The 417385-nt window shown below is 74.5% G+C and carries 370 protein-coding genes, 8 tRNA genes, 1 other RNA gene, 6 pseudogenes and 2 riboswitches; of the genes and pseudogenes, 173 read left to right on the top strand and 212 right to left on the bottom strand.

From position 1 onward, the window contains the following. Window positions 1–138: 138 nt before the first annotated feature. The 4 genes and pseudogenes from HK417_RS24875 to HK417_RS01920 all read right to left on the bottom strand — a co-directional run bounded on the left by HK417_RS24875 (window position 139) and on the right by HK417_RS01920 (window position 7056). On the bottom strand, window positions 139–792 hold the full coding sequence (locus HK417_RS24875) for a hypothetical protein (RefSeq protein ID WP_261325582.1): 654 nt from the start codon (window positions 790–792) through the stop codon (window positions 139–141). Window positions 793–824: 32 nt separating this feature from the next. Beyond that, window positions 825–1436: pseudogene (locus HK417_RS26855) on the bottom strand (transposase); the annotation flags it as partial. An 841-nt stretch (window positions 1437–2277) separates the two neighbouring features. Beyond that, complete coding sequence (locus HK417_RS01925) at window positions 2278–3852, bottom strand: GmrSD restriction endonuclease domain-containing protein (RefSeq protein ID WP_222262692.1); 1575 nt, start codon at window positions 3850–3852, stop codon at window positions 2278–2280. A gap of 456 nt (window positions 3853–4308) precedes the next feature. After that, window positions 4309–7056, bottom strand: a complete 2748-nt coding sequence (locus HK417_RS01920; RefSeq protein WP_222262690.1) for an NACHT domain-containing protein — start codon at window positions 7054–7056, stop codon at window positions 4309–4311. 1124 nt (window positions 7057–8180) lie between these two features. Between HK417_RS01920 and mobF the strand changes: the two are divergent. From mobF to HK417_RS01905, 3 genes and pseudogenes are all read left to right on the top strand, one after another. Continuing rightward, window positions 8181–11812: pseudogene (gene mobF, locus HK417_RS01915) on the top strand (MobF family relaxase). Between the two features lie 165 nt (window positions 11813–11977). Further along, window positions 11978–12193 (top strand): annotated as a pseudogene (locus HK417_RS24870) (helix-turn-helix transcriptional regulator); the annotation flags it as partial. A gap of 153 nt (window positions 12194–12346) precedes the next feature. Further along, window positions 12347–13453, top strand: coding sequence for a tyrosine-type recombinase/integrase (locus tag HK417_RS01905; protein WP_222262685.1), 1107 nt, complete (start codon window positions 12347–12349; stop codon window positions 13451–13453). A 19-nt stretch (window positions 13454–13472) separates the two neighbouring features. On the opposite strand, the gene HK417_RS01900 is transcribed toward HK417_RS01905, so the two are convergent. Then, window positions 13473–13548, bottom strand: a tRNA-Arg gene (locus tag HK417_RS01900). Between the two features lie 198 nt (window positions 13549–13746). Here HK417_RS01900 and HK417_RS01895 point away from each other — a divergent pair. The 5 genes from HK417_RS01895 (at window position 13747) to HK417_RS01875 (ending at window position 18974) form a co-directional block, all read left to right on the top strand. Continuing rightward, on the top strand, window positions 13747–14067 hold the full coding sequence (locus tag HK417_RS01895; protein WP_222262683.1) for a GNAT family N-acetyltransferase: 321 nt from the start codon (window positions 13747–13749) through the stop codon (window positions 14065–14067). Between the two features lie 38 nt (window positions 14068–14105). Continuing rightward, entirely contained in the window at window positions 14106–15464 is a 1359-nt protein-coding gene (locus HK417_RS01890; RefSeq protein ID WP_222262681.1) for a cryptochrome/photolyase family protein, read from the top strand. A 46-nt stretch (window positions 15465–15510) separates the two neighbouring features. Continuing rightward, complete coding sequence (locus HK417_RS01885) at window positions 15511–16320, top strand: Fpg/Nei family DNA glycosylase (protein ID WP_222262678.1); 810 nt, start codon at window positions 15511–15513, stop codon at window positions 16318–16320. Window positions 16321–16433: 113 nt separating this feature from the next. Beyond that, on the top strand, window positions 16434–17765 hold the full coding sequence (locus HK417_RS01880; protein WP_308123318.1) for an NADP oxidoreductase: 1332 nt from the start codon (window positions 16434–16436) through the stop codon (window positions 17763–17765). A 51-nt stretch (window positions 17766–17816) separates the two neighbouring features. Beyond that, on the top strand, window positions 17817–18974 hold the full coding sequence (locus HK417_RS01875) for an aminotransferase-like domain-containing protein (RefSeq protein ID WP_308123317.1): 1158 nt from the start codon (window positions 17817–17819) through the stop codon (window positions 18972–18974). 2 nt (window positions 18975–18976) lie between these two features. Here the strand turns inward: HK417_RS01875 and ppc are convergent, their stop codons facing one another. Next, the gene (gene ppc / locus HK417_RS01870) at window positions 18977–21772 is read right to left on the bottom strand and encodes a phosphoenolpyruvate carboxylase (protein WP_222262674.1); all 2796 of its coding nucleotides are present in this window, start codon (window positions 21770–21772) and stop codon (window positions 18977–18979) included. A 55-nt stretch (window positions 21773–21827) separates the two neighbouring features. On the opposite strand from ppc, the gene HK417_RS01865 reads away from it, so the two are divergent. Then, a complete protein-coding gene (locus HK417_RS01865) occupies window positions 21828–22775 on the top strand; it encodes an SMP-30/gluconolactonase/LRE family protein (RefSeq protein WP_222262672.1) in 948 nt (315 codons plus the stop codon). A 76-nt stretch (window positions 22776–22851) separates the two neighbouring features. Here the strand turns inward: HK417_RS01865 and HK417_RS01860 are convergent, their stop codons facing one another. Both HK417_RS01860 and HK417_RS01855 read right to left on the bottom strand, forming a co-directional pair. Next, complete coding sequence (locus HK417_RS01860; RefSeq protein ID WP_222262670.1) at window positions 22852–24093, bottom strand: ABC transporter permease; 1242 nt, start codon at window positions 24091–24093, stop codon at window positions 22852–22854. Further along, window positions 24090–24998: an ABC transporter ATP-binding protein gene (locus tag HK417_RS01855; RefSeq protein ID WP_222262668.1), complete on the bottom strand. Its 909-nt coding sequence runs from the start codon at window positions 24996–24998 to the stop codon at window positions 24090–24092. The genes HK417_RS01860 and HK417_RS01855 overlap by 4 nt, the downstream gene beginning before the upstream one ends. A 166-nt stretch (window positions 24999–25164) precedes the next feature. Here HK417_RS01855 and HK417_RS01850 point away from each other — a divergent pair, with 166 nt between their 5' ends. Continuing rightward, window positions 25165–25848, top strand: a complete 684-nt coding sequence (locus HK417_RS01850; protein WP_222262666.1) for a UdgX family uracil-DNA binding protein — start codon at window positions 25165–25167, stop codon at window positions 25846–25848. A 45-nt stretch (window positions 25849–25893) separates the two neighbouring features. On the opposite strand, the gene HK417_RS01845 is transcribed toward HK417_RS01850, so the two are convergent. From HK417_RS01845 to pdxH, 3 genes are read right to left on the bottom strand one after another with little or no spacing between them, the layout of a single operon-like run. After that, window positions 25894–27075 carry a glucose-1-phosphate adenylyltransferase family protein gene (locus HK417_RS01845; protein ID WP_222262664.1) on the bottom strand — a complete coding sequence of 394 codons (1182 nt, stop codon included), beginning with the start codon at window positions 27073–27075 and terminating at the stop codon, window positions 25894–25896. Window positions 27076–27121: 46 nt separating this feature from the next. Continuing rightward, window positions 27122–28540 carry an MFS transporter gene (locus HK417_RS01840; RefSeq protein WP_308123316.1) on the bottom strand — a complete coding sequence of 473 codons (1419 nt, stop codon included), beginning with the start codon at window positions 28538–28540 and terminating at the stop codon, window positions 27122–27124. Next, window positions 28537–29184: a pyridoxamine 5'-phosphate oxidase gene (pdxH, locus tag HK417_RS01835; protein WP_222262662.1), complete on the bottom strand. Its 648-nt coding sequence runs from the start codon at window positions 29182–29184 to the stop codon at window positions 28537–28539. Before pdxH ends, HK417_RS01840 begins: the two co-directional genes overlap by 4 nt. Before the next feature lie 167 nt (window positions 29185–29351). Here pdxH and HK417_RS24865 point away from each other — a divergent pair, with 167 nt between their 5' ends. Continuing rightward, on the top strand, window positions 29352–29612 hold the full coding sequence (locus HK417_RS24865; protein ID WP_261325580.1) for a hypothetical protein: 261 nt from the start codon (window positions 29352–29354) through the stop codon (window positions 29610–29612). 47 nt (window positions 29613–29659) lie between these two features. Further along, the gene (gene serC / locus HK417_RS01825) at window positions 29660–30775 is read left to right on the top strand and encodes a phosphoserine transaminase (protein WP_222262660.1); all 1116 of its coding nucleotides are present in this window, start codon (window positions 29660–29662) and stop codon (window positions 30773–30775) included. A gap of 58 nt (window positions 30776–30833) precedes the next feature. Here serC and HK417_RS01820 read toward each other — a convergent pair whose 3' ends face one another. The 3 genes from HK417_RS01820 to HK417_RS01810 form a co-directional block, all read right to left on the bottom strand. Continuing rightward, window positions 30834–32327, bottom strand: a complete 1494-nt coding sequence (locus tag HK417_RS01820; protein WP_222262658.1) for a circularly permuted type 2 ATP-grasp protein — start codon at window positions 32325–32327, stop codon at window positions 30834–30836. A gap of 22 nt (window positions 32328–32349) precedes the next feature. Continuing rightward, window positions 32350–34236, bottom strand: a complete 1887-nt coding sequence (locus HK417_RS01815) for a prolyl oligopeptidase family serine peptidase (protein WP_222262656.1) — start codon at window positions 34234–34236, stop codon at window positions 32350–32352. A 112-nt stretch (window positions 34237–34348) separates the two neighbouring features. Continuing rightward, complete coding sequence (locus HK417_RS01810; protein WP_222262654.1) at window positions 34349–36133, bottom strand: N-acetylglutaminylglutamine amidotransferase; 1785 nt, start codon at window positions 36131–36133, stop codon at window positions 34349–34351. Window positions 36134–36438: 305 nt separating this feature from the next. On the opposite strand from HK417_RS01810, the gene sepH reads away from it, so the two are divergent. The 4 genes from sepH to HK417_RS01790 all read left to right on the top strand — a co-directional run bounded on the left by sepH (window position 36439) and on the right by HK417_RS01790 (window position 41767). Continuing rightward, entirely contained in the window at window positions 36439–37371 is a 933-nt protein-coding gene (sepH, locus tag HK417_RS01805; RefSeq protein ID WP_222262652.1) for a septation protein SepH, read from the top strand. A gap of 156 nt (window positions 37372–37527) precedes the next feature. After that, window positions 37528–39321, top strand: coding sequence for an ABC transporter ATP-binding protein (locus tag HK417_RS01800; RefSeq protein ID WP_222262650.1), 1794 nt, complete (start codon window positions 37528–37530; stop codon window positions 39319–39321). Next, window positions 39318–41198, top strand: a complete 1881-nt coding sequence (locus HK417_RS01795) for an ABC transporter ATP-binding protein (protein WP_222262648.1) — start codon at window positions 39318–39320, stop codon at window positions 41196–41198. Before HK417_RS01800 ends, HK417_RS01795 begins: the two co-directional genes overlap by 4 nt. Before the next feature lie 95 nt (window positions 41199–41293). Further along, window positions 41294–41767 carry a general stress protein gene (locus tag HK417_RS01790; RefSeq protein ID WP_308123315.1) on the top strand — a complete coding sequence of 158 codons (474 nt, stop codon included), beginning with the start codon at window positions 41294–41296 and terminating at the stop codon, window positions 41765–41767. A gap of 3 nt (window positions 41768–41770) precedes the next feature. Here the strand turns inward: HK417_RS01790 and HK417_RS01785 are convergent, their stop codons facing one another. After that, window positions 41771–42580: a TrmH family RNA methyltransferase gene (locus HK417_RS01785; protein WP_308123314.1), complete on the bottom strand. Its 810-nt coding sequence runs from the start codon at window positions 42578–42580 to the stop codon at window positions 41771–41773. A 62-nt stretch (window positions 42581–42642) separates the two neighbouring features. On the opposite strand from HK417_RS01785, the gene HK417_RS01780 reads away from it, so the two are divergent. The 5 genes from HK417_RS01780 to HK417_RS01760 all read left to right on the top strand — a co-directional run bounded on the left by HK417_RS01780 (window position 42643) and on the right by HK417_RS01760 (window position 48753). Continuing rightward, window positions 42643–43599, top strand: a complete 957-nt coding sequence (locus HK417_RS01780; protein WP_222262644.1) for an NAD(P)/FAD-dependent oxidoreductase — start codon at window positions 42643–42645, stop codon at window positions 43597–43599. Between the two features lie 90 nt (window positions 43600–43689). Next, entirely contained in the window at window positions 43690–44436 is a 747-nt protein-coding gene (locus HK417_RS01775; RefSeq protein ID WP_222262642.1) for an ABC transporter ATP-binding protein, read from the top strand. Continuing rightward, complete coding sequence (locus tag HK417_RS01770) at window positions 44433–45101, top strand: ABC transporter ATP-binding protein (protein WP_222262639.1); 669 nt, start codon at window positions 44433–44435, stop codon at window positions 45099–45101. Before HK417_RS01775 ends, HK417_RS01770 begins: the two co-directional genes overlap by 4 nt. Continuing rightward, window positions 45098–47800 (top strand): FtsX-like permease family protein, encoded by a 2703-nt coding sequence (locus HK417_RS01765; RefSeq protein WP_222262637.1) that lies wholly within the window; start codon window positions 45098–45100, stop codon window positions 47798–47800. The genes HK417_RS01770 and HK417_RS01765 overlap by 4 nt, the downstream gene beginning before the upstream one ends. Before the next feature lie 152 nt (window positions 47801–47952). Beyond that, the gene (locus HK417_RS01760) at window positions 47953–48753 is read left to right on the top strand and encodes a hypothetical protein (protein WP_222262635.1); all 801 of its coding nucleotides are present in this window, start codon (window positions 47953–47955) and stop codon (window positions 48751–48753) included. 28 nt (window positions 48754–48781) lie between these two features. Here the strand turns inward: HK417_RS01760 and HK417_RS01755 are convergent, their stop codons facing one another. Next, window positions 48782–49606 carry a thioesterase family protein gene (locus HK417_RS01755; protein WP_222262633.1) on the bottom strand — a complete coding sequence of 275 codons (825 nt, stop codon included), beginning with the start codon at window positions 49604–49606 and terminating at the stop codon, window positions 48782–48784. 27 nt (window positions 49607–49633) lie between these two features. Here HK417_RS01755 and HK417_RS01750 point away from each other — a divergent pair, with 27 nt between their 5' ends. Beyond that, complete coding sequence (locus HK417_RS01750; protein WP_222262631.1) at window positions 49634–50602, top strand: aldo/keto reductase; 969 nt, start codon at window positions 49634–49636, stop codon at window positions 50600–50602. A 48-nt stretch (window positions 50603–50650) separates the two neighbouring features. On the opposite strand, the gene thpR is transcribed toward HK417_RS01750, so the two are convergent. From thpR to HK417_RS01725, 5 genes are all read right to left on the bottom strand, one after another. Beyond that, entirely contained in the window at window positions 50651–51196 is a 546-nt protein-coding gene (thpR, locus tag HK417_RS01745) for an RNA 2',3'-cyclic phosphodiesterase (RefSeq protein WP_261325578.1), read from the bottom strand. Between the two features lie 32 nt (window positions 51197–51228). Further along, window positions 51229–51777 carry a hypothetical protein gene (locus tag HK417_RS01740; RefSeq protein ID WP_222262629.1) on the bottom strand — a complete coding sequence of 183 codons (549 nt, stop codon included), beginning with the start codon at window positions 51775–51777 and terminating at the stop codon, window positions 51229–51231. A 71-nt stretch (window positions 51778–51848) separates the two neighbouring features. Continuing rightward, window positions 51849–53231 (bottom strand): MFS transporter, encoded by a 1383-nt coding sequence (locus tag HK417_RS01735; RefSeq protein ID WP_308123312.1) that lies wholly within the window; start codon window positions 53229–53231, stop codon window positions 51849–51851. Beyond that, on the bottom strand, window positions 53228–53662 hold the full coding sequence (locus tag HK417_RS01730) for a MarR family winged helix-turn-helix transcriptional regulator (protein ID WP_222262628.1): 435 nt from the start codon (window positions 53660–53662) through the stop codon (window positions 53228–53230). Before HK417_RS01730 ends, HK417_RS01735 begins: the two co-directional genes overlap by 4 nt. Window positions 53663–53733: 71 nt before the next feature. Next, the gene (locus HK417_RS01725) at window positions 53734–55266 is read right to left on the bottom strand and encodes an NCS2 family permease (protein WP_222262627.1); all 1533 of its coding nucleotides are present in this window, start codon (window positions 55264–55266) and stop codon (window positions 53734–53736) included. 161 nt (window positions 55267–55427) lie between these two features. Between HK417_RS01725 and HK417_RS01720 the strand changes: the two genes are divergently transcribed. Continuing rightward, window positions 55428–55637, top strand: coding sequence for a DUF2530 domain-containing protein (locus tag HK417_RS01720; RefSeq protein ID WP_222262626.1), 210 nt, complete (start codon window positions 55428–55430; stop codon window positions 55635–55637). A 3-nt stretch (window positions 55638–55640) separates the two neighbouring features. On the opposite strand, the gene HK417_RS01715 is transcribed toward HK417_RS01720, so the two are convergent. Continuing rightward, entirely contained in the window at window positions 55641–56465 is an 825-nt protein-coding gene (locus HK417_RS01715; protein ID WP_222262764.1) for a DUF3027 domain-containing protein, read from the bottom strand. A gap of 89 nt (window positions 56466–56554) precedes the next feature. On the opposite strand from HK417_RS01715, the gene HK417_RS01710 reads away from it, so the two are divergent. Together HK417_RS01710 and HK417_RS01705 are read left to right on the top strand one after the other, a co-directional pair. After that, complete coding sequence (locus tag HK417_RS01710) at window positions 56555–58057, top strand: MFS transporter (protein ID WP_439957899.1); 1503 nt, start codon at window positions 56555–56557, stop codon at window positions 58055–58057. Then, window positions 58054–58539: a DUF2771 family protein gene (locus HK417_RS01705; protein ID WP_308123311.1), complete on the top strand. Its 486-nt coding sequence runs from the start codon at window positions 58054–58056 to the stop codon at window positions 58537–58539. The genes HK417_RS01710 and HK417_RS01705 overlap by 4 nt, the downstream gene beginning before the upstream one ends. A gap of 64 nt (window positions 58540–58603) precedes the next feature. On the opposite strand, the gene HK417_RS27245 is transcribed toward HK417_RS01705, so the two are convergent. Continuing rightward, complete coding sequence (locus HK417_RS27245; RefSeq protein ID WP_222262625.1) at window positions 58604–58987, bottom strand: cold-shock protein; 384 nt, start codon at window positions 58985–58987, stop codon at window positions 58604–58606. 122 nt (window positions 58988–59109) lie between these two features. Between HK417_RS27245 and HK417_RS01695 the strand changes: the two genes are divergently transcribed. Both HK417_RS01695 and HK417_RS01690 read left to right on the top strand, forming a co-directional pair. Continuing rightward, a complete protein-coding gene (locus HK417_RS01695; protein ID WP_222262624.1) occupies window positions 59110–59469 on the top strand; it encodes a YidH family protein in 360 nt (119 codons plus the stop codon). Continuing rightward, window positions 59466–59792, top strand: coding sequence for a hypothetical protein (locus tag HK417_RS01690; protein WP_222262623.1), 327 nt, complete (start codon window positions 59466–59468; stop codon window positions 59790–59792). The genes HK417_RS01695 and HK417_RS01690 overlap by 4 nt, the downstream gene beginning before the upstream one ends. 2 nt (window positions 59793–59794) lie before the next feature. On the opposite strand, the gene HK417_RS01685 is transcribed toward HK417_RS01690, so the two are convergent. The 3 genes from HK417_RS01685 to HK417_RS01675 form a co-directional block, all read right to left on the bottom strand. Further along, on the bottom strand, window positions 59795–61453 hold the full coding sequence (locus HK417_RS01685) for an AMP-binding protein (RefSeq protein WP_222262621.1): 1659 nt from the start codon (window positions 61451–61453) through the stop codon (window positions 59795–59797). A 76-nt stretch (window positions 61454–61529) separates the two neighbouring features. Further along, window positions 61530–61751, bottom strand: a complete 222-nt coding sequence (locus HK417_RS01680; protein WP_222262620.1) for a hypothetical protein — start codon at window positions 61749–61751, stop codon at window positions 61530–61532. A gap of 119 nt (window positions 61752–61870) precedes the next feature. Then, a complete protein-coding gene (locus HK417_RS01675; protein WP_222262618.1) occupies window positions 61871–62389 on the bottom strand; it encodes a hypothetical protein in 519 nt (172 codons plus the stop codon). Window positions 62390–62479: 90 nt separating this feature from the next. On the opposite strand from HK417_RS01675, the gene HK417_RS01670 reads away from it, so the two are divergent. The 3 genes from HK417_RS01670 (at window position 62480) to HK417_RS01660 (ending at window position 66662) form a co-directional block, all read left to right on the top strand. Next, the gene (locus HK417_RS01670) at window positions 62480–64747 is read left to right on the top strand and encodes a helicase C-terminal domain-containing protein (RefSeq protein WP_222262616.1); all 2268 of its coding nucleotides are present in this window, start codon (window positions 62480–62482) and stop codon (window positions 64745–64747) included. 140 nt (window positions 64748–64887) lie between these two features. Then, window positions 64888–66171, top strand: coding sequence for an SAM-dependent methyltransferase (locus HK417_RS01665; protein WP_222262614.1), 1284 nt, complete (start codon window positions 64888–64890; stop codon window positions 66169–66171). Between the two features lie 5 nt (window positions 66172–66176). After that, entirely contained in the window at window positions 66177–66662 is a 486-nt protein-coding gene (locus HK417_RS01660; RefSeq protein WP_261325706.1) for a PaaI family thioesterase, read from the top strand. Between the two features lie 3 nt (window positions 66663–66665). Here HK417_RS01660 and HK417_RS01655 read toward each other — a convergent pair whose 3' ends face one another. Further along, window positions 66666–67052 carry a VOC family protein gene (locus HK417_RS01655; protein WP_222262611.1) on the bottom strand — a complete coding sequence of 129 codons (387 nt, stop codon included), beginning with the start codon at window positions 67050–67052 and terminating at the stop codon, window positions 66666–66668. Between the two features lie 84 nt (window positions 67053–67136). Here HK417_RS01655 and HK417_RS01650 point away from each other — a divergent pair, with 84 nt between their 5' ends. Together HK417_RS01650 and HK417_RS01645 are read left to right on the top strand one after the other, a co-directional pair. After that, a complete protein-coding gene (locus tag HK417_RS01650) occupies window positions 67137–68900 on the top strand; it encodes an HNH endonuclease signature motif containing protein (protein WP_308123310.1) in 1764 nt (587 codons plus the stop codon). After that, window positions 68897–70582 (top strand): DNA repair helicase XPB, encoded by a 1686-nt coding sequence (locus HK417_RS01645; protein ID WP_222262609.1) that lies wholly within the window; start codon window positions 68897–68899, stop codon window positions 70580–70582. Before HK417_RS01650 ends, HK417_RS01645 begins: the two co-directional genes overlap by 4 nt. A gap of 42 nt (window positions 70583–70624) precedes the next feature. On the opposite strand, the gene HK417_RS01640 is transcribed toward HK417_RS01645, so the two are convergent. Beyond that, window positions 70625–71827: an aminotransferase-like domain-containing protein gene (locus HK417_RS01640; RefSeq protein WP_222262606.1), complete on the bottom strand. Its 1203-nt coding sequence runs from the start codon at window positions 71825–71827 to the stop codon at window positions 70625–70627. A gap of 252 nt (window positions 71828–72079) precedes the next feature. On the opposite strand from HK417_RS01640, the gene HK417_RS01635 reads away from it, so the two are divergent. The 4 genes from HK417_RS01635 to HK417_RS01620 all read left to right on the top strand — a co-directional run bounded on the left by HK417_RS01635 (window position 72080) and on the right by HK417_RS01620 (window position 76762). After that, on the top strand, window positions 72080–73021 hold the full coding sequence (locus HK417_RS01635) for an ABC transporter substrate-binding protein (RefSeq protein ID WP_222262604.1): 942 nt from the start codon (window positions 72080–72082) through the stop codon (window positions 73019–73021). A 2-nt stretch (window positions 73022–73023) separates the two neighbouring features. After that, complete coding sequence (locus tag HK417_RS01630) at window positions 73024–73980, top strand: amino acid ABC transporter permease (protein WP_222262602.1); 957 nt, start codon at window positions 73024–73026, stop codon at window positions 73978–73980. Continuing rightward, window positions 73977–74771: an amino acid ABC transporter ATP-binding protein gene (locus tag HK417_RS01625; RefSeq protein WP_439957898.1), complete on the top strand. Its 795-nt coding sequence runs from the start codon at window positions 73977–73979 to the stop codon at window positions 74769–74771. The genes HK417_RS01630 and HK417_RS01625 overlap by 4 nt, the downstream gene beginning before the upstream one ends. A 209-nt stretch (window positions 74772–74980) precedes the next feature. Then, on the top strand, window positions 74981–76762 hold the full coding sequence (locus tag HK417_RS01620; protein WP_222262600.1) for a DEAD/DEAH box helicase: 1782 nt from the start codon (window positions 74981–74983) through the stop codon (window positions 76760–76762). A 114-nt stretch (window positions 76763–76876) separates the two neighbouring features. Here HK417_RS01620 and HK417_RS26035 read toward each other — a convergent pair whose 3' ends face one another. Together HK417_RS26035 and HK417_RS24840 are read right to left on the bottom strand one after the other, a co-directional pair. Beyond that, window positions 76877–79858, bottom strand: coding sequence for a helix-turn-helix transcriptional regulator (locus tag HK417_RS26035; protein WP_308123309.1), 2982 nt, complete (start codon window positions 79856–79858; stop codon window positions 76877–76879). 62 nt (window positions 79859–79920) lie between these two features. Next, window positions 79921–80055: a hypothetical protein gene (locus tag HK417_RS24840; protein WP_261325575.1), complete on the bottom strand. Its 135-nt coding sequence runs from the start codon at window positions 80053–80055 to the stop codon at window positions 79921–79923. A 284-nt stretch (window positions 80056–80339) separates the two neighbouring features. Here HK417_RS24840 and HK417_RS01610 point away from each other — a divergent pair, with 284 nt between their 5' ends. Beyond that, window positions 80340–80588: a DUF6458 family protein gene (locus HK417_RS01610; RefSeq protein WP_222262596.1), complete on the top strand. Its 249-nt coding sequence runs from the start codon at window positions 80340–80342 to the stop codon at window positions 80586–80588. A gap of 52 nt (window positions 80589–80640) precedes the next feature. Here HK417_RS01610 and HK417_RS01605 read toward each other — a convergent pair whose 3' ends face one another. Next, window positions 80641–81936 (bottom strand): MFS transporter, encoded by a 1296-nt coding sequence (locus HK417_RS01605; protein WP_222262594.1) that lies wholly within the window; start codon window positions 81934–81936, stop codon window positions 80641–80643. Window positions 81937–82165: 229 nt separating this feature from the next. Here HK417_RS01605 and HK417_RS01600 point away from each other — a divergent pair, with 229 nt between their 5' ends. Then, window positions 82166–83590, top strand: a complete 1425-nt coding sequence (locus HK417_RS01600) for a glucose-6-phosphate dehydrogenase (protein WP_308123308.1) — start codon at window positions 82166–82168, stop codon at window positions 83588–83590. 242 nt (window positions 83591–83832) lie between these two features. Here the strand turns inward: HK417_RS01600 and HK417_RS01595 are convergent, their stop codons facing one another. After that, window positions 83833–84591, bottom strand: coding sequence for a phospholipid scramblase-related protein (locus HK417_RS01595; protein ID WP_222262593.1), 759 nt, complete (start codon window positions 84589–84591; stop codon window positions 83833–83835). Between the two features lie 88 nt (window positions 84592–84679). Between HK417_RS01595 and HK417_RS01590 the strand changes: the two genes are divergently transcribed. Then, complete coding sequence (locus tag HK417_RS01590; protein ID WP_222262591.1) at window positions 84680–85309, top strand: HD domain-containing protein; 630 nt, start codon at window positions 84680–84682, stop codon at window positions 85307–85309. Here HK417_RS01590 and HK417_RS01585 read toward each other — a convergent pair. Further along, window positions 85278–85556 (bottom strand): DUF4031 domain-containing protein, encoded by a 279-nt coding sequence (locus HK417_RS01585; RefSeq protein ID WP_222262589.1) that lies wholly within the window; start codon window positions 85554–85556, stop codon window positions 85278–85280. The two genes, HK417_RS01590 and HK417_RS01585, sit on opposite strands and share 32 nt — an antisense overlap. A 36-nt stretch (window positions 85557–85592) precedes the next feature. On the opposite strand from HK417_RS01585, the gene HK417_RS26290 reads away from it, so the two are divergent. After that, a complete protein-coding gene (locus tag HK417_RS26290; RefSeq protein WP_222262587.1) occupies window positions 85593–86594 on the top strand; it encodes a Gfo/Idh/MocA family protein in 1002 nt (333 codons plus the stop codon). Here the strand turns inward: HK417_RS26290 and HK417_RS01575 are convergent. From HK417_RS01575 to thrC, 5 genes are all read right to left on the bottom strand, one after another. Further along, window positions 86552–87391 carry a DUF72 domain-containing protein gene (locus tag HK417_RS01575; protein WP_222262585.1) on the bottom strand — a complete coding sequence of 280 codons (840 nt, stop codon included), beginning with the start codon at window positions 87389–87391 and terminating at the stop codon, window positions 86552–86554. The two genes, HK417_RS26290 and HK417_RS01575, sit on opposite strands and share 43 nt — an antisense overlap. 185 nt (window positions 87392–87576) lie before the next feature. Further along, window positions 87577–88242 carry a formylglycine-generating enzyme family protein gene (locus tag HK417_RS01570; RefSeq protein WP_222262583.1) on the bottom strand — a complete coding sequence of 222 codons (666 nt, stop codon included), beginning with the start codon at window positions 88240–88242 and terminating at the stop codon, window positions 87577–87579. A 113-nt stretch (window positions 88243–88355) separates the two neighbouring features. Further along, complete coding sequence (groL, locus tag HK417_RS01565; RefSeq protein ID WP_222262582.1) at window positions 88356–89984, bottom strand: chaperonin GroEL; 1629 nt, start codon at window positions 89982–89984, stop codon at window positions 88356–88358. Window positions 89985–90254: 270 nt separating this feature from the next. Beyond that, entirely contained in the window at window positions 90255–90455 is a 201-nt protein-coding gene (locus HK417_RS01560; RefSeq protein WP_222262580.1) for a cold-shock protein, read from the bottom strand. Between the two features lie 220 nt (window positions 90456–90675). Next, complete coding sequence (gene thrC, locus HK417_RS01555) at window positions 90676–91977, bottom strand: threonine synthase (protein ID WP_222262577.1); 1302 nt, start codon at window positions 91975–91977, stop codon at window positions 90676–90678. A 12-nt stretch (window positions 91978–91989) separates the two neighbouring features. Beyond that, window positions 91990–92117: riboswitch (SAM riboswitch) on the bottom strand. A 59-nt stretch (window positions 92118–92176) separates the two neighbouring features. On the opposite strand from thrC, the gene HK417_RS01550 reads away from it, so the two are divergent. The 3 genes from HK417_RS01550 (at window position 92177) to HK417_RS01540 (ending at window position 95070) form a co-directional block, all read left to right on the top strand. Continuing rightward, window positions 92177–92998: an HAD family hydrolase gene (locus tag HK417_RS01550; protein WP_222262575.1), complete on the top strand. Its 822-nt coding sequence runs from the start codon at window positions 92177–92179 to the stop codon at window positions 92996–92998. A gap of 148 nt (window positions 92999–93146) precedes the next feature. Beyond that, window positions 93147–93974, top strand: coding sequence for a hypothetical protein (locus tag HK417_RS01545; protein WP_222262574.1), 828 nt, complete (start codon window positions 93147–93149; stop codon window positions 93972–93974). A 103-nt stretch (window positions 93975–94077) separates the two neighbouring features. Beyond that, on the top strand, window positions 94078–95070 hold the full coding sequence (locus HK417_RS01540; protein WP_222262572.1) for a hypothetical protein: 993 nt from the start codon (window positions 94078–94080) through the stop codon (window positions 95068–95070). A 46-nt stretch (window positions 95071–95116) separates the two neighbouring features. On the opposite strand, the gene HK417_RS01535 is transcribed toward HK417_RS01540, so the two are convergent. The 5 genes from HK417_RS01535 to rarD all read right to left on the bottom strand — a co-directional run bounded on the left by HK417_RS01535 (window position 95117) and on the right by rarD (window position 101843). Next, the gene (locus HK417_RS01535; protein ID WP_222262570.1) at window positions 95117–95983 is read right to left on the bottom strand and encodes an ABC transporter permease; all 867 of its coding nucleotides are present in this window, start codon (window positions 95981–95983) and stop codon (window positions 95117–95119) included. Beyond that, entirely contained in the window at window positions 95983–98898 is a 2916-nt protein-coding gene (locus tag HK417_RS01530) for an alpha/beta fold hydrolase (protein WP_308123307.1), read from the bottom strand. The genes HK417_RS01535 and HK417_RS01530 overlap by 1 nt, the downstream gene beginning before the upstream one ends. 14 nt (window positions 98899–98912) lie before the next feature. Beyond that, window positions 98913–100394, bottom strand: coding sequence for a LytR C-terminal domain-containing protein (locus tag HK417_RS01525; RefSeq protein WP_222262568.1), 1482 nt, complete (start codon window positions 100392–100394; stop codon window positions 98913–98915). A 59-nt stretch (window positions 100395–100453) separates the two neighbouring features. Continuing rightward, window positions 100454–100819: a DUF3263 domain-containing protein gene (locus tag HK417_RS01520; RefSeq protein WP_222262566.1), complete on the bottom strand. Its 366-nt coding sequence runs from the start codon at window positions 100817–100819 to the stop codon at window positions 100454–100456. Between the two features lie 109 nt (window positions 100820–100928). Next, complete coding sequence (rarD, locus tag HK417_RS01515; RefSeq protein ID WP_222262564.1) at window positions 100929–101843, bottom strand: EamA family transporter RarD; 915 nt, start codon at window positions 101841–101843, stop codon at window positions 100929–100931. 151 nt (window positions 101844–101994) lie between these two features. On the opposite strand from rarD, the gene HK417_RS01510 reads away from it, so the two are divergent. Beyond that, on the top strand, window positions 101995–103647 hold the full coding sequence (locus tag HK417_RS01510) for a Na+/H+ antiporter (RefSeq protein ID WP_222262562.1): 1653 nt from the start codon (window positions 101995–101997) through the stop codon (window positions 103645–103647). Window positions 103648–103666: 19 nt separating this feature from the next. Continuing rightward, on the top strand, window positions 103667–104065 hold the full coding sequence (locus tag HK417_RS01505; RefSeq protein ID WP_222262559.1) for a DUF5313 family protein: 399 nt from the start codon (window positions 103667–103669) through the stop codon (window positions 104063–104065). 70 nt (window positions 104066–104135) lie between these two features. Here the strand turns inward: HK417_RS01505 and HK417_RS01500 are convergent, their stop codons facing one another. The 3 genes from HK417_RS01500 to HK417_RS26285 form a co-directional block, all read right to left on the bottom strand. Beyond that, window positions 104136–104342: a dodecin gene (locus HK417_RS01500; protein ID WP_222262557.1), complete on the bottom strand. Its 207-nt coding sequence runs from the start codon at window positions 104340–104342 to the stop codon at window positions 104136–104138. An 88-nt stretch (window positions 104343–104430) separates the two neighbouring features. Further along, window positions 104431–104502 (bottom strand) — tRNA-Thr (locus HK417_RS01495). A 52-nt stretch (window positions 104503–104554) separates the two neighbouring features. Beyond that, on the bottom strand, window positions 104555–105211 hold the full coding sequence (locus HK417_RS26285; RefSeq protein WP_222262555.1) for a hypothetical protein: 657 nt from the start codon (window positions 105209–105211) through the stop codon (window positions 104555–104557). A 174-nt stretch (window positions 105212–105385) separates the two neighbouring features. Between HK417_RS26285 and HK417_RS24825 the strand changes: the two genes are divergently transcribed. Further along, window positions 105386–107680, top strand: coding sequence for an ABC transporter permease (locus tag HK417_RS24825; protein ID WP_308123306.1), 2295 nt, complete (start codon window positions 105386–105388; stop codon window positions 107678–107680). A gap of 86 nt (window positions 107681–107766) precedes the next feature. After that, a complete protein-coding gene (locus tag HK417_RS01475; protein ID WP_308123304.1) occupies window positions 107767–109047 on the top strand; it encodes a DUF445 domain-containing protein in 1281 nt (426 codons plus the stop codon). A 24-nt stretch (window positions 109048–109071) separates the two neighbouring features. Here the strand turns inward: HK417_RS01475 and rlmB are convergent, their stop codons facing one another. Genes rlmB through HK417_RS01450 form a run of 5 tightly spaced genes read right to left on the bottom strand, consistent with a single transcriptional unit; the run spans window position 109072 to window position 113135 of the window. Continuing rightward, the gene (gene rlmB, locus HK417_RS01470) at window positions 109072–110052 is read right to left on the bottom strand and encodes a 23S rRNA (guanosine(2251)-2'-O)-methyltransferase RlmB (protein WP_261325571.1); all 981 of its coding nucleotides are present in this window, start codon (window positions 110050–110052) and stop codon (window positions 109072–109074) included. Beyond that, complete coding sequence (gene cysS / locus HK417_RS01465) at window positions 110034–111461, bottom strand: cysteine--tRNA ligase (protein WP_222262554.1); 1428 nt, start codon at window positions 111459–111461, stop codon at window positions 110034–110036. Before cysS ends, rlmB begins: the two co-directional genes overlap by 19 nt. Continuing rightward, window positions 111458–111952, bottom strand: coding sequence for a 2-C-methyl-D-erythritol 2,4-cyclodiphosphate synthase (gene ispF, locus HK417_RS01460; protein WP_222262552.1), 495 nt, complete (start codon window positions 111950–111952; stop codon window positions 111458–111460). Before ispF ends, cysS begins: the two co-directional genes overlap by 4 nt. After that, window positions 111949–112614, bottom strand: a complete 666-nt coding sequence (gene ispD, locus HK417_RS01455; protein ID WP_222262550.1) for a 2-C-methyl-D-erythritol 4-phosphate cytidylyltransferase — start codon at window positions 112612–112614, stop codon at window positions 111949–111951. Before ispD ends, ispF begins: the two co-directional genes overlap by 4 nt. 38 nt (window positions 112615–112652) lie before the next feature. Further along, complete coding sequence (locus HK417_RS01450) at window positions 112653–113135, bottom strand: CarD family transcriptional regulator (protein ID WP_091929357.1); 483 nt, start codon at window positions 113133–113135, stop codon at window positions 112653–112655. Window positions 113136–113265: 130 nt separating this feature from the next. Here HK417_RS01450 and HK417_RS01445 point away from each other — a divergent pair, with 130 nt between their 5' ends. Next, window positions 113266–114126 (top strand): UbiA family prenyltransferase, encoded by an 861-nt coding sequence (locus tag HK417_RS01445; RefSeq protein ID WP_308123303.1) that lies wholly within the window; start codon window positions 113266–113268, stop codon window positions 114124–114126. Here the strand turns inward: HK417_RS01445 and HK417_RS01440 are convergent. Continuing rightward, window positions 114123–115700, bottom strand: coding sequence for a cryptochrome/photolyase family protein (locus tag HK417_RS01440; protein WP_222262546.1), 1578 nt, complete (start codon window positions 115698–115700; stop codon window positions 114123–114125). The two genes, HK417_RS01445 and HK417_RS01440, sit on opposite strands and share 4 nt — an antisense overlap. 101 nt (window positions 115701–115801) lie before the next feature. On the opposite strand from HK417_RS01440, the gene HK417_RS01435 reads away from it, so the two are divergent. The 3 genes from HK417_RS01435 to disA all read left to right on the top strand — a co-directional run bounded on the left by HK417_RS01435 (window position 115802) and on the right by disA (window position 119014). Further along, a complete protein-coding gene (locus HK417_RS01435; protein ID WP_222262544.1) occupies window positions 115802–116392 on the top strand; it encodes a copper chaperone PCu(A)C in 591 nt (196 codons plus the stop codon). Window positions 116393–116450: 58 nt separating this feature from the next. Further along, the gene (gene radA / locus HK417_RS01430) at window positions 116451–117818 is read left to right on the top strand and encodes a DNA repair protein RadA (RefSeq protein ID WP_308123302.1); all 1368 of its coding nucleotides are present in this window, start codon (window positions 116451–116453) and stop codon (window positions 117816–117818) included. A gap of 113 nt (window positions 117819–117931) precedes the next feature. Next, a complete protein-coding gene (gene disA, locus HK417_RS01425) occupies window positions 117932–119014 on the top strand; it encodes a DNA integrity scanning diadenylate cyclase DisA (protein ID WP_222262542.1) in 1083 nt (360 codons plus the stop codon). Window positions 119015–119054: 40 nt separating this feature from the next. On the opposite strand, the gene HK417_RS01420 is transcribed toward disA, so the two are convergent. Next, on the bottom strand, window positions 119055–119726 hold the full coding sequence (locus HK417_RS01420) for a MucR family transcriptional regulator (protein WP_222262541.1): 672 nt from the start codon (window positions 119724–119726) through the stop codon (window positions 119055–119057). A 171-nt stretch (window positions 119727–119897) separates the two neighbouring features. Here HK417_RS01420 and HK417_RS01415 point away from each other — a divergent pair, with 171 nt between their 5' ends. Beyond that, window positions 119898–120800: an A/G-specific adenine glycosylase gene (locus tag HK417_RS01415; protein WP_308123301.1), complete on the top strand. Its 903-nt coding sequence runs from the start codon at window positions 119898–119900 to the stop codon at window positions 120798–120800. Window positions 120801–120927: 127 nt separating this feature from the next. Here HK417_RS01415 and HK417_RS01410 read toward each other — a convergent pair whose 3' ends face one another. From HK417_RS01410 to HK417_RS01380, 7 genes are all read right to left on the bottom strand, one after another. Beyond that, window positions 120928–123459, bottom strand: a complete 2532-nt coding sequence (locus HK417_RS01410) for an ATP-dependent Clp protease ATP-binding subunit (RefSeq protein ID WP_222262537.1) — start codon at window positions 123457–123459, stop codon at window positions 120928–120930. Between the two features lie 353 nt (window positions 123460–123812). Then, a complete protein-coding gene (locus tag HK417_RS01405) occupies window positions 123813–124169 on the bottom strand; it encodes a histone-like nucleoid-structuring protein Lsr2 (protein WP_222262534.1) in 357 nt (118 codons plus the stop codon). Window positions 124170–124314: 145 nt separating this feature from the next. Beyond that, window positions 124315–125832, bottom strand: a complete 1518-nt coding sequence (lysS, locus tag HK417_RS01400) for a lysine--tRNA ligase (RefSeq protein ID WP_308123300.1) — start codon at window positions 125830–125832, stop codon at window positions 124315–124317. Window positions 125833–125869: 37 nt separating this feature from the next. Next, complete coding sequence (locus HK417_RS01395) at window positions 125870–126670, bottom strand: type III pantothenate kinase (RefSeq protein WP_222262532.1); 801 nt, start codon at window positions 126668–126670, stop codon at window positions 125870–125872. Between the two features lie 5 nt (window positions 126671–126675). Continuing rightward, window positions 126676–127179, bottom strand: a complete 504-nt coding sequence (panD, locus tag HK417_RS01390) for an aspartate 1-decarboxylase (protein WP_306433713.1) — start codon at window positions 127177–127179, stop codon at window positions 126676–126678. Then, a complete protein-coding gene (gene panC / locus HK417_RS01385; RefSeq protein WP_222262530.1) occupies window positions 127176–128030 on the bottom strand; it encodes a pantoate--beta-alanine ligase in 855 nt (284 codons plus the stop codon). Before panC ends, panD begins: the two co-directional genes overlap by 4 nt. After that, on the bottom strand, window positions 128027–128995 hold the full coding sequence (locus tag HK417_RS01380) for a Rossmann-like and DUF2520 domain-containing protein (protein WP_222262528.1): 969 nt from the start codon (window positions 128993–128995) through the stop codon (window positions 128027–128029). The genes panC and HK417_RS01380 overlap by 4 nt, the downstream gene beginning before the upstream one ends. A gap of 295 nt (window positions 128996–129290) precedes the next feature. Between HK417_RS01380 and HK417_RS01375 the strand changes: the two genes are divergently transcribed. Further along, the gene (locus HK417_RS01375) at window positions 129291–130046 is read left to right on the top strand and encodes an SDR family oxidoreductase (protein WP_222262527.1); all 756 of its coding nucleotides are present in this window, start codon (window positions 129291–129293) and stop codon (window positions 130044–130046) included. Window positions 130047–130132: 86 nt separating this feature from the next. On the opposite strand, the gene HK417_RS01370 is transcribed toward HK417_RS01375, so the two are convergent. Beyond that, a complete protein-coding gene (locus tag HK417_RS01370) occupies window positions 130133–131608 on the bottom strand; it encodes a hypothetical protein (RefSeq protein WP_222262525.1) in 1476 nt (491 codons plus the stop codon). A gap of 90 nt (window positions 131609–131698) precedes the next feature. Between HK417_RS01370 and HK417_RS01365 the strand changes: the two genes are divergently transcribed. Next, entirely contained in the window at window positions 131699–132307 is a 609-nt protein-coding gene (locus HK417_RS01365) for a DUF1684 domain-containing protein (RefSeq protein ID WP_222262523.1), read from the top strand. Window positions 132308–132389: 82 nt separating this feature from the next. On the opposite strand, the gene HK417_RS01360 is transcribed toward HK417_RS01365, so the two are convergent. The 3 genes from HK417_RS01360 to HK417_RS01350 form a co-directional block, all read right to left on the bottom strand. Next, window positions 132390–133388, bottom strand: a complete 999-nt coding sequence (locus tag HK417_RS01360; RefSeq protein WP_222262521.1) for a glycine betaine ABC transporter substrate-binding protein — start codon at window positions 133386–133388, stop codon at window positions 132390–132392. Window positions 133389–133520: 132 nt separating this feature from the next. Further along, window positions 133521–134234 carry an ABC transporter permease gene (locus HK417_RS01355; protein WP_222262519.1) on the bottom strand — a complete coding sequence of 238 codons (714 nt, stop codon included), beginning with the start codon at window positions 134232–134234 and terminating at the stop codon, window positions 133521–133523. Continuing rightward, window positions 134231–134929, bottom strand: coding sequence for an ABC transporter permease (locus HK417_RS01350; RefSeq protein WP_222262517.1), 699 nt, complete (start codon window positions 134927–134929; stop codon window positions 134231–134233). The genes HK417_RS01355 and HK417_RS01350 overlap by 4 nt, the downstream gene beginning before the upstream one ends. Window positions 134930–134955: 26 nt before the next feature. Here HK417_RS01350 and HK417_RS01345 point away from each other — a divergent pair, with 26 nt between their 5' ends. Continuing rightward, window positions 134956–136143 (top strand): ABC transporter ATP-binding protein, encoded by a 1188-nt coding sequence (locus HK417_RS01345; RefSeq protein ID WP_222262516.1) that lies wholly within the window; start codon window positions 134956–134958, stop codon window positions 136141–136143. A 6-nt stretch (window positions 136144–136149) separates the two neighbouring features. Here HK417_RS01345 and HK417_RS01340 read toward each other — a convergent pair whose 3' ends face one another. From HK417_RS01340 to dacB, 9 genes are all read right to left on the bottom strand, one after another. Next, window positions 136150–136656 (bottom strand): DUF3180 domain-containing protein, encoded by a 507-nt coding sequence (locus HK417_RS01340; protein WP_222262514.1) that lies wholly within the window; start codon window positions 136654–136656, stop codon window positions 136150–136152. Beyond that, the gene (gene folK, locus HK417_RS01335) at window positions 136653–137156 is read right to left on the bottom strand and encodes a 2-amino-4-hydroxy-6-hydroxymethyldihydropteridine diphosphokinase (protein WP_222262512.1); all 504 of its coding nucleotides are present in this window, start codon (window positions 137154–137156) and stop codon (window positions 136653–136655) included. The genes HK417_RS01340 and folK overlap by 4 nt, the downstream gene beginning before the upstream one ends. Beyond that, window positions 137149–137631 (bottom strand): dihydroneopterin aldolase, encoded by a 483-nt coding sequence (folB, locus tag HK417_RS01330; protein ID WP_222262510.1) that lies wholly within the window; start codon window positions 137629–137631, stop codon window positions 137149–137151. The genes folK and folB overlap by 8 nt, the downstream gene beginning before the upstream one ends. Continuing rightward, a complete protein-coding gene (folP, locus tag HK417_RS01325) occupies window positions 137624–138484 on the bottom strand; it encodes a dihydropteroate synthase (protein ID WP_308123298.1) in 861 nt (286 codons plus the stop codon). The genes folB and folP overlap by 8 nt, the downstream gene beginning before the upstream one ends. Window positions 138485–138559: 75 nt before the next feature. Continuing rightward, window positions 138560–139210, bottom strand: a complete 651-nt coding sequence (gene folE, locus HK417_RS01320) for a GTP cyclohydrolase I FolE (RefSeq protein ID WP_439957897.1) — start codon at window positions 139208–139210, stop codon at window positions 138560–138562. Then, window positions 139207–141192: an ATP-dependent zinc metalloprotease FtsH gene (gene ftsH, locus HK417_RS01315; RefSeq protein ID WP_222262508.1), complete on the bottom strand. Its 1986-nt coding sequence runs from the start codon at window positions 141190–141192 to the stop codon at window positions 139207–139209. The genes folE and ftsH overlap by 4 nt, the downstream gene beginning before the upstream one ends. A 183-nt stretch (window positions 141193–141375) precedes the next feature. After that, a complete protein-coding gene (gene hpt, locus HK417_RS27240; RefSeq protein ID WP_439957896.1) occupies window positions 141376–142986 on the bottom strand; it encodes a hypoxanthine phosphoribosyltransferase in 1611 nt (536 codons plus the stop codon). Between the two features lie 26 nt (window positions 142987–143012). Further along, window positions 143013–144107 (bottom strand): zinc-dependent metalloprotease, encoded by a 1095-nt coding sequence (locus tag HK417_RS01300; protein WP_222262507.1) that lies wholly within the window; start codon window positions 144105–144107, stop codon window positions 143013–143015. A 38-nt stretch (window positions 144108–144145) separates the two neighbouring features. Then, entirely contained in the window at window positions 144146–146716 is a 2571-nt protein-coding gene (gene dacB / locus HK417_RS24820) for a D-alanyl-D-alanine carboxypeptidase/D-alanyl-D-alanine endopeptidase (protein WP_308123297.1), read from the bottom strand. A 93-nt stretch (window positions 146717–146809) separates the two neighbouring features. On the opposite strand from dacB, the gene HK417_RS01290 reads away from it, so the two are divergent. Next, entirely contained in the window at window positions 146810–147304 is a 495-nt protein-coding gene (locus HK417_RS01290) for an inorganic diphosphatase (RefSeq protein ID WP_222262505.1), read from the top strand. Between the two features lie 562 nt (window positions 147305–147866). Here the strand turns inward: HK417_RS01290 and HK417_RS01285 are convergent. Beyond that, entirely contained in the window at window positions 147867–151754 is a 3888-nt protein-coding gene (locus tag HK417_RS01285; RefSeq protein WP_222262503.1) for an nSTAND1 domain-containing NTPase, read from the bottom strand. 582 nt (window positions 151755–152336) lie between these two features. On the opposite strand from HK417_RS01285, the gene HK417_RS26850 reads away from it, so the two are divergent. Next, the gene (locus HK417_RS26850; RefSeq protein WP_222262501.1) at window positions 152337–153167 is read left to right on the top strand and encodes a tyrosine-type recombinase/integrase; all 831 of its coding nucleotides are present in this window, start codon (window positions 152337–152339) and stop codon (window positions 153165–153167) included. A 149-nt stretch (window positions 153168–153316) separates the two neighbouring features. Here HK417_RS26850 and HK417_RS01275 read toward each other — a convergent pair whose 3' ends face one another. From HK417_RS01275 to HK417_RS01225, 11 genes are all read right to left on the bottom strand, one after another. Beyond that, window positions 153317–153652 carry a DUF2283 domain-containing protein gene (locus HK417_RS01275; RefSeq protein ID WP_222262499.1) on the bottom strand — a complete coding sequence of 112 codons (336 nt, stop codon included), beginning with the start codon at window positions 153650–153652 and terminating at the stop codon, window positions 153317–153319. Then, window positions 153645–153881: a DUF4258 domain-containing protein gene (locus tag HK417_RS01270; RefSeq protein ID WP_222262497.1), complete on the bottom strand. Its 237-nt coding sequence runs from the start codon at window positions 153879–153881 to the stop codon at window positions 153645–153647. The genes HK417_RS01275 and HK417_RS01270 overlap by 8 nt, the downstream gene beginning before the upstream one ends. Then, a complete protein-coding gene (locus HK417_RS01265; RefSeq protein WP_222262494.1) occupies window positions 153878–154300 on the bottom strand; it encodes a DUF6941 family protein in 423 nt (140 codons plus the stop codon). The genes HK417_RS01270 and HK417_RS01265 overlap by 4 nt, the downstream gene beginning before the upstream one ends. Window positions 154301–154723: 423 nt before the next feature. Then, window positions 154724–154796 (bottom strand) — tRNA-Thr (locus HK417_RS01260). Between the two features lie 68 nt (window positions 154797–154864). Next, window positions 154865–156040 carry a DNA polymerase III subunit delta' gene (locus HK417_RS01255; protein WP_222262492.1) on the bottom strand — a complete coding sequence of 392 codons (1176 nt, stop codon included), beginning with the start codon at window positions 156038–156040 and terminating at the stop codon, window positions 154865–154867. A 10-nt stretch (window positions 156041–156050) separates the two neighbouring features. Beyond that, a complete protein-coding gene (gene tmk, locus HK417_RS01250; protein WP_308123296.1) occupies window positions 156051–158348 on the bottom strand; it encodes a dTMP kinase in 2298 nt (765 codons plus the stop codon). Window positions 158349–158523: 175 nt separating this feature from the next. Then, a complete protein-coding gene (locus HK417_RS01245) occupies window positions 158524–159267 on the bottom strand; it encodes a class I SAM-dependent methyltransferase (RefSeq protein ID WP_222262488.1) in 744 nt (247 codons plus the stop codon). A 14-nt stretch (window positions 159268–159281) separates the two neighbouring features. After that, on the bottom strand, window positions 159282–162128 hold the full coding sequence (gene topA, locus HK417_RS01240) for a type I DNA topoisomerase (protein WP_222262486.1): 2847 nt from the start codon (window positions 162126–162128) through the stop codon (window positions 159282–159284). 202 nt (window positions 162129–162330) lie between these two features. Continuing rightward, complete coding sequence (locus tag HK417_RS01235; protein WP_222262484.1) at window positions 162331–163863, bottom strand: alpha/beta hydrolase; 1533 nt, start codon at window positions 163861–163863, stop codon at window positions 162331–162333. Continuing rightward, entirely contained in the window at window positions 163860–164183 is a 324-nt protein-coding gene (locus HK417_RS01230) for a hypothetical protein (protein ID WP_222262483.1), read from the bottom strand. Before HK417_RS01230 ends, HK417_RS01235 begins: the two co-directional genes overlap by 4 nt. A gap of 54 nt (window positions 164184–164237) precedes the next feature. Further along, window positions 164238–166592, bottom strand: coding sequence for a sodium-translocating pyrophosphatase (locus HK417_RS01225; protein WP_261325569.1), 2355 nt, complete (start codon window positions 166590–166592; stop codon window positions 164238–164240). A 193-nt stretch (window positions 166593–166785) separates the two neighbouring features. Here HK417_RS01225 and HK417_RS01220 point away from each other — a divergent pair, with 193 nt between their 5' ends. Continuing rightward, window positions 166786–169359 carry a DEAD/DEAH box helicase gene (locus tag HK417_RS01220; RefSeq protein ID WP_308123295.1) on the top strand — a complete coding sequence of 858 codons (2574 nt, stop codon included), beginning with the start codon at window positions 166786–166788 and terminating at the stop codon, window positions 169357–169359. Window positions 169360–169401: 42 nt separating this feature from the next. On the opposite strand, the pseudogene HK417_RS26845 reads toward HK417_RS01220, so the two are convergent. The 7 genes and pseudogenes from HK417_RS26845 to ssd all read right to left on the bottom strand — a co-directional run. Next, window positions 169402–169755, bottom strand: a pseudogene (locus HK417_RS26845) (Rv3654c family TadE-like protein); the annotation flags it as partial. Then, window positions 169752–170135, bottom strand: coding sequence for a TadE family type IV pilus minor pilin (locus HK417_RS01210; protein WP_308123294.1), 384 nt, complete (start codon window positions 170133–170135; stop codon window positions 169752–169754). The gene HK417_RS01210 and the pseudogene HK417_RS26845, both read right to left, overlap by 4 nt. Window positions 170136–170140: 5 nt before the next feature. Then, entirely contained in the window at window positions 170141–170383 is a 243-nt protein-coding gene (locus HK417_RS01205) for a DUF4244 domain-containing protein (RefSeq protein WP_222262481.1), read from the bottom strand. A 147-nt stretch (window positions 170384–170530) separates the two neighbouring features. After that, complete coding sequence (locus tag HK417_RS01200) at window positions 170531–171259, bottom strand: type II secretion system F family protein (RefSeq protein ID WP_222262479.1); 729 nt, start codon at window positions 171257–171259, stop codon at window positions 170531–170533. Continuing rightward, a complete protein-coding gene (locus HK417_RS01195; protein WP_222262477.1) occupies window positions 171256–172038 on the bottom strand; it encodes a type II secretion system F family protein in 783 nt (260 codons plus the stop codon). The genes HK417_RS01200 and HK417_RS01195 overlap by 4 nt, the downstream gene beginning before the upstream one ends. Then, window positions 172035–173192: a TadA family conjugal transfer-associated ATPase gene (locus HK417_RS01190; protein WP_222262475.1), complete on the bottom strand. Its 1158-nt coding sequence runs from the start codon at window positions 173190–173192 to the stop codon at window positions 172035–172037. Before HK417_RS01190 ends, HK417_RS01195 begins: the two co-directional genes overlap by 4 nt. Further along, window positions 173189–174295 carry a septum site-determining protein Ssd gene (ssd, locus tag HK417_RS01185; RefSeq protein WP_308123293.1) on the bottom strand — a complete coding sequence of 369 codons (1107 nt, stop codon included), beginning with the start codon at window positions 174293–174295 and terminating at the stop codon, window positions 173189–173191. Before ssd ends, HK417_RS01190 begins: the two co-directional genes overlap by 4 nt. 125 nt (window positions 174296–174420) lie before the next feature. On the opposite strand from ssd, the gene HK417_RS01180 reads away from it, so the two are divergent. Further along, on the top strand, window positions 174421–175266 hold the full coding sequence (locus tag HK417_RS01180) for an HAD family hydrolase (protein WP_222262473.1): 846 nt from the start codon (window positions 174421–174423) through the stop codon (window positions 175264–175266). Between the two features lie 41 nt (window positions 175267–175307). Here the strand turns inward: HK417_RS01180 and HK417_RS01175 are convergent, their stop codons facing one another. Both HK417_RS01175 and HK417_RS01170 read right to left on the bottom strand, forming a co-directional pair. Then, window positions 175308–176297, bottom strand: a complete 990-nt coding sequence (locus HK417_RS01175; protein WP_222262471.1) for an aldo/keto reductase — start codon at window positions 176295–176297, stop codon at window positions 175308–175310. A 60-nt stretch (window positions 176298–176357) separates the two neighbouring features. Further along, window positions 176358–177155 carry an oxidoreductase gene (locus HK417_RS01170; protein ID WP_222262469.1) on the bottom strand — a complete coding sequence of 266 codons (798 nt, stop codon included), beginning with the start codon at window positions 177153–177155 and terminating at the stop codon, window positions 176358–176360. 76 nt (window positions 177156–177231) lie between these two features. Between HK417_RS01170 and HK417_RS01165 the strand changes: the two genes are divergently transcribed. From HK417_RS01165 to HK417_RS01155, 3 genes are all read left to right on the top strand, one after another. Further along, window positions 177232–177807 (top strand): histidine phosphatase family protein, encoded by a 576-nt coding sequence (locus tag HK417_RS01165; RefSeq protein ID WP_222262467.1) that lies wholly within the window; start codon window positions 177232–177234, stop codon window positions 177805–177807. Next, window positions 177804–178328 (top strand): bifunctional adenosylcobinamide kinase/adenosylcobinamide-phosphate guanylyltransferase, encoded by a 525-nt coding sequence (gene cobU / locus HK417_RS01160; protein ID WP_222262465.1) that lies wholly within the window; start codon window positions 177804–177806, stop codon window positions 178326–178328. The genes HK417_RS01165 and cobU overlap by 4 nt, the downstream gene beginning before the upstream one ends. 79 nt (window positions 178329–178407) lie before the next feature. Continuing rightward, window positions 178408–179238: an adenosylcobinamide-GDP ribazoletransferase gene (locus tag HK417_RS01155; RefSeq protein WP_222262463.1), complete on the top strand. Its 831-nt coding sequence runs from the start codon at window positions 178408–178410 to the stop codon at window positions 179236–179238. Window positions 179239–179242: 4 nt separating this feature from the next. Here HK417_RS01155 and HK417_RS01150 read toward each other — a convergent pair whose 3' ends face one another. The 6 genes from HK417_RS01150 to HK417_RS01125 all read right to left on the bottom strand — a co-directional run bounded on the left by HK417_RS01150 (window position 179243) and on the right by HK417_RS01125 (window position 185721). Next, window positions 179243–179527 carry a ubiquitin-like small modifier protein 1 gene (locus HK417_RS01150; protein ID WP_222262461.1) on the bottom strand — a complete coding sequence of 95 codons (285 nt, stop codon included), beginning with the start codon at window positions 179525–179527 and terminating at the stop codon, window positions 179243–179245. Further along, complete coding sequence (locus HK417_RS01145; RefSeq protein WP_222262460.1) at window positions 179524–180603, bottom strand: WD40/YVTN/BNR-like repeat-containing protein; 1080 nt, start codon at window positions 180601–180603, stop codon at window positions 179524–179526. Before HK417_RS01145 ends, HK417_RS01150 begins: the two co-directional genes overlap by 4 nt. A 74-nt stretch (window positions 180604–180677) precedes the next feature. Continuing rightward, window positions 180678–180917: a hypothetical protein gene (locus HK417_RS01140; protein ID WP_222262459.1), complete on the bottom strand. Its 240-nt coding sequence runs from the start codon at window positions 180915–180917 to the stop codon at window positions 180678–180680. 117 nt (window positions 180918–181034) lie between these two features. After that, window positions 181035–184652, bottom strand: coding sequence for a cobaltochelatase subunit CobN (gene cobN, locus HK417_RS01135; RefSeq protein WP_308123291.1), 3618 nt, complete (start codon window positions 184650–184652; stop codon window positions 181035–181037). 132 nt (window positions 184653–184784) lie between these two features. Further along, on the bottom strand, window positions 184785–185345 hold the full coding sequence (locus HK417_RS01130) for an FKBP-type peptidyl-prolyl cis-trans isomerase (RefSeq protein WP_222262455.1): 561 nt from the start codon (window positions 185343–185345) through the stop codon (window positions 184785–184787). Window positions 185346–185391: 46 nt separating this feature from the next. Next, window positions 185392–185721 (bottom strand): tetratricopeptide repeat protein, encoded by a 330-nt coding sequence (locus tag HK417_RS01125; protein ID WP_222262454.1) that lies wholly within the window; start codon window positions 185719–185721, stop codon window positions 185392–185394. A 155-nt stretch (window positions 185722–185876) separates the two neighbouring features. On the opposite strand from HK417_RS01125, the gene HK417_RS01120 reads away from it, so the two are divergent. From HK417_RS01120 to HK417_RS01100, 5 genes are all read left to right on the top strand, one after another. Beyond that, entirely contained in the window at window positions 185877–186599 is a 723-nt protein-coding gene (locus HK417_RS01120) for a DUF4383 domain-containing protein (protein WP_222262452.1), read from the top strand. Between the two features lie 78 nt (window positions 186600–186677). Next, entirely contained in the window at window positions 186678–187511 is an 834-nt protein-coding gene (locus HK417_RS01115) for a DUF4383 domain-containing protein (protein ID WP_222262450.1), read from the top strand. A 13-nt stretch (window positions 187512–187524) separates the two neighbouring features. Beyond that, window positions 187525–188697 (top strand): nitrite/sulfite reductase, encoded by a 1173-nt coding sequence (locus HK417_RS01110; protein ID WP_222262448.1) that lies wholly within the window; start codon window positions 187525–187527, stop codon window positions 188695–188697. Beyond that, a complete protein-coding gene (locus tag HK417_RS01105; RefSeq protein WP_222262446.1) occupies window positions 188697–189317 on the top strand; it encodes a precorrin-8X methylmutase in 621 nt (206 codons plus the stop codon). Before HK417_RS01110 ends, HK417_RS01105 begins: the two co-directional genes overlap by 1 nt. Before the next feature lie 40 nt (window positions 189318–189357). Then, window positions 189358–190851, top strand: coding sequence for a precorrin-2 C(20)-methyltransferase (locus HK417_RS01100; RefSeq protein WP_222262444.1), 1494 nt, complete (start codon window positions 189358–189360; stop codon window positions 190849–190851). Between the two features lie 16 nt (window positions 190852–190867). Here HK417_RS01100 and HK417_RS01095 read toward each other — a convergent pair whose 3' ends face one another. After that, window positions 190868–194005 (bottom strand): Ig-like domain-containing protein, encoded by a 3138-nt coding sequence (locus HK417_RS01095; RefSeq protein WP_222262441.1) that lies wholly within the window; start codon window positions 194003–194005, stop codon window positions 190868–190870. A 146-nt stretch (window positions 194006–194151) separates the two neighbouring features. On the opposite strand from HK417_RS01095, the gene HK417_RS01090 reads away from it, so the two are divergent. Further along, on the top strand, window positions 194152–195348 hold the full coding sequence (locus HK417_RS01090; RefSeq protein WP_222262439.1) for an MFS transporter: 1197 nt from the start codon (window positions 194152–194154) through the stop codon (window positions 195346–195348). A 25-nt stretch (window positions 195349–195373) separates the two neighbouring features. Here the strand turns inward: HK417_RS01090 and argG are convergent, their stop codons facing one another. The 5 genes from argG to HK417_RS01065 are packed head-to-tail and all read right to left on the bottom strand — an operon-like array spanning window position 195374 to window position 201816. Then, a complete protein-coding gene (gene argG / locus HK417_RS01085) occupies window positions 195374–196822 on the bottom strand; it encodes an argininosuccinate synthase (protein ID WP_222262437.1) in 1449 nt (482 codons plus the stop codon). A gap of 51 nt (window positions 196823–196873) precedes the next feature. Next, window positions 196874–198463, bottom strand: coding sequence for a GTPase (locus HK417_RS01080; protein ID WP_222262435.1), 1590 nt, complete (start codon window positions 198461–198463; stop codon window positions 196874–196876). Beyond that, on the bottom strand, window positions 198460–200160 hold the full coding sequence (locus HK417_RS01075; protein ID WP_222262433.1) for an ABC transporter: 1701 nt from the start codon (window positions 200158–200160) through the stop codon (window positions 198460–198462). The genes HK417_RS01080 and HK417_RS01075 overlap by 4 nt, the downstream gene beginning before the upstream one ends. Window positions 200161–200215: 55 nt before the next feature. Continuing rightward, window positions 200216–201175, bottom strand: a complete 960-nt coding sequence (locus tag HK417_RS01070) for an FAD-dependent oxidoreductase (protein ID WP_308123290.1) — start codon at window positions 201173–201175, stop codon at window positions 200216–200218. Then, window positions 201172–201816, bottom strand: a complete 645-nt coding sequence (locus tag HK417_RS01065) for an HAD hydrolase-like protein (protein ID WP_308123289.1) — start codon at window positions 201814–201816, stop codon at window positions 201172–201174. Before HK417_RS01065 ends, HK417_RS01070 begins: the two co-directional genes overlap by 4 nt. Before the next feature lie 87 nt (window positions 201817–201903). On the opposite strand from HK417_RS01065, the gene HK417_RS01060 reads away from it, so the two are divergent. Further along, window positions 201904–202293: a hypothetical protein gene (locus HK417_RS01060; RefSeq protein WP_222262431.1), complete on the top strand. Its 390-nt coding sequence runs from the start codon at window positions 201904–201906 to the stop codon at window positions 202291–202293. Here HK417_RS01060 and HK417_RS01055 read toward each other — a convergent pair. Next, window positions 202256–203026 carry a cobalt-precorrin-6A reductase gene (locus HK417_RS01055; RefSeq protein ID WP_222262429.1) on the bottom strand — a complete coding sequence of 257 codons (771 nt, stop codon included), beginning with the start codon at window positions 203024–203026 and terminating at the stop codon, window positions 202256–202258. The two genes, HK417_RS01060 and HK417_RS01055, sit on opposite strands and share 38 nt — an antisense overlap. Before the next feature lie 26 nt (window positions 203027–203052). Here HK417_RS01055 and HK417_RS01050 point away from each other — a divergent pair, with 26 nt between their 5' ends. Next, window positions 203053–204135, top strand: coding sequence for a cobalt-precorrin-5B (C(1))-methyltransferase (locus HK417_RS01050; protein WP_222262427.1), 1083 nt, complete (start codon window positions 203053–203055; stop codon window positions 204133–204135). Between the two features lie 25 nt (window positions 204136–204160). Here the strand turns inward: HK417_RS01050 and cobM are convergent, their stop codons facing one another. Genes cobM through def form a run of 3 tightly spaced genes read right to left on the bottom strand, consistent with a single transcriptional unit; the run spans window position 204161 to window position 206660 of the window. Next, window positions 204161–204901, bottom strand: coding sequence for a precorrin-4 C(11)-methyltransferase (gene cobM, locus HK417_RS01045; RefSeq protein WP_222262425.1), 741 nt, complete (start codon window positions 204899–204901; stop codon window positions 204161–204163). Then, window positions 204898–206106: a precorrin-6y C5,15-methyltransferase (decarboxylating) subunit CbiE gene (cbiE, locus tag HK417_RS26280; RefSeq protein ID WP_222262423.1), complete on the bottom strand. Its 1209-nt coding sequence runs from the start codon at window positions 206104–206106 to the stop codon at window positions 204898–204900. Before cbiE ends, cobM begins: the two co-directional genes overlap by 4 nt. Beyond that, the gene (def, locus tag HK417_RS01035) at window positions 206103–206660 is read right to left on the bottom strand and encodes a peptide deformylase (RefSeq protein WP_222262421.1); all 558 of its coding nucleotides are present in this window, start codon (window positions 206658–206660) and stop codon (window positions 206103–206105) included. Before def ends, cbiE begins: the two co-directional genes overlap by 4 nt. A 44-nt stretch (window positions 206661–206704) precedes the next feature. Here def and HK417_RS01030 point away from each other — a divergent pair, with 44 nt between their 5' ends. From HK417_RS01030 to HK417_RS01010, 5 genes are all read left to right on the top strand, one after another. Next, window positions 206705–207721, top strand: coding sequence for a cobalamin biosynthesis protein (locus HK417_RS01030; RefSeq protein WP_222262419.1), 1017 nt, complete (start codon window positions 206705–206707; stop codon window positions 207719–207721). A 248-nt stretch (window positions 207722–207969) separates the two neighbouring features. Beyond that, complete coding sequence (yczR, locus tag HK417_RS01025) at window positions 207970–209412, top strand: MocR-like transcription factor YczR (RefSeq protein ID WP_222262417.1); 1443 nt, start codon at window positions 207970–207972, stop codon at window positions 209410–209412. A 209-nt stretch (window positions 209413–209621) separates the two neighbouring features. Further along, the gene (locus tag HK417_RS01020) at window positions 209622–210347 is read left to right on the top strand and encodes a PAS and ANTAR domain-containing protein (protein WP_222262414.1); all 726 of its coding nucleotides are present in this window, start codon (window positions 209622–209624) and stop codon (window positions 210345–210347) included. A 96-nt stretch (window positions 210348–210443) separates the two neighbouring features. Then, the gene (locus tag HK417_RS01015) at window positions 210444–211109 is read left to right on the top strand and encodes a lysophospholipid acyltransferase family protein (RefSeq protein WP_222262412.1); all 666 of its coding nucleotides are present in this window, start codon (window positions 210444–210446) and stop codon (window positions 211107–211109) included. Then, window positions 211082–212632, top strand: coding sequence for a cobyric acid synthase (locus HK417_RS01010; protein ID WP_261325567.1), 1551 nt, complete (start codon window positions 211082–211084; stop codon window positions 212630–212632). The genes HK417_RS01015 and HK417_RS01010 overlap by 28 nt, the downstream gene beginning before the upstream one ends. Here HK417_RS01010 and HK417_RS01005 read toward each other — a convergent pair. Beyond that, on the bottom strand, window positions 212619–213008 hold the full coding sequence (locus tag HK417_RS01005; RefSeq protein ID WP_222262410.1) for an acyl-CoA thioesterase: 390 nt from the start codon (window positions 213006–213008) through the stop codon (window positions 212619–212621). The genes HK417_RS01010 and HK417_RS01005 overlap by 14 nt on opposite strands. A gap of 50 nt (window positions 213009–213058) precedes the next feature. Between HK417_RS01005 and HK417_RS01000 the strand changes: the two genes are divergently transcribed. Both HK417_RS01000 and HK417_RS00995 read left to right on the top strand, forming a co-directional pair. Next, window positions 213059–213685, top strand: coding sequence for an MSMEG_1061 family FMN-dependent PPOX-type flavoprotein (locus HK417_RS01000; protein WP_222262408.1), 627 nt, complete (start codon window positions 213059–213061; stop codon window positions 213683–213685). Window positions 213686–213775: 90 nt separating this feature from the next. Continuing rightward, window positions 213776–214201, top strand: a complete 426-nt coding sequence (locus HK417_RS00995; protein ID WP_222262406.1) for a VOC family protein — start codon at window positions 213776–213778, stop codon at window positions 214199–214201. An 11-nt stretch (window positions 214202–214212) separates the two neighbouring features. On the opposite strand, the gene HK417_RS00990 is transcribed toward HK417_RS00995, so the two are convergent. Beyond that, on the bottom strand, window positions 214213–214413 hold the full coding sequence (locus HK417_RS00990) for a hypothetical protein (RefSeq protein ID WP_222262404.1): 201 nt from the start codon (window positions 214411–214413) through the stop codon (window positions 214213–214215). 226 nt (window positions 214414–214639) lie between these two features. Here HK417_RS00990 and HK417_RS00985 point away from each other — a divergent pair, with 226 nt between their 5' ends. Continuing rightward, complete coding sequence (locus HK417_RS00985) at window positions 214640–215176, top strand: type II toxin-antitoxin system PemK/MazF family toxin (RefSeq protein WP_222262402.1); 537 nt, start codon at window positions 214640–214642, stop codon at window positions 215174–215176. A 10-nt stretch (window positions 215177–215186) separates the two neighbouring features. On the opposite strand, the gene HK417_RS00980 is transcribed toward HK417_RS00985, so the two are convergent. From HK417_RS00980 to HK417_RS00965, 5 genes are all read right to left on the bottom strand, one after another. Then, on the bottom strand, window positions 215187–215471 hold the full coding sequence (locus HK417_RS00980) for a hypothetical protein (protein WP_308123288.1): 285 nt from the start codon (window positions 215469–215471) through the stop codon (window positions 215187–215189). A gap of 31 nt (window positions 215472–215502) precedes the next feature. Then, window positions 215503–215634 carry a hypothetical protein gene (locus HK417_RS24805; protein WP_261325566.1) on the bottom strand — a complete coding sequence of 44 codons (132 nt, stop codon included), beginning with the start codon at window positions 215632–215634 and terminating at the stop codon, window positions 215503–215505. A gap of 258 nt (window positions 215635–215892) precedes the next feature. Beyond that, window positions 215893–216948 carry an AbrB family transcriptional regulator gene (locus HK417_RS00975; protein WP_222262400.1) on the bottom strand — a complete coding sequence of 352 codons (1056 nt, stop codon included), beginning with the start codon at window positions 216946–216948 and terminating at the stop codon, window positions 215893–215895. Window positions 216949–216987: 39 nt separating this feature from the next. Further along, the gene (locus HK417_RS00970; protein ID WP_222262398.1) at window positions 216988–217281 is read right to left on the bottom strand and encodes a transcriptional regulator; all 294 of its coding nucleotides are present in this window, start codon (window positions 217279–217281) and stop codon (window positions 216988–216990) included. Further along, a complete protein-coding gene (locus tag HK417_RS00965) occupies window positions 217278–217727 on the bottom strand; it encodes a hypothetical protein (RefSeq protein ID WP_222262396.1) in 450 nt (149 codons plus the stop codon). Before HK417_RS00965 ends, HK417_RS00970 begins: the two co-directional genes overlap by 4 nt. A 53-nt stretch (window positions 217728–217780) precedes the next feature. Then, a riboswitch (cobalamin riboswitch) is annotated at window positions 217781–217923 on the top strand. Between the two features lie 37 nt (window positions 217924–217960). Here HK417_RS00965 and HK417_RS00960 point away from each other — a divergent pair. The 13 genes from HK417_RS00960 (at window position 217961) to hflX (ending at window position 230740) form a co-directional block, all read left to right on the top strand. Next, window positions 217961–219994 (top strand): putative cobaltochelatase, encoded by a 2034-nt coding sequence (locus HK417_RS00960; protein ID WP_222262394.1) that lies wholly within the window; start codon window positions 217961–217963, stop codon window positions 219992–219994. Between the two features lie 74 nt (window positions 219995–220068). Continuing rightward, entirely contained in the window at window positions 220069–220683 is a 615-nt protein-coding gene (cobO, locus tag HK417_RS00955; RefSeq protein WP_222262392.1) for a cob(I)yrinic acid a,c-diamide adenosyltransferase, read from the top strand. Then, window positions 220680–222080 (top strand): cobyrinate a,c-diamide synthase, encoded by a 1401-nt coding sequence (locus tag HK417_RS00950; protein ID WP_308123287.1) that lies wholly within the window; start codon window positions 220680–220682, stop codon window positions 222078–222080. Before cobO ends, HK417_RS00950 begins: the two co-directional genes overlap by 4 nt. Then, window positions 222067–222762 carry an energy-coupling factor ABC transporter permease gene (locus HK417_RS00945; protein WP_222262390.1) on the top strand — a complete coding sequence of 232 codons (696 nt, stop codon included), beginning with the start codon at window positions 222067–222069 and terminating at the stop codon, window positions 222760–222762. Before HK417_RS00950 ends, HK417_RS00945 begins: the two co-directional genes overlap by 14 nt. Further along, window positions 222759–223070, top strand: a complete 312-nt coding sequence (locus HK417_RS00940; RefSeq protein WP_222262388.1) for an energy-coupling factor ABC transporter substrate-binding protein — start codon at window positions 222759–222761, stop codon at window positions 223068–223070. Before HK417_RS00945 ends, HK417_RS00940 begins: the two co-directional genes overlap by 4 nt. Continuing rightward, a complete protein-coding gene (gene cbiQ, locus HK417_RS00935) occupies window positions 223067–223801 on the top strand; it encodes a cobalt ECF transporter T component CbiQ (RefSeq protein WP_222262386.1) in 735 nt (244 codons plus the stop codon). Before HK417_RS00940 ends, cbiQ begins: the two co-directional genes overlap by 4 nt. Continuing rightward, the gene (locus tag HK417_RS00930) at window positions 223798–224643 is read left to right on the top strand and encodes an energy-coupling factor ABC transporter ATP-binding protein (protein ID WP_222262384.1); all 846 of its coding nucleotides are present in this window, start codon (window positions 223798–223800) and stop codon (window positions 224641–224643) included. Before cbiQ ends, HK417_RS00930 begins: the two co-directional genes overlap by 4 nt. 73 nt (window positions 224644–224716) lie before the next feature. Further along, a complete protein-coding gene (gene cobC / locus HK417_RS00920; protein ID WP_308123286.1) occupies window positions 224717–226105 on the top strand; it encodes an Rv2231c family pyridoxal phosphate-dependent protein CobC in 1389 nt (462 codons plus the stop codon). Next, the gene (gene cobA / locus HK417_RS00915) at window positions 226105–227343 is read left to right on the top strand and encodes a uroporphyrinogen-III C-methyltransferase (protein ID WP_222262382.1); all 1239 of its coding nucleotides are present in this window, start codon (window positions 226105–226107) and stop codon (window positions 227341–227343) included. The genes cobC and cobA overlap by 1 nt, the downstream gene beginning before the upstream one ends. A gap of 127 nt (window positions 227344–227470) precedes the next feature. Further along, a complete protein-coding gene (locus HK417_RS00910) occupies window positions 227471–228400 on the top strand; it encodes an ABC transporter ATP-binding protein (protein WP_261325565.1) in 930 nt (309 codons plus the stop codon). Beyond that, window positions 228397–229251: an ABC transporter permease gene (locus HK417_RS00905; RefSeq protein ID WP_222262380.1), complete on the top strand. Its 855-nt coding sequence runs from the start codon at window positions 228397–228399 to the stop codon at window positions 229249–229251. The genes HK417_RS00910 and HK417_RS00905 overlap by 4 nt, the downstream gene beginning before the upstream one ends. Continuing rightward, the gene (locus HK417_RS00900) at window positions 229248–229505 is read left to right on the top strand and encodes a helix-turn-helix transcriptional regulator (RefSeq protein ID WP_222262378.1); all 258 of its coding nucleotides are present in this window, start codon (window positions 229248–229250) and stop codon (window positions 229503–229505) included. The genes HK417_RS00905 and HK417_RS00900 overlap by 4 nt, the downstream gene beginning before the upstream one ends. Window positions 229506–229618: 113 nt before the next feature. After that, entirely contained in the window at window positions 229619–230740 is a 1122-nt protein-coding gene (gene hflX, locus HK417_RS00895; RefSeq protein WP_222262376.1) for a GTPase HflX, read from the top strand. 6 nt (window positions 230741–230746) lie between these two features. Here hflX and soxR read toward each other — a convergent pair whose 3' ends face one another. Beyond that, entirely contained in the window at window positions 230747–231214 is a 468-nt protein-coding gene (gene soxR / locus HK417_RS00890) for a redox-sensitive transcriptional activator SoxR (RefSeq protein WP_222262374.1), read from the bottom strand. A gap of 48 nt (window positions 231215–231262) precedes the next feature. On the opposite strand from soxR, the gene HK417_RS00885 reads away from it, so the two are divergent. Genes HK417_RS00885 through HK417_RS00875 form a run of 3 tightly spaced genes read left to right on the top strand, consistent with a single transcriptional unit; the run spans window position 231263 to window position 233586 of the window. After that, the gene (locus HK417_RS00885; protein ID WP_222262372.1) at window positions 231263–231964 is read left to right on the top strand and encodes an SDR family NAD(P)-dependent oxidoreductase; all 702 of its coding nucleotides are present in this window, start codon (window positions 231263–231265) and stop codon (window positions 231962–231964) included. After that, window positions 231961–232989, top strand: coding sequence for an S-adenosylmethionine:tRNA ribosyltransferase-isomerase (locus tag HK417_RS00880; protein WP_222262370.1), 1029 nt, complete (start codon window positions 231961–231963; stop codon window positions 232987–232989). The genes HK417_RS00885 and HK417_RS00880 overlap by 4 nt, the downstream gene beginning before the upstream one ends. A gap of 21 nt (window positions 232990–233010) precedes the next feature. Beyond that, window positions 233011–233586: a hypothetical protein gene (locus HK417_RS00875; protein WP_222262368.1), complete on the top strand. Its 576-nt coding sequence runs from the start codon at window positions 233011–233013 to the stop codon at window positions 233584–233586. A gap of 2 nt (window positions 233587–233588) precedes the next feature. On the opposite strand, the gene HK417_RS00870 is transcribed toward HK417_RS00875, so the two are convergent. Next, on the bottom strand, window positions 233589–234311 hold the full coding sequence (locus tag HK417_RS00870) for a (2Fe-2S)-binding protein (protein ID WP_222262366.1): 723 nt from the start codon (window positions 234309–234311) through the stop codon (window positions 233589–233591). Window positions 234312–234445: 134 nt separating this feature from the next. Between HK417_RS00870 and acs the strand changes: the two genes are divergently transcribed. The 3 genes from acs to HK417_RS00855 all read left to right on the top strand — a co-directional run bounded on the left by acs (window position 234446) and on the right by HK417_RS00855 (window position 238086). Beyond that, window positions 234446–236425: an acetate--CoA ligase gene (acs, locus tag HK417_RS00865; protein ID WP_222262363.1), complete on the top strand. Its 1980-nt coding sequence runs from the start codon at window positions 234446–234448 to the stop codon at window positions 236423–236425. 217 nt (window positions 236426–236642) lie between these two features. Continuing rightward, the gene (locus HK417_RS00860; protein WP_222262361.1) at window positions 236643–237146 is read left to right on the top strand and encodes a phage holin family protein; all 504 of its coding nucleotides are present in this window, start codon (window positions 236643–236645) and stop codon (window positions 237144–237146) included. Window positions 237147–237159: 13 nt separating this feature from the next. Beyond that, window positions 237160–238086 carry an alpha/beta fold hydrolase gene (locus tag HK417_RS00855; protein WP_222262359.1) on the top strand — a complete coding sequence of 309 codons (927 nt, stop codon included), beginning with the start codon at window positions 237160–237162 and terminating at the stop codon, window positions 238084–238086. A 59-nt stretch (window positions 238087–238145) separates the two neighbouring features. Here the strand turns inward: HK417_RS00855 and HK417_RS00850 are convergent, their stop codons facing one another. From HK417_RS00850 to nth, 5 genes are read right to left on the bottom strand one after another with little or no spacing between them, the layout of a single operon-like run. Beyond that, entirely contained in the window at window positions 238146–239327 is a 1182-nt protein-coding gene (locus tag HK417_RS00850; protein WP_222262357.1) for a MarP family serine protease, read from the bottom strand. Between the two features lie 7 nt (window positions 239328–239334). Next, a complete protein-coding gene (locus tag HK417_RS00845) occupies window positions 239335–239814 on the bottom strand; it encodes a plastocyanin/azurin family copper-binding protein (protein WP_222262355.1) in 480 nt (159 codons plus the stop codon). Then, window positions 239811–240581, bottom strand: a complete 771-nt coding sequence (locus HK417_RS00840) for an NUDIX hydrolase (RefSeq protein WP_222262353.1) — start codon at window positions 240579–240581, stop codon at window positions 239811–239813. The genes HK417_RS00845 and HK417_RS00840 overlap by 4 nt, the downstream gene beginning before the upstream one ends. Next, the gene (locus HK417_RS00835) at window positions 240578–241171 is read right to left on the bottom strand and encodes a TlpA family protein disulfide reductase (RefSeq protein WP_222262351.1); all 594 of its coding nucleotides are present in this window, start codon (window positions 241169–241171) and stop codon (window positions 240578–240580) included. The genes HK417_RS00840 and HK417_RS00835 overlap by 4 nt, the downstream gene beginning before the upstream one ends. Further along, a complete protein-coding gene (nth, locus tag HK417_RS00830; RefSeq protein ID WP_222262349.1) occupies window positions 241168–241977 on the bottom strand; it encodes an endonuclease III in 810 nt (269 codons plus the stop codon). Before nth ends, HK417_RS00835 begins: the two co-directional genes overlap by 4 nt. Window positions 241978–242135: 158 nt before the next feature. Here nth and HK417_RS00825 point away from each other — a divergent pair, with 158 nt between their 5' ends. Next, window positions 242136–242420, top strand: coding sequence for a hypothetical protein (locus tag HK417_RS00825; protein WP_222262347.1), 285 nt, complete (start codon window positions 242136–242138; stop codon window positions 242418–242420). 162 nt (window positions 242421–242582) lie between these two features. Beyond that, window positions 242583–243257: a Crp/Fnr family transcriptional regulator gene (locus tag HK417_RS00820; RefSeq protein WP_222262345.1), complete on the top strand. Its 675-nt coding sequence runs from the start codon at window positions 242583–242585 to the stop codon at window positions 243255–243257. A 51-nt stretch (window positions 243258–243308) separates the two neighbouring features. Here HK417_RS00820 and HK417_RS00815 read toward each other — a convergent pair whose 3' ends face one another. Genes HK417_RS00815 through HK417_RS00805 form a run of 3 tightly spaced genes read right to left on the bottom strand, consistent with a single transcriptional unit; the run spans window position 243309 to window position 244778 of the window. Further along, a complete protein-coding gene (locus HK417_RS00815) occupies window positions 243309–244127 on the bottom strand; it encodes an NUDIX hydrolase (protein WP_222262343.1) in 819 nt (272 codons plus the stop codon). Then, window positions 244124–244594: a RidA family protein gene (locus tag HK417_RS00810; RefSeq protein WP_222262341.1), complete on the bottom strand. Its 471-nt coding sequence runs from the start codon at window positions 244592–244594 to the stop codon at window positions 244124–244126. Before HK417_RS00810 ends, HK417_RS00815 begins: the two co-directional genes overlap by 4 nt. Window positions 244595–244604: 10 nt before the next feature. Then, the gene (locus tag HK417_RS00805) at window positions 244605–244778 is read right to left on the bottom strand and encodes a DUF4177 domain-containing protein (protein ID WP_222262339.1); all 174 of its coding nucleotides are present in this window, start codon (window positions 244776–244778) and stop codon (window positions 244605–244607) included. A gap of 61 nt (window positions 244779–244839) precedes the next feature. Between HK417_RS00805 and HK417_RS00800 the strand changes: the two genes are divergently transcribed. The 3 genes from HK417_RS00800 (at window position 244840) to HK417_RS00790 (ending at window position 249401) form a co-directional block, all read left to right on the top strand. After that, on the top strand, window positions 244840–245847 hold the full coding sequence (locus HK417_RS00800; protein ID WP_222262337.1) for an ArsA-related P-loop ATPase: 1008 nt from the start codon (window positions 244840–244842) through the stop codon (window positions 245845–245847). Further along, window positions 245844–247052 (top strand): ArsA family ATPase, encoded by a 1209-nt coding sequence (locus tag HK417_RS00795; protein ID WP_222262335.1) that lies wholly within the window; start codon window positions 245844–245846, stop codon window positions 247050–247052. The genes HK417_RS00800 and HK417_RS00795 overlap by 4 nt, the downstream gene beginning before the upstream one ends. Window positions 247053–247163: 111 nt before the next feature. Then, a complete protein-coding gene (locus tag HK417_RS00790; RefSeq protein ID WP_222262333.1) occupies window positions 247164–249401 on the top strand; it encodes a transglycosylase domain-containing protein in 2238 nt (745 codons plus the stop codon). A gap of 73 nt (window positions 249402–249474) precedes the next feature. Here the strand turns inward: HK417_RS00790 and HK417_RS00785 are convergent, their stop codons facing one another. Next, window positions 249475–249927 (bottom strand): GatB/YqeY domain-containing protein, encoded by a 453-nt coding sequence (locus tag HK417_RS00785; protein ID WP_222262331.1) that lies wholly within the window; start codon window positions 249925–249927, stop codon window positions 249475–249477. A gap of 69 nt (window positions 249928–249996) precedes the next feature. On the opposite strand from HK417_RS00785, the gene HK417_RS00780 reads away from it, so the two are divergent. From HK417_RS00780 to HK417_RS26030, 5 genes are all read left to right on the top strand, one after another. Then, on the top strand, window positions 249997–250932 hold the full coding sequence (locus HK417_RS00780) for a metallophosphoesterase (RefSeq protein ID WP_222262329.1): 936 nt from the start codon (window positions 249997–249999) through the stop codon (window positions 250930–250932). A gap of 16 nt (window positions 250933–250948) precedes the next feature. After that, window positions 250949–251025: transfer RNA gene (locus HK417_RS00775), tRNA-Pro, on the top strand. 85 nt (window positions 251026–251110) lie between these two features. After that, on the top strand, window positions 251111–252466 hold the full coding sequence (locus HK417_RS00770) for a hemolysin family protein (RefSeq protein ID WP_222262327.1): 1356 nt from the start codon (window positions 251111–251113) through the stop codon (window positions 252464–252466). Further along, window positions 252463–253545 (top strand): hemolysin family protein, encoded by a 1083-nt coding sequence (locus HK417_RS00765; protein WP_222262325.1) that lies wholly within the window; start codon window positions 252463–252465, stop codon window positions 253543–253545. Before HK417_RS00770 ends, HK417_RS00765 begins: the two co-directional genes overlap by 4 nt. Window positions 253546–253549: 4 nt before the next feature. Next, entirely contained in the window at window positions 253550–255352 is a 1803-nt protein-coding gene (locus HK417_RS26030; protein ID WP_222262323.1) for a S9 family peptidase, read from the top strand. A gap of 78 nt (window positions 255353–255430) precedes the next feature. On the opposite strand, the gene HK417_RS00755 is transcribed toward HK417_RS26030, so the two are convergent. Together HK417_RS00755 and HK417_RS00750 are read right to left on the bottom strand one after the other, a co-directional pair. Then, window positions 255431–256498 carry an aspartate-semialdehyde dehydrogenase gene (locus tag HK417_RS00755; protein ID WP_222262321.1) on the bottom strand — a complete coding sequence of 356 codons (1068 nt, stop codon included), beginning with the start codon at window positions 256496–256498 and terminating at the stop codon, window positions 255431–255433. Beyond that, on the bottom strand, window positions 256495–257763 hold the full coding sequence (locus tag HK417_RS00750; RefSeq protein ID WP_222262318.1) for an aspartate kinase: 1269 nt from the start codon (window positions 257761–257763) through the stop codon (window positions 256495–256497). Before HK417_RS00750 ends, HK417_RS00755 begins: the two co-directional genes overlap by 4 nt. A gap of 112 nt (window positions 257764–257875) precedes the next feature. Here HK417_RS00750 and HK417_RS00745 point away from each other — a divergent pair, with 112 nt between their 5' ends. From HK417_RS00745 to leuA, 3 genes are all read left to right on the top strand, one after another. Continuing rightward, window positions 257876–259480, top strand: a complete 1605-nt coding sequence (locus HK417_RS00745) for a phospholipase D family protein (protein ID WP_308123285.1) — start codon at window positions 257876–257878, stop codon at window positions 259478–259480. A 173-nt stretch (window positions 259481–259653) separates the two neighbouring features. After that, window positions 259654–260298, top strand: coding sequence for a helix-turn-helix domain-containing protein (locus tag HK417_RS00740; protein ID WP_222262314.1), 645 nt, complete (start codon window positions 259654–259656; stop codon window positions 260296–260298). A 171-nt stretch (window positions 260299–260469) separates the two neighbouring features. Then, window positions 260470–262203: a 2-isopropylmalate synthase gene (gene leuA, locus HK417_RS00735; protein ID WP_222262312.1), complete on the top strand. Its 1734-nt coding sequence runs from the start codon at window positions 260470–260472 to the stop codon at window positions 262201–262203. A gap of 18 nt (window positions 262204–262221) precedes the next feature. On the opposite strand, the gene HK417_RS00730 is transcribed toward leuA, so the two are convergent. Genes HK417_RS00730 through HK417_RS00700 form a run of 7 tightly spaced genes read right to left on the bottom strand, consistent with a single transcriptional unit; the run spans window position 262222 to window position 269568 of the window. Further along, entirely contained in the window at window positions 262222–263190 is a 969-nt protein-coding gene (locus HK417_RS00730; protein ID WP_222262310.1) for a class A beta-lactamase-related serine hydrolase, read from the bottom strand. Between the two features lie 59 nt (window positions 263191–263249). Further along, window positions 263250–263621 (bottom strand): monovalent cation/H(+) antiporter subunit G, encoded by a 372-nt coding sequence (mnhG, locus tag HK417_RS00725; protein WP_222262308.1) that lies wholly within the window; start codon window positions 263619–263621, stop codon window positions 263250–263252. Next, window positions 263618–263938, bottom strand: a complete 321-nt coding sequence (locus tag HK417_RS00720) for a monovalent cation/H+ antiporter complex subunit F (RefSeq protein ID WP_222262306.1) — start codon at window positions 263936–263938, stop codon at window positions 263618–263620. Before HK417_RS00720 ends, mnhG begins: the two co-directional genes overlap by 4 nt. Further along, window positions 263935–264486, bottom strand: coding sequence for a Na+/H+ antiporter subunit E (locus HK417_RS00715; protein ID WP_308123284.1), 552 nt, complete (start codon window positions 264484–264486; stop codon window positions 263935–263937). Before HK417_RS00715 ends, HK417_RS00720 begins: the two co-directional genes overlap by 4 nt. Beyond that, window positions 264483–266195, bottom strand: coding sequence for a Na+/H+ antiporter subunit D (locus tag HK417_RS00710; protein WP_222262304.1), 1713 nt, complete (start codon window positions 266193–266195; stop codon window positions 264483–264485). Before HK417_RS00710 ends, HK417_RS00715 begins: the two co-directional genes overlap by 4 nt. After that, window positions 266192–266692 (bottom strand): Na(+)/H(+) antiporter subunit C, encoded by a 501-nt coding sequence (locus tag HK417_RS00705; protein ID WP_222262302.1) that lies wholly within the window; start codon window positions 266690–266692, stop codon window positions 266192–266194. The genes HK417_RS00710 and HK417_RS00705 overlap by 4 nt, the downstream gene beginning before the upstream one ends. Further along, window positions 266689–269568 carry a Na+/H+ antiporter subunit A gene (locus HK417_RS00700; RefSeq protein ID WP_222262300.1) on the bottom strand — a complete coding sequence of 960 codons (2880 nt, stop codon included), beginning with the start codon at window positions 269566–269568 and terminating at the stop codon, window positions 266689–266691. Before HK417_RS00700 ends, HK417_RS00705 begins: the two co-directional genes overlap by 4 nt. Before the next feature lie 94 nt (window positions 269569–269662). Between HK417_RS00700 and HK417_RS26025 the strand changes: the two genes are divergently transcribed. Then, the gene (locus HK417_RS26025) at window positions 269663–270082 is read left to right on the top strand and encodes a helix-turn-helix domain-containing protein (protein WP_222262298.1); all 420 of its coding nucleotides are present in this window, start codon (window positions 269663–269665) and stop codon (window positions 270080–270082) included. A gap of 129 nt (window positions 270083–270211) precedes the next feature. Here the strand turns inward: HK417_RS26025 and HK417_RS00690 are convergent, their stop codons facing one another. From HK417_RS00690 to HK417_RS00640, 11 genes are all read right to left on the bottom strand, one after another. After that, entirely contained in the window at window positions 270212–272083 is a 1872-nt protein-coding gene (locus HK417_RS00690) for an ABC-F family ATP-binding cassette domain-containing protein (RefSeq protein WP_222262296.1), read from the bottom strand. An 83-nt stretch (window positions 272084–272166) separates the two neighbouring features. After that, on the bottom strand, window positions 272167–273060 hold the full coding sequence (locus tag HK417_RS00685) for a transglutaminase family protein (RefSeq protein WP_308123283.1): 894 nt from the start codon (window positions 273058–273060) through the stop codon (window positions 272167–272169). A gap of 5 nt (window positions 273061–273065) precedes the next feature. Continuing rightward, window positions 273066–274016: an alpha-E domain-containing protein gene (locus HK417_RS00680; RefSeq protein WP_222262292.1), complete on the bottom strand. Its 951-nt coding sequence runs from the start codon at window positions 274014–274016 to the stop codon at window positions 273066–273068. Further along, entirely contained in the window at window positions 274010–275626 is a 1617-nt protein-coding gene (locus HK417_RS00675; RefSeq protein ID WP_222262290.1) for a circularly permuted type 2 ATP-grasp protein, read from the bottom strand. Before HK417_RS00675 ends, HK417_RS00680 begins: the two co-directional genes overlap by 7 nt. A gap of 101 nt (window positions 275627–275727) precedes the next feature. Then, window positions 275728–277416, bottom strand: coding sequence for a dipeptide ABC transporter ATP-binding protein (locus HK417_RS00670; RefSeq protein ID WP_222262288.1), 1689 nt, complete (start codon window positions 277414–277416; stop codon window positions 275728–275730). A 111-nt stretch (window positions 277417–277527) separates the two neighbouring features. Next, window positions 277528–278583: an ABC transporter permease gene (locus HK417_RS00665; RefSeq protein WP_222262287.1), complete on the bottom strand. Its 1056-nt coding sequence runs from the start codon at window positions 278581–278583 to the stop codon at window positions 277528–277530. Window position 278584: 1 nt separating this feature from the next. Then, entirely contained in the window at window positions 278585–279685 is a 1101-nt protein-coding gene (locus HK417_RS00660) for an ABC transporter permease (RefSeq protein ID WP_222262286.1), read from the bottom strand. A gap of 105 nt (window positions 279686–279790) precedes the next feature. Next, entirely contained in the window at window positions 279791–281443 is a 1653-nt protein-coding gene (locus HK417_RS00655) for an ABC transporter substrate-binding protein (protein WP_222262285.1), read from the bottom strand. 171 nt (window positions 281444–281614) lie between these two features. After that, window positions 281615–283666, bottom strand: coding sequence for a TPM domain-containing protein (locus HK417_RS00650; protein WP_222262283.1), 2052 nt, complete (start codon window positions 283664–283666; stop codon window positions 281615–281617). Between the two features lie 18 nt (window positions 283667–283684). Beyond that, entirely contained in the window at window positions 283685–284134 is a 450-nt protein-coding gene (locus tag HK417_RS00645; RefSeq protein ID WP_308123282.1) for a hypothetical protein, read from the bottom strand. Window positions 284135–284296: 162 nt separating this feature from the next. Then, entirely contained in the window at window positions 284297–285055 is a 759-nt protein-coding gene (locus tag HK417_RS00640; protein ID WP_222262279.1) for a VOC family protein, read from the bottom strand. A 161-nt stretch (window positions 285056–285216) separates the two neighbouring features. Here HK417_RS00640 and HK417_RS00635 point away from each other — a divergent pair, with 161 nt between their 5' ends. Next, complete coding sequence (locus tag HK417_RS00635) at window positions 285217–285576, top strand: Rieske (2Fe-2S) protein (protein ID WP_222262277.1); 360 nt, start codon at window positions 285217–285219, stop codon at window positions 285574–285576. A 90-nt stretch (window positions 285577–285666) separates the two neighbouring features. On the opposite strand, the gene recR is transcribed toward HK417_RS00635, so the two are convergent. The 4 genes from recR to ffs form a co-directional block, all read right to left on the bottom strand. Next, complete coding sequence (gene recR / locus HK417_RS00630) at window positions 285667–286266, bottom strand: recombination mediator RecR (protein WP_222262275.1); 600 nt, start codon at window positions 286264–286266, stop codon at window positions 285667–285669. Between the two features lie 43 nt (window positions 286267–286309). After that, window positions 286310–286648, bottom strand: coding sequence for a YbaB/EbfC family nucleoid-associated protein (locus HK417_RS00625; RefSeq protein WP_261325564.1), 339 nt, complete (start codon window positions 286646–286648; stop codon window positions 286310–286312). A gap of 59 nt (window positions 286649–286707) precedes the next feature. Beyond that, entirely contained in the window at window positions 286708–288987 is a 2280-nt protein-coding gene (locus tag HK417_RS00620; protein ID WP_222262273.1) for a DNA polymerase III subunit gamma and tau, read from the bottom strand. A gap of 93 nt (window positions 288988–289080) precedes the next feature. Then, window positions 289081–289176, bottom strand: an RNA gene (gene ffs / locus HK417_RS00615) — signal recognition particle sRNA small type. A gap of 214 nt (window positions 289177–289390) precedes the next feature. Between ffs and HK417_RS00610 the strand changes: the two are divergent. Beyond that, window positions 289391–290221: pseudogene (locus tag HK417_RS00610) on the top strand (DMT family transporter); the annotation flags it as partial. Between the two features lie 63 nt (window positions 290222–290284). Here HK417_RS00610 and HK417_RS00605 read toward each other — a convergent pair. Continuing rightward, window positions 290285–290369 (bottom strand) — tRNA-Ser (locus HK417_RS00605). A gap of 137 nt (window positions 290370–290506) precedes the next feature. On the opposite strand from HK417_RS00605, the gene HK417_RS00600 reads away from it, so the two are divergent. Together HK417_RS00600 and HK417_RS00595 are read left to right on the top strand one after the other, a co-directional pair. Next, window positions 290507–290854 (top strand): hypothetical protein, encoded by a 348-nt coding sequence (locus HK417_RS00600; RefSeq protein ID WP_222262271.1) that lies wholly within the window; start codon window positions 290507–290509, stop codon window positions 290852–290854. 35 nt (window positions 290855–290889) lie between these two features. Then, window positions 290890–292530 carry a serine/threonine-protein kinase gene (locus HK417_RS00595; protein WP_222262269.1) on the top strand — a complete coding sequence of 547 codons (1641 nt, stop codon included), beginning with the start codon at window positions 290890–290892 and terminating at the stop codon, window positions 292528–292530. 45 nt (window positions 292531–292575) lie between these two features. Here HK417_RS00595 and HK417_RS00590 read toward each other — a convergent pair. The 4 genes from HK417_RS00590 to HK417_RS00575 all read right to left on the bottom strand — a co-directional run bounded on the left by HK417_RS00590 (window position 292576) and on the right by HK417_RS00575 (window position 294407). Beyond that, window positions 292576–292660: transfer RNA gene (locus HK417_RS00590), tRNA-Ser, on the bottom strand. Window positions 292661–292670: 10 nt separating this feature from the next. Continuing rightward, the gene (locus HK417_RS00585) at window positions 292671–293129 is read right to left on the bottom strand and encodes a nucleoside deaminase (protein WP_222262267.1); all 459 of its coding nucleotides are present in this window, start codon (window positions 293127–293129) and stop codon (window positions 292671–292673) included. A gap of 70 nt (window positions 293130–293199) precedes the next feature. Beyond that, window positions 293200–293841 (bottom strand): HAD-IA family hydrolase, encoded by a 642-nt coding sequence (locus HK417_RS00580; protein ID WP_222262265.1) that lies wholly within the window; start codon window positions 293839–293841, stop codon window positions 293200–293202. Between the two features lie 35 nt (window positions 293842–293876). Further along, on the bottom strand, window positions 293877–294407 hold the full coding sequence (locus HK417_RS00575) for a tRNA adenosine deaminase-associated protein (protein ID WP_261325563.1): 531 nt from the start codon (window positions 294405–294407) through the stop codon (window positions 293877–293879). Between HK417_RS00575 and HK417_RS00570 the strand changes: the two genes are divergently transcribed. The 4 genes from HK417_RS00570 (at window position 294406) to HK417_RS00555 (ending at window position 296344) form a co-directional block, all read left to right on the top strand. Further along, window positions 294406–294849: a PaaI family thioesterase gene (locus HK417_RS00570; RefSeq protein WP_222262263.1), complete on the top strand. Its 444-nt coding sequence runs from the start codon at window positions 294406–294408 to the stop codon at window positions 294847–294849. The genes HK417_RS00575 and HK417_RS00570 overlap by 2 nt on opposite strands. Then, window positions 294846–295784 (top strand): prephenate dehydrogenase/arogenate dehydrogenase family protein, encoded by a 939-nt coding sequence (locus HK417_RS00565; RefSeq protein ID WP_222262262.1) that lies wholly within the window; start codon window positions 294846–294848, stop codon window positions 295782–295784. Before HK417_RS00570 ends, HK417_RS00565 begins: the two co-directional genes overlap by 4 nt. A gap of 85 nt (window positions 295785–295869) precedes the next feature. Continuing rightward, a complete protein-coding gene (locus tag HK417_RS00560; RefSeq protein WP_222262260.1) occupies window positions 295870–296103 on the top strand; it encodes a DUF2630 family protein in 234 nt (77 codons plus the stop codon). 34 nt (window positions 296104–296137) lie between these two features. Further along, the gene (locus HK417_RS00555) at window positions 296138–296344 is read left to right on the top strand and encodes a hypothetical protein (RefSeq protein ID WP_261325562.1); all 207 of its coding nucleotides are present in this window, start codon (window positions 296138–296140) and stop codon (window positions 296342–296344) included. On the opposite strand, the gene HK417_RS00550 is transcribed toward HK417_RS00555, so the two are convergent. From HK417_RS00550 to HK417_RS00495, 12 genes are all read right to left on the bottom strand, one after another. Next, a complete protein-coding gene (locus HK417_RS00550; RefSeq protein ID WP_308123281.1) occupies window positions 296341–297339 on the bottom strand; it encodes a glycosyltransferase family 9 protein in 999 nt (332 codons plus the stop codon). The two genes, HK417_RS00555 and HK417_RS00550, sit on opposite strands and share 4 nt — an antisense overlap. Then, entirely contained in the window at window positions 297336–298694 is a 1359-nt protein-coding gene (rfaE2, locus tag HK417_RS26275; RefSeq protein WP_222262258.1) for a D-glycero-beta-D-manno-heptose 1-phosphate adenylyltransferase, read from the bottom strand. Before rfaE2 ends, HK417_RS00550 begins: the two co-directional genes overlap by 4 nt. Next, window positions 298691–299359: a D-sedoheptulose-7-phosphate isomerase gene (locus tag HK417_RS00540; protein ID WP_261325561.1), complete on the bottom strand. Its 669-nt coding sequence runs from the start codon at window positions 299357–299359 to the stop codon at window positions 298691–298693. The genes rfaE2 and HK417_RS00540 overlap by 4 nt, the downstream gene beginning before the upstream one ends. A gap of 20 nt (window positions 299360–299379) precedes the next feature. Continuing rightward, window positions 299380–300654, bottom strand: a complete 1275-nt coding sequence (locus HK417_RS00535; protein ID WP_222262254.1) for a glycosyltransferase — start codon at window positions 300652–300654, stop codon at window positions 299380–299382. Further along, complete coding sequence (locus HK417_RS00530) at window positions 300651–301616, bottom strand: glycosyltransferase (protein ID WP_222262252.1); 966 nt, start codon at window positions 301614–301616, stop codon at window positions 300651–300653. The genes HK417_RS00535 and HK417_RS00530 overlap by 4 nt, the downstream gene beginning before the upstream one ends. Continuing rightward, complete coding sequence (locus tag HK417_RS00525; protein WP_308123280.1) at window positions 301613–302614, bottom strand: glycosyltransferase family 9 protein; 1002 nt, start codon at window positions 302612–302614, stop codon at window positions 301613–301615. Before HK417_RS00525 ends, HK417_RS00530 begins: the two co-directional genes overlap by 4 nt. Continuing rightward, window positions 302611–304110: an HAD-IIIA family hydrolase gene (locus tag HK417_RS00520; RefSeq protein ID WP_222262251.1), complete on the bottom strand. Its 1500-nt coding sequence runs from the start codon at window positions 304108–304110 to the stop codon at window positions 302611–302613. Before HK417_RS00520 ends, HK417_RS00525 begins: the two co-directional genes overlap by 4 nt. A 102-nt stretch (window positions 304111–304212) precedes the next feature. Then, window positions 304213–304716 (bottom strand): MarR family winged helix-turn-helix transcriptional regulator, encoded by a 504-nt coding sequence (locus tag HK417_RS00515; RefSeq protein ID WP_222262250.1) that lies wholly within the window; start codon window positions 304714–304716, stop codon window positions 304213–304215. Window positions 304717–304785: 69 nt separating this feature from the next. Continuing rightward, complete coding sequence (locus HK417_RS00510; protein WP_222262249.1) at window positions 304786–305823, bottom strand: hypothetical protein; 1038 nt, start codon at window positions 305821–305823, stop codon at window positions 304786–304788. 466 nt (window positions 305824–306289) lie between these two features. Further along, window positions 306290–306362, bottom strand: a tRNA-Arg gene (locus tag HK417_RS00505). Window positions 306363–306385: 23 nt separating this feature from the next. Beyond that, window positions 306386–306475, bottom strand: a tRNA-Ser gene (locus HK417_RS00500). 94 nt (window positions 306476–306569) lie between these two features. Then, on the bottom strand, window positions 306570–307778 hold the full coding sequence (locus tag HK417_RS00495; protein WP_222262248.1) for an MFS transporter: 1209 nt from the start codon (window positions 307776–307778) through the stop codon (window positions 306570–306572). Between the two features lie 104 nt (window positions 307779–307882). On the opposite strand from HK417_RS00495, the gene HK417_RS00490 reads away from it, so the two are divergent. The 7 genes from HK417_RS00490 to HK417_RS00460 all read left to right on the top strand — a co-directional run bounded on the left by HK417_RS00490 (window position 307883) and on the right by HK417_RS00460 (window position 313560). Continuing rightward, window positions 307883–308413: a CGNR zinc finger domain-containing protein gene (locus HK417_RS00490; protein ID WP_222262247.1), complete on the top strand. Its 531-nt coding sequence runs from the start codon at window positions 307883–307885 to the stop codon at window positions 308411–308413. 29 nt (window positions 308414–308442) lie between these two features. Then, window positions 308443–309873 (top strand): bifunctional phosphatase PAP2/diacylglycerol kinase family protein, encoded by a 1431-nt coding sequence (locus HK417_RS00485; protein ID WP_222262245.1) that lies wholly within the window; start codon window positions 308443–308445, stop codon window positions 309871–309873. 98 nt (window positions 309874–309971) lie between these two features. Further along, window positions 309972–310541, top strand: coding sequence for a DUF6318 family protein (locus HK417_RS00480; protein WP_222262243.1), 570 nt, complete (start codon window positions 309972–309974; stop codon window positions 310539–310541). Between the two features lie 473 nt (window positions 310542–311014). Next, window positions 311015–311440: a hypothetical protein gene (locus HK417_RS24780; RefSeq protein WP_261325560.1), complete on the top strand. Its 426-nt coding sequence runs from the start codon at window positions 311015–311017 to the stop codon at window positions 311438–311440. Between the two features lie 163 nt (window positions 311441–311603). Then, window positions 311604–311780, top strand: a complete 177-nt coding sequence (locus HK417_RS00470) for a hypothetical protein (RefSeq protein ID WP_222262239.1) — start codon at window positions 311604–311606, stop codon at window positions 311778–311780. Between the two features lie 185 nt (window positions 311781–311965). Next, window positions 311966–312514 (top strand): DoxX family protein, encoded by a 549-nt coding sequence (locus HK417_RS00465; RefSeq protein ID WP_222262238.1) that lies wholly within the window; start codon window positions 311966–311968, stop codon window positions 312512–312514. Next, window positions 312511–313560 (top strand): PHP domain-containing protein, encoded by a 1050-nt coding sequence (locus HK417_RS00460; protein ID WP_222262706.1) that lies wholly within the window; start codon window positions 312511–312513, stop codon window positions 313558–313560. The genes HK417_RS00465 and HK417_RS00460 overlap by 4 nt, the downstream gene beginning before the upstream one ends. On the opposite strand, the gene HK417_RS00455 is transcribed toward HK417_RS00460, so the two are convergent. Beyond that, window positions 313514–314395 (bottom strand): ATP-grasp fold amidoligase family protein, encoded by an 882-nt coding sequence (locus HK417_RS00455; RefSeq protein WP_222262236.1) that lies wholly within the window; start codon window positions 314393–314395, stop codon window positions 313514–313516. The two genes, HK417_RS00460 and HK417_RS00455, sit on opposite strands and share 47 nt — an antisense overlap. 197 nt (window positions 314396–314592) lie before the next feature. On the opposite strand from HK417_RS00455, the gene HK417_RS00450 reads away from it, so the two are divergent. The 8 genes from HK417_RS00450 (at window position 314593) to HK417_RS00415 (ending at window position 325562) form a co-directional block, all read left to right on the top strand. Further along, window positions 314593–315642 (top strand): hypothetical protein, encoded by a 1050-nt coding sequence (locus HK417_RS00450; protein ID WP_222262232.1) that lies wholly within the window; start codon window positions 314593–314595, stop codon window positions 315640–315642. Window positions 315643–315857: 215 nt separating this feature from the next. Then, window positions 315858–317303, top strand: a complete 1446-nt coding sequence (locus HK417_RS00445; protein ID WP_222262230.1) for an alkaline phosphatase family protein — start codon at window positions 315858–315860, stop codon at window positions 317301–317303. A gap of 593 nt (window positions 317304–317896) precedes the next feature. Then, window positions 317897–319507, top strand: a complete 1611-nt coding sequence (locus HK417_RS00440) for a hypothetical protein (protein WP_222262228.1) — start codon at window positions 317897–317899, stop codon at window positions 319505–319507. Between the two features lie 53 nt (window positions 319508–319560). Beyond that, entirely contained in the window at window positions 319561–321027 is a 1467-nt protein-coding gene (locus tag HK417_RS00435) for an alkaline phosphatase family protein (RefSeq protein ID WP_222262226.1), read from the top strand. After that, window positions 321024–322592: a GMC oxidoreductase gene (locus HK417_RS00430; RefSeq protein WP_222262224.1), complete on the top strand. Its 1569-nt coding sequence runs from the start codon at window positions 321024–321026 to the stop codon at window positions 322590–322592. Before HK417_RS00435 ends, HK417_RS00430 begins: the two co-directional genes overlap by 4 nt. Then, complete coding sequence (locus HK417_RS00425; RefSeq protein ID WP_222262223.1) at window positions 322583–323440, top strand: glycosyltransferase family 2 protein; 858 nt, start codon at window positions 322583–322585, stop codon at window positions 323438–323440. The genes HK417_RS00430 and HK417_RS00425 overlap by 10 nt, the downstream gene beginning before the upstream one ends. Before the next feature lie 26 nt (window positions 323441–323466). Next, the gene (locus HK417_RS00420) at window positions 323467–324786 is read left to right on the top strand and encodes a hypothetical protein (RefSeq protein ID WP_222262221.1); all 1320 of its coding nucleotides are present in this window, start codon (window positions 323467–323469) and stop codon (window positions 324784–324786) included. A gap of 206 nt (window positions 324787–324992) precedes the next feature. Beyond that, the gene (locus HK417_RS00415; RefSeq protein ID WP_222262219.1) at window positions 324993–325562 is read left to right on the top strand and encodes a dihydrofolate reductase family protein; all 570 of its coding nucleotides are present in this window, start codon (window positions 324993–324995) and stop codon (window positions 325560–325562) included. 104 nt (window positions 325563–325666) lie between these two features. On the opposite strand, the gene HK417_RS00410 is transcribed toward HK417_RS00415, so the two are convergent. The 4 genes from HK417_RS00410 to HK417_RS00395 all read right to left on the bottom strand — a co-directional run bounded on the left by HK417_RS00410 (window position 325667) and on the right by HK417_RS00395 (window position 330470). Next, on the bottom strand, window positions 325667–326809 hold the full coding sequence (locus tag HK417_RS00410; RefSeq protein ID WP_222262217.1) for a DegT/DnrJ/EryC1/StrS family aminotransferase: 1143 nt from the start codon (window positions 326807–326809) through the stop codon (window positions 325667–325669). Further along, entirely contained in the window at window positions 326806–327771 is a 966-nt protein-coding gene (locus HK417_RS00405; RefSeq protein WP_222262215.1) for a hypothetical protein, read from the bottom strand. The genes HK417_RS00410 and HK417_RS00405 overlap by 4 nt, the downstream gene beginning before the upstream one ends. Before the next feature lie 195 nt (window positions 327772–327966). Then, complete coding sequence (locus HK417_RS00400; protein WP_222262213.1) at window positions 327967–329292, bottom strand: hypothetical protein; 1326 nt, start codon at window positions 329290–329292, stop codon at window positions 327967–327969. Window positions 329293–329363: 71 nt separating this feature from the next. After that, a complete protein-coding gene (locus HK417_RS00395; protein ID WP_222262211.1) occupies window positions 329364–330470 on the bottom strand; it encodes a glycosyl hydrolase in 1107 nt (368 codons plus the stop codon). A gap of 130 nt (window positions 330471–330600) precedes the next feature. On the opposite strand from HK417_RS00395, the gene HK417_RS00390 reads away from it, so the two are divergent. After that, the gene (locus HK417_RS00390) at window positions 330601–331569 is read left to right on the top strand and encodes a glycosyltransferase family 2 protein (RefSeq protein ID WP_308123279.1); all 969 of its coding nucleotides are present in this window, start codon (window positions 330601–330603) and stop codon (window positions 331567–331569) included. A gap of 61 nt (window positions 331570–331630) precedes the next feature. On the opposite strand, the gene HK417_RS00385 is transcribed toward HK417_RS00390, so the two are convergent. Continuing rightward, a complete protein-coding gene (locus tag HK417_RS00385; protein WP_222262209.1) occupies window positions 331631–332944 on the bottom strand; it encodes a glycoside hydrolase family 26 protein in 1314 nt (437 codons plus the stop codon). A 402-nt stretch (window positions 332945–333346) separates the two neighbouring features. Here HK417_RS00385 and HK417_RS24775 point away from each other — a divergent pair, with 402 nt between their 5' ends. After that, window positions 333347–334504 (top strand): glycosyltransferase, encoded by a 1158-nt coding sequence (locus HK417_RS24775; RefSeq protein ID WP_222262207.1) that lies wholly within the window; start codon window positions 333347–333349, stop codon window positions 334502–334504. A gap of 86 nt (window positions 334505–334590) precedes the next feature. Here HK417_RS24775 and HK417_RS00375 read toward each other — a convergent pair whose 3' ends face one another. Genes HK417_RS00375 through HK417_RS00365 form a run of 3 tightly spaced genes read right to left on the bottom strand, consistent with a single transcriptional unit; the run spans window position 334591 to window position 337498 of the window. After that, window positions 334591–335916, bottom strand: coding sequence for an NAD(P)H-dependent oxidoreductase (locus HK417_RS00375; RefSeq protein ID WP_222262205.1), 1326 nt, complete (start codon window positions 335914–335916; stop codon window positions 334591–334593). Further along, window positions 335913–336482, bottom strand: a complete 570-nt coding sequence (gene rfbC, locus HK417_RS00370) for a dTDP-4-dehydrorhamnose 3,5-epimerase (protein WP_222262203.1) — start codon at window positions 336480–336482, stop codon at window positions 335913–335915. Before rfbC ends, HK417_RS00375 begins: the two co-directional genes overlap by 4 nt. Next, a complete protein-coding gene (locus HK417_RS00365; protein WP_261325606.1) occupies window positions 336479–337498 on the bottom strand; it encodes an NAD-dependent epimerase/dehydratase family protein in 1020 nt (339 codons plus the stop codon). Before HK417_RS00365 ends, rfbC begins: the two co-directional genes overlap by 4 nt. Before the next feature lie 224 nt (window positions 337499–337722). Between HK417_RS00365 and HK417_RS00360 the strand changes: the two genes are divergently transcribed. Together HK417_RS00360 and HK417_RS00355 are read left to right on the top strand one after the other, a co-directional pair. After that, window positions 337723–338577, top strand: coding sequence for a glucose-1-phosphate cytidylyltransferase (locus tag HK417_RS00360; protein ID WP_222262199.1), 855 nt, complete (start codon window positions 337723–337725; stop codon window positions 338575–338577). Window positions 338578–338582: 5 nt separating this feature from the next. After that, window positions 338583–339272, top strand: a complete 690-nt coding sequence (locus HK417_RS00355) for a PIG-L deacetylase family protein (protein WP_222262197.1) — start codon at window positions 338583–338585, stop codon at window positions 339270–339272. 42 nt (window positions 339273–339314) lie between these two features. On the opposite strand, the gene HK417_RS00350 is transcribed toward HK417_RS00355, so the two are convergent. From HK417_RS00350 to HK417_RS00340, 3 genes are all read right to left on the bottom strand, one after another. After that, a complete protein-coding gene (locus HK417_RS00350) occupies window positions 339315–340133 on the bottom strand; it encodes a sugar phosphate nucleotidyltransferase (protein WP_222262195.1) in 819 nt (272 codons plus the stop codon). 124 nt (window positions 340134–340257) lie between these two features. Continuing rightward, entirely contained in the window at window positions 340258–341316 is a 1059-nt protein-coding gene (locus HK417_RS00345; RefSeq protein ID WP_308123278.1) for an alpha-hydroxy acid oxidase, read from the bottom strand. Between the two features lie 10 nt (window positions 341317–341326). Continuing rightward, the gene (locus tag HK417_RS00340; protein ID WP_308123277.1) at window positions 341327–342697 is read right to left on the bottom strand and encodes a sugar transferase; all 1371 of its coding nucleotides are present in this window, start codon (window positions 342695–342697) and stop codon (window positions 341327–341329) included. 445 nt (window positions 342698–343142) lie between these two features. Between HK417_RS00340 and HK417_RS00335 the strand changes: the two genes are divergently transcribed. From HK417_RS00335 to HK417_RS00315, 5 genes are all read left to right on the top strand, one after another. Continuing rightward, window positions 343143–344252 carry a glycosyltransferase gene (locus HK417_RS00335; protein WP_222262191.1) on the top strand — a complete coding sequence of 370 codons (1110 nt, stop codon included), beginning with the start codon at window positions 343143–343145 and terminating at the stop codon, window positions 344250–344252. Window positions 344253–344553: 301 nt separating this feature from the next. After that, window positions 344554–344700: a hypothetical protein gene (locus tag HK417_RS00330; RefSeq protein WP_222262188.1), complete on the top strand. Its 147-nt coding sequence runs from the start codon at window positions 344554–344556 to the stop codon at window positions 344698–344700. Next, on the top strand, window positions 344697–345977 hold the full coding sequence (locus tag HK417_RS00325) for a glycosyltransferase family 4 protein (protein ID WP_222262187.1): 1281 nt from the start codon (window positions 344697–344699) through the stop codon (window positions 345975–345977). The genes HK417_RS00330 and HK417_RS00325 overlap by 4 nt, the downstream gene beginning before the upstream one ends. Next, window positions 345974–346777: a Wzz/FepE/Etk N-terminal domain-containing protein gene (locus HK417_RS00320; RefSeq protein WP_222262185.1), complete on the top strand. Its 804-nt coding sequence runs from the start codon at window positions 345974–345976 to the stop codon at window positions 346775–346777. The genes HK417_RS00325 and HK417_RS00320 overlap by 4 nt, the downstream gene beginning before the upstream one ends. Next, complete coding sequence (locus HK417_RS00315; protein WP_222262183.1) at window positions 346774–348042, top strand: hypothetical protein; 1269 nt, start codon at window positions 346774–346776, stop codon at window positions 348040–348042. Before HK417_RS00320 ends, HK417_RS00315 begins: the two co-directional genes overlap by 4 nt. A 10-nt stretch (window positions 348043–348052) precedes the next feature. On the opposite strand, the gene HK417_RS00310 is transcribed toward HK417_RS00315, so the two are convergent. The 3 genes from HK417_RS00310 to HK417_RS00300 form a co-directional block, all read right to left on the bottom strand. Continuing rightward, entirely contained in the window at window positions 348053–349063 is a 1011-nt protein-coding gene (locus tag HK417_RS00310) for a class I SAM-dependent methyltransferase (RefSeq protein WP_222262181.1), read from the bottom strand. A 72-nt stretch (window positions 349064–349135) separates the two neighbouring features. Next, the gene (locus HK417_RS00305; protein ID WP_222262179.1) at window positions 349136–350332 is read right to left on the bottom strand and encodes a glycosyltransferase family 4 protein; all 1197 of its coding nucleotides are present in this window, start codon (window positions 350330–350332) and stop codon (window positions 349136–349138) included. 88 nt (window positions 350333–350420) lie between these two features. Further along, on the bottom strand, window positions 350421–351743 hold the full coding sequence (locus HK417_RS00300) for a Gmad2 immunoglobulin-like domain-containing protein (protein WP_222262177.1): 1323 nt from the start codon (window positions 351741–351743) through the stop codon (window positions 350421–350423). A gap of 163 nt (window positions 351744–351906) precedes the next feature. On the opposite strand from HK417_RS00300, the gene cysC reads away from it, so the two are divergent. From cysC to HK417_RS00285, 3 genes are all read left to right on the top strand, one after another. Beyond that, window positions 351907–352923 (top strand): adenylyl-sulfate kinase, encoded by a 1017-nt coding sequence (cysC, locus tag HK417_RS24770; protein WP_261325559.1) that lies wholly within the window; start codon window positions 351907–351909, stop codon window positions 352921–352923. Between the two features lie 78 nt (window positions 352924–353001). Continuing rightward, window positions 353002–353151 carry a hypothetical protein gene (locus HK417_RS00290; RefSeq protein ID WP_222262175.1) on the top strand — a complete coding sequence of 50 codons (150 nt, stop codon included), beginning with the start codon at window positions 353002–353004 and terminating at the stop codon, window positions 353149–353151. 26 nt (window positions 353152–353177) lie between these two features. After that, a complete protein-coding gene (locus HK417_RS00285) occupies window positions 353178–353405 on the top strand; it encodes a hypothetical protein (RefSeq protein ID WP_222262173.1) in 228 nt (75 codons plus the stop codon). A gap of 4 nt (window positions 353406–353409) precedes the next feature. Here the strand turns inward: HK417_RS00285 and HK417_RS00280 are convergent, their stop codons facing one another. Beyond that, window positions 353410–354276, bottom strand: coding sequence for a hypothetical protein (locus HK417_RS00280; protein WP_222262171.1), 867 nt, complete (start codon window positions 354274–354276; stop codon window positions 353410–353412). A gap of 135 nt (window positions 354277–354411) precedes the next feature. After that, a complete protein-coding gene (locus HK417_RS00275) occupies window positions 354412–355155 on the bottom strand; it encodes a 3'(2'),5'-bisphosphate nucleotidase CysQ (protein WP_222262169.1) in 744 nt (247 codons plus the stop codon). Between the two features lie 213 nt (window positions 355156–355368). Between HK417_RS00275 and HK417_RS00270 the strand changes: the two genes are divergently transcribed. Further along, entirely contained in the window at window positions 355369–356439 is a 1071-nt protein-coding gene (locus HK417_RS00270) for an LCP family protein (RefSeq protein ID WP_222262167.1), read from the top strand. Window positions 356440–356485: 46 nt separating this feature from the next. Here the strand turns inward: HK417_RS00270 and HK417_RS00265 are convergent, their stop codons facing one another. Beyond that, window positions 356486–357562: a hypothetical protein gene (locus tag HK417_RS00265; RefSeq protein ID WP_222262165.1), complete on the bottom strand. Its 1077-nt coding sequence runs from the start codon at window positions 357560–357562 to the stop codon at window positions 356486–356488. 233 nt (window positions 357563–357795) lie between these two features. On the opposite strand from HK417_RS00265, the gene HK417_RS00260 reads away from it, so the two are divergent. The 4 genes from HK417_RS00260 to HK417_RS00245 all read left to right on the top strand — a co-directional run bounded on the left by HK417_RS00260 (window position 357796) and on the right by HK417_RS00245 (window position 362339). Next, on the top strand, window positions 357796–359367 hold the full coding sequence (locus HK417_RS00260; protein ID WP_222262163.1) for a hypothetical protein: 1572 nt from the start codon (window positions 357796–357798) through the stop codon (window positions 359365–359367). 83 nt (window positions 359368–359450) lie between these two features. After that, on the top strand, window positions 359451–360122 hold the full coding sequence (locus tag HK417_RS00255) for a hypothetical protein (protein ID WP_222262161.1): 672 nt from the start codon (window positions 359451–359453) through the stop codon (window positions 360120–360122). Between the two features lie 177 nt (window positions 360123–360299). Beyond that, entirely contained in the window at window positions 360300–361505 is a 1206-nt protein-coding gene (locus HK417_RS00250; RefSeq protein WP_261325601.1) for a glycosyltransferase family 4 protein, read from the top strand. A 69-nt stretch (window positions 361506–361574) separates the two neighbouring features. Beyond that, window positions 361575–362339, top strand: coding sequence for an IS110 family transposase (locus tag HK417_RS00245; RefSeq protein WP_222262157.1), 765 nt, complete (start codon window positions 361575–361577; stop codon window positions 362337–362339). Here HK417_RS00245 and HK417_RS00240 read toward each other — a convergent pair whose 3' ends face one another. Further along, the gene (locus HK417_RS00240; protein WP_222262155.1) at window positions 362340–363227 is read right to left on the bottom strand and encodes an IS5 family transposase; all 888 of its coding nucleotides are present in this window, start codon (window positions 363225–363227) and stop codon (window positions 362340–362342) included. 121 nt (window positions 363228–363348) lie between these two features. Between HK417_RS00240 and HK417_RS00235 the strand changes: the two genes are divergently transcribed. Further along, window positions 363349–363834, top strand: a complete 486-nt coding sequence (locus HK417_RS00235) for a transposase (RefSeq protein WP_222262152.1) — start codon at window positions 363349–363351, stop codon at window positions 363832–363834. 227 nt (window positions 363835–364061) lie between these two features. Here the strand turns inward: HK417_RS00235 and HK417_RS00230 are convergent, their stop codons facing one another. The 10 genes from HK417_RS00230 to HK417_RS00185 all read right to left on the bottom strand — a co-directional run bounded on the left by HK417_RS00230 (window position 364062) and on the right by HK417_RS00185 (window position 375656). Next, complete coding sequence (locus tag HK417_RS00230) at window positions 364062–364976, bottom strand: sulfotransferase domain-containing protein (RefSeq protein WP_222262150.1); 915 nt, start codon at window positions 364974–364976, stop codon at window positions 364062–364064. Continuing rightward, the gene (locus HK417_RS00225) at window positions 364973–366457 is read right to left on the bottom strand and encodes a flippase (RefSeq protein WP_222262149.1); all 1485 of its coding nucleotides are present in this window, start codon (window positions 366455–366457) and stop codon (window positions 364973–364975) included. The genes HK417_RS00230 and HK417_RS00225 overlap by 4 nt, the downstream gene beginning before the upstream one ends. Further along, window positions 366447–367733 (bottom strand): O-antigen ligase family protein, encoded by a 1287-nt coding sequence (locus HK417_RS26270; protein ID WP_222262147.1) that lies wholly within the window; start codon window positions 367731–367733, stop codon window positions 366447–366449. The genes HK417_RS00225 and HK417_RS26270 overlap by 11 nt, the downstream gene beginning before the upstream one ends. A gap of 107 nt (window positions 367734–367840) precedes the next feature. Then, window positions 367841–369106, bottom strand: coding sequence for a hypothetical protein (locus tag HK417_RS00215; protein ID WP_222262145.1), 1266 nt, complete (start codon window positions 369104–369106; stop codon window positions 367841–367843). A gap of 103 nt (window positions 369107–369209) precedes the next feature. Further along, on the bottom strand, window positions 369210–370619 hold the full coding sequence (locus HK417_RS00210) for a sugar transferase (RefSeq protein ID WP_222262143.1): 1410 nt from the start codon (window positions 370617–370619) through the stop codon (window positions 369210–369212). 52 nt (window positions 370620–370671) lie between these two features. Continuing rightward, complete coding sequence (locus HK417_RS00205) at window positions 370672–371613, bottom strand: NAD-dependent epimerase/dehydratase family protein (RefSeq protein WP_222262141.1); 942 nt, start codon at window positions 371611–371613, stop codon at window positions 370672–370674. A 173-nt stretch (window positions 371614–371786) separates the two neighbouring features. Further along, window positions 371787–372437, bottom strand: coding sequence for a response regulator transcription factor (locus HK417_RS00200; RefSeq protein WP_222262139.1), 651 nt, complete (start codon window positions 372435–372437; stop codon window positions 371787–371789). Window positions 372438–372519: 82 nt separating this feature from the next. Next, on the bottom strand, window positions 372520–373149 hold the full coding sequence (locus HK417_RS00195; protein WP_222262137.1) for a response regulator transcription factor: 630 nt from the start codon (window positions 373147–373149) through the stop codon (window positions 372520–372522). Further along, entirely contained in the window at window positions 373130–373864 is a 735-nt protein-coding gene (locus tag HK417_RS00190) for a sensor histidine kinase (protein ID WP_222262135.1), read from the bottom strand. Before HK417_RS00190 ends, HK417_RS00195 begins: the two co-directional genes overlap by 20 nt. Window positions 373865–374336: 472 nt before the next feature. Then, window positions 374337–375656 (bottom strand): UDP-glucose dehydrogenase family protein, encoded by a 1320-nt coding sequence (locus HK417_RS00185; RefSeq protein WP_222262133.1) that lies wholly within the window; start codon window positions 375654–375656, stop codon window positions 374337–374339. A 357-nt stretch (window positions 375657–376013) separates the two neighbouring features. Here HK417_RS00185 and HK417_RS00180 point away from each other — a divergent pair, with 357 nt between their 5' ends. Further along, window positions 376014–376637, top strand: a complete 624-nt coding sequence (locus HK417_RS00180; RefSeq protein ID WP_222262131.1) for a polysaccharide deacetylase family protein — start codon at window positions 376014–376016, stop codon at window positions 376635–376637. Next, window positions 376634–378250, top strand: coding sequence for a glycosyltransferase (locus HK417_RS00175; RefSeq protein ID WP_222262129.1), 1617 nt, complete (start codon window positions 376634–376636; stop codon window positions 378248–378250). The genes HK417_RS00180 and HK417_RS00175 overlap by 4 nt, the downstream gene beginning before the upstream one ends. On the opposite strand, the gene HK417_RS00170 is transcribed toward HK417_RS00175, so the two are convergent. The 3 genes from HK417_RS00170 to HK417_RS00160 form a co-directional block, all read right to left on the bottom strand. Beyond that, window positions 378234–379427, bottom strand: a complete 1194-nt coding sequence (locus HK417_RS00170; RefSeq protein WP_222262127.1) for an ABC transporter ATP-binding protein — start codon at window positions 379425–379427, stop codon at window positions 378234–378236. The two genes, HK417_RS00175 and HK417_RS00170, sit on opposite strands and share 17 nt — an antisense overlap. Beyond that, on the bottom strand, window positions 379428–380348 hold the full coding sequence (locus HK417_RS00165; RefSeq protein WP_222262125.1) for an ABC transporter permease: 921 nt from the start codon (window positions 380346–380348) through the stop codon (window positions 379428–379430). A 393-nt stretch (window positions 380349–380741) separates the two neighbouring features. Continuing rightward, on the bottom strand, window positions 380742–381689 hold the full coding sequence (locus HK417_RS00160) for a glycosyltransferase family 2 protein (protein WP_261325557.1): 948 nt from the start codon (window positions 381687–381689) through the stop codon (window positions 380742–380744). A gap of 454 nt (window positions 381690–382143) precedes the next feature. Between HK417_RS00160 and HK417_RS00155 the strand changes: the two genes are divergently transcribed. Both HK417_RS00155 and HK417_RS00150 read left to right on the top strand, forming a co-directional pair. Continuing rightward, window positions 382144–383142, top strand: coding sequence for a hypothetical protein (locus HK417_RS00155; RefSeq protein ID WP_222262121.1), 999 nt, complete (start codon window positions 382144–382146; stop codon window positions 383140–383142). A gap of 365 nt (window positions 383143–383507) precedes the next feature. Beyond that, window positions 383508–383993: a hypothetical protein gene (locus tag HK417_RS00150; RefSeq protein WP_222262119.1), complete on the top strand. Its 486-nt coding sequence runs from the start codon at window positions 383508–383510 to the stop codon at window positions 383991–383993. Between the two features lie 135 nt (window positions 383994–384128). On the opposite strand, the gene HK417_RS00145 is transcribed toward HK417_RS00150, so the two are convergent. Continuing rightward, on the bottom strand, window positions 384129–384479 hold the full coding sequence (locus HK417_RS00145; protein WP_222262117.1) for a DUF7402 domain-containing protein: 351 nt from the start codon (window positions 384477–384479) through the stop codon (window positions 384129–384131). A gap of 62 nt (window positions 384480–384541) precedes the next feature. Here HK417_RS00145 and HK417_RS00140 point away from each other — a divergent pair, with 62 nt between their 5' ends. Together HK417_RS00140 and HK417_RS00135 are read left to right on the top strand one after the other, a co-directional pair. Next, window positions 384542–384730, top strand: a complete 189-nt coding sequence (locus HK417_RS00140; protein WP_222262115.1) for a hypothetical protein — start codon at window positions 384542–384544, stop codon at window positions 384728–384730. A 2-nt stretch (window positions 384731–384732) separates the two neighbouring features. Next, a complete protein-coding gene (locus HK417_RS00135; protein WP_222262113.1) occupies window positions 384733–385326 on the top strand; it encodes a metal-dependent hydrolase in 594 nt (197 codons plus the stop codon). A 356-nt stretch (window positions 385327–385682) separates the two neighbouring features. Here HK417_RS00135 and nrfD read toward each other — a convergent pair whose 3' ends face one another. The 3 genes and pseudogenes from nrfD to fdh form a co-directional block, all read right to left on the bottom strand. Then, entirely contained in the window at window positions 385683–386840 is a 1158-nt protein-coding gene (nrfD, locus tag HK417_RS00130; RefSeq protein WP_308123276.1) for an NrfD/PsrC family molybdoenzyme membrane anchor subunit, read from the bottom strand. 40 nt (window positions 386841–386880) lie between these two features. Then, a complete protein-coding gene (locus HK417_RS00125; protein WP_222262110.1) occupies window positions 386881–387951 on the bottom strand; it encodes a 4Fe-4S dicluster domain-containing protein in 1071 nt (356 codons plus the stop codon). 25 nt (window positions 387952–387976) lie between these two features. Continuing rightward, window positions 387977–391315, bottom strand: a pseudogene (gene fdh, locus HK417_RS00120) (formate dehydrogenase). A gap of 120 nt (window positions 391316–391435) precedes the next feature. Here fdh and HK417_RS00110 point away from each other — a divergent pair. The 6 genes from HK417_RS00110 to HK417_RS00085 all read left to right on the top strand — a co-directional run bounded on the left by HK417_RS00110 (window position 391436) and on the right by HK417_RS00085 (window position 401523). Further along, window positions 391436–394102: a putative bifunctional diguanylate cyclase/phosphodiesterase gene (locus HK417_RS00110; RefSeq protein ID WP_222262105.1), complete on the top strand. Its 2667-nt coding sequence runs from the start codon at window positions 391436–391438 to the stop codon at window positions 394100–394102. Further along, window positions 394099–396684, top strand: a complete 2586-nt coding sequence (locus tag HK417_RS00105; protein WP_222262103.1) for a diguanylate cyclase domain-containing protein — start codon at window positions 394099–394101, stop codon at window positions 396682–396684. The genes HK417_RS00110 and HK417_RS00105 overlap by 4 nt, the downstream gene beginning before the upstream one ends. 35 nt (window positions 396685–396719) lie before the next feature. Continuing rightward, a complete protein-coding gene (locus HK417_RS00100; RefSeq protein ID WP_222262101.1) occupies window positions 396720–397562 on the top strand; it encodes an MBL fold metallo-hydrolase in 843 nt (280 codons plus the stop codon). Further along, on the top strand, window positions 397559–398215 hold the full coding sequence (locus tag HK417_RS00095; protein ID WP_222262099.1) for a DedA family protein: 657 nt from the start codon (window positions 397559–397561) through the stop codon (window positions 398213–398215). The genes HK417_RS00100 and HK417_RS00095 overlap by 4 nt, the downstream gene beginning before the upstream one ends. Further along, a complete protein-coding gene (locus HK417_RS00090; protein WP_222262097.1) occupies window positions 398212–400365 on the top strand; it encodes a phage holin family protein in 2154 nt (717 codons plus the stop codon). Before HK417_RS00095 ends, HK417_RS00090 begins: the two co-directional genes overlap by 4 nt. 165 nt (window positions 400366–400530) lie before the next feature. After that, a complete protein-coding gene (locus HK417_RS00085) occupies window positions 400531–401523 on the top strand; it encodes a glucosyl-3-phosphoglycerate synthase (RefSeq protein WP_222262095.1) in 993 nt (330 codons plus the stop codon). Between the two features lie 387 nt (window positions 401524–401910). Here the strand turns inward: HK417_RS00085 and HK417_RS00080 are convergent, their stop codons facing one another. The 3 genes from HK417_RS00080 to HK417_RS00070 form a co-directional block, all read right to left on the bottom strand. Continuing rightward, window positions 401911–402603, bottom strand: a complete 693-nt coding sequence (locus tag HK417_RS00080; RefSeq protein ID WP_308123275.1) for a 4'-phosphopantetheinyl transferase family protein — start codon at window positions 402601–402603, stop codon at window positions 401911–401913. A 14-nt stretch (window positions 402604–402617) separates the two neighbouring features. Beyond that, on the bottom strand, window positions 402618–405560 hold the full coding sequence (locus HK417_RS00075; protein WP_222262093.1) for an acetoacetate--CoA ligase: 2943 nt from the start codon (window positions 405558–405560) through the stop codon (window positions 402618–402620). A 124-nt stretch (window positions 405561–405684) separates the two neighbouring features. Continuing rightward, window positions 405685–406350, bottom strand: a complete 666-nt coding sequence (locus HK417_RS00070) for an HAD family hydrolase (RefSeq protein ID WP_222262091.1) — start codon at window positions 406348–406350, stop codon at window positions 405685–405687. A 122-nt stretch (window positions 406351–406472) separates the two neighbouring features. Here HK417_RS00070 and HK417_RS00065 point away from each other — a divergent pair, with 122 nt between their 5' ends. Then, the gene (locus tag HK417_RS00065) at window positions 406473–407768 is read left to right on the top strand and encodes a DUF5946 family protein (protein ID WP_222262090.1); all 1296 of its coding nucleotides are present in this window, start codon (window positions 406473–406475) and stop codon (window positions 407766–407768) included. Between the two features lie 15 nt (window positions 407769–407783). Here the strand turns inward: HK417_RS00065 and HK417_RS00060 are convergent, their stop codons facing one another. The 3 genes from HK417_RS00060 to HK417_RS00050 all read right to left on the bottom strand — a co-directional run bounded on the left by HK417_RS00060 (window position 407784) and on the right by HK417_RS00050 (window position 409813). After that, entirely contained in the window at window positions 407784–408410 is a 627-nt protein-coding gene (locus HK417_RS00060; RefSeq protein WP_308123274.1) for a TetR-like C-terminal domain-containing protein, read from the bottom strand. 81 nt (window positions 408411–408491) lie between these two features. Next, entirely contained in the window at window positions 408492–408821 is a 330-nt protein-coding gene (locus tag HK417_RS00055; RefSeq protein WP_222262086.1) for a hypothetical protein, read from the bottom strand. 101 nt (window positions 408822–408922) lie between these two features. Continuing rightward, window positions 408923–409813 carry a 1,4-dihydroxy-2-naphthoyl-CoA synthase gene (locus tag HK417_RS00050; protein ID WP_222262084.1) on the bottom strand — a complete coding sequence of 297 codons (891 nt, stop codon included), beginning with the start codon at window positions 409811–409813 and terminating at the stop codon, window positions 408923–408925. 73 nt (window positions 409814–409886) lie between these two features. On the opposite strand from HK417_RS00050, the gene HK417_RS00045 reads away from it, so the two are divergent. After that, window positions 409887–410702, top strand: a complete 816-nt coding sequence (locus HK417_RS00045) for an endonuclease/exonuclease/phosphatase family protein (protein ID WP_308123273.1) — start codon at window positions 409887–409889, stop codon at window positions 410700–410702. Here HK417_RS00045 and HK417_RS00040 read toward each other — a convergent pair. Then, on the bottom strand, window positions 410677–411159 hold the full coding sequence (locus HK417_RS00040; protein ID WP_222262083.1) for an NUDIX domain-containing protein: 483 nt from the start codon (window positions 411157–411159) through the stop codon (window positions 410677–410679). The two genes, HK417_RS00045 and HK417_RS00040, sit on opposite strands and share 26 nt — an antisense overlap. Before the next feature lie 87 nt (window positions 411160–411246). Between HK417_RS00040 and HK417_RS00035 the strand changes: the two genes are divergently transcribed. The 7 genes from HK417_RS00035 to HK417_RS00005 all read left to right on the top strand — a co-directional run bounded on the left by HK417_RS00035 (window position 411247) and on the right by HK417_RS00005 (window position 417303). Beyond that, a complete protein-coding gene (locus HK417_RS00035) occupies window positions 411247–411543 on the top strand; it encodes a hypothetical protein (protein WP_222262081.1) in 297 nt (98 codons plus the stop codon). Between the two features lie 50 nt (window positions 411544–411593). Continuing rightward, entirely contained in the window at window positions 411594–412082 is a 489-nt protein-coding gene (locus tag HK417_RS00030; protein WP_222262079.1) for a MaoC family dehydratase, read from the top strand. 49 nt (window positions 412083–412131) lie between these two features. Then, window positions 412132–412308, top strand: coding sequence for a hypothetical protein (locus HK417_RS00025; RefSeq protein ID WP_222262077.1), 177 nt, complete (start codon window positions 412132–412134; stop codon window positions 412306–412308). Window positions 412309–412327: 19 nt separating this feature from the next. Next, window positions 412328–413443 (top strand): NAD(P)/FAD-dependent oxidoreductase, encoded by a 1116-nt coding sequence (locus HK417_RS00020; RefSeq protein ID WP_222262075.1) that lies wholly within the window; start codon window positions 412328–412330, stop codon window positions 413441–413443. 234 nt (window positions 413444–413677) lie between these two features. After that, entirely contained in the window at window positions 413678–414763 is a 1086-nt protein-coding gene (locus HK417_RS00015) for an NAD-dependent epimerase/dehydratase family protein (protein WP_308123272.1), read from the top strand. A 54-nt stretch (window positions 414764–414817) separates the two neighbouring features. Next, window positions 414818–416167 carry a lipopolysaccharide biosynthesis protein gene (locus HK417_RS00010; RefSeq protein ID WP_222262071.1) on the top strand — a complete coding sequence of 450 codons (1350 nt, stop codon included), beginning with the start codon at window positions 414818–414820 and terminating at the stop codon, window positions 416165–416167. Beyond that, entirely contained in the window at window positions 416164–417303 is a 1140-nt protein-coding gene (locus HK417_RS00005) for a glycosyltransferase family 4 protein (RefSeq protein ID WP_222262069.1), read from the top strand. Before HK417_RS00010 ends, HK417_RS00005 begins: the two co-directional genes overlap by 4 nt. The last annotated feature ends 82 nt before the right edge of the window (window positions 417304–417385 follow it).

Raw genomic sequence — 417385 nt, 5'->3', positions numbered from 1 at the left:
TCGTTCCTGGTCGGAGGGCATCTGATCTTCGGGGCGCGCCGTCGCTCACCGCGTCAGGCGGTGCATCCGGGCTAAGGTGTAAGACAGTGATTTCCCGCACGGCGTGCCGTGAGGCCGGCAGCTTCGAGGCTGTGTCCCTTAGCCCGGATGCACCGAGTCGATTTGCGATAGCGCCGACGTGATCTTGCTTCGAGGCGTGGGGGCCGGCCGCGGGTTGCAGGCATGGCGGTGTTGCCGGTCTGCCGGCTTCTCCGAGGTCCGGTCGTCGGGGCGAGGGATCAGGCTGGTCGCGAAAGGGCGGTGATGGCTTTGATCGCGGTCTCGAACTCGGTGCGCCAGGGCCAGCGTTCGGGAGCTCGCAGGTGTCGTCGACGGGCGGACTGGACGAGTCGGGCGGGCATCGTGAACAGCGTCCGGCGCAGCGTGGCGGCGGTGGTCGGCCTCGACCTCGACCAGCGGCAGGTCCCGGTCGGTGACGAAGGCGTGGTAGTCCCAGGCGGTGAACAGCGCCAGCTGGGAGCCCGGCGTGGGCCGGACCCGGCGCACGACCAGCCGGACGGTCAGCGCCTGCTTGGTGCCCGCGAAGCAGGTGTAGGCGGTCTCGGCGACGTCGGCGCCGGAGACCTCGGGGCTGCTGAGCCAGTACGGGATGGGCGTCCAGGCGTCCTCGCCGATCGCGGCGATCGCAGCCCGGATCCGGCGGTTGTGCTTGACCGTGACGGAGAACCGCACGTCGAACTTCCTGGCGGTGAGCAGCACGGCCTGGCAGTAGAACCCCGAGTCCGCGCGCACCGTGAGCGGACGGTGGCCCCGGCGGCCCGGACCCGGCTGACCGTCTCGGTCAGGAACGACGTCACGCCGCGGGCGGCACCGGCGCTGCCGCCGCGCAGCCGGCCGAACAGGAGCTGCCCGGTCTGCGCGCGGGTGGCCAGCTGCGGGTGGTAGCCGCGGACCTTGGTGTAGCCGAACCCGGCGCCCTGCTTGCTGCGGCCGTAGACCGGGCAGATGGTGGAGTCGATGTCGATGGTCAGCGGCGCGCCCAGGTCGGCTGGGCCGCCGCCGGCGGCCCAGGTGCGGGCCAGCAGCTCCCGGCCGATCGCGTCGAGCTGGCGGACGTTGGACCACTTGAACGCCCGCAGCCAGGACCCGATCGTTGAGGGCGCCCGCACGCCGTCGAACACGCTCTCGGTCGCGCCGGTGCGCAGCACGTCCACGTCTCGGATCGAGTCACCGCCGGCCAGCATCGACCCCAGCACGGTCAGCGCCTTGACCCCGCTGGAATGGCCGTGCGCGGTCAGGGTCAGCCGGTCATCGATCAGCTGCTCGAGACCGAGGCGCTGCGCGAGCGCGGCCGCCGGCAGAAGCCCGGCCGAGGGCACGAGATTCGGCTCGTCGAACCTCACGCCCACCCGGGACAGATCGTGCGATGCTCGCATCCGTCAGATGCCCTCTCGACTCATGGAATTTGCGACCTCAGCAATCGCATCGTTGCTGGTCGGAGGGCATTTGATCTTTATGGCGCGCCGCTGATCACCACGTCAGGCGGTGCATCCGGGCTAAGTGGGCCGCTCACGGATAGGGACGGCCTCGGAGGCATCCCGAGACTCGCGAGAGTTGGGCCGGCGAGAGCTCGACGTGCAAGCACGAGGTCGCGCAGCCGCGGTGCGCGGCGCACGCGCCTGGCACGATGCCCGCATGGGCGAGTTGGACATCAGCGTCGAGACCCGCTACGAGAGCCTCTGCTCATACCTCGGTACGGGCGAAGCCATAGACGTCGACGGTTGGCGGCAGCTGCGAGACCTCCTAGGGAACCGCCGAGGGTCGCGCTTCGCCATCTGCGACAGAGGCGACCGACTCACGCCGAGGTGGGAGTTTCCCGGCCACGATGGGTGGGGCGACGGGACGGGCCAGAGCGTCGGGCAGGGTGCTCATCTTGAGAGTCACTCGCGGCGGCAAGTCGCGCCCGATCAGTTGGGCGCCGAGTCGAGTCGGCGCCTCGACGTGGCACCTCCACCGCAGGCCCCCGCGTCGCGGAGCAGATCCGGGCATCTGTGGCGCATGCGGCGCTCGGCTCATCCAACGACGGGCCGCCTTGTCCGCAGGCCGTCGCTGTCGGTTGGGCGTCGCAACGACCGCGCTTCCTCTGGGGGCGCGGTCGAGCAGACGTTGGTCGGCGCCCCGGCCGGGTTGTGGGCGCTGCTTCCTGGGGGCCGCTTGCCCGCTTCGTGTCCTGCTGCGAGCCGCGGCGAACGCCAGGTACCTCGGAGGAGTGCTGCTCTACGTCATCAGGCCATTAGCTTGGGCCGTCAACAGCGCGGCGCGCGCCTGCAAGAACGCTTGGAAGTCGTCGTCGAAAAGCTCCTTCTCCGGGCAGACTGCATGCTCAAGGATTTCGGTGATCTTGCCCGCCGGCATCTTCGCCCTATAGATACTTGGCGCGACTCCGCCGAGGATCTTGTTATCGGCGGCCGAGATCATCGCGAAGTTGGCGAGGACACTCGCCGATGCCGTATCCACACCGATTTTCCCGAGGAATGCCTGCGGCATTAGGTGGTGAAACTCGGACCGGTTATAGGCGGAGAGGACCGTAGCCAACGAGACCAACGACCCCGACACAAAGCTGAGCGGTTGCGCATTCACTAGGAGCAGTACAAACGTCTTGCTGTCGACCGCGGCGACAGAGAACTTCTTCTCGAGAAAGAAGTCCGCTTCTAGATTGACTGTCACGTCCGCGAGCGCCGATGGCTTACCGTCCTTGAGCTTGACGATCTCCTCGATGTCGCGCTTCAGGTTTCGGAGGACGCCCGCACTGAACCTGCGGGAGAAGAAGGATCGCCACAGCCATCGGAGGAGGACCCTCCGCTGCTCGTCGGAAAGCCTGATGGATTGACCGTCTTTGTGGGCAAAGAACACGGTCAGCGGGACGAGCACTGCCGGATACGGAAGGTTGCCGAGCTTCTCGACCTTCAGGTGCGTCCGCACGAAGTCGATCGCACCTTGGATCCCATTCTCAATCTCGTCAAAGCGGTCGCGCACCTCGGTGCCGCTCATGTTCATCAGGGTGTTGGGAGCCGCATCCTTCGCGACGACCGCCGCGCAGCAGCGCAGGAGGAGATTCGAGTCGTCCCCTACCTCGCCGAAGCCAAAGGGGGCGAGGATCGCGGCCAGCTCCGCGAAGCGAGTTTGCAGGTCGAACTCGTCGCTCCAAGTCCACGCTGACAGTAGTTGAAGGACGTCGAGCTCCACGCCCAGACGGTTCACGCGCTCGAAGACGATCGCTACCTTGCCGCGGTTGTCCGTGACGATGTCCTGGGTCGGGATCTTGGCTTCCTTGAAGACGGCCTGCACGGAATCGATGGCTTCGGCTTGCTCGTCCGTGAACCCCTTTGTCGCCTTTCGATACGCCGTTGTATCGAAGAACGTGTTGACCGGGAAGTGACGCGCTGGGTCAACGTCCTCGTTCTCGAGCGCTAGGAACTGGCTCTCCTGTAGATCCTGCTCGGCCTTAAGGTCGAAGTAGATTCGCGGCCACATCTCATCGTCCTCGGGCTCCAACTCCGTCTGAAACGTACCGAAGATCGAAGTGAGCCGCTGCTGACCATCTAGCACATAGCTGATAGGGAAATCGGCCGTAGGCTCGGGAAGAGAGAACGGACCAAGCCGGCGCTCGGAGGTTAGCTGTTCCTTTGTCTGCCAAAGAATCGCAGACCCGAACGGGTACCCCTTGTAGATGGAATCCATCAGGAACGCGATCCGGTCGTGGTCCCAGACGAATCCTCGCTGGAACGCCGGAACCCTGATTTGGCCCTGCTGGACCTGCTCAATGAGGGATCGAATGGAGATCTCGCCCACCTGTACTCCCAGCTTTTGAGAACGCGAACTCGGACGCTACACGAGGGAGGGCCGAAGATCGCCGAGGGCTCGTGTCGGTGCTGGCCGACCGCGCCGCCCACCCCGCATGGAGGGCCGACCCCGGCGGCGTCGCGGCGGCCGCTCGGCGCGACACGCGCCGCGGGCGGTCGTGTGCCCGGACCGAACGCGGTGGCCAGCGCCCCGCCCGGCATCCCTGGATCCTGCCGTCGCCTCATTCCGGCCGGAAGGCAGTGGGGTCTCCGATCGCCCACGTACGAGTTCCGTACAAGGAACCGGCTATGGCGACGTGCACCCGGTTTCGGCGGCCGCAGCCGGTGTTCTGCGAGGGATCCCTGTTCGGTGATGTCGGCTGAGGCCTCTCCACCGGTCCCTGCGCGGGCTCTACGGACAGTCGCATCACCCTAAGGCTTCGTTCGAAGCCTCGGCGACAATCACTCACGGCTGGCGACGCATTCCATCATGCTCCACGGCGACTCCCTCGGGGGTCCGTTGAAGAGACTCGGGACTGTGCTGCGGCAACAACCAATCTTGGAGTTCCAGATGCCGGAACTGGTAAGCCGAGCCGCTTAGTCGCAACAATCCTGCCAATTTGGCCCAGCGCAAGAACGCTCCGAGCTGAAGTGGCAATTGACGTCGCGCGGACGCAAAGACGACTCCGATTACGTATCGAAACCAAGCGCGCCTCCCGAACAGCCCAAACGCCAATCCTGTGGCAAGGGCGAACGCCGCAGCGCCTCGCGTCCCGACGAAGGGGATTCCGAATATGTCGCCGAGGCCGGAAATCAAGAATAGGAACAGCAGTGCCGATAGGGTGGCCGCCGTCCAGCTTGCGTTGACCAGATCATCCCGCAACGCGGCGTGCGGCGATCGCTCGATACGCCCATCCGGAACCGGATCTCGCAGGACGAGCGCGAGCAGCACGGCCGCTAGAAGCGCACCTAAGGAGGCCCGGGGGAACGCCAACAGTAGTCCGAACAGGTCTTCGAACGGGCCGTAAGTCCAGATCCTGAGCATGCCGCCGAGGCCTACTCCAAGACCCGTTATAACGCCAATCAGGGCACCATCTCCAGCCGAACGTCGGTAAGCGGCTGAGACACCTGCGGCGAGTCCCGCAGCGACACCCCAGGAGATAAGAGCTCTCGTACTCAGGCCCACGCCAAAGGTATCTCCCGTGACTAGGGAGATCGTCTCGACATCAAGGTCGTTCAGCACAAAGCTTAGCCATGTAGCCGAAGCGACAAAGGCCCCCACGCCAAGTGCGGTCAGTGCCGCTCTGTGCGCCTGCAAGTCCAGTCGCGCGTTGATGGCCAGAGCGAGCGGGGTGATGCAATGAATGGCAGCCAACACGACTATTACCGTCAGAGCCATCATCGCGAGACCATATAGAAAGGCATCGGCCGCACCACCCAGGGCTACGCTGAGAGTGAAAGGACTCCACAGCAGCACGGATGAGATTACGACCACGGAAACAATCAGTCCGCTCCTTGCGGGCCACCGCTGCCGAAGATAAACTCCCACCGTCACAACGGAAAGGACAAAAATTGCTTCGACGAGCCAATACCCGCTGTATGTCCGAGGTGACAGTCGTAGCGAATAACCCAGTAGGGCTACGGCCGCCCCGGTGACCGCATAGGGCAAGGCTTGCGTCACGCGAGCGGATAGGCGACCGCCCACCCTCATCTTTGATACGGGGGGCGAAGGCGAGGCGGCGGCCAACGTGCCGGCCAAAAAGGGGGCCCCTAGTAGGCCTAGCGCCGGAACTACCTCCTGAAAGATTCGAGAGGCCAGCCCGATCTCTGCCGTGAAAAAGTGACGAGCGGATTCAAGCCATACAGTCGGCGGACCAATGCCATCGAGCGCCAGGGCTAAACAGCCCAACGCCATTATGCTACCCGCGAAGACTCCGTGGGCGAAGCGGGCTTGCGGCACCGATGCGAAGAGTTGATAAGGTACGATCGAGACTGCCGCGGGCGCATGTCCTTGTGTGCGCGCCTGTAGTTGCAGGCGACGCGCTAATTCTCGCAGGTACGCCGTGGTTTGCGCGACACTGTATCGGGGAGGTTTTGCGTTTGGCAGTTTCTCCGCCAGTATTGTTGTCGCTTCGATAAAGGACGCGATCAGTTCGTCCTCGGCGCGCTGGGCAGTGAGCGCTACGGTCTCCGTAGGCTTAACGTCGAACAACTGTGCAGGGGACCGCCCCGAGCGCACCAAGGTGATCGCGAGGGTCAGACGCCATGGCGTCGCGAGGACGGCCCAGACTGGTCCTCCTCGAACCCCTTCGACGGTATCGAGAACGGGTTTCCAGGAGGCGACCTTTGTAGCGTCGCCTGCGAATACCCTCTCGATATAGTCACGGATCTGCGCCGGCGCCAAGGGGAGTATCCGAAATTGTCTAGCCGGTTGCAGGGTCTCGCCTAGTTGAGCTAGTGAGCGATATCTCGCCTCGCGGCATGTAAGGATCACTCCTGCCGGGCGTCCTGCGTCGGTATATTCGTGGTTGAGCCACTCTATTAGCGAGAGAGCCCGAGTTGGGCGAGCAAGAGATTCATCAGGGTCCATCTCGTCCAGCCCGTCAAGGATCGGCTGTATCCGCCTGTCCTCCACGAGGTCCTTGGCTCGTTGCAATGGCAATCCGTAGTCCTGGGCGATCTGGCTAGCGAACCACTCATCGGGGCTCATGTCCGAATTCCAGTTAGCCAAGCTCAACCTGACGGGAACCCGTTGCTCAGGACTACGATCGGATAGTCGCCTAAGTATCAACTTGGACACGGTGACCGTCTTGCCTGAGCCAGCCTGTCCAAGTATAACGACCCGGTCGTCGGCGTCGAGTTCATCGGCGAGCCAATCAAAGTTCTTGGGCTCCGCATCTGGCTCCGACATGTCCAAGAGCATGCCAGCTAACTCACCTGTCTGAGTTGGGTCGGCGTCGTCGAAGTGCAATGCGGCCGCATGGCTTGTTCCTATGAGGGCTCGCAAATATTGGTCCTCGGAGAGTTTTGCCCGCTTCGCGAGTTCGGACTCCCAATCCTGGACGGATCGGAGCTGTTGTTGCATGGCCCGTGCACTGGCAATGACAGCGCTTCCAACGGCCAAAAGGAATCCGAGGACCTGCGATTGGTTGGCAATCTGTTGCAAGGCTGCTGTGTCGGCACTAAAGGCACGGAGCGTCGCGCCGGCCAGCAAACAAAGGACTCCTACAACGAAGGCCCAGATCAGTCTATGCATACGGATGTTGCGCCGCCATCGCGTGGACGCCTGCAATCTCTTGACCGTGTTCAGCGCATGCCGCGGGTTGCGTCGCTCAACGAGGTGTGGCGTCGTCGATCGACAGCGACTGGTGGTCGGACTAGGTCATCGGAAGGGTCAGAGCAGCAGTAGTGTTCCCCGACGGCCGGATGCACGAGGCCAGTGTGGCACAGGGCCCCAGGGCTGTGGGGCATTGCAGTTGCGGGACCCCGAGTTGCGGATCCTTGTTTGTGCGCATCCGATCGACTCGCAAAGGCCAGTGTGGAGCCGATCACGTAGCAGGCTGGGCTTGCGGATGATTGGTGTGGGGGCGAGTGTTATCTGCGGACACGCGATCTCGGCACGCTCGCGGTATACGAGGATGCGGTTCCGCAAAGCTTGTGGTCGGAGCGAGGCCATTTGCATCAATCGCCCGGCACCCCAGAGGGTTACTGTCTCCTGGCGGCAGTGCCATCTCCTGTCGTGCTAATAGTGGCTGGCGGGATGTTGGGCTGGACAGGTTTGTGTGTGAGAGTTGCGCGTTCCGAGGTCGTCGAGGTGGCCCTGAGATAGGGGGCACTGGCTCCAGCGACGACGCGCAGCCCTGTCCCGCATGGCGAACCCCAACCGGGAACACCGCAGGACTGAGCACGTGCCCTCGACTACCGTCCCGTAGGGCCCGCCCGATGAAGCTTTCCGCAAGGGTGGGGCAACAGGGACACCTCTACGGCAGGATTGCGTTGTCCGGCCGCCCGATCGGCGCCCACGCCTCCGTGTCGCAGGAGGCTGCTGTCTAACGAGAAGCGGGGCATCACGGAGCTGGTCGTCAGCAGCACGAGCACCAGGCAGAGAAGTCACTCTGCATTGAACTCGACAATTGCCATAGACGATCAACGGCATGACATCCGCGACGCCTCCCTCACCGGGAGATACACCACTTCCGTGCCGTTCTCTAGCCTTCATTAAGAACGGCACGCATGCTACCAATGATGGTAGTCCGGGCCTCGCTTCGCGGGGCCCATCGCCGTTTCTGGGGGTGGCGCGTTGGTCATTGTTGGGTGGCGTTGAAATTGCACGGTGGGATGAAGGTCTACGCTGGTCCGCCGGCCGCTGCCCGGCAGTACCTGGAGGCCGACCGCGGCCGGGCCGACGACTACTACTTGGCCGAGGGAACCGGCGTCGCCCGCCGCTTCGTGGCCCGCGACGGTCGCGTGGCGGAGCTCGCGTGGTTGACCGGCGAGGTCTACGAGACTTGGGTCGTCGGCCGAGACCCCGACACTGGCGAGCCGAGGGGTCGGCTGCGCACCGACGAACGCGCAGTGCGGTTCGTCGAGGTAGTGGTGAACGGCCCGAAGTCCTGGTCGTTGGCTGCCGCATTGCACCCCGACGTCGCCGCCGCCTACGACGCGGCCCAGGACCGCGCCGCCACCCAGATCATCGGCTGGCTGGCCCAGCACGCGACCACCCGCGTCGGGCCGCGCGGCGGGCAGGTGCAGGTGCCCATCGAGGTGCTGGATGCGGTGACCGTGCGGCACCACACCTCCCGCGCCGGCGACCCACACCGGCACCTGCACCTGCAGCTCAACGCACGCGTGCTCGCCGCCGAAAAATGGCGCGGACTGCACACTGTCGGCGTCCGCGATTCTCTTGCGGGGATCAACGGCATTGGGCACGCCGCGGTGGCCTGCGACCCGCAGTTCCGGGCCGCGCTCGCCGCCCACGGCTATACGTTGGATGCGAGTGGAGAGATACTGGAGCTCGCCGACTATGTCGGTCCATTCAGCGCGCGGGCAGCGCAGATCGGGCGCAATTTGGACCGTTACGAACGCGAATGGACGATGGCACACTCCAGCGAACAGCCCGGCCCCGCGCTGAGGCGGGCCTGGGACGCCCGGGCGTGGGCCGACGGCCACCCGGACAAGGTCACCCCGCAGCCTGGCGCCGACCTCACCGGGCGGTGGAGGCGCGAGCTGGCCGGGCGGTGGAGGCGCGAGCTGGCCGCCCTCGGCTACCGCGACCCGGATCAACCGGTCGAGCTGATGCCCGCCCCGGTCGGCGCGATGGATCGTGACCGCGCGGTGGAACAGTTGCTCGTCCGGCTGGCCGCGGGCCGTTCGGCGTGGAACGCCGCCGACCTCCGTGGCGAAGCCGAACGACTCATCGCCGGGTCGGGGATCGTGGCCGAGGCCGCTGTCCGCGGGGAGCTGGCCGAGGACCTCACCGACCGCGCCCTGGCCCGCTGCGTCCCCTTGCTGGAGCGCGAGGGGATCCCCGAGCACATCCGGACGTGGACCTCTCCGGCGGTGCTCGACGCCGAGGCCGATCTGGCCGCCCGGCTCGCCGCCCGCGGCACCCACCAAGGCCCCGCCGCGGACCTGCCGGCCGGGCTGCAAGGGCTGGATGTCGGGCAGGCCACCATTGCAGCGGCGCTGGCGGGGGAGCGGCCGCTGGTCGTGGTGGAGGGCGCGGCCGGCGCCGGCAAGACCACCACCCTCGCCGCGACCCGTCACCTCCTTGCTCTACAGGGGCGTGGGTTGCTGGTTGTGACTCCGACGCTGAAGGCTGCCCGGGTCGCCTCCACGGAGGTCGGCGCGGCCGCCGCGTCGGCCGCATGGCTGGCCTTCCAGCACGGCTGGCGCTGGGCCGACGGCGCCTGGACCCGGCTCACCGTCGGGCAAGCCGATCCGGCCACCGGCGCGCCTTACGCCGGGCCAGAGGTTGCCGCGGCGCTGCGGCCGGCGGATCTGCTGGTCGTCGACGAGGCCGGCATGCTCGACCAGGACACCGCCCGGGCACTGCTCACCATCGCCGACGAGGCCCAGGCCCGAGTCGCACTGGTCGGTGACCGCCACCAGCTCGCGGCGGTCGGCCGCGGCGGCGTGCTCGACCTCGCCGTCCGCGCCGCCGAGCCGGCCGCCTGCCTGACCTTGGACGCGGTGCACCGCTTCACCCGCACCAACGCAGCCGGCCGCACGTGCCCGACACCGAGTACGCCGAGCTGACCCTGGCCATGCGCCGCGGTGACGACCCGAGGGCGGTGTTCGACGCGCTACACGCCTGCGGCCAGATCCGGATCCACTCCGATCCCGCCGCCCGGCTCGAGGCGCTGACCGCGCTCGCCACCGCCTCCTCTCCCGGCGGGGGAGCGGTGGCCGTGGTGGTCGACACCCGTGAGCAGGCTGCCGAGCTGGGCGCTGCCATCCGGGAACGGCTGATCGCCAGCGGTCGGGTCGATGACGGCCGGGTGGTCACTACCCGGGCCGGACAGCGGATCGGCGCCGGCGATCGGATCGCCACCCGCCGCAACGACCGGACCCTGGGTGTGGCGAATCGCGATACCTGGGCCGTCACCGCGGTCGACCCGCGCGGAAGTCTTGCCGTCATCCCCACGGGCCTCGCCCCTGGTGACGTCACCCCGGGCGGTGTCACCCCGTTCGGGTCGGCGAAACGGGTGCTGCCCGCGGACTACGTCGCCGAGCACGTCGAGCTGGCGTACGCGTCCACTGTGCACGGCGTGCAGGGCGACACCGTCGCCGCGTCCCATCTAGTGGTCGGCGAGCACACCGGCGCGGCGGCCGCCTACGTGGGCATGACCCGCGGCCGCACCGCCAACACCGCCCACCTCGTCGCTGCGGACCTCGCCGATGCCCGGCAGCAGTGGATCGCGGTGTTCGCCCGCGACCGGGCCGACCTCGGCGCCGTTCACGCCGCCGGGCTCGCCGCCCTCGAGGCCGCCTGCTACGCCCAGCCCCGACCGCTGGACCAGGTGCTCACCGAGCTGCACGCGGCCTGGACGGCCGAGCAGCGCTGCCAGGACCAGCTGGAGGTCCTGCAGCGGCGCCGCGAGGTGCTGCGCTCGATCGCCGCGGTCGACGCCGACCACGCCCACCAGATGGCCGCGCTGCAGGACCGGCAGCGGCAGACGGCGATCGCCGCGCAGCAGGCCACGCAGCGAGCCCAGGCCATCGGCGCGCTGGTCACCGCCGAGGCCGACCGCCTCCGCGACACGCTGCTCGACCGGTGGGCCGCGCAGCGGGACCCCGCCCGCCAGGCCGCCCAGGTCGTCCTCGCCGGCCCGGGCCGGCTCGGGCTGCGCCACGGCGCGGTCCACCGGGCGGAGGACCAGCTGGTCGACTGGGCGGACCGCTGGCGGCCGTACCTGCCGACACTGCCCACCGAGGCCCGACAGCTCGCCGCCGTCGCCTCCTCGGCCGATGACGCGCCGCGGCTGCAGGCCGCGGTAGGCGAGCTCGCCTACCGCCGGACTGAAGCGGCCCATCCCGAGCGCGCCCGGCTGTGCGCGGCGGCCGATGCCGCCCAGGCAGCGCACGACCGCGTGTCCCGTGCCCTGGACCAGGCTCGCCGCCGGCAGGAGGACCGGCTCACCCGCCTCACTGCGCACGGCCAACCTTTGGACCCGGCTGTGGAGCTGGCAGGCGTCCACGGTGACGTCACCGACGCCGAGGGCGAGTTGACCGCCGCCCGCACGCGCATCGCCGAGCTGACGGCCGACCCGGCAATGGTCGCCCAACCACCCGACCGGCTCGCCCAGGAGCGCAACGCCTGGCGCCTCCACCGCGACGCCGATCGGGCTACCCGTCGAGCGCTGGCTCCCGCGGCGTCCTCGTCGCGACCAACCCGCAGCGTCCGACCGCCGGAGCCGGCCCTCCACCGGACGCCGTCACCCGGCGCCCGTCGCGGCATCGGGCGTTGACCTCGGGCGCTGTCAGCCTCGGGGCCTCGAGCACCTGGGCTCGCGTGCTGGAGGAAAACCGGAGAACGACCGGAGACGTTGGCTGTGGGCTGTCACCGATGGCCGCGAAATGACGCCTTCTGCAGGTGGACTCCCGCCCACACCCGTCGAGCCCCGGAGACAGCCATGCCCAACCAGATCCCCGACCGTGATCACACCGCCGAGCCCGCGTCCGAGCTGCTCACCATCGCCGAAGCAGCCCAGCTGCTGCGCGCCCCCGTCGCCACCCTGCGGTACTGGCGCCATCTGGGCACCGGCCCGCACAGCTTCCGCCTCGGCCGCCGCGTCCTCTACCGCCGTGACGACCTGCACGCCTGGATCGATGCGCGGCGCGATCAGGGCACGGCTGAGCGGAGTCCGGCTCCAGAGGCGCAGGCCAACGTCGGTGGCGAGCCGCGGACTCTCGTGCCACGTCCTCGACCGCGCAAGGCTGGGCGAGTTTCTGCGGGGACCGAGGCGTCCTACCGGCGTGCGACCAGACCAGAGGGGTGAGCGATGGCATACAAGCGTGGGGACAAGTGGGTTGGCTTCTATCGCGACGCCGCCGGCAAGCAGCACACGAACGGGAACTTCCACCGCAAGCGGGATGCTGACCTGTGGGAGCAGGAGCAGAAGTCGGCGATCAGGAACGACACCTGGGTCGACCCGGGTCGGTCGAAGATGACGGTGGGGCAGTGGTCCGAGACCTGGATGGCCGGCCGAGTTCACCTCAAGCCCAAGACGTTGTCGTCCTACCGGTCACTGCTGGCCACCCGTGTGCTCCCGACCTGGAACACGGTCCCGCTGACCAAGATCGGGCATTCCGACGTCGTCGCCTGGGTGGCCGCGATGCGCGCGGAACTGTCGGCGTCCAGGACCCGGCAGGCCTACCACCTGCTGTCCTCGATGCTGGACGACGCGGTGAAGGACAACCGGCTGGCGCGGAACCCGGCCACCGGTGTCGGCCTGCCCCGCCTGCCGAGGTCCGATCGCCGCTACCTCACCCACCAGCAGCTCGCCGACCTCGCCGACGGCTGCGGCCCGCATCGCCTGATGGTCCTGGTGGCCGGTTACACCGGTCTGCGTTGGGGAGAGCTGACCGGCCTGCGCGCGCGCCGCGTGCAGCCGCTCAGAGGGCGCATCGACGTGGTCGAGGCGGTCACCGAGGTCGACGGAGAGATGGTCTTCGGTACGCCGAAGACACATCAGCACCGGTCGGTGGTGGTGCCCCGCTTCCTTCGGGAGGACCTCGGCCGCCAGCTCACCGGGAAGGCGCCGACCGACCTGGTCTTCGCCTCCCGGGCCGGCACCCCGCTGCGGGTCCAGAACTTCCGCCGCGACTGGTTCGACCGGGCGGCCGATGACGCCGGCCTCTCGGGCCTCACTCCGCACGAGCTCCGGCACACCGCCGCATCCCTCGCGATCGCCTCCGGCGCGTCGGTGAAGGGGGTGCAGTCGATGCTGGGCCACGCCTCGGCGCAGATGACGCTGGACCGGTACGGCCACCTGTTTCCCGACGAGCTGGACGCGGTCGCCGACCGCTTGGATGCCGCTCGTGCTGACCAGGTGCTGACCGAACCCCGGACTGACGCCCCTGTGGCCCGCATCCGGCGCGCGGACTAGCCGCTGACCAGCACCTTTGTGGTGCCCCCGGCAGGATTCGAACCTGCGGCACACGGTTTAGGAAACCGATGCTCTATCCCCTGAGCTACGGGGGCTCGTGGCGGGCGAGTGGCGCCCGCCGACCGGGGTGTGCAGGCACGAGGCTAGCGGTCCTCGGCTGCACCTCGGGAACATCCCCGCCGGGTGACGCGTCGGTAGGGGTGGGGGCAGTTTCGATCCAAGACCGTTACGTTGTCCGAGCACGCAACGAGCCCCCGGCAACGGTGCCGGAGGCACGGGAGGGTGGAGAGCAGATGGACATCACGGTGGTGGACGTCCCGGAACGCGGTCGGTTCGAGATCCGCGACGGTGACCGCGTGCTCGGGCTGGCCAGCTACCACGTGGACGGCGGCGCCATGACGCTCCCGCACACCGAGATCGACCCGGCGATGGGGGGCCAGGGCCTCGGCACCCGGCTCGTCCGTGACGTCCTCTCCGCCGCGCGCGAGCGCCATCTGCACGTGCTGCCCTACTGCTCCTTCATCCGCAAGTACCTGCACGACCACCCGGAGGAGCTCGACCTGGTGGCCGAGGACGACCGCGCCACCTTCGGGCTGGCGACCGCGCAGAGCTGATCCTGCGAGGTCCGTCCGCGCTGCCTAGGGTCGGCCGGGTGCCGACCGCGCTGCTCTGGTTCCGCCGCGACCTGCGCCTGGCCGACCATCCCGCGCTCCTCGCGGCCGTCGACGCCGCGGGCCCGGACGGCACCGTGCTGCCCGTCTTCGTGTTCGACGACCGGCTCTGGGGGCCGTCGGGCGCGCCGCGCCGCCGGTTCCTGCTCGACTGCCTGGCCGTCCTGGGCGCCGAGACCGGCGGCGTGCTGGTGCTCCGGCACGGCGACCCGGCGCGCGTCGTCCCGGAGCTCGCCGCCGAGGTCGGCGCCCGGAGCGTGCACGTCACCGCCGACGCCGGCCCCTACGGACGGCGCCGCGACGCCGCGGTGGAGCGGGCGCTGGACGACGTCCCGCTGGTGCGGACCAGCTCCCCGTACGCCGTCGCCCCGGGCCGGGTGACCAAGCGCGACGGCACCCCGTTCCAGGTGTTCTCGCCGTTCGCCCGCGCCTGGCGGGAGCACGGCTGGCACTCCCCCGCCGAGCGCCCGGACGACGTCCGCTGGCTGACCGGCGTCCGCTCCGACGACCCCCCGCCCGCGCCCGACCTGGACGGCGTCCGACTGCCGCCCGCCGGTGAGGAGGCTGCGCACGAGGCGTGGGCCCGTTTCCGCGACGTGCGGCTGTCCGGCTACGCCGAGGGCCGCAACACCCCCGGCACCGACGGCACGAGCCGGATGTCGGCCTACCTGAAGTACGGCTGCCTGCACCCGCGCACCCTCCTGGCCGACCTGGCCCGGGACGAATCCGAGGCCGCCCGCCGGTACACCGACGAGCTGGCCTGGCGCGACTTCTACGCCGACGTGCTGTGGCACCGGCCCGACTCCGCCCGCGAGTACCTCAAGCCCGAGCTGCAGGCCATGGGCTACGACTCCGGCCCGGACGTCGAGGAGCTGGTGCGCGCCTGGGAGACCGGCCGCACCGGCTTCCCGATCGTCGACGCCGGGATGCGGCAGCTGATGGGCGAGGCCTACGTGCACAACCGGGTGCGCATGATCGTGGCCTCGTTCCTGGTCAAGGACCTGCACCAGGAGTGGACCCGCGGCGCCCGGTACTTCATGCGGCACCTGGTCGACGGGGACCTGGCCAGCAACAACCACGGCTGGCAGTGGGTCGCCGGCACCGGCACCGATGCGTCGCCCTACTACCGGGTCTTCAACCCGGTCACCCAGGGCAAGAAGTTCGACCCGGACGGCACCTACGTGAAGCGCTGGGTGCCGGAGCTGCGCGACCTCGACCCGCGGTACGTGCACGAGCCGTGGACGGCGCCCACCGGCGTCCCGGCCGGCTACCCGCAGCCGATCGTCGACCACGCCCACGAACGGCAGGTCGCCCTCGACCGGTACAACCGCGTGCGCTGACCGCCGCCGCGGGTGAAGCTGGGCAGCATGACGCAGCGAGCCGCCCGTGCCTGAGGGGCACACCCTGTTCCGGCTGGCCAGGGAGCAGGAGGAGCTGTTCGCCGGCCGGCCGGTGCACGTCACGAGCCCGCAGGGGCGCTTCGCGGCGGGCGCCGCGCTGCTCGACGGACGGGTGCTCGACGAGGTCAGCTCCTACGGCAAGCACCTGTTCGCCCGGTTCGGCGGCGACAGCCTGCACGTGCACCTCGGCCTGTACGGGAAGTACACGACCGGCACCGGCACGCCGCCCGAGCCGCGGGGCGCGCTGCGGATGCGCTGGGAGGGCCCGGGCCCGGACGGCGACGGCGTGTGGACCGACCTGCGCGGCGCGACAGTCTGCGAGGTCCTCACCGAGCACGAGGTCGGCAGCGTCCTGGCCCGGCTCGGCCCCGACCCGCTGCGCCGCCGCGCCGATCCGGGCAGGGCGTTCACCCGGATCAGCCACAGCCGCACCCCGATCGGCGCGCTGCTGATGGACCAGGAGGTGCTGGCCGGCGTCGGCAACGTCTACCGCGCGGAGATCCTCTTCCGGCACCAGGTGAACCCGTTCCGGCTGGGCAAGGACGTCGACGCCGACTGCTGGGCCGCGATGTGGGCCGACCTGGTCAAGCTGATGCGGGCCGGCGTGCGCGAGGGGCGGATCGTCACCACCGAGCGCCCCCACCGGCGGCGCAAACGGGGTCCGGCCGAGCTCGCCGACGCCCACTACGTGTACCGGCGCACCGGCCTGCCCTGCCGGCTCTGCGGCACCGAGGTGCGCACCCAGGAGATGGTCGGCCGCAACCTCTACTGGTGCCCGGTCTGCCAGGCGGTGTGAGCGCCGGGCCGACCGGACGCGGTCGAACCTGGCGCGCGGCCCCCGGGTGGACCACGATGCCAGTCGTGGCGGAACCCGGTCCGACGGAATCCAGACCGCTCCGGGTCGCCGTGGTGGGCGCCGGACCGGCGGGCATCTACGCCGCGGAGGCGCTGGCCGGGCAGGACGCGGTCCCGATCGCGGTCGACCTGGTCGACCGGCTGCCCGCTCCGTTCGGCCTGGTCCGGTACGGCATCGCCCCGGACCACCTGAAGATGCGGGCGCTGCGCGAGACGCTGCGCCACACGCTCGCCCACGACCGCGTGCGCTTCGTGGGCAACGTCGAGATCGGCCGAGACATCGAGCTCGACGAGCTGCGCCGCTCGGTGGACGCCGTCGTCTACACCTACGGCGCCGCCGGCGACCGGCGGCTGGGCATCCCCGGCGAGGAGCTGCCCGGCAGCATGGCCGCCACCGAGCTCGTCGCCTGGTACTGCGGGCACCCCGACGCCGACCGGGCCGGGGTGGAGGAGGCGGTCACCCGGGCACGGGACGTCGTCGTGGTCGGCGTCGGCAACGTCGCGCTGGACGTCGCCCGGGTGCTGGCCCGCTCCCCCGCCGAGCTCGAGGCCACCGACATGCCCCAGCACGTGCTGGACGCCCTCGCCGCCGCGCCCGTCGAGCGGGTGACGATCCTGGGCCGCCGCGGGCCGGCCCAGGCCACGTTCACCACGCAGGAGCTGAAGGAGCTGGGGCACCTGGCCGCGGCGACCGTGCTCGTCGACCCCGCCGACCTGGCCACCGACCCGGCGACCGAGGCGCTCGCGGCCGAGGACCGGCACGTCGCCCGCAACATCGCGGTGCTGCACGAGTTCGCCGGGCACACCGCCGAGCCCGGCCGCGCCACCGTCCGGCTGCGCTTCCACGCCCGCCCGGTGCGGCTGCTGGGCACCGACCGGGTCACCGGCGTCGAGGTGGAGCGGACGACGGTCGACGAGAACGGCCGGGCGGTGGGCACCGGCGCGCTCGACGTGCTGCCCGCCGACCTCGTGGTGCGCTCGGTGGGGTACCGCGGGCACCCGCTGCCCGGGCTGCCGATGGACGGGGGCACCGTGCCGCACGACGCCGGCCGGGTGCTGCGCGACGGCGCGGTGAGCAGGGGCGAGTACGTCGCCGGGTGGATCAAGCGCGGGCCGACCGGCGTCGTCGGCACCAACAAGCACGACGCGCGGGAGACCGTCGCGTCGCTGCTGGCCGACGTCGCCTCCGGCGCTCTCCGCCCCGGCGCCCGCGACGGCGACTGGGTCGACCGCCTCGAGCACCCGGTGCTGCTGCCCGACTGGCAGGCGATCGACGCCGCGGAGATCGCGCTCGGCGCGACCCACGGCCGGGCCCGCACCACCATCCACGAGCGCGAGGCACTGCTCGCCGCCGTCCGCAGCGCGGCTGCGGCGCACGGCGGCTGACGCCCGTGGCTGCCGGTCCCCGGTGACACCCGGTACGGCAGACTCGTCCGGGTGAGCGGTCCCACCACCGAGCAGACCCCCGAGACCGACCCGGCTCCGAAGCCGGCGGTCACGACCATCTCCTTCGCCCGCGGCGCCCCCTCCACGGACATCGTCGACGTGCAGGGCCTCAAGGAGGCCGCCGTCGCCGCGTTCGACGCCGACCCCGCCGGGATGACCGGCTACGGGACGGCGATCGGCTACGTGCCGCTGCGCCGGTGGATCGCCGCGCAGCACGGCGTGCCCGAGGACCACGTGCTGGTCACCAACGGCTCGATGCAGGCCGACGCCTTCCTCTTCGACGAGCTGGTCACCCCCGGCAGCGCGGTCGTCACCGAGCGGCCCACCTACGACCGCACGCTGCTCGGGCTGCGGAACCGCGGCGCCGACGTCCACCTGGTCACGCTGCAGGAGGACGGGATCGACGTCGACGAGGTGGAGGCCCTGCTGCGCAGCGGCGTCCGGCCGGTGCTGGCGCACGTGATCCCGAACTTCCAGAACCCGGCGGGCTACACGCTGTCGCTGGACAAGCGGCACCGGCTGCTCGAGCTCGCCCGCGAGTTCGGCTTCGTCCTGTTCGAGGACGACCCGTACGTCGACATCCGGTTCAGCGGCGAGCCGCTGCCGCGGATGCTGGAGCTCGACGGCGGCGCCGACAGCACGACGGTCGTCTACGCCTGCTCCTTCTCCAAGACCATCTGCCCGGGCATCCGGGTCGGCTACCTGGTCGGGCCACCGGCGCTGATCGACCGGATCCGGGTGCGGGCCACCAACACCTACATCGCGCCGAACATGGTCGCCCAGGGCACCGTGCACCAGTTCGTCACCGGCCCCCGGTTCGCCGGCGCGCTGGAGACGGTGAAGTCGGCACTGGCCGAGCGGGTGGGCCTGCTCGACCGGGCGCTGCGCGAGCACCTGCCGCAGGCGACGTTCCGGCGTCCCGACGGCGGCTACTTCCTGTGGGTGACGCTGCCCGCCGACGAGGGCCACGACGTCCGGCGGATCACGAAGGAGGCCGCCGCCCGCGGGGTGGCGATCGTGCCGGGCACCGACTTCCTGCTGGAGGGCGGGGAGAACGCCTTCCGGCTCGCCTACTCCGCCGTCCAGCCCGGCGACGTCGACGAGGGCGTGCGCCGGCTGGCTGCCGCCATCGACGCCGCCCGTGCTTGAGGTCAGCCGCTGTTGCGGAGGGCGGTGGCGATCCCGTTGATGGACAGCTGGATGCAGAGGCGCACCAGCTCGTCGTCGTCCCCGGCCCGGCGGCGGCGCAGCATCTCGACCTGGATGTGGTGCAGCGGCTCCAGGTAGGGGAACCGGTTGTGGATCGACCGGTCCAGCGACGGGTTGTCGGCGAGCAGGTGGTCGTCGCCGGTGACCGCCAGCAGCATCCGCACCGTGCGCTCGTGCTCGGCCGTGATCTGCCCGAAGACCTGCTCGCGCAGTTCGACGTCGGGCACCAGGGCGGCGTACTCCGCGGCGAGGCCGAGGTCGGTCTTGGCCAGCACCATGCCCATGTTCGACAGCACCGTGCGGAAGAACGGCCACCGCTCGTGCAGGTCCTGCAGCCGGGCCAGCCGGGCAGGGTCGCCGTCCACCCACGACTCCATCGCCGAGCCGGTGCCGTACCAGCCGGGCAGCATGATCCGGGTCTGGGACCAGCTGAACACCCATGGGATGGCCCGCAGGTCGCTGATCCGGTCCCCGGCCTTGCGGGACGGCGGGCGGCTGCCGATGTTGAGCTCCGCCAGCTCGCGGATCGGGGTCGCCGCGCGGAACCAGTCCACGAAGCCCGGGGTCTCGTGCACCAGCGCGCTGTACGCCTGCCGCGCCCGGGCGGCGAGGTCGTCGACGAGGGCGTAGACGTCCTCCGCCTCGGTGCCCAGCCCCTCGGTGTCCAGCAGCGTCGCCTCCAGCGTCGCGGCGACCAGCGCCTCCAGGTTGCGGCGGGCGAGGTCCGGCGTGGAGTACTTGGCCGCGATCACCTCACCCTGCTCGGTGATCCGCAGCTGGCCGGCCACCGAGCCCGGCGGCTGGGCCTTGACCGCCTCGTAACTGGGGCCGCCACCGCGGCCGACCGTGCCGCCGCGGCCGTGGAACAACCGCAGCCGGACACCGGCGGCCCGCGCCACGTCCACGAGGGCCAGCTCCGCCCGGTAGATGGCCCAGTTCGCGGCCAGGTAGCCGCCGTCCTTGTTGCTGTCGGAGTAGCCGAGCATGACCTCCTGCTGATCGCCGCGGTTGGCGACCAGCGCCCGGTACAGCGGATGGGTGAGCATCGACTGCAGCGTTCGGCCGGCGGCCTGCAGGTCGTCGATCGTCTCGAACAGCGGTGAGATCCCCACCGAGCCGCGCGGGCCCGCCTCACCCCCGGGCTGGAGCAGGCCGACCTCCTTGAGCAGGACGGCGACCTCCAGCACGTCGCTGACCGACTCGCACATGCTGATCACGTAGTTCGGGATCACCCGCGGCCCCAGCAGCGCGACCTGCTCGGCCGCGGTGACCAGCAGGTCGAGCTCGCCGCGGGCCAGCTCGGACAACTCGGCGTCCGGCCGCACCAGCGGCCGGCGCAGCCGCAGCTCGCCGGCGAGCAGCTCGACCCGCTGCTCCTCGTCCAGCGCGGCGTAGTCCGGGCACACGCCCGCCCAGGCCAGCAGCTCACCGAGCACCTCCTCGTGGACGGCGGAGTTCTGCCGCATGTCCAGGCCGCAGAGGTGGAAGCCGAAGACCTCGACCGCGTCGCGCAGCCGGGCCAGCCGGTCATCGGCGAGCGCCCCGGCACCGTGGCTGCGCAGCGACGCGTCGACCATCGCGAGGTCGGCGAGCAGCTCCTCCGGCGTCCCGTACGGCAGGAGGACCGCGTCCGGCGCGGGCCCCGGCACCGAGCCGACCACCCGCTGCGCGGTGGCGGCCAGCCGCCGGTAGACGCCGCGCAGCGCCCGCCGGTAGGGCTCGTCCGCGCGGAACGGGGAGTCGTCCTGCGCGGCCTCGGCCAGCACGTACAGCTCGGGCGTCGGGGTGATCAGCCGGTCGGACATGGACAGCTCGTCGGCCAGGCACACCAGCTCGGCGAGGTGGTGGGCCACCGCCGTCTCGGCCTGCCGGGTCGTGGCGCGGCGGACGGCGTCGGCGGTGACGGACGGGTTGCCGTCGCGGTCCCCGCCGATCCACGAGCCGGGCTGGAGCATCGGGGTGGGCAGCAGGTCGGCGTCCGGCCACCGATCCCGCAAGGCCCGCCGCAGCTCGGTGTTGATCGCCGGGACGACGTCGAACAGGGACAGCTCGTAGTAGCGCAGCGCCTCGTCGATCTCGTCGGCCAGCCGCAGTCGGCTCAGCCGAAGCAGTGCCGTCTGCGAGAGGGTGAGCACCTCGCGCCGCAGGTGCGCCGCCCAGGCCGGGTCGTCCCCCTGCGGGTCGCGGGCCCGCATCAGCTCGCTGACCTGCCGCTGCACGGTGGAGATGGTGCGCCGCCGGGTCTCGGTCGGGTGGGCGGTGACGACCGGGACGACGAGCGCCCCGGCCAGCTCGCGGGCGACGACGCCACCGTCCAGCCCCGCGGCGTCCAGCAGGGAGAGCGACGCGGCCAGGCTGCCCGGCTGCGGTGGGGACCCCTCCCGGCGGTGGTGCCGCCGACGACGCTCGTGGTGCACGTCCTCGGCGATGTTGGCCAGCAGCGAGAAGTGGCTGAACGCCCGCAGGATGTGGTTGGCGCTGCGCGTGTCCAGCCCGGCCAACCGGTCCGCCAGGAGGGCACGGTCGCCCGCGGAACGGTGGACCTGGAAGGCCTCGACGCGGGTCGCCTCCACCAGGTCGAGCACCTGCGGGCCGGCCTGCGCCGCGATCACCTCGCCCAGCACCCGGCCGAGCAGCCGGATGTCCTCGCGCAGCGGGGCGTCGTCGAGGCGGTGGTCGGGCTCCTCCCGCCTGCCGGGCACGCGGAGGTCAGCGACGTCGACAGTGGACTCGGACACGAAGGGAGTATCCGGCGGGGGTGTGACGGCCGGGTGTCGAGGGGAATATGACCCCGTGCTGAGACTCCAGGCGACCGCCGCCGACCCCGCCCCGGCCGAGCACGGCGAGGGGCCGGTCTGGGACGGCGCCGAGCTCCTCTGGGTGGACATCACCGCGGGCCTGGTTCGGCGCGGCAGCGTGTCGGCGGACGGCGCCGTGACCGAGCGGGCCGCGCACCGGGGCGGGGACACGGTGGGCGTCGTGGTCACGGCCGCCGCGGGCGGCTGGCTGCTCGGTGCCGGCGCCGGCTTCACGCACCTCACCGCCGACGGCGAGGCGCGCGTGCTGGTGGAACTGGCCGGGGAGGGTGGCTCGGCCGAGACCGGGGGCACCCGGATGAACGACGGCGCCTGCGACCGGGCCGGCCGGTTCTACGCCGGGACGATGGCCTTCGACGAGCGGCCCGGCGCCGGCGCCCTCTACCGGTTGGACACCGACGGGACGGTCGGCACCGTGCTCGACGGGCTCACCGTCTCCAACGGCCTGGACTGGTCACCCGACGACCGCACGGTCTACCTGTCCGACTCCGGCGACGCGGTGGTGTGGGCGTTCGACTACGACCTGGCGACCGGGGAGTTCGGGCCGCGCCAGGAGTTCCTGCGGGTCGACGGCTCGGACGGCGTGCCGGACGGGCTCACCGTCGACGACGAGGGCTGCGTCTGGACCGCGATGTGGGGCGGAGGCGCGGTGCGCCGCTGGTCGCCGGACGGCGAGCTGCTCGCGGTGGTCGACGTCCCGGCGGAGAACACGAGCAGCTGCTGCTTCGCCGGCCCGGGCCGGGACGTGCTCGTCGTCTCCACCTCCCGGCAGGGGCTGGACGACGCGGCGCGGGGGGCGCAGCCCGACGCCGGCCGGCTGTTCACCGCGCGGCCGGGGGTGGCGGGGCCGGTGGCGTTCCCCTACCGCGGCCCGGTCACCGACGTCCACCAGGTCCGGACGCTCGGGACCCCCGGGGCCGGCTGACGCCGGTCCCGGGGGTCCCTGGCCCCGTCCCGAGGCTCGCCCCGAGCCTGCGAGGGGTGAGGAGGACGGGGCCCTCCTAGCGCTCGGCGCGCAGTGCCTCGCGGTAGGAGACCTTGCCACCGGTGCGCAGCAGCGCCCCGGAGTAGACCCGGCCGCCGATCCGGATGACCACGGCGATCGCCAGCAGCATCAGCACCAGCGCCACGCCGACCTCCCACCAGGCGGCCTCCCCGGCGGCCTGCCGCACGGGCATCACCATCGGCGAGACGCCGGGGATGAGCGAGGTGACCCGGGCCAGCGTCCCGCCCGGGCTCAGCGCGGCCTGGATGCCGATGAGGAACCCGACCACCAGCAGCATGGACGCCGGGGTGATCACGCTGCCCAGGTCCTCCTGCCGGCTGACCAGCGACGCCGCCGCGGCGAACACCGACGCGTAGAAGGCGTAGCCGAGGACGAACCAGGCGATGACGGTGACCACCGGGCCGATGACGTCACCGGGCAGCTCGACCACGTCGAACGCCAGCGCGCCGACCACGCCGATCACCGCGATCGCGAGGATCTGCGCCAGCCCGAGCAGGCCCAGCCCGATCACCTTGCCGGCGAGCAGGTGCCAGGGCCGCATGGTGGACAGCAGCAGCTCGACGACCCGGCTGGACTTCTCCTCGACCACGCCCTGCGCCACGAACTGACCGAACAGGATGATCAGGCTGTAGAGGACGATGACGCCGACCACCGCGACGACGGTGGCCTGCACCCGGTCCTCGGGGTCCGGGTCGAGCGTCACCAGCTGCACCTGCGGTCCGGGCTGCAGCTGCACCCCGGCGTCACTGAGCTGCTGCGCGGTCGACAGCGAGGTCAGCGCCCCCTGCACGAGCGACTGCGCGCCCGCCGCCTCGGTCTCCAGCAGCAGCTGGGGCTGCGCACCGGAGGGGTCGATGAGGGCGCCGTCGACGTCCTCGTCCTCCACGGCGGCCCGCGCGGCGGCCTCGTCGTCGAAGGGCACCACGGTGACGTCGGTGCCGAACGCCTCGCCCTGCGCGATCAGCGCCTGCTCGACGGCGGCGTCGCCGCCGACGACGGCGATGTCGGTCTCGTCGCCGCCGCTGTTCATGGTGACCTGGAACACGAGCATGCCCAGGATCAGCACGACGAGGACGGCAGAGCCGATCAGGAAGCCCTTGTCCCGGACCCGCGTGGAGATCTCCCGCCCGGCCACCAGGCGCACCAGGGCGCCCGACGAAGGGGGCCTGGTCGTCTCCGCCGTCCGCACCGCGTCCTCCGTCGTGGCCGTGCTCTGCGGGGTCTGGATCGTGGTCATGCCGCCACCGCCGACGGGGTCGAGACGGCGTCGCGGAACAGCTCGACGAGGGTCGGTTCCCGCCAGGCGAAGTGGGTGACCCGGCCGGTGGCCAGCGCGGCGGCGAGCACCTGCTGGTCGTCGGCGCCGAAGCCGAGCTCCAACACGGTGTCGCCCCGCTGGTAGGAGACCACCCGGACGCCGGGCAGCAGGTCCGCCCAACCGTCGGAGGCGTCGGGGACGACGACCCGCAGCTGCCGGCCGGCGGCCGAGGACCGCAGCTCGGTCACCGTGCCGCTGGCCACGATTGAGCCGCGGGCGAGGATCCCGACCGCGTCGCACAGCCGCTCCACCAGGTCCAGCTGGTGGCTGGAGAAGACGACCGGGACGCCGCGGCGGCACTGCTCGAGCAGCGCCGCGGCCAGCGAGTCGACCCCGACCGGGTCGAGGCCGGAGAACGGCTCGTCGAGGATCAGGACGTCGGGCTCGCTGACCAGTGCGGCGGCCAGCTGGACGCGCTGCTGGTTGCCCAAGGACAGCCTCTCCACCGCGTCGTTGCGACGCTCGCCGAGACCGAGGCGCTCGGCCCAGGTGGCGGCGGCCCGGGTGGCGGCCGCGCCGCCCATCCCGTGCAGGCGGGCGAAGTAGGCCAGCTGCTCGCCGACCTTCATCTTCGGGTAGAGGCCGCGCTCCTCCGGCATGTAGCCGATCCGGCGGCGGACGTCGTCGTCGACCGGCCGGCCCTGCCAGCGCACCTCGCCGGCATCGGGACGGGCCAGGCCCATCGCGATGCGCATGGTGGTGGTCTTGCCCGCACCGTTGGACCCGCAGAAGCCGAACATCTGCCCGGGCGCGACGGTGAAGCTGACCCCCTTGAGCACCTGGTTGTCTCCGTAGGCCTTGTGCAGACCGTCGAACTCGAGCACTGCCCCTCCGCCGGGTCGTGGTTCACTTTCCGTTGCGGAAAGAGTGGCTTATGACTTTCCATCTCGTCAAGAGACTTGGGTGCGCGTGTCGTCACCCGCTGCCCATCGAACCCGACGGAATGACGTCCCGGCTGCGGACCGGCCGCCGATCCGATGGGATCACGGCATGACCAGCGAGAACCAGCCGGCCCAGCCGCCGGTCGGGGTGGGCCTGGCCGGGCTGCGCGAGGCCGCCGCCGGGTGCCGGGCGTGCGAGCTGTGGGAACCGGCCACCCAGACCGTCTTCGGCGAGGGGCCCGAGACCGCCCGCGTCGTCTTCGTCGGCGAGCAGCCCGGCGACCAGGAGGACCGCAAGGGCGAGCCGTTCGTCGGCCCGGCCGGGCGCCTGCTGGACCGGGCGCTGGCCGACGCCCACATCGACCGGCGGGACGCCTACGTCACCAACGCGGTGAAGCACTTCCGGTTCACGCCCACGCCCAAACGGCGGATCCACCAGTCCCCGGGACCGGAGCACCTGCGAGCCTGCCGGCCGTGGCTGGAGGCGGAGTTCGCCGTCCTGCAGCCGGAGGTGGTCGTCTGCCTGGGCGCGGTGGCGGCCAAGGCGCTCATCTCACCGTCGTTCCGGATCACCCGCGAGCACGGGCAGTTGCTGCCCTGGACCCCGCCGGGGGTCCGCGCCGCCGAGGCCGGGCTGCCCGAGGCCGACCAGGACGAGGACGCGCCGCACCAGACCTGGGTCCTCGCGACGACGCACCCCTCCGCCGTCCTCCGCACGCCCGACGAGGGACGCCAGGCCGCCTACGACGCCCTCGTCGCCGACCTCGAGGTGGTCGCCCGCGCCCTCGCCTGACGTCCCCTGGGGCAGAAGTGGCCACTTCTGCCCCAGGGGGCGGGGTCAGTCGCGCTCGGGCTCCGGCAGCCGGCCGCCGGGGGCGAGCTCGGTGCCCTCCGCCACCTGCGCCCGCCGGCCGACCAGGGCGATGTCGCCGTCCCCGCCCACGGTGGCGCCCTTCCCGACTTCCACGCCGTCGTCCAGCACGGCGCGGGTGACGGTGGCTCCCGCGCGCACCCGGACACCGGGCAGCAGCACCGAGTCGACGACGGTCGCCCCCTGCTCCACCACCACCCCGGGCGAGAGCACCGAGCCGCTGACCTGCCCGGCGACCCGGGTGCCGCCGGAGATGAGGCTGCCGTCGACGATCGCCCCGTCGAGCACCCGGGCCGCGCTGTGCCGGCCGCCGCGGGTGTGGACCGGCCAGGACCGCTCGTCGAGGTCGATCGGCGGGTCCGCGGACAGGAAGTCGCGGTGCGCCTGCCAGTACGCCGGCACCGTGCCGACATCGCGCCAGTAGCCCTCCAGCGGGTACGCCCGGGCCAGTCCCTCCGCCGTCTGCGCCGGCAGCAGGTGGTGCCCGAGGTCCTGCAGCCCGTCCTCCCCCACCTCGCGACTGAGCGCCTCGAGCCGGTCCAGGGTGGGCGTCGGTGAGAAGACGAGGACCTCGTTGGTCGCCGTGGTGGTGGCCGGCTCGTCGGGCTTGTAGGCGTAGTCGGTCACCCGGTCGCCGTCCACCTGCACGATCCCGTAGCGGGCGGCGTCGTCGGCGGCGACCTCGGTGGTGACCATGGTGACCTCGGCTCCGGAGCCGAGGTGCGCGTCGACGACCGCCCGGTAGTCCAGCTTGTAGACCGCGTCGGCGCTGACCACCACCAGCGCGGCAGGGGCGTGGCCGCGGATCAGCTCGGCCTGCCGCCACAGCCCGTCCGCGGTGCCCTCGGTGAAGCCGGCCCGCTCGCTGGTGGCCTGGAAGGGCGGCAGCATCATCAGCCCGCCGGTGGTGCGGTCGAGGTCCCAGGGCCGGCCGTTGGCGAGGTGCTCGGACAGCGACGTCGGCTGGTACTGCACCGACACCCAGACGTCGGCGATGCCGGAGTGCTGGCAGTTGGACAGCGGGAAGTCGATCAGCCGGTAGACCCCGGCGAACGGGACGGCGGGTTTCGCCCGGGTCTCGGTCAGCAGCTCGAGGCGACCGCCCTGACCACCGGCGAGGACGAGGACGAGGATCCGGGGCAGCGCCATGCACCCCGGCTACCCGCGCATCGGCGGTGCAAGCGGCAACCGTCGTTCAGTCGGTGGCGGACTCCTGCGCCAGCCGGGCCCGGCCGGCCTCGGCCAGCTCCGCCGACCGGGAGGCGCGGAAGGCGAAGAAGGAGGGGACGGCGAGCGCCACGACCGCCATCGCCACCACGATCACCACACCGCCGGACACCATCGCCGTCGTCACGCCCAGGCTGCTGGCCATGACGCCGGCGCGCAGGTCGCCCAGCCGCGGGCCGCCGGCCACCACGACGAGGAAGACGCCCTGCATCCGCCCGCGCATCTCCTCGGGCGCCGCGGTCTGCAGCATCGAGGACCGCAGCACCGCGCTCACCATGTCCCCGGCGCCGGCCAGCGCGAGGCAGGCCACCGCGAGCCAGAGCGTCGGGGCGAGACCGAAGCCGACGATCGCCAGCCCCCAGACGACGATCGCGCCGAGGACCACGGCGCCCTGCCGGTCGACCCGGCTCACCCACCCCGAGGTCAGCCCCATGAGCAGCGAGCCGATCGAGACGCCGGCGAACAGCCAGCCCAGCGCGTTGGCGTCCCCGGCGAACGTCGTCCCGGCCAGCTCCGGGAACACCGCCTGCGGCCAGGCGAACAGCATGGCGATCACGTCGACGACGAAGGTCATCAGCAGCACCGGCTGGGTGCGCAGGAACGAGAAGCCCTCCCCCACCCCGCGCACCGCGCCGGTCAGGCTCAGCCGGCCGGCCGTCCCACCGGGCGGCAGCGGCGGCAGGCCGCGCAGCAGCAGCACCGCGGCGGCGAAGCCCAGCGCGTCGACGAGGTAGGTCACCGCCACGTCGCCGAGCGCGATGAGCAGGCCGGCCAGCAGCGGGCCGACGATCACCCCCGCCTGCCGGACGGTCATCGCCAGGGCGTTCGCGGCCGGGACGCCGTCCTGGCCGACGATCGCCGGGATCACCGCGCTGCGGGTCGGCTGGTTGACCGCGGCGAAGCCCGACACCGCCGCGGTGAGCAGCCACAGCACCCAGAGGTGGCCCTTCCCCGGCAGCAGCGCCTGCACGGCGAGCAGCCCGCTGGTCACCGCGGCGCCCATCGAGGTGATCAGCAGCAGCCGGCGGCGGTCCATCGCGTCGGCGATCGCCCCACCGAGCAGGCCGAAGACGATCAGCGGCACCAGCGCGAGCACCGAGGTCACGCCGACCATCAGCGAGGAGCCGGTGATCTCGTACACCTGGTACGGGACGGCGACCAGCGTCATCTGCTGGCCGAGCATGGTGACCGCGACCCCACCGAAGATGCGGCGGTAGGCGCGGTTCCGCAGCGGCGTGGTGTCCAGCGCCCAGCCCCGCCCGCGCGAGCGGCCCCGCTGCAGGGGCCCGCGCCGAGCTCCAACGGCCCCGTCCGGAGGCTCGCCCCGAGCTTGCGAGGGGTGAGGGGGACGGGGTCCTTCCCGGGGGGCAGCGGGGTCCTTCTTCACGGGGCGAGCCGCTGCACGATCCAGCCGCCGCCCTCCTCGTCGTCGCGGACGAACACCAGCCGGTCGTGCAGGCGGTCGTGGCCGCCCTGCCAGAACTCCACCCGCACCGGCACCACCCGGTAGCCGCCCCAGGTGTCCGGGCGGGGCACCGGACCGGGCGGGGTCTCCGCGTCCAGCAGCCGCACCCGCTCGACCAGCTCCTCCCGGTCGTCGACCACCGTCGACTGCAGCGAGGCCGCCGCGGCGAGCTGCGAGCCGCGCGGCCGCGGGTCCCAGAGGGCGTCCGACGCGGTCGGGCCGATCCGCTCCACCGTGCCGGTGATCCGGACCTGCCGCTGCTGCGCGTGCCACGGGAACACCAGGGCCGCGCGCGGGTTCACCGCGAGCTGCGCGCCCTTCGCCGAGGCGTAGCTGGTGCCGAACACGAGGCCGTCGGCGTCGTACCCCTTCATCAGCACGATGCGCGCGTCCGGCGCCCCGTCGGCGTCGGCCGTGGCGAGCACCATGGCGTTCGGCTCCGGCAGCTCGGCGGCGACGGCGTCGGCGAACCAGCGGTCGAACTGCTCCACCCAGGTCGGCGCCAGCGTCGACTCGGAGAAGCCCTCGGCGTCGTAGTCCCTGCGCATGCGGATCAGGTCGGGCACAGCCTGATCCTGACACCGCGCCCTTGGTCGCCGCGCCGCGACCAGCGGGACGTGGCGCCCGTCACGGCCGCCCGCCCGGCTGGGAGCGGGCGCGGGCGTGCGCCTAAGTTGTGCTCCGTCATGCGCTGACGAGCGTCCGCCCCACCGCGCGCAGAGGAGCCTGCGAGATGGCCGACGACTTCATCTCCGGTCTGGAGGGCGTCGTCGCCTGCGAGACGGCCATCGCCGAGCCGGACCGGGACGGCGGTCAGCAGCGTCACCGCGCGGTCGACATCGAGGACCTGCGCGAGCGCCGCCTGGAGCAGGACACCGGGCGGCTGGTGCGGCCCTCGGCCCGCCACGTCGGACCGCCGCCCCGCACACCGCAGGACGTACCGGGCTGGGACACGATCCCGACCCGGCGGATCGGCGCGCCCACCCCCGCTTGAACGAAGGACCCCTGCAGAGGGGCCGACGACCCGAGAGGCACACCCGCATGACGATCACCATCCCCACCGACCTGCTGCCCGAGGACGGGCGCTTCGGGTGCGGCCCGTCCAAGGTCCGGCCCGAGGCGCTGCAGGCCCTCGCGGCCGACGGCGCCGCGCTGATGGGCACCTCGCACCGGCAGGCGCCGGTGAAGGGCCTGGTCCGGCGCGTGCGCGAGGGCCTGACCCAGCTTTTCGACCTGCCCGAGGGGTACCAGGTGGTGCTCGGCAACGGCGGGTCGACCGCGTTCTGGGACGCCGCGACCATCGGGCTGGTGCGGCGGCGCAGCGCGCACGGGAGCTACGGCGAGTTCTCCGCCAAGTTCGCCTCGGCGGTCGCCGAGGCCCCATTCCTCGAGTCGCCGGTGATCGCCAAGGCCGAGCCGGGGTCCCTCGCGCTGCCGGAGGCAGAGGCCGGCGTCGACGTCTACGCCTGGGCGCACAACGAGACCTCCACCGGGGTCATGGCGCCCGTCGTCCGCCCGGTCGGGGCCGACGACGACGCCCTGGTGCTCATCGACGCCACCTCCGGCGCCGGCGGGCTCCCGGTCGACGTCGCGCAGACCGACGCCTACTACTTCGCCCCGCAGAAGTCCTTCGCCTCCGACGGCGGCCTCTGGATCGCGCTGATGTCCCCTGCGGCGCTCGAGCGGGTCGCCGAGATCAAGGCGTCGGACCGGTGGATCCCCGGGTTCCTGGACCTGTCGATCGCCGTCGACAACTCCAGCAAGGACCAGACGTACAACACCCCCGCGGTCGCGACGCTGTTCCTGCTGGCCGACCAGATCGAGTGGATGCTCGGTCTCGGCGGGCTCTCCGGTGCGGTGGCCCGCAGCCAGGACAGCTCCGGCCGGCTGTACGAGTGGGCGGAGAAGACCGCCTACACGACGCCGTTCGTCGCCGACCCGGCGCAGCGGTCCCTGGTCGTGGGGACGATCGACTTCGACGACAGCGTCGACGCGGCGCTGGTCGCCACGACGCTGCGGGCCGCCGGGGTCGTCGACGTGGAGCCGTACCGCAAGCTCGGCCGCAACCAGCTGCGCGTGGGCATGTTCCCGGCGGTCGACCCGGACGACGTCAGCGCCCTGACCGCCTGCATCGAGCACGTGGTGGGCAGGCTGTAGGCCCTCGTCCCGAGACTCGCCCCGAGCTCGCGAGGCAGAGGAGGACGGGGTCCTCCGGCTAGGCGGGGGGCAGCACCCAGGTGTCCTTGCTGCCGCCGCCGCGGCTGGAGTTGACCAGGAGCGAGCCCTCCTCCAGCGCGACACGGGTCAGCGGCGCGGGCAGTGCCCGCGTCACCGTCCGCCCGGCGACGGCGAAGACCCGCAGGTCCGCCCGCCGCGGCACCACCATCCCGTCGACCACGGTCGGCACGGTGGAGAAGTCGACCGGCTCCTGCGCCACGAAGCGGTGCGGGGCCGCCGCGACCAGGGCGTGCAGCTCGGCGAGCTCGGCGGCGGAGCAGTGCGGTCCGAAGACCACCCCGGCGCCGCCGTAGCCGTCGACGGGCTTCACCACGAGCTCGTGCAGCCGGTCCAGCGCCTCGGCCCGGTCGCCGTCGTCGGCCATCACCCAGGTCGGCACGTCGGCGAGCACCGGCTCCTCGCCGAGGTAGAAGCCGATCATCTCCCGCACGTACCGGTAGACCGCCTTGTCGTCGGCCACGCCGTTGCCGGGGACGTTGGCCACCGCGAGCCGGCCGGCCCGGACCGCCTCCCCGAGCAGGACGTCGACGGGCGTGCCGAGCGGGGTCAGGTGGGCGGCCAGGTCGGTCTCGTCGAAGCGCCGGTAGAGGACGTCGACGGGCAGCCGCTCCCCCGCCACCTGCACGGCCACCCCGCCGCTGGGCGTGGGCCACAGGGTGGACGGGGTGGCGATCGGCACGCCCATCGCCTCGGCGAGCAGCCGGTGCTCGAACCAGGCGGTGTTGCCCGCGCCGTCGCTGAGCACCGCCACCTGCGGGGTGCCCGTGCACGCCGGCGGCGCCGCGTCGGCGAGGGCGGCCCGCAGCAGCGCCACCGCCTCACCCGGGTCGACCAGGCCCGCGGCCTCGGCCGGTCCGTAGAGCTGCGGCAGCGCCGCCCGCCCGCTGTCCCGGTTGGCGAGCGCGTAGCCGATGCCCGAGGGGACCCGCAGGTTGTCCTCCAGCACCACCCACCCCCGCGGACCGTGCAGCAGGTCGAGACCGGCGACGGTGATCCGCTGCTGCCCCGGTGAGGCGAACCCGACCGCGGCCGGCCGGTTGCCGGGGCTGGCGGTGACCACCCGCTCGGGCACCAGCCCGGCCCGGACGATGTCCGCGTGCGGGTCCGGGTCGGTGCGCCGCCGTCCGCCCTTGCGGTAGACGTCGGCCACGAAGGCGTTCAGCGCCCGGGTGCGCTGCTCGACCCCGGCCGACAGGTGCGCCCAGTCCTCCGCCGGCACCACCCGGGGCACCGGGCAGAGCGGGAAGGCCCGCTCGACCATCCGGCCGTCGACGAAGGAGCCGAAGACCACCCCGCGGACCCGGCGCTCCTGGGCCATCGCGCCGGCCGTCGCCGTGAGGCCTACCCCGCCCAGCTCCTGGAGCACCCGGGCCACCGGCTCGTAGGCCGCGCGGACCCGGCCGTCGGCGTCGACGGCCTCGTCGCGGGCGGCACCGGGATACCGGGCGAAGACACCGGCCTTGTCGGTCATCGCGGTCGTCGGGCCTGTCGGGTCACAACCAGCGATCGAACCACTCGGCGACCCGCTCGGACAGGGCCAACAGGTTCTCCCGTCCCACGACCGTGTGGCCCTCCCCCCGCAGCAGGAGCAGCTCGGCGGTGGCGCCGCGGGCGGCGAGCGCCTGGTGGGCCTGGACCGACTCGAGGACGGGCACGTTGGTATCCCGGTCGCCGTGGGTGAGCAGCACCGGCGCGGTGATCCGGTCCAGGGTGGTCATCGGCGAGAGCGCGGCGAGCATGTCCCGGTCGGTCACCGGGTCGCCGTACTCGGTCACCGACGCGGCGGCCATCCACGGCTCGGTCCCGGCGAAGAAGGTCCGCAGGTCGCTCATCCCGGCCAGCGTCGCGCCGGCGGCGAACAGGTCCGGCCAGCGGGAGAGCGCCACCAGGGTGAGGTAACCGCCATAGGACCAGCCGTGCGCGCCGATCCGGCCGGGCAACGCGATGCCCGCGGCGACGAGGTGCTCGACGGTGGCGACGACGTCGGCGAACGACCCCTGCCGGGCGGCCAGGTCGTCGGCGGCCATGAACGCGCGACCCCGCCCGCCCGAGCCGCGCACGTTGGGCCCGAAGACGGTGAACCCGGCGGCGACGAGCGACTGGGCCACCGCGTGGAAGTCCGGCCGCTCCTGGCCCTCCGGCCCGCCGTGGAAGGTGACCACCGTGCGGTTGGGCCCGCGCACCCCGGGCGGGGTGTACAGCCAGCCCTCCAGCTCGGTGCCGTCGTGCGCGGCGTACCGCTGCAAGCGCGGGGTGACCAGCAGCCGGGGGTCGGGCCAGGGCGGGGTCGAGGGCAGCGGCGCGCGCCGGGTCGCGGCGTCGTCCAGCGGGACCAGCCACAGCGCCCGCGGCGCGCCCGGTCCGGTGAGCTCGGCGAGCAGCGTGCGCCCGTCGGAGGACAGCGACCAGCCGGGCATCACCGGCTGCGGCAGCGGGACGGCGTGCCGCAGCGACCCGTCGGCCAGGTCCCGCACCTCCACCTCGGTGACGCCGCGGGCGTTCCAGACGCACAGCACCGTGCCGTCCGCGCGGACCGCGTAGGCGTCGAGGTCGGCGTCCGGGCGGGAGACGAGCGTCTCGGCCGGTCCCGGCACCCGGTGCTCGTCCAGCGGGACCCGCACCAGCCCGGCCCGGTCGCTGCCGGGCAGGCCGGGCCGGGCCGGCAGCGCGGCGCGCAGGAACAGGGAGCGCAGGTCCGGCGCGAACCGGCCGTCCTCGGACGCCGCGCCGCCGGGGGCGTCCGACGGGATCGCCGGCCGCTGTTCCCCGGTGACGACGTCGATGAGCACCACGTGCCGGTGCCCCCGCGTCCCGCGGCGGGCGAGGACGGTGCGCTCGTCGGCGGACACGGCGGTGACCGAGAGGAACCCGCCGGATGCCAGGGTGCGCTGCCGCCCGCTCACCACGTCGACCAGCACGACGTCGGCGCCGGGCCCGTCCCCCGGGGCGATCGAGCAGACGTAGTGCCCCGGGGCCGCGGTCCAGCCGCCGGCGAGGACGGTGGCCCGCGGGTCCGCCCCGGCCACCAGGTGCCGGTCGTTGCCGTCGGGGCGCACCGCCCACAGCTGCGCGCAGATCGAGCCGCCGGGGCTCACCAGGTAGGCCAGCCACTCGCCGTCCGGCGACCAGGCGACGGAGACGACCTCCTCGTCCGGTCCGGACAGCACCGCGGGCGGGGTCTGCTGCTCCAGCGTGGCCAGCTCCAGCCGCGGCAGCCCGGACCGGTCGCTGACGTAGGCGACCCGGTCGCCGGTGGGCGCGAGGGTGGGGCACCAGGCACCGGAGGCGCCGGCGATCTCGGCGATCGCGAGGCGGACCTCCGTCGGCAGCCCGGTGGCACGCGCGGTGGGGGTCGGGTGGTCGGTCACCAGGTCGGTCATGGCACCTCCTCGTCTCGGGATGGGGGGCACGAGTCCGTGTGCGGACGTCGTCGTGCGTCGGGATCGGCAGTGTGGCGCGGCAGCCTGACAGGTCCGCCCCGCACTGTCGACGTCAGCGGATGCCCTGCCGCTGCAGCCAGAGCTCGAGCAGCCCGATCTGCCAGAGCTGGTTGGCGCCCAAGGTGGTGCGGTGGGCGTTGGGCTGGGCCAGCAGCCGCTCGACGTAGTCGGCGCGGAACAGGCCCCGCTCCCGAGCCTCCGGGGCGTGCAGGGCCGCGCGCACCGTCTCCAGGTAGTCGCCCTGCAGGTCGATGATCGCCGGCACCGGGAAGTAGCCCTTGGGCCGGTCGATCACGTCCGCCGGGATCACCGCGCGGGCGGCGTCCTTGAGCACGCCCTTGCCGCCGTGCGCCAGCTTCAGCTCCGGGGGGACGGCGGCTACCAGCTCGGCGAACTCGTGGTCGAGGAACGGCACCCGCGCCTCCAGGCCCCACGCCATCGTCATGTTGTCGACCCGCTTCACCGGGTCGTCGACCAGCATGATCGTGGAGTCCAGCCGCAGTGCCTTGTCCAGCGTCGTCTCGGCGCCCGGCCGGGCGAAGTGCTCGGCGACGAACTGCCGGCTCACGTCCTCGCCGGTGAGCCACTGGTCGGACAGGATCCCGGCCAGCACGTCGTGCGGGCGGTCCACGAAGACCTTGGTGTACGCGTCGACGGCCTGCTCGACCGGGACGCCGTCCAGCGGGGGGTACCAGTCGTAGCCGGCCATCACCTCGTCGGCGCCCTGTCCGCTCTGCACCACCTTGACGTGCTTGCTGACCTGCTGGGACAGCAGGTAGAAGGCGACCGCGTCGTGGCTGACCTGCGGCTCGCTCATCGCGCCGATCGCGCCGTCCAGCCCGGCGTGCACGTCGACGCTGGGGATCAGCAGCCGGTGGTGGTCGGTCGCGAAGGTCTCGGCGATGACGTCGGAGTACACGAACTCGTCGCCCGACCGCTCCCCCACCGCCTCGAACCCGATGGAGAAGGTGGCCAGGCCCCGCTGCCCCTCCTCGGCGAGCAGCCCGACGATGAGGCTGGAGTCCAGGCCGCCGGACAGCAGCACCCCGACCGGGACGTCGGCGACCATCCGCCGGCGCACCGCGATCCGCAGCTGCTCGAGCACCCGCTCCTGCCACTCGACCGGGTCCAGGCCGGCGAGCTCGGGGCGCCGCTGGTGCACCGGGCGCCAGTACTCCCAGTCGGACTCGCGGCCGTCGGGCTCGTACGTGCGCACCGTCGCGGGGGGCAGCTTCCCGACGCCCCGCAGGATCGTGCGTGGCGCCGGGACGACGGCGTGGAAGGACATGTAGTGGTGCAGCGCCACCGGGTCGATGCTCGTGTCGACGCCGCCCGCGCGGACCAGCGCCGGCAGCGAGGAGGCGAAGCGCAGCCGGCCGGGGCTCCGGCTGAGGTAGAGCGGCTTGATGCCGAACCGGTCGCGGGCCATGACCACCCGGCCGGTCTCCCGCTCCACCACGACGAAGGCGAACATCCCGAGGAAGCGCTCGACGCAGGCGGCACCCCAGCGGTCGTAGGCCTTGAGCACCACCTCGGTGTCCGAGGTGGAGAAGAAGCGATAGCCGAGGCCCTGCAGCTCCGCCCGCAGCTCCTTGTAGTTGTAGATGATCCCGTTGAAGACCATCGTCAGCCCGAGCTCGGCGTCGACCATCGGCTGGGCGCCGGCGTCGGTCAGGTCGATGATCTTCAGCCGCCGGTGGCCGAGCGCGACCGGGCCGGCCTGCCATCCGCCGGAGCCGTCGGGTCCGCGCCGCTGCAGCTGGTCGCACATCGCCGCGACGGCGGCCATGTCGGCGACGTGGCCGTCGAACCGGATCTCACCGGAGATGCCGCACACGAGCACTCCTCCTCGTCCTGGTGCGGCGCCGCGCTGCGCCGGCCATCGGTCCCACCATCCACCGTGCGTGTTTCCAACACGTGACCCACGGCCTGTCCCGGGACACCGGAAGTGGTCATTGTCTCGGGAGCCGGTGCGCCGGGCGACCGCGCGCCCCCTTGCGCCCGGCATGCCGGAGTGCCCGTTGTCGAGCCGACGCGCCGCACCGGGCGTGTCGGCCGCGCGCGTCGATGGCGCGCCGATAGCGTGGGCGCTGGTCCGCTCCCCCGGATCCGCACCGAGCCACCGTTGGAGGTCGCCCGCTCATGCGCGCTCTGCGCCTCGTGGCGCTCTCCGACGACGGCCAGCGCCTGGTGCTGACCCTCGACGAGCCCGGGTCCGACGAGGACGGCGAGCGGTTCGAGCTGCGCGCCGACGACCGGCTGCGGACCGCCCTGCGGGTCGACCCGAAGCCCGGCCGGCCCTCCCCCGACGCGCACGAGTCGCTGCCCCCGCGGGTGATCCAGGCCCGGATCCGCGCCGGCGAGACCCCCGAGCAGGTCGCCGCCGCCTCCGGCACCAGCGTCGAGCGCATCATGCGCTTCGCCCACCCGGTGCTGCAGGAGCGCGAGCGGGTCGCCGAGCAGGCCCGCGACGCGCGGGTGCGGCTCACCGAGGGGACTCCCGGCGTCCCGCTGGAGCAGTTCATGGCCGAGCGGCTGCGGCTGCTCGGGGCCGACCTCGACGCCGTCAGCTGGGACGCGCACCGCAGCGACGACGGCACCTGGCACGTGCAGGCCGCCTGGCGGGGCGGCCACAAGTCGGGCACCACCCGCTGGAGCTACGACATCCCCGCCAAGACCGTCACGCCGATCGACGCGACGACCTCGGACTTCGCCGAGGGCACCCGGCTGGTCCGGGTGGTCCCCGACGTCCCCGCCGGGCTGCCGGCCGCCCCGGTCCACCGGCGCGGCATCTCCGTCGTCGGCTCGCCGGCCGAGCCCACCGACGCCGGGGACCTCGTCGAGGAGGAGCTCGGCTCCGAGGACGACGTGACCGACGTCGTCCCCACCGACGGCACCCCCGTCGAGCCGGATGACGGTGGTTCCCTCGAGCACCCCGACCCGTACGACGACGTCGACCCGGACACCCAGGACACCGTGGTGCTGGGCCGGCTCGGGGACGTCGAGGAGGAGGACCCCCGCGCCCGCATCCCGGCGTGGGAGGACATCGTCTTCGGAGTGCGCCGCCACCGCTGAAGGTCGAAGGACCCCGTCCTCCCACCCTTCGCAGGCTCTGTGCGGGACCCGGGACGGGGCCTCACCGCCCACCCGCTCGCAGGCTCGCGGCGGGCCCCTCCAGGAGGCCGTAAACCGTTCGCAGCCGCTCCCACCCCGGCATAGCCTCGGCTGACCATGACCGAGACCGCCGCCCCGCCGGGAACGACCCGGGGCCGGCTCTCGGCGCTGGCGCGGCTCTGGCCGTTCGCCCGCCCCTACCGCGGCCTGCTGCTGGTCACCTTCCTGGGCGCGCTGCTGGCCACGCTGACCCAGCTGGTCGTCCCGTTGGTCACCGAGGCGGTCGTCGACGGGCCCATCGCCGACGGCGACCGCGCCGGCCTGGTCCCGTTGCTGGCCCTGGCGCTGGTCTTCGGGCTCGCCGAGGCGGCGCTGTTCTTCCTGCGCCGCTGGGCGATGAACGTGAGCTGCCTGCAGATCGAGCGGGACCTGCGCGACACCCTCTACCAGCGGCTGCAGCGCCTGCCGGTCGCCTTCCACGACGGCTGGTCCTCGGGGCAGCTGCTGTCCCGGGCGACCTCTGACGTGACCACCGTCCGACGGTTCGTCGGGTTCGGCGCGGTCTTCCTGGTGGTCAACCTGGTCACCTGCGTCGTCGTCAGCGGGATGCTGGTGCTCGCCTACTGGCCGCTGGGCGTGGCGGTGCTGGCCACGAGCCTCCCGCTGGTCCTCGTCGGGCTGCGCTGGGAGGCGCGGTACAACGAGCAGTCCCGGCAGGTGCAGGACGAGCAGGGCGACCTCGCCACCGACGTGGAGGAGGCCGTCCAGGGCATCCGGGTGGTCAAGTCGCTGGGCCGCAGCGGGCTGGTGTTCGGCCGGTACGACCGGAAGGCGGTGCGGTTGCGCGAGCTGGAGCTGGGCAAGGTGCGCACCCTCGCGCTGATCTGGTGCCTGTTCGAGTTCCACCCGCAGGTCACGCTGGCGGTCATCCTGGTCGGTGGCTCGCTGGCCGTGGGCAGCGGAGCGCTGACCGTCGGTGGGCTGGTCGGCTTCGTCGCGCTCTTCACGGTGCTGCTGTGGCCGATCCTGTCGTTGGGCTTCCTGATCGCCCAGGCGCAGGAGACCGCCAGCGCCTGCGACCGGATCTGTGAGCTGCTCGACGCCCCGCTGACCGTCACCGACCGCCCGGGCGCCCGGCCCCGGCCGGTCGGCACCCCGGCGCGCCTGCGCTTCGAGCACGTCGGCTTCCGCTTCCCCGGCGCGGGCTCCCCGGTGCTCACCGACGTCGACCTCGAGGTCGCCCCCGGCGAGACGGTCGCCCTGGTCGGCGCCACCGGCTCGGGCAAGACGACGGTGACCTCCCTGGTCGCCCGGCTGCACGACGTCACCAGCGGGCGGGTCACGCTCGACGGGCACGACGTCCGCGACCTGCCGCTCGCCCAGCTGCGGAGCGTGGTCGCGACGGCGTTCGAGGACGCGACCCTGTTCTCGATGAGCGTCCGGGAGAACGTGACCCTGGGCCGGCCGGACGCCACCGACGAGGAGGTCGCCGAGGCGCTGCGGGTGGCCCAGGCGGAGTTCGTGCACGAGCTGCCCTGGGGCCTGCTCACCCGGATCGGCGAGCAGGGCCTGTCGCTGTCCGGCGGTCAGCGGCAGCGTCTCGCGCTGGCCCGGGCGGTCCTCGGCCGGCCGTCGGTGCTGGTCCTCGACGACCCGCTGTCGGCGCTGGACGTGCACACCGAGGCCCTGGTGGAGCGGGCGCTGCGCGAGGTGCTCGCCGCGACCACGGCGCTGGTCGTCGCCCACCGCGCCTCCACCGTGCTGCTCGCCGACCGGGTGGCCCTGCTGGAGCACGGCCGGATCACCGCGGTCGGACGGCACACCGACCTGCTCGCCGAGGTGCCGGTCTACCGGGAGCTGCTGGCGTCGCAGTCGGAGCTGGCCGGCGCGGGTGAGGGAGGACGGCGATGACCACGCCCGGCACCGGTGCGGCCGTGACCACGGGGCACGGCGCGCCGGCCGACGCGCACGCCGACTGGCGGGGCGTCGCCACCGAGGACACCGACGAGCTCAGCGCCTCGGCGAGCTCCTTCCTGCGCGGCCGGTCCCGGCGCCTGCTCGGCGAGCTGCTGCGTCCGCACCGCCGCGCGCTGTGGGCGCTGCTGGCCGTGCTCACCGCGCAGAACATGGCCTGGCTGGCCGGGCCGTTCCTCGTCGGGGTCGGCATCGACTCCGCCGTCCCGGCGCTGCTGGACGGCTCGGGCGGGTGGGGAGGCGCACAGCCGCTGGTGTGGGTGACCCTGGCGATGGTCGGCGCCGCGCTGACCGACACCGGGCTGCGCTACGTGTTCCTGATGGGCTCCGGCCGGGTCGGGCAGGAGGTGCTGCTGACCCTGCGGCGGCGGGTGTTCCGGCACGTCCAGCAGCTGCCGCTGTCCTTCCACGAGCGGTACACCTCGGGGAAGACGATCAGCCGGCTGACCAGCGATGTCGAGGCGCTCGCCGAGCTGCTCGACGAGGGGCTCGACGGGCTGCTGACCGCGCTGTTCAGCGTGCTCACCATCGGCGTCGTGCTGCTCGTGCTCGACCTGCCGCTGGGGCTGGTCGCGCTGCTGGGCTTCCCGCTGCTGTTCCTGCTCGGCCGCTGGTTCCAGCGCAGCTCGACGATCGCCTACCGGCGCACCCGGCAGACCGTCGCCGCGCTGATCGTGCAGTTCACCGAGACCTTCGGCGGCATCCGCGCGGTGCAGGCGTTCCGCCGGGAGGACCGCAACGACCGTCTGCACGCCGCGCTGAACGAGGACAACCGGCAGGCCCACCACCGGGCCTTCTGGCTGGTGGCGGTGTTCATGCCGGCGGTGACGCTGATCGGCAACCTGGTCACCGTCGCGGTGCTCGGCTACGGCGCGCTGCGGGTGATGGACGGCGACCTGGCGGTCGGCGTCCTGGTGTCGTTCCTGCTGTACCTGCGCCGGTTCTTCGACCCGCTGCAGGACATCGCGATCTTCTACAACAGCTACCAGTCGGCGAACGCGGCGCTGGAGAAGCTCTCCGGGGTGCTGGAGGAGCGCTCGACGGTGCCCGAGCCGGCCGACCCGGTGCCGCTGCGGGGCGCGGCCGGCGAGCTGGTCTTCCACGGCGTGCGCTTCGGCTACGGCGGGGCGACGGTGCTGCCGGGGCTGGACGTGACGATCCCGGCCGGGCAGACCGTGGCGCTCGTCGGCGTCACCGGGGCCGGCAAGTCGACCCTGGCCCGGCTGGCGGCCCGCTTCCACGACCCGCTGGAGGGCGAGGTCCGGCTCGACGGCGTGCCGCTGCACCGGGTCGCCGACGCCGACCTGCGGCGGGCCGTGGTGATGGTGACCCAGGAGAGCTTCCTGTTCTCCGGCTCGATCGCGGACAACATCTCCTTCGGCCGGCCCGCCGCCGCCCGCGCGGACATCGAGGCCGCGGCCCGGGCGATCGGCGCGGACACCTTCATCCGGGCGCTGCCCGACGGCTACGACACCGACGTGCGCAAGCGCGGCGGGCGGCTGTCGGCCGGGCAGCGGCAGCTGGTCAGCTTCGCCCGCGCGTTCCTCGCCGACCCGGCGGTGCTGGTGCTCGACGAGGCCACCAGCTCCCTCGACGTGCCCAGCGAGCGGCTGGTGCAGCGGGCGCTGCAGACGCTGCTGGCCGACCGGACCGCGCTGATCATCGCCCACCGGCTGTCCACCGTGGAGATCGCCGACCGGGTGCTGGTGATGGACGCCGGGCGGATCGTCGAGGACGGCCCGCCGGCCGAGCTGGTGGGCGGGGACGGCCGGTTCGCCGACCTGCACCGCGCCTGGGTCGACAGCCTGGTCTGACGGTGGAACAGCGCCTTCCCGGAGATCGTTCGAGGTGACAGGGCGACGGCCGGGTCCTCCGGTCGTTCCGCCACACCCGTGGAACGGAGACAGACGTGTCAGCTTCGGTGTCCATGCCGCTCGGTGGCGTGCAGGTGGGTTCCTACGAGAACTACCAGCAGGCCCAGCGAGCGGTCGACTTCCTGTCCGACGAGAAGTTCCCGGTCGAGAACGTGACGATCATCGGCAGCGACCTGCGGATGGTCGAGCGGGTCACCGGCCGGCTCAGCTGGGGCCGGGCGATCGGCGCGGGTGCCGCCAGCGGCGCCTGGTTCGGTCTGTTCGTCGGCCTGCTGCTCGGCATCTTCGCCCCCGACGGCAGCAGCTGGGTCGGGTCGGTCGTCACCGGCCTGCTCATCGGCCTGGTGTTCGGTGCGGTGTTCGGCGCGGTCGGCTACTCGGCCACCCGCGGCCAGCGCGACTTCACCAGCACCAGCCAGGTGGTGGCCGGGCGGTACGACCTGATGTGCCACCCCCAGTCCGCCGAGCAGGCGCGCGCCGCGCTGGCCCGGCTCTCCCTCCGCGGCTGACGGTCACCGCAGGGACGCGAAGGCGATCGCGGCCGCGGCGGCCACGCCGAGGGAGTCCACACCGCTGCTCATCGGGATCCGCGCCCGCACCCGCGCGGCGGCCTGCGCCTCGGGGGTCAGCCCCGGCCCCTCCGCACCCAGCAGGACGGCGGTGCGCGGGTGCGCCCCCGGGTCGACCGCGGCGAGGTCGACGGCGTCCGCGGCCGGGGTGAGCGCCACGGTGAGGTAGCCGGCCTCGTGCAGGCGGGCCAGGCCGCCGGGCCAGTCCGGCAGGACGGCGAACGGCAGTGCCAGCACGTGGCCCATCGAGACCCGCACCGCCCGCCGGTACAGCGGATCGGCGCACTGCGGGTCCAGCAGCAGCCCGTCGACCCCCAGCGCGACCGCGGAGCGGGCGATGGAGCCGAGGTTCTCGTGGTCGTTGAGCGCCTCGAGCACGGCCAGCCGCCGCGGTGCGGCGGGGTCCGGCCCGGCCAGCAGCTCGGCCAGGTCGGCGGGCGGGCGGCGGTCGGCCGAGGCCACCACGCCCCGGGTGAGCCGGAAGCCGAGGACGTCGGAGACCACCCACTTGTCCGCCTCGTAGGCCCGGACGCCGTCGGGCAGGTCCAGCGCGGCCACCCGGCCCGGGACGCCGAACACGGCGCGCACCCGGTACGGCGAGGCCAGCAGCCGCTGCACGGCCGGCACGCCCTCCACGATGACCGGTCCGGTGCCCCGCTCCGTGCCGGGCCGGCGGTCCCCGGCGACCAGGTCGCGGAAGTCGGCGACCCGCTCGTCGCCCGGGTCGGTGATCAGCTCGGGCTCGACGGGCACGCCGACGATCATCCCCGTCGCCCGGCAGGCGGTACCGGACGGGGACCCGGAGGATCGGAGGCGTGGGCAACGGGACGACGACGGTGGTGGGCGCCGGCATCTCGGGCGTCGCCTGTGCCCGGGTCCTCGCGGCGGCCGGGGTGCCCGTGACGGTGGTCGACCGGGGCCGCCGTCCCGGGGGGCGGATGGGCGGCCGGACACTGGCCGGGCGACCGGTCGACCTCGGCGCCTCGTACCTGACCGTCTCCCCGGGCTCCCCGTTCGAGCCGGTGGTGGCGGACTGGGTCCGGCGGGGGCTGGCCGGCCCCTGGACCGACACGTTCGCCGTCGCCAGCCCCGACGGGCTGGAGCGGACCACCACCGGCCCGCTGCGGTACGGCACGCCCGGCGGGCTGCGCAGCCTGGTCGTCGACCTCGCGCGCGGACTGGACGTCGAGCAGGAGCGCACGGTGACCGCCGTGACCGCAGGTCCCACCGTCGACACGGTGCCGGTCGGCGCGGTGGTCCTCGCGATGCCCGACCCGCAGGCCGCGCGGCTGCTCGCACCCGACGCCCTCGTGGCTCGGGCGCTCGACCCCGGCTCCTGGCAGCCAGCCCTGGCCGTCGCGCTGGGCTGGTCGGCCCGGCAGTGGCCGGCGGACCTGCACGGCGCCTTCGTGCACGACCACCCGGTGCTGGAGTGGCTCGCGGACGACGGCGATCGGCGTGGCGACGGCGCGCCCGTGCTCGTGGCCCACACCATCGCCGCGTTCGCCGTCCGTCACCTCGACGATCCCGGTGCCGCCGGGCCCGAGGTGGCCGCGGCGGTGCGCGGACTGCTCGGGATCGCCGAGGAGCCGGCCTGGACCCACGTGCACCGGTGGAGCCACGCCCGTCCCACGGCGCCCCGGGAGGCGCCGTTCGCGCTCGAGGAGGGCATCGGCCTCTGCGGCGACGGCTGGTCCGCGCCGTCGAAGGTGGAGGCTGCCTGGCGGTCCGGCGACGCCCTCGGCTCGGCGCTCGCGGCCGCCCTGAGCTGACGGACCCGGCTCGTCCCGACGGGCCGGCGGTCCTGACCGGCGACGTCGCGTTGCCGGGAGCTGACCGGCGCAGGTCCTAAGCTCCGCTCGATGACCGGTCCCGAGGGGTTCCGCCTGGCCGACGACCCGCTGGCCGCCCCCGTCTTCGCCGCTCCGGCCGACCTGACCCCGGCCGCGGCGTGCCGGGGCGTCGGCAAGACCTACCGGACGGCGACCGAGTCGGTGACCGCGCTCGACGACGTCACGCTGGCCGTCCCCCGGGCCCGGGTCACCGTCGTGGTCGGCCCGTCCGGCTCGGGCAAGTCCTCACTGCTGCGGCTGCTGGCCTGCATCGACTCCCCCGACCGCGGCGAGGTGCTCGTCGCCGGGCAGCGGGTGGACCGGCTGGGTGCGCGGGCGCGCCGCCGACTGCGCCGGCGCGAGGTCGCCTACCTGTTCCAGCGGCCCGGGGAGAACCTGCTCCCCTACCTCGACGCGGTGGCCCAGGTCCGCCTGGCGGCCCAGCTGCGCGGCGCCCCGGTGACGACCGACGCGGCGCTGGCGCTGCTCGACCGGCTGGGCCTGCACGCCCGGGCCGACCACCACCCCGCCCAGCTCTCCGGCGGCGAGCAGCAGCGCCTCGCCGTGGCCTGCGGCGTCGTCGGCGACCCAGCGCTGGTGGTGGCCGACGAGCCGACGGCCGAGCTCGACACCGCAGCCGCCGAGCGGGTGCTGGTGGCGATGGAGGACCTCGCCGCGAGCGGCGTCGGCTTCGTGCTCTCCTCGCACGACCCCCGGGTGATGGCGATCGCCGACGGCTTCGTCCGCCTCGACCACGGCCGGCTGGTGGAGGGGTGACCGGCGGGTTCACCGGCACCGGTCTCGTGAAGCGGTACCGGCGCGACGCCGAGACCGTCCTCGCCCTGGCCGGGGCCGACCTGGCCGTGGCCGCCGGGGAGTTCGTGGCGCTGGTCGGGCCGTCGGGCTCGGGCAAGAGCACGCTGCTGGCCCTGCTGTGCGGCTGGGAGACCGCCGACGCCGGCCGGCTGGCGTACCGCGGGTGGCCGGCCGACCGCCGTCCGGACACGCTCGGCTGGCCCGAGCTGGCACTCGTCCCCCAGGCGCTGGGCCTGGTCGCCGACCTGAGCCTGCTGGACAACGTGCTGCTCCCCGCCCGACTGCGCGGCACCGCTGCCGCCGAGCGGGAACGCGCCTCCGCCCTGCTGGCCGACTTCGGCCTCGACCACCTCGCCGACCGCTACCCCCACCAGGCCTCCCTCGGCGAGCAGCAGCGGGCCGAGGTCGCCCGCGCGCTGCTGCTCCGCCCGGGCGTGCTGCTGGCCGACGAGCCCACCGCCCACCAGGACCGCGGCTCCGCCGACCGGCTGCTGGACGCCGTCACCGGCGCCGCCCGGGACGGCGCCGCGGTGCTGGTGGCCACGCACGACGAGATCGCCTGGGCGCGCGCCGACCGGGTGCTGTCGATGCGCGACGGGCGGATCACCGAGGGCCCGCCGCGGTGAGCGAGCTGACCCGCCTGCGGCGGAGCGGGACGACGGCGGGGTCCGGAGGACGGCGGGCCGCCCTGTGGCGGCTGGCGCCCTGGACCCGCGCGCCGCTGCTCGGGCTGCGGCAGCCGGCCGCGGTGGTCGCGGTCGTGGTCACCACCGCGGTCCTCGCCTGCGCGCTGGCCTCCGCGCCGCTGTTCCTCTCCTCGGCCCGCTCCGCCGCGCTGCAGCAGCAGCTCGCGCCGCAGTGCGCCGAGGCCGGCTGGCAGACGACCGGCGGGAGCCTCAGCGGCCTGACCGGCCGGACTCCGCAGCAGGTCGCCGCCGACGCCGACGCGCTCCGGCGGGGCTGGGCCGCGCAGGGCCGGGAGAGCCGGCGCGTGCTGCTGGTCGACCGGGCGCTGGGCGCGAGCGGCAACCAGCAGTCGGGGATGCTCGTCCGGTCGCCGTCCGGGGAGGCGGTGAGCCAGCCGGCCACCATGCTGTGGCGGCCCGACGTCACCCGCCGGGTCGAGGTGCTGGACTCCACCCCCGGCCCGGGCGTGTGGCTGCCGGCCTCCTACGCCGCGGCCGCGGACGCCGCCGTCGGCGAGGAGATCATGCTGTCCGGGGTGCCGGTCCCCGTCACCGGCATCTACACCGACCTGTTCGAGACCGATCCCGGCGCCTACTGGTGCGACTGGGACGACCTCTTCCTGAACCGGGCCTCCAGCGACGTCCCCCCGCCGGCGCTGGCGCTGGCCACCGACGAGGCGACGTTCCACCGCGTCGCCGTCGGCGCCGGGTTCCTCACCGTGGTCGAGCAGGTGCCCACCGACGCCGCGTCCCTGACCGCCGCCCGCACGCGGGAACTGCTCGCCGAGGAGCACCGGGCGCTGACCGCCGCGACCGCCGCTCCCCCGCCGACGTGGACCGGCGGCGGGGTCGACGACCGGCTCGCTGCCGCGCTGGCCGGCGGGCAGCGGATCGCGTCCGGTCTGCGCGGGCCGGTGGTCCCGGTGGCGGTGGCGGGCGCGCTGCTCGCCGTGGTGCTCGTGGCCGCGGCCGGAAGCTTCTGGGCCGACCGCCGGGCCGCCGAGGTGCGGCTGCTGGCCGCCCGCGGCGTCGGGCCGGTGCCGCTGGCCGGCAAGGCGGCGCTGGAGCTCGGGGTGCCCGCGCTGGCCGGCGCCGCGCTGGGCTGGGCGGCGTCCCGGCTGCTGATCGCGGCCCTCGGTCCGGCCGACGACCTCGATCCGTCGGCGACGACGGCCGCCGGCTGGGCCGGGGTCGCCGCGTTCGTCGTCGGGCTGGGGGCAGCCGCCGTCGTCGCCGGGCTCCGGGCCCGCAGCACGGCCGAGCGGCCGCTGGGGCACGGCCCGCACTGGCCGGCCCGGGTGCCCTGGGAGCTGGCGCTGCTGGGCGCGGCCGTCTGGTGCTGGGTGCTCCTGCAGGACCGGGACGCCGTCGTCAGCGAGGGCGGCGTCGCCCAGGTCAACGGACTGCTGGTCGCCTTCCCCCTCCTGGCCACGGCGGGGGCGGCCGTGCTGCTGGGCCGGCTGCTGACCGCGCTGCTGCCGCGGCTGCGCCGGTGGGCCGGGCGCCGCTCGCCCGCGGTCTTCCTCGCCGTCAACCGGCTGGCCGCCGCCCGCCCGGCCACGGCGACGCTGCTGGTCGCGGTGACCCTGCCGGTCGCCGTCCTCGGGTACACCGCGACCCTGACGGCGAGCTCCCAGGCGACCCTGGACGCCAAGGTCGGCGTGCAGATCGGTGCCACCCGGGCGGTCACCTCGGTCTCCCGGTTCGCGCCCACCCCGGCCATCGCCGCGGTGGGCACCTACGTGGTGCGCTACGTGGGCAGCGCGGCCACCGAGGGACGCCGGACCGACGTCCAGGTGCTCGCCGTCGACCCCGACACGTTCGCGGGGACGGCGTTCTGGGACGACTCCTTCGCCGACGAGCCGCTGGCCGACCTCGTCGCCGCCCTCGACGGCCCGGCGGTGGACGGCCGGGTCCCCGTGGTCGCCGCCGGCCTGCCGGCCGGCGACCCGGACCTGCGGCTGGGCCGGCTGCCGGTGCCCGCGGAGGTGGTCGCCCAGGCCCGCGTGCTGCCGGGCGACCGCAGCGCCGGACCGGTGGTGCTGGTGGCCGCCGACCGCCTGCCGGACGTGCAGCGCACCGCCGGGGCCGCACCGGTCGCCGAGATCTGGACCAACGGCCCGGCCGGGCCGGCGATCGACGCCCTGGTCGACGCCGGCGGCCGGGTGAGCCGGCAGATCGAGCCGGGGCTCGTCCAGACCAACGCGAACTTCCTCGGCATCACCTGGACCTTCGGCTACCTCTCGGCGCTGGCCGTGTTCGTCGGGGTGATCGCCGTCGGCGGCCTGCTGCTGTACCTGGAGGCGCGCACCCGCAGCCGCGTCTCGGGCTACGTGATGGCCCGCCGGCTGGGGCTGGCCCGCACCGCGCACCTGCGGTCGCTGGTGGCCGAGCTCGCCGGGGTGGCGGTTCCCGGGCTGGTGCTCGGGAGCGTGCTCGCCGCCGCCGCGGTGGCGCTGGTGTACCGGCGGCTGGACGTCGACCTGCTGCGGCCGCCGACCCCGCTGCTCGACCTGCCGTGGGCGGCCGTGGCGAGCAGCGCCGTCGTCGTCCTCGCCGTCGCGACGCTCGCGGCGCTCTACGCGCAGCGCGCCGCCGACCGGGCCGACCCGGCCACCGTCCTCCGCCAGGACGCCTGAGCGGCGCTCCGCTCACCGGGTTCCCGTCGATCACCCGGCCGGGTGGCCCGGGCCCGGCAGCACTTCTCCCCCCGGATCGCCGGTGGACATCCTTGTGCGCTGCTCGATGCACACGACGCGTCCCGGGTGGCACGGACCTGAGGAGACCACCGGTGACGAGCATCGCCACGCTGACCCACACGACCCTGCGGGAGGTCGCCCGCGACGCCCGGGTCGAGGAGGTGGACCAGCGGGTCTCCCGGTCGGTCTTCTGGCTGCCGGTGGTCGGCGCCGTCGTCGTGGCGGCGACCCTGCTGCACCGACCGCTGTTCACCGCGCTCGTGCGGGAGGACGGGCCCCTGGAGTGGGTCCAGGTCACCTTGTTCGCCCTCGCCTCGGTGCTCTTCGCCGTCGCCGCCTGGCGGTCGGCCCGGCGCGGGGACCGGCTCGGCTGCCTGCTGCTCGCCATCGGCGCGCTCGGGATCTTCGGCATCGCCGGTGAGGAGATCTCCTGGGGACAGCGGATCTTCGACTGGAGCACGCCCAGCGAGCTGGCCGCGGTGAACCACCAGAACGAGACCAACATCCACAACATCACCGCGTTCCCGGTGCAGCGGATCGGCAACTGGCTGCAGCTGGTGCTCGGCGCCGCGGGGCTCGTGCTGCCGTGGCTGACCCGCACGGACCGGCCGCTCGTGCGCGCCCGGGTGCTGCGGCTGCTCTCCCCGCCGCTGTTCGTCACCAGCTGCTTCGGGCTGCTCTTCGCCTACCGGGCGATCCGCTTCATCTGGGTGTCCTCGGTCGAGATCGGGCCGGTCGTCACCTTCGGCGAATGGCCGGAGCTGACCTTCGCCCTCGGGCTCTTCGTGTTCGCCCTGGTCCTCGCGCGGCGGCTGGCCGGCCCGGACCCGGCGGCGGGCACCCGGGAGAGCCCGCGGTCGCGGGACCACCAGCCGGAGCCCGCGCGCCCCTGACCGCGCCCGCGGACCGGCCGGACGTCGGTCAGGCCCGCGGCGCCCGGGCGAGCTGGCGGCTCTGCGCGACCAGCCGGCCCGTGGCGTCCCAGATCCGGTAGTCCTCGTCGAGCCAGCCACCGGCGATCTCCCCCGCCCGGGCCTCGACCAGGCACCAGCCCGGCGCCGGCAGCGCGCGCACCAGCACCTGCAGCTGCACCGTCGGCGCCCAGCCGAACCGGCCGAGCGCCCAGCTCGTGGGCGGCAGCGCGTCGGTGAAGGTCACCAGCGCGAGCGGGTCCGGCTCCCGGTCGTCGGCGAAGCGCAGCCAGGCACGCATCAGCGGCTCCTCCCCCGGCCGGCCGACGGCCCAGCCCGACGTCAGCGGGTCCAGCCTGGTCTCCACCCGGCGGGACAACCCGGGGACGCTGACCGCGGACGGCGCCAGGTGCGCGTTCCCGGCGATGGAGACGCACTGCTCGACCGGGGTGGCCGCCGGCATCGGGGCGGCGTACGACGGGACCTCGTCCCCGAGCGTCGCCGTCGTCGCCTGCACGGTCACCGCCGGGCCGGTCGCGTCGGAGAGGACGACGTGGGAGTGCGCGAGCGTCCGGCCGCCGGGGCCGGGGACGACGGTGAGCGACACCGGCCCGGCCGCCGGTGCGCGCAGGTAGCTGGCCGACAGCGCGACCGGGTGCGCGTGCGGCGACTCGAGCACCGCTGCCCGGGCGGCGACGGCGAGCAGGTAGCCGCCGTTGAGCACGCCGCCGCCGACGTCCCAGCCCGGGTCCAGCGACGCGACCAGCCCCCCGCCCTCGGAGCGGATGACGGCGGTGGCGGTGTCGAACGCGGTGGACGGGTCGGTCTGCGGCACGACGGACAGGGTGCCAGGCTCGGCCCCATGGACCAGACGCACCTCGGCCGCAGTGGGCTGTCCGTCTCGCGGCTGTGCCTGGGCACCATGAACTTCGGCTGGAAGACCGGCCGCGAGGACTCGCACGCCATCATGGACCGCGCCTCCGCCAAGGGCGTGAACTTCTTCGACACCGCCAACGTCTACGGGTTCGACCAGGGCAAGGGCAGCACCGAGGAGGTCATCGGGAGCTGGTTCGCCTCCGGGGGCGGACGGCGGGAGCGCACGGTGCTCGGCACCAAGGTGTACGGCTCGATGTCCGACTGGCCGAACGACACGTTCCTGTCCGCCCGCAACATCGTGCGTGCCTGCGAGGCGTCGCTGCGCCGGCTGCGCACCGACTGGATCGACCTCTACCAGTTCCACCACGTGGACCTGGGGACGCCCTGGGAGGAGATCTGGCAGGCCTGCGCGACCCTGGTGGCGCAGGGCAAGGTGCTCTACGTCGGCTCCTCCAACCACGCCGGCTGGCAGCTCGCCGCCGCGAACGAGGCCGCCCGCGCCCGGCACTTCACCGGCCTGGTCAGCGAGCAGTCGATCTACAACCTGCTGGTCCGCGACATCGAGCTGGAGGTGCTGCCGGCCGCGCAGCACTACGGCATCGGCGTCGTCCCGTGGAGCCCGCTGCACGGCGGCCTGCTCGCCGGGGTGCTCGCCGAGGCCGAGGGCGACCGGCGCAGCGCCGAGCAGGCGCAGACCCGGCTGGCCGAGCACCGGCCGGCCATCGAGGCGTACGAGGATGCCTGCCGGGCGTGGGGCCTGGCGCCCGCCGACGTCGGCATCGCCTGGTTGCTCAGCCGGCCCGGCGTCACCGCGCCGATCATCGGGCCGCGGACGATGGAGCAGTTCGAGGGCTCCCTCGGCGCCACGTCGCTCGTGCTGGAGCAGGAGCAGCTCGACCGGCTGGACGAGATCTTCCCGGGCAGGAAGCCGGCGCCGATGGAGTACGCCTGGTAGGTGGAGGACCCCGTCCGGCGCTCGGGGCGGTGCCGTGGAGGGCGACGTTCAGCAGCCGACCGGCCAGGCGGCCACCCGGTCGTAGCTGGGCGCCGGGCCGAGGTGGCTGCGCCAGAGCACCACCTCGGTCACCGGCCACACCGGCCCGCGGGTGCCGGCCAGCCGCTCGGGCAGGTCGCCGTCCGCGGGCTGCCCCGGGCGCCAGCGGCCCAGCGTGAGGTGCGCCCGGAACGGCCGCTCCTCCACCGGCAGGCCGACGCCGCGCACGGCCGTGGCGAGACGGTCGGCGAGGTCGGCGAGCAGCCGGACGTCGCCGTCCAGCCCGGCCCAGAAGACCGCCGGACGGCGGCGCGAGCCGAAGCGCCCACCGCCGGCCAGCCGCAGCGACAGCGGCGGCGTCGCCGCGACCACCGGGGCGACCGCGCGGACCAGCGGCTCCAGCGCCGCCGCGGGGACGTCGCCGAGGAAGACCAGGGTGAGGTGCCAGCGCTCCGGCGGGGTCCAGCGCGGCCCACCGGGCACGGCGCGCAGCGGCTCCAGCGCGTGGTCGAGGGCCGCCACCGCCTCCGGCGAGGGGTCGACGGCCAGGAACAACCGGCCCGCCGACGCTGGGACGGCGGAGCTGCTCAGTCGCCCACCACCAGCCCGCGGGCCGCCAGCAGTGCGAGCAGCCGGCGCCGCTCGAACTCGCGCGCGGCCGCCGGCTGGGTGGTGAGCTGCTCGGGGACCTCCAGGAGCTCGGCGGCCTCGACGAGCACGTCGTCGTAGGCGGCCAGCAGCCCGCTGCGCCGGGTCATCGGTCCGCCGCCGGTCACGACCGTCAGCTCCCGGGTGAGCCGGCGCAGGTCGGCGGCGACGACCTCGATGGGGCGGCGCGGCCGGGACACCGGCCGCGGCCCGGTCTGCGGGGGGCTCACCGGCAGCGGACCGGTCGAGTGGTGCGCGGAGGGGTGCCGGGCGCGGCGCTGGGCGAGCGCGGGCGACGGGTGGCGCTCGGGGTGGCGCGGCAGGGCGCGACGCCGGCGCCGGCGCGCCCGCTGGCGCAGCAGCTCACCGAGCAGCCACCGCATCCCGAACACGAGCACCGCGCAGCCGCCGATCAGGAGCGCGCCGGAACCGCCGAGACGCAGCAGCGACGTCCCGACGTCCGCGGAGACCCACCCTCCCGAGGGCACGGGTGGACCGTACGACTCCCGGGACCTTGATCACAACGTGACCGGCTCAACGCAACCGGTCACCTCGCTGGTCAGCGCACCCGGTCGCGGGGCGTCTGCTCGCCCGGGACCTCGCCGACGGCCTCCTCGGCCAGGTCGGCCGTCGCACCCTCCGGACCGGCCGGTGCGACGTGCAGCTGCAGGCTCGGCGGGATCACGTGCAGCTCCAGCCGCACGTGCCGGCCGCGGGCCAGGACCGCGCCGGCGCCGGCCGCCACGACGACGCACACCAGCCCGCCCCCGATGAGGCCCCACGGCGCGCCGAACTGCTCGGAGATCCAGCCGATCAGCGGCGCACCGACCGGCGTGCCGCCCATGAAGCACATGAAGTACAGCGCGAGCACCCGGCCGCGCATCTGCGGCTCGACCCCCAGCTGCACGAAGCTGTTGCAGGCCACGCTGAACACCAGCGCGGCCGCGCCGGTGGGGATGAGCAGCGCGGCGAACGCGTAGTAGTTCCCCATCAGCCCGCTGACCATCAGCAGCACACCGAAGACGACGGCGGAGACGACCAGGAAGCGTTGCAGGGGCCGGCGGCTGCGCCGGGTCGACAGCAGCGCGCCGCTGAGCGACCCGACGGCGTACGCGGTGGACAGCAGGCCGAACGCCCCGGCGCCGAGGTCGAACACCTCGCGCGCCATGAGCGCGATGGTGATCTGGGTGTTGAAGCCGAAGGTGCCCACGGTGAAGGCCAGCAGCATGGCCAGCAGCAGGTCGGGGTGCTGCCGGGTGTAGGTGAGCGTCTGGCGCAGCTGCCCCCGGGAGCGTGGCACGGGTGCGCTGGGCTGCAGGTCGGCCGTGCGCATGCACAGCAGCGCGACGATCGTGGTGGCGAAGCTCCCCGCGTTCACCAGGAAGGCCGGGGCGGTGTCGCCGCCGGAGGCCGCGATCAGCGCGCCGGCCACCGCCGGGCCGATCAGCCGGGCGGCGTTGAAGGCGGTGGAGTTGAGGCTGACGGCGTTGGCCAGGTGCTCGGGACCGACCATCTCCGAGACGAACGACTGCCGGGCCGGGGTGTCCAGCGAGGAGGCGACGCCGAGCGCCGCGGCCAGCACGTACACGTGCCACAGCGCGGCCGAGTCCCCGGCGACCAGCAGGCCGAGCCCCAGGGCGAGCAGGCCCATCACGGTCTGGGTGAGCAGCAGCATCCGGCGCTTGTCGTACCGGTCGGCGAGCACACCGCCGTAGAAGCTGAACAGCAGGGTGGGCCCGAACTGCAGCGCCGTGGTCACCCCGAGCGCGATGCCGCTGTCCCCGGACAGCTGCAGCACCAGCCAGTCCTGGCCGATGCGCTGCATCCACGTGCCGATCTGGCTGACCAGGTTGGCCGAGACGTAGAGCCGGAAGTTGGGAACGCTCAGCGACCGGAACATGCCGGTGCGCTGGGGTGGTGGCTCAGCAGGCGTGGAGGTCACCCACTGGCGAGCTTGTCCATGATCGTCGAGGCCTCGCGCAGGACGGTGCGCTCCTCGGCGGTCAGCTGCTGCAGCTGGCCGGTCAGCCACGCCTCCCGGGCACGGACCTCCTCGCCCAGCAGCTGCTCGGCCGCCGGGGTGAGGTCGATGACGACCTGCCGGCCGTCGGTCGGGTGCGGCGTCCTGGTGACCAGGCCCTTGGACTCCAGCGCGACCACCACGCGGGTCATCGACGGCGGCTGCACCCGCTCGTGGCCGGCGAGCTCACCGGGGCTCATCGGCCCGTGGCGCTTGAGCGTGGAGAGCGCGGCCAGGTGGGTGAGGGTCACCGACGTGTCGACGCGCTGGTTGCGCAGCCGCCGGGAGAACCGCATGACGGCCAGGCGGAGGTCATGGGCCAACGCCGCGGTGTCCAGCGTCGTCTTGCCCACGCTCCATAGCCTACCTAACGACTGGCCCCCTGCCCGCCCCGCTCTCGCGCGGGGCAGGCAGGGGGCCTCCCTCAGAACATCTGCTGGATCGGGTCGAGCGCGAAGTAGACGACGAACACGGCCGCCACCACCCACATCAGCGGGTGCACGTCCCGGCCGCGGCCGGTGGCCACCCGCAGCAGCACGTAGCTGACCACGCCGGCGCCGATGCCGTTGGTGATGGAGTAGGTGAACGGCATCAGCGCGATCGTCAGGAAGGCGGGGATGACCAGGGACATGTCGTCCCAGGCCAGCTCGCGCACCTGACTGATCATCATCGCGCCGACGATCACCAGCACCGGTGCCGCCGCCTCGGAGGGCACGACCTGCACCAACGGGGTGAAGAAGGCGGCGACCAGGAAGACGATCCCGGTCACCACGCTGGCCAGGCCGGTGCGCGCACCGTCACCGACACCGGCGGCGCTCTCGATGTACGTGGTGTTCGACGAGACGCTCGAGGCACCACCGGCCGCTGCGGCCAGGGAGTCGACCAGCAGCACCGGCTGGGAGCGGGGCAGGTTGCGCTTCTCGTCCAGCAGACCGGCCTCGGCACCGACCGCGGTGACGGTGCCGACGGTGTCGAAGAAGTCGGCGATCATGATCGAGAAGACGATGAGCAGCGCCGCGATGACGCCGATCCGCTCGAAGCCGCCGAACAGCGAGAACTGCCCGATCAGGGAGAGGTCCGGCAGGCCGAACCAGGTGTCCGGCCAGGTCGGCACCTGCAGCGCCCAGCCCCGCGGGTTGGTGGCCCCGTCGGCGCCGAAGCGCGGGCCGACACCGGCGATCGCCTCGACGACGATCGCGAACACCGTGGTGGCGATGATCCCGATGAGCAGGGCGCCCTTGACCCGGCGCACCACGAGCACGCTGGTCAGCAGCAGGCCGACGACGAAGGTCAGCATCGGCCAGCCGGCCAGCACGCCGTTGTCACCGAAGCTGATCAGCGGGTTGCCGGGGCGGATGATGCCGGCGTCGGCCAGGCCGATGATGGTGAGGAAGAAGCCGATGCCCACTGCGATGGAGGTCTTCAACTGGGGCGGGATGGCCTCGAAGACGGCCCGCCGGAAGCCGGTGAGCACCAGGAGCATGATCAGCAGGCCCTCGAGGACGACCAGTCCCATGATCTCCGGCCAGGACAGCTGGGTCGCCGCGTAGACGGCGACGACCGCGTTGATGCCCAGCCCGGTGGCCAGGGCGAGCGGGTAGCGGCCGATCACGCCCATCGCCACGGTCAGCACACCGGCGACGACGGCGGTCACCGCGGCGACGGAGGCGAAGGACAGCGCCGTCCCGTCGATGTCCGCGCCGGACAGGATGATCGGGTTCAGCACCACGATGTAGGCCATCGTGAAGAACGTGGTCAGCCCACCGCGGACCTCGCGGGTGACCGTCGACCGCCGCGCACTGATCTCGAAGTAGCGGTCGAGGCCGTTCTTCGGCCGGATCGTGGGGCCGGGGCTGCGCCGGGGGGCCGAGGAGCCGAGCACCGCCTCGTCGCTGGTGTCGCCGGCCGATTGCGTACCCGACGCGGACGGTCGGTGAGGACGGGACCTGTCGGGCATGGGTGACCCCTCGGGACGCGGCCGGGGTGGGACGCGGAGCCTCGGGCACCGGCCGACCGCCCGGCGTGGGTGGCTGCGAGCGGCGACAGCGTGCCACACAGCAGGAGGAAGATCAGCTTCCGCAGCGCCGTGACCTGGGCCGCAGGGCCTAGGGTCGGGTCGTGCCCGTGCCGTCCCGCCCCTCCCCGCCGCCGCTGAAGGTCGACACCGCCCGGGTCGTGCAGCTCGGCGCCGCGCTGTGGGCGGTGGCCCTGGTGGTGCTGCTCGTGCTCGGCGACCGGGTGGACCGGGTGTGGACGTGGACCTGCGTCTGCGCCATCGTGCTGGCCGGGCTGGGGCTGGGGCTCATGCGCTGGCAGGGCCAGCGCTGATCGTCACAGCACGTCGAAGTCGGCGGTGTCGTAGCGGGCGGATGTGACGACCTCGGCGGGCCCGCCGAGGCTGCGCTCCAGCGTCGCCTCGCTGTGGGCACCGCAGCCGAAGTCCGCGGTGACGACGTGCCCGTCCGCCGGGGTGTAGGCGTTGCTGCAGACGCCGAACGACAGCCGCAGCGACCCGGTGAGCGGGATCCAGAAACCGCAGCTGGCGCACGGGCCGGGGGCGTGCCGCGCCATCGCCGAGCGCGCACCGAAGTCGCCCTCCCGCCAGCGCTCGCTCGCCTCGGCCCGGCCCTCCGGCGAGAGCACCCGCTCGCGCCCGACACCGAGCTCCTCGGCGACGACCCGGCCGGCCGGGTCGTCGGCGGAGTCGTCGTCAGCCAGGTAGGCGGGCACCAGGCGGGGGTCGTCCTCGGTGGAGGGCAGCACGTCGCCGACCGACAGGTCCCCCGGGCGCAGCCGCTCGTGCCACGGCACCCAGGCCGGCGCCAGCAGCGCCGAGTCGCCGGGCAGCAGCACGACCTCGTCGACGGTGACCTCGTCGGCGTCCGGCGCGCGGGCCAGCGTGACCGCCCAGTGCCAGCCGTCGTAGCCGGGCAGCGCGGCGGCGAAGGAGTGGGTGGCGACGAGGCCGAGCTCGGGGCCGGCCGGGCCCTCGTCGGTGAGCGGCTCCGCGGTCACCCCGAGGTGGGGGCCGACGGCAGCGGGGTCCGCGGCCACGTCCACGGCGGCGGCCCGGGCCTGCTCGACCGCGGCGGCCAGCACGTCGTCCGGGGTGGAGCCAGGGGCAGCGGCGAAGGCGGAGTCGGGCACGGGGCCCATCATCCTCGATGCCCTCGCCGGCGGACCGGCGACCGTCCGGGAGACCGCACCGGCCCAGCCGCACAGCTGGCTGCGGCACCATGGTCGCCGTGCCCGCCTCCCCCGGTCCCCGCGTGTTCCTGCGCCGGCGGTCCCCGCGGGGCGTGGCCGACCCCGGGGTGGAGACCTCCCCGATGGGCATCCGCCGCACGCAGACCCGCCCGCTGCCCGTGCCCGGGACCACCGCTGCCGGGCCTGTTGACGAGGGAACCCCCGGGCTGGGTGCCCGCCCGCCGAAGGTGACCGTCACCCGGGTCGCCGCCGCGCGCAGCCGCGAGCTCACCGGGGCCGCGGTGCGCCGGGTCCGCGCGGCGAGCCGGGCCGACGGTGCCGGGGACAGCGGCCTGTCCGGGCTGCTGTGGGTCAACGCGCTGCACATGGCCGGCGACGCGATGATCGCCGTGTCCCTGGCCGGCACCCTGTTCTTCGCCGCGGCCGCGGACGCCCAGCGGTGGAACGTCAGCCTCTACCTGCTGGTGACGATGGCCCCGTTCGCCGTGGTGGCCCCGGTGATCGGCCCGGCGCTGGACCGGCTGCAGCGCGGCCGGCGCTGGGCGCTGGCCGGGAGCCTCGCCGGCCGTGCGGTGCTGGCGGTGGTGATGGCGGTCCACCACGACGGCCTGGGGCTCTACGCGGCCGCGCTCGGCGTGCTGGTGCTCAGCAAGGGGTTCAACGTGCTGCGGGGCTCGGTGGTCCCGCGCGTGCTGCCCTCCGCCATGTCGCTGACCTCCGCCAACGCCCGGCTGTCGGTGTTCGGCCTGGCCGTGGGCGGGGTGTGCGGCGGGCTCGCGGCCGGGGTCGCCGCGCTGCTCGGCTTCGGCTGGGAGCTGGGGGCGACCGCAGCGCTGTTCACCGCGGCCGCCGTCCTCGCCGTCCGGCTGCCCGCGCACGTGGACGTCGCCGTCGGCGAGGAGCCGGTCGACGTGCTGCGCACGGCACCGATCGGCGCCCCCGGGCGGCGCCGCTCCACGACGCGGCACGTCGTCACGGCGCTGCGGGCCACCGCGGCGCTGCGCGGTCTCGGCGGGTTCCTGACCATCTTCTCGGCGTTCCTGGTCCAGGCGACGGTGTCCGGCGGCTGGCCGGCGACGCTCGCGCTCGGCTCGATCGCCGCGGCCGCGGGCGCCGGGAGCCTCCTCGGCACCGCGATCGGCTCGCGGCTGCACACCGCGAGCCCCGACGCCGTGGTCCTCATCGCGGCCGGCGCCGCCGCGGTGGTCACCGTCGTCGCGGCCTTCTTCTTCAGCCTGCCGATGGCTGCGCTCGTGGCCGGGGTGGCGGCGGTCGCCAACGCACTGGGCAAGGCGGGTCTGGACGCGATCGTCCAGCGAGAGGTGCCCGACGCCCAGCGCGCGTCGGCCTTCGCCCGCTCCGAGACCTGGCTGCAGCTGGCCTGGGTCGCCGGCGGAGCGCTCGGGGTCGCCCTGCCCGCCACCGGCTGGCTCGGCTTCACCGTGGCCGCGGCGCTGCTCGCGCTCGTCGTCGGCCTGGTCCTGGTGAGCCTGCGCAGCCGCCGGTCGCGGACCACGAACGACAGGGAGGACCGGACGTGAGGACGGCGACGGCGTTGGCGCTGCTCGGCGGGCTGGCGGTGCTCACCGGGTGCGGGGGCGCCGGGTCGGCGGAGTCGACGGCGCCGCCGGTCACCGTGCGCGCCGGCGGCGACGAGATCGAGGTCGACCCGACCCAGTACTGCCTGTCCGGGGAGGGGCAGCGCTACCAGGTGACGCCCCCGATCATCGAGGTCGCCCCGGACACCCGGATCGAGCTGCGGGTGCCGGAGTCGGTCGCCGAGGCCGGCTGGGGCGTGCAGGTGTTCGACGAGCAGTTGCAGGAGAAGATCGGCGACGTCGACGTCGCCCGGGGCGCGGCGGAGTTCGACGGGATCACCAGCTCCGACGTCGTCCCCCCGACCTTCTACCTGGTGGTGGTCGAGGACGCCGACACCGACGAGTGCAGCGGCCTGTCCGGCGCCTGGCCGGTCGGCTTCATCCGGGCTGCCACCGGCACGCCGACGACCGCGCCGGCACCGTGACGTGCGGCCCCCTTGCAGGGCCACGCCGCGAGCGGGCGAGTGGCGGGGGGCAAGGGGGCCTTCGTCAGGCGTCGAGGTCGTCGGCGACCGCGCGGAGCACCGCGGCGACCTTGCCCGCCACCTGCCGGTCCGGGTACCTGCCCCGTCGCAGGCTCGCCGAGGTGGAGTCGAGCAGCTTGATCAGGTCCTCGATGATCGGGACCATCACGTCCGGCTCCTTACGGCTGGCGGCGACGGCGGAGGGCAGCGGGTCGAGCACCTGCACCTGCAGCGCCTGGTCACCGCGGCGGCCCTGGACGATGCCGAACTCGACGCGCTGACCGGGCTTGAGCTCGGTGGTGCCGGCCGGCAGCGCCTCCTTGTGCACGAACACGTCCGGGCCGCCCTCGCGGGCCAGGAAGCCGAAGCCCTTCTCCGCGTTGAACCACTTCACCTTGCCGCTGGGCACGTCGATCCCTCAGTCACTCGTCACCGGTTCCGGCGGCCGGTCACCGGCCGTCCCACCTCCAGGTTAGTAGCCATCCGTGCCCGTCCGCCGCCCCATTTGATCTTCGCCCTACGCTGACCGCCGTGCCGTCCCCCGCGGGCCCCCCGCCGCACCCGGACTACCGCTTCAGCCTGGCCAACGAGCGCACCCTGCTCGCCTGGCTGCGCACCGGGCTGGCGCTCGTCGCCGGCGGGGTGGCGATGACGCAGTTCGTGCCGGAGCTCGGCTTCCCCGCCGGCGGGCCCGCGGTGTCGGTCGGCCTCCTGCTGGCCGGCCTGTGGACGGCGCTGGCCGGGTACCGCCGCTACGTCCGCAACGAGCGGGCGATCGCCGCGGACCAGCCGCTGCAGCCCAGCGTGGCCGCGCGGTGGGTGACCGGCCTGGTCGCCGTCCTGGTCGTGGCGCTGCTGGTGCTGGTGGTCGCCGAGGTCGTCCGGAGGTGACGCCGCCGATCGAGACCCAGCCGGCCCGCACGGCGTTGGCCTGGCAGCGGACCGGACTGGGCATGCTCCTGGTCGCCGGGCTGCTGGCGCGCAGCACCGTGCTCGCGGAGGACCTGCTGCTGGTCGTCCCCACCGCGGTGGTCGCGCTCGCCGGGCTCGTCGTCCTGGGGGTGCTGGTGCCCCGCCGTCACCGGGCCGGCCAGGCCGCGGCGGCGGCCGCCGGCGACGCCCGCGCCCACCGCTCGGCCGCGCTGGTCACCGCGCTCGTCGTGCTCACCGCGGGATGCGGGCTGGCCGTCGACCTGCTGGCCCGGCTGGGCTGAGGTCAGGCGTTGCGCACCGCGGCGGCCGCCTGCAGGCCCAGCTCGTCGATCGACACCTCGCGCATCTCCACCTTGCGCACCTTGCCGGTCACCGTCATCGGGAAGGAGTCGACGATCTTCACATACCGCGGGATCTTGAAATGGGCGAGCTTGCCCGCGCAGAAGGCCCGCATCGCCTCGGCGGTCAACGGCTCGGCGCCCTCCCGCAGCCGCACCCAGGCCATCAGCTCCTCACCGAAGCGCTCGTCGGGCACGCCGATCACCTGCGCCTCGACGACGTCCGGGTGGGTGAAGAGGAACTCCTCGACCTCCCGCGGGTACACGTTCTCCCCGCCGCGGATCACCATGTCCTTGATCCGGCCGACGATGTTCACGTAGCCCTCGTCGTCCATCACCGCGAGGTCGCCGGTGTGCATCCAGCGGGCGGCGTCGAGCACCTCGGCGGTCTTCTCCGGCTCGTCCCAGTAGCCCAGCATCACCGAGTAGCCCCGGGTGCAGAACTCCCCCGGTGTGCCCCGCGGCACGGTCAGCCCGGTGTTCGGGTCGACCACCTTGACCTCGAGGTGCGGGTGCACCCGGCCGACGGTCGCGGTGCGCCGGTCGAGGTCGTCGTCCGCGCCGGTCTGGGTGGAGACCGGGGAGGTCTCGGTCATGCCGTAGCAGATGGTCACCTCGGTCATGCCCATCTCGCCGACCACCCGCTTCATCACCTCGACCGGGCACGGCGAGCCGGCCATGATCCCGGTGCGCAGGCTGGAGAGGTCGTAGTCGGCGAAGTCCGGGAGCGCCAGCTCGGCGATGAACATCGTGGGGACGCCGTAGAGCGACGTGCACCGCTCCTCCTGCACCGCGCGCAGGGTCGCCGCCGGGTCGAACGCCGGGGCCGGGATGACCATGGTCGCCCCGTGCGAGGTGCAGCCGAGGTTGCCCATCCCCATGCCGAAGCAGTGGTAGCACGGCACCGGGATGCACACCCGGTCGGCCTCGGTGTAGCCGCAGCCCTCCCCGACGAAGAACCCGTTGTTGAGCAGGTTGTGGTGGGTGAGGGTGGCGCCCTTCGGGAAGCCCGTCGTCCCCGAGGTGTACTGGATGTTGATCGGGTCGTCCGGCGAGAGCAGGGCCGCCCGCTCGGCCAGCCGCCCCCGGTCCGCGGCGCGGCCGGCGGCCATCAGCTGCTCCCACTCCGGGTCGCCGAGGAAGACCACCTCGCGCAGCGCCGGGGCCTCCGGCCGCACCTCCTCGACCATCGCGCGGTAGTCGCTGGTCCGGAACTCCGGCGCGGCGACCAGCAGGGAGATGCCCGCCTGGCGCAGCACGTAGGACAGCTCGTGCGTGCGGTAGGCGGGATTGATGTTCACCAGGACGGCGCCGAGCTTCGCCGTCCCGTACTGCACGAGGACCCACTCGGCGCAGTTCGGCGCCCAGATACCGACCCGGTCGCCCTTCTCCACGCCGAGCGCGTCGAGGCCGAGCGCGCAGGCGTCGACGTCGGCGACGAGCTGCGGATAGGTCCAGCGGCGGCCCGTGGCGCACTCGACGAGCGCCTCGTGGTCGCCGACCCGCGCTGCCGTCCGGTCGAGGTCCGCCCCGATCGTGTCGCCGAGCAGGGGCACCGTGGAGGTGCCGCTGCTGTAGGACGGCAGCGCGGGGACCGGGCTCACTGCTCGACTCCGCCCTCGTTCCGCTCCTCGGTCGCCGGCGCTCCCTCCGGTCCTCGCTCGGGCGTCGTCCTCACGATCACCGGCCCTCGCCCGCCATCAGGCCGGCGCGGTTCGGCTTGTCGGTCGGGTGGGCGTAGCGCAGCCGGTGCGGCGGGATCGGGAAGTCGTGGTCCTCACCGAACGGCGAGAGCCCGCCGGCGACGTCGGTCGCGAACTCGGTGACCGGCGGCACGCCGCCCGTCGTCCGGCCCCAGGTCGGCTCCACCAGGTGGGCGTGCTTCTCGTTGCTCTTGGCCACTGTCGCCTCCGTGTGCGGTGCGCCCGGCGCGGTCAGCCGGGGCGTTCCCCGCTCATCTTCCCGTGCACCCTGGCAGTGACACGCGTCGCACACCAGTGGTGTCCCACGCAGTGGCCCCGTCAGCGGCGCTTGACCTCACGCGCCCCGTAGACGGTGCCGGCGCCGTCCGCGGTGAGCAGCCACTCCCGGCCGCCGGCCGGCGCGTAGGACACCTCGGCGTCGGCCAGCCGCTCGACGGCACGGGTGCGCCACACGGCCGTCGAGAGCAGGCAGAGCCGCAGCGGCTCGTCGGTGAGCTCGTCGTAGCCCGCCGGCTCGACGTGCAGGTCCGCCGGGCTGGCGACGCGCAGCACGCCGCGCCGCCAGGACGTGCCGGCCAGCGCCCGGGTCCACCGCTGGGTGCGGACCAGTGCGCCCACGCCGACGAGCACCGCGCACAGCCCGACGACGACGAGGACGACGACGAGCAGGCCCCCGAACGGCGGCCGGGTCCCGGTGTCGCGGACGATCCGCACGACCGCGGCCGCGAGGAGGAAGCCGAGGACGATCGCCGATGCCCCGCCGCCCAGCCAGCGCAGCGCGCCGGCCCGGTGGGCGGCCAGGGCCGTGCGGGTCTGCGGGTCGTCGAGGGCGGACACCTCCCGATCGTGGCAGAGCCGGTCATCCGGTCGGGCGGTCCTCCCCGGTCCGGGGACGCCGGCGCCCCGTGCCGACGTAACGTGGACCGGATGCCTCCGGACCAGCCCGCCACGCTCGCCGCCTGGCTGCGCACCCGCTCCGATGAACAGCTGGGCGCGCTGCTGGCGGCCCGGCCGGACGTCGCCCGTCCCGCCCCCTCCGACGTCGTCGGGCTGGCGACCCGGCTGGCCGTCCCGGTCTCCGTCGACCGCGCCCTCGACGAGCTCGACGCCGCCACCCTCCAGGTGCTCGACGCCGTCCTCCTCTCCCCCTCCGACGGCGTGGCCCGGGGCGACCTGCCCGGGCTGCTGCCCCAGGTGCCGGACGACGTGCTCGAGGCGGGCATCGACACGCTCACCACCCGCGCGCTGCTGTGGGGCGACGACGTCCTGCACGCCCCTGAGCCGGTGCGCCGCGCCGTCCGCTACCCGGCGGGACTGGGCCGGCGAGCCGCCGACCTGCGGGTTCCACTGCCGGCCGACCTGCCGGCGGCGCTGGCTGAGCTGGAGGCCGACGAGCGCGCCGTGCTGGAGCGGCTGTCCGGCGACCGGCCGGTCGGCCACCTCCCCGACACCATCGCGGCGGGGCCGGCCAGCCCCGCGCGCCGGCTGCTGCAGCGCGGCCTGCTCGCCCGCATCGACGCGGTGAACGTCGAGCTGCCCCGCGAGATCGGCCTGGCGCTGCGGGGGGACCAGCCGTTCGGCCCGCCCCGGCTGCGGCCCGAGCCCCCGGTCAGCGAGCGCGAGCCCGCCGTCGTCGACCGGCAGGCCGCCGGTGCCGCCCTGGAGGTGCTCGGCCGGGTCGCCGACCTGCTCACCGCCCTGGAGGAGGAGCCGGCCGGGCTGCTGCGCAGCGGCGGCCTGGGGGTGCGCGACCAGAAGCGACTGGCCAAGGAGCTGCGGGTCGGCGAGGCCGACGTCGCGTTCCTCATCGAGGTGGCGCACGTCGCCGGCCTGCTCGACGTCGGCGGCGCGCAGCGCGACGAGTGGCTGCCCACCCGCGCCTACGACGCGTGGCGGGAGCAGGACCTCCCCGACCGCTGGGCGGTGCTCGCCGACGGCTGGCTGACCAGCACCCGGCTCCTCTCGCTGGTCGGCCAGCGGGACGTGGCCGGCAAGGCGGTGAACGTCCTCTCCCCCGACGTCGTCCGGCAGACCGCGCCGGCGCTGCGCCGCTCGGCGCTGGCGGTGCTGGCCGAGTACCCGCCCGGGCAGGGGCTGTCCGCCGACGAGCTGGTGGCGCTGCTGCGCTGGCGCACCCCGCGGCGGGCCGACCGGCTGTCGCCGGTGCCCGCCCTGCTGGCAGAGGCCGAGCGGCTCGGGATCGCCGTCCGCGGGGTGCTGGGCACCGGCGGACGCGGACTGCTCACCGGCGGGGAGGACGCCGCCGCCGACGGGATGCGCGGGCTCCTGCCGGAGCCGCTGGACCACGTGCTGGCCCAGCCGGACCTCTCGCTGATCGCGCCGGGCCCGCTCGTCGCCGACCTGGCCGGCACGCTCGCCCTGGTCGCCGACGTCGAGTCCTCCGGCGGGGCGACGGTGTACCGGGTGTCCGACGGCAGCATCCGCCGGGCCCTGGACGCCGGGTGGTCGGCCACCGACCTGCACGACTTCTTCTCCCGCGCCTCCCGCACCCCGGTGCCGCAGGCGCTGGACTTCCTCGTCGACGACGTGGCCCGCCAGCACGGCCGGCTGCGGGTCGGCGCGATCGAGTGCTACGTGCGCTCGGACGACCACGGCCTGGTCTCCCAGGTCCTCAGCGACCGGCGCACCGCCAACGCCGAGCTGCGCCGGCTGGCTCCCGGGGTGCTGGTCAGCGGCCTGCCGCCGGAGGAGGTGCTCAGCGTGCTGCGCGCGGCCGGGTACGCGCCGGCCGGCGAGAACGCCGGTGGCGCGGTGCTCACCCGGCCGGCGGCGCCGCCCCGCGCGGCTGGCCGGGTGCTCCGGGTCGGCGGTTCCGCGGCCGGACCCCGCCCGCTGGGCCCGGACGACGTCGCGGCCACGGTGCGGGAGATCCGGGCCGGCGACGCCGCGCTGGCCGCCCGCCGCACCGAGCCGGTGCGGCAGGTCCCGGGCGTGACCACCGCGGGCACGCTGGAACTGCTGTCCAGGGCGGTCCGCGAAGGACTGTCGGTCTGGCTGGGCTACGTGGACGCCCAGGGCTCGGGCAGCCAGCGGATCGTGCAGCCGGTGTCGCTGGTGGGCGGGTTCCTGCAGGGCTACGACGAGGGGCGCGGGGAGAACCGCACCTTCGCCGTCCACCGGATCACCTCCGTCGCGCTGACCGCGGACGACGAGGACGCCGCGGCCTCTTCCTGACGCCGCACCTCGCCCCCTCCCCAAGCCCCTCCCGCCGCGGGATGATCATCTACTCGCCCGGCGTTGCGCTCATCAGTTGGTTCGCGCAACTGTGTTCCCGGCACCGGGCGGACGGCTGCGCCCGAGAAGAGGAGCGTGGGATGAGCCAGCAGCGGACGGTCGCCGACCAGTTGACAGAGGCCCTGGGGGCCGTGCTCGGGACACCTGACGTCCCCCTTCGCATGCGCGGATGGGACGGCTCGCTGGCCGGACCCGCGGGTGCCCCGGTGCTCGCCGTCCGCTCCCCGCAGGCGCTCCGCCGGCTGCTGTGGTCACCCGGCCAGCTGGGGCTCGGACGCGGGTACGTCGCCGGGGAGATCGACCTGGAGGACGACGTCTTCGCGACCTTCGCGGCCCTGAGCTCGGTCGGCCGGCTGGCCGACACCGGCCCGATGGCCGCCCCCACGCCGCGTGAGCGGCTGCGCCTGCTGGGCGTCGCGCTGCGGCTGGGTGCCGTCGGCCCGGAACCGGCCCCACCGGCCGAGGAGGCCCACCTGGGCCGCACCGGGTTGCGCCACTCGCGACGGCGGGACGCCGCGGCGATCGCGCACCACTACGACGTCGGCAACGACTTCTACGAGCTGGTCCTGGGCCCGTCGATGGTCTACTCCTGCGCGGTGTGGGCGTCCCCGGAGACCGGCCTGGACGCCGCCCAGGAGGCCAAGCTGGACCTGGTGTGCCGCAAGCTCGGCCTCAGCGAGGGCTCCCGCCTGCTGGACGTGGGCTGCGGGTGGGGCAGCCTGGCGATCCACGCCGCCCAGCGGTACGGCGCCACCGTCGTCGGCATCACGCTGTCCGACGAGCAGGCCCGGCGGGCCGCCAAGCGGGTCGCGGAGGCCGGGCTGACCGACCGCGTGGACATCCGCGTCCAGGACTACCGCGCCGTCGAAGACGGTCCCTTCGACGCGATCAGCTCCATCGGCATGGCCGAGCACGTCGGCCGGGCCCGCCTGCCCGAGTACGCCACCCGGCTGCGCGAGCTGCTGCGTCCGGGCGGCCGGGTGCTCAACCACGCGATCGCCTGGAACGCCGGGACGAAGACGTGGGACCCCGACACGTTCATCGCCCGCTACGTCTTCCCGGACGGCGAGCTGATCCCCCTCGGCGAGATGGTCGGCGTCCTGGAGTCCCCGGACCTCGAGGTGCTCGACGTGGAGTCGCTGCGCCGGCACTACGCACTCACCCTGCGGGCGTGGGTCCAGCGGCTCGAGGAGAACTGGGACGCCGCGGTCGCGGTGGCCGGCGAGGGGCGGGCGCGGGTGTGGCGGCTCTACATGGCGGCCAGCGCGCTGGCCTTCGAGGCCGGGCACATGGGCGTCGCCCAGGTGCTGCTCCAGCGCACCGGCGGGGAGCTGCCGCCGCTGCGGCGCACCGACTGGACGTGACCGGCATGCTGCCCGGCATGACGTCCTCCCCGGCCGGACCCAGCATCCAGGAGCGCCTGGTCCCCGACCTGACCTGCTTCGGCTGCGGCCCGGCCAACCCGCGGGGGCTGCAGTTGCGCAGCTTCCCCGGCGTGGACGGCGCGACCGCGCAGTTCACGCCGTGGCCGGAGCACGACAACGGGCTGGGCTACCTCAACGGCGGGATCATCTCCACGGTGCTGGACTGCCACTCCGCGGCCGCCGTGCTCGACGAGGCCGACCGCCGCGGCTGGGGCCCACTGACCGGCGCCGCACTCCCCTACGTGACGGCCGGCCTCGACGTCCGCTTCCTGCGGCCGGCCCCGCTGGGTGAGCCGCTGTCCCTGGTCGCGGTGGTGACCCGGGCCGACGAGTCGGCGATGACCGTCGAGGTCGAGCTGCGCTGGGACGGCAAGCCGCGGGCGGGTGCAGTCGCGCACTGGAAGCGCTGGCGCCCCCGCCCGCCGTCCTGACGGTCAGCCGCCATCCCCGTGGTGGACGGCCTCGACGTTGTGCCCGTCGAGGTCGCGGAGGAAGACGCCGTAGTAGCCGGGGTGGTACTCGGGCCACTCCCGCGGCGCGTGCAGCACCTCGGCCCCCGCGGTTCGGGCGGCCTCGTGGACGGCGTCCACCGCGGCCCGGTCCGGCGCCCGGAACGCGAGGTGCAGCTCCCGGGTCTCCCCGCCCTCCGCCGGGCTGAGCCAGAAGTCGGGCACGCCGTCGGGACCGGCGAGGCCGACGACGAACGACTCCCCGGCCGGGTAGCGCATGGCCTCCCGCATCCCGATGGACTCGAAGGCGCGGAGGTAGAAGGCCAGGGACGCCTCGACGTCGGCGACCTGCAGTCCGATGTGGTCCAGCATGGCGGGCAACGTAGCGGCGCTGGCCTCGTAGAGGACGGTTCCGGCTCCGGCGGAATTGTCGGTGGTCGCACGTATGTTCGATCCGTGTCGGAGACCTCGGAGCACGCCGCGGGTGGCCTGCGGATCGACTGGGTGTGGGAGCGCCCGGTGGGTCTGCCGCGGCTGCCGGTCGGCTGGCTGTCCGCCGAGGACGTCGCCGGGGAGCTCCAGCGGCTACAGCAGCGGCGGGCGATGGACACCGCCTACGAGGCGGAGCTGATCCTCGCCCTGGCCGCCGACCGCCCCGCCACCCTGGACCCGCCGGCGGACACCCCGGGTGCCCGCCGGTCGGGCTGGACCGCCGAGGACGCCGCCGGGGTCAGTGAGTTCTTCCCCGCCGAGCTGGCGGTGGTGCTCAACCTCGACCGGGGCACCGCGGCGATCAAGCTGGCCCGCGCGCAGACGTGGCGGGACAAGCTGCCGGCCACCTTCGCCGCGCTGAGCGCCGGCGAGCTCGACGAGCGCCGCGCCCAGGCGCTGGCCGACGTGCTCATGCACACCTCACCGGAGATCGCCGGGCGGGTCGAGGCGGCGCTGCTCGGGCAGGCCGGTGACCTGTCGGTGTACCGGCTGCGCGACCGCGCCACCGCGCTGCTCCTGCGGCTGGACGCCGCCGCCGCGGACGAGCGGCGGGAACAGGCCGCGCGGGCCGCCGACGTGAAGCTGCACCCCTCGGCCACCGACGGCCGCGCCACGCTGACCGCCGACCTGCCCGCCGACGAGGCCGCCGAGTGCCACGACCTGGTCGACCAGCTGGCCCGGATGCTCAAGGCCGACGGCGATGCCCGGCCGATCGGGCAGCTACGGACGCACGTGCTGTCGCTGCTGATCCGCCGCCCCGCGGACACCGGCCTGCCACACGTCCGGGCGGAGCTGACGGTCACCGCCGCCCTCGACACCTTCACCGGCACCGCCCCGGGTGAGGTGAACGGGCTGCCGATCACCGCAGCACACGTCCGTGAGCTGCTGGCCCGGATCGGCGCGCTCGGCCTGACCACCCCGGCCGGCGGGACGCTGAGCTTCGCGATCACCGGCCCGGACGGGGAGCTGCTGGCCACCGTCTCACCGGCCGAGCTGGCCCGCCTCGCCCGACGCGGCTGCCGCACCCACCCCGAGCAGGCGGACTGTGGTTGTGCGGTGCTCGGCCCACCACCGCCCACCGACGCGTATCAGCCCACCGCGCGGCAGCGGAGCTTCGTCGAGGCCCGGGGCCGGCGGTGCCGCTTCCCGAACTGCGGGCAGCGGGTCGGCTGGGCGGACCTCGACCACGTCGTGCCCCACGCGGACGGCGGCACCACCGACTGCACCAACTTGTGCTGCCTGTGCCGCTCCCACCACCGGCTGAAGACCTTCTCCCGACTGGCGCTTCGCCACGGACGACGACGGCGTGCTCACCGTGACCACCCCGTCCGGCGTCACCCGCACCACCCGACCACCGGGCCTACGACCCCGACCACCCGACCCACCGGCCGGACCCGAGCCACTGGCCGGACCCGAACCGCCGCCGGCCACGCCCGGGGACGATCCGCCACCCTTGTGACCGGGGACCCGTCGCCATGTCGCCATGTCGTCGTGCCGACATGGGGCCCGGACGCCCGGTGCCGGCGGACCGCGCCTCGTCCCGATGCACCGGCGTCAGCCGGAAGGACCTGCCGCCCGGCGGCGTTACCTTGGACAGTCCCGGTGCCTCGTCTGCGCCGGAGTTCCCGAGCCGAAGGAATCAACACGTTGAGCGAGCTTGCGAGCTCACCCGTCAGCACAACAGCGCCGCGAACGCGGCCGACGAGCGCCAGCGAGGAGTGCGAGTGAGCGACGGCCCCCTCATCGTCCAGTCGGACAAGACCCTGCTGCTCGAGGTCGACCACCCGCTGGCGAAGGAGTGCCGGGCGGCGATCGCCCCGTTCGCCGAGCTGGAGCGCTCTCCCGAGCACGTGCACACCTACCGGGTGACGCCGCTGGCGCTGTGGAACGCCCGCGCCGCCGGGCACGACGCCGAGCAGGTGGTCGACGCACTGGTCCGCTACTCGCGCTACCCGGTGCCACACGCGCTCCTGGTCGACGTCGCCGACACGATGGACCGCTACGGCCGGCTGACCCTGGCCAACGACCCGGTGCACGGGCTGACGCTCACCAGCAGCGACCGCGCGGTGCTGGAGGAGGTCGTCCGCAGCAAGCGGGTGGCGCCGATGCTGGGTGCGCGGATCGACGGGGACTCCGTCGTCGTGCACCCCTCCGAGCGCGGCCGGCTCAAGCAGGCGCTGCTGAAGGTGGGCTGGCCGGCCGAGGACCTCGCCGGGTACGTCGACGGCCAGGCGCACCAGATCGCGCTGGAGCAGGACGGCTGGCACCTGCGCGACTACCAGCAGCAGGCGGTCGAGGGCTTCTGGGCCGGCGGCTCGGGCGTCGTCGTCCTCCCCTGCGGCGCGGGCAAGACGCTGGTCGGCGCGGCCGCGATGGCCGAGGCCAAGGCGACCACGCTGATCCTGGTCACCAACACCGTGTCCGGGCGGCAGTGGAAGCGCGAGCTCGTCGCCCGCACCACGCTGACCGAGGACGAGATCGGCGAGTACTCCGGCGAGCGCAAGGAGATCCGCCCGGTCACCATCGCCACCTACCAGGTGATCACCACCCGCCGGAAGGGCGAGTACCGCCACCTGGACCTGTTCGACGCGCAGGACTGGGGCCTGATCGTCTACGACGAGGTCCACCTGCTCCCCGCGCCGATCTTCCGGCTCACCGCCGACCTGCAGTCCCGCCGCCGGCTGGGCCTCACGGCCACGCTGGTCCGCGAGGACGGCCGGGAGGACGACGTCTTCTCCCTCATCGGGCCCAAGCGCTACGACGCCCCGTGGCGCGACATCGAGGCGCAGGGCCACATCGCCCCGGCCGAGTGCGTCGAGGTGCGGGTCGCGCTCGACGACGAGGAGCGGATGACCTACGCGGTCGCCGAGCCCGAGGAGCGGTACCGGATCGCGGCCACCGCGGCGTCCAAGCTGCCGGTGATCCGCCGGGTGCTCGACCGGCACCCCGACGAGCAGAAGCTGGTGATCGGCGCCTACCTCGACCAGCTCGACGAGCTCGGCCGGGCGCTGGACGCACCGGTGATCCAGGGGTCGACCACCAACAAGGAGCGCGAGAAGCTCTTCGACGCGTTCCGCGCCGGCGAGGTCAAGACCCTCGTCGTCTCCAAGGTCGCCAACTTCTCCATCGACCTGCCCGAGGCCGCCGTCGCCGTCCAGGTGTCGGGCACCTTCGGGTCACGGCAGGAGGAGGCGCAGCGGCTCGGCCGGGTGCTGCGGCCCAAGGCCGACGGCCGGCAGGCGCACTTCTACACGGTGGTCAGCCGCGACACCCTGGACGCCGAGTACGCCGCCCACCGGCAGCGCTTCCTCGCCGAGCAGGGCTACGCGTACACGATCGTCGACGCCGCGGACCTGGCCGGCCCCGGCGAGGTCAACGGCCCCGACTGGGTGGACGAGCCCGCCGAGTGACGCCGCGGGGGGCCATGCCGGCTGGCATGGCCCCCCGACGACTCAGCCTCGGAACACGCCGGCGAGCCTCGCCAGGCCGTCGCCGATCCGCTCGGGCGTGTGCGTGGTGAACGACAGCCGCAGCGTCGCCCGGTCCGGCGTGCCCGCGTAGAACGCGGCGCCGGGCACGAAGGCGACGTCCGCGCTCAGCGCCCGGCGCAGCAGCTCGGCCGTGTCGGGGTTCCCGGGCAGCCGCGCCCAGACGAACATCCCGCCGTCCGGATCGGTCCAGCTGCTCCCCGGCGGCAGGACCTCTGGCAGCGCCTGCACCATCGCGTCCCGCCGCTGCCGGTACGCCGAGCGCAGCCGCAGCACGTGCGCCTCGACGTCGGTCTCGGCGAGCCAGACCGCGGCGGCGGCCTGGTCGATCGTGGAGGTGTGCAGGTCCGCGGCCTGCTTGGCGACGGTCAGCGCCGGGAGCACCGAGGACGGCGCCCGCAGCCAGCCCAGCCGCAGCCCCGGCGCAGCGATCTTGGAGAAGCTGCCCAGGTGCAGGACGTGCCCGTCGGCGCCCGGGTGCGCGGCCAGCGGGGCGACCGGGCCACCGCGGTAACGCAGCTCGCCGTACGGGTCGTCCTCCACGACCCACACCCCGTGCCGCGCGGTGATCTCCACCAGTTCGGCCCGCCGCTGCTCGGGCATCGTGCGCCCGGTCGGGTTGGCGAAGGTGGGCACCAGGTAGACCAGCGCCGGCTGCTCCCGGCGCAGCGCATCGGCGAGCGCCGCGGGGTCCATCCCCTTCTCGTCGGTGGGCACGGGGACGACCCGGGCACCGGCGAGCTGGAAGCACTGCAGCGCGGCCAGGTAGGTCGGGTCCTCGACGAGCACGACCGCGCCCGGGTCGAGCAGCGCGGTGGCGACGAGGGTGAGCGCCTGCTGCGAGCCGGAGGTGATCAGCAGGTCGTCGACGGTGGTGAGCACGCCGCGGGCGGTCAGCCGCGCGGCGACCCGCGCCCGCAGGTCGCGGTCGCCCTCGGTCGCGGCGTACTGCAGCGCGCGGCGCGCGTTCGGCCCCCACAGCACGCGGTCGTAGGCGGCACGCACCCCGTCGAGGTCGAAGAGCTCAGGGGCGGGCAGCCCGCCGGCGAAGGAGATGACCCCGGGGCGGTCGAGCAGCGCGAGCAGCTCACGGACCGGGGAGCTCGCCACGCCACTCAGCCGCTGGGCGAGGGCAGGGACGGGCTGGGACAGGACGGCGGAGGACACGAGAGCTCCAGGAGGCTGGACGAGCTGAGGAAGGGACGGCGCGGAGCGCGGGGGGTGTGCCGCTGGCCGCCGGGCCGGACTGGCCTCCTGGTCGAGGGGCCGCACCCAGCCTACGACGCGATCCGGCCGCCGTCAGTTCGGCGCCCGGCAGGCGTGGCGAGCCCGCGGGGAGCCCGCGAGGCGACCGGGTGGACCGCGGGTCGAGCGGGCAGGAGAAGATCAGTGTGATCGATCCCCCAGTGAGGAGTTCTCGTGCGTACCAGCAGTCCGATCCGCCGCGTGGCCGTGGCCGCGGTCGCCCTGACCAGCACCGCGCTCGCGGTCACCGGTTGCGGCGGCACCTCCGACTCCGGCGGCAGCGCGGCCGACAGCACCGGCGGGAGCGCGGCCTCCTCGTCGCTGCCCAGCGTCGAGGCCGACCCGGCGCTGGCCGACCGGGTGCCCGCGGACATCGCGTCCGACGGCGTCATCACCGTGGGCACCGACTCGACCTACGCGCCGAGCGAGTTCCTCGCCGAGGACGGGTCCACGATCGTCGGCTTCGACGTCGACCTGTTCAGCCTCGTCGCCGCGAAGCTCGGGCTGGAGGCGGAGTTCCAGACGGCGCCGTTCGACTCGATCATCGCCGGCGTCGGCTCGGGGCGGTACGAGGTCGGGGTCTCCTCCTTCACCGTCAACCCCGACCGGCTGGCCGAGGCCACCATGATCAGCTACTTCGACGCCGGCACGCAGTGGGCGACGAAGGCGGGCAACCCCCAGGGGATCGACCCGGAGGCCCCCTGCGGCGCGCGGGTCGCGGTGCAGAAGGGAACGGTCCAGGCCGAGGACATCACCGCCCGCTCCGCGGAGTGCACGGCCGCGGGCGAGCCGGAGATCACCATCGACCAGTACGAGGGCCAGGACGAGGCCACCGCCGCGGTCGTGTCCGGCAAGGACGACGCGGTGCTCGCCGACTCCCCGGTGATGGCCTACGCCGTCAAGCAGACCAACGGCCAGCTCGAGCTGCTCGGTGACGTGTACGACGCGGCGCCCTACGGCTACGTCGTCCCCAAGGACCAGACCGACTTCGCCCAGGCGCTCGCCGACGCGGTGGCCGCGCTGATCGCGGACGGCACCTACGAGCAGGTCCTGCAGAACTGGGGTGTGGAGGGCGGCGCCATCGACACCCCGACGGTGAACCCGACCGTCGGCTGACGATGGCCACCGACGCGCCGACACGACCGGCACCGCCCGAGCAGATCCGGGCGGTGCCGGTCCGGCACCCCGGCCGGTGGGTCGCCGCCGCGGTGATCGCGGTGCTGATCGCCATGTTCGTCCACATGCTGGCGACCAACCCGGTCTTCCAGTGGCAGTTCATGGTCGACAACATGTTCAGCGAGCCGGTGCTGCGCGGCGCCCGGACGACGCTGCTCATGACGGTGCTGGCCATGGTGCTCGGCGTCCTGCTCGGCGTCCTGCTGGCCGTGATGCGGCTGTCGCCGAACCCGGTGGTCTCCGGCGCGGCCTGGGTCTACGTCTGGTTCTTCCGCGCCATCCCGCGCATCGTGCTGCTGTTCTTCATGGCCAACCTCGGCGCGCTCTACGCGACCTACGAGCTCGGCTTCCCCTTCGACCGGCAGCTGATGGACCTGTTCGGGTTCAGCGGCGACCTGCGGTTCCTCGGGCTGAACGGCAACCAGATCTTCACCGGCTTCACCGCCGGGCTGCTCGGGCTGGCACTGTCCGAGGGCGCCTACATGGCCGAGATCGTGCGGGCCGGCATCCAGTCGGTCGACCCGGGGCAGGCCGAGGCGGCCAGCGCGCTCGGGATGAACCGCAGCACCACGCTGCGCCGCATCGTGCTGCCCCAGGCGATGCGCGTGATCATCCCGCCGACCGGCAACGAGACGATCGCGATGCTCAAGGACACCTCGCTGCTCATCGCGGTGCCGGTGACCACCGAGCTCAACTTCCAGCTGCGGGCCATCGGCAGCCGCACCTTCCAGATCATCCCGATGGCCGTGGCCTCGATCCTCTGGTACGCGGCGCTGGCCAGCCTGCTGATGCTGGGCCAGTACTTCCTGGAGAAGCGGTTCAGCCGCGGCTTCGGCGCGCGGGAGACCCGCGCGCAGCGGGCCGCGCGCCGGGCCCGCGAGGTCGGGGGGAGCCAGTGAGCACCGACGGGGACACCGCCGGCGGCGCCGGGCGGGCGATGGTCCGGGCCGAGGGGGTGCACAAGCGCTTCGGTCACGTCGAGGTGCTCAAGGGCATCGACCTGGAGGTCGCCCCCCGCGAGGTCATGTGCGTCATCGGGCCCTCCGGGTCGGGGAAGTCGACCTTCCTGCGGTGCATCAACCACCTGGAGAAGATCGACGCCGGCCGGCTCTGGGTCGACGGCCACCTGGTCGGGTACCGCGAGCATGGCGGCAAGCTGCACGAGCTGCCCGAGCGGGCGGTCGCCGCGCAGCGCCGGGACATCGGCATGGTGTTCCAGCGCTTCCACCTCTTCCCGCACATGACGGCGCTGGAGAACGTCATCGAGGCCCCGCTGCGGGTGAAGGGCCTGGCCAAGGACGCCGCCCGCGCCCGGGGTCGCGAGCTGCTCGAGCGGGTCGGGCTCGGCGACCGGGTGCACAACTACCCGAACCAGCTCTCCGGCGGCCAGCAGCAGCGGGTGGCGATCGCCCGCGCGCTGGCGATGGAGCCCAAGCTGATGCTCTTCGACGAGCCCACCTCCGCGCTGGACCCGGAGCTGGTCGGCGAGGTCCTCGACGTCATGCGCGGCCTGGCGGCCGACGGCATGACGATGGTCGTGGTCACGCACGAGATGGGGTTCGCCCGGGAGGTGGGCGACACGCTCGTCTTCATGGACGACGGCGTCGTGGTGGAGGCGGGCGATCCGCGGCAGGTGCTCAGCAACCCGCAGCACGAACGGACCCGGGGGTTCCTGTCCAAGGTGCTCTGACCGCGGCGGGACGTCTGGGGACGGCGGGGCCCGGGTGACGTGACGAGGCGGTCCTCGCCGAGCATGACGAGGACCACACTCGGCCGGCGCGCTCGGGAACGCGCAGGTCAGCGGCCCGGCCGCAGGCCCCATACGCCGCCGGGAGCGAGGCGCGCGGCAGGTGCCCGGTTGGGCGTGTTGTCCTCGCGCCGTCCAGAATGAGCCCCGACATGGCGACTGCAGCACGCGCGGAGGCACCGGCCCCGCAGACATCCAGCCGTCCACTCAGAGCCTGGCAGCAGGCCGCGTTGGAGCAGTACGAGGAGACCTCCCCCAAGGACTTCCTCGTCACCGCGACCCCCGGCGCCGGCAAGACCACGTTCGCGCTGACCCTGGCCGCGCGGCTGCTGTCCCGGCGCGAGGTGGCCCGGGTCATCGTCGTCTGCCCGACCGACCACCTGCGGCTGCAGTGGGCCGACGCGGCCGACCGGATGGGGATCGTGCTCGACCCCGGGCTGACCAACGCCGTCGGCCCGGTGCGCGCCGGCACCCAGGGCTACGTGACCACCTACGCGCAGGTGGCCGGCAAGCCGATGCTGCACGCCGCCCGCGCCACGGCCGTCAAGACGCTGGTCATCCTGGACGAGGTGCACCACGCCGGCGACGGCCTGTCCTGGGGTGAGGCGGTCGAGGAGGCCTACGGGCGCGCGGCCCGCCGGCTCTGCCTGACCGGGACGCCGTTCCGCACCAAGGCCGACGAGCGCATCCCGTTCGTCACCTACGTCGAGGACGGGTTCGAGGGCCAGGGCGGGCTGATGAGCTACGCAGACTTCACCTACGGCTACAAGGAGGCGCTGGCCGACAACGTCGTCCGCCCGGTGGTCTTCGCCGCCTACACCGGCACCTCCCGCTGGCGGAACTCGGCCGGTGAGGTGGTCGCCGCCTCGCTGTCGGAGGCCGGTACCCGCTCGGTCGAGATGCAGGCCTGGCGCACCGCGCTGGACCCCAAGGGCCAGTGGGTGCCGCACGTCATCGCGGCGATGGACGACCGCATCACGCACCTGCGCGAGGAAGGCGGCATGCCCGACGCCGCCGGCCTGGTGCTGGCCAGCGACCAGGACGACGCCCGCGAGTACGCCAAGATCGTCCGCCGGGTCACCGGGAAGGCGCCGGAGCTGATCCTCTCCGACGACCCGAAGGCCTCCAAGAAGATCGAGAAGTTCAACGTCGGCGGCGCCCGGATCGCGGTCTGTGTGCGCATGGTCTCCGAGGGCGTCGACGTCCCCCGGGCCGCCGTCCTGGCCTGGATGACCTCCTACCGGACGCCGCTGTTCTTCGCGCAGGCCGTCGGCCGCGTGGTGCGCGCCCGGGCGGGCCACGAGACCGCGACCGTGTTCCTCCCCGCGGTGCGGCCGCTGCTCACGCTGGCCGCCTCGATGGAGGAGCAGCGCAACCACGTCATGCCGCCGCCGAAGAGCCAGCCCGACGAGGAGCTGGAGGCGCTGGACCTGCCGCCGCGGGAGCCCCGCGAGGGCGCGGCGAAGGAGTGGGAGGCGCTGGAGGCCGACGCGCGGTTCGCCCACGTGCTGCACGGCGGGACGGCGCACACCGGCGAGGGCCGCCCGGCCGCCGTGTCGCTGGGCGCCGAGGAGGAGGAGTTCCTCGGCATCCCGGGCCTGCTCACCCCCGAGCAGACCGCCTCGCTGCTGGCCAAGCGGGACGACGAGCTGCGCCTGCGGGTCGAGGCCGTCCGGCGGATGCCCGACGAGGACGACGGCCTGATGCTCGTGCAGGACCACCCGGACGAGGACGACGCCGGCCGCTCGTGGCGCGACGCCGCGGAGCTCCGCCGGGAGGTCAACCGGCTGGTCAACCGCGTCTCGGCGAGGACGTCGACGCCGCAGGCCGTGGTGCACACCCAGCTGCGGAAGTCGGTGCCCGGCCCGCCGTCGGCGTCCGCGTCGGTGGACGTCCTGCGCGCCCGCCGCGAACGCCTCCGCACCATGCTGTGACACAGCGGTCCTACCGGACCGCACCGCGGCCACGTGCCGTCCCCAACCCTCGTCGAGCCGCTTCGTCGCTCGGTCGCGGAACCCTACGGGCCCCACTCCTCACGACACGACGGCTCAGCTCAGCAGGCCGCGGGCGGCGGCGATGGCGACCGCCTCGGTGCGGGAGCCGACCGCGAGCTTGGCCAGGATGTTGCTGACGTGCACGCTGGCCGTCTTCTCGCTGATGAACAGCTCCGCGCCGATCTGCCGGTTGGTGCGGCCCTGCGCCACCAGCCGCAGCACCTCCCGCTCCCGCGGGGTGAACACGGCCGACGGGTCGGCCGGCCGCACGCCGGGCAGTCCCGCGTCGAGCCGCCCCCGCCGGGCCAGCGCTTCCAGCCGGGCGCGCAGCGGCGCCGCACCCAACCGCACCGCCACCTCGTGCGCCGCCTTCAGCTCGGCCCCCGCCGCCTCGCGGTCGTCGGTGGCCAGCAGCGCCTCCGCCAGCCGCGCCCGCGAGCGGGCCTCCTCGTACACGTGGCCGTAGCCGAACGCGTCGACGGCGGCGCGCCACAGCTCCGGGGCGGCGCAGCCGCGCAGCCGCGCCTCCTCGGCGTCCAGGCGGGCGACCCAGGCCCGGCCCTCCACGCCCATCTCCCCCACCGCGCGCTGGTACAGCTCGACCGCCTCGCGGGCGGACCCGGTCAGCGGCCCAGTCCGGCGCACCCACTCCTCGGCCGTGGCGGTGTCCCCCACCAGCCGGGCGGCCGCGGCGGCGTCGGCGACCGCGGACAGCGCCGACGCGACCAGCCGGACGGTGGCCAGCCGGTCGTCGTCCCAGATCGCCGCGATCCGCCGGACGGCCTCGTCGGTGACCGCCAGCGCGGTCTCCGGATCGCCGTCGTCGGCGGCCAGGTCGACCGCCGCGGCGGCGGTGGCCAGCAGCAGGAGGCCGTGCGACTCCAGCCGGGCAGTGAGCCCCTGCGCCCAGGCGAGGCGGTCCCGGGCGCTGGGGTCCCCGCGCCCGACCAGCACCATCAACCCGTCGGCGCGCACGTGGGCGGCCATCTCCGGAACCCGGGCCAGCTGGTCGGCGACCTCCAGGCTGCCGTCCCAGTCGCCGGCCACGTAGCGGGCGACGACGTCGAGGTGGCGCAGCTCGGCGGCGAAGAACGACCACTCGATGCCCAGCCCGCGGGCCCGCTCCAGCCCCTGCGACGTCCAGGCCAGCGTGCCGGTGACGTCGCCGTCCTCGTAGACGACGTTGCCGAGGTTGAACAGCACCCGCATCTCCACGTCGGGGTCCCCCGAGCGCTGCGCGCGCACCAGCGCCTCGTCGAGCCGGGCCCGCACCTTCCCGAGGTCGCCGCCGTCGCGCATCCAGGCGAGCGAGACGGCGGTGTCCGACCACGCGCTGTCCAGCCCGAGGGCGTCGGCCGCGGCCAGCGCCTCCTCCGCCGCCGCATCCGCCTCGGCCCGCCGGCCGGTGTCGTAGCTCTTGCGCGCGTGCACGGCCGCCGCCCAGGTGCGCACCGGCGACGGTGGATCGGCCGGCACCAGCGCCATCGCGGCGCTGCTCTCGCGGTAGGCGGCCGCCTGGTCCTCGATCCGGGTGAGCGCCTGGGCGAGCGTGTAGTGCACCCGGGCCTGGGCCACCGGGTCGCCGTCAGGGCCGAGCAGGTCCTGCGCCGCACGCAGCAGCGCGACCGCGCGGTGGTGCTCCCCCACCGCCCGGGCCGCCGCCGCGGTGTCGAGCAGCAGGGCCCACTGCGCCCGGCCGGCCCGCTCGGCCGCGTCGGGCACGACCGGCCAGAGGGCGAGGGCCGCCTCCAGGTGCTGCAGCCGCTCCGACGGCGCGCCGACCCGGTGCGCCTCCGCGGCCGCCTCCAGCGACGCGCTCAGCGCCCCGGGGAGGTCGTTGCTCTCCCGGGCGTGGTGCGCCCGCTCGGCGGCGGTGCCGGCTGCCGGGTGCGCGGTGAGGTAGGCGAGCACCGCGCCGTGCAGCCGCACCCGCTCCCCGGGCAGCAGATCGGCGAGGACCGCCTCGCGCAGCAGCGCGTGCCGGAAGCGGTAGCGGCCGTCGTCGGAGACGACGAGCAGGTGGTGGTGCACCGCCTCGGCGAGCGCCTGCTCCAGCTCCGCCGGGGACTGGCCGCCCACCGCGGCCACCAGGTCGTGCCGCACCGAGCGCCCGGCCACGGCCGCCACCCGCAGCACCTGCTGGGTGGCCGGGGCGAGCTGCTCGACGCGGGACAGCAGCACGTCGGTGAGGACCAGCGGCAGGGCGTCGCCCTCCAGCCGGGCGGTCAGCAGCTCCTCGGCGTAGAACGCGTTGCCCTCGGCGCGGGCGACGACGTCCTCCACGGTGCGGTCGGGCACACCTCCGAGCGCGGCGGCACGGTGGCGGACGAGCTCGTCGACCGAGGTGTCGGACAGCGGGCCCAGCGCGAGCCGCTCGACGCCGGGCAGCCGCACCAGCTCGGCCAGCAGCGGCCGCAGCGGGTGCCGCCGGTGCAGGTCGTCCGCGCGGTAGGAGCCGACCACCGCGACGCGCTCGTCGACCAGCCGGGCCAGCAGGTAGCGCAGCAGGTCGCGGCTGGACCGGTCGGCCCAGTGCAGGTCCTCCAGCACGACGAGCACCGGCCGGGACAGGGCCAGCTCGCCGAGCACGGCCGCGACGGACTCGAACAGCTGGAGGCGGCCGTCGTCGACCGGGCGGCCGGCGGCGGCCCGGTTCAGCAGCGGCCGCCCGAGGTCGGCGGGCTCACCGGCCTGCACGACCGAGACGTCGGGACGCCCGGCGAGCAGTCCGGCCAGCAGCGGGTGCCGCGCGAGGACCTCCTCGGCGTCCGCGGTGAGCGGGCGCAGCAGGTCGACGAACGGCAGGTAGGGCAGCCCGACCTCACCGAGGTCGACGCAGTGCCCGACGAGGACCCGGACGCCGTCGTCGGTGGCCCGGCGGGCCAGCTCGTCGAGCAGCCGGGTCTTGCCGACGCCGGCGTCGCCGGCGAGCAGCGCGGCGGAGGGACGGCCCTCCGCCACGCGTCGGACGTGCGCCAGCAGCCGGGCGAGCTCGTCGGCCCGGCCCACCAGCGGACAGTCGTCCCAGCGCGGCACGGGCCGATCGTGGCACGGGCAGCCGACAGGACCGGCTCCCACGGTGCGCGCAGCCGGCGCCGTCAGTCCTGCTGCCCGTTCCGGTGCCGGGTCCGCCACGAGCCGCGGCGGCTGCCCCGGCGGAAGGACTCGGCGATCCGCTCGTGCCGGTAGGCGAGCTCCGCCTCGAGGGCGGGGTTCGGGTAACGCATGGTCATGACCGTCTCCTGTCGTCTGTCTCGAACAGGGACGACGGTCGTGCTGAGGTGGTGCCCCCGGCATCGGTCGACCGGGCAGTCCTGCGGCCCTGCCCGGCCTGAGGTGGGTCTGAGGTCCTGCCCGTGGGCCTCAGGCGGATCGGGACCCCTCAGACGTCACCCGTTGGGAGGACATCGCGCCTCGCGGTGCGTCGCCGGCGCGCAGCACGGGCACCGTCCGGCCCACGGCGACCGCCGTCGGCTCCTCCGGCCCTCGGGCAGGGGCCGTGGAGAAGGGAGTCCTCGTGAGGCTCGGAACAGCGATCGTCCTGCTCGCCCTCGGCGCCATCCTCACCTTCGCGCTGCGCGTCGACATCAGTGGCGTCGACCTGCAGGTGGTCGGGTGGATCCTGATGGTCGTCGGCGCCCTGGGCATAGTGCTCGAGCTGCTCGTCTGGGGTCCGCGTCAGCGGCGGGTCATCCGCACCGCCGCATACGGCGACTCCGCCGGTGGCGGGCCAGCGCGCCGCAGCACCACAGAGGAGACGTACTGAGCGGACCTCGGCCGGGCCCGGTCCTCGCGGACCGGGCCCGGCGTCTCACGGCTCAGCGCAGCTCGGTGCCCTTGGTCTCGCGCAGGGTGAGGGTGGCGACGAAGGCGACGACCGCCCCGACCGCGACGTACCAGAAGAACCACAGCGGGTGCCCGGCCTCGGACAGCGCGGCGATGACCAGCGGCGCCGTCCCACCGAAGCAGGCGACCGTGACGTTGTACCAGGCGCCGATGCCGGTGGCTCGCAGCTCGGTGGGGAAGAGCTCGCTCATCACCGCGGGGACGATGGAGGCCAGCAGCGCGTAGAGGGCCAGGCCGGTGCAGAAGACGACGGTGAGCGAGAACAGGTTGTCCCGCACCAGGAACGACAGCGGGACGACGAGCACGGCGAGCCCTGCCGACCAGACGTACATCTGTGGCTTGCGGCCGAACCGGTCCGACAGCGCCCCGAACGGATAGCAGAGCGCGACGAACAGCGCCGTGCCGATCGACAGCGCCAGGAAGACGTCGTTGGCGTCGGCGCCCCGGTACGTGATCGCGAACGGCGTCAGCGCGCTGAAGAAGGTGTAGTAGGACAGCGTGTTCAGCAGCGTGAACCCGATCAGCTGGAGCACCGCCCGCGGGTGGTCGCGGATGGTCAGCCACAGCGGGTTCTTCGTCGCCCGCGCCTTGGCCGCGTTCTCCTCGAACTGCTCGGTCTCGCTCAGCGACCGGCGCAGCCACAACCCGACCAGCCCGAGCAGCCCACCGGCGGCGAAGGCGATCCGCCAGCCCCAGGAGTTCAGCTGGTCCTCGCCGAGCACGTTGGTGAGCAGCACCCCGAGCAGGGACGCGAGCAGCAGCGCCGTGCCGGTCGAGATGTAGAAGAACGAGGCGTACCGGCCGCGCCGGGACGGCGGCGCGATCTCGGCGAGGTACGCCGAGGCGTTGGAGACCTCGCCGCCCAGCGACATGCCCTGGGCTATCCGGGCGAGCAGCAGCAGCACCGGCGCCAGCCAGCCGACCTGCTCATAGGTGGGCAGTATCGCGATGACCAGCGAGCCACCCGCCATCAGCAGGATGGTCAGCAGCATCCCGGCCTTGCGCCCCCGCAGGTCGGCGAACCGGCCGAGCAGCCAGCCGCCCAGCGGGCGGAAGAAGAAGGCCAGCGCATACGTCGACGTCGTCCCGATCAGCGCCAGCGCCTCGTTCTCCTTCGGGAAGAACTGCGTGGAGAAGTAGACGAGGAACGTCGCGTAGACCGTCCAGTCGAACCACTCGACCGCGTTGCCGATGCTGGCCGACACCAGCGTGCGCACCGGCAGGCGGTGTTCCTCCTGCGTGCGGTCTGCCCGCGCGGTATCGGTCATGGGTCCCTCCGTCGTCGTCGTGGTCGGCCCACGCTAATGAGCCTGGTCGGCAGCGGCACCTCGGGCGGAGCGGCCACCCAGGCGCTCGCGCCCCCGCATGCGGGACACTGCTGGCGGGAACACGGCCGCGCCGCTGCGGGGTTCCTGTTGACTGAAGCCGGTGCACCCCCGACGTCGTGGGCCACAGCGAGCTGCAGCGCACCAGGCCACATCTCGAGAGGACTGCCCCGTGCCCGAGACCGGGACGACGAACGACCTGGCCCCGACCGTCTTCGTGCTCTTCGGCGCGACCGGCGACCTCGCGCAGCGCATGGTGCTGCCCGCGTTCTTCCAGCTGGCCCAGCACGGCCTGCTGCCGCACGAGTGGCGGCTGATCGGCAGCGGCCGCGGCGAGCGGACCGACGAGTGGTTCGTGGAGCACGTGCGCGAGTCCCTCGAGACGTTCGGCCCCGCGCCGGACGAGGGGCCGTGGGAGGAGTTCCGCGACCGCCTGCGCTTCGCCGGCGGCGGGTTCACCGCCGAGGACCCGGGCGAGCTGCTCGACGCCGTCACCACCGCCCGCAAGGAGCTCGGCGAGGACGCCCAGCTGGTGCACTACCTCTCCCTGCCGCCGAAGGCCTTCACCGGCTACACCAGCGCGCTGGGCGCCCACGGGCTGGCCGAGGGCGCGCGGGTCGTCTACGAGAAGCCGTTCGGCGCCTCCCCGGAGGGCTTCCGCGAGCTCGACGACCTGGTGCACTCGGTGATGGACGAGGGGCAGGTCTTCCGCATCGACCACTTCCTGGGCAAGGAGGGCACCCAGGACCTGCACGTGGCGCGGTTCGCCAACGGCCTGTTCGAGCACATCTGGAGCCGCGAGCACGTGGCCCAGGTGCAGATCGACGTCCCCGAGGACCTCGACGTCGCCGACCGCGCCGACTTCTACGACGCCACCGGCGCGACCCTGGACATGCTGGTCACGCACCTGTTCCAGGTGGCCGCCGAGGTCGCCATGGAGCCGCCGGTCAGCTTCTCGGCCAACGACATCCTCGCCGCGCGCGAGTCGGTGCTCTCCCACTTCCGCCCGCTGGCGCCGGAGGACGTCGTCCTCGGTCAGTACGAGGGCTACCGCGACCTGGACGACGTGCCGGACGACAGCCGGACCGACACCTTCGTGGCCGCCCGGCTGTTCATCGACTCCGGCCGGTGGCGCGGCGTGCCGTTCCTGCTGCGCACCGGCAAGCGGATGGCGGACAAGCAGCAGCGGGTGAGCCTGGTGCTGCACCGCCCGAAGGGCCCGGTGCACGACGTGCCGGCCAACGGGAACGTGATCTCCCTGTCGCTGGCCGGGGCCGGCGCCCTGGACGTCGACATCATGGCGAAGCGGCCGGGCCCCGACCTTGCGATGGCCCCGGCCCGGGTGTCCCTGGACCTGTCCCAGGTGCCCGGCGGCGAGCCGCTGGCCCCCTACGTGTCGCTCATCCACGACGTGCTGGTCGGCGACCGGTCGCTGTTCACCACGAGCAAGGGCCTGGCCGAGACCTGGCGGGCGCTGCAGCCGGTGCTGGACCACCGCCCGGAGGTGCACCCGTACGCCCCGGGGTCGTGGGGTCCGGCGGCGGCCAACGCCCTCACCGGCGAGCACGGCTGGCTCCTCGGGCAGACCGAGGACTGAAGGAGGACCCGTCAGGCCCCCACCGCTCGCGGCGGGGGCCCGGAGGTCCGTCGCGTTGGGGTCCGAGCCGGACGCTGGTCGCCTCGCGGCGGGTTGCGCATCCGCAGCTCCAGCCCCCGACCGAGGTCGGGGCGGTTTTCCGCGGCGGCAATTATCAAGTGGAGCCCGGGGACACAGGTCGCCCGGCCCGGACGTCGTCCACCGTACCCGGCGCCCGGGCACCCATGCGCGTGGCGCCGGACTCAGTTGAAGCCGCGCTCGTCCTGCTTGAGGGCGGTGTCGACGGTGAGGGCGCTGGCCAGCACGAGGCTGGCCAGCGGCTCCTCCAGCCGCTGGTGCACCTGCACCACGTAGTTGTCGGCCGTGGTGAGCATCGTGCGGGCCAGGCCCTCCCAGGTCTTGGTGATCCGGGCGACCTCCCGGCCCGAGCCGTCGCCGATCGAGAAGTCCCAGGCCCGCCAGTTCTCCGCCTGGATGGCGCCGACCAGCTGCCCGCCGACCACCAGATCGAACCGGATCTTGCCGAGGACGTTGGCCTGGACGATCTCGCCGAGCGGCTGCCCGTCGGGCCGGGACACCTGCACGCGCGACCTCATGACCTTGGCCGGGCGGGTGAGCATGAGGACCGGGCCGGTGGCGTCGCGCACCTCCAGCCGGTGGGTGAGGAACTGGTCGAACTCGGAGACGAACCGGAAGGCCTTGCGCAGGGTGCTCTGCCCGACCTGGACGACGGCGCCCAGCTGCTGCCCGTTGCCGTCGAAGACGCCGTACTCGTTGGTGAGCTCGATGAGCTTGGTCTTCTGCTGGACGACGAGCACCGGCTGCTCGAGCAAGACCGACCGGGCCCACTGCTGCGGCGCCGGGTACTGCGGCTGCGGGTACTGCGGCGGCGCGGGCGGCTGCTGCACGTGCTCGGTCCAGCCCTGGCCGTCCCACCAGCGCGTGCCGGGCCCACCGGCGGGGTCGGGGTACCAGCCCGGCGGGGGCGTCGGAGAAGCCATGATCCAAACGGTAGCGGCGCAGGCCGCGGGTCCCGTGGCGCCTCCCCCGTGGGGAGGAGAGGACCGGCGCGCGTGCCAGACTCCGCGGGTGACCGGCGTGGCGTTCGAGGACTGGGCACTGCTGGCCGGCGACTCCCCCACCTCGCGCACCGAGTGGGCCGCCGTCGTCGGGTCCTGGACCGAGCCGCACCGCCGCTACCACGACCTCGCCCACCTGGCCGCCGTCCTGAGCATCGTCGACCGGCTGGCCGGGCACGCGACCGACCCCGCCGCCGTCCGCCTCGCCGCCTGGTACCACGACGTCGCCTACGACTCGGAGCGCGACGACAACGAGGCGGTCAGCGCCGCCCGCGCGCGGATCGGCCTGCTCGGGCTGGTCGACCCGGCGACGGTGGCCGAGGTGGAGCGGCTGGTGCTGCTCACCGCCGGGCACGACCCCGCGGACGGCGACGCGAACGGCGCCGTCCTCTGCGACGCCGACCTCGCCGTGCTGGCCGCACCGCCGGAGGCCTACGCCGGCTACGCCTCCGCTGTCCGGGCTGAGTACGGCCACCTGTCCGACGCCGACTTCACCACCGGCCGCATCGCCGTCCTCGAGCACCTGCTGGCGCTGCCCACGCTGTACCGGACCCCTGAGGTCACCGCGGCCTGGACCCCGCGGGCCCGGGCCAACATGACCGCCGAGCTCAGCCTGCTGCGGAGTCGCGCCGCTTCTTGACCCGCAGACCGGCGGCCATCAGCCGGCGCAGCAGCTCCCGGGCGCCCACCGGCTCGGCGCCCGCGCCGACCGCGACGTCGTAGAGCTCCTCCGGCACGTCGTAGTGGTCGCCCTGGAACGCCCGCCGCGGGATCCCCAGGTGCGCGGCGACGAACGCGTGCAGTTCCGCGTAGTCGGTGTCGCTCACCAGGTGTGACCACCGCCGCCCGCGCCACGGCCAGACGGGGGTGTCGATCAGGACGGCCACGGGGCGCAGTCTGCCCCGCCCGCTACCGTTCGACGCGTGACTGAGGAGATCCGCTGGGGCGTCGTCGGGCCGGGCCGCATCGCCGAGAAGGTCGTGCAGGACTTCCGGCACGTCGAGGGCGCGCGGGCGGTCGCCGTCGCCTCCCGCTCGCTGGACCGCGCGCGCGACTTCGCCGGCCGGCACGGGCTGGAGCGGTCCCACGGGTCCTACGCCGACATCCTGGCCGACCCGGAGGTCGACGTCCTCTACGTCGCCACGCCCCACCCGCAGCACTGCGAGATCGCGCTCGGCGCGCTCAAGGCGGGCAAGGCGCTGCTGATCGAGAAGGCCTTCACCGCGACCGTGGCCGGCGCGCAGGAGGTCGTCGACGTGGCCCGGGAAACGGGCGTCTTCGTCATGGAGGCGATGTGGACACGGTTCCAGCCGGCCGTCGTCCGGCTGCGGGAGCTGATCGCCGAGGGGGCGATCGGTGAGGTCCGCTCGGTGCAGGCCGACCTCGGCGTGCAGCGGGAGTTCGACCCGACCGACCGGCTGTTCTCCCGCGAGCTCGGCGGAGGCGCCCTGCTCGACCTCGGGGTCTACGTCGTCTCCTTCGCGCAGATGGTGCTCGGCGACCCGGACACCGTCGTCGCGGCCGGGTCGACGTTCGACACCGGCGTCGACGCCGAGGCGTCCCTGCTGCTCGGCTACGCCGACGGCCGGACGGCGACGCTGACCACATCGCTGCGGAACGCCCTGCCCGGGCAGGCCCGGGTCTTCGGGACGGCGGGCTGGATCGACGTGCTGCCGCGCTTCCACCACCCGCAGACGATCGTGCTGCACCGGGCCGCCGCCGACGCCGAGCCGGAGGCGATCACCCTCGCGCAGCGCGGCGGCGGGTACTCCCACGAGCTCGCCGAGGTGACCGAGTGCGTGCGGGCCGGCCGCACCGAGAGCGCGGTCATGCCGCTGGCCGACACGCTGGCCGTCCAGCGGGTCCTCGAGGACGCCGCCGGTCAGCTGGGCGTCACCTTCGCCGAGGACCGCGCCGTCCTCTGACGCGGGGCCCTCGGCTCGGGCGGCGGCCAGGCGGCGCCGCTGGCCTGGTCGTGCGTGGGCACGCGGGTGTGCCGGCCGCCGGTGGCCCGGACGGCGTCGGCGAAGGTCACCGCGTCCACGGTGGCCGCGCCGCCGGGGTCGTTGTTGAAGTACACGAGGACGTCGTCGTCCCCGTAGGTGCCCGCGAGCCGCTCCGCCCAGGTCCGCAGCGTCTCGGGCCGGTACCCCCAGCCCTCGGCGCCGGTGTGCAGCCGCAGGTAGCCCCACTCGGCGGTGCGCCACAGCGGCGCGATCGGCTGCTCGCCGCGGTCGGCCCAGCACAGCGCCGCCTGGTACCGCTCCAGCAGGGCCCGGACCTCGTCGGTCCACCAGCTCTCGTGCCGCGGCTCCACCGCGATCCGGGTGCCGGCCGGGAACTGCCCGAGGCAGGTGCTGAGCAGGTCGAGGTCGGCCTTGAGCGTGGGCGGGAGCTGCAGCAGGACGGCGTCCAGCCGGTCGCCCAGCCCGACCACCCGTTCCATCAGCCGGGCGACCGGCTCCTCCGGGTCGCGCAGCCGCTTGATGTGCGTGAGGTAGCGGGAGGCCTTCACCGCCCACCGGAAGTCGTCCGGGGTGCGCGCCCGCCAGGCCTCGAAGGTCGTCTTCTCCGGCAGCCGGTAGAAGGCGTTGTTGCTCTCGACGGTGGCGAAGTGCTCGGCGTGGTGCTCCAGCCAGAGACGCTGCGGCAGCCTCGGCGGGTAGAAGCGGCCGCGCCAGTCGCGGTACTGCCACCCCGAGGTCCCGATGATCACCGTCACCCGCGCGCCCTACCCTGGCCGACCATGAGCGACTCCCCGCCCGCTTCAAGGACCTCTGCCTCGACGCCGTCGACCACCAGGCGCTGGCCGACTGAGGACGCCCGGACGCCGGCTGATCATCGAGATCGGGGTTGCCGGGGTCCGAGCAGGCCCGCAAGGCCCGGCATCCCCGCTCTCGACGCGGATCAGCGCGACCGGGCGAGGCGGAACCCCAGGTCGTCGATGCGCAGGGTGGGGTGGCTCTTCCGCCGGCAGGACGACCGGCAGGCGCGCGGGTGGTCCTGCCAGCCCCCGCCGCGGAACACCCGGTACGGCCCGTAGACGTCGGGGTCGAAGACGTCCCAGCACCATTCCCAGACGTTGCCGATCATGTCGAACAGGCCCCACGGGTTCGGTTCCTTCGCGCCGACCTCGTGCACCTCACCCCCGGAGTTGCCGCGGTACCAGGCGATGTCGTCCAGCTCGCCGGGGCGGACGCCGGTCGTGCCGGCCCGGCACGCGTACTCCCACTCCGCCTCCGACGGGAGACGGAAGCCGTCCGCCGCCCAGTCGCAGACCACGTCCTGCGCGTCGGGATCGACGCCGATGGCGTAGCAGAGACCGAGTCCCGTCGCCGCCGACAGGAGGTTGCAGAACCGGACGGCGTCGGTCCAGGACACGTCGGTCACCGGCGTCCACAGCCCCGCGGAGCCCGCCGGCGCCTCGCCGGTGACCGCGCGCCAGAGCGCCCGGGTGACCGGGTACGGCGCCAGGCGGAACGCGGGGACGTCGACCCGCCAGCTGGTCCTCGTGCCCTCGTCCCGCAGGACGATCTCCCCCGCCGGGACGTCGACCAGGTGATTCGTGTCCATCGTGGTCCAGACCTACCGGTGACGCCGACAGGGGCGGCCCCGCGCGATGCGGGGCCGCCCCTGCCGGGCAGTGCTGGTGGTGCAGTGTCAGCTGGCGCTGAGCGGTGAGGACGTCAGAAGTCCATGCCGCCCATGCCGCCGTCGCCACCGGGCATGGCCGGGGCGTTCTTCTCCGGCTTCTCGGCGATGACGGCCTCCGTGGTGAGGAAGAGCGCCGCGATGGAGGCGGCGTTCTGCAGCGCCGAGCGGGTGACCTTGGCCGGGTCGATGATGCCGGCCGCGACCAGGTCCACGTACTCGCCGGTGGCGGCGTTGAGGCCCCAGCCGGTCTCCGAGTTGCGCACCTTCTCCGCGACGACGCCACCCTCGAGGCCGGCGTTGATCGCGATCTGCTTCAGCGGCGCCTCGAGCGCGACGCGCACGATGTTGGCACCGGTCGCCTCGTCACCCTCGAGCTCGAGCTTGTCGAACGCGACGGTGGTGGCCTGCGCCAGGGCGACGCCACCACCGGCGACGATGCCCTCCTCGACGGCGGCCTTGGCGTTGCGCACCGCGTCCTCGATGCGGTGCTTGCGCTCCTTGAGCTCGACCTCGGTCGCGGCGCCGGCCTTGATGACGGCGACGCCTCCGGCCAGCTTGGCCAGGCGCTCCTGCAGCTTCTCGCGGTCGTAGTCGGAGTCCGACTTGTCGATCTCGGCGCGGATCTGGTTGACGCGACCCTGGATCTGGTCGGCGTCACCGGCGCCCTCGATGATGGTCGTCTCGTCCTTGGTGGTGACGAACTTGCGCGCCCGGCCCAGCAGGGACAGGTCGGCGTTCTCCAGCTTGAGGCCGACCTCCTCGCTGATGACCTGACCACCGGTGAGGATCGCGATGTCCTGCAGCATGGCCTTGCGGCGGTCACCGAAGCCGGGGGCCTTGACGGCGACCGACTTGAAGGTGCCGCGGATCTTGTTGACCACCAGGGTCGCCAGGGCCTCGCCCTCGACGTCCTCGGCGATGATCGCCAGCGGCTTGCCGGACTGCATGACCTTCTCCAGCAGCGGGAGCAGGTCCTTCACCGAGGAGATCTTGCTGTTGACGACCAGGATGTACGGGTCGTCGAGCACGGTCTCCATGCGGTCGGTGTCGGTCACGAAGTAGGCCGACAGGTGACCCTTGTCGAAGCGCATGCCCTCGGTGAGCTCGAGCTCGAGACCGAAGGTGTTGCTCTCCTCGACGGTGATGACACCTTCCTTGCCGACCTTGTCCATCGCCTCGGCGATGAGCTCACCGATGGCGGGGTCCGCGGCGGAGATCGAGGCGGTGGCCGCGATCTGCTCCTTGGTCTCGACGTCCTTGGCGGTGGCCAGCAGGTAGTCCGAGACCGAGGCGACGGCCTTCTCGATGCCCTTCTTCAGGGCCATCGGGTTCGCGCCGGCGGCGACGTTGCGCAGACCCTCGCGGACGAGTGCCTGGGCGAGCACGGTGGCGGTGGTGGTGCCGTCACCCGCGACGTCGTCGGTCTTCTTCGCAACCTCCTTGACCAGCTCGGCCCCGATCTTCTCCCACGGGTCCTCGAGCTCGATCTCCTTGGCGATGCTCACACCGTCGTTGGTGATCGTGGGAGCGCCCCACTTCTTCTCCAGCACGACGTTGCGGCCCTTGGGGCCGAGGGTCACCTTGACGGCGTCGGCGAGGGTGTTCATGCCCCGCTCGAGGCCGCGGCGCGCCTCTTCCTCGAAGGCGATCATCTTGGCCATGTGGTGGTGTCCTCCATGCTTGATCGCTGCACGGTCAGGCCCGGCGCCCGCGACGGACGACACCAGCGGCGCGGACGCTCCTGCGGTCCGCGGACCGGTGCCTCACCGTTCCGACCTGGTTGGCACTCAGCAGCTCCGAGTGCCAACCCGAAGTCTGGCACTCGACCTCGGCGAGTGCAAGGAGGGGGTCCTCCGACCGGGCCGGACCGGGCCCTGACATGCGACGAGGCCCGGTCCCCCGCGGGGGACCGGGCCTCGTTACTGGGTGGATCAGGCGCCGCGGACGGCGTCCGCCTGCGGACCCTTCTCGCCCTGGACGACCTCGAAGGTGACCCGCTGGCCCTCGTCGAGGCTCTTGTAGCCGTCCATCTGGATGGCCGAGTAGTGGACGAAGACGTCCTGGCCGCCGTCGACGGCGATGAAGCCGAACCCCTTCTCGGCGTTGAACCACTTCACGGTGCCCTGTGCCACGTGTGCTCCCACGTTCGTGCGTCCGGTCAACCCCTCTGCTCCCGAGGGGTCGGGTCTCGCTCTTCCGCCCGTGGACACGAACGTGGAACTCGAACCGCGCGGAACGGTACAGCACGGATTGCCGCTGGTCATGGGTCCGAACCGCTCTCCATCACCCGGTGTGGTAACGATTGCGGCTCGGTCGATCGGCCGGCTGGGCCGCGCCGCGGCGCGGCCGCCGTCAGCCGATCAGCCCGGCTTCCCGCACCGACCGCAGCGTCGGCTGGACCCGGTGGGTGGGGCCGACGACCGGCGTGATCGGGTCGAGGGTCTTCAGCCCCTCCCCGGTGTTGAGGACGACGGTCTCCTTGGCCGGGTCGAGCCGGCCGTCCTCGACCAGCTGCCGCAGCACCGCGATGGTGACGCCGCCCGCGGTCTCGGCGAACACGCCGGTGGTGCGGGCGAGGTCCCGGATGCCCTGCACGATCTCGGCGTCGCCGACCCGGCCGACCGCACCCCCGGTGCGCCGGATCGCGTCCAGGGCGTAGGGGCCGTCGGCGGGGTTGCCGATGTTCAGCGACTTGGCGATCCCGGTCGGCTTCACCGGCTTGACGACGTCCCAGCCGTTGTCGAAGGCGGTGGCGATCGGGTCGCACCCGGCCGACTGCGCACCGAAGACGGTCCACCCGGTGTCCTCGACGATCCCGGCGGCGACGAGCTCCCGCCAGGCCTTGTCGACCTTGGTGAGCAGCGAGCCGGACGCCATCGGGATGACGACCTGCGCGGGGATCCGCCAGCCCAGCTGCTCGGCGAGCTCGTAGCCCATCGTCTTGGAGCCCTCGGCGTAGTACGGCCGGACGTTCTGGTTGACGAAGGCGGCGTCCTCGAACTCGTCGGTCTCGGCGAGCTCGCTGGTGAGCCGGTTGACGTCGTCGTAGGAACCGTCGACGGCGATCAGCGCCTGCCCGTAGACCGCCGACTGGACGATCTTGCCCGGCTCCAGGTCGCTGGGCACGAAGACGAAGCTGGGCAGGCCGTTGCGCGCGGCGTGCGCGGCCACCGAGTTGGCCAGGTTGCCGGTGGAGGCGCAGGCGATCTTGGTGTAGCCGAAGCCCTTGGCGGCGGTCGCGGCGAGGCTGACCACGCGGTCCTTGAACGAGTGGGTCGGGTTGGCCGAGTCGTCCTTCACCCACAGCCCACCGGTGATGCCGAGCTCGGCGGCGAGCCGGTCGGCGCGGATGAGCGGGGTCAGGCCCGGGTCGAGGGTGACCCGGGACGCCGGGTCCTGCCCGACCGGCAGCAGCCCGACGTACCGCCAGATGTTCTGCGGTCCGGCCTCGATCTGCTCGCGGGTCACCGCCTGGAGCAGGTCCTTGTCGTAGTCGACCTCGAGCGGTCCGAAGCACTCGGCGCAGGCGTGCTCGGCGATGAGGCCGAACGTCGCGCCACAGTTGCGACAGACCAGGCCCTTGGCCGGGTTGGGGACGATCGGGCCTCCGGCCGTGGAGTCGGCCTGGAGGGAACCGGGAGCAGTCAGGGTCATTCGACGACAACCTCCTCATCTTCCCCGCGTCGGGCCGTCGAGCCGCGCGGGACGGAATTGGCACCTCCCGTCCGCGGACGTGCGGACGGCGGTTGCCGGGGCTTCATCGGGCCGTGTCCCTCTGCCCCTCTGGATGAGTGGAACGTGCGCGACTGTACCCGGCACGTCGGGCGGGTCCGGGGACGGCCAGGATGGGCAGGTGCCCGCCCGCATCGTCTACACCGACCTCGACGGCACGATGGTGGGCCCGCGCGGCTCCTTCTGGCACCGGGCGGACCGGGCGCTGACCGCCACCCCGGCCACCGCGCTGCTGGAGCTGCACCGCGCCGGCGTGCCCCTGGTGCTGGTCTCCGGCCGCACCCCGGACCAGCTCCTGGAGGCGCAGCGGATCTTCGCCGCGGACGGCGCGATCGCCGAGCTGGGGTCGGTCGTCAGCTGGGACGGCGGACGGCGGAGCCACCTGCTCCCCGGCGACCTGCCCGCGGAGTACGCCGGCCGGACGCCGATGTCGGTGATGGCCGAGCTGGGCGTGGTCGAGCAGCTGATCGCCGCGCACCCCGGCCGGCTCGAGTGGCACGCACCCTGGCACGCCACCCACGCGGCCGACGCCCTGCTGCGCGGCCGGGTCGACCCCGCGGCGGTGGACGGCTGGCTCGCCGAGCGCGGCTGGGCCTGGCTGACGATCAACGACAACGGCGCCGTGCCGGCGACGTCCCGGATGACGCTGGCGCCCGAGGCGCTGCCGCCGCACGTCTACCACCTGATGCCGCGCGGGATCTCCAAGGGCGCGGCGATCCGCTGGGACCTGGCCCGGCGCGGGCTGACGGCCGCCGACGCGGTGGCGGTCGGCGACAGCGTGAGCGACCTGGACATGGCGCCCGCGGTCGGCCGGCTCTGGATCACCGCCAACGGGGCCGCGGTCGACGGCATGGCGGCCCGGTTGTCCGCCGTCCCGAACGTCGTGGTGACCGAGGCGCCCATGGGCGAGGGCTGGGCCGAGGCGGTGCTCGCCTCCCTGTAGGGCCACCGGGTCGGGTGACGTCCTGACCGTCGGTGACGGGCCGGGCCCCCGAGTGCACCCCATCGGACGACCCGTTCCGCACAGCGCCCGCCCCGGTCAGCCGCTTCACTGGACGTGAGCACCCGGCGACGCACGGTGGGGAGGCGCGATGAGCGGATCCATCCCGGCCGCGCCCCGTGCCGCCCGGCTGCCGCGGTACCTCCGCCGTGTCCTCGTGCTCGCCGGCCTGGGCACCCTGCTGTGGCTGCTCGGCTCGGCCACCGCCTCGGCGGACACGACACGGCTGCCCGGGGACCTGCTGGCGGGGGTCGCCGAGCAGGTCGGCGAGCCGGCCGCGGAGCTCGTCGCGCCGGTCGTGACCCCGACCGTGGCGGAGGTCGCGGCACCCGTGGTCGAGCCGGCGCTGCAGGCCACCACGCCGCTCCTCGCTCCCCCGGTGCACGCCGCGGTCGAGCCGGTGCTGCAGGTCGCCGCGCCGGTCCTCCCCCCGGCGGCGCAGGCCGTCGCCCCCGTGGTCGAGCCGGTGCTGCGGGCGGTTCCGCAGGTGCAGGCCGCCGCGGCGCAGCCCGCGGACCCCGCGGGCGGGCCGGTGCCTGCGCCCCTCTCTCCCGCCCCGGCCGACGCAGCGGACACCCCGGTGGGGTCCGTCGAGCCGTCCGGCGCGCTGTCCGGGACCCCGGCCCCCGCGCCGGTCGCAGGTCCGGCGGTCGACGTCCCGCCCTCCCGGACCACCGGTTCTCCGAACCTGTCACCGGACGCCCCGCCGGCGCCCATCCCCGCGCCGCCGACCCCGGGCGGCGTCCCGGCCGCGCTGCCCACGTCCGCCGCCGGGGCCGGCTCGTCCGCCGACCAGCCGCCGGCCGACCTCGCTTCCGGGGCCGCCGTCGTGGCGGCCCTCGCCCTCCCCACCACCACGGACGGCGCACGGGGCGCCACCGGCGACGCCGCGTACGACCCCGCCTTCTCCCCGGACTGAGACCGCCGCCGTCAGCCGTCCGAGTTGACCCGGCGCCACCCGGTCGCGCCCGCCGCGACCGGCTCATCCCAGTCCGAGCACCACCTCGAGGAGGACACCTCCCATGAACGTGTGGATCACGCGCGCCCTGCAGACAGGGCTGCTGGCCGGCGGCCTGCTGGCCGTCGGGACCGGCGTCGCCGCCGCCGACGACCACGTCCTGGACGTGACCGTCCCGGTCACCGTCACGGACAACGCACTCGCCGTCCTCGGCACGGCTCCCGGCGACACCCCGGCCGAGGTCCCGCTGCCCGACGTCAGCGGCGCGGTGGCGGTCGACCTCGGCCTCGTCACCGCCGCCGTGCCGGTCACCGTGGCCGTCAACGCCGCGGACGTCGCCGGGCTGGACGTCGCCCAGCCGGCCGCACCCGCCGGCACCGGAACCGGCACCGCCGCCGGCTCCGGGACCACGGCCGGGTCCGACGGACCCCCGTCGACCGTGGCCGCCGACGTCCCGGTCACCGTGGCCGGCAACGCCGTCGGCGTCCTCGGCGACGCCACGGCGTCGGGAACGGCCGGCCCGCCCGCCAGCACCGGGTCCGGCACCGGCTCGCTCGTCGACCTGGACGCCCCGCTGGCGGTGTGCGGGAACGGCCTGGCGGTCCTCGGCGGGTCCACGGCCGGCTGCTCGGCGCCCGACGGGGCGACCGACGGCAGTGGGTCGACCGTGGCCGCCGACGTCCCGGTCACCGCGTGCGGCAACGGCCTCGCCGTCGTCGGCACCGCCGGGGCCACCTGCTCGTCGACCTCCCGGCCGGACGCCGGCACCGAGGCGGCTGGCGGGCCGAACGGTCAGGCCCGCGGCGGCACGACGGTCGGGCAGCACGGCGGGGTCGCCGTCGGTGCGCCGGTCACCCGGGCCCTGTCGTCAGGCGACCTGCCCGCTTCCCCCGGATCGCCGCTCGCCGGGTCCGCCGGCACGGTGGCCGGCCCGACGGACGGCGCCGCGCTGGCCTACACCGGCAGCCCGGTGCTCGGACCGGTGCTGTTGGCGCTGCTCCTGCTCACCACCGGCCTCGGCCTGACCGCGGCCGCGCGCCGTCGTCGGCTGACCTGAACGCGGCGGGCCCGGCCGCTTCGGGGCGGCCGGGCCCGCCGCCCGGTCAGGAGGTGACGTCCTTGCGGGCGAAGTGCCGGAAGGCCAGCGCGGTGAACACCGCCGAGTAGGCCAGGCCCTGCACCACGCCGCGGAAGAGGTCGCCGGAGTCGACGGGGGTCTGCAGCAGGTCGGTCCACGCGTAGTTGTGCGCGGTCGGGAACCAGTCGCGGACGGCGCCGAGCTGCTCGACCTGCTCCAGCACCGCGAACACGATGGTGGTGAAGACCGCCCCGCCGACGGCGGCCAGCGGCGCGTCGGTGACGGTCGACAGCCAGAACGCGAGCGACCCGACGATCAGCAGGTGGACGACGAGGTAGCCCACCATCCCGGCCAGCCGGACCATCCCGGTGCCCTGGGCCAGCGCGATCCCCACCGGCGTCCGCAGGTCACCGAAGCCGAAGGCGATCCCGCCCGCGACCAGGGCGACCCCGACCAGCAGCACCATGGCGCCGACCGAGAGCACGAGTGCGGCCAGCCACTTCTGCCGCAGCAGCCGGGCCCGCGGCACCGGGGTGGCCAGCGCGTAGCGCAGCGACCCCCAGGACGCCTCGCTGGCCACCGTGTCGCCGAAGAACAGCGCGAAGACGACGACCAGGAAGAACCCGGTGGTCGCGAAGAGCACGAACAGGGTCAGGTTCAGCCCGCTCGCGGTGGCGACGTCGACCAGGTTGACCCGGCTGTTCTCCTCCGCCTCCTCGGTGCCGCCCAGCTGCAGCGCGCCGATGAGGATCAGCGGCAGCGCCGCCATGAGGGCGAAGACGCCGAGGGTGCGGCGGCGCTTGAACTGCCGGCGCAGCTCCACGCCCAGCCGCAGGGTGCGCTCGGGCCGGTAGCCCGGTGCCGCGCCCGTCGCCGTTGCGGTCGTCGTCATCAGCTATCTCCCACCAGGGACAGGAACGCGTCCTCCAGCCGGCGGCGCGGGAGGATCCGGTCGACGCCGATGCCGGCCGCCACCAGGGCGGCCACCGCCGCCGCCCGGCTGGTGGGCCCGAGGTCGACGACCAGGCCCTCGTCGGTGCGGTCGACGGGACCGGCTCCGGGCAGGGCGGCGAGGACGGCGGCGGCCCGGTCGGTGTCGGTGTCGTCGGCCAGGCCGACCAGCACCGCCCCGCCGGTGCCGACGATCTCGTCGACCGTGCCCTGGGCGATCTTCCGCCCCTTGGCCATCACCACGACGTGGGTGCAGGTCTGCTCGATCTCGGCCAGCAGGTGGCTGGAGACGATGACCGTGCGCCCGGTCTCGGCGTAGGAGCGCAGCACCTGCCGCATGGCGTGGATCTGCGGCGGGTCGAGCCCGTTGGTCGGCTCGTCGAGGACCAGCAGGTCGGGGAGGCCGAGCATCGCCTGGGCGATCGCCACCCGCTGCCGCATGCCCTGGCTATAGCTGCGCACCCGCTTGTCGATCGCGGTCCCGAGGCCGGCGACCTCGATCGCCTCCTCCATGTGCGCGTCGGCGAGCGGCCGGCCGGTGGCGGCCCAGTACAGCGTGAGGTTGTCCCGGCCGGACAGGTGCGGCTGCAGGCCGGTGCCCTCGACGAAGGAGCCCAGCCGGGAGAGCACCGGGGCGCCGGCGCCGGCCGCGTGGCCGAACACCTCGATCCGCCCCTCGGTCGGCCGGATGAGGCCCATCAGCATCCGCAGCGACGTCGTCTTGCCCGCGCCGTTCGGGCCGAGCAGCCCGAGCACCTGGCCGCGGCGCACCTCGAAGGACAGGTCGCGGACGGCGACGAAACCGTCCGCGTAGGCCTTGGTGACCCCGGTGAACCGCAGCGGCACGTCCTCGCCGTCCGGCGCGGCCACCGAGAGCTGCCGGCGGTGCCGCCGTCCCCACAGCCGGGCGGCCAGCCAGGCGAGCAGGGCGAGGCCGGCCAGGACGGCGAGCAGCACCCACCAGCGCGTGCTGCCGGCGGCGGACTCGACCGCCCCGCCCACCTGCGGCGCCGCCAGGGCCGCTCCCCCGGCGAGCCCCACCGTGTAGACCGTGGACTCGGCCGGCAGGGCGTAGGCCTGGTCGGTGGTCGAGACGACGACCCGCATCGTGTGCCCGACCTCGAAGCGGTGCACGATGCCGGGCAGGGTCACTGTCACCTGCGTCGGCGCCGTCGGGTCCGCCGACAGGCCGGTCAGCGCGAGCGGCGCGACCAGGCTGCCCGGCAGGCTCATGGTGCCGTCGGGCGCGACGTCGTAGAGCTTGGCGAACAGCGTGGCGCTGCCCGTGGGCGAGGAGACGGTGAGGTCGACGGTCGAGGCGCCCACGACGTCGACAGCGTCGGTCAGCGCGGCCGAGTCGAAGGCGGCCGCCTGGCCGGGGATCTCCAGCGTGCTGCCGCCCAGTGCGCCGGTCAGCGCGCCGAGGCCGGGGACGGTGGTCAGGGTGGCGGGACTGCCGCCGGCCGGGGCGACGACGGGCTGGACGGTCCCCGACAGCTCGATGGCCGCGCGCCCCACCGGGTCGGTGCCGGCCAGGCCCGGATAGGCGCGCGCCTCGACAGTCTGCGTGCCGCCCTGGACGCTGCCCACGCTGCTCAGCCCGGTCGGCGCCGGATAGCTGAAGCCGCCGTCCGGCTCGTTCCCCGCGTTCCGGAGGTGGGCCTCGAACCAGCCGGCGACCTCCTCGCGCAGCTCGGCGGCGACCCGGTCGGAGCTGCCGGTGTCGTGGCCGCCGGCGTACCAGACGACGCGCACCGGGGTGCCGTTCGCGGCGATGCCGCGCGCATTGGCGTCGGCCTCGCCGAGCCCGAACAGCGAGTCCTGCGTGCCCTGCACGAGCAGGGTGGGCGCGGTGATCCGGTCGAGCACGCCCGCCGGGCTGCTGCGCTCCAGCACGGCCGCGATCTGGGGGGTGAGCGCGCCGGTGGGCGCCGCGGACTGGTAGGCGGCGCAGATCTCGGCGCTGAACCGCCCGCAGGTCAGCGCCCGGGCCACGGCGGCCGGGTCCGCCCCGTCGACGGGCATGCCGTCCCCGGTCGGGACGCCGTCCCCCGGAGGGCCACCGGTGGCGTCCCCGTTCACGGGGAGGCCGGCCGCCCCCGTGCCGAAGAAGATGCCGGCCCACGTCCGCTTGAAGACGCCGAGGTCGGTGCTGACCGGGGTGGCGGCCGGGGTGTCCTCGCCGGAGACCGCCCCGGCCTGCTCCGGGAAGAGCGCGGTGGTCAGGGAGTTCCAGGTGATCTGCGGCGCGATGGCGTCGACCCGCGGCTCGTAGGCGGCGGCCAGCAGCGCCAGCGCCCCGCCGTAGGACCCGCCGGCGACGCCGACCCGCGGGTCGCCCGGGCCGTCGAGGAGGACGTCGTCCCGGTCGGCGAGCAGGTCGAGCAGCGTGCTGACGTCGGCGACCTCGTACCGCGGGTCGTTCAGGCCGATCTGCCCGGTGCTGGCGCCGAACCCGCGCGCCGACCAGGCGAGGACGACGTACCCGCGGCCGGCCAGGTCCTCGGCGTCCGCGGCGACGGAGTCCTTGCTCCCGCCGAAACCGTGGGCGAGCAGCACCGCGGGCGCCGGATCGGCGGCGGTGGCCGTGGGTGGGACGTGCAGCGTGGTGTCGAGCTCGACCGCGGCGGCGCCGGTGCCCGAGGGCACCCGGGCCTCGGTGGTGGCGACGTCCTCGGCGGCGCGGGCCGACGGCGCGCGCCCGACGGCCGTGACGGCGAGGGTCAGGACCAGCAGGCTTGTGAGCAGGGCGGCGACGGCGGACCGCGCGGCAGGGCGCGGCGAGCGGGGCGCCGCCCCGGGAGCGGAGCGCACGTGGGCGGGAACGGACGGGACGGCGGGCTGGTTCCGCGACACGCCCGCGGGACCGGTCAGGGCCGCCAGTTCCCCGTCGCGACGACGACCAGGCCGGGGCTGGCCACCCCGGGGACCTCGAAGAACCGGACCGCGGGACCGACCAGGTCGGGGAACTGCTCGACCAGCTGGGCCGCCGCCTGCTCCTGCTGGACGTCGCCGTCGGTGTGGTAGACGGTGGTGGCCGCGACGTCCGAGCCGGGGTAGGCGGCGGTGCCGACGACCTCCCAGCCGGCCGCGCTGAACTGGTCCCCGACGTCACCGGCCAGCCCGTTGATGGCCGTGCTGTTGAGCACGGTGATCGGGGCGCGGACCGGTCCCACCGGGGCGGGGACCTCCTCGACCGCGGGCACCGCGGCCTCCGGGGCCGCCGCCTCGGGGGCCGCCGAGGTCGCCGGCGCGCTGCTCGTGGCCGGGGACTGCGCCGGGGTCCGTGCCGAGGTCACCTCGGCCGCCGGCGAGGTGAACGACCACACGCCCAGCACGACCAGTGCGACGACGACGACGCCGAGCAGCCCCTGGACCGCCCGGCGGGGCGCGCCCGGGCGCTGGTCCTCGGCCGGCTGGGTCACGCGACTGGCGCCCGTGGACGCCTGCGCACCCGACGGCGCCCGCTTGCCCGCCTTCTTGCGCGCGGCCTCCGCCGCCTGGCGCTCGGCCCGGACGGCGGCGCGCCCGCCCACGGGACCGCCGACCGGTCCGCTGGCCGGTCCGCGGACCGCCTCGGGCGCCCGGTCGACCGGCGGATCGGCCGGCCGTTCCGGCGCCACGGTGGTGAGGGCCGCGGGCGGCTCGGGCCGGGCGGGGGTCTGCGGACCGCGCGTGGGCTGGGAACCGGACGCCGGCGGGCGCGTGGCAGCCCTAGTGGGGCCGGAGTCGGCGGGCGCGGGCGCCACCCGCTGGGTGGCGTCCTGCGGCGGCTGCGCAGCAGCCGGCCGGGCGGGGGTGACCACCCGGGGCGACGCGGCGGTGGGAGGGGGTGCGGGGGTGCTCGGTCGCGCCGGGGCCTGCTGCTCGGCGCGGACGTGCGGGCTCACGCTGCGCCGCGGCGGGGCCGGCGGCACGATCGGCCGGCCGGCCGGCCGGTCGACGGAGGTCCCGGGGCCTCCCGACGGACCCATCGGCCCGGTGCTGTCCGGGAACTCCGTCCGGCGCAGCGGCGGGGCAGCCGGCCGGTCGGTGCGGCGACGGCCACCCTCCGGGGGCACGCCGGTGCGCCGCCCCACGGGCGAGGGGCGGGACGACGGGTCCGCCCCGGCCGGGAGCAGCCCGTCGCGGCGGCGGTCGGCCCGGCCGCCGAGCGGCCCGGGCGTCCCGGTCAGGCTCGCGGAGGCCGGCAGGCCGGCCCCCCGGGGGGCGGGGCGGTCCTCGGCGCGGAACGCCGGGGGGTCGGTGACCACGGTGGCCGGCCGACGGACGTCGGTGGCGGGCTCGCCCACCGACGGGGCGGCGATCCGGGGTGCGCGCTCGTCGGCCCGACGGCGTCCCGTCCCCGGCACGGCCTCCGGCGAAACGCCCTCACTGCCTGATGCCGCATGCCTCCCCACAGTCACAGAGGTTAGCCGGGTCTGCGCTCGCTGCCCAGGACCTGGCCAGAACGCTGTCGCTGCCGCGTCGCGCGCATGCGCCGCAGGCGGCGGATCAGCAGGGGGTCGGCGGCGAGCGCCTCGGGCCGGTCGACCAGGGCGTTGAGCACCTGGTAGTAGCGGGTGGCGGACAGTCCGAAGCGCTCGCGGATCGCCGCCTCCTTAGCCCCCGCGTACCGCCACCACTGGCGCTCGAAGGCCAGCATCTCGCGCTCGCGTGCGGGCAGGCTCACAGTCGCGGGGGCCTCAGCCGCCTCATCCGCACCACCGGCACCGTCCGCGGGCACCGGTCCGGCCGGCTCGAGCTCGGGGCCGGCGAACGCGGTGTCGGTGCTCATGACGGGTGCCTCTCGCTGCGGTGGGGCGCCGCGGCGGCGCTCCCGGGTGGGTCGTCGTCGACGGTAGCCGGGCCCTCTGACAGTCCGCGGCCGCCGCGCGAGGCCCCCCTCAGACGACGGCCGGCACCTGGTCCGTCGGCGCCCGCCGGGCGGTGCGGGCGGCGCGGAGGCTGTCGACGGTGAACACCGCCAGCGCCAGCCAGACGATCGCGAAGCCGGCCAGCCGGGCCGGGGGCATCGGCTCGGAGTAGACGAAGACGCCGATGGCCAGCTGCATCAGCGGGGTCAGGTACTGCATCAGCCCGATCGTCGACAGCGGCACCCGGCTCGCGGCGGCCGCGAACAGCAGCAGCGGGATGGCGGTGGCGATCCCGGAGCCCACCAGCAGCAGCGCGTGCCCGACTCCGGCGTGCCCGAACGCGGCGTCCCCCTTCCCCGCCAGGACGCCCATGACGACCAGCGCCGGGACGACGACGACCACGGTCTCCAGGAACAGCCCGGGCGCCGCCGACACGCGCACCAGCTTCTTCAGCAGGCCGTAGAGGCCGAAGGTGACGGCCAGGGCCAGCGCGATCCACGGCGGCTGGCCGTAGTCGACGGTCAGCACGACGACCGCCACCACGGCGATCCCCACGGCGACCCACTGGAGCCACCGCAGCCGCTCGCGGAAGACGAACACCCCGAGGACGACGCTGACCAGCGGGTTGATGAAGTAGCCCAGGGACGCCTCGACGACGTGCCCCGAGTTGACCGCGTAGACGTAGACCAGCCAGTTCACCGAGATGAGCGCGGCCGCGGCGGCCAGCACCAGCATCGAGCGAGGACGCCGCACGGCGGCGCGGACCTGGTCCCAGTTGCGGCGGACGGTGAGCAGCAGCCCGACGAACACCAGCGACCACGCCACCCGGTGCGCCACGATCTCCAGCCCGCCGGCCGGCTCCAGCAGCGGGAAGTAGAGCGGGAAGAGTCCCCACAGGGCGTAGGCGCCGAGTCCGACCCCCACCCCTGCACGCCGTTCGTCCACCGCCGCACCGTACCCGCCCGATCGTGAGCGGAGCTCACGACCTGGTCGGCGGGGGGACGGCAGCCGAGGTGCCCTCGTCCTGCCCGGCGGACGGGGACCGCCGACGATGGACCGGGACCGCCGGCGATCCGGCGGTCCGGGAGGGGGAACGGTGGACGGCGCGGAACTCCTGCTGTTGGCGTTGGGCGCGGTGGGGGTGGCGGCGGTCGCCCGCCGCCTGGGCTGGCAGGCGCCGCTGCTGCTGGTCGTCGTGGGGTTCGCGGTGAGCTTCCTGCCGGGCGTGCCGGAGGCCGACATCGACGGCGAGCTGCTGCTGGCCGTGGTGCTGCCGCCGCTCCTCTACTCCTCGGCGCTGGGCGTCTCCTACGTCGGCTTCCGCGCGCTGCTGCACCCGATCGTGCAGCTGGGCGTCGTCCTGGTGCTGGTCACCGCCGTCGCCGTCGCGCTCGTCGCCCGGGTGGTCGTGCCCGGCCTCCCGATGCCGGTGGCCCTGGTGCTCGGCGCGATCGTGGCCCCGCCGGACGCCGTCTCCGCCGCCTCGATCGGCCGCCAGCTCGGGCTGCCCCGGCCGCTGATGACCGTGCTGTCCGGCGAGAGCCTGATCAACGACGCCGCGGCGCTCACCTTCTACAAGGTGGCGCTGGCCGCGGTCCTCGGCGCCGGCGGCGGCGTGCTCGGCCTGGACTGGAGCTCGGCCGCGGGCGCGTTCGGCCTGGCCGTGGTGGCCGGCGTCGGCGTGGGCCTGGCGCTGGGCATCGCGGTGCACGCCGTCCGGATGCGGCTGGACGACCCGGTGGTCGAGTCGGTGCTGAGCCTGATCGTGCCGTTCGCCGCGTACCTGCTCGCCGAGGAGCTGCACGGCTCGGGCGTGCTCGGGGTCGTCGCGGCGGGCATCTACCTGGGGCACCGCTCGCCGGAGGCCGGGTACGCCACCCGGCTGCAGGAGCAGCCGCTGTGGTCGTCGCTGGACCTGCTGCTCGAGGCCGTCGTGTTCGCCCTGATCGGCCTGCAGCTGCGGTACGTCGTGGGCGCGGTCGAGGAGTCCGAGCGGTCCAACGTCTCCCTGCTGTGGGCCGCGGTGGCGGTGCTGGTCACGGTGATCGTCGTCCGGGCGCTGTTCGTCTTCGGGCTGGAGGCACTGCGCCGGGCACCCCACCCCGGCCGGGAGGGCTGGCAGCCGCCGGAACGGCCGCCCTGGACGCACCAGGTGGTCATCTCCTGGACGGGGATGCGCGGGGTGGTGACCCTCGCGGTCGCCGCCGCCCTGCCGACGACGGTCGACGGCGACCCGTTCCCCGACCGGGAGGCGCTGCAGTTCCTCGCCTTCGCCGTCACGATCGGCACCCTGCTGCTGCAGGGGCTGACCCTGCCCGGGTTGATCCGCCGGCTCGGCGTGCGGGACCCCGACCAGACGCAGCGGGACGCCGAGGAGGAGCTGCACCTGCAGGAGCGGGCCACCGCCGCGGCGCTGCAGCGGGTCGACCAGCTCGTCGCCGAGCTCTCCCCGAAGGTCGACGAGGAGCGGCTGAGGGCCTGGGCCGACCGGATCCGCGGCCCGCTGCTGGCCCGCACCCGGACGATGACCCAGGCGGTCCGGGCCGAGGAGGAGGACGAGGCCGAGCAGGGCCGCCGCCGCGCCCGCCGGTTCCACCGGATGCGCCAGGAGGTGCTCACCATCCAGCGCCGGGTGCTCATGGAGGAGCGCGACAAGGGCCACGTCGACGAGGAGGTCGTGCGCGCGGTCCTGCGCGAGCTGGACTACGAGGAGGCGGCGACCCGCAACACGTGGGTGTCCCGGCTCTGAGCGGGCCTACGGTTGCGGTGTGCCCACTGGCCGACCGAACCCGGTGCAGTGGGTCTGGTACGCCTTCGGCGGCGGGCTCCCCCGGTCGCTGTCGGACTGGGTGCTCGAGGACACGACCCGGCGCACCTGGGTGTGGCGGCACCTGGCCCGCGCCCTCGTGCAGATGGCTCCGGTCGTCGCGCTGTGCCTGCTGGTCCCCCCGCTGGACCTGGCCGTCCGGCTGGCCGCCGCGGGCGGCGGGATGCTCATCGGCCTGCTGTTCTCCGTCGCCTACATGACCGAGACGACCGAGCACCGGGCGGTCAAGGCGGGGTGGCCGCCCGGCACCACCGCCGAGGTGCGCGCCGAGCGCGCGGAACGCGAGCGGGCCGAGCGGCGGTCCCGGTACCGGCAGGGCGGCGCCGGCAGCTTCGACTGAGAAGACGCCCTGCCCCCATCGCTCGCAAGCTCGCGGCGGACCCCTGCAGGAGGCCGAACGGGGTCCTCCTTCAGTCGACGCGGAATCCGATCTTCATCGTGACCTGGATGTACGCGACGTCGCCGTCGACGACCTGACCGCGGATCTCGCTGGTCTCGAACCACTCGATGTTGCGCACCGTCTGCGAGGCCTTGCGGACGGCGGTGCGGATGGCGTCGTCGACGCTGGTGGTGGAGCTGCCGACGATCTCGCTCAGCCGGTACACGTGGTCGCTCATGCGGTGGCTCCTCGCCGCGGGGCTGCCCGGACGGCAGCGGACGGCACCGACCCTGGCACGCCACCGGCCGGCACGCGACGGCAACGGGAGCCCCATGTCCGGATTGAACGGACGACCGCTCGCTTACAAGGCGAGTGCTCTACCACTGAGCTAATGGGGCAGGACGCTCGCGTCGAGGCTACCGGTCGTCCCCGGCCGGCCGGATCCGGAGGTCAGGCCGCCTGGGAGCCCGCGGGTCCCTCGTCGCGGGGCCGCTCGGCGACGTAGACCGTCGGGTCGTCGTCGACGGTGGCACCGGAGGCCAGCCACCGCGCGAACCCGACCGGGTCCCGCCGCTCCAGCTCGTCGAGCGCCTCCTGCCGGCGCCGAACCAGCCCCTGCCGGACGGCGGTGTCCTGGACCTCGCGGAGCACGGCCGAGGTGCGCACCCACTCCCGGCCGAGCTCCGGGACCGACAGGCTGCGGACGTCGCCCGGGACGTCCAGCGGGACGACGGCCGCCACGGTCCGCGACCGGCGCTCCGCCCGCGTCGCCCGGACGGCCCAGCGCGCCACGACGGCGAGCACGGCGGCCCCCACCAGTCCCGAGGTGATCGCGCTGCCGGCGACCACCGCCAGGCCGTTGAGCACCAGCAGCACGGCGACCGTGGTGACCGCCGCCCGCCAGGCGACCTCGATCGGTCGGCGCCGCCAGGACGGCGTGTCCCGGGCGATCCCCGCGGCCAGGCAGCCGCTCACGACGGCGGCGAGGACGACGGCGAGGAGCCCGGACCCGGCGAGCGAGATCCCCCCGACCGCGGCCACCGCCCCGGCGCAGGTGAGCAGCAGGACGATCCCGCTGCGGGCGAGCAGACCAGGGCGGCGCGACACCGACGACCTCCGGGGGCGACGAGCGGGAGTGGACGGGGGGTGGTTGACCCGGTACCGAGGGTCCCCGATCCGTGCCCATCGCGCCCGTCGATCGTCGGCTCCCCCGGCGCGCCGGACGCCCGTCCCCGGGAACTGCCGGGTCGGGACGGGCGGCGACCGGCACGATGTCGCCCCGTGGGCAGCTCGGTGGTGGACCTGGGGCCGGGTCTGGTCGTCGCACTCCTGGCGCTCACGGCGATCGCCGCGGCGGCCGGCCGGCTGTCCGGGCTCGGCCAGGACCGACCGGCCGTCATCGCCGTCGTCCGGGCCACGGTGCAGCTGGCCGCCGTCTCCGCCGTCCTCGCGGCCGTCCTGCGCTCGCTGTGGCTGTCGGTCGCCTTCGCGCTGCTCATGCTCGGTGTCGCGGCGGTAACCGCGGCCGGCCGGATCACCCGCCGTCCGCTGCGCAGCGCCGGAGCCGCCCGCCGGGTGGGTGCCAGTGGGCTGGCCATCGCCGCCGGGGCGGCACCGGTCGTCGGCGTCGTGCTGTTCAGCGGGTCGGTGCCGCTGGCGGGCATCGCGGTGATCCCGGTCGCCGGCATCGTCATCGGCGGCGCCATGACGGCCACCTCGCTGGCCGGGCGGCGGCTGCGCGACGAGCTCGAGCAGCGCCGGGGCGAGGTCGAGGGCGCGCTGAGCCTGGGCTTCCATGCCCGCGACGCCGTCCTGCTGGTCGCCCGCCCGGTCGCGGCCACCGCCCTGGTGCCGGCCCTGGACCAGACCCGGACGGTCGGCCTGGTGACGCTGCCCGGCGCGTTCGTCGGCGTGCTGCTCGGCGGAGGCAGCGCCGTCCAGGCCGGGGCCGCCCAGCTCCTCGTGCTCGCCGGCCTCCTGGCCGCCGAGGCGATCTCCGTCTGGGTGACCGTGGAAGCGGTCGCCCGGGCGCGCTGCGGGGGTGACCGGCCGCACCGACGCGTCCAGGGACTTCACAGGACACCACCAGGGGCGCCCCAGTGCCGGGGCGCACAGTGGTGTCAGCGCGGCGGGGAGGTCCTGCCGTCGCCGTGGGAAGGACCAGCAGTGACTGAGCAGAACCGCCCGGCCGACGCGACCGGACACGGCACCGACCGGACGCCGGACGCCGGGACCGCCTGGGCGCCCCAGCAGTCGAGCGGTCAGGTGCCCCCGCAGCAGCCGATCCCGGCTCCCGGGGACACGCAGCAGTTCCCCGCGGACACCGGTCACCGGCCGTGGCCGCCCGTCGGCTGGGGCGTGCACGCGCCGTACGCCGGCCCGCCGTCGGGCAGCCAGCCGTTCGGCCAGACCGGCGCCGTCCCGCCGGTCTTCCCGGCGCCGCCGGCCGACCCGACCCAGCCGCCGGCCCGCCGGGGCGGGCGCTGGCGGCTGGGCATCGCCGCCGGCCTGGTCGGCGCGGCGCTGATCGGTGGCGGCGCCGGTGCGGGTGTGATGGCGCTGACCGACGACGACGCGGTCGCCACGGTGAACGGGACGTCCGCCCAGAGCGTCGTCATCAAGGACCCCGAGACCGCGACCAGCGCGACCGCCGCCGCGGCGAAGGCCTCCCCCAGCGTCGTGACGGTCTACGTCACCGCGAGCTCGGGCTCGGGGTCCGGCTCCGGTGTGGTGCTGACCGACGACGGCTACGTGCTCACCAACAACCACGTCGTCTCGCTCGACAGCAGCACCTCGGACGTGACCGTCCAGGTGCGCACCGCCGACGGCACCCTCTACGACGCCACGGTGGTCGGCACCGACCCGTCGTCGGACCTGGCCGTGCTGCGCCTGAGCGACGCCTCTGGTCTGACCCCGGCGACGTTCGCCGACTCCGACGACGTGCAGGTCGGTGACGTGGCCGTCGCCATCGGCGCCCCGCTGGGCCTGTCCAACACGGTGACGACCGGCATCATCAGCGCCACCGACCGCGCGGTGGCCACCGGGTCGGACCAGGAGCAGACCGTCATCGACGCGCTGCAGACCGACGCGGCGATCAACCCGGGCAACTCCGGTGGCCCGCTGGTCGACGCCGCGGGTGAGGTCGTCGGCATCAACACCGCCATCGCCGCCGTCGCCACCGACCTGCCCGGCCAGGAGAGCCAGAGCGGGAACATCGGCGTCGGCTTCGCGATCCCCTCGAACACGGCCCAGCGCATCGCGCAGCAGATCATCGACACCGGCTCGGCGACCCACGCACTGCTCGGGGTCAGCGCCAGCACGGCGGCGGACAGCAGCGCCTCCGCCGTCGGCACCGGCGCCCAGCTGGTGTCGGTGCAGGAGGGCAGCCCCGCCGCGGACGCCGGCCTCCGAGCGGGTGACGTGATCACCGCCGTCGGCGACCGTCCGATCACCACGTCCACGGAGCTGACCGCGGCGGTCCGCAGCGCGAAGCCCGGCGACACGGTCACCCTCACGGTGCGGCGGGGGGACCAGACCCTGACCGTGGACGCCACACTGGACGAGGCGTCCGACTGACCAGGGCAGAATGGACCGACGACCTCGGAGCGGCCCCCCCGCGGCCCCGGGGTCGTCCTCCGTCCCGACCACCTAGGCTCGGTCGGGTGCCCGGCTCTCCGCTGACCGTCCCCCTGGCCGGCTCGCTCGACGACCCGGCGCGGGCGCGCGACCTGCAGAAGATGAAGCGGTTGGCCACCGGCCTGTTCGGGGTGGCCGCCGTCGTCTTCCTGATCTGCGTGCTGCTCGGCGAGGAGACCGGCGCCTGGGTCGGGTACGTGCGGGCCACCGCGGAGGCGTCCATGGTGGGCGCGCTCGCCGACTGGTTCGCCGTCACCGCGCTCTTCCGGCACCCGATGCGGCTGCCGATCCCGCACACCGCGATCATCCCGCGCAAGAAGGACCAGATCGGCGCGAGCCTGGGCACCTTCGTGCAGGAGAACTTCCTGACCCCCGCGGTGGTCGAGCAGCGGATCGCGCACGTCGACGTCCCCGGTCGGCTCGGGGCCTTGCTGGCCGCGCCCGGCCGCGCCGAGCGGCTCGCCGGCGACGCCGGTGCGGCGCTGGGAGCGGTCGCCGACCTGATCGCCGACGACGACGTCCAGCCCGCCGTGGCCGCGTTCGTGGATCGGAAGCTGCGGGAAACCCCGTCCGCCCCGGCGCTGGCCCGGGTGATCGAGCTGGCGATCGACGGCGACCGCCACCAGGAGGTCCTCTCCGCGGGCCTGATGGGCCTGTCCCGCTTCCTGTCCGAGAACCGCGTCGTCTTCCGCGCCCGGCTCGGGGACGCCTCACCGGCCTGGGTGCCCGACTGGGTCGACGACCGGGTGTTCGACCGGGTCTTCGACCTGCTGCAGCGGTTCCTGGCCGAGGTCGGCGAGGACCCGCGCCACGAGCTGCGCCGCAGCTACGACCAGCGGCTGCGGGCGTACGTGCACGCGCTGCGCACCGACCCGGCGACCGCCGCCCGCGTGGAGCACTTCAAGGAAGAGGTGCTCGACCACCCGGCGGTCCGGCACTGGTCGGGGTCTCTGTGGGGCACGGTGAAGGCCTCCGTCGTCACCGCCGCCGCCGATCCGGACTCCGAGCTGCGGGCCCGGCTGGTCGCGCTGATCCGGCGCGCCGCCAAGTTCCTGGAGGAGGACCCGACGGTGCGGGAACTGGTGCAGCGGCAGAGCCAGCGGATCGCCGGCTACGTCGTCGACCGCTTCGCCGGCGACGTCGCGGAGCTGGTGGGCAGCACGGTCGCCCGCTGGGACACCGAGGAGACCAGCCGCCGGATCGAGCTGCAGGTGGGCCGCGACCTGCAGTGGATCCGGGTCAACGGCACCGTGGTCGGCGGCCTGGCCGGCCTGGTGATCTACACGGTGGCCCAGCTCCTGTCCTGACCGGCGAGGAGCAGGGAGAGCCGCCTAGCGTCGGGCGGTCGCCGCCGCGAACAGCGCGATCCCGGCCGCGACGCTGACGTTCAGCGACTCGGTGTCCCGGGCGATCGGGATGGAGACGACGACGTCGCAGTGCTCGCGGACCAGCCGGGACAGCCCCGCGCCCTCCGCGCCGACCACGAGCGCGACCGGGTCGGCGAAGCCGCTGTAGTCGTGGATGCTCATGTCGCCGTCCGCGGCCAGGCCCACGGTGAGCAGGCCCTGGTCCTGGTAGGACGCCAGCGTGCGTGACAGGTTGGTGGCCCGGGCCACCTTGAGGCGGGCCGCGGCCCCGGCGCTGGTGCGCCAGGCCGAGCCGGTCATGCCGACCGCGCGGCGCTGCGGCACCACGACGCCGTGCGCGTCGAACGCCGCGGCCGACCGGATGATCGCGCCGAGGTTGCGCGGGTCGGTCACGCCGTCGAGCGCCACCAGCAGCGGCGCGCGACCGGAGTTGCGGGCGATGTCGAGCAGGTCGTCCGGGTGCGCGTAGTCGTACGGCGGCACCATCAGCCCGATGCCCTGGTGCAGCGCACCGTCGGACATCCGGTCGAACTCGGCCTTGCCCACCTCGAGCAGCGGCAGCCCACGGTCGGCGGCCAGCTGCACCGACTCGGCGATCCGCTCGTCGGTGCCGCCGCGGGAGGTGTCGCCGGTGACCACGTACAGGGCGGTCGCCGGGATCTGCGCGCGGAGCGCCTCCAGCACCGGGTTGCGGCCCAGCAGCAGCTCTGGGGACTCCTCGCTGCGGCGCTGGGCCCGGGCCCGGTTGTCCTGGCGGGCGGCCGATGCCTGGGCCTTCCGGTAGGCCGGGTGGTGCGGTCGCGCCGAAGCCGGTGGGGTCGCCCCCCGGCCGGCCAGCGACCTGCGGTTCTTGCCGCCGGTGCCGGTGGTGGCGGTCTTCTTGCCGGCGCCGGCCGAGCGGCCGCGTCGTTGGCTGTTGCCGGCCATCAGGTGGTCAGCTCCCATCGTGTGCCCTGGGGGGTGTCCTCGACCTGCACGCCCAGGGCGCCGAGCTGGTCACGGATGGCGTCGGCCGCCGCATAGTCCTTGCGCGCGCGAGCGGCTGCGCGCTGCTCGAGGGCCAGCGACACCAGGCCGTCGGTGACGTCGGCCAGCCGGCCGCCGTCTCCGGCCCGGGTCCACTGCGGGTCGAGCGGATCGAGCCCGAGCACGCCGAGCATGGCGCGCACCGCGCCCAGGGCACCGGCCACCGCCTCGTCGTCGCCCGCGGCCAGTGCGGTGTTGCCCTCGCGGACCATCTCGTGGACCGCCGCCACCGCGGCCGGCGTGCCCAGGTCGTCGTCCAGGGCGGCGGTGAAGTCGGCGGGCAGCACCGGCTTGCCGGTGCAAGCACCGTCCCACCCCACCGCCCCGGACCCGACCCGCTCCCCCGCCCGGCGCACGAACGACTCGAGTCGCCGGTAGGCGGCGCCGGCCTCCTCGAGGGCGGCCTCGGTGAACTCGATCGTCGACCGGTAGTGCGGGGCCACCAGGTAGTAGCGGAGCTCGACCGGGCGCACCCGCTGCACGACCTCGTCGACCAGCGCGGTGTTGCCCAGCGACTTGCTCATCTTCTCGCCGCCGAGGGTGACCCAGCCGTTGTGCACCCAGTACCGGGCGAACCCGTCGCCGGCCGCACGCGACTGCGCCTGCTCGTTCTCGTGGTGCGGGAAGCGCAGGTCCAGGCCGCCCCCGTGCACGTCGAACTCCGCACCGAGGTACTTCTCGGCCATCGCCGAGCACTCCAGGTGCCAGCCAGGCCGGCCACGTCCCCATGGCGTGGGCCAGGAGGCGGTCTCCGGCTCGCCGGGCTTGTGCGCCTTCCACAGCGCGAAGTCGCGGGGGTCCCGCTTGCGCACGTCGGTCTCGGTGTCGGCGGCGGGCTGCAGGTCGGCCAGCTTCTGGCCGGTGAGCTCGCCGTACGGCGGGAAGGACCCGACGTCGAAGTAGACGTCGCCGTCGGCGGCGTAGGCGTGCCCGCGGGCGATCAGCCGCTCGATCAGCTCCACCATCTCCGGCACGTGGCCGGTGGCGCGCGGCTCGTAGCTGGGCGGCAGCACGCCGAGCACGTCGTAGGCCCGGGTGCAGGCCCGCTCGTTGTCGTACGCCCACGCCCACCACGGCTCCCCCGCGGCGGCGGCCTTGGCGAGGATCTTGTCGTCGATGTCGGTGATGTTGCGGACGTAGGTGACCTCGAAGCGCCTGGCGGTGAGCCAGCGTCGCAGCACGTCGAACACGAGCGCGGCCCGGACGTGCCCGATGTGCGGCGGGCCCTGGACGGTGAGGCCGCAGACGTACATGGAGACCCGTCCCGCACGCAGGGGCGTGAAGTCGCGCACGGCACGCGCGGCCGTGTCGTACAGGCGGAGGCTCACCGTGCGGAGTCTACGGACCCCGCCCGGACCACCAGCGCGGTCGCCACCGCAGCACGGCCCTCACCCCGGCCGGTGAGCCCCAGCCCGTCGGTGGTGGTGGCGGTGACGCTGACCGGGGCGCCGAGCGCCGCGGACAGCACCGCCTCGGCCTCCGCCCTGCGCGGCGATGCCTTCGGGGTGTTCCCGATCAGCTGCACCGAGGCGTTGCCGATCGTCCAGCCGGCGTCCGCGAGGACGGTCCGGACGTGCGCGAGGACGTCGACCCCGCGGGCACCGGCCCAGCGCGGGTCGTCGGTGCCCAGCAGGCCGCCGACGTCCCCCAGGCCGGCGGCGGAGAGGACGGCGTCGGTGAGGGCGTGCGCGACGACGTCGCCGTCGGAGTGCCCGGCGCACCCGTCGGCGTCCGGCCACTCCAGGCCGGCCAGCCAGCACGCCCGGCCGGGCTCGATCGGGTGCACGTCGGTACCGACCCCGACCCGCGGCAGCGTCACCGGACCACCTGCAGTTCTGCCATCCGCAGGTCATGAGCGACGGTGATCTTGGCGGCGCGCTCGTCACCGTCGACCGTGTGCACCGGGATGCCGGCGGCCCGCACCACGGAGGCGTCGTCGGTGAACTCGGTGGCAGCGCCGTGCAGCCGGGCGTAGGCGTCCACGAGGGTCGCGCGGTCGAAGCCCTGCGGGGTCTGCACGCGGCGCAGCGGCGGGCGCGGCACGTCACCGGTGACGACGCCGTCCCCGTCGACCACGACCGTGGTGTCGACGACCGGCAGCACCGGCACCACCGCCCGCGCCCCACCGGCCAGCGCGCGCAGCACCCGGGCGACGACCTCGGGTGGGGTCAGCGGCCGGGCGGCGTCGTGCACGAGGACCGCGTCCGCCTGCTCGCGGGCGGCTGCGAGCGCGGCCCGGACCGAGGCGGTGCGGGTGTCGCCGCCGACCACGACCGCGACGTCGGCGGGGAGGACGGCGGTGAAGGCGACCTGCTGTGGCTCCGGCACGGCCACGACGACCTCGTCGACCCCGCCGGCCCGCAGCGACTCGACCGCCCAGCAGACCAGCGGCCGGCCACCCAGCCGGACCAGCGCCTTCGGCAGCTCTGCCCCCAGACGCAGACCACTCCCGGCCGCTGCGACGATGCCGACAGCGTGCACGGGAGTGGTCTGGGTGGAACTACGTGGAGCGGGGTCGCTCAGGAGGCCAGGACCTCGTCGAGGAGCACCTCGGCCTTGTCCTCGTTGGTCCCCTCGGCGAGCGCGAGCTCGCTGACCAGGATCTGACGGGCCTTAGACAGCATCCGCTTCTCGCCCGCGGACAGGCCGCGGTCCTTGTCGCGCCGCCAGAGGTCACGCACGACCTCGGCGACCTTGTTCACGTCACCGGACGCGAGCTTCTCGAGGTTGGCCTTGTACCGGCGCGACCAGTTGGTCGGCTCCTCGGTGTGGGGGGCACGCAGGACCTCGAAGACCCGGTTCAGGCCCTCTTGACCGACGACGTCGCGGACGCCCACGATCTCCGCGTTGTCAGCCGGGACACGTACGGTCAGGTCGCCCTGGGCGACCTTGAGCACGAGGTAGGCCTTCTCTTCGCCCTTGATGGTCCGCTTCTCGATCGCCTCGATGAGCGCAGCGCCGTGGTGCGGGTAGACGACGGTCTCGCCGACAGTGAAGCCCATGTGTGTGTGACCCCTTTCGCTCAGACCAGGATACCACGGCAGAATGCCGCCCGGCTCGTCGATGTCCGACAAACGCGCAGGTCAGCGGCTCGACCGAGGTCAACGCGGGGTTGACAGGGAGGGGGTCGGTGTGCCTGGACGGGACCTCGCCGGTCGCCGGAGCGCCCTGCGGACGGCGGCGGCGCTCGCCCGGGCGACCCACCTGCAGCCCGCGCTGGCGGTCACGACGGTCGCCGTGCTGCTCGCCGTCGCGGCCGGCGCCGGCCCGGCGCGCACCGCGCTGCTGGGCGCGGCCGTGCTCACCGGCCAGGCCTCGATCGGCTGGTGCAACGACTGGCTCGACGCCGACCGGGACCGGGCCGTGGCACGCTCCGACAAGCCCGTCGTCCAGGGCGTGGTCACCCCGGCCGGGTTGCGCACCGGGGCGTTCGTCGCACTGGCGGTGTCCGTCGTCCTCTCACTGCTGCTCGGCATCGTCCCGGGCCTCCTGCTGCTGGTGCTCGTAGCCAGCGGCTGGGCCTACGACCTGGGCCTCAAGCGGACGGCCCTCTCCCCCGTGCCGTACCTGACCGGCTTCGGCGCCCTCCCCGCGGGCGTGGTCGCCGCCGCTCCCGGCGGCGCGGCGGCGCCCTGGTGGCTGGTCGCGGCCGGCGCCGCGCTCGGCGGGGCGGCGCACGTCGCCAACGTGGCCCCGGACGTCGACGACGACCTGGGCACCGGCGTCCGCGGGCTCCCCCACCGGGTCGGGCCGGTCGTCTCCGCGGTGGCCGGCGCGGTGCTGCTCGGCACCGCGTCCCTGCTCCTGGTCCTCGGCCCCGCCGGGCCGCCCACCGTCCTGGGCTGGCTGGCCTGCGCGCTGGCCGCGCCGGCCGTCGTCCTCGCCGCGCTCGCCGGCAGCCCCCGGGCGCGGCGGCTGGCGTTCCCCGCCGTGATGCTGCTGACCGTGCTGGACGTCGTGCTGCTGCTGACCGGCGGCGCGTCGCTCAACTAGGGCGGGTCGGTCCCGCGCAGCCCCTCCTGCTCGACGACCGCGTCCAGGTCGCGCAGCCGGCCCAGCCCGGCCAGCGGCTGGCGCATCCGCCGGTTGCCGGCCAGCCGTTCCCGGTTGCGGTCGAGGAAGGCCCAGTAGCCCGCGGTGTACGGGCAGGCGTCGTCCCCGAGGCGCTTCCTCGGGTCGTACCGGCAGCCGCCGCAGTAGTCGCTCATCCGGTCGATGTAGGCGCCGCCGGCCGCGTAGGGCTTGGTCGCCAGCACCCCGCCGTCGGCGTGCTGGCTCATCCCGACCACGTTGGCCACCATCACCCAGTCGTAGCCGTCGACGAAGACCCGGTGGAACCAGTCCGTCATCGCCAGCGGCTCGATGCCGCGCTGCAGGGCGTAGTTGCCCAGCACTATCAGCCGCGGGATGTGGTGCACCCAGCCGCGCTCCCGGACGTCGGCTAGCACGTGCGACAGGCAGTTGGCGTGCACGGCCTCCGCGTCGAGCTCGGCGAGCCAGGCCGGCACCTCCTCGGTCGCCTGCAGGGCGTTGCCGTGGCGGTAGTCGCGGCCCAGGTGCCAGTAGAGGTGCCACATCCAGTCGCGCCACCCCATCACCTGGCGGACGAACCCCTCCACGGAGTTCAGCGGCAGCGGGTCACCGGCGGCGACCGAGTCCCGGTACGCCTGCTCGGCGCGGTGGACGACGTCGAGCGGGTCGACCAGCCCGAGGTTCAGCGCGGCCGACAGCATCGAGTGCGCCAGCCAGGGGTCGCCGGCGAGCATGGCGTCCTCGTGCGGGCCGAACGCCGGCAGCCGGTGGGTGAGGAAGTCCGCCAGCCGACGCTCCGCCTCCGCGGCGGTGACCGGGAACAGCCGGGGCCCGTCGTCGCCGACGAAGGCCACGTCGCCCTCGGCCGCCCACCGGTACAGGTCCGCCCGCACCTGCTCATCGATCTCGTCCTCGACCGGCAGCCAGGGCGGCGGGGCGGGCGACCGCCCGTCGGCCGGCGGGGGCTCGCGGTTCTCGGCATCGAGGTTCCAGGTGCCGCCGACCGGCTCGGTGCCATCCATCAGGACGTCGTGGAACCGCCGCGCCGCGCGGTAGAAGTCGTCCATCAGCAGGCGCTGCCGCGGCCGCAGCGCGGCCCAGCGCCGGAAGTCGGCCTGCCGGGTGACGAAGCCCCGCGCCTCGAGCACCTGCACACCCGGCCGCGCCAGGACCAGGTCCCGCGCCGGCCAGGTGGTGGGGGCGCACACCGACAGCGGGTCCCCCACCCGGTCGAGGGCCTCCCCGTAGGTGCCGGTCCGCAGGAACAGCGCCTGGTCACCCAGCTCGGCCGCGCGGTGCCGCAGCGCCGACAGCAGCAGGTGCGCCTTCTGCCGGTGGAAGCGGCGCCGGCGGAAGACGGCGCGGGACTCGACGAGCAGCACCGGCTGGTCCGGCGCGTCGAGGAAGTGCGGGCCGAGCTGGTCGGCGAAGCACCAGCGGCGGGTCCCGGGCGCCTGAACTGGGAAGTCGGCCAGCGCCGGGTCGTCGGGTGCCGCGGGCACGCCGGCCGGGCCCGACGAACGTCGTGTCTCCATCGACGTCACCTCCGAGCGGACATCCTGAGGTGACCGTTAGGCTCACCGCGACTCGTACCACCCGTCCGCGGTGGACGTCATGTCTCTCGGAGGTCGACGCTGTGAACCGCGCACTGCGCGCTGCCGCGATGAGTGCCCTGCTGCTCTCTCCGGCCGTGCTGACTGCCTGCAGTGCTGGTCAGGTCTCGCAGACCGCCACGCAGGAGCAGAACCTGGGGAACGCCGCCGACGTGGGTCCGCTGGCCCTCCGCGGCCTCCAGCTGGCCTACCCGACCGGCGGGGTGTACGCCCCCGGCACCGACGCCCGGCTGATCGGGACGGTGGCCAGCTCGGCCACGGTCGACGACACCCTCGTGGGCATCGAGGGCGACGGCTTCACCGACGTGGCCGTCGTCGACCCCTCCGCCCCCGCGGCGGGTGCCGGTGCGGCCGGCCAGCTCTCGATCGACGTGCCGGCCGGCGGCGCGGTGACCATGGGCACCGGCCAGGGCCCCTCGGTGACGCTCGTGGGCCTCAGCGAGGAGCTCACCGTCGGCCAGTACCTCGACGTCACGTTCACCTTCGAGGAGGCCGGCGCGGTGACCGTCGCCGTCCCCGTCGGGGTGGCGAGCCGGGACCTGCCGCGCGGCGAGGCGTTCGACTTCCACGAGGAGGGCGGCGCCGCGGAGCAGGGCGAGGGCGAGGGCGAGTGACCCGCCGCCGTACTGCTCGCTCCCCGCTCCTGTCGTACCCCGCCGTCACCATGGCGGAGTGCCTTCCTCCGGCGTGAAGTCCGCCCGCCCCGCCCACCGCTGCACCGACTGCGGCTACGCCTCCGCCAAGTGGGTCGGCCGGTGCCCCGAGTGCCAGGCCTGGGGCACCGTGCAGGAGCTGGGCGCGGTCGCCGCACCGCTGCGCGCGGTCAGCGCCGGGCCGGTCACCGCCAGGGCCCGCCCGATCGCCCAGGTCGAGCTGGCCGGGGCCCGGGCCGTCCCCACCGGCATCCCGGAGTTCGACCGGGTGCTCGGCGGCGGGCTGGTGCCCGGCGCCGTCCTGCTGGTCGCAGGGGAGCCGGGCGTCGGCAAGTCCACGCTGCTGCTGGAGGTCGCGCACAAGGTCGCCGCGGCCAACGGCCCCACGCTGGTCGTCTCCGGCGAGGAGTCCGCCGCCCAGGTCCGGCTGCGGGCCGAGCGCATCGGCGCCCTGCACGACGAGCTGTACCTCGCGGCGGAGACCGAGCTGTCCGCCGTCCTCTCCCACGTCGAGGAGCTGGACCCCTCCCTGCTGGTCCTCGACAGCGTCCAGACGGTGCGCTCTCCCGCGGTCGACGGCACCGACGGCGGCGCCACCCAGGTGCGTGCGGTGGCCAGCGCGCTCATCGCGGTGGCCAAGTCCCGCGGGATGACCACGATCCTCGTGGGGCACGTGACCAAGGACGGCGCGATCGCCGGCCCCCGCGCCCTGGAGCACCTCGTCGACGTCGTCATCTCCTTCGACGGCGAGCGGCACTCGACCCTGCGGCTGATCCGGGCGACGAAGAACCGGTTCGGCCCGGCCGACGAGATCGGCTGCTTCGAGATCGCCGACAACGGGGTCGTCGGCGTGCCCGACCCCTCGCACCTGTTCGTCTCCCGCCGGTCCGCCCCGGTCCCGGGCAGCTGCGTGACCGTGACCATGGAGGGCAGCCGGCCGCTGCTGGCCGAGGTCCAGGCGCTCGTGGCCACCTCCGGTGGTGGCGGGTCGCCGCGCCGGGCGGTCAGCGGCCTGGACTCCCAGCGGGTCGCGATGGTCAACGCCGTCGTCGAGCGCCGCGGCGGCGTCCGGCTCGGTGACGCCGACGTCTTCGCCGCCTCGGTGGGCGGGGTGCGGATCGTCGAGCCCGCGGCCGACCTGGCCCTGGCCCTGGCCATCGCCTCGGCGTCCAAGGACCGCCCGCTCCCCGGCGGGCTGGTGGCGATCGGCGAGGTCGGGCTGTCCGGGGAGATCCGCCGGGTCGGCGGCACCGGACGGCGGCTGGCCGAGGCCGCGCGCCAGGGCTACACGGCGGCCCTCGTCCCCGAGGACAGCGGTCCGGCGCCCAAGGGCATGCGGCTGATCGAGGTCCCCGACCTCGGGACGGCGTTCGCCCGGCTGTGGTGAACGCCACGTCCACGGCACGCCTGCGCGAGCCCGCGGGAGGAGCCACCGTGTCCGGGGCCGCAGGGGGTCCACGTAGACTCGGCGCCGGTACAACCCGACCGTCAGGAGCGCTCGTGCCCCCCGCTGTGGACCCCGAGGTTGCACTGCGGGAACTGCTCGGCCGGATCGCCCCCGGCACCGCGCTGCGGGACGGCCTCGAGCGGATCCTGGCCGGCCGGACCGGTGCGCTGATCGTCCTGGGCTACGACCGGGTCGTCGAGTCGCTGTGCACCGGCGGGTTCGCGCTGGACGTCGCCATTTCGGCCACCCGGCTGCGTGAGCTGGCCAAGATGGACGGCGCGGTCATCCTCTCCACGGACGGCACCCGGATCGTGCGGGCCGGCGTCCACCTGATGCCCGACCCGACCATCCCGACCGAGGAGTCCGGCACCCGGCACCGCACCTCCGAGCGGGTCGCGCTGCAGACCGACTTCCCGGTCATCTCGGTCAGCCAGTCGATGCACATCATCTCCGTGTACGTCGCCGGCCGGCGGTACACGCTGGAGCACCCCACCACCATCCTGGCCCGCGCCAACCAGGCGCTGGCGGCGCTGGAGCGGTACAAGCTCCGGCTCGACGAGGTGGCCAGCACGCTCTCCGCCCTGGAGATCGAGGACCTGGTGACGGTGCGCGACGCGATGAGCGTCAGCCAGCGCCTGGAGATGGTCCGCCGCATCGCCGACGAGATCGAGGGGTTCGTCGTCGAGCTGGGCACCGACGGCCGGCTGCTCGCGTTGCAGCTGGACGAGATGCTGGCCGGGGTCGAGGAGGACCGCGGGCTGCTGGTCCGCGACTACCTGCCCAGCGGGCGGCGCAACCTCACCGGCGAGGAGGTCCTCGGCGCGCTGCGGGGGCTGTCGGCCACCGAGCTCCTCGACCTGTCCGCGGTCGCCCGCTGCTACGGCCTGCCCACCGCCCCCGACGCCCTGGACTCCCCCGTCAGCCCCCGGGGTTACCGGCTGCTGGCCCGGGTGCCCCGGCTGCCCGCCGGGATCATCGACCGGCTGGTCACCCACTTCGGAGGGCTGCAGAAGCTGCTCGCCGCCACCATCGAGGACCTCCTGGCCGTCGACGGTGTCGGCGAGGCCCGCGCCCGCGGCATCCGAGAGGGCCTGTCCCGGCTCGCCGAGACCTCCATCCTCGACCGCTACTCCTGAAGAACCCCGCCGCTCCTGGCCCCTGCAGAGGGGTCCTTCTTCAGGTGAGGGTGAGGGCTGCGTCCGGGCTGGTCTTGGTGTCCAGCCGCGCCCGCAGCACGTACTGACCCGGCGGCAGGGCCGCCCGGTCCCCGGCACAGCCAGGCTCGCTGCCCAGCCCGCTCCAGAGCACCGAGAAGTCCGCGGCCTCACCCGGGGCCAGTGTCCGGACGTCCGAGCCGGCCTCCGGGAAGCAGTCGTTGCTCCCCCACAGCCGGGTGCCGGCGCCGTCGAGCAGGACGACCTCCTGCAGCCCCTTGTCCAGGGTCCGCACGCAGGAGACCGGCGCGACGTTGGTCACCACCAGGTGGAAGGTCGGCTTGCTCCCCACCGGTGCCGAGGCGGGGTCGGATCGCACCTCGACGCTGATCATGTCGTCGGTGCACGGACCGCCCTCGACCGGCCCCGGGGCGACGGGCTCCGGCACGCCGGTGGGCGCCGGTGTGGTCGTCGGCAGCTCGACGGCGGCGAGCGAGGGCACCACCTGGTCCAGGACCGGCGGCGCGGGAGCGGGGCCTGTCGCGGCGGTCGCCGTGCTCTCCTCCGGGTCGCTCCCCATCGCGGCGGCGGTCACCCAGCCGCCCCCGCCCAGGAGGCCCACCGCGCACCCCAGCACGAGCAGGCGGCGCCGCCAGTAGACGACGGCGGGCAACGGGCCGACGGGGTGAAGCACACGCTGACGCTAACCAACCCGATCCGCGGCGCCGCACGCGCCACGCCAGCACGAGCGCACCACGTCCGCGCAGGTCACGCCGTCCTCACCCGCTGCGCTACGCTCGGTACCGCCCGTGACGAACGGGTCCCTCCACCGCTCGCCCGGATGCCCGAGGCAGACTGGGCCCTCGTGAGCGCGCTCCCCGACGAGACCCCGCCGGCCTCCCCCGACCCGGTGGGCGAGGTCATCGTCGACTGGTACGCGGGGGCCGCGCGGGACCTGCCGTGGCGGGCACCCGGCACCGACCCGTGGGCCGTCCTGGTCAGCGAGGTCATGCTCCAGCAGACCCCGGTGGCCCGGGTGGAGCCGGTCTGGCGTACCTGGCTGGAACGCTGGCCCACCCCCGCCGCGCTGGCCGCCGCGAGCCCCGCGGAGGTCATCCGGGCCTGGGGCAAGCTCGGGTACCCCCGCCGGGCACTGCGGCTGCGGGAGGCGGCCGTCGCCCTGGTGGAGCGGCACGGCGGGGTCGTGCCGGCGGACGTGGCCCAGCTCGAGGCCCTCCCGGGGGTGGGCACCTACACGGCCCGCGCGGTCAGCTGCTTCGGCCACGGCCGGCGGCAGCCCGTCGTCGACACCAACGTGCGCCGGGTGGTGGCCCGGCTCCTGCACGGCCGGGCGGAGGCCGCTCCCGCCCGCGCCACGGACCTCACCGACGTGGCCACGCTCGCCCCCGACGACGACGCCCGTGCGGTCCGCTTCTCCGTCGCGGTCATGGAGCTCGGCGCCCTGGTCTGCGTGGCCGGCACGCCGCGCTGCGGGGTGTGCCCGGTCCGGGACCGCTGCACCTGGCGGCTCTCCGGGAGCCCCGCCCACGAGGGGCCGCCGCGGCGGGTGCAGAGGTTCGCCGGCACCGACCGGCAGGTGCGCGGGCGGCTGCTGGACGTGCTGCGGGCCGCGCACGAACCGGTGGTCGCCGATGCCCTCGTGCCGGCCTGGGACGACGCCGTCCAGCGGTCCCGCTGCCTGGACTCGCTGCTCGTGGACGGCCTGGTGGTGCAGACCGAGGACGGCCGCTTCTCCCTGCCGGACTAGCGGCGCCGGCCCGCCACACGCGGCAGGGGCCGCCCACCGCTCCGATGAGCGGTGGACGGCCCCTGCTGGATCCCGTCCAGAGGCCCACCCCGAGCCTGCGAGGGGTGAGGAGGACGGCGGTCCTCTGTCACTCGGACTGCGCGGCCGGGCCTTCCTCGTCGTCGGCGCCCGAGAGCGCCACCGGCGGGGTGTCCGGCAGGTCGACCGGCTTGGCCTCACCCCGGAAGGTGAACTTGCCCTCGGCGCCCTCGCCGTCGACGTCCACCACGATGATCTGACCGGAGGTCAGCTCGCCGTAGAGGATCTTCTCCGAGAGCGCGTCCTCGATCTCCCGCTGGATCGTCCGCCGCAGCGGGCGGGCACCCAGGACCGGGTCGAAACCGCGTGCCGCCAGCAGCTTCTTGGCCGCCGGGGTCACCTCGATCGCCATGTCCTTGTTCTTCAGCTGGCCTTCCACCCGGTTGAGCATGAGGTCGACGATGTTGACGATCTCGTCCTCGGTCAGCTGGTGGAACACGACGATGTCGTCGATGCGGTTGAGGAACTCCGGCCGGAAGTGCTGCTTGAGCTCCTCGTTGACCTTGAGCTTCATCCGCTCGTAGTTGCTGGCCGTGTCGTTCCCGGCCTGGAAGCCGAGGCCGACCGCCTTGGAGATGTCCCGCGTCCCGAGGTTCGTGGTCAGGATCAGGATCGTGTTCTTGAAGTCCACGATCCGGCCCTGGCCGTCGGTCAGCCGGCCGTCCTCCAGCACCTGCAGCAGCGTGTTGAAGACATCGGCGTGCGCCTTCTCGATCTCGTCGAAGAGGACCACCGAGAACGGCTTGCGCCGCACCTTCTCGGTCAGCTGGCCACCCTCGTCGTAGCCGACGTAGCCGGGAGGGGCACCGACGAGCCGCGACACGGTGAACCGGTCGTGGAACTCGCCCATGTCGATCTGGATGAGCGCGTCGTCCTCGCCGAACAGGAACTGCGCCAGCGCCTTCGCCAGCTCGGTCTTACCGACACCCGAGGGGCCGGCGAAGATGAACGAGCCACCGGGACGGCGGGGGTCCTTCAGGCCCGCCCGCGTACGCCGGATCGCCTGGCTGACGCTCTTGATGGCCTCTTCCTGGCCGATGATCCGCTTGTGGAGCTCGTCCTCCATGCGGAGCAGCCGAGTGGTCTCCTCCTCGGTCAGCTTGAAGACCGGGATGCCGGTCCAGTTCGCCAGGACCTCGGCGATCTGCTCGTCGTCGACCTCGGCCACGACGTCCATGTCGCCGGCCTTCCACTGCTTCTCGCGCTCGGACTTCTCCCCGAGCAGCTGCTTCTCCTTGTCGCGGAGAGACGCGGCCTTCTCGAAGTCCTGGGCGTCGATCGCCGACTCCTTCTCGCGGCGGATGCCGGCGATCCGGTCGTCGAACTCGCGCAGGTCCGGCGGGGCGGTCATCCGCTTGATCCGCATCCGGGCACCGGCCTCGTCGATCAGGTCGATCGCCTTGTCCGGGAGGAAGCGGTCGGAGATGTACCGGTCGGCCAGCGTCGCGGCGGCGACGAGCGCGCCGTCGGTGATGCTGATCCGGTGGTGCGCCTCGTAGCGGTCGCGCAGCCCCTTGAGGATCTCGATGGTGTGCTGCAGCGTCGGCTCGCCGACCTGGATCGGCTGGAAGCGCCGCTCGAGCGCGGCGTCCTTCTCCAGGTGCTTGCGGTACTCGTCGAGCGTGGTGGCGCCGATGGTCTGCAGCTCACCGCGGGCCAGCATCGGCTTGAGGATGCTGGCGGCGTCGATCGCGCCCTCGGCGGCACCCGCCCCGACGAGGGTGTGGATCTCGTCGATGAACAGGATGATGTCGCCGCGGGTGCGGATCTCCTTGAGGACCTTCTTCAGCCGCTCCTCGAAGTCACCGCGGTAGCGGGAACCGGCGACGAGGGCACCGAGGTCGAGCGTGTAGAGCTGCTTGTCCTTCAGCGTCTCGGGCACCTCGCCCTTGACGATGGCCTGCGCGAGGCCCTCGACGACGGCGGTCTTGCCGACGCCGGGCTCGCCGATGAGGACAGGGTTGTTCTTGGTGCGGCGCGAGAGGACCTGCATGACCCGCTCGATCTCCTTGGCCCGCCCGATGACCGGGTCGAGCTTGGAGTCGCGCGCGGCCTGGGTCAGGTTGCGGCCGAACTGGTCGAGGACCAGCGAGGTCGACGGCGTGCCCTCGGCGGGGCCACCGGCGGCGGCCGGCTCCTTGCCCTGGTAGCCGCTCAGCAGCTGGATGACCTGCTGGCGGACGCGGTTGAGGTCGGCGCCGAGCTTCACGAGCACCTGGGCGGCGACGCCCTCGCCCTCGCGGATCAGGCCGAGCAGGATGTGCTCGGTGCCGATGTAGTTGTGTCCGAGCTGCAGCGCCTCGCGCAGCGACAGCTCGAGGACCTTCTTGGCGCGGGGGGTGAAGGGGATGTGACCGGACGGGGCCTGCTGACCCTGACCGATGATCTCCTCGACCTGCTGCCGGACGCCCTCCAGCGAGATGCCGAGGGACTCGAGCGCCTTGGCAGCGACACCCTCACCCTCGTGGATCAAGCCCAGGAGGATGTGCTCGGTGCCGATGTAGTTGTGGTTGAGCATCCGGGCCTCTTCTTGGGCCAGGACGACCACCCGACGGGCTCGGTCGGTGAACCGTTCGAACATCTGCTGCTTCTCCTCTGACCGGCTGGCTGTGTTCGGTCCCGGGAGGGACGGTGGACACCCGACGTTCGTCGGCGCGCAGGGCACCGGTCGCTCCACTGTAGTTCGCACCACCGGATCGGCGTCGAGACGAGGCCGTCCCACCCGGTCCGGGTGGCTCGACGGGTTCAACTGTGGCCCCACGCGCGGTGTTCCGCCGCAATTACGCCGTCAGCGGACGACCTCCCGGCGGGTGCCCGCACGGCGAGTGCACGACGGCCCGGCACCCCGAGGGGGGTACCGGGCCGACGTGAGCAGAAGGACCTCCCTGCCCCCCACCGCTCGCGAGCTCGCGGCGGGGCCCTGCAGGGAGTCCGTTAGTGGGCGGCCTCGTAGGCCTCGACGATGCTGGCGGGGATGCGACCGCGGTCACTGACCTCGTGCCCGTTCTTGCGCGCCCAGTCCCGGATCGCGCCGGCCTGCTCGCGGTCCATCCGGCCGCCGCCGGTGGCGCGGGAACGCCCGCCGCCGGACGCCCGGCCACTGCCGCGACCGCCGGTGACCTTGCGGGCCGCCTGCACGTAGCGACCGAGGGCCTCGCGCATCTCGCGCGCATTGTCCTCGGACAGGTCGATCTCGTACGTGGTGCCGTCGAGGGCGAAGGTCACCGTCTCGTCGGCGGGAATGTTGTCGTCGAGGTCGTCGCTCAGGATGACCTGGACCTTGCGAGCCATTCGTTTCCCCACTCCTGTTTCAGCGGCACGGTGCCGTCTCTCATCCGCCCGCGTCTCGGGCACTGCACCCATTTCACCACAATGCGGACGGAATGACGCGGAGCCGCCGAATCCTCTCCCCCGAATGACTCGGGAGAGTGACAGCTCATTGACTGAGCGGACGCACCAGCGGGAAGAGGATGGTCTCGCGAATACCGAGACCGGTCAGTGTCATGAGTAGCCGGTCGAGCCCCATCCCGACGCCGCCCGTGGGCGGCATCCCGTACTCGAGGGCCTCCAGGAAGTCCTCGTCCAGGGCCATCGCCTCGGGATCGCCGGCGGCGGCGAGCAGCGCCTGCTGGGTGAAGCGCTCCCGCTGGACCACCGGGTCGGTCAGCTCCGAGTAACCGGTGCCCCGCTCGACACCGGCGATGTAGAGGTCCCACTTCTCGGCCACACCCGGGTCGGTGCGGTGCGCGCGGGTCAGCGGGGAGGTGTCCACTGGGAAGTCGATGACGAAGGTCGGGGCCCGCAGCGTGTGCTGGACCAGGGCCTCGAACAGCTCCTCGACGACCTTGCCCGGCAGCCACGCCGGGTCCACCCCGACGTCGTGGTGCGCGGCCAGCTCCCCCAGCCGCTCCACCGGCGTCTTCGGGCTGACCTCCTCGCCCACGGCGGTGGAGACCGCGTCGTACAGCCTCACCTGCGGCCATTCCCCGGACAGGTCGAGCTCCGTGCCGTCGTGGTGCCGGGCGATGTGGTCGCCGAACAACGCGGCGCAGGTCTCCTGGACGAGTTCCCGGGTGATGGTCGCCACGTCCTGGTAATCCGTGTAGGCCGCGTAGAACTCCAGCATCGCGAACTCCGGGGAGTGCGAGGAGTCCGCACCCTCGTTCCGGAAGTTGCGGTTGACCTCGAACACCCGGTCCAGGCCACCGACGATGCAGCGCTTGAGGAACAACTCCGGCGCGATGCGCAGGTAGAGGTCGAGGTCGAACGCGTTCATGTGCGTGCGGAAGGGCCGTGCCGCGGCGCCGCCGTGCACCGTCTGGAGCATCGGGGTCTCGACCTCGAGGAAACCGCGGGAGGACAGCCCCGTGCGCAGGCTGTTCATGACCGCGGCCCGCTGCTGCACGGTGCGGCGGGCCTCGTCCCGGACGATCAGGTCGACGTACCGCCGGCGGACGCGCAGCTCCTCGCTCATCGGCTTGTGGGCCACCGGCAGCGGGCGCAGCGCCTTGGCGGTGAGCTGCCAGGAGTCGGCGAACACCGAGAGCTCGCCGCGCCGCGACGTCCCCACCTCGCCGATGACCAGGACGTGGTCACCGAGGTCGACGTCGGCCTTCCAGGCGGCGAGGGCCGCCTCGCCCACCCGGTCGATCGCGAGCATGACCTGCAGCTCGGTGTCGCCCTCGCGGAGGGTGGCGAAGCACAGCTTGCCCGTGTTGCGGGAGAAGATCACCCGGCCGGTGACGCCGACCCGGTCGCCGGTCGTGGTGTCCGGCTCCAGGTCCGGGTGGGCCGCCCGCACCTCGGCAAGAGACGTCGTGCGGGGCACCCAGACCGGATAGGGGTCCACCCCGGCCTCCCGCAGCCGGTCCAGCTTCCCGCGGCGGACCCGCATCTGCTCGGGGAGCTCGTCGTCGACGGGGGTGCCGGCACTGGGGCCCGGTTCCACACTCACGCCCGCAGAGCCTACGGGCGTGAGTGCGGCCACCCTCTCACCGATGGGCGGCGCCACCTGCCTGGTGCCGCTCGAAGGCCAGCCGCAGCCCGTGCACGGTGAGGTCGGGCTCGCGCTCGTCGATCGAGCGGCAGCTGTCGGCCATCAGCCGGTGCAGGCCGCCGGTGGCGACCACCACGGGCGGCTGGCCGAACTGGGCCTCCAGCTCCGCCGCGATCCGGGCGACCAGCCCGTCAACCAGGCCGGCGAAGCCGAGCACGAGCCCGGACTGCAGCGCCGCGACGGTGTTCTTGCCGATGGCCTGCTGCGGCACGGTGAGCTCGACCGACCGGAGCTGGGCGGCCCGGGTGGCGAGCGCGTCGAGGCTCACCTCGACCCCCGGGGCCAGCGCGCCGCCGAGGAACTGGCCCTCCGGGCCGACCGCGTCGACGTTCGTGGAGGTGCCGAAGTCCACCACCACGACCGGCCGGGCGCCGCCGTCGGGCCGCCGCCCGAACAGCTCGTGGGCGGCCAGCGCGGTCACCACCCGGTCGGCGCCGACCTCCCGCGGGTTGTCGACGTGCAGCGGCACCCCGGTGCGCACCCCCGGACCGATGAGGGTCACCGGGACGGCGAGCCGGTCGAGCAGCTGGCGCAGCGTGGGCAGCAGCGCTGGAACCGTGGAGCAGGCGGCCACGCCGGTCACCTCGGTGTCCCGCAGCAGGCCCCGCCAGAGCATGTGCAGCTCGTCGGCGGTGGCCCGCGACTGCGTCGTGACCCGCCAGCCGCCGACCCGCCGCGCACCGTCGAAGGTGGCCAGCACGGTGTGGCTGTTGCCGACGTCGACGGTGAGCAGCACGGACGTCAGCGGACCGGGACGCCAAGCGGAAGGACCTCGTCCTGCCCTCCGCTCGCAAGCTCGCGAGGGAACCCGGGACGAGGCCGGAAGTCGGAAGCGGTCGAAGGGCTGCGCTGCTGGTCGACCGCGCCGGGCACCGGCGCCGAGGGGTCGCCGCCGAGCCCGACGATCCGGTTGGCGCCGTCGACGTGCACGACCTTGGGGATGTAGGACTTGGCCTCGGTCTCATCCATCAGGCCGTAGCTGATCACGATCACCAGGTCGCCGGGGTGGACCAGGTGCGCGGCGGCACCGTTGATGCCGATCACGCCGGTGCCGCGCTCACCGGGGATGACGTAGGTCTCCAGCCGGGCGCCGTTGGTGACGTCGACGATCGCGACCTGCTCGCCGGGCAGCAGGTCGGCGGCGTCCAGGAGGTCCTCGTCGATGGTCACCGAGCCCACGTAGTGCAGGTCGGCCTGGGTGACGGTGGCCCGGTGGATCTTGCTCTTGAGCATGGTGCGCATCATCGGGGCTCTCCCAGGCGGATCTCGGTGTTGTCGATGAGTCGGGTGCTGCCGGCGCGGGCGGCGACCAGCAGGCGGGCCGGCCCGGCGGCGGGGGCCGGGCGGAGGGCGGGGTCGGTGAGCTCGAGGTAGTCGGGCACGAGCTCCGGGGTCGCGGCGAGCACCGCGCGGGCGGCGGCCAGGACGGCGGCGGCCCCTTGCGGGCCCGCGGCGGCCCCGGCGCGCAGCGCGGTGGACAACGCCGCGGCGGCGGTCCGCTGTTCCGCCGACAGGTAGCGGTTGCGGCTGGACAGCGCCATGCCGTCGTCCTCCCGGACGGTCGGCGCACCGACCACCTCGATGCCCAGCGCCAGCTCGCGGGCCATCGCCCGGATGAGCGTCAGCTGCTGGTAGTCCTTCTCGCCGAAGACGGCGACGTCCGGACGCACCAGGCCGAACAGCTTCGCGACGACGGTGAGCACGCCGGTGAAGTGCCCGGGCCGGACGGCGCCCTCCAGCACGTCGCCCAGCGGACCGGGCTGCACGGTCACCCCGCGAGAGCCGGGTGGGTAGACCTCCTCCACCGGCGGGTGGAACACGACGTCGGCGCCCTCCTCGGCGAGCGCGGCGAGGTCGGCGTCCCAGGTGCGCGGGTAGCGGTCGAAGTCCTCGCCGGGCCCGAACTGGGTGGGGTTGACGAACACCGAGACGACGACGCTCCCCCCGTGCCGCCGGGCGGCGCGCACCAGGGAACGGTGCCCCTCGTGCAGCGCGCCCATCGTGGGCACCAGCACCACCGGGCCGGGGAGAGCGGACCGCAGCCGGGCCAGGTCGGTCGTGGTCTCCGCGATGGCGGGCTGGACGACGGCGGTCATCGGGCGGCCTGCTCGGGCGAGCCGCTGAGCAGGTCGAGCAGCGGGTCGCCCTCGTGCCGCCGGAGCCGGCCGGCGGCCAGCGCCCGCTCGGTGGTCCGCCGGGCCATCGCGACGTACGCGTCGACCGAGGAGGGTGCCCGCTCGGTCAGGGTCTGCACGTGCGCACGGACCGTGCCGACGTCGCCGCGGCTGACCGGCCCGGTGAGGCCGCGGTCGCCGCGGCGCAGCCCGTTGTCCAGGGCCGCGGTGAGCAGCGGGCCCAGCACGCGGGCCGGCGCGCCGACGCCGGCGGCGCGCAGCAGGTCGGCTGCCTCGGCGACCAGCGTGACCAGGTGGTTGGCGCCGGTGACCAGCGCGGCGTGGTACAGCCTTCGGTCGGCCTCGGCGACCCAGAACGGATCGCCGCCCATCTCCAGCACGAGGGTCTCGGCGACGGCCCGGTGCTCGGGCCGGCTGGTGACCCCGAACGGGGCGGCGACCACGCGCTGCAGGTCCTCCGGACTCCCGGAGAACGTCATCGCCGGGTGCAGCGCCAGGGCGAGCACCCCAGCCCCCTCGGCCGGCTCGAGCACGGCCAGGCCGTGTGCGCCGGAGGTGTGGAAGGCCAGCTGGCCGCGGCGCCAGGCGCCGGTCTCGGCCAGGCCGGCGACCAGGCCGGGCAGGGTGTCGTCCGGGACGGCGAGGACCACCAGGTCACTGGCGGCGACCACCTCGTCGGCGGGCCGCAGCGGGACCCCGGGAAGCAGCCGGGCCGCGCGCTCGGCGGAGGCGGCGGACAGGCCGGCCGCGGCGACCACGTCGTGGCCCGCAGCGGCGAGCGCGGCGCCCAGGATGGCGCCCACGCGGCCGGCGCCGATGACACCGACGCGGAGCCGGGCGGGGGCCTCGGCGGCGGGGGGCAGCCCCGCGGCGGGCAGGACGGTAGGGGGCGCGGCGGCGGCCGCGCGCGAGGGACGGACGGGCATCCCGGTGCACCTCTCGTTCCAGTCCCTGGCGGGTACCGGACTCGGGTCGCTCGGCCCACCTCGTCGTGGACCGTGGAGAGCAGGGGTCGTGCGGTCGACGTCCCACCCGCTGCAACCACCGGGGTCGCCGGTGTGTCACGCAGGCGTCGTGTCAGTGCCGAGTGTGTGACCGTCCGGGGCGGCCTGCAACGGGCGGGGACTGTGTCGTGACTCACTCGTGCCCTGGGGAGGCCCCGGGACCCGGTTAGGTTGGACCGCCGCCGGCACCGGAGCCGGCCCGGTCGGGAGGAGCACGGTGGGCACGTTCGAGGGACGCACCGCACTGGTCACCGGCGCGAGCCGGGGCATCGGGCTGGCGATCGCCACCAGCCTGGTCGACCGGGGGGCGCGGGTCGTGCTCACCGCCCGCAGGCCCGAGGCCCTCGCCGAGGCGGTGGAGGCGCTCGGCGGGCCGGACCGCGCCGTCGCCGTCGCCGGCAACGCCGGCGACCCCGAGCACCGCGCCGCGGCCGTGCGCACCGCGATCGAGACCTTCGGCAGCCTCGACGCGCTGGTCGGCAACGTCGGCATCAACCCGGTGTTCGGCCCGCTGATGGACGTCCCGCTCGACGCCTTCCGCAAGATCCTCGACACCAACGTCGTCGCCAGCCTGGGCCTGGTCCAGGAGGCCTGGCGCGCGTGGATGTCCGAGCACGGCGGATCGGTGCTGATCGTCGCCTCGGTCGCCGGGCTGAAGTCGAGTGAGGGCATCGCCGCCTATGGGGTCAGCAAAGCCGCGCTGGTCAACCTGACCACGCAGCTCGCCGTCGAGCTCGGCCCCCGGGTGCGGGTCAACGCGGTGGCGCCGGCGGTGGTGCGGACGCGGTTCGCCGAGGCGCTGTTCAGCGGCCGCGAGGAGGAGGTCATCGCGCAGTACCCGGCCGGCCGGCTGGGGGTGCCCGAGGACGTCGGCGAGGCCGCGGCCTACCTGCTCGGGGACGGCGCCGGCTGGGTCACCGGGCAGACCCTCGTGCTCGACGGCGGGGCGCTCTCCCGCGGCCCCATCGCATAAGGACCTCGTCCCTCCCCACGATGCGCTCCGCGCGCCGCGGGCCCCGGGGACGAGGCCATCAGGTGCGGCCGAGGACCCGGAAGACTTCAGTGGCGGCCGAGCACCCGGGACAGGACGTCGTCCCCGCCGTCGTCGTCGTCGCGGTACCGCCGCCGGCGGCGACCGCTCGGTGTCTCCACCCCGCTCTCCGCGAGGATCTGCTCCAGCCGGGCGTGACCCTGCGGCTCGGGCGCCTGCCGGGCGGGCGCGTCCAGGACCACGTGGCTGCCCGTGAGCGGCGGGACGGCGTCCGCCACGACCTCGGGCACCCGCGGCTGCTCGTCCGTCTCGGCGGCCCGCCGGTGGTGGCGGGGAGCCGTTCCGGCCGACGCGTCCGGGGCCCAGTCGCGGCGGGAGAACGGCACCGGCCGGGCGCCGGTGGCCGGTGCGGACGCGAGGACCGGCGAGGACGCCGGGACCGGCACCACGGGGCGCTCGGCGGTCCCGAGCAGCGACCGGTCACCCAGCCACTCGATCGGCGACTCGGGCCGGACCTCGACGCGGGGTTCGAGCACCGGCTCGGCCGTCAGTCCGTCCTCGGGCGCGAGCGGACGCGCCGGCTCAACCGCCGGCGTCGGGACCGGCGGGCGAGGCACCTCGACGACCGGCCGGGACGCCGGGGTCACCGTCTCCCAGCTCGCGGCGCCCTCGATCGTCGGCGCGTCGATGCCGCCACCGGCCAGCGGACCGCGGACGGTCTGGGCGCGCATGACCATCCGCTCGTAGAACAGCTCGCCGGACAGCTGCTCGGTGAGCTCGGCGCGCAACCGGCCGAGGTCGGCGCGCAGCTCGCCGACGCCCTCGAGGTCCGCCCGCAGCTGGGTCAGCGCGGCCACCTCGGCGCGCAGCTGCCCGAGGGCGGCCAGCTCGTCGCGCAGCTGCCCCACGCCGGCCAGCTCCGTGCGCAGCCCGCCGACCGCGGCGAGCTCGGTGCGCAACTGCGCGATCTCCTCACGCATGCCCTGCTCGGCCGCCCGGCGCAGCCGGCTGTCCTGCAGCGTCTCCTCCCGGTCGCGGGGGTCCCGCAGCTCGTCGGCCGGGGCCGTTCCGCGGTCGCCGTGTCGGTCACCGGTCAGGAACGCTGCCCCGACGACCGCCCAGCAGACGGCCAGCAGCGCGATCCGCAGCACGAGGGCGTTGTCGGTGACGAAGACGGCGACCGTGGCGGCCGCGGCGAGCACCAGGCCGACCGCGGGCCAGGGAAAGCGGCGGCGCGGGGCGGCGTCGTCCGCCGCCTCGGTGGCCAGGGCCGATGCCGGGCCGGCCGGGATCGCTGCCGGGCCGGCCGGGACCGCTGCCGGGCCGGCCGGGACAGCTGCCGGGTGGACCGGCGCCGCGGCCGGGCTCACCTGTGTGACCGGGGCCGCTGGCTGGACGGCGGGGACCGCCGGCGCCGCCGGTCGGGCGGCGGGGCGGGGCGACGCGGTGGGCCGGACGCTCGCGGAGCGGGCCGGCGGCGGCACCGGCGGCCGCGAGGGTCCGGCGGAGGGGGCAGCGGCCTCGTCGTCCCGGCTGCTACCCATGCGATGACCCTACGGGCGGATCCGGCAGCGGAGCGTGACCGACCCGATTTGAGGACAGTCGTGTGACGGATGGGTGGCAGGGTGGCGGGAGTGACGACCTCCCTCCTGGACTGGCGGCGGCGGATGGCCGCCCTCTACGCCGAGGTCCGCGATGACCGCGATCCCGAGTCGGGCTGGCTGCGGTGGCGCGCCGGGCGGGACGCCCTGCTGGCCGGGCACGACGAGTCGCCCCTCACCGCGGAGGCGCGGGCCGGGTTCCCGGGGCTGCCGTTCGCGCCGTACGACCCGTCGCTGCGCTTCGTCGTCCCGGTCGACACCGACGTGGAGCCGGTGCGCCTGGGTGTGGCGACCACGGACGAGGGCGGCGTCGTGCTGCACCTGATCGGCCGGGTCACCCTCGGGGAGGTCGGCCGGCTCGACGTGTGGTGGATCGCCGGTTACGCCGGCGGGCTGTTCCTCCCGCTGCGGGACGGCAGCGCCGGGGCCACGACCTACGGCGGCGGGCGCTACCTGCTCGACACCCTCAAGGGCGCCGACCTCGGGGGGGACGGCGACCGGCTGGTGGTCGACCTGAACCTCGCCTACCACCCGTCGTGCACCTACGACCCGCGCTGGACGTGCCCGCTCGCGCCGGAGGGCAACCGGGTGGACGTCGTCGTCCCCGCCGGTGAGCAGCTCCCGCCGGGCGGCTGGTACTGAGAAAGGACCACCCTGCCCCCCACCGCTCGCGAGCTCGCGGCGGGACCCGGCAGGGTGGCCTGACCCGTCCCGTTGCGACGGCTCAGCCCTGGGCCAGGGCGCCGTCGGAGCTGAAGACCAGGCCGATCGAGACCTCGCCCTGCTGGATGGCGGCCTTGGTCAGCGGGCCGCCGGCGTCCAGCTCGCTGAAGCTCGCGAACTGCAGGCCGTAGGTCTCCTCCAGCCCCGGCTGGCACTGCGGCCGCTCCGGGCACTCGCCGGGGCCGCCGAGCACCAGCGAGCCGTCGCCGCAGGCATCGGCCAGCTCGGAGAGCGTGGTGACGCCGAGCTGGTCGGCGAAGTCCTGGGTGACGGCGAAGGCGTTCTGGTCGGCGGCCTCGGCGGGCTCCCCGAACACCAGCCCGGCCTGCTCGGCGAGCGGGGTCAGCGCGGCGACCGTCTCGGCGACGTCCCCGCTGGCGACCTGACGCGCGTCGTCGGCGTCCAGCGCCTCGGTGACCGTGGCCAGGTACTCCGGGAACGCCTGGATCTCCCCCCGCTGCAGCGCGGGCAGGTACAGCTCACGGTTCCCGACGGTCTGCACGCTGGCCTGGAAGCCGGCCGCGGTGAGCACGTCGGCATAGATGGTGGCCAGCACCTGGGACTCGGTGAAGTCCGCGGCGCCGACGACGATCGGGCCGCTGCCACCGGAGAGACCGGTGTCCAGGCCGTTCTCGGTGGTCCAGGCGGCGGCGACCTCCTCGGCGCTCTGCCGCTGCACGTCGACGGCGGCGTTCATCTCGATGAGCTCGTCGGTGGTCAGCTCCGCCGAGACACGGTTCAGCGTCTCCAGCAGCGCCGGGTTGGCCTGCGCGGCGGCCGCGTTGACCGCAGGGACGATGTTGTCGGCGTTCTGCAGCTGCTGGTCGTCCTCCAGGACCACCAGCTGGTCGCCGGCGACCGGGGCGCAGGCGTCGCCGGACGCCGTGCCGCTGGCCTCCGCGCCGCCGCCGGTGCCGGACGAGCCGGACTCCCCGCAGGCGGCCGTGGCCAGCACCGCGGCGAGGGCGAGCAGGGGGAGGGACCGGGATCGCGCGCGCATGAGCTCCGCCTTCTGTGTCCCGTGGCGTCGGGCGCCACGCGTGTCTGGCGGGAGGGATCCCGCGGGGAGCACTCAACCCCCTCCCCCATCTCCCGGGCAAGTCCGTCGCACCACCGGTCGGGTTCGGGCAGCTCAGTCCGGGACCGGCACCGGGACGGCGGCCGCCATCGACGACCGGCGCGGCAGCCGCTTGGCACCCGGCGTCAGCGCCCAGGACGCCGCGGCCAGCACTCCCTCGGTGAGCAGGGCGAGCGCCGCGACCAGGAGGGCGCCGGCCAGCACCGCGCCGTAGTCCTGCTGCCGAAAGCCGAGGGTGATGATCCGGCCCAGTCCGCCGCCGGCCACCAGGGCGGCCAGCGTGGCGGTGGCGACGACCTGGACGGCGGCGGTCCGGATCCCGGTCATGACCAGCGGCGTGGCCAGCGGAAGCTCCGCCCGGAGCAGCAGCTGCCGTCCGGTCATGCCCATGGCGCGGGCGGCCTCGACGACGTCCCGGTCCACCCCCCGGAACCCGACGTAGGCGTTGGTGAGCACCGGCGGCACCGCGAAGACGGCCAGCGCGATCGTCGTCGCCGTCGGCCCGAAACCGATAGGGGTGACCGCGAAGATCGTGAGCAGCGCGAGCGTCGGCACCGCCCGGGAGACGTTGGACAGCGCCACGGTGAACCCGCCGCCCCGCCCCAGGTGCCCGAGCAGCGCGCCGATCGGCAGGCCGACGACCAGCGCGGCCAGCACGGCGAGCGCCGAGATGCGCAGGTGCTGCCGGAGGAGGTCCAGCACCCCGTCGGGGCGGGTCCAGTTGAAGGGGTCGTTGAGCCAGAGCAGCGCGTCCTGGAGCAGGTTCACGACCGCACCCGCCGGGACCACGGCGTCAGCGCCCGCTCGGCGCCGGCGAGCAGCAGGTCGGCCAGCAGCGCGAGCAGCACGCAGCCGACCGCCCCGGTGACGATCTCGGCCCGGTAGAAGTTCGCGTTGAAGCCCCCGGTGATCAGCTGCCCCAGCCCGCCGTGGCCGACGATCACACCCACGGTCACCAGCGCCACCGTGGACACCGTGGCGATCCGCAGTCCGGCCATGAACGACGGCAGGGCGAGCGGCACCTCCACCTGCCAGAACAGCCGGACGCCGCCGTAGCCCATGCCGCGCGCGGCCTCCTTCACGTCCGCGGGCACCGCCTGCAGCCCGGCCAGGAAGTTCCGCACCAGGATGACCAGCGAGTACAGGACCAGGCCGACCAGCACCGTGGTCTCGCTCAGCCCGGTGTAGGGCGCGACGAAGGCGAACATCGCCAGCGACGGGATCGTGTAGACGACGGTCGACAGCCCCAGCACGGGTCCGGCGAGCCACCGGCCGCGCCGGGCCAGCACGGCCAGCGGCAGCGCGATCACCACACCCAGGACGACCGCGGCGACCGTGAGGCGCACGTGCTCGGCCAGGTGGTCCAGGATGGTGCCGCTGTTGTCCGTCACGTACGACCAGTCGAACCAGGGGTTCGGCGCGGCCTCGGCCGCGACCACCGCACCGCTCGACGCGCTCAGCATCGGGCGCCTGCTAGGAAGGCCACGTCGTGGACGCTACTGCCCCCCGGGACCGAACCGCTGCCCGCACGGGCGCGGAGGAGATCCGGCTGGACGGCGTGGCGAAGGTCTACCCGGACGGCACGGTCGCCGTGCGCGAGCTGGACCTGACCTTCGCCGCCGGGGAGATCACCGTGCTCGTCGGGCCGTCCGGGTGCGGCAAGACGACCACGATGAAGATGGTCAACCGCATCATCGAGCCCAGCAGCGGCCGGATCCTGCTCGGCGGGGAGGACGTCACCCGCGTCGACCCGGTGCAGCTGCGCCGGCGGATCGGCTACGTGATCCAGAACGTCGGGCTGTTCCCGCACCAGTCGGTGCGCCGGAACGTGGCGACCGTCCCCCGGCTCCTCGACTGGGACAAGGACCGCACCCGCGACCGGGTGGAGGAGCTGCTGCAGCTGGTCGGCCTGGACCCCGCGACCTACGGCGACCGCTATCCGCACCAGCTCTCCGGCGGCCAGCGGCAGCGGGCCGGCGTGGCCCGGGCGCTGGCCGCCGACCCCGGCGTGCTGCTGATGGACGAGCCGTTCTCCGCCGTCGACCCGATCGTGCGGGAGCGCCTGCAGTCGGAGTTCCTGCGGCTCCAGGAGACCGTGCGCAAGACCATCGTCTTCGTCACCCACGACATCGAGGAGGCGGTCCGCCTCGGCGACCGCATCGCGGTGATGAGCGCCGGCGGGACGATCGAGCAGTTCGCGTCACCCGCCGAGCTGCTGGGCTCCCCCGCCACCCCGTTCGTGGCCGACTTCGTGGGCGCCGACCGCGGGCTCAAGCGGCTCGCGGTCACCGGCATCGACGTCGGCGACCTGGAGCAGCCCCCGGTGGTCGACGTCGGCGACGGCCTGGCCGACGCCCGCGCCGCCCTGCAGCAGGCCGACGCGCGGTGGGCCGTCGTCCTCGACGACCAGAAGCGGCTGCACGGGTGGATCTCCGCCGAACGCGCCGGGGGCACGGGCACCGTGCGCTCGGCCTGCCGGCGGATGGAGGCCTGGGTGCCGGTCTCCGCGACGCTCAAGACCGCGTTCGCCACGATGCTGCAGTACGACGCCGGCTGGGTGGCGGTGCTCGACGGCGACCGGTTCCTCGGCGTCCTCACCCCCGAGTCGCTGCACGCTGCGCTGCGCCGCTCGGTCGACGGCAACGTCCCGGAGACCGCCGGCGCCGCCCGGGCGTGAGGTCGGCTACGCGTGCGGGGCCGGCGCCGGGCCGTCGTCGTCCCCGCCCGGCGGGACCTTGCACACCTGCTCCAGCCACAGCGCGGCGACGGTGAGGCCGGCCGCGAGCACCACCCCGAGCACAGCGGTCACCGTGTCCCCGCGGGCCGCGGTGAGCCGGGACAGCGCGGGGGCGGTGTGCAGCAGCAGCCCGGCCCAGCACCCGGCGACGACGGCCCCGACGTAGGCACTGGCCTGGGCGAGCACTGCCAGCCGCGCCACCAGCATCGGCTCCACCGGCCGGGCGGCCGTCGCGGCCCGGCCGGGCCCGGGGCTGCGGTCCCGCTGGGCCCGCAGCCGGGCGCTGAGGGTGCGCGCGCCCAGCGCCTCGGCGACGGCGAGCACGCCGATCGGCACCGGCAGCCACCAGGCGAACGGCGGCAGCGAGCCGTAGGCCGCGCGCACGACCAGCCAGGCGGCAACCGCCAGCCCGGCGGCGAGCGCCACCAGGTCGCGGCGGCGGACCGGCCTCACGCCAGGTGCTCCCAGCGCACCACCGCGGCGACGTCGTCGGCCGGGAGCGCCGCCACCAGGTCGGCGACCGGCCCGTGCCCGGGCAGGGTGGCGGTGGGCTCGAGGGACAGCCAGGGCACGAGCACGAAGGCGCGCTCCGCGGCGCGCGGGTGCGGAAGGGTCAGCTCCGGGTCGTCGGACAGCACGGGCGTCCCGTCGTCCTCGGTGACCGTGACGACGTCGACGTCCAGCGTGCGGGCCCCCCAGCGCACCTCCCTGGTGCGCCCGGCGGCCAGCTCGAGCTCGTGCGCCAGCGCCAGCCATCCGGCGGCGTCCCGGTCGCCGCGCACGACCGCGATCGCGTTCAGGTACGGCGGCTGCTCGACCGGGCCCCACGGCGGGGTCTCGTACAGCATGGAGCGGGCGACCAGCCCCTCCGCGGTGAGCGCCTCGATGGCGCGGCGGAGCGTGCCGGCGCGGTCGCCGAGGTTGCCGCCGAGGGAGAAGACGGCCCTAGTCATCGGCACCGTTGTCCCGATCTGCCTCTCGGCCCGCCTTAGGGCCCCGCGGCGAGCGTGCGAGGCGTGGGGAGAGGTGGGTCCTCTCCCATGCCCGTGCACGCCGGATGGCGACCGTGACGTCGTCGGCCGGCACCCCCAGGTCGACCTCCGGCTTGTGCACCGTGATCTCGACCGCGTGGACCACCGGGTAGCCCAGGCACAGGTCGGCCAGCCGCTGGGCGAGGGTCTCCAGCAGGTCGACCGGCTCCCCCACCAGCACGGCGTGCAGCCGCTGCGCGAGCTCGGCGTAGTTGACCGTCTTCGCCAGGTCGTCGCCGTCCGCCGCGGGGGCGGTGTCCAGCTCCAGGACGGCGTCGACGCGGAAGGTCTGCCCGCGCTCGCGCTCCTGCGGGTAGACGCCGTGGAAGCCGTACCCGGTCAGCCCGTGCACGGTGATGCGGTCGGGGACCGGTGGGGTGGGGGATGTCCTAGCCACGCCGTCCTCCTCGTCCGCGGGCGCCGGAGACCGCACCCACCACCTTGATCGCGTCCAGGGACTGCACCGGGTCGTGCACCCGCACGCCCCAGGCGCCGGCCTCGGCGGCTAGCACCGACACCGCGGTGGTCGCCGCCTCCCGGCCCTCGGCGGGGCGGACCTCGCCGTCGGGGCCGGCCAGCAGCCGGCCGAGGAACGTCTTGCGGGAGGCACCGACGAGCACCGGCAGCCCGACCGCGACCAGCCGGTCCAGCCGCGCGAGCAGCGCCCAGTTGTGCTCGGCGCGCTTGGCGAAACCCAGCCCGGGGTCGATGACCAGCTGCTCCGGGGCGACGCCGGCCGCGACGACGTCCTCCACGCGGGCGGTGAGCTCCGCGATGACCTCGGTGACGACGTCGCCGTACCGGGCCGCGGCGTACATCTCCCGGCTGTGCCCGCGCCAGTGCATGAGCACCCACGGCACGCCGGCCTCGGCCACCAGCCGGGCCATCCCGGCGTCGGCCAGACCGCCGCTGACGTCGTTGACCAGCACCGCCCCCGCGTGCAGCGCGGCCTCGGCGACCTCGGCGCGGGTGGTGTCCACGCTGACCCGCGCGCCGGCCGCGGCCAGCTCGCGGACCACCGGCACCACCCGGCGGCATTCTTCGTCGGTCTCCACCCGGTCGGCTCCGGGGCGGGTCGACTCGCCGCCGACGTCCACGTAGTCCGCGCCCGCGGCGTGCATCTCCAGGCCGTGCGCGATCGCCGCGGCGGGGTCGGCGTAGCAGCCGCCGTCGGAGAACGAGTCGGGGGTCACGTTGAGGACCCCCATCACCAGGCAGCGCCCCGGCCGCGGCAGCTCGGTCCCGGTCACCGACCCTCGCCGATGGCTCGGTTCCGGGCTCGCTCCGATCCTCGCTCGTTCACCCAGGCGATGCTCACTCGCCCGTCACCCTCGGAGGATGAGGCTCATCGCCTCGCTCCGGGTCGCGGCGCTGTCCCGGAAGATCCCGCGCACTGCCGAGGTGACCGTGGTCGACCCGGGCTTGCGGATGCCGCGCATCGCCATGCACAGGTGCTCGGCCTCGATGACGACGATGACGCCCTGCGGCTTGAGCGCGTCGAAGAGCGCGTCGGCGACCTGCCGCGTCATCCGCTCCTGCACCTGGGGGCGCCGGGCGTAGACCTCGACGAGCCGGGCGAGCTTGGACAGTCCGGTCACCCGGCCGTCGGCGCCGGGGATGTACCCGATGTGCGCGAGGCCGTGGAAGGGCACCAGGTGATGCTCGCAGGTCGAGAACATGGGGATGTCCTTGACCAGCACGAGCTCGTCGTGGTCCTCGTCGAACGTCGTCGCCAGGACCTCGTGGGGGTCCTGGCCGAGCCCGGCGAAGGTCTCGGCGTAGGCACGGGCGACCCGGGCGGGGGTGTCGACCAGCCCCGGGCGGTCGGGGTCCTCCCCCACGGCGATCAGGATCTCCCGGACTGCCGCGGCCACGCGCTCCTGGTCGATGCCGGCGTCGGGCAGGTCGGCGACCGGGTCACCGGTGGCCGGGTCCTGCCCGACCCCGTCGACCCGGCGCTCGAACTGCGTGCTCACCGGCCCTGGGCCGGGGCGCCGACGTCGCCGACCGGCTGTTGCGGGTGGCCGTGGCCGTTGGCCGCGGCCCGCTCGGCGGGCGTGAGCACCGGGGGTCGCTGCGACGGCGTGCGCTTGCCGAAGCCGTTGTACGGTGCCATGGACGGCCGCTTGGTGACGCCGGCACAGATCCGGGCCATGTCCTCGCGGGAGAGGGTCTCCTTCTCGATGAGCTCGAGCACCAGCTCGTCGAGGGTGTCCCGGTACTCGACCAGGATCTCCCAGGCTTCGTCGTGCGCGGCCTCGATCAGGGCGCGCACCTCCGCGTCGATGTCGGCGGCGACGGCGTCGGAGTAGTCCGGCCGCGAGCCCATGTCCCGGCCGAGGAACGGCTCGGACTCGGTGTTGCCGTACTTCACCGCGCCGAGCTTGGCACTCATGCCGTACTGGGTGACCATCGCGCGCGCCATCGAGGTGGCCTTCTCGATGTCGTTGCCGGCACCGGTGGTGGGCTCGTGGAAGACGAGCTCCTCCGCGGCGCGGCCACCCAGCGCGTAGGCCAGGGTGTCGATCATCTCCGACCGCGTCTGGGTGTACTTGTCCTCGGTGGGCAGCACGAGGGTGTGCCCCAGCGAGCGGCCGCGCGGCAGGATCGTCACCTTGTGCACCGGGTCCAGGTTGGGCAGCGCGTGCGCCACCAGGGCGTGCCCGCCCTCGTGGTAGGCGGTGACCTTCTTCTCCTTCTCGCTCATCGCCCGCGTCTTGCGCTCGGGGCCGGCGAGGACCCGGTCGATCGCCTCCTCGAGGGTCTCGTCGGTGATCACCGTCCCGTTGTGCCGGGCGGTGAGCAGCGCGGCCTCGTTGAGCACGTTGGCCAGGTCGGCGCCGGTGAAGCCCGGCGTCCGGCGGGCGACGGTCTCCAGGTCGACGTCGTCGGCCAGCGGCTTGCCGGTGGCGTGCACCTTGAGGACGGCGACGCGGCCGAGCAGGTCCGGCCGGTCGACGGCGATCTGCCGGTCGAAGCGGCCCGGGCGCAGCAGCGCGGGGTCCAGGATGTCGGGCCGGTTCGTGGCGGCGATCATGATGACGCCGCCCTTGACGTCGAACCCGTCCATCTCGACGAGCATCTGGTTCAGGGTCTGCTCGCGCTCGTCGTGCCCGCCGCCCATGCCGGCGCCGCGGTGCCGGCCGACGGCGTCGATCTCGTCGACGAAGATGATCGCCGGCGCGTTGGTCTTGGCCTGCTCGAACAGGTCGCGGACCCGGCTGGCCCCGACGCCGACGAACATCTCGACGAAGTCCGAGCCGGAGATCGAGTAGAACGGCACGCCCGCCTCACCGGCGACCGCGCGGGCGAGCAGCGTCTTGCCGGTGCCGGGCGGGCCGAACAGCAGCACGCCCTTCGGGATCTTCGCGCCGATGGCCTGGAACTTGACCGGGTTCTGCAGGAAGTCCTTGATCTCCTGCAGTTCCTCGATCGCCTCGTCGGCGCCGGCGACGTCGGAGAACGTCGTCTTCGGGGTGTCCTTGCTGACCACCTTGGCCTTGGACTTCCCGAAGGCCATCACCCCGCGGCCGCCGCCCTGCATGGAGTTGAACAGCCAGAACAGCAGCGCCAGCAGCAGCAGGAAGGGCAGGAAGCTCACCAGCAGGCTGGTCAGCAGGCTGGTCTGGGTCACCTGGGTGTCGAAGTCGACCGCCGCGGAGCCGTCCTGCGCCCCCCGGACGAGATCGAAGACGTCCTCCGAGGCCCCCGCCGGGAAGGACGCGGTGACCTTCGTGCTGCCCTCGACCGCGCTCTTCAGGTCGAGGTCAAGCGTCTGTTCCTTGTCGTTGATCGTGACGCTGCGGACGTTCCCGTCGGAGAGCTGTTCCAGCGCGGTGGATGTGGAGACCTCGTCGTAGCCCCCGTTGCCGCGGAACAGGCTCGAGCCCAGGAAGGCGAGCATGACAACGATGGCGATCCAGAACCAGACCGACCGGACGATCTTCTTACGCTCCATACACCGATGCCGGGGGCCGGGGGAGCCCGGCCGGCCCGTCGACCCTCCTGATCGTCACGGGACGCCGCCCGTGACCTCCGGGGGGCACCCCGTCACGGTGCGACGTTCTTGGGACGAAGGTACACCGCAGCACCTGTGCGCCCGGCCCAGAAGGACCCCGCCCCTCCCTGCTAGCGAGCTCGGCTAGGACGAGTAAACCTCGGGCTTCAGCGTCCCGATGTAGGGCAGGTCGCGGTAGCGCTCGGCGTAGTCCAGGCCGTAACCGACGACGAACTCGTTGGGGATGTCGAACCCGATGTACTTCACCGGGACGTCGACCTTCACCGCATCGGGCTTGCGCAGCAGCGCGCAGACCTCCAGCGACGCCGGCCGCCGGCTCCCCAGGTTCTTCAGCAGCCAGGACAGCGTCAGGCCGGAGTCGATGATGTCCTCGAGCACCAGCACGTGCTTGTCGGCGATGTCGCGGTCGAGGTCCTTGAGGATGCGCACCACGCCGGAGGAGCTGGTGGAGCTGCCGTAGGAGGAGACCGCCATGAACTCCATCTGGGTGGGCAGCTGCAGGGCTCGGGCGAAGTCGGACATGAACAGCACCGCGCCCTTGAGGACGCCGACGAGCAGCACCTCCCGGCCGGAGTAGTCCGTGGCGACCGCGGTGGCCAGCTCGCGGATCTTGGCCTGGATCTGCTCGTCGGTGAGCAGCACGTGGTCGATGTCGGGGCCGTAGCCGTGGTCGGGGCCCAGCTGCCCGGTCGCCGGCGCCTCGGAGGTGGCTGGCTCGCTCACGGTCGGGGCTCCTCGGGGGGGTTCGTCGGTGCGGATCGCCGCGTCACCCGCGTCCGGGCCCGGCAGCACCCTCAGCCTGCCAGACGCCCGGATGACCCCGTGACCGCCGGGTAGGTCCACCCGGCCCTGCCCGCGCCAGCGGGTGAGGAGGTCGTCGACGGCGCGCAGGTGGACGGCCTGCAGGTCGGGAACGCCGGCGTCGCGCAACCAGCTGCGCACGATCCGCCGGCGCAGCGCGGCGGTCAGGTCCGCGACCGCGGCGGCCGGGAGCTCGACGGTGCCGTCCAGCCGGGCGGACTCGACGGCGGCGAGCGCGTCCAGGGCGTCGAGGTCCTCGCGCAGCAGCGCCGCGGTGCGAGCCAGCGCCGGCGCCACCCCACCCCCGAGGACCTCCTCCAGCAGGGGCAGCACCTCCTGCCGCAGCCGGACCCGGGTGTAGGCGGGATCGGTGTTCCACGGGTCGTCCCAGACCGGCAGGCCGTGGGCGGCGCAGGCCGCCCGGGTGGTCTCCCGGCGGACGCCGAGCAGCGGGCGCCAGAACGGTGGGCGGTGCTCGACCATGCCGGCGACCGAACGGGGGCCCGATCCGCGGGCCAGCCCGAGCAGCACCGTCTCCGCCTGGTCGTCGAGCGTGTGGCCCAGCGCCACGGTGGCCCCGAGCTCGGCCGCGGCGGTCCGCAGGGCGGCGTACCGGGCGTCCCGGGCCGCGCCCTCCGGACCGCCGTCCGGCCCGACCCGCACGGCGCGGACCAGCACCGGCGCGAGTTCGAGCTCCCGCAGCAGCGCAGCGGTGCGCTCGGCCCGCTCCACGGACCCCGGCTGGAGGCCGTGGTCGACGACCACCGCGCCGACCGGCCGCCCGGCCCGGGGGCCCTCGAAGGCCAGCGCCGCGGCCAGGGCCAGGGAGTCCGCTCCCCCGCTGCAGGCCACGAGCACCGCGGTGTCCAGGGCCGCCAGCCGGGGGCGGACCGCGGAGCGCAGCGCGGCGACGGCTGGCAGGGGTCCGGCCATGCAGGTCGTCGGGGACGGCGCCGGCGTCAGGCGGGGATCGCCGGGCGGGTGCCCAGCACGCGCTCGACCCAGCGGGCCGGCTCGGTCAGCTCCTCGACGAAGGGCAGGTTCTGGGGCCCGGCCCACACCTGGTTGAAGCCCTCCATGCCGACCAGCTCCACCACCCCGCCGACGAAGATCCGCCCGTCGGCGTACTGCTTCATCTTCTGCTCCAGGCCGAGCATCCGGCGCAGCACCCGGTCGATCGGGCCGCGGCCCTTCCGCCGCTGGGCGAAGCGCTTGCGCAGGGTGCGCACGGAGGGGACGACGTCCGGGCCGACGCCGTCCATGACGTACTCCGCGTGCCCCTCGACCAGGCTCATCACCGCGGTCACCTTGTCCAGGACCGCGCGCTGCTCCGGGTCGCGGACCAGCGCCATGATCCCCTGCGGCTCGTCGTCGTCGGGCTCCCCGCCGCGCACCGCGTCGCCCAGGCTGCGCAGCACGTCGCTGAGCCGCTCCCGGAGCACGTCGGGCGTCAGGTCGGTGGCCTGCGCGAACGCCGACACCTGCTCCTCGAGGTAGGTGCGCAGCCAGGGGAAGGCGGTGAACTGCAGCTGGTGGGTGACCTCGTGGAGGCACACCCACAGCCGGAAGTCGGTCGGGTCGACGCCCAGGCGGCGCTCGGTTTCCACGATGTTGGGCGCCACGAGCAGCAGCCGGCCGCCGGTGCCGAACACCTCGTACTGGCCGAGCACCCGGGTGCACAGGAAGGCCAGCACGCCGCCGGCCTGCACGCCGGTCGCCCGGGAGCCGATCGCGGTGGCGAGCGGACCGGGGGCCCGGCCGGCGGCCTGCTGCAGGCCCTCGGCGAGCGGGTCGAGCAACGCGGCCATGCCGGCGGTGTTCGCGTCCAACCAGCCGGGCCGGTCGACGACGGCGACGACGGGCTCGGGCCCATCGGCCACCGGGTGGAGGCCGGTGAGTTCCTCGACGTGGGCCACGGCGGTGGCGGCGGCGCGGTGCAACTCGTCGACGACGGCCGCAGCCTCCTCGCGGGAGGTCTCCGGGCCGGGCTTGACCAAGCGGCGCGCGGTACGGCCGGCGAGGTCCCAGTCGACCAGGGACGAGGCTCGGGTCATCGGTTCACCGTACGCGGCGGCGGAGGCCGCGTCCGGGGTCAGCGGCACCCGCACCCGGCGAGGGCGTCGGCGACCTGGTCGAGGGCGCCCTCCCCGACCGTGAGCGCGCCGACCGTCCCGTCGGCCATGACGGCGAACGCCAGCAGCCGCCCGTCCGCGGTCAGGACCGTGCCGGCCAGGTCGTTCACGCCCTGTAGGGTGCCGGTCTTGGCGCGCACCGAGCCGGGGGTGCCGGAGCCGTCGATGACCGCCCGGTCGGCCAGCGTGCCGTCGTACCCCGCGACCGGCAGCCCGGTGAGCAGATCGGCGGCCCCGGGGATGCTGCCATCAGCGGCGGCGCGCAGCGCGGCGACCAGCAGGCTCGCGGGCACCCGGTCCGCGGACGAGAGGCCGCTGCCGTCGGCCAGGGTGAGCCCGGTGGTGTCCAGACCCGCCCCGGTCAGCGCGTCGGTCACGGCCCGGGCGGCTCCGTCGAAGCTGGCCGGCAGATCACCGGCGAGGGCCACCTGGCGGGCCAGCGACTCGGCGAGCAGGTTGTCCGAGGCGCTGATCGCCTGCTCGACCAGGCGGACGACCGGAGCGGACTCGACCGTGCCCAGCGTGCGTGCCCCGGCCGGGGCCTCGCCGAGGGTCACGGTCGCCCCGGACGCCCCGAGGGCGTCGGCCAGCGCCTGGCCGGCGTCGGTCCCGGGCGCGCCGCTGCGCTGGACGCTGTCGGGGCTCACCCGCGCGCCGTCGACCGCCGTTGCGGTGACCGGCGCCGCGTACGTCGACGGGGCGTCGTCCGGGCCCCATCCCGGCCCGGTCAGCGAGCCGCTGAACAGCGAGTTGTCGACCACTACGCTGGTCACCGGGGTGGTCCCGAGCGCGCTGCGCACCTGCCCGGCCAGGTCGGCGACGGTCGCCGCCCCCGGGTAGTTCACCGACGGGTCGGTGGTCGAGAGGGTGGGATCGCCACCGCCGACGAGCACCACCTCACCGGGGGCGCTGCCGGCGACCACGGTGGTGGGGAGCGTCTGCGCCGGGTCCAGGGTGGTGAGCGCGGCCAGGCCGGTGAGCAGCTTGGCGGTGGACGCCGGCGTGCTCGGGTCCGCGGCGTCCCGGTCGAACAGCACCTCCCCGGTGGCGACGTCGACCACCTGTGCGGAGAGCCCGGAGCCCAGCGCCGGGTCGGCCAGCAGCGGGGTGAGCACCCCGCTGAGCACGGTGGGGTCGGGCACCGGCGCCTCGGCGGAGAGCGAGGCGAGCACCGGGTCGGGGTCGGTCAGTTCGGGGAGGACGGCGTCGGGCACCTGCTCGGCGTCCGCGGGCACCCCGCTGTCGGTGCGCCAGCCGAGCGGGTCGACCGCGAGGAGCACCCCGACGGCCACCACCACGAGGGCGACGATCGCGGCGAGGACGGCGGTCAGCCGCCGGCGGCCCCGCGGGGGGCGGGCACTGGCCCGGGTCGGTCGGGCACCCGCCGCGGGCGGTGTGGCCGCCGTCGGGGGTCGGGCGGGAGCCGCCGGGGCGGGAGTCGGCGCTGGTGCGGGTGCGGGCGACGGACGTGCCGCGGATCGTTCCGGGGCGGACGCGGGTGACGGTCGGGGGCGGGGGCTGGGCCGGAGCGACGCCGGGCGGGCGGGCTGCCCCGGCAGCGGGGCGAACGGCCGCACGGGCTCGGCCGCCGTCTGCTGGGTCGCCGTTTGCTGGGTCGCCGTCTGCTCGGCTGCCGCCTGCTCGGCCGCCTGTCGTTCCGCGGCGGCCTGCTCCGACGCGGCCTGCTCGGCCGCCCGCTGCTCCGCGGCGACCCGTTCCGCGGCGGCCTGGTCAGCGGCAGCCCGCTCGCCCGCCTCACGCTCGGCCGTCTCACGCTGCGCCGCCTCACGCTCGGCACTTTCACGCTGCGCCGCCCCACGCTCGGCCGCCCCACGCTCGGCCGCCCCACGCTCGGCCGCCCCGCGCTCGGCCGCCTCACCCTCGGCCGTCTCGCGCTCGGCCTCGCGGGCTGCCGCCCACGCCTTGACCGCTGCCAGGTCGGCGATCGCCTGCTCGCGAGCGGCCCGCTCCGCCTCCGCCTGCTCCGCCTCGGCGCCTTCTGTCTCAGCCCGCTCGGCCGGACCCGGCTCCGCCTCCCCGGCCGGCTCGGGCCCGGCCGCAGCGGGGCCGGTCTCCCGGTCGACCGCGTCCACGGTGCCCGGTGCCTCTGTCTCCCCCGAGACGCCGAAGCCCGCGGCCTCGGCTCGCGGAGCGATGGTGTCGGCCGGCTGCTCGGCGGGTTGGGGAGCGGCGGCTGCGGTCGGTCGGTCCTCGGTTCCGGAGGTCGGGTCGTCCCCTGGCGCTGCCGGCGCCGCACCGGCTGGCTGCTCGGCGGCCCATGCGCGGACGGCTGCGAGGTCCTCGGCGGCCTGCCGGGCGGCGGCCTCATGGGCGGCAGCCTCGACGGCGGCCTGCTCGGCGGCGGCGCGTGCCTCAGCGGCGGCCGCGGCCGCCGGGGAGGTGGTCTCGCCCCGCTCGGGGGACTCGGGAGCCGGCCCGATCAAGGCGTCGTCGGCCGGCTGCGGGGTCGGGTCGGCGGGCACGCGCTGGTCATCGGCAGGAGCCGGCGTGGACCGGTCGCCGTCCGTCACGGCCGACCCGTCCTGCGGACTCGACGAGATCTCCCCCACCCCCCGGAGTGACCTCCGCCCGCGAGGCGGCCGGTCGTACGCCACACTATCGGGGTGCAGTTCGACGTGACGGTAGAGATCCCCAAGGGCCAGCGGAACAAGTACGAGCTGGACCACGCCACCGGACGCATCCGCCTGGACCGGATGCTGTTCACCTCGACGCGGTACCCGGCCGACTACGGGTACATCGAGGAGACCCTCGGGATGGACGGTGACCCGCTGGACGCGCTGGTGCTCCTCGAGGAGCCCACCTTCCCGGGGTGCCTCATCACCTGCCGGGCGATCGGCATGTTCCGGATGACCGACGAGAAGGGCGGGGACGACAAGGTCCTCACCGTTCCGGCCACCGACCCGCGGGTGGCCCACCTGCAGGACATCAACGACGTCTCGGAATTCGACCGGCTGGAGATCCAGCACTTCTTCGAGACCTACAAGGACCTCGAGCCGGGCAAGTCCGTCGAGGGTGCCGAGTGGGTGGGCCGCGCCGAGGCCGAGCGCGAGATCGAGGCCTCCCGGGCGCGCGCCGTCGAGGCGCCCGCCCACCACTGAGCCCACGCCTCGGCCTGGTCAACCTCACGGACGGTCACGTAGGGGTGGGGTGGGGGGATGGCTCCCCAGGGGGTCGGCGGGTGCCGTACTGAAACTCGCTCAGCGGGATGGCAACTCCGATCACCCCGTTTCGGTCGCAGGCGACCGACAGGCGGGAGCTGCACTTCGCGCACTGCTACGGAAGTCGTGGCGGACGCCAGCGCGGGAGTCCCTGACTGGTGAACGCTCGTTGCCGAGGGGCCGGCCGAGGTCGAGACGGTACACCACCGGACCTGGTTAGCGTGGATCGCGACCGCAAGATCGTCACTGTCCTGACAGGTCGACGAACCGGCCAGGCACTCCCCGGTAAAGGACCGCTGCCGTCGGCAGCGCGGGTGACTTTCCGGCGGAGGGCCGCAGCGCCACGGCTCAGCGGACGCCGGCGAGGTTCTCGCGTGATGTGACGGATGGCCCCGTCGTGAAGCGGGCGGTGGGATAGACGCGCGGTGCTCGCAGAACCGCCTGGTCGGCGGTTCGGTGGACCTCGCCTCCCTCGCACGGCATGGTGGTGAATGTGGGACGGCTACGAGGGGTACTGGGCTGGAGGGGCATCTTCCGGTGCACCGTTCCCTGCCGGCAGGGTGGGACAGGTCCGCTGGTACGCCAGGTCCCCGGCGAACTGGTCCCATTCGTCTTGGGACAGGTTGCGGTTGACGACCTGGCAGCCGGCCTCGGCCCAGGCCGAGGGTGGCCGATCCCACCAGCTCAGGTCCCACAGCTGCACTGTCTGGTCGGTGCCGGCGGAGACGAATGAGGCGCCGGTGGGGCTGAACGCCACAGCGTTCACCGCGCTGCTGTGGCCTTCCAGCGGCTCGCCTCGTGCCCGCCCGGTGGCGGGATCCCACAGCTGCACTGTCCTGTCGGCGCCGGTGCTGGCCAGCAGAGCCATATCGGGACTGAACGCCACGGCGTTCACCGCGCCGCCCTGGCCGGTCAGCGGCCCGCCGAGCAGCTGGCCGGTGGCCTGATCCCACAGCTGCACCGTTCCGTCGTCGCCGGCGCTGGCCAGCAGCGCCCCATCAGCACTGAACGCCACGGCATTTACCGCGCCAATGTGACCAGCCAGCTCGCCGATCTGCTGGCCGGTGGCGGGATCCCGCAGCCGCACCGTTCCGTCGACCCCGGCGCTGGCCAGCAGCGCCCCATCGGGACTGAACGCCACGGCGGTCACCGCGCCCGCGTGGCCGGCCAGCGGACCGCCGCGCGGTAGGCCGGTCGCGGGATCCCACAGCCGCACCGTTCCGTCGAGGCCAGCGCTGGCCAGCAGGCTGCCGTCGGGACTGAACGCCACGGCGGTCACCGCGCCGTCGTGGCCGGCCAGCGGCTCGCCGCGCGGTAGGCCGGTGGCGGGATCCCGCAGCTGCACCGTTCCGTCGCCGCCGGCGGTGACCAGCCGGGCCCCGTCGATGCTGAAAGCCACGTCGGTCACGGAGCCCGTGCGGCCAGCCTGCCCAGCCAGCTCACCACTCGGCTGGCCGGTGGCGACGTGCCACAACTTCACCGTGCCGTCGCGGCCAGCGGTGGCCAGCAGCGCCCCGTCCGGGCTGAACGCTACCCCGAGGACCACGCCGGGGTCACCGGCCAGTGGCCGGCGGACGGAATAAGTGTCGGCGACCTCCCAGATCCGCGCCGTCTGATCGGTCCCGACGCTGGCGAGCGAGGCCCCGTCGGGGCTGAACGCCACGGCGGTCACCCTGCCGTCGTGGCCGGCCAGCGGACCGCCGCGCGGTAGGCCGGTGGCGGGATCCCACAGCCGCACCGTCGCGTCGTCACTCGCGCTGGCCAGCAGGCTGCCGTCGGGGCTGAACACCACGGCGGTCACCGCGCCGTCGTGGCCGGTCAGCGGCTCGCCGCGCGGTAGGCCGGTGGCGGGATCCCACAGCCGCACCGTCGCGTCGTCACTCGCGCTGGCCAGCAGGCTGCCGTCGGGGCTGAACACCACGGCGGTCACCGCGCCGTCGTGGCCGGTCAGCGGCTCGCCGCGCGGTAGGCCGGTGGTGGAATCCCACAGCCGCACCGTCGCGTCGTCACTCGCGCTGGCCAGCAGGCCGCCGTCGGGGCTGAACACCACGGCGGTCACCGCGCCGATGTGACCCGCCAGCGGCTCGCCGTACGGTCGGCTGGTGGCAGCATCCCACAGCCGCACCGTTCCGTCGGTCCCCGCGGTGCCCAGCAGCGTGCCGTCGGGGCTGAACACCACGGCGGTCACCGGGCCGAAGTGGCCGGTCAGCGGCGCGCCGCGAGCCCGTCCGGTGGCGAGATCCCACAGCCGCACCGTCCCGTCGGCGCCGGCCGTGGCCAGCAGAGTCCCGTCAGGGCGGAACGCCACGTCGAGCAGTGTCCCGTCGTCGCCGCCGAGCAGCGCCGTGGTGCGGTGGGTGAGCTGGGCCAGCCCGGTGACCAGTCCGGGCGGAGGGTCCGGCTCCTGTCCGCGCGCCAGGCTCAGGCTCTCCAGACCGAGCAGGATTGCGAGATCCGGGCGCGTGCCCACCAGCTGGTTGGCCTGGGCTGCCAGCTCCGCCGCTCCGGCGGGCTTTCCGAAGTTTCTCCAGGCGACGACTCCGAACACGCTCGCAGCAACCAGGAGCAGCGTCACCAGGGCGACGGCGACCCGCAGTCGCCGGGCGGAGCGCCGCAGCGCCATCGCCGTGCGCCGCGATGCTTCGACAAACGCTCGTTCAAGTGGGCCGAGCTGCTCTGGGTGCTGGGTTGCCCACTCATCGATCGTGGCCAGCCGCCGGCCACGCAGCAGGTAGGAGTCGTCGCGCCCACCTTGCTGCCAGTCGCCAGCCAGTCGCTCCAGTTCCGAGCGCAGCCGCAGCAGGTCCCGGTCGGCCTCGATCGCCTCGCGCAGCGGGGGCCACTGCCTCAGCAGTGCCTCGTGGGCGACCTCCACGAGTGGCTCTCCGGCCGGATTGACGGGGTTGTCGTCGCTGACGAGCAGGGCGGCGTCGACGAAGGCGTCCACCACCGTCTGCTCCTCGGCACTGAACGCGTTGCGGTGCACCCGTCGGCGGGTCGGCTGCTCCTCGCCGGTGACGGTGGCCAGCCGCGTCAGCGTGGGCAGCACCCGCTGCCCCAGGCCCCGGCGACACAGCTCGTCGGTGAGCCGGTCGGCGTGGTGTCGCAGCGCGCCGACCACGCCGCCGACGGCCTCGTAGTCATCCGCGGTGATGTGCCCTTCGCTTCCGGCTCGCTGGTAGAGCTGGTGCAGGGTGTAGCCCAGCAGCGGCAACGCGTCGCCGCCGGCGGTGTCCTCCACCATTCGCTCGACCAGCCCGGGCTCCAGGTCCAGGCCGGCCCGCTGCGCCGGGCGGGCGATCACCTCGGCCAGCCGGTTCCGGCTCAGTGGCTCGATGACCAGTGGATCGTCGATCGCCTCGGCCAGCCCGGCCCGGTCAGGGGCGGTGCTGAGGAACTCCGAGCGCAGGGTGGCCACCGCCCACACCGGGCTGTCCTCGTTCAAGGCCCCTGCCAGTAGGCCCAGGAACGCCTGCTGCTCGCGGGTGCCGGTGCGGGTCAGCAGCTCCTCTGCCTGGTCGAGAACGATCAGCACGCCGGGCCGACCGGCGCCGTTCCCGGCCAGGTCGGCCAGCTGCGCGGCCATCTCGACCAGGCCCGCCGAGCCGCGATCCAGCGCCGCGGCCACCTCCTCGGGCGGGCGGGGGTGGCCGCGGGCGGCGAAGGCCCGGCTCAGGCAGCCCACCAGGTTGGCGGTGGGCTGCCGGCCGGGCCGCAGCGGCGGCACCACCAGCCACCGCTCCGGCATCCGGGCCAGCCGGGGCAGCAGGCCAGCGTACAGCAGCGAGGACTTGCCGCTGCCCGACGGGCCGACCACGGCCACCATCCGGCCCGGCCCGCGCTGCAGGGTCGGGGTCAGCAGCTCCACCAGCCGATGCGTCTCCGGCCGGCGACCGAAAAACACCGCCGCGTCCTCCGACGCGAATGGCACCAGGCCCGGATAGGGCGACCGGTCCGGATCCCAGGCGAAGGAGTCGGCCGGATCCAGTCCGGCCGACCGCAGCCCGGCCAGCAGCCGCCCTAACCCCTCCTCGCCGTATTCCGCCTCGCCGTCGGCCAGGTCCGTCCACTGCACGTCGGCCAGCAGCGGCAACGCCACTCCCGGCCGCAGCCGCAACGGAAACACCGGACGGCCCAGCGACCGGGCCAGGCTGAGCTCGGCGAAACACCACCGGGAGGCCACCGACGCCTCGCTGGCCAGGAAGATCACCGCATCGGTGCGGCGCAGCTGGGCGTACAACTCCCGCTCCCAGCTGCGCCCGGCGGGAATGCCCTGCTCGGGATCGAAGTCGACGAACAACGCGGCGAATCCCGCGGTCCTGAGCCGCGCCACTACCCGCTCGGTGACGACCCCGTCCCGGCTGCTGTGGCTGACGAACACCGCCGCCATTGGCCTCGCCCCTTTGTTGGCGCATCGTCGCCCTCACCCGGCGTTCTGCGGCAGTCCGCCGGGGACTGAACAGCTAACCCCTGCCTCAGAGGGCCAACAAGACCCGACGGATACGCTGCGCAGCCTTCGCGACGTCGGCCGGGGGGCGGCCACCGAACGAAAGGTCCACGCCGTCCTGCGATCGGCGCTCACCTCCGCCCGCCGCGGCCGACGTCCCCCGCGCCGGTCACATCCGGCCAAGGTCCGTCCCCTGGAGCCGGAGGAGCTGGGTGCCTTCCTCGACCACGCGGTCGGCCACTGGTTGGGGGCTCTCTTCGAGGTCATGGCCTTCACCGGCCTCCGTCGGGGCGAATCGCTGGCGCTGCGGTGGTCCGACGTCGACCTGGATCGGGCTGTCATCGTCGTCCGGTCCCAGCTGGTCGAGGTCGGTGGCCGGACCGTTGAGGCAAGCCCAAGACCCGGTCGGGCGAGGACCGCGGCATCGACATCGGCCAGCGCACCATCGGGGCGCTGCTGGCGCACCGGCTCACCCAGGACGCCGGGCGGTCCACCTGGGGTGCCGGCTACCGCGACAGCGACCGGGTGTTCGCCCGCGAGGACGGGTCAGACTTGGTGCCCAGCGACGTCACCAAGGTGTTCACCCGACTGCTGGCCGCGGCCGGCGTCCGTCGGGTACGGCTGCACGACCTCCGTCACGGGGCGGCGTCGCTGATGCTCGCCGGCGGCGCGGACATCGCCATGGTGTCCAAGCGGATGGGGCACTCCTCGATCCGGGTCACCGCCGACATCTACAGCCACCTGCTGCACGGCGTCGGTCGCCAGACCGCCGACGCCGCTGAGACCCTGGTGCCGGCCCGCGGCGCCCACCCGGAACCGGATGCGCCCACGTTGCGCCCACATGGACCCGCAGACACAGAAGCGGCCTCGCCGTGGGAGGGCGAGCCGCTGGTGAGGGTGGAGCCGCCTGTCGGAATCGCACCGACGACCTTCTCATTACGAGCGCCTCAAGTGGTCCACCAGGCACCGCCGGGAACCACCGTGCCAGACCGTTCTCCCAGCTCAGAGGCGTTACCGGACACCAGTTGGCACCGCCTGGGACCAGGTACCACTGGATACGCCGTGACCATCTGGTGTCCCGTTCCGATCCGGGATCCGGCCTGTCAGAGACCCGCCTCAGCCTGTTGTCCGGCGCACCGCCTCGGCGGGCGACTGGGCCGACGGCCGCGCCGACCGGGAGGAGTGGGCAGTGACCGGGACGGTGTTCAAGCGGTGCTCGTGCCCGCCGGTGCTAGACGCCTCGGGGCGCCGGAAGGGACTATGAACGGATCGCTCACGAGACTGCGACCACGATGCAGATCAGCGACGGGCACCTTGGGGTGTACCGCGGAGCGCCCCATCCACAGGCGCTGGTAGCCGTCTACGCCCCTGAGCAGTGGAAGGACGCGGTCATCAGCGAGTAGAGCACGGGGTTTCTTGCGGCGGAAGCGCGGAAGAGCCCTCGAAGGAACAGTCGAGGCGCCGATCCATGCGGATGGGCGCCTCGACTGTTCAGGTGAAGAAGCTCAGCAGGGAATCGCGATTCGGGCTCCGCTGCCGGCGGCCTCAGGCCCACGGTTCAGCTTCATGCTGGTGGTCATGTTCGGTCGGAGCATGCGAAGGAACTCGATGTGCTCACGACGAACGTGGAACTCGGTCACCAGACGCTGGAACGGGATGTCTGCATCCAGATCCAGGAACTCGATGCCGATCACGACCCCGAACCGGTCGAGATCGAGGTTGATGGCCTCGTCGATCTCGACGGTCCTGACCACCGGCTCGTCCGTGAAGCGAACGTAGGCCAGCTCAGCGTCATGGTCGATCTTGACCCTCATCTTCTGCTGGGTAGCCACGTCACGCATCCCTCCATGCTACGGACTTGACGACCTTGTCGTCACTGGGGTTGGTATCGGGAAGTTTCACCCACACCTTGAGCCGACGCCCGTCGAGGCCTGGCCCGGTGTAGCGGTAGCTGTTCTTGGGGGTAAGGAGCCGCTCGGTGTAGTTCAGTAGTGCGTTCAAGACGTCACCCTCTGTGATGCCCCGCTCGGTCATGCGCTCGTACGCATGACCGTGGTACCCGAGCCTCACGACTCATCGCCTGAGCCGGTTGACCAGGGTCTCATGACCTCGAACGACAGGGAACGGGTCAGTGTTCCATTGAGGTGGATGTTCACCCGATAGATACCCGGAGTAGTCAACGGAAGGGTGATCGGCGCCACGAACGCCGCGGCCTGGCGTCCCTCGAGGTCAGGCTCGCCCTCCGGGACGAACAGTCTCTGCTCCAGGGACACCTCGTACGAGTCTTCTGCGCCAAGGATCGTGACTTCGAGCTCAGCGCTGCCCTCGTCCTCCTCCGTCATCCAGACGAGGCCAGCCACGGTGACCGGAGTTGCCATGGGAAGTTCCGAAGGGCTGATGTGGGTGAACCCGATGCCCAGCGCCGACAGCTGGTTGCCGAGATCCACCCGAGCACTCTCGCTCAGGAACGCGAAATCCAGGCTGGCCACAGCCGGAGAGTAGCTGGCCCGACGCCCGAACCCGCTCCCAGCAGGCGACAGTCCTGTAACGAGCCAGGGACCGGGAGCCTGACTATGGCCGGCCGGGAGATCGGTTGCCCGCGCCGCCCTGACGGCACCGTGACCACGCGGAGCCGGTGTCAGGCAGACATGGCCCAGAGCTGCCCCGGATTGAGCCGCTCAAGGCGACGGGACCGTCCACTGGCTGGAGGTCCGGCGGCCTTTCGCTCATCCGGCCGGGACTGTGACTCGCTCGCGACCCGCCTGATGGGCGTCCGTCCGCTTGCCCCAGCAGCCTGTGACATCGAAGACCGGGAGCGACGGGAGTTGCCTCCCGTGCCCAATTCGTGCCCAGCTGGCCTCACAACAGGCTTCAACGGGCTGGGCAGCTGACGAATAGGCTGGTCCGATGCGAGCCGCCTGTCGGAATCGAACCGACGACCTTCTCATTACGAGTGAGATGCTCTACCGACTGAGCTAAGGCGGCGACTGCGCGGACGAGCTTACGGCACCGCCGGGGCCTGCCTGCGACGCCCCCGCCGGTGCGGCGCGCCGTCAGGACGGCAGGCGCAGCGCCACGGTGAGCGCCTCGATGGCGATCTGAGGTTTGACGGCGCGCTCCAGCGCGATGCGGGCGGCGAGGACCGCGTCGATGCGGCGCAGCGCGCCCTCGGCCCCGATCCGGCGGGCGAGCTCGACGGCGTCGGCCCGCCGGTCCGGATGGGCCAGCGGCAGCCCAGTCGCGCCACCGGACGAGCTGATCACCAGCGCGTCCCGGTACAGCGCGGCCAGGTCGACCAGCGCCCGGTCCAGCGAGTCGCGGCCCAGCCGGGTGGCCCGGGACTTCTGCCGCTTCTCCAGCTCCTTGAGCGCGCCGGCACCCCGGCTGGCCGCGGCCACGCCCGGTCCGCGGGCCCCCACGCCCAGGCTCGTCTTGACCGCCTCGGTCTCCACCGCGTCGACCGCCGCGACGGTCCGGTCCGACTCCTCCTTGGCCGCGGCGACCAGGTCGTCGGCGGCGTTCAGGCACGCGGCCAGGGAGACCAGCGACAGCGGTATGTCCAGCACGGCCTTGCGCGAGAGCCGGGCGGACTCGTCGCGGGCGAGGTGCCGCGCCCGGCCGACGTGACCCCCGGCGGCCGCCGCCGACCAGGCGGCCAGCGCGGGGTCGATGCCGTCCCGGCGGGCCAGGACCTCGGCGACGGCGTCGATCGACGGCGTGCGCAGCGCCACGACCCGGCAGCGGGACCGGATGGTCACCGGGACGTCGTCGGGGTGCAGCGACGGCGCGCAGAGCAGGAAGACCGTGCGCGGCGGCGGCTCCTCGAGCATCTTCAGCACGGTGTTGGACGCCTGCTCGGTCATCCGGTCGGCGTCCTCGATCACGATGACCTGCCAGCGCCCCTGGGACGGCGCCCGGCCGGCCGTGCGCACGATCTGGCGCACCTCGTCGACGCCGATCGACAACCCCTCGGGCACGACCAGGTGCACGTCGGCGTGGCTCCCGGCGAGCACCGTGCGGCAGGCGTGGCAGGTGCCGTCCCCGCCGGCCGGGCACTGCAGGGCGGCGGCGAACGCGCGGGCGGCGACCGAGCGGCCGGAGCCGGGTGGGCCGGTGAACAGCCAGGCGTGGGTCATCGCGGTCGGGTGCGCGACGGCGGCCTGCAGCTCGGCGACGACGGCCGGCTGGCCGACCACGTCGGCCCACACCCCAGCGGCGGCGGCGGTCACGGCTCCGCTCTCACTCACGGGTCGCCCCGGTCTGCGCGGCGCCGTGCCGCCCCGCGGGGGCACCTCCGCGACGGTGCCGGGTGTCCGGCTCCCCCACCGTCAGCTGCTGCAGCGGCAGACCCTGTAGCAGGTCGCTGACCCGCGTCCGGACCGCCGCGGCGAGCTCCTCGGGGGACAGCCGGGCGTCGAGGACCAGGTACCGGTCGGGATCGCTCTCGGCGAGGGCGAGGAAGGTGCGCCGGACCCGCTGATGGAAGTCCAGCGACTCCGACTCCAGGCGGTCGGCGGCCGCGCGCCCCCGCGCCCGGGCCAGGCCCACCTCGGGCGGCAGGTCCAGCAGCACGGTCAGGTCCGGCTGGAGACCCTGCGTCGCCCAGCGGGAGATCGACCGGACGTCGTCCATCGGGATGGTGCGGCCGGCGCCCTGGTAGGCCAGCGAGCTGTCGACGAACCGGTCGGTGATCACGACCTCCCCCGCGTCCAGCGCCGGACGCAGCACGTCGTGGACGTGCTGCGCGCGGTCGGCGGCGTAGAGCAGGGCCTCCGACCGCGGCGACAGGCCGGCGCTGGCCGGGTCGAGCAGGATCGCCCGGATCCGGCCACCGGACGGCGTGCCCCCCGGCTCCAGCGTGGCGCGCGCGACCAGCCCCTCCTCGGTCAGCCACTCCTGCAGGCGGCGCACCTGGGTGGACTTCCCGGCGCCCTCGCCGCCCTCGAACGCGATGAGCACCCCGCCCCCGGCCAGCCGCCGCCGCGCGGTCGTGTCCCGGCGCAGGGCGGTGACGACGTCCGCGACCAGCGGCACCGGCCGGCCGTCGTCCATCTGCCGGTAGGCCACGATCCCCACCCCGACGGCCAGCAGGCCGGCGACGAAGAGCATGACCCGGTCGCCGGTGACGGGGAACGCCAGGGCGCCGAGGTCGACGGTGTGCCGGCCGAGCAGGCCGACCGCGAACGGCACGACAGCCAGGGAGACGATCAGCGCGGCCCGGACCAGGGACTGCACCAGGGCCATGGTGCGGCCGCGGATGGAGTCCTCGATCTCGGTGCCGAGCAGGGTGAACCCGGCCAGGTACGCGATGCCCGCGAAGAAGCCCATCAGGACGACGAGCAGCAGGGCGATCCAGAGCGCGAACGTCCACGCCAGCAGCAGCAGAGCCGCGCCGGCCCCGACGATCGAGACGCCGAACAGCCGCTCCCGCGACAGGTCCCGGGCGACGCTCGGGCCCAGCGAGATGCCCAGGCCCAGCCCGATGAACACCGCCCCGAAGAGCAGGCCGTAGGCGGCCTCCCCGCCGCCGAGCGCGTGCGAGAACGCCTGCGCCGTCGCGATGACGACCCCGGCGGCCACGAACGCGCCGGTGATGCCGACGACCAGACCGCGCACCAGCGGCGTGTGCCCGGCGAAGGAGAAGCCCTGGCGCAGCGAGCCCAGGAAGCTCTCCCCGGTCACCTTCGCGCCCGCGGCTCGGCGGCCGCTGATCGACGGCAGGTTCCAGATGACGACCGCGGCCACCAGGAAGGTGAGCGCGTTGAGGTACAGCGCGAGGGACGTCTCGTCGACCCCCGCCACCACGCCCTGCAGCCCGCCGCCGACCGTGCTCAGCACCGCAAAGGTCAGCGCCGCCAGCACCGGGGTGAGGCCGTAGGTGGTGACCAGGGACAGCTGGTTGGCCGGCTCCAGCTGGTCCTTGCGCAGCATGTTCGGGACCGAGGCCTCCTTGGCCGGGATCCAGAACAGGCTGATCGCCTCGATGAGGAACTGGGCGACGAACAGCCAGACCAGGTTCCCGACGAGGGGGATGGAGGCGAACAACCCGAAGCGCAGGACATCGGAAACGACCATCGTCTTGCGCCGGTCGAACCGGTCGGCGAACGCCCCGGCCAGCGGACCGAGCACGATCGCCGGCAGCAACCGGAAGAGCAGCACCGCACCGAGGGCGTAGTTCTGCCCGGCGAAGCTGTCCACCAGGGAGGTGGCCGTGGCGGTGATCGCCAGCAGGCCCAGCCAGTCGCCGAAGCTCGACAGCGCCATGGACAGCCACAGCTTGCGGAAGTCACGGACCCGCAGCACGGCGCGGATCTTCGCGGCGAGGCCGACGCTCCCGTCGGCGTGCAGCTGCTCCTCGCGCTCGTCGACCGCCGGCTCGCCGGGCGCGGCGTCCTCGGCAGGATCGGTCAGCGGCACACCGGCGCCGTCGGGGGTGGGCGTCCCGGCGGAGGGCAGCCCGTCGGCCGGCACTGCGTGCGACGGCGTCGTCCCCGGCCCGTCAGGCGTGAGACCACCGGAGCCTGCCCCGGGCAGCACGGCGCCCCCGTCGGCGGAGGACCGGTCCGCTGACGGGCCGTGGGGGGACGGCGCGTCCGTCGGGTCGGAGCTGATCGGAACTCCCGGGTGGTGTTGCGAGGTGCGGTGGGACCGGAAGGTCACCGTACCGGGCGCCGCCGACGGGACGGCGCCATCCGGACCACCTCGGAGCGGCTCAGCGCGGCCTGAGCCGGTAGGCCCGCGTCCGGTAGGGCAGCTCGAGGACGTCCCGGCCGCGGGTGTCCGGGTGCTCGGCGAGCAGTGCCCGGACCCGGCCCAGGAAGTCGGCGCGGCGGGCGTCGTCCATCGTGGCGACGTAGCTGCGGGTGCCGATCCCGCCGACCACCTGCTCCGAGGTCACCCGCTGGACCACGGCGGAGCCGAGGACGGTCACCTCCGCGGGCAACTCCGCGGCGAACCGCGCGACGACGCCCTGGTCGGCCGCGTGGTCCCGGGCCTCGGCGGCGAGCAACCGCCCCAGCGCCGCGACCCAGGGCACCCGCTCGTCGCGGGTGTTCCAGACGAACCCCACCACCCCACGGGGCCGCAGCACCCGGCGCAGCTCGGCGGCGGCGGGCGCCGGGTCGAACCAGTGGGCGGCCTGGCCGGCGACGACGGCGTCGACGCTCGCGTCCGGCAGCGGGATCCGCTCGGCGCCCCCGACCGCCGCCACGACCTGCGGCAGCCGGGCACGCAGCTGGTCGAGCATTCCCGAGGAGAGGTCGACGGCGACCACCTGGTGTCCCGCCGCGAGCAGCACGTCGGTGAGCAGGCCGGTGCCCGCACCGAGGTCGAGCACCCGCCGCGGCCGGTTCCCCAGGAGGAAGGCGACCGCCTCGGCGGGGTAGCCGGGGCGCAGCGCGGCGTAGTCGGCTGCCATCGAGCCGAACGACGTCCGGCGTTCCTGCCAGCCCTCCACCGCGCCGCCCGGTCTCAGCTGCCCGCGGGTACCGGCTCGGCGACGTCGGTCGCCGCGGGCGTCGCCTTCTTCGTCGTCTTCTTCGCGGTCGCCTTGGTGGCCTTCTTCGCCGGCGCCTTCTTCGCGGCCGTCTTCTTGACCGCCTTCCTCTTCACCGGCGCCCGCTCGCGACGGTCCGCCAGCAGCTCCGCCGCCCGCTCCAGGGTGATCGTCTCGACGTCGTCGCCCTTGCGCAGGCTGGCGTTGACCTCGCCGTCGGTGACGTAGGGGCCGAATCGGCCCTCCCGCACCGTGACCTGGCCCTGGCTGACCGGGTCGGCGCCCAGCTCCTTCAGCGGCGCCTTGGCCGCGGCGCGGCCGCGCTGCTTGGGCTGGGCGAATATCGCCAGCGCCTCGTCGAGGGTGACGGAGAACAGCGCGTCCTCGGTCTCCAGCGAGCGGGAGTCGGTGCCCTTCTTGACGTAGGGCCCGTAGCGGCCGTTGAGCGCCTGCACCTCCTCGCCATCGGGCGCGGTGCCGAGCGTGCGCGGCAGGGTGAGCAGCCGCAGCGCCAGCTCCAGCGTGACGGTCTCCGGGGACATCGACTTGAACAGGCTCGCGGTGCGCGGCTGCTCCTTGCTGTCCTCGGGCACCACCGTGGTGACGTAGGGGCCGTAGCGGCCGGCCTTCACCGCCACCGGGTGCCCGGTCTCCGGGTCGGTGCCCAGGGTCCGGTCGCTCGACGGCGCGTCGAGCAGCTCGGCGACCCGCTCGCTGGTCAGCTCGTCCGGGGCGATCTCCTCGGGGATGCTGATTCGCGCGCCGTCCTCACCGCCGGCCTGCAGGTAGGGCCCGTACCGGCCGACCCGCACGACCACCGGCTCACCGTCCGGGCCGGTGGCGCGCAGCGGGATGGAGTTGATGCCGCGGGCGTCGATCTCCTCCAGCCGTTCCCCGATCACCTGCTTGAGGCCACCGGAGCGGGCGATGGCGCCGGCGTGCCGGCCCTCCCCGCCGAAGTAGAACTCCGTCAGCCAGTCGACCCGGCCCAGCCCGCCGTTGGCGATCTCGTCGAGCTCGTTCTCCAGGGACGCGGTGAAGTCGTAGTCGACCAGCTGGGCGAAGTGCTGCTCCAGGAGGTTGACCACCGCGAAGGCGATGAAGGAGGGCACCAGCGCGGAGCCCTTCTTCCAGACGTACCCGCGGTCCTGGATGGTCTGCATGATCGACGCGTAGGTCGAGGGCCGGCCGATGCCGAGCTCCTCCAGCCGCGCGACCAGGCTCGGCTCCGTGTAGCGGGCCGGCGGGCTGGTGCTGTGGCCGCGGGGGTCCAGGGCCACGGTGTCCAGCTGCTGCCCGCGCTCCACCCGGGGCAGCCGGCGCTCGGCATCGTCGCTGCCGTGGTCGTCGTCCGCGCTGGTGGCGCCCTCGTCGCGGGACTCGACGTAGGCCCGCATGAACCCGGGGAAGGTGATGGTGCGCCCGCTGGCGGTGAACTCGACGGCCTCGTCGGTGGTCGAACGGCCGGCGAGCCGGATGCTCACCGTCTGGCCGACCGCGTCGGCCATCTGCGAGGCCACCGTGCGCTGCCAGACCAGCTCGTAGAGCCGGAACTCGTCGCGGCCGAGCTGGCCGGCGAGCTGGCCGGGGGTCCGGAAGGAGTCACCGGCCGGGCGGATCGCCTCGTGCGCCTCCTGCGCCCCCTTGGCCTTGCTCTTGTAGCGCCGCGCCTCGGCGGGCACGTAGGCGTCGCCGTACAGCTCGCGGGCCTGCCGCCGGGCGGCGTTGATCGCCTCGTCGGAGAGGTTCGTCGAGTCGGTTCGCATGTAGGTGATGTGGCCGTTCTCGTACAGCCGCTGCGCGACGCGCATCACCTGCGCGGAGGACCAGCCGAGCTTGCGGCCGGCCTCCATCTGCAGCGTGGAGGTGGTGAACGGCGCGTAGGGACGCCGCCGGTAGGGCTTCTCGTCGACCCGGGTGACCGCGACCTGACGCCCCTCGAGACGGGCGGCGAGCCCGCGGGCACCGGCCTCGTCGAGGTGCACGACGTCCCCGGTGACCCGGCCGGTGGTCGGCTCGAAGTCCCGGCCGGTCGCGACCCGGCTGTCGTCGACGCTGACCAGGCGCGCCCGCAGCGTGGTGGGCTCGCCCTCGTCCGCACCGGCCGGCCGCGGCACCGCGAAGGTGCCCTCCAGGGACCAGTAGTCGGCGGAGGTGAACGCCATCCGCTCCCGCTCCCGCTCGACGACGATGCGGGTGGCCACCGACTGGACCCGGCCGGCCGAGAGCTTCGGCAGGACCTTCTTCCACAGCACCGGGGAGACCTCGTAGCCGTAGAGCCGGTCGAGGATCCGGCGGGTCTCCTGGGCGTCCACCAGGGCGGTGTCCAGCTCGCGGGGGTTGGCCACCGCGCGGGCGATCGCCTCGGGGGTGATCTCGTGGAACACCATGCGGCGCACCGGGACCGTGGGCTTGAGGGTGTCGACCAGGTGCCAGGCGATGGCCTCGCCCTCGCGGTCCTCGTCGGTCGCGAGGTAGACCTCGCTGGCCTCCTTGACCAGTTGCTTGAGCCGGCTCACCTGCTGCCTGCGGTCGGGGCTGACCACGTACAGCGGCTCGAAGCCGTTGTCGACGTCCACCCCCAGCCGCGCCCAGGACTCGCCCTTGTGCGCGGCCGGCACGTCGGCGGCGTTGCGCGGCAGGTCCCGGATGTGACCCACGCTGGCCTCGACGACGTAGCCGCTGCCGAGGTAGCCGGCGATCTTGCCGGCCTTGGTCGGCGACTCCACGATCACCAGCGGCCGGGAGCCGGCCGCGGCAGCCCGCTTGCGGGGCGCGGTGGTACCGGTACGGGTGGCTGACTTCGTGGTCTTCGGCGGCACGGTGCTCCTGTCGGGGTACTGGTGCAGGCGGCCGGGACGGGACCCGGTCGCACGCGGGGCAGGGTCATGTGCTCCCGCTCGGCGACGCCACGGTAGGCCACCGCACGGCCGAGGGGCCGGGCGGCGAGTCAGAACGGGCGCGCCGTCGTCGGCACAACGGCTCGCGGCCGCTGCTGTTCCCGGCCTCCCCCGGACCTCACCCCTACCCACGTGTCCCCGCCACGACCGCACCGATCGCGGCCAGGGTCGGCCGGTCCGGGTCCAGGTAGTCGACGTGGCCCTGGGTGAGCTCGGTCGGCAGCGGCGCGTCGCCGAACGACGGGTCCATCGGGGTGTCGCCGAACCACTGGAGCCAGGACACCGGATCGGCGACCGACCAGGCGCCGTGCACCTCGCCGGCCTCCAGGTCCTCCGCCGCTCCCCCGGTCAGCCCCGGGCTGCCCAGCAGGACCAGCGCGTCGGCGGCGATCCGCCCGGGAGCCCGCACCGCCTCACCGGTGACCACGGTGCCGTAGCTGTGCGCGACCACGGTGGTGCGCGGCCGGGGCGGCACCCCCGGCACGGCCCGGGCGGCCGCCAGCCCGTCCAGCGCCCGGTCCAGGTCCGCGCCCCCGCGCCGGGCGAGCCGGGGCGAGGCCATGCTCGGGCCCAGGCGCGGGGTCCGGTAGCCGAGCCACGCCACCGCGGCGATGGCCGGCCCGGGGCCGGCCGCGGCGGCCACGGCCAGCGCGTCGACGAGGACGGCGTCCAGGTCGTCCGCGGGGGTGGTCAGGATGCCGGGCACCAGGACGGCGACCGCGTCGGCGGTGTCCAGGTCGCCGACCGCCACGGCCACCCGGTCCCCGGCCGGGTCGAACTGCAGCAGCTGGCCCGGACGGCCGGCGTCCTCCAGGGCCGCCAGCCGTCCGGCGACCGCGACGGCCGTGGCGTGGCCCGCGGAGCCCTCCGGCAGCCGCCGCAGCGCGTCGGCGAGGACCAGCCGGTTGGCCTGGTCCCGGGCCCAGGCCGGCAGCCCGTCCAGCGCTCCGACCTCCGCCGGGGAGCTGCGCACCGCGGCGAGCTGCTCGGCGGCGGGGAGGGCCGCCCACCAGGAGGCGGCGGCCGGCGCGTCGACGGCAGGGACCGCGGGGGCCGGCACCGGGCCCGACGGCGCCCACCGGGCGGCGAGCGCGCCGAACGTCAGTGCCGTCCCCGCCGGGACCCGGACCTCGGCCAGCGGCTCCCCCGCGGTCTCCGCTGCCCGCAGCGCCCGCGCGGCGGCCACCGCGGCGTCCTCGGCGAGGGCGTCCGCGGCGGCGGCTGCGCGCTCCGCGGCCACCCGTCGCGCCAGCACCTCCCCCAGCTGGTCGGGCGCCATGCTGCTGACCGGTGCCGGCGGGAGGCCGGCGGCGCGCCCGTGCTCGCCCCAGGAGAGGCCCGCGGCGGCGGCCACGGCGAGCGCGCGAGCGGCCTCCTCCTGCCCGAGAGCAGCCTCGTGGGTGAGCAGCTGCAGGCTCTCGAAGGACGCGCTCAGCGCCGCGGACGCGCGGGCGGCAACCGTGGCCAGCTCGACGACCGCCTCGGCCGCCACCGCCCCGGCCGGCCCCGACCAGCACTCGGCGCCGCCCAGCCGCCGGCCAACCGCCTCCACCCGCATCCGCCAGCCGGTCAGCCGGTCCGGGGTCCCGGCCCGCGCGCCGACCGTGGCGCGCAGCAGGTCGACGTCCCAGCCGGCCAGCTGCGCGGGCGCGGTCACCGCGGCACCGCCACGCCCGGCACCCAGGCCCGGGAGAGCTGGTCGCCCAGGCCCTCGTCGGCGGCCCGGTAGGCCGACAGCGCGGCGTCCAGCGTGGCCGCCACGGCCAGGCAGCGCGCCGCGAGCGCCGTCAGGATGTCGGCCCACCCGGCGACCACGATCCCCGCCGCCTCGCCGACCGGGCCCGGCAGCGCCGCACCCGGCGAGGCCCGGCCGGCCGCGGTGGAGTCGGCCTCCTCCTGCAGCTCCGCACCGAGCGTGACCAGGTCGTCCAGCAGCACCCGCAGGGCGTCGAGCTGGACCGAGATCAGGTAGGACACGCGGGGCCTCCGTCGCGCCGGCAGCGGCCCCGGGGCGGGACCGACGCGGCGACGCTAGGGGGACGGGCGGACCTGCGGCCGCTCGCCGTCCACACCGGCCGACCCCGTCCACAGCGTGGCGGCGTCGGGCGCCTCCTCGACCGCGCGCGGGGGCGGAGCGGCGGTCACGGCACCCGCCGTCGTGTCGTCGTCCCCGCCGACGACGGTCGACCGGCGCTTGCTGACCACGACCGCGGCGACGATGACCAGCGTCGCGCCCAGCGCGATGAGCACGCGCACCGTGGTGTTCTCGCCGTCCCCGACGGACAAGCCGACCACCGCCGGCGCGATGAGCAGGGCGACGAGGTTCATGACTTTGAGCAGGGGGTTGATCGCCGGGCCGGCGGTGTCCTTGAACGGGTCACCGACCGTGTCACCGATGACGGTGGCCGCGTGCGCCTCGCTGCCCTTCCCGCCGTAGGCGCCGTCCTCGACCATCTTCTTGGCGTTGTCCCAGGCGCCACCGGAGTTGGCGAGGAACACCGCCATGAGCGTGCCGGTCGCGATCGCGCCGACCAGGTAGGCCGCCAGCGGACCGAACCCGAGCCCGAAGCCGACGGCGACCGGTGCCAGCACGGCCAGCAGTCCGGGGGTGGCCAGCTCGCGCAGCGAGTCGCGGGTGCAGATGTCCACGACGCGGCTGTAGTCGGGGCGCTCCGTGAAGTCCATGATCCCCGGGTGGGACCGGAACTGTTCGCGGACCTCGAAGACCACCCGGCCGGCGGCCCGCGAGACGGCGTTGATCGCCAGCCCGCTGAACAGGAAGACGACGGCCGCACCGATGACGGCGCCGACGACGTTGTTCGGCGAGACGAGCGTGAAGGCGTCGCCGAGCGAGGCCCCCGCGTCGTCCAGGGCGTCACCGATGCTGGCGTTGTAGGAGCCGAACAGCGCCGTGGCGGCGAGGACCGCGGTGGCGATCGCGATGCCCTTGGTGATCGCCTTGGTGGTGTTGCCGACCGCGTCGAGGTCGGTGAGCACCTGGGCGCCCTCGGCGTCGATGTCCCCGGACATCTCGGCGATGCCCTGCGCGTTGTCGCTGACCGGGCCGAAGGTGTCCATGGCCACGATCACGCCGGCGGTGGTGAGCAGCCCGCACCCGGCGAGGGCGACCGCGTACAGCGCGGCGGCGCCGCCGATCAGGAAGGCGCCGTACACCGCGGCGCCGATCAGCAGGGCGGCGTAGACCGCCGACTCCAGGCCGAGGGAGATGCCGGACAGGATGACGGTGGCCGGGCCGGTCAGCGAGCTGCGGCCGACGTCGCGGACCGGCCGCCGCGCCGTCTCGGTGAAGTAGCCGGTGAGCTGCTGGATCGCCGCGGCCAGCAGGATGCCGACGAGCACCGAGACGAAGCCGAGCACCTGGGGGTTGACCGACACGTCCAGCCCGTCGGAGACCGCCGGGAGGATGGTGAACGACGCCGCGGCCACCAGCACCAGCGACACCACGGCCGAGGTGAAGAAGCCCCGGTTGATCGGGGTCATCCACGAGCGGTCGTTGCCGCCGGGGTTGCTGGCCAGGATGCCGACGACCGAGGAGATGACCCCGATCGCCGCGACGACCAGGGGGAAGACCATGCCGACCGCGCCGAAGAAGACCTGGCCGAGGATGAGAGCAGCGACCAGCGTGACCGCGTAGGACTCGAACAGGTCGGCGGCCATCCCGGCGCAGTCGCCCACGTTGTCGCCGACGTTGTCGGCGATCGTGGCGGCGTTGCGGGGGTCGTCCTCGGGGATGCCGGCCTCGACCTTGCCCACGAGGTCCGCGCCGACGTCGGCGGCCTTGGTGAAGATGCCACCGCCCACGCGCATGAACATGGCCAGCAGGGCGCCGCCGAAGCCGAAGCCCTCCAGGACGACGGGTGCGGTGTCCCGGAACAGCAGCAACGCCAGCGCGGCGCCGAAGAGCCCCAGCCCCACGGTGATCATCCCGACCACGCCGCCGGTGCGGAACGCGATCTTGAAGGCGGGCCGGTGCCCGCCGGCGGCCGCCGCGGCGGCGACCCGGACGTTCCCGCGGGTCGCCAGCGTCATCCCGATGAACCCGACCGAGGCGGAGAAGCTGGCGCCGACCAGGAAGAACACCGCGCGCCCGAGGCGGGTGCCGAACCCGCCGTCGGTCACCGGCAGGAGCAGGAGGAGCAGGAACACGATGACGGCGAAGACCGCCAACGTGCGGAACTGCCGTCTGAGATAGGCGCCTGCTCCCTCCTGGACCGCCCGCGCGATCTCCTGCATCGACGCCGTCCCCTGGTCGGCCGCGAGGACGGCTCGGACCAGCCAGGCGGCGAAGGCGAGGGCGGCGAGCGAGATGAGGAGGACGACGGCCACGAGGGCCAGGTCCCCTCCGGAGAGATCGGTGTCCGGCATGGGTCCTCCGCTGCGAGGTGGGCGCGCACCCGCCGAGCCCCCGCCCCGACTGCTGCGGGTGGACCCGGCGTGGGTGGCACTGTGCCGTAGGACCGGCCCGCGCACCAGTGCCTGCTGTGATCCCGTTCACACTTCCTGTCATCGGCGCAGGAGCGGTGGTGACCGGCTTGCGACGCGGTGTGACAGTGGGGTGGTGACGTCCCTGCCCACCGCCCGAGCGGCGGCCGGTGGACCGGCGGGTGCCCCGCTCCCGGGCTCCGACCTGCTCGAGGCCCTCCTGGCGCACGCGGACCCGGACGAGGACCCGGTCACCCACGTCCACCACCTGGCGGCACGACCGAGCCGGCTGGCCGACTGGCCCGACTGGGTCCCGGCCGAGCTGCGTTCCCGCCTGGCCGAGCGCGGCGTGCTGGCTCCGTTCGGTCACCAGGTGACTGCGGCCGAGCTGGCCCGCAGCGGCACGCACGTCGTCGTCGCGACCGGCACCGCATCGGGGAAGTCGCTGGCCTACCAGCTGCCCGCGCTGACCGCGCTCACCGAGGACCCCCGCGCCTGCGTGCTGTACCTGGCGCCGACCAAGGCCCTGGCCCGCGACCAGCTCGCCGCGGTGGCCGCGCTGGCCGACCCCTCGGTGCGGCCGGCCGCCTACGACGGCGACACCCCCAGCGAGGAGCGGGAGTGGGTGCGGCGGCACTCCCGCTGGATCGTGACCAACCCGGACATGCTCCACCGCGGGATCCTGCCCTCCCACCAGAGGTGGGCGAGCACGCTGCGCCGGGTGGCCTACGTGGTCATCGACGAGTGCCACGCCTACCGGGGCGTCTTCGGGTCCCACGTGGGTCACGTGCTGCGCCGGCTGCGGCGGGTGTGCCGTCGCTACGGCGCCGAGCCGGTGTTCGTGCTGGCCTCGGCCACCGTCGCCGATCCCGCCGGTGCCGCGAGCCGGCTGGTGGGCGCGCCCGTGCAGGCCGTCACGGAGGACGGCTCCCCGCGCCCGGGGGCCACCTTCGCGCTCTGGGAACCCCCGCTGACCGAGCGGACCGGCGAGCACGGCGCCCCGCTGCGGCGGTCCGCCGCCTCCGACGCCGCCGGGCTGCTCGCCGACCTCGTCGAGCAGCACGCCCGGACGCTGGCGTTCGTGCGGTCCCGGCGCGGCGCCGAGTCGGTGGCCGAGCAGGCCCGGGCCGTCCTGCGGTCGCGCGGACGCGCCGACCTGGCCGCCCGGGTGGACTCCTACCGCGGCGGCTACCTGCCCGAGGAGCGGCGCGAGCTGGAGCGTGCGCTGTCCGCCGGCGACCTGCTGGGCGTCGCGACCACGAACGCCCTCGAGCTCGGCATCGACATCGCCGGCCTGGACGCCGTCGTCCTCGCCGGCTACCCCGGCACGCTCGCGTCGATGTGGCAGCAGGCCGGCCGCGCCGGGCGGGCGCAACGGGAGTCCCTCGTCGTGTTCGTCGCCCGCGACGACCCGCTGGACCACTACCTGGCGCACCACCCGCGCGCGGTGTTCGGCCGCCCGGTCGAGGCCACGGTGACCGACCCGACCAACCCCTACGTGCTCGGTCCCCAGCTGTGCTGCGCGGCGGCGGAGCTGCCCCTGCGCGCCGAGGAGCTGGCCGACTTCGGCGGCCCGGTCGCCGAGGCCCAGATCGCCGAGCTGGTGGCCTCCGGCGAGCTCCGTGCCCGCCCGACCGGCTGGTACTGGGCTGGTCGGGGCCGGCCGGACGTGGACATCCGCGGGACCGGCGAGGCACCGGTCGCGATCATCGAGGGGTCGACCGGCCGGCTGCTGGGCACCGTCGACGGCGACGCCGCGCACGCGACGGTGCACGACGGCGCGCTGTACGTGCACCGCGGCGAGACTTACGTCGTCGACGAGTTCGACGTCGAGGAGGCCTGCGCGGTGGTGCACCCGGAGAGCCCGGAGTGGACGACGGTCGCCCGGGACACGGTGGACATCTCGATCGTGTCCATCGAGCGCATCCGCCCGCTGGGGACCGTCACCGCGCACACCGGCGTCGTGGACGTGACCAACCAGGTGGTGGCGTACCAGCGACGGCGGCTGGGGACCGGCGAGGTGCTGGCCGAGTTCCCGCTGGACCTGCCACCCCGGCAGCTGCGCACGCGCGCGGTGTGGCTGACCCTGGACGACCGGGCGGTGGCCCGCGCCGAGGTGGACGACGCCGCGCTCCCCGGGTCGCTGCACGCCGCCGAGCACGCGTCGATCGGGATCCTGCCGCTGCTGGCCACCTGCGACCGGTGGGACCTCGGCGGTGTCTCCACCGCGCTGCACCCGGACACCGGCGCCGCGACGATCGTGGTCTATGACGGCCACCCCGGTGGCGCGGGCTTCGCCGAGCGCGGGTTCGCGGTGCTGCAGGACTGGCTGCAGGCGACCCGGGCGACGGTGGCCACCTGCGAGTGCGAGTCCGGCTGCCCGTCGTGCGTGCAGTCGCCCAAGTGCGGCAACGGCAACGAGCCGCTGGACAAGGCCGGTGCGGTGCGGGTGCTGGACGTGGTGCTCGACGAGCTCGCCGCGGCCCCGGAGCCGGACCCGGTCGCGGACCCTGCCGACGGCGTCCGCGCGGAGACCGGCGACCCGGCTGCCGCCGCGGCCGGGAGCCGGCGTCCCGGGGAGCCGCCCCGGCACGGCCGCTCGGCCCGTCGTTCCGCCCCGACCTGGGGCGTCACCCCGCCGACCCGCCCCGCCGCGACCGAGCCCGAGCCCGGCCCCGGGGACGACCGCTCGGACGACATCGTCTTCTGAGGCCGGCACCCCGGGGGCCGCGGGCGGCGCCGGCCCGGCCCGGGCGCGCGCCCGGGCCTGGAGGACGCCCAGCGGGCCGAGCCGCACCGGCACCGCCACGTGCACCTCCACGACGGCCCCCTCGCCGACCGCGCATGACTCGACCGCCGCTCCGTTCGCGTCCGCCACCTCCTCGGCGACCGTGCACGCGCCGGGATCACCCAGCACGGCCCGCCCGGCGGCGGCGAGGGCGGCCAGGTCGGCCGCGGTGGTCGCCCGGTGCCGCGCGACCACCGCCGCGCCGACGAGCACCGCCGCGACCCCGACGGCCGCCAGGAGCCCCGCGAGGGCGAGCAGCCACACCGTCGCCGAGCCCCGCTCACCGTTCCGGCCCGGCGGCTCCGGCGGGCGGCTCACGGAGTCGTCCCGTCCCCGGCACCGGGCTCGCGGAGCGCCGTTGCACCGGCCGACACCTCGACGCGCCAGGGCAGCGGGCCCAACGGCGAGACCGCGGCGGTCACGGTGACGGTGACCCGGTCGCCGTCGGTGGTCAGCCGCGCCTCCGCGCCGGCCGGGGCGGCCCGACCGGCCAGCTCGTGCACCACGGCCACCGGTTCCCCGCGAGCGGCGGCGCGGGTGCCCTCCCGCGCCGCGTCGACGCACCGCAGCTGGGCGCCCACGACGACCACCGCCGCGACGGCTGCGGCCAGCACCACCAGGAGCACGGGCAGCACCACCGCCGTCTCGGCGGTGACCATGCCGGCCTCCCGGTCGCCGGCGGCGGGGCGGGTGCGCACGGCGGTCAGGACAGCGTGGTCAGCGCGGACTGGACGAGGTCGCCGAGCGCGGCGACCACCGAGCCGCCGGTGACCACCTGGTAGAGGACCGCGGCGAAGGCGCAGGCGGCGACCGTCCCGACGGCGTACTCCGCGGTGCTCATGCCCTCTTCGCCGTCGCCCGATGACCAGCGACGTGCCACGGCCCGTCGCCACCCGCCCGGCCCTGCTGCGCGGCCCCGGCCGCCGTTCCGTCGCGTCCCGGTCATGGGAGGCCCTCCTCGTCCGTCGGGCCGCCGACCGGCCCGCCACCTCGACCTTGGCGCCGCCTCCGGCCTCTGGCGCCGCTCCGGAGCAGGTTGTGGAGAGGGCTCCCCGCTGTGGACGACCCGTGGCGGCGGGGGCTCCCCGCGTGCTCAGAAGACGTCGGCGGCGATGCCCAGCACGAGGGGCACGACGCCGAGGCAGAGGAACGCCGGGAGGAAGCACAGCCCGAGCGGTGCCAGCACCCACACGCCGGCGCTGCGCACGGCCGCCTCGGTGCGGCTGCGGTCGGCGGCGCGCTGGTCCGCGGCGAGCCGCTGCAGCGCGGGCACGACCGCGGAGCCGGACTCCCCGGCGCGCACCAGCGCGCGGGCGAGGGCGTCGACCGGCGGCGGCGTCCCCGCCCAGGCGCGCTGCGGCGATGCCCCCAGTCCGTACAACCCGCCGACGCGGACCAGGTGGTCGCCGAGGGGACCGGCCACCGCATCGGCCACCACGGTCAGCCCGGCACCCACCGGGGTGCCCGCGGTCAGGCACACGGCCAGCAGGTCGCAGGCGACGGGAAGGTCCCGGTGCAGCTCCGCGGCCGTGCCGGCAGCCGCCCCGGCGCGGCGCAGGAGCCGTTCGACGCCGACGACGGCGCCCCCGGCCAGCACCGCGGCGGCGGGTCCGCCCCCGAGCAGGCCGAACAGCGCGAGCCCGGCCACCCCGGCCAGGAGCCACCGCCGACGCGGCCCCGGTGGCGCAGCTCGAACCGCCGGCACCAGGACTGCCCGCGGCGGGCGCGGCACCAGCGAGGCCAGTCGCTGGCGCCGTGCGGCCCCGGGCGGGACCCACAGCAGCAGCGCGCCGGCCAGCGCCAGCAGCGCCGGCGCGGTCACCGGTCGACCGCGCGCCGGACGAGCCGGGCGGTCCACGCCAGGCCGGCGATCTCGAGCAGGACGCCCGCGATCAGCAGCAGCGTGCCGGGCAGGGTGGTGGTGAGCACGCGCCACGGATCGGCGCCCACCCCGCCGCCCATCAGCAGCCCGAGCACCGGCAACCCGGCGAGGACGGCCGCGCTGGCCCGCGGGCCGGCGACCGCCGCGCGCAGCTCGTCCTCGGCGTGCAGCCGGGCCCGCAGGTCGTCCTCGACCGCGGTCACCACCCCCGCGAGCGAGCAGCCGGTGGCGCCGCTGAGCCGGACGGCCGCGGCCACCCGGCCCAGTGCCCGGCCCGCTTCGTCGCGGGGCACGCCGGGCGGGGGCTCGCCGAGCCGGAGCACCGGGGCGAGCTCCCGGGCCGTCGCCGGATCGGGGCAGCCGTCGACCGCCGCGCCGGTCGCCTCGGCCAGCGGGCGCCCCGCCCGCACCTCGGCGGCCAGGACACCCAACGCCTCGACCAGCGCCCGGCTCCGGCTCCGCTCCGCCGACGCCGCCGCGCGACGCCGGAGCATCCGGCCGGCCGCCGCGCCGCAGACGGCGGCCAGCGCTCCGACCACGGGCGTTCCCAGCACGGCCGCCACGCCGCCGGTTCCCGCGGCGAGCAGCAGCGGCCCGGTCACGGTACGGCGCACGGCCGGCCGGAGCGGCCACCGGCGCGCTCCGGGCGGGGACGACCGCCTCGACCCGGCCGGCCACGCCACCAGCGCCGCCGCCAGGCAGGCCAGGGCCTCGCTCATCCGGGCACCGGGCAGTCCAGCAGCGCGGCCAGCTCGGCCCGGGCCGGGCAGGAGCCACCGTCGGCCCGCCAGCCCGCGGCGACCTCGACCAGGTCACCGGTCCGGCGGACCACGCCCAGCTCGGCGACGTGCCGGCCGGCGGTGCCCCGGCGCAGGTGCACGACAACGGCGAGCGCCGCGGCGGCCTGGCTGTGCACCGCGGCCCGGCCGAGCCCGGCGGCACCGCCGAGCGCCTCCAGCCGGGCGGGCAGGTCCGCGGCCCGGTTGACGTGGACGGTGCCGCAGCCGCCGTCGTGCCCGGTGTTGAGCGCGGCCAGCAGGTCGACCACCTCCGCGCCCCGGACCTCCCCCACGACCAGCCGGTCCGGGCGCATCCGCAGCGCCTGGCGGACGAGGTCCCGCAGCACCACCGCCCCGGCCCCTTCGACGTTGGGCGGCCGGGTGAGCAGCCGGACGACGTGCGGGTGCTGCGGCGCCAGCTCGGGGGCGTCCTCGCACAGCAGCAGCCGCTCCCCCGGGCCGACCAGGCCGAGCAGCGCGGAGAGCACGGTGGTCTTGCCGGTGCCGGTGCCCCCGGTGACCAGGAACGCCAGCCGGCGCCGCACCAGGGTGCCGAGCAGCTCGGCCGCGGCGCCGGGCAGCGCGCCGCGGGCGGCGAGGTCGGGGAAGGAGAGCGCGGCCCGCCGCAGGACGCGGAGGGACAGCGAGGTACCCGACGCCGACACCGGCGGCAGGACGGCGTGCAGGCGGGTGCCGTCGGGCAGGCCGGCGTCGACCCACGGGGCGGCGTCGTCCAGCCGCCGGCCGGCCGCGGCGGCGAGCCGGACGGCGAGCCGGCGGACGGCGGCCTCGTCGGGGAACCGGACGTCGACCCGCTCCAGCCCCGCCCCACGGTCGATCCACACCGAGTCGGGGGCGTTGACCAGCACGTCGGTCACTCCCGGCCGGCGCAGGAGGGGTTCGAGGACGCCCGCGCCGGCCAGCTCGTCCGTGGCCGCGCGGACCGCGGCCAGCACGGCCCGGTCGCCCAGCAGGCCACCGGATTCCTCCCGGACCAGCGCCGCGACCGCGGCCGGCGTGGGCGCCCCCTGACCGCTCGCGAGCCGGGCACGGACGCGTTCGACCAGCGGCTCGGGAGCCGGCGGCCGGCTCACGTGCCGGTCCCGTCGAGCTGGTCGAGGAGCCGGCGGCTGACCGAACCGAGCGGGGACCGGGCGGACACCGCGGGCGGCTCCCCCCGCTCACTGCGGGCCACCGCCGCCCGGTCGGGGCCGAGCTCCGCCAGGACCGGGCGGCCCACCACGTCGGCGACCTCCGCCCGGGACAGCCCGCCGGGCACCGGACGGGTCACCACCTGCGCCGCCGACCACGGCGCCACGTGCGCCGGGTCACCGTGCAGCAGGACCCGGGCGGCGGCCGCGGCCCGCAGCCGGGCGGGGACCAGCAGCACGGCCAGGTCCGCCTCCGCGAGCAGCGTCTCCGCCGCGCCACTGCTGCGGGGCAGGTCGACGACGACGCCGCACCCGCTCTCCCGGGCTCCGGCGGCCACGGCGAGCAGCGCCTCCGGCGGGACCTCGTGCGCCACGTCGCGCGACGCCGCGAGAACCGGGACGCCGTGAGCCTCGGGCAGCGCGGCGAGCAGCGCCGCTCCGGAGACCCGGCCGCTGAGCCCGAACAGGTCCGGCCAGCGCAGACCCTGTGCACGCTCGGCGCCCAGCAGCAGGTCGAGCCCGGCGGCGCACCCGTCGCCGTCGACCAGCAGCACGCCGTCGGGCATGGCCGGGCGGGCGGTGAGGGCCAGCGCCGTGGCCAGCGTGCTCGCCCCGGCGCCACCGCAGGCGCCGGTGACCACGGCGACCCAGCCCGGGCGCGCCGGCGCCCGGACCGCCGCGGCGACCCGCTCGACGAGCCACGTCTCGTCCCGCGGCAGGACGACCACCCGCTCGGCGCCGACCTCGACGGCCGCCGCCCACACCTCGGTGCCCGGCTCCCCGAGGGCGGTCACCAGCACCCCGGGGCGCCGTGGCAGGCTGCGTACCGGGGCCCGGGCCAGCACGTCAGCGCCGAGCAGCACCAGCGGGGCGTCCCGGTGCGCCCGCCGCAGGGCGCCGCTGCCGGAGGTCAGCTCGGCGGTGGCGCCGGCGGCGGCGAGCAGCCGCAGGAGGTCGTCGAGGAGGGCGTCATCGGAGCTGACGACCAGGGGGCGCGGTGGGGTGGCCGACACGGCGGCCGGTGCCCGGGAGGTGGGGACGAACACCACACCAGCGCACCGCTCGGCACCGGTTCCGGCCAGACCGCCGGAGGATCTGTGGATGACCCGTCGGGGTGTGGACAGCGGTGCGCACGGCCGCCCGCACTGCCGATCCTCTTACCGTGTGGGACGTGACCCGCGCTGCGGCGTTCTTCGACCTCGACAAGACGGTCATCGCGAAGTCCAGCACCCTGGCCTTCGGTCGGCCGTTCTTCCAGGGTGGCCTGATCAACCGACGGGCGGTGCTCAAGGGCGCCTACGCCCAGTTCGTCTTCTCCCTGGCCGGCGTCGACGCCGCGCAGATGGAACGGATGCGCAGTCAGATCACCGCGATGACGACCGGCTGGGACGTCGCCGTGGTGCACGACATCGTCCAGGAGACCCTGCACGACATCGTGGACCCGCTGGTCTACGCCGAGGCCGCCGACCTGATCGAGACGCACCGGGCGGCCGGCCGCGAGGTCGTCATCGTGTCCAGCAGTGGCGCGGAGATGGTCGGGCCGATCGGCGAGATGCTCGGCGCGGACCGGGTGGTCGCCACCCGGATGGTGACCCGGGATGGCCGGTACACCGGCGAGGTCGAGTTCTACGCCTACGGGGAGAACAAGGCGGCCGCGATGCGCGAGGTCGCCGCCGAGCGCGGCTGGGACCTCGCCGACTGCTTCGCCTACAGCGACTCGGTCACCGACCTGCCGATGCTCGAGGCCGTGGGGCACCCGACCGCGGTCAACCCCGACCGGGCGCTGCGCAAAGTGGCGACCGAGCGCGGCTGGCCGGTGCTCGAGTTCAACCGGCCGGTGTCCCTGCGCGCCCGCTTCAACGGTGCGCGGACGCCGGTGGTCACCAGCGCCGCCGTGGGTGCGGCGGTGGCCGGGCTGGCCTGGTACGCCCGCCGCAGGACGCTGCGGCCGCTGCCCGCGATCGTCGACGCGCCGGTCGTCCCGCTGCCCGGCCGCCGGCGGCGTCGGGGCGCCTGAGCCCTCCGCCGCCGACGACCCCGGTTTCGCAGGAGCTCGGCTCAGCCGGGGAACCGCTTCCGCAACCGGTCCACCTGCTCGCGGACCGTGTCGCCGACCGTGCGCACCACGGACACCGGCGTGAACGCCCGCGCCGCCGCCGTCAGCGCGGCCTGCTCGTCGGCGCTGAGCTCGAGGTCGGCGGCGGCCACGTTGGACTCCAGCTGCTCGACGCTGGAGGCCCCCGGGATGACGACCACCCGCGGGTGGCCGATCAGCCAGGCCAGCGCGACCTGCGCGGGACGGGCCTGGTGCGCCTCGGCGACCTCTCGCAGGGTGGCCAGCAGGGGCTCGGCTCGGCGCAGGTTCTCAGTCCCGAACAGGGGGTTCGCCGCCCGCACCCCGCCCGGCCGGTTGTCCGCGGAGTACCGGCCGCCCAGCAGGCCCTGGGCCAGCGGGCTGTAGGCGATCACCAGGCGGCCCTCCCGGCCGGCGAACGGCACGAGGTCCTCCAGCGGCCCGGCGTGGGCGAGGGAGAAGTTGACCTGGTTGCTGATGGCCGGACGGCCCAGCGCTGCGTCGGCGTCCTGCCAGCGGCTCAGCGAGTAGTTGGAGACGCCGACGGCGCCGATGCGGTCCTCGTCCAGCAGCGCCCGCATGCCGGACATGGTCACCGAGTCCGGTACCACGGGGTTCGGCTGGTGCACCTGGTAGAGCGGGATGCGCGGCAGCTGCAGCCGCCGGGCGCTGCCCTCGAAGCTGCGGCGCACGACGGCGGGCCACGGCGCGACCGGGAAGACCTTGCTGGCGACGACGACGTCCGCGCGGTCCTCCCCCAGCGCCTCGCCGAGGATCCGTTCGCTGCGGCCGAACCCGTAGACCTCCGCGGTGTCGAAGAGCGTGACGCCGAGCTCGCGCGCCCGGCGCACGATGTCGCGGGCCGCCCCTTCGGCGTAGCCCTCTCCGTAGCCCCACTCGCGGGAACCGAACTGCCACGTGCCCAGCCCGACCCGGCTGACCTGTCCCAGACCGTCGACCTCGAGGAATCGCATGCCGTGAGTCTGGTCCCGGGCGGGAGTCCCCCGACACCCGGGCACACCGGCCGGCGGAGCTCAGCCGCGCAGCAGGCTCTCGCAGATGGCCAGGCCCTCCGCCGCACCGTGCTCGGCGGCCCGGCAGCAGTGCACCAGCCAGCCGGCCAGCCCCGCCGGCCCGCCCGAGCGGTAGCCCTCCAGCGCGGCGTCGTACGCGGGCCGGCCGAGCTCGGCGAAGCCGACCTCGGGCACCGACACCGCCTTGGGGTCCAGCCCGCGGGTGATGCCGACCAGCCGGCCCGCGGCGCGGGCGACCACGCCGTCCTGGGTGCCGAACGGCGCGAGCGCCGCGAGCTCCCCGTGCACCACGCCGGCCAGCACGACCGCGGGCACGGTGGTCGCCCCGGTGATGATCGAGAACAGTGCCCCGAGCCGCGGTCCGGCGGCGCCGGAGGGACGCCCCAGGTCGTCCCGCGCAGCGAGGTCGGCGGCCGCCAGCACGTGCAGCCGGGCGAGCACCTGCCCCGGCGCCCGCTCCCAGGTCTCGACCATGGACCCGAGGCCCACCGAGACGCGCAGCGCGCCCTGAACCACCGGATCGCCGACCTGCCCGGCACGCAGGTCGGCGAGCGGCACGTCGACGCCCTCCAGCGCGGCCGAGGCCCGGGCGCCCCGCAGTGCGGACTCGGCGCTCACAGCGGCCGACTCCCGGCGGAGCACCCGGTGCCCGAGGAGCCGGTCGACCGCGGTCCGCGCGCCCTCGGCCGCGTCGGCCACCCCGGGCAGGTCGAGCAGCGGGGCCAGCGGGTCCGGTCCGGTCGGGGCCGGGGCCGGCCGAGCGGCACGGCCGGCGCCGGGGCGCAGCGGGATGGTCACGGCAGCGACGGTACGAGGACGGCGATGGCGCACCGGCACGGGCCGGCCTCTCGGCAGCGCCTAGGCTGCCGGGACCATGGCCTCCCCCTTGACCCTGCTGCTCGTCCGGCACGGCCAGAGCGAGTGGAACGCCGCGGGCCGCATGCAGGGGCAGACGGCCCACGTGCCGCTCACCGAGCTCGGGCACCGGCAGGCCGCCCAGGCGGCCGCGGAGCTGGCCGCGCTGGTCGGGCAGGGCCGTGGCCCCGGTGCCCTGTTCTCCAGCGACCTGCGGCGCGCGCTGCAGACCGCCGCGCACTGCGCGGCCGCGACCGGACTCCCCGTTCGGACGACGCCCGCGCTGCGCGAGCAGGGCTACGGCGTGCTGGAGGGGCGACCCTCCCGGGAGCTCTGGGACCTCGTCGACTGGACCGACCCGCACTGGGCCGCCGAGGGCGGGGAGAGCCTGGCGGAGCTGCACACCCGGGTCGGCTCGTTCCTCGCCGAGCTGCGCGCGGACCCCCCGGCCGAGGTGGTCGCGGTGGTGACCCACGGGGACACCATCCGCGCCGCGCAGGCGGTGGCCGCGGGGCTGGGTCCGGCGGAGATGCCGGCGGTGACCCCGCACAACGGGACGGTCACCGTCCTGGAGCTGGCCGGGGTGCTGCGGTGAGCCGCGTGCTGGTGCTCGGCGGGTCGCGGTCGGGCAAGTCGGCGTACGCGGAGCAACTGCTCGACGGGCACGAGGAGGTCGTGTACCTCGCCACCTCGCGGGCCGACGCCGGGGACGCGGAGTGGACGACGAGGATCGCGGCCCACCGGGCCCGCCGCCCGGCCGGGTGGACGACGCTGGAGAGCACCGCGCCCTCCGAGCTCGTACGCGGCGGCAGCGTGCTGGTCGACAGCATCACCACCTGGATCGCCGCCCTGATGGACGAGACCGGGGTGTGGGACGGGACCGATCCGGGAGCCCTCGACCGGCTGGCGCGACGGTGCGACGCGCTGGTCGACAACTGGGTGATGACCCCGGCGCACGTGGTGGCGGTCAGCGACGAGGTGGGTCTGGGCGTCGTCCCGGAGACCCGGGCGGGGCGGCTGTTCCGCGACACGCTCGGCCTGGTGAACCAGCGGCTGGCCGCGACCTCCGACGAGGTGTGGTTCGTGGTCGCCGGGCTCCCCCAGCGACTCCGGTGAGCCGACGCGGGAGTGAGCATCGCACCGCGCGCCAGCGAGCGAGGAGCGGAGCGAGCGCGGAGGCGAACCCGTGGGCAGGGTGAGCAGGACGACCGACGAGGGACGGCGGTGGTGGTCGGGACCGGCCGAGTCCTTCGGCTGGCTGACCACGGCCCGGGTGCCGGCGGCACGCACGGCGCGCGGGGTGCTGCCGTGGGCGCCGCTGGTCGGGCTGGTGCTGGGCGCGGTGGCGACGGCCGCCGCCTGGGCGACCGCCCGCGCGGCGAGCCCGCTGGTCGGCGCCGTGCTGGGCATCGCGGTGCTCGCCGCGCTCACCCGCGGCCTGCACCTCGACGGCCTGGCCGACACCGCCGACGGGCTGGGTCCGCTGCGCGGCCGGGACCGGGCCCTGGAGGTCATGCGGGCCGGGGACGTCGGGCCCTTCGGCGTCGTCACCCTGGTGCTCACCCTGCTGCTGCAGGTCGCCTGCCTGGCGCAGCTGCTGGCCACCGACGGCGGCTGGCTGGTGCTGACCGTCGCCACCGTCGCCGCTCGGGTGGCGATGGCCCGCACCGGGCTGCCCGGGGTGCCGGTGGCCGCGGGGTCGTCGCTGGGTCGCGCCGTCGCGGGCAGCGTCTCCCGGCGCTGGCTGGCCGGCACCGGCGTCGTGCTGCTCGCCGGGACCGTCGCGGCCGGGCTGGCCATCGGCGGCGGGGCCATCAGCGGCGGGGATAGCAGCGGTAGCGACATGGGCGGCGGCACGCCGGCCCTGGCGCTGCCGGCCGCGGTGGCGCTGGGCCTGCTGGCGGCCGAGGTCCTCCGCCGCCGCGCCACCCGGCGGCTGGGCGGGGTGAACGGCGACGTCATGGGCGCGATGGGCGAGGTCAGCACCGCCGTCACGCTGCTCGTCGCCGCCCTGCTCCTGGCCTGACGGATCAGCCGCCCGCCACCGACTGCATCACCATCACCTCCGCGCCCGGCGGCACCGGTGTCGCCAGGCCGTCGAGCCGGCGGACCTCCTCCCCGTCCACGTAGACGTTCACGTGGCGGCGCAGCTCCCCGGTCTCGTCCCGCACCCGCCGGTCGAACACCGGGTGCTCGGCGGCGAGGGCGTCTAACAGAGCGCGCACGGTCCCGGGGGCGGCCAGGTCGACGTCCATCGTCGTCCGGCCGCCGGTGCACTCGCTCAGCAGCCGCGGCAGCAGCACCCGCACGCTCATGGCAGCACCGCCGCGCGCACGCACAGCACGTCGGGCAGGTGGGAGGCGACCGTGCTGAACGTCCGGCCCTCGTCGGCGCTGGCGTAGACCTCTCCTCCGCGGGTGCCCAGGTACACGCCCACCGGGTCCGCGGTGTCCACGGCCGCCGCGTCGCGGAGCACCGCGTTGTACTCGTGGTCCGGCAGCCCGCGGTCCAGCCGCTGCCAGGTCTCCCCCGCGTCGTCGCTGCGGTGCACGGCCAGCTGCCCGTCCGGCGGGACCCGCTCCCCGTCGGCGACCAGCGGCACCACCCAGATCGTCCCGGCGCGGGAGGGATGGGCGAGCATCACGAACCCGAAGTCCGAGGGCAGCCCGTCGGCGATCGACGTCCAGGTGTCGCCGTCGTCGTCGGAGCGATACACCCCGTGGTGGTTCTGCGCGTACAGCCGGGTCGGGACGACGGCGTCGCGGGCGATCTTGTGCACGCACTGCCCGAACTCCGGCGCCGGGCCGGGCAGGAAGTAGGCCGAGATCCCGGAGTTGCGGGGCTCCCAGGACGCCCCGCCGTCCCGCGTCCGGTAGACCCCGCCGGTGCTCATCGCCACGTGCACGGTGTCCCCCGGCCCAGGCACGACGCTGTGCGCGGCGGCGCCGCCGTAGCCGGCACCCCACTCGCTGCGGTGCGGGTGGTCCCAGAGCCCACGGCACAGCTCGAAGTGCTCGCCGCCGTCCTCCGACCGCCACACCGAGATCGGCTCACAGCCGGCCCACACCACGCTCGGCCGGTCGGCGGAGTCCGGGCGCAGCTGCCAGATCCGCTCCACCGCGGCACCGGTGTCGGCCGGGAACCGGATGGCGCCGGCCTCCGGCTCGGTCCAGGTCGCGCCCAGGTCGTCGGAGTGGACGACGGTCGGCCCGAAGTGCTCCGAGCGCACGCCGACCAGCAGCCGGGCCCGGCCGCCCCGGGTGTCGATGCCGATCCCCGCGACCTCGGTCATCAGGAAGTGCGGCTGCGACAGCGACCAGGTCTGCCGGTCCTCACTGGTCGCCAGCCACAGCCCCTTGCGGGTGCCGATCGCCAGCAGTGTGGTGTCCATGGAGCATGGGACCACCGGGGGGCGACGAACTCATCGGTCCGCTGCCGGCGCCCGCTCGCCGTTCCGCGCCGGGGTCAGCGGCGACCGGTGAGTGACCCCAGCAGCTTGCCCAGCCCGCCGCCGCCGGCCGGCGTCGCCGCGCCGCGCCCCGTCGAGCGACGACCGCTGGAGCGGGCCGCGCTCCGGCCGGTGCTCCGGCTCAGCCCACGACCCGTGCCACCCGCGCCCCGGGTGCGTCCCGTGCCGCGGCCGGTCCTCGCCTGGCGGGACGCCGCGTTCTCCGCCGTGCCCATCAACTTGCTCAGGATGCCCATGGGCCGAGCGTCCACCGACCACCCCGGGACCGCGCAGACCGACCCTCGCGACGCCCGGCATTCCCGCGCGCCGTCACTCAGGGCACACGACCGCGGGCCAACCGGTTCGGGAACAGGTCAGACCGACGACGACGCCGGCGTCTCCCCGCCCTCCAGGTCACCCTCCGTGTCCAGATAGGCCTGCTGCAGCTCGGCGAGCAGCGCCGGGTCCGGCGCCGCCCACATCCCCCGGTCCACGGCCTCGAGCAGCCGCTCGGCGATGCCGTGCAGCGCCCACGGGTTCGACCGCTCCATGAACTCCCGGTTCTCCGGGTCGAGCACGTAGGTCTCGGTGAGCTTCTCGTACATCCAGTCCGCGACCACGCCGGTGGTGGCGTCGTAGCCGAACAGGTAGTCGACGGTCGCGGCCAGCTCGAACGCGCCCTTGTAGCCGTGCCGGCGCATCGCGGCCAGCCACTTGGGGTTGACCACCCGGGCGCGGAACACCCGGGAGGTCTCCTCGGTCAGCGACCGGGTGCGCACCGACTCCGGCCGCGTCGAGTCGCCGATGTACGCCTCCGGCGCCCGGCCGGTGAGCGCGCGGACGGTCGCGACCATGCCGCCGTGGTACTGGAAGTAGTCGTCGGAGTCGGCGATGTCGTGCTCGCGGGTGTCGACGTTCTTCGCTGCCACCGCGATCCGCCGGTACGCCGCCTCCATGTCCGGCCGCGCCGCCACCCCGTCCAGGTCCCGGCCGTAGGCGTAGCCGCCCCACACCGCGTACACCTCGGCGAGGTCCGCGTCGCCGCGCCAGTTCCGGGAGTCGATCAGCGGCAGCAGCCCGGCCCCGTAGGCGCCCGGCTTGGACCCGAACACCCGGGTGGTGGCCCGCCGGCGGTCGCCGTGGGTCGCCTCGTCGGCGTCGACGTGCGCCTTCACGTAGTTCTCGTCGTCGGACTCGGACAGCCCGGCCACCAGCGTGACGGCGTCGTCGAGCATCGTCACCACGTGCGGGAACGCGTCCCGGAAGAAGCCGCTGATCCGCACCGTGACGTCGATCCGCGGCCGGCCCAGCTCGTCGGCCGGGACCGGCTCCAGCGAGGTCACCCGCCGGGACGCGTCGTCCCACACCGGCCGGACGCCGAGCAGCGCGAGCACCTCGGCGACGTCGTCCCCCGCCGTCCGCATCGCCGACGTGCCCCACACCGACAGCCCGACCGACCGCGGGTACTCCCCGTCGTGGTCGGCGCGGTACCGGTCGACCAGCGACTCGGCCATCGCCGACCCGGTCTCCCACGCGAGCCGGGAGGGGATCGCGCGCGGGTCGACGGAGTAGAAGTTCCGGCCGGTCGGCAGCACGTTCACCAGCCCGCGCAGCGGGGAGCCCGACGGCCCGGCCGGCACGTAGCCGCCGTCGAGGGCGTGCAGGGTCATGTCCAGCTCGTCGGTGGTCCGCGCCAGCCGGGGCACCACCTCGTCGACGGCGAACCGCAGGACGGCGGTCACCTCGTCGTCCACCGTGCCCAGGACCCTCCCGACGACGTCGGCGATCGCCGATGCCGCCCAGCCGCGCTCCTCCATGCCGGTGACCAGCGCCGCGGCCCGCGCCTCCACGGCGTCGGTCTCGCGCAGCCCGGCCGTGCCGTCCTCGGTCAGCCCCAGCGCCTGGCGCAGGCCCGGCAGCGCGACCGCGCCGCCCCAGATCTGCCGGGCGCGCAGCATCGCCAGCACCAGGTCGACCCGGTCCGTGCCGGTGGGCGGGGCGCCGAGCACGTGCAAGCCGTCGCGGATCTGCGAGTCCTTGATCTCACAGAGCCAGCCGTCGACGTGCAGGATCAGCTCGTCGAACTCCGCGTCGTGCGGCCGGTCGGCCAGCCCCAGGTCGTGGTCGAGCTTCGCCGCCTGGATCAGCGTCCAGATCTGCTGGCGGACGGCGGGCAGCTTGGCCGGGTCCATCGCCGCGATGTTGGCGTGCTCGTCGAGCAGCTGCTCGAGCCGGGCGATGTCGCCGTAGGAGTCGGCCCGGGCCATCGGCGGCACCATGTGGTCGACCAGCGTGGCGTGCGCGCGGCGCTTGGCCTGGGTGCCCTCGCCCGGGTCGTTGACCAGGAACGGGTAGACCAGCGGCAGGTCGCCGATCGCGGCGTCCGGCCCGCACGCCGCGGACATGCCCACGGTCTTGCCCGGCAGCCACTCCATGTTCCCGTGCTTGCCGACGTGCACCATCGCGTGCGCGCCGAAGACGGAACGCAGCCACCAGTAGGCGGCCAGGTAGTGGTGGGACGGCGGCAGGTCGGGGTCGTGGTAGATCGCGATCGGGTTCTCCCCGAAGCCGCGCGGCGGCTGGACCATGACCACGACGTTCCCGGCCCGCAGCGCGGCGAAGACGATGGAGTCGTCGTCGACGAACAGCGACCCGGGCGCCTCGCCCCAGTGCTCGACCACCGCCTCGCGGAGCTCGGCGGGGAGCGCGTCGAAGAAGCGCCGGTACTCGGCCGCCGGGATCCGCACCGGGTTGCCGGCCAGCTGCTCGGCGGTCAGCCAGTTCTCGTCCTGCCCGCCGGCGGCGATCAGCGCGTGCACCAGCGCGTCGCCGTCCAGGTCGGCGACGCCGGGCAGCGCGCCGGGCCCGTCGAACGGCCCGATGTCGTAGCCGGCGCCGGACATCGCGGCGAGCAGCCGGACGACGGAGGCCGGGGTGTCCAGGCCGACCGCGTTGCCGATCCGGGCGTGCTTGGTCGGGTAGGCGCTGAGCATGACGACGATCCGACGGTCCTCCGGCGCCACCAGCCGGAGCCGGGCGTGGGCGACCGCCGTCCCGGCGACCCGGGCGGCGCGCTCGGGGTCGGCGACGTAGGAGGTCAGCCCCTCGTCGTCGGTCTCCTTGAAGGAGAACGGCACGCTGATCAGCCGGCCGTCGAACTCCGGGATCGCGACCTGGTTGCCCACGTCCAGCGGGGAGAGCCCGCCGTCGTCGGCGGCCCACTCGGCACGCGAGCGGGTGAGGCAGAGGCCCTGCACGACCGGGACGTCGAGCGCGGCGAGCTGTCCGACGTCCCAGGCGCCGTCGTCCCCACCGGCCTGGGCGGTCGCGGGCCGCGACCCGCCGGCCGCCAGCACGGTGACCACCAGGGCGTCGGCGCCCCGCAGCGTCTCGAGCAGGTCGTCCGGGACGCTGCGCACCGAGGAGGTGAAGACCGGCAGGGCGCGACCGCCGGCGTCCTCGATCGCGGTGCACAGGGCCTCGACGAAGCCGGCGTTGCCGCTCAGCTGGTGCGCCCGGTAGTAGAGGACGGCGATGACCGGGCCCCCGGTCGCGGTCGATGCGCGCTCGAGCACGCCCCACTCCGGCGCCACCGCGGGCGGCTCGAACCCCTCGCCGTCCAGCAGCACGGTGTCGGCGAGGAAGCGGTGCAGTTGCGCGAGGTTCGCGGGGCCGCCCTGGGCCAGGTAGCCGTGCGCCGCGGTGGCCACGCCCATCGGGACGGTGGAGAGCTCCATCAGCTCGGCGTCGGGGAGCTGCTCACCGCCGAGGACGACGACCGGCACGCCCAGCGCCAGGACCGGGGCGAGCTGCTCCTCGTAGTGCCGGCGGACGCCGAGGATCCGCACCACCACCAGGTCGGTGCCGGCCGCGAGGCCGGCCATCGCGTCGGGATCGAGCCGGGCCGGGTTGCCCAGCCGCCAGCCGGCCGCCGACGAGCGGGCGCTCAGCAGGTCGGTGTCGGAGGTGGACAGGAGGGTGAACGTGCGCACAGGTGCCTCCTCGGGACCGCGGCGGGCTGGCACCATCGGCCGCCGCTCCGCTGACCATGGGCGGCCCATGAGTGAGTCCTGCTGCACTGCCGTGGTGTGCCGCGACGGTACCGGGCGCGCCGCAGCGGCCCGTCAGCCCACCTGCACCAGGTCCAGCACGAACACCAGCGTGGCCCCGCCGGGGATCGGGCCGCGCCCCTGGTCGCCGTAGGCCAGGTCGCTGGGGATGGTGATCATCCGGCGGCCCCCCTCGCGCATGCCGGTGATCCCCTGCTCGAAGCCCGGGATGACCTGCCCGGCGCCGAGGGTGACCGGCAGGGTCTCCTCGGTCCCGCGGCTCCACGAGGAGTCGAACTCCTCGCCGGTCTCGTAGAACGCCCCGACGTACTTGACGGCCACCGTCGACCCGTCGGCCGCCTCGGCCCCGACCCCGACCAGGACGTCGCTGACCACCAGCTCGCACGGCGGCGGAGCGTCCGACGCGGGCACCTCGGGGGCGAGGGTCTGGTCGGTGGTCACCGACGGCGGGGGCTCCGCCGTCGCCGGCCGGGTCTCGCAGGCCTGGGTCGTGGACTGCCCGGCCGCCGGCTCCTCCGCGGAGGGAGCCGCCTCCTCCGCGTCGCCGCCGCAGGCGGTGAGGGACAGCGAGACGGCCAGGGCCAGCAGCAGGCGCGGAGCGGTGCGGCGGTTCATGGGACCAGCACAGCACAGCCCGCGCCGGCACCCGCGCCCAACCTGATCAGTCGGCGCCGAGCGCGTCGGCCACCCGGTGGTGGACGGCGGCCTCGTCGGCGCGGCTCTGCCGCTCCAGCGTGCGGGCCAGCGCGCGGCGAGCCCACCCGTTCGCCGGGGACAGCTCGACCAGGCGGTTGAGCGCCGCCTCGGCGCGGGCCAGCTGGGCGGAGCCGAAGTAGCTGCGGGCCAGCAGCTCCAGCGCGGCCTGGTTGTCGGGCTCGACGGCGACGACGCCCTCGAGCACCCGGGCGGCCTCGATCGGCTGGCCCATGTTGAAGAACAGGTCGGCCCGCAGGTACTCGGAGTGGACGTCGTTCTCGTACGGCTGGCTCATGTGGCTCCTCCCGAGGCAGCCCCCAGCATCCCACCGGGCAACGGAACGAGATCGATCGCCTGCAACCGGATGGGACCCCGCCGAGCCGGGTAGTGACGATCCGCACGCGCACGACTCCAACCCGCTGTCACCATTTCGGTCACCCGGAGTACGCCATGGCCCTGACCCTGCGCCGCGCACCATCCACCACCGCCCGCCCCACCCCGTCCGGCGACCGGCCGGACCGACCGCAGGAGCCACCCCCGGGCGGCACGGTCGTCGCCGTCCAGCGCGGCGGCGCCCTTGTGGTCGCCGCCGTCCTGCTCGTCTTCGGCGTCCTCGGCTTCGTCGACGGCCTGGACTACTTCTCCACCGAGGGCGAGCCGATCCTCGGGATGTCCTCCAACGGCCTGCTGTCCACCCTCTCGGTGGTCACCGCCGCGGTCCTCGTGGTCGCCGCCGCGCGCAGCGCCCGCACCGTCTCCACGGTGATGCTCGTCGTGGGGACGGCGTTCCTGCTCTCGGCCCTGGTGAACCTCGCCGTCCTGGAGACCGAGCTCAACCTGCTGGCCTTCTCGATGGCCAACGTGGTGTTCTCCCTCGTGGCCGGGCTGGTGCTGCTGACCCTCGGCGCCTACGGGCGGATCACCGGCAACGTGCCGGCCGACAGCCCCTACCACCGCCCGCACCCGTCGGAGGTGGACGCGGACGTCGACCAGCAGCTGCCGCGCACCGACGCGGAGTTCGCCGCCGAATCGGCCATGCGCGAGGCGGAGCTGGCCGTCGTCGAGCACCGTGCGACCCCGGACCAGCAGCGGCGGGTCGCCGCGATGGCGCGGGTCCGCACCCGGGCCGACCGCCGCGAGGTGTGGATGTCCTTCGACCGGTCGCGGGGCTGAGCCGGGGACGGACGACGCCGAGGAGAGACCCAGCTCACCGTCGGGCCTAGACTGGAGGTCTCCTCCAGGGGGCGTGCCATGAGCATCAAGATCCATCTCCCGCACCGGCCCGGCGCGACCGAGCACCCGCGCCCCGACGGACCGGTGGACGAGCACTCGGCCGAGGTCGACCTGGTGTACAACGTCCAGCGCACCGGCGCCGTCTGCGTCGGCGCGTTCCTGCTGGTCTTCGGGCTGGTCGGGCTCGCCGGCGGGCTGGGTTTCTTCTCCACCGAGGGCGAGCGGATCCTCGGGTTGTCCTCCAACGGCCTGCTGTCGGCGATCTCCATCGTGGTCGGGTTCGTGCTGGTCGGTGCCGCGTTCCTCGGCCCGCGGGTCGCCTCGACGGTGATGATCGTCCTCGGCTGCCTGTTCCTGCTGTCCGCGCTGGTCAACCTCGCGGTGCTGAACACCGACCTGAACATCCTGGCCTTCGAGATGCGCAACGTGCTGTTCTCGATCGGCGTCGGACTGCTGCTGCTGGTGCTGGGCGCGTACGGCCGGGTGAGCGGCAACCTGCCCGCCGACAGCCCCTACGCGCACGAGCGGGCGGAGGACCCGCGGCCACCGGAGTCCTATCCGCACACGCCGGAGGAGTTCGCTGCCGAGGCGGCCATGCGCGAGGCGGAGATCGCCGTGAGCCAGCACGCCGGCACCGAGGACCAGCGGCGCCGGGTGGAGGCCATGGCCGCGGTCCACACCCGCGGGGACCGGCGCCGGATCTGGATGGAGTTCGACGCCGCGCAGGCCCGCTCCGCCCCGCCGGCGCCGATCGCCCGGGAGACGCTCCCGGAGCACCGCCCGGTCCTCGCCCGGGCCTTGAGCCTGGTCCGCGGACGGCAGGACGGAGAGGCGCGGCGGACCGGGAAGTAGCCTCGCGGATGCCATGACATCCGCCGTCCCGACCCGCGACCGGCCCGACGCCTGCCCGGGCGCGCTGCAGACCCACGCGGCCGCCGACGGCGCGCTGGCCCGGGTCCGCGTGCCCGGCGGCACGCTCACCGCCGTCCAGCTGCGAACGCTGGCCGCGGCGGCCCGGGAGCTCGGCGACGGGCACCTGGAGCTGACCAGCCGCGGCAACCTGCAGCTGCGCGGCCTGGCCGCCGGCGCGGAGGCATCGCTGGGCGACCGCCTGGCCGGCGCGGGACTGCTGCCCAGCGCCACCCACGAGCGGGTCCGGAACGTGCTGGCCAGCACCCTCTCCGGCCGGGCGCCCGGTGGGCACCTCGACGTCCGGCCGGAGGTCCGCGCCCTGGACGCCGGGCTGCGGGCCGACCCCGCACTCGCGGAGCTGCCCGGCCGCTTCCTCGCCACCCTGGACGACGGCCGCGGCGACGTCGCCGGTCTCGGGGGCGACGTCGGGCTGCTCGCCCTCACCCCCGGCACCGTGGCGCTGCTGCTCGGCGGTGCCGACTCCGGCCTGCGCGCACGCCCCGAGGCTGCCGTCGCGCTGGCGCTCGACGCGGCGCGGGCGTTCCTCGCCGAGCGGGCCGCGCAGGGCGGCACCGCCTGGCGGCTGGCCGAGCTGACCGAGGGCCCGGCCCGCGTGGCCGCCCGCCTGTCGCAGGGCAGAAGTGGCCACTTCTGCCCTGTCGACGTGCCCCCCGCGCCAGGGACCGGGCCGGTCGGGGCGGTGACCCAGCTCGACGGGCGCACGGCGCTGGTCGGCGTCCTGCGGCTGGGCCGGCTGAGCGCCGGGCAGGCCGAGCTGCTGGCCCGCCTGACGGACGAGGTCCAGCTGACGCCCTGGCGGAGCGTCGTCGTCCCGGACCTCACCGAGGACACCGTCGACGACGCCGCGGTCGACCTGCACCGCACCGGCGTGGTCTTCGACGAGGCGAGCCCCTGGGCGCTGGTCACCACGTGCGCGGGGCGGCCCGGGTGCGCGCGGTCGCTGGCCGACGTCCGCGCCGACGTCACCACCGCCATCGCCACCGGGACGCTGCCCGCCGGCGTCCGCCAGCACTGGGCAGGCTGCGAGCGGCGGTGCGGCCGCCCCCGGGGCGAGGTCGTCGACGTCGTCGCGACCCCGGCCGGTTACCGGATCGAGAAGGGCTGATGTACGACTACGAGCACGACGGCGCCGAGATCTACCGGCGGTCCTTCGCCACGATCCGCGCGGAGGCCGACCTGTCCCGACTGCCGGCGGACGTCGCCCAGGTCGCGGTGCGGATGATCCACGCCTGCGGCCAGGTCGACCTGGTCGAGGACATCGCCTTCTCCCCCGACGTCGTCCTCCGTGCCCGGGAGGCGCTGCACGCCGGCGCCCCGGTGCTGTGCGACGCGCAGATGGTCGCCTCCGGGGTGACCCGGCGCCGCCTGCCGAAGGACAACGACGTCGTCTGCACGCTCAACGACCCGCGCACGCCCGGGCTCGCCCGGGAGCTGGGCACCACGCGCACCGCGGCGGCGCTGGAGCTGTGGGGCGACCGCCTGGACGGCGCCGTCGTCGCGATCGGCAACGCCCCCACCGCGCTGTTCCACCTGCTGGAGATGGTCGCCGCCGGGGCGCCCCGCCCAGCCACCGTGCTCGGCATCCCGGTCGGCTTCATCGGCGCCGTCGAGTCCAAGCAGGCACTGGCCGCCGCGGACCTGGACTTCCTGGTCGTGCACGGCCGCCGCGGGGGCAGCGCGATCACCGCCGCCGCCGTCAACGCGATCGCGAGCACCGTCGAATGAGGGCAGAAGTGGCCACTTCTGCCCTCGGTGGGGGTGCGGGGTGAGCGGGCGGCTGTACGGGGTCGGCCTCGGCCCCGGCGACCCGGAACTGGTCACGGTCAAGGCCGCGCAGCTGATCGGGGCGGCCGACGTCGTCGCCTTCCACGCCGCCCAGCACGGCCGCTCGGTGGCCCGGGCACTGGCCGCCCCCTACCTGCGGGAGGGCCAGGTCGAGGAGCTGCTGATCTACCCGGTCACCACGGAGGCCACCGACCACCCCGGCGGCTACCAGGGCGCGATCGACGAGTTCTACGAGTGCGCCGCCGCCCGCCTGGCCACCCACCTCGACGCCGGCCGGGACGTCGTCGTCCTCGCCGAGGGCGACCCGTTCTTCTACGGCTCCTACATGCACATGCACAAGCGACTGGCCTCCCGGTACCCGACCGAGGTGGTGCCCGGTGTCACCAGCGTGAGCGGCGCCGCGGCGGTGCTCGGCCGGCCCCTGGTCGAGCGCGACGAGGTGCTCACCGTGCTGCCCGGCACGCTGCCCGCCGACGAGCTGGCCGAGTGGCTGGCCACCACCGACTCGGCCGCGGTGATGAAGCTCGGCCGCACGTTCGGGGGCGTCCGGGAGGCGTTCGACGCCGCCGGGGTGCTGGACCGGGCCTGGTACGTCGAGCGGGCCACCACCGACCGGCAGCGGGTCGCGCCGCTGGCCGACGTCGACCCGGAGAGCGTTCCCTACTTCTCCCTCGCACTGCTGCCCAGCCCGCTGACCGGACCCGGGAACGTGGCCGAGCGGGCGGACGACGGGCCCCGCGCCGGCGAGGTCGTCGTCGTCGGGCTCGGGCCGGGCAAGCGCTCCTGGACCACGCCGGAGGCCGCGGAGGCGCTCGCCGGCGCCGACGACCTGGTCGGCTACGGCCCCTACCTGGCCCGGGTGCCGGCCAACCCGCGGCAGACCCGGCACGCGAGCGACAACCGGGTGGAGGCCGAGCGCGCGGCGCACGCGCTGCGGCTGGCGCAGTCCGGACGGCGGGTGGCGGTGGTCTCCAGCGGCGACCCGGGCGTCTTCGCGATGGCCGCCGCGGTGCTCGAGGTGGCCGACCAGCCGGAGTTCGCCGGCGTCGAGGTCCGGGTGCTGCCCGGGCTCACCGCGGCCCAGGCGGTCGCCTCCCGGGTGGGGGCGCCGCTGGGGCACGACTTCGCGGTGATCAGCCTGTCCGACGTCCTCAAGCCCTGGGACGTCGTCGTCGACCGGCTGCGGCACGCGGCCGCCGCGGACCTGGTCATCGCGCTTTACAACCCGCGGTCCAAGGCCCGGCCGCACCAGCTGGGCGAGGCGCTCGAGGCGCTGCTCGAGGTGCGGAAGCCGGAGACCGTGGTGGTCGTCGGCCGGGACGTCGGCGGACCCGAGGAGTCCCTGACCGTGACCACCCTCGGCGACCTCGACCCGGACACCGTGGACATGCGCTGCCTGGTGCTGATCGGGTCCACGCAGACCCGGGTGACGCCCTCGGGCCGCGTGTTCACCTCCCGCCGCTACCCCGGCTGAGCCCGGTGGCCTCGCCTCAGGAGGCCCTTCGGCGGCGGGCCCAGGAGACGCCCAGGACGGCGAGGCCGACGGAGGTCCCGAGCGACAGCAGGCCCACCGCGACCGAGCTGCCGGACAACCGGAACATCCCGAACCCCAGACCGTCGTCGGCGGGCGCCGCCTCCGGCGCCGCGGCCGCCGGCTCGCCGGCGACATCGTCGGTGACATCGTCGGCCCCGTCGGCCCGGTCGGCCGGGGACGCCGGATCGGCCGGGGACGCCAGGTCCACGGCCGGCAGAGCCGGCATCTCCGTCGGGGACGCCGAGGCCGCGGGCGCGGGCTGCGGCGCCGGAGCGGTCGACGCCGTCGGAGCCTGGGCCACCGGGGCAGCGGGAGCCACCGCCTCGGGGGCCGGGCGCAGCACGGACACCGGGGCCTCGACCGAGGGGGTGGCGGCGGCCGACGGCGTCGGGTCGGCCGGCGGCGCCGGCTCCTCGGCCGGCGGGGCGAGGACCACCGGCGCGGCGGGGACTACCGGCGGCACGGGAACCACCGGCGGCACGGGAACCACCGGCGGCGCCGGGACAGCCGCCCGGGCGTAGACGACGGACACGGTGGCGGTGGCCGTCGCCCCGGTGGAGTCCTCGACCAGGTACGCCGCCGACGCCGTCCCGACGAAATCGCCGACCGGCGTGAACGAGACCTCGTCGTCGGCGGTGATCCGCCACGTGCCCTCGCCAGGGACGGCGAGCTCCCGCACCGGTGACCCGGAGTCGACCAGGCCGAGCGAGGTGGGGTCCCAGCTCCGGCCGGACCGGACGACGTCGTTGGCCAGGACGTCGACGGTCACCGGCTCCCCGACCACACCGGTCACCTCGTCGTCGCGTCCGCCGCTGACCACGCCACCGCCGGTCACGGTCAGGCGCAGGCGGGCGGTGCCGGTGAGCCCGGAGGCGTCGGTGACCGTGTAGCCGACCTCCTCGCCGCCGACGAACCCGGGGTCGGGCGTGTAGCTGAAGCCGCCGTCGGGGGCGACCGTGAGGGTGCCGTGCGCGGCGTCGTCCGTGGCGGTGACGGTGAGGCCGGTGCCGGTGTCGTTGTCCAGCAGACCGTCGGCGGCGGGGACGGTGAGCGGGGTGTCCGCCGGGGTCAGGCGGCTGTCGTCCGCGGCGTCCGGGCGCACGGCGACGGTGACCGTGGCGGTGGCCGAGCGGCCGGCGTCGTCGGTGACCGTGTACGTGAAGGTGTCGGTGCCGGACGCTGCGGGGTCCGCAGGCACGTAGGTGAGGGTGCCGTCCGCGGCCACCGTCGCGGTGCCGTGCGTGGCGGGGGTCGACGAGGTCACCCGCAGGCCGGAGCCGGTGTCGTTGCCCAGCAGCCCGCTGCCGGGGAGGGTCAGCGTCTGCCCCGCGCCGGTCGCCACGTGGTCGTCCCCGGCCGCCGCGGCGGCGGGCAGCGCGACGACGTCGACCGTCGCCGTCCGCACCGGGCTGTGCACGTAGGTCCACATGTCCAGGCCGTTGGTGTCGCCGAAGGTGCCATCGACGTTCAGCTCCGTCCCGAAGGCGCGCTGGCCGCTGAGGCTGTCGAACCCGGTGACCGGGTCGCTGACGAGGGTGCTGGGCGGTGCCCCGACGGGTGTGTCGACGAGCCGGCCGTCCGCCGTGCCGACCCGCACGCCGGTGCTGGTGACGTAGCCCCGGTCGTCGTAGAAGGCGCGGGAGCAGTTGGACCCGGTGCTCACCGCGCCACTGAACGGGCAGACCCCGCCCGGCGGGTTGGTCAGCACGATCGAGGGGCCGCCCCGCAACGAGGTCTCGACGTCGAGCATGGACACGTGGTGGTCGCCGGTCCGCTGGAACGCACGCACCGCGTAGTCCTGGCCGACCGGGAAGGGGGCACCGGTGTTGTCGGCGCCGTCCCAGGTCACGGTGTGGCTGCCCGCCGCGACGGTGCCGCGCAGCACCCGGTTCGCCGGCCGCGCCGGGTCGAAGTCCACGCCGTCGCGGGAGATGACGACCTGGTACCGGCCGGGCGCAGCGGTGGTGAAGCGGAACGTCCCGCCGCGGGTCTGGTAGCTCTCGTTCGCCGCGGTCTGACCGGTGAAGGTGAGGCCGTCGAGAGTGGGGGCGGCCGGGACCACGGGGATGCCCAGCGCCGTCATCGTCTCGTCGGCGAGCGGCTCCACGGACAGCGGGAACTCAGCCCGCCCCAGTCGCGCTCCGCCGGCCAAGGCGGACATCTTGGCGACCGTGGCCCCGGTGGCCACCACGTCGTGGTGCAGCGGCGATCCGTTCGGGTCGAGGAACCCGGTGCTGCTGCCGTAGAGGAGGAACCCGCTGGGGTCGAAGCCATTGGTGTCGACGGCATAGCGGTAGCCGTCGGGGGCCGTCATATGCAGCGTGATGTCGATCGGCCGGGCGTTCTGCCCCAGGTAGCCGGCGAGCGCGTAGGTGAAGAGCCGGCCCGGCAGGTTGGTGGTACTGGAGGGGCTCCCCGCACGCACGGTGACGTCCCAGGCGACGACGGCTGCGGACGAACTCCTCGAGCCGAAGATGCCACCGGCCGGCGTGATGAACCGGTCCATGCCGGCGTCCTGGACGTCAGAGTTGCCGCCGGCGGACCCGTGGAAGGCCACCTGGTAGATGCCGGTGACCGGGGCCGTGTAGACGCAGGGGATGTAGCCGCCGGCGTTGCCGGTCCCGTCCACGGAGCGGGGACCGGCCAGTTCCTGGGCGCGCGTGTCGATGGCCCCCGGCCTCGGATCCGGGGTGGCCACCCGCTGCGCGGCGCACGAGGAGCCGTTCGTACCCGGGACGACCGCGGGCAGCGTGGGTCCTTCCGGATCCGTGATCACACCCGGGTTCCAGATGACGATGTCCCCGGCTCCCTCGTCGACCGAGGACGAGCCGGTCAGGATCTGCTCCCCTTGCTTTGCGAACAGCGAGAAGAGCGTCCGGCGCCGTAGCGGGGTGTCGCCTGCTCCGGAGGGTCCGTAGGCGCTGGTCCGCCACTCGATCGTCAGCCGACACGCCCCGTCGACCCTGCACGTGCCGGGGGCGCGCATGAGGTCGCCGCTGCCCGACGCCTGCGCAGGAGCGCCACCGGTGACGAGAGTGAGGGTGCCGACGACGACGAGGGTCGCCAGGACGGCGAACAGACGACGCAGCAGCACGGACGGACACCCCCTCACCGATGGGTATCGGCAGGTGCCGGCGGGGAGTGCACCCGAAAGCAATGGCGCCCTCACCCATCCCGGGCGTAACAGCCCTGGTCAGCGCGCCGGGAACAGTTCCGGGGGCCAACTGCTTGGCTCTTCCCGTGCCCCGCACCACGCTCCCCCGGCCGGCCGCGTTCTGGACGGTCGCCGTCCTGCTGGTGCTGATGCTCGCCGCCTCCGGGGTGCCCTCCCCGCTCTACCGCGTCTACGCGGAGCAGTTCGGTTTCGGGCCGGGGATGCTGACCGTGGTCTTCGCGGTCTACGCCTTCGCGTTGCTGCTGTCGCTGCTGGTGGTCGGCGGGCTGTCCGACCACGTGGGCCGGCGTCCCGTGCTCGCGGTGGCGCTGGTGGTCGAGGCGGCCGCGATGGCGATGTTCCTGCTCGCCGACGGCGTCGGGTGGCTGCTCGCCGCCCGGGTCGTGCAGGGACTGGCGACCGGGGCGATGACCGGCACGTTCGGCGCGGCACTGCTGGACACCCAGCGCCCCGAGCGCCCGCTGGGCCCGCTGGTCAACGCCGCCGCCCCGGGACTGGGGCTCTCGCTGGGGGCGGTCGGCGCCGGCCTCGCCGTGGAGTTCCTGCCCGCGGCCACCGACTGGGTGTTCGGGTCGCTCACCGTCCTCTGCCTGCTGGCGGCGCTCGGGGTGCTCGCCCTGCCGGAGACCTCGCCCCGGCTGGCGGGCGCCGCGGCGTCGCTGCGGCCGAGCGTGCAGGTGCCGGCCCCGCAGCGCCGGGCGTTCGTCCTCGTCCTCCCCTGCCTGGTCGCCACCTGGGCGCTCGGTGGGCTGTACGCCTCGCTGGGCCCGTCCCTGGTCGTCGACGTCTTCGGCGTGGCCGACCACGTCGTGGGCAGCCTCGTGGTGCTCGCGCTCAACGGCACGGGCCTGGTCGGGTCGCTGGCCGTGCGCGGCCTCGCGCCGGACCGCACCATGGTCCGGGGCGCGCTGGTCTTCGCGGTGGGGGTGGGCGGCACCGTCGCCGCCCTCGCCGCCGGGTCGCTGGCCGGCTTCTTCGTCGCCGCCGTCGTCTCCGGGGCCGGTTTCGGGACGGCGTTCCTCGGGGCGATGGCCACCGTCACCGACGGCGTCGCCCCGGGCCGGCGGGCGGGGCTGCTGTCGGCGGTGTTCACGGTCAGCTACCTCGCCTTCAGCGTGCCGGCGATCGGTGCCGGCGTCGCCGCCGGGCACGTCGGCCTGGCGGCGACGGCGCAGGTCTACGGCGCGGTCGTCATCGTGCTGACCGTGCTGGCCGTCGCCGGGCCGGCGGCGCACCGCCGCCGGGCGACCGCGCCGGCCTGACCAGGACCCCTCTGCAGGGGCCGCCTCAGTCGGTGCCGGACTCCATCGCGGCGCGGTCGAGCAGCTCGTCGTGCGCGGAGACCCGCCCCCGCGACGCGATCGCCTGGGCCCCGCCCTCCACGGACGCGTCGATCAGCCCGGTGGAGGCGGCCTGCGCGGCGCCGATGGCCGCCGGCGTCGAGCCGCCCACCATGCCGATCCGGGCGTACTGCTCCAGCCGGGCCCGCGAGTCGGCGATGTCGAGGTTGCGCATGGTCAGCTGGCCGATCCGGTCGACCGGGCCGAAGGCGGAGTCCTCGGTCCGCTCCATGGACAGCTTGTCCGGGTGGTAGCTGAACGCCGGCCCGGAGGTGTCGAGGATCGAGTAGTCCTCGCCGCGCCGCAGCCGCAGGGTGACCTCGCCGGAGACCGCCATGCCGACCCACCGCTGCAGCGACTCGCGCAGCATCAGCGACTGCGGGTCCAGCCACCGGCCCTCGTACATCAGCCGGCCGAGCCGCCGGCCCTCGGAGTGGTAGGTGGCCAGGGTGTCCTCGTTGTGGATCGCGTTGACCAGCCGCTCGTAGGCCCCGTGCAGCAGGGCCATCCCGGGGGCCTCGTAGATGCCTCGGCTCTTGGCCTCGATGATCCGGTTCTCGATCTGGTCGGACATGCCCAGCCCGTGCCGGCCGCCGATCGCGTTGGCCTCCAGGACCAGGTCGACGGCGGAGGCGAACTCCTTGCCGTTGATCGTGACCGGCCGGCCGAGCTCGAAGCCGATGGTGACGTCCTCGGGCGCGATCTCGACCTCGGGGTCCCAGAACCGGACGCCCATGATCGGCTCGACGGTCTCGATCCCGGTGTCGAGGTGCTCGAGGGTCTTGGCCTCGTGCGTGGCGCCCCAGATGTTGGCGTCGGTCGAGTACGCCTTCTCCGCGCTGTCCCGGTAGGGCAGGTCGTGCGCGACCAGCCACTCGGACATCTCCTTGCGGCCGCCGAGCTCGGTGACGAAGTCGGCGTCCAGCCACGGCTTGTAGATCCGGAGCGCGGGGTTGGCCAGCAGGCCGTAGCGGTAGAAGCGCTCGATGTCGTTGCCCTTGTAGGTGGAGCCGTCCCCCCAGATCTGCACGCCGTCCTGGAGCATGGCGCGGACCAGCAGCGTCCCGGTGACCGCCCGGCCCAGCGGGGTGGTGTTGAAGTAGCTGCGCCCACCGGACCGGACGTGGAACGCCCCGCAGGTCAGGGCGGCCAGCCCCTCCTCCACGAGGGCCGCGCGGCAGTCGACCAGCCGGGCGATCTCCGCCCCGTACGCGGTGGCCCGCCCGGGCACCGAGCCGATGTCGGGCTCGTCGTACTGGCCGATGTCGGCGGTGTAGGTGCAGGGCACCGCACCCCTGTCGCGCATCCACGCGACCGCCACGGAGGTGTCGAGGCCGCCGGAGAAGGCGATGCCGACGCGCTCGCCGACGGGCAGGGAGGTGAGCACCTTGGACATGAGCAGAAGTATGCATTGTGATGCATGACCATGCAAAGCCGGGGTGCCGGCTCACCGGTCCACCCCCGCCCGGCCGACCGCCGCGCAGAACCGGTCGTGGTCGGCCCGCGCCGCGCAGAGCGGGTCGAGCACCTCGTCGTCGGCGACCTCGGCGATCCGCTCGGCGAGCCGCCGGTAGGCCAGCCGCCCGCGCCGCCGGGCCCCCGCGGCCACCAGCGGCCGGGCCACCAGGGCCAGCAGCAGCCCGGCGAGCAGGCCGCCGATCAGCAGCAGCGTGGGCAGCGGGATGCCCTCGACCCGGGGCAGGGGGACGACGTCGTCCAGCTGCAGCAGCCCCAGCCCGACCAGGGCCAGCAGCCACAGCGCCCCGGCCAGCGCGGTCACCGCGAGCAGCCACTGCAGCCCGCTGACCGCCCGCTGCCACACCGGCGTGCGGTCCGGGCCCAGGTCGGTGCCGGCGACGGCCCGGTCCAGCCGGTCGGCCAGCCGCTCCTCCGACAGCTCGGCGGTTCGGCGGAGCTCGTCGCGCCACGCCTGCGGCAGTCCCTGCCCGGCGTCGTCCCGGGCCCGGCGCAGCGCCGCGCCCATCGCCGCCTGCTGCACGGCCCCCGCCCCGGGCAGCGAGGTGCGGGCCCGCTCGTCGCCCAGGTGCAGCCTCCCCAGCGGGTCACCGCGGAGCTTCGACGTCCAGCGGAGCACCGGCCAGCCGGTGTGCGCGGCCCCCCGGCGGCGGGCCGAGCGCTCCACCGCCGTCACCACGGCCGGCACCCCGGCCGCGTCGGCGAGGGCGTCGACCAGCCCCTCGCGCTCGTCCTGCTCCCGGCTCCGGTCGGGCCCGGCGTCCGGCGCGCAGTGCTGCGCCAGCGCGGCCGCCGCTCCCCGCGCGTCGGCGGCCAGCCGGTCGGTGGCCGCCCGGCGGGCGCTCACCCGGCGGGCGATCTCGGCGCGCAGCCCGGGCAGGCCGGCCCCGGTGCGTGCCGAGGCGGCCACGATCGGGGTCGCCGCGAGACCCTCGCGGTCGAGCAGCCCGCGCAGGTCGGTCAGGCACGCCTCGACCGCGGACTCCTCGAGCCGGTCGACCTGGTTCAGCACGACGACCAGGACCCCGGCGTGGCGGGCCAGCGGCTGCAGGTAGCGGGAGTGGACGGCGGCGTCGGCGTACTTCTGCGGGTCCAGCACCCAGACCAGGACGTCGACCAGCTGCACCAGCCGGTCCACCTCCAGCCGGTGCTCCAGCCGCACGCTGTCGTGGTCGGGCAGGTCGAGCAGCACCAGCCCGTCCAGCGCCGGGTCGGCCGGCACCACGCGGTGGCGGCGCGGCACCTCCAGCCAGTCGAGCAGCCGGTCGGCCCCGTGCTCGCCCCACACGCTGGCGTGCGCGACGCCGGTGGTCGGCCGCCGGACACCGGGCGTGCTCACCTCGGCCCCGGAGAGCGCGTTGAACAGCGTGGACTTGCCGCTGCCGGTGGCCCCGGCCAGCGCCACGACGGTCGCGTCGCCGAGCGCCTCGCGGGCTCCGGCCTTGGCCAGCAGGGACCGCGCGGCGCCCACCTCGGGCACCTCCAGCCGGTCCTCGGCGACCTCGACGGCCTCCCGCAGGGCGGCCAGCCGGTCGGTCAGCGACAGCTCCCGGCGCCTCACGCGCGGGCTCCGCGGGCGACGTCCAGCCCGGCGACGGCGGCGCGCAGCCGCTGGGCGGCGTCCGGTGCCGGGGCGACCTCGTCGAGGAGCTCGTCGAACCGGTCCTGCTCCATGCCCAGCAGTCGGTCGGCCCGGGCGTCGAGGTCGGCGCGCGCCCGGGCGGCGAGCTCGCGGACCGCGGCGTCCCCGAACACCGCCTCCAGCACCCGCTGCCCGATCGCCGTGGTTCCGCCGGCGATGGCGACCTCGGCCCCGGTCAGCCCCGCCGTGGACGCGAAGACGGCGATCATCACGACCGCGCCCGCCCCGTTGACGCCCCAGGACATCAGCCGCGCCCGCGACCGCTTGCCCGCGCCCTCGTCGCGGACCAGCTCGAGCACGTACCCCTGCCAGTCGCGCACCTCGTCCGACGCCACGCCGGTGAAGCCGGGCGACACGCCCTCCAGCTCCTCCTCCCGGCCGGCCAGCAGGCCGATGCCGCCGGGCAGCGCGCGCCAGCTGGTCACCGTGGCCTCCGCGGCGCGGTCCGCCTCCGCGCGGAGCAGCACCTCCACCCCCGACTCCAAGGCGCCCTGCAGGTCGGCGGCTGGGGTTGGGCGGCCGGTCAGCGCGGCGGTGACCCGGTCGCGCAGCCGCCCGACCTGGCCCTGCAGCGAGCGCATCCACTCCCCCGTGCCGACGAACTCCTGCCAGCGGGCGAGCACCTCCCCGCGCAGCAGGGTCCCGTTTCCCACCGCCTCACCGACCTCGGCCCGGGCGCGGGCGTAGGCCGCGTCGGCCGCGGCGTCGAGCGCGTCGGCCGCGGTGACCTGCTCCTCCACCGCCGCGACCACGGAGGCGACCCGGTCGTCGAGGCTCCCCAGCGCACCGGCCAGGGTCTGGCGCACCACGGCGGCCCGCTGCTCCTGGTCGGCGGCCAGCGCGTGCAGCCACGACCGCAGCGGCCCGGCCTGGTCGTCGGGCAGGAACCCGTCGCGCAGCGGACGCTCCTCGACCACGAACAGGTGCGCTCCGCCGAGCCCGCCGCTGCGGAGCATCGCGGCCAGGTCGGCGGACACCTCGCGGACGGCCTCGGGGGGCACCCGGTCGAGGACGACGGCGAGCGCGGTGCCCCGCTCCTGCGCCGTCCGCAGCAGGTCCCAGGGGACGGCGTCGGCGTAACGGGCCGCCGTCGTCACGAAGACCCACAGGTCGGCGGCGGCGAGCAGCTGCCCGGCGAGGTCCCGGTTGGCCTCCACGACCGAGTCGACGTCCGGGGCATCGATGAGCGCCAGCCCCGCCGGCAGCCCCTCGTGGGTCACCAGCTGCAGACCGCCCGGCCCGGCCTGCCCACCCGTGGTGCGGGTCAGCCCGGGCAGCACCCGGTCCCCGGCGAAGGCCGCCCGGTCGGCGGGAGCGCAGACCAGCACCGGCGCCCGGGTGGTCGGCCGGAGCACCCCGGGGGTGGTCACGTGCGCCCGCAGGATGCTGTTGACCAGCGTGGACTTGCCGGCGCCGGTGGAACCGCCGACCACCGCGAGCAGCGGGGCGTCCAGGTCGCGCAGCCGGGGCAGCAGGTAGTCGTCGACCTGGTGGACCACCTCGGCGGCGGTCCGGGCCGCGGCGTCCCGGCCGAGGGTGGCCAGGCCGAGGGGCGCGGCGGCCACCTCGTCGCGCAGTGCCTGCAGCGCGTCGGGCAGCGTGGCTGGGCTCGTCACGGGTGCTTCCTGCCCGGACCGGCGGTTCCTCACCCGTGGATGCCGCGCGGTCCCCTCAGAGGTCGGCGACCAGCCCGGCGACGGCCTCGGCGCAGCCCCAGGACAGCGTGACCCCCGAGCCGCCGTGCCCGTAGCAGGCGACCACCGGGACGGCGTGCCCCTCGACCTGCTCCAGCCGGATGCTCGGCCGGCCCGGCCGCAGCCCCGCGGCCCGGCCCAGGACCGGCTGCCCGGCCAGCGCCGGGACCAGGGCAGCGGTGCGGGCCAGGACCGCCCGTTCGGTGTCCGGGTCGATGCCCTCGTCCCACGAGCCCACCTCGGCCACGCCCCCGCAGACGACGTCGTGCCGGCGCGGCACCACGTAGGTCACGCCCGCGGGATCCTGGTCGTCGGTGATCCACTCGGTGATCCCGGGGTTGGCGACCCGGACGACCTGCCCGCGGATGGGGAAGACGCTGTCGTCGCCGAGCAGCGTCCCGGCGCGCAGGCCGGCGGCGACCACCACGACGTCCGGCGCCAGCGCCGGGTCGGCGGCCAGCTCGTCGATCGAGCCCACCGTGCGGGTCAGGAACCGGACCCCCGCGCGCTCGCAGCGCGCCAGCAGCCAGGGGAGGTAGGCCGGGACGGTGAGCACCGGGACGGTCGCCCGGACGCCGGCCAGGGCCCCGGGCGGCAGCTCCTCCGGTGTCGCCTCCCGGTGCCCGGGGACCGCCGCCGTCCACGACCGGTCGGCATCCGGGCGCCGCTCCACGACAAGGCCGGAGCGCAGGTCCACGCCGGTGTCCGGGTCCGCGGCGAGCTCGGTGAAGCGGTGCAGGCTGCGCTCCAGCCAGGTGACGAGCGAGGGGTGCCCGGAGCGGTAGGGGAACCACAGCGCCGCTGCGACGGCGGAGACGCTCTCCTCGGCGGTCCGGTCGGCCAGCACGGTCACCGACGTCCCGGCGCGCGCGAGCTCCGCGGCGATGGTCAGGCCGATCACCCCGCCCCCGACGATGGCCACCCGCGTCCCGCTCACCGGACCACCTCCAGGCCGGCCAGCGCGGCCGGGACGTCGGCGGGGGTCGCGGCGACGACGGTCGCCCCGGCCGCGGCCAGCTCCCCCGGGGGCGCCGGGCCCCAGCCGGCGCCGATGCACGGCAGCCCGTGGGCGCGGGCGCCGAGGACGTCGTGCGCCCGGTCCCCCACGAGCACAGGGCGCTCGCCGTCCGGGTGGGCGGCCAGCGCGGCGGCGACCACCTGGTCCTTGTGCCGCACCGTGCCGTCGAACGTGGCGCCGTGCACGCTCGCGAACTCCGCGAGCAGCCCGACGTGGTCGAGCACCCGGAGGGCGAACTCCTCGGGCTTGCTGGTCGCGACCGCCAGCGTGACTCCGTCGCCGCGCAGGCCGGCCAGCAGCTCGGGGATGCCGGGGTAGACGTGGGCGTCGAGCAGCGGACCCTGGGCGTAGTGGGCCCGATAGGCGAGCACCGCGCGGTCGACGTCGTCCCCGGTGAGGCCGAAGGCCCCGGCGAAGCCGTCCTGCAGCGGCGGCCCGACCATCGACCGCAACTGCGCCTCGCTCGGCTCGGGCAGCCCGAGCTCCGCCGCGGCGGCCCGGATCGACGTCCAGATGCCCGGCGTCGAGTCGACCAGTGTGCCGTCGAGGTCGAAGAGCACGAGCCGCCGTCCGCCCCCTTCCCCGACCGGCGCGGACCTGCTTCCATGAAAGATCAAGGAACTGTTTCCTTCCGGAGGAGTGTCGTGATGACCCGGACCCACCCCGTACCGACCGCCCGGAGCACGTCCAGCATCCGAGCCGTCCAGGCCGCGGCGGTGCTGTCGGCGCTCACCCTGCTCTGGCAGTTCGTCACGGCGGGCCGGCTGCTGTCCGGCGACCAGGCTCCGCACGGCGCCGGCGCCATCGCGCTGCACGTCGCGACCTTCCTGCTCCTGGCGGCGACGCTGCTGCACGCCCGCGCCGGCGGCACCCGGTGGCCGGTCGCCGTCTCCGCCGGGGTCTTCGTCGCCGGCTTCCTGCAGGCCGCCCTCGGCAGCGCCGGGAACATGGGCGCGCACGTGCCCGGCGCGCTGGTGCTGACCGTCGGCACGGTGTGGGTCACCGCCTGGGCCCTCCTCCGGCAGCCGGGGGCCTGACCTCGCTCCGCTCCACCCAGGCCAGCGCCTCCTCGACGGTCGCGACGGTCGGCACCCCGGGCGGCAGCGGTGGCCGGCGGACCAGCACCACCGGGATACCCAGTTCGCGGGCCGCGGTCAGCTTCGCCTCGGTCATGTGCCCGCCGGAGTCCTTGGTGACGACGACGTCCACCGCGTGCTCGCGCAGCAGCGCCAGCTCGTCGGCGAGGCTGAACGGCCCACGGGCCAGCAGCAGCGTCGCGCCGGCCGGCAGCGGCTCGTCGGGCGGGTCGACCGAGCGCACCAGGACTCGGCCGGGCAGCTCGGCGAACGCGCCCACGCCCTGACGGCCGGTGGTCAGGAAGACGCTGCGGAAACCCGCGACCGCCCGGGCCGCCTCGGTCAGCGAGTCGACGAACCGCCACTCGTCCCCCGGCTGCGGCGTCCACCCCGGGCGCTGCAGCCGCAGCAGCGGAGTGCGCTGAGCCGCCGCGGCGGTGGCCGCCGAGGCGGTGATCGTCGCGGCGAAGGGGTGCGTCGCGTCGACGACGGCGCGCGGCCGGTGCTCGGCCAGCCAGGCGGCCAGCCCCTCCGCGCCGCCGAACCCGCCGATCCGCACCGCGCCCTCCGGCAGCGCCGGGTCGGCCACCCGCCCGGCGAGGCTGGACAGCACGTCGACGCCCCGCGCGACCAGGGCCGCGGCCAGCCGCCGGGCCTCCCCGGTGCCACCGAGCACCAGCACCTGGTCGTTCATGCGACCCGGCCGGGGAGGATGAGTCCGTGAGCAGGGACGGTGCCAGCGGGCTGCGGCACGGCTGGACGACGGGCGCCTGCGCGACCGCCGCCACCACTGCCGCCTACACCGCGCTGCTCACCGGCGATTTCCCCGACCCGGTGCGGATCGACCTGCCTGGCGGCCGGCACCCGGCGTTCGCGCTGGCCCGGGAGTCGCTGGAGCCGGGCGCCGCGACCGTCGAGATCGTCAAGGACGCGGGCGACGACCCCGACGTCACGCACGGGGCACTCGTCTCCGCGCAGGTGACCCTCGGCGAGCCGGGCAGCGGGGTGCTGTTCCGGGCCGGTCCGGGCGTGGGCACGGTGACCAAGCCGGGCCTGCCGCTGGCGGTGGGCGAGCCGGCGATCAACCCGATGCCGCGCCGGTTCATCACCGAGCACGTGGCCGCGGTGGCCGCCCGGCACGGCGGCAGCGGGGACGTCGTCGTCGAGGTGGCGGTGGAGAACGGCGAGGAGCTCGCCCGGAAGACCTGGAACCCGCGGCTCGGCATCCTGGGCGGGCTGTCCATCCTCGGGACGACGGGCGTCGTCGTCCCCTACTCCTGCTCGTCGTGGATCGACTCGATCCGCCGCGGGATCGACGTGGCCCGCGCCGCCGGGCACACCCACGTCGCCGGGTGCACCGGGTCGACCAGCGAGCAGACCGTGCAGCGGCTCCACGGCCTGCCCGAGGACGCGCTGCTGGACATGGGGGACTTCGCCGGCGCGGTGCTCAAGTACCTGCGCCGGCACCCGGTGCCGCGGCTGACGATCGCCGGCGGGATCGGCAAGCTCGCCAAGCTCGCGGAGGGTCACCTGGACCTGCACTCGGCGCGCTCGCAGGTGTCCTTCGCCGCGCTGGCCGCGCTGGTCGCCGACGCCGGTGGGCCGCCCGAGCTGGTCACCGGCGTGCGGGAGGCGAACACCGCGCTCGACGCGCTGCGCCAGTGCCAGGCCGCCGGGCTGCCGCTGGGCGACCTGGTGGCCGCCGGGGCCCGGCGGACCGCCGAGGAGGTGCTGCGCGGCGCGCCGGTGGAGGTCGACGTGGTGGTGATCGACCGCGCCGGGACGGTCGTCGGCCGGGCCTGACGAAGGACCCCGCTGAGCACGACGTTCACCGCGGCCGGGTTGTCGAGTAGAGGTGGCTGTCGGGGAACTGCTCCGCCGCCAGCGCGCGGCCGACGATCACCACCGCGGTGCGCCGCACACCGGCGTCCGTCACCTGCGCCGCGATGTCGGCGAGCGTCCCGCGCAGCGTGAGCTCGTCGTCCCGGCTGGCCCGGGCCACCACCGCGACCGGGCAGTCCGCGCCGTAGTGCGCGGCCAGCTCCGGGGCCAGCTCGGTCATCCGCTGCACCGCGAGGTGCAGCACGAGCGTGGCGCCGGTCGCGGCGTAGGCGGCCAGCTGCTCGCCGGGCGGCATCGGGGTGGAGCGGGCGCTGGTCCGGGTGAGGACGACGGTCTGCGCGACCCCGGGCACGGTCAGCTCCCGCTTGAGCGAGGCCGCGGCGGCCGCGAACGCCGGCACCCCGGGGACCACCTCGTACGGCACCCCGGCCGCGTCCAGCCGGCGCATCTGCTCGGCCATCGCGCTGTACACCGACGGGTCGCCGGAGTGCAGGCGGGCGACGTCCAGGCCCGCGGCGTGCGCGGCGACCAGCTCGGCGGTGATCCGGTCGAGGTCCAGGTCGGCGGTGTCGACCAGCCGGGCGCCGTCGGGGGCGGTGTCCAGCAGCTCGCGCGGCACCAGCGCGCCTGCGTAGAGGCAGACCCGGCAGGAGGCGATCAGCCGGGCCGCCCGGACGGTGACGAGGTCCGCGGCGCCCGGTCCCGCGCCGATGAAGTGCACCGTCATCGGACTCCGCTCCAGATCGTCACAGGGAGGGCGGTCTTGAAGCTGGTGAAGCTGCCGACCGGTTCGGCGTGCGCGACCGAGAGCCGGGTCAGTGACCCGCCGTGCCGGGCGCGCCACCCGGCGAGCAGCGCCTCGCTCTCCAGCGTCACCGCGTTCACCACCAGCCGGCCGCCGGGGGCGAGCGCCGCCCAGCACGTCTCCAGCAAGCCGGGCACCGTCGCGCCGCCGCCGACGAACACCGCGTCCGGCCGCGGCAGCCCGGCGAGCGCCCCGGGCGCCCGGCCCTCGACCACCTGCAGCCCAGGGACCCCGAGCCGGCTGGCGTTGCGGCTGATCCGCGCCGCGCGCTCCGGGTGCGACTCCACGGCCACCGCCCGGCAGGACGGGTGCACGCGCATCCACTCGATGCCGATCGAGCCCGCGCCGGCGCCGACGTCCCACAGCAGCTGGCCGGGCAGCGGCGCGAGCCGGGCGAGGGTCACCGCCCGGACGTCCCGCTTGGTGAGCTGCCCGTCGTGCGCGTAGGCCTCGTCGGGCAGCCCGGGCGTGGTCGGCAGCGGCACGGTGCCCGGATCGGCCACCACCTCGACGGCGGTGACCACCAGCGGATCGGTCTCCGGGTGCGGCCAGCCGGCCGCGGTCCCGGAGACGCGCTGCTCCGCCGGCCCGCCGAGCTGCGCGAGCACGGTCAGCCGGCTCGCGCCGTACCCCCAGTCGCGGAGCCGGGCCGCCAGCACGGCCGGCGTACGGCCGTCGGGGCCGAGCACCAGCAGCCGCCGTCCCGGGGTCACGTGCGGGGCGACCAGCTCGACCGGCCGGCCGACGACCGGGACCACGGCCGTCTCCTCCACGGCCCAGCCCAGCCGCGCGCAGGCCAGGCTCACCGACGACGGGTGCGGCACGACCGCGACGGCGCCGGTCCCGAACAGCCGGACCAGTGACGTGCCAACGCCGGAGAGCATCGGGTCACCGCTGGCCAGCACGACGACCCGCCGGCCGGGGTGCGCTGTGGGCAGCCCGGCCAGCGCGGGGGCCATCGGCGAGGGCCAGGGCACCCGCTCGGCGGTCACCGCGGGCGGCAGCAGATCCAGCTGGCGGGCGCTGCCGCGCAGCACCTCGGCGCCCTCGACCGCGCGCCGGGCCGCCGGGGGGAGCCCGTCCCAGCCGTCGGCACCGATCCCGACCACGGTCACCGACCAGCTCACGCGGGCAGCTCGCCCTCCGGGCCGGCCGCCTCGGCGAGCAGACGCTCCCGCAGCTCCTCGGACAGCAGGTCGACGTAGACCAGGCCGTTGAGGTGGTCGACCTCGTGCTGCAGGCAGCGGGCGGCCATGCCGGTGGCCTCGATCGACGTCGGCTGGCCGTTGACGTCGACGCCGTCCACCCGCGCCCGGAACGCCCGCTCCAGCTCTGCGTAGGGGCCGGGCACCGACAGGCACCCCTCCTCGGTGACCTCCGCCGCCGGCTCGTCGCCGACCGGGTCCAGGATCGTGAGAGCCGGGTTCACCACGTACCCGAGCACGTCCTCGCCGTCGGCGTCCGGGCACTCGATGACGAACACGCGGGCGTCCACGCCGATCTGGTTGGCCGCCAGCCCCACGCCGTCCGCGGCGGCCATGCTGGCGAACATGTCCAGCACCAGGTGCCGGAGGGCGCGGTCGAAGACGGTCACCTCCGTGCACGGGCGGTGCAGCACGGGGTTGCTGCCGTAGGTGACGATCGGCCGGGCGACGCCGTCGTAACGGCCGGGCAGGCGCATGACCGTCGATCCTAGGGACGGCGCTCCTCCCTACAGTGACCGAGATGTCCCTCCCGCGTTCCTGTGCTCTGCATGCGCTGCGCACGCAGAGCACAGGAACGCGGGGAGACAGGTGTGCGACCGCCGCCGGGCTCGCGCTCGGCGCCGCCGCCGACCTGCTGTTCGCCGACCCCCGCCACCGGCACCCGGTCGCCGGCTTCGGCCAGGCGGCCGCCGCGCTGGAGCGGTGGACGTGGCGCGACTCCCGCGCGGCCGGCGCCGGCTACGTGGCGGTGTGCGTCGGGACGGCGACCGCCCTGGGGACGGCGGCGCACCGGCTGACCACCGGCTCCCCCGTCGCCCGCACGGCGGTGACCGCGCTGGCCACCTGGGCCGTGCTCGGCGGCACCTCGCTGGCCCGGGCGGCGACGACGATGGCCGACCACCTGGCGGCCGGCGACCTCCCCGCGGCGAGGACGCACCTCTCCTCCCTGGCCGGCCGGGACCCCCGCGACCTCGGCGAGCCGGAGCTCGTGCGGGCCACGGTCGAGTCCGTCGCCGAGAACACCTCCGACGCCGTGGTCGCCCCCTTGTTCTGGGGCGCGGTCGCCGGGCTGCCCGGGCTGCTGTCCTACCGGGCGGCCAACACCCTGGACGCGATGGTCGGGTACCGGTCGGCGCGGTACGAGCGGTTCGGCTGGGCGGCCGCGCGGCTGGACGACGTCCTCAACTGGGCGCCGGCCCGGCTGACCGCGCTGCTCACCGTGGCCACCGCCCCGCTGGCCGGCGGCTCACCCGCCGGGGCGTGGCGGGCGTGGCGGCGGGACGGCGCCGCCCATCCCAGCCCGAACGCCGGCCGGTGCGAGGCGGCCCTGGCCGGCGCCCTGGGTCTGCGGCTGGGCGGCCGCAACGTGTACGGCACCCGGGTCGAAGAGCGGCCGCACCTGGGTGACGGTCAGCCGCCGGTGCGCGGCGACATCGGCCGCGCGACGCGGCTGTCCCGCGCCGTGTGGACGACCGCGGCGGCCGCGGCGGTGCTCCACCGGCTGGGCCGGCGCGGTCCAGCCGCCCGCCGGGGCTGAGCCAGGTGCCGGGGCAGCGCGGCCCGCGGCTCGGGCAGCACCGGGAACCCGCCGGGGTCGATCCGGAGGTGGCTGGCCGGCGGGTCGGCGGGGCCGAGCCCGCCGCGGACGGCGACGACGAGGGTGGTGACGGCCAAGGCAGCGAGGCCGGCGAGGAACAGCAGGGCGAGGAGTCCACCAGGAGTCATGGGACGACGGTGGCACGATCGCCACTGGTGCGGAGCAGGCCAATCCGGCATGGTGGACCGGTGCCATCGCCCTCAGAGCAGTCCACTCCGGCGCGTGAGCTGGCCACCCTCGTCGGTCCGCTCGACGCGCACCCCGGCCCGCGGTACGCCGGGCTGGCCCGGCGGGTGAAGGAGCTGATCGAGACCGGGCAGCTGCCATCCGGGACCCGGCTACCCCCCGAGCGCGACCTGGCGGCCGAGCTGGCCACCAGCCGGGTGACGATCGCCTCGGCCTACCGGGTGCTGCGGGAGCAGGGCTGGGCCCGGACCAGGCACGGGTCGGGGACCGTCACCGAGCTGCCCGGCGACCGGGTCGACTTCGTCTGGCCACCCCGGACCCCGCCCGGCGTCATCGACCTGGCCCACGCCGCTCCGGCCGCCACCTCCCAGCTGGAGCCGGCCTACCGCGCCGCCCTCGAGCAGCTCCCGGCGCACACCGGTGGCCACGGCTACGCACCGTCCGGGCTGCCCGAGTTGCGCGCGGCGGTCGCCGACCGCTTCACCGCCCGCGGCCTGCCCACCGATCCCGACCAGGTGGTGGTGACCGTCGGGGTGGGCGACGGCTCCGCCGTCGTCGTCGAGGCGCTGCTGGACCCCGGCGACCGGGTGCTGGTCGAGCACCCGAGCTATCCGGGGGCGCTCCGGGTCGCGGAGGCCCGCGGCGCCCGGCTCGTCCCGGTGGCCGTCGACGCGACCGACCCGGACGCCCTCGTGCAGGCCGCCCACCTGGCGGCCCGGCAGAGCAGCCCGCGGATGGCGTACCTGATGCCGGACTTCTCCAACCCCACGGGCGCGCGCCTGACCGCCGCCGGCCGGCGCCGGCTGGCCGCCACCCTGTGGCAGCAGGGGGTGGTCACGGTCGTCGACGAGGTGTGCGCAGAGCTCCACCTGGACGACGGCCCGCTGCCGCCCTTCGCGGCCGGGCTGCCCGACGCGGCCACCGTGACCGTCGGGGGGCTGGCCAAGGCGGTGTGGGGTGGGCTGCGGATCGGCTGGCTCCGGACCGACGCCGCCCTGGCCGACCGCCTCGGCGCGGTGCTCGGCCACCGTCAGCTGTCGGTCGGCATGCTCGACCAGCTGGCCGCGACGCTGCTGGTCCGCGACCTGGACGCGGTGCTGGCCGAGCGGCGGGAGCAGCTGCACCGGCAGCGGGACGCCCTCCTCGACGCCCTGGCGACGCACCTGCCCGAGTGGCGGGTGCACCCACCCTCGGGCGGGCTGTCGCTCTGGTGCGCCCTCCCGCCGGGGCTGAGCTCGGCCGCGCTCAGCGCGGCGGCGGCCCAGCACGGTCTGCTGCTCGCCGAGGGGCGGGTGTTCGGCACCGGCCACGCGTTCGACGACCACCTCCGGCTGCCGTTCACCCGCCCGGTGGAGGAGCTGCGGGCAGCGGTGGACGTCCTGGCGCAGGTGGCCGGGCAGCAACGGGGTGGGGGGCCGTCCGCGGCGCCCCGCACCGTGGTCTGAGAAAGAGTGCGCCCAACCGACCGCGTTCCGTCACGACGCGTAGGCCGGGCTTAGGCAGCCCTTCGTCAGCCCATGCACGCCTCGGAGCCGCGCGGTAACTTCCCCCGCACTGGAGCGGTCGGCTCAGGCCGACGAGTCGGTCCGCGTCGAGAGCACGGCGGGACCGGCGCCACCGGCGTACCGGTGCGCCAGCACAGAACGGCCTGGACATGACCGTCACCGTCACCACCCCCACGTCGGCTGGCAGCTCCCGCCCGACCAGCCGGTCCCGCCCTCCGCGCACCGCGCCGCAGGCCACCCCGCCCCGACCCGGCCACTGGCGCGGGGACCTGCTGACCGGCGAGTGGTGGTGGTCCCCCGAGGTGGTCGACCTGCTGGGGCTGCACTCCCGCACCTCCACCCCGTCGGTCCAGCTGCTGCTGTCCCACGTCCACCCCGAGGACCGCCCGGCGCTGCGGAACGACCTCGGCCTCGCCTGCGCCACCGGCACGCCGTTCACCCGCGAGTTCCGGCTGCTGCGCGCCGACGGCCGGCAGCGCGGCGTGATCCTGGTCTGCGAACCCGCCGTCGAGGGGAACGGCACCGTCGTCGCGCTCTCCGGGCTGGCGATCGACGTCACCGACCAAGTGCGGCCGGGCGCGGCGCGCGGCCGGGACGAGCAGGTGCGCCACCTGGAGACCGAGATCGAGCAGCTGCGCACGGCGATGGCCAGCCGCGCCGCCATCGAGCAGGCCAAGGGCATCCTGATGCTGCTGATGTCGTGCGGCGACCAGGTGGCCTTCGAGCTGCTGGCGCACATCTCCAGCCACACCCACCGCAAGGTGCGTGAGGTCGCGGTCTCGATCATCGACTCGGCCACCGGCCGGGGCGCGCTGCCCGCCGACGTGCGGGCGATCCTGCACGACGCCTGCCCGCCGCGCAGCGCGATCGGGTAGTCCCTGCCGACCCGCCCGCCCCGGTACCGCTCCCGTCCGGGAGGATGCCGGGGCCGCTCCGGCATCGGGGCCGGGACGAGCGAGGGAGGTCGGCGCATGTTCTACCTGTTCGCCCGGTTCGTGCTGCGCCCACTGTTCTGGCTGGCCTTCCGCCCCACGGTCGTCGGCCGGGAGAACGTGCCGCCGTCCGGGCCGGTGATCCTGGCCAGCAACCACCTGTCCTTCATCGACAGCATCGCCATCCCGCTGATGGCCCCCCGCCGGGTGTCCTACCTCGCGAAGGCCGAGTACTGGCAGGGCGCGGGGCTGAAGGGCTGGTTCACCCGTACGCTGTTCACCGCGCTGCAGGCCCAGCCGGTCGAGCGCCAGGCCCAGCGCGCGGCCACCGCGGCGCTGGACACCGCACTCGCCGTGCTGCAGGCCGGCGGGGCCTTCGGCATCTACCCCGAGGGCACCCGCTCGCGCGACGGCCGGCTGGCCCGCGGCAAGACCGGGGTGGCCTGGCTCGCGCTGACCGCTGACTGCCCCGTCGTCCCGGTGGCCGTGCACGGCACCGATCAGGTGCAGCCGGTGGGCGCCCGCTGGCCCCGGCCGGCCCGGATCCGGGTGACCTTCGGCGAGCCGCTGACCTTCCCCGAGTACCGCGGCATGGCCGGCAAGGGCCGGGCCCGCCGCGAGGTCACCGACCGGGTCATGGAGGCGATCGCCGCGCTGTCCGGCCAGGAGCGGGCCGGTTGGGGCACGCCGTCGGCCGCCGGCTGAGGATGAGCGGCGCGCTGCTGGTCGCGGGCACCACCTCCGACGCCGGCAAGTCCGTGGTCACCGCCGGCATCTGTCGCTGGCTGGTGCGGGAGGGGGTGTCGGTGGCCCCGTTCAAGGCACAGAACATGAGCAACAACTCGATGGTCACCACCGACGGCGCGGAGATCGGCCGGGCGCAGGTCATGCAGGCCGCCGCGGCGCGGGTCGGGCCCGAGGCGGCGATGAACCCGGTCCTGCTCAAGCCGGGCGGGGAGAACGCCAGCCAGGTCGTCGTCCTCGGCCGGCCGGTCGCCGACGTGACGGCGCTGTCGTACCGGCCGATGAAGGCGGCGCTGCTGGAGCAGGCGCTGGCCTGCCTGGCCGACCTGCGGTCCCGCTTCGACGTCGTCGTCTGCGAGGGCGCGGGCTCCCCCACGGAGATCAACCTGCGCGCCGACGACATCGCCAACATGGGGCTGGCCACCGCGGCGGACCTCCCCGTGGTGGTGGTCGGCGACATCGACCGCGGCGGGGTGTTCGCCGCGCTGTACGGCACCGTCGCGCTCATGCCGCCGGCCGACCAGCGCCTGGTCGCGGGCTTCCTGGTCAACAAGTTCCGCGGCGACGCCCGGCTGCTGGCCCCCGGCCTGGCGCAGCTGCACGACCTCACCGGCCGGCCCACGCTCGGGGTGCTGCCGTGGCGGCCGGGCCTGCACCTGGACGTCGAGGACTCCCTCGGCATCGACGCCGTCCGCGGGCCCGCGCTGCCCTCGTACGGCGAGGACGTGCTTCGGGTGTCGGTCGCCCGGCTGCCCCGGCTGTCGAACGTCACCGACCTCGACGCGCTGGCGGCCGAGCCGGGCGTGCTGGTCCGCTACGCCACCCGGCCCGAGGAGCTCGCCGACGCCGATCTGGTCGTGCTGCCCGGCACCCGGTCCACGGTGGCCGACCTGGGCTGGCTGCGGGAGACCGGCCTGGCCGACGCGGTGTCCCGCCGGGCCGCCGAGGGGCGGCCGGTGCTCGGCATCTGCGGCGGCCACCAGATGCTCGCCCGCACGATCACCGACGAGGTGGAGTCCGGGGTCGGCGTCGTCCCCGGGCTCGGGTTGCTGCCGACCGACGTCCGCTTCGCCGCCGAGAAGACCCTCGGCCGACCGTCGGGCTCGGCCTTCGGCGAGCCGGTGCGCGGCTACGAGATCCACCACGGGGTGGTGACCGTCGACGGCTCCGCCACCCACCCGCACGCCGAGCCGTTCCTCGACGGCGTGCGCGCCGGGTCGGTGTGGGGGACGACGTGGCACGGGGCGCTGGAGAACGACGGGTTCCGCCGGGCCTTCCTGACCGAGGTCGCCCGGGTCAGCGGACGGCGGTTCACCGTCGCGCCGGACACCGACTTCGCCGCCGTCCGGGAGGCCCGGCTGGACGCCCTGGGCGACCTGGTCGCCGAGCACGCCGACACCGCGGCGCTGTGGCGGCTGATCGAGTCCGGTGCGCCCGGCGGGCTGCCGCTGCTCTCGCCCGGCTCCCGGTTCAGTCCGCGGTGATCCGGGCGCGGACGTCGTCCGGCCAGGGCGTCGACCGCCCGTCTGCGACGCAGACGTAGGTGTTGCGGACGACGCAGCAGGTCCGCTCCCCCACGCGCACCGTGTAGCGGACCGTGGCGCTGGTGCGGCCGACCGCGTTGATCTCAGCGTCGACGGTGACGGTGTCACCGAACCGGGCCGAGGAGCTCCACTCCAGCGTGCTCGCCTTGACCACCGGGTCGATCCCCCGGTCCACCAGCTCGTCCCACGGCAGGCCCACCGACGCCCACCAGACGTTCGACGTCTCGTCGGCCCAGACCAGGTAGTGGGCGTTGAAGACCACGCCCTGCTGGTCGCACTCCACGTAGCGGACGGGGGCGCTCCACTGTGCCGGCACGAGATCGCACGCTACCGAGGCCGCGTCCGGCGGCCGGTTACGGTTCCCCCGTGGACACCGCTGCCCGCCTCGCCCCCTCCGTCGCCGACCTGGAGGTCCTCGACGGGTACCGCGACCCGCACAAGCTGGTGCTGGACAAGGTGATCCACCGGCTGGACGCGCACTGCCGGGAGTTCATCGCGCTGTCCCCCTTCGCGACGCTGGCGACCGCGGACGCCGAGGGCTGGCCCGACGTCTCGCCGCGCGGCGGGGACCCGGGGTTCGTGCACGTCCTCGACGAGCACCGCCTCGTCCTGCCCGACCGGCCGGGCAACAACCGGGCCGACAGCCTGCGCAACCTCGCGGTGAACCCGCGGGCCGCGCTGATGTTCCTCGTGCCCGGCGTCGAGCAGACGCTCCGGGTGTTCGGGACGACGTCCCTCGTCCGGCCCCAGGACCTCGACGTCGACCTCACCGAGTTCGGCCGCGCACCGCTGTCGGTCCTGGTGCTGCAGGTGACCCGGGCCTACTTCCAGTGCCCGAAGTCGGTGATCCGCTCAGGGCTCTGGGACCCGGCCAAGCGGGTCGACGGCTCGGCGCTGACCCCGTTCGGGCGGGTGCTCAAGGACCACTGCGCGCTGGAGGACGACCTCCCCGACGACGCGACGATCCGGGCCGAGCTGGCGCAGGAGCTGTAGCAGAAGGGCCCCGTCCCCCTCAGCGCTCGCGAGCTCGCGGCGAGCCTCTGGACGGGGCCGGATGTCGGTGCCCGGGATTAGCGTCCGGGCATGGCCTACGACTTCCAGGTGACGTTCGACTCCGCAGCGCCGCACCCGCTCGCCGACTGGTGGGCCGAGGCGCTGGGCTGGGAGCGGGAGCCGACCGACGAGGCCTTCATCCGCCGGATGGTCGAGGAGGGCCAGGCGTCGGAGGAGGACACGATGCGGCACAACGGCGAGCTGGTGTGGGTGGCGGGCGCCGCCATCCGGCACCCGGCCGGCACCGCGCCCCGGGTGCTGTTCCAGCTCGTCCCGGAGCCCAAGACGGTCAAGAACCGGGTGCACCTCGACGTGCGGGTGGGCGCGGACAGCATCCAGGCCGAGGTCGAGCGGCTCACCGCGCGGGGCGCGACCGTGCTGCACACCGGCCGGCAGGGCCCCTACTCGTGGGTGACGATCGCCGACCCGGAGGGCAACGAGCTCTGCCTGACCTGACCGCGGCCGGGTCAGGCGTCGGGTAGTTCCCGCTCGGCCCGGCGGTCCGCGACCGCACGCTGGGCCAGCAGCCGCCGGCGGGCGAGGTGCGGCGGTCGCCCGGCCACCCGGTAGCGGGCGTCCTCGACCAGTTGCCAGGCGGCCAGGGTGCTGGCCCGGATACGGCCCGGCGCCGGGACATTGACGGGTTGCGCCGGTTCGCTGGTGGCCATGCCGACCCCTTCCCCCATGACGGCTGCGCTCAGCCGTTCCCCGAGTGTGTCTCGCCGTCACGCCTTCGACCTGCGGTTGTGACCAGTCAGTCCCTCGGAGGAGCGTCTTGTCGGCAGGATCACACGCCGGTGATCAGCACGCCTGGCGGACGCGCCGGTACCGGAACGTACTCGGCGTGTCGCCGGGCGGCGCGCCGCCGGACCGGGTGTCCCCTACCGTGGCGGGATGGCGCGCGGCAGCTGGCGGGAGTCCCTGGGCCGACTGGTCACCGCGGTGGTCCGAGAGGGCATCCGCCCGGCGCGCGGAGGGCGCCCGGCGGCGGTCCGCCGCCGGGGCCGGTCGGCCGCGCCCGGCAAGACCCCGGTCCCCCCGGCGGCCGGCGCGCTGGACCTCGACTACGCCCCCCGGGACGACGGCCACCCCGATCCCGGCGAGATCGTCTGGGCCTGGGTCCCGTTCGAGGAGGACGACGGCCGTGGCAAGGACCGCCCGGTCCTGGTCGTCGGCCGGGACGGGGACACACTGCTCGGGCTCATGCTGAGCAGCAAGGACCACGACCTGGACGCCGCCGACGAGGCCCGGCACGGCCGCCACTGGGTCGACGTGGGCACGGGCGCCTGGGACCGGCAGGGCCGTCCGAGCGAGGCGCGGGTGGACCGGCTGCTTCGGCTCGACCCGGCCGACGTCCGGCGCGAGGGTGCCGTGCTGGCCCGGGAGCGGTTCGACGACGTCGCCGCGGAGGTGCGGCGGCACCACGGCTGACCCGCGGCGGTCACTCCGCCGCGGTGCCGCTCTGCTGCGGGCTGTGCACCGTCGGGCGCAGGTGGTAGACGCCGGCCCGCCCCGCCAGCGACTGCAGGTCGTAGCGGTGCACCACCTTGGGCCCGCCGTGCAGGTGGACGTGCGTGATCGTCGGCAGCGGCTCCCCGTGCCGGGCCTCGCGGATCTGCACCCGGCCGTCGAGGGGCCCGCCGACGAAGAGCAGCACGGCGTCCTCGTCGCTCGTGCCAGCGGCGGTGTCCTCGGTCAGTGCTCCTCCTCGGCTCGACTGGCACACCCGTTCCAGGGTAGGCGCGACCGGCGCCGGGTCAGGCCGTCGCCGCCGTCCGCGTCGCGACCTCCGCCCGGACCACCGGCGCCACCTCGGTGGCGGCTCCGCCTCCGCGGGCCCCGGAGCCGGGCTCGGGCACCGTCGTCGTCACCGAGGACGGAGACGGCACCTGAGGCGCCTCCTGGCAGGCCGGTGACCGCATCGACGATCGTGAGTGTGTTTCGGAAGCCCAAGCGAAGGACTGGGCACGCTCTCGGCAGGCCGACGCCGTCCTGGTCCTCCACCCGGACGGCGATGAGTACCGGCCCCTCTGAGCCCCGGGTGGCGACGAGAGCACCGTGACCGCGCTGGTGAGCCGGGTCCGCCCGGTGGTGCTCACCGACGCCGAGGACGCCGAGTTCGGTGCAGGTGCCTCCGGGGGGCGTGGTCAGGTCCCGCGCGGCCGCAGGAGCCGGGCCAGCAGTGGTGCGGACAGGAGCATGACGAACAGCCGCAGCACCTGGACGGCGAGAACGAAGGTGGCGTCGGCCCCGCTGTCGGTCGCCGTGGCCAGCACCGCGTAGAGCCCGCCCGGGGTCGTGGCGAGGTACCCGTCGAGGAGGCTGACGCCGGCCGCGCGGGACAGCAGCACCCCGAGCCCGGCGCAGGCGGCCACCGCGCCGACGATGAGCAGCAGGGCCAGCGGCAGCGCCCGGCCGACCATCCGCAGGCCGGCCCGGGTGAATCCGAGGCCCACCTGCAGGCCGATCGCCAGGAAGCCGCCGTGCTCGACCAGCGCCGGCACGTCCGCGCCCCGGGACGCCCCGGTCAGGTCCAGGACGGCGGCGACGACCAGCGGGCCGAGCAGCGCGCCGACCGGGATCCGGGCGAGCCGCCCGGCCAGCATCCCCCCGGCGACGCAGACGACGGTGAACAGCAGCCCGGCCGGCCAGCCGGGGCCCGCCTCCACGGGAGCCGTCCCACCGCCGGCCGTGGCGCCGTAGACCGTCGTCGCCACGGCCGGCATGGCGACCACGATGAGCAGGACCCGGAGGTACTGGAGGACGGCGACCACCTGCTCGTCGGCCCCGAGGTCACGGGCCATCGCGGTGATCCCCGAGGCACCCCCGGCGATCATGGCGAACGCCCCGGTCACCGGGTCGATCCCCCGCTGCAGCCGCATCAGCTGCCCGGCCACCAGGCTGACCAGCAGGGTGGCCACGGTCGCCCCGAGGACCGGCGGCCAGTTCTCGGCGATCCGGCGCAGGGTGTCGGTCTGCACCAGGGCGCCGATGCTGACACCGACCACCGCCTGGGCGACCATCCCCGCCGGGCGGGGCAGGACGAGCGGGGAGCGGCCGAGCAGCGCCCGGCCGAGGCCGGCGACCAGTCCGCCGAAGAGCGCGGGCGACGGGATCTCCAGCAGGCCGAACCCGGTCGCCGCGGCGGTGCCGACGAGGAGGACGGCGGCCCAGTCGAGCACGGTGCGCCGACGTCCGTCCATCACAGAGGCCCCCTACCCGGAGAGGGAGGGGGCCTCCGCTCAGGCGCCGACGATCCGGCGGAGCTCGGCGACATGGGCCTCGAACGCCGTCCGCCCCGCCTTGGTGAGCGCCAGGCTGGTGCGCTGCCGGGAGGCGATGGTCGCCTTGCGCAGCTGCACGTAGCCGGCCTCCTCGAGCTGCTTGACGTGCTTGGAGAGCACCGAGTCGCTCACCTGCACCGCGTCCCGGACGGCGGCGAACTCCATCGTCTCGACCGCCGCGAGGAGCCCGCAGATCTGCAGCCGGGGCGGCGGGTGGATGACCGAGTCGAAGTGCGGCGCCACGGCGGTCACAGCGCGCCGCCGCGCAGGTGGTCGACGTAGGCACGACCCCACCGCCGGCCCATCACGGCGACGGCGATCCCGAGGACCGCCCCGGCGACCACCATCACCCAGCGGTGCCCGAAGCCCTCCGCGAGCACGAACGCCGGTACGAGGACGACCAGGACCATCACCACCCAGACCACCATGGTCCGGTTGTCGGTGCTCACCCAGACGCCGGTGATCCGCTTGTAGGCCGCCACCAGCGCGCCGAGCCCCGCGAAGAACACGACCAGCGCCGGGAAGGTCACCCAGAGCGAGTCGAAGGCGTAGGAGGCCAGGAAGCCGAAGAGCAGCAGCCCCAGCGTGACGTCGTACCACCACGGCTGCAGGACACGCTCGGCCAGCGCCGCCCGGTCGGCCTGCAGAGCGGCCAGCTGAGCGGCCGCGTCGTCCCGATCGGTCCCGTTGCTTTCCATGCCGGAAAGTGTGGCGCATGACTTTCCAATCCGTCAACAGACACCGCCCCTGTCCTCCTCCGGGGTGTCGTGGTCTGATGTGCGACGAACTGCGACGGCAGCGGAGGAAGCCCGGTGGAACTCCGGCGCGGTCCCGCCACTGTGAGCCGGTGGACCCCGGCGAGCCAGGAACTCCCGCCGTCGCTTCCTGCCACCTCCGGGCGTGGACACCCGGGGAGAGGACCTGTGGTCGCGTGACCTATCCCTTCGGCGCCGTCGTCGGCATGGACGACATGCGCCTCGCCCTGCTCCTGAACGCCGTCTCCCCCGCCGTCGGTGGGGTGCTCGTGCGCGGGGAGAAGGGCACGGCGAAGTCGACGGCGGTGCGCGCGCTGGCCGCCGTCCTCCCGTCCGTGGACGTCGTCGCCGGCTGCCGGTTCGCCTGCGACCCGGCCGCCCCCGATCCCGAGTGCCCGGACGGCCCGCACGACCCGGCGTCCCCGGCGACCACCCGCCCGGCCCGGCTGGTCGAGCTGCCGGTGGGCGCGTCCGAGGACCGGGTCGTCGGCGCGCTGGACCTAGAGCGCGCCCTCACCGAGGGCGTGAAGGCCTTCGAGCCGGGACTGCTGGCGGCCGCGCACCGCGGCGTGCTCTACGTCGACGAGGTCAACCTGCTGCACGACCACCTGGTGGACCTGCTGCTGGACGCCGCCGCGATGGGCCGCGCCTACGTCGAGCGCGAGGGCGTCTCGGTGCGGCACGCGGCCCGGTTCCTGCTGGTCGGCACGATGAACCCGGAGGAGGGCGAGCTCCGGCCGCAGCTGCTGGACCGGTTCGGGCTCACCGTCGAGGTCGCCGCGCCGCGGGAGGCCACCGAGCGCGCCGAGGTGGTCCGCCGCCGGTTCGCCCACGACGCCGACCCGGCCGGGTTCGCCGCCGCCTGGGCCGCGGAGGAGGCTGCGCTCGCCGGGCGGATCGCCGACGCGCGGGCCCGGCTGCCGCACGTCGTCCTGTCCGACGCCGCGCTGCGGCAGGTGACCACCGTCTGCGCCGCCTTCGACGTCGACGGCCTGCGCGCCGACCTGGTCACCGCCCGCGCCGCGATCGCGCACGCCGCGTGGTCCGGCCGCGAGGAGGTCACCGAGGACGACGTGCGGGTGGCCGCCCGGCTGGCTCTCCCCCACCGCCGCCGGCGCAACCCGTTCGACGCCCCCGGCCTGGACGAGGAGACGCTGGACCAGGCGCTGGCCGACTCCCGGCCCGACCCCCCCGACGACGAGCCCCCGCCCGACGGCGGCCCGGACGGCGGCGCTCCCCCACCGGGCGGCCCCTCCTGGAATCTTGATCCCGATCAAGTCCCCGGACTTGATCGGGATCAAGTCCAGGAACAGCCGCCGACGACGGCGCCGCGGGGCGAGGGCGGCGGGCACACCGACGCCGCCCCCGCCCCGGAGAAGGCGGCCGTCGCGCCGACCGACCCCTTCCGCACCCGCCGGCTGGAGGTGCCCGGCATCGGCGCCGGCGCGGCCGGGCGGCGCTCCCGGGCGCGCAGCGACCGGGGCCGGGTGGTCGGCTCCCGCCGTCCCGCGGGGCCGGTGACCAGGCTGCACCTGGTCGACACGGTGGTCGCCGCGGCGCCGCACCAGCGGGCCCGCGGCCGCACCGGCCCCGGCCTGCACATCGACCGGGCGGACCTGCGGCAGGCCACGCTCGAGGGCCGCGAGGGCAACCTCGTGCTGTTCGTGGTCGACGCCAGCGGGTCGATGGGCACCCGCTCGCGGATGGCCGCGGTGAAGGGCGCCGTCCTCTCCCTGCTGCTGGACGCCTACCAGCGCCGGGACAAGGTCGGCCTGGTCACCTTCCGCGGCGACGAAGCCGCGCTCGCCCTGCCGCCGACCTGGTCGGTCGAGGCGGCCGCGGCCCGGCTCACCGGCCTGCCCACCGGCGGGCGCACCCCGCTCGCGGCCGGGCTGCTCAAGGCGCACGAGACGCTGACGCTGGAGCGGGTCCGCGATCCGCAGCGCCGTCCGCTGCTCGTCGTCGTCACCGACGGCCGGGCCACCGGCGCCCGCGGCGGCGACCACCTCGGCAACGCCCGCCGGGCGGCCGGACTGCTGGCCGCCGCGGACGTGGCGAGCGTGGTGGTCGACTGCGAGTCCGGCCCGGTGCGACTGGGCCTGGCCGCCACCCTCGGGACGGCGCTGGGCGGGCAGACCCTGCGCCTGGCGGAGCTCGGCGCCGAGTCGCTGGCCGGGACCGTGCGCAGCATGCGAGAGGCGGCCGCATAGATGAACCAGCTCGCGAGCTCATCCACCAGCAGAGCGCCAGGCAGTTGGCCGACGAGCGCCGGCGAGGAGGACTAGTGCCCCGGGGACAGGTCGCGGTCACCCCCGACGACGGGCTGACCACGCGGCAGCGCCGCAACCGTCCGCTGCTCGTCGTGCACACCGGCGAGATGAAGGGCAAGTCCACCGCCGCGTTCGGCATGGCGATGCGGGCGTGGAACCAGGGCTGGTCGATCGCGGTCTACCAGTTCGTCAAGAGCGCCAGGTGGAAGGTCGGGGAGGAGAACGCGCTGACCGCGCTGGGCCGGCTGCACGCCGAGACCGGCGAGGGCGGCCCGGTGGTCTGGCACAAGATGGGCTCCGGCTGGAGCTGGTCGCGCCGGCAGGGCACCGAGATCGACCACGCCGCCGACGCCGCCGAGGGCTGGGCGCAGATCAAGCGCGACCTCGCCGCCGAGGCGCACCGGTTCTACGTGCTCGACGAGTTCACCTACCCGCTGACGTGGGGCTGGGTGGACGTGGACGACGTGGTGCGGACGCTGGTGCACCGGCCGGGCAGCCAGCACGTGGTCGTCACCGGGCGCGACGCCCACCCCGCGCTCGTCGAGGCCGCGGACCTGGTCGTGGAGATGACCAAGGTCAAGCACCCGATGGACGCCGGGCAGAAGGGCCAGCGGGGGATCGAGTGGTGACCACCCCCGGGGGCCGGGCGGTGAGGATCCCGCGGATCGTGCTGGCCGCGCCGTCCTCCGGCGCCGGCAAGACCTCGATCGCGACCGGCCTGATCGCCGCCCTCACCGCCCGCGGACTGCGGGTGAGCCCGCACAAGGTCGGCCCCGACTACATCGACCCCGGCTACCACGCGCTCGCCGCCGGCCGGCCCGGGCGCAACCTCGACCCCTGGCTGGTCGGCGACGAGCGGATCACGCCGCTGTTCCTGCACGGGGCCCGCGGCGCCGACGTCGCGGTCGTCGAGGGCGTGATGGGCCTGTTCGACGGGGCCGCGCACCCCAGCGTCGAGCCCGGCTACGGCTCCACCGCCCAGCTCGCCGCGCACCTGCGGGCCCCGGTCGTGCTCGTGGTCGACGCGGCCGCGCAGGCCCGCAGCGTGGCCGCGCTGGTGCACGGCTTCGCCACCTTCGACCCGTCGGTGCGGATCGGCGGGGTGGTGCTCAACCGGGTCGGCACCGACCGGCACGAGACGATCCTGCGTGAGGCGCTGGGTGCGGCCGGCGTCCCGGTGCTCGGCGCGGTGCGGCGGATCGAGGAGCTGCACACGCCGTCCCGGCACCTGGGTCTCGTGCCCGCCGCGGAACGCTCCGCCGAGGCGGTGCGGACGGTGCGTGCGCTGGGCGCGGTGGTCGAGTCCTCGGTCGACCTGGACGCCGTCCTCCGGCTGGCCCGCACGGCGCCCGACCTCGGCGGGGAGCCCTGGGACCCGGCGGCCGAGGTGGCTCCGGTCGAGGGCAGGCCGGTGGTCGCCGTCGCCGGTGGTCCCGCGTTCACCTTCGGCTACCCGGAGACCACCGAGCTGCTTGCCGCGGCGGGCGCCGACGTCCGCACCGTCGACCCGCTGCGCGACGACGCGCTGCCCGCCGGCACCGCCGCCCTCGTGGTCGGCGGCGGCTTCCCCGAGGTGCACGTCAGCGCGCTGGTCGCCAACGTCGGGCTGCGGTCGGCGATCGCCCGGCTGGCCGACGCCGGCGGCCCGGTCGCCGCCGAGTGCGCCGGCCTGCTGTACCTGTCCCGGGAGCTGGACGGCGAGCCGATGTGCGGCGTCCTGCCCACGACGACGGCGATGCACCCGCGGCTGACCCTGGGCTACCGGGCCGCCGTCGCGTTGTCGGACAGCGTGCTCGCCGCGGCCGGCACCCGGGTCCGCGGGCACGAGTTCCACCGCACCACCGCCTCCCCCGCCGCCGGGGCCACCCCGGCCTGGCAGTGGAGCGCCGAGGGACCGGAGGGGTTCGTGACACCGAACGTCCACGCGTCGTACCTGCACCTGCACTGGGCCGGGTCGCCGGCGATGGCGTCCCGCTTCGTGGCCGCCGCGGTCCGGGCGGAGGTGGCCGCCGGTGCACATCGCTGAGGGGTTCCTGCCCCCTGCGCACGCGATCGGCTGGACCGTCGCCGCCGCCCCGTTCGTGGTGCACGGCGCCCGCGCGGTCGTGCGGGAGGTCCGCGAGCACCCGGAGTCGACCCTCCTGCTCGGCGCGGCCGGGGCGTTCACCTTCGTGCTCAGCGCGATCAAGCTGCCCTCGGTCACCGGCAGCTCGAGCCACCCCACGGGCACCGGGGTCGGCGCAATCCTGTTCCGGCCGCCGGTGATGGCGCTGCTGGGCACGGTCGTGCTGCTGTTCCAGGCGATGCTGCTGGCTCATGGCGGGCTGACCACCCTGGGCGCGAACGCCTTCTCCATGGCGGTGGTCGGCCCGTGGGCCGGCTACGGCGCGTACCGGCTCACCCGCCGGCTCGGCGGCGGGCTGCTGGGCGGGGTGTTCGCCGGCATGGCGCTGGCCGACCTGGCCACCTACGTCACCACGGCGCTGCAGCTGGCGCTGGCCTTCCCCGACGCGGAGAGCGGGTTCGCCGGGGCGGCGGGGAAGTTCCTCGGCGTCTTCGCGGTCACCCAGGTGCCGCTGGCGATCGGCGAGGGGCTGCTCGGCGTGCTGCTGTTCCGGGTGCTCACCACCAGCGCCCGCCCCGAGCTGGAGCGGCTCGGCGTCCTGGCCCGGAACCCCCGGGACACCCCGACGGAGGAGCGGCGATGAGGCGGCACCTGGTCACCGCACTGCTGGTCCTCGGCGTGGTCGCGCTGTTCGCCGTCCCCCTGCTGCTCGGCGGCGAGAGCGACTACGCGGGCAGCGACAGCCAGGCGACCGAGCTGATCGAGGACTCCGGGTACCAGCCGTGGTTCGAGTCGGTGTTCTCCCCGGGCTCCAGCGAGATCGAGTCGGGCCTGTTCGCGCTGCAGGCGGCCGTCGGCGGGGGCGTGCTCGGCTACGTGCTCGGTCGCCTCCGCGGCCGCCGCACGGCCGAGCAGGCGGCGGGACGACGGTCCCCGACGGACCAGCCGTGACCGGCCTGGCGATCGACGACGCCGCGTGGGCCAGCGCGTGGCGGGTCCGGTCGCCGGCCGACAAGCTGCTGCTCAGCCTCGGGCTGGTGGTCTGCGCGCTGGTGCTGCCGGCCTGGCCGGGCAGCGTGCTGGTGGGGCTGACCGCGGTGGTGCTGGCCCTGGGCCCGGCCCGGGTCCCCGCCCGTACGTTCGGCCGGGCCGTCCGGCTGCCGCTGGCGTTCATCCTGGTCAGCGCGGTCACCGCGGTGGTCGAGGTGGGCGGGGACGGGATCGGCTGGGCCCCGGACGCCGCCGCGCGCGCCGGCAGCCTGATCGGCCACGCGCTGGCCGGCAGCGCGGCGGTGCTGCTGCTGGCCACCACCACCCCGATGTCCGACCTGCTCCCGGCCCTGCAGCGGCTGCGGGTGCCGGCGGCCGTGGTGGAGGTCGCCTCGGTGACCTACCGGCTGCTGTTCGTGCTGCTCACCAGCCTGACCACCATCCGCGAGGCGCAGGCCGCCCGGATGGGCTACGCCTCCGTCCGCGGCTCCTACCGGTCGGCCGGGGCGCTGACCGCCGCCGTGCTCACCCGCTCCTGGGACCGCGCCCGGCGGCTGCAGGACGGGCTGGCCGGCCGCGGCATGGACGTCGGGCTGCAGGTGCTGCCGGAGGCGCGGCCGTCGTCCCGCCGGTTCGTCGCCGCGACCGTCGCGGGCCTGGCCGTCCTCCTCGCCGTCGGGGTGGCGGCATGAGCCACCTGACGCTCGCCGCCGAGGGCCTGGTCGTCGGCTACGACCGCGGCGCGCCCGTCCTGGACGGTGCGTCCCTCACCGTCCCGGCCGGACGGCGGCTGGCGGTGCTGGGCGCGAACGGCTCGGGCAAGACCACGCTGCTGCGCTGCCTGTCCGGGGCGCTGCGGCCCGCGCGCGGGCGGGTGACCCTGGACGGCGCGGAGCTGCGGCACACCCGGGCCGGCCTGCGGGCGCACCGGCAGGAGGTGCAACTGGTCCTGCAGGACCCCGACGACCAGCTGTTCAGCGCCTCGGTGGCCCAGGACGTCTCGTTCGGCCCGGTGAACCTCGGCCTGCCCGAGGCGGAGGTCCGGGCCCGCGTCGCCGAGGCCCTCGACCTGCTCGGCGTCGCGCCGCTGGCCGGCCGCCCCACCCACCAGCTGTCCTACGGCGAGCGCAAGCGGGTGGCGATCGCCGGCGCGGTCGCCATGCGCCCGTGCGTGCTGCTGCTCGACGAGCCCACCGCCGGCCTCGACCCGACCGCGGTCGGCGAGGCGCTGGCCGCGCTCGCCCGGCTGCAGGAGGCCGACTCCACCGTGGTGATGAGCACCCACGACGTCGACCTGGCCCTGCGCTGGGCCGACGAGGTGGCCGTCGTCGTCGGCGGGCGGGTGGTGCAGGGCGCGCCGGACGTCGTCCTCGGGGACGACGCGCTCCTCGCCGGCGCCCGGCTGGACCGGCCGTGGGCGCTGACGGTCGGCGCGCGGCTGCGCGAGCTGGGCCTGCTGCCCGACGGCGCCCTCCCCCGCGACGCCGACGCCCTGCTGGCCGCGCTGCCCGACACCCCCGGGGTCCGGGCGTGACCGAGCTCGCGAGGTCGCGCAGGAGCAGGGCATCACTGAGCACCGGCTGGCCGAGCGCCAGCGAGGCGGGCTCGTGATCACCGTGGGCGTCGGGGCCTGCCACGAGGTGGCCGCCGACGAGGTGCTGGCCGCGGTCGACGCCGTCCTGCCGGACGGGGCGGACGGCGTCACCCTGGCCACCCTCGACGCCCGGGCCGCCGAGCCGGGACTGCGGGCGGCCGCCCGTCAGCGCGGCTGGGAGCTGACCGGGCACCCCGCGGCGGCGCTGGCCGCGGTCCCGGTCCCCGCGCCCTCGAGCCGGGTCGCCGCCGCGGTCGGCACCCCCTCGGTGGCCGAGGCGGCGGCGCTGCTCGGCGGCGGGGAGCTCGTCGTCGGCAAGACGGCGCACGGCCGGGTCACCGTCGCGGTGGCCCGGCACGTCGACCTGGGGCACCACGGGGACGCGGAGGTCGCGCCGGGGCTCACCGACCTCGCGGTCAACGTCCGCGCCGGCGCACCTCCGGGCTGGCTCCGCGCGGTGCTGCACGAGGCGCTGGACGACAGCGCCGCCTATCCCGACGACCGCTCCGCGCGGGCCGCGGTCGCCGCGGCGCACGGGCGCCAGCCGGACGAGGTGCTGCTCACCGCCGGTGCCGCGGAGGCGTTCACCCTCGTCGCCCGGGCGCTCACCCCGCGCCGCGCGGTCGTCGTCCACCCGTCGTTCACCGAGCCGGAGGCCGCGCTGCGCGCCGCCGGCCACCCGGTCGAGCGGCTGCTGCTGGCGCCGCCCGGGTACCGGCTGCGCAGCGTGCCGGACGACGCCGACCTGGTGGTGCTCGGCAACCCGACCAACCCCACCTCGGTGCTGCACCCCGCGCCGGACGTCGCCGCCCTCGCCCGCCCGGGCCGGGTGCTGCTGGTCGACGAGGCGTTCGCCGACACCGTCCCGGGCGAGCCGGAGTCGCTGGCCGGACGGCGGGACCTCCCGGGCCTGCTCGTGGTGCGCAGCCTGACCAAGACCTGGGGGCTCGCCGGGCTGCGGGTCGGCTACGCCCTCGGTCCGGCCGACCTGGTCGCCCGGCTCGCCGCCCGGCAGCCGCACTGGCCGGTGTCGACCCCCGCGCTGGCCGCGCTGACCGCCTGCACCTCCCCCGCCGCGCGGGCCGAGGCCGAGGCGGTCGCGCACCAGCTGGCCGCGCACCGGGCCGCGCTGCTCGACGCCCTGCCGGCCCGGGCGGCGGTGGTCGGCGAGCCCCGGTCGTCGTTCGTCCTGCTCCGGGTCCCCGGCGGAGCGCAGGTCCGCGAGCGGCTGCGGGCCGCGGGCTGGGCGGTGCGCCGCGGCGACACGTTCCCCGGCCTGACGGCGGACCACCTGCGCGTCGCCGTCCGGGACCCGGCGACCTCGCGTGCGTTCGCCGCGGACCTGGCTGCGATCCTTGACCGGTCCGGCACCCCGTCGGCCGGCGGCCCAGGAAAGAGCTGATGACCACGCCCGACCCCCGCTCGGCAGCCGTCTACCCGGTCGGCCTGCGGCTCTCCGGGCGCCGGGTCGTCGTCGTGGGCGGCGGCCAGGTCGCCCACCGACGGGTCGCCGGCCTGCTCGAGGCCGGCGCCGACATCACCGTGGTCAGCCCCGAGGTGACCCCGGCCCTGGAGGCGCTGGTCGGCCCTGGCGCGGTCACCTGGCACGCCCGCCGCTACGCCGACGGCGACCTGGCCGGCACCTGGTACGCCGTCGCCGCCACCGACGACCCGGCGGTCAACGCGGCGGTCGCCGCCGAGGCCGAGCGCGCCCGGGTCTTCTGCGCGCGCGCCGACGACCGCGCCGCCTCCAGCGTGTGGACCCCCGCCGTCGGCCGGCAGGGCGACCTCGTGGTGGGTGTGCACGGCGGCGGGGACCCGCAGCGGGCGGTCAGCGTGCGGGACGCGGTGCTCGCCGGGCTGACCGACGGCTCGATCGCCGACCGGACCTCCCGCGCGCCGGCCGATGCGCCCGGCAGCGTCGTGCTCGTCGGCGGTGGCCCGGGCGACCCGGGGCTGGTCACCGTGCGCGGCCGGCAGGCGGTCGCCACCGCCGACGTCGTCGTCGCCGACCACCTCGCCCCGCAGGCGCTGCTGGCCTCGCTGCCCGCCGGGGTCGAGGTCATCGACGCCTCCAAGCTGCCGCGCGGCCGGTCGATGGCGCAGGAGCAGATCAACGAGCTGCTGGTCGCGCACGCGCAGGCCGGTCGCCGGGTCGTGCGGCTCAAGGGCGGCGACCCGTTCGTCTTCGGCCGCGGCTGGGAGGAGGTCGAGGCCTGCGCGGCCGCCGGCGTCCCGGTGGAGGTGGTGCCCGGCGTGACCAGTGCGATCGCCGTCCCCGGGCTGGCCGGCATCCCGGTCACCCACCGCGGGATGACCCACGAGTTCGTCGTCGTCTCCGGGCACGTGCCGCCGGGGCACCCGCAGTCGCTGGTCGACTGGGCCGCGCTCGGCCGGCTGCGCGGGACCGTCGTGGTGCTCATGGGCGTCGACACCGCCGCCGCGATCGCCGCGTCGCTGGTCGAGCACGGCCGGGACCCGCGGACGCCGGTCGCCGTCGTCACCGACGGGGCGACCCCCACCCAGCGCACGCTGCGCACCACGCTCGCCGGGCTGCCCCGGACGATCGCCGACGAGGGCGTCCGCCCGCCGGCGGTCTGGGTCGTCGGGGACGTCGTCTCCCTCGGCGCTGCGCGCTGAGCCACCGATGACCCCGGCCGCGCCGGCCGGGTTCCTCCACGACACCGTCCCGCGCTGACAGCACTGGTGCTACGGGATGTAGCACTCCTACTATCTCGGGCACCCGCCGCGGCGACAGGAGTGCCCGATGCCGACGATCCCCCCGTCCGCCGAGCCGGTCGTCGCCGTCCGCGACCTGCAGATGAGCTACGGGACGCACGAGGTCCTCACCGGGGTCCACTTCGACGTCCACCCCGGTGAGGTCGTCTGCCTGCTCGGGCCGAACGGCGCCGGCAAGACGACGACGATCGAGGTGCTGGAGGGCTTCCGGCTGCCCTCCGCCGGCACCGTCCGGGTGCTCGGCGCCGACCCGGCCACCGCCGACGACGCCTGGCGGGCCCGGGTCGGCGTGGTGCTCCAGTCCTGGCGGGACCACCCGCGGTGGACACCGCGCCGCCTGCTCGGCTACCTGGGCGGCTACTACGCGCCGTACGCGACCGCCGAGCACCCGCGCCCCTACGACGTGGAGTGGCTGCTGGACACCGTCGGCCTGACCGACGGCGCCGACCGCAAGATCGCGACCCTCTCCGGGGGGCAGCGGCGGCGCCTCGACGTCGCCGTCGGCATCATCGGCCGCCCCGAGCTGCTGTTCCTCGACGAGCCCACCGCCGGCTTCGACCCGCAGGCCCGCCGGGACTTCCACGACCTGGTGCACCGGCTCTCGGACCTGGAGGGCACGACCATCCTGCTCACCACGCATGACCTGGCCGAGGCCGAGCGGTTGGCCGACCGCATCCTGATCCTGACCGACGGGCGGATCGTCGCCGACGGCAGCCCCGACGCGCTGGCCCGCGAGGTCGCCGGGCGCAGCGAGGTGCGCTGGACCTGCGACGGCGAGGTGTTCGTGCACCCCACCGCCGCGCCGGTGCCCTTCGTCCGGCAACTGCTGGCCCAGCACGGCGACGAGCTCACCGACCTGGAGGTGCGGCGGGCCGGCCTGGAGGACACCTACCTGGCGATGGTGCAGCGGTTCGAGTCCGCCACCCGCCCGGGCGAGCTCGCGGAGGTGACCCGGTGAACCCCACCCGGAACGCGGTCCGGCAGGGCCTGCGGCGCGGCTGGACGGAGTTCCTGCAGAGCCTGCGCAGCCCGCAGGACCAGGGCTTCTACCTGTTCACCGGGCTGGTCACGCTGGCCTGGCTGTGGTTCAACCGGAACGACGAGGTCGGCGACAGCGGCCTGCTGTACCCCAGCTTCGCGCTGCCCAGCATCCTCGGCGGCTTCCTCACCTTCGGCGTGGTCATCGGGCCCGCGTACTCGCTCGCCATGGAGCGGGAGGACGGCACGCTGCTCCGCCACAAGGCGCTCCCGCACGGGATGCCCGGCTACGTCACCGGCCAGCTGACCATGCAGTCGCTGTCCCTGGCCCCCAGCCTGCTGGTGGTGCTCCTGCCCGCGCTGCTGCTCTTCGACGACCTGATGCACCGCGGGGCGGCCGGCTGGGCGACCGTGCTGGGGCTGGTCGTGCTCGGTCTGCTGGCCACGCTGCCCTGGGGGATGGTCCTCGGCGCGGCCGTCCCCAGCGTCCAGAAGATGGGCACCTGGGGGATGCTCCCGATCCTGGTCCTGGTCGGCATCTCCGGGATCCTCGCGCCGGTGCAGGCCCTGTGGGGCTGGGTGCAGGCGGTGGCGCAGCTGTTCCCGGTCTACTGGCTGGGCCACGGGCTGCGCTGGGCGTTCCTGCCCGACGCGGCGGCCGCGGGCGAGCTCGGCGAGGTGTGGCGCCCGGGGCTCGCCGTGCTGGTGCTGGCCACGTGGGCCGTGGCGGGCTGCCTCGTCGCACCGCGGGTGCTGCGCCGGATGGCCCGGCGGCAGTCGGGCTCCCAGGTGCAGGCCGCACGGGAGGCTGCGCTGCAGTGGGTGAGGTGACCGACGGCGTCCACAACCGGATCGCGGTGCTCCGCGCCGAGCAGGGCGTGAGCCGGCGGGAGCTGGCCGACGCCCTCGGCGTCCACTACCAGACGGTCGGCTACCTGGAGCGCGGCGAGTACAACCCGAGCCTGCACCTCGCGCTGCGGATCGCGACCTTCTTCGGCGTCCCGGTGGAGGCGGTCTTCTCCACCTCCCCCTTCCCCCGGGTCGCCGACCAGCACCGCCGGCCACCGGGCTCCGCCTCGGCCTGAGCCCTCGGGTGGCAGCCGACGCCCTGCGCGGCGACCCTGGTGCCACCGGGCGCCCGCGGGCGTCGGCGGCGAGCACAGCCGCCCTCCCGGTCACTGGCGCAGAGGGGGCAGCGGTGCCCGGATCCTGGCTCGTCCGCTCGAGCGGCACCGGCCTGCCGGACACCGGCGCCCCGGCGACGCGGCAGGACGGCGAGGACCCGGCGCGTGCCGTCCTGCTCGGCCTGGACGCCGACGAGAGCGGGTCCGGCGGCCTGGACGAGCTGGAGCGGCTGGCCGAGACCGACGGGGTGGCCGTCGTCGGCCGGATCACCCAGCCCCGGGACGAGCCCGACCCGGCGACGTACCTCGGCGCGGGCGAGGTGGACCGGCTGGCCGACCTGGTGCGCGACCGGGACGCCGGGATGGTCATCGCCGACGGCGAGCTCAGCCCCGCGCAGACGCGCAACCTCGAGGAGCGGGTCGGCGCCCGGGTGGTGGACCGGGTGGCGCTGATCCTGGACATCTTCGCCCAGCACGCCCGCAGCAGTGAGGGCAAGGCGCAGGTGGAGCTCGCCCAGCTCGCCTACCAACTGCCCCGGCTGCGCGGGCAGGGCACCGGTGCCCGAGCCTCCGGGGAGCAGCGCCTGGAGAGCCAGCTCCGGCACCTGCGCCGCCGCATGGCCCTGCTGCGCCGGCAGGTCGCCGACATCGGCCGGCGCCGGCAGCGGACCCGCTTCGGCCGCCGCCGCTCGCGGGTGCCCTCGGTCGCGCTGACCGGGTACACGAACGCCGGCAAGTCCGCGCTGCTCAACCGGCTGACCGGTGCGGACGTCCCGGTCGGGGACGCGCTGTTCGCGACCGTCGATCCGACCCTGCGGCGCACCCGGCTCCCCGACGACCGGACGGTGACGGTCACCGACACCGTGGGCCTGGTCCGGCACCTGCCGCACGAGCTCGTCGACGCGTTCCGGCCCACGCTGGAGGAGGTCGTCGACGCCGGCCTGGTGGTGCACGTCGTCGACGCCTCCGCGCCGGACGCCGCGGCCCAGGTGGAGACGGTGCGCGGGGTGCTCACCGAGATCGGCGCGCGGGACCATCCCGAGCTGCTGGCGCTCAACAAGGTCGACGTGGCGCCGCCGGAGTGCGTGGCGGCGCTGCGCCGCGCCCACCCCGGCGCCGTGCCGGTCTCGGCCCGGACCGGCGAGGGCCTCGACGAGCTGCGCGCGGCGATGGCCGCGCGGCTGCCGCGCGGCTGAGGCCGCTCAGCCCGCGTTCGACGTGGGCGGGACCCGGCGCAGCAGCGGCGACAGCCACCGGGCGCCGGCGCCCTCCCGGCTCGCCACGTCCCCCGGGTTGGACAGCGCGCACCGGTCCAGCGACAGGCACCCGCAGCCGATGCAGGAGTCCAGCCCGTCGCGCAGCTGGGTGAGTGCGGCGATCTGTGCGTCGAGCCGGTCGCGCCAGCCGCGGGACAGCCGGGCCCAGTCCGCCGCCGTGGGAGGTCGCTCGCCGGGCAGCGTGTTTAGTGCGGCGCGGATCTCGGTGAGCGAGAGCCCGACGTTCTGCGCGGCGCGCACGAACGCCAGCCGGCGGAGCACGCTCCGGGGGAACCTCCGCGCCCCGCCGCCGGTGCGCGTGGCCGTGACCAGCCCCTGCTGCTCGTAGTAGCGCAGCGCCGAGGGCGCCACCCCCGAGCGCGCGGACACCTGACCGATCGTCAGCAGTTGCACGGTCGACCCCCTTGACCTCAAGTCGACTTTATGTCCGAGCGTAGCCCCATGCACACCTCCACCGCACTCGTCACCGGCGCCTCCCGCGGCCTCGGCCGGGCTCTCGCCACCGAGCTCGCCGCCCGCGGGTGGCGCCTCGTCCTCGACGCCCGGGACGGCGACCGGCTGGCCGCCGCCGTCACCGGCCTCCCCTCCCGCGGCCTGGTCACCGCGCTGGCCGGCGACGTCGCCGACCCCGCCCACCGGGCCGCGCTCGCCGACGCCGTGGGCGACCGGCTGGACCTGCTGGTGCACAACGCCAGCGACCTCGGGCCCAGCCCGCTCCCACCGCTGGCCGACCTGCCCCTGAACGCGTTCACCCAGGTGCTGCACGTCAACGTGGTCGCCCCGCTCGGGCTCACCCAGCTGCTCCTCCCGGCGCTCACCCGGGCCGGCGGCCGCGTCCTGGCGATCAGCTCCGACGCCGCCGTCGAGGCCTATCCGGGCTGGGGCGGCTACGGCACGAGCAAGGCCGCCCTCGACCAGCTGACCGCCGTCCTCGCCGCCGAGCACCCGGACCTGCGGGTGTGGGCGGTCGACCCCGGAGACATGGCCACCGACATGCAGCAGGCCGCGTTCCCCGGCGAGGACGTCAGCGACCGGCCGGCTCCGGAGACCGTCGTTCCGGCCCTGCTCCGGCTCGTGGCGGAGCGGCTGCCCAGCGGCCGCCACCGCGCCGCCGACCTGCTCCCCGCGGGGGCCGGCCGGTGACCCCGCGGTTCACCCTCCCCCCGGACCGGGAGGCGACCGCGCCGGCGGAGTGGTCCGGCCGGAGCCGCGACGAGGTCCGCCTCATGGCGGTCGGCCCCGGCGAGGTCCGGCACACGCTGTTCCGCGACCTCCCGCTGCTGCTGCGGCCCGGCGACCTCGTGGTCGTCAACACCTCCGGCACGCTGCCCGCGCGGCTGGACGCCCGGCGGGCCGACGGCGTCGTGGTGCCGCTGCACGTCTCGACCGAGCTGGACGACGGCAGCTGGGTCGTCGAGGTGCGCCGGCCGGACAACTCCGGGCCCGACCTCGGCGGCGAGCCCGGAGCCGAGCTGAGCCTGCCCGGCGGGCACCGGCTGGTGCTGCGCGCCGGGTTCCCGGACCCGGTCCGCCCCGGGCGCCTGTGGCGGGCGGAGGTCACCCCCCGGGCCCCGGCCGCGGCGTTCCTCGCCCGGCACGGCCGGCCCGTCCGGTACGGGTACGTGACCGGCGACTTCCCGCTGGATGCCTACCAGAACGTCTACGCCACCGAGTTCGGCAGCGCCGAGATGGCCAGCGCCGGCCGTCCCTTCAGCGAGCGGCTGCTGGTCCGGCTGATGGCCCGCGGCGTCGTCGTCGCACCGCTGACCCTGCACACCGGGGTCAGCAGCCCGGAGGCGCACGAGCCGCCGGCCCCGGAGCGCTTTGCCGTGCCCGAGGTCACCGCCCGGCTGGTGGGCACGACCCGGCGCGCGGGCGGCCGGGTGGTCGCGGTGGGCACCACGGTCACCCGCGCGCTGGAGAGCGCCACCGGCGAGAACGGCGAGACCCGCCCGGCCGCCGGCTGGACCGACCTGGTGCTCGGCGCCGAGCGCCCGGCCCGGGTGGTCACCGGCCTGGTCACCGGGCTGCACGCCCCCGCGGCGAGCCACCTGGAGCTGCTCGAGGCGGTGGCGGGCGCCGACCTGGTCGAGCGCGCCTACGCGGAGGCGGTGCGCGGCGGCTACCTGTGGCACGAGTTCGGCGACGCGATGCTCTTCCTGCCCTGACCACGCGTCATGCTGCAGGGGATGAGCACCCACGAGGAACCCGCGGCCGCGACGCTCGAGGACCGGTTGCGCCTGCTGGCCGAGGCGTCCGGCCTGCCGGTCCCGCGGCTGGTGGTCGACCAGCCACGGACGCAGGAACGGCTGCCCCAGTCCCGCGAGGCCGACGGCGAGCGGATCGTGTCCGTGCCGCGGTCCCTGCTGACCGCCGGCCCGGCCCGCCAGTTCTGGCACCTCGCGGCGTGCCTCGGGCGCTGGGTGTCACCGGAGCCGGCGCGGCGCCACCGGCTGGGCGGCATCGGGCTCGTCGTCCTGTTCGTGGTGTACGTGGTCCTGCTGTTCGCGCTCGCCTCGGCCGTGCCGTGGCTGTGGATCACCGTGCTGCTGGCGTACCCGATCGGCGCGTGGACGATCCGCTGGGAGCGGCAGGCGATGGAGGCCGCCGGGCGCACCGTCCTGGCCGCGGCGGGGCACCCGCCGGTCGAGGTCGCCCGGGCGGCGTTCGGCGACGAGCCGGACCCGCCGTTCCTGCGGGCACTGCTCGCCGCGGAACCCACACCGAGCCGGCGGATCCGGGCCGCGGAGCTCGACGCGGTCTGAGGTCAGCGGATCCGGGCGGCGGTGTCCTCGAGCAGCACCCGCCGCTCCGCCGGCGGCCGCCGCGGGCAGGAGGTGCACAGCGCCTCGTGCGGCACGCGGTACAGCAGGCAGCAGGAGGCCCGGCGGGTGAACCGCACCCCGCCGACGTCCTCGTAGCGGGGCGCGGGCAGCGGCGCGCCCACCGCCGCCGCCAGCGGTCCGGCCAGCGCGGTCGCGGCGGGCACGTCCCCGAGCGCGCGGCCCAGCGCGAGCAGCCGGTTGGCCAGCGAGTCGGTGGCGACGGCCCACAGCGGTCGCTCCCGCGTGCCGCCGGCCCCGGCCACCGCGGCGACCACGGCACCGAGGGTCCCGCGCAGCTCCCCGGCCAGGTCGCCCCGGCCCGCGGTCGCCGTCGCGGCCACCGGCGCGGCGCCGGCCAGCAGGTGGACGGCGGTGTCCTCGAGGCGCCCGGACAGCACCCGTCCGGTGACCAGCCCGGCGAGCGCCGGGGTCAGCAGCACGCTGGACAGCGAGTACCACCACACGGTCGCCAGCACCCGCCGGTCGGCGGTGCCCGCCCGGACGGCGCGGGCCGCCAGCACCTCCGCCGTCCAGCCCGGGTCGGCGAGCAGGGTCCCGGGGACGGTGGCCACACCCGGCGGGGGCAGCAGCCCGAGCGCGGCCGCCCCGGGCACCCGCGCCGCGACCGCCGCCGTGGCGCCGTCGTCCCGCCCTGCGCCGTCCACCCGGCCAGTCTGCCGGGGACCTCCCAGCCGACCGCGCGGCGCCTCGGCGGGACGCGGACGTGACCGGGGCCATAGGGTCGGGACCCGAGTCAGCGTCGCCTCGGGGGCGGCGCCCGGAACGGCGGAGGTGGCGCATGAGCGAGACAGAGCCCGGCACCCAGGCGCAGGGCCTGACCAGCGAGGTGCCCGAGGGCGGGTTCCCGCCACCGGAGGCGCTCGCGGCGGCCGCGAACGCGGGACCGGACGTCTACGAGCGCGCGGCCGCGGATCGGGTCGGTTTCTGGGAGGAGCAGGCCCGCCGGCTGGACTGGGCGCAGGAGTGGGACCAGGCGCTGGACTGGAGCAACCCGCCGTTCGCGAAGTGGTTCGTCGGCGGGAAGCTGAACGTCGCGGTCAACTGTGTGGACCGGCACGTCGACGCGGGGCACGGCGAGCAGGTGGCCTACCACTGGATCGGTGAGCCCGGGGACACCCGCACGATCACCTACGCCCAGCTCAAGGACGAGGTCTGCAAGGCGGCGAACGCGCTGGTCGAGCTCGGCGTGCAGGCCGGGGACCGGGTGGCGCTGTACATGCCGATGATCCCGGAGGCCGTCGTCTCGATGCTGGCCTGCGCCCGGATCGGCGCGGTCCACATGGTGGTCTTCGGCGGCTTCTCCCCCGACGCGCTGGCCAGCCGGATCACCGACGCGGACGCGAAGGTCGTCATCACCGCTGACGGCGGCTACCGGCGGGGCGCGCCCAGCGGGCTCAAGCCCAACGTCGACGAGGCGCTCCCCAGGACCGAGGGCGTGCGCACCGTGGTCGTCGTCCGGCGCACCGGGCAGGACGTCGAGATGACCGAGGGCCGCGACGTCTGGTGGTCCGACCTCGTCGACCGCCAGTCGACCGAGCACACCGCGGAGGCGTTCGACGCCGAGCACCCGCTCTACATCATGTACACGTCCGGGACGACGGCCCAGCCCAAGGGGATCCTGCACACCTCGGGCGGCTACCTGACCCAGGTCAGCTACACGCACTGGGCGAGCTTCGACATCAAGCCCGACACCGACGTGTTCTGGACGTCGGCCGACGTCGGCTGGGTCACCGGCCACAGCTACATCGTCTACGGGCCACTCTCCAACCGGGCCACCTCGATCATGTACGAGGGCACCCCGGAGACCCCGCACCGGGGTCGCTGGTGGGAGATCGTGCAGGAGTACGGCGTCACGATCCTGTACACCGCCCCGACCACGATCCGCACCTTCATGAAGTGGGGCGAGGACGTCCCGGCCGGCTTCGACCTCTCCTCGCTGCGGCTGCTCGGCTCGGTCGGTGAGCCGATCAACCCCGAGGCGTGGCTCTGGTACCACAAGAACATCGGCGGCGGCCGCTGTCCCGTCGTGGACACCTGGTGGCAGACCGAGACCGGTGCCCACATGGTCAACCCGCTGCCGGGTGTGACCACGCTGAAGCCCGGCTCCGCCCAGCGGCCGTTCCCCGGCATCGGCGTGAAGGTGGTCGACGAGGAGGGCAACCCGATCGAGCCCGGCGCCACCGGGTACCTGGTGCTCACCGAGCCGTGGCCGTCGATGCTCCGCACGATCTGGGGCGACGACGAGCGGTACAAGGACACCTACTGGTCGCGCTACGGTCAGGACATCTACTTCGCCGGGGACGGGGCCAAGCTCGACGAGGACGGCGACATCTGGCTGCTCGGCCGGGTCGACGACGTCATGAACGTGTCCGGCCACCGAATCTCCACCACCGAGGTCGAGTCGGCCCTGGTCAGTCACCCGACCGTCGCCGAGGCCGCGGTGGTGGGCGCCACCGACCCCACCACCGGGCAGGGCATCGTCGCGTTCGTGATCCTGCGCGGGGACGCCGTCGACTCCGGCGAGGACCTGGTCAAGGCGCTGCGGCAGCACGTCCGCAAGGAGATCGGTCCGATCGCCTCGCCCCGGCAGATCATGGTGGTCGCCGAGCTGCCGAAGACCCGCTCGGGCAAGATCATGCGCCGCCTGCTGCGGGACGTGGCCGAGAACCGTGACCTCGGCGACGTCACCACGCTCACCGACTCCTCGGTGATGGACCTGATCAGCGCCAACCTGCCGGCCTCGTCGTCGGAGGACTGACAAAGGGCCCCACGACCGTCATCCACGACGCTCGTGCTCTGAGTGCCCCGTGCACTCAGAGCACGAGCGTCGCCAGGGCGGGTCGGTCCGAGACCTTCCCGCGGACGTCCCTCCGCCGGGTGGTCCGGATCGGCGGCCGGAGCGATCATGCGGCACGATCAACCCCAGTTCACCGAGCCGGGTCGCTGACCTGCGCCGATCAGGGAGGAGCCCATCCGTGGCCCACAGCGCACCGCTGCACCGGCTGGCGGGATCGTCCGCCGCCTCCGCCGACCCCTCCGTCGGCGCCCTCGCGCACAGTGCGATGGCCGACGTCTCCACCCTCATCCGGTCGGAGATCGAGCTGGCGAAGGCCGAGATCGGCAGCTCGGCGAAGCGGGCGGGTGTCAGCGTCGGCTCCTTCGCCGTCGCCGGGGTCATGGCCGCCTTCGCCGCGGTCTTCTTCTTCATCGCGCTGGCCGAGTTCCTGACCTGGCTGGGCCTGGTCCGCTGGGTCTCCTACCTGATCGTCTTCGTGCTGCTCCTGCTGATCGCCGGGCTCGCCGGGCTGATTGGCCTGCGCATGCTCAAGAAGATCGAGAAGCCGGCGCGGACGCTGGAGACGCTGCACGACCTGCCCGACGTCGTCCGCCGGGAGCCGCCCGGCCAGCGGCAGCACGACCTCCCCACCGTGCGCAACGGCCAGGTCGTCCGGCAGGACCCGCACGCCCGCCTCACCTGATCCCCGGACGCCGGTGACGAGCCCCGAGGACGGCCCTCCCGACGCCACCAGCGTCCTGCTGCCCGGCCCCTGGACCCACCGGGACGTCTCGGCCAACGGGGTGCGGCTGCACGCCGCCGAGGCCGGGGAGGGCCCGCTCGTGCTGCTGCTGCACGGGTTCCCCGAGTTCTGGTGGGCCTGGCGGTCGCAGCTGACCGGCCTGGCCGCGGCCGGGCTGCGGGCCGTCGCCCCCGACCTGCGGGGCTACGGCGCCAGCGACAAGCCGCCGCGCGGCTACGACCTGCCGACCGCGGCCGCCGACGCCGCCGCCGTGGTGCGCGCCCTCGGGGAGCAGGACGCCGTCGTCGTCGGCGCCGACTGGGGCGGCCTGGTGGCCTGGACGATGGCCGCGCTGCACCCGCGCAGCGTGCGCCGGCTGGTGGTCGTCGGCACCGCGCACCCCCGCCAGCTGCGCAGCTCGATGGTGGACCGCCGGCAGCGCCGGGCGCTGGCCCACGCCCTCCGCTTCCAGCTCCCCCGCCTGCCCGAACGCCGGCTCACCCGCGCCGACGACGACCCGGTCGCCGAGCTGATGCGCCGGTGGGCCGGGCCGTCGTGGGTGCACACCGCCGACTTCGCCGAGGCGGTGCAGCGGTACCGGTCGGCCACGCGGATCCCGCAGGCGGCCTACGGCGCGATGGAGTACTACCGCTGGGCCGGCCGCTCCCAGCTGCGCCCCGACGGGCTCCGCTTCGCCCGCCGGATGGCCGCGCCGATCACCGCGCCGACCCTGCAGCTGCACGGCGTCGCGGACCCGTACGTCCTCCCGCGCACCGCGCAGGGCTCGGGCCGCTACGTGGCGGGCGCCTACGAGTGGCGGGAGCTCTCGGGGGTGGGCCACTTCCCGCACGAAGAGGCCGCCGAGGAGGTCACCGCCGCCATCGCCGGCTGGGCGACGTGAGAAAGGACCCCGTCCTCCCCGCCCTTCGCAGGCTCAGGGCGGTGCCCTGGACGGGGCCGTTATTCGCAGGCGCCCGTGTCCACCGCCGCCGTCGCGGCGACGCCGGTGTCCGCCGCGACGGCGACCTCGGCCCGGGTCAGCGCGTAGCCGGTGTCCGGGTCGTCGATGGCGGAGGCGAAGACCACCCCGAGGACGGTGCCGTCGGCGGCGAACAGCGGCCCGCCCGAGTTGCCGGCCCGCACCTGCCCGTGGAGGGCGTAGACCTCGCGCTCGACGGTCCCGGTCGCCCGGAAGTCCGGCCCGCTGATCTCCCCGCGGTCCCGCACCCGCGCCGGCCCGACGTACAGCCCGCCACCGCCCGGATAGCCCATGACGATCGCGTCGGCACCGGTGTCGACCGGCGTCGGCGTCCAGGTCAGCGGCACCTGCGGCAGCCCGGGGACGGCGAGCACCGCGACGTCGGTCGCCTCGTCGACGAAGACCGGGACGGCGTCGTAGGTCTCGCCCTCGGCGGTGATCACCGCCTCGTCCACCCCGGCCAGCACGTGCGCGTTGGTCATCACCCGCTGCGGGGCGTAGACGAAACCGGACCCGTCGATCTGCCGGGAGCAGGTGGTGGCGATGCCGCGGATCTGCACCACCGAGCCCTGCACCCGCCCGACGATCGGGCTGGCCTCCAGCGCCGGGTCGGGCGCGGGGACCTCCCGCGCCCGGGTGGGCGTGAGCGGGTCCAGCACGTCGGGCAGGCCACGCCGGTCGATCGCCTCGCGCAGCGAGTCGTACAGCGTGCGCACCTTGCCGGGGACGGCGTGGTCGACCGCCTGCACCAGCGCCGACTGCCGCACCTGCCCGGCCACCCCCGGGAACGGCGAGCTCGCCAGCGGCGTGGCCACCATCCAGGCGACGAGGAGGACGGCGACCGAGGACAGCACCGCCCCGGCCACGGCGTCGACCATCCGGGCCGGCTCCCAGGTGACCCGCCGGCGCACCGCCCGGCCGACCAGCCCCGCGACCAGCTGGCCCAGCAGGGCTCCGGCGAGCACCACGACGAGGGCGACGAACACCCGGGTCACCGGCGACTCGGCGAGCTGGTCGGCCAGCGGCCCGGAGAGCTGGGCGCCGAGCACCGCGCCACCGAAGAAGCCGACGAACGAGGTCGCGGCGATGATCAGCCCCTGCCGGAAGCCGGACAGGGCGAACAGCAGGGCCAGCGCGATGAGCGCGACGTCCACCAGGGACATCTCCCGGTCAGCCCGTGACCGTCATCGTGCCCACCTGACCGAGCCGGAGGTGGAAGGTGCACTCGAACTGGTAGTCCCCCGGCGCGGTCACGGTGAACTCGATGGTCTCGCTCTGCCCGGGGCCGAGCACCGGGATCCGCTCGGCGATGGGGGCGGGCCCCTGCCCCTCGCTGAACTCGAAGTTGTGGGTCATCTGCTCGGCGGTGTTGCGCACCGTCACCCGCACGGTCCCCGGCGCCACGGTGAACGTCGCCGGCGTGAAGACGTAGTCGTCGCCGGTCTCCAGGATGACCTCCTGGACGCCGGCGTCGTCGGTGGTGACCGTGCCGACGTCCGCGGCGGTGGCGCGGGTGGGCTCGGGCAGGGTCGGCTCCCGGTTGGTGCAGCCGCTGAGGACCGCCAGCAGCAGGACCAGCGCCCCGAGGCGGGCACGGCGGGACGCGGACGGGTGCCGGCCGGGGCGGGTCCCGGGGGGAGCTGCGCTCATCGCCCAGGAACCGTACGCGCGGTGTCCGGCTGTCCGGCGTCGTCGGCCACCGTCGGCGCGGCGCGGTCGGCCACGTCGTCGTCCAGCGGCTCGTCGCCGGCCGCGCCCGCGCCGGCCACCGCGGAGAGCGGCACCGCCAGCGGCCGGACGTCGCGGTGATCCCACGGCCGGTTGAGCCCGGCGGCCTCCAGGACGGCGTCGAGCAGGCCTGCGGTGAACCCCCACACCACCATGTCGGCCACCCCGAAGGCCGGCCCGACGTAACCCGACGGGTGCCGCACGCGGAACCGGTTGGCCGGGTCGACCAGCTCGGCCAGCGGGACCCGGGCCACCCGGGCGACCTCCCGCGGGTCGCCGACGGTCACGTCCCGCGGGTCGTCCCACCAGCCGACGACCGGCACGACCAGGTTGTCCGACGGCCCGAGGAACAGCTCGGGCAGCGTGACCAGCACCCGGACCCCGGCCGGGTCGATCCCGGCCTCCTCCTGCGCCTCCCGCAGCGCGGTGCCCACCGGGTAGTCGTCCCCGGGGTCGGCGCCGCCGCCGGGGAACGCGGGCTGCCCGGCGTGGCTGCGCAGGTGCGGCGACTTCTCGATGAGCAGCACGTCGGCCCCGGCCGGGCCGTCGCCGAGCAGGATCAGCACCGCCGAGCGGCGGGCGCTGGCCGACGGCCGGCCGTGCCGGTGCTGCAGCGGCAGGTCGTCCGCGGCGGCGACCAGCCGCCGGACGTGCTCGGGGAGCCCGGTGAGCTCCTCGGCGGGCCTCACAGCTGCACGCCCAGGTGCTCGCCGACCAGCTGCTCGAACTCCGCCAGCGACTCCACCTGGCCGACCTCGACGTGCGCGATCGACCCGTCGGCGGCGAGGAAGAGGGTGTACGGCAGCGCCGCGAACCCGAGCGCGGTCATCGCCGTCCCGTCGCCGTCGAAGGCGCTCGGGAAGGTCACGTCGGCGTCCGCGGCGAAGGAGGTCGACTGCGGAACGCCGTCCTGGCTGGCCACCCCGACGACCCGCAGCCGGTCGCCCGCGACGTCGGCCAGCTGCTGGACCAGCGGCAGCTCCTCCCGGCACGGGCCGCACCAGCTCGCCCAGAGATTCACCACGGTGGGCGTCCCCTGTGCCCGGTCGAAGTCCAGGGTGCCGCCGCTGAAGCACGGCAGCGCGATGCCGGACAGGTCGGTGGTCACGGCGGGCTGGTCGGGCTGCTCGGCGCAGGCGGTGAGCCCGGTGTCGACGTTGGCGACCGCCGTGCTCGCCGGCGCGGCGTCCGGCTCGCCGGCGGCGGTGGACGAGCAGCCGGCGAGCAGCGCCAGGGCGCCGGTCAGCAGCGCCGCGCGGGCCCGGGGACGACGGCTCACTCGGTGTCCGAGGCGGCCGGGGACTTCACCAGCTTCGCCGCGGCCTCCGGGTCGAGCGGCCCGACGCCGAAGCTCGGGCACCAGGCAGCCAGCCCGCACGCGCCGCACGCCGGCTTCTTGGCGTGGCACACCCGGCGGCCGTGGAAGATCACCCGGTGGGAGAAGATCGTCCACTCCTTCTTCGGGATGATCTCGGCGATCTGCGCCTCGACCTTGACCGGGTCCTCCTCCGCCGTCCAGCCGAACCGGCGCACCAGCCGGCCGAAGTGGGTGTCGACGGTGAGCCCCGGGACGCCGAAGGCGTTGCCCAGCACCACGTTGGCGGTCTTGCGCCCCACGCCGGGCAGGGTGACCAGGTCCGCCAGCCGGCCGGGGACCTCCCCGTCGAACCGCTCGACCAGCGCCTGCCCCAGCCCGATCACCGAGTTGGCCTTGGCCCGGAAGAACCCGGTCGGCTTCAGGATCTCCTCGAGCTCGGCGCGGTCGGCGCCGGCGTAGTCGGCGGCGGTCGGGTACCGGGCGAACAACCGCGGGGTGACCTTGTTGACCATCTTGTCCGTGGTCTGCGCGGACAGCACGGTGGCCACCAGCAGCTCCAGCGGGGTGGTGAAGTCCAGCTCGCAGTGCGCGTCGGGGTGGATGACCGCCAGCTCGCGGGCCATCCGGCGGGCCCGCCGGGTTCGGGCGAGCGGGCTCTCCGCGGGGTCGAAGGCGCCGACGCCGAGACGGGCGACCGGGCCGGGACGGCGGGCGCGCACCGGCCGCGTGTAGATCGAGGTGCCGGCGGACTCGACGGACTGGGACACGCACTGCAGGGTAGGCGTCGGCACCGACGCCCACCGCCGGTCATACTCGTCGGTGGTGCACGATCCGGCCCCGCGCTGGGTACGTCCCCCACCGAACGACGGACGTCGTCTCTCCCCCCGGGCCGCCCAGCCCGGAAGACGCCGCCGAGGAGGTTCTCGTGGTCGCCCTCGTCGTCATCCTGTTCCCTCCGCTGCTGATCGCGTTCCTGCTGGTCATGGAGCGGGTGGAGGAGCCCCTGCGGCGCCCCACCTCACAGCGCGAGGTCGAGGACTTCCTCGACTCCGCGACCGCTGGCGAGGTCGGCACGCTCGCGAGCTCCGGCATCCGCCGGGCCATGAGCCGGTGGCGGGAGCGCCGCCGCGGACGCGCCCGCCGCACGCCCGAGCCGGCGCTCACCGACTGGGAGCACAAGCACCCGGAGCACAGCCGCCAGGCAGGGTGATCGAGATCTCACATCCGTGCCCTCCGGACCAGCCCTAGGGGGGGTGCCACTCAGAGTGGGCACCCAGGTGACGCACCGCACCGGGTGAGTCTGGCCACAGGCCCTAGACTCTCCGAGGACGCGGGTCGCCATCGCACCCGTGAGGACGTTCGAGAGGTGCACGTGGACGAGGTACTTGCCCAGTCCGGTCTCTTCCAGGGGCTGTCGGAGGAGGCTGCCGAGCCGGTGGCCAGCTCGCTGGAGACGGTGACGCTGCCACGCGGCCGGGTGGTCTTCAACGAGGGCGAGTCGGGTGACACCCTCTACGTCGTCCTCTCCGGCAAGATCAAGCTGTCCCGGCGGGCACCGGACGGCCGGGAGAACGTGCTGGCCGTCATGGGGCCGTCCGACCAGTTCGGCGAGCTGTCGGTGTTCGACCCCGGCCCTCGGACGGCGACCGCGACGGCGGTCACCGACGTGCGGCTGGCCAAGATGCCGAACCAGATGCTGCGGCCGTGGATCACTGCGCACCCCGAGATCGGCGAACAGCTGCTGCGCGTGCTGGCCCGGCGGCTGCGGCGCACCAACGACTCGGTCGCCGACCTCATCTTCACCGACGTGCCCGGCCGGGTCGCCAAGGCGCTGCTGCAGATGGCCGACCGGTTCGGCAGCCGGGAGTCCGACGGCCTGCGGGTCAAGCACGACCTCACCCAGGAGGAGCTGGCCCAGCTGGTCGGCGCCTCGCGGGAGACGGTGAACAAGGCCCTGGCCGACTTCGTGCACCGCGGCTGGATCCAGCTGCAGGGCAAGTCGGTCGTCGTCCTCGACGAGGAGCGCCTGCGCCGCCGCGCGCGCTGACCCAACAGTCCGGCGGAAGGGCTCCACGCCAGCCGGCGTGGAGCCCTTCGGCTACGCCGGTAGCGGCAGGACCATCCGGATCCGGGTGCCGTCGGGCAGGACGGCGAACCGGCCGCCAGGCTCCTCGGCGAAGGTCGGCATGATCGGCTCCAGCGGCGCCGGCGGGGACCCGGCCAGCGCGGACGCGGCGTCCGGGAAAGCGGCCAGCTGCTCGAGGGTGTGGATCGTGGGCGGCAGCATCGGCCGGGTGCCGGCACGGTGCTCGGTCAGCGCCGCGGCCGGCGTCGTCCAGACCGCCTCGTCGGCCTCCCCCGAGACGTCCCGCGCCTCCTGCCCGGCCGGCACCAGCGCCGCGAAGAACCGGGTGTCGTAGCGCCGTCCCTCCCCGGGCGGGGTGATCCAGTGCGCGAACGGGCGGAGCAGGTCCGCGCGCAGCGCGAGGTCCCGGCGGGCCAGCAGCTCGCTGAGGGACAGCTCGTGGGCGAGCAGTGCGCGTCGCTCACGCTCCCACTCCTCGCCGGAGACGTCGTCCACCAGCCCTGCCGTCCCCCCGCCGCCCGCCGCCGGACCGGCCAGCAGGACGCCGGCCTCCTCGAAGGTCTCCCGGACGGCGGCGCACACCAGCTCGCGGGCCAGCCGCTCGTCGCCGCCCAGGGACTCCGCCCACTCCGCCGGTGCCGGCCCCACCCAGGCGAGTTCGGTGTCGCCGTCCCGGTCGTCGACCCCACCTCCGGGGTACGCGCTCATCCCGCCGGCGAACGGCATGCCGCGGGTGCGGCGCAGGAGGTAGACCTCCGGGCCCTCTGCGCCGTCGCGCAGCAGCAGGACCGTGGCGGCCGGCCGGACCGCCCCCGGGGCGGGACTGCTCACCTGAGCTCGACGACCAGCTCGACCTCGACGGGGGCGTTCATCGGCAGCTCCGCGACGCCCACGGCACTGCGGGCGTGCTGCCCGGCGTCCCCGAACACCCGCCCGAGGAACTCGCTGGCGCCGTTGACCACCCGCGGCTGGCCGCCGAAGCCCTCGGCGCTGGCCACGTACCCGACCACCCGCACGATCCGGGCCACGGAGTCCAGCCCGACCAGCTCGTCGACCGCGGCGAGCGCGTTGAGCGCGCACACCTTGGCGTCGGCGGCGGCCTCCTCCGGATCGACCGAGCCGCCCACCTTGCCGGTGCGTCGCAGGCCGCCGTCGACGAAGGGCAGCTGGCCGGATGTGTAGACCAGCTGGCCGCTGCGCACGGCGGGCACGTACGAGGCGACCGGGGTGGCCACCGGGGGGAGTCGGACGCCGAGCTCGGCGAGGCGGGCGTGCCAGCTGACGGGGGCTTCGCTCATCGTGGCGGCCTCAGTTGGTGGGGCGCTTGAGGTAGGCGACCAGCTGGTCCCCGCCGCCCGGTCCCTGCAGGACGGTCACCAGCTCCCACCCGTCGACGCCCCAGGAGTCCAGGATCGCCTTGGTGTTGTGGATCAGCAGCGGGATGGTCGCGTACTCCCAGGTACGGCGGGCCGGTGAGCTCATGTCGCGACGCTAGCGCAGCCGGGACGGGCCGGAGTCGGCCGCCGCTCGTAGGCTTCCAGGGGTGAGCGTCGCGTCCCCGACCGGAGAGCCGTCCGCCCCGCGCCTGCACGTGGTCACCGGCAAGGGCGGGACGGGCAAGACCACGGTCGCCGCCGCCCTGGCCCTGGCCCTGGCCGCCGACGGCGGTCACGTGCTGCTGGTCGAGACCGAGGGCCGGCAGGGCATCGCCCAGCTCTTCGACACCCCTCCCCTGCCCTACGAGGAGCGGCGGGTGGCGGTCGCCCGTGGCGGCGGTGAGGTGAAGGCGCTGGCGATCGACGTCGAGGCGGCGTTCCTCGAGTACCTCGACATGTTCTACAACCTCAAGCGGGCCGGCCGGGCGCTGCGGAAGATGGGCGCGGTCGACTTCGCCACCGCGATCGCCCCGGGCCTGCGCGACGTGCTGCTCACCGGCAAGATCAAGGAGGCGGTGACCCGCCGGGCCGGCGGCCGCCCTGTCTACGACGCCGTGGTCGTGGACGCACCGCCGACCGGCCGGATCACCCGCTTCCTCAACGTCACCAACGAGGTCGCCGGGCTGGCCCGCTCGGGTCCGATCAAGTCGCAGAGCGACGGGGTCATGGCCGTGCTCCGCTCGCCGCGGACGGCGGTGCACCTGGTGACCCTGCTGGAGGACATGCCGGTGCAGGAGACCGCCGACGCCATCGAGGAGCTCACCGCGGCCGGCCTCCCGGTCGGCTCGGTGATCGTGAACATGGCCACCGAGCCGCTGCTGCCGGCAGCGAGCCTGGGGCGTGCGGCCGAGGGCCGGATCACCGGCAAGGACCTGCTCCCCGCGCTGACCGCCGCGGGCGTGCACGGCGGCCCGGAGCTGGCCGACGCGCTGGCCGCCGAGGCGGTCGAGCACGCGCGCCGGTGGTCGTCGCAGGACGCGCTGCGCGAGCAGGTGGCGGCCCTGCACCGGCCCACGGTGGAGCTGCCGCTGACGGTGGGGCCGATGGACGTCGGCTGCCTGTTCGACCTCTCCGAGCGGCTGGAGACCCACCTGCGCGACGAGGTGGCCGCGTGACGCGACCGCCGCACCTCGCGCCCCCGCTCGACCTCGCCGGCCTGGTCGCCGACCCGGCCACCCGGATCGTCGTCTGCTGCGGTTCCGGCGGGGTGGGCAAGACCACGACATCGGCCGCGCTGGCGCTCGCCGCGGCGGAGGCCGGCCGGCACGTCGTCGTCCTCACCATCGACCCGGCCCGCCGGCTGGCCCAGTCGCTGGGGCTGCAGGAGCTGGACAACGAGCCGCGGCTGGTCGAGACGCCGGGGGTGGCCGGCTCGCTGCACGCGATGATGCTGGACATGAAGCGGACGTTCGACGACGTCGTCGCCGCGCACTCGACGCCGGACCGGGCCGAGCAGATCTTCGCCAACCCCTTCTACCAGGCGCTGTCCTCCTCCTTCGCCGGCACGCAGGAGTACATGGCGATGGAGAAGCTGGGCCAGCTGCGGGCCACCGACCGGTGGGACCTGATCGTCGTGGACACGCCGCCGTCCCGCTCCGCGCTGGACTTCCTCGACGCCCCCAACCGGCTCTCCCGGTTCCTCGACGGCACCATGATCCGGCTGCTCACCGCGCCCGCCCGCGCCGGCGGCCGGGCCGGGGTGCGGCTGGTCGGCGCGGGTTTCATGATCTTCAGCCGGATCATCAGCAAGGTGCTCGGCGGCCAGCTGCTGGCCGACATCTCCACCTTCATCACCGCGCTGGACACCATGTTCGGCGGGTTCCGCGAGCGGGCGACCGCGACCTACGAGCTGCTCCGCCAGCCGGGGACGTCGTTCCTCGTCGTCGCCTCCCCGGAGCCCGACGCGCTGCGCGAGGCCTCCTACTTCGTCGACCGGCTCTCGACCGAGGGCATGCCGCTGGCCGGGCTGGTGCTCAACCGCACCCACCCCCCGGCGACGACGTCCCTGTCGGCGACCCGGGCCGACGCCGCGGCCGAGGCGGTCGCCGAGGCCGGCGGCCCGGGTGCGAAGCTCGCCGCGGGGGCGCTGCGGGTGCACGCCGAGCGGATGACCCAGGCCACCCGCGAGCAGCGGCTGGCCGACCGGTTCACCAGCGCCCACCCCGGCGTGCCGATCCGGACGGTGCCCGCGACCGGCGGTGACATCCACGACATCGACGGCCTGCGGATCATGGGCGAGGCGCTGATGGCGGAGGAGACCGCGACCGGCACCGGGACGCCGCGCAGCCGGGTGCTCCCGGCCCGGCCGCCGGCCGCCTGAGACCCGGCCCGACCGCCGGGCTGACCTGGCGGTCCGGCGGCGCGCCGGTGCCCGCGCGTCGCCACGCCGAGCCCGCCATCGGGGTCCTCCGGACCGGTACCTTGGCATGCGATGTCCGAGTCTGCGCGCCTCCGTCTGGGCACCCTCGCGAAGCTGGTCATGGCGATCGTCGTCGCCGGCCTGCTGGTCGCCGCCCTGCTGCTGCCCTGGGTGGGCGGGACCGGGCTCGTCGCCCGCAACTCCACCAGCCTCCTCGACGCCCTGCCGGTCGAGCTCACCGACAAGACGCCGAACGGCAACACCACCGTGCTCGCCGCGGACGGCCAGGTGATCACGCAGTTCTACGAGAACAACCGCACCCCGGTGACCGCGGACCAGATCTCGCCGATCATGAAGCAGGCGATCGTCGACATCGAGGACTCCCGGTTCTACGAGCACCGGGGCGTCGACGTGCAGGGCACCATGCGCGCCCTGGTCACCAACGTGGCCGCCGGCAGCGTGCAGGAGGGTGGGTCCACCCTCACCCAGCAGCTGGTGAAGCAGACCCTGCTGCAGACCGCGGACAGCCCGGAGGAGCGGCAGGCCGCCACCGAGCAGACGCCCGGCCGCAAGCTGCGTGAGGCCCGGCTGGCCCTCGCCCTGGAGAAGACGTACTCCAAGGACGAGATCCTCACCCGGTACCTGAACATCGCCTACTTCGGGCACGGTGCCTACGGCATCCAGGCCGCGTCGCAGACCTACTTCAGCGTCAACGCCTGGGACCTCACCCTCCCCCAGGCCTCGGTGCTGGCCGGCCTGGTGCAGAGCCCGGCCGCCGACGACCCGCTGAACAACCCCGATGCGGCCGCGGCCCGGCGCAACCAGGTCCTCAACCGCATGTTCCAGCTCGACCACATCACCGAGCAGGAGCTGACCGAGATCTCGGCGAGCCCCGTCCCGACCGTCGAGGGCCCCAGCCCGCCCAACGGCTGCGCCTCGGCCACCGTCGGCGGGTTCTTCTGCGACTACCTGCAGAGCTACCTGATCAACACCCTCGGGCTGACCCAGACCGAGCTGGACAACGGCGGCTACACGATCCAGACCACGCTGCGCCCGGACGTGCAGATCGCCGGTGACCAGGCGGTGGTCGCCACCGTGCCGATGGGCAACTCGCTGGCCGGGATCTTCACCGCCGTCGAGCCGGGCACCGGGAAGGTGCTCGCGATGAGCGTCAACCGGCAGTTCGGGTGCGACGTCACGGTCAACCCCGCGTGCGAGTCGGTGAACCTCAACGTGGCCGCCAGCCAGGGCTCCGGGTCGACCTACAAGGTGTTCACCGCCGCCTCGGCCCTGGAGCAGGGCTTCGGGGTGAACTACCACATCACCACCAGCGACCCGTACTACTCGCGCGTGTACAAGAAGAACGGCGGCACCCGCGGCGCCCCCTACGGCCCGATCGGGAACGTGGGCACCCTGCCCAACCGGCTGAACATGCACGACGCGCTGGTGCGCTCGTCGAACACCTACTTCGTCGCCCTCGAGGACGCGCTGGGCAGCGTCGAGGGGCCGGTGCGGATGGCCCAGCGGATGGGCCTGAAGTCGATCGACGAGCAGGCGCAGACGATCATCGACGGCCGGATGGGCTCGTTCACGCTCGGCCCGTTCGCGACCAGCCCGCTGTACCTGGCCAGCGCCTACTCGACGCTGGGCGCCAATGGCACGCAGTGCGACCCGACCCCGGTCGCGCAGGTGCTGGACCGCGGCGGCCAGCCGCTCACCGGTGACGACGGCCAGCCGCTGGTCAAGGGCGACAACTGCACCGCCGAGGCGATCCCGCCGGGTGTCGCCAACACCCTGGCCAACGTGCTCGTCGACGACGTCGTCCGGGGCACCGGGCAGCGGGCCAACGTCCCCGGGCACCAGATCGCGGGCAAGACCGGCACGTCGCAGAACCAGTTCTCCGCCGCCTTCGTGGGCTTCACGCCCGAGTACGCGGCCAGCGTGATGGTGCTCAACCCCAAGGAGAACCAGAACGTCGGCGGCTACGGCGGCAACAAGCCGGCGCAGATCTGGCACGACGCGATGGCGCCGATCCTCAACCAGGGCCCGACGGGGACCTTCGCGCCCGCCGACCCGGCCGTGGTCGCCGGCACGAAGGGCAGCGGCAGCGCCGCGCCCGCCCCGGCCGACGACGACGATGACGACTCGTCCGACCGCCGTCGCGGCAACGACCGCAGGCCGTCGCCGAGCCAGCCGGCCCCGAGCGGGGAGGCCCCGCCGTCCGCGGAGCCGTCGCCGAGCGAGGAGGCCCCCAGCGCCCCGGCGGAACCCAGCATCCCGGACACCGACGACCGCCAGCCGACCGACTGATCAAGGGCCCCGCTGCCCCCCACCGCTCGCCCGCTGGCGGCCGGGCCCTGCAGCGGGGCCGGACGGCGGGGTCCTACGCGAGCTGGCGACGGACCTCGGCAGCGACCCGGCCTCCCTCGGCGCGGCCGGCGACCTGCCCCTGCACGGCACCCATCACCCTGCCCATGTCCTTCATCCCGGAGGCGCCGGTGCGGGTGATGACGTCGGCCACCAGCGCGGTCAGGTCGGCGTCCTCCAGCTGCGCCGGCAGGTAGCCGGCGACCACGCCCTCCTCCGCCCGCTCCCGGTCGGCCTGCTCCGCCCGGCCCGCGCCGGCATAGGCCTCGGCGGCCTCCCGGCGCTTCTTCGCCTCCCGGCGGAGCACCGCCTGCACCTCGTCGTCGGAGAGCTCGCGGGCCTCCTTGCCGGACACCTCCTCGGCGGAGACGGCGGAGAGCACCATGCGCAGCGTCGCGGTGCGCAGCTCGTCCCGCCCCTTCATCGCGGTGGTCAGGTCGGCGCGCAGTCGGTCCTTCAGTTCAGCCACGGGGCCGAGCCTGCCACCTGCCCCGCGCCCGCGACGACGCAGTTCCGCGGGCAGCCCTAGGCTCGGGGGATGCGCGTGAGCACCGCCGTCCCCACCGCCGTCCTGGCCACCGGGGCCACCACCGTCGCCTACGCGAGCCTGGTCGAACGCACCCGCTGGACGCTGCGCCGCTTCGACGTGCCGGTGCTGCCCCCCGGACAGGCGCCGCTGCGGGTGCTGCAGCTGTCGGACCTGCACATGACCGCCGGCCAGCGCAGCAAGCAGGCGTGGGTGGCCGGGCTCGCCGACCTCGCCCCGGACCTGGTGGTCACCACCGGGGACAACCTGGCCGGCATGGACGCCGTCCCGCCCACGCTGCGCGCGCTCGACCCGCTGATGGAGCTGCCCGGCGTCTTCGTGCTGGCCAGCAACGACTACTACGCCCCGCGCCCGAAGAACCCGCTCAAGTACTTCAAGACCGAGCACAAGCGGGTGCACGGCGAGGAGCTGCCCTGGCGGGAGCTGCGCGACGGCATGACCGCCCGCGGCTGGCTGGACCTGACCAACGCCCGGGGCACGCTGACCGTCGACGGACGCCGGATCGCCTTCGCCGGTCTGGACGACCCGCACATGGCGCGCGACCGGTACGACGACGTCGCGGGCACCGCCGATCCGGACGCCGACGTCCGGATCGGGCTGGTGCACTCCCCCGAGCCGCGGGTGCTCGACCGGTTCACCGCCGACGGCTACGACCTGCTGCTGTGCGGGCACACCCACGGTGGGCAGCTGCGGGTGCCCTTCTACGGCGCGCTGGTCACCAACTGCGGCATCGACCGGCAGCACGTCCGCTGGCTGCACCGGTGGGCCGAGCCGACGCCGGAGCACCCGACCGGCACCTGGCTGCACGTCTCCGCCGGACTCGGCACCAGCCCGTACGCGCCGGTGCGGTTCGCCTGCCCGCCGGAGGCGACGCTGCTGACGCTGACCCCGAGGACCGCCTCACGGCCCGCCCACGGCGTCGAGTAGAGTTCTGTCCGCACCTCGGGGTGTGGCGCAGCTTGGTAGCGCGCGTCGTTCGGGACGACGAGGCCGCAGGTTCAAATCCTGTCACCCCGACCAGTTCACCCAGGGACCGCCGCGAGGCGGTCCCTGAGTGCTTCCCGGCCTCTGTTTCCCGTCCGCCGCCCCCGGGCAGGGGGGACGGGTGACGCCCTGGCTGCTCCTGCTGGCGGCCGTGGTGCTGACCGCGCTGACCGGCTTCTTCGTCGCGGCCGAGTTCTCCCTCACCACCGTGGACCGCGGGCAGGCCGAGCAGGCCGCCCAGCGCGAGGACCGCGGCGCCCACCACGTGGTGTCGGCGCTGCGCGGGCTCTCCACCCAGCTGTCCGCGGCGCAGCTGGGCATCACGCTGACCACCCTCGTCGTCGGTTACCTCGCCGAGCCCGCGCTCGGTCGGCTCCTGGAAGGGCCGCTGGAGTCGGTGGGGCTGCCCGCAGCCGCCGCGGGCGCGGCCGCCGTCGGCCTGGCCATCGCACTGGCCACCGTGCTGCAGATGCTGCTCGGCGAGCTCGGCCCCAAGAACCTGGCGATCGCCCGGCCGCTGCCGGTCGCCACGGCCGTGGCCCCGGGCCTGCGCGCCTTCACCTGGGCCACCGGCCCGGTCGTGCGCACGCTGCAGGGGCTGGCCAACGCGATCGTGCGCCGGCTGGGCGTCGAGCCCCGCGAGGAGCTGGACGACGTCCGGGGCGCCGAGGAGCTGGCCGCGGTCGCCCGGCGGTCGGAGGAGGAGGGCGACCTCTCCCCCGTCGCTGCCCGGCTGCTCACCCGGTCGCTGGGCCTGCGGGACAAGTACGCCACGGACGTGATGACCCCACGCACCCGGCTGTGGACGCTGCCGGCCAGCGCGTCGGCGGCCGCGGTGATCGACGCGGCGATCCGGTCGGGCAACTCGCGCTTCCCGGTGTACGGCGAGGACCTGGACGAGGTGACCGGGGTCGTGCACGTGAAGCAGGCGGTCGCCGTCCCGGAGGCCGAGCGGGAGCGGCGGACGGCGGGTGAGCTGGCCGCGCCGGTGCTCGCCGTCCCCTCGTCGATCCGGCTGGACCCGCTGCTGGACCAGCTGCGCGACCAGGGCCTGCAACTGGCCCTCGTCGTCGACGAGTGGGGCGCCACCCACGGCATCGTGACCCTGGAGGACATCGTCGAGGAGCTGGTCGGCGAGATCACCGACGAGACGGACCGGCCGCTGCGCCAGCTGCGCCGGCAGGGCGTGGAGTGGACGCTGTCGGGGCTGCTGCGACCCGACGAGGTCCGCGAGCGCACCGACATCCCGGTCCCCGAGGGCCGCTACGAGACGGTCGCCGGTTTCGTCCTCGAGCGGCTGGCCCGGCTGCCGGAGGAGGGTGCCGCGGTGGAGGTCGAGGGCTGGCGGCTGACCGTCACCGGGGTCGAGGGACGGCGGATCGCGCGGCTGCAGGCCGTCCCCGTGGCCGGGGAGCCCGACCGGGACACCGCGGACCCGGCCGCCCGCGACCGGCAGCCCGAGGTGGCCCAGGCATGACCGACGTCCTGAGCCTGCTGGTCCTCATCGCGCTGCTGCTGGGCAACGCGTTCTTCGTCGCCGCCGAGTTCGCGCTGGTCTCCGCGCGCGCCGACCAGCTGGAGCCGCGCGCCGCGGCGGGGTCGGCCCGGGCCCGCCGGGCGCTGGCCGCGATGCGCAACGTGTCGCAGATGATGGCCGGCGCCCAGCTGGGCATCACCCTGTGCTCGCTGGGCCTGGGTGCGGTCGGCGAGCCGGCGATCGCGCACCTGATCGAGGCGCCGCTGCACGCGGTCGGCGTGCCGGACGGGCTGCTGCACCCGATCGCGCTGGTCATCGCCCTGGCCCTGGTCACCGTGCTGCACATGGTGCTCGGCGAGATGGTGCCCAAGAACATCACCATCGCCGGGCCCGACCGGGCCGCGATGGTGCTCGGGCCGCCACTGGCCACGGTCGTGCGCGTGCTCAAGCCCTTCATCTGGTTCTTCAACACCACGGCCAACGCGTTCGTCCGGCTGTTCGGTGTGCAGCCCACCGACGAGGTGCACGCCGGCTTCGACGAGTCGGAGATCCGGGCGATGATCCGGCAGTCCCGCCGGGAGGGCCTGCTGGGCTCCGAGGTGAGCGCGCTGGCCGCCGGCGCGCTGGCGTTCGAGCAGCACGACGTCCGCTCGGTGCTGCTGCCCCTGGACACCGTCGTGACCGTGCCCCGGGAGGCGACGCCGCGGCAGCTGGAGTCGGTCGTCGCCGCCCACGGCCACAGCCGGTACCCGGTGCGGCTGCCGCAGGGCTCACTGGCCGGCTACGTGCACGTCAAGGACGTGCTGGGCAGCGGCCCGTCCTCCCGCGACCAGCCGGTCCCCGACCGGGCGATCACGCCGTTCGTCGAGCTGGCGCCGGACGAGCCGCTCCCCGAGGTCCTGCAGGAGATGCGGCGCAGCGGCGCGCACCTCGGCCGGGTCGTGGAGGACGGCCGGACCGTCGGGATCGTGGCCCTGGAGGACGTGCTCGAGCGGCTGATCGGCGACGTCCGCGGCGCCGACGTGCGGCTGGCTCCCCCCACCGCGCCGCCGGCCGGCGCGGGGGCCGGGGGAAGATGACCGGGTGAGTGCCGAGCCGACGCCCAGCCCCGCCCCCGCCCTCCCCCCGGAGGTCACCGCCCGCTGGCAGGCCCGCTTCCGCGCGCCCCGGATCAGCCTGCCCGAGTGGGCCGAGGACGCCCCGCACCGCAACGTCTACGCCTCCGACGTCAGCGGGGTCGTCGAGCAGTACGCGTGGGACCGGGAGACCGACACGCACCGGCAGGTCACCGACCGGCCCAACGGCACGCTCGCGGCCACGCTCAGCCCGGACGGCGAGACCATCTGGTGGTTCGCCGACACCGACGGAGACGAGTTCGGCGTGTGGCGCACCCAGCCGTTCGCCGGTGGGCGGGACCAGGTCGCCGTCCCCGAGGTGGGCCCGGCCTATCCGGCCGGCCTGGAGATCGGGCACCGGGTCGTGGCGATCGGCCGGTCCACCGATGACGGCAGCGAGCTGTGGATCGCCGGCACCGACCGGACGCCGGAGATCTTCTACACCTCCCCGGACACCGCCGGGGTCGAGGCGCTGTCCCGGGACGACAGCCTGCTGGTCTATTCGCACTCCGAGCACGGCGACCCCCGCTACCCGGCGCTGCGGGTGCTGCGCACCGGCGACCTGTCGGTCGTCGCCGACAAGTGGGACGGCGAGGGCCGCGGGCTGCACGCGCTCGCGTTTTCCCCGGTGGTGGGCGACCAGCGGCTGCTCGTGGGCCACGAGCGCCGGGGCCGGGAGGAGCTGCTGCTCTGGGACGTGGCCGCGGACACCGAGACCGAGCTGGTCCTCGACCTGCCCGGGGACGTGACCGCCGGCTGGTACCCCGACGGCTCCGCGCTGCTGGTGGGCCACGACCACGCCGCCCGCAGCGAGCTGTACCGCTACGACCTGGCCGCCGGGACCCTGGAGCAGCTGGAGACCCCGCGGGGCGTCGTCCGGGGCGCCACCGCCCGGCCGGACGGGACCGTGGAGCTGGCCTGGTCCTCCGCCGAGCTGCCGCCGGTGATCCGCCGCGCGGACGGGCCGGTGGTGCTGGCGGCGCCCGGTGAGGAGCCCCCGGCCGCCTACCCGGTCGAGGACCGGTGGGTGCCCGGACCGGGTGGGGACGTGCACGCGCTGGTGGTGCGCCCGGCGGGGCCTGCGCCGTACGCGACGGCGTTCCTGGTGCACGGCGGTCCCGAGGCGCTGGACGACGACTCCTACCGCGCGCGGCGGGCGGCCTACGTCGACGCCGGGTACGCGGTGGTGCACGTGAACTACCGCGGGTCCACCGGCTACGGCAGCCAGTGGCGGGACGCGCTGACCGGCCGGCCGGGGCTCACCGAGCTGGAGGACGTCGGCGCGGTCTACGACGCGCTGGTCGCCGAGGGGTTCGTCGACCCGGCCCGGACCATCCTCTCCGGCGGCTCCTGGGGCGGGTTCCTCACCCTCCTCGGCCTGGGCACCCAGCCGGAGCGGTGGGCGGCGGGCATCGCCGAGGTGCCGGTGGCCGACTACCTGGCCGCCTACGAGGACGAGATGGAGGGGCTGCGGGCCTACGACCGGGCGCTGTTCGGCGGCTCACCCGACGACGTGCACGACCGGTACGTGCGGTCCTCCCCGATCACCTACGTCGACGCGGTCGCCACGCCGGTGCTCGTGGTGGCCGGGGCGAACGACCCGCGCTGCCCGATCCGGCAGATCGACAACTACCTGGCCGAGCTCGACCGGCTGGGCAAGCCGCACGAGGTGTACCGGTTCGACGCCGGCCACGGCTCGCTGGTGATCGAGGAGACCATCCGCCAGGTCGAGGCCGCGCTCTCCTTCGCCGTGCGGCACGTCACGCCGTAACGGGATCCTCCCGCGCCGACAGCTGTCCCCCTGCACCAACGCTGGTGCAGGGGGACACCCGTCGATCAGGTCACCTGATCAACGCTGGGCGAGGATGAGCTCGGCGATCTGCACGGTGTTCAGGGCGGCGCCCTTGCGCAGGTTGTCGTTGCTGATGAACAGCGCCAGGCCGCGCCCGCCGTCGACACCCGGGTCCTGCCGGATCCGGCCGACGTAGCTCGGGTCGTTGCCGGCCGCCTGCAGCGGGGTGGGGACGCCGGTCAACTGCACCCCCGGCGCCTGCTCCAGCAGCTCGGTGGCGCGCTCGACCGACAGCGGCCGCTCGAACTCGACGTTCAGCGACAGCGAGTGCCCGGTGAAGACCGGGACGCGGACGCAGGTGCCGGAGACCCGCAGGTCCGGGACCTCGAGGATCTTGCGGCTCTCGTTGCGCAGCTTCTGCTCCTCGTCGGTCTCGAAGCTGCCGTCGTCGACGATCGAGCCCGCGAGCGGGAGGACGTTGAACGCGATCGGGCGGACGAACTTCACCGGCTCGGGGAAGGTCACCGCCGACCCGTCGTGGGTCAGCTCGGCCGCCTTCTCCACGACCGCCTGCGCCTGCCCGGCGAGCTCGTCGACGCCGGCCAGCCCGGCACCGCTCACCGCCTGGTACGTGCTGGCGACGATGCGGACCAGCCCGGCCTCGGCGTGCAGCGGCTTGAGCACCGGCATCGCGGCCATGGTGGTGCAGTTCGGGTTGGCGATGATGCCCTTGCGCACCTCGGCCAGGGCGTGCGGGTTCACCTCGCTGACGATCAGCGGGACGTCGGGGTCCCGCCGCCACGCCGAGCTGTTGTCGATGACCGTCACGCCCGCGGCGGCGAACCGCGGCGCCTGCGCCTTGGAGGTGGCGCCGCCCGCGCTGAAGATGGCGATGTCCAGGCCGGTGGGGTCGGCGGTGGCGGCGTCCTCGACGGTGATCTCGCGACCGCCCCACGGCAGGGTGCGGCCGGCCGAGCGGGCCGAGGCGAACAGGCGCAGCTCGCTGACCGGGAAGTCGCGCTCGGCGAGGATCCGCAGGACGACGCCGCCGACCTGGCCGGTGGCGCCGACGATGCCGACCCGCAGGCCGTCGCTGGTGCCATGCCCACTCAACAGCGTGCTCATCGTCCGGTCCCTCCGTAGACGACCGCCTCGGCCTGGTCCGAGCCGAGGTCGAACGCATCGTGCACCGCGCGGACGGCGACGTCGACGTCGGCGTCCCGGCACACGACGGAGATGCGGATCTCCGAGGTGCTGATCAGCTCCAGGTTGACCCCCGCGTCGGCGAGCGCGCCGAAGAACTTGGCCGAGACCCCTGGGTGCGAGCGCATCCCCGCGCCCACCAGCGACACCTTGCCGATGTGCTGGTCGAACCGGACGTCGGTGTAGCCGACGGTGTGCTTCACCTTCTCCAGGGCGGCGAGCGCGGCGGGGCCGTCGCTGACCGGCAGGGTGAAGGAGATGTCGGCGAGCTTGCTGGCCTCGGCCGAGACGTTCTGCACGATCATGTCGATGTTGACCTCGGCGTCGGCCAGCACCCGGAAGAGCTGGGCCGCCTCACCCGGGCGGTCCGGGACGCCGTACACGGTGATCTTGCCCTCGCTGCGGTCGTGCGCGACGCCGGTGATGATCGCCTGTTCCACGCTGAGGTCCTCCATCGAGCCGGTCACGACCGTGCCGGGGAGCTGTGAGTAGGAACTGCGGACGTGCACGGGGATGCCGTAGCGGCGGGCGTACTCCACGCAGCGGAGCATGAGCACCTTCGCGCCGGAGGCGGCCAGCTCGAGCATCTCCTCGTAGGTGACCGTCTCCAGCCGCTTGGCGTTGGGGACGATCCGCGGGTCGGCGCTGAAGACGCCGTCCACGTCGGTGTAGATCTCGCAGACGTCGGCCTTCAGCGCCGCGGCCACCGCGACGGCCGTGGTGTCCGACCCGCCCCGGCCCAGGGTCGTGACGTCCTTGGTGTCCTGGCTGACGCCCTGGAAACCGGCCACGATGACGATCGACCCCTCGTCCAGGGCCTGCCGCAGCCGGCCCGGGGTGACGTCGATGATCCGCGCCCGGCCGTGGCTGGACGTGGTGATCACCCCGGCCTGCGACCCGGTGAACGACCGGGCCTCGTAGCCGTGCGTGGAGATGGCGATGGCCAGCAGTGCCATCGAGATGCGCTCGCCGGCGGTGAGCAGCATGTCGAGCTCGCGGCCGGGCGGGTCGTCGGTGATCTGGCTCGCCTGGTCCAGGAGCTCGTCGGTGGTGTCGCCCATGGCGGAGACGACGACGACCACGTCGTCGCCGTTCTTCTTCGCCTTGACGATCCGCTCGGCCACGCGCTTGACGCGCTCCGCGTTGGCGACGGACGAACCGCCGTACTTCTGCACGACCAGGGCCACGCGCTCAGGCTACCGGCGCGGGTCGGGCGCTCCGCGCCCCGCCGAGGCACCCGGCCGGACGGCGCGGCCGAGAGGGTGCATGAGCGCGGTCCGGACGGGTTGGATCACCCACGTGACCGGACCCGAGGACTGGCTGCTCACCGCGGCCGAGAGGGGCAATCCCGCGACGGCGCTGCCCGCGTGGGTCGAGGGCAACCTCGCCGAGCCCCTGGTGCACGGATCCGCCTACTTCGACCGCCTGGTCGACTCCGTGCAGGGGCTCGGGCCCGGCGACCACCTGTTCTTCACCGACTGGCGGGGCGACCCGGACGAGCGGCTGCGGGAGGACGGGCCGACCGTCGTGGGGCTTTTCGCCGCAGCGGCGCGGCGCGGGGTGTGCGTGCGCGGGCTCGTCTGGCGGTCGCACTGGGACCGGCTCAGCTTCAGCAAGGAGGAGAACACGGCGCTGGACCGGGAGCTCGAGGAAGCCGGCGCCGTCGTGATCCTGGACGAGCGCGTGCGGCGGATGGGCAGCCACCACCAGAAGTTCGTCGTCCTGCGGCACCCGGGGGCCCCGGCCCGCGACGTGGCCTTCGCCGGGGGCATCGACCTCGGCCACTCGCGCCGGGACGACGACCGGCACCTCGGGGACCCGCAGCCGCAGTCGATGTCGTCGGCGTACGGGGACCGGCCACCGTGGCACGACGTGCAACTGCAGCTGCGCGGGCCGGTGGTCGGCGTGCTCGACACGGTGTTCCGCGAGCGCTGGGACGACCCCACCAGCCCGGACTCGGACAACCCGCTGGCCTGGGTGCACGACAAGGTGGAGGCGCTGCTCAAGCGCTCGCAGATGGACCCCACCCCGCTGCCTCCCCAGCCGGCGCCGCCGCCGCGGTGCGGGCCGCACGTGGTGCAGACCCTGCGCACCTACCCGGCGGTGCGGCCGGCGTACGACTTCGCGCCCCACGGCGAGCGGTCGGTGGCGCGCGGGTACTCCAAGGCGATCCGCCGGGCCCGCCGGCTGGTGTACCTGGAGGACCAGTACCTCTGGTCACGCGAAGTCGCCCAGCTGTTCGCCCGGGCCCTGGAGACGCACCCCGAGCTGCACCTCGTGGTCGTCGTGCCCCGCGTGCCCGACCAGGAGGGCGCGGTGTCGGAGCGGCCGCAGTACGTCGGGCGTTCCCAGGCGCTGGAGACCTGTCGGCGTGCGGGACCGGACCGCGTGCACGTGTTCGACGTGGAGAACCACGAGGGGACGCCGGTCTACGTGCACGCGAAGGTCTGCGTGGTGGACGACGTGTGGGCCAGCGTCGGCAGCGACAACTTCAACCGCCGGTCGTGGACCCACGACAGCGAGCTCTCCAGCGCGGTGCTCGACACCACGCTGGACCCCCGCGAGCCCCGCGACCCGGCCCGCACCGGGGACGGCGCGCGCACGTTCGCCCGCGACCTGCGCCTGCGGCTGGCCCGCGAGCACCTGGACCGCGCGCCGGACGGCAGCGAGGACGACGACCTGCTCGACCCCGACGACTTCGTGGCCGCCGTCGAGCGCAGTGCCGCGGCGCTGCAGGCCTGGCACGACGGTGGCCGGGTCGGACCCCGCCCACCGGGCCGGCTGAGGCCGCACCGCACCGAGGAGCTGTCGCGCGCCACCCGCCTGTGGGCGGTGCCGATGTACCGGCTCTCCGTCGACCCCGACGGCCGCCCCCTGCGCCTGCGCCGGGCTCACGAGTTCTGACGCCGGCGATCTGTGGTCCCCGCCGGGGCTCGGAGGTGTTCTCCCGCATTCCTGTGCTCTGCATGCGCCGGGCATGCAGAGCACAGGAATGCGCGGAAGGGGTCTGAGGGGTCCACTCCGAGGACGGCTGTCCACAGCCGTCGGGGCCACGGCTCCTCCCCATGGTCCGCGGCATGACGATCGCCGCCATGGGCGACTTCGACCTCCCCGGCACGCTGCGCCGCATCCGACGTCGTGCCGACCTCTCCCAGCGTGAGCTCGCGCGAGCCTGCACCGTCGCGTTGGCCGTGGTGTCGCACGCCGAGGCCGGGCGCCGCGGGGGAACGGTCGAGTTCCTGTCGCGTGCGGCCGTGCTGGCCGGGCTCCGGCTGGCGCTGCTGGACGAGACGGGCACCGAGGTGGGGCCCATGGACGGGGACGCGGTACGCGACGACGCGGGGCGGCGGTTCCCTGCGCACCTGGACACCCGGTACGGCGACGACTGCTGGTGGCACGGCCCTGAGCGGTACAGCAGGGCGCAGCCCACGTACACGTTCGACCGGTGCCGCGACAGGCGGGATGCACGGCGCCGACGGCTCGGCAGCCCGGACGACCACCAGGTGCCCCGCCCAGGGGACTCCCCCGCTGCGCGGCGCGCCCGACGGCAGGCAGACGCGCAGCGGCGGTGGCACGAGGAGGTCCGGCGGCGGCAGGAGGCCGGCGAGCTGCGCGAATGCCCGGAGTGGGACTGCGCCTGCCCGCCGGAGTGCGCCGAGCAGGACGCCGGTGAGCTGCCGGCCCACATCTCCGAGTGCCCCTGTGAGTGCGACGTCGACTGATCCCTTGCTACCGTTGGTGTCGTGCGCGGCAGCCTCCTGCTTACCGGCCGCGGCGAGGCCCTCTCCTAGGTCGGCTCCCTCGCCGCGGAGATCGCGCGTTCCCGGCGCATGCTGACCGTCATCCGGAGCTGTGTGCAGCCCGCGCACGGCAGCCCGCCCCAGGAGCCCCCCATGAGCGACACCCACCCGCACGTCCGCAACCCCCAGCGCCCCTCGGGGATGCCGATCCACAAGTACGCGCCGTTCACCCCGATCGCGCTGCCCGACCGCACCTGGCCGGAGACGGTGACCACCGTCGCCCCCCGCTGGTGCGCCGTCGACCTCCGGGACGGCAACCAGGCGCTGATCGACCCGATGACGCCCGAGCGCAAGCGCCGCATGTTCGAGCTGCTCGTACGCATGGGCTACAAGGAGATCGAGGTCGGCTTCCCCGCCGCCAGCCAGACCGACTACGACTTCATCCGGCAGCTCGTCGAGGAGGACCTGATCCCCGACGACGTCACCATCCAGGTGCTGACCCAGGCCCGGGACGAGCTGATCGAGCGCACCTACGAGTCGCTGCGCGGGGCCGAGCAGGCGATCGTCCACCTGTACAACTCCACCTCCACCCTGCAGCGCCGGGTGGTGTTCAACTCCGATCGCGCCGGCATCGTCGACATCGCCGTCCACGGCGCCCAGCTGGTGCGCAAGCTGGCCGAGCAGGCCAACGACACCGAGATCCGCTTCGAGTACTCCCCCGAGTCGTTCACCGGCACCGAGCTCGACTTCGCCGTCGAGGTCTGCAACGCCGTCACCGACGTGTGGGAGCCGACCCCGGACCGGCCGACGATCCTCAACCTGCCGGCCACCGTCGAGATGGCCCAGCCGACCTTCTACGCCGACCAGGTGGAGTGGATGCACCGCAACCTGGGCCGCCGGGACGCCGTCGTCCTCAGCCTGCACCCGCACAACGACCGCGGCACCGCCGTCGCCGCCGCCGAGCTGGGCTACCGCGCCGGCGCGGACCGGATCGAGGGCTGCCTGTTCGGCAACGGTGAGCGCACCGGCAACGTCGACCTGGTGACCCTCGGCCTGAACCTGTTCAGCCAGGGCATCGACCCGCAGATCGACTTCTCCGACATCGACGAGATCCGGCGCACCGTCGAGTACTGCAACCAGCTGGGCGTGCACGAGCGGCACCCCTACGGCGGCGACCTGGTCTACACCGCCTTCTCCGGCTCCCACCAGGACGCCATCAACAAGGGGTTCAAGGCGCTGCAGGCCGACGCCGAGGCCGCCGGCAAGGGCGTCGACGACATCCCCTGGGCCGTCCCCTACCTGCCGATCGACCCCAAGGACGTCGGCCGCAGCTACGAGGCAGTGATCCGGGTCAACAGCCAGTCCGGCAAGGGCGGCGTCGCCTACATCATGAAGACCGAGAACCAGCTGGACCTCCCGCGCCGGCTGCAGATCGAGTTCAGCGCCGTCGTCCAGCGGCACACCGACAACGAGGGCGGCGAGGTCACCGCCCAGCAGATGTGGGCGGCCTTCAGCAACGAGTACCTGCCCGACCCCGATGCGCCCTGGGGCCGGTTCTCCCTGGCCGGCCACGAGCACACCGCGCACGGCAACGGCCCGGACGAGATCACCGTGGAGCTCGTCGACGCCGGGGTGCCGGTCACCGTCCGGGGGCAGGGCAACGGCCCGATCGCGGCCTTCGTCGACGCGCTGGCCGGGCTGGACGTCGACGTCCGCGTGCTCGACTACAACGAGCACGCGCTCTCGGCCGGCGGCGACGCGCGCGCCGCCTCCTACGTCGAGTGCGCGGTCGGCGAGCGGGTGCTCTGGGGCGTCGGGATCGACGAGAACATCGTCACCGCGTCGCTGCGGGCGATCGTCTCCGCGGTGAACCGGGCCCAGCGCTGACGCACGGCCGGCACGGCCTCAGGCCGTGCCGGCCACCAGTGCTGCGGCCGCGCCGTCCAGCGTCCGCCGCAACGCCGACCAGCCCGTCGAGGACGGCGCGTCGCCGAGCACCACGACCACCCGGCCGTCGGCCAGCACGCCCACCGAGTGCAGCTGGCGCCGTCCGCCGATGCAGCACATCCAGCCCTGCTTGACCGCCGCTCCGGGCGCCACCGCCACCAGACCGAACCGCTGGTCGAAGCCGTCCGCCGCGGTCGGCGCGACCGAGCGCATCCAGCCCAGCAGGGTCTCCGCGCCCGGCGTCGTGTCCATGCGGGACAGGAACCGCGCGAGGTCCGTGGCGGTCGTCGTCGCCTCCCCCCACTGACCGGGCCGCTCCGGCGGCGCGGTAGCGGTCAGGCCGAACGCCGCGACGGCGTCGCGCAGCAGCGCCTCGCCGTCGTACCGGCTCCAGAGCGCGCTCATCGCCTCGTCGCCGGAGACGGTCACGGCGCGCTCCATCAGCCGCCGCGCGCGCTCGTCGAGGACCACTGTCCCGTCCGCCGACCGCGCGAGCAGTTGCTGCACCACCAGCAGCTTCACCAGCGAGGCCGTGGCCACCGTCCGCTCGGCGTCTCCGTTCACGAGCAGCGTCCGGCCCCACTCGTCCACCACCACGGTGCCCACCCAGCTGCGGGACTGCGCCGCCGCGCCGTCCAGCTGGGCCAGCACCCCCCCGACGTCCACGGCGCGCGGCCGCGGCGGTTCCCCGCCCTCGCGGAGGGCCCGCGGCACCGGGCGCACGATCACCGCCTGCTCGGACGCCGCGACGGTGACCGGTTCTGCCGGCTCGTCGGCCCAGCGCAGCACCGGCCGCACCAGCAGGCCGCTGAACACGGCGCTCGCGACCGCCAGGCAGGCCAGCCGCCCGCGGGCCGACCGGGGCACGGTCGAGCGCCGCGGGGCGCGGTGGGCGCCGTGGCGGATCCCGGAGGCGGGCGGGGCCATGACCCGATCGTCCGCGATCGGGCCGTCAGCTACCAGGGGATCGCTCCCCCGATGGGGGATCAGGCGTCCGCGGGACCGTCACCCGCGGGACCACGGGGCGCGGCGTCGGCACCCAGCTCGTCGATCAGGAGCAGGTCGCGCCGCACGTGCCGGCGCCGGTGCGCCACCCGGCTGATCATGTGCGCGGAGACCGGCGCGGTGAGCAGCTGGAACAGCGCCACCAGCAGCAGCATCGAGGTCGCCGACCAGCCCTGCAGCCGGATCCCGCCGCCGACCATGACCAGCAGGACGCCGAGCACCTGCGGCTTGGTCCCGGCGTGCATCCGGGAGAGCACGTCGGGGAAGCGCAGCAGCCCCAGCCCGGCCGTCAGGCAGAGGAACGCGCCGGCCAGCAGGCAGGCACCGGCGACGACGTCGGCCACGGCGCTCACCGGTCCACCTGCCGATCTGCGGCCCCCGTCGGCTGGCCGGGCTCCCCCTGCCGGGACTGCAGGGGCATCCCGCCGACGTAGCGGGCGACCGACACCGACCCGACGAACGCCAGCAGGGAGACCACCACGAGTACCGGGACCACGGTCGGGTCCCGCTGCAGGGCCGCGTGCACGGCCAGGCCGGCCGCGATGATGACCAGCAGGGTGTCCGTGGCCACCACCCGGTCCAGCAACGACGGCCCGAGCGCGAGGCGGGTCAGGGCGAGCAGCGCCCCGCTGCCGAGCAGGACGTAGGCGATCACGCCGACGACAGTCACGGGCGGCTCCTCTCGGCGTCGCGGTCGAGGGCGGCCAGGTCGGCCGCAGATCCGAAGGCCCGCGCCAGCCGCTCCTCCACGTCCAGGACGTGCGCCTTCTGCTGGGCCACGTCGTCCAGGTCGCGGACGTACAGCAGGTGAACCGACAGCACCGACTGCTCGCGGTCCAGGTCGACGACCAGCGACCCCGGCACCAGCGACACCGCCTCGGCGACCATCGTCAGCAGCAGCTCGGAATCGGTGCGCAGCGGCACCCGGACGATCGCGCCGCACCGGGGCGGTCCGGGGCGCAGCGCCTGCCAGGCCACCTGCCCGGCCGAGGTCACCAGGTCCAGGGCGAAGCGCCCGAGGAAGCCCAGGAGCGCGATCGGCCGCAACCGGTTCCCGCCCTCCACCGGCGGCAGCGGCAGCACGGTCATCAGCAGGGTGGCGACCAGCAGGCCGGAGAGCAGGTTCGCCCACGACCGGGTGCCCCACAGCAGCATCCACACCAGCACCAGCCAGGCGAGCAGGGGCAGGTGGGCCCGCATCCGCCGGACCGGGCTCACCGCAGCACCGTCGCGTCCGCCACGGCCGTCAGGTAGGACGTGCGGTCCCCCAGGTCCTCGGCGGCGCGGGAGGCCAGGCCGTACAGCGGCCCGGCGATGACGGTCAGCCCCACGGTGAGGCCGACCAGGACGCTGGTCGTGGCGAGCATGACCGCGGGCAGGGGGTGGATGTCGTCGTCCGACAGGCCCTCCCCGTCGTCGGGTTCCGCGGCCGTCGCCACCTGTGTGTGCCGGGCCCACGCGGCCTGCCGCGCCGACCGCCGGTCGTCCACCCGGCTGGGCAGCGCCTCCAACGGATCCGCGTCGTCCGGCCCGGACGACCCGCCGTCGACGGTGTCCGGTCCGGCGTCCACCGCCGCGGCCCGGGCGGTGTCCCGACCCGGCTCCTGGGTGCGCGGTCGCCAGAACGCCCGGGTCCACACGCGGGCGACGGCGACCAGCGTGAGCAGGCTGGTGACCACCCCGCCGGCGACCAGGACGAACGCGAGCGGGCTCCCCTCGGCGACGCCGGCGCGCAGCAGTCCCAGCTTGCCGATGAACCCGGAGAACGGCGGGATCCCGGCGAGGTTCATGGCCGGCACGAAGAACAGCACCGCGAGCAGCGGGGAGGCCTTGGCGAGCCCCCCGAGCCGGTCCACCGCCGTCGACCCGCCCTGCCGCTCGACGAGCCCGGCGACCAGGAACAGCGCGGTCTGGATGGCGATGTGGTGGGCCACGTAGAAGACCGCACCGGTCAGTCCGGCCGTCGTCCCCAGGCCGATGCCGAACACCATGTAGCCGATGTGGCTGACCAGGGTGAAGGACAGGATCCGCCGGATGTCGGTCTGTGCGACCGCACCGAGGATGCCGATCAGCATCGTCGCCAGGGCGGCTCCCATGAGCACCGTGTCCAGCGCGCCGTCGGGGAACAGCAGCGTCTGGGTGCGGATGATCGCGTACACACCCACCTTGGTGAGCAGCCCGGCGAAGACCGCCGTGACCGGCGCCGGGGCGGTCGGGTAGCTGTCGGGCAGCCAGGCCGACAGGGGGAACACGGCCGCTTTGATGCAGAAGGCCACCAGCAGCATCGACTGCAGCAGCACCTGCGTGCCCGCGGGCAGCTCACCGAGCCGGACCGCGAGCTGGGCGAGGTTCACCGTCCCGGTCGCGGCGTAGACCAGGCCGATCGCGGCCAGGAACACCAGGGAGCTGGTCAGGCTCACGACCACGTAGGTGATGCCGCCGCGGATCCGGGACGCCGTCCCGCCCAGGGTCAGCAGCACGTAGCTGGCCATCAGCAGGATCTCGAAGCCGACGTAGAGGTTGAACAGGTCCCCGGCGAGGAACGCGTTGCTCACCCCGGCGACCAGCACCAGGAACGTCGGGTGGAACACCGACAGCGGGGTCTGCTCCGACCCGTCGGCCGAGCCCTGGCCGACGGCGAACACCAGCACCCCCAGCGCGACGGCCGAGGCGACCACCAGCATCAGCGCGGACAGCCGGTCGACGACCAGCACGATGCCCAGCGGCACCGGCCACCCACCGACCGACACCGCGGTGGCGCCGATCGCGTCGGCCCGCAGCAGCAGGACGACGGAGACCGCGAGCACCGCGACCAGGACCAGCACGCTGAGCGCGCGCTGGACCGCCGGGTGCCGGCCGACCAGCAGCGTGCCGGCCGCGCCGAGCAGCGGCAGCAGCACCGGCAGCGGGGCGAGGACGCCGGTCACCGGGCGCTCGCCGCGGGCAGGTCGACGTCGTCGGACGGGACGCCGGTGCCCGGGCCGCCGCGGGGGCGCAGGCTGTCGGCGTGGCCCGCGGGCCGGTCCTCCGGGGCCAGGTCGTCGGGGTCGAGCTCGTCGGCGTCCAGCCCCGAGCGCGCAGCGACCCGCCGGTCCTCCTCGTCGGTGCCCACGTTCTCCTCGTGCACCAGCCGCCAGGACCGGTGGATCATCGCGAGCAGGAACGCCGAGATGCCGAACGTGATCACGATGGCGGTGAGGATGAGCGCCTGCGGCAGCGGGTCGCTCATCTCCTCCGGCTCCGCGTAGCCGAGGATCGGCGCGAGCCCGCGCGGCCCGCCGGTGGACAGCAGCAGCAGGTTGGTCGCGTTGCCCAGCAGCAGGAACCCGAGCAGCACGCGGGTCAGGCTGCGGTCCAGCAGCAGGTACACCCCCGCCGCGTAGAGCCCGCCGATGAGCACCGGCAGCACGATCGTGGGGGTCATCGCACGACCACCTCTCCGGGCCGGAGCCCGATCGGGTCGTCCTCGTCGTCCTGACGGTCCAGCTCCGCGCCCAGGCTGCGCAGCACGTCGAGGACCAGCCCGACCACGACGAGGTAGACGCCCATGTCGAAGAACAGCGAGGTCACCAGCTTCACGTCGCCGAGCACCGGCACCGTCGCCTGCCAGATCGCCGACTGGAGGACGTCGGCGCCGGCCAGCAGCCCGGCGACGCCGCTGCCACCGGCGACCAGCAGGCCCGTGCCGAGCAGCAGGCCCGGGTCGACCCGGGCCGCCTCCCCGAGCTCGTACCGCCCGCCGGCCAGGTAGCGCAGCACCAGGGCCAACCCGGCCACGAGGCCGCCGGCGAACCCACCACCGGGCTCGTTGTGCCCGCTGAACAGCAGGTACACGGAGAAGACCATGATCGGGTGGAACAGCAGCCGGGTCATCACCTCGAGCACCACCGACCGGCGCTGCGGGTCGAGCGTGGCGCTCGCGGCCAGCCAGCGCCGTCGCGGGGCCCGGCGGGCGCGGGAGCCGCCGTCCCCCCGCAGTGCGACGTGTTCCGCCCGGTCGACGCCGCCGGTGCGGTGGCGCAGGAACACCAGGCTGGCCACCCCGGTCGCGGCGACGACCAGCAGCGAGATCTCCCCGAGGGTGTCCCAGGCGCGGATGTCGACCAGCGTCACGTTGACGACGTTCTGCCCGCCGCCGAAGTCGTAGGCCTGCTCCGGGAAGTCGACCGAGACGGGCGTCGCCGTCCGCGCGCCGAGCGCGACCGCCCCGACCGCGCCCATCAGCAGGCCGACCGCCACCGCGATCGTGCCGCGCGCCGCCCGCTCCCGGCCCCGGTGCCGCTCGGCGATGTCCTTGGGCAGCTTGCGCAGCACCAGCACGAAGGTGACCAGGGTCAGCGTCTCGACCAGGAACTGGGTGAGCGCCAGGTCCGGCGCGCCCTGCAGCGCGAACAGCACCGCGAGGCCGTAGCCGGTGATCCCGACGACGAGGACGGCGGAGAGCCGCTGCCGGATGCGCAGCGCCAGGACCGCGGCGACCAGGACGACGGCGCCCACGAGCGCCTGCACGGGGGTGTCCCACGCCCGCCACTCGTCCGGCCAGGGCGCCCGGGTCACCAGCAGCGTGCCGGGCAGCGCGAGCAGGACGACGAGGATCGTGCCCAGGTACGCCGGCAGCGAGCCGCGCTGGGTGGTGCCGGTGACCAGGACGGCGAGCCGGTCCAGGCCCTGCAGCACGTTCCAGTAGCCCTCGTCGGCGGAGGCGCCCACGGCCAGCCGCTCCTGCATCCGGTGCACCCGGCCGCGGACGGCGAAGAGCGCGAGCCCGCCCAGCAGGGTGACCGCCGAGAGCGCCAGCGCGGGCTGCCAGCCGTGCCACAACCCCAGGTGCTCGGGCTCGGGGGCGACCAGCGGCAGCGTGTCGGCGTAGCGGGCGGCCAGCGGCTCGAGCGCCGGGCTGGCCGGGCCGGCGACGAGCCCGGCCAGCGCGAGGACGGCCGGGGCGGCCAGGAACAGCGGTCCGGGCGGGTGCAGCACCTCGGCCGGCGGGGTCCCGGGCTTGCCCGCGAAGGCGCCCCAGAGGAACCGGGCGCTGTAGGCGACGGTGAACACCGACCCGAGGACCAGCCCGGCCAGCACGAGCGCGGCCGCGGTGCGGTCGGGGAGTCCGCCGTCCCAGAGCGCGGCGAAGGCGGCCTCCTTCCCGACGAAGCCCAGCAGCGGGGGCAGCCCGGCCATCGAGGCCGCGGCCACCGTGGCGATCACGGCCACCACGGGCAGCTGCCGCCCCAGGCCGGACAGGCGCCGCAGGTCGCGGGTCCCCGTGGCGTGGTCGACGACGCCGACGGTCAGGAACAGCGTGGACTTGAACAGCGCGTGGGCGCAGGTCATCACCAGCCCGGCGGCGGCGAGCTCCCGGCTGCCCCCGCCCAGCAGCACCATCAGGAAGCCCAGCTGGCTGACGGTGCCGAAGGCGAGCAGCAGTTTGAGGTCGTGCTGGCGCAGCGCCCGCCAGCCGCCGACGAGCATCGTGGCCAGCCCGAGGCCGATCAGCACCAGCCGCCACCCGGGGACCTCGGCCAGCCCGGGGGCCAGCCGGGCCACCAGGTAGATGCCGGCCTTCACCATCGCGGCGGCGTGCAGGTAGGCGCTCACCGGGGTGGGGGCCTCCATCGCGGCGGGCAGCCAGAAGTGGAACGGCACCAGGGCGGACTTCGTGACGGCGCCGGCGAGCACGAGCAGCGTGCCGGTGGTCACCGCGGCTCCGGTGCCCGGGTCGGCGACCACCTCCGACAGCAGCCAGGAGCCGCTGGCGTTGCCGAGCAGCAGCAGCCCGACCAGCATCGCCAGCCCGCCGGCGGTGGTCAGCACCAGGGCCTGGCTGGCGGCGCGCCGCCCGGCCAGGCGGGCGCCGTCCCCGCCGATGAGCAGGAAGCTCAGCACCGTGGTGAGCTCCCAGAAGACGTAGAGCAGCAGCAGGTCGTCGGCCAGGACCAGGCCGAGCATGGCCCCGGCGAAACCGGTCAGGCAGCCGGCGAACCGGCCGGTGCCCGCCTCGCCGGGCCCGACGTAGCGCGCGCAGTAGAGGAGGACCAGGGCACCCACGCCGGTGACCAGGGCCGCGATGGTGAGGGAGAGGGCGTCCAGCCGCAGGGTCACCGCCAGGTCCAGCGCGGGGATCCACGACGTCGTCTCCTCGACCACTCCCCCGGCCAGCACGACCGACAGCTGGGCGAGGACCCAGGTCAGCGCTGCGGCGGGCACCAGGGCGAGCACGAGGAACGCAGCGCGACCCCACCACCGGACGAGCAGCGGCGCCCCGAGGGCGGCGATCAGGTGGAGGAGCAGCAGTGCGGTCACGGGTCTCCCGAGGTGGGGCGGCGTGGCGGTGAGCCCACCCTACCAAGCGCGTTCGAATTGTTCGAATTGAGCGGATCGTGCGTACGATGCCCGGGTGCGCCACAGTCCTTCGGGTGAGCACACCGTGCACCCACCGAGTGATCCCGGCGACGCGGACCTGCTCCGCGCGCTGGCCGCCGAGCTCGCCCGGGACGACGAAGCCGGCCTGACCGCCGCCGACGGCCGGCCGCTGCCGGGCCCGCTGCGGGAGGTCCTGGTCCTCGCCGCGGCCGCCCTGGCGGCGGGCCGGCCGGTCACCCTGGCGTGCCACGAGCCGACGCTGTCCACCCAGGAGGCCGCCGACCTGCTGGGCATCAGCCGGCCCACGCTGGTGCGCCTGCTGGACGCCGGGGTGATCCCCTACGACCGCCCGGGCCGGCACCGCCGGGTCCAGCTGGCCGACCTCCTGGCCCACCAGCAGCGCTGCCACCACGCCGAGCGCGGCGGAGCGGCGGTCAGCGACCGCCCGGGGTGACCAGCCCGCTCCCGTCGGCGAACGCCACCGGCGGAGCCGGGCCGAGGCCGCGATCGCCTGACCACACCGCACCTGCCGGACGCTTGTGCTCTGAGTGCACACAGCACTCAGAGCACGAGCGTCCGCAGATCAGCCCTCGACAACCTCGGCGGCGGTCAGCCAGTCGCTCTCCACCTGGTCCTTCTCCGCGACCACCTCGCGCAGCCGGGCGTCCAGCTCGGCGACCTTCGCGTAGTCGGTGGCCGCCTCGGCGAGCTGGGCGTGCAGCCGCTCCTCCTCGGCGGTCAGCTTCTCCAGCCGGCGCTCCAGGCGGGCGACCTCCTTGCGGGCGGCCCGCACGTCGGCGGCGCTGTGCGCCGGGGCGTCGGCCGCCGGCGGCGCGGAACTGCCCGGCGGGGTCACCCAGCCGGCCGACGGCAGCGAGGCCTCCCCCGCCGCCCGCCGGGCCAGGTACTCCTCCACCCCACCGGGCAGCGCGGCCACCGAGCCGTCACCCATCAGCGCCACCACCGAGTCGCACACCCGGTCGATGAAGTACCGGTCGTGGCTCACCACCAGCACCGTGCCGGCGAACCCGTCCAGCAGGTCCTCGAGCTGGGTGAGGGTGTCGATGTCCAGGTCGTTGGTCGGCTCGTCGAGGACCAGCACGTTCGGCTCGCCCATCAGCAGCCGCAGCAGCTGCAGCCGGCGGCGCTCTCCGCCGGAGAGGTCACCGACCGGCGTCCACTGCCGGTTGGCGGCGAAGCCGAACCGCTCGGCCAGCGAGGAGGCGGAGATCTCCTGCTTGCCGATCCGGGCGATCCGGGCGACGTCCTGCACCGCCTCGAGCACCCGGAGCCGGGGGTCGAGCTCGGTCACGTGCTGGGACAGGTACGCCGGCGCCACGGTCTGCCCCACCACCACCCGGCCGGAGTCCGGCTGGGACTCCCCGACGAGCAGCTTGAGCAGCGAGGTCTTGCCCGCGCCGTTCACACCGACGATGCCGATCCGGTCGCCGGGGCCGACGTGCCAGGTCAGGTCGCGGAACAGCGTCCGCTCCCCGGCCGCCCGCGGGTCGGCGGGACCGGCCGGGTCTTCGTCGTCGGACACCAGGTCGGCGCCGCGCACGGTGTACGTGACGTCCTCGACGTCGTACACGGTCCGGCCGAGCCGGCGGGCGGCGAAGCCGGCCAGCTCCATCGCCGAGCGGGCCGGCGGCTCGTCGGCGATGAGCGCCTCCGCCGCCTCGATCCGGAACCGGGGCTTGCTCGTGCGCGCCGGCGGGCCGCGGCGCAGCCACGCCAGCTCCTTGCGCACCAGGTTCAGCCGGCGCTCCTCGGAGACCGCCGCGATCCGGGCGCGCTCGGCCCGGGCCAGCGTGTACGCCGCGTAGCCGCCCTCGTAGGCGTGCACCGCCCCGTCGGCGACCTCCCACGTGGTCGTGCAGACCTCGTCGAGGAACCAGCGGTCGTGGGTGACGACGACGAGCGCCCCGACGCGGCTCTTCACGTACCCGGCCAGCCAGGCGACCCCCTCGACGTCGAGGTGGTTGGTGGGCTCGTCGAGCACCAGCAGGTCCAGCGGGCGGATGAGCTGCGCGGCCAGCGCGACCCGACGCCGCTCGCCCCCGGACATCGTGTCCACCGGGGCGTCCAGGCCCATCCGGTCCAGCTCCAGACCGGTGAGCACCGAGCGGACGGCGGGGTCCGCTGCCCACTCGTGCTCGGCGGCGAACGTCGAGGAAGGGAGGACGACGTCGCGCACCGTCGTCCCGGGCGGCAGCGTGCCCAGCTGGTCAAGGACGCCCATCGCCAGGTCGCCGCGGCGGGTGACCCGGCCGTCGTCCGGTTCCTCGGTGCCGGAGAGCACGCGCAGCAGCGTCGACTTCCCGCCGCCGTTGCGGCCGACCACGCCGATCCGCTCACCGGCGGCGACGCCGAGGGAGACGTCGTCGAGGACGACCGTCGTCCCGTGGGCCTTGGACACCCGCTCGAGGTTGACCAGGTTCACCGGAGCGCTCATATGTCACCCAGCATCCCAGGCCCCCACTGCCCCCTTGCAGGGGCCCACCGCGAGCGTGCCAGCGGGGGGCGCGGGGTCCTACTTCATGCCAGGCGGGTGACCTCGACCGTCACGGAGGAGCCCTCGCTCCTCGGGCCCGAGAAGATCCCCTTCAGCGGCGGGACGTCGGCGTAGTCCCGGCCGCGGGCCAGCGTCACGTGCCGGGGGCCGATCTCCACCACGTTGGTCGGGTCGTAGCCGGACCACCCGCCGTCCCACCACTCCACCCAGGCGTGGCTCTCCCCGGTGACCGCCTCACCGATCCCGGCGTCCCGCTTGGGGTGCAGGTAGCCGGAGACGTACCGGGCCGGCAGGCCAATGGCCCGCAGCAGCCCGACGGAGACGTGCGAGATGTCCTGGCAGACGCCCTTACCGTGCTCCCAGGCCTGCATCGCGTTGGTCTTCACGTTGGTCGAGCCGGTCAGGTACTGGATCCGCTCGTGCACGAACCGGCAGACCAGCTGGCCGGCCTCCCGGGGCCCGGCGTCCCCGACGAGCTCGCGGACCTCCTGCACGACCGGTGGGTCCATGGCGGTGAGCCGGGTCGGGCGGAGGATCTCGCCGAAGCGGTCCTGGACGTCGGGCACGGCGAGCTCGGCCCATCCCACCGGGCCGGCGACGTGCACCTCGGGCCCGGCCTCCACCACCGAGGTCGCCTTCACCACGAGCTCGGTGTGCGGGCCGTGGGTGTCGAAGGCGGTGACCGTGGCACCCCAGTAGTCGCGGTAGGCGAGCACGGTCGCGGTCGGCTCGATCTCCACCCGGGACCGCAGCGTCGTCTGCCGGCTGCTGTTCTCCGGCGTCATCCGGGCCTCGTTGTAGGAGGAGCGGACCGGACCCCCGTACCGGAACTGCGTGCGGTGGACGACCTGCAGCCGCCAGCGGTCACTGGGCACCCGCACCCGGGTGGGCTGGGACTGGTTCTGGGACTGAGGCACGACCGTCACCCCACGCTCTCCGGCACCCAGATCTGCGGCGCCTGCTCGGTGAAGAAGCGACTGGTGACCGCCTCGCTGGCCAGCGAGCAGGTGCGCTGGAGCTCGTCCAGGCGCACCGGCAGCGACGCCAGGATCTCGTCGGTCTGCATGAACTCGAGCATGGTGCGGGCCCGGCCGACGATCCGGTGCGCCTCGCCGGCGACGCCGATCCGGTGCCCCTCGCGCACGTTCGCCCGCTCCAGCTCGGCCAGGCACGCCTCGGCCTGCTCCAGCGCGGCGAACACCGAGCGGGGGAACAGCCGGTCCAGCAGCAGGAACTCCGCCGCCCGGCTGGAGTTCACCGCACCCCGGTAGGTGCGCAGGTAGGGCTCGTAGGCGCCGGTCGAGCGCAGCACCAGCGTCCAGGACGGCGCTGCGTCACCGGCCAGCACCCGGGTGGACAGCATCCGGGCGGTCATGTCCACCCGCTCCAGCGAGCGGCCCAAAATGAGGAAGAGCCAGCTCTCGTCCCGGCTCATCGTGGCGTCGGCCAGCCCGAACACCATTGCCGACCGCTCGCGGACGAACCGGAACAGCGAGTGCGGGCCGTACCGGCGGGCCATCGTGCGCTGCTGCGGCAACGCGTTGTGGGTGACGTTCAGCGACTCCCAGATCTCCGCCGAGAGCACCTCGCGGGCGCCGCGGGCGTTCTCCCGGGCGGCCGACAGGGCCCCGACGATCGAGGCCGGGCTGCTCCGGTCGAAGGCCAGCGTGGCCAGCACCCGCTCGGTGTCGGCCTCACCGTCGACGCTCGGGTGGCCCATCAGCCCGAGCAGGTTGGCGCAGGCCCGCCGCTCGTCGATCCACGGGTCCTCGACCAGCCGCTGGGTGTGCACGTCGAGGATGCGGGCGGTGTCGTCGGCCCGCTCCACGTAGCGGCCGATCCAGAACAGCGACTCGGCGATGCGGCTCAGCACGGCGCCACCTCCCCGGGGGCAGAAGTGGCCACTTCTGCCCCTTGCTGCTGCTGCTGGGACTGGGCCAGCGCGTTGTCGTTGGGCGGCCCGGGGTCCTGCGCCGGCGGCTCGGCCGGCAGGTCGGCGGTGGTGAACTCGATCCGGGTCACGTCGTGCTCGGGTACCGCCTCGGCCGGTCGCGGCGGGCTGATCACCCAGGTGTCCTTCGAGCCGCCGCCCTGGCTGCTGTTGACCACGAGCTCGCCCTCGGGCAGCGCGACGCGGGTGAGCCCACCGGGCAGCACCCACACGGCGGACCCGTCGTGCACGGCGAACGGCCGCAGGTCCAGGTGCCGGGGGGCGAGCCGGCCGTTGATCAGCGTCGGGGACGTCGACAGGCCGATCGGCTTCTGCGCGATCCAGTCCCGCGGGGCGGCCCGCACCTTGACCGCGAGCTCCTCCAGCGTCCGCTGGTCGGCGCGGGGCCCGATGACGATGCCCTTGCCGCCGGAGCCGTCGACCGGCTTGAGCACCAGCTGGTCGAGGTTGGCCAGCACCCACTCCACGGTGTCGGGCTCGTCGAGCCGGTGCGTCTCGGCGTTGGCCAGCACCGGCTCCTCGGCCAGGTAGTAGCGGATCAGGTCGGGCACCCAGGTGTAGAGCAGCTTGTCGTCGGCGACGCCGTTGCCCACCGCGTTGGCGATGGTCACCCGGCCGGCCCGTGCCGCGTTCAGCACCCCTGCGCAGCCGATCACCGAGTCGGAGCGGAAGTGAACCGGGTCGAGGAACTCGTCGTCGATGCGCCGGTAGATGACGTCGACGCGCTGCTGGCCGGTCGTCGTCCGCATGCTCACCTGCCCGCCCGAGCACACCAGGTCCCGGCCCTCGACCAGCTCCACGCCCATCTGCCGGGCGAGCAGCGCGTGCTCGAAGTAGGCGGAGTTGTAGACCCCCGGCGTCAGCAGGACGACGGTCGGCTCGCTCACCCCGGTCGGGGCCGACGCCTTGAGCGCGGCCAGCAGCCGGCTCGGGTAGTCCGCCACCGGCTGCACCCGGTGGTCGCCGAACAGCTCCGGCAGCACCTGGCTCATCGCCGCCCGGTTGGTGATCACGTAGCTGACCCCGGACGGCGAGCGGAGGTTGTCCTCGAGCACCCGGAAGTCGCCGGCCTCGTCACGCACGAGGTCGATGCCCGAGACGTGCACCCGGACGCCGTTGGGCGGGACGAGCCCGTGCGCGGCGCGGTGGAAGTGCGCGCTGGTGGTCACCACGCTGCGCGGCACCACCCGGTCGCTGAACACCTCCCCCGCGCCGTAGACGTCGGCCAGGAACGCCTCCAGGGCCAGCACGCGCTGCGCCACCCCGCGCTCGATCACCGCCCACTCCTCGTGCCCGATGACCCGGGGCACGATGTCGAGCGGGAAGGGCTGCTCCTCGCCGGCGTGGGCGAAGGTCACCCCGGCGTCCCGGTAGGTCTGCGAGAGGACGTCGGCGCGGGCCGCGAGCTCCTCCCCCGACATCGGCTGCAGCGAGCTGAACAGACCGGTGTACGGGGCGCGGGGCTGGCCGGGCGCCGCGAACATCTCGTCCCACTGCTGCCCGAGGGGGTAGCCGTCGAAGAGGTCCGCCATGCGACGAACCTAGACACGCCGTGTGTCCCCCGCGTTTCGACACCGCCGTCCCGCGACCTCGCCGTGACCTGACCCGCGCCGCCGCCGCGGCGGGAGGCGGCTCAGGCGTCGGCGCGGAGGGCCTGCCAGCGGGCGCGGCGGGCGGCCTGCTCGTCCGGGTCGGGAACCGGCAGGGACGCCAGCAGCCGCTGCGTGTAGGGGTGCCGCGGCGCGCCGAGCACCTCCGCTCCGGTGCCCTCCTCGACCAGCTTCCCGCGGTAGAGCACCGCGATCCGGTCGGCGAGCAGGTCCACGACGGCCAGGTCGTGGCTGATGAACAGCGCCGCGAAGCCCTTCTCCCGCTGCAGCTCGGCGAAGAGCTCCAGCACGCGAGCCTGCACGGAGACGTCGAGCGCGGAGGTCGGCTCGTCGGCGATGAGCAGCTCCGGGTCCAGCGCCAGGCCGCGGGCGAGGCTGGCCCGCTGCCGCTGACCGCCGGAGAGCTCGTGCGGGTACCGGTCGCCGAACGCCCTGGGCAGCTGGACCGCCTCGAGCAGCTCGTCGACCTGGGCGCGCGCCGCGCGGGGGTCCCGGGCCCGCTTGTGCACCACCAGCGGCTCGGCAACCGCCTCGGCGATGGTGAGCAGCGGGTTGAAGCTGGACGCCGGGTCCTGGAACACGAACCCGATCCGCTCGCGCACCGGCCGGAAGGCCCTCTCCTTCATCCCGACCATCTCGGTGCCCAGCACCTGCAGCGAGCCGCCGCTGACCTTGGTCAACCCGGCGATGGCCCGCCCGATCGTCGTCTTGCCGCTGCCCGACTCCCCCACCAGCCCCAGGACCTCACCGGGGCGGATGTCGAAGCTGACCCCGTCGACGGCCACGAAGTCCGGCCGCCGCAGCCGGCCGGGGTAGACGATGCTCAGGTCGCGGGCGCTGACGACCGGAGCCGACTCGGCCCAGCCGGGCTCGCGCCGCGCGGCCCGTTCCCGGGCCCGCTCGGTGCCGCTGCCCAGCTTGGGGACGGCGGCCAGCAGCTGCTGGGTGTAGGGCTCCTGCGGGGCGCTGAACAGCGTCCGGACGTCGGCCTGCTCCACGACCTCGCCCTGGTACATGACCGCGACCCGGTCGGCGAGGTCCGCCACGACGCCCATGTTGTGGGTGATCAGCACGATCGCCGCGCCGAAGTCGTCCCGGCACCGGCGCAGCAGGTCGAGGATCTCCGCCTGCACCGTCACGTCGAGGGCGGTGGTCGGCTCGTCGGCGATGATCACGCCGGGGTCGAGCACCAGTGCCTGGGCGATGACGATGCGCTGCTTCTGCCCGCCGGAGAACTGGTGCGGGTAGTGGTCGACGCGGGTCTCCGGGTCGGGGATGCCGACCCGGCGGAGCACGTCGATCGCCTTGGCCCGGGCCTCCTTCTTGCTGAGCTTGCCGTGCGCCCGCAGCCCCTCGGCGATCTGCCAGCCCACCGGGTAGACCGGGTTGAGCACGGTGGAGGGCTCCTGGAACACCATCGCGGCGTCCTGGCCGCGCACCTCCCGCAGCTGCGCCCCGGTGAGCGGGACGACGTCCCGCGCCTGCGTGCCGTCCTTGCTGGTGAGGACGACGGCGCCGCGGATGGCCGCGGTCTCCGGCAGCAGGCCGAGGATGGTGCGCGCGGTGACGGTCTTGCCGCTGCCGCTCTCCCCGACCACGGCCAGCACCTCGCCGGCCGCGACCTGCAGGTCCACGCCCTTGACCGCGGCCACCGGACCCGCGTCGGTGGCGAAGGTGACCGCGAGGTCCTCGATCTCGACGACGTTGCTCATCGCTCGGCTCCGCCCTCGTTCCGCTCCTCGCTCGTTCCTCGCTGCGATGCTCGCTCGCGCGTCGTCCTCGCGTTGCTCACTGCTCGACTCCGCGCTCGTTCCGGACGTTCCTCATCGGGCTCCTCCGCCGTGCTCCAGGCCGTCCAGGCCGTCGGCGGCCCCGAGCGTGCCGCCGGGCACCACGGCCACCTCGGCCAGCCCGACCGGAGCGTCCTGCGCGGACACCCGACGGCGGGTGCGCAGCCGGGGGTCGGCGAGGTCGTTGAGGCTCTCGCCGACCAGGGTCAGCCCGAGCACGACGAGCACGATGCCCAGACCGGGGAAGAGCGAGGTCCACCAGATGCCGCTGCTGACGTCGGCGATGGACCGGTTCAGGTCGAATCCCCACTCGGCACCCGAGGTCGGCTCGATGCCGAAGCCGAGGAAGCCCAGCCCGGCCAGGGTGAGGATCGCCTCCGACGCGTTGAGCGTCAGGATCAGCGGCAGCGTGCGGGTGGCGTTGCGCAGCACGTGGCGGAGCATGATCCGCCAGTTGCTGGCGCCGATCACCCGCGCCGACTCGACGAAGGCCTCGGACTTGATCCGCACCGTCTCGGCCCGGATCACCCGGAAGTACTGCGGGATGAACACGACGGTGATCGAGATCGCCGCGGCCAGGATGCCGCCCCACAGGCTGGACTGCCCCCCGCTGATCACGATCGCGACGATGATCGCCAGCAGCAGCGACGGGAAGGCGTAGATCGCGTCCGCGATCACCACGAGCACCCGGTCCAGCCAGCCGCCGAAGTAACCCGAGACCAGGCCGAGCAGCACGCCGATGACGATCGACATGAGGACGGCGACGACGATCACGTACAGCGCCGTCCGGGAGCCCCAGATCACCCGGGACAGCACGTCGTACCCGCCGACCGTCGTCCCGAGCAGGTGGTCCCCCGACGGGGACTGCTGGGCGCCGAACGGCCCGTCGGCGTCCCGCAGCTGGCCGTACTCGTACGGCGCGAGCAGCGGCGCGAGGACGGCGGTGAGCACGAAGACGCCGGTGAGCACGAGCCCGGCGACCAGCATGCCGCGCTGCAGGCCGACGCTCTGCCGCAGCTGCTGGACGACCGGCAGCTGGCGCCAGGTGCGCCGGCGGGCGCCGGACGGCGCGGTGGTGGCCGTCGCCATGTCAGTACCTCACCCGGGGGTCGATCAGCGCCGCGATGACGTCGACGATGAAGTTGGTGACGGCGACGATCACGGCGAGCAGCGCCACGATCCCCTGCACCGCCACGAAGTCGCGGGACTGCAGGTACTCCGCGAGCTGGAAGCCCAGCCCCTTCCACTCGAAGGTCGTCTCGGTGAGGACGGCGCCGACGAGCAGCATCGCGATCTGCATGCCGATGACCGTGATGATCGGGATCAGCGCCGGCCGGTAGGCGTGCTTGCGCAGCAGCCGGTACTCCCCGACCCCGCGCGAGCGGGCGGCCTCGACGTAGCCGCTGCCGAGCGTGCCGATGACGTTGGTGCGCACCAGGCGCAGGAAGACCCCGGCGGTGAGCAGGCCGAGGGCCACGGCCGGCAGGACGGCGTGCTCCAGGACGTCCCGCAGCACCTCACCGTTCCCGGTGCGGAGCGCGTCGATCAGGTAGATGCCGGTCTGGCCGTCCAGCTGCTGCAGTTCGATCTCCGTGCGGGTGGACGCCCGGCCGGCCACGGGCAGCCACCCCAGCTGCACCGAGAACACCAGCTTGAGCAGCAGCCCGGCGAAGAAGACCGGAGTGGCGTAGCAGAGGATCGCGAAGATCCGCAGTGCCGCGTCGGGCAGCCGGTCGCGCATGTAGGCGGCGAGCTGGCCGAGGGGGATGCCGACCAGGAAGGCCACGATCAGCGCGTAGACGGTAAGCTCGAGCGTCGCGGTGCCGAAGGTGGTGAGCACCTCGGTGACCTCGCGGTTGTCGCTGATCGTCGTCCCGAAGTCGCCTCGCGCGATGCCGCCGAGGTAGTCCAGGTACTGGCTGAACAGCGGCCGGTCGTAGCCGGCCGCCTCGATGCGCTCCTGCAGCTGGTCGGCGGGCAGCCGGCCGCCGAGGGCGGCGGTGATCGGGTCGCCGGTGGACCGCATGAGGAAGAAGACGGTCGTGACCAGGATGAAGATCGTCGGGAAGATCAACAGGAACCGGACGAGCAGGTAGCTGCCCAGCCCGCCGCCGCTCCGCCGCCGGCGCCTCACCGGCGCCGTCTCCGGTTCCGTGGAGCCGGTGGTCGGCTCCGTCGTCGTGGTGGTCATCTCTCCCAGTCCATCACCGCGGTCCCCGGTGCGGGGGGCCGGACGTGCGGAGCCCCGGGTGACCCGCTGCGCGCGGGTCACCCGGGGCGGTGCGAGGTGTTGCGGTCAGCCCCTGGCGAGGGCGCCGTAGCGGAACTTGAAGGAGGGGTCGAGGGTGTCCTCGGCCCCGGTGACGTCGACGCCGGTCACGGCGACCTGGGCGCCCTGCAGGTACGGCAGCGTGGACAGGTCCGCGGCCACGAGCTGCTGGATCTGCTCGATGAGGGCCGTGCGCTGGGCCGGGTCGGCGGTGGTCGCCTGTTGCAGGATCAGGTCGTTGACCGGCTGGTTGCTGTAGTGGTTGCCCAGGAAGTTCTCCGTGAGGAAGAACGGCGTCAGGTAGGTGTCGGCGTCGGAGTAGTCCGGGAACCAGCCGAGCTGGTAGGCCGGGTAGACGTCGGCGGTGCGGTCCTCGGAGTACTGGACCCACTCGGTGGTCTGCAGGTTCACGGTGAACAGCCCGGTGGACTCCAGCTGGTCCTTGATCAACGCGTACTCGTCGCCCGAGGACGGGCCGTAGTGGTCGTTGGAGTACTGCAGGTTCAGCTCCACCGGGGTCTGCACGCCGGAGGCCTGCAGCACCTGCGCGGCCTTGTCGGGGGCCGGCCCGCCGTTGCCGTCGCCGTAGAGGTCCTTGAGCGGCGTGGTGGCGCCGGTCAGGCCCTCCGCGACGAAGGAGTACAGCGGCGTGTAGGTGCCCTTGTAGACCTGGTCGGCCAGCTCCTGCCGGTCGAGCAGGTGCGCCGCCGCCTGGCGGACGGCCAGCGCCTTGGCCGGGTCGGCCTCGGGGGTGGTGGCGCCGTACGGCTGGGTGTTGAAGTTGAAGGTGATGTAGCGGATCTCGCCGCCGGGACCGTCGACGACCTTGACCTGGTCGTTGCCGCGCAGGTCCTCGATGTCGGTCGCGGTGAGGCTGCGGAAGGCGACGTCGATGTTGCCCTCCTGCACGTCGAGCTTCAGGTTCGACGCGTCGCTGTAGTAGCGGACGTTGACCTCGTCGGTCTTCGGCGCGCCGAGCAGCCCCTGGTAGTCGGGGTTGGCCGCGTAGGACACCAGGTTGTTCTGGTCGTAACTGGTGATCGTGTACGGGCCGGCGAACGCGTTGGCGTCGACGATGTCCTGGTCCGGCGTCAGCGCGGAGGGGTCGAAGACGTCCTCGTCGATGATCGGTCCGGCGTTGCTGGACAGGATCTGCGGGAAGATCTGGTCGTTCGGCGAGGTGAGGTGGAAGACGACGGTCGTGTCGTCCGGGGCGTCCACGCTCGCCAGGTTGTACAGCAGCGACGCGGGCCCGTTGGGGTCGTTGATCGCCACCATGCGGTCGAAGCTGAACTTGACGTCCGAGGAGGTCAGCTCGTTGCCGTTGGCGAAGGTCAGGCCGCTCTTCAGGGTGACGGTGTAGTCGGTGGGCGAGGTGAACTCGGCCGACTCGGCGATGTCCGGCTCCACCTGGGGGCTGCCGAGCGGGGTGTTCATCAGGAACGGGTAGACCTGGTTCATCACCGTGAACGACCCGTTGTCGTACGAGCCGGCCGGGTCCAGCGTCACGATCTTGTCGGTCGTGCCGATGACGAGCGAGCCGCCACCGCCACCGTCACCGCCGCCGCCGGAGCCGCCGTCGTCGCTGCCACCACCGCACGCCGACAGCGCGAGCGCCGTCGCCGTGATGCCGGCCGTCGCGGTCAGCAGCCGCCGACCGTTCCTGGACCCGGAGTTCATCCGCCACCTCGTTCTCGTACAGGCAGCGGGCGGGGCGCACAGGCCCGTCGCAGCAGCCGCCTGTGGCCATTGGGTGATCGACAGCTAACACCAGGGTTCCCACCAGGTGAGAACCCGGGCAGTGACCGTGACCGTGTTGTGATCGGTGTGCGCCGGACCTGCGGCGGCGGGTCAGAACCGCCCGCCGCCACCGCGCCGGCCGCGGCTGCCGGACCCGCCGAAACTGCCGCCACCGCCCCGCCGGTTCCCGCCACCGCCACCGAAGCCCCCGCCGCCGATGCTCCCGCCGCCGAAGCCGCCGCGGCCCACCGACCCGCGCGGCCCGCCGAGCAGGATCCCGCCGAGCACCAGGCTGCCGAGGTCGACGCCCGATCGGCCGCCGTACCCGCCGCCATAACCGGGCGGAACCGGGCCGGGGCCCCACCCGGCGCCGCCGGACCAGCGGTCGACGTCCTCCCGGGCCAGGTCGAGGGCCTGCTGGGCGAGGGTGACCGCCGCCTGGGCCTCGCGCAGCGCGGCCTCCGGCTCGGCCGGGCCGGTGGCGACCGCGGCGTCCAGCCGGCGCTGCGCCTCGGCGAGCCGGGTACGCGCCTCCGGGCCGATGGCGCCCCGCCGGGTGGCGATGAAGTCGCTCGCCGCGTCGATGGCCGCCCGGGCGGTGAGCACGGTCTGGTCCAGCGCGGCGGCGGCGCGGCGGGCGCGGGTCTGGGCGTCCCGCGCGCCGGCCAGAGCGGTGTCCAGCGCGGTGTCGGCCTCCTCCAGCCGGCGGAGTGCGGCGAGCGGGTCGGGGCGCTGGTCGGCCGGCGGTTGGTCGGTGCCGGCGAGCGTCGCCTCGGCGCGGGCGACCAGGGGCGCCAGCCCGGCGGTGTCACCGGCGGCCTGGCCGAGCAGCGAGCGCGCCTCGGCGAGGTCCTGCTGGGTCTCCGCCCGGACGGCGGCGATGCGCTGGGCAGCCGTGTCCAGCTCCGTGGCCAGCCGGCCGATGGCGTCGAGCAGGGTGCCGGTCTGGGCGACGGCATCCTCGGCGACCCGCAGTGAGCCGACCGCCTTGCCGGCCTGCCCGGCCTGCACGTCGGACCGGGCGTCGGCGATCTCCTGCTCTGCGGCCGCGAGGCGAGCCCGGGCCTGCTCGACGTTGTCGGCCACCGGCGCGAGCGCGGAGTCCGCCCAGCGCTCCCGCAGCGCCGCCAGCCGCCGCTCCTCCTCCGGCAGCCGGGCCCGCAGCCGGTCCACCTCGGGGGCCAGCCGGTCCAGCGCCTGAGGGGCGGTGCGCTCGAGGTCGCGGAGCTGGTCGAACGCCGCTGCCTGCGCGTCGAGCCGGGCGTCGGCGGACTCGGTGAGCCGCAGCGCCTCGGCGAGCATCCGTCGCTGGGTGGCCTCGTCCTCGGGGATCTCGTCGTCGAGCTGCTGGCGGAGGGTGAAGGCCTGGTGCAGCTCGGCCTGGGACTGGGCCAGGGCTTCGGCGAACCCGGCGACCTGCTCCTCGCCGTACTGGGCGCGGGCGAAGTCCAACTCGAGCTGGCTGGTGCGGCTCGCCTCGTCCAGGTCCAGCAGCGCCTGGCTGGTGCGGAAGGTGAGCTGCTCGGTGGTCTCGTCGGGGAACGGGTCCGCCGCCCGGGCGGCGGCGACCTGCTGCTCCGCGGCCTCCTTGCGGCGCCGCCGGCTGCGGACGAGTGCGTACCCGCCGCCGCCGACCAGCGCGATGGTCGCGAGCACCCCGAGGGCCGCGCCGCCGCCACCCGATCCGTCGTCGGCACCGCCGGCGGGCTCACCGCCCAGCCCGTCGGCGAGGGCGACCACCGAGGCGTCCCAGTCCCCCGCCGCGAGTTCGGGCTCCACCTGCGAGCTGATCACGTCGGCGATCTCGTCGGTCGTGACACCCACGGCATCACCGGGGTCCCAGCCGTAGGCCTGGTCTTCGATCGCCACGGCGAACAGCAGGTCGTTGCCGCCGAGCCCGGTCAGATCGGCCGTCTCCCGTGCCCACGTGGTGCCGTCGGTCCCGTCGAAGCTGTCGACGAAGACGACGAACAGTTGGACGTCCCCCTCGGCCTGGAGCTCCTCGATCGCCTGCTCGTGGCCGCTCTCGTCCTCCAGGACACCGGCTGTGTCGGTGACCTGCTCGGTGAGCGCGAAGGGCTCGTCGGCGACAGCGGTGCCGGTGAGGAGCAGCGGCACCGCGAACGCAGACAGGACGGCGGTCAGCCGGACGACGCGGGACATGCCGTCCATCGTCGCCGATCAGACCGGAGCCGGGGCGGTCGGTGGGGCGACGGCGTGCAGCTGCCGCTTGGCGACCGCGATCGGCACCTGCCCGACCAGGGCCGGGAGCAGCCAGAACACCGGGTTGCCCGTCTCGGCGATCAGCACCCCGGTCACCAGGGCGATGTACGAGCCGCCGAGCAGGTGCGGCTGCCAGCTGGGCCAGCCGGACCAGCCCCGCCGGCGGGCCAGCGCACCGGTGACCGCCAGCGCCTCGGTCGCCACCGCGACCGGGATCAGCCACGTCAGACCGGGACCGGTCACGGCCAGGAAGCCGGCGGAGAGCGCGACCGACCCGACCACGGCCTGGTAGGCGACCGCCAGGCCCCGGGCCGCCCGGCCGCGCCGGCGGGCGACCAGCCAGGCCGGCCCGAGGAGCAGACCGGCCGTGCCGCCGACGACGTGCAGGGACAGAACGGTGTCGCGCACGGCGACCACTCCCTCCGGCGGGGCCACGGACCGGCCCGGTGCAGCAGCCGGGCCGCGGAGACCCCGTCCGCCCGGCGGGTGCACCGAGCCTGTCCCCGGCCCGTCGCCGGGGACAGGTGCCGGATGTCAGGAGCTGGCCGGCCGGATGTCAGGCCCGGAGCGTCAGCCGTCCTGCGGCTGCATCACCGAGAACGACGCGCCCCACGGGTCGGCGACCACGGCGAACCGGCCGTAGGGCGTGTCCTCGGCAGCCATCAGCACCTTGCCGCCGCCGGCCTCGACGGTCCGGACGGCCTCGTCGGTGTTCGCCACGGAGAAGCAGGCCTGCCAGCCGCGCGGGAGCCCCGGGGCCAGCCCGCCGAGACCACCGAGGGGGCGGTCCTCGCTGGAGAACGTGGAGTAGCCCCCGGAGTCGGGGATTTCGTCCCAGGTGAACCCGAAGACCGCGGTGTAGAACTCGCGGGCGGCCGCCTGGTCGTCGACGGCCGCCTCGTTCCAGACCAGCGATCCCGGCTCGTTGTAGACCTCCACCCCGGTGATGACGCCGGACTGCCAGAGGCCGAACGGGTTGCCCTGCCGGTCGACGGCGATCGCCATCCGGCCCATCGGCCCGACGTCCATCGGCGGCATGACCACCGATCCTCCGGCGTCGGTGATCCGGGCAGCCGTGGCGTCGGCGTCGTCGGTGGCGAAGTACGTCGTCCAGCGGGGCGGGTCGTCCGGGTCCATCTGCGGCCCGAGCCCGGCGGCCTTGCGTCCACCGGACAGCGCCAGCAGGTAGCCGCCGTACTCCTCCTCACCGCCTTCGTAGGTCCAGCCGAGCAACGAGCTGTAGAAGTGGCGTGCGGCCTCGATGTCCGGCACGCCCAGGTCGACCCAACAGGGGGTGCCGGTCGGCCAGGCGGTGTCTCGGGTGGGCATGGGTCCTCCTCGGTGAGGATGTGCACTCGGCCGGACGGCCGAGGGAGCGACCGTGCCACCACCCACCGACGGTTCCTCGTGCCGGGCGACACGACGTCTGCACGTCGTTCCGCTGGGTAGGCCACCGGGCACCGACCGCACTCCCCAGCCAGGAGGAGCCCGTGCCCGAGCCCGATCGTGTCCGCGCCAGTGACCTCCCACCGGGCACCGTCCGGCCCGCCGGGCACTGGGCGGTGGCCAACGCAGACGGCCGGCTGGTCGCGGTCTCCCGGCGCTGCCGGCACCAGCTCGCCGACCTCGCGCAGGGCAGCGTCGACGCGGAGAACTGCCTGGTCTGCCCGTGGCACCAGAGCCGTTACGACCTGCACACCGGCGAGATGGTGTCCGGGCCGCGCGGCTTCCTCGGCTACCACGGCCCGGCCCCGGGCTACTCCGGCCTGGTCAAGCTCTTCGGCCAGGTGGTCCGGCTGCGCGTGCGCCGCGCCCTCCGCCGCGGCGACGACGTCGTCGTCGACGACTGACCGCAGCGCGACGCCTGACAGCAGCCTGGAACGGCCCCGTCCAGAGGCTCACCCCGAGCCTGCGAGGGGTGAGGAGGACGGGGTCCTCCTTCAGGCGTCGATGCGGCGGCGGCCCTCGAACGCCCGGCCGAGGGTGACCTCGTCGGCGTACTCCAGGTCACCGCCCACCGGCAGCCCGCTGGCCAGCCGGGAGACCGCCATCCCCAGCGGACCGACGAGCCGCGCCAGGTAGGCGGCGGTCGCCTCGCCCTCCAGGTTGGGGTCGGTGGCGATGATCAACTCGGTGACCGTGCCGTCCATCAGCCGGGTCATGAGCTCCTTGACCCGCAGGTCGTCGGGGCCGATGCCCTCGATGGGGCTGATCGCCCCACCGAGCACGTGGTAGCGACCCCGGAACTCCCGGGTGCGCTCGATCGCGACGACGTCCTTGGGCTCCTCCACGACGCAGATGACGTCGAGCGCGCGCCGCGGGTCGCGGCAGATGCGGCACTGCTCGCCTTCGGCGACGTTGAAGCAGGTCACGCAGAAGCGGACCTCCGCCTGCACCCGCTGGAGCGCGGCGACCAGCCGGCCCACGTCGGCCGACTCGGCGGCCAGCAGGTGGAAGGCGATGCGCTGCGCGCTCTTGGGACCGACGCCGGGCAGTCGCCCGAGCTCGTCGATGAGGTCCTGGACAGCGCCCTCGTACACGGTGCTCCTACAGCTGGGCGGGGCACGGGGCCCCGCGGGTGGGTCAGAGGCCGGGCAGACCCAGCCCGCCACCGAGGCCGCCGGCGAGCGGGCCCATGGTGCGGGAGGCGAGGTCGTTGACGCCGCGCTGGGCGTCCCGGATCGCGGCGATGACGAGGTCCTGCAGGGTCTCGACGTCGTCGGGGTCGACCGCGGCGGGCGCGATGGTCAGCGCGGTGATCTCACCGCTGCCGGTCATCGTCGCGCTGACCAGCCCGCCACCGGCGGTGCCGGTGACCTCCGCCGCGGCCAGCTCCTCCTGCGCGGCGGCGAGCTGCTGCTGCATCTTCTGGGCCTGCTTCATCAGCTGCTGCATGTCGGGCTGGCGTCCGGGTCCGGGCATGTACCGAGAGTAGGCGCTCGGGACGACGGCCTGCCCGGGACGCGACGTGTCGGCCTGGGTCAGCTGTCGATCGGGCGGGCGCCCAGCTGCGCGCGCAGCAGCGCCAGCGCCGCCTGCTCGGCGTCCACCACGGGTGCGGCGTCCTCGGTGCCGGGCGCGGCGTCGCGCTCGGCCAGCAGCTCGGCCGCCTCGGCCCGCTCGGCCTTCTCGACCGCCGCCCGCGCCGCCTCCGGCGTGACGGTCGGGCCGGCGGCCGGCTGGCCGGGCTGGTCGACGACGACCTGGACCTTCCACCGGACGCCGAGCAGCTCCTCCAGCGACTGGCGGACGACGTCCTTGTTCAGGTCGTCACCCAGCATCTTGGCCAGCGCCGGGGACGTGGCCGCCAGGGTGAGCACGCCGTTGGTCACGTCGTGCACCTGCGCGCTCTTGAGCAGCGCCTCGGTGGTGCGCTTGTGCCCGCGCACCACCTTCATCAGCTCCGGCCAGATCCGCCGGACGTCGGCCGTGGTCAGCTGCCCGTCGCCGGCGGCCGGCTCGGGGGTGGCCGACACGACCGGGGTGGGCTCCCCGCCCCGCGGCTGCGGCGCCGACTCCGCCGTCGGGGGCGGTGGCGTGGGCGCGGGACCCGGCGCAGCCGGCACGGGTCGGGGCGCCGGGGCGCTGGGCGGCGCGGACGGGCGGGCGGGCTGCGGCCAGTCCTCCTCCTCGTCGCTCGGCTCGGGCGGCAGGGGGATGTCCGGCTCGCCGGCGGTCACCCGGGGACGGCGCTGCTCGGGCGCCGGCGCAGCCTCGGCCGGACGGGCGGGCTCGGCCGGAGCTGCCGGGCGGGCGGGCGTGCCCGAACCCGGGCGCGCGGTGACCGGCCACCCGTCGTCGCCCTCGGGTGCCGCCGCCGGCGGGGACGCCGCCGTCCCGGGGCCGGCGGGCCGGCTCTCCTGCGGGGGTGCCGGAGGGGCCGAGGGGGCGGCTGCCGGAGCGGACCCGGCAGCCGGGGCAGGGGCCGGGCCGCGCTGGGAAGGGCGCACGTACGCCCCGCGCGAGCCGGACGACGCCGGCGCAGCAGGCTCGGGAGCCACCGCGGGAGCCGCCACCGGGGCCACCTCGCGGGCCGCCTCGCGCACCGGCTCCCGGACCGGTGCGACCATCGGCTCCGGTCGGCCGGCGTGCTCGCCGGCGATCGACATCCGGCGCTCGAGCCGCTCGAGGCGCTGCAGCGTCGCGGCCGCCGAGCCGTCCACCCCGGGCAGCAGCATCCGGGCGCACACGAGCTCCAGCAGCAGCCGGGGCGCCGTCGTCCCGCGCATCTCCGTGAGGCCCTCGTGCACGGTGTCGGCCAGCCGGGACAGCGTGGCCGCCCCCAGCGCGTGGGCCTGGCGGGTCATCAGGTCCAGCCGGTCCGGCGGGCAGTCGAGCAGCCCGTTGCCGCCCGCCTCCGGCACGGCGTTGAGCACGATCAGGTCGCGCAGCCGGTCGAGCAGGTCGGTGGCGAACCGCCGCGGGTCGTGCCCGGCCTCGACCACGCGGTCGACCGCCTGGAACACCCCGGGGGCGTCGGAGGCGGCGAGGGCGTCGACCGTCTCGTCGAGCAGCGCGTCGTCGGTGACGCCCAGCAGGCCCACGGCATCGGCGTAGGTGACGCCCGCGGACCCGGCGCCGGCCAGCAGCTGGTCGAGGATCGACAGCGAGTCGCGCACCGAGCCGCCACCGGCCCGCACGACCAGCGGGAACACGGTCGGCTCGACCTGCACGCCCTCGGCGGCGCAGGTCTTCTCCAGCAGCCCGCGCAGCGTGCTCGGCGGCACCAGCCGGAACGGGTAGTGGTGGGTGCGCGACCGGATGGTCGGCAGCACCTTCTCCGGCTCCGTCGTCGCGAAGACGAAGACCAGGAACTCCGGCGGCTCCTCGACCACCTTGAGCAGGGCGTTGAAGCCCTGCGTGGTCACCATGTGCGCCTCGTCGACGATGTAGACCTTGTAGCGGCTGTGCACCGGCGCGAAGAACGCCTTCTCACGCAGGTCGCGGGCGTCGTCGACACCACCGTGGCTGGCCGCGTCGATCTCCATGACGTCGATCGAGCCGGGCCCGTCGGGGGCGAGCGAGATGCACGACCCGCAGACCCCGCAGGGGGTCGACGTCGGCCCCTGCTCGCAGTTCAGCGAGCGGGCCAGGATCCGCGCCGAGGACGTCTTGCCGCAGCCCCGCGGGCCGCTGAACAGGTAGGCGTGGTTGATCCGCCCGCTGTCGACCGCGTTCATCAGCGGGGCGGTGACGTGCTCCTGCCCGACCACCTCGGCGAAGGTCGCCGGGCGGTACTTCCGGTAGAGCGCCAGAGCCACGCACCGAGGTTACTCAACGGACCTCGTCCCCCCTCACCGCTCGCCGGCTCGCAGCGAGCCCCTGGACGAAGCCGAGCGGGGAGGCCCAGGACGTAAAGGGACCCCCCGCACACCCGCCAGAGCCCGCTTATCCTTGCTGCCTTCCGGCCCTGGGGAGGTTCACAGGATGACGCCGTACGAGGGGTCGGCCTCCACTGTAGTGGACGCCGGCGGCCGGAAAGTCGGGTGCCGTCCGCGGACCGCCCCGCTACGCTCCTCCGCCATGACCGGGCGCCTCCTCGTCCTGCCCCCGCCGCGCTCCTGACCGGAGCACCGCCGGGCTGACCGCCTCCCGCCGACCGGCGGGGGCTCCTGCGCCGTGTTCCGGACCGCGTCCCCTCTTCCGGAACCACCCAGGAGCGTCATGTCCACCCGCACGAACCCCACTCCCACCGCGTCCGCCCGCGGCTTCCTCCTCGTCGTCCTCGCCGCGCTGTGCTGGGGCACGTCCGGCGTCTGCGCCGACGTCGTCGCCCGGCGCACCGGCCTGGACCCCCTCGACATCGCCTGGCACCGCATGGCCGTCGGCGCAGCCGTGCTGCTCGCCGCGCACCTGGCGGTCCGCCGCCGCGCCGGGGCCCCGGCGCTGCTCCCCCGCGCGGCGCGCGGCCGGCTGCTGCTGGTGGGTGCGGGGCTGGCCACCTACCAGTGCGCGTACTTCGCCGCCGTCCCCGCCGCCGGTGTGAGCATCGCGACACTCGTCGCCCTCGGCCTGGCGCCTCTGCTGGTGGCCGTGGGCACCACGGTCCTCGGCCACGGGCGCCCGGACCGCGCCACCACCACGGCGCTGGGCGTGGCGCTGGCCGGGCTGGTGCTGCTGGTCGGCGTCTCCGCGGGCGGCGACGCCGGGGACGCCGTCCTGCTGGGGGCGCTGTCCGCGGCCGGCTGCGCGATCGCCTACGCGGGCGTCGTGATCGCCTCCGCCGGCGTGCCGGACGGCGTGCCCACGACGACCGCCGGGTTCGTGATCGGCGCGGTGCTGCTCACCGGGGTGGCGCTGGTGGCCGGGCTGGACCTGACCGGCGACCCGGTGAGCCTGGCGCTGCTGCTCTACCTGGGGACGGTGCCCAGCGCGCTGGCCTACGGGCTGTTCTTCGCCGGGGTGCGGGTGGTGCCGGCCGCGGTGGCCTCGATCGTGACGCTGCTCGAGCCGCTCACGGCGACCGCGCTGGCCACCGTGCTGCTGGGCGAGCGGCTCTCCCCGGCGGCGCTGGCCGGAGGAGCCCTGATGCTCGGCGCCGTGATGGCGCTCTACCTGCGGAGGATGGGAGATTCGAACTCCCGAGGGCTTGCACCCAACCCGCTTTCCAAGCGAGCGCCATAGGCCACTAGGCGAATCCTCCAGTGCGGGGCAGTCTACCGGGCAGACCCGGACCAGTCAGCCGCGCCCCGGGGCCTCGCCCGGCCCGCGGGTCGCGGGGGTGGTTGAGTGACCGGGGACGGCGACCGCCGAAGAGACCCAGCGACCGGGAGGACGGACATGAGCGAGCCCGAACAGGTGCGCCCCGAGGTCGTCGCGGCGATCGTCGCGGCGCTGCGAGAGACCGACCCGAGCAACCTCCCCGCCGACGCCACCCGCGCCGAGAAGGACGCCGCGAAGGACGCCTACCTGTCCGCCATGGTCGCCGACCGCGCGCAGCGGGACCGGCAGAGCCGCGCGTGGGAGCTGCTGCTCACCCGCGGGCACGAGGACCCGCCGAGCTGGTCCCAGCTGTTCGACGAGCTGCCGGACAGCTCCATCCCCGAGCTCGGTGAGCTGTTCGACGCGTTGCCCGAGGGGGCCCAGGCCGAGTACGCGCGCCGGTTCGGGGCGCCCGTCTCCGCCTGAGCCCGCGGCACACCGGTGCTGAACGGACGACGCCGGTGACGGTGCCGGGCGACCGGGTGGCCGACCGCTACCTGCTGCGCTCCCGCCTCGGCGGAGGGGCGATGGGCGCGGTGTGGCTGGCCCGCGACGAGCTGCTGGGCCGGGACGTCGCGATGAAGCAGGTCCTCATTCCCGCGGGCAGCGACGCGGAGGTGACCGCGGGGCACCGCGAGGCGGCGATGCGCGAGGGGCGGATCGCCGCCCGGCTCAGCCATCCGCACGCCGTCTCGGTGTTCGACATGGTCGACGACGCCGGGACCCCGTGGCTGGTCATGGAGTACCTGCCCTCCCGCAGCCTGGCCGCGGTGCTGCAGGAAGGGGGCACTCTCCCCGTTGCGCAGGTGGCGCAGATCGGTGCCCAGGTGGCCGACGCGCTGGTCGCCGTCCACGCGGCCGGCGTCGTCCACCGGGACGTGAAGCCGGGCAACATCCTCATCGGCGAGGGGTCGCGCAGCCAGGGGCTGGTGAAGATCACCGACTTCGGGATCTCCCGGGCGACCGGTGACGTCTCGCTGACCCAGACCGGCGTGGTCAAGGGGACGCCGGCCTTCCTCGCGCCCGAGGTGGCGCGCGGCCACGACCCCGACGCGGCCAGCGACGTCTTCTCTCTGGGCGCCACGCTCTACGCCTGCCTCGAGGGCACCCCGCCGTTCGGCATGAGCGAGAACCCGCTGGAGATGCTCTACCGGGTCTCCGGAGGCGACTTCCAGCGGCCGCGGAACGCCGGCGCCCTCACCCGGCCGCTGATGAAGATGCTCAACGCCGACCCGGCGAAGCGCCCCACGATGCCCGAGGTCCGGGACCAGCTGGCGCAGCTGGCCGCCGGCCGGGACGGCGACGTCACGGAGGTGCTCAACGCGCGCACCGCTCTGCCCCCGACCGTCGCCGATCTCCGGGCCGTCTCCGGCGACGCGCCGCCTCCGACCTCCGCGCTCGCCGGTGGTCCGCCGACCGCCGTCGGGTCGGTCTTCGCCGAGCCCCCCGCCGCGCCTCCCGGTGAGCCTTCTGCGATGGCCGGGCCGCCCCGATCGGCGGCCCCCCGCAGCCCGGCGGCACCGGCCCGCCGGCGGGGGGTGCTGGTCGCCGCGCTCATCCTCGTGCTGCTGGCCGGGCTGGTCACCGCCGGGGTGCTGTGGGTGAACCGGGACCCCGCGGACGGCGGCGCACCCGCCGCCCAGTCCAGTTCTGCACCGCGGAGCACGCCGGCGCCGTCGACCCCGGCACCGTCCAGCACGGCAGCGCCCTCGACGACCGAGCAGACGACCTCGTCGTCGGCGCCGCCGACCACCACCGAGCCCTCACCGCCGCCCGCTCCGGCCCCGGACACGGCCGCCGAGGTGCAGCAGGCGGTCACGAACTACTACGCGCTCCTGCCGGACGACCCCGAGGCGGCCTGGGAGCAGACCGGCCCGCGGTTGCGCGCGCAGGTCGGCGGCCGCGGTGACTACATCGCCTTCTGGAGCCGGTTCCGATCGGTGGAACTGGGTGCGGTCCAGGCGCAGGACGGCTCCCTCGTGGCGACCGCGCCGGTCACGTTCCGGGAGGAGGACGGCAGCGTCAGCGCCGAGCGGCACGAGATCACGCTGGTCCGGGACGACGACGGTCGGCTGCTGATCGACTACGACCTGGCCGTGTGAACGACGACGGCGGCGCCCCGGAGTCGGGACGCCGCCGTCGATCTGCGGTGGCGGTGGGATTTGAACCCACGGAGGCTTGCACCTCACACGCTTTCGAGGCGTGCTCCTTCGGCCGCTCGGACACGCCACCGCCGACGAGACTACAGGCCGCGCTTCGAGCGGAAGAAGGCGCGTAGGAGCGCGCCGGACTCCGCGGCCCGTACCCCCGCCACCACCTCGGGCCGGTGGTTGAGCCGGCGGTCGCGGACGACGTCCCACAGCGACCCCGCGGCACCGGCCTTCGGGTCGTCGGCGCCGTAGACCACCCGGGCGACCCGGGCGAGCACGCTGGCGCCGGCGCACATCGTGCAGGGCTCCAGGGTGACCACGAGCGTGGCGCCGGTCAGCCGCCAGCCGTCGCCGTGCAGCCGGGCTGCCTCGCGCAGGGCGAGCACCTCCGCGTGCGCGGTCGGGTCGCCCCGCTTCTCCCGCTCGTTGGCGGCCTCGGCCAGCACGGCGCCGTCCGGGCCGAGGACGACGGCGCCGATCGGCGTGTCGCCCCACTCCTGCGCCGCGGCGGCCAGCTCCAGCGCCCGCAGCATCGCCTCGTCGTCGGTCACCGGACCACCTTCCGGATCCCTGTGCTCTGCATGCCAGACGCAGGCAGAGCACAGGGATCCGGAGAACTGGTCACCGCAGCCTCAGCCCGGTCAGCGTGGACAACTCCGCCAGGGCGTCGTCCGGGTCGACGACCTCGATCGTCCGCATCCCCAGCGCGCGGGCGGGCTCGAGGTTGATCCGCTTGTCGTCCAGGTACACGCACTCCGCTGCGGCGATCGGCCGGCCCACCGCCGCGGACAGCCGCTGCAGGGCACGCGCGTAGATCTCCGGCTCCGGCTTGCGCAGGCCCTCCACCGAGGACTCCACGACGGCGTCGAACAGCCCCAGCAGCTCCCCCAGGGGACCGGCACGGTCCATCGGCGCCACGTTGTTGGAGAGCATGCCCAGCGGCAGCCCGGCCGCACGCAGTCGCCGGGCGGCCGCGACCATCCCCGGCCGCAGCGCCCCGCCCAGGGTGGCGAGCACCCGGTCGGCGTCGAGGGTGTGGCCGGCGGCCCGGGCCTCGGCCTCGAACGCGGCCCGGAAGCCGGCGACGTCCAGCTCGCCGCGCTCGAAGCGGGCCCACGCGTTGGTGTCCGGGTCGGTGGTGTGCAGCCGGCGGATCAGCCCGTCGGGGAGCCCCGCCTCGGTCTCGTACGCGGCGTACGCGGCGACCGGGGTCTCGGTGAACACCCCGCCCAGGTCGAAGACGACGGCGGTCACCGTGCGCATGAGATCGCCTCCGCGATCAGCCGTCCGGCCGACACTCACGCGGCCACCACCGTCCGCAGCTCGTCGCCGAACCCGATCCGCTCCGCGATCCGCAGCACCATCTCGTCGGCCCACAGGTCGTCCGCGCCGACCAGCCGGCCCAGCTCCTCGGCAGGGAGCCCGGCGTCGGCGAGCACGTCCAGGTCTCCCCCGGGCCAGCCCTCCTCGTCCTCGTCGAACGAGGCCTCGTCAACCGCGATCCCGTAGCGCTCGACCACCTCGGCGGCGAGCAGCCACTCCTGGAACGTCGCGTCGGAGATCAACGCCCGCACCATGCCGCCGGGGCCGTGCCGCAGCACGACGAAGTACAGCCGGCTGTCGACCACGACGACGAACGGCCCGGGCCACTCCGCCGAGCCCGGTTCCCCCAGCGCCCGTTCGAGCACCGGCAGCTCGTCGGAGGCGTCGGCGGCCAGCAGCTCGCACCGCCATCGCCCGTCGGCGCGGCCGACGCGGACGGCGAAGCTCGGCAGCAGCGCGGTCATGCGGCGCGGGGAGCCGGCGAGGGCGTCATAGCCTCTGATCATGGCCGACGCCCCCGCGCAGGACAGCGCCGCCGTTCCACCCGGGCTGTTCACCGCCCTCGCCGCCGACCCGCTGGCCGCGCACCTGGGCATCGCCCTGGAGGAGGTCCGGCCCGGCTACGCCCGCGCGGCGATGACCGTGCACCCGCACCTGCTCAACGCCGTCGGCACCGCGCACGGAGGCGCCACGATGGCCCTGCTGGACGTCGTGCACGCGGCGGTCAGCAACAGCCACGGCACCCTGGCGGTGGCCCAGGACGTGCACACCGAGTTCCTGACCCCCGGGCGGCCCGGTGACCGGCTGGTCGCCGAGGGCGTCGAGCTGCACCGCACCGGCCGGACGGCGGTCTACCCGATCGAGGCGATGGCGCAGGACGGACGGCGGGTGGCGACGGCGCTGGCCCGCGTCTTCCGGCTCGGCACCCCCTGGCAGGTGGAGGCGTGACCGCGTTCCCGGTGCCGACCATGCCCGTGCCGCCGGTCTCCGTGGTCGGGCTGGGGCAGCTCGGCGGGTCCCTCGCCGCGGCGCTGGACGCGGCGGGCCGGGAGGTCCGCGGCTGGGACGTCGATCCCGCGGCCCGGGACGCCGCCGCCGCGCGGGGGGTCCGGATCACCCCGGAGGTCGGGGGCGTCGTCGTCCTCGCCGTCCCGCTGCCGGTGCTGGGCCGGGCGCTGGACGACCTCACCGTCGCCCCGGACGCCACAGTCACCGACGTCGGCTCGATCAAGGTCCCGGTGCTCGGCGCCCTCGGCCCGCGGTTCGGGGACCGCTACGTCGGCGGTCATCCCATGTGCGGGACGGAACGGTCCGGCCACGCGGCCACCGACCCGTCCCTCTTCACCGGAGCCCGCTGGGCGCTCTGCCTGGAGCCGGACACCGACCTGCGGCGCTGGCTGCGGGTCGCCGAAGTCGCGCTGACCGTGGGCGCCGAGGTCGTGCCGGTGACCGCCGCCGAGCACGACGACGCGGTCGCCGCGATCAGCGCCGTCCCCCACCTGCTGGCCGCCGCGCTGGCCGCTGCCGCGGAGCAGGCGGGACCGCTCGCCCTCGCGCTGGCCGCCGGCAGCTTCCGGGACGGCACCCGGGTGATCGGCAGCGACCCCGCGTTCGTCACCGCGCTGGTCGAGGGCAACGCCGGACCCGCCGCGGCGGCCCTGGACCGGGTGCGTGCCCAGCTCGACCGGCCGGTGGCCGAGCTCGTCGCCGCCGGGCACGCGGTGCGGACGGCGCTGGGCGACCCGGCGGGCCGCCGGCCGGTCCGGGTGCCTCTGGACCGCCCGGCGCTGCTGGCGCTGGGCCGCGCCGGGGGCGCGGTGACGCGGCGCCTGGCGGCCTTCGTGGAGGGCTGGGTGCCCGGCTCCTCCGGACGCCAGGCGTGAGGACGGTGGGCTCGGGGCAAGGCACGACCCGACGACCCGACGACCCGACGACCCGACGACCCGACGACACGACGAGAGGGATCTGATGGACGACAAGGAGATCCGCAGCCGCATCGAGGAGCTGGTGGAGGAGGAGCACCGGCTGCGCGACGGCCCCGAGCACACCGAGGCGCAGCGGGCCCGCCTGCGGCAGATCGAGGAGGACCGCGACCAGCTCTGGGACCTGATCCGCCAGCGGGACGCCAAGCGCCAGTACGGCGAGGACCCGGACGAGGCCCAGCCGCGCCCCGAGCCGCAGGTGGAGAACTACCTCCAGTGACCGGCCGGCCCCGCCCACCCGGCCCCTCACCCGGGTGGGCGGAACTTCGGGCCCGAAGTGTTGCTCCAAGATCAGCTTCATCGACCTGCCGGTGGACGACCCGAAGGTGCGGCGACCCGACATCTTGCTGGCCGAGCAGCGACTCGGCTGGCGGCCGTCGGTGCCCTCGGCGGAGGGGCTGCGCCGCACGGTCGAGTGGTTCGCCGCGCAGCGCGAGCCCCTGGCTGCCCGCGCCGGTTAGGGCACCCGGTCCAGGAGGCCGTCCAGGGCGTCGACCACCTCGTCAACGGTGACCCGCGCGAGCGCGGGGTCCAGCTCGGTGCCCCACGGGTCGCCCGTGCCGTCGCCGTGCCACAGCACCACGTGCTGCGCGCGGCGCGGCGGCCCCCACAGCGCCGGCGACACCGGCCCGAACAGCGCCACCGAGGGACGGCGGTACGCGGTGGCCAGGTGCGCCACCCCCGTGTCGCCGCAGACCACCACCCGGGCGGCGGCGACGACGGCGGCGAGCTGGAGGGACGTCGTCCTCCCGGCCAGCACCGCCTCCTCCCCCAGCCCGGCCAGCTCCGCGACGTGCCGGGCGAGGTCCCGCTCGGCCGGGCCGCCGGTGACCACCACCCGCTCCCCCGCGTCGGCCAGGTGGCGGGCCACCGCCGCGAAGCGCTCCGGCGGCCAGCGGCGTCCCGGGAAGGCGGCCCCCGGGTGGACGACCGCGACGTCGCGCACCGGTGGCTCGACGTCCGGCACCCGCAGGTCGAGGGCGTCGGGGTCGCAGTCGACGCCCAGGCCCTCGCTCACCAGCCGGCACCAGCGCCGGACCTCGTGCTCGTCGGGGTACCAGGTGGGTCCCGGGTAGCCGGGGCTGGCGAAGGTGAGCAGCCGCCGCGGATGCAGGCCGGCGACGACGACGTGCGACGCCGGTCCCTTGCCGTGCAGGTCGACGGCGAGCTCCGGGGGCGGCCCGGACCAGTCCAGCGGCTCGAGCTCGACCGCCGGCAGCACCTCGTCGACCGCGTCGATCAGCCCGGCCAGCGGTTCGAGCGCTCGGGTGGTCGCCAGCACCAGCCGGTGGCCGGGCACCGCCGCCCGGATCCCGCGGATCGCCGGCACTCCGGTCAGCAGGTCCCCGAGCCCCAGCGGCCGCAGCACGACCGCCGTCGACTGGTCGATGGAACGGCCCTGCTGCAGGGGCCCGGGCCGAGCTTGCGAGGCCTGGGGGGCAGGTGGGTCCTTCACCACACGCGGGAGCGCTCGACCAGGGCGGTGGTCGAGCGGCCGGGCAGGTACGGCAGGACGACGGCCTGCCCGCCCCACTGCCGGAGCACCGCGGCCTCGGGCAGGTCGGCGCCCGCGTAGTCGCCGCCCTTGGCCCAGACGTCGGGCCGGAGCCGGTCGAGCACCTGCGCCGGGGTGTCCTCGTCGAAGACGACCACGGCGTCGACGAACTCCAGCGCCTCCAGTACCCGCGCCCGGTCCTCGGCGGGGACCAGCGGCCGCGAGGGGCCTTTGAGCCGGGCGACCGAGGCGTCGGAGTTGATGCACACGACCAGGCAGTCGCCCAGCCCGCGGGCGGCCCGCAGGGTGGCGACGTGACCGGCGTGCAGCAGGTCGAAGCACCCGCCGGTGGCCACGACGGTGCCGCCCGCGGCGCGCACCCGGGCGAACAGCGCGTCGAGGTCGCTGGCCGGCTGGGCGTCGGCGGCGGGCACGGCGTCCCAGGAGGAGGCCCCGCCGCGGGCGACGAACGCGCCGGCGGCGGCGACGGCGCTGGTGACGGCCTCGCCCGTCACGGCCCCGCCGGCGAGCGCGACGGTGACCGCGGCGGCGAAGGAGTCACCGGCACCGCACGGGTCGCCTCCGGTCACCGGCGTGGCCGGCACGACCATGGGCGCGCCCTCGCCGTAGGAGAGCAGGACACCGCGGGAGCCGAGGGTCACGGCGACCGCGCCGACGCCCCAGTGCCGGATGAGCGCCTCGGCCCGGGCGCCCACCACGGCCAGGCCGCTGCCCGCGACGTCGGGCACCACCCGGGCGGCCTCCGCGCCGTTGGGCGTGACCAGCCTGGTCGAGGGCACCGGGTCCGCGCCGCGGGGGTGCGGGTCCCAGACGACCGGGCCGCGGGCGGCCGCCAGCGCCTGCCGGACGTCGGGCGCCGACGTCGTCCCCCGGCCGTAGTCGGCGACCAGCACCGCGGCCGCGTTCCGGATCGCCCGGGCCGCCTCGGCCGGCAGCGCGCCGAGCTGGGCCGCCGGCGCACCGCTGTCCAGCCGGACGACGGAGTGGTCGCCCACGCGCACCCGCTGCTTGACCGCCGTGCCGCCGGTGGCCGGGATCGCGATCAGCCGCACCCGGCCGTCGAGCAGCGCCCGGAGCCGCTCGGCGCCCTCGTCGTCGGCCAGCGGGGTGACCAGCACCACGTCGGCGCCGGACTGCGCGGCCAGGACGGCGGCGAGCGCGGCACCGCCGGGGCGTTCCCGGCGCTGGACGTCCTCGACGACCGGCACCGGCGCGTCCGGCGTGAGCCGCGAGGCGGTGCCGACCAGGTCGACGTCCAGCAGCGCGTCGCCGACCACCACCACGGGGCCGCTCACGTGATGACCTCCACGTGGTTGGTCGAGGAGATCCGCGGCGAGTCGGCCAGCACCGCGGCGTCGAACGCGGCGCACAGCAGGTGCAGCCCGACCAGGTGGCACTCCTGCACGGTCGCCGTCCAGGGCGAGTCGATGGAGACCGCGTCGTGGGCCACCGCCTCCAGCGGGTTGGGCGCCGGTCCGGTCATCGCGAGCACCGTGATCCCGCAGTCGCGGGCCCGGCGGGCCGCGGCCACCGCGTTCGGCGACCGGCCGGAGGTGGACAGCAGCACCAGCACGTCCCCGGGCCGGCCGTGCGCCTCGACCTGCCGGGCGAACAGCTCGTCGGCCGGGTAGTCGTTGGCGATCGCGGTGAGGCTGGACGTCTCGGCGGTCAGGCAGATCGCGGAGAACGGCGGGCGGTCCGCGCGGTACCGGCCGACCAGCTCGGCGGTGAGGTGCTGCGCCTGGGCGGCGCTGCCCCCGTTCCCGGCGGCCAGCAGCCGACCCCGGTCCTCGCCGCAGAGCACGCCGGCCAGCAGCCGCCCCCACCGGTCGAGCGTGTCGACGTGCCGGGACAGGTCCCGGAGCGCGGCGGTCAGCGAGGCGACGTGGTCGTGCCCGGTCAGGTGGGTGCAGGTGTCCGGGGACACCACCTCGGCGGCACGGATCGGGGCGGCGCTCATCGGGTTCCCTCCACGGGGGCTCATCGGGCGGCCTCCACCGGTGCACGGGCGGAGAGGACCTGGCGGTAGACGGCATCGGTGTCGGCGACGACCCGGGACCAGCGGTACCGGCTGCGGGCGCGCTTCACGCCGGCGGCGCCGTAGGCGACCCGGCGGGTCTCGTCGGCCAGCAGCGCGGCCAGCACCGCGCCGAGCCGCTCCGGGTCCCGGGGCGGCACGAGGTCGCCGGTCTCGCCGTCGACGACGCTGTCGACCAGCCCGCCGACCGCGGTGGCCACCACGGGACGCCCGCAGGCCATCGCCTCCAGCGGGGTGATGCCGAACGGCTCGTACCAGGGGACGGCGAGCACGACGTCGGCCGAGCGCACCCAGCCGGGCACGTCGGCGCGGGCGACGGCGCCGGTGAAGACCAGCCGGTCGGCGACCCCCAGCTCGTCGGCGATCCCGCGGAGCCGCTGCACCTCGGGGTCGTCGTCCAGGTCGGCCACCGGCGGGCCGCCGACGACCACCAGCTCGGCGTCCGGGACGGCGGCCAGCGCGCGGACGGCGTCCTCCTGGCCCTTGCGCTCCACCAGCCGGCCGAGCACGAGCAGCCGCGGCCGCCCGGACGGCGGCGCCACCGGCCCGCGCGGGGTGAACACGGCGGTGTCCACCCCGCACGGGACGATCGAGACCCGGTCGCTGGACAGACCCAGCCGGCGCAGCTCGAAGACCTCGTCGGAGCAGGTGGCGACCACGTGGTCGACGTCCCGGCACAGCCCGCGCTCGAGGTCGATCCGCTGCTCGGGCGAGGTGTCCGCGTCACCCTGGTGCCGGCGCTTCACCGAGCCCAGGGCGTGGAAGGTCTGCAGCACCGGCATGCGGGTGGGCAGCGCGGCAACGGCCTGGACCGACGCCAGCCCGCTCATCCAGAAGTGCGCGTGCACCACGTCGGGCGGAGTGGCCCTCCACTCGGCGGCGAGCACGTCGGCGAAGGTCCCCATGTGCTGCAGCAGCGCATCCTTGGGCAGCGTCCGGGCCGGGCCGGCGGCGACGTGCGCGACCTCGTAGCCGTCCGCGGTGAGCACCCGGTCGGGCAGGTCGGGGTCGTCCCTGCGGGTGTGCACGGTGACCTGGTTCCCGCGCTGCGCCAGGCCCGCGGCCAGCGCGGCGACGTGCACGTTCTGGCCGCCGGCGTCGACGCCGCCGAGCGCCGCCAGCGGGCTGGCGTGCTCGCTGACCAGGCTGATCCGCAGCCGGGCGCAGCCGGACGGGTCGGCGGGCCGGCGGGCCGGCAGCAGGGGCGTGGTCGTCATCTCGTCACCTCTCCGAGGAGGGCATCCCAGTCGGCCAGGAAGCGTGCCAGCCCGTACCGCTCCAGTGCAGCGGTCCGGGCCGCCTTTCCGGCCAGCCGGGCGGCGTCGGGGTCGGCGACGAACTCCCGGACGGCGGCGGCGAGCCGCTCCGGGCGGGTGGAGAGCACCCCGGCCTCGGCCGGGACCGCCTCCACCGCCTCGGTGGTGGCCAGCCCGACGACCGGCATGCCCAGGTGCATCGCTTCCAGCAGCGACAGTCCCAGCGACGTCCAGCGCACCGGGTGGACGTAGACGCGGCGGCGGGCCAGCTCGGCGTGCATCTCGGCCTGCGGCGGGTCGTCGTGCAACCCGACCCGCTCCGGGTCCAGGCCGTAGCGCTCGTGCAGGCCGGCCAGGCCCATGCCGAAGACGTCCAGCGGCGCGGCCGAGGACAGCAGCGGCAGCAGGTCGCCGCCGGTGTACCGGCCGCGGCGGACCGGCTCGTTGACCACCACCGCGGCGCGCGCCAGGTCGCCGGTGTAGCGCTCCCCGGGGTCGACGATGCCGTGCTCGATCACCACGGTCGGCGCCGAGCCGTTGTCGTAGAAGAGCTGGTTGAAGTACGTGACGTGGGCGATCGGCACGTCCCGCTGGTCGGCCAGCGGGTGCCGGGTGTTCGGCACGGCGCCGTCGGGGGCGTTGTGCTCCAGGAACACCGCGGGCAGGTCCCGGCCGGGTTCGCGGCCGAGCCACTCGCGGACCAGCTCCAGGTCGCGGGGGCGCTGCAGCACGACGACGTCGACGTCCTCGGCGCGCAGCTGCTCGGGCGTCACCTCGCGGGCGGCGGCCGGCCAGTCCCAGGTCCGCGCCCGGCCCAGCCCGTCGGGGCCGCGATCGGGGGTCACCGGCAGCAGGTACTCATGCCGGCCCTGCACGAACGCCGTCGTCCAGGAGCCGTGCACGTGCCACAGCAGCACCTTCATGCGGCCACCACCTTCCCGACGGCGGCGACCACGTCGGCCGCCGTCACCGACGACAGACAGGGGTGCCCCGGCACCGGGCACTCGCGGGCCCGGGTGTCGCGGCAGGGCGCGGACTGGTCACCGAGCAGGACCGTCGGGACGCCGTAGGGCGCCCACCGGACCGCCGGGACGACCGGGGAGAACAGCGAGACGACCGGTGTGCCCACGGCGGCCGCCAGGTGCGCGGGCCCGGTGTTGCCCACGACGACGGCCGCGGCGCCGTCCAGCAGCGCCGCCATCTCGGCCAGGGTGGTCGCCCCGCCCAGGTCGGTGCCGCGGGAGCCGGCGACCGCGGCGGTGAGCTCGCGCTCGCCCGGGCCGCCGCTGACCAGCACCTCCCAGCCCGCGTCGGCCAGCGCCTCGACGGCCTCGGCGCAGCGGTGCGCCGGCCAGGCGCGCGCGGGCACCGAAGCGCCGGGGTGGAGGACGACATAGCCCGGTTCGCGGTCGGCCGGCGGCAGCGGACGGCGGACGGCGAGCCGCCCGTCGTCGCCGTCGGGGAGCTCGAACCCGGCGGCCCGGGCGAGGGACAGTGCCCGCTCCGGCTCGGGCAGGTCGTCGGCGACCCGGTGCCGGACGTCGAGCAACGACCCCGGGTAGTCGACGCTGATCGCCGCGAGCCGCCCGACCCCGGCGGTGCGCAGGACGAGGGCCAGCGGCAGCGGCGACTGGTGGAAGCTCGTGCTGATGACCGCCTCGGTCACCCCGGCGGACCGCACGCGGTCGGTCAGCGCGGCGAGGTCGGCGGGGTCCACCGGCCGCGGGTTGCCGTCGATCCACGGGCAGTGCCAGGTGACCACCTCGTCGACGCCGGGCAGCAGCTCGGCGGCGGCGGTGCCCTGCGGGCTGGCGAGGAAGACCACCCGGTCCGCGCCGGCCGCGACCGCGCGGACCAGCGGGCCCTGCAGCAGCACGTCACCGGCATTGTCCAGCCGGGCGACCAGGACGACCCGCCTCACCAGGCGCCGGCCAGGACGTCGTCGACCGCCTCGGTCAGCGTGGGGGCGCGATGGGGCGCGGCGGTGACCTCCTGGGGACGGGTCACCGGCGTGGGCACCAGGATGCCGTGCGCGCCGGCGGCGGCCGCGGCCTCGACGTCGGCGCCGATGTCCCCGATGACGACGCAGCGGGCCGGGTCGACGTCGAGCTCCGCGCAGGCGGCCTTGACCATCCCGGGCGCGGGCTTGCGGCAGCCGCACCCGTCCTCGGGGGCGTGCGGGCAGACCTGCACGGTGTCGAAGGGCCCCAGCAGCTCGGCGACCCGGGCGTTGACCGCGTCGGCCTGCTCCCGGGTGATCAGCCCGCGGCCCACGCCGGACTGGTTGGTGACCAGACCGATGCGCACCCCCCGGGCGCGCAGCGCATACAGCGCCTCGCGGGCGCCCTCGACCGGGCGGACCCGGGCCGGGTCGCCGTTGTACGGCTCGTCGTGCACCAGGGTGCCGTCCCGGTCGAGCAGAACCAGGTCCGGGAGTCCGCGCCACCGGGTGACCGCGCGGTGCCGGACGGCGCCGCGCAGGAAGTGCCAGGTGGCGAGCGGCGGGATGAGCGCGCTGGTCGCGAGCATGCTGGTGACCTCGGTGCGGTCGCGGGGGCCGGGCGCGATGCGGGCCCAGGCGAACTCCCCGGTGCCGGCCACCCAGCCCGCTGCCGCAAGCGCGGCGGCCCGCGGCCTCCCGGCGGCGGCGAGGCCGAGCGCCGCCAACGCGGCCGCGGTGACGGCCAGGTGCCGGGGCCGGCGCCCCACCGTGGCGTCGGCCCGCTGCCGCCAGGAGGGGCCATGCAGGCGCCGCATGAGGACGTCGTCGGCGTTGCCGGCCTGCACGCGGACCGAGACCCAGCGGTCGGTGGGCCGCACCGGGTGGGTGATCCACCGGTCGCCGCGGGTCAGCCGCGAGCCGGTGTCCATCACCCGCAGGGCGAGGTCGGAGTCCTCCCGGAAGGCCCGGGGGAAGCGCTCGTCGAACCCGCCGACGGCGGCCAGCACCGCCCGGCGGTAGGCCAGGTCGGCGGTGATCCAGCTGCTGGTGGCCAGCCCGGCGGTGCCGCGCTCCCAGTCGGTGGGACGGCGGTGCCCGGGCAGCGGGACCCGGACGCGCCCCTGGGTGCCCGCGACGTCGGCGGGCAGCCCTGCGAGGTCGGCGGCCAGCCGCTCGTACCAGTCCGGGTCGGGGACGACGTCGTCGTCGAGGAACGCGACCCAGTCGGTGCGGGCCGTGCGCCAGCCCAGGTTGCGGGCGGCGGCCGGTCCCTGCCCGCCGGTGCGGACGACCCGGACCGGCGGCAGGCCGGCCCGCTCGGCCTGCAGGGGCGCCCCGCCCGGCCGGTCGTCGACGAGCACGATCTCGGCCGGCCGCGGGCCGCTGCCGCCGGCGAGCGCGTCGAGGAGCACGTCCAAGGACGGCCGTCCGATCGTGGGCACGACCACCGTGCACGCGCGAAGGTCACCCGTCATGCCCAGGTCGGTGCCCGGAAGATCGCCGGCGAAACACTACGGGCTTGAAGTTTTCACCGCACGGCGCCCCAAGGGTGGGTGGGACGGGGTCCCTCGACCTCTTCAGCGGCTGCGGCGCGCGGCGGCGGAGACCCGGGCCAGGGCGTCGGTGACCACTCCGGCGTCGTCCCCGAGCAGCGTGAGCAGGTGCGCGACGAGCTCGTCGTGCGTCTCCCGGGCCGCGCGCACCCGCTCGCGGCCGACGTCGGTGAGCCGGGCGTGCAGCAGCCGGCGGTCGGCGCCCCGGCGCTCGCGGACCACCAGCCCCTCCTCCACGAGCCTGGTGACCGTGCTGGTGATGCCCGGCCGGGACAGCCCGACCGCTTCGGCCAGGTCGCCCATCGAGGCCTGCTCGTCGGGCGCCTCCGCGATCCGCCGCAGCACCTCGAAGCCGGTCAGCGACAGCCCGTGCTGGCGGTGCAGGGCCGAGTCGACCCGCCGGGTGATCCGGTCGTGCACCTGGACGATGCGCAGCCACGTCTCCGGGGCGCTGGGGCCGGCAGCGGCCAGCCCGCTGACGTCGCGGGGCACGCCGCGCGGTGGGGCGCCGTCCTGCAGTCGGTCCATGTCCATGTCCTGGTCCATCGTGTCCCTGTCGTCCGGGGAAGTCGGCGGGGAGGGGCGGGGCGCCCGGGTTCAGACGCCCGGGGTGGGCTCCCGGGAACGCCGGGCGGCGGTCAGGCCGAGGACGCCGCCGGCGCCGAGCAGTCCCACCACGGCGACGGTGGTCGACGGCGAGTCGGCCGGGTCGGCCACCGGCTCCGCACGCGCCGCCACCTGCAGGTCGATGCCGGTCGTCGCCGCGGACTGCCACCCGACGAGCTGCACGGTCGCGGTGCCGATCTCGGCGCCGCGGGGGATCTGCACGACCGCCTCGACGCTGCCGTCGGACCCGGCGGTGACCGTGGTGAGCGTGCGGTCGGCGTCGGCCAGGGAGACCACCACGCGCTCCCCCGGCGCGAAGCCGGAGGCCCGCACGGTGAGCACCCCGCCCGGTGCGACGACGGCGACCGACGCCTCCCCCGCCGGGGTCGGCGAGGCCGCGTCGGCCGACGCGGACGTGCCGGTGCCCGGTGCGGTGGGGTCCGGCGCGCTCGTGACCGGCGGGGTGCTCGCGGACGGCGCCGGAGACGGCGGGTCGGTGGTGCCCGACGGCGCCGGGACACCGGTGTCCGCGGACTCCGGCACGGACGGGACGGCGGACGGCGCCGGCAGCCCCGGGCTCTCGAGGCCCGGGCCCGCGGCCGAGACGGCCGTCGCCGCGCAGTCCTCGACGCTGGGCCGGGTGTAGGTGCCCTGCTCGAGCGGCTCCTCCGCGGCACCGTCGAGATCGGTGACGGCGACCGACACGTCGACGGTCTCGGCCCAGTCGACGTCCCGGCTGACCAGCTCGACCTGCTCCCCCGGGCCGAGCGCGGCGGCGGCCTGCTCCTCGGTGCCGTTGAACCACAGGGCGACCCGGTGGGCCTCGTCGCCGTTGGTGACCACCGCGCGCAGCACGCCGGGGCCGCAGCTGGGGCCGTGCGTCACCGCCACGGTCGGCCGCCGCGGGTCCTCGATCGCCCCGGCGGGCCCGGCCAGCGCGATCCCGGCGGCGAGTAGCGCGCAGACGCCGGCGAGCACGGTGCCCAGCGAGGAGGACGCGGCGCGGGCGGACGGTGTCGTCGTCGGCACGGCTTCCCCCGATCTCGCGCGCCCGGCGGACGGCGCTCCTGCAGCGTCCGCCGTGTCTGCCCAGGAACCGCCCTGATCATGTCCTGGGGTGCTGACGAGTTGCGGTGCGTCACTCCTGTCCCATCCGTCCCGGAGCCCGGTGGATCGGCTCATCCGCGAGGTGCTCGTCCGCCGCGCCTGACCGGGACACGGCCGATCCGGTTCCGCGTGCGTCTGGGTCGTGCCGCAGGCGACGCGCCGACGTCCTCTTGACCCATGGATGTGCCCTGAGTCACAGTCTGTCCGGGCGGGGGAAGCCGGCTAAGAATGGTCCCCCCAACGCTGGAGCGGACCGACCAACGCGGCCAGACCGCCAGGACCGGCCCCCCGCCCGCCAAGCTCCCGCGCGGCACCGCACCCGCCGCCCCGGAACACGAACGGCCCCGCCCTCCGAGGAGGGCGAGGCCGTCGCTGTCTCAACCAGACGTGCGCCCGAAGGGACTCGAACCCCTAACCTTCTGATCCGTAGTCAGATGCTCTATCCGTTGAGCTACGGGCGCGTGGTGCGTGTTCAGTTGTCGCGCGGAGGCTCCGGGATTTGAACCCGGGATGGGGGGTTACCCCAAACCGCATTAGCAGTGCGGCGCCATAGACCGGACTAGGCGAAGCCTCCCGGGGTCCGAGTCCCCTCGGAACCACCGAGAGAGAAGGTACCAGCCGCCTCGGAGGGACTCCCGGGGTGGGGGTCGGGAGTCCCTCCGCCCCCGTCAGGCGGCGACGACGTCCCGCCGCGGCGCGCTGGGGAGTGTCGGACGACGGCCGGGCAGGAGCGTGATCCCGACCGCGACGGCCGCGGCCGCGGTGGCCATGACCAGGGCGCCGGCCACCCCCGCCGAGCTCTCGATGAGCGAGCCGCTGACGGCGGCACCGATCGCCGAGGCGCCGAACGAGACGGTCGACAGCCAGGTGAAGGCCTCCGTGGTCGCCGACGCCGGGGCGATCGAGCCGACCAGCGAGCTCTGCACGGTGAGCGTGGGGGCGATCGCCGTCCCACCCAGGAACAGCAGGATCCCGAGCAGCCACGGACTCGAGACGGCGGCAAGCGGCGCCAGCCCCAGGGTGATGCCGAGCATCCCCCAGCGGTACTGCCGCGGCAGCGAGGCACTGATGACCCGGGCGCCGAACCAGAGCCCACCGCCGGCGGAGCCGAGCGACCAGACCGCGAGCAGGAGGCCGGACATCCCCGGCGAGCCGGCCGCCTCGGCGAAGGCGGGGACGGCGACCTCGAGCGCCCCGATGCCGACCATCAGGGCCGTGCCGCTGAGCAGGATGCGCGGCATGCCCGGCGCGGTCACCGTCGCGAACAGCGGACGGCGCTCCGCGGGCACCGGCACCCAGGCCCGCATCGGCCGGCTGCTCGCGATGCCCAGTGCACCGGCCACGCCCAGCGCACCGGCCACGGCCAGCGCGACGGACGGGCTGACCAGGAAGCTCAGCGCGGCGACCGCCGTCGGCCCGGCGACGAAGACGAGCTCGGTGGAGATGGCGTCCAGCGCGTAGGCCCGCGGCCGGACGGCGGGGTCGACACGGGACCACAGCGCGCGGACGGTGCCGGAGACCAGCGGGTTGCTGACGCCGACGCCGGCCGACGCGGCGAGCATCGCCCAGACCGGGGCGTCACCGAGGACGACGACCGCGGCCACCGCCAGCAGCAGCGGGTAGACGACCGACTGGACGAGGAGGACCGGGCGCGGGCTGCGCCGGTCGGCGAGCCGGCCGAGCACGGGCGCCATCAGCGCGGTCGCGACGCCGAAGGTGGCCGAGACACCGCCGGCCACGGCGAACGAGCCGGTGCGTTCCTGCACCATCAGCAGCAACGCCAGCGGCACCATGGAGGACGGCAGGCGGCCGGCGAACCCGGACAGCAGCAGCACCGGGGCGGACGGCAGCCGCCACACGGTGAGGTACGAACGCATGACTGTGCTCACTTCGAGTTGTGCGACGGGGAATCTGTAGGCGGTGAACGGGCGTTGGCTACCTACAGATTCCAGAGGTTACGGACCAGCGGGTAGGGAGTCAAATGGACTACGACACCTACGGGTCGAGTGCTGTCGAGCTGGCCATCGACCTGGCCAACGCAGATGCGCAGGCCCCGGGCTGGGTGGAGGCGTTCCTGGACTCCCACGGCGAGTGGTTCACCGAGGGCACGGTGACCGAGCTCTCGCCGCAGCAGCAGGAGGCGGTGGCCCGGACGTCGGCCCTCGTGCGGGACGTCGCCGTCGCCCAGAGCGAGCCCGAGGTGATGGACCGGCTCAACGCACTGCTGGCGCTGGCCTCCCCCAGGCCGTACGCCACCACTCACGACGGCGAGCTGCACCTGCACTACGCCCGGCCCGACGCCGAGGTGGTCGAGCAGCTGACGACGACGGTCGCGATGGGGCTGTCCCAGGTGGTCGTCCAGCACGGCTGGCGGCGACTGGGCGTCTGCTCGGCGGAGGGGTGCGGGCACGTGTACGTCGACACCTCGCGCAACGCCAGCCGCCGCTACTGCTCCAACACCTGCGCGAGCCGCTCCACGGTCGCCGCCTACCGGGCCCGCCAGCGGACCTGAGCCCGCGCGAGCTGCACTAGCGTCCGGACGTGCCCTCGCCCCGCCACTGGGACTCGCTGCTGCTGGCGCACATCGGCCGGCTGCCCACCACCCGGGTCGACCGCTGGCTGCGGGACCTGTCCCGGCTGGCCGACCACGGCAAGCTGTGGATGCTCGTGGGCGGGGTGCTGGGGCTGCGGCGCGGGCAGGCGCGGCGCTCCGCGGTCCGCGGGCTGGGCTCGCTGATGGTGTCGAGCGCGCTGGTGAACGTCGTCCTCAAGCGGTTGTTCGGACGCGTGCGGCCGGACCTCGCCACCGTGGCGAGCTCCCGGGCGCTCCGGCGGGCGCCGAACACGCTGTCCTTCCCCAGCGGGCACTCGGCGTCCGCGGCGGCGTTCGCCACGGGGGTTGCGCTGGAGAGCCCCGTCACGGGGGCACTGCTGGCCCCGCTCGCGGCGGGGGTCGGCTACTCGCGGGTCCACGTGGGTGTGCACTACCCGGGCGACGTCGTCGTCGGCATGGCCGTCGGCAGCACGGTGGCGCTGGCCAGCCAGCACTGGTGGCGCGTGCGCCCGACCGAGCCGGCGCGGGTGCGCCCGGCCTTCGACGCGCCCGCGTTGCCCGACGGCGAGGGACTGGTGGTCGCGGTCAACCCACGGTCCGGGCGGGAGGACTACGACCCGGCGGCGGACATCGCCGAGCTGCTGCCGAAGGCGGAGGTGCTCGAGCTCAGCGAGGAGGCCGGCGTCAGAGAGCTGCTCGGCGAGGCCGCCCGCTCGGGACGGGCCCGGGCACTGGGCGTGGCCGGCGGCGACGGCAGCGTCGCGGCGGCGGCCGCGGTCGCCCTGGAGCACGGGTTGCCGCTGGCCGTCGTCCCGGCCGGCACCCTGAACCACTTCGCCCGCGACCTGGGCGTGGCGACGCCGCCGGAGGCGGCCGACGCGGTGGTGCGTGGCGATGCGGTGCGGGTGGACGTCGCCGAGGTGAACGGGGTGCCGTTCCTGAACACGGCGAGCATCGGGAGCTATCCGGAGATGGTCCGGCGGCGGGACCGGTTGAGCGGGCGGCTGGGCAAGTGGGTGGCGCTGAGCGTGGCGACGGCGCAGGTGCTGCGGCACGGGTCGCCGGTGGAGCTCGAGGTCGAGGGACGGCGGATCTCGGCGTGGGTGCTGTTCATCGGCAACGGCCGCTACGTGCCGCGGGGGCTGTCGCCGGCGTGGCGGCCGAGCCTGGAGGACGGGCTGCTGGACGTGCAGTACCTGCGGGCCGACCTGCGGTTCGGGCGGACACGCGCGGTGCTGGCGACGCTGCTCGGCGTCGGCGACCACAGCCGCACGTACGCCGACATGCAGGCGCGCGAGCTGCGCGTGCGATCGCTGTCGGGGCCGCAGCAGGTCGCCTACGACGGGGAGACCGGGGAGACGGCCACGGAGTTCGTGTTCCGCAAGCGGGAACCGCTGACCGTCTACTGCCGGCGCTGAGGGGCTGTCCACAGGGCGGCGCGGACGGACGGCGCAACGGGCCGCTGACCTGCGTAGTCTCCGAGCACTTTCCTGAGGGGTTGCTGGGAGGACGACGGATGCGTCTCGTGCGGGCGGCGGCTGCGGCTGTGGCGGGTGTGGCCCTGCTCGCGGGGTGCTCGGAGGGTCGGCAGGCCAACGAGACGCTGCCGTCGACGAGCAGCACGGCTGCCGAGTCGAGCGAGGCGCTCCAGCCCCTGGGCCCGCCCGATTTTCCCATGCCGATCGAGGCCCGACAACAAACCGAAGCCGGCGCTCAAGCGTTCACGCACTACTACATCGCACTAATCAACAGGCTCCCCGCGACACTCGACGCAAGTCCTCTTAAGGAATTCAGCAGCTCGTGTGAAACTTGCGACCGGATTGCTCGCGACGCAGAAAGCGACAAGGCTGCTGGCTACACCTACCGCGGTGGCACGCTATCTATCACATCACTAGGTGGCGCAGCTCTGAGCGATGACGCCGCCGAACTCGCCTTCGTAGTGGACCAGGCACCACTCGACGTGTTGGACGCGACGGGAACACCCATCGCCGAACTCAGTTCCCCACAGCTTAAGGATCTCCCAGCCGGCCTCTCGCTGACTTGGTCGGAAGGTCACTGGCTTGTGTCCAACCTGTCGTTCGGCTGATCATGCGCAGCGCACTAGTCCTCCTGATCCTGCTTCTTGTCGCGATGACCCAAGCCGTGGACGCGGAGGCAGCACCGTGCCGAATTAGCTGTGGCGAGGACCCTGTCGTGGAGACGGGAGTCGGCAGCCTTACTGCATCGTTTTTCGAAGTTCGCCCATCGGTCAGCTATGCCAGCAACGACACACCGAACGTGCCCGAAAAGAGGTGGCGACTGAGGACGCAATGCCAGGTGTCCGACGAGCAGGTCGGCGGGTGCGAAATGGGTGAACTGGTCTGCGATCCGATTCCGGATCGCTTAATCGGCTACTACGTGGTTCAGAGTCAGCGCCTGGTTCGCCCCGACGGCCAGCCAGTCGATGGCGTACCACCTCCGGCAGGGGTTCCAGCAGGCAGTCCCTACGGGCAGTGGACAACCGTCTTTTCTGGATGCGTTGACGTCACGGACCTGAACCCGCCGCCGTCGCCGGAGGAGGTGTTCCGCTACTTCCAGGAACTCCCTCTCCCGCAGCTCACCACCCGCCAGCAACCCCCGGGCAACGCCCTGGTGGGACTGCCGGTCATCTTCTACACCGACGACCCCACCGAGCAGACCTTCACCGTCGACATCCGCGGGTTCACCGTCGTCATCGTCGCCCGGGCCACCGCCTTCTCCTGGGACACCGGGGACGGGACCGTGCTCACCACCACGGAGCCGGGCGCCCCCTACCCCCAGCAGACGATCACGCACGACTACGCCTCGGGCAGCTACACCGCCTCGCTCACCACCACCTGGGGCGCCACCTACACCGTCGACGGCGGCGTCCCTGCCACGGTCCCGGGCACGACCACCACCGCCGGCCCGCCGGCGACGTTCACCGTCCTGCAGGCCCGCACGGTGCTGACCAACCCCTACGACTGACGCCCGACGTGGCCGTTGTCCGATCCCGTCCAGCGCTTTCACACCGCGTGTCACACCAGTCACGGAGCGAAGTCAGAACGACAACGATGATCAACTGACGTTGGCAGAAGATGTGCCGGAAACACACACGCGTGGGCACACTTATCCGACTAGAAATGAACCCATGATCTTCGCGGTTGTCGGGATTGCCTGGATGGTGATGGCCCTGGCCATGGGTAGCCTCCTCGGACGCTCGGTGGCGACCGCCGACCGTCGCGAGAGCTCCACCCAAGCCGTGACCTCTGTGGACACGCCCCTCTACGTGGCGGACATCCTCCGCGCGCAGCGCAGCGCGGCATAACAGCTGCGCCACCCGGCCGCCTCGCAGGGTGGCCGACGCCCGTGGCCGCCTCTCCGGCGCACCCCGGCACACCGTTTGACCAGGCGGTGGTCGTCACACCTCACTACGGTCCCAAGGCAGGAGCGGCCCCGGCGCTGGCCAGGGCACTGCTCCCGCCGACGTCACCGATGGGAAGAGGTCTGAAGATGCTGGTCCGCCGGATCGCCCGGCCGTTGCTCGCCTCGTCGTTCATCTACGGGGGCATCGACACCCTCCGCAACCCGCAGACCCGCGTGCCCGGCGCCGCCCCGATCGTCGAACAGATCACCGACGTCGCCGAGAAGCAGCTGCCGGTGCAGGTCTCCCGGGACGTGGAGCAGTGGGTCAAGATCGACGCCGCCGTCAAGGTGGCCGCCGGCTCGCTCTTCGCGCTCGGCAAGTTCCCCCGCCTCTCCGCGCTCCTGCTCACCGGCTCGATCGTGCCGACGACGCTGGCCGGTCACCGCTTCTGGGAGCACGACAACCCCAAGGAGCGGTTCGGCCAGCTGTCCCACTTCCTCAAGAACCTCGGCCTGCTCGGCGGTCTGCTGATCGCCGCGGTCGACACCGAGGGCAAGCCGTCGGTGGGCTGGTGGGCCAAGCGCACCGCCGCCAGCGCCGCCGCGGCTGCCGAGGCCAGCTACGAGCGGGCGTCGAAGAAGGCCGCCAAGGCCCAGAAGCGGGCGGCCAAGCAGGCGAAGAAGATCAAGTCCTGAGCGACCGGCTCAGCCCCGCGGGCGCGCTCCGGAGGATCGCCTTCCTCCTGGAGCGTGCCCGCGAGCCGTCCTACCGGGTTCAGGCGTTCCGGACGGCCGCGACCGTCGTCGCCGGTCTGGACGACGCCGACCTCGACCGCCGGGTCCGGCTCAAGACGCTCACCGACCTCAAGGGGATCGGCGACAAGACCGCCGCCGTCGTCACGGAGGCCCACCGCGGCGAGGTTCCCGCCTACCTCGCCCGGCTCGAGGAGCAGTACGCCGAGCTCGCGCCACTGGCCGACGAGGCCGGGACCCTGCGCGCCGCGCTGCGCGGTGACCTGCACGCGCACTCCGACTGGTCCGACGGCGGCAGCCCGATCCGCGAGATGGCCGAGACGGCGATCGACCTCGGCCACGAGTACCTCGCGCTCACCGACCACTCCCCCCGCCTCACCGTCGCCAACGGGCTGAGCCCCGAGCGGCTGGAACGACAGCTGGACGTGGTCGCCGCCCTCAACGAGGAGCTGGCCCCCTTCCGGATCCTCACCGGCATCGAGGTCGACATCCTCGTCGACGGCACCCTCGACCAGACCGACGAGCTGCTCGGCCGCCTGGACGTCGTCGTCGCCAGCGTCCACTCCGACCTGCGGGCACCGCGCACGCAGATGACCGAACGGATGCTCGCCGCGGTCGAGAACCCGCACACCGACGTCCTCGGGCACTGCACCGGCCGGCTGGTCATCGGCCGGCGGCAGCGCAACGGCAGCCAGCGACCGCGCCCAGAGAGCGAGTTCGACGCCGACGCCGTCTTCCGCGCCTGCGCCGCTTCCGGGACGGCGGTGGAGATCAACTCCCGTCCCGAGCGCCTCGACCCGCCGCGCCGGCTGCTCGCCCGCGCGGTCGAGCTGGGCTGCGAGTTCTCCATCGACACCGACGCGCACGCCCCCGGCCAGCTCGACTGGCAGGACAACGGGTGCACCCGCGCGGTCGAGTGCGGCGTCCTCGCCGAGCGGGTGGTCAACACCCGGCCGGTCGGCGAGCTACTGGCGGGCACGCACCGCTGACCGCCGCGGGCAGCTGCCACGCAGCGCCCAGCACCCGGTCCAGCTCCGGGTCGAACCGGTCCAGTCCACCGCCCGGGTAGGGCGTCAGCTCCCCGAACCAGACCTCGCCCGCCACGTCGTAGAGATCCACCCGCACGAAGTCGAACGCCCGCCCCAGCTGCTCCGCGATCTCCACCATCGCCGGCAGGCTCGCCGGCGGGGGCGTCACCGGCCCGGCAGCGACCGCCTCGTCGACGTCCACCGGCTGCCAGTCGGGGGTGTACAGCCGCCGGCGGTGCGTGCCGAACCGCCCGGTGTCCACCTGCACCAGCCGCACCCGGCCGCCGAACACCATCAGCTTGTGGTCCGCGGGGACCTCGCCGTCGGAGCCCAGGAACTCCTCCACGAGCAGCAGCCGCCGCGCCTGGCTGTACACCCACTCCCCGCGCGAGCGGTACAGCGGCTCGTCCAGCCAGTCGCGGGTGACGCGCCGCAGGTCCGCGACGTCCGGCGTCCCGGTGCCGACGTGCACCCGCATGGTCCCGTGGTTGGGCTTGAGCACCCAGCGCTCCGGCAGGGCAGCGCTGGTCAGCTCGCCCACCTCCGTGCCGGTCCACAGCACGCGCGGCACGTTCACCGCGGGCAGGACCTCGAGCGCGTACTCCTTCATGGCCAGCTTGTCCCCGAGCTGCCCGATCAGCGGCCGCCGGTCGTGCACCACGCGCCAGTTCACCTTCTCGGTGAACGTGCGCGGCGGCCGCCCCGGCCAGCGCCCGTGCGCCCGCCGGAAGAGGACGGCGCGCTTCAGCGGCAACGGCAGGCGGAGGACGGCGGCCTCCCGGACACGCGAGCGCACCAGACCCCCCACCCCGCCCACCGGGCCGGGGCGCTGTGTGTCCAGTCTGACCGGCGCACTCCGCCGCCTGCTCCTAGGGTCGGTCGGGTGACCACGGCAGGAGTCCCCCGCTGAGCCCCGACGACCACCGGACCGGCCCTGCCCGCGTCGGGTTCCTCGCCAAGGACCCGTGGAACCCACCTATCCGCCGGGAGCAGATGCTCGCCCGGGAGCTCGTCCGCCGGGGCACCTCAGTGCAGTTCGTGCAGGCACCCGCGGACGTCCGCCGGACCCGCACCGACCCCGGCAACTGGTGGCGGCACCTGCGTCGTGCCCACTGGGCCCCCGCCGCGCCGGGGGTGCGGGTCACCGAGCGGTCCACCCTGCTCCCCGGCTCACGCGGCGGCCGGGCCGAGCGCCTGGACGCCGCCACGCTGCGCGGCTTCCTCCGTCGATCCGGCTGGGAGCAGGACCTGACGGTGGTGATGCTGCCCTGGGAGTGGCGCGCCACCCGGGCGCTCGGCGGCCGGGTGGTCTTCGACTGCACCGACGACTGGGCCCGGCTGCTACCGGGCGCCCGCGGGCTGCCCGACCAGCTTCGTCGCATCGCCGACGAGGCCGACGAGGTCGTGGTGGTCAACGAGGTGCTGGCCGACCTCTTCCCCGGGCGGGACCCGGTCGTGGTGCCCAACGGCACCGACGAGGCGCTGGTGTGCGCGCCGCAGACCGTGGAGCGGGCGGAGCGGTCGGCCGTGTACGTCGGCAGCATCGCCGCCCGGTTCGACGTCGACCTGGTCCGCGCCGTGCTCCGGGCGCTGCCCGACTGGACCCTGGACGTGCACGGGCAGCTGGTCTTCCCGCAGCGCGAGCGCCACGCGGCGCGGCGGTTCCTGTCCCTCGAGCAGGAGTTCCCCGGGCGGTTCCGGTACCGCGGCCTGGTCCCTCGCGACCAGCTGGCCGAGGTGCTCGACGCCGCGACCGTCGCGCTGGTGCCCGACGTCGCCAGCCGCGCCTGGGGTCAGTCCTCGATGAAGACCTACGACTACTGCTCCCGGGGTCTGCCGGTCATCTCGACCGCCGGCCACCTGGAGCACTCCAGCGACGTCCCCCCGCACACGTACTTCATCACCGGTCCGGCGAAGATGGCCGCGGCCATGCAAGCGGCCACCGACGAGCCGGTGAGCTGGGCGAAGGAGCGCGTCGACTGGGCCACTGCCCGCACCTGGGACCGCCGGACCGACGCCTGGCTGGACGCCATGCTGGGCTGATCGATCGTTGCCCGTCGCGGCGCCGCCCGGTCCGTCGTGGGGGACCTCCGATACGCGATGGGACGGGCCACCACACCTCCGGACCCTCACCCAGCGTGAGCGTTCGATCGCACGACGATCCTTGGTCCGGACCAACGGATCTGGGGCAGCATGGGCAGCTCCGGACACCGCCGTCCCGAGAATGCGTCCGGGAATGCCCGACAAGAGGAGTTCGTGTGTCGCACAACGGTGCAGGTCGGGTCCTGGCCATCGGCCTGGATGCCACCGAGTCCTCGCTGGTCGAGCGGATGATCGACGCCGGTGAGCTGCCCGCGCTGCAGTCCCTGCTCGCCCGTGGCACCTGGAGCCGGGTGACCTCCCCCACCGGGTTCAGCGCGGGGGCGGTCTGGCCCAGTTTCTCCACCGGCCTCCCGGCCTGCGATCACGGTCAGTACTCGATCTGGAACTGGGACCCGGCGCGGATGCACCTCGCCTACACCGGGGAGACCCGTCCGACGCCGTTCTGGAAGGACCTGGCCGAGACGGGCGCGACCGTGGGCGTGCTCGACGTCCCCTTCGCCCCCTTCGTCGGGCTCGAGGCCGGCTTCGAGGTCACCGAGTGGGGGGCGCACTCGAGCATCGACGGTCACGTCAGCGCCTCGCCGCGGGCGGTGGCCGAGGTGGTCAAGCAGTTCCCGCCCCATCCCTTCGCGGACCCGCTGGCCACCGTGCCGTACGACCCCGCGGACGTCCCCGGGTTCCTTGACTCCTGCATGGAGGGTCTGCGGCTGCGGGGGGACCTCGCAGAACGCCTGATCGTCGAGCGGAGGCCCGACCTTTCGTTGGTCGTCTTCGAGGAGGCCCACCACTGCGGTCACTTCCTGTGGCACACCGTCGAGCCCGACCTCCCGCTCTACGCCGACGTGCCGGCCGTCGCCAGGCCCACGACGACGCTCCCGGACCTCTACCGCGAGATGGACCGGCAGGTCGGCCGGCTGGTCGAGGCGGCCGGGGCCGACGCGACGGTCCTGGTGTTCGCCCTGCACGGGATGGGTCCGGCCCGCGGCCTGCCTCCCGTCCTCGAACCGGTCCTCGCCGGACTCGGCATGACACACGTCCTCGAAGGCGTGAACCGGCACTCCGTCCGGGATGCGATCAAGCGGCGCGTGCCCTCGGCGCTGCGTGACCTGTACCGCAAGTCCGTGCCGCTGGCCCGCCGCAGCCAGTGGGGGAAGTCGGGGATCCTGCCCGCCTACGACTGGCCGCGCACCAAGGCCTTCGCGCTGCCCTACGAGCAGTACGGGAACATCCGCATCAACCTCGCCGGTCGCGAGGCGGAGGGCATCGTCCCCCCGGCGGAGTACGACGAGACCTGCGCCCTGATCGAGCGCGCGCTGCGGGCGCTGCGCACGGTGGACGGCCGTCCCGTCGTGGAGGACGTCGTCCGGCCGCCGCGCGGCTCCCACGCAGCCGGGCTGCCCGATCTCGTCGCCCACTGGCACCCCGCGGTGTTCGAGTCCCCCGCGTGCGTGAACGGAGTCGAGATCCTCAACATCCGCAGGGAGCAGACGGGCCAGCACCACTGGGACGGCTTCTGCATCGAGAGCGGCCCTTCAGCGGCCGTCGGGCCGCTCTCCGGCGAGGACGTGCAGGGACGCATCCTCGCAGCGCTCGGTCGATGACCCTCTACGGCCGCCGTCCTGCTGCCGGCTCCTCTCCGACCGATCGCCTGCCGGCGGCACACCGGGGACCGGCGGATCGACGTGCGGCCGGCGGCGACGACGACACGCCCAGCTGTCACCCGAACGGATGATCACTGAGCGTAACGAGGTGACTACGGAGCGCTAAAGTCGCGGGCCGCCATGACCAACGACACAGCGGGGCGCGCCCGTCCGCGCTACCAGGCGATTGTCCTGCGATGTCGGTGCACTCCGGTCACCACGCGGGCGTACGGTCACTCCGAGTCGCGATATTCCCTGGTCAGAGAGGGGGATCTCGGGGCAGCATGTCCGCGTGGCCCATCAACCGAGCGGAGCTGTGCCCGTTTCCCGCGGAGGCAGCGACGCCCGGCCGGCAGGCCCAGGCGTGATCACGGGAGAGGGCGTCCGGGCGAACCCCTCGGACCCCACGACACGGTGATCCCTGGGCGAAGTACTCCACGTTCCGGTACCCGACAGGGCAGGCTCGTGCCTGCGTCGGCGCTCACCTGCCGTGTGCAGTGCGGCCGGACACCCCACGCCACACCTGCCACGACATCGAGGACAGGAAGACCAGCATGAGAAGCACCCCGCAGACCGCCAGCACGGACGGGCCCGTCCCGACCGACGAGGACAGCCGTCGCGGCCCAGGCGCAGGCCTGCTGCCCACCCTGCTCCGCGCCGCCGTGCCGGTCGCGCTGATCACCTTCCTCGCCTACACGCTGGCGTACAGCTACAGCGAACGGCAGCCCACCGAGTACCACGCGACGTCGCGGGTGGTCCTGTCCGCCTCGACCAACTTCTCGCCGATCTCCACGTCGTTCAGCAACAGCAGCCCCGACCGGTACGTCCAGAACCAGGTCGACATCATGACGACGATCGACGTCCTGAACCGGGCGGCCGCGATCGTCGCCGACGGCGTCCCCGGTGAGGACCTCCTCGGCGAGATCGAGGCGGTCCCCGCGGGCACCAGTGACGGCATCCTGATCACGGCCGAGGCCGCCGACCCGGCCCTCGCCGCGCGGCGGGCCGACGCGGTGGCCACCGCTTACGCGCAGTTCACCACCGACCAGGTGAACGCCCTGGCCGAGCAGGCGGTCGCGGTCAGTGCCGGCGACGAGGTGCTCATCCAGGACATCCGCGCCCGCGCCGCGACCTTCGGCGACGGCGTGACCGTCATCCAGCCGGCGCGGGTCCCCAGCCAGCCGGTGTCCCCCACGCCGCAGCGCAACGCCTACCTCGCGGCCGCGGCTGCCTTCCTGCTCTCCGCCGGCCTGGCGCTCAGCTTGCGCAGCCGGCGGCGGCCGTCCGGGCCCGAGGTGCTGGCCGCCGAGGCCGGCGGTCCGTTCCTGGGCGAGGTCCCCGTCCGCTGGTTCGGCTCCTCCGCCGCCCCGACCCAACCGGGGCCGGGGTCCTACGCCATGGCGCTGCAGGCCCTGCGCTACCGCCTGGCCGACGAGGAGTCGCCGTCGGTGCTGCTCAGCTCGATGAGCCGGGAGACCAGCGCCGCGAGCGCGCTGCTCGGCCTCGCCGAGGCCGACGCCGCCCAGGGCCGCTCGGTCGTGATCGTGGACGCCACGCCCGACGGGCACCTGCTCCGCCGCGCCGGTGTCCCGGCGCCCGCCCTCTCGCTGACCGCGGCCTGGGCCGCCGGCGCCGACCTCGGCGCCGCACTGAACACCGTCCCCGCCCTGAGCGGCCCGCACGGCGGCCGCGTGCGGATCGGGCGCGACGACGAGGCCTCGGCCGAGGTCCTGCGCGGTGTGCTCACCACGCTGTCGGACTCCGCGGACCTGGTCCTCGTCGACGCCGGGCCCGCCGTCAGCGAGGCCGCCGCCTTCACCCTGCTCGGTGAGACCCGCGGCGCCGTCGCGGTCGTGCACGGCAAGCGGGGCAGCAAGGAGCTCCGCGAGTTCCGTCGCCGGCTGGCGCTGGCCGGCGGCGAGTGCGCAGGCGTGCTGGTCACCCGGCGGACGTGGCTGCCCTCCCTCGGCGGGACGGCGGGCCGTTCGGTCGCTCCGCAGCAGGGCTCCCGTCCGGAGCCGCGCGAGCCGCGCGAGCGGCGGGACGGCGGACCGGCCGACCGCACCGGAGCTCCGCGCGACTCCGGCGCGGTCGGGGAGGACGGCGGTACGCCGGGCCCCGACCCCGTCCCCGGGTCCTCGGTCCCGGCCGGCCGCCCTTCGTGACCACAGACACCCCGAGGGACGACACCTCGTCCCCCACCCCTGGAGGAACCCCCGTGGCAGAGATCCCCGAGCACGACCGCGCGGGCGGCCGCGTCCTGGCGATCGGCCTCGACGCTGCCGAGTCCTCGCTGATCAAGAGCCTCATCGACGCCGGTGAGATGCCCGCGATGAAGGCCCTGCTCGACCGCGGCACGTGGAGCCGCGTGACCGGTCCGACCGAGTGGAGCAGCGGCTGCGTCTGGCCGAACTTCCACACCGGCTGCCAGGCCTGCGACCACGGGCAGTACTCGATCTGGAACTGGGACCCGGCGCAGATGCGGCTGGCCTACACCGACGAGGAGCGGCTGACGCCGTTCTGGAAGAGCCTGCGGGAGCAGGGCACGAGCGTCGGCGTCATCGACGTCCCGTTCTCGCCGTTCCTGGGGACGACGCCCGGCTTCGACGTGCACGAGTGGGGCGCGCACTCCCGGGTCGACGGCCGGGTCCGGATCTCCCCCGGGGTCGCCGAGGAGGTCGCCGAGGGCCTGCCGGAGCACCCGTTCACCGACCCGCTGGCGCAGGTGCCGGTCGAGCCGGACCAGTACGCCGGGTTCCTCGACGAGTGCATCGAGGGCGTCCGGCTGCGCGGCGAGCTCGCGACGCAGCTGATCAGCCGGGAGCAGCCCGACCTCTCCCTCGTCATCTTCGAGGAGGCGCACCACGCCGGCCACTTCCTGTGGCACACCGTGGAGCCCGAGCTGCCGATGTACACGGACCTCCCGCCGGTCGCCGTGCCGGAGCGGACGCTGGCCGACCTGTACCGGGAGCTCGACCGGCAGGTGGGGCGGATCGTCGAGGCCGCCGGGCCCGAGACGACGGTGCTGGTCTTCGCGCTGCACGGCATGGGGCCCTCCCGCGGCCTGCCGCCCGTGGTCGAGCCGCTGCTCGAGGGACTGGGCATGACGTACGTCGAGGAGGGGGCGAGCCACCGGTCGGTGCTGGCCACCGTCAAGAAGCTCATGCCCGGCCCGCTGCGGGACCTCTACCGCAAGTCGGTCCCGCTGGCCAAGCGCAGCCAATGGGGGCAGGACAGCGTCATGCCCGCCTACGACTGGTCGCGGACGACGGCCTTCGCGCTGCCCATCGAGCAGTACGGCATCGTGCGGATCAACCTCGCCGGTCGCGAGGCGGAGGGCATCGTCCCGCCCGAGCAGTACGACCAGGTCTGCGAGACCCTCGAGAAGGAGTTCCTGGCGCTGACCACGGCCGACGGGCGCCCCGTGGTGTCCGACGTCGCCCGGCCGCCGCGTGGCGCGCACGCCGCCGGTCTCCCGGACATGATCGTGCACTGGCACCCGGCGGCCTTCGAGTCCCCGGCGGTCGTCAACGGCGTCGAGTACCCCAACATCCGGCGTGCGCAGACCGGCCAGCACCGGTGGGACGGCTTCTGCATCGCCACCGGTCCCGCGGCCGAGGCGATCGGCGACACCATCGCCACGGAGGAGCTGCACCGGGTCGTCGTGGGAGCGCTCGGCCGATGATCCTGGACTTCGGGGACCCCTCGGTCGGCACGGACCACGAGGCGGACGTCTGCATCGTGGGAACGGGGCCGGCCGGCCTCGCGATCGCCCGCCAGTTCCTCGGCACGTCGAGGAGGGTCCTGCTGGTGGAGAGCGGCGGGCTCATCCCGGACGCGGCGACGACCCGGCTCAACGACGGGGACAACGTCGGGCTGCCGATGAGCCTCCGCGAGGGCCGGGCCCGCACCTTCGGTGGCACCGGCACGGTCTGGCCGGGCCAGTGCATCCGGTTGGACCGGCTGGACCTCGAGGTCCGGGACTGGGTGCCGGACAGCGGCTGGCCGCTGACCATCGAGGAGCTCGACCCGTTCTACGACCGGGCCGCGGCCTGGCTCGGCATCCCGGACAAGGCCGCGGACGAGCAGGCCTGGCGCCGCTTCGGCCTGGTCCCGCCGGCCTTCGACGGCGACCTCCTGTACCACCGGTCGTCGATGTACAGCAGCCATCCGGACGTCGGTGCCTTCTACCGGGCGGAGTTCGAGCGCGCGGGCAACGTGCAGGTGCTGCTGCACGCGACCGCCGCCGGGATCCGCACCAGCCCGGACGGCGCCACCGCCGAGGAGCTGGAACTCCGCTCCCTCCCCGGCCGGACCGGCCGGGTGCGGGCCCGGACGTTCGTGGTGTGCGGCGGCGGGATCGAGAACGCGCGGCTGCTGCTGCTGTCCGGGCTCGGCGGCCGGCTCGGCGCGCTCGGGCGCTACCTGCAGGACCACCCCACCGTGTGGGTCGACGTCCTCAGCGAGCGGCCGGAGGCGCTGCAGCAGTTCTACGGCCGGCTCGGCCGCGGAAAGGTCCGGTACGTCCCCCGGATCCGGCTGGGCTGGGGGATCCAGAGCCGGGAGCGCGTGCTCAACACGATCGCCACGCTCGTCTACCAGCACGCCGTCACCCCCGGGGTGGCCACCGCGCGGGAGCTCTCCAGCGCCCTCCAGGGCAGGCGGCGCCCCGCCGGCGTCGGGCTGGCCGAGGTGCGCGCGGCCCTCCGCGAGCTGGCCCCCGTCGTGACCGCGGGGTTCCGGCGCTTCGCCCAGGGCCGGCCCAGCGCCGCGCCGGTCGAGCGCATGCAGGTCCAGCTGCTGCTCGAGCAGGCCCCGAACCCGGACAGCCGGATCACGCTGTCGGAGGAGCGCGACGACCTGGGGCTGCCCAAGGCGAGCGTCGACTGGCGCCTGACCGAGCTGGAGCGCCGCACGGCGCGGGTCATGGTCGACACCCTGGACGCCGAGCTGCGCCGGCTCGACCTCGGGCGCCTGGACGCCACCGACTGGCTCGACGGCGAGCAGTGGACCAAGGAGGTGGAGGACGCCTACCACCCGATCGGCGCCACCCGGATGTCCACCGACCCGGCGACCGGCGTCGTCGACCGGGACCTGCGGGTCCACGGGGTCGGCAACCTCTACGTGTGCGGCACCTCGGTGTTCCCGACCAGCGGCTACGCCAACCCGACGCTGACCATCGTCGCCCTGGCGCTCCGGCTGGCCGAGCACCTCGAGGCACGGTCGTCGAAGGCGCCGTCGTGGACGTGACCGTGGTCGTGCCCACCGTGGGCGGCCCGCACCTGACCGAGCAGCTCGCGGCCCTTGCCGCGCAGACCCGGCCCCCGGCGCAGGTGGTCGTGGTCAACAACGGCCTGCCCGGCGCGGCCGACGCGACCGTGGCCGCGTGGCGCGCCCAGCTGCCGCAGCTGGAGCTGGTCGAGGACCGCCGGGAGACCACCCCCGGGTACGCCCGCAACGTGGGCGCCGAGCGGGCCCGCCACCCGGGAATCCTGTTCGTCGACGACGACGACGTCGTGGACCCCGGGTACGTGGCGGCGATGGGCGCCGCGCTCGACGAGAGCGAGCTCGTGGCCGCACGGGTGGACCTGGAGCGGCTCAACCCGCCCGCGCTGACCAGCCGCTGGGGGTCCATGCAGGCCGACGGGCCGATGACCTACCACGACTTCCTGCCGTGGTCGATCAGCGCGGCGCTCGGCGTCCGCAGCGAGGTCTTCCGCAAGATCGGCGGCTTCGACGGCACCTACCCGATCTGCGAGGACACCGACTTCAGCTGGCGGGCCCAACTGGACGCCGGGGCCCGGCTCTCCTTCGTGCCGGACGCCACGATCTCCTACCGGCTCCGCACCCGGCCGGGACAGGCGTTCCGCCAGGCGCGGGTGTGGGCCTCCTGGGAGGTCGCCCTCCACAAGCGGTACCGGTCCCGGGGGCTGACCACGTCGGGGAACCCGGTGCGGGCCCTGCTGCGCTGGGGGCGTCCGGTGCTGCTGCTCGTCCGCGCCCGGCGCCGGGAGGACCTCGTCGTCGCGGCCCGGCAGCTGGGATCCTGCGTGGGGAGGGCCGAGGGCACCGTGCGCCACCGGCACCTGCACCTGTGACCGCCGTCCCTGCGACGCGGGAGGACGTGACCGCCGTGACCCTCACCCGCCCCACCGAGGTGCCCGGGCCGACGGCCGCGGTCCCGGTCCGTCCCCGCGGCGGTGCCCTCCCTGCCCCGCCGGCCTGGTACCTGCGGCTCGTGACGGTCTTCGTCGTCCTGGTCGTCCTCCTGCAGCGGATCGGGGTCGACGCCGGGGGCACCGTCGTGTCCGCGGCCGTCCCGATGGCCTACGCGTTCCTCGGCGTCTCCGTCGTCACGCACATGGTCGTGGTCAGCCGGCTGCGGGCCGGCCTGCTGACGGTCGCGGTGAGCGCCGTCCTGTTGACCACGGCCGCCGTCTCCTGGCTGGACGTCGACGACAGATTCTCGCTGTCCTCGCTCGCGCTGCTCATCGCGCTGTACCTGCCCTGGGTGTTCTGCGTGCGCGGCCCGTACGGAGCCGCCGTGGTGGCCCAGGCGGGACGGACGTTCGTCCGGACCATGCTGGTGCTCTCCGTCGTGGGCATGGCCCAGCTCGGCGCGCAGCTGGCCGGGGTCTGGGAGTGGGCGGACGTGCTCCGGGACCTCCTGCCCTCGGGCTGGGTCGTCCCGATGTACAACTACACGAACGAGCTCAGCTACGGCGTGGGCGTCTTCAAGTCCACCGCGTTCGTGGCCCTCGAACCGTCGTTCCTCTCGCAGTACTGCGCCCTGGCCATCCTGATCGGCATCGTGCTCCGCGTCCGCGCGTGGCAGCTGCTGCTCCTCGCCGGCGGCCTGGCCTCCGCGGTCTCGGGGACCGGCCTGGTGCTGCTCGGCGTCGGCGCCGGCCTGCTGCTGGTCCGGGCGCCGCGGCTGCTGCGGGTCAGCTACGTGGTCGTCGGCGCGCTGATCCCGGTGCTGATCTACTTCAGCCCGGTCGGGTCGTTCCTGCTCGAGCGCCAGGGCGAGTTCACCCAGGAGGGGACCAGCGGCAACGCCCGCTTCGTGCTGCCCTACCAGGCGGCCTGGGACGGGCTGATGGCCGAGCCGGTCCGCTTCTTCATCGGTGCCGGCCCGGGAGCGGTGGACCGCGTCCTGCCCAGCGAGGAGGTCACGGTGAACGGCACCGACGTCCTGTACTCGATCATCCCCAAGCTGGCGTTCGAGTACGGGATCCTCGCCGGGGGCCTGTTCATCCTGTTCCTGGTGCTCGCGACGATCGACCGGGCGCCGTGGCGGGCGGTCCCGGCCTCGATGGTCTTCATGGTCTTCGTGCTCTCCGGGGCGCTGCTCCAGCCGCAGACCGCCGTCCTGATGTGGCTGCTGTCCGGGTTCGGCGCCGCCGAGGAGCGGGCGCGGAGGGCCCCCGCCCCGATCGGCTGACCGCCGCCGCGGAGGTCCCTCTCGGACGCCGGGCTCTGGCCGGGTGCCCCGGCTCGGTCGTCGCGCGTGGACCTGCTGGAGCGGCACTTCCCCGACTGCCCCGATCGGCGGGAGAATCTGAACCGTGACAGCGCGCCGAGGTCTCGCGGCCGTCGGCTCGGGAGAGGTCGGACGTGCGGTGATGACCCGGGGACGGTGGTCGTGAGATGAGCGGCAAGGTCGTCGTGAACCGGTGCATGTCGCTGGACGGCTTCATCGCCGGTCCCGGCCATTCCATGGACTGGGGGGACGACCGGGCTCTCGCCGACTTCGTGGCACCGGACGATCTCGCGGAGATCGCAGCGGCCACCGGCGCCATGCTCGTCGGCCGGCGGACGTGGGAGGTGGGCGAGCGGATGGAGGCCGAGAAGCCGGACAGCGTCGACTACCCCTTCTCCGGGCCCATGTTCCTCCTCACCCACAGGCCGCTGGTGCCGCCGAACCCGCACGTCACGATCCTCACCGGCGACATCGGCGACGCCGTCGCCACGGCACTGGACGCCGCCGGCGGCAAGGACCTCGAGATCCTCGGCGCCGACGTGGCCGGCCAGTGCCTGCAGCGGGGGCTCGTCGACGAGATCCTGGTGTACGTACTGCCGGTTCTGCTCGGCGAGGGCATCCGCTTCTCGTCCCCGGGCCTTGCGAGGACAGCCCTGCAACCACTCAGCAGCACGCGGTCGGGCGACGCCACCATCCTCCGCTTCCGCGTCCGCAAGCAGTCCGACCAGACCGTCTGACAGCGCCGGATCTCGCGCGCCGGGGTAGGGGGACCACTTCCCCGGCACGCACGACGCCCCCGGCGCCCAGGGTCCTGGGCGCCGGGGGCGTGTGTTTTCTGCTGCTACTGGCCGCTGACCCCGCGGGCGGCGTCGAGGACCACCTCGACCACCCGCTGCCGCTCCTCGACGGACAGGTCGTTGGCCATCGGCAGGGCGAGGGCCCGCGCCGCGAGGTCGTCGGTCACCGTCAGGGCACCGTGCACCGGCGCGTCGGCATAGGCGGGGTGCCGGTGCACCGGCCGGTCGTAGTAGGCCGTGACCCCCACGGACGCCGCAGCCGCTCCGGTAAGCACGGCCGCGCGGGTCGCCGCGTCGGGCGCCACCAGGTAGCCGGCCTGCCAGGTGCCGCCCGCGGCACCCGTCTGGAAGGCGAAGCCGTGCGGCTCGAGGTGCTCGCGGTAGTACGCGGCGATCTCGCGGCGACGCCGCACGATCTCGTCGAACCCGTCCAGCACGGCCAGCGCGCTCGCCGCGTGCAGCTCGTCCATCTTGGCGTTGACGCCCGCGTACGTGGCCACCCGGCCCTGCACGAAGCCGAACGAGTGCAGCGCGTCGATGCGCTCCAGCAGGTCCGCGTCGAGGGTGGTCACCAGGCCGCCCTCACCGATGCCGAACGTCTTGGTGGCGTGGAACGAGAAGACGTGCGGGACCTGGTCGCGGCCGGTGAGGGTGCCGGTGTCGTCGACCGCACCGAACCCGGCGGCGGCGTCGATGACCAGCGGCACACCGTGCTCGGCGCAGATCTCCTGCCAGCCCTGCTGCACCTTGGCCGCCGGCGGCAGCCCGAAGGTGTGCGTGCCGAGCACCGCGGCGACCTCGCCGCCCCGCTGGGTCAGCACGTCGGCCAGCGCCTCGCCGTCCATCTGCCAGGCGGCGGGCTCGACGTCGATGAACAGCGGCTCGTAGCCGAGCATCCGCACCGCGCCCGCCGTCGCGACGAAGGTGTACGAGGGCATGACGACGAAGCGCCGGTCCCCCGTGCCTGCGGCGTCGGCGACCGCCCGGACGGCGATCGTGATCCCGCTGGTGGCGTTGTGGACCGGCACGCAGCCCACGCCGCCGAGGTGGTTCGACAGCCGCTCCCGCAGCATCCGCTCGCACGGCCCGCCGTTGGAGTAGAACCGCGCCTCCTCGGCCAGCCGGTAGTAGGCGCCGATGGCCTCCAGGGACGGCAGCTGGGGGCGGAGGAAGGGGATCGGGTTCACGACGTCACCTGCTGGTCCACGGAGATCCCCCGTTCCTCGGCCCAGGCGGAGGTCGCCTCGGCAATGGCTGCCCAGTCCGTCGCGGCGGTGCGCGCGCTCGGCTCGGGGCGGGACCCGGGCTGCTCGCTCTCCATGTGCGAGATCAGCTCGGGGTCGACGGCGAAGAGGCGCCGCCGGTGGGAGGGTCGGCGCAGCGACCGCGCGGTGACGGCCAGGCGCACGCCGCCCCGCATGATCGTGCGCGGCCACTCGGCGAGCGGCACGGACCGCCCCGGGAGCAGGTCGGCGCGCAGCTGGGCACCGGTGAAGGGCAGGAACCCGGCGATGGCCAGCGCGGTGGTGTGGTCCCACGAGCCGCCGCTGACGGCGCACAGGTTCAGCAGCCGCAGGTCCTCCCGCAGCGTCCCGAGCCGGGTGCCGAAGGTGCTGGTCGTCGAGACGGCGTGGTACCACTCGACGTCGCCGATCGGAACCGCGGCCGGGTCGCCGGCCGCGCCGGTCACCGTGCGGCGCACCACCCGCCGGCCGCTCGCCTCGGTGTCCAGCGCCCGCGACCCGTACATCGTCAGGTAGTCGACGTCGGTGAGTGTCGCGGCACCGGCGGCGAGGTGCCGCAGGGCGTCGGGCCGGTACAGGTAGTCGTCCTCGGAGAACCAGAGGAACTGGTCGGCCGGCGCGGAGCGGGCCGCCTCGCGCTCGAGCATGGCGCGGTAGGACCGGGAGTCGCTGCCGCCGCGCACGGGGACCACCTCACCGGTGGCCTCCATCAGCGACAGGATCGGCCCGGGCCGCACCTGGTCGTTGATGTAGACCAGCTCCGGCGCGGTGTCCAGGGCGTCCGCGGCGCGCAGCAGCGACGTGAGCGCGAGCATCTTGCTGTAGTACCCGGGACGCGGCTTCGTGTTGTCACCGCCGTAGTGCCGGTAGAGGATCCGCAGGCGGGACCCGGGGCCAGACGACATCGCGTTCTCCTTCGTGGCGGGGGTGCGGCGACCCGGCGGCCTCACCGCGCCCCGCCCACGGTCATGGGACTGGACTGGCCGGCCAGCGGCCATCGGACGTGCATGTGTGCTCTCGACCCCCGTGGTCCCTCGCCGCGCTCAGAGGAACGATCTCAGGCCGACGGTCACCCTGGAAGAGGGATTCACCCTTTAGCCCTATGCCCGGTCGAGGGCGGGTGCCTGCGCGGCGCCGGGCCCGTCGGCGGGGGGCCGCCCGTCGCCACCACGGCCGCCGCGCATGAGCACCAGCACCCGCCACCAGATCGCCGGCGCGACCACCACCTGCGCCAGGGACAGCCCGAGCGCGGCCCCCGGGGCACCCCACAACTCGAGGCCGCCGAGCCCGAAGACCAGGAAGCCCGGCGCCAGCAGGCAGTTGATCCGGAAGGTCTCCCTGGCGTAGCCGAGCGCCACCAGCAGCGAGCTGGCGCCGAAGCCGACCGCGATGGCGACCAGTCCCACGAGCGTCGCGGGCAGCACCGACTGCGCCGCCTCCCATGAGGCGCCGAGCAGGGCGACGCCGACCCGGTCCGGCAGCGCGAGCATGATCCCGCCCCACACCAGGTTGGCCGCCACCAGCACCGCCGACAGCGCCCCGGCGGCCTGGACGGCCCGCCGGCCGGACAGCTTCCGGCGGGAGATCTCCGGGATGGCGAACGCGCTCAGCGCGTACCCGACCAGGTTCAGCGGCCCGAGCACCACCTGCGCCGCACGCAGGGCACCCACGTCGGCGGCGGTCCCCAGCGCGGCGATGAGCAGCAGGGTGAGCTGGTTCGCCCCCATGATCGTGATGAAGGACGCGAAGTAGTACTTCAGCAGGTCCCGCTGGTCGCGCATCCAGCCGGCGCTGGCGAGCACCCGCGGGAGCCCGCGGAACTGGACGCAGCCCAGCACCGCGGCCACCAGGGCGGCGCCACCCCAGGCCAGGAGCACGGTGACCGCGCTCTCCCGGTCGAGGGCGAGGACCGCGATCACCAGGCCGATCTGGACCAGGCCCCACACCAGGTCGTTGACGAAGGCGGCCGACGGCCGGCCCTCGGTGGTGAAGACCACCCGCCAGGCGTCCTGCAGCAGCAGCCCGGGCAGCAGCACCCCCATGCAGAGCAGGGAGGTGCCCAGGTCGCCGCTCATCGAGAGGCCGACCGCGGCCACGACCACGCCGGAGACGATGCCCAGGACGACGGTGGCGCCCGTCGTCGCCTGGGACGCCGTGCGGAAGTCCGCCTGACTCGCGGCGGCGAACCGCACCGCCAGCGGCCGGCTGATCAGCGAGCGGCCGCCGGAGATCAGGAAGGTGTAGATGGTGAACGCGACGGAGAAGGCGCCGAACCCGTCGACGCTCAGCGCCCGGGCGGCGAGCAGCGACAGCACCATGTTCGTGGCGCTGGAGACCGCCTGGTCGGCGAAGTTCCACCCCGCGCGGCCGGCGACCTGCCGCAGGCCGCGGCCCTGGAGGGCGGACAGACGGGCACGGACGGTCACTCGGCGGAGGCTACCTCGACGGCGTTGCGCGGGGGGCTCCGGGAAGCCGGTGCTCGCCCGACCGGGTGGGGTCACCAGAGTTGCTGGTAGGTCTCCGCCGACCGCGGCATCCGGGTGGTCGGGTCGTACAGCGCCCAGTTGTCGTCGTCCTTCTCCTCGTTGAACTGGATCTCGTAGAGCAGCTGCCCGGGGCCGGAGCCGCCGTGGGTGTCGAAGAACTCGTACATGCCCTCGATGAAGGCCGGCGAGTCGCCCTCGTCGGCGTTGCCGGACCACTCCGGCACGGCCAGGGGGAGTCCCACGCTCGCGGCGAAGGCGAGGTGCTGGTCCAGGCCCTTGGGCCCGCCCCACTCGTCGGTGTCGTCGAGGGAGTCCGCCCACTCCTCCGCCGTGCTGACCGGCGGCGAGGTGTTGTAGTAGTCGACGGCCAGGACGTCCACGTACTCGGCGCCCGGGAACAGCTCGCGCCAGTCCAGGCCGGTGCCCACCGACTCGCGGTTCACGCAGAACACCAGCTGCGCGTCGGGGAAGACCTCCTCCTGCAGCTCGCGGAACCGGCGCCAGGCCTCCTCGAAGTCCTCGGCGTCGTCCTCGTCGACCGACCACGCGTACCAGTCGCCGTTCATCTCGTGCGCGAACCGGACGTAGGTCGTCCCCGGCCGGTCCGCCCGCAGCTCCCGGAGGGTGGTCAGCGACTCCTCCCAGCGGGCGTCGTACGCCCCGTCGGCCGCCTCTTCCCAGCTGCCGTCGTCCTCGGAGAACGCGCCGATGGCGATGTCCAGGGGCAGGTCCCAGTCCCCGAACTCCTCGCCGGGCTGCAGCTGCCAGAGCTGGAGCATGGCCTCGTCGGAGTCCGCCCAGGTGGCGGAGATCTCGACCGGCCGGCCGCGCCAGGCGCCGAAGTCCCCGTCGACGACGCCGATCCCGGCGGCGCCGGACAGCCACGGTGCCGGCGGTGAGACGGTGGTGTCGGCCGGCTGCGCCACCGGCTCGCGGTCCTCGGGCACGACGGCGAAGACGACGGCGAACGCCAGCGCCAGCACGAGGACGCCGATGCCGATCAGCACCGGCCGGCGCGGACGGCGGCCACGAGCCACGCCGGACGCGGCCTGCACCGCCCGATCGAGGACCGAGGTCGCCCGGCCGGGTGGTCGGCCGTTCCCGATCCGATGCGTCACGTGGCAGTCTCCGGTGTCCGATCGTGCCGGGCAGGCGGCGCAGAGGCGAGGCCCGGCACTCGGGCCGGTGGGTCCATGCGAGAACCTACCGTCGAGCGACTGGAGTCTGAATGCCCTCGAGGATGCGATCGTGACACAGCAGCCTGCACCGGCCACCCGGCCCGACGAGCCGACCACCGACCCCGCGCCGCTGCGGGACGTCGAGGCCGTCGTCGTCGCCTACCGGAGCCGCGCCCAGGTGGAGCAGATGCTCGCCGGGCTGCCCCCGGACCTGCCCCTCGTCGTCGTGGACAACTCCGACGGCTCCGACGGCCTGGAGGACGTCGTCCTGGCCCGCCGGAACGGGCGCTACCTGCGCGGCGGCGGCGTCGGCTTCGCCCGGGCGGCCAACCTCGGCGCCCGCACCTCCACGGCGGAGCACCTGGTGTTCATCAACCCGGACACCCGGCCGACGACGGCGGACCTGGCCACCCTGGTGTCCGACGTGGCCACCGACCCGCGGTGCTCCGCGAGCGGCGGGACCCTCGTCGAGCCCGACGGCCGGTCACAGCTGGGCGTCGGCGGCTGGGAGCCCTCGCTGCGGCGCGCCGCCGTCCACGCCGTCGCGCTGCACAAGCTGTTCCCCGGCGCCGGCATCTACGCCCGGCCCGAGGTGGGCACCCCCGTGCACCTGGACTGGGTCAGCGGCGGCTGCATGGCGGTGCGCCGGCAGGCCTTCCTGGACCTCGGCTGCTTCGACGAGGACTTCTACGTCTACAACGAGGATATGGCCTTCGGCCGGGTGAGCCGCCGGCAGGGCATGGCGGAGCGGCTGCGCACCGACGTCCTGATCACCGGGTCGAGCGGGGGGTCCGGCGCGCCGTCGCTGGAGATGATGCGGCTCCGCGGCGCGTCCATGGCCCGGTACCTGCGGAAGTACCACCCCCGCGTGCGGGCCGAGCTGATGACCGGGGTGATCGGGCTGGGCTACGCCGTCCGCACCCTGGAGCAGCGGCTCCGGCGGGACCGGCGCCGTGCCGACGAGCACTGGGCCTACGCGCTGGGCGCCTTCACCGGCCGCGCCTTCGTCGGCGGGCGCGAGGTCACGTCCCGGGACTGACCGGGAGACGACGCCGGGGGCGCCCCTGGGAAGGGACGCCCCCGGCGTGGTCAGCGGTCGGTCAGAACGCGCTCTGGTAGGCCGAGGCCGACGCCGGCATCCGGGTGTCCCCGTAGAGCAGCCACCGGCCGCCGTCCTTATCGATGTTGAACATGACGTCGTAGGCGATCTGCCCGGCGCCGCCGCCGGCGTTGGTGCGGAAGAAGTTGCCCATCCCCTGGATGAAGGCCGCGGAGTCACCCTCGTCGGCGTTCCCCGACCACTCCGGGACGGCCAGCGGCAGGCCGACGCTGCGGGCGAACTCCAGGTGCTTCTGCAGCCCCTTGGGAGCGCCGTGGCCGTCGGTGGCGGTCAGCGACTTCGCCCAGTCGGCCGCGGTGGCGACGTAGGGGTACTGGTTGTAGTAGTCGACCGCCATCACGTCGACGTACTGGGCACCCGGGAAGGACTCGCGCCAGTCGAAGCCGCTGCCCACCGACTCGCGGTTGACGCAGAAGACGAGCTTGGCGGCCGGGAAGATTTCCTTCTGCAGCTCGCGGAAGTGCCGCCACGCGGCGATGAAGGCGTCCTTGTCCTGCTCGTCGACCGACCAGGTGTACCAGTTGCCGTTCATCTCGTGGGCGAAGCGGATGAACAGCGGCGCCGTCCGGTTGCCCCACTTGGCCTTCAAGTTCGTGAGGGACTCCCGCCAGCGCTGGTCGTAGGCGCCGTTGGCGGCCTGCTGCCAGGACTCGCCGTCACCGATGGCGCCGATCGCGATGTCCAGCGCCTGGTTCCACTTGCCGAACTCGCCGCCGGGGTCCAACTGCCAGAGCTCGGTCATGGCCTCGTTGTTGTCCGCCCAGGTGCCGCCGACGGTCACCGGGCTGCCACGCCACTTCGCGAAGGAGCCGTCGGCCACGCCGTCGCCGGAGGCGCCGGACAGCCAGGTCCCCGAGGGCACGGCGGCGGTGAGGGGGCTGCCGGCGGCGGCAACGGGGGGCGCCGGGACGGCGACGGGCGCCGGGGCGGCGGCCGCCGTCTCGGACCGCGCGGTGGCGGCCGGGCCGCTGCCCGCCGCCGGAGCGGACTCCTCGGCCTCCTCCGGGTCCTCCGAGGCCTCGGACGACGCCGCGGTGTCCTCCGCGACCGCGGAGGTCGCGGCCTCGGCGGGAGCCTGGGCGGCGGAGACGCTCGGGTCGGTCGGCGCACCCGCCGCCAGCTCGCCGGCGTCCTGGGAGGCAGCAGCGGACTCGGCGACCTCGGGGGCGGCCGAGCCGAGGCTCGTGGAGACGCTGAAGCTGAGCGTGGTGACGGCGCAGACGGCGGTCACCAGGCTCAACGAGGCCCGCGGGCTCCGGCGCAGCCGGGACAGACGGGACTTGGCGTGGCGCATCGGAGCGTGGCCTCTCGGGCAGGGCGGCGCGGCAGGTGCCGGCCGACGGGCGTGTGTGGAGCGGTCCGGGCCAGAGGCCGGAGAAGGAGGTGCGCCGGGCGACACGAGCGGCGCGAAAACCACTGTCCGTGTTGCGTCAGCGACAGACCGAATGCTGGCACGACCAGACAGCAACGCTCTAGTCACGGCCAGTGACCGGAAGTCCCAGACGCCCCATCCGTCACCGGAATCTCCCGCGCGCACGGATCGGCAGCCGCGCTGACCTGCGGGAATGAGTTACAACGATGAAACTATGAGCTGGCTCACTTTTCCGGTGCGTCCTGTGACGACACGCCCGGACTCCGGGCTCCGGGCCGAGGCGATAGGTTGCGGCGACCCGTCCTTCTACCGAGGAGCCGTTCGGTGCGCAGCATCGTCGTGGCCAAGTTCGTCCCCTGGCCGCCCAACAGCGGCGACAAGCGTCGCGTGCTGGGCATCGTCCGCGCGCTGCGCCGGCAGGGCCCGGTCACCCTGTGCGCCTTCACCGGGCCCAACGAGGACGTCGAGCCGCTGCGCGCCGAGGGGATCGACGTCCGGGCCGTGCCGCTCACCCGGCGCCCCGCCGACGTCGCCCGCGGGCTGCTCCGGACGCGCACGATCACCGGCGCCCGGTTCTGGGACCCCCGGCTGGCCCGGGCCGTGGCCGAGGCCGCGCAGACCCCGACGGACGCGCTGGTGGTCGAGCACGTGCAGCTGCTGCCCTACGCGGCCGGGCTCCCCGCGGGGCTGCGGGTGGTGGACATGCACAACGTCGAGTCGCAGCTGGCCCAGCGGATCGCCGACTCGTCCTCCGGCCCCAAGAAGCTGGTGTACGCGGCCGAGGCGCGGGCCCTGCACGCGGCCGAGCGCCGGGTCTCCGACGTCGACGTGGTCGCCGTGGTGAGCGAGGCGGACCGGCAGACGCTCGCGGGGGTGGTCGACCACCCCCGCGTCGTCGTGGTGCCGAACGCGTGGGACGAGGTCGACCCCCTGCCCCCGGCCGAGGCACCGGTCGCCAGCCTCGTGGCGCTGATGTCCTGGGGTCCCAATGTCGACGCGGCGACCTGGTTCACCAAGGAGGTGTGGCCCCGCGTCGTCGCTCGGGTGCCGGGTGCCCACCTGCAGCTGGTGGGCCGGGACCCGGCGGAGCGGGTCCGCCGGCTCGCCGGCCCCGACGTGGAGGTCACCGGAACCGTCGACGACCTGGCCCCCTGGTACGCCAGGACCCGGGTGTGCCTCGCGCCGCTGCTGGCCGGCGGTGGCTCCCGGCTGAAGATCCTCGAGGCGCTGGCCGCGGGGCGGCCGGTGGTCGCCACCCGAATCGGCGCCGAGGGCCTGGAGGACCTCATCGGCCGCGGCGTGGTGGCCGAGGACGACCCCGAGCGCATGGCCGCCGCCGTCGCCGAGCTGCTGGCCGACCCGGAGCGCGCCGCCGCCCTCGGCCGGGAGGGGGCGGCCGCGGTCGCCGCCGATCACTCCTGGGACGCCGCCGTGCGCCCGCTGCTGTCCGCGCTCGCGGCCCGGCCCGGCGCCGAGGACTGATCACCCCTCCTCGGGCCGGGGAGGACGCGAGGAGGCCCCGGGGGTCACCTGCACACCCCCGGGGCCTCCTCGACCGCTCAGCCCCCTCAGGGGGCGGTCGTCGCCCGCACCTCGGCGGCCGCGGCCGACCCGAAGAAGAGCTCGTCCTGCTCCGCGCGCAGCCGGTCGACCAACCGGCCGGCCGGGAGCTCCACGTCGCCGTACCGGATTACCTCGTCCTTGGCGACGTCCCGGAGCAGCCGGGCACCCTCCGCCAGGCCGACCGGGAGCAGCCCGCTCCCGTGCGTCACGTCGGCCCGCTCGGCCTCGCCGTAGTAGTGGTACCCACCCGGCCGGTCCAGCTCGGTGCCGGCCGCCAGGTCGGTCTTGGCCACGGTGACGACGTCGACCAGCGGTGCGCCCGCCGGGCGGATGGTGGCGTCGCCGAGCAGCGCGGCCCGGGCGACCGTCGTCGGGACCTCGAAGTGGCACAGGTGGTACGGCGTGTAGAAGCTGTACAGCGGGCCGGTGCCCAGCTTGTACAGCTCCAGGTAGTGCCGCTGCTTCGGGTCGTCGTGCTCGGCGAGCACGTAGACCCCCGGTCCGGGCTTGGCGCCGACCACGTAGTCCACGGCACCGCCGAGGGCGCGCAGCTCCGCCACGTCGTAGACGCCGGTGAGCTCGTCGACGTGACCGGTGTGGTCCATGCCGAGCATGCCGCGCCGGTGCACGGTCAGCCCCGCGGCGTTGGCGACCAGCGCCTGCTCGACGCTCACCTTCGTGCCGTCGGCGAAGCTGGTGACCATCCAGGGGTCCTGCCCCCAGCGCTTGGCGAACCCCTCCTGGGTCGTGGGGTTGCGGTAGGGGTCCTGCAGGCCCTTGATGTTGCCGGCGACCCGCGGGGTGAGCCCCAACTGCCGCACGAAGCGGATCAGGTTCATCTGGACGCCGGGCTGGTCGCCGTCGGCGCCGGTGTAGACGATCCCGGCCGCGTCGGCCTTGGTCACCAGCAGCGGGCCCAGGGTGGCGTCGACCTCGGCGTTGAGCAGGACGAGGTGCTTGCCCGCGGCGATGCAGGCCAGCGCCAGCTCGGCGCCGAAGGGCACGGACCCGGTCGCGTCGACGACGACGTCCACCCGGTCGCTGGCGAGCAGCACCGAGAAGTCGTCGGTCACCGCGACCTCGCCGCGCGCCGCGATCCGGTCGACGGCCGAGCCGCTGTCGGCGGCGGCCGGGACGGCGCCGGCCTCGCTGACGATGTCGTGCGCCCGGCTCGGCGTCCGGTTCGAGACGGCGACCAGCTGCATCCCGGGCGTGCTGTTGACCACCTGGTTGACCAGGCCCCGGGCCATGAAGCCCGCGCCCACCAGGCCCATCCCGACCGGGCGGCCCTCGGTCTGCCGCTGCTGCAGGAGCGTGTCGACGACGATCACGCGCGCACCCCCGTGGCGAAGCGCTCGGTGTTCGCGTCGGCGTCGAACGGCGCCCAGGCGGCGTCCTTGTCCGAGATCACCGAGACGGGCAGCGGCCACTCCACGCCGAACGCCGGGTCGTCGTACCGGAAGCCCATCTCCGCACCGGGCGCGTAGGGCACGCTCACCATGTAGAGCACCTCGGTGTCGTCGGTGAGCGTCTGGTAGGCGTGCGCCAGGTGCGGGGGCAGGTAGAGCGCCGTCCGGTTCTCCGCGGTCAGCTCGACCGCGACGTGCTGGAGGTAGGTCGGCGAGTCCGGGCGGACGTCGACCGCGACGTCGATGATCGCCCCGCGCGTGCACCGGATGAACTTGGCCTCCGGGTGCCCGGGCAGCGACAGGTGCAGCCCGCGCAGCGTGCCGGCCCGGTGGTTGAACGACACGTTGCACTGCGCCACCTCGGGCCGCATGCCGTGCTGCTCGAACTCGGCGGTGTCGAACGAGCGGGCGAAGAAGCCGCGCTCGTCCGAGAACGGCTCCATCTCGACCAGGTGGACGCCGTCGACGCCCAGCGGCGTGTACTTCACGAGGACGCCTTCCAGTACAGCTGCGGGTCGACCTGCTGGGTGCGCATCAGGTACTCGATCTGCTTGAGCCGGGTGTGGCCGCGACCGGTGAACGTGGCCTCGTCGAGGTCGATGGCCTCGAAGATGCGGTGCAGCTGGTGGGCGCCGGCCTTGGCGTCCCAATCGGTCTCGTAACCGGGCAGCACCTCGCGGATCTTGTCGAAGGCCACGCGGTAGCTGCGGTTGTCCGCGCTCGGGTCGCCGAAGGTGAGCTCGCAGCCGGGGAACTCGGCGGCCACGATCTCGGCGATGTCGCGCACCCGGTAGTTGTTGTCCTCGCTGCCCACGTTGAAGACCGCGCCGTGCACCCGCTCGCGCGGGCTCTCCAGCGTCATCCGGATCGCCTTGGCGATGTCCAGCGCGTGCACCAGCGGCCGCCACGGCGAGCCGTCGCTGGTCATCGCGATCCTCTTCGTCGTCCAGGCCAGGCCGGACAGGTTGTTCAGCACGATGTCGAAGCGCATCCGCGGGCTGGCGCCGAACGCGGTGGCGTTGCGCAGGAAGGTCGGCGAGAAGCCGTCGTCGGCCATCGGGCCGACGTCGCCCTCGACCAGCGCCTTGCACCGGGCGTAGGAGGTCTGCGGGTCCACCGGGCTGCTCTCGTCGACGGTGCCGTCGGCGACGCCGTAGACGCTGCACGAGGACATGTAGACGAACCGGGAGACCCCGGCGTCCTTGGCCACCTGGGCCAGGTGCACCGAGCCCTTGTGGTTGATGTCGTAGGTGATGTCCCCGATCAGGTCACCGATCGGGTCGTTGGACAGCTCGGCCATGTGGACGACGGCGTCGATGCCCTCGAAGTGCTGCGGCTCGATGCGGCGGATGTCCAGCGCCAGCGTCTCGGGAACCCACTCCAGCCCCGGGTAGAGCCAACCGTGCTTGTAGTAACCGGTGTCGACCCCGACCACCTGGTGGCCGGCCCGGAGGAGTTCCTGAGCGGTGAGGCAGCCGAGGTAACCCTCGGTGCCGGTGACCATGATGCGCACGCTTGTTGCCCTCGCTTCGTTTACGACAGTGGAAGGACGCTACCTCCGTCACCGAGTGTGCGGTCCTGACGGTTCCCGCACACCCCACGCCGGGGAATATCAGCAATCCGGGCGACATCCCGTTGCGAAGCGAGCGGGTTCCTGTTCCTCTGCCTGCGGGCAGTCACCGGAAGCAACTCCTCGCGTCTCCCCGAGTGCCGGCGAAGAGGAACCAGATGAAGGTCGTGCTCTTCTGCGGCGGTTACGGCATGCGTATGCGCAGCGACGTCGACGACGTCCCCAAGCCGATGCAGATGATCGGTGACCGGCCGTTGCTGTGGCATGTCATGCGCCTGTACGCGCACTTCGGGCACACCGAGTTCATCCTGTGCCTCGGCTACGGAGCCAGGCACGTCATCGACTTCTTCATCAACTACGACGAGAAGTGCTCGAACGACTTCGTCATGCGCCGCGGCGGAGCCGACGTGGAGCTGCTGGGCTCGGACATCGGGGACTGGACGATCACCTTCGTCCACACCGGCCTGGAGACCCCGATCGGCGAGCGGCTGCGCCGCGTCCGGCAGCACGTGGACGACGACGTGTTCGCCGCGAACTACGCCGACGTCCTCACTGACGCTCCCCTGGACGACATCGAGAAGGCGTTCCGGAGTCGCACCGTCGTCGGGAGTCTGCTGACCGTTCCTCCGCAGGCCGCCTTCCACATGGTCGACACAGACGACGACTCGTTGGTCCGCGAGATCCGGCCGGTCTCCGACCTGGCGATCCGGGAGAACGGCGGGTACTTCTTCTTCACGCCTGAGATCTTCGACCACCTCCACGAGGGTGACGACCTGGTGATGGATGCGCTGCCGCGCCTGATCGCGCAACGCCGGCTCATGGCCTGGCGCCACGACGGGTACTGGCAGGCTGCCGACACGGTCAAGGAGCGCAGCGAGCTCGACGTGATGGCCCGCCGCCACGAGCGACCCTGGGCCCTGTGGGACGAGGCGCGGCTCCACCCGAGCACCCCCCTGCCGCGGACGGGCCTCCCCGGCAGCGGTCCGGCGTCCAGCCGACCCACCGACCGCTGACGCGCGTGCTCCGGCTGAGACCCGCCGGCGACCGGCCCTTGCGGCTCGCGTTGCTCGGTGCCCATTGCGATGACGTCGAGATCGGGTGCGGGGGACTCGTCCTGGACCTGGCAGAGCGGCGGGGGCTCGCGACCGTCGACGTGCTCGTGGTGGCGTCGGACTCCCCGCGGGAAGCCGAGGCCCGCGCCGCGCTGTCCGCCTTCTCGGCACCGGTGGTCCCCACGACCCGGTTCGGGGGTCTGCCGGACGGACGACTGCCGGGACACTGGGACGAGGTCAAGGACCTCCTGCAGGACTTCTCCCGAGACACCGAAGCCGACGTCGTCCTGGCGCCGTCCCCCGCCGACGCGCACCAGGACCACCGGCTCCTGGGGGAACTCGCGGCCACCGCGTTCCGGGACGCCTTGATCCTCCACTACGAGATCCCGAAGTGGGACGGCGACCTCGGCGCAGGGAAGCCGCAGACGTACTGGCCACTGTCGGAGCAGGTGGTCCGGCGGAAGTACGCCCTGCTCCATCAGCACTACGTGTCCCAGCGCGGCCACGACTGGTTCCGCGAGGACACGTTCACCGCGCTGGCAAGGCTGCGAGGGATGGAGTGCCGTGCGGACTACGCCGAGGCGTTCACCGCCCGCAAGACGGTCCTGGGATGGCGGGCCGAAGGACAGGGCCCGGCCGACCAGCCGCGCGGCTGACGGATCGGTCCCTGCCCCGGCACACGGGGCAGGGACCGGCGGTCAGTCCTCCCAGACCTTCCACTCCGCCTGGCCGTCGTCCCAGAGGCTGTTGAGCTCCTTCCAGTCGCGGAAGGTGTCCATCCCCATCCAGAAGCCCTCGTGCCGGTGGACGCCGAGCCCGCCGTCGCGCGCGAGGCGCTGCAGGGGGGCGTGCTCGAGCATGACCTCGGTGGCGTCGGCGTCGAGGTACTGGTCCACGAACTCGCGCTCGAAGAAGAAGAAGCCGCCGTTGACGTAACCGGTCTGGGGCTGCTTCTCGTTGAACGCGGTGACGTCGTCGCCCTCGATCACCATCTCGCCGTAGCGGCCGCTGGGGTGGACGCCGGTCAGGGTGCCGAGCTTGCCGGAGGCCACGTGCGCCTTCAGCACGGCCGGCAGGTCGACCGCGCCGATCCCGTCGCCGTAGGTGAGCGCGAACCGGGGGGTGTCCAGGTACTTCGCGACCCGGGCGACCCGGGCACCGGTGGCCGTGGTCAGCCCCGTCTCGGCGAAGGTGATCTCCCAGTCCTCGTCGGCCACGTTGGTGTGGAACTCCAGCTCGTGGTCGCCCCGCATCCGGAGGGTGAAGTCGTTCATCCGCTCGCGGTGGTCGACGAAGTAGTCCTTGATCATGTCGCCCTTGTAGCCCAGGCACAGGACGAAGCGCCGGAACCCGTAGTGGCTGTAGGTCTTCATGATGTGCCACAGCACCGGCCGGCCACCGATGTCGACGAGGCCCTTGGGCAGCTGCTCGCTCGCCTCCCGCAGACGGGTGCCCATGCCCCCGCAGAGGATGACGACGGGGATGTCCGCCGGTGCGACGTCTGGACGGTGGTTCATCAGTTCCTCGGTTCCTCGTGCGGCGACAGGTCCTGCCGGTCCTTCGGAGCGTATGCGGCACCGGACACCGGAGGAAACCGGCAACGGTCCGTGCGGGGTCGCCCGATCGGGTGAGATCTCGGCGTCACCCGGGCAGGCGGGAGGTGGTCACCAGGCTCGGGTCCAGGTCGCCGAGCCGGGCCGCGCCCGCCAGCGCGAGGACGTGCCGGAGGTCCGCGCCGAGCGCATCGAGGGCGTCGGTCACCCCCGCGGCGCCGCCGCTGGCCAGTGCCCAGAGCAGCGGACGGCCGACCAGGACGGCGCTCGCCCCGAGAGCCAGGGCGACCAGGGCGTCGGTGCCGGTCCGCACCCCGCCGTCCACCAGCACCGGCGCACGCCCACCGACGGCGGCGACCACCTCGGGCAGGGCGAGCGCGCTGGGCACGGCGCGGTCGAGCTGCCGGCCCCCGTGGTTGGACACGATCACGCCCGCGGCGCCGGCGTCGAGGCAGCGGACCGCCTCGTCACCGCGCAGCACGCCCTTGACCAGCACCGGGAGACCGCTGACCTCGGCCAGCCGGCCGATGACGTCCGGGGTCATGGACGGGTCCTGCTCGGCCGACTCCCGGCCGATCGACCCCGGGAGCAGGTGCTGGGCGAGGTTCACCAGGAACTCGTCGTCCGGCACGGCGATCCGGACGCCGGACACCCGCCCCTTGCGGCCGACGTACGGGGTGTCGACGGTCAGGACGACGGCGCCCGCGCCCGCCTGGGCGGCCCGGCCGACCAGCGCCTCGGTCAGTCCCCGGTCGCGCATCAGGTAGGCCTGGAACCACCAGGGCCCGGTGGCCGCCGCGGCGATGTCCTCGAGCAGCCGCGACGCCCGGGTGGAGACCACCGCCAGGGAGCCGGCGGCCCCGGCACCGGCGACGGTCGCGCACTCGGCGTCGGGGTGCGCCAGGGCGTGGAACGCCATCGGGGCGACGAGGAACGGGGACTCGATCCGCGCGCCGAGCAGCTCGGTGCCGATGTCGACCGCGGACACGTCGTGGAGGACGCGGGGGCGGAGCCGGTAGGAGAGCCAGGCGGCCTCGGCCTCCCCCAGCGTGGTCTCCTCGCCCGAGCCGGCCGCGTAGTAGTCGTAGACGGCCGGCTCGAGGCGGGACCGCGCAGCGTCGAGCTGCTCGTGGAGCAACGAGATCACGGGCGGCCGATCAGTAGGCCCCGGAGCCGCGGAACACGGCACCCAGGGTCTTCCAGAGGATCATGAAGTCGAACGCCAGCGACCAGTTCTCCACGTACCGGACGTCGATGCGCACCGAGTCGTCCCAGGACAGGTTCGAGCGGCCGCTCACCTGCCACAGCCCGGTCAGCCCGGGCTTCACCAGGAACCGGCGGTGCATGTCCTCGCCGTACTGCTCGACCTCGCTGGGCAGCGGCGGCCGGGGGCCCACCAGGGACATCTCCCCGCGCACCACGTTGAACAGCTGCGGCAGCTCGTCCAGCGAGTACCGGCGCAGGACCTTGCCGACCGGGGTGACCCGGGGGTCCTCGTGCAGCTTGAAGAGCACCCCGTTGCCGTCGTTCTCGGCGACGAGCGTGGCCATCGAGGACGCGCCGTCGACCATGCTGCGGAACTTCAGCATGTGGAACCGGCGACCGTCGCGGCCGACCCGCTCCTGCCGGAAGAACACCGGACCGCGGCTGGACAGCCGGACGGCCAGCGCGATGACCAGCAGGGCGGGGGTGAGCAGGAACAGGCCTGCCACCGCCAGCGACCGGTCGAGCGTCTCCTTGGTCAGCCGCCGGACGCCGCGGAGCTCGGGGCGCTCCATGTGCAGCAGCGGTAGCCCGCACAGCGGCCGGATGTTCACCCGCGGGCCGACGATCTCGGTGACCGCCGGGGCCAGCAGCAGCTCGGCCTCGGTCTTCTCCAGGGCCCAGCCCAGCTTGCGCAGCGCCGGCCCCTCGAGCTCGCGGGAGGGCAGCACGGCCACCGCGTCGATCTCGTGGGCCAGGACCACGTCGGCGACCGACTCGAGGTCGCCGAGCACCGGCAGGCCGTCGAAGGTGGTGACCGGGCCGCCGTACTCGTCCGGCGGCAGGCAGACGCCCACCACCTGGTACCCGTGGTAGGCCGACCGCCTGATCTGCTCGTGCAGGGCCTGGACGCCGCTGCGGTGCCCGACGATGACCATCGTCTGCTGGAAGCGCCCGTCGTTGCGGCGCCGGTGCAGCCAGGTCCGTTCGGCGTAGCGGTGCAGCAGGGTCAGCAGGGTGGCCAGGGGCAGCGCCAGCACGATCAGGCCACGGGCGACCTCCAGCTTGAAGGCCCAGCTGACCGTCGCGACCGTCGCCAGGAGACCCACCGCGGCACCGAAGACCCGGCGGAACTCCTCCGGGCCGACCCACAGGAATCGCTGCTCGTAGGTGCGGGCGACGACCATCGCCATCACCCAGACGGCCGGCAGCACCAGCGCGATCCACAGCGAGGCCACCGACGCACCCGCGGGTAGCGTGTCCGCACCGAACCGGCCCACGTAGCCGACGATGGCCGCGAGGACCCCGATGAGGCCGTCGATCACGAAGATGCGGCGAACGTAGGAGGCCTGCCACGCCCGCCGCCGCTCGGTCCCCTCACCGCGGAGCCCGAGCCGCGAGGATCGCCACCATCTGAGGCGCGACTCGTCGGTACGGCGTCTCAGGTCGTCACCCTGCGCGAGCATGGACACATGAACCCCCGTGGCGTAGTAGTCGTGACGAGCCGTCCGAGACCACCCCGACACACCCGTCGCGGCGACACTCGTCGGGCAACGGGCACGGTGGGTGATCTGACCTGATGGCGTAGGAGATCATGTACTCCTTGACTGCGTTGGGCTACGAATATGCGCACTGAACGAGAGCGACACGGGGAGAGAAACGCGATGAGTAGTCCACCGCCTACACTCCGTAGGTTGCTGCATTCCGACGGCGCCCGGATGATCACTGTGCGTGATGCCGTCCGCCGCGCGGCCGGCGGCTGAGGACGACGTGACGCGACGTTCCTGGGTGGCCGGTGCACTGGCGGTCTCGGTCGCCGCCGGCCATGTGCTCTACCCGGTGGGGCTGCACCTGGCGGCGCGGCTGCGGCCGGTCCCCGAGCAGCCCGACCCCGTCGACTGGCCGCCGCTCACCGTGCTCATCCCGGCTCACCTCGAGGTCGGCGTCATCGCCGCGAAGGTGCGCAACGTCGAGGAGAACGGCTACCCCGGCGAGCTCGAGGTGCTGGTGGTCGCCGACGGCGATCCCGAGACCGCGGCCGTCGCCCGGGCGGCCGGTGCCCGGGTGCTCCTGCTGGAGGAGCGGCACGGCAAGTCCCAGGCGCTGAACAAGGGGGTCCCCGCGGCGTCCCACGAGTTCGTCGTCCTCACCGACGCCAACAACGAGCTGGGCCCGGGGGCGCTGGCCCACCTCGTCGCCGCGCTCTCGGGCGAGGGCGTCGGCGCGGTGGCCGGCGAGAAGCTGGAGGGCTCCGGCGGCGAGCTGGCCTACTGGCGCTTCGAGTCCTGGATCAAGCGCAACGAGGTGCGGATCTGGAGCACGCTCGGGCTCGACGGCGGGCTGTGCGCGGTCCGGAGGTCGGCGTGGCGTCCGATCCCGACGGACATCTCCAACGACGACTTCTGGGTGGCCCTCGACCTGATGGAGCGGGGTCTGCGGGTCACCTACGAGCCGCGCGCGGTGGTCAGCGAGGAGTCGATCGGCACGCTCGGGATGTCGTGGGAGCGCCGCACCCGTGTGCTGGGTGGCGGCCTGTGGGTGATGTGGCGCAAGCGTCAGCTGCTGGACCCCCGCCGTGGCTTCCTCAGCGCCCAGGTGTGGGGGCACAAGCTCTGGCGGTCGACGATCGGGCCGCTCAGCCACGTCGCGCTGCTCGCGCTCGCACTGGGGTCCCTGCGCACGAGCCGGGTCGCCCGGCTGTTCGTCGCCGGGCACATCGCCGCTGCGGCCGCGCTGCCCGCCCAGGAGGTCGGGATCCGCCTGCCGCTGCCGCTGCGGGTCTCGGCCCAGGTGCTGTACCTGCAGATGGTCGCCCTCGGCGGCCTCCTCCGGTTCCTGCGCGGGGACCGGGTGCTGCAGTGGAAGAAGCCGGCTCGCTGAGCCGTTGAGACGGGCCCTGCCGGGTGGTCCGGCGGGGCCGGACCGGGCCCGGGAGGGGCGCGCGGTCACCCGGACGGGGGACAACGACGCCGACGACCTGCGGTTCCACGTGCAGGTTCCGTGGCGCAGATGCCGGGTGGGGCATCATCGACGGCCGGTGATCGAGATGAGGAGGCACGGTGACGGAGCAGGCGACAGAGGACGCCGGCACTCTCCCGGCCGGTCGGTCATCCGCGCGGACGATCACCGACCGTCACGATACGGTGACTCTATTGCAGGGTCCATCGGGCGGCGAGGCGGGATGACGACGCCGACCGCGTCGGCACGGCGCCGGGCCGGCCAGGGCGTCCACCCGGACCGGCGGCACTGCGACGCCGTCGACGATGGCGGGCTCCCGGTGGGCCCGGACGAGTGCCGCTCGGCACCTGACACGACGAGGGGCCAGTGAAGATCCTCTTTCTGGGCGTCCAGTTCGAGCCCGAGGTCACCGGCGCCGCGCCGCTGAACACCGACCTGTGCCGCTACCTGCAGGAGCAGGGTCACGAGGTGACGGCGGTCGTGGGTTTCCCGAGCTATCCGCAGTGGGAGGTGTACGAGGGGTACCGCGGCCGCTGGTACGCCGAGGAGGACCACGACGGCGTGCGCGTGCTCCGGGTGTGGCAGTACGTGCCCCGGACCCCCACCGCTGTCCGGCGGATCCTGTTCGACACGACGGTGGCGATCACCTCCGTGCTCGCCGCGCTCCGCACCCGCCGTCCCGACGTGATCCTGGCGGTGTCCACCCCGCTCCAGATGGGCCTGAGCGCAGCGATCTTGGGGACGCTGTGGCGCCGTCCCTTCGTGTTCCACATGCAGGACCTCCTCCCGGAGAGCGCGACCGAGGTCGGCATGGTGAACAACCGGCGGGTGGTGGGCCTGATCCACCGGCTCGCCGACGCCATCTACTCCCGGGCGGCCACGGTCTCGACGATCGGGCACGGCATCCTCGACGCGCTGCGGCGCCGGGGGGTGCCCGAGGAGAAGCTGGCCTACCTGCCCAACTGGGTGGACCTCGACCGCTTCCCCGTGGCCTCCGACGAGCAGGGCCGGGCCTGGCGCGCCCAGCACGGCATCGGGGCCGACCAGTTCGTGGTGATGTACATCGGGAGCTTCGGCTTCAAGCAGGACATGGTCACCGTCGTGCGCGCCGCCGCCCACCTCACCGACCGGCCCGACGTCCAGGTCGTGCTCGTCGGCGACGGCGCCGACCACCCCCGGGTTCGCGAGGTGGCCGCCGAGCTGGACCTGCCGAACCTCCGGCTCCTGCCGGTGCAGCCGCGCGACGACCTCCCGGCGATGTCGGCCGCGGCTGACGTGTTCGTGCTGCACCAGAAGCGCGAGGTCGTCGACATGGTGGTCCCGTCGAAGCTGCTGACCTACGGCGCCGCGGGCAAGCCCATCGTCCTGGCCGGCCACCCGGACAGCCAGGGCGCCCGTCTGGTCTCGGAGGCCGACGCCGGTCCGGTGGTCGAGCCCGAGTCGCCCCGCGCGCTTGCCGAGGCGATCGGCGCCTTGCACGACGACCCGGCTGCCCGCCGGCGGTGCGGGGCGAACGCCCGCCGGTTCGTCGCGGCGAACTTCGACCGGTCGCAGGTCCTGCCGCGGCTGGCCGAGGTCGTGACCACCGCCGCCGGCGCAGCTCCCCCGCGGGCGTGCCCGCTGGCCGGGGACGAGGCGGCCGTATGAACCGGTTGCAGGCCCCCGACCTCCTGCGGGGGCTGCGCCGTCACTGGCTGGCGGTCCTGCTGGTGGCCGCGCTGGGCGCCGCGGCCGGCACGGCGATGAGCCTGGCCGTGCCCGACCGGTACCGCGCCGAGGCACAGGTCGAGCTGCTGCACGACACCCGCCTCGACGTCTTCCAGGACGAGCCGGCGGACACCTACGAGACCGTCGACGAGGCCAACCGGCGGATGGAGTCCGCCGCGCGGGCGGCACTGGCCGACGACGTCGCGCGGCGGACCGCCGACCAGGTGGGCATCTCGCCGCGGGCCGTCCGACAGGACGTCGAGGTCGAGCCGCTGGCCGGGACCAACGTGCTCGTCTTCTCCGCCGAGGGCGAGAACCCGGCGTCCGCCGCCCGGCTCGCCCAGGCGGCCGCCCAGTCCTTCATCGCGGTCAGCCGGGAGACGGGCACCGAGCAGCTGCTCGACGCCGCCCTGGAGTACGACACGCAGGCCAACTCGGTCCTCGCCGAGGCCGGTGCCACGGCTCCGGACGAGGCCGACGACGTCGCGGTCCAGCTGTACAGCCGCGCCTACGAGCTCCGCATGCGGGCCGCGGTGTACGAGGGCGCCGGGAAACTGATCCGGGCCGCCGACCCGGGCGGCGCCATCGCCCCGCCCGGACCCCTGCGGGGCGCGGGACTCGGGCTCGCCGCCGGCATCCTGGCCGGGGTGGCGGTCGCCCTCCTGCTCTCCACGCGCCGGCGCCCCGAACCCGCGGCCGACGAGCCGCCACCCGCCCGGGCCGTCCCGGACCCCGCATGACCGCCCTCGCCGGCGCACGCCCGGACCGGCGGCAACGGGCGCGCACCCTGCTGCGCAGCCACCTCGACTTCGGCCCACGGCCCTCCCGCGCCGTCCTGCTGGGCCTCGCCGGCGCGCTGGCCGTCCAGCGCATCGCGGTGCCGGGCACGCAGCTCCCGCTGCTGGTGCCGCTCGTGTACGTCGCCGTGGCGATCGGCCTCTACCGCGGGGCGCTCTCGTTCGACGTGGCCCGGTTGCGGCTGTTCCTGATGGCGGCGGTGCTCGTCGTGGCGAGCACCCTCACCGCCGTCATCCGCGGGCTGGCGCCCTCGGTGTCCTCCGCGCTGCTCGTCCTGGGCGTGTACGCCTGCGGCACGCTCGTGCTGACGGCGCCGACCTGGGCCGGCTACCGCGCCCTCCTGGGCGGCTACGTGCGGGTGATGTCGGCCTTCGCCGGGTTGGGCACGCTGCTCTTCGGTCTGCAATGGGCGGGCCTGGCCTACTCCGACTGGCTGGCGGCCGTCCTCCCCGACCAGATGCTGCTGACCGGCTACTACACCACCAACCCCCTGCTCTACGGCTCCCCGTACCAGCGGGCCAACGGCCTGGTGTTCCTCGAGCCGTCCTTCTTCTCCCTCTTCTGCGGGCTGGGGCTGGCCGCGGCCCTCTACCTGCGCGTCGGGCTGGTGCCCCTGGGCATCCTGGCCACGGGGCTGATCACCTCGGTCTCCGGCAACGGGATGGTGGTCGCCACCGCGGCCATCGCCGTCCTGGTCGTCACCCGCCAGTGGCGTTCGCTGGCACCGATGGTCGTGCCGGCCATCATCGTCGCCATCGCGATGGTCGCCTACGGCCTGGGCCCGATCCTGCTCTCGAGGCTCACCGAGGTGACCCGGACCGACTCCAGCGCGAGCATGCGGTTCGTCCAGCCGTACGACATCTTCGCCGACCACCTGATGCAGTCGGTGCCCACCCTGCTGATCGGGCAGGGAGCCGGGACCGCCGACACCCTGGCGACCACGGTGCGTGCCGACCTCGTCGCCCCGATCATCCCGAAGGTCGTCTACGAGTACGGGCTGATCACCGCCGTGCTGCTGCTGGCCATGCTGGTCTCGATGACGCTGAGCCGGGTCCCGACCTGGGTCGTGGGGGCGGGCCTGGCGCTGGTCTACTGGATCGTCAACCCGTCGCTGCTCGTACCGCTGGTGCCGTTCACGGTCTTCACGTTCATGACCCTGTGGGCGCCGCTGCGCAGCCCGGCCCGCGGTCCCGACCCGGGACAGTGACGCCGGCAGGTCAGGCCCGATCGGCGACCTTGCGCAGCCAGAGGCTGGAGTGGGAGAGCGTGGTCGGCGAGGACGGCGGCCGCACCGCCGTCGGCAGCACCCGGCTGAGCGCGGCGAGGTGCCGGGCGGCGAGGAAGGCTCCGTACCAGTGGACCTCGAAGGCCGGGTTGTACATCAGGAAGGCCCGCAGGAGATAGGCCTCGTTCCATGCCTTCCCCTGTTCCAGCCAGGCCCGTGGGTACTCGAACGGCCACGGGATGTCGTGGAAGTGGACGAGGACACCCGGCGCGAGCACGGGCAGCACCTCGAAGAGCAGGTGCAGGACGTCGCTGTCCATCTTCGCCACGTGGCTGGAGTCGACGAACAGGACGTCGCCGTCCTCGAGCTGGGCGAACACGTCCAGGTCGACGTCCTGCACCGACGCCCGGAGGACGGTGCACCGCTCGGCGTCGGAGTCCCTCAGCAGGCTCTCCAGGCGCTCCGGGTACGGCTCGATGAAGGTGAGCTGCAGGCTCCCGTCGAAGAAGCGGTCGTTGAGGTCCAGCATGGCCGCCGAGGAGAACCCCGAGCCCACCTCGACGATCCTCCGGGGGCGGTGTGTGCGCAGGATCGAGTAGAGCGCGACGCAGTCGCCGTAGGTGAACCACTCGTTGTCCAGGTGGTAGCGGAACCCGGGCGTCGGCCGGTCGGGGAAGGGCAGCTCCTCGTGCACCCGGCCGAACAGCTGCAGGCGCTCGAGCTGAGCCGCCTCGTGGAGGTCGATCCCGGGCAGGGACGGCGGCCCCGGGTCGTCCGGCGCGTCGAAGATGCGGGCGGCGTTCCGCCGGACGGCGGCGAGGTCGGGGATGGGCGAGTAGTAGTGCCCGGGAGGCGCGAAGCGCAGGAAGAGCTTGTTGCGCGACCCCAGCACCCTGAGCACAGCCGGCCACGACGCCGCCTCGCGGAAGGCCATCAGTGCGCCCTGCGGTACCCGACGCTTGAGCCGCGCCTTGAGGTCGTCGGGCATGTGCTCCTCGCTCATGTCGGGGCCGTGGCCCGCAGGCACGCGGGAGCAGCGAACGCTACAGGTCGGGCGCTCAGCGCCCAGGAGGAGTCACCCGTCCGAGGTAACGTCGGCCAGGGCGGCGCGGAAGGACGGCGCGATGGCGTCCCAGCTCGCGGTCCGCTCGACCAGGTCCCGTGCGGCCCCGGCGAGCTGCCGCCGCAGTTCCACGGAGGCGAGCAGCCGGTCGACCTCGGCAGCGAAGGCCCGGGGATCCTGCGCGAGCGCCGCGTGCGTGCCCGGCTCCACGAGGAGACCTTCGACCGCCTTCGGGGTGGCGACCACGGGCAGCCCGACGGCGAACGCCTCGAGCACCTTCAGCCGGGTGCCGCTGCCCACGCGCAACGGCACGAGCAGCAGGTCGGCCCCGAGCATGGCGGTCCGCGCGTCGGGCACCTCGCCGAGGAAGGACACCCGGTCGCCGGCCCGCGCGAGCACGGCGGCCGCGTCCGGACCCGCACCGCTGCCGGCCACCTGCACGACGACGTCGTCCGGCAGATGCGGCAGCACGTCGTCCACCAGGTGGGCCAGGCTGTCCACGTTTGCGCTGGAGGACAGGCTCGCCAGCCACAGGACCGTGCGTCCGGCCGGGCGCTGCTCCTTGAGCCGCGGTGGGACGTCGGCACCGTTGGGCAGCACGCGCACCTCCGCGCCCGGGGCCAGGGCCCTCAGCTGGTCGGCGTCGTGGTCGGAGCAGGCGAGGGTGACCGCGCAGTCGCGGACCATCGCGCGCTCGAGCCGCCGCACCCCGGCCACGACCGGGGCGGCGGCGACGCGGTACACCCCCCGCCGGTGGGCGAGGAAGGCCGCCGTCCGGGCGGTCTCGACGTTGTGGGTGTCGAAGACCGTGCGGGCCCGCCACGCGGCCGGTACGGCCCCGATGACGTGCAGCTGGGCGGCGACCACGACGTCGTAGCCGCCAGCGGCCAGCTGCCCGGCCACGGCGCGCCGCAACGGCCTGCTCCGGCCGACGGCCTGGTGGTACGGCCGGCCCAGCACGCTGCGCGCCCGCTGGACGGGGGAGCGCAGATAGCGCTCCATCGGCTCCCCCGTCACGACCAGCTCGTCTACCAGGCCCGCGAGGGCACCCCTCCCCTGCGCGGCGCCGGGGTCCGACGTCTGCGGGAGGGCGACCACGTCCAGCCGGCTGGCCACGCTGCGCGCGGCACGGAGGAGAGCGAGGTTGCGGAGGGTGTCCCCGCTGGTGGCCGGCATCGGCACGCGGGAGAGCACGAACAGGACTCGCACGATCGCACCGTAGCGGAGCGTCAGCAGGCGGCTCCGTGTCGAGCAACCAGACGCATGGCGCCGCGGCGCGGTGAGCCGCGGCGGCAGCTCACCAGAGGCGGCAGTAGGTGGCGGCGGAGTTCGGGACCTTCGTGTCGGGGAACACCGCGAAGCCGTTGTTGTCCTGGACCTCGTTGAAGAAGATCTCGTAGAGCACCTGGCCGGGCCCGCTGCCGGCGTTCGCGTTGAGGAACCCGTACATCTGCTCCATCCAGGTGGTCGAGTCGCCGTGCGGCGCGTAGACCCCCCACTCGCTGAGCGCGAGGGGCAGCCCGACGCTGCGGGCGAACTCCAGGAAGCGCTGCGGGCCGCGCGGGCCACCCCACGCGTTGTAGTCCAGCGCGCGGTGCCGGAACCCGTCGACGGTGTCGGTGAAGAACCAGCTGTTGTAGTAGGTCGTCGAGATCACGTCGACCTGACCGGGGCCCGGGAACGCCTGACGCCAGTCCATCCCGAACTCGTCCATGGTCTCGGAGTTCGGGGAGAACACCAGCTTCGCGGCCGGGAAGTGCTGCTGCTGCAGCGCGCGGAAGCGCTGCCAGCCGGTCTTGAAGTCAGCGAGCGAGGCGGGGGTGACCGACCAGGGGTACCAGTCGCCGTTGAACTCGTGCGCGAAGCGCAGGTACAGCGTGCCGGGGCGGCCGGCCCACAGCCGGGCCGCCTCCTGCAGCGACTGGGTCCACCGCTGGTCGTAGGCCCCCTGCGCCGCCTGGGCCCAGGTCTCCTCCTTTTCGATCGCGCCGATGGCGATCTCGAGGTCGCCGGTCCAGCCCGCGTACTCACCGTGCAGCGGCCACAGCTTCAGCTGCCCGGCGGCGGTGTTGGCCCAGGTGCCGGCGATGGTCACCGGGGATCCGCGCCAGGCGGCGAACGAGCCGTCGGGGACGCCCGCCCCGGACGCGCCGGCTCCCCAGCGGGGCGCGCCACCCGCCGCCACCTGCAGTGCCTGCGTGGTGACCGGGCAGCCGCCGGCTGCCGTGTCCGAGCCGGTGACCGCCCAGAGCGCCGCCGAGTAGGAGCCCTCGGCCAGGGCGAGCGGAACGGTGAACGTGCCGTCGCCGGCGACCTCCGCCGTGGAGCCCGTGGAGATCTCGGTGCCGCCCCCGTCCCGGACGCTCCACAGGACGGTGCTGTCGCCGGTGGTGGTCGTGCCGGCCAGCGTGACGGGCCCCGCCCCGAGCACCGCGTCCGCTGCGGGGGCGGTCACGGTGACGGCCGGGAGGCAGGCGGCGGCGACGGTGTCGCCGTTCCCCGCCCCGCACCCGGTCACGGCGAGCAGGGTGCCGACCGTCGCGGCGACCACGCCCCGGACGGCCGGACGGTCGCGCAGCCGCCTCTGGCGGTGTCGAGCAGGCCGGTCGCCGAAGGTCATCCCACGCTCCCCCATTCTCCCGTGCACGGTCCGCCGGAGCCACCGGATGATGGCCACGGGAGCTCTCGTCCGGGCGCCGCCGCACCGGCGGGACGCCGAGCACGGGCCCGATCATGGCCGGTCCGCTCCGGCGCCGCACCCCCCGGGTGCGAAACTCCGCACCATGGTGCACTCCCGGGCCCGGCTGACCGACACCGATCTCGCGGCTCTCGCCCGGTACGCCTTCGGGCTGACCGCCGCTCCCTCGGACCTGCCGGCCGCGGACGAGCTGGAGGACGCCGAGGGGGTGCTGGTGGCGACCCGGGGCGAGGGCGGGCCGGTCGTCCGCGAGATCCCCCGCTGGCGTCCACCGGCCGCCGTGCGCGCGGAGACCCCCGGCTGGGGGGTCTGGGTCGGGGTGCCACCGGAGGACCCGGCCCCGCTCCCGGACCGGGTGCTCGCGCTGCTCCCCGTGGCCGGCACGTCCCCGGACTCGGCGGCGGTCTCCGCGGCGGCGGCGGCGTGGGGGTCGGTGCGGGAGCAGGGCCGGGAGGTGGTCGTCGTCCCCGTGCCGGTGACCGCGACGGCGCCGGAGGTCGGCTGGCCGGAGCTCGCCGCCGCCTACGGCGCGGAGCTGCTCGGCGCCCGCGTGCTGCCCGCCGTGCCGCGCACGGGCGGCCTCGCGGTGATGTTCACCGGGCTGTCCGGCGCGGGGAAGTCGACGATCGCCGGCCGGCTGGTGGAGCTGCTGCTGGAGACCGGCCGCACGGTGACCCTGCTGGACGGCGACGTGGTGCGCACGCACCTGTCGGCCGGCCTCGGGTTCTCCCGGGCCGACCGGGACACCAACGTGCGGCGGATCGGCTGGGTGGCGGCGCAGATCGCCAAGCACGGCGGCGTGGCGGTGTGCGCGCCGATCGCGCCGTACGCGGCGACCCGCGCGGAGGCCCGCCGGCTGGTCGAGGAGGCCGCCGGACCGGGCTCGTTCGTGCTCGTGCACGTGGCCACGCCGCTGGACGAGTGCGAGGCCCGCGACCGGAAGGGCCTCTACGCGAAGGCCCGGCGCGGGGAGATCGCCGAGTTCACCGGGATCAGCGACCCGTACGAGGAGCCGACCGACGCCGAGATCGTGATCGACACCCGCTCCTCCGGGATCGACGAGAGCGCCCACCTGGTGCTGGCGGAGCTGCGCGGGATGTGACGAACGGTCACCGGACCGCAACCTCGTGCTCCGCCCGTCGCGCCGGCCGGCCGGGCTGCACCCCCTAGCGTGACCGGCATGTCCGCTCCTGGGAACAGCACGGTCCTGCCCGCGCAGTCGCGCGCCGACGTCCTCGCCGACGCGCTGCAGTCGACGTTCGCCGCCCAGTGCGCCGGCCACCAGCGCCGCGCGCTGCCCACCCCGGGTCCGGAGCCGACTCCGGTCTGATCCGCCCCGCCGGGTACGGTGCGGCCGTGGTGGTCCGCTGGCTGGGTGCGCTGCTCGTGGCGCTGGTGCTGACGGGCTTCGCTCTGCTGCTGCTGTCCGGTCAGTACTTCCGGGACGGCCCGGTGGTCGCGAAGGTGACCGAGAACCACGGCATCCACCGCGGCGACATCGGGATCGTCTCCGTCTGGGCGTTGGGGATGATCGGCCTGGGCCTCACCCTGTCCCACCGCCGTCCCGACGACGGGGGCCGGTGACCGGTCAGGGGCGGTGACGGCTGGGCAGCGCGGCGGGCGCGTCGACCGTCTCGGCATCCGCCCGGCGGCGCAGCGCCCAGTCGGCTGGCAGCACCAGTCGCGGCGCGACGCCCACGAGCACGGCCGTGAGGACGGCGACCGCACCCCCGGCCTCGACGCTCTCCTCGACGAAGGTGGCACCCGCCCGCCAGAACACGTCGGCTCCCGCCCGCGCCAGCAGTGACGAGGCGCCGGAGAGCCCGACCGCGGCCACCGCGTAGATGCCGAAGGCGATGAGCACCCGGCGCCGGTCGCGGCGCTCGGTCCGGCTGAGCCACCACAGGAGGGAGAGGACGGCGCCGACGACGACGGCGCTGCCCAGGGTCGCGATCACCGGGTCGTCGGCCACGCCCAGCGTCTCCAGGGCGCGGACGTGCACGGTCCCGCCCGCCTTCACCTCGGAGACGACCGCCGCAACGATGCCGACCGCGATCCACCACGGCCGGCGGCCGGTGGCGCGAGCGGCGCCCAGGAAGGCGGACACGGCGGCGACGGCGAAGACGGCGGCGACGAACATGCGCGGAACGGACAGCGGCAGGTCCATGGACCACAGCCGGGCCGCGCCGCGCTCGTTGCCGGTCGCCCGGATCACGAAGCCGACGGCCTGCAGCGTGACGCCGGTGAGCAGCAGCGCGACGGCGATCGGCGGGACGGGGATGCGGCGGCGCCGCCTACGCCCGGCCGGCGAGGGTGCGGGTTCCGGCGAGGGGACGACGAGGCCCCGCCGCGGACGGTCGAGGCGCTCGGCCGTGCGCAGGCCGAGCCCGACCAGCGGGGCGAGGACGACAGCCAGCCCCGTCCACCCGATCAGCGTCCATCCCCACCACGGCATGTCGATCCCATCGGTACGTCGGCGGGGGAACTTGAGCCCGGCCGCAACGCCTCGACCCTGGCACGCGCCGACCACCCCTCCGGGGAGGGTGATCTCGAACGGGGACGGTTCGTCCCAGCCATCCCACCTGCCCCGTCAGAGGGTCTCCGCGAGTGCTCCCAGCAGGTCGTCGGCGAGCTCGGGGCGGCAGACCAGCAGGTCCGGTGACCACGGGCTGGGCTGGTTGTAGCGCAGCGGCGTGCCGTCCAGCCGGCTCGTGTGCAGACCCGCGGCCCGGGCCACGGCCACCGGCGCCGCCGAGTCCCACTCGTACTGGCCCCCGCCGTGCACGTAGGCGTCGGCCTGGCCGCGGACCACCGCCATCGCCTTGACCCCCGCCGAGCCCAGCGGCACGAGATCCCCGCGCAGCCGGGCGGCGAGCTCGGCGACCAGCACCGGGGGCCGGCTCCGGCTCACCACCAGCCGGATCGGCCCCTCCGCTCGAGGCGCCGGGGACGGCGGCTCGGGGGTCGAGAGGGTGACCGACTCCGCGGGGAGGGCCACCGCGCCGGCGACCAGCTCCCCGCGCTCCCACAGCGCGACGTGCACCGCCCAGTCGGCGCGGCCGGGCTCGGAGAACTCCCGGGTGCCGTCGAGCGGGTCGACGATCCAGACCCGGTCCGCGGACAGCCGGGCGGGGTCGTCGGCACCTTCCTCGGAGAGGACGGCGTCGTGCGGCCGTCGCCGCGCGAGCTCGCCGACCAGGAAGCGGTGGGACTCGGCGTCACCCGCGGTCTTGCGGGCGGCGGCATCGGGCAGGTCGCGCTGCCGCACCTGCAGCAGCAGCCTGCCGGCCTCGCTCGCGAGCGAGGCGGCGAGGGCGTGGTCGGCGGCGGTCATGGGGGCTCCCGTCAGCTGAGGAGCCCCCATCCTCACGGTCCCTCCCCGGGCGGTGGCCGCCGGGAGGGGCCGGGTGTGCCGGCGTCCCCCGGACCGGCGACGGCGGGACGGGACCGCCGCTCGTTCGGGTGAGGCACCCCCCGGTAAGACCGGGCCGGACCCCTAGGCGCGCCTACCGTCGGCCCTCGATCACCGTGGACCAGGGGGCAGCAGATGGATGGCGTCGACATCGACGACCGGACCGCGCCGCAGTCGCCGGTCCCGGCGCAGCCGGACCGGCGGCGGGGACTGCGCCGGGCACTGCTGGGCCTCGGCGTCCTGGCGCTGGTCCTCGCCCTCGGCCTCGGGAGCGGGATCTGGGTCCTGAGCCACCGGTACGGCGGGAACGTCGACCGTCTCGGCGACGTCTTCGCCGGACTCGACGAGGCCGCCCGGCCCGCTCCGCCGACCCCGGCCGCCGCGGCGCCGGCGGACCCGGTGACCTTCCTGCTGGTCGGCTCGGACACCCGGGCGGAGATCGCCCCGGGCGAGCTGCCCGACGCCCGCTCGGATGCGATCATGATCGCCCGCGTCTCGGCCGACCGGGCGCACGTCCAGGTGATCTCGATCCCGCGTGACTCGTGGGTCGCCATCCCCGGGCGCGGCATGAACAAGATCAACGCTGCGTACGCCTGGGGCGGTCCGACGCTGCTGATCCAGACGGTCGAGCAGCTCACCGACGTCCGGATCGACCACTACGCCGCGATCGACTTCGGCGGGCTGGCCCGGGTGACCGACGCCCTGGGCGGGGTGGACGTCGTGGTGGACGCGACCACGTCCAACGGGCCGTACACCTTCACCGCGGGGGTCAACCACCTCGACGGCGACCGGGCCCGCTGGTACGTCGGCCAGCGGTACGGCCTGCCCGGTGGCGACTTCGACCGGGTGCGGCGCCAGCAGAACTACCTGCGGGCGATGACCGGGAAGCTGTTCGGCCAGGGTGCGTTCGAGTCCCTGGGCGGGCTGGACTCCACCGTCCTCGCGGTGACCGGCGTGGTCGCGGTGGACGACGGGCTCAGCGACACGGACCTGCTGTCCCTCGCCTACTCGCTGCGCGGGCTCCGCGCGGGCGGCCTCGCCTTCTTCACCGCCCCGGTGCGCGGTACCGGGACCGAGGGCGCCGCCAGCGTCGTCTACCTCGACGCGGCCCGGGGCGCCCGCATGTGGGCCCACCTGCACACCGACTCACTGGGCAAGCACACCGACGAGTTCGCCGACGAGGCCCTGCCGGCCGTGCCGAACTGACGCGCCGCCCGGGGCCGTCCGCTCGGCCGGCGCCCCCCGGGGACCGTCACCGGGCACCCACCTCGCCGTGCGCTGCCTTCCAGGCGGCGACGGCCGCGGTCCACACCGCCGGATCGGTGACGACCCGGATCCCGGCCGCCCACGCGGGGTACTCCGCGCCGCCGCCGAGCCACACGAGCGTCGAGGGGGCGTCCGGGCAGCCGGAGTCGTCCACGACGGTGCCCGGCGGGAACGCCATGGCGTCCGTGCCGTTCAGGGACACCGCGTCGACCATGAACGTCGAGCACTTGATCACGACCCGGTTGCCCGACTCGGACCACTTGAACAAGGCGTTCTCCCCCATCACGACGTCCCCGTCCTCGCGGTGGGGGGTCTGGTACAGCCCGATCAGCATGTGATCGAGGACCAGGGTCTCCGACTGCGGGGTGCGCCACGATCGATCGCGTGACGGCCGCTCCGAGATGCCGGTGTTGCACTGCTCCCAGAGGTTGTCGTAGAGCACCCCTCCGACGGTGTAGTCGTTCTCCATGCAGTCGTCGCGGATGCGGGTGAGGTGGGTACCCGTGACGAGGAACTGGGTGTCGTTGGCGTTGACCGACGACTCCTGGGGCTTGATCCCGTCCTCGACGTTGTCGCAACGGAGTCCGTGGACCTGGATCCAGCCCGTGGCGATGATCTTCAGACAGGCTGCGTTGTACTTGTCGTGGTAGTAGTCCCACGTCTTCTCGTCGTCGGCCTGACCCTGGACGACCCCCCCGATGACGCACGTCCGCGCGGCTGGACGGTCCGTGCCGACCGCGAACACCGACTCGGTCGCCGGATAGGCCGTCGACGTGGTGCCGGTCAGGTCGAAGGTGGCGTCATCGGGCGGCGAGTCCTCCACCCACTGGTCCCGGTGCCGCGTCACGGCCTGGGCGCTCACGATCCGGCCCGGGGCGACGCACGACTGCGCACCGGGCATCGGACCGCCGGCCGAGAGGCCGGGGATGGGCTCCGGGGTGCCGGTCGATGCGGGGGGAGCGCTGCCTGACGCATCTCCGTCCTCGCCCGGACCACCGGTGGAGGACTGGCAGGCGCAGAGCAGGAGCAGCACCGCGGCCAGGCCCGCGCGTGCCCGCGACACCGGTCGTCGCCGAAAGGCGTGCATGCGCACCAGTCCCGATGTGGGGAGCGCGGTCCGCAGCACCGTAACGGATCCCCCCGTCGAGGGGAACGAGCGCGCCCACGCATCGACGAGGCACAGCCGGTGAGGACGGCGACCGGGATCGCCGCCTGCACCCGGGATCGACGACCGCTGTGCAGGACGAGCGAGCAGGCAGGATGTGTCCACTCCGCGCGACCCATGGGGGGAGAGACATGAGCACTGAGCACGGGCGGGCCGGGCGCGAGCCGGGTCCCCGGTGGGAACCGCCGGGTGCGCCCGCTTCCGTCGGTCGGACGGACGGGGAAACCGCGACCGACGAGGTCTCCCCGCCCCTGGACCTGGTCGTGGACCTGTGCAGCCGCTTGCGTGCTGCCGGTGTCTCCTACTGCCACTGGAAGAGCAACGACGTCCTGCACCTCTCGGCATCCGGCGTCAACGACCTGGACCTCCTGGTCGACCGCCGGGACCTCCAGACGTTCCTGGGGGTGCTCGTCGGGGCCGGGTTCAAGCAGGCCCAGCCGAAGCCCCGCCGCCGAGTCCCCGGTGTCCTGCACTACTACGGGTTCGACGCCGCCTCGGGGAAGCTGGTCCACGTCGACGCCCAGGCCCACCTGGTGCTCGGCGACGACACGACCAAGAACGTCCGCGTGCCGATGGAGCGCGCCTACCTCGCGTCCTGCACCGAGGGGCCGCTGTTCCCCGTACCCGCCCCCGAGTTCGAGCTCGCGGTGCTGGTGCTCCGCCTCGCCCTCAAGCACGGAACCTGGGACGCCGCGGCCTTCGGGCTGGCATCGCTGGCCCCCGGTGAGCGGCGGGAGCTCCACCACCTGCAGGCCGCCGTCGACGAGGACCGGCTGCGGGAGGTCGTCGAGATCCATCTGCCGCAGATCGGCTGGCGCGACTGGTCCGCGCACCACCGGGCCCTGCTCGGGGACGCGAGCCTGGCACGGCGGCTGCGCACCGGCCGGCGCGTCGTCGCCGGGGTCACCGGGCTGATGCGTCGTCCCGCGGCGGCGGACACCGCGCTGCGGTGCTGGCGGCGTGTGGAGTGGGGGACCCGCCACTACGTGCTGGGGCAGCGCAACACCAAGCGCCTGACGGCCGGGGGCAGTCTCATCGCCGTCGTCGGCGGGGACGGCGCGGGCAAGTCGACCATGGTCACGGGGCTGTCCGGATGGCTCAACGGACCACTCGACACCCGGGTGGTCCACCTGGGAAAGCCGCCCCGTGGACCGGCGAACCTGGTGGTCAAGGGCAGCATCGTCGCTGCGCGGCGCGCCGGGCTGATCCGCGACTGGCTGCCCAACTACCCCGCCTCGGAAGCGCTCAGCGAGCACGTCCCCGGCCGGACCTGGCTGCTGTGGCAGCTCGTCACGGCCGCGGACCGCCGGCGCCAGCACCGCCGCGCCCGCGCCGCGGCAGCACGGGGGGACCTCGTCGTGTGCGACCGCTTCCCCCTTCCCCAGGTCACGCTCATGGACGGCTCACGCACGCGGTGGGTCCCGCTCGAACGGCTGTCTCCCCTGGACCGCTGGCTGGTGGCGGCCGAACAGCGCTGCTACGCCGCGATGGCCGACCCGGACCTGCTCGTGGTCCTCCGCGTGGACCCGGACACCGCGGTCGCCCGGAAGCAGGGCGTCGATCCCGCCGAATTCGTCCGGCCCCGCTCGGCGGAGGTGTTCGCGGCCGATTGGAGCGGCACCAGGGCCGCCGTCCTCGACGCGTCCAGGCCGGCGGAGGTCGTGCTGGCCGAGGCGCGGGCGCTCGTCTGGGCGAACCTGTGAGGGGTCCGGCCGGGCCGGACCCGGGACGAACGACGGGGTACACCATCGAGTTGGCCGGCATACCCGGATCCGGGAAGAGCCGCTTGACCCGGTGGCTGACCAGGGAGCTCAGCCAGCACGGCGTTGGCGTCCGCCTGCCGCAGGCGCCGTTCGGACCGGCCGTACCGGTCCCCCTGAGGCTCGGCCGGAAGGCGGTGGCGGTCGGCCTCGCCGGGGTGGCCGACCCTCGGGGCGCCGGTCGTGTCCTGCGCGCGATCGTGCGTTCGGGGCAGTCCGGGCCCGTGGACCTCGCCGCCCGGGCGGTCCAGTGGCTGGTGGCCCAGCACGTCACCGCCCGGGCCGTGTCACGGAGCGGCGTGAGCCTCGTCGACGAAGGCGTGGTCCAGGCCCTCTGGTCGGTCGGCCTCCGGGGGGACGTGGAGCCGGTCCTGGCCGCCGTGGACACCCGTCGCCTCGCCCCACCCGCGGACCTGCTGGTGGTCGCTCACGTGTCACCGGAGCTCGCCCTGGAGCGGCTGACCGCACGGCGGTCCCAGCACAGTCGGACGCAGTCCCTGACGACCACCGAGATGTCGGACGAGCTACGGCGGGGTGTCCGCCTCCTCGACCGGCTCGTCGACTGGTGGGCGACCGGGCCAGGGGGACCGCACGAGGTGTTCGTCGTCAGGGGCACCGAGGAGACGTCGGACGACCGCGATCGGCTCCTGCAGCACGTGCTGGCCGCCGCGAGCGCCGGGTCTCACCCGCCCGCCTGAGTCCGAGGGCGAGCCGGCCTCAGCACCAGCTCCTGGCGGAGGGACCGAGCTCCCCAGATCCGGGGACGTGACGACGCCCCGGCGGCGGGCCCCAGCCGCGAGACTGCACGGGCGGAACCAGCCTGGTCCAGGCTCCACCGCCCTGGACCGCCGCCGAGGACGGGAGCGCACGTGCCCATGGACGATCGGCATCCCCTCGACGTCGAGCGGCCAGCGCTCCCCCCCGCGCTGCACGTCTGCACGCGCTACCAGCGGGGCGGGTCCGAGCGGCGGGTGCAGGACCTCATCCGTGCACTCCCGGACCTCCGCCACCACCTGGTCCTCGGTGCCGAGTCCGACGTCGATCTGGCACGGGAACAGACGGGGGCCGACCAGGTGACGGTCCTGCCCACGCTGGTGCGGCAGGTCGTCCCGTGGAAGGACACGGCAGCGCTGCTCGCGCTCTGGCGTCTGCTCCGCCGAGGGCGGTACGCGTTGGTCGTCACACACCAGTCGAAGGCCGGCGTGCTGGCCAGGACGGCAGCGGCCGCCCGTGGCGGGCCGCCCTCCGTGCACTCGCTGTCGATGGCCAGCTTCGGCCCGGGGTACGGGCGCGCCGAGAACCTGCTGTTCCCGCGCCTCGAGCGCGCGCTCGGCACACGGACGACGGCGTACTGCGTCGTCGGCGAGGACCTCGCTCGGCGTTTCGCCGACGTGGGTGTCCCCCCCGACCGACTGCACGTGGTCCGCTCGGGCGTGCCGCTGCCCGCGCAGCTGCCGCCGCGCGACCAGGCACGGCGCCGGTTGGACGAGCGGTACGGCACGGTGCCGGGACGGCCGTTGATCTGCTACGTCGGCAGCCTGGAGCCGCGCAAGAACCCGCTGCTCCTCCCTCGGCTGCTGCGCCGGCTGCACGACCGGCTGCCCGGTCCACCCGGCCTGCTCGTCGTCGGCGACGGCCCCGAGCGCGGCCGGCTGGTCGACGAGCTGCGCACCCAGGACCTCGAGGGCAGCGTCGTGCTCACCGGGTACCTGTCCGATCCGCCACTCGTCCACGAGGCCCTGCGGGGCGCGGACGTCGTCGTGCTGATGAGCGAGGCGGAGGGCCTGCCCCAGGTGCTGGTGCAGGCAGCGGCGGTGGGGACGCCCTTCGTCGCGTTCGACGTCGAAGGGGTCCGGGAGGTCCTGGCGCTCGGTGCGGCCGGATCGGTGGTCCCCCGCGGCAGCGTCCAGGAGGTCGCCGACGAGGTGGCGCGCTGGTTGGGAGCCGCCGTGCGCGAGCCGCAGGCAGACCTGTCCAGCTGGTCACGCGAGTCGATCACGGCCTCCTACCGGTCCGTCGTCGTCGGCGCGCTCACCGGCCACCGGGAGACCGCGAGCTCCCGGCGACCCGGGCACCCCTAGCTGATAGCCGTTGACCCCGTTCCCGGGGGAGCGTCCTGACGACGTTTCCGTAGTGGACGGGAGGCTGTCGTGGGCTTGCTGCAGGAGGCGCTTCCGGCGTCGACGTTGGTAGTCGCGATCGACCCAGGCAAGGTCAGCAACCGGGTCTGGCTGAGCACCGGCGCGACGGGTGAAGTGGTGCCGCCGCTGTCTCTGCCGGTGCTGCGACCAGGGCTGGAGCAACTGCACCAGCTGGTCGTCGACCACAGCGGGCCCGCTCGTCCGGTTTTCGCCATCGAGGCGACCGGCGGTCTGCACCAGGCCTGGATGCGGGAACTCAACCAGCGTTTTCCCGGATCGGTGCGGCTGTTCGCGCCCTCGGAGACCAGCGCAGCCCGCGCGCAGTTGGGCTCGCGGCGGTTCAAGACCGACGACCGTGACTGCGCCGCGCTGACCTATCTGGCCCGCCAGGGCCAGGGCCGGCTGGTGCCCGATCAGGTGCAGGACGCGCTGGCCGCCGCGGTCCGGCATCGCCGCGGCCTGATCGGCGAGCACAAGGTGGCCCAGCAGCGACTGCACGACCAGCTGCACGCCCTGTGCCCCGGCTTGGCCGCTGCCGAGGGGCACGGCCGGGCGCTGCAGGTCGACAGCGTCATCGGCCAGGCGGTGCTCGACTGCGCGGCCGCCCTCGCCGGCCGGCCACCTTCACCGCGGTCGCTACGAGCTCGAGCCCACGGCCGAATCCGCGATCCCGAGGCGGAGTTCTGGATCGCCCGGTGGCGGACCTGTTTGCCGCCGCCGGCCGACGCGGCCTCCCGAGCCGCCCGACTGAGAGGGTGTTGGGTAACCGGCTGACTACTTGGTCCGATTGAGGTCTTCGGCGAGGCGTCGGGCGGCTTCGGTCTCGATGGGACCGTGTGGCTCGATGTCCTCACCGGCCAATCGAGCGGCCATCAGCCGGATCATGGCCACGTCGATCATGGCCTCGGCGTGGGCGGTCTTGCGTTCGTAGTCGCGGGCCAACCGTCTGCACCTCGCCAACCAGCCGAAGGTCCGTTCCACCACCCACCGGCGGGGCAGCACCTGGAAGCCTCGCACGTCGGCGTTGCGGGGCACGACCACGAGTTCGACCTGCTCGATGCGCTGCGCCCAGTCGAGCAGGCCGGTGTCGACGACGTTGGCGTAGCCGCCGTCGACCCAGATCAACTCCAGGGCGGGGAACCGCTGGTGCAGGGCGTGCAGCACGCGCCGGGCGCCGGCGCGATCCTGCACGCCGGCCGAGTGCACCACGCGGTGCAAGACCAGCCCGCCGGTGTCGACCAGCAGATGCCTCTTGCGGCCGCGGACCCGTTTGCCGGCGTCGTAGCCGATCGCCTCCCCACCCTCGGCGCTCTTGGCCGACTGCGCATCCAACACCGCCGCGGTGGGCTGCCGGGCGCGTCCCTCCTGCTCACGGACCTGATCCCGCAACGCCTCGTGCACGCACCGCCAGGTCCCATCGGCGGTCCACGCGGCGAACCAGCGGCAGGCCGCGTCCCAGGGCGCCAGATCATGCGGAACATGCCGCCAGGCGCAGCCGGTGCGCAGGACGTACAGGATCGTGTCCAGCACCAGCCGGCGGTCGTACTTCAGCGGCCGCCCGCCACGCCGCGGATCGCGGACCGGCAGCAGCGGCGCGATCACCGCCCACTGCCGATCGGTCAGCGACGTCGCATAGCGAGGCTTGCAACTGCAGACACACATCCACCGGAACCATCACCCGGCCACCCAGCCCACCTCGCCGCCACGCCGATCAGCAGACAGGGCCAGTCAGTCCGTCGCCGACCGCGCCGGGTCGGTTACCCAACACCCTCTGAGCCGCAGCATGGCCCGTTGGCGCGCGCTGACCGCCGACATCGCCGCGGTCGACAGCGAGATCGCCGCCCTGCTGGCCGGCAGCGACGGGCAGGTGCTCACCACCTTGCCCGGAGTGGCCACCGCCCGAGCGGCGGCCTTCGCCGCCTTCAGCCTGCCCATCGACCGGTTCCCCGACGCCGAGCACCTCTACTCCGCCACCGGCCTGGCGCCAGGCGCCTACCAGTCCTCGACGATCAACCGGCGCACCCCCATCTCCCGGCAAGGGCTGCCCGAACACCGCGACGCGCTGATGAACCTGGCCTGGGGCCTCTCCCAGCACTGCGGCCCGTTCATCGACCGCCACCGCGAGCTGCGCGCCCGCGGCCTGCGGCCCATTCCGGCACGCATCGCCCTGGCCCGCCACGCCTGCCGCCTGGCCTACACCCTGCTCAAGACCCAACAACCCCTCGACGAACAGCGCTACCGTCGAGCCCGGCACCAGAGCGAGCGGTGACGGCTGCGAAAGCTATGCCGCACGACGGCGCAACCTAGCTTGCCGCCCGCTCGCCCTGGGGCCGCCCACGGCGCACACGAAACCCTGCCGCTCGACGGCGTCTCATCAGCCTGCCGAACAGGCCCCACCGCCGGAACGACCACCGCGCTACTGCACGAGGCCGGACACCGAAGTGCCCGGCCCGCTCACGCACGCCCGCACGAGCCCCTTGACCTCAAGGCCGAAAGCTAGGCCAGACCCCATCCGTCGAAGTCCCCGGGCATGTGGCGCCGCAGCCGCGCGACGTCGTCCCGGAGCATGTCGGCCAACTGCGCCCGCAGCGCAGGACCGAGGACCGCGCCGTCGGGGCGGGGCCCGTCCTCGGGGTCCCCGGCCCCGTGCGCCGTCCCTCCTGACCGCCGGGTCATCAACGAGTCCACGACCTCCTTGGCACGCTTGGCCTGAGGCACGTGGCGCTTGGCCATGCGGCGGGCCCACCAGACGATCGGCGGGTAGGACCTGCGCTGCGCGGTGCGATAGAACTCCGTGTCGAGCCCGGGTGGGATCCGGTCGGGGTCCACCCCGAGGAACTCGTAGACCTGCTGGACGGTGGCCGACCGATCGGACCTCATCCGCTCCGAGGTCACGATCAGGATCTGCTCCCGGGGGAAGTGATCGAGATAGCGCTCCACCTGCATGCCGTACCTGCTGGTCGCGAGATAGATCGGGTTCTCGAGGAGAGCGACCTCGGGTGGCGCCTGCTCGGCACCGCTCTTGACCCGGTGCTGGTAGTGCGAGCGCAACCGTTCGATCGGGTCACGCACGACGTACACCAACCGGACGTCGGGCAGCACGGAGGCGATGCGCTCCGGCACCCCGCCGTACTCGGGGAACTTCGTGTAGAGCGTCGAGGCCTCGCCTCGGGCGAGGGCATCCCCTGCTCCGCTGAACTGTTGCCGGTACCAGTCCATCCCCCGCGACCAGTTCGACTCGGTGACGAAGAAGTCGAGCTCCTTGATCCGCGACATGAACACCTGCTCGTGGTTCTTCAGGTAGTGGTAGAGGCTCGTCGTCCCTGCCTTCATCGCCCCGATGACGAGGAAGGTCGGCAGGTCGTCGCGCGAGACCGCGCCCTGGGCCGTCGCCGCCGCGAACTGCTTCATCGCCCCAGCTCCAGCAGCCCGGCGAAGGCGCGCACCGGTCGGCGCCGGTCGCGTGCCGGCGCCCGGACGACCGCGAGCAGCGCCACCGCCGCTGCGTAGGCCAGGGCCCCAGCCACCGCTGAGACCGGCCATGGCGCCGCGGGGGTCGCCAGGATCACCGCCGCCATCGGTGCACAGGCCACCAACGGCCAGGTGTGGGCGCGGAACAGCTTCGACCGCCCGGTGGCTCGGCGCAGGATCAGCGCGTAGGCGATCAGCACCCCCGTCTCGCAGATCACCGTTGTCATGGCGGCTCCCAGGTAGGACCAGCGCGGGATGAAGTAGGCGTTCAACCCGATGTTGAGCACTGCGGCGCCGAGAACGGCGATCGTCCGTGACCGCTGCCGGTCAGTGGCGGCGAGAGACAAGCTCATCGTGTTGCCCGCCATGCGGATGGGGATGATCAGGATCAGCAGCTGATAGGTCAGGACGGCCGGGGCGAAACTGGCCCCGTAGAGGAATTCGATCGTCCGGGGGGCCAGCAGCAGGGAGCCGCACGTGACAGGTGCGGCGATCATCGCGATCAACCGGAGAGAGACGTCCCGCAGGCGGCGGAACTCGTCCGGCCGGCCGGGCCATGCCCGGCCCATGCGCGGGTACAGCGCCCGGTTGACGCTGCGCGCGACGACGTTGAAGTACAGCACCAGGTTGGTGGCTGCCTGGTAGAGGCCAACGGGTACCGGCCCCTTCCAGATGCCGAGCATCACCGAGTCGAAGCGGGCATAGGTCAGCGTCAGGGTGTCGCTGACCGCGAACGGCGTGCACTGGCGGACGGTGGCCAGGAACGAGCCACGCTCCGCGCGCGGCCAGGTCAGCCCACCGAGCCGGCGACCGACGAGCAACCATCCCCCCAGCGCGCCCAGCGCGCGGGACGCGGTGAAGACGCCGAGTGCGGCGACCGGACCGCCGTCCGCGGCCAGGACGGCGGCTGTGCCGGCCAGGTACGCCGTCTCCTGGACGCCGGTGACGAGGGTCTCGACGTCCATGCGCTCCCAGGCCCAGAAGGCCGCGAACTGCACGCGCGCGATGCCGTCGAAGGCCATGCCCAGGGCCGCGATGCCCACGGTCAGCGCCGTCTCCCGGGACGCGCCCAACGCCAGCGCACCGCCGGCGAGCATGCAGACGAAGCTCCCACCGAACACGACGGCGAGCAGGGTGCCCTTCTCCACCCAGCGGCGGGCGTCCTCCGGTCGCCGGGCGACCTCGCGAGCGAGGAGAGCGGGTACTCCGTAGAAGAAGGGGAGCAGCGAGGTCAGGGTCAGCGCGAACTGCACGACGCCCAGGTCGTGGGGGCCGCCGGCCCGGGCCAGGAGGACGACGACCCCGATCCCGGAGACCGCGCGGAACGCGAACGACAGCAGCTGTGCCGTCGAGTTGGATGCGACTCCCCGTCGGCGTGGGTGGGGCTGCCGAGGACTCGTGGCCTGCAGGTCAGCGGACACCGGGGACGGCCGTCACATCGAGCGGGCGGGGGTCGACCGACTCCCGTCGAGCGAGCAGTTCCACGGCGGCCACGATGCCGAGGAGAGACCACAGCCAGCGGTAGTGCAAGATCTCGTGGGTCAGCGCCGTGCAGGCGAAGGCCAGGCACGCCCCGGCCAGGGCCGCGGGTACCGGGACCGCGGTGTGCAGCCGCGGCGGTAGCCGGACCTTGGCGAAGCGGGCGACACGCAGCCAGATGACCCCGATCAACCCGATCAGGCTGAGCACGCCGATCGGGCCGCGCTCCACGAGCGTGGCGAGGTAGTCGTTGTGAGCCTGCTTCACGGTCGTCGCCGTCTCGGCGCCGAGCGCGTCCCGGGTGCTCGATGGGCCGACGCCGAGCAGGTTGCCTCGCTCGTAGAGGTCCAGCTGGGAGGAGAAGAGGGACTCGCGCGCCTCCGCACTGCGTGCACCGCGCCCGACCGAGTACCGGATGAACTCGTTGTCGCTGTCGGCCGCGGTCGCGAGCACCAGCGGGGCGACCTCGACCACGGCGACGCCGAGCACCCCGAACGTGAGCGCCGCGACCGCCGTGACCACCACGAGCCCCCGGCGCCGCCACAGGTACAGGCCGAACGTGGCCCCCACCCCCACCAGGAGCGAGAGCAGCGCGGCGTTGGAACCCGTCAGGAACATGGCGGTGACGAGGACGCCGCAGGCCCCGACCCGCGCGCCGAGCCCGCGCGGGAAACCGGATGCCAGGACGATGAACACAGCGATCATGAAGAAGTTGCCGGCCATGTTCGGGTGGTCGAAGAACAGCCGGGCGCGAGTGGCCGTCTCCGACAGGCCGTCCACGTAGTTCGGGTCGTCCCCCGCGGTGGTCCCCGCCCCGGAGATGGCGCGCTCGCCGATCAGGACGGCGACCACCAGGAGCCCGGCCCAGCCGGTCGCGGTGAGCGCCCAGGCCCGCAGGGCGAATGCGAGGGCCCGCGGCGAGCAGCAGACGGTCGCGATCCCCGCACACCAGAGGAGCAGGAAGACCTCCTGCACCACGGACTGCACGCCGCGCATGGGAGCCGGGCCGAAGAGTGCGGCGATGAGACCCGCCGTCATCAGGCCGGCCATGGGGAGCGCGTACGGCACCCGGACTGCGGCCCTGGCCCGAAGTGCCCACAGGGCGGCGGCGGCGATCCCGGCCGCCATGACGACGTCGACGGGCCCGAGCCGGCCGGGCCCCTTCGGGTTGACCAGCGCGGCCAGGCCCAGGCCGAGGGCGAGCGTGAAGAGCACCACGCGGCCCGGCCCGCCGGGCGGATGCCAGCCGCCGCGGTGCCTACCGCTCGTCGGGACCCGTACCTGACCGGCGCCGCGAGCCTCCCACTGCACGACCACGGCGCCGCCTAGGAGGCCGAGGTGCCGGTGGGCGCCGCGTCCCGCTCCACCGCCGACGTCCGGTACTCGGCGTCCACCGACTCCACGTCCGGCCTGTCGACGGGCTTGCCGCGGTAGGTGATGACGCCCAGGACCGGTCGCCGGGTCAGCTGCAGATGGCGTTCGAGCGGCGCCAGGTCCGCGACCCGCGTGACCTCCGGAGCCACGACGACGATGCCATCACGGTCCACCCGACCGGTTGCCGCGGGCGAGGTCCCCTTCGAGCCCGGTCCCGGGAGGACGAGCGGCCGGACCTGGACGCCGTCACGGCCGTCCAGCCAGCGGGCCAGCCCACTCACGTCCGCGGGCGGTCGGCCCACCGGGACGAGCTGCACCGACTGCACGTCGGCCCTCTCCGCGGCGATCGTGATGTACCGGACGAGCCACGGGTCCTCGGCCGGCGCCTCCTCCCCCGGGGCCTCCGGCAGGCGCCCGAGGAGGGGACCCCGGAGGCGCCGGCTCAGGGCGGTCCGGTTCAGGGTCGGCCGCAGCGCCGCGACGGCTGCGGCGAGGCCGATGCCGAGGATGACACCGAGGAGTCCGCCGACGGCGATCCGGGCCGGGAGGGAGGAGTCCACGGCGTTGCCCGAGCTCTGCGAGTCGTCGACGACCTCCGGGAGCTGGATGGCCGCCAGCGCCTGGTCGATCTCGTGCCGCTGACGCTGCAGGCTGGTGCGCTGCGCCAGCAGGTCCTCGTGCTGCAGGGACAGTGGCGCGGCCGTGAGGTCCGGGACGATCGGCCTGTTCTCGAGGTCGGTGATCTGCGCGTTGAGCGAGTCGATCTGCGCCGTGAGGTCGTCGATCGTCTGCGGACGGTCCCCGACGAGGTCCTCGCCCCGGACCTGGACGATCCGGGCGGCGAGGGCGTTGACCAGAGTGGCAGCCACCCGCGGGTCACGGTCGGTGACCGAGACGGCGAGCACGCCCGAGCTCCCCACCGGCTTCACCTGGACGTTGTCCTCGACGGCCCCGTGCGTGCGAGGCACCCCCGCCGCGTCGAGCGCGCCGGCCATCACCTCGGTGCTGGTCGCGAGCGCACCGACGGTATCCGCGAGGGCCTTCGCCTCCTGGCTGTCGCGGGGGTCCTCGCCGAAGGTGATCCGTGCAGTCGCCACGTACTCGGGCTCCTGGTAGCGGTCGAGGGCGACCGGAACCGCCGTCCCGACCAGCGTCAGGAGGACGATGAGCACCCAGTGACGAGCGAAGATCTGCCGTGCTGCGTCGTTCAGGTCCACGTCGCCGTCCCATCCTGTCGAGCCCTGCCCCGGGTGCAGCCGCGCCGCTCCTGGGGAGGAGAGGGCATGCCTGCGGCCGCGGCCTGGCCGCCGTGTCGGGCGTTCATCGACCGGCCGCCTTGAGGACCTGCCCTGCCGTTCGTATGAGGATCTTGATGTCCCCCCACATCGACCAGTTCTCGATGTAGAAGTTGTCGAAGGCCGCGCGGTCACCGATCGAGGTGTCGCCGCGCAGCCCGTGGATCTGCGCCCAGCCCGTCAACCCGACCGGCACCCGGTGCCGCGCGCAGTACCAGGGGAACTGCCGGGTGAACTCGTCGACGAAGTAGGGCCGCTCCGGCCGGGGCCCGACGAGGCTCATGTCGCCGCGCAGGACGTTCCACAGTTGGGGGAGCTCGTCCAGCGAGGTCCGCCGGAGGAACCTCCCGACCGCGTGCACGCGGCTGTCCGCGCCGATGTTCCAGCGGGTCGCGGCCTCCGACTGCTCGGCGGGCCGCATGGTGCAGAACTTGAGGAGGGTGAAGGGGCGGCCGTCGAGTCCCACGCGGGTCTGGCGGAAGAGGACCGACTTCGTCTCCCACCAGGACAGCGCGGCGCAGATCAGGAGGACCGGGGCGAGGACCACGACCGCCGTCGCCGAGATGACGACGTCGCTGATCCGCTTCCCGATCCAGATCCGGCTGCGGAAGGGGGCCCGGCGCATGCGGAGCAGAGGGATGCCCCAGAGGACCTCGGTCTCCCGGGTCACCGTGTGCACCTCGTACAGGCGGGGGACGAAGTAGATCTCACAGGAGAGCCGATCGCAGGTGCGGAGCATGCCGACGACGGAGGGCTCACGGACCGAGCCGTACGTGACGATGATGACGTCGATCGCGTGCTCGAGCACGACGCGGGACAGGTCGTCGTAGCGCCCCAGGATGGGCACCGGCCGCTCGTCCTCACCGAGCAGCGGGTCGTCGTCCACCATGCCCTGCGGCTCGAGGCCGTACTGGCGATGTGCCAGCAGGTTGGCCACCAGGGTCCCGGCCACCCGGCCGGCACCCAGCACGAGCGTGCGCTGCCGCAGCTTCCCGCGGCGGCGGGCCCACCGGATGCCCGCGTAGGCGGCGAAGCGCCCGAACAGGCACAGGACACCGAAGACCACGGCGGTCCGCAGTCGCGCAGTGCCCGCGATCCCGTCGCCGAGCCCACCGAGCACCATGGCGCCCGCTCCTGCGGCGAGGGCCCGCCCCAGGATGGCGGGACCGTCGTCGAGGACCGACAGGGACAGGCGGGGCCGGTAGAGGTCCCCGCACGCGAAGAAGGCCACCACCAGGACCAGGAGCGTGAGCGTCTTCAGGCTCCCCGTACCCGTCAGCGTCATCGCGGCCGTGAACGCCACCACGTCGACGACCAGCAGGGTCACCGTGGGGAGCCAGAAGGCGGTGCGCCGGGCCCGGCTCCGCTCGAAGACCTGGGACGCCCCCGCCGGCGCGCCCGTGGCAGCAGGCGGCCGGCGTGCGGACCTCGTCACAACCGGCGGTGTCTCAGCACCGCCCACGTCAGTCGTCACGGTGGCGTCTGCGTCAGGCCGCGACGCCGGCGAGGCGCTCGGCTTCCACCATCGAGGCGAGCCCCTCGGTCAGGCTCACGGTGGGCACGTAGCCGAAGCCCTCGAACGCCACCCGGGTGTCCGCGGCGGTGTCGCGGACGTCGCCGCGCTGCGTCGGCAGCCGATGGACCTCGATGCTCCCGGCCAGCCCGGACACGATGTCGATGACCTCGTTCATCGAGGTCCGGCTGCCGCCGCCGATGTTCGCCACACCGGTGAAGTCGGACCGGGCGACGTCGGACATCGCCCGGACCACGTCGGCGACGAAGGTGAAGTCCCGGGTCTGCGTGCCCTCGCCGTACAGCTCGAACCGGGTCCCGTGGACGGCGGCCGACACCAGCCTGCTGAACGCCATGTCGGGTCGCTGTCGCGGGCCGTAGACGGTGAACAGCCGCAGCGACGCGGTCGGAACGCCGAAGCCCATCCGGTAGAGCTCGCAGAGGTGCTCCCCGGCCAGTTTCGTGACGCCGTACGGCGACACGGGCTGTGGGCGGAGCGTCTCGACGGTGGGGTAGGTCTCGGCATTGCCGTAGACGCTGGAGCTGGATGCGTAGACGAGCTTGCCCAGTTCGACCGAGCGCGCCGCCTCGAGCACCCGCTGCGTGGCGAGGACGTTGCGGACCGCGTAGTCGGCGAAGTGGGCTCCCCATGAGGGCCGTACGCCGGGCTGGCCGGCGAGGTGGTACACCGTGTCCGCGCCGGCGAAGAGGTCGGGCAGCGGTGCCGTGAGCAGGTCCTCCCGGTGCAGGGTGAACCGCGGGTGCCCCTGCAACGGGCCCAGATTGGCTTCCTTGATCCGTGGCTCGTAGTAGTCGGTCAGACAGTCGATGCCGACGACGTCATGGCCGTGTTCGAGGAGGTGCTCGCCCAGGTGTGACCCGATGAAGCCCGCGGCTCCGGTGACTACGCATCTCATCTCGTCGTCCCCCCGCCTCTACCGGCACGTTTCGGGAGTGACGCTAGGGAGCGAGTCGTGCGGCCGGATCCGCCGGGGAGACGAGAGGATCTACGCACGACGACGGAGTTCGCCCGCGTGGCGATCGGTGCGTCACCGCTCGACCGCAGTCCGTATCGAGCGAGGATGCGCGGTCAGAGCAGGCCGGCACGCCGCGCGATCATGACCGCCGCCAGCGAGGTGTGGACCTCCAGCTTCGTCAGGATGCTCTGCGCATGCGTACGCACGGTGTTCGGGGAGATGGCCAGCAGCTCCGCGATCTCCATGCGGCTGGCCCCGCTGGACATGGCGCGCAGCACCTCGCGCTCGCGGACGGTCAGGGAGGACAGCGGACGCTGCGCCGCGCGCGCCTCTTCCTCCTCGGTCAGCAGGGTGTGCAGCAGCGAGGTCAGGAGCAACGGCGGGATGCACGTCTCACCGCGGACGACACCGTGGATGACGTCGAGCAACGAGTCGATGCCCACGTCCTTCGGGACCCAGCCGCGGAAGCCCACGCGAACGGCACGCGCCAGGACCGCGGGGTCGTCCACCCCGGTCACTCCGACGAGCTTGAGGCCCGGACGGGCCTCGACGAGCTCATCCGCCAGGGTCAGGAAGGTGCAGTGCATCGACTCGACGGCGAGGACGGCCACGTCGACCGGACGTCCCCGCACGATGCTCAGCGCCGCCGCGGGGTCCACGACGGCGCCGACCACGCGCAAGCCCGGCTCCGCATCCAATCGCAGCCCGAGCGCCTCGGCGAACGATCGATGATCGTCGGCGAGGAGCACGCGAGTGTCTCGCATGGCCGAATGCTGAGTCAGTCGCCCTCCCCCGTCGACCCGCAGGGAGCGGACATGGCCCTACGCCAACTGCAGTAGTGGACGATCACAGTTGGTCCGCCAGACCGGCGTCGGCCACGAGCGTGACGGCTTGCAGACGCGTGTGTACCCCCAGCTTCAGGAGGACGTTCTGGAGGTGGGTCCGGGCAGTGCTCTGCGCCACCCCGAGCGTGTGGGCGATGGCGGCGGTGTCCTCCGCCTCCACGAGGCTGCGAAGCACCTGCCTCTCCCTGGCCGTCAACGCCTCGACGAGACGACGGACCCGGAGGTGCTCGGCGGATGCGACCGGCCGGCGAGGCTGGGCGAGCGGTGCGAGCCTCCGCCCGCGCCCCGCCCGTTCGATGGCCTCGATGATCGTGCTGATCGCCAGGTCCTTGCGCAGGAAGCCGGCGGCCCCCGCCGTGAGGGCGGCCGATTCATCTGCCACATCACTGGACCCGGACAGGACGACGACCGCGCAGGAGGGCAGGCGCACCCGCAGCAGGGGCACCGCATCCAGACCGTTGGCGTCCGGGAATCTGAGGTCGATGACACAGACATCGGGGCGGATCTCCCGGCCGATCAGGAGCGCCTGATCGGGCGAGTGCGTGACGACGACCTCGTGCCCGCGCCGAGCCAGCACCGTGGCCAGCGACTCGATGAACAGCCTGTGGTCGTCACAGAGCACCAGTCGCACGGGAGACGACCTCCCCCCGCCGTCCGTGCCCGGCACGGAACTCGGGACCACCTTGGCCGGCGGCCGGCAGGGACAGCACCACGCGGGCGCCGCCGAACCTCGAGGCCAGGCCGACGGTGAGGTTGCCGCCGATCGACTGCAGCGCGGCTCGGGTGAGCAGCAACCCTGTTCCGGATCCACTGGGCACGCGCCCGAAGCCCGGGCCGCTGTCGTCGACGAAGACCCGGATCTGCGTGGGGCTCCGGCGCACGGTGACCAGCACGCGGCCCTGCGGCCCCGCTGCCCGGGTGGCGTTGTCGATGACGTTCACGAGGCAGCGGCGGAGCATGACCCGGTCGTGGGCGCAGACGAGGCCGCCGCCAACTCCCTGGCGGGTCAGCGTGCCGCTCCACGTGAGGTCGAACGCCGTGAACACCGACTCGAGCACTTCGTCGACGTCCACGGGTGTGGACTTCTCCGCCGCGTCGTCGACGCGGGCACCGAGCACGCTCCACGCTGCGTCGGACACCTCTTTGACCTGCTCGGCTATCCGGTCCAGACATCGCCGCACGTCGGCCGGGACGCCAGGACTCGTGCGTGCCACCTCGGAGAGCGCGAGCACGGCCGCCAACGGCTGACGGATCTCGTGCATCGCCTCCTTCAGCCGGCTCTCGACCAGGACAGCGACGACCTCGTCGACGACGAGGACGTCACCCTCCGCCGACCCACCCACCATGACGCCCCCCTGCTCAGCGACACGCCAACGTGCCCGGCCTGCTCTGCGGAAGTTAGAGCAGACGGGCGACACGGAACAGGCCCATCGGTCCCCCATTGTTCACTAATTGTCAATTCTCGCGTCACCATGCACAGGTCGTCGATGTCTCGGGACGATTCGTGGCGAAACGCGGTGGATTGCATTCCGCTCACATTGATCAACAAGCTGATCGATCGTCAATCTGCACCATTCCGATGGGCTATTGCAGGACGATCAGGCGAGGTGTCGCTCCCTGTTGGTCCCCCCGTGTCCGACGCCGCACGCGGCGCCCGGCGGCGGACCCGGACGGGGGTCCGACGGACTGGTGGAACCCGGCGATCGCTGCTCGCGTCAGGCATCACGGTGCTGGGCGCGTCGAGGGGGTCGTCGTGGGTGTGAGCGGGGTCGTCGTGGGTGTGAGCGGCAGAGCACGGGGCCGACTGGCCTGACGCCGTCAGGTCCCCCGACGCCCCAGAGCCCGGTACGACCAGCCGGCCGCGATCCACTGCTGGCGGCTCAGGGCGTTGCGACCGTCGAGCACGCGCTTCTGGCGCACGACCCGCCCGAAGGCGACGGGGTCGAGCTCGAGGTACTGCTGCCACTCGGTCAGCAGCAGGACGGCGTCGGCCCGGTCCGCGGCCTCCTCCGGCGTCTCGGCGAAGTCCAGGTGCGGCCACTCGCGGCGGGAGTTGTCCAGCGCGGCGGGGTCGGTGACGAGGACGACGGCACCCTGCAGCTGCAGCTGGGCGGCGACGTTGAGCGCCGGGGAGTCACGGATGTCGTCGCTCTCGGGCTTGAACGCCGCCCCCAGCACCGCGACCCGCTTGCCGAGCAGGGAACCGTCGCAGACCTCGCGGGCCAGCTCCACCATCCGGATCCGCCGGCGCATGTTGATGTTGTCGACCTCGCGCAGGAAGGTCAGCGCCTGGTCCGCGCCCAGCTCGCCGGCGCGGGCCATGAACGCCCGGATGTCCTTGGGCAGGCAGCCCCCGCCGAAGCCGAGTCCGGCGTTGAGGAACTTGCGGCCGATCCGGTCGTCGTGCCCGATCGCGTCGGCGAGCTGCTTGACGTCGGCGCCGGTGGCCTCGCACAGCTCGGCCATGGCGTTGATGAAGGAGATCTTGGTGGCCAGGAAGGAGTTGGCCGCGGTCTTCACCATCTCCGCGGTGGCGTAGTCGGTGATCACCTGCGGGGTGCCGGCGGCCACGATCGGGGCGTACACCTGGTCCAGCAGCGCCCGGGCGGTCTCCCCCTCGGGCTCGGCGGACAGGCCGTAGACCAGCCGGTCGGGGTGCAGGGTGTCGGCCACCGCGTAGCCCTCGCGGAGGAACTCCGGGTTCCAGGCGAGCATCGCGCCGGGGACCTTTCCGGTCACCAGCTCCGCGAGCCTGGCCGCCGTCCCCACCGGCACCGTCGACTTCCCGACCACGAGGTCGCCGGGGGCCAGCACCTGCAGGAGGGACTCGACCGCAGCCTCCACGTACCGGAGGTCCGCGGCGTACTCCCCGCGCTTCTGCGGCGTGCCGACGCAGAGGAAGTGGACCACCGATCCGGCGGCGTCGCTGACGTCGGCGCTGAACCGCAGCCGCCCCGAGGCCAGCGCCCGGCCCAGCAGCGCCTCGAACCCCGGCTCGTAGAACGGGGCCCTCGCCTGCTGCAGGGCCTCGACCTTCGGCCGGTCGACGTCGACCCCGACCACCTCGTGCCCCAACTCGGCCATCGACGCCGCGTGGACCGCACCCAGGTAACCGCAACCGATGACGGAGATCCTCATGGACGTCGTCCCTTCCCAGGCATGGAGGGGTCGGCCCCCGTCCCCGGGCACGGTAGAAGAGCACGGGTGTGGACCGCCAGATGGTCGCTCGCCCTCGACCCTGTCCGTCCACGGGCCTGATGGCTGTCCGGCAGGTCGCTGCGCACCCGTGCGGCACGGGCTCAGGCCAGAGCACCCGTGTCCCGGGTCCGTCCCCGCGCGCCGGTGGGCACAGGCTCGTGCCGACGTGGTGACACCGCTGCCCGCCGGCGGTGGGCGGTATCGTCCGCCGCTCAGGGCATCCTGGAGGCGCATGTGTACAGCCCGAGGGCAATGGCCGCGAGAGCTCGGAGAGGCGTTCAGCACGCGTGGGGATCCGTGCCCGAACGGCTCGCCGGTGTCCACCGCCGGGTCCCCGACGGGACCGTGGCCCTGACGTTCGACGACGGCCCCCACCCCGAGTCCACGACGCGGGTGCTCGACCAGCTCGCGGCACTCGGCGTCCAGGCGACCTTCTTCTGCGTCGGACTCAACGCCCGGTCCCACCCCGAGATCGTCCGCCGCGCTCTCGCCGAAGGCCACGTCATCGGCTCGCACAGCCTGTCGCACCCGGCGGACGACCACACGTCACCCATCCTCCTCAGACGTGAGTACCGCGAGGGGCGGCGTTCGATCGAGGACGTCGTCTCGGCAGACGTTTCTCTGTTCCGCCCTCCCTACGGCTACCTGAGCCTCGGCACCGCCGCCGTGATGAGGGAGCGCTGCCTGTCCCCGTGGCTGTGGTCCGTGGACCCGGGTGACTGGCAGGCCGGTGTGACCGTCGACGCGATCGTGTCCGTGGCCGGCGGAGCGGACTCAGGAGACGTGGTGCTCCTCCACGACTGGGTGGAGCAACCCTGGGACCCAGCGGCCAGGGATCGCAGCGCCACCATCGACGCGCTCCCGGTGATCGTGGAGAGCATCCGGTCGCGTGGCCTCGAGCTCACCACCCTGCCGGGATGACCGTGGCCGAGCCGTCCCCCGTGGTGTCGGTGGTGATGCCCTTCTGGGATGCCGTGGACTACTTCGACGACGCCATCGCCAGCGTCCTGGCACAGACCCACGCCGACGTCGAACTCCTGCTCTGCGATGACGGGTCCGCGCCGGCGAGCACGGCCATCGCCCAGCGGTGGGCGGCCCAGCAGCCATCGAGGGTCCGGTACCTGGAGCACCGCGGGCACGCGCACCGGGGGACAGCCGCCACCCGGGACCTCGGCCTCGCCGCCGCTACCGGCGAGCTCGTCGCGTTCCTCGACGCGGACGACGTCTGGGCCCCCGAGCACCTCGCCCACGAGGTCGCGCTCCTGAGGAGCCACCCCGAAGCGGGACTCGTCTGCGGCCAGGCGTTCGACTGGTTCACCTGGGACGACCCCACGGCCACCGATCGCTGGCTCCCCACTCCATGGCCCTCGGGGACCGTCGTGAGCCCCCCGGGGATGCTGACCGCGATCCTGCGTCGCGGCGCCTACTGCACCCCGACCTGCAGCCTGTTGATCCGCCGTTCGCTCCTCCCCGAGGCCTGGCGGGTCGACGGACGTTTCACCACGATGTTCGAGGACCAGGCACTGCTGGCGACGGTGCACACCACGGCGCCGGCGGTCATCAGCGGCAGCAGGACCGCCTACTACCGACAGCACCCCGGGTCGACCAGCGCCAGGGCGATGCGGGACGGGACATACCACCCGTCCTCCCCCAACGCGAGCATGGAGCGCTTCCTCCGGTGGCTCGAGACATACCTGCCGACCACGCCGACGGGTGACGACCCGGAACTCCGAGCAGCGCTGGAGGCCGCCATGGCCCCGTACGAACGGAGCGGCTCCTACCGGTGGAGCCGCGTCCGAGCCGGGGTGGTGCGACGGCTGCCAGAGCGGGTCATGTGGGTCCTCCGAGGCGTGCGGCGCAGGGCTCGCTCGATGGCTCCGGTGCGCATGGGCTCGCTGCGCCACGTCGAGCCGCTGAGCCGAGCCTTCGGGTACGACCGCGGAGGCCCGATCGACCGGTTCTACATCGAGCGGTTCCTGCAGGAGAACTCCCCGGTCATCGCCGGGCGCGTGCTCGAGGTCGGGGATGCGGAGTACACCCGGCGGTTCGGCGGCGACCGGGTGACGCATGCGGACGTGCTCAACGTGCGCGGCGGGTTCCCGGAGACCACGTTCGTCGCGGACCTGGCGGACGCACCGGGCCTGCCGTCGGATGCCTTCGACTGCGTCGTCCTCACCCAGGTGCTGCAGATGGTGTACGACCTGCCGGCGGCCGCGCGGACCCTGCACCGCATCCTCCGTCCCGGCGGTGTCCTGCTGGCCACCTTCCCGGGCATCAGCCCGATCGGTGCCGATGAATGGGCCGCCACCTGGTACTGGGCCTTGACCCCTCTCTCGGCCTCGCGCCTCATGGGCGAGGAGTTCGGCGCCGAGAACGTCGAGGTGAGGTCCTATGGCAACGTCCTGACCAGCGTCGCCTTCCTGGAGGGCATCGGCCTTCCCGAGCTGCGCTCGCACGAACTGGAGGTCGTCGACCCCCAGTTCCCCATGCTGATCGCCGTGCGCGCCAACAAGCCGCTCAGCTCGGATCGCTGAGGTCCCGGACGTCGAGCGGGAGGTCCAGGACGAGCAGCCGCTCGGGACGGTCCTGGTCGCTGCCGTGCAGGACGAAGGACGCCGCGGCCGGTTCGTGGATCAGTTCCTCGTGGGCCGTACCGAACCAGATGCCGACGGTGAAGTCCCCGACGTTGAGGACCGGGGGGATGGTCAGAGCCGCACGGTGCCGGCCGGCGGAGAGCGGCCGTGGCCCTCGGTCGCTCAGGACCTCGTCGACGACCCGGATGCCGCCCTGCGTGGTGACGTACAGCGCGAGGTCGAGCCCGGGGATCTTCTCAGCGAGCTCGAAGTCCACCTCAACCCGGACGCCGTCCTCTCGCAGGAGCGCGGTGACCTGCGGGTCGTTGGGGGCCTGAACCCGCACGCTGCTCACGGTCAGGGCGCCCGAGCGGATCAGGGCCTCGCCGTCCGGTGCGCGCAGCCCCGACGAGAGGTACTCGCGGAGGACGTCCCGGGTTGCCCCCTCGGCGCGCAGCTGACCCGCCTCGATCCACATCGCCCGCCCGCACAACCGCGTCAGGGCGCCGAGGTCGTGGCTGACGAACACCACGGTCCTGCCTTCTCGCTCGGCCTCGGCCATCCGTCCCACGCACCTGCGCTGGAACTCGGCGTCCCCCACCGCCAGGATCTCGTCCACCACCAGGACGTCCGGCTCCAGATGGGCTGCCACCGCGAAGGCCAGCCGCAGGTACATGCCGCTGGAGTACCGCTTGACCGGCGTGTCCAGGAACCGCTCGACGCCCGAGAAGTCGACGATGCTGTCGAAGGCCCGGGTGATGGCCCGGCGGGACATCCCCAGGATCGCCCCGTTGAGATAGACGTTCTCGCGGCCCGTCAGCTCCGGGTGGAACCCGGAGCCGACCTCCAGCAGCGCCGCCACCCGGCCGCGGGTGCGCGAGGTGCCCTGCGTGGGGACGGTGATACCGGTGAGGATCTTGAGGATGGTGCTCTTGCCGGCACCGTTTCGACCGACGATGCCCACGGACTCACCGTCTGCGACGGTGAAGCTGACATCGCGCAGCGACCAGAGCTCCTTTGCACCCTCGCGACGCAGCCGGACCGCACTCCGGGCGGCTGCGATCAGCGCCTCCCGTGCGTTCCGGCGCTCCCCGAGCACGTACCGCTTGCTCACCCGGTCGAACTGGATGCGATCCACTCAGATCACGTCGGCGAAGGACCGTTGGGCCCGGCCGAAGTAGACGAGCCCTCCCACGAGGACCAGGACAGCCGACGTCGCGGACACCGCCAGCGACCAGCCCGGCCAGGGGGCACCCACCAACGACCAGCGCCCGAGCGCGATCGCGCCCGCCATCGGGTTGACCGCGTAGACCAGCTCGTGCCACCCCTCGAGCAACGTGGGTGGGTAGGCCACCGGGCTGGCGAAGAACCACACCTGCAGCACCGGCGCCACCGCCTGCTGCACGTCCCGGTACCTGACGTTGAGTGCCGACAGCCACAGCGACATGCCGAACGCGGTGGCGCCGAGCAGGAGGAGCCACGCGGGCACGGCCAGCAGGTGCAGCGTCGGCTCGACGCCGTAGACGACGCAGGCAGCAGCCACCAGGACCAGGGACACTGCGAGGTCCAGCCCGGGCGGCAGCAAGACGGCCGTCGGTGCGGCGATGCGAGGGAAGTAGACCTTGCTGATGAGGTTGGCGTTGTTCACCAGGACGCTGCTGCCCAGGAGGACGGCGCTGGAGAAGTACGTCCAGGTGACCATGCCCACCAGCGCGAACACCGGGTAGGGCACTCCCTGGCTGCTGACCCCGGCCAGTTGGCTGAAGACGACCGTGAACACCGCGACACTCGCCACGGGCTGTGCGAGGACCCACACGACCCCGAGGAACGCCTGGCGATAGCGGAGCCTGATGTCGCGCAGCGCGAAGTAGCCGATCAGTTCCCGGGATCGCCACAGGGTCGTCCAGGGTCGCTCCTGGCGCGTTCCCCGGGGCGTGTTCTCGGTCCACTGCTGAACGTGCTCGTCGGCAGGCGTGGTCGTCGGACCGCTCGGTCGCCTCTCGGGCTGTGAGCGGGCCGGGACGCCATCGACCGTGGGCGCCACTTCCTCAGCAGGCATCGCTGCCCTTCAGGTCGCCGCACAGGGTCAGCACGCCGTCGACCCGCACAGATCGGAAACGCAGGACTCCGCTCCCTCGGACGGACCCTCCTCCTCGATCCGCACCGTCCGCAGACCACCGGGGCGGAGGCCGATTCTCCGCACACTCCGATCAGTCGGGCAAGTAGCCCGTCCACAGGTTCCCAGTGCGCGACCGGCGCCCCGGCTCCCCCGCCGTGACGACGACCTGGCTGTCGTCACCATCGCCCCGTGCCACGTCGACGTGGCCGGCGTGGCGAGCCCGGCGCGAAGCGACACCGGGGTCCACGACCTGCCCACGACGTGCGCGTGGGGCCGGAGGTTGCGCGACCGCCGCGCTGCCCCCTCCCCGGAGATCACCGATCCGGAGCAGCGTCAGCTCAGGGAGCCCGCGTAGCGCTGGAGCCAACTGGTCAGCTTCACGTCGGCGGGCCAGGACGGTGGCCGCCGGCGGAAGACTCTGGGCAGGCTGGCGTGCATCTCCCGGAGCGTCGGGACCGTCGCGGTGTAGGGCACCGCCCTCGCCAAGAAGGCCACCGCACCCCGGTTGTCGCCCGTGCGGTGGGACATGATGCCCAGGTTCGTGTACCAGGGGCCCCGTTCGAAGTGGAACGACCGGCCGTCGGGCATCGCGGAGTGCTTTCGCTCGAGGTAGCGGAGCTCGCGCAGCACGCCAGTCGGGTTGTGGTACATGGAGTCGATGTGCACGAAGTAGGCGACCAGGAGTTCCCGTACCGGGGCCACGGGCGACCGGCTGCTCAGCCGCAGGTTGAAGTCCCAGTCGGCCAGGATCGAGATGTCCTCGTCGAAGCCGCCCACCTCGCGGGCCAGCTCGCTGTCGACCAGGACCCCGGATCCCCCGCCCGGAACGGCGTTCCCCCGGGTGAGGTTCGTGTGCACGTCCTCGGGGCTCGAGACCCGGTTGTACAACAGCACCCGCAGGTCGGCGTCGACGTGCGCGGCGTCGACGCAGCTCCAGCGCGCCGCCGGCGTGGCGGCCAGGGCGTCCAGCTGGGCGGCCAGCTTCCGCGGGGCCCACAGGTCGTCGTCGTCGACGAAGGCGACCCACGGTGTGCCCACGGTGGCGAGGCCGGCGTTCCGCGCCGCCGAGACCCCTTTGCTGCGCTCGTGCCGGATGACGCGGACGTGCTGGAGCCCCTGTCCGTCGAGAGCGTCCGAGGCGCGCGCCGCGCCCCCGTCGTCGACGATCACGACCTCGACCGGCACGTCCTCCTGGTTGAGCACCGAGTCCAGCGTGCGCCGCAGCAGCTGAGGACGGTTGTGGGTCGGGATCACCACCGTCACGACCGCGCCACTGCGCATCAGACACTCCTTGGACCGATCTGGCGCCGAGCTCCCGACCGGGCGCGCGGACCATCGAACCATCCCGCAACGCCCCCTTCCAAGGGGCGCGAGCCGAGGACCTCGCAGGGAAGACCCACCACACCGAGGAGCGCCTCACGTTCGAGGGCGGGGTCGGTGGGGGCACGTCAGGGAGGCAGCCGCGCTGGTGGGACCTCCGGCGGCTGCAGCATCCACGGTGGCGCCCTTCTCACGTCAGCGCAGGCCTCGATGGTGGCGCCCTCTCACGTCAGCGCAGGCACGGGTCGCGCCAACGTGCCAGCGGGACCCGCCGCTCGACGCGATCACCGTCTCGGCCGTCGGACCTCGGCGTGTCGCACCGGACACGCGGTAACCGTTTGGGCACGGAGTGCCATGCGAATTACCGTGCTGGAAGTCGGTCCGCTGACCGACCGCCAGAGGGGGACGCAGGACGTTGCACGCCGCAGGACACGGCCCGGACACCGGCCGTCACCGCCGTATCGAGACACCGCCGGACACCGGTCGGCACCGCGCCGTCCTTCCGCCGCCGCTCCCCGAGCCGGTGCGGGGCCGGCACGCCGCCCTCGCCGCCGCTCCGGCGCCCGTGCGACGGCGGCACGCCGCTCCCGCCGAGGGCGGACCGGCGGCGCCGAGCCGGACACCGCAGCGCGTGATCGCCGCGGGGGCACTGCTTTGCATGGCGGCCGCACCGGTGCTCGCGCGCTCCGCGACCGGGCTGGGCATGAGCGACGCCGTGGCCGCCGAGATCGCGGCCGATCCGAGTCAGGCGGCGGCCACCCTCGAGGAGCTCAGCCGCGGCGGCGCCCTCGTCGGCGCGGCAGCGCTGAACGCCACACCCGACCTCATCTCCGCCACGTCGCTGCCGGACTCCACCGCCGGCCGGTGGCTCGCCGCGACCACCCCCGGCTGGCCGGTCCCCGGCGGCACCACGACGGCACCCGGCACGCCCGCGCCGGCCACGACCGCGACCGGCGCGACGGCGCCCGGCGCGACGGATGGGACGCCGGCGCCCGGAACCACGCCGGCGGACCCGCCGGGCACCGCTGAGGCGACGCCGGCCCCCGGTTCCCGGTCCGGCAGCGACCCGACGCCCACCCGCAGCCCCGAGCCCACCGGGCAGCCCGACGACGAGGACGACGAGGACGACGAGGACGACGAGGGCCCCGTCGCGTTCACCGTCCCGGACGTCGAGGAGCCCGAGGTCACCGAGCCCGAGGTCACCGAGCCCGAGGTCACCGAGCCCACCGAGGAGCCGGAACCGGAGACGACCCGCGAGCGACGTCGGGACCGCGACCGCGACGGCGGGTCCGCTCCGGGGGTTGACAGCTCGCCGTCGCCGACGAGCGCTCCGACGACGACGGCGACGACGGCCGCCGCCACCGCCACGCTGGACGCGGTGCTTGAGGAGCTGGCCGGGACCTTCGGCCGCTGACCGACCGGGCCCGCCGGTCCCGCTCCGCCGCCGAGGGGGGAGGTCGGCGACAGAGCGGAAGCGCGGGACCCGAGGCCGGGCGCGGGGGAGGCAGCCCGGCCCCGGGTCGATCAGGCGGGCCGGCGTCCTCCGCTGACGGTGGGTGACCGTCAGGGGTGGCGTTCCGGCCCGGGGACCAGTCAACGCTACGGACGGTCACCTCGACATCGCCCGTTCGGGGGGCCCTCTGACCGACTGTGACGTCCGCCCCGCCCGATCGGCTGACGGCGGCGGCCGAAACACCGGCCGTGCCCGGGCTCACCCCCGGGAGGGAGGCAGGGGACCTGGGGGTCAACCGGGCCGCCGTGCGTGACGACCATCCCGGCATGCCGATCGTGCCTCTGCGCCTCGACGCCGCCGTCGACGCGGTCACCCTGCTGCCCACCCGGGTGCACCTGCTCGAACGCATCACCGAGCGCGCGCCCACCTCCGCCGACGCCCCGGCCGCGCTGGTCCTCGTGGGCCTGCTCCGCCGGGACGACGGCCGGCCGCTGCCCGGCAGCGACCTGGACCGCATCGCCGGCCTGCTGTCCCGTTCCACCCGCGGCGACGACTGGCTCGCCCGCTCGGGCCCCACCGAGTTCGCCGTCCTGCTCGACGGTGCCGCCGCCGACGCCGAGACCGCGGCCCACCGGCTCGTCGCCGCCGTCGCCGCGGCCGGGGTCGGCGGCCTGACCGCCTGCGCGGGCATCGCCGGCATCTCCCCCGAGGCCTCCGCCGGCGAGGTGCACCGCCGGGCCATCCTGTGCCTGACCGCCGCGCGCAGCGTCGGCGGGGGCCGGGTCCTCCGCTACAGCGGCAGCCGCCGCTGACCGCGTGGGCCGTTCCTGGTGCGCCCGGGACGTCCGCCGAGCGGGCGGCCAGGCCGGGGGAACGACGCTGTCGCCTGGGTGGCGTCCACGTCCGCCTCCGGGACGACGGCGTTCACCATTCCGTCGCCGCCACAATCAGCGGATCTCACCGAGCGCCGGCGCGGACAGCCGAATGGGTGCTCGCAGCCAGGTGGCGACCCCGCCGTTCGGCGCCGCCCACTCGGCGGTGTGGTCGCCGGGACAGTCGTCGACGCAGCCGTCCACGGCCTTGGCTGCGGTCTGCCCGTCGGCCGGCTTCTCCGCCGAGGCGGTCAGGAAGATGACCGACGAGCAGCGGAGCGTGATCGCCGCTCGGACCTGGCGGGGTGCTGCGGGGCGACGACGAGATCGCCGGACACCGGACCACCGTTGGGTCGACGACGGACAGTCAACAGCTATCGTGCTGACGGGTGAGCGTTGACCCGTCGGGCGCGTCTTGGTCGCCATGGCCCGGCGGTGAGCAGAGGCGACACCGGACCCGTGCCCCTCTCGAGAGGACACACCCGGACGTGCGCCGTCTTCGGGTCGTCGACGGCCGCAGCACCACCCCGACGCGGCTGGCCCAGGTGGCCGAGGTGCAGATCCCCACGCCGCGGACCGCGACGTCGGTCGCGCGCGCCCCGCACATGATCCGCACCCCGGCCTTGGTCGCGAACGCCGCGGTGCCCGTGGGCGCCGGCTCCACCGTGACCGCCTGACCGTGGTCCCGGCGGCTGGCGGCAGCACCGCCCGGCACCGGGGCGCCCGCCCGCCGATGCGGGTGGCGCCGGCCTGGCCGGTCCTCGCCCTTCTCGTCGTCCTTGCACTGGACGCGGTCAAGGCCGCCCGCGCGTGGCCGGTTCCGGTGGTGGGGGTGCTCGACGAGCCGGCCCACCTGCTCACCGCCTGGCTGGTGCTGGCCGCCGTCCCGGCGCTCGCCGTACGGGTCCCGCTCCGCTGGGTGCTCGTCGGCGCCGTGGCCATCGACCTCGACCACCTGCCGCTCTACGCGTTCGGCGGCCCGGTCGCCGAGCCGGACGGCCGGCCGGTCACCCACTCGGCGCTCACCGTGCTCCTGATCCTGGCCGCCGCCCGGGTCCGTCCCCGGCACCGGCACCTGCTGCTCGGGCTGGCCACCGGCCTGGTGCTGCACCTGGTGCGCGACGTCGCCGGCGGCCCCGGCATCCCGCTGCTCTGGCCGCTCGCCGACGCCGGCGTGCGCGTGCCGTACGGGGTGCTCGCCGCCGTCCTGCTGTTCGCCACCACGGTCGCCACGACCCGTGCCCTGCGCGCCCGGCGGGGCGCTGACGGATGACCCGCGCCTACTTCCGCCGGCGCCGCCGCGCCGAGGGCCGCTCCGAGGCCGTGGTCAGCACGCTGGCCGGGCAGGACGCACCGGAGTCCGAGCGCGGCTACGTGCTGCGCACCCTCCCCGCGGCGGCGTGGCGCGCGCCTGGGCGATCGTCGAGGGGACGGCGCTCACCGCGGGCAGCTACGCGCTGGCCCGGCTGCGCGCCCGCCGCGGCTGATCCGCTCCGCCGTCCCTCCGTTCGCGACGGGACGACGGCCTGGGCAGCATGGCGCTGCGGTCGGCCGGGGTCTCGGCGTCCAGCCGCTCCCCGGTCTGCGCCCCGACCCGGCGCGGCGCCGGCCGGGCCCGTCCCGATGTGCTCAGCGGACGACGGAGCGGGCCTCGTCCTCCCCCACCGCCCGACCGGCCGCCCGCTGGTCGAGCCGCTCCCGCTGTGGGACGACGACGTACTTCGGGTCCTTGGTGCTGGCGATGCCCGCCTCGAAGACGCCCATCCGGGTGAGCAGCGAGCCGGCCGCGAGCAGCACCCCGCCGAGCACCGAGCCGCCCCGCTTCCGGCCGAGCAGCGCGGTGACCGACGCACCGGTGACCGTCGCCGCGCGGGCCGCGCGGAGCAGCGTCCCCGCCTTGCCCTCGTGGTACGGCTCGCTGAGCAGGCCGTGACCGTGCTCGACCCGCTGGATCGCGGCCAGCTCGATCGCCACGCCCGTCAGCGCCACCTTGCGCGCCGGCCCGTTCTCCTCGACCGGGGTCAGCGCCATGGTGAGGCCACCGCCGGCCGCCATCGCGGAGCCCGCGAAGACGAAGGGCAGCTCCGCGTGGGCCTCGTGCCAGCTCGGCGCGGCGGTGTTCGCGATGAGCACCGCGGTATAGGTCGCCATCGGCCCGCCGAAGACCCCGGCGCCCACGGCCGAGGCCTTGCGCAGCGCCGGAAAGGTCCCGGCCAGTCGCGGCAGGAACGGCAGCACTTTCGCCGCGGTGCCGAGAACCGGCCGGAGCTCCAGCAGCCGCACCCCGGCGGCGGCCGCGGCCAGGGCGCTGAACGGCGAGAGGATGTAGGACCCGACCGACAGCGGCGAGGTCGGCTTGAACACCCGCAGCATGTGCAGGAACCGCTCCGGCCGGCCCAGGTCGTCGATCAGCAGCACCACCGACGCCAGGGCCCCGGCGCCCGCCACGTACTCGGCGTTGCGGGCCAGCTTCGGCCGGCCGGTGAACTCGGCGAGCGCGGCGATCACCGACGACGTCCCGGCCGCCCCGCCGAGGAAGAAGTAGATCGGGACCTCGGGGTTCTTCCAGGTCGGCGTCTTGACGATCTGCCGGCCGTAGTACGAGGTGAACTCCGCCTCGGGCACCATCGCGGCCTCGCGGTTGCCGCCGCCCCAGCCACCGCCGTTGCCCCGCCGGCGCTTGCGCGGCGGCCGGGTCACGTCCGCGCCGCCGGCCCGGTGCCAGCCGGCACCCGGCGTTCCCGGCGCCTCGCCCGCGGGCTCGTTCCCGGTCGGCTGCTCGCTCACGCCCGTCCTCCTCGGGGCAGAGATGGCCATTTCTGCCCACTCACGAGCGCCGCCGCCCCACGAACGCCGACGCCACGACGCCGACGATCATCGCCGCCCCGGCCGCGGCCGCCTTCCACATCGCGGGGAGGTCCCGGGTCGTGACGATCGGGTCCGGCGGGAAGCCGTACACCTCCGGCTCGTCGAGGAGCAGGAAGAACGCGCCGGCACCGCCGACACCGTCGCTCTCGTCCCGGCCGTAGAGCCGTGCGGTCTCCACGCCCTGGCCCTGGAGCGTGGCCAGCCGGGCGTCGGCCCGGGCCTGCAGCTCGTCGAGGTCACCGAACTGGATGGACTGGGTCGGGCAGGCGGTGGCACACGCGGGCATCAGGCCGTCGGTGAGCCGGTCGTAGCACATCGTGCACTTGAAGGCCCGGCCGTCGTCCTTCCGGACGTCGATGACGCCGTACGGGCAGGCCGAGACGCAGTAGCCGCAGCCGTTGCAGATGTCTCCCTGCACGACGACCGTGCCGAACTCGGTGCGGAACAGCGCACCCGTCGGGCAGACGTCCAGGCAGCCGGCGTGCGTGCAGTGCTTGCACACGTCGGAGGACATCAGCCAGCGGATCTGCTTGTCGGTGCCGCTCTGCCCGGTCTGCGGGTCGTACTCGCTGAGCGCCTCGGCGTTGAGCACGCTGGCCTGGTTCCGCGCCAGGCTATCCGGGTCGTCCCCCCGCGCCAGGTGCGGCGTGGAGGCGTCGTCCGTGCGGTCGTCCCCCGGGCGGCGGTGAGTGGGCATCGGCAGGTCGACGGCGCGGCTCTGCTCGATGAACGCCACGTGCCGCCACGAGTTGGCCCCGAGCATCCCGGTGTTGTCGTAGGACATGCCGGACAGGCCGATCTGGTCCTTGACGCCGTGCGAGTCGTCCATCGGGAGCGTGTTCCACTCCTTGCAGGCCACCTCGCAGGCCTTGCAGCCGATGCAGACCGACGTGTCGGTGAAGAACCCCACCCGGCGCGGGTGGTCGTCGGTGTAGCCCGCCTCGGCCGAGACATCGGGCAGCGGCCCGAACAGGCGGTTGCTCTCGTCCCGGCCGCTGAGGGCCGGGCTCGCCGAACTGACCCAGCTCATGCCCGGCCTCCTCTCGCTGTCGACGTCATGGGCTCTCGACCCGCGGCTGCTCGCTGCCGGCGGGCTCGCGGCCGTTCACCCCGACCTTCCCGGACGCGACGCCGGCCCGCCGCCGGTAGTCCTCCACGAACTCCAGCAGCTCCGGCCCGCGCGGCCGGCGGCCCGGCCGGATGTCGCAGGTGGACACCTTCGACTCCTGGATGTGCGTGTTCGGGTCGAGCACGATCCCGAGCAGGTCGTTGGCCGCGTCGCCGGTGGAGATCCCGGTGTAGGACCAGTGGTAGGGCATGCCGATCTGGTGCACGACCTGGCCGTCGCGCAGCTTGATCGGCCGCATCCGCTCGGTGACCAGCACCCGGGCCTCCACCGCGCTCCGTGCGCTGACCAGCGTGGCGTACTCGCCGTTAACCAGGCCGCGCTCGGCGGCGAGCTCGGGGCTCACCTCGACGAAGAACTCCGGCTGGAGCTCCGCCAGGTACGGCAGCGTCCGGCTCATCGCGCCCGCGGTGTGGTGCTCGGTCAGCCGGTACGTGGTGACGGCGTACGGGTAGACGTCGCTGCGGTCCGGGTTGGCCCGGTTCCACGGGCCGTTGATCCGCTCGACCCCCGGGTTGGACTGCTGCGCGTACAGCGCGTTCCCCACCGGCGACTCGAGCGGCTCGTAGTGCGTCGGCAGCGGGCCGTCGACCACGCCGGCCGGCGCGAACAGCCAGGCCTTCCCGTCGCCCTGCATGACGAACGGGTCGTTGCCGGCCAGCGCGTCCTGCGCCCGGGCACCCTCCGGCGGCACGTAGTCCGGCCGCTTGGTCGCCTCGAAGTCGGGGACGTCGTCGCCGGTCCAGCGACCGGCCTCCTCGTCCCACCACACGTACTTCTTGCGCTCGCTCCACGGCTTGCCGTCCGGGTCGGCGGAGGCCCGGTTGTAGAGCATCCGGCGGTTGAGCGGCCACGCCCAGCCCCACTCGGACGCCACCGGCCCCTGCTCGGTGCGCGGCTTGCGCCGGGCGGCCTGGTTGACCTCGTCGGCGTAGACGCCGGTGTAGATCCAGCAGCCACCGCTGGTCGACCCGTCGTCCTTCATGTCCAGGTAGGTCGACAGCGCGCGGCCGTCGGGCCCCACGCCGTTGATCTCGCGGAGCACCGACGCCGCGTCGGGGTCGGCGGTCTCGCCGTGGGTCGGGTAGTCCCAGGTCATGGCCAGGAGGGCCCGGTCCCGCGGGTCCGCGGAGTCCTTCAGCCGGTCCCGGAGGATCCGGCCCAGGTGGAAGTAGAACCACAGGTCGCTGCGCGCGTCGGCCGGCGGCTCGACCGCCTTGACCCGCCACTGCAGCAGGCGCTGCGTCTGGGTGAAGGTGCCGTCCTTCTCCACGTGCGTGGCGGCCGGCATGAAGAAGACCTCGGTGCCGATCGTCTCCGGGGACATCTCCCCCGTCTCGATCTCCGGGCCCTCCTTCCAGAAGGTCGCCGACTCGATCATCTGCAGGTCGCGGACCACCAGCCAGTCGAGGTTGGCCAGCCCGAACCGGTTCATCCGGCTGTTCGGGTGCCCGACCGTGGGGTTCTCCCCGACCAGGAAGTACCCGGAGACCTCGCCGGCGATCATCCGGGCGATCGTCTGGTACGAGCTGTGGTCGCCGTTGATCTTCGGGATGAGGTCGAAGCAGAAGTCGTTCTCCGGCTGCGCCGCGTCGCCGAACCAGGCCTTGAGCAGGCTGACCATGTAGGCCCGCTTGTTGCCCCAGAAGCCGGCCTTGCCGGCGGCGTCGGCGCAGTAGTCGTCCAGCGACCCGTGCTGGGCGGCGTGCGGCATCGGCAGGTAGCCGGGCAGCAGGTTGAACAGCGTCGGGACGTCGGTCGACCCCTGGATGCTGGCGTGCCCGCGCAGCGCCATGATCCCGCCCCCGGGGCGGCCCATGTTGCCCAACAGCGTCTGCAGGATCGAGCAGGTGCGGATGTACTGCGCGCCCACGCTGTGCTGCGTCCAGCCCACCGAGTACACCCACGCCGTCGTCCGGTCGCGGTTGCTGTTCGCGGTGACCCACTGCGCGACCTGCTCGAACACCTCCGGCTCGATGCCGCAGACCTCGGACACCATCTCCGGGGTGTAGCGGTCGAAGTGCCGCCGCAGGATCTGGAAGACGCTGCGCGGGTGCTGCAGCGTCTCGTCCCGCTTCGGCTTGGCCGGGATCGGCGGGCCACCGCTGCCGGCGGCGTCGGCCTGCTTGGCGTCCTTGACCGACTCCTGCTGCCCCGACCGTTCCTGCTCGGCAGCCCTCGCCGGGTCGTCGGAGCTGGCGTGCTCCGGCTCGACCGGCTCGTACTGCCAGCTCGCCTGGTCGTAGGTGCGGCTCTCCGGGTCGAAGCCGGAGAACAGGCCGTCGAGGTCCTCGGCGTCGACGAAGTCCTCGCCCACCAGCGCCGCGGCGTTGGTGTAGGCGACCACGTACTCCTTGAAGTACAGGTCGTTGTCCAGGACGTACTTGATCAACCCGCCGAGGAACGCGATGTCGGTGCCGATCCGGATCGGCACGTGCAGGTCGGCGATCGCACTCGTCCGCGTGAACCGCGGGTCGATGTGGACGATCTTGGCGCCCCTGGCCTTCGCCTCGGACACCCACTGGAAGCCGACCGGATGGCACTCGGCCATGTTCGAACCCTCGATGACGATGCAGTCGGAGTTCGCCAGGTCTTCCAGGAAGTTGGTTGCGCCACCACGGCCGAACGAGGCTCCCAGACCGGGAACCGTGGAGGAGTGCTATATGCGGGCCTGGTTCTCGATCTGTATCGCGCCCAGGGCGCTGTACAGCTTCTTCATCAGGTAGTTCTCTTCGTTGTCCAGCGTCGCGCCGCCCAGGCTGGCGATGCCCATCGTGCGGTTGACGCGCCGGCCCTCGTCCGCGTCCTGCCAGCCCTTGTCCCGGGCGGCCAGCACGCGGTCGGCGATCATCTCCATCGCCGTGTCGAGGTCGAGGTCCTCCCAGTCCGTCCCGTACGGCCGGCGGTACTTGACCGTGGTGACCCGGGTGGGGCTGGTGACCAGCTGCTTGCTCGCGCTGCCCTTGGGGCACAGCCGGCCGCGGCTGATCGGCGAGTCCGGGTCGCCCTCGATCTGGACGACCCGCTCGTCCTTCACGTACACGTTCTGCGCGCACCCCACGGCGCAGTACGGGCAGACCGACTTCACGACCCGGTCGGCGGTCGCGGTGCGGCTGACCACCTGCTCGGTCGCCTTGCTGCGTGCGGCCCTGCCCCGCCCCAGCGGGTCGGACCCGGTGAGCTGCCGGTACACCGGCCACGCGTCGAGCCACGTCTTCACGCAGGCAGTTTGCCACCTGCGGGGACGCCCCGCGCGTCCGGTCGCCATGACCAACGTGGTGACTTTGGAGCCCCCAGCACACCGGTGCGGACACCTCCCTCCCCCGCCGGGGTGAGGACGTCGACCGGCCCGTTCACTCGAGACGGTCCAGTTCCGAGAACAAGAAACGTGAGCTCCGCCATCCTCGTCGACCCCGTCCGTGCCGGGGGCTCCCCGGTCAGGGGTGCCTCGGCCGGGCTGGCGCGACCCCTCGTCCTGACGCTCGTGGCCGCCGCCGTCACCACCGTCCCCGGCTTCGTGCTGCCGCCGGCCGGCAGCACGCTCACGGTGGTCCTCACCTTCGGCGCCGTCCTCGGCCTCAGCGTGCTGCTGGCCGTCCGCGCGCCGCGCACCGGGCACGCGCGCGCCTGGCGCTGGTTCGCCGCGTCGGTCGCGGTCAGCGGCCTGGGTGCCGCCCTGGCCGGCGGGCTGCTGCCGGCCGGGTCCATGGCGCTGGGCAGCCTCCCCGGACAGCTGCTCGCGGTGCCGGCGGTCCTGCACCTGCTGGACCGGAACTCGGTGCGCACCGCCCGCGCCCAGCTGGCCTGCTCGCTGGCGCTCTTCGTCGTCGCGGACCTGCTGCTGGTCCACAGCGTGTTCCGGCTGACCATCGCCGACCCCGTCCTGCTGTCGGCGACGCAGACGGGAACGCTGTTCGTCCTCCTGCTGAGCACCGCGGTCGGCACCGGCCTCGCGCTGGTGCTGATCTCGGTGAGCTCCCCCGCCGACCGGCGGGTCGGGCTGCTGGTCCTGGCGGCGCAGCTGGCCGCGACCGTCGCCAGCGGGCTGTGCTCGATCACCGCCGGCCCCGCCGGGCTGCACCTGCTGGCCTCCGGCGTGAGCGTCCTCGGGCTGGGCCTGCTCGCCATCGCCTGCCGCGGCGACCGGCCCGGCGAGCGGCCGCGCGTCCCCGCCCCCGGCACCGGCGGCTCGGAGCTGGCCGCCCTGCTGCCGCACGTGACCGCGATGCTTGCGGGGTCGCTGCTGCTGGTCAGCGTGTGGCGCACCCGCGAGCTGCACCCGTCCGCCGTCCTGCTCGGCGTGTTCGGACTGGCCGTGCTGGCCCTCCACCAGGGCATCTCGGGTCGGGCCCAGCGGCGGCTGACCGCCGAGCTGCAGCGCAGCGAGGCCTCGTTCCACACCCTGGTGCGGGGCAGCGCCGACCCGGTCGTGATCCTCGACGAGGACCTGCGGGTCCAGTGGGTGTCCCCGGCGATCACCGGAATGCTGGGCGTGGACCCCGCGAGCGCCGTGGGGCTCTCGATCGCCGGCGTCGTCCACACCGACGACACGAGCGACCTGCTGCACCCGGCGCCCGCCACCCCGGACGGGGAGTGCGCCGCGGCCAAAACCCGCACCGTCCGGGTGCGGCACGTGGACGGCCGCTGGCGGCTGGTCCAGGCCCGCGTGCACGACCTGCGCAGCGACCCCGACGTCGGCGCGCTCGTCGTCTACTGCCGCGACGTGACCCCGACCGGGCCGCGGGCCACCGCTCCGGAACCGGCCGTCCTCACCACCGTCGACCCGGCCACCGGGCTGCCCAACCGCGCCGCGTTCACCCAGCGGCTGACCTCCGTCCTGCGCGGGACCGCGCCGCACGGCACCTCGCTGGTCGTCCTCGGCGTCGACGGGCTGCCCGCGACCGGCGACGGCGCGGCGGCGGCGGTCCTCGGCGAGCTCACCACCCGCTTCGCCCGGGCGCTGCGCGGCGACGACTGGCTGGCCCGCACCGGCGAGGACCAGTTCGCCGTGCTGGTGACCGGCACCGTGGCCGACGCCGAGGTGGTCGCCACCCGGCTGGTCACCGCGGTGGAGGGGCAGCCCGCCGTCGGCGTCCGGCTCTCCGCGGGCGCCGGGGTCACCGCGCTGGCCGCCGACGTCGACGCCGGCGAGGCGCTGCGCTGGGGCGACCTGGCGCTGCGCAGCGCCCGCGCCGCCGGGCCCGGCCGGGTCCGCCGCCACTCCGACGCGCTGCACCTCACCCGGCGCCGGGAGGAGAGCTTGCGCGCCGATCTGGAGCGGGCGCTCACCGACGGCCAGCTGCACCTGGTGTTCCAGCCGGTCGTCGACCTGGCGCTGCGACGCACCGCCTCGGTCGAGGCGTTGCTCCGCTGGACGCACCCGGTCTACGGCAGGATCTCCCCGGCCGAGTTCATCCCCCTTGCCGAGGAGTCCCCGCTGATCAACGAGGTCGGCCGCTGGGTCCTCGCGCAGGCGACCGCGACGGTTGCCGCGCTGCCCCACACAGACCTGGTCGTGGCGGTCAACATCTCGGCGCGGCACGTCCGCAGCGGGGAACTGGTGGACGACGTCCTCGCCGCGCTGGCCGCCAGCGGGCTGCCCGCCGGCCGGCTGGTCCTGGAGATCACCGAGTCCCTGCTGCTCGACGACGGCCACGTCGTCGCCGACCTGGATCGGCTGCGCCGGCTGGGCGTGCGGATCGCGGTCGACGACTTCGGCACCGGCTGGTCGTCGCTGGCCTATCTGGCCGGCCTGCCCATCGACGTGCTCAAGATGGACCGGCACTTCCTCGCCGACGTGGAACACGACCGGCAGCGCCGCGCGTTGTGCGCCTCAGTCCTGCACCTGGGCGCCAGCCTGGGCCTGGCCGTGGTCGTGGAGGGCGTGGAGACGGAGGCGGAGCTGCAGCTGCTGCGCGACATGGGGCACCGGTTCGTCCAGGGCTTCCTGCTCGCCCACCCGCTGCCGGCTCCCGCGCTGGTCCACGACCTCCCGGGCCGTCCCGCGCCGGACGCCGTCCTGCCCGTGCACCACGGTGCCGGGGGTGCGTCGTGAACGGCCCCGTCCGTCACGCCGTGCTGGCGACGCTGGCCGGACTGCTGGCGCTCGCGGTCGGGGCATCCGCCCCCGCCGACGCCCCGTGGGGCAACCTGGTCCTCACCGCGGTGTCCGGCTGGACCGCCTGGCGCGTGCACCGGCTCACCCGCCGTCTCGACGGCGGCCACCGGCCGTGGCAGGTCCTGTCCGTCGCCTCCCTGCTCTTCGCCCTCACCAACCTGCTCAGCGCCACCGGGCTGGACGGTGAGGACGGCGGCCCGGCCACCGGGGACCTCGTCCTCGTGCTGGCCACGCTCGGGCTGTCGTTGAGCTGCGTGCTGCTGGCCGGGCACGGCACCGGCGGCCGCTGGCACGTGCTCGCGCTCGACGGCGCCACCGTGGTCGCGGCCCTCATCGTGATGGCCGACGTCCTGCTCATCTCCCCTGCCTTCCGCGCCGACCCGGTCGACAGCACGCTGCTGCTCGCCTACGGCGCCTACCCCGCCTTCTCCGTCGGGCTCGCCGCCGCGCTGTGCACCGTGTCGGCCACCGCCCTGCGCCGCTCGGCGACCGCGCTGGCCGTGATGATCACGCTGCTGGGGCTGGCCTCCGCGCTGTTCTCGGTCTCCGTCGTGCAGTCCGCGCGGACGTGGGAGCTGGCCGCGGACGTCGCCGTCCTGCTGGCCATGGTCAGCGGGGTGCTGGCCGTCGAGCTGGTCCCGCCGGGCCGGGACGGCGACCCCGCCGCCAGCCGGCCCACGGTGAACCCGGTCGGCCTGGTGCTCCAGGTCGGCGCGCTCGTGGGGGTGCCGGCCACCCTGCTGGCCGCGGTCGTCTTCGACCTGCCCGTCGGGCCGGTCACGATCATCGGCACCGCGGTCCTGCTGAGCCTGCTGGTGGTGCGCCTGTTCGACCGGATCCGGGACAGCGGGCGCATCCGCGACGACCTGCTCCGCAGTGAGGAGGACTTCCGCGGGCTGGTGGAGGCCAGCACCGACGGCGTGGCGATCGTCGACGCCGACCTGCGGCTGGAGTTCACCTCGCCGGCCGCGCGCACCCTGCTGGGCATCGACCCGGACGGCGACCGCCACCCGGGCCTGCTCGACCTGCTGCCCACCGAGGACCGGGCCCGCGTGCTCCGCGAGCTCACCGCGGCCGGCGGCGAGGCGAACCCCGTCGTCTCCCTCCGGGTGCCGCGGGCCCCCGGCGAGTTCCGCGACCTCGAGGTCACCCACCACGAGCGGCCCGGCAGCGACCGGCGGGTCCTGCAGCTGCGCGACGTCAGCACCCGCCGCCGCCGCGAGCGCGAGCTGGAGCGGATGGCCTTCACCGACCACCTGACCCGGCTGCCCAACCGGGCCATGCTCTTCCGGGAGCTGGCCACGCTGAGCGCCGCCTCGGACGAGCGGAGCCTGCTGGTGCTCGACCTGGACGGCTTCAAGGCGGTCAACGACACCGCCGGGCACGAGGCCGGTGACCTGCTGCTGATCGAGGTCGCCCGGCGCCTGCAGGGGCTGCTGCGCAGCGAGGACCTGGTCGCCCGGCTGGGCGGCGACGAGTTCGCCGTCCTGGTCGTCGGGGACGAGGAGGCGGCCGTGGAGGCCGCCCGGCGGATCGTCGAGGTGCTCGCCCAGCCCTGCCGGGTGGGCGACCGGACCTTCATCGTCGGCGCCAGCGTCGGCGTGGCCCGCGTGCACCCCGGCGGCGGGCAGCTGGCCTTCCGCGAGGCGGACACCGCCCTGCGCACGGCCAAGGAGGCCGGCAAGGGCTGCTGGCGGGTGCACACCGCCGACCTGGTCGGGCAGGCCGCCGCCAGCAGGGACGTCGCGTCCGCGCTGGCCGAGGGCGAGGTGCAGCTGCGGTTCGACGCGATCGCCCACGGCGACACCGGGGTCATCTCCGCGGTGCGCGCCCAGCCGGTGTGGGTGCACCCCGGGCTCGGCGTGCTGCCGGCACCGGAGCTGTGGGCCGCGGCCGAGCGGCAGGGCCAGACGGCCGCGCTGCAGCAGTGGGTGGTCCGCACGGCCTGCCGCGAGGCGGTCGCGCTCGACCGGGAGCTGCTGGTGACCGTCGACCTGCCGGCCGGCCTGGTGCACGCCGACGAGCTGCCCGGCGAGGTGGCGGCGGCGCTGGCCCTCAGCGGGCTGGCCCCCTCCCGGCTGGTGCTCTCCTTCACCGAGGAGGTGCTGCAGACGTCCTCGGCCGCGCTCATCCCCGCGCTGCTGACGCTGCACGAGGCCGAGGTGCGGCTGGCGCTGGACGACTACGGCATGGGGTCCACCCTCTGGGCGCTGCTGGCCCGGGTGCCGCTGGACGTCGTCATGGTGGATATGCGGGCGCTCGACGTCCCCCGCCACCCCGGGCGGAGCCTGCAGGTGCTCACCGCGATCGCGCGCAGCGCCCACGGCTTCGGCCTGGACACCGTGGCCACCGAGGTCGACTCGCCGGAGATGCTGGCCGACGTCCGCGCCGGCGGGCTCGTGTCGGTCACCGGCGCGGTGCTGCCGACCGCGCTGACCGCCGCCCAGCTCGCGGTGCTCCTCCGGCACCCGTCCTCGGCGGTCGCGCTGCCGGCGTCCCGGTCGCACGCGGAAGTCTGATGACCCGGGCGCTCGCCCGCGCCGATACTGGGCCGGTGAGCCACCCGTCCCTGCGGTTCCTCGGCCACTCGACCGTCCGGGTCGAGCTGGCCGGCCGGACGGTCCTCACCGATCCGCTGCTCACCCCGGGGGTCGGCGCGCTGCGCCGGGTCGCCGCGCTGCCGTCGCAGGAGACCTGCACCGGCGTGGACCTGGTGGTCGTGTCCCACCTGCACACCGACCACCTGCACCTGCCGTCGCTGCGCCGGCTGGGCCGGTCCACCCCGGTCGTGGTGCCGCGCGGAGCCGGTCGCTGGCTGCGCGGCAAGGGCTTCACCGCCGTCGAGGAGCTGGCGCCCGGGCAGTCCCTGACCGACGGCGGGCTCACGGTCACCGCCACCGAGGCGCAGCACAGCGCCCACCGCTGGGGCCCGCGGCTCACCTCCGGTCCGCACGCGCCCGCGGTCGGGCACCTGCTGCGTGGCGACGGCGTCACCGTGTACGCCGCCGGCGACACCGACCTGTTCCCCGGGCTGGCCGACCTGGGCGCGGACGGCGTCGACGTCGCCCTCCTCCCGGTGTGGGGCTGGGGCCCCGACCTCGGCCCGGGCCACCTCGACCCGCTCCGGGCCGCTCAGGCGGTCCGGATGCTGTGCCCCCGGGTCGTCGTCCCGGTGCACTGGGGCACGCTCGCCCCGGCCGGCATGACCTGGCTCCCCAACCCCTGGCGGGACCGGATGCGCCGGCTGCTCATCGAGCCGCCCCGGCGCTTCGCCGCCGCCGTGGCCGCCCACTCCCCGCTGACCCACGTGGCGTTGACCGAGCCCGGTGCGCCGGTCGCCCTCCCCCAGCCGGGCCGGTGGCTGGCCGCTCGACCCCGGCTCGAGGAGACGCCGTGACCGGCGGCGCGACGGCACTCGCCGTGAGCTGGACCGACCCGGCCTCGCTCGGCTACCCGCTGGTCTTCGGCGGGGTGCTGCTGGGCTCCGTCGTCCCGGTGGTGCCCACCGGGGCGGTCGTGGGCGCCGGCGCCGCGGTGGCGGTGACCACCGACGAGCTCTCCCTGTCCCTGGTCCTGCTGCTGTCGACGCTGGCCGCCTTCCTCGGCGACGTCATCACCTTCGGCATCTGCCGGTTCGGCGGCCCGGCGGCGGTGCGCTGGGTGGCCCGGGGGCAGCACGCCGAGCGGATCGAGGAGGTGCGCGAGCAGTTCCGGCGGCACGGCTGGCAGATCGTCGTTGTCGGCCGGCTGCTGCCCGCCGGCCGCATCCCCGTCCTGCTCGCCGCGGGTGCGCTGGCCTATCCGTGGCGCCGGCTGCTGCCGGCGGCACTGGCCGCCGCGGCCGTCTGGGCCGCCGCGTACGCCGCACTGGGCGTGCTCAGCGGCGGCATCTTCGACTCCCCGCTGATCGCGACGCTGATCGCCACCCTGCTGGTGCTGCTGGTCGGGCTGCTGCTCAACCTGCTCCCCCGCCGCCGCCACCGGGGCGGCGGTGAGGAGGACCCCGACCGCAACCCCGCGCCGTCCCCCGCGGGGTGCGAGCGGCCGTGACCGGGACCCCCTCGACCGGGCGGGTGCTGCGCACCGGCCGGACCCTCGCCCGGCTGCTGCTGGTCTGGGCCGCGGTCACCGGCGCGCTGGTCTGGCTGGACTCCTGGCTGAGCGGCTTCGCCATGCGCGCCTGGTGGCACCCGCCGGTCGCGGCTCTGCTGCTGGGCGTCTCGGCCGCGGTGGTCTGGCCGCTGGTCATGCGCGTCGCGCTGCCGATCGCCTTCTTCACCCTGGGCCTGGGCAGCTTCCTGCTCATGGGCGCGGGTGTGCTCGCCGTCTTCTACGCCATCCCCGGGGTGGAGGTGCACTCGTTCGCGACCTCGGTGGTGGTCGCGGTGGCGATGGCCGGGATCACCGGGGTCATCAGCAGCGTCCTGGCGGTCAACGAGGACGAGCTGTTCTTCCGCCGGGTCCGCCGGCGGGCCACCGCCCAGCTCGTCGACTGCCCGCCCGGGGTGCTGTTCCTGCAGATCGACGGCCTCGGCCACGACGTCGCGCGGCGCGCGGTCCGGGACGGCTCCATGCCGACCTTCGCCGCCTGGCTGCGCGCGGAGAGCCACGTGCTGCGGTCCTGGCACACCGACTGGAGCTCCCAGACGGGAGCGAGCGTCTGCGGCATCCTGCACGGCTCCAACGACGACGTCCTCGGCTTTCGCTGGTACGAGAAGGACCGGGACGCGGTGGTGGCCGTCTCCCATCCGGAGGACGCCGCCGAGGTGGAGCGGCGGCACTCCGACGGGCGCGGGCTGCTGGCCGGTGGTGGCGCCGGGCGGGGCAACCTGTTCACCGGCGACGCGCCGCACGTCTCGCTGACCATGAGCTCGCTCGCGGTCGTGGTGGCCCGCCGCTCCCGGCGGGAACGGCGCGCCCGGGACCGGATCGGCGCCGGGTACTACGCCTACTTCGCCAACCCGTTCAACGCGCTGCGGACGATCGTCGTCTCCCTGGTCGACGTGTACCGGGAGCTGGCCGCCGCGGCCCGGCAGCGCCGGGCCGACGTGCGGCCGCGGGTCAAACGCGGGGGGATCTACCCGCTGGCCCGGCCGGGGACGACGGTGATCTCCCGGGACGTCGTGGTCAACGCGCTGCTCGAGGACATGATGGCCGGCCGCCCCGTCGTCTACGCGGACTTCCTGGGCTACGACGAGGTCGCCCACCACTCCGGCATCGAGCGCTTCGACACGCTCGAGGTGCTGCGCGGCATCGACCAGCAGATCGGCCGGCTCTGGCGGGCCGCTCAGCTGGCGCCGCGGTCCTACCACCTGGCGTGCCTGTCCGACCACGGCCAGACCCAGGGCCAGACGTTCACCGACCGGTTCGGCGAGTCGGTGGAGGCGCTCGTCGGCCGGCTCTGCGGCGGCCCGGCCGCGCCCCCGCAGCGGCGCCGGCTGTTCGGTCTGCGGTTCTCCGACCCGGCCGCCGACAGCCGCCGTCCGGCCGAGTCCTGGCAGGTGACGTCCGCGCTCGCCGAGGGTGGCGGGCTGATCGCCCGCCGACTGCGGGAGCGGACCGCGCGGGCCGGCACGCTCACCCCGGCCACCCCGGCCGCGGAGCACGGCGCGGTCGCCCGGGTGGCCCCGGGCGTCGTCGTCACCGTCTCCGGGCACATGGCGCACGTCTCGTTCACCGACGTCCCCGGGCGCGCGCCGCTGGAGACGATCGAGCGGGGCTGGCCGCACCTGCTGCCGTCCCTGGTCGACCACCCGGGGATCGGCTTCCTGCTCGTGCACTCCGCGGAGTTCGGTCCGGTGGCGCTGGGCCGGGACGGGCTGCGCCGGCTGCACACCGGCGTGGTGATCGGCGAGGACCCGCTGATGCCGTACGGGGAGCACGCCGCCGCGCTGGTCGCCCGGGCGTCCACGTTCCCGCACTGCCCCGACGTCGTGATCAACAGCCGCTACGACCCGCACACCGACGAGGCCTCCCCGTTCGAGCCGCACGTCGGCTCGCACGGCGGGCTGGGCGGGCCCCAGCAGCGCGGCTTCCTGCTGCACCCCCGCTCGTTCGCCGACCCCGGCGAGATCGTCGGCGCCGAGCACCTGCACCGGGTCCTGCGCGGCTGGCTGACCGATCTGGGGCACCCGGAGCCGGACGGCGACCGGCCGAGGTCCGGAGCTCGCTCGACCGACACGGTCGCCGCGCAGGCCTGACCTGCCGCTCCGGCGGGCCCGACGCGGCGCGCCGGAGCCGTTCGCCCGGCGCTTGCCGCGGAGCCCGCTGCCCGCCACCCTGTGGCCCGAGGGGGAACGTGAAGTTCACGTGAACGACGCCCCGCCGAGGTGCAGGGGGTGGGGCCAGTGTCCGAGAGTGGGCCGATGCGACCTGACGCCCGCGCATGGTTCGAGCACCGCACCACGTCGGCCACCTCCCTGGCCGAGATCGACGTCCATGCCCTGCTGCTCGCCAAGCGCCGCGGCGGGCACCGGGTGAGCCTCGTCCTCCCCGCGCGCGACGAGGAGGCCACCGTCGGCGTCCTCGTCCGCGACCTCGCCGACTGCTGGGTGCGCGCGGTGCCCCTGGTCGACGAGCTGATCGTCATGGACTCCGACTCGAGCGACCGCACCGCCGAGGTCGCCCGCGCCGCCGGCGCGGAGGTCGTCGCGACCCGGGACGTGCTGCCCGGCCACGGCACCCGCCCCGGCAAGGGCGAGGCGCTGTGGAAGGCGCTGGCCGTCACCACCGGCGACCTGGTCCTGTTCATGGACGCCGACCTGCTCGGTGACGTCTCGCACTACGTGCCCGGCCTGCTCGCCCCCCTGCTGACCGACCAACGGGTCGACTACGTGAAGGGCTGCTACACCCGCCCGCTCACCGTCGACGGTCAGCACCGGCCCGCCGGCGGGGGCCGGGTCACCGAGCTGACCGCCCGGCCGCTGCTCAACGCGCTGTGGCCGGAGCTGGCGGGCTTCGTCCAGCCGCTGGGCGGTGAGTACGCCGGCCGCCGGTCCGCCCTGGAGCAGGTGCCGTTCGTCTCCGGCTACGGCGTGGAGGTGGGGCTGCTGGTCGACCTGCTCCACGTCTGCGGGCTGTACGGGCTGGCCCAGGTGGACCTCGGCGTGCGCCAGCACTCGCACCAGACCGACGAGGCGCTGGGCCGGATGGCCGGGCAGATCGTCTCCACCGTGCTCGCGCGGGCCGAGCGCGGGCGGCCGGGCCGCCGGCGGCTGCAGCCCGGTGGGCTGCTCACCCAGTTCGAGCACGACGGGCGGCGCTTCGTACCGAGCAGCACGACGGTCGCGGTCGACGAGCGACCGCCGCTGTGCACGGTGGCGGAGTACATGGCGGAGCGCGCCGAGATCGTCGGCTGACGCCCGCGGGAGCATCGCAGCGAGCTGGCGGAGCCGACAGGGAGTGAGCATCGCAGCGAGCGCCAGCGAGCGAGGAGCGGAGCGACCGCGCAGGTGACCCACGGGCAGAGCGAGCGAGGAGCGGACCGGGGGCGGAAGCCGACCAGTGAGCATCGTCGGCTGACGCCCGCGGGAGCATCGCAGCGAGCTGGCGGAGCCGACAGGGAGTGAGCATCGCAGCGAGCGCCAGCGAGCGAGGAGCGGAGCGACCGCGCAGGCGACCCACGGGCAGAGCGAGCGAGGAGCGGACCGGGGGCGGAAGCCGACCAGTGAGCATCGTCGGCTGACAGCCCGCGCCGTTGCGGACGGTGTGCGCGGAGGGCGCCGTCGCTGGCCGGGAGGGCGCCCTCAGCGCACGTCGTCGGCCGCGGACGACGGTGGGTGCAGCAGGCCGGTCGGGACGCCGGCCGGCGACCGCGCTGTCCGCACGGCGACGCTCGCGACGCAGCCACGGGGCACCGCCACCGGCGCGAGGACCCAGTCCCCGACGCGGCCGGAGGCCCGGACCGGGGTGTCGACCGAGCCGGGCGGACGGCGCAGCCCCACGCCGATCCCCTTGAGCACGGCCTCCTTCTGCGTCCAGCACCGGGTGACCGCGACCAGCCGTTCCCCCGCGGGCAGCGCGGCCAGCGCGGTCCGCTCCTCGGTGCTCAGCCAGTCCTCCGCGAACGCCCGGCAGGCCTCGCCGGGATCGTGCCGCTGCACGTCGACGCCGACCGGGACCCCGGCCGAGACGGCGACCAGCCCGACGTCCCCGCTGGCCGAGCAGGACACGTGCAGGTCCGCCGCGCCGGCCACGACCGGACGCCCGTCGACGGACTCCAGCGGCACGCGGCCGGCCGGCAGGTCGAGCACCCCGCCCAGGACCCGGCGCAGCGCGGACCGCACCAGCACCCGGCGGGTCCGCACGGCCGGCACGCCGAGGTCCGCGCGGGCGCGCTCGGCCGGCGCGAGGAGCCGGCTCTCCCGCTCGACGTCCCACGCCGGGTCCGCCAGGTCGACGCGCCAGACCCGGAGGAACGGGACGGACCGGTCCGGCACGAGGCGTCGCCCGGTCAGGCGGACCGGGGCAGGCTCGCCGAGAGCGCGGCCCCGAGACCCGGGGCGTGCCGCTGCCCGAGCATGTCGTGGTGCGCGCCCGGGACGTCGACCACCCGCAGCTGCGGCACCAGCCGCCGCCAGGTGTAGAGCAGCTCGGTGAACACGGGGACCCGCCGCCGCGCCCGGAAGTACGTGACCGGACCGGCGTACGGGGCCGGGCGGTAGTCGTTGTACGCGCTCTCCGCGTCGGCCAGCGCCCGCTCGTCCGCAGCCGGACGGGAGAGCCCCCGTGCGCCGGCCAAGGCCTGGGCGAGGGTCCGGTTCGACATGCCCGGCACGAGCATGGCCGCCGCTCCGGCGGCCTTGCGCATCAGCTGCTGCCCCCTGGTCAGCGAGCCGTACGGCGGCAGGACGTCGACCAGGCCGAGGAAGGCCACCTCCCGGCCCATCCCGGTGAGCAGCTGGGCCATGTGGAGGGCCACCATCCCGCCGAAGGAGTAGCCGGCCAGCAGCACCGGCCCCGTCGGGCGCTCGGCGACGAGGCGCGCCACGTGCGCCCGGGCGATCTCCGGGATCGAGCAGGTCTCGCCGCCCGGACCGAGGACCCGACCCGACAGCCCGACGACCGGCCGGGGCGTGCGGATGTGCCCGACCAGGTACGTGTAGCTGTCGACGTCCCCGTAGGCGCCGTGCACCAGGTGGAGTGGCGGCAGCGCGACATCGCCGGCCCGCAGGACGGGCAGCGCGGCCGGCTCGCCCGAGGGCGAGGCGAGCGCCCCGGTCACCCCGCGCACCGTCGGGTCGGCGAGGAACTCCTCCATGCTGATCGATCTCCCCGTCTCCAGGCGCAGGCGGCGCAGCAAGGTCATGGACTGGCGCGAGGTCCCACCGGCGTCGGAGAAGCCGACGTCCGGGGGCACGTCCTCGCCGAGCACGTCCCGGAAGGCCCGCGCGACGACCGCGCCCAGGTCGTGCTCCGCCACGGGGGACGGCTCCGGAAGCGGGGAGGGCGCGTGCGCGGCGGCCGCCGCGGCCAGCTCCGCCAGGACCTCGGGGTTGCGCAGGGCACCGGTGTTCCGCGGCGGCACGCCGTCCAGCGTGTCGCGGGCGGCCCGCTCGGAGAGCTTGCCGCTGTGCGTCGTCGGCAACCCGCTCACGGCCAGGACGACGGAGGGCACGTGCGCCGCGGACCCCTCGCGGGCCAGGACCGACCGGATCCGCCGGACGAGCGCGTCGTCCAGCGTCAGCCCCGGGCGGAGCACCACCAGCAGCACGAGCCGGGTGCGCCCGGGCGCGGTCGGGTGCCGTTGCTCGAGGGCCATCGACTCGGCCACCTCGGGGACCCGGTGCAGGATCGACCGGATCTCCGCGGGGCCGATCCGGATGCCGTCGACGTTCAGCACGCCGTCCGACCGGCCGTGCATCCGGGCGGAGCCGTCGGCGTCGATCTCGATCAGGTCGCCGTGGGTCCACACACCCGGGTGCTGGCTGAAGTAGGCCTCGTGGAAGCGGGCGCCGTCGGGGTCGTCGAGGAACCCGACCGGCCGGGAGGGGAACGGCTGCCGGCAGACGAGCTCGCCCACCTGCCCGAGGACGGGCGAACCGTCCTCGTCGAGGGCGACGACGTCCAGGCCGAGGCTGAGCGACTGGCACCGGCCCCGCCGGACCGGCGCCTCGGGGTGGCCGAGCACGAAGCAGCCCATCAGGTCCGTGCCGCCGGAGATCGACTGCAGCGGGAGGTGGCCGACGGCGTCGGCGACCCAGTCGAACTGCCAGTCGTGCAGCACCGAGCCGGTGGACAGGACGGCGCGCAGCGGCCCCAGGTCGACGGCGTCGCGCGGCCGGTAGCCCTCGTCCTCGCACAGCTGCAGGTAGGCCGGGCTCGTGCCGAAGACGGTGACGCCGTGGGCCGCGACCAGCTCCCACAGCGTCTCGGGCCCGTCGACCACGCCGTCGTAGAGCACCACGTGCGCGCCGACGGCCAGGGCCGAGAGCTGCCAGTGCCACATCATCCACGCGGTCGTGGTGTGGAAGTAGAGCGTGTCCGCGCTGCTCAGGTCCAGGTGCAGCCGGTGTTCCTTGACGTGCTCGAGCAGGCAGCCGCCGGTGCCGTGCACGATGCCCTTCGGGGGCCCGGTGGTGCCCGAGGAGGCCATCACCCACAGCGGGTGGTCGAAGGGGACCCGCGGCCACGACGGCGGGGACGCGTCGTCCGGGAGGGCGGCGACCAGGTCGGCCAGCCGGGTCACCGAGACCCCGCCCGCGGCCGGCAGCGGCAGGTCGTCGAGCAGCACCACCCGGCGCACGCTGGGCAGCTCCGCCAGGAGGGCGCCGAGGACGTCGTCCGCCCCGCCCGTCCGGTGCACCAGGAGCGTCCCCGGGCGCAGCGGCGTGAACCGGCCGAGCAGCGCGCGCGGCCCCATCGCGGGCATGGCGGTGGCGAGCGGAGCCCCCAGGGCGGCGACGGCCAGGGCGGCGACCGCGGTGGCCGGCCGGTTCGGGGCCACCGCCGCCACCCGCTCGCCGCGGCCGACGCCCAGCGCGGCCAGCGCCCGGGCGGTCCGGGCCACCAGGTCCCGCAGCTCACCCCGGCTGTACCGGACGACCACCCCGTCGCCCCGCACGCCGGTGAGGGCGGGCCGCCCGTCGTCGACCCCGCAGAGCGGTCGCAGCAGGTTCTCCGCGTAGTTCAGCCGGACGCCGGGGAAGAACGCCGCGGTCTCGACGTCGTCGCCGGTGCACACCGGCTCCGGCGGGCCCTCCCAGGCGAGGTCGGCCCAGTCCAGGAAGGTCCGCCAGAACTCCCGCGGGCGGGTCACCGAGAGCCGGTGGAGGTCGGCCGGCGAGCCCAGCGCCTGCTCCCCGGCCCCGGCGAACCGCAACCGGAAGTCGGTGAGCTGGGGGCGCCGCCCCGGGCGTTCCGCGGCCAGCGGCTGAGCCACGATGCCGGCGCTCACGCCGTGCCCTCCTCGCGTCGGGACCGCCGTCGCGCCACGGGCACCTCGCCTGACTCGGGGTCGTTGAGGGGCACAACCTAAGACCGGCCAGGTTCGCCGCCAAGGGGCGGGGGCGGGAGTTCACTCAGGCGAGTGGCGTGCCGTCGAGGGCAACGGCGAGGTCTCCGGGGGTGTCGTAGAGGGCGATCGCGCCGGCGTCGCGGAGCTCGTCGTCCCCGAAGCCACCGGACCGGACGACGATCGCCGGCATCCCGGCCCTCTTGGCCGCCTCGACGTCCCACACCGAGTCGCCGACCACCACCGCCGGCGCGTCGGGCGCGGCACCGAGCTTCTGCAGCGCGACGTGCAACAGGTCCGGCTCCGGCTTGGTCGCCTCGGCGTCCTCGCTGGAGGTCACGGCATCGGCGATCTCCCCCGCGTCGAGCAGGTCGACGAAGGCCTCGACGTGCTGGGGCTTGCCGGAGCTGGCCAGCACCAGCCGGTGCCCGCGCTCCTTGACGGCGAGCAGCAGGTCCCGGGCACCGGGCAGCGGTGCGATCTCCCCGATGAGCCCGTCCACCTCCTCGACCCACCGCTCCCGGGCCGCGTCCCCGATCCGCTCCTCCACCTCGTCCCCGCCCAGGGCGGCGACCAGCTGGTCGCCGCCCATCCCGATCAGCCGGTGGATGCGCCACACCGGGAAGGTCTCGCCCAGCGAGCGGAGAGCCCGGTACCAGGCCAGGGCGTGCTGGTAGTTCGAGTCGACGAGCGTGCCGTCGACGTCCAGGACGGCGATGGTGGGTTCGGGCATGCGGGGAGGCTGCCCATCCGGACGCCCGCTCACCCCTCCCCCTCCCGCTCCGGCCGCCCTGGCGGGCGGCGGTCGGTGTCGCGGCGGGCATCCGGCCCGGTCGTGGGGCACGATCGGACGCCGTGACCGACGCCGACGCCCGTGCTGCCCGCACCGACGCCCCCGGCCCGGTCGCCACCGCCCCGGGTGCCGCGCCGCCGGACACCTCCGCCTGCCCCGGTTGCGGCGCCGTCCTGGTGGTCGTCCCGGGGCTGGCCGAGGCCCATCCCGGCGCCTCGGCCAGCTGCGCCGGGCTGTTCCGGGTATCGGTCCGGGGACTCCGGGACGAGGCCGTGCAGGACGCCCGGGCGGCCGGGCTGCTGCGGCTGGCCACGGCCACGTACGACGCCCAGCACCAGGTCCGGGACGCCCTCCCGGTGGCACCCGTGCGGCTGTGCCTGCTGCTCGAGCGCGGCGACGACCCCCGCGCGGCCACGGTGCCGGACGACCGGCTGGCGGAGCTGGCGCCGCGGTCGGTGACCCCGCCGCCGCGCTGGACGACGACGGTCACCGACCTGGCCGCCGACCTGGACGTCGTGGACCTGCCGACCCTGGTGCGGTCCTGGGCGGGTGCCGTCTGGGCCGACTGGTCGCCGGCTGCTGGGCCGCTCCGCGCCGCGGCCGGGACGGCCCTCTCCCGCCGACCTCCGCGCCCGGGGCTCTATGTTGGTCCCGTGGACGACGCCACGGGGGGCCGCCGTCGGGAGCAGCGCAAGGCGCAGACCCGGGCCGAGGTGCGGGCTGCCGCCCAGCGACTGTTCGCCGAGCGGGGCTTCGACGCGGTCACCATCGCCGACGTCGCTGCGGCGGCCGATGTGGCGGTGCAGACCGTGTTCAACCACTTCGAGAGCAAGGAGGCGTTGTTCTTCGACGGCCGGACGCCGTGGGTCGAGGGCATCGCCGCCGCGGTGGCCGAACGCCCTCCGGGCCACGGTCCCCTGGCCGCCGTCCGGGCCTACCTGGACGCCGATCTCACCGAGCACCTGGAGCTGGAGACCCGGCCGGAGAACCGCAGCTACGTCGAGGCCCTGGAGCGTTCCCCGGGTCTCCGGGCGGGGGAGCGGACGCTGGTCGAGCAGGCCTGGGAGCGGCTGGCCCAGGCCCTGCTGACGACCGTCGCGGACGGCGCGTGCGAGGTCGCGGAACCCGAGTCCGAGCCGACGACGACGGAGGTGCTCAGCCGGCTGGCCGCCGCGCTGCTGCTCACGACCGGCCGCGTGCTCGTCCTGGAGCACCGCCGGCTGCTGCTGGAGGGCCGCTCCGAGGAGTCGCTCCAGGCGGTCCGGCAGTTGAGCACCGCGGCCCTCACCATGGTCCAGGTGGGGGTCCAGGACCTCGCCCGGCAGCTGCTGGACCCGCCGGCCGAGCCGCCGGGCTGACCCCGTCCGGCCGGTTCAGACGTGCGCCACCGCGTCGGGCTCGATGATCGGCAGCAGCGCCTCGCGCACCAGCTGGTCGACCTCGGCGGTGGTCATCGGCGCCGCGGCGAAGCTGGTGTACCGCTGCCACCACAGGGCCTGCAGCACCGACTCCAGCAGCGCGACGCGCGGCTCCGGCAGCGGACGGCCGCGCTCGGCCTCCCGCGCGGCCAGCTCCCGTACCGCCCGGGCCAGGGGTCGCACCAGCGCCTCGTCCAGGCCCGCGCGCAGCTCCTCGTCGTGCCGGGCGGCGCCCATCAGGCTGGCGGCCGCCCGCTCCAGGCGGTCCAGCGGCCGGGTCCAGGGCTGCAGCAGCCCGCACAGGTCACGGACCAGCGACCCGGAGTCCTCCGGGACCCGCACGAGGGTGGCGGTGCTCAGCGCGTGCCGGGCGAGCGCCGACATCGTCGGCCACCGGCGGTAGATGCCGGCCTTCCCGGCGCGGGCCCGCGCGGCGACGCGGTCGCTGTTCAGCCGGCCCCAGCCCTCGTCGGCCAGGATGTCCAGGGCCACGGACACCAACTGCCCCGAGAGCTCGGTGGAGAGCGGCCGGCCGGGCGAACGGGGCCCGGCGGGATCGGGAGAGGCGTCTGTGGTGGTCACGATGCAATCGTTCCCCACAGAGTGGAGTGACCACAACAACCGCTCCGATGCACAGTGAAGTCACATGCCGGGGCGCGACGCTCAGGCGCCGGCCGCGGGCTCCACGTGCACCTTCAAGCTGGCGCCGTCGTCGGAGACCCAGCCCTGCGTCCGGGCCTGCTCCACCATGCCGTCCCACTGCTGCGCCCAGCCGTCGGCGGTCGCCCGCGACTCGGCGGCCGACCGCAGGGCGGCCACGTCGATCCAGGCGGTGCCGTCCTCGAGCCGGCCCAGGTCCGCAGCGCGCAACGCCGCGTCGGCCTCCTCGTCGGTGACCGCACCCACGGCCACGTGCAGCCGGGCCAGGTCGTCCACGTCGGCCACCTGCACCTCGGGCACCTCGTCGGTGCCCCCGATCACCTCGACGATCATTCGTTCCTCCCTCGTGAGCTGACGCTCCTGGGTGAGTCTGGAAAGGCTCCCTCGCAGGGCCCCGCGCTGAGCTTGCGAAGCGTGGGGGGCGAGGGGGGTCCTCACACGTGCCAGGGGAAGCGACTGAAGTCCGCCGGCCGCTTCTCCAGGAAGGCGTCGCGGCCCTCGACCGCCTCCTCCGCCATGTAGGCCAGCCGGGTCGTCTCGCCGGCGAACAGCTGCTGCCCGACGAGGCCGTCGTCGATGAGGTTGAACGAGTACTTGAGCATCCGCTGCGCCGTGGGGCTCTTGGCGACGATCCGACGCCCCCAGTCCAGCGCCGTGGCCTCCAGCTCGGCGTGCGGCACCACCTTGTTCACCATGCCCATGCGGTGCGCGTCCTCGGCGGAGTACTCGTCGCCGAGGAAGAAGATCTCCCGGGCGAACTTCTGCCCCACCTGGCGGGCCAGGTAGGCCGAGCCGAAGCCGCCGTCGAAGCTGCCGACGTCGGCGTCGGTCTGCTTGAACCGGGCGTGCTCGGCGCTGGCCAGGGTGAGGTCGGCGACGACGTGCAGGCTGTGCCCGCCACCGGCCGCCCAGCCGGGGACGACGCAGATGACCACCTTCGGCATGAACCGGATCAGCCGCTGCACCTCCAGGACGTGCAGCCGGCCCCGCGCGCCCTCGCCGGCCTCGTAGCCGTAGCGGCCGCGCACCCGCTGGTCGCCGCCGGAGCAGAAGGCCCAGCCGCCGTCCTTGGGGCTGGGTCCGTTGCCGGTGAGCAGCACGCAGCCCACGTCGGTGGACAGCCGCGCGTGGTCGAGGACGGCGAGGAGCTGGTCGACGGTCTGCGGGCGGAACGCGTTGCGCAGCTCCGGCCGGTCCAGCGCGACCCGGACGACCCCGGCGTCCACGGCCCGGTGGTAGGTGACGTCGGTGAGCTGCTCGAAGCCCTCGACCGGCGCCCACGCGGTCGGGTCGAAGATCTCCGAGACCTCGGCGCGCGCACTCACGCTGCGAACCTAGCCGCCACCTGTTCCACCCGCTCCCCCGGCCGCCGCCCGCGGTTCCTGCTGGAATGGCCGGGTGATCCGGGTGGGGACGCTCAACCTCGCCTCCGGCCGGGACGCCGGGGGCCGGTCCCTGGACGCGCCCGCGCTCGCCGCGGCGCTGGCCGGGGTGGACGTCGACGTGCTCGCCGTCCAGGAGGTCGACGTCGCCCAGCCACGGTCGCACTCCGTCGACCAGCCGGCGGCGCTGGCCGCGGCGCTCGGCGCGGTGGACTGGCGGTTCGCCGCGACGGTGACCGGCACCCCGGACCCCTTCCGCAGCTGGCGGCCGGCCGACCCGCCCCTGCTGCGCGGCCCGGACGACGCGCAGGCGACCGGCCCGCACTACGGCGTCGCGCTGTTCTCCCGGGTGCCCGTGCGGCGGTGGGCGGTGCGGTCGCTGGGCGCGGGGCGGGCGCGGCTGCCGCTGCAGGCGCCCGATCCGCGCACCGGGCGGTCGCGGTGGTGGTGGTTCCCGGACGAGCCCCGGATCGCCGTCGCCGCGGAGCTGCAGCTGGCCGGCGGGGGCGGGTGCACCGTCGTCGCCACCCACCTGTCCTTCGCCCCGCACACGGCGCTGCGGCAGCTGGCGCGGCTGCGCCTGTGGGCGCGGTCGCTGCCCGGGCCGGTCCTGCTGGCCGGCGACCTGAACCTGGTGGGGCCGGTGCCCGGGCGGGTGTTCGGGGCCGGCCGGCTGGTGCGCGCCCCGAGCTACCCGGCCGACCGGCCCCGGGTGCAGTTCGACCACGTCCTGGGCCCGGCGTCACTGACGGCGCACGACCCGCGGGCGCGGCAGCTCCCGCTCGGCGACCACCGGCTGGTGGAGGTCACCGTGGCGCCCGCGCTCGGCTGAGCAGCGGCCGCAGCACGGGCAGGGACGCCGCCAGCCCCGGGTGCAGCGGCACCTCCGGCAGCCCGTCCACCGGGAACCAGCCGACGCCGGAGCTCTCCTCGTCCAGCCGCAGGTCGGCCGGCTCCAGCGGGCGGGCGGGGACGGCCAGCACCGTCGTGTAGCTCCACCCGCCGTGGTCGTCGACGGACGCCGGGCCGAGGACGACGTCCTCCCGGGTGAGCCCGAGCTCCTCCCCCGCCTCCCGCAGCGCGCCGTCGGCCGCCGACTCCGCCGGGTGCAGCGCGCCGCCGGGCGTGCCCCAGGTGCCGCCGTGGTGCGACCAGTCCGCGCGCAGCTGCAGCAGCACCTCGGTGCCCGTGGGCCCGGGCCGGTGCAGCAGCAGCCCCGCCGCGCCCGCCAGCCCCCAGTGGCGGTGCCCGCGCCGGCACGTCGTCCAGCCGTCCGTCGGGGAGCGCACCCGCCGTCCTCCCTCGTCCTCGGCCGCTGCGCCGCCCAGTCTGCCCCGCCCGGCCGGCCGGTGTCCCGCGCCGGGCAGACTGGCGCCATGGCAACCGTGCAGCTGCGCCGTTACGTGATGGAGCCGGGCCGGCTGGCCGCCTTCGTGGCCTGGTTCCCCTCGCTGGTCCCGGCCCGGGAGCAGTACGGGTTCCGGCTGCTGTTCGCCCTGGCCGACGAGGAGCGGGAGACGTTCACCTGGGCGGTGGCCACCGACGGCGACGAGGCGGCGTTCGTCGCGGCGGAGGCCGAGTACAACGGCTCACCCGAGCGCGCCCGGGTGTTCGAGACCTTCCCCGACGGCATCGCGGCCAAGGAGATCGGCTTCGCGCGACCCGTGCTCTGAGGCGCTGGCAGGATCCGGCGTGCTCGACCTGACGCCACGGAGGAGACGCCATGACCGCACCGTCGCGGACGACCACGACCATCGCCGAGCTGCCCTCGCTCACCGGCCGGGAGCTGGGCAGCAGCGAGTGGCTCGAGGTCACCCAGGAGCAGGTCGACACGTTCGCCGAGGCGACCGGTGACCGCCAGTGGATCCACGTCGACGTCGAGCGGGCCGAGCGGGAGAGCCCGTTCGGCGGCACGATCGCCCACGGCTACCTGACCCTGTCGCTCCTCGTGCCCATGTACGCGCAGGTGCTGGCGGTCAGCGACGCGGTCATGGGCCTGAACTACGGCCTGAACAAGGTGCGCTTCCCCGCCCCCGTCCCGGTGGGCTCGCGGATCCGGCTGACCGCGACGCTCACCGGCGTCACCGAGATCACCGGCGGGCTGCAGCTGACCGTCGGCGCGGTGGTCCAGCGGGAGGGCGGCGAGAAGCCGGTCTGCATCGCCGAGCTGGTGTACCGCACCTACGGCGCCTCGGCGCAGGGGTCCTCCTAGCTGGGCCGTCCCCCGGTTGGCGGCCCGGCGCGCTGGGCACGGGCTCCCCATGCGACTGACGAAGACCGCGGCGGCCCTCCTCATCGCCGCGAGTGCCACGCTCACCGGCTGCGCGGGCACCAACACCGACGTGACCCGCGGCGAGACCAACTGCGACGGCGGCCAGAGCTCCCAGGACGAGAACTGCGCCCAGACCGGCACCCCCAGCCCGGCCGAGAACACCTGACCCGGCCGGCGCGCCGACCGTGGAGAACGCGGACGTGCTGGTCGTCGGCGGCGGCCCGGCGGGGGCCGCCTGCGCGGCCGCGGTCCGCCGGGCCCGGCCGGACGCCGACGTCCTCGTGCTCGACCGGGCCGGCTTCCCGCGGGACAAGGTCTGCGGCGACGGGATCGCGCCCGAGGCGCTCGACGTGCTCGCCGGGCTCGGGTTCGACGTCCCCGCGCTCACCGCGGGGTACCCCGCCGTTGCGCGGCTGCGGCTGACCGGCCCGGGCGGGACGACGGTCGAACGGGACACCGCCCGGCCATCGGTCGTCGTGCCGCGCGCCGTCCTCGACGGTCGGCTGCTCGCGCAGGTGCTGGCCACCGGGGTGCGGTTCACCCGGCACACCGTCCGGCAGGTCACCGCGCATCCCGGGCACGTCGAGGTGGACGGCCGGTTCCGCGCCCCGGTGCTGGTCGGCGCGGACGGCGCGGAGTCCGCTGTCCGCCGGTCGCTGGGCGTTCCGCCGAGCCGCCCGGACCGGCTGGCCGTGGCGATCCGCGGCTACGCCCCGGTGCCGCCTGGGCTGGCCGGCCTGCAGGTGGTCACGACCACCGGGCAGCGGTGGCCGGCCTACGCCTGGTCCTTCCCGCTCGGCGACGGCCGGGCCAACGTGGGCTACGGGGAGCTGGTCTCCGGCGGGGTGACCCGGGCCGGGCTGGTCGACGGCCTGCACCGGCTGCTGCCGGGGGTCGAGCCCGCCGGCCTGCGCGCACACCGGCTGCCGCTGTCGACCGGGCGGCCGCGGGTGCCCGACGGGCGGGTGCTGCTGGCCGGTGACGCGCGCTCCCTGGTCAACCCGCTGACCGGGGAGGGCATCTTCTACGCGGTGCTGTCCGGCGCGCTCGCCGGGCGGGCGGCCCTCCACGGGGCCGCTGCCGGCCGGGTGCACCGGCGGCTGCTGGGCCGCCGCCTGGAACGGCACCTGCGGTCGGCAGCCGTCGCGTCGCAGCTGAGCCGGTGGCCGGCCCTGATGGACGGCGTCGTGCGGGCCGCCGCCGACGACCAACGGGTGTTCGACGACGTCGTCCGGCTGGGGCTCTCCGACGGCACGCTCGGCGCGCGAACCTTGGTGGCGACCGCGCTCCGCCTGCGCTGATCCACCCGGCGACGAACCGCCCGCTGTCGCTGAGCCGGGTGACCGGCGGCGTCGCTGGCACCTCCGCCCGGCCGCGGATGAGATGATCGCCCGGTTGCGGGCGGGACCGGGGACGGTGCCGCTGACGGCGACACGGGCCGCGGGGGCTCGAGGACCCCGGGTCGCCGGGATCCGCGCGCGCCGGGACAGGCGCGGACCCGCAACGACGAGGGGAGGTACGGCACGGTGTCCAGCGTGCTCATCACAGGGGGTGCGGGCTTCATCGGCTCGCGGCTGAGCGCTGCCCTCCTCCGGGACGGCCACCGCGTGGACGTGCTCGACGTGCTGCACCCCCAGGTCCACGCCGACGGCGAGTGGCCGGCCGACCTCTCCCCGGCGGCCGGCCGGCACCGCGTCGACGTCACCGACCTCGACGGCGTGGAGGACGTGCTGCGCGAGGTGCGCCCGGACGTCGTCGTCCACCTCGCCGCGGAGACCGGCACCGGCCAGTCGCTGACCGAGGCCAGCCGGCACGGCCGGGTCAACGTCGTCGGCACCACCACGCTGCTGGACGCGATGACCCGGACCGGGCACGTCCCCCAGCACCTGCTGCTCGCCTCGTCCCGGGCCGTCTACGGCGAGGGCCGGTGGCGCGAGCAGGGCGGGGAGTCGTTCTACGCGCCGGTGCGGGGCGCCGCGGAGCTGGCGCTCGAGCACTGGGACCCGATCGGTCCCTCCGGCCCCGACGTCCCGGTGACGCCTGAGCCGCAGCTGGCCGGGACGGTCGAGCCCCGGCCGGCCAGCGTGTACGCCGCGACCAAGCTGGCGCAGGAGCACCTGCTGCACGCCTGGGCGTCGGCGATGGGGGTGCGCCTGTCGGTGCTCCGCCTGCAGAACGTGTACGGGGCGGGGCAGTCCCTGGCCAACCCCTACACCGGGGTCCTCACCGTCTTCGCCCAGGAGGCGCTCGCGGGCAACGTCCTCGACGTCTACGAGGACGGCCGGATCCTCCGCGACTTCGTCCACGTCTCCGACGTCGTGGCGGCCTTCCGCTGCGCCCTGCGGCGCGAGGCGTCCGGTCCGCTGCTGGTCGACATCGGCTCCGGGCAGCCGACCACGCTGCTCGAGGTGGCCACGCTGATCGCCGACCTCGCCGGGGCGCCGGAGCCGGTCGTGTCCGGCCGGTACCGGCTCGGCGACGTCCGGGCGGCCTGCACCGACGTGTCGGCCGCCCGCGAGCAGCTGGGCTGGGCGCCGGAGACCACCCTGCGGTCGGGCGCCGACGAGCTGATCGGTTGGGTCCGCAGCTCGCGGGCAGCGCATGTACCGACCCGGGCCTGAGGCACGGGGTCCCCGCACGCCCGTCGCCGACCGCCCTCCCCGGGGAGCAGCCGGGTGAGCGGCGCGCCCGACGAGCCGGCCACGGTCCCGTCGGAGCCCGTCCGGGGGATGCGCTGGTCCGCGGTCCTGTCCCTGGGCTCCGGGGTCGTCAACCAGCTCGCCCTCCTCGTGACGGGGATCCTGGCCGCCCGGGCGCTCGGGCCCGACGGCCGGGGCACCCAGGCGCTGTTCACCCTGCTGCCGATCGTGCTCTCGCAGGTCGGGACGCTCGGGCTGCCCAGCGCCGTCGTCTACTTCGTCGGGGCGTCCGGGGTGTCGCCGCGGAGCCTGGCTCGGCTGCTGCGCCGGCCGGCGGCCGTGCAGTCGGCCGTCTCGGCGCTCGTGCAGGTGGCGGTCCTGCTGGTCATCGCGCAGTTCTTCCACGTCGCCGACTGGGGCGCGGCGCTGGTCACCGTCGTCCTCCTGCCGATGCTGATCGCCCACGAGTACGCGACCGCCCTGATGCAGGGCCAGCACCGGCTGGTCGCCTTCCAGGTGCTGCGCAGCACGCCGAACGTGCTCTACGCGCTCGCGCTCGCCCACGTGGTCACCTCGGGGGTCGAGGTCGGCCTCCTCGACGTGATCGTCACCTGGATCCTCGCGCTCGCCGCCGGCACCGCGCTCACGTGCGCCGTCGCGTGGCGCGGCCTGTCGCGCGACGGGCGGGACGGCGATGCCCGGCTGGTGGCCCGGATGCGCTCGTTCGGACGACGCTCCTTCCTCGGGGCGATCTCCCCGCTCGAGAGCCTGCGGGTCGACCAGCTCATCGCCGGCTTCTTCCTCGGCCCGGCAGCGCTGGGCCTCTACGTCAGTGCCGCGGCGTTCACCGGCCTCACCCGGACGATGTCGCAGAGCATCGGCGTCCTCGCCTACCCCGACGTGGCCCGCCGCCACCGGGCCGGCGCCGGCCGCGGCGCGGTGCGCCGGGGTGCTGTCTACCTGGCGCTCATCACGGCGGCGACGACGGCGATCGCGCTGGTCGTCATCCTCACGGCGCCGTGGCTGGTCACGGTCACCTTCGGGCCCGAGTTCGCCGACGCGGCGGGTGCGGCCCGGATCCTCATCGTCGCCGGGGCGCTGCTCGCGGTGCGTCGCGTGGCCGGCGACGTCGCGCGCGGCATGGGTCGGGCCGCGGTCAACTCGTGGGCCGAGGGGGCGACGCTGGCCGCCCTCGTGGCAGCCTTCCTCACCTACGGCAACCAGGGCTCCGCCGAGGCAGCCGCCTGGGCGGTCCTCGCGGCGGCCGGTTGCGGCGTCCTGGTCCTCGCGGCCCAGGTCGCGCGCCGTCCCGGTCGCCCGGCCGGGAGCGGGTCCGCGCCGAACCGTACGAACTCCGGATCACCGACCGCAGGAGGATCCCGATGAGGGTCGTCTACCTGGCCACCGCGCCGCTCCCCTACGACACGCCCATCCTCAACGAGCTGAGCCGCCGGGTGGACCTGCACGTGGTCTACCTGCGTCAGTCGCACGCCATGTCCAGCTTCGTCGACGACTTCGGCATCCCGCCGGAGTTCGAGTGGTCCACCCACCGGTCGGTCTCGGTGCGGCTGCCCGGCCTGGACTTCTGGACCCAGGTGACGATCGGGCTGACCGGGAAGCTGGAGCGGCTGCGCCCCGACGTGGTCATGTCGAAGAGCTGGAACCCGTTCATCCTGGAGGCGCTGGCCTGGAAGACCGTGCGGCGCCGGTCGTTCCTCATGTGGTCCGAGAGCACCCGGGTCAGCGGGCTGCTGCGGGGGCGCGTGAGCCAGCTGCTGCGGAGGGCGGTGCTGCGGTCCTCCGACCGGATCGTCACCATCGGTTCCCAGGCCAGTGCCTGGATCACCGAGGACCTCGGGGTGCCGGCCGACAAGGTGACCACCTCCTGCCTGCCCTCCGGCTTCGCCGACGAGGCGACGACCCGGGGGCTCTTCCGGCGGATCGGCCGGTTCGACGCCGCTGCCCCGCGCTTCCTGTTCGTCGGCCGCCTCGTGGCGCGCAAGCAGCCGTCCCGGTTGCTGGCCGCCTTCACCCAGGTCCGGGCGGAGCTCCCCGCCGCCACGCTCACCGTCGTCGGAGACGGCCCTCTTCGTGCCGAGCTGGAGGCACGCAGCAGCGGTGACGGGTCGGGCGTCACCTTCGCAGGGTGGGCGGAGGGCGACGAGCTCAGGAGGGCCATGCGGGAGCACGACGTCCTCGTCCTGCCCTCGGAACGTGAGGTGTGGGGGCTGGTGGTCAACGAGGCGCTGGCCCACGGTCTGTACGTCATCGCGACCGACGACGTGGGCAGCGCCCACGACCTGCTGACCACCCCGGCCGTCGGCACCCGGGTCCCGGTGCACGACACCGTGGCGCTGGCGACGGCCATGACCGCTGCCGTCGCGACGCAGCGCCACTCCGACGACGAGCGCCGGGTGCGTTCGCAGGTGATCGCGGAGTGCAGCGCCGAGCAGTTCGCCGCGGACCTGCACGAGGCGGCACGGGCCGCCGTCCGCGGCCGGCGCCAGCCGGGCCGGCGCTAGGTACGGCTAGGTGTTCTGAACACGGACGTTGGTGACGGCGAGCGGCGTGGGTCGATGACATGAGGAAGACCTCCGAGTGAGG

This window comes from Modestobacter marinus (assembly GCF_019799945.1).
GTDB classification, from domain to species: Bacteria; Actinomycetota; Actinomycetes; order Mycobacteriales; family Geodermatophilaceae; genus Modestobacter; species Modestobacter marinus_B.
This window is presented reverse-complemented; position numbering and strand designations above follow the sequence as displayed.

Bases quoted from the DNA above. Each gene is read 5' to 3' on its own strand.
- HK417_RS00780 (WP_222262329.1), top strand. From the start codon at position 249,997: ATGCGCGTGAGCACCGCCGTCCCCACCGCCGTCCTGGCCACCGGGGCC.
- folK (WP_222262512.1), bottom strand. From the start codon at position 137,156: ATGACTAGGGCCGTCTTCTCCCTCGGCGGCAACCTCGGCGACCGCGCC.
- HK417_RS01545 (WP_222262574.1), top strand. From the start codon at position 93,147: ATGAGCGGATCCATCCCGGCCGCGCCCCGTGCCGCCCGGCTGCCGCGG.
- HK417_RS01655 (WP_222262611.1), bottom strand. From the start codon at position 67,052: ATGCTGGACCACATCGGACTGCAGGTCGCCGACGTCGAGGCGTCCCTG.
- HK417_RS00990 (WP_222262404.1), bottom strand. From the start codon at position 214,413: ATGGCCACCAGCGAACCGGCGCAACCCGTCAATGTCCCGGCGCCGGGC.
- cysC (WP_261325559.1), top strand. From the start codon at position 351,907: ATGGTGCACTCCCGGGCCCGGCTGACCGACACCGATCTCGCGGCTCTC.
- ftsH (WP_222262508.1), bottom strand. From the start codon at position 141,192: ATGGAGCGTAAGAAGATCGTCCGGTCGGTCTGGTTCTGGATCGCCATC.
- HK417_RS00005 (WP_222262069.1), top strand. From the start codon at position 416,164: ATGAGGGTCGTCTACCTGGCCACCGCGCCGCTCCCCTACGACACGCCC.
- HK417_RS00280 (WP_222262171.1), bottom strand. From the start codon at position 354,276: ATGCCGTGGTGGGGATGGACGCTGATCGGGTGGACGGGGCTGGCTGTC.
- HK417_RS01660 (WP_261325706.1), top strand. From the start codon at position 66,177: ATGCTGCCCGGCATGACGTCCTCCCCGGCCGGACCCAGCATCCAGGAG.
- HK417_RS01120 (WP_222262452.1), top strand. From the start codon at position 185,877: ATGGCCCTGACCCTGCGCCGCGCACCATCCACCACCGCCCGCCCCACC.
- HK417_RS00205 (WP_222262141.1), bottom strand. From the start codon at position 371,613: ATGAGATGCGTAGTCACCGGAGCCGCGGGCTTCATCGGGTCACACCTG.
- argG (WP_222262437.1), bottom strand. From the start codon at position 196,822: ATGTCCAAGGTGCTCACCTCCCTGCCCGTCGGCGAGCGCGTCGGCATC.
- HK417_RS01285 (WP_222262503.1), bottom strand. From the start codon at position 151,754: ATGGCGGCGGTGTTCGTCAGCCACAGCAGCCGGGACGGGGTCGTCACC.
- HK417_RS01140 (WP_222262459.1), bottom strand. From the start codon at position 180,917: ATGGGCATCCTGAGCAAGTTGATGGGCACGGCGGAGAACGCGGCGTCC.
- HK417_RS01370 (WP_222262525.1), bottom strand. From the start codon at position 131,608: ATGGGTAGCAGCCGGGACGACGAGGCCGCTGCCCCCTCCGCCGGACCC.
- HK417_RS01850 (WP_222262666.1), top strand. From the start codon at position 25,165: ATGACCAGCGAGAACCAGCCGGCCCAGCCGCCGGTCGGGGTGGGCCTG.
- hpt (WP_439957896.1), bottom strand. From the start codon at position 142,986: ATGGCCGGACCCCTGCCAGCCGTCGCCGCGCTGCGCTCCGCGGTCCGC.
- HK417_RS00165 (WP_222262125.1), bottom strand. From the start codon at position 380,348: ATGCCTGCTGAGGAAGTGGCGCCCACGGTCGATGGCGTCCCGGCCCGC.
- HK417_RS01595 (WP_222262593.1), bottom strand. From the start codon at position 84,591: ATGGCTTCTCCGACGCCCCCGCCGGGCTGGTACCCCGACCCCGCCGGT.
- HK417_RS00930 (WP_222262384.1), top strand. From the start codon at position 223,798: ATGAGCCACCTGACGCTCGCCGCCGAGGGCCTGGTCGTCGGCTACGAC.
- panC (WP_222262530.1), bottom strand. From the start codon at position 128,030: ATGACCGCCGTCGTCCAGCCCGCCATCGCGGAGACCACGACCGACCTG.
- HK417_RS01410 (WP_222262537.1), bottom strand. From the start codon at position 123,459: ATGTTCGAACGGTTCACCGACCGAGCCCGTCGGGTGGTCGTCCTGGCC.
- HK417_RS00310 (WP_222262181.1), bottom strand. From the start codon at position 349,063: ATGAGCGAGGAGCACATGCCCGACGACCTCAAGGCGCGGCTCAAGCGT.
- HK417_RS00520 (WP_222262251.1), bottom strand. From the start codon at position 304,110: ATGACGGGTGACCTTCGCGCGTGCACGGTGGTCGTGCCCACGATCGGA.
- panD (WP_306433713.1), bottom strand. From the start codon at position 127,179: ATGATGCGCACCATGCTCAAGAGCAAGATCCACCGGGCCACCGTCACC.
- thrC (WP_222262577.1), bottom strand. From the start codon at position 91,977: ATGACCCTGACTGCTCCCGGTTCCCTCCAGGCCGACTCCACGGCCGGA.
- HK417_RS00490 (WP_222262247.1), top strand. From the start codon at position 307,883: ATGGACTACGACACCTACGGGTCGAGTGCTGTCGAGCTGGCCATCGAC.
- HK417_RS00240 (WP_222262155.1), bottom strand. From the start codon at position 363,227: ATGTGTGTCTGCAGTTGCAAGCCTCGCTATGCGACGTCGCTGACCGAT.
- HK417_RS00575 (WP_261325563.1), bottom strand. From the start codon at position 294,407: ATGATCAGAGGCTATGACGCCCTCGCCGGCTCCCCGCGCCGCATGACC.
- HK417_RS01380 (WP_222262528.1), bottom strand. From the start codon at position 128,995: ATGCCCGTCCGTCCCTCGCGCGCGGCCGCCGCCGCGCCCCCTACCGTC.
- cobM (WP_222262425.1), bottom strand. From the start codon at position 204,901: ATGACGGTGCACTTCATCGGCGCGGGACCGGGCGCCGCGGACCTCGTC.
- HK417_RS00965 (WP_222262396.1), bottom strand. From the start codon at position 217,727: ATGGAAAGCAACGGGACCGATCGGGACGACGCGGCCGCTCAGCTGGCC.
- HK417_RS01860 (WP_222262670.1), bottom strand. From the start codon at position 24,093: ATGACCACGATCCAGACCCCGCAGAGCACGGCCACGACGGAGGACGCG.
- HK417_RS01125 (WP_222262454.1), bottom strand. From the start codon at position 185,721: ATGAGCCAGCCGTACGAGAACGACGTCCACTCCGAGTACCTGCGGGCC.
- HK417_RS00995 (WP_222262406.1), top strand. From the start codon at position 213,776: ATGGCCTACGACTTCCAGGTGACGTTCGACTCCGCAGCGCCGCACCCG.
- HK417_RS00450 (WP_222262232.1), top strand. From the start codon at position 314,593: ATGCTCGCCCGGGAGCTCGTCCGCCGGGGCACCTCAGTGCAGTTCGTG.
- HK417_RS01630 (WP_222262602.1), top strand. From the start codon at position 73,024: ATGGCCACCGACGCGCCGACACGACCGGCACCGCCCGAGCAGATCCGG.
- HK417_RS01775 (WP_222262642.1), top strand. From the start codon at position 43,690: ATGACCGGTCCCGAGGGGTTCCGCCTGGCCGACGACCCGCTGGCCGCC.
- HK417_RS01350 (WP_222262517.1), bottom strand. From the start codon at position 134,929: ATGCTGAGCGCGTCGAGCGGTGCGGTGGTCGCGGCCGAGGCCGCGCCG.
- HK417_RS00085 (WP_222262095.1), top strand. From the start codon at position 400,531: ATGCGACCTGACGCCCGCGCATGGTTCGAGCACCGCACCACGTCGGCC.
- HK417_RS01300 (WP_222262507.1), bottom strand. From the start codon at position 144,107: ATGACCCGAGCCTCGTCCCTGGTCGACTGGGACCTCGCCGGCCGTACC.
- HK417_RS00365 (WP_261325606.1), bottom strand. From the start codon at position 337,498: ATGGTCACCGGCACCGAGGGTTACCTCGGCTGCCTCACCGCTCAGGAA.
- HK417_RS00150 (WP_222262119.1), top strand. From the start codon at position 383,508: ATGCCGATCGTGCCTCTGCGCCTCGACGCCGCCGTCGACGCGGTCACC.
- HK417_RS00570 (WP_222262263.1), top strand. From the start codon at position 294,406: ATGGCCGACGCCCCCGCGCAGGACAGCGCCGCCGTTCCACCCGGGCTG.
- HK417_RS00200 (WP_222262139.1), bottom strand. From the start codon at position 372,437: ATGCGAGACACTCGCGTGCTCCTCGCCGACGATCATCGATCGTTCGCC.
- HK417_RS01520 (WP_222262566.1), bottom strand. From the start codon at position 100,819: ATGAGCACCGACACCGCGTTCGCCGGCCCCGAGCTCGAGCCGGCCGGA.
- HK417_RS00190 (WP_222262135.1), bottom strand. From the start codon at position 373,864: ATGGTGGGTGGGTCGGCGGAGGGTGACGTCCTCGTCGTCGACGAGGTC.
- serC (WP_222262660.1), top strand. From the start codon at position 29,660: ATGACGATCACCATCCCCACCGACCTGCTGCCCGAGGACGGGCGCTTC.
- HK417_RS00025 (WP_222262077.1), top strand. From the start codon at position 412,132: ATGCGACTGACGAAGACCGCGGCGGCCCTCCTCATCGCCGCGAGTGCC.
- HK417_RS01225 (WP_261325569.1), bottom strand. From the start codon at position 166,592: ATGCCGGACACCGATCTCTCCGGAGGGGACCTGGCCCTCGTGGCCGTC.
- HK417_RS00250 (WP_261325601.1), top strand. From the start codon at position 360,300: ATGGACGATCGGCATCCCCTCGACGTCGAGCGGCCAGCGCTCCCCCCC.
- HK417_RS01905 (WP_222262685.1), top strand. From the start codon at position 12,347: ATGGCATACAAGCGTGGGGACAAGTGGGTTGGCTTCTATCGCGACGCC.
- HK417_RS01115 (WP_222262450.1), top strand. From the start codon at position 186,678: ATGAGCATCAAGATCCATCTCCCGCACCGGCCCGGCGCGACCGAGCAC.
- HK417_RS00175 (WP_222262129.1), top strand. From the start codon at position 376,634: ATGACCGTGGCCGAGCCGTCCCCCGTGGTGTCGGTGGTGATGCCCTTC.
- HK417_RS01130 (WP_222262455.1), bottom strand. From the start codon at position 185,345: ATGAACCGCCGCACCGCTCCGCGCCTGCTGCTGGCCCTGGCCGTCTCG.
- HK417_RS01275 (WP_222262499.1), bottom strand. From the start codon at position 153,652: ATGCGTGACGTGGCTACCCAGCAGAAGATGAGGGTCAAGATCGACCAT.
- HK417_RS00300 (WP_222262177.1), bottom strand. From the start codon at position 351,743: ATGACCTTCGGCGACCGGCCTGCTCGACACCGCCAGAGGCGGCTGCGC.
- HK417_RS00975 (WP_222262400.1), bottom strand. From the start codon at position 216,948: ATGGACGGACGTCGGCGCACCGTGCTCGACTGGGCCGCCGTCCTCCTC.
- HK417_RS00260 (WP_222262163.1), top strand. From the start codon at position 357,796: ATGAGCACTGAGCACGGGCGGGCCGGGCGCGAGCCGGGTCCCCGGTGG.
- HK417_RS00805 (WP_222262339.1), bottom strand. From the start codon at position 244,778: ATGAGCTCACCGGCCCGCCGTACCTGGGAGTACGCGACCATCCCGCTG.
- HK417_RS00665 (WP_222262287.1), bottom strand. From the start codon at position 278,583: ATGGCGACGGCCACCACCGCGCCGTCCGGCGCCCGCCGGCGCACCTGG.
- groL (WP_222262582.1), bottom strand. From the start codon at position 89,984: ATGGCCAAGATGATCGCCTTCGAGGAAGAGGCGCGCCGCGGCCTCGAG.
- HK417_RS00495 (WP_222262248.1), bottom strand. From the start codon at position 307,778: ATGCGTTCGTACCTCACCGTGTGGCGGCTGCCGTCCGCCCCGGTGCTG.
- HK417_RS00320 (WP_222262185.1), top strand. From the start codon at position 345,974: ATGAACCGGTTGCAGGCCCCCGACCTCCTGCGGGGGCTGCGCCGTCAC.
- HK417_RS01820 (WP_222262658.1), bottom strand. From the start codon at position 32,327: ATGACCGACAAGGCCGGTGTCTTCGCCCGGTATCCCGGTGCCGCCCGC.
- HK417_RS00625 (WP_261325564.1), bottom strand. From the start codon at position 286,648: ATGCCCGGACCCGGACGCCAGCCCGACATGCAGCAGCTGATGAAGCAG.
- HK417_RS01015 (WP_222262412.1), top strand. From the start codon at position 210,444: ATGTTCTACCTGTTCGCCCGGTTCGTGCTGCGCCCACTGTTCTGGCTG.
- HK417_RS00385 (WP_222262209.1), bottom strand. From the start codon at position 332,944: ATGCGCCACGCCAAGTCCCGTCTGTCCCGGCTGCGCCGGAGCCCGCGG.
- HK417_RS01725 (WP_222262627.1), bottom strand. From the start codon at position 55,266: ATGCCCGACAGGTCCCGTCCTCACCGACCGTCCGCGTCGGGTACGCAA.
- HK417_RS01060 (WP_222262431.1), top strand. From the start codon at position 201,904: ATGACCCGGACCCACCCCGTACCGACCGCCCGGAGCACGTCCAGCATC.
- HK417_RS00875 (WP_222262368.1), top strand. From the start codon at position 233,011: ATGAGCACCCACGAGGAACCCGCGGCCGCGACGCTCGAGGACCGGTTG.
- HK417_RS00230 (WP_222262150.1), bottom strand. From the start codon at position 364,976: ATGAAGCAGTTCGCGGCGGCGACGGCCCAGGGCGCGGTCTCGCGCGAC.
- HK417_RS00530 (WP_222262252.1), bottom strand. From the start codon at position 301,616: ATGAAGGTGCTGCTGTGGCACGTGCACGGCTCCTGGACGACGGCGTTC.
- def (WP_222262421.1), bottom strand. From the start codon at position 206,660: ATGCGCCTGCCCGGCCGTTACGACGGCGTCGCCCGGCCGATCGTCACC.
- HK417_RS24865 (WP_261325580.1), top strand. From the start codon at position 29,352: ATGGCCGACGACTTCATCTCCGGTCTGGAGGGCGTCGTCGCCTGCGAG.
- HK417_RS00440 (WP_222262228.1), top strand. From the start codon at position 317,897: ATGAGAAGCACCCCGCAGACCGCCAGCACGGACGGGCCCGTCCCGACC.
- HK417_RS01020 (WP_222262414.1), top strand. From the start codon at position 209,622: ATGACCGTCACCGTCACCACCCCCACGTCGGCTGGCAGCTCCCGCCCG.
- HK417_RS00740 (WP_222262314.1), top strand. From the start codon at position 259,654: ATGACGATCGCCGCCATGGGCGACTTCGACCTCCCCGGCACGCTGCGC.
- HK417_RS01535 (WP_222262570.1), bottom strand. From the start codon at position 95,983: ATGACGACGACCGCAACGGCGACGGGCGCGGCACCGGGCTACCGGCCC.
- HK417_RS01620 (WP_222262600.1), top strand. From the start codon at position 74,981: ATGGCGACTGCAGCACGCGCGGAGGCACCGGCCCCGCAGACATCCAGC.
- HK417_RS01800 (WP_222262650.1), top strand. From the start codon at position 37,528: ATGACCGAGACCGCCGCCCCGCCGGGAACGACCCGGGGCCGGCTCTCG.
- HK417_RS00275 (WP_222262169.1), bottom strand. From the start codon at position 355,155: ATGACCGCCGCCGACCACGCCCTCGCCGCCTCGCTCGCGAGCGAGGCC.
- HK417_RS01750 (WP_222262631.1), top strand. From the start codon at position 49,634: ATGGACCAGACGCACCTCGGCCGCAGTGGGCTGTCCGTCTCGCGGCTG.
- HK417_RS00480 (WP_222262243.1), top strand. From the start codon at position 309,972: ATGCGTCTCGTGCGGGCGGCGGCTGCGGCTGTGGCGGGTGTGGCCCTG.
- HK417_RS01540 (WP_222262572.1), top strand. From the start codon at position 94,078: ATGAACGTGTGGATCACGCGCGCCCTGCAGACAGGGCTGCTGGCCGGC.
- HK417_RS01175 (WP_222262471.1), bottom strand. From the start codon at position 176,297: ATGCGATTCCTCGAGGTCGACGGTCTGGGACAGGTCAGCCGGGTCGGG.
- HK417_RS00640 (WP_222262279.1), bottom strand. From the start codon at position 285,055: ATGCCCACCCGAGACACCGCCTGGCCGACCGGCACCCCCTGTTGGGTC.
- HK417_RS01670 (WP_222262616.1), top strand. From the start codon at position 62,480: ATGCCTCCGGACCAGCCCGCCACGCTCGCCGCCTGGCTGCGCACCCGC.
- HK417_RS01110 (WP_222262448.1), top strand. From the start codon at position 187,525: ATGACATCCGCCGTCCCGACCCGCGACCGGCCCGACGCCTGCCCGGGC.
- HK417_RS00540 (WP_261325561.1), bottom strand. From the start codon at position 299,359: ATGAGCGCCGCCCCGATCCGTGCCGCCGAGGTGGTGTCCCCGGACACC.
- HK417_RS00985 (WP_222262402.1), top strand. From the start codon at position 214,640: ATGGCGCGCGGCAGCTGGCGGGAGTCCCTGGGCCGACTGGTCACCGCG.
- HK417_RS00580 (WP_222262265.1), bottom strand. From the start codon at position 293,841: ATGCGCACGGTGACCGCCGTCGTCTTCGACCTGGGCGGGGTGTTCACC.
- HK417_RS01605 (WP_222262594.1), bottom strand. From the start codon at position 81,936: ATGACCGATACCGCGCGGGCAGACCGCACGCAGGAGGAACACCGCCTG.
- HK417_RS01150 (WP_222262461.1), bottom strand. From the start codon at position 179,527: ATGAGCGTGCGGGTGCTGCTGCCGCGGCTGCTGAGCGAGTGCACCGGC.
- HK417_RS24840 (WP_261325575.1), bottom strand. From the start codon at position 80,055: ATGACCATGCGTTACCCGAACCCCGCCCTCGAGGCGGAGCTCGCCTAC.
- HK417_RS00515 (WP_222262250.1), bottom strand. From the start codon at position 304,716: ATGGACCGACTGCAGGACGGCGCCCCACCGCGCGGCGTGCCCCGCGAC.
- HK417_RS00185 (WP_222262133.1), bottom strand. From the start codon at position 375,656: ATGAGGATCTCCGTCATCGGTTGCGGTTACCTGGGTGCGGTCCACGCG.
- cobA (WP_222262382.1), top strand. From the start codon at position 226,105: ATGACCACGCCCGACCCCCGCTCGGCAGCCGTCTACCCGGTCGGCCTG.
- HK417_RS01715 (WP_222262764.1), bottom strand. From the start codon at position 56,465: ATGGGCCCCGTGCCCGACTCCGCCTTCGCCGCTGCCCCTGGCTCCACC.
- HK417_RS01145 (WP_222262460.1), bottom strand. From the start codon at position 180,603: ATGGACACCACACTGCTGGCGATCGGCACCCGCAAGGGGCTGTGGCTG.
- HK417_RS00415 (WP_222262219.1), top strand. From the start codon at position 324,993: ATGAGCGGCAAGGTCGTCGTGAACCGGTGCATGTCGCTGGACGGCTTC.
- HK417_RS00315 (WP_222262183.1), top strand. From the start codon at position 346,774: ATGACCGCCCTCGCCGGCGCACGCCCGGACCGGCGGCAACGGGCGCGC.
- HK417_RS00405 (WP_222262215.1), bottom strand. From the start codon at position 327,771: ATGTCGTCTGGCCCCGGGTCCCGCCTGCGGATCCTCTACCGGCACTAC.
- HK417_RS00030 (WP_222262079.1), top strand. From the start codon at position 411,594: ATGACCGCACCGTCGCGGACGACCACGACCATCGCCGAGCTGCCCTCG.
- HK417_RS00360 (WP_222262199.1), top strand. From the start codon at position 337,723: ATGAAGGTCGTGCTCTTCTGCGGCGGTTACGGCATGCGTATGCGCAGC.
- HK417_RS00350 (WP_222262195.1), bottom strand. From the start codon at position 340,133: ATGAACCACCGTCCAGACGTCGCACCGGCGGACATCCCCGTCGTCATC.
- HK417_RS01440 (WP_222262546.1), bottom strand. From the start codon at position 115,700: ATGGAGACACGACGTTCGTCGGGCCCGGCCGGCGTGCCCGCGGCACCC.
- HK417_RS01570 (WP_222262583.1), bottom strand. From the start codon at position 88,242: ATGGACACGAATCACCTGGTCGACGTCCCGGCGGGGGAGATCGTCCTG.
- HK417_RS00035 (WP_222262081.1), top strand. From the start codon at position 411,247: ATGGCAACCGTGCAGCTGCGCCGTTACGTGATGGAGCCGGGCCGGCTG.
- HK417_RS00675 (WP_222262290.1), bottom strand. From the start codon at position 275,626: ATGGCGGACCTCTTCGACGGCTACCCCCTCGGGCAGCAGTGGGACGAG.
- HK417_RS01895 (WP_222262683.1), top strand. From the start codon at position 13,747: ATGGACATCACGGTGGTGGACGTCCCGGAACGCGGTCGGTTCGAGATC.
- HK417_RS00160 (WP_261325557.1), bottom strand. From the start codon at position 381,689: ATGCGCAGTGGCGCGGTCGTGACGGTGGTGATCCCGACCCACAACCGT.
- HK417_RS00650 (WP_222262283.1), bottom strand. From the start codon at position 283,666: ATGTCCCGCGTCGTCCGGCTGACCGCCGTCCTGTCTGCGTTCGCGGTG.
- sepH (WP_222262652.1), top strand. From the start codon at position 36,439: ATGCGCGCTCTGCGCCTCGTGGCGCTCTCCGACGACGGCCAGCGCCTG.
- HK417_RS00125 (WP_222262110.1), bottom strand. From the start codon at position 387,951: ATGAGCTGGGTCAGTTCGGCGAGCCCGGCCCTCAGCGGCCGGGACGAG.
- HK417_RS01205 (WP_222262481.1), bottom strand. From the start codon at position 170,383: ATGACCGGGACGCGACGGAACGGCGGCCGGGGCCGCGCAGCAGGGCCG.
- HK417_RS00845 (WP_222262355.1), bottom strand. From the start codon at position 239,814: ATGAGCGCAGCTCCCCCCGGGACCCGCCCCGGCCGGCACCCGTCCGCG.
- HK417_RS00055 (WP_222262086.1), bottom strand. From the start codon at position 408,821: ATGATCGTCGAGGTGATCGGGGGCACCGACGAGGTGCCCGAGGTGCAG.
- HK417_RS01165 (WP_222262467.1), top strand. From the start codon at position 177,232: ATGGCCTCCCCCTTGACCCTGCTGCTCGTCCGGCACGGCCAGAGCGAG.
- acs (WP_222262363.1), top strand. From the start codon at position 234,446: ATGAGCGAGACAGAGCCCGGCACCCAGGCGCAGGGCCTGACCAGCGAG.
- HK417_RS00765 (WP_222262325.1), top strand. From the start codon at position 252,463: ATGACCGACGTCCTGAGCCTGCTGGTCCTCATCGCGCTGCTGCTGGGC.
- HK417_RS00600 (WP_222262271.1), top strand. From the start codon at position 290,507: ATGAGCGAGCCCGAACAGGTGCGCCCCGAGGTCGTCGCGGCGATCGTC.
- HK417_RS01500 (WP_222262557.1), bottom strand. From the start codon at position 104,342: ATGAGCGACCACGTGTACCGGCTGAGCGAGATCGTCGGCAGCTCCACC.
- HK417_RS01360 (WP_222262521.1), bottom strand. From the start codon at position 133,388: ATGCGCGCGCGATCCCGGTCCCTCCCCCTGCTCGCCCTCGCCGCGGTG.
- HK417_RS00535 (WP_222262254.1), bottom strand. From the start codon at position 300,654: ATGACGACCACGCCCCTGCTGCCGGCCCGCCGGCCCGCCGACCCGTCC.
- HK417_RS00885 (WP_222262372.1), top strand. From the start codon at position 231,263: ATGCACACCTCCACCGCACTCGTCACCGGCGCCTCCCGCGGCCTCGGC.
- HK417_RS01195 (WP_222262477.1), bottom strand. From the start codon at position 172,038: ATGAGCGAGGCCCTGGCCTGCCTGGCGGCGGCGCTGGTGGCGTGGCCG.
- HK417_RS00070 (WP_222262091.1), bottom strand. From the start codon at position 406,350: ATGCCCGAACCCACCATCGCCGTCCTGGACGTCGACGGCACGCTCGTC.
- HK417_RS00810 (WP_222262341.1), bottom strand. From the start codon at position 244,594: ATGAGCGAAGCCCCCGTCAGCTGGCACGCCCGCCTCGCCGAGCTCGGC.
- HK417_RS00270 (WP_222262167.1), top strand. From the start codon at position 355,369: ATGGATGGCGTCGACATCGACGACCGGACCGCGCCGCAGTCGCCGGTC.
- HK417_RS00940 (WP_222262388.1), top strand. From the start codon at position 222,759: ATGAGGCGGCACCTGGTCACCGCACTGCTGGTCCTCGGCGTGGTCGCG.
- HK417_RS00690 (WP_222262296.1), bottom strand. From the start codon at position 272,083: ATGAGCGCTCCGGTGAACCTGGTCAACCTCGAGCGGGTGTCCAAGGCC.
- HK417_RS00730 (WP_222262310.1), bottom strand. From the start codon at position 263,190: ATGGCCCCGCCCGCCTCCGGGATCCGCCACGGCGCCCACCGCGCCCCG.
- HK417_RS00145 (WP_222262117.1), bottom strand. From the start codon at position 384,479: ATGGCGACCAAGACGCGCCCGACGGGTCAACGCTCACCCGTCAGCACG.
- HK417_RS00235 (WP_222262152.1), top strand. From the start codon at position 363,349: ATGGCCCGTTGGCGCGCGCTGACCGCCGACATCGCCGCGGTCGACAGC.
- HK417_RS00850 (WP_222262357.1), bottom strand. From the start codon at position 239,327: ATGTCCCTGGTGGACGTCGCGCTCATCGCGCTGGCCCTGCTGTTCGCC.
- HK417_RS01815 (WP_222262656.1), bottom strand. From the start codon at position 34,236: ATGACCGACCTGGTGACCGACCACCCGACCCCCACCGCGCGTGCCACC.
- HK417_RS00560 (WP_222262260.1), top strand. From the start codon at position 295,870: ATGGACGACAAGGAGATCCGCAGCCGCATCGAGGAGCTGGTGGAGGAG.
- leuA (WP_222262312.1), top strand. From the start codon at position 260,470: ATGAGCGACACCCACCCGCACGTCCGCAACCCCCAGCGCCCCTCGGGG.
- HK417_RS00470 (WP_222262239.1), top strand. From the start codon at position 311,604: ATGATCTTCGCGGTTGTCGGGATTGCCTGGATGGTGATGGCCCTGGCC.
- HK417_RS01795 (WP_222262648.1), top strand. From the start codon at position 39,318: ATGACCACGCCCGGCACCGGTGCGGCCGTGACCACGGGGCACGGCGCG.
- rlmB (WP_261325571.1), bottom strand. From the start codon at position 110,052: ATGGGAGCTGACCACCTGATGGCCGGCAACAGCCAACGACGCGGCCGC.
- HK417_RS00330 (WP_222262188.1), top strand. From the start codon at position 344,554: ATGACGACGCCGACCGCGTCGGCACGGCGCCGGGCCGGCCAGGGCGTC.
- HK417_RS01105 (WP_222262446.1), top strand. From the start codon at position 188,697: ATGTACGACTACGAGCACGACGGCGCCGAGATCTACCGGCGGTCCTTC.
- HK417_RS01405 (WP_222262534.1), bottom strand. From the start codon at position 124,169: ATGGCTCGCAAGGTCCAGGTCATCCTGAGCGACGACCTCGACGACAAC.
- HK417_RS00755 (WP_222262321.1), bottom strand. From the start codon at position 256,498: ATGAGCACGCTGTTGAGTGGGCATGGCACCAGCGACGGCCTGCGGGTC.
- HK417_RS00670 (WP_222262288.1), bottom strand. From the start codon at position 277,416: ATGAGCAACGTCGTCGAGATCGAGGACCTCGCGGTCACCTTCGCCACC.
- HK417_RS00705 (WP_222262302.1), bottom strand. From the start codon at position 266,692: ATGACCCCCACGATCGTGCTGCCGGTGCTCATCGGCGGGCTCTACGCG.
- HK417_RS01845 (WP_222262664.1), bottom strand. From the start codon at position 27,075: ATGGCGCTGCCCCGGATCCTCGTCCTCGTCCTCGCCGGTGGTCAGGGC.
- HK417_RS00430 (WP_222262224.1), top strand. From the start codon at position 321,024: ATGATCCTGGACTTCGGGGACCCCTCGGTCGGCACGGACCACGAGGCG.
- HK417_RS00655 (WP_222262285.1), bottom strand. From the start codon at position 281,443: ATGAACTCCGGGTCCAGGAACGGTCGGCGGCTGCTGACCGCGACGGCC.
- HK417_RS01450 (WP_091929357.1), bottom strand. From the start codon at position 113,135: ATGGGCTTCACTGTCGGCGAGACCGTCGTCTACCCGCACCACGGCGCT.
- HK417_RS01055 (WP_222262429.1), bottom strand. From the start codon at position 203,026: ATGAACGACCAGGTGCTGGTGCTCGGTGGCACCGGGGAGGCCCGGCGG.
- HK417_RS00910 (WP_261325565.1), top strand. From the start codon at position 227,471: ATGCCGACGATCCCCCCGTCCGCCGAGCCGGTCGTCGCCGTCCGCGAC.
- HK417_RS00790 (WP_222262333.1), top strand. From the start codon at position 247,164: ATGTCCGAGTCTGCGCGCCTCCGTCTGGGCACCCTCGCGAAGCTGGTC.
- HK417_RS01665 (WP_222262614.1), top strand. From the start codon at position 64,888: ATGAGCCAGCAGCGGACGGTCGCCGACCAGTTGACAGAGGCCCTGGGG.
- HK417_RS00465 (WP_222262238.1), top strand. From the start codon at position 311,966: ATGCTGGTCCGCCGGATCGCCCGGCCGTTGCTCGCCTCGTCGTTCATC.
- HK417_RS01030 (WP_222262419.1), top strand. From the start codon at position 206,705: ATGTCCCTCCCGCGTTCCTGTGCTCTGCATGCGCTGCGCACGCAGAGC.
- HK417_RS00660 (WP_222262286.1), bottom strand. From the start codon at position 279,685: ATGACCACCACGACGACGGAGCCGACCACCGGCTCCACGGAACCGGAG.
- HK417_RS00290 (WP_222262175.1), top strand. From the start codon at position 353,002: ATGTCCGCTCCTGGGAACAGCACGGTCCTGCCCGCGCAGTCGCGCGCC.